This window comes from Flavobacterium sp. 123, from assembly GCF_003634825.1.
GTDB lineage: Bacteria > Bacteroidota > Bacteroidia > Flavobacteriales > Flavobacteriaceae > Flavobacterium.
On record NZ_RBXD01000001.1, the window covers coordinates 1889630 to 2351002 of the forward strand.

At 32.2% G+C, this 461373-nt stretch carries 432 protein-coding genes, 7 tRNA genes, 1 other RNA gene, 2 pseudogenes and 1 riboswitch (2 of these 443 only partly in view); of the genes and pseudogenes, 239 read left to right on the forward strand and 203 right to left on the reverse strand.

Annotated elements, in window-relative coordinates; genetic code table 11:
* Nucleotides 1–2576, reverse strand: the 5' portion of a protein-coding gene (locus C8C88_RS08175) for a triple tyrosine motif-containing protein (RefSeq protein WP_121337629.1). 286 nt of this gene lie to the left of the window's left edge; only the first 2576 of its 2862 coding nucleotides appear in the window; the start codon lies at nt 2574–2576; the stop codon falls past the left edge of the window.
* Nucleotides 2577–2923: 347 nt separating this feature from the next.
* On the opposite strand from C8C88_RS08175, the gene C8C88_RS08180 reads away from it, so the two are divergent.
* From C8C88_RS08180 to C8C88_RS08210, 7 genes are all read left to right on the forward strand, one after another.
* On the forward strand, nt 2924–5914 hold the full coding sequence (locus C8C88_RS08180; RefSeq protein WP_121337630.1) for a TonB-dependent receptor: 2991 nt from the start codon (nt 2924–2926) through the stop codon (nt 5912–5914).
* Nucleotides 5915–5940: 26 nt separating this feature from the next.
* Nucleotides 5941–7392 carry a RagB/SusD family nutrient uptake outer membrane protein gene (locus C8C88_RS08185; protein WP_233549322.1) on the forward strand — a complete coding sequence of 484 codons (1452 nt, stop codon included), beginning with the start codon at nt 5941–5943 and terminating at the stop codon, nt 7390–7392.
* Nucleotides 7393–7730: 338 nt separating this feature from the next.
* Nucleotides 7731–8576: an endonuclease/exonuclease/phosphatase family protein gene (locus tag C8C88_RS08190; RefSeq protein ID WP_121337631.1), complete on the forward strand. Its 846-nt coding sequence runs from the start codon at nt 7731–7733 to the stop codon at nt 8574–8576.
* A gap of 4 nt (nt 8577–8580) precedes the next feature.
* Nucleotides 8581–10029: a glycoside hydrolase family 30 beta sandwich domain-containing protein gene (locus C8C88_RS08195; protein WP_121337632.1), complete on the forward strand. Its 1449-nt coding sequence runs from the start codon at nt 8581–8583 to the stop codon at nt 10027–10029.
* Nucleotides 10030–10060: 31 nt separating this feature from the next.
* On the forward strand, nt 10061–11518 hold the full coding sequence (locus C8C88_RS08200; RefSeq protein ID WP_121337633.1) for a glycoside hydrolase family 30 beta sandwich domain-containing protein: 1458 nt from the start codon (nt 10061–10063) through the stop codon (nt 11516–11518).
* A gap of 7 nt (nt 11519–11525) precedes the next feature.
* Nucleotides 11526–11627: a fibronectin type III-like domain-contianing protein gene (locus C8C88_RS08205; RefSeq protein ID WP_233549323.1), complete on the forward strand. Its 102-nt coding sequence runs from the start codon at nt 11526–11528 to the stop codon at nt 11625–11627.
* Between the two features lie 46 nt (nt 11628–11673).
* Nucleotides 11674–12585 carry a sialate O-acetylesterase gene (locus C8C88_RS08210; RefSeq protein WP_121337635.1) on the forward strand — a complete coding sequence of 304 codons (912 nt, stop codon included), beginning with the start codon at nt 11674–11676 and terminating at the stop codon, nt 12583–12585.
* Nucleotides 12586–12903: 318 nt separating this feature from the next.
* On the opposite strand, the gene C8C88_RS08215 is transcribed toward C8C88_RS08210, so the two are convergent.
* Nucleotides 12904–15234 (reverse strand): glycoside hydrolase family 3 C-terminal domain-containing protein, encoded by a 2331-nt coding sequence (locus tag C8C88_RS08215; protein WP_199711400.1) that lies wholly within the window; start codon nt 15232–15234, stop codon nt 12904–12906.
* A 331-nt stretch (nt 15235–15565) separates the two neighbouring features.
* Here C8C88_RS08215 and C8C88_RS08220 point away from each other — a divergent pair, with 331 nt between their 5' ends.
* The 3 genes from C8C88_RS08220 (at nt 15566) to C8C88_RS08230 (ending at nt 21110) form a co-directional block, all read left to right on the forward strand.
* Complete coding sequence (locus C8C88_RS08220) at nt 15566–16321, forward strand: NUDIX hydrolase (protein WP_121337636.1); 756 nt, start codon at nt 15566–15568, stop codon at nt 16319–16321.
* Between the two features lie 21 nt (nt 16322–16342).
* Entirely contained in the window at nt 16343–19006 is a 2664-nt protein-coding gene (locus tag C8C88_RS08225; RefSeq protein ID WP_121337637.1) for a family 78 glycoside hydrolase catalytic domain, read from the forward strand.
* 181 nt (nt 19007–19187) lie between these two features.
* Nucleotides 19188–21110: an alpha-amylase family protein gene (locus C8C88_RS08230; protein WP_121337638.1), complete on the forward strand. Its 1923-nt coding sequence runs from the start codon at nt 19188–19190 to the stop codon at nt 21108–21110.
* A gap of 119 nt (nt 21111–21229) precedes the next feature.
* Here C8C88_RS08230 and C8C88_RS08235 read toward each other — a convergent pair.
* From C8C88_RS08235 to C8C88_RS08245, 3 genes are all read right to left on the reverse strand, one after another.
* A tRNA-Val gene (locus tag C8C88_RS08235) sits at nt 21230–21304 on the reverse strand.
* 180 nt (nt 21305–21484) lie between these two features.
* A complete protein-coding gene (locus tag C8C88_RS08240) occupies nt 21485–22279 on the reverse strand; it encodes a hypothetical protein (protein ID WP_121337639.1) in 795 nt (264 codons plus the stop codon).
* A 116-nt stretch (nt 22280–22395) separates the two neighbouring features.
* Nucleotides 22396–23631: a folylpolyglutamate synthase/dihydrofolate synthase family protein gene (locus C8C88_RS08245; RefSeq protein WP_121337640.1), complete on the reverse strand. Its 1236-nt coding sequence runs from the start codon at nt 23629–23631 to the stop codon at nt 22396–22398.
* A gap of 130 nt (nt 23632–23761) precedes the next feature.
* On the opposite strand from C8C88_RS08245, the gene C8C88_RS08250 reads away from it, so the two are divergent.
* Nucleotides 23762–24457 (forward strand): MotA/TolQ/ExbB proton channel family protein, encoded by a 696-nt coding sequence (locus C8C88_RS08250; RefSeq protein WP_121337641.1) that lies wholly within the window; start codon nt 23762–23764, stop codon nt 24455–24457.
* A gap of 2 nt (nt 24458–24459) precedes the next feature.
* Nucleotides 24460–24855, forward strand: a complete 396-nt coding sequence (locus C8C88_RS08255) for a biopolymer transporter ExbD (RefSeq protein WP_121337642.1) — start codon at nt 24460–24462, stop codon at nt 24853–24855.
* A 65-nt stretch (nt 24856–24920) separates the two neighbouring features.
* Here the strand turns inward: C8C88_RS08255 and C8C88_RS08260 are convergent, their stop codons facing one another.
* Both C8C88_RS08260 and C8C88_RS08265 read right to left on the reverse strand, forming a co-directional pair.
* The gene (locus C8C88_RS08260) at nt 24921–25814 is read right to left on the reverse strand and encodes an energy transducer TonB (protein WP_121337643.1); all 894 of its coding nucleotides are present in this window, start codon (nt 25812–25814) and stop codon (nt 24921–24923) included.
* Nucleotides 25815–25927: 113 nt separating this feature from the next.
* Entirely contained in the window at nt 25928–26995 is a 1068-nt protein-coding gene (locus C8C88_RS08265) for an anhydro-N-acetylmuramic acid kinase (RefSeq protein WP_121337644.1), read from the reverse strand.
* 230 nt (nt 26996–27225) lie between these two features.
* On the opposite strand from C8C88_RS08265, the gene C8C88_RS08270 reads away from it, so the two are divergent.
* The 7 genes from C8C88_RS08270 (at nt 27226) to C8C88_RS08300 (ending at nt 32796) form a co-directional block, all read left to right on the forward strand.
* On the forward strand, nt 27226–28365 hold the full coding sequence (locus C8C88_RS08270) for an acyl-CoA dehydrogenase family protein (protein WP_121337645.1): 1140 nt from the start codon (nt 27226–27228) through the stop codon (nt 28363–28365).
* A gap of 171 nt (nt 28366–28536) precedes the next feature.
* Nucleotides 28537–29025: a DinB family protein gene (locus tag C8C88_RS08275; protein WP_121337646.1), complete on the forward strand. Its 489-nt coding sequence runs from the start codon at nt 28537–28539 to the stop codon at nt 29023–29025.
* Nucleotides 29013–29723 carry an NRDE family protein gene (locus tag C8C88_RS08280; RefSeq protein WP_121337647.1) on the forward strand — a complete coding sequence of 237 codons (711 nt, stop codon included), beginning with the start codon at nt 29013–29015 and terminating at the stop codon, nt 29721–29723. The genes C8C88_RS08275 and C8C88_RS08280 overlap by 13 nt, the downstream gene beginning before the upstream one ends.
* A 9-nt stretch (nt 29724–29732) precedes the next feature.
* On the forward strand, nt 29733–30767 hold the full coding sequence (locus C8C88_RS08285) for a D-alanine--D-alanine ligase (RefSeq protein ID WP_121337648.1): 1035 nt from the start codon (nt 29733–29735) through the stop codon (nt 30765–30767).
* A 4-nt stretch (nt 30768–30771) separates the two neighbouring features.
* Nucleotides 30772–31413 carry a hypothetical protein gene (locus tag C8C88_RS08290; protein ID WP_121337649.1) on the forward strand — a complete coding sequence of 214 codons (642 nt, stop codon included), beginning with the start codon at nt 30772–30774 and terminating at the stop codon, nt 31411–31413.
* Nucleotides 31414–31501: 88 nt separating this feature from the next.
* Nucleotides 31502–32179: an SDR family oxidoreductase gene (locus tag C8C88_RS08295; RefSeq protein WP_121337650.1), complete on the forward strand. Its 678-nt coding sequence runs from the start codon at nt 31502–31504 to the stop codon at nt 32177–32179.
* 17 nt (nt 32180–32196) lie between these two features.
* On the forward strand, nt 32197–32796 hold the full coding sequence (locus tag C8C88_RS08300; RefSeq protein ID WP_121337651.1) for a SprT-like domain-containing protein: 600 nt from the start codon (nt 32197–32199) through the stop codon (nt 32794–32796).
* A gap of 5 nt (nt 32797–32801) precedes the next feature.
* Here C8C88_RS08300 and C8C88_RS08305 read toward each other — a convergent pair whose 3' ends face one another.
* The 6 genes from C8C88_RS08305 to gcvP all read right to left on the reverse strand — a co-directional run bounded on the left by C8C88_RS08305 (nt 32802) and on the right by gcvP (nt 39990).
* Nucleotides 32802–33563: an ABC transporter ATP-binding protein gene (locus C8C88_RS08305; RefSeq protein ID WP_121337652.1), complete on the reverse strand. Its 762-nt coding sequence runs from the start codon at nt 33561–33563 to the stop codon at nt 32802–32804.
* Nucleotides 33560–34309: an ABC transporter permease gene (locus C8C88_RS08310; RefSeq protein ID WP_121337653.1), complete on the reverse strand. Its 750-nt coding sequence runs from the start codon at nt 34307–34309 to the stop codon at nt 33560–33562. Before C8C88_RS08310 ends, C8C88_RS08305 begins: the two co-directional genes overlap by 4 nt.
* Nucleotides 34310–34374: 65 nt before the next feature.
* A complete protein-coding gene (locus C8C88_RS08315) occupies nt 34375–35223 on the reverse strand; it encodes a glycosyltransferase family 2 protein (RefSeq protein WP_121337654.1) in 849 nt (282 codons plus the stop codon).
* A complete protein-coding gene (locus tag C8C88_RS08320) occupies nt 35223–35747 on the reverse strand; it encodes a methyltransferase (RefSeq protein ID WP_121337655.1) in 525 nt (174 codons plus the stop codon). The genes C8C88_RS08315 and C8C88_RS08320 overlap by 1 nt, the downstream gene beginning before the upstream one ends.
* An 80-nt stretch (nt 35748–35827) precedes the next feature.
* A complete protein-coding gene (locus C8C88_RS08325) occupies nt 35828–36886 on the reverse strand; it encodes a 3-oxoacyl-ACP synthase III family protein (protein WP_121337656.1) in 1059 nt (352 codons plus the stop codon).
* A 254-nt stretch (nt 36887–37140) separates the two neighbouring features.
* A complete protein-coding gene (gene gcvP, locus C8C88_RS08330) occupies nt 37141–39990 on the reverse strand; it encodes an aminomethyl-transferring glycine dehydrogenase (protein ID WP_121337657.1) in 2850 nt (949 codons plus the stop codon).
* Between the two features lie 135 nt (nt 39991–40125).
* Here gcvP and C8C88_RS08335 point away from each other — a divergent pair, with 135 nt between their 5' ends.
* Nucleotides 40126–40959: a hypothetical protein gene (locus C8C88_RS08335; protein ID WP_121337658.1), complete on the forward strand. Its 834-nt coding sequence runs from the start codon at nt 40126–40128 to the stop codon at nt 40957–40959.
* 52 nt (nt 40960–41011) lie between these two features.
* On the opposite strand, the gene C8C88_RS08340 is transcribed toward C8C88_RS08335, so the two are convergent.
* The 3 genes from C8C88_RS08340 to C8C88_RS08350 all read right to left on the reverse strand — a co-directional run bounded on the left by C8C88_RS08340 (nt 41012) and on the right by C8C88_RS08350 (nt 44878).
* Complete coding sequence (locus C8C88_RS08340; protein WP_121337659.1) at nt 41012–43039, reverse strand: M3 family metallopeptidase; 2028 nt, start codon at nt 43037–43039, stop codon at nt 41012–41014.
* Between the two features lie 114 nt (nt 43040–43153).
* Nucleotides 43154–43639, reverse strand: coding sequence for a 5-(carboxyamino)imidazole ribonucleotide mutase (gene purE / locus C8C88_RS08345; protein WP_121337660.1), 486 nt, complete (start codon nt 43637–43639; stop codon nt 43154–43156).
* An 81-nt stretch (nt 43640–43720) separates the two neighbouring features.
* Nucleotides 43721–44878: a 5-(carboxyamino)imidazole ribonucleotide synthase gene (locus C8C88_RS08350; protein WP_121337661.1), complete on the reverse strand. Its 1158-nt coding sequence runs from the start codon at nt 44876–44878 to the stop codon at nt 43721–43723.
* Nucleotides 44879–45119: 241 nt separating this feature from the next.
* Between C8C88_RS08350 and hpt the strand changes: the two genes are divergently transcribed.
* The 9 genes from hpt to C8C88_RS08395 all read left to right on the forward strand — a co-directional run bounded on the left by hpt (nt 45120) and on the right by C8C88_RS08395 (nt 53261).
* The gene (gene hpt / locus C8C88_RS08355) at nt 45120–45650 is read left to right on the forward strand and encodes a hypoxanthine phosphoribosyltransferase (RefSeq protein ID WP_121338619.1); all 531 of its coding nucleotides are present in this window, start codon (nt 45120–45122) and stop codon (nt 45648–45650) included.
* Nucleotides 45651–45663: 13 nt separating this feature from the next.
* A complete protein-coding gene (locus C8C88_RS08360) occupies nt 45664–46239 on the forward strand; it encodes an adenylate kinase (protein ID WP_121337662.1) in 576 nt (191 codons plus the stop codon).
* 164 nt (nt 46240–46403) lie between these two features.
* Nucleotides 46404–47675: a hemolysin family protein gene (locus C8C88_RS08365; RefSeq protein ID WP_121337663.1), complete on the forward strand. Its 1272-nt coding sequence runs from the start codon at nt 46404–46406 to the stop codon at nt 47673–47675.
* An 83-nt stretch (nt 47676–47758) separates the two neighbouring features.
* Complete coding sequence (obgE, locus tag C8C88_RS08370) at nt 47759–48760, forward strand: GTPase ObgE (RefSeq protein ID WP_121337664.1); 1002 nt, start codon at nt 47759–47761, stop codon at nt 48758–48760.
* A 121-nt stretch (nt 48761–48881) separates the two neighbouring features.
* Nucleotides 48882–49589, forward strand: a complete 708-nt coding sequence (locus C8C88_RS08375) for a lipopolysaccharide assembly protein LapB (protein WP_121337665.1) — start codon at nt 48882–48884, stop codon at nt 49587–49589.
* A 40-nt stretch (nt 49590–49629) separates the two neighbouring features.
* A complete protein-coding gene (murC, locus tag C8C88_RS08380) occupies nt 49630–50985 on the forward strand; it encodes a UDP-N-acetylmuramate--L-alanine ligase (RefSeq protein ID WP_121337666.1) in 1356 nt (451 codons plus the stop codon).
* A 128-nt stretch (nt 50986–51113) separates the two neighbouring features.
* Entirely contained in the window at nt 51114–51800 is a 687-nt protein-coding gene (gene radC / locus C8C88_RS08385; protein ID WP_121337667.1) for a DNA repair protein RadC, read from the forward strand.
* Between the two features lie 3 nt (nt 51801–51803).
* Complete coding sequence (locus C8C88_RS08390) at nt 51804–52490, forward strand: YjjG family noncanonical pyrimidine nucleotidase (protein WP_121337668.1); 687 nt, start codon at nt 51804–51806, stop codon at nt 52488–52490.
* 3 nt (nt 52491–52493) lie between these two features.
* Nucleotides 52494–53261, forward strand: a complete 768-nt coding sequence (locus tag C8C88_RS08395; RefSeq protein ID WP_121337669.1) for a hypothetical protein — start codon at nt 52494–52496, stop codon at nt 53259–53261.
* A gap of 2 nt (nt 53262–53263) precedes the next feature.
* Here C8C88_RS08395 and C8C88_RS08400 read toward each other — a convergent pair whose 3' ends face one another.
* On the reverse strand, nt 53264–54541 hold the full coding sequence (locus C8C88_RS08400) for a replication-associated recombination protein A (RefSeq protein ID WP_121337670.1): 1278 nt from the start codon (nt 54539–54541) through the stop codon (nt 53264–53266).
* A gap of 258 nt (nt 54542–54799) precedes the next feature.
* Between C8C88_RS08400 and C8C88_RS08410 the strand changes: the two genes are divergently transcribed.
* Nucleotides 54800–55579, forward strand: coding sequence for a rhomboid family intramembrane serine protease (locus C8C88_RS08410; protein ID WP_121337672.1), 780 nt, complete (start codon nt 54800–54802; stop codon nt 55577–55579).
* A gap of 56 nt (nt 55580–55635) precedes the next feature.
* Here the strand turns inward: C8C88_RS08410 and rlmB are convergent, their stop codons facing one another.
* From rlmB to C8C88_RS08430, 4 genes are all read right to left on the reverse strand, one after another.
* On the reverse strand, nt 55636–56370 hold the full coding sequence (gene rlmB / locus C8C88_RS08415; RefSeq protein ID WP_121337673.1) for a 23S rRNA (guanosine(2251)-2'-O)-methyltransferase RlmB: 735 nt from the start codon (nt 56368–56370) through the stop codon (nt 55636–55638).
* Nucleotides 56371–56451: 81 nt separating this feature from the next.
* Nucleotides 56452–57897, reverse strand: coding sequence for a SusD/RagB family nutrient-binding outer membrane lipoprotein (locus C8C88_RS08420; RefSeq protein WP_199711401.1), 1446 nt, complete (start codon nt 57895–57897; stop codon nt 56452–56454).
* A gap of 3 nt (nt 57898–57900) precedes the next feature.
* Nucleotides 57901–61161 carry a SusC/RagA family TonB-linked outer membrane protein gene (locus C8C88_RS08425; protein ID WP_121337675.1) on the reverse strand — a complete coding sequence of 1087 codons (3261 nt, stop codon included), beginning with the start codon at nt 61159–61161 and terminating at the stop codon, nt 57901–57903.
* 85 nt (nt 61162–61246) lie between these two features.
* Nucleotides 61247–62956 carry a BamA/TamA family outer membrane protein gene (locus C8C88_RS08430; protein WP_121337676.1) on the reverse strand — a complete coding sequence of 570 codons (1710 nt, stop codon included), beginning with the start codon at nt 62954–62956 and terminating at the stop codon, nt 61247–61249.
* A gap of 179 nt (nt 62957–63135) precedes the next feature.
* Here C8C88_RS08430 and rpsL point away from each other — a divergent pair, with 179 nt between their 5' ends.
* The 37 genes from rpsL to ctlX all read left to right on the forward strand — a co-directional run bounded on the left by rpsL (nt 63136) and on the right by ctlX (nt 87030).
* Nucleotides 63136–63519 (forward strand): 30S ribosomal protein S12, encoded by a 384-nt coding sequence (rpsL, locus tag C8C88_RS08435; RefSeq protein ID WP_007136570.1) that lies wholly within the window; start codon nt 63136–63138, stop codon nt 63517–63519.
* A 73-nt stretch (nt 63520–63592) separates the two neighbouring features.
* A complete protein-coding gene (gene rpsG, locus C8C88_RS08440; protein WP_121337677.1) occupies nt 63593–64069 on the forward strand; it encodes a 30S ribosomal protein S7 in 477 nt (158 codons plus the stop codon).
* A gap of 10 nt (nt 64070–64079) precedes the next feature.
* Nucleotides 64080–66236, forward strand: coding sequence for an elongation factor G (fusA, locus tag C8C88_RS08445; RefSeq protein ID WP_121337678.1), 2157 nt, complete (start codon nt 64080–64082; stop codon nt 66234–66236).
* An 11-nt stretch (nt 66237–66247) separates the two neighbouring features.
* Complete coding sequence (gene rpsJ, locus C8C88_RS08450) at nt 66248–66553, forward strand: 30S ribosomal protein S10 (protein WP_011963470.1); 306 nt, start codon at nt 66248–66250, stop codon at nt 66551–66553.
* Between the two features lie 155 nt (nt 66554–66708).
* The gene (gene rplC / locus C8C88_RS08455) at nt 66709–67326 is read left to right on the forward strand and encodes a 50S ribosomal protein L3 (RefSeq protein WP_121337679.1); all 618 of its coding nucleotides are present in this window, start codon (nt 66709–66711) and stop codon (nt 67324–67326) included.
* The gene (rplD, locus tag C8C88_RS08460) at nt 67326–67955 is read left to right on the forward strand and encodes a 50S ribosomal protein L4 (RefSeq protein WP_121337680.1); all 630 of its coding nucleotides are present in this window, start codon (nt 67326–67328) and stop codon (nt 67953–67955) included. Before rplC ends, rplD begins: the two co-directional genes overlap by 1 nt.
* Before the next feature lie 6 nt (nt 67956–67961).
* Nucleotides 67962–68252, forward strand: coding sequence for a 50S ribosomal protein L23 (gene rplW / locus C8C88_RS08465; RefSeq protein WP_121337681.1), 291 nt, complete (start codon nt 67962–67964; stop codon nt 68250–68252).
* Nucleotides 68253–68261: 9 nt separating this feature from the next.
* A complete protein-coding gene (gene rplB / locus C8C88_RS08470) occupies nt 68262–69086 on the forward strand; it encodes a 50S ribosomal protein L2 (protein WP_121337682.1) in 825 nt (274 codons plus the stop codon).
* A gap of 6 nt (nt 69087–69092) precedes the next feature.
* A complete protein-coding gene (gene rpsS, locus C8C88_RS08475; RefSeq protein WP_007803626.1) occupies nt 69093–69371 on the forward strand; it encodes a 30S ribosomal protein S19 in 279 nt (92 codons plus the stop codon).
* A 6-nt stretch (nt 69372–69377) separates the two neighbouring features.
* Nucleotides 69378–69791: a 50S ribosomal protein L22 gene (gene rplV, locus C8C88_RS08480; RefSeq protein ID WP_035668120.1), complete on the forward strand. Its 414-nt coding sequence runs from the start codon at nt 69378–69380 to the stop codon at nt 69789–69791.
* A gap of 5 nt (nt 69792–69796) precedes the next feature.
* On the forward strand, nt 69797–70555 hold the full coding sequence (gene rpsC / locus C8C88_RS08485; protein WP_121337683.1) for a 30S ribosomal protein S3: 759 nt from the start codon (nt 69797–69799) through the stop codon (nt 70553–70555).
* A gap of 19 nt (nt 70556–70574) precedes the next feature.
* Nucleotides 70575–71000 carry a 50S ribosomal protein L16 gene (rplP, locus tag C8C88_RS08490; protein ID WP_017495016.1) on the forward strand — a complete coding sequence of 142 codons (426 nt, stop codon included), beginning with the start codon at nt 70575–70577 and terminating at the stop codon, nt 70998–71000.
* 13 nt (nt 71001–71013) lie between these two features.
* The gene (gene rpmC / locus C8C88_RS08495; RefSeq protein ID WP_121337684.1) at nt 71014–71205 is read left to right on the forward strand and encodes a 50S ribosomal protein L29; all 192 of its coding nucleotides are present in this window, start codon (nt 71014–71016) and stop codon (nt 71203–71205) included.
* Nucleotides 71206–71222: 17 nt separating this feature from the next.
* Nucleotides 71223–71483, forward strand: a complete 261-nt coding sequence (gene rpsQ, locus C8C88_RS08500) for a 30S ribosomal protein S17 (RefSeq protein WP_026706247.1) — start codon at nt 71223–71225, stop codon at nt 71481–71483.
* A gap of 2 nt (nt 71484–71485) precedes the next feature.
* Nucleotides 71486–71854: a 50S ribosomal protein L14 gene (rplN, locus tag C8C88_RS08505; protein WP_007803649.1), complete on the forward strand. Its 369-nt coding sequence runs from the start codon at nt 71486–71488 to the stop codon at nt 71852–71854.
* 11 nt (nt 71855–71865) lie between these two features.
* A complete protein-coding gene (gene rplX / locus C8C88_RS08510; protein WP_121337685.1) occupies nt 71866–72180 on the forward strand; it encodes a 50S ribosomal protein L24 in 315 nt (104 codons plus the stop codon).
* Between the two features lie 2 nt (nt 72181–72182).
* Nucleotides 72183–72734, forward strand: a complete 552-nt coding sequence (gene rplE / locus C8C88_RS08515; RefSeq protein WP_121337686.1) for a 50S ribosomal protein L5 — start codon at nt 72183–72185, stop codon at nt 72732–72734.
* Nucleotides 72735–72737: 3 nt separating this feature from the next.
* Nucleotides 72738–73007, forward strand: coding sequence for a 30S ribosomal protein S14 (gene rpsN / locus C8C88_RS08520; RefSeq protein ID WP_121337687.1), 270 nt, complete (start codon nt 72738–72740; stop codon nt 73005–73007).
* A 77-nt stretch (nt 73008–73084) separates the two neighbouring features.
* Complete coding sequence (gene rpsH / locus C8C88_RS08525; RefSeq protein ID WP_035619634.1) at nt 73085–73483, forward strand: 30S ribosomal protein S8; 399 nt, start codon at nt 73085–73087, stop codon at nt 73481–73483.
* Nucleotides 73484–73500: 17 nt separating this feature from the next.
* Entirely contained in the window at nt 73501–74043 is a 543-nt protein-coding gene (gene rplF, locus C8C88_RS08530; RefSeq protein WP_121337688.1) for a 50S ribosomal protein L6, read from the forward strand.
* A gap of 11 nt (nt 74044–74054) precedes the next feature.
* Nucleotides 74055–74405 (forward strand): 50S ribosomal protein L18, encoded by a 351-nt coding sequence (gene rplR / locus C8C88_RS08535; protein WP_121337689.1) that lies wholly within the window; start codon nt 74055–74057, stop codon nt 74403–74405.
* Between the two features lie 6 nt (nt 74406–74411).
* The gene (rpsE, locus tag C8C88_RS08540) at nt 74412–74936 is read left to right on the forward strand and encodes a 30S ribosomal protein S5 (RefSeq protein ID WP_100433331.1); all 525 of its coding nucleotides are present in this window, start codon (nt 74412–74414) and stop codon (nt 74934–74936) included.
* Nucleotides 74937–74948: 12 nt separating this feature from the next.
* Nucleotides 74949–75131, forward strand: coding sequence for a 50S ribosomal protein L30 (gene rpmD / locus C8C88_RS08545; RefSeq protein WP_027310825.1), 183 nt, complete (start codon nt 74949–74951; stop codon nt 75129–75131).
* An 11-nt stretch (nt 75132–75142) separates the two neighbouring features.
* On the forward strand, nt 75143–75595 hold the full coding sequence (rplO, locus tag C8C88_RS08550) for a 50S ribosomal protein L15 (RefSeq protein ID WP_121337690.1): 453 nt from the start codon (nt 75143–75145) through the stop codon (nt 75593–75595).
* 13 nt (nt 75596–75608) lie between these two features.
* On the forward strand, nt 75609–76955 hold the full coding sequence (gene secY, locus C8C88_RS08555) for a preprotein translocase subunit SecY (RefSeq protein WP_121337691.1): 1347 nt from the start codon (nt 75609–75611) through the stop codon (nt 76953–76955).
* Between the two features lie 3 nt (nt 76956–76958).
* A complete protein-coding gene (gene infA, locus C8C88_RS08560; protein ID WP_007136545.1) occupies nt 76959–77174 on the forward strand; it encodes a translation initiation factor IF-1 in 216 nt (71 codons plus the stop codon).
* An 11-nt stretch (nt 77175–77185) separates the two neighbouring features.
* Nucleotides 77186–77302 (forward strand): type B 50S ribosomal protein L36, encoded by a 117-nt coding sequence (ykgO, locus tag C8C88_RS08565; protein WP_002987490.1) that lies wholly within the window; start codon nt 77186–77188, stop codon nt 77300–77302.
* Between the two features lie 2 nt (nt 77303–77304).
* Nucleotides 77305–77679, forward strand: coding sequence for a 30S ribosomal protein S13 (gene rpsM / locus C8C88_RS08570; protein ID WP_064716171.1), 375 nt, complete (start codon nt 77305–77307; stop codon nt 77677–77679).
* 8 nt (nt 77680–77687) lie between these two features.
* On the forward strand, nt 77688–78071 hold the full coding sequence (gene rpsK, locus C8C88_RS08575) for a 30S ribosomal protein S11 (protein ID WP_024981527.1): 384 nt from the start codon (nt 77688–77690) through the stop codon (nt 78069–78071).
* 92 nt (nt 78072–78163) lie between these two features.
* Entirely contained in the window at nt 78164–78769 is a 606-nt protein-coding gene (gene rpsD / locus C8C88_RS08580; RefSeq protein ID WP_121337692.1) for a 30S ribosomal protein S4, read from the forward strand.
* A 21-nt stretch (nt 78770–78790) separates the two neighbouring features.
* A complete protein-coding gene (locus tag C8C88_RS08585) occupies nt 78791–79783 on the forward strand; it encodes a DNA-directed RNA polymerase subunit alpha (protein WP_039110214.1) in 993 nt (330 codons plus the stop codon).
* A gap of 36 nt (nt 79784–79819) precedes the next feature.
* Nucleotides 79820–80308, forward strand: coding sequence for a 50S ribosomal protein L17 (gene rplQ, locus C8C88_RS08590; RefSeq protein ID WP_121337693.1), 489 nt, complete (start codon nt 79820–79822; stop codon nt 80306–80308).
* A gap of 313 nt (nt 80309–80621) precedes the next feature.
* Nucleotides 80622–81722: a glutamine-hydrolyzing carbamoyl-phosphate synthase small subunit gene (carA, locus tag C8C88_RS08595; protein WP_121338620.1), complete on the forward strand. Its 1101-nt coding sequence runs from the start codon at nt 80622–80624 to the stop codon at nt 81720–81722.
* Nucleotides 81723–82298: 576 nt separating this feature from the next.
* A complete protein-coding gene (gene eno / locus C8C88_RS08600; RefSeq protein ID WP_121337694.1) occupies nt 82299–83591 on the forward strand; it encodes a phosphopyruvate hydratase in 1293 nt (430 codons plus the stop codon).
* Between the two features lie 156 nt (nt 83592–83747).
* On the forward strand, nt 83748–85022 hold the full coding sequence (locus C8C88_RS08605) for a citrate synthase (RefSeq protein WP_121337695.1): 1275 nt from the start codon (nt 83748–83750) through the stop codon (nt 85020–85022).
* A gap of 80 nt (nt 85023–85102) precedes the next feature.
* On the forward strand, nt 85103–86017 hold the full coding sequence (locus C8C88_RS08610; protein ID WP_121337696.1) for a dimethylarginine dimethylaminohydrolase family protein: 915 nt from the start codon (nt 85103–85105) through the stop codon (nt 86015–86017).
* Between the two features lie 77 nt (nt 86018–86094).
* Nucleotides 86095–87030 carry a citrulline utilization hydrolase CtlX gene (gene ctlX, locus C8C88_RS08615; RefSeq protein ID WP_121337697.1) on the forward strand — a complete coding sequence of 312 codons (936 nt, stop codon included), beginning with the start codon at nt 86095–86097 and terminating at the stop codon, nt 87028–87030.
* 44 nt (nt 87031–87074) lie between these two features.
* Here the strand turns inward: ctlX and C8C88_RS08620 are convergent, their stop codons facing one another.
* Complete coding sequence (locus C8C88_RS08620; RefSeq protein ID WP_121337698.1) at nt 87075–87704, reverse strand: MarC family NAAT transporter; 630 nt, start codon at nt 87702–87704, stop codon at nt 87075–87077.
* Nucleotides 87705–87856: 152 nt separating this feature from the next.
* Here C8C88_RS08620 and C8C88_RS08625 point away from each other — a divergent pair, with 152 nt between their 5' ends.
* On the forward strand, nt 87857–88222 hold the full coding sequence (locus C8C88_RS08625) for a CoA-binding protein (RefSeq protein WP_121337699.1): 366 nt from the start codon (nt 87857–87859) through the stop codon (nt 88220–88222).
* A gap of 79 nt (nt 88223–88301) precedes the next feature.
* On the opposite strand, the gene C8C88_RS08630 is transcribed toward C8C88_RS08625, so the two are convergent.
* Entirely contained in the window at nt 88302–89810 is a 1509-nt protein-coding gene (locus tag C8C88_RS08630; protein ID WP_121337700.1) for a sodium:solute symporter, read from the reverse strand.
* A gap of 99 nt (nt 89811–89909) precedes the next feature.
* Between C8C88_RS08630 and recR the strand changes: the two genes are divergently transcribed.
* The 64 genes and pseudogenes from recR to C8C88_RS08945 all read left to right on the forward strand — a co-directional run bounded on the left by recR (nt 89910) and on the right by C8C88_RS08945 (nt 157402).
* The gene (recR, locus tag C8C88_RS08635; RefSeq protein ID WP_121337701.1) at nt 89910–90530 is read left to right on the forward strand and encodes a recombination mediator RecR; all 621 of its coding nucleotides are present in this window, start codon (nt 89910–89912) and stop codon (nt 90528–90530) included.
* 70 nt (nt 90531–90600) lie between these two features.
* Nucleotides 90601–91389 carry a polysaccharide biosynthesis/export family protein gene (locus C8C88_RS08640; RefSeq protein WP_121337702.1) on the forward strand — a complete coding sequence of 263 codons (789 nt, stop codon included), beginning with the start codon at nt 90601–90603 and terminating at the stop codon, nt 91387–91389.
* A gap of 13 nt (nt 91390–91402) precedes the next feature.
* The gene (locus C8C88_RS08645; protein WP_121337703.1) at nt 91403–93862 is read left to right on the forward strand and encodes a polysaccharide biosynthesis tyrosine autokinase; all 2460 of its coding nucleotides are present in this window, start codon (nt 91403–91405) and stop codon (nt 93860–93862) included.
* A gap of 30 nt (nt 93863–93892) precedes the next feature.
* The gene (locus tag C8C88_RS08650; RefSeq protein ID WP_121337704.1) at nt 93893–94876 is read left to right on the forward strand and encodes an SDR family oxidoreductase; all 984 of its coding nucleotides are present in this window, start codon (nt 93893–93895) and stop codon (nt 94874–94876) included.
* Between the two features lie 60 nt (nt 94877–94936).
* Complete coding sequence (locus C8C88_RS08655; RefSeq protein WP_121337705.1) at nt 94937–96328, forward strand: UDP-glucose 6-dehydrogenase; 1392 nt, start codon at nt 94937–94939, stop codon at nt 96326–96328.
* Nucleotides 96329–96436: 108 nt separating this feature from the next.
* Nucleotides 96437–96901 carry a UpxY family transcription antiterminator gene (locus C8C88_RS08660; protein WP_121338621.1) on the forward strand — a complete coding sequence of 155 codons (465 nt, stop codon included), beginning with the start codon at nt 96437–96439 and terminating at the stop codon, nt 96899–96901.
* A gap of 392 nt (nt 96902–97293) precedes the next feature.
* Nucleotides 97294–98577 carry a nucleotide sugar dehydrogenase gene (locus C8C88_RS08665; protein WP_121337706.1) on the forward strand — a complete coding sequence of 428 codons (1284 nt, stop codon included), beginning with the start codon at nt 97294–97296 and terminating at the stop codon, nt 98575–98577.
* Between the two features lie 98 nt (nt 98578–98675).
* Nucleotides 98676–99110 (forward strand): adenylyltransferase/cytidyltransferase family protein, encoded by a 435-nt coding sequence (locus tag C8C88_RS08670; protein WP_121337707.1) that lies wholly within the window; start codon nt 98676–98678, stop codon nt 99108–99110.
* A 69-nt stretch (nt 99111–99179) separates the two neighbouring features.
* Entirely contained in the window at nt 99180–99395 is a 216-nt protein-coding gene (locus tag C8C88_RS13005; RefSeq protein ID WP_255415852.1) for a four helix bundle protein, read from the forward strand.
* Nucleotides 99377–99529, forward strand: a complete 153-nt coding sequence (locus tag C8C88_RS13010) for a four helix bundle protein (RefSeq protein ID WP_255415862.1) — start codon at nt 99377–99379, stop codon at nt 99527–99529. The genes C8C88_RS13005 and C8C88_RS13010 overlap by 19 nt, the downstream gene beginning before the upstream one ends.
* 52 nt (nt 99530–99581) lie before the next feature.
* The gene (locus C8C88_RS08680; protein WP_121337708.1) at nt 99582–100589 is read left to right on the forward strand and encodes a mannose-1-phosphate guanylyltransferase; all 1008 of its coding nucleotides are present in this window, start codon (nt 99582–99584) and stop codon (nt 100587–100589) included.
* A gap of 31 nt (nt 100590–100620) precedes the next feature.
* Nucleotides 100621–103059: an SLBB domain-containing protein gene (locus C8C88_RS08685; RefSeq protein ID WP_121337709.1), complete on the forward strand. Its 2439-nt coding sequence runs from the start codon at nt 100621–100623 to the stop codon at nt 103057–103059.
* A gap of 53 nt (nt 103060–103112) precedes the next feature.
* Nucleotides 103113–104177, forward strand: a complete 1065-nt coding sequence (locus C8C88_RS08690) for a Wzz/FepE/Etk N-terminal domain-containing protein (RefSeq protein WP_121337710.1) — start codon at nt 103113–103115, stop codon at nt 104175–104177.
* 223 nt (nt 104178–104400) lie between these two features.
* Entirely contained in the window at nt 104401–104805 is a 405-nt protein-coding gene (locus tag C8C88_RS08695; RefSeq protein ID WP_121337711.1) for an FdtA/QdtA family cupin domain-containing protein, read from the forward strand.
* Entirely contained in the window at nt 104795–105211 is a 417-nt protein-coding gene (locus C8C88_RS08700) for an FdtA/QdtA family cupin domain-containing protein (RefSeq protein ID WP_121337712.1), read from the forward strand. Before C8C88_RS08695 ends, C8C88_RS08700 begins: the two co-directional genes overlap by 11 nt.
* Nucleotides 105208–105762: an acyltransferase gene (locus C8C88_RS08705; protein ID WP_121337713.1), complete on the forward strand. Its 555-nt coding sequence runs from the start codon at nt 105208–105210 to the stop codon at nt 105760–105762. The genes C8C88_RS08700 and C8C88_RS08705 overlap by 4 nt, the downstream gene beginning before the upstream one ends.
* Nucleotides 105763–105807: 45 nt before the next feature.
* On the forward strand, nt 105808–106923 hold the full coding sequence (locus C8C88_RS08710; protein WP_121337714.1) for a DegT/DnrJ/EryC1/StrS aminotransferase family protein: 1116 nt from the start codon (nt 105808–105810) through the stop codon (nt 106921–106923).
* Nucleotides 106923–108377 (forward strand): lipopolysaccharide biosynthesis protein, encoded by a 1455-nt coding sequence (locus C8C88_RS08715; RefSeq protein WP_121337715.1) that lies wholly within the window; start codon nt 106923–106925, stop codon nt 108375–108377. The genes C8C88_RS08710 and C8C88_RS08715 overlap by 1 nt, the downstream gene beginning before the upstream one ends.
* Nucleotides 108378–108400: 23 nt before the next feature.
* Nucleotides 108401–109936, forward strand: coding sequence for an aldolase catalytic domain-containing protein (locus C8C88_RS08720; RefSeq protein WP_121337716.1), 1536 nt, complete (start codon nt 108401–108403; stop codon nt 109934–109936).
* A 6-nt stretch (nt 109937–109942) separates the two neighbouring features.
* Entirely contained in the window at nt 109943–110674 is a 732-nt protein-coding gene (locus C8C88_RS08725) for a 3-deoxy-manno-octulosonate cytidylyltransferase (RefSeq protein WP_121337717.1), read from the forward strand.
* The gene (locus C8C88_RS08730) at nt 110664–111290 is read left to right on the forward strand and encodes an HAD family hydrolase (protein ID WP_121337718.1); all 627 of its coding nucleotides are present in this window, start codon (nt 110664–110666) and stop codon (nt 111288–111290) included. Before C8C88_RS08725 ends, C8C88_RS08730 begins: the two co-directional genes overlap by 11 nt.
* A 2-nt stretch (nt 111291–111292) precedes the next feature.
* Entirely contained in the window at nt 111293–112330 is a 1038-nt protein-coding gene (locus tag C8C88_RS08735) for a hypothetical protein (RefSeq protein WP_121337719.1), read from the forward strand.
* Nucleotide 112331: 1 nt separating this feature from the next.
* A complete protein-coding gene (locus C8C88_RS08740) occupies nt 112332–113588 on the forward strand; it encodes a glycosyltransferase (RefSeq protein ID WP_121337720.1) in 1257 nt (418 codons plus the stop codon).
* Between the two features lie 4 nt (nt 113589–113592).
* The gene (locus tag C8C88_RS08745; protein ID WP_121337721.1) at nt 113593–114711 is read left to right on the forward strand and encodes a DegT/DnrJ/EryC1/StrS aminotransferase family protein; all 1119 of its coding nucleotides are present in this window, start codon (nt 113593–113595) and stop codon (nt 114709–114711) included.
* Nucleotides 114711–115484 carry a glucose-1-phosphate cytidylyltransferase gene (gene rfbF, locus C8C88_RS08750; protein WP_121337722.1) on the forward strand — a complete coding sequence of 258 codons (774 nt, stop codon included), beginning with the start codon at nt 114711–114713 and terminating at the stop codon, nt 115482–115484. The genes C8C88_RS08745 and rfbF overlap by 1 nt, the downstream gene beginning before the upstream one ends.
* A 3-nt stretch (nt 115485–115487) precedes the next feature.
* Nucleotides 115488–116588, forward strand: a complete 1101-nt coding sequence (rfbG, locus tag C8C88_RS08755; protein WP_121337723.1) for a CDP-glucose 4,6-dehydratase — start codon at nt 115488–115490, stop codon at nt 116586–116588.
* Nucleotides 116581–117039 carry a dTDP-4-dehydrorhamnose 3,5-epimerase family protein gene (locus tag C8C88_RS08760; RefSeq protein WP_121337724.1) on the forward strand — a complete coding sequence of 153 codons (459 nt, stop codon included), beginning with the start codon at nt 116581–116583 and terminating at the stop codon, nt 117037–117039. The genes rfbG and C8C88_RS08760 overlap by 8 nt, the downstream gene beginning before the upstream one ends.
* A complete protein-coding gene (locus C8C88_RS08765; protein WP_199711402.1) occupies nt 117026–117916 on the forward strand; it encodes a glycosyltransferase in 891 nt (296 codons plus the stop codon). Before C8C88_RS08760 ends, C8C88_RS08765 begins: the two co-directional genes overlap by 14 nt.
* Before the next feature lie 4 nt (nt 117917–117920).
* Nucleotides 117921–119192: a hypothetical protein gene (locus C8C88_RS08770; protein WP_147403448.1), complete on the forward strand. Its 1272-nt coding sequence runs from the start codon at nt 117921–117923 to the stop codon at nt 119190–119192.
* Between the two features lie 121 nt (nt 119193–119313).
* Nucleotides 119314–120360 (forward strand): glycosyltransferase family 4 protein, encoded by a 1047-nt coding sequence (locus C8C88_RS08775; protein ID WP_121337726.1) that lies wholly within the window; start codon nt 119314–119316, stop codon nt 120358–120360.
* Between the two features lie 74 nt (nt 120361–120434).
* Nucleotides 120435–121598, forward strand: coding sequence for a glycosyltransferase (locus tag C8C88_RS08780; protein ID WP_121337727.1), 1164 nt, complete (start codon nt 120435–120437; stop codon nt 121596–121598).
* Nucleotides 121599–121676: 78 nt separating this feature from the next.
* The gene (locus C8C88_RS08785; protein WP_121337728.1) at nt 121677–122576 is read left to right on the forward strand and encodes an NAD-dependent epimerase/dehydratase family protein; all 900 of its coding nucleotides are present in this window, start codon (nt 121677–121679) and stop codon (nt 122574–122576) included.
* A 3-nt stretch (nt 122577–122579) separates the two neighbouring features.
* Nucleotides 122580–123128, forward strand: coding sequence for a dTDP-4-dehydrorhamnose 3,5-epimerase (gene rfbC, locus C8C88_RS08790; protein WP_121337729.1), 549 nt, complete (start codon nt 122580–122582; stop codon nt 123126–123128).
* A gap of 378 nt (nt 123129–123506) precedes the next feature.
* Nucleotides 123507–124166, forward strand: a complete 660-nt coding sequence (gene rhuM, locus C8C88_RS08795) for a RhuM family protein (RefSeq protein ID WP_233549325.1) — start codon at nt 123507–123509, stop codon at nt 124164–124166.
* 98 nt (nt 124167–124264) lie between these two features.
* Nucleotides 124265–125116 (forward strand): dTDP-4-dehydrorhamnose reductase, encoded by an 852-nt coding sequence (gene rfbD / locus C8C88_RS08800; protein ID WP_121337730.1) that lies wholly within the window; start codon nt 124265–124267, stop codon nt 125114–125116.
* A gap of 1 nt (nt 125117) precedes the next feature.
* Complete coding sequence (gene rfbB, locus C8C88_RS08805; protein ID WP_121337731.1) at nt 125118–126164, forward strand: dTDP-glucose 4,6-dehydratase; 1047 nt, start codon at nt 125118–125120, stop codon at nt 126162–126164.
* 14 nt (nt 126165–126178) lie between these two features.
* Nucleotides 126179–127048 (forward strand): glucose-1-phosphate thymidylyltransferase RfbA, encoded by an 870-nt coding sequence (rfbA, locus tag C8C88_RS08810; protein ID WP_121337732.1) that lies wholly within the window; start codon nt 126179–126181, stop codon nt 127046–127048.
* Between the two features lie 79 nt (nt 127049–127127).
* A complete protein-coding gene (locus C8C88_RS08815) occupies nt 127128–128081 on the forward strand; it encodes a glycosyltransferase family 4 protein (RefSeq protein WP_121337733.1) in 954 nt (317 codons plus the stop codon).
* Between the two features lie 21 nt (nt 128082–128102).
* Nucleotides 128103–128675: a sugar transferase gene (locus C8C88_RS08820; protein ID WP_121337734.1), complete on the forward strand. Its 573-nt coding sequence runs from the start codon at nt 128103–128105 to the stop codon at nt 128673–128675.
* 32 nt (nt 128676–128707) lie between these two features.
* A complete protein-coding gene (locus tag C8C88_RS08825; protein WP_121337735.1) occupies nt 128708–129847 on the forward strand; it encodes a DegT/DnrJ/EryC1/StrS aminotransferase family protein in 1140 nt (379 codons plus the stop codon).
* Between the two features lie 142 nt (nt 129848–129989).
* Nucleotides 129990–131957 (forward strand): polysaccharide biosynthesis protein, encoded by a 1968-nt coding sequence (locus C8C88_RS08830; RefSeq protein ID WP_370453796.1) that lies wholly within the window; start codon nt 129990–129992, stop codon nt 131955–131957.
* A gap of 270 nt (nt 131958–132227) precedes the next feature.
* Complete coding sequence (locus tag C8C88_RS08835; RefSeq protein ID WP_121337736.1) at nt 132228–133097, forward strand: ABC transporter permease; 870 nt, start codon at nt 132228–132230, stop codon at nt 133095–133097.
* A gap of 74 nt (nt 133098–133171) precedes the next feature.
* A pseudogene (locus tag C8C88_RS08840) lies at nt 133172–133485 on the forward strand (four helix bundle protein).
* A gap of 82 nt (nt 133486–133567) precedes the next feature.
* Nucleotides 133568–134848: an ABC transporter ATP-binding protein gene (locus C8C88_RS08845; protein WP_121337737.1), complete on the forward strand. Its 1281-nt coding sequence runs from the start codon at nt 133568–133570 to the stop codon at nt 134846–134848.
* 6 nt (nt 134849–134854) lie between these two features.
* A complete protein-coding gene (locus C8C88_RS08850) occupies nt 134855–135670 on the forward strand; it encodes a class I SAM-dependent methyltransferase (RefSeq protein ID WP_121337738.1) in 816 nt (271 codons plus the stop codon).
* A 2-nt stretch (nt 135671–135672) separates the two neighbouring features.
* Nucleotides 135673–136548 (forward strand): glycosyltransferase, encoded by an 876-nt coding sequence (locus tag C8C88_RS08855; RefSeq protein ID WP_121337739.1) that lies wholly within the window; start codon nt 135673–135675, stop codon nt 136546–136548.
* A complete protein-coding gene (locus tag C8C88_RS08860) occupies nt 136545–137483 on the forward strand; it encodes a glycosyltransferase family 2 protein (protein ID WP_121337740.1) in 939 nt (312 codons plus the stop codon). Before C8C88_RS08855 ends, C8C88_RS08860 begins: the two co-directional genes overlap by 4 nt.
* Nucleotides 137476–138471 (forward strand): glycosyltransferase family 2 protein, encoded by a 996-nt coding sequence (locus C8C88_RS08865; RefSeq protein WP_121337741.1) that lies wholly within the window; start codon nt 137476–137478, stop codon nt 138469–138471. Before C8C88_RS08860 ends, C8C88_RS08865 begins: the two co-directional genes overlap by 8 nt.
* 99 nt (nt 138472–138570) lie before the next feature.
* Nucleotides 138571–139653, forward strand: a complete 1083-nt coding sequence (locus tag C8C88_RS08870; RefSeq protein ID WP_158588988.1) for a glycosyltransferase family 2 protein — start codon at nt 138571–138573, stop codon at nt 139651–139653.
* A gap of 35 nt (nt 139654–139688) precedes the next feature.
* Complete coding sequence (locus C8C88_RS08875; RefSeq protein WP_121337743.1) at nt 139689–140780, forward strand: glycosyltransferase family 4 protein; 1092 nt, start codon at nt 139689–139691, stop codon at nt 140778–140780.
* Complete coding sequence (locus tag C8C88_RS08880) at nt 140780–141460, forward strand: cytidylyltransferase domain-containing protein (protein ID WP_121337744.1); 681 nt, start codon at nt 140780–140782, stop codon at nt 141458–141460. Before C8C88_RS08875 ends, C8C88_RS08880 begins: the two co-directional genes overlap by 1 nt.
* Nucleotides 141461–141468: 8 nt before the next feature.
* Entirely contained in the window at nt 141469–142509 is a 1041-nt protein-coding gene (locus C8C88_RS08885; RefSeq protein ID WP_121337745.1) for an N-acetylneuraminate synthase family protein, read from the forward strand.
* 208 nt (nt 142510–142717) lie between these two features.
* Complete coding sequence (locus tag C8C88_RS08890; RefSeq protein WP_121337746.1) at nt 142718–143047, forward strand: GIY-YIG nuclease family protein; 330 nt, start codon at nt 142718–142720, stop codon at nt 143045–143047.
* Nucleotides 143048–143267: 220 nt separating this feature from the next.
* On the forward strand, nt 143268–144389 hold the full coding sequence (gene neuC, locus C8C88_RS08895) for a UDP-N-acetylglucosamine 2-epimerase (RefSeq protein ID WP_121337747.1): 1122 nt from the start codon (nt 143268–143270) through the stop codon (nt 144387–144389).
* Entirely contained in the window at nt 144389–145786 is a 1398-nt protein-coding gene (locus C8C88_RS08900) for a hypothetical protein (protein ID WP_121337748.1), read from the forward strand. The genes neuC and C8C88_RS08900 overlap by 1 nt, the downstream gene beginning before the upstream one ends.
* A 168-nt stretch (nt 145787–145954) precedes the next feature.
* Nucleotides 145955–147388 carry an MBOAT family protein gene (locus C8C88_RS08905; protein WP_121337749.1) on the forward strand — a complete coding sequence of 478 codons (1434 nt, stop codon included), beginning with the start codon at nt 145955–145957 and terminating at the stop codon, nt 147386–147388.
* Entirely contained in the window at nt 147388–148263 is an 876-nt protein-coding gene (locus tag C8C88_RS08910) for a hypothetical protein (protein WP_121337750.1), read from the forward strand. The genes C8C88_RS08905 and C8C88_RS08910 overlap by 1 nt, the downstream gene beginning before the upstream one ends.
* 59 nt (nt 148264–148322) lie before the next feature.
* Nucleotides 148323–149468, forward strand: a complete 1146-nt coding sequence (locus tag C8C88_RS08915) for a glycosyltransferase family 4 protein (protein ID WP_121337751.1) — start codon at nt 148323–148325, stop codon at nt 149466–149468.
* 3 nt (nt 149469–149471) lie between these two features.
* A complete protein-coding gene (locus tag C8C88_RS08920) occupies nt 149472–151016 on the forward strand; it encodes a glycosyltransferase family 2 protein (RefSeq protein ID WP_121337752.1) in 1545 nt (514 codons plus the stop codon).
* Nucleotides 151013–152017 (forward strand): glycosyltransferase family 2 protein, encoded by a 1005-nt coding sequence (locus C8C88_RS08925; RefSeq protein WP_121337753.1) that lies wholly within the window; start codon nt 151013–151015, stop codon nt 152015–152017. Before C8C88_RS08920 ends, C8C88_RS08925 begins: the two co-directional genes overlap by 4 nt.
* Entirely contained in the window at nt 152017–153138 is a 1122-nt protein-coding gene (locus tag C8C88_RS08930) for a glycosyltransferase (RefSeq protein ID WP_121337754.1), read from the forward strand. The genes C8C88_RS08925 and C8C88_RS08930 overlap by 1 nt, the downstream gene beginning before the upstream one ends.
* Nucleotides 153139–153206: 68 nt before the next feature.
* Nucleotides 153207–154286, forward strand: coding sequence for a glycosyltransferase (locus tag C8C88_RS08935; protein WP_121337755.1), 1080 nt, complete (start codon nt 153207–153209; stop codon nt 154284–154286).
* Nucleotides 154283–155626 (forward strand): O-antigen ligase, encoded by a 1344-nt coding sequence (locus tag C8C88_RS08940; RefSeq protein ID WP_121337756.1) that lies wholly within the window; start codon nt 154283–154285, stop codon nt 155624–155626. Before C8C88_RS08935 ends, C8C88_RS08940 begins: the two co-directional genes overlap by 4 nt.
* A gap of 381 nt (nt 155627–156007) precedes the next feature.
* On the forward strand, nt 156008–157402 hold the full coding sequence (locus tag C8C88_RS08945; RefSeq protein ID WP_121337757.1) for an exopolysaccharide biosynthesis polyprenyl glycosylphosphotransferase: 1395 nt from the start codon (nt 156008–156010) through the stop codon (nt 157400–157402).
* 7 nt (nt 157403–157409) lie between these two features.
* Here the strand turns inward: C8C88_RS08945 and C8C88_RS08950 are convergent, their stop codons facing one another.
* Nucleotides 157410–158546, reverse strand: a complete 1137-nt coding sequence (locus C8C88_RS08950; protein WP_121337758.1) for a DUF4105 domain-containing protein — start codon at nt 158544–158546, stop codon at nt 157410–157412.
* Between the two features lie 105 nt (nt 158547–158651).
* Nucleotides 158652–159638, reverse strand: a complete 987-nt coding sequence (locus C8C88_RS08955) for a PorV/PorQ family protein (RefSeq protein ID WP_121338624.1) — start codon at nt 159636–159638, stop codon at nt 158652–158654.
* Nucleotides 159639–159909: 271 nt separating this feature from the next.
* Between C8C88_RS08955 and C8C88_RS08960 the strand changes: the two genes are divergently transcribed.
* On the forward strand, nt 159910–160629 hold the full coding sequence (locus C8C88_RS08960) for a phosphatidylcholine/phosphatidylserine synthase (RefSeq protein ID WP_121338625.1): 720 nt from the start codon (nt 159910–159912) through the stop codon (nt 160627–160629).
* 9 nt (nt 160630–160638) lie between these two features.
* The gene (locus C8C88_RS08965) at nt 160639–161499 is read left to right on the forward strand and encodes a glycoside hydrolase family 25 protein (protein WP_121337759.1); all 861 of its coding nucleotides are present in this window, start codon (nt 160639–160641) and stop codon (nt 161497–161499) included.
* Here the strand turns inward: C8C88_RS08965 and C8C88_RS08970 are convergent, their stop codons facing one another.
* The 5 genes from C8C88_RS08970 to C8C88_RS08990 form a co-directional block, all read right to left on the reverse strand.
* Nucleotides 161500–161733: a DUF5808 domain-containing protein gene (locus tag C8C88_RS08970; protein WP_370453797.1), complete on the reverse strand. Its 234-nt coding sequence runs from the start codon at nt 161731–161733 to the stop codon at nt 161500–161502. It abuts the gene before it with no gap.
* A gap of 15 nt (nt 161734–161748) precedes the next feature.
* Nucleotides 161749–162489 carry an LPS export ABC transporter ATP-binding protein gene (gene lptB, locus C8C88_RS08975; protein WP_121337761.1) on the reverse strand — a complete coding sequence of 247 codons (741 nt, stop codon included), beginning with the start codon at nt 162487–162489 and terminating at the stop codon, nt 161749–161751.
* 87 nt (nt 162490–162576) lie between these two features.
* A complete protein-coding gene (locus C8C88_RS08980) occupies nt 162577–162927 on the reverse strand; it encodes a carboxymuconolactone decarboxylase family protein (RefSeq protein ID WP_121337762.1) in 351 nt (116 codons plus the stop codon).
* Nucleotides 162920–163735: a twin-arginine translocase subunit TatC gene (tatC, locus tag C8C88_RS08985; RefSeq protein WP_121337763.1), complete on the reverse strand. Its 816-nt coding sequence runs from the start codon at nt 163733–163735 to the stop codon at nt 162920–162922. The genes C8C88_RS08980 and tatC overlap by 8 nt, the downstream gene beginning before the upstream one ends.
* On the reverse strand, nt 163735–164700 hold the full coding sequence (locus tag C8C88_RS08990) for an SIS domain-containing protein (RefSeq protein WP_199711403.1): 966 nt from the start codon (nt 164698–164700) through the stop codon (nt 163735–163737). The genes tatC and C8C88_RS08990 overlap by 1 nt, the downstream gene beginning before the upstream one ends.
* Nucleotides 164701–164785: 85 nt before the next feature.
* On the opposite strand from C8C88_RS08990, the gene recQ reads away from it, so the two are divergent.
* The gene (gene recQ / locus C8C88_RS08995; RefSeq protein ID WP_121337764.1) at nt 164786–166981 is read left to right on the forward strand and encodes a DNA helicase RecQ; all 2196 of its coding nucleotides are present in this window, start codon (nt 164786–164788) and stop codon (nt 166979–166981) included.
* Between the two features lie 70 nt (nt 166982–167051).
* On the opposite strand, the gene C8C88_RS09000 is transcribed toward recQ, so the two are convergent.
* A complete protein-coding gene (locus C8C88_RS09000) occupies nt 167052–167291 on the reverse strand; it encodes a hypothetical protein (protein WP_121337765.1) in 240 nt (79 codons plus the stop codon).
* Nucleotides 167292–167472: 181 nt separating this feature from the next.
* Here C8C88_RS09000 and C8C88_RS09005 point away from each other — a divergent pair, with 181 nt between their 5' ends.
* On the forward strand, nt 167473–169038 hold the full coding sequence (locus C8C88_RS09005; RefSeq protein WP_121338627.1) for an NAD(P)/FAD-dependent oxidoreductase: 1566 nt from the start codon (nt 167473–167475) through the stop codon (nt 169036–169038).
* A 1-nt stretch (nt 169039) separates the two neighbouring features.
* Here C8C88_RS09005 and C8C88_RS09010 read toward each other — a convergent pair whose 3' ends face one another.
* From C8C88_RS09010 to msrB, 3 genes are read right to left on the reverse strand one after another with little or no spacing between them, the layout of a single operon-like run.
* Entirely contained in the window at nt 169040–170116 is a 1077-nt protein-coding gene (locus C8C88_RS09010; protein ID WP_121337766.1) for a glycoside hydrolase family 130 protein, read from the reverse strand.
* Nucleotides 170117–170158: 42 nt separating this feature from the next.
* On the reverse strand, nt 170159–170782 hold the full coding sequence (msrA, locus tag C8C88_RS09015) for a peptide-methionine (S)-S-oxide reductase MsrA (RefSeq protein WP_121337767.1): 624 nt from the start codon (nt 170780–170782) through the stop codon (nt 170159–170161).
* A gap of 1 nt (nt 170783) precedes the next feature.
* Nucleotides 170784–171332 carry a peptide-methionine (R)-S-oxide reductase MsrB gene (gene msrB / locus C8C88_RS09020; RefSeq protein ID WP_121337768.1) on the reverse strand — a complete coding sequence of 183 codons (549 nt, stop codon included), beginning with the start codon at nt 171330–171332 and terminating at the stop codon, nt 170784–170786.
* A gap of 196 nt (nt 171333–171528) precedes the next feature.
* On the opposite strand from msrB, the gene idi reads away from it, so the two are divergent.
* The 5 genes from idi (at nt 171529) to C8C88_RS09045 (ending at nt 173508) form a co-directional block, all read left to right on the forward strand.
* Nucleotides 171529–172056 (forward strand): isopentenyl-diphosphate Delta-isomerase, encoded by a 528-nt coding sequence (gene idi, locus C8C88_RS09025; protein WP_121337769.1) that lies wholly within the window; start codon nt 171529–171531, stop codon nt 172054–172056.
* 8 nt (nt 172057–172064) lie between these two features.
* On the forward strand, nt 172065–172475 hold the full coding sequence (locus tag C8C88_RS09030) for a 6-carboxytetrahydropterin synthase (protein ID WP_121337770.1): 411 nt from the start codon (nt 172065–172067) through the stop codon (nt 172473–172475).
* Entirely contained in the window at nt 172475–172936 is a 462-nt protein-coding gene (locus C8C88_RS09035; protein ID WP_121337771.1) for a peroxiredoxin, read from the forward strand. The genes C8C88_RS09030 and C8C88_RS09035 overlap by 1 nt, the downstream gene beginning before the upstream one ends.
* A gap of 153 nt (nt 172937–173089) precedes the next feature.
* The gene (locus tag C8C88_RS09040) at nt 173090–173356 is read left to right on the forward strand and encodes a hypothetical protein (protein WP_121337772.1); all 267 of its coding nucleotides are present in this window, start codon (nt 173090–173092) and stop codon (nt 173354–173356) included.
* A 78-nt stretch (nt 173357–173434) separates the two neighbouring features.
* A tRNA-Thr gene (locus C8C88_RS09045) sits at nt 173435–173508 on the forward strand.
* A 182-nt stretch (nt 173509–173690) separates the two neighbouring features.
* Here the strand turns inward: C8C88_RS09045 and C8C88_RS09050 are convergent.
* The 10 genes from C8C88_RS09050 to htpG all read right to left on the reverse strand — a co-directional run bounded on the left by C8C88_RS09050 (nt 173691) and on the right by htpG (nt 182991).
* The gene (locus tag C8C88_RS09050; protein WP_121338628.1) at nt 173691–174401 is read right to left on the reverse strand and encodes a DUF4369 domain-containing protein; all 711 of its coding nucleotides are present in this window, start codon (nt 174399–174401) and stop codon (nt 173691–173693) included.
* Nucleotides 174402–174527: 126 nt separating this feature from the next.
* Nucleotides 174528–176390: a peptidase M61 gene (locus C8C88_RS09055; RefSeq protein WP_121337773.1), complete on the reverse strand. Its 1863-nt coding sequence runs from the start codon at nt 176388–176390 to the stop codon at nt 174528–174530.
* Nucleotides 176391–176531: 141 nt separating this feature from the next.
* Entirely contained in the window at nt 176532–176810 is a 279-nt protein-coding gene (locus C8C88_RS09060) for a TIGR03643 family protein (protein WP_121337774.1), read from the reverse strand.
* Nucleotides 176811–176951: 141 nt separating this feature from the next.
* A complete protein-coding gene (locus C8C88_RS09065; protein WP_121337775.1) occupies nt 176952–177758 on the reverse strand; it encodes a sterol desaturase family protein in 807 nt (268 codons plus the stop codon).
* Nucleotides 177759–177805: 47 nt separating this feature from the next.
* Nucleotides 177806–178408: an alpha-ketoglutarate-dependent dioxygenase AlkB gene (locus C8C88_RS09070; protein ID WP_121337776.1), complete on the reverse strand. Its 603-nt coding sequence runs from the start codon at nt 178406–178408 to the stop codon at nt 177806–177808.
* Between the two features lie 74 nt (nt 178409–178482).
* Nucleotides 178483–179190: an aquaporin Z gene (gene aqpZ / locus C8C88_RS09075; protein ID WP_121337777.1), complete on the reverse strand. Its 708-nt coding sequence runs from the start codon at nt 179188–179190 to the stop codon at nt 178483–178485.
* A 31-nt stretch (nt 179191–179221) separates the two neighbouring features.
* Nucleotides 179222–179587, reverse strand: a complete 366-nt coding sequence (locus C8C88_RS09080) for a MauE/DoxX family redox-associated membrane protein (protein ID WP_121337778.1) — start codon at nt 179585–179587, stop codon at nt 179222–179224.
* A gap of 80 nt (nt 179588–179667) precedes the next feature.
* Nucleotides 179668–180561 carry a DMT family transporter gene (locus tag C8C88_RS09085; protein ID WP_121337779.1) on the reverse strand — a complete coding sequence of 298 codons (894 nt, stop codon included), beginning with the start codon at nt 180559–180561 and terminating at the stop codon, nt 179668–179670.
* Between the two features lies 1 nt (nt 180562).
* The gene (locus tag C8C88_RS09090) at nt 180563–180967 is read right to left on the reverse strand and encodes a DUF2721 domain-containing protein (protein WP_121337780.1); all 405 of its coding nucleotides are present in this window, start codon (nt 180965–180967) and stop codon (nt 180563–180565) included.
* 125 nt (nt 180968–181092) lie between these two features.
* Nucleotides 181093–182991, reverse strand: coding sequence for a molecular chaperone HtpG (htpG, locus tag C8C88_RS09095; RefSeq protein ID WP_121337781.1), 1899 nt, complete (start codon nt 182989–182991; stop codon nt 181093–181095).
* Between the two features lie 180 nt (nt 182992–183171).
* Between htpG and C8C88_RS09100 the strand changes: the two genes are divergently transcribed.
* The 4 genes from C8C88_RS09100 to C8C88_RS09115 all read left to right on the forward strand — a co-directional run bounded on the left by C8C88_RS09100 (nt 183172) and on the right by C8C88_RS09115 (nt 186522).
* Nucleotides 183172–183648 (forward strand): lipocalin family protein, encoded by a 477-nt coding sequence (locus C8C88_RS09100; protein ID WP_121337782.1) that lies wholly within the window; start codon nt 183172–183174, stop codon nt 183646–183648.
* A gap of 14 nt (nt 183649–183662) precedes the next feature.
* Nucleotides 183663–184358: an OmpA family protein gene (locus tag C8C88_RS09105; protein ID WP_121337783.1), complete on the forward strand. Its 696-nt coding sequence runs from the start codon at nt 183663–183665 to the stop codon at nt 184356–184358.
* A 101-nt stretch (nt 184359–184459) separates the two neighbouring features.
* Complete coding sequence (locus C8C88_RS09110) at nt 184460–185407, forward strand: ABC transporter ATP-binding protein (protein WP_121337784.1); 948 nt, start codon at nt 184460–184462, stop codon at nt 185405–185407.
* Nucleotides 185408–185514: 107 nt separating this feature from the next.
* A complete protein-coding gene (locus C8C88_RS09115) occupies nt 185515–186522 on the forward strand; it encodes a 3-oxoacyl-ACP synthase III family protein (protein WP_121337785.1) in 1008 nt (335 codons plus the stop codon).
* A gap of 79 nt (nt 186523–186601) precedes the next feature.
* On the opposite strand, the gene C8C88_RS09120 is transcribed toward C8C88_RS09115, so the two are convergent.
* The gene (locus C8C88_RS09120) at nt 186602–190879 is read right to left on the reverse strand and encodes a T9SS type B sorting domain-containing protein (RefSeq protein WP_158588989.1); all 4278 of its coding nucleotides are present in this window, start codon (nt 190877–190879) and stop codon (nt 186602–186604) included.
* A gap of 237 nt (nt 190880–191116) precedes the next feature.
* Here C8C88_RS09120 and argS point away from each other — a divergent pair, with 237 nt between their 5' ends.
* From argS to C8C88_RS09140, 4 genes are all read left to right on the forward strand, one after another.
* Nucleotides 191117–192901 carry an arginine--tRNA ligase gene (gene argS / locus C8C88_RS09125; protein WP_121337787.1) on the forward strand — a complete coding sequence of 595 codons (1785 nt, stop codon included), beginning with the start codon at nt 191117–191119 and terminating at the stop codon, nt 192899–192901.
* A gap of 55 nt (nt 192902–192956) precedes the next feature.
* The gene (locus tag C8C88_RS09130; RefSeq protein WP_121337788.1) at nt 192957–193682 is read left to right on the forward strand and encodes a DUF4382 domain-containing protein; all 726 of its coding nucleotides are present in this window, start codon (nt 192957–192959) and stop codon (nt 193680–193682) included.
* A 127-nt stretch (nt 193683–193809) separates the two neighbouring features.
* Nucleotides 193810–195171, forward strand: a complete 1362-nt coding sequence (gene ffh, locus C8C88_RS09135) for a signal recognition particle protein (protein WP_121337789.1) — start codon at nt 193810–193812, stop codon at nt 195169–195171.
* A gap of 117 nt (nt 195172–195288) precedes the next feature.
* On the forward strand, nt 195289–196173 hold the full coding sequence (locus C8C88_RS09140) for a bifunctional 5,10-methylenetetrahydrofolate dehydrogenase/5,10-methenyltetrahydrofolate cyclohydrolase (protein WP_121337790.1): 885 nt from the start codon (nt 195289–195291) through the stop codon (nt 196171–196173).
* A 39-nt stretch (nt 196174–196212) separates the two neighbouring features.
* Here C8C88_RS09140 and rluF read toward each other — a convergent pair whose 3' ends face one another.
* From rluF to C8C88_RS09160, 4 genes are all read right to left on the reverse strand, one after another.
* On the reverse strand, nt 196213–197025 hold the full coding sequence (rluF, locus tag C8C88_RS09145) for a 23S rRNA pseudouridine(2604) synthase RluF (protein ID WP_121337791.1): 813 nt from the start codon (nt 197023–197025) through the stop codon (nt 196213–196215).
* An 89-nt stretch (nt 197026–197114) separates the two neighbouring features.
* Nucleotides 197115–197963 carry an alpha/beta fold hydrolase gene (locus C8C88_RS09150; RefSeq protein WP_121337792.1) on the reverse strand — a complete coding sequence of 283 codons (849 nt, stop codon included), beginning with the start codon at nt 197961–197963 and terminating at the stop codon, nt 197115–197117.
* A 37-nt stretch (nt 197964–198000) separates the two neighbouring features.
* Nucleotides 198001–198780, reverse strand: a complete 780-nt coding sequence (locus C8C88_RS09155; protein ID WP_121337793.1) for a zinc ribbon domain-containing protein — start codon at nt 198778–198780, stop codon at nt 198001–198003.
* Nucleotides 198781–198783: 3 nt separating this feature from the next.
* Complete coding sequence (locus tag C8C88_RS09160; protein ID WP_121337794.1) at nt 198784–199878, reverse strand: Nif3-like dinuclear metal center hexameric protein; 1095 nt, start codon at nt 199876–199878, stop codon at nt 198784–198786.
* 111 nt (nt 199879–199989) lie between these two features.
* On the opposite strand from C8C88_RS09160, the gene lpxK reads away from it, so the two are divergent.
* Nucleotides 199990–201012: a tetraacyldisaccharide 4'-kinase gene (gene lpxK / locus C8C88_RS09165; RefSeq protein WP_121337795.1), complete on the forward strand. Its 1023-nt coding sequence runs from the start codon at nt 199990–199992 to the stop codon at nt 201010–201012.
* Nucleotides 201013–201106: 94 nt separating this feature from the next.
* On the opposite strand, the gene C8C88_RS09170 is transcribed toward lpxK, so the two are convergent.
* A complete protein-coding gene (locus C8C88_RS09170; RefSeq protein WP_121337796.1) occupies nt 201107–201538 on the reverse strand; it encodes a response regulator in 432 nt (143 codons plus the stop codon).
* Between the two features lie 6 nt (nt 201539–201544).
* Nucleotides 201545–202822, reverse strand: a complete 1278-nt coding sequence (locus C8C88_RS09175; protein ID WP_121337797.1) for an ATP-binding protein — start codon at nt 202820–202822, stop codon at nt 201545–201547.
* A 459-nt stretch (nt 202823–203281) separates the two neighbouring features.
* Between C8C88_RS09175 and C8C88_RS09180 the strand changes: the two genes are divergently transcribed.
* The 3 genes from C8C88_RS09180 (at nt 203282) to C8C88_RS09185 (ending at nt 205785) form a co-directional block, all read left to right on the forward strand.
* Nucleotides 203282–204421: a GAF domain-containing protein gene (locus tag C8C88_RS09180; RefSeq protein ID WP_121337798.1), complete on the forward strand. Its 1140-nt coding sequence runs from the start codon at nt 203282–203284 to the stop codon at nt 204419–204421.
* 141 nt (nt 204422–204562) lie between these two features.
* Nucleotides 204563–204736 carry a hypothetical protein gene (locus C8C88_RS12940; protein WP_199711404.1) on the forward strand — a complete coding sequence of 58 codons (174 nt, stop codon included), beginning with the start codon at nt 204563–204565 and terminating at the stop codon, nt 204734–204736.
* A gap of 236 nt (nt 204737–204972) precedes the next feature.
* Nucleotides 204973–205785 (forward strand): purine-nucleoside phosphorylase, encoded by an 813-nt coding sequence (locus tag C8C88_RS09185; RefSeq protein WP_121337799.1) that lies wholly within the window; start codon nt 204973–204975, stop codon nt 205783–205785.
* A gap of 4 nt (nt 205786–205789) precedes the next feature.
* On the opposite strand, the gene C8C88_RS09190 is transcribed toward C8C88_RS09185, so the two are convergent.
* The 3 genes from C8C88_RS09190 to lipA all read right to left on the reverse strand — a co-directional run bounded on the left by C8C88_RS09190 (nt 205790) and on the right by lipA (nt 209910).
* Nucleotides 205790–207955, reverse strand: a complete 2166-nt coding sequence (locus tag C8C88_RS09190; protein WP_121337800.1) for an ATP-binding protein — start codon at nt 207953–207955, stop codon at nt 205790–205792.
* A 6-nt stretch (nt 207956–207961) separates the two neighbouring features.
* Nucleotides 207962–208975 (reverse strand): type I glyceraldehyde-3-phosphate dehydrogenase, encoded by a 1014-nt coding sequence (gene gap / locus C8C88_RS09195; protein WP_121337801.1) that lies wholly within the window; start codon nt 208973–208975, stop codon nt 207962–207964.
* Nucleotides 208976–209040: 65 nt separating this feature from the next.
* On the reverse strand, nt 209041–209910 hold the full coding sequence (gene lipA, locus C8C88_RS09200; RefSeq protein WP_121337802.1) for a lipoyl synthase: 870 nt from the start codon (nt 209908–209910) through the stop codon (nt 209041–209043).
* A 167-nt stretch (nt 209911–210077) separates the two neighbouring features.
* Here lipA and C8C88_RS09205 point away from each other — a divergent pair, with 167 nt between their 5' ends.
* Complete coding sequence (locus C8C88_RS09205) at nt 210078–210926, forward strand: M48 family metalloprotease (protein ID WP_121337803.1); 849 nt, start codon at nt 210078–210080, stop codon at nt 210924–210926.
* 68 nt (nt 210927–210994) lie between these two features.
* On the opposite strand, the gene C8C88_RS09210 is transcribed toward C8C88_RS09205, so the two are convergent.
* The 8 genes from C8C88_RS09210 to C8C88_RS09245 form a co-directional block, all read right to left on the reverse strand.
* Nucleotides 210995–211546, reverse strand: a complete 552-nt coding sequence (locus tag C8C88_RS09210; protein ID WP_121337804.1) for an RNA polymerase sigma factor — start codon at nt 211544–211546, stop codon at nt 210995–210997.
* Nucleotides 211537–212643 carry a glycosyltransferase gene (locus C8C88_RS09215; RefSeq protein ID WP_121337805.1) on the reverse strand — a complete coding sequence of 369 codons (1107 nt, stop codon included), beginning with the start codon at nt 212641–212643 and terminating at the stop codon, nt 211537–211539. The genes C8C88_RS09210 and C8C88_RS09215 overlap by 10 nt, the downstream gene beginning before the upstream one ends.
* A gap of 130 nt (nt 212644–212773) precedes the next feature.
* Complete coding sequence (gene murB, locus C8C88_RS09220; RefSeq protein WP_121337806.1) at nt 212774–213787, reverse strand: UDP-N-acetylmuramate dehydrogenase; 1014 nt, start codon at nt 213785–213787, stop codon at nt 212774–212776.
* Between the two features lie 49 nt (nt 213788–213836).
* Nucleotides 213837–215684 carry an asparagine synthase (glutamine-hydrolyzing) gene (gene asnB / locus C8C88_RS09225; protein WP_121338629.1) on the reverse strand — a complete coding sequence of 616 codons (1848 nt, stop codon included), beginning with the start codon at nt 215682–215684 and terminating at the stop codon, nt 213837–213839.
* A 5-nt stretch (nt 215685–215689) separates the two neighbouring features.
* Nucleotides 215690–216757, reverse strand: coding sequence for a glycosyltransferase family 4 protein (locus C8C88_RS09230; protein ID WP_121337807.1), 1068 nt, complete (start codon nt 216755–216757; stop codon nt 215690–215692).
* Nucleotides 216758–216766: 9 nt separating this feature from the next.
* On the reverse strand, nt 216767–217444 hold the full coding sequence (locus C8C88_RS09235) for a DUF2461 domain-containing protein (protein WP_121337808.1): 678 nt from the start codon (nt 217442–217444) through the stop codon (nt 216767–216769).
* 9 nt (nt 217445–217453) lie between these two features.
* On the reverse strand, nt 217454–218152 hold the full coding sequence (locus C8C88_RS09240; protein ID WP_121337809.1) for a thioredoxin domain-containing protein: 699 nt from the start codon (nt 218150–218152) through the stop codon (nt 217454–217456).
* Nucleotides 218153–218232: 80 nt separating this feature from the next.
* Nucleotides 218233–219312, reverse strand: a complete 1080-nt coding sequence (locus C8C88_RS09245) for a DNA replication/repair protein RecF (RefSeq protein ID WP_121337810.1) — start codon at nt 219310–219312, stop codon at nt 218233–218235.
* 234 nt (nt 219313–219546) lie between these two features.
* Between C8C88_RS09245 and C8C88_RS09250 the strand changes: the two genes are divergently transcribed.
* From C8C88_RS09250 to C8C88_RS09275, 6 genes are all read left to right on the forward strand, one after another.
* Nucleotides 219547–220320 (forward strand): tetratricopeptide repeat protein, encoded by a 774-nt coding sequence (locus C8C88_RS09250; protein WP_121337811.1) that lies wholly within the window; start codon nt 219547–219549, stop codon nt 220318–220320.
* Nucleotides 220321–220440: 120 nt separating this feature from the next.
* Nucleotides 220441–221013, forward strand: a complete 573-nt coding sequence (ribH, locus tag C8C88_RS09255) for a 6,7-dimethyl-8-ribityllumazine synthase (RefSeq protein ID WP_121337812.1) — start codon at nt 220441–220443, stop codon at nt 221011–221013.
* Nucleotides 221014–221179: 166 nt separating this feature from the next.
* Nucleotides 221180–223030 carry a DNA mismatch repair endonuclease MutL gene (gene mutL, locus C8C88_RS09260; RefSeq protein WP_121337813.1) on the forward strand — a complete coding sequence of 617 codons (1851 nt, stop codon included), beginning with the start codon at nt 221180–221182 and terminating at the stop codon, nt 223028–223030.
* The gene (locus tag C8C88_RS09265) at nt 223027–223776 is read left to right on the forward strand and encodes a rhomboid family intramembrane serine protease (RefSeq protein WP_121337814.1); all 750 of its coding nucleotides are present in this window, start codon (nt 223027–223029) and stop codon (nt 223774–223776) included. The genes mutL and C8C88_RS09265 overlap by 4 nt, the downstream gene beginning before the upstream one ends.
* 28 nt (nt 223777–223804) lie before the next feature.
* On the forward strand, nt 223805–224668 hold the full coding sequence (locus tag C8C88_RS09270) for a rhomboid family intramembrane serine protease (protein WP_121337815.1): 864 nt from the start codon (nt 223805–223807) through the stop codon (nt 224666–224668).
* 29 nt (nt 224669–224697) lie between these two features.
* Nucleotides 224698–225744, forward strand: a complete 1047-nt coding sequence (locus C8C88_RS09275; protein ID WP_121337816.1) for an endonuclease/exonuclease/phosphatase family protein — start codon at nt 224698–224700, stop codon at nt 225742–225744.
* Nucleotides 225745–225761: 17 nt separating this feature from the next.
* On the opposite strand, the gene C8C88_RS09280 is transcribed toward C8C88_RS09275, so the two are convergent.
* The 6 genes from C8C88_RS09280 to C8C88_RS09305 all read right to left on the reverse strand — a co-directional run bounded on the left by C8C88_RS09280 (nt 225762) and on the right by C8C88_RS09305 (nt 231050).
* Entirely contained in the window at nt 225762–226382 is a 621-nt protein-coding gene (locus C8C88_RS09280; RefSeq protein ID WP_121337817.1) for a WbqC family protein, read from the reverse strand.
* A gap of 57 nt (nt 226383–226439) precedes the next feature.
* The gene (gene lepB / locus C8C88_RS09285; protein ID WP_121337818.1) at nt 226440–227993 is read right to left on the reverse strand and encodes a signal peptidase I; all 1554 of its coding nucleotides are present in this window, start codon (nt 227991–227993) and stop codon (nt 226440–226442) included.
* 63 nt (nt 227994–228056) lie between these two features.
* Complete coding sequence (gene dapB, locus C8C88_RS09290; RefSeq protein WP_121337819.1) at nt 228057–228758, reverse strand: 4-hydroxy-tetrahydrodipicolinate reductase; 702 nt, start codon at nt 228756–228758, stop codon at nt 228057–228059.
* A 60-nt stretch (nt 228759–228818) separates the two neighbouring features.
* Complete coding sequence (locus tag C8C88_RS09295; protein ID WP_233549326.1) at nt 228819–229379, reverse strand: DUF5683 domain-containing protein; 561 nt, start codon at nt 229377–229379, stop codon at nt 228819–228821.
* On the reverse strand, nt 229379–230278 hold the full coding sequence (locus C8C88_RS09300; protein ID WP_121337821.1) for a ParB/RepB/Spo0J family partition protein: 900 nt from the start codon (nt 230276–230278) through the stop codon (nt 229379–229381). The genes C8C88_RS09295 and C8C88_RS09300 overlap by 1 nt, the downstream gene beginning before the upstream one ends.
* A gap of 4 nt (nt 230279–230282) precedes the next feature.
* Nucleotides 230283–231050: a ParA family protein gene (locus C8C88_RS09305; protein WP_121337822.1), complete on the reverse strand. Its 768-nt coding sequence runs from the start codon at nt 231048–231050 to the stop codon at nt 230283–230285.
* Nucleotides 231051–231428: 378 nt separating this feature from the next.
* On the opposite strand from C8C88_RS09305, the gene C8C88_RS09310 reads away from it, so the two are divergent.
* A tRNA-Pro gene (locus tag C8C88_RS09310) sits at nt 231429–231503 on the forward strand.
* Between the two features lie 75 nt (nt 231504–231578).
* Here the strand turns inward: C8C88_RS09310 and C8C88_RS09315 are convergent.
* Nucleotides 231579–232850, reverse strand: coding sequence for an AraC family transcriptional regulator (locus C8C88_RS09315; RefSeq protein ID WP_121337823.1), 1272 nt, complete (start codon nt 232848–232850; stop codon nt 231579–231581).
* Between the two features lie 415 nt (nt 232851–233265).
* On the opposite strand from C8C88_RS09315, the gene C8C88_RS09320 reads away from it, so the two are divergent.
* The gene (locus C8C88_RS09320; RefSeq protein ID WP_121337824.1) at nt 233266–233691 is read left to right on the forward strand and encodes a hypothetical protein; all 426 of its coding nucleotides are present in this window, start codon (nt 233266–233268) and stop codon (nt 233689–233691) included.
* 188 nt (nt 233692–233879) lie between these two features.
* The gene (gene trxB / locus C8C88_RS09325; RefSeq protein WP_121337825.1) at nt 233880–234827 is read left to right on the forward strand and encodes a thioredoxin-disulfide reductase; all 948 of its coding nucleotides are present in this window, start codon (nt 233880–233882) and stop codon (nt 234825–234827) included.
* 60 nt (nt 234828–234887) lie between these two features.
* Here the strand turns inward: trxB and C8C88_RS09330 are convergent, their stop codons facing one another.
* From C8C88_RS09330 to C8C88_RS09350, 5 genes are all read right to left on the reverse strand, one after another.
* Nucleotides 234888–235721 carry a GIN domain-containing protein gene (locus C8C88_RS09330; protein ID WP_121337826.1) on the reverse strand — a complete coding sequence of 278 codons (834 nt, stop codon included), beginning with the start codon at nt 235719–235721 and terminating at the stop codon, nt 234888–234890.
* A 91-nt stretch (nt 235722–235812) separates the two neighbouring features.
* Nucleotides 235813–236553 carry a head GIN domain-containing protein gene (locus C8C88_RS09335; protein ID WP_121337827.1) on the reverse strand — a complete coding sequence of 247 codons (741 nt, stop codon included), beginning with the start codon at nt 236551–236553 and terminating at the stop codon, nt 235813–235815.
* A gap of 2 nt (nt 236554–236555) precedes the next feature.
* On the reverse strand, nt 236556–238289 hold the full coding sequence (locus C8C88_RS09340; RefSeq protein ID WP_121337828.1) for a PspC domain-containing protein: 1734 nt from the start codon (nt 238287–238289) through the stop codon (nt 236556–236558).
* 5 nt (nt 238290–238294) lie between these two features.
* Nucleotides 238295–238624 carry a PadR family transcriptional regulator gene (locus tag C8C88_RS09345; protein ID WP_121337829.1) on the reverse strand — a complete coding sequence of 110 codons (330 nt, stop codon included), beginning with the start codon at nt 238622–238624 and terminating at the stop codon, nt 238295–238297.
* Between the two features lie 109 nt (nt 238625–238733).
* The gene (locus C8C88_RS09350) at nt 238734–239189 is read right to left on the reverse strand and encodes a DUF4870 domain-containing protein (protein ID WP_121337830.1); all 456 of its coding nucleotides are present in this window, start codon (nt 239187–239189) and stop codon (nt 238734–238736) included.
* A 231-nt stretch (nt 239190–239420) separates the two neighbouring features.
* Here C8C88_RS09350 and C8C88_RS09355 point away from each other — a divergent pair, with 231 nt between their 5' ends.
* On the forward strand, nt 239421–239873 hold the full coding sequence (locus C8C88_RS09355) for a DUF4442 domain-containing protein (RefSeq protein ID WP_121337831.1): 453 nt from the start codon (nt 239421–239423) through the stop codon (nt 239871–239873).
* 79 nt (nt 239874–239952) lie between these two features.
* On the opposite strand, the gene C8C88_RS09360 is transcribed toward C8C88_RS09355, so the two are convergent.
* Complete coding sequence (locus C8C88_RS09360; protein ID WP_121337832.1) at nt 239953–240153, reverse strand: hypothetical protein; 201 nt, start codon at nt 240151–240153, stop codon at nt 239953–239955.
* A gap of 229 nt (nt 240154–240382) precedes the next feature.
* Here C8C88_RS09360 and C8C88_RS09365 point away from each other — a divergent pair, with 229 nt between their 5' ends.
* The 8 genes from C8C88_RS09365 (at nt 240383) to C8C88_RS09400 (ending at nt 249654) form a co-directional block, all read left to right on the forward strand.
* Nucleotides 240383–241060, forward strand: coding sequence for a TonB-dependent receptor plug domain-containing protein (locus tag C8C88_RS09365; RefSeq protein ID WP_158588990.1), 678 nt, complete (start codon nt 240383–240385; stop codon nt 241058–241060).
* 225 nt (nt 241061–241285) lie between these two features.
* A complete protein-coding gene (locus tag C8C88_RS09370) occupies nt 241286–242137 on the forward strand; it encodes an alpha/beta fold hydrolase (RefSeq protein WP_121337834.1) in 852 nt (283 codons plus the stop codon).
* A 179-nt stretch (nt 242138–242316) separates the two neighbouring features.
* The gene (locus tag C8C88_RS09375) at nt 242317–243375 is read left to right on the forward strand and encodes a sensor histidine kinase (RefSeq protein WP_158588991.1); all 1059 of its coding nucleotides are present in this window, start codon (nt 242317–242319) and stop codon (nt 243373–243375) included.
* The gene (locus C8C88_RS09380; RefSeq protein WP_121337836.1) at nt 243372–244124 is read left to right on the forward strand and encodes a LytTR family DNA-binding domain-containing protein; all 753 of its coding nucleotides are present in this window, start codon (nt 243372–243374) and stop codon (nt 244122–244124) included. Before C8C88_RS09375 ends, C8C88_RS09380 begins: the two co-directional genes overlap by 4 nt.
* A gap of 149 nt (nt 244125–244273) precedes the next feature.
* Nucleotides 244274–246760: a TonB-dependent receptor domain-containing protein gene (locus C8C88_RS09385; protein WP_121337837.1), complete on the forward strand. Its 2487-nt coding sequence runs from the start codon at nt 244274–244276 to the stop codon at nt 246758–246760.
* Nucleotides 246761–246985: 225 nt separating this feature from the next.
* Nucleotides 246986–247807 carry a UDP-2,3-diacylglucosamine diphosphatase gene (locus C8C88_RS09390; protein ID WP_121337838.1) on the forward strand — a complete coding sequence of 274 codons (822 nt, stop codon included), beginning with the start codon at nt 246986–246988 and terminating at the stop codon, nt 247805–247807.
* A gap of 69 nt (nt 247808–247876) precedes the next feature.
* Nucleotides 247877–248872: a glycosyltransferase family protein gene (locus C8C88_RS09395; RefSeq protein WP_121337839.1), complete on the forward strand. Its 996-nt coding sequence runs from the start codon at nt 247877–247879 to the stop codon at nt 248870–248872.
* A gap of 200 nt (nt 248873–249072) precedes the next feature.
* Nucleotides 249073–249654 (forward strand): NTP transferase domain-containing protein, encoded by a 582-nt coding sequence (locus tag C8C88_RS09400; RefSeq protein ID WP_255415863.1) that lies wholly within the window; start codon nt 249073–249075, stop codon nt 249652–249654.
* 180 nt (nt 249655–249834) lie between these two features.
* Here C8C88_RS09400 and C8C88_RS09405 read toward each other — a convergent pair.
* Nucleotides 249835–249911: transfer RNA gene (locus tag C8C88_RS09405), tRNA-Met, on the reverse strand.
* A gap of 153 nt (nt 249912–250064) precedes the next feature.
* Here C8C88_RS09405 and C8C88_RS09410 point away from each other — a divergent pair.
* Both C8C88_RS09410 and C8C88_RS09415 read left to right on the forward strand, forming a co-directional pair.
* Nucleotides 250065–250457, forward strand: a complete 393-nt coding sequence (locus tag C8C88_RS09410; RefSeq protein WP_121337841.1) for an START-like domain-containing protein — start codon at nt 250065–250067, stop codon at nt 250455–250457.
* A 54-nt stretch (nt 250458–250511) separates the two neighbouring features.
* Nucleotides 250512–251351 carry an aminotransferase class IV gene (locus C8C88_RS09415; RefSeq protein WP_121337842.1) on the forward strand — a complete coding sequence of 280 codons (840 nt, stop codon included), beginning with the start codon at nt 250512–250514 and terminating at the stop codon, nt 251349–251351.
* Here the strand turns inward: C8C88_RS09415 and C8C88_RS09420 are convergent.
* The 5 genes from C8C88_RS09420 to C8C88_RS09440 all read right to left on the reverse strand — a co-directional run bounded on the left by C8C88_RS09420 (nt 251348) and on the right by C8C88_RS09440 (nt 255941).
* Nucleotides 251348–251908 (reverse strand): YqgE/AlgH family protein, encoded by a 561-nt coding sequence (locus C8C88_RS09420; protein ID WP_121338630.1) that lies wholly within the window; start codon nt 251906–251908, stop codon nt 251348–251350. The two genes, C8C88_RS09415 and C8C88_RS09420, sit on opposite strands and share 4 nt — an antisense overlap.
* 115 nt (nt 251909–252023) lie before the next feature.
* A complete protein-coding gene (locus C8C88_RS09425) occupies nt 252024–252296 on the reverse strand; it encodes an HU family DNA-binding protein (RefSeq protein ID WP_073017033.1) in 273 nt (90 codons plus the stop codon).
* A 180-nt stretch (nt 252297–252476) separates the two neighbouring features.
* Nucleotides 252477–253424, reverse strand: coding sequence for a methionyl-tRNA formyltransferase (fmt, locus tag C8C88_RS09430; protein ID WP_121337843.1), 948 nt, complete (start codon nt 253422–253424; stop codon nt 252477–252479).
* Entirely contained in the window at nt 253424–255319 is a 1896-nt protein-coding gene (locus tag C8C88_RS09435; RefSeq protein WP_121337844.1) for an ATP-dependent DNA helicase RecQ, read from the reverse strand. Before C8C88_RS09435 ends, fmt begins: the two co-directional genes overlap by 1 nt.
* 82 nt (nt 255320–255401) lie before the next feature.
* Complete coding sequence (locus C8C88_RS09440; RefSeq protein WP_121337845.1) at nt 255402–255941, reverse strand: AAA family ATPase; 540 nt, start codon at nt 255939–255941, stop codon at nt 255402–255404.
* 159 nt (nt 255942–256100) lie between these two features.
* Between C8C88_RS09440 and C8C88_RS09445 the strand changes: the two genes are divergently transcribed.
* From C8C88_RS09445 to C8C88_RS09460, 4 genes are all read left to right on the forward strand, one after another.
* On the forward strand, nt 256101–256397 hold the full coding sequence (locus C8C88_RS09445; protein ID WP_121337846.1) for a DUF493 family protein: 297 nt from the start codon (nt 256101–256103) through the stop codon (nt 256395–256397).
* 2 nt (nt 256398–256399) lie between these two features.
* Nucleotides 256400–257116 (forward strand): DUF4290 domain-containing protein, encoded by a 717-nt coding sequence (locus tag C8C88_RS09450; protein WP_121337847.1) that lies wholly within the window; start codon nt 256400–256402, stop codon nt 257114–257116.
* A gap of 94 nt (nt 257117–257210) precedes the next feature.
* Nucleotides 257211–258521 carry a UDP-N-acetylglucosamine 1-carboxyvinyltransferase gene (gene murA, locus C8C88_RS09455; protein WP_121337848.1) on the forward strand — a complete coding sequence of 437 codons (1311 nt, stop codon included), beginning with the start codon at nt 257211–257213 and terminating at the stop codon, nt 258519–258521.
* A gap of 119 nt (nt 258522–258640) precedes the next feature.
* Nucleotides 258641–259507 (forward strand): cation diffusion facilitator family transporter, encoded by an 867-nt coding sequence (locus tag C8C88_RS09460; RefSeq protein ID WP_121337849.1) that lies wholly within the window; start codon nt 258641–258643, stop codon nt 259505–259507.
* A gap of 80 nt (nt 259508–259587) precedes the next feature.
* On the opposite strand, the gene aroQ is transcribed toward C8C88_RS09460, so the two are convergent.
* Entirely contained in the window at nt 259588–260001 is a 414-nt protein-coding gene (gene aroQ, locus C8C88_RS09465) for a type II 3-dehydroquinate dehydratase (RefSeq protein ID WP_121337850.1), read from the reverse strand.
* A gap of 74 nt (nt 260002–260075) precedes the next feature.
* The gene (locus C8C88_RS09470; protein ID WP_121337851.1) at nt 260076–260642 is read right to left on the reverse strand and encodes a porin family protein; all 567 of its coding nucleotides are present in this window, start codon (nt 260640–260642) and stop codon (nt 260076–260078) included.
* Nucleotides 260643–260935: 293 nt separating this feature from the next.
* Between C8C88_RS09470 and C8C88_RS09475 the strand changes: the two genes are divergently transcribed.
* From C8C88_RS09475 to xerD, 3 genes are all read left to right on the forward strand, one after another.
* On the forward strand, nt 260936–261472 hold the full coding sequence (locus tag C8C88_RS09475) for a hypothetical protein (protein WP_121337852.1): 537 nt from the start codon (nt 260936–260938) through the stop codon (nt 261470–261472).
* A gap of 156 nt (nt 261473–261628) precedes the next feature.
* Nucleotides 261629–262141: an outer membrane beta-barrel protein gene (locus tag C8C88_RS09480; protein WP_121337853.1), complete on the forward strand. Its 513-nt coding sequence runs from the start codon at nt 261629–261631 to the stop codon at nt 262139–262141.
* Nucleotides 262142–262217: 76 nt separating this feature from the next.
* Nucleotides 262218–263117, forward strand: coding sequence for a site-specific tyrosine recombinase XerD (gene xerD, locus C8C88_RS09485; protein ID WP_121337854.1), 900 nt, complete (start codon nt 262218–262220; stop codon nt 263115–263117).
* Between the two features lie 92 nt (nt 263118–263209).
* On the opposite strand, the gene rny is transcribed toward xerD, so the two are convergent.
* From rny to C8C88_RS09505, 4 genes are all read right to left on the reverse strand, one after another.
* Complete coding sequence (rny, locus tag C8C88_RS09490; RefSeq protein ID WP_121337855.1) at nt 263210–264775, reverse strand: ribonuclease Y; 1566 nt, start codon at nt 264773–264775, stop codon at nt 263210–263212.
* A 48-nt stretch (nt 264776–264823) separates the two neighbouring features.
* A non-coding RNA gene (gene ssrS / locus C8C88_RS09495) (6S RNA) lies at nt 264824–264930 on the reverse strand.
* Between the two features lie 50 nt (nt 264931–264980).
* A complete protein-coding gene (locus C8C88_RS09500; RefSeq protein ID WP_121337856.1) occupies nt 264981–265274 on the reverse strand; it encodes a cell division protein ZapA in 294 nt (97 codons plus the stop codon).
* An 8-nt stretch (nt 265275–265282) separates the two neighbouring features.
* The gene (locus C8C88_RS09505; RefSeq protein WP_121337857.1) at nt 265283–265573 is read right to left on the reverse strand and encodes a hypothetical protein; all 291 of its coding nucleotides are present in this window, start codon (nt 265571–265573) and stop codon (nt 265283–265285) included.
* Between the two features lie 177 nt (nt 265574–265750).
* On the opposite strand from C8C88_RS09505, the gene C8C88_RS09510 reads away from it, so the two are divergent.
* From C8C88_RS09510 to C8C88_RS09520, 3 genes are all read left to right on the forward strand, one after another.
* A complete protein-coding gene (locus C8C88_RS09510; protein ID WP_121338631.1) occupies nt 265751–267448 on the forward strand; it encodes a M23 family metallopeptidase in 1698 nt (565 codons plus the stop codon).
* Nucleotides 267449–267460: 12 nt separating this feature from the next.
* Complete coding sequence (locus tag C8C88_RS09515; protein WP_121337858.1) at nt 267461–269929, forward strand: carboxypeptidase-like regulatory domain-containing protein; 2469 nt, start codon at nt 267461–267463, stop codon at nt 269927–269929.
* An 87-nt stretch (nt 269930–270016) separates the two neighbouring features.
* Entirely contained in the window at nt 270017–270739 is a 723-nt protein-coding gene (locus tag C8C88_RS09520) for a hypothetical protein (RefSeq protein ID WP_121337859.1), read from the forward strand.
* Nucleotides 270740–270746: 7 nt separating this feature from the next.
* On the opposite strand, the gene C8C88_RS09525 is transcribed toward C8C88_RS09520, so the two are convergent.
* From C8C88_RS09525 to C8C88_RS09545, 5 genes are read right to left on the reverse strand one after another with little or no spacing between them, the layout of a single operon-like run.
* A complete protein-coding gene (locus tag C8C88_RS09525; protein WP_121337860.1) occupies nt 270747–271448 on the reverse strand; it encodes a DUF2971 domain-containing protein in 702 nt (233 codons plus the stop codon).
* A gap of 40 nt (nt 271449–271488) precedes the next feature.
* Entirely contained in the window at nt 271489–273318 is a 1830-nt protein-coding gene (locus tag C8C88_RS09530) for an ABC transporter ATP-binding protein (protein ID WP_121337861.1), read from the reverse strand.
* On the reverse strand, nt 273318–275045 hold the full coding sequence (locus C8C88_RS09535; RefSeq protein WP_121337862.1) for a phospho-sugar mutase: 1728 nt from the start codon (nt 275043–275045) through the stop codon (nt 273318–273320). Before C8C88_RS09535 ends, C8C88_RS09530 begins: the two co-directional genes overlap by 1 nt.
* A 49-nt stretch (nt 275046–275094) precedes the next feature.
* Nucleotides 275095–276054 carry a glycosyltransferase family 2 protein gene (locus tag C8C88_RS09540; protein ID WP_121337863.1) on the reverse strand — a complete coding sequence of 320 codons (960 nt, stop codon included), beginning with the start codon at nt 276052–276054 and terminating at the stop codon, nt 275095–275097.
* Between the two features lie 6 nt (nt 276055–276060).
* Nucleotides 276061–276594, reverse strand: a complete 534-nt coding sequence (locus C8C88_RS09545; protein ID WP_121337864.1) for a DUF4199 domain-containing protein — start codon at nt 276592–276594, stop codon at nt 276061–276063.
* 241 nt (nt 276595–276835) lie between these two features.
* On the opposite strand from C8C88_RS09545, the gene C8C88_RS09550 reads away from it, so the two are divergent.
* Nucleotides 276836–277087: a type B 50S ribosomal protein L31 gene (locus C8C88_RS09550; RefSeq protein ID WP_121337865.1), complete on the forward strand. Its 252-nt coding sequence runs from the start codon at nt 276836–276838 to the stop codon at nt 277085–277087.
* Nucleotides 277088–277248: 161 nt separating this feature from the next.
* Nucleotides 277249–278424 (forward strand): GlmU family protein, encoded by a 1176-nt coding sequence (locus C8C88_RS09555; protein WP_121337866.1) that lies wholly within the window; start codon nt 277249–277251, stop codon nt 278422–278424.
* A 73-nt stretch (nt 278425–278497) separates the two neighbouring features.
* Here C8C88_RS09555 and C8C88_RS09560 read toward each other — a convergent pair whose 3' ends face one another.
* From C8C88_RS09560 to C8C88_RS09570, 3 genes are all read right to left on the reverse strand, one after another.
* Nucleotides 278498–279880, reverse strand: coding sequence for a hypothetical protein (locus tag C8C88_RS09560; protein WP_121337867.1), 1383 nt, complete (start codon nt 279878–279880; stop codon nt 278498–278500).
* Between the two features lie 92 nt (nt 279881–279972).
* On the reverse strand, nt 279973–280356 hold the full coding sequence (locus tag C8C88_RS09565; protein ID WP_121337868.1) for a hypothetical protein: 384 nt from the start codon (nt 280354–280356) through the stop codon (nt 279973–279975).
* A 169-nt stretch (nt 280357–280525) separates the two neighbouring features.
* A complete protein-coding gene (locus tag C8C88_RS09570; protein WP_121337869.1) occupies nt 280526–280717 on the reverse strand; it encodes a hypothetical protein in 192 nt (63 codons plus the stop codon).
* Between the two features lie 742 nt (nt 280718–281459).
* Here C8C88_RS09570 and C8C88_RS09575 point away from each other — a divergent pair.
* Complete coding sequence (locus tag C8C88_RS09575) at nt 281460–283094, forward strand: ABC-F family ATP-binding cassette domain-containing protein (RefSeq protein ID WP_121337870.1); 1635 nt, start codon at nt 281460–281462, stop codon at nt 283092–283094.
* A gap of 54 nt (nt 283095–283148) precedes the next feature.
* Here C8C88_RS09575 and C8C88_RS09580 read toward each other — a convergent pair whose 3' ends face one another.
* Both C8C88_RS09580 and C8C88_RS09585 read right to left on the reverse strand, forming a co-directional pair.
* Nucleotides 283149–283433, reverse strand: a complete 285-nt coding sequence (locus C8C88_RS09580) for a GNAT family N-acetyltransferase (protein ID WP_121338632.1) — start codon at nt 283431–283433, stop codon at nt 283149–283151.
* Between the two features lie 25 nt (nt 283434–283458).
* Entirely contained in the window at nt 283459–284178 is a 720-nt protein-coding gene (locus C8C88_RS09585; RefSeq protein ID WP_121337871.1) for a pirin family protein, read from the reverse strand.
* 113 nt (nt 284179–284291) lie between these two features.
* On the opposite strand from C8C88_RS09585, the gene C8C88_RS09590 reads away from it, so the two are divergent.
* Entirely contained in the window at nt 284292–284969 is a 678-nt protein-coding gene (locus C8C88_RS09590; protein ID WP_121337872.1) for an alpha/beta fold hydrolase, read from the forward strand.
* Between the two features lie 4 nt (nt 284970–284973).
* Nucleotides 284974–285876: a lytic transglycosylase domain-containing protein gene (locus tag C8C88_RS09595; RefSeq protein ID WP_121337873.1), complete on the forward strand. Its 903-nt coding sequence runs from the start codon at nt 284974–284976 to the stop codon at nt 285874–285876.
* Nucleotides 285877–286218: 342 nt separating this feature from the next.
* Here the strand turns inward: C8C88_RS09595 and C8C88_RS09600 are convergent, their stop codons facing one another.
* A complete protein-coding gene (locus C8C88_RS09600; RefSeq protein ID WP_121337874.1) occupies nt 286219–286734 on the reverse strand; it encodes a DUF2892 domain-containing protein in 516 nt (171 codons plus the stop codon).
* A gap of 166 nt (nt 286735–286900) precedes the next feature.
* On the opposite strand from C8C88_RS09600, the gene rpmH reads away from it, so the two are divergent.
* Nucleotides 286901–287062: a 50S ribosomal protein L34 gene (gene rpmH / locus C8C88_RS09605; protein ID WP_008464848.1), complete on the forward strand. Its 162-nt coding sequence runs from the start codon at nt 286901–286903 to the stop codon at nt 287060–287062.
* A 157-nt stretch (nt 287063–287219) separates the two neighbouring features.
* Nucleotides 287220–290075, forward strand: coding sequence for a carbamoyl-phosphate synthase large subunit (gene carB, locus C8C88_RS09610; RefSeq protein ID WP_121337875.1), 2856 nt, complete (start codon nt 287220–287222; stop codon nt 290073–290075).
* A gap of 90 nt (nt 290076–290165) precedes the next feature.
* Here the strand turns inward: carB and C8C88_RS09615 are convergent, their stop codons facing one another.
* The 3 genes from C8C88_RS09615 to C8C88_RS09635 all read right to left on the reverse strand — a co-directional run bounded on the left by C8C88_RS09615 (nt 290166) and on the right by C8C88_RS09635 (nt 294401).
* Nucleotides 290166–292172, reverse strand: coding sequence for a heavy metal translocating P-type ATPase (locus C8C88_RS09615; RefSeq protein WP_121337876.1), 2007 nt, complete (start codon nt 292170–292172; stop codon nt 290166–290168).
* 150 nt (nt 292173–292322) lie between these two features.
* On the reverse strand, nt 292323–292928 hold the full coding sequence (locus C8C88_RS09620) for an NAD(P)H-dependent oxidoreductase (protein ID WP_121337877.1): 606 nt from the start codon (nt 292926–292928) through the stop codon (nt 292323–292325).
* 981 nt (nt 292929–293909) lie between these two features.
* Complete coding sequence (locus C8C88_RS09635; RefSeq protein ID WP_121337880.1) at nt 293910–294401, reverse strand: thermonuclease family protein; 492 nt, start codon at nt 294399–294401, stop codon at nt 293910–293912.
* A 97-nt stretch (nt 294402–294498) separates the two neighbouring features.
* Between C8C88_RS09635 and C8C88_RS09640 the strand changes: the two genes are divergently transcribed.
* From C8C88_RS09640 to C8C88_RS09655, 4 genes are all read left to right on the forward strand, one after another.
* Complete coding sequence (locus C8C88_RS09640) at nt 294499–295302, forward strand: hypothetical protein (protein WP_121338633.1); 804 nt, start codon at nt 294499–294501, stop codon at nt 295300–295302.
* A 152-nt stretch (nt 295303–295454) separates the two neighbouring features.
* A complete protein-coding gene (locus C8C88_RS09645; RefSeq protein ID WP_199711405.1) occupies nt 295455–295823 on the forward strand; it encodes a DUF5675 family protein in 369 nt (122 codons plus the stop codon).
* A gap of 12 nt (nt 295824–295835) precedes the next feature.
* Entirely contained in the window at nt 295836–296099 is a 264-nt protein-coding gene (locus C8C88_RS09650; protein WP_121337881.1) for a hypothetical protein, read from the forward strand.
* Complete coding sequence (locus C8C88_RS09655) at nt 296089–296331, forward strand: hypothetical protein (protein ID WP_233549327.1); 243 nt, start codon at nt 296089–296091, stop codon at nt 296329–296331. Before C8C88_RS09650 ends, C8C88_RS09655 begins: the two co-directional genes overlap by 11 nt.
* A gap of 185 nt (nt 296332–296516) precedes the next feature.
* Here the strand turns inward: C8C88_RS09655 and C8C88_RS09660 are convergent, their stop codons facing one another.
* Nucleotides 296517–296939 carry a hypothetical protein gene (locus tag C8C88_RS09660; protein WP_121337882.1) on the reverse strand — a complete coding sequence of 141 codons (423 nt, stop codon included), beginning with the start codon at nt 296937–296939 and terminating at the stop codon, nt 296517–296519.
* Between the two features lie 925 nt (nt 296940–297864).
* Between C8C88_RS09660 and C8C88_RS09665 the strand changes: the two genes are divergently transcribed.
* Nucleotides 297865–298389: a hypothetical protein gene (locus C8C88_RS09665; protein WP_121337883.1), complete on the forward strand. Its 525-nt coding sequence runs from the start codon at nt 297865–297867 to the stop codon at nt 298387–298389.
* Here C8C88_RS09665 and C8C88_RS09670 read toward each other — a convergent pair.
* The 15 genes from C8C88_RS09670 to C8C88_RS09740 all read right to left on the reverse strand — a co-directional run bounded on the left by C8C88_RS09670 (nt 298320) and on the right by C8C88_RS09740 (nt 313660).
* Complete coding sequence (locus C8C88_RS09670; RefSeq protein ID WP_121337884.1) at nt 298320–299804, reverse strand: Fic family protein; 1485 nt, start codon at nt 299802–299804, stop codon at nt 298320–298322. The genes C8C88_RS09665 and C8C88_RS09670 overlap by 70 nt on opposite strands.
* 222 nt (nt 299805–300026) lie before the next feature.
* Nucleotides 300027–300347 carry a helix-turn-helix domain-containing protein gene (locus C8C88_RS09675; protein WP_158588992.1) on the reverse strand — a complete coding sequence of 107 codons (321 nt, stop codon included), beginning with the start codon at nt 300345–300347 and terminating at the stop codon, nt 300027–300029.
* Between the two features lie 25 nt (nt 300348–300372).
* Nucleotides 300373–301500, reverse strand: a complete 1128-nt coding sequence (locus C8C88_RS09680; RefSeq protein ID WP_121337887.1) for a hypothetical protein — start codon at nt 301498–301500, stop codon at nt 300373–300375.
* Between the two features lie 142 nt (nt 301501–301642).
* On the reverse strand, nt 301643–302707 hold the full coding sequence (locus C8C88_RS09685; protein ID WP_121337888.1) for a hypothetical protein: 1065 nt from the start codon (nt 302705–302707) through the stop codon (nt 301643–301645).
* Nucleotides 302708–302721: 14 nt separating this feature from the next.
* Nucleotides 302722–303273, reverse strand: coding sequence for a hypothetical protein (locus C8C88_RS09690; RefSeq protein ID WP_121337890.1), 552 nt, complete (start codon nt 303271–303273; stop codon nt 302722–302724).
* Between the two features lie 19 nt (nt 303274–303292).
* Entirely contained in the window at nt 303293–304762 is a 1470-nt protein-coding gene (locus tag C8C88_RS09695) for a hypothetical protein (protein WP_121337891.1), read from the reverse strand.
* A gap of 1 nt (nt 304763) precedes the next feature.
* Nucleotides 304764–306596, reverse strand: coding sequence for a hypothetical protein (locus C8C88_RS09700; protein ID WP_121337892.1), 1833 nt, complete (start codon nt 306594–306596; stop codon nt 304764–304766).
* A gap of 2 nt (nt 306597–306598) precedes the next feature.
* Nucleotides 306599–307624: a 3'-5' exonuclease gene (locus tag C8C88_RS09705; protein WP_121337894.1), complete on the reverse strand. Its 1026-nt coding sequence runs from the start codon at nt 307622–307624 to the stop codon at nt 306599–306601.
* A gap of 7 nt (nt 307625–307631) precedes the next feature.
* Complete coding sequence (locus C8C88_RS09710) at nt 307632–308651, reverse strand: DUF1848 domain-containing protein (protein ID WP_121337896.1); 1020 nt, start codon at nt 308649–308651, stop codon at nt 307632–307634.
* Nucleotides 308648–309277, reverse strand: a complete 630-nt coding sequence (locus C8C88_RS09715; RefSeq protein ID WP_233549328.1) for an alpha-ketoglutarate-dependent dioxygenase AlkB — start codon at nt 309275–309277, stop codon at nt 308648–308650. Before C8C88_RS09715 ends, C8C88_RS09710 begins: the two co-directional genes overlap by 4 nt.
* A gap of 63 nt (nt 309278–309340) precedes the next feature.
* On the reverse strand, nt 309341–311770 hold the full coding sequence (locus C8C88_RS09720; RefSeq protein ID WP_121337898.1) for an AAA family ATPase: 2430 nt from the start codon (nt 311768–311770) through the stop codon (nt 309341–309343).
* Complete coding sequence (locus C8C88_RS09725) at nt 311760–311942, reverse strand: hypothetical protein (RefSeq protein WP_121337899.1); 183 nt, start codon at nt 311940–311942, stop codon at nt 311760–311762. Before C8C88_RS09725 ends, C8C88_RS09720 begins: the two co-directional genes overlap by 11 nt.
* A 6-nt stretch (nt 311943–311948) precedes the next feature.
* On the reverse strand, nt 311949–312404 hold the full coding sequence (locus C8C88_RS09730; RefSeq protein ID WP_121337901.1) for a hypothetical protein: 456 nt from the start codon (nt 312402–312404) through the stop codon (nt 311949–311951).
* A gap of 110 nt (nt 312405–312514) precedes the next feature.
* Nucleotides 312515–313393 (reverse strand): site-specific DNA-methyltransferase, encoded by an 879-nt coding sequence (locus tag C8C88_RS09735; protein WP_121337902.1) that lies wholly within the window; start codon nt 313391–313393, stop codon nt 312515–312517.
* A 3-nt stretch (nt 313394–313396) separates the two neighbouring features.
* Nucleotides 313397–313660, reverse strand: a complete 264-nt coding sequence (locus C8C88_RS09740) for a hypothetical protein (protein ID WP_121337904.1) — start codon at nt 313658–313660, stop codon at nt 313397–313399.
* A gap of 226 nt (nt 313661–313886) precedes the next feature.
* Between C8C88_RS09740 and C8C88_RS09745 the strand changes: the two genes are divergently transcribed.
* Nucleotides 313887–314099, forward strand: coding sequence for a helix-turn-helix domain-containing protein (locus tag C8C88_RS09745; RefSeq protein WP_121337906.1), 213 nt, complete (start codon nt 313887–313889; stop codon nt 314097–314099).
* A gap of 4 nt (nt 314100–314103) precedes the next feature.
* Nucleotides 314104–314664 carry a hypothetical protein gene (locus C8C88_RS09750; protein ID WP_121337908.1) on the forward strand — a complete coding sequence of 187 codons (561 nt, stop codon included), beginning with the start codon at nt 314104–314106 and terminating at the stop codon, nt 314662–314664.
* Nucleotides 314665–314704: 40 nt separating this feature from the next.
* Here C8C88_RS09750 and C8C88_RS09755 read toward each other — a convergent pair whose 3' ends face one another.
* The 9 genes from C8C88_RS09755 to C8C88_RS09800 all read right to left on the reverse strand — a co-directional run bounded on the left by C8C88_RS09755 (nt 314705) and on the right by C8C88_RS09800 (nt 325237).
* Entirely contained in the window at nt 314705–316213 is a 1509-nt protein-coding gene (locus C8C88_RS09755; RefSeq protein WP_121337912.1) for an HAD hydrolase-like protein, read from the reverse strand.
* Between the two features lie 7 nt (nt 316214–316220).
* On the reverse strand, nt 316221–317123 hold the full coding sequence (locus C8C88_RS09760; protein ID WP_121337913.1) for a type II restriction endonuclease: 903 nt from the start codon (nt 317121–317123) through the stop codon (nt 316221–316223).
* Nucleotides 317098–318018, reverse strand: coding sequence for a DNA adenine methylase (locus tag C8C88_RS09765; RefSeq protein ID WP_121338636.1), 921 nt, complete (start codon nt 318016–318018; stop codon nt 317098–317100). Before C8C88_RS09765 ends, C8C88_RS09760 begins: the two co-directional genes overlap by 26 nt.
* A gap of 567 nt (nt 318019–318585) precedes the next feature.
* Nucleotides 318586–320679 (reverse strand): VapE domain-containing protein, encoded by a 2094-nt coding sequence (locus C8C88_RS09775; protein WP_121337917.1) that lies wholly within the window; start codon nt 320677–320679, stop codon nt 318586–318588.
* Between the two features lie 119 nt (nt 320680–320798).
* Nucleotides 320799–321080, reverse strand: coding sequence for a helix-turn-helix domain-containing protein (locus C8C88_RS09780; protein ID WP_121337919.1), 282 nt, complete (start codon nt 321078–321080; stop codon nt 320799–320801).
* 89 nt (nt 321081–321169) lie between these two features.
* A complete protein-coding gene (locus C8C88_RS09785; RefSeq protein ID WP_121337920.1) occupies nt 321170–322057 on the reverse strand; it encodes a hypothetical protein in 888 nt (295 codons plus the stop codon).
* 270 nt (nt 322058–322327) lie between these two features.
* Nucleotides 322328–323545, reverse strand: a complete 1218-nt coding sequence (locus tag C8C88_RS09790; RefSeq protein WP_121337922.1) for a site-specific integrase — start codon at nt 323543–323545, stop codon at nt 322328–322330.
* Between the two features lie 368 nt (nt 323546–323913).
* Nucleotides 323914–324522, reverse strand: a complete 609-nt coding sequence (locus tag C8C88_RS09795; RefSeq protein WP_121337923.1) for a YkgJ family cysteine cluster protein — start codon at nt 324520–324522, stop codon at nt 323914–323916.
* A 79-nt stretch (nt 324523–324601) separates the two neighbouring features.
* A complete protein-coding gene (locus C8C88_RS09800; RefSeq protein ID WP_121337924.1) occupies nt 324602–325237 on the reverse strand; it encodes a phosphoribosyltransferase in 636 nt (211 codons plus the stop codon).
* A 246-nt stretch (nt 325238–325483) separates the two neighbouring features.
* On the opposite strand from C8C88_RS09800, the gene C8C88_RS09805 reads away from it, so the two are divergent.
* The 6 genes from C8C88_RS09805 (at nt 325484) to C8C88_RS09830 (ending at nt 331132) form a co-directional block, all read left to right on the forward strand.
* Entirely contained in the window at nt 325484–326380 is an 897-nt protein-coding gene (locus tag C8C88_RS09805) for a MerR family transcriptional regulator (protein ID WP_121337925.1), read from the forward strand.
* Nucleotides 326381–326416: 36 nt separating this feature from the next.
* On the forward strand, nt 326417–327892 hold the full coding sequence (locus tag C8C88_RS09810) for an NAD(P)/FAD-dependent oxidoreductase (protein ID WP_121337927.1): 1476 nt from the start codon (nt 326417–326419) through the stop codon (nt 327890–327892).
* Between the two features lie 2 nt (nt 327893–327894).
* A complete protein-coding gene (locus C8C88_RS09815) occupies nt 327895–328734 on the forward strand; it encodes a phytoene/squalene synthase family protein (RefSeq protein WP_121337929.1) in 840 nt (279 codons plus the stop codon).
* 42 nt (nt 328735–328776) lie between these two features.
* Nucleotides 328777–329217 (forward strand): sterol desaturase family protein, encoded by a 441-nt coding sequence (locus C8C88_RS09820; RefSeq protein ID WP_121337930.1) that lies wholly within the window; start codon nt 328777–328779, stop codon nt 329215–329217.
* Between the two features lie 158 nt (nt 329218–329375).
* A complete protein-coding gene (locus C8C88_RS09825) occupies nt 329376–329837 on the forward strand; it encodes an SRPBCC family protein (RefSeq protein WP_121337932.1) in 462 nt (153 codons plus the stop codon).
* The gene (locus C8C88_RS09830) at nt 329837–331132 is read left to right on the forward strand and encodes a deoxyribodipyrimidine photo-lyase (protein ID WP_121337933.1); all 1296 of its coding nucleotides are present in this window, start codon (nt 329837–329839) and stop codon (nt 331130–331132) included. The genes C8C88_RS09825 and C8C88_RS09830 overlap by 1 nt, the downstream gene beginning before the upstream one ends.
* A gap of 590 nt (nt 331133–331722) precedes the next feature.
* Here the strand turns inward: C8C88_RS09830 and C8C88_RS09835 are convergent.
* Genes C8C88_RS09835 through C8C88_RS09860 form a run of 6 tightly spaced genes read right to left on the reverse strand, consistent with a single transcriptional unit; the run spans nt 331723 to nt 336760 of the window.
* A complete protein-coding gene (locus C8C88_RS09835; protein WP_121337935.1) occupies nt 331723–333141 on the reverse strand; it encodes an SDR family oxidoreductase in 1419 nt (472 codons plus the stop codon).
* Between the two features lie 20 nt (nt 333142–333161).
* On the reverse strand, nt 333162–333776 hold the full coding sequence (gene folE / locus C8C88_RS09840) for a GTP cyclohydrolase I FolE (protein ID WP_121337937.1): 615 nt from the start codon (nt 333774–333776) through the stop codon (nt 333162–333164).
* Between the two features lie 17 nt (nt 333777–333793).
* Nucleotides 333794–334477: an SDR family NAD(P)-dependent oxidoreductase gene (locus C8C88_RS09845; RefSeq protein WP_121337939.1), complete on the reverse strand. Its 684-nt coding sequence runs from the start codon at nt 334475–334477 to the stop codon at nt 333794–333796.
* Nucleotides 334478–334514: 37 nt separating this feature from the next.
* Nucleotides 334515–334793, reverse strand: coding sequence for a TIGR03643 family protein (locus tag C8C88_RS09850; RefSeq protein ID WP_255415853.1), 279 nt, complete (start codon nt 334791–334793; stop codon nt 334515–334517).
* A gap of 2 nt (nt 334794–334795) precedes the next feature.
* Nucleotides 334796–336100, reverse strand: a complete 1305-nt coding sequence (locus tag C8C88_RS09855) for an AarF/ABC1/UbiB kinase family protein (protein ID WP_121337940.1) — start codon at nt 336098–336100, stop codon at nt 334796–334798.
* Entirely contained in the window at nt 336101–336760 is a 660-nt protein-coding gene (locus tag C8C88_RS09860) for a TetR family transcriptional regulator C-terminal domain-containing protein (protein ID WP_121337942.1), read from the reverse strand.
* 120 nt (nt 336761–336880) lie between these two features.
* Between C8C88_RS09860 and C8C88_RS09865 the strand changes: the two genes are divergently transcribed.
* Nucleotides 336881–337795 (forward strand): TIGR01777 family oxidoreductase, encoded by a 915-nt coding sequence (locus C8C88_RS09865; protein WP_121338638.1) that lies wholly within the window; start codon nt 336881–336883, stop codon nt 337793–337795.
* Between the two features lie 2 nt (nt 337796–337797).
* Here C8C88_RS09865 and C8C88_RS09870 read toward each other — a convergent pair whose 3' ends face one another.
* The 4 genes from C8C88_RS09870 to rmuC all read right to left on the reverse strand — a co-directional run bounded on the left by C8C88_RS09870 (nt 337798) and on the right by rmuC (nt 340718).
* Nucleotides 337798–338334 carry a YceI family protein gene (locus C8C88_RS09870; protein ID WP_121337943.1) on the reverse strand — a complete coding sequence of 179 codons (537 nt, stop codon included), beginning with the start codon at nt 338332–338334 and terminating at the stop codon, nt 337798–337800.
* A 92-nt stretch (nt 338335–338426) separates the two neighbouring features.
* Nucleotides 338427–338972 carry an acyl-CoA thioesterase gene (locus C8C88_RS09875; RefSeq protein ID WP_121337944.1) on the reverse strand — a complete coding sequence of 182 codons (546 nt, stop codon included), beginning with the start codon at nt 338970–338972 and terminating at the stop codon, nt 338427–338429.
* Nucleotides 338973–338976: 4 nt separating this feature from the next.
* Nucleotides 338977–339342 (reverse strand): 6-phosphogluconate dehydrogenase, encoded by a 366-nt coding sequence (locus C8C88_RS09880; protein WP_121337946.1) that lies wholly within the window; start codon nt 339340–339342, stop codon nt 338977–338979.
* Nucleotides 339343–339347: 5 nt separating this feature from the next.
* Nucleotides 339348–340718: a DNA recombination protein RmuC gene (gene rmuC, locus C8C88_RS09885; protein WP_121337947.1), complete on the reverse strand. Its 1371-nt coding sequence runs from the start codon at nt 340716–340718 to the stop codon at nt 339348–339350.
* A gap of 179 nt (nt 340719–340897) precedes the next feature.
* On the opposite strand from rmuC, the gene C8C88_RS09890 reads away from it, so the two are divergent.
* Both C8C88_RS09890 and C8C88_RS09895 read left to right on the forward strand, forming a co-directional pair.
* Nucleotides 340898–341467 carry a pseudouridine synthase gene (locus C8C88_RS09890; RefSeq protein WP_121337948.1) on the forward strand — a complete coding sequence of 190 codons (570 nt, stop codon included), beginning with the start codon at nt 340898–340900 and terminating at the stop codon, nt 341465–341467.
* A gap of 72 nt (nt 341468–341539) precedes the next feature.
* On the forward strand, nt 341540–342001 hold the full coding sequence (locus tag C8C88_RS09895; protein ID WP_121337949.1) for a tRNA (cytidine(34)-2'-O)-methyltransferase: 462 nt from the start codon (nt 341540–341542) through the stop codon (nt 341999–342001).
* On the opposite strand, the gene C8C88_RS09900 is transcribed toward C8C88_RS09895, so the two are convergent.
* Genes C8C88_RS09900 through C8C88_RS09910 form a run of 3 tightly spaced genes read right to left on the reverse strand, consistent with a single transcriptional unit; the run spans nt 342002 to nt 344956 of the window.
* Entirely contained in the window at nt 342002–342784 is a 783-nt protein-coding gene (locus C8C88_RS09900; RefSeq protein ID WP_121337950.1) for an ABC transporter ATP-binding protein, read from the reverse strand. It lies immediately after the preceding gene.
* Nucleotides 342784–343815: an iron ABC transporter permease gene (locus tag C8C88_RS09905; protein ID WP_233549329.1), complete on the reverse strand. Its 1032-nt coding sequence runs from the start codon at nt 343813–343815 to the stop codon at nt 342784–342786. The genes C8C88_RS09900 and C8C88_RS09905 overlap by 1 nt, the downstream gene beginning before the upstream one ends.
* A 1-nt stretch (nt 343816) precedes the next feature.
* A complete protein-coding gene (locus C8C88_RS09910) occupies nt 343817–344956 on the reverse strand; it encodes an ABC transporter substrate-binding protein (protein WP_121338639.1) in 1140 nt (379 codons plus the stop codon).
* Between the two features lie 287 nt (nt 344957–345243).
* Nucleotides 345244–345453: riboswitch (cobalamin riboswitch) on the forward strand.
* 99 nt (nt 345454–345552) lie between these two features.
* Here C8C88_RS09910 and C8C88_RS09915 point away from each other — a divergent pair.
* Nucleotides 345553–347508, forward strand: a complete 1956-nt coding sequence (locus C8C88_RS09915) for a TonB-dependent siderophore receptor (RefSeq protein WP_233549330.1) — start codon at nt 345553–345555, stop codon at nt 347506–347508.
* 80 nt (nt 347509–347588) lie between these two features.
* Here the strand turns inward: C8C88_RS09915 and C8C88_RS09920 are convergent, their stop codons facing one another.
* On the reverse strand, nt 347589–349040 hold the full coding sequence (locus C8C88_RS09920; RefSeq protein ID WP_121337952.1) for a S41 family peptidase: 1452 nt from the start codon (nt 349038–349040) through the stop codon (nt 347589–347591).
* 124 nt (nt 349041–349164) lie between these two features.
* Between C8C88_RS09920 and C8C88_RS09925 the strand changes: the two genes are divergently transcribed.
* From C8C88_RS09925 to C8C88_RS09940, 4 genes are read left to right on the forward strand one after another with little or no spacing between them, the layout of a single operon-like run.
* Nucleotides 349165–349674, forward strand: a complete 510-nt coding sequence (locus C8C88_RS09925) for an RNA polymerase sigma factor (protein ID WP_121337953.1) — start codon at nt 349165–349167, stop codon at nt 349672–349674.
* Nucleotides 349661–350122, forward strand: coding sequence for a hypothetical protein (locus C8C88_RS09930; protein ID WP_121337955.1), 462 nt, complete (start codon nt 349661–349663; stop codon nt 350120–350122). The genes C8C88_RS09925 and C8C88_RS09930 overlap by 14 nt, the downstream gene beginning before the upstream one ends.
* Before the next feature lie 43 nt (nt 350123–350165).
* Entirely contained in the window at nt 350166–350693 is a 528-nt protein-coding gene (locus C8C88_RS09935) for a DUF4252 domain-containing protein (protein ID WP_121337956.1), read from the forward strand.
* A gap of 1 nt (nt 350694) precedes the next feature.
* Entirely contained in the window at nt 350695–351231 is a 537-nt protein-coding gene (locus C8C88_RS09940; RefSeq protein WP_121337957.1) for a DUF4252 domain-containing protein, read from the forward strand.
* Between the two features lie 72 nt (nt 351232–351303).
* On the opposite strand, the gene C8C88_RS09945 is transcribed toward C8C88_RS09940, so the two are convergent.
* From C8C88_RS09945 to C8C88_RS09960, 4 genes are all read right to left on the reverse strand, one after another.
* Nucleotides 351304–351810 (reverse strand): tetratricopeptide repeat protein, encoded by a 507-nt coding sequence (locus tag C8C88_RS09945; protein WP_121337959.1) that lies wholly within the window; start codon nt 351808–351810, stop codon nt 351304–351306.
* A gap of 164 nt (nt 351811–351974) precedes the next feature.
* Nucleotides 351975–352418, reverse strand: coding sequence for a nuclear transport factor 2 family protein (locus C8C88_RS09950; RefSeq protein WP_121337960.1), 444 nt, complete (start codon nt 352416–352418; stop codon nt 351975–351977).
* 32 nt (nt 352419–352450) lie between these two features.
* Nucleotides 352451–352930, reverse strand: coding sequence for a nuclear transport factor 2 family protein (locus tag C8C88_RS09955; protein WP_121337961.1), 480 nt, complete (start codon nt 352928–352930; stop codon nt 352451–352453).
* A gap of 159 nt (nt 352931–353089) precedes the next feature.
* A complete protein-coding gene (locus C8C88_RS09960; RefSeq protein ID WP_121337962.1) occupies nt 353090–353941 on the reverse strand; it encodes an aldo/keto reductase in 852 nt (283 codons plus the stop codon).
* 186 nt (nt 353942–354127) lie between these two features.
* Here C8C88_RS09960 and C8C88_RS09965 point away from each other — a divergent pair, with 186 nt between their 5' ends.
* Nucleotides 354128–355039, forward strand: coding sequence for an AraC family transcriptional regulator (locus C8C88_RS09965; protein ID WP_121337964.1), 912 nt, complete (start codon nt 354128–354130; stop codon nt 355037–355039).
* A gap of 258 nt (nt 355040–355297) precedes the next feature.
* Here the strand turns inward: C8C88_RS09965 and C8C88_RS09970 are convergent, their stop codons facing one another.
* The 6 genes from C8C88_RS09970 to C8C88_RS09995 form a co-directional block, all read right to left on the reverse strand.
* A complete protein-coding gene (locus C8C88_RS09970; protein WP_121337965.1) occupies nt 355298–357553 on the reverse strand; it encodes a xanthine dehydrogenase family protein molybdopterin-binding subunit in 2256 nt (751 codons plus the stop codon).
* Nucleotides 357554–357569: 16 nt separating this feature from the next.
* Nucleotides 357570–358031, reverse strand: a complete 462-nt coding sequence (locus C8C88_RS09975; RefSeq protein ID WP_121337967.1) for a (2Fe-2S)-binding protein — start codon at nt 358029–358031, stop codon at nt 357570–357572.
* 82 nt (nt 358032–358113) lie between these two features.
* On the reverse strand, nt 358114–360360 hold the full coding sequence (locus tag C8C88_RS09980; RefSeq protein WP_121337968.1) for a xanthine dehydrogenase family protein molybdopterin-binding subunit: 2247 nt from the start codon (nt 360358–360360) through the stop codon (nt 358114–358116).
* Nucleotides 360361–360376: 16 nt separating this feature from the next.
* Nucleotides 360377–360838, reverse strand: a complete 462-nt coding sequence (locus C8C88_RS09985; protein WP_121337969.1) for a (2Fe-2S)-binding protein — start codon at nt 360836–360838, stop codon at nt 360377–360379.
* 10 nt (nt 360839–360848) lie between these two features.
* Nucleotides 360849–361544: a LytTR family DNA-binding domain-containing protein gene (locus C8C88_RS09990; RefSeq protein ID WP_121337970.1), complete on the reverse strand. Its 696-nt coding sequence runs from the start codon at nt 361542–361544 to the stop codon at nt 360849–360851.
* A complete protein-coding gene (locus C8C88_RS09995) occupies nt 361537–362589 on the reverse strand; it encodes a sensor histidine kinase (RefSeq protein WP_121337972.1) in 1053 nt (350 codons plus the stop codon). Before C8C88_RS09995 ends, C8C88_RS09990 begins: the two co-directional genes overlap by 8 nt.
* A 260-nt stretch (nt 362590–362849) precedes the next feature.
* On the opposite strand from C8C88_RS09995, the pseudogene C8C88_RS12985 reads away from it, so the two are divergent.
* The 3 genes and pseudogenes from C8C88_RS12985 to C8C88_RS10010 form a co-directional block, all read left to right on the forward strand.
* A pseudogene (locus C8C88_RS12985) lies at nt 362850–363077 on the forward strand (hydrolase); the annotation flags it as partial.
* Between the two features lie 82 nt (nt 363078–363159).
* A complete protein-coding gene (locus C8C88_RS10005) occupies nt 363160–364320 on the forward strand; it encodes an XdhC family protein (protein WP_121337973.1) in 1161 nt (386 codons plus the stop codon).
* Nucleotide 364321: 1 nt separating this feature from the next.
* Nucleotides 364322–364933: an NTP transferase domain-containing protein gene (locus C8C88_RS10010; protein WP_147403450.1), complete on the forward strand. Its 612-nt coding sequence runs from the start codon at nt 364322–364324 to the stop codon at nt 364931–364933.
* A gap of 339 nt (nt 364934–365272) precedes the next feature.
* Here the strand turns inward: C8C88_RS10010 and C8C88_RS10015 are convergent.
* The 3 genes from C8C88_RS10015 to C8C88_RS10025 form a co-directional block, all read right to left on the reverse strand.
* Nucleotides 365273–365355: transfer RNA gene (locus C8C88_RS10015), tRNA-Leu, on the reverse strand.
* 43 nt (nt 365356–365398) lie between these two features.
* Nucleotides 365399–365471, reverse strand: a tRNA-Lys gene (locus C8C88_RS10020).
* Nucleotides 365472–365510: 39 nt separating this feature from the next.
* Nucleotides 365511–365583: transfer RNA gene (locus C8C88_RS10025), tRNA-Lys, on the reverse strand.
* 126 nt (nt 365584–365709) lie between these two features.
* Here C8C88_RS10025 and C8C88_RS10030 point away from each other — a divergent pair.
* Nucleotides 365710–366228 carry a shikimate kinase gene (locus tag C8C88_RS10030; protein WP_121337977.1) on the forward strand — a complete coding sequence of 173 codons (519 nt, stop codon included), beginning with the start codon at nt 365710–365712 and terminating at the stop codon, nt 366226–366228.
* Here the strand turns inward: C8C88_RS10030 and C8C88_RS10035 are convergent.
* Nucleotides 366220–366720, reverse strand: a complete 501-nt coding sequence (locus tag C8C88_RS10035) for a phosphoribosyltransferase domain-containing protein (protein WP_121337978.1) — start codon at nt 366718–366720, stop codon at nt 366220–366222. The genes C8C88_RS10030 and C8C88_RS10035 overlap by 9 nt on opposite strands.
* A 49-nt stretch (nt 366721–366769) precedes the next feature.
* Nucleotides 366770–367159, reverse strand: a complete 390-nt coding sequence (locus C8C88_RS10040) for an RNA-binding S4 domain-containing protein (RefSeq protein WP_121337980.1) — start codon at nt 367157–367159, stop codon at nt 366770–366772.
* Nucleotides 367160–367237: 78 nt separating this feature from the next.
* Between C8C88_RS10040 and C8C88_RS10045 the strand changes: the two genes are divergently transcribed.
* Nucleotides 367238–368224, forward strand: coding sequence for an FKBP-type peptidyl-prolyl cis-trans isomerase (locus tag C8C88_RS10045; RefSeq protein WP_121337982.1), 987 nt, complete (start codon nt 367238–367240; stop codon nt 368222–368224).
* Nucleotides 368225–368293: 69 nt separating this feature from the next.
* Here the strand turns inward: C8C88_RS10045 and C8C88_RS10050 are convergent, their stop codons facing one another.
* The 6 genes from C8C88_RS10050 to C8C88_RS10075 all read right to left on the reverse strand — a co-directional run bounded on the left by C8C88_RS10050 (nt 368294) and on the right by C8C88_RS10075 (nt 374488).
* On the reverse strand, nt 368294–369247 hold the full coding sequence (locus C8C88_RS10050; protein WP_121337984.1) for a transketolase family protein: 954 nt from the start codon (nt 369245–369247) through the stop codon (nt 368294–368296).
* 117 nt (nt 369248–369364) lie between these two features.
* On the reverse strand, nt 369365–370219 hold the full coding sequence (locus C8C88_RS10055) for a transketolase (RefSeq protein ID WP_121337985.1): 855 nt from the start codon (nt 370217–370219) through the stop codon (nt 369365–369367).
* Nucleotides 370220–370413: 194 nt separating this feature from the next.
* Nucleotides 370414–370977, reverse strand: coding sequence for a ferritin-like domain-containing protein (locus C8C88_RS10060; protein WP_121337987.1), 564 nt, complete (start codon nt 370975–370977; stop codon nt 370414–370416).
* A 210-nt stretch (nt 370978–371187) separates the two neighbouring features.
* A complete protein-coding gene (locus C8C88_RS10065) occupies nt 371188–371505 on the reverse strand; it encodes a rhodanese-like domain-containing protein (RefSeq protein ID WP_121337989.1) in 318 nt (105 codons plus the stop codon).
* Between the two features lie 19 nt (nt 371506–371524).
* Nucleotides 371525–371803, reverse strand: coding sequence for a rhodanese-like domain-containing protein (locus C8C88_RS10070; RefSeq protein ID WP_121337991.1), 279 nt, complete (start codon nt 371801–371803; stop codon nt 371525–371527).
* A 255-nt stretch (nt 371804–372058) separates the two neighbouring features.
* The gene (locus C8C88_RS10075) at nt 372059–374488 is read right to left on the reverse strand and encodes a PAS domain S-box protein (protein WP_121337993.1); all 2430 of its coding nucleotides are present in this window, start codon (nt 374486–374488) and stop codon (nt 372059–372061) included.
* A 567-nt stretch (nt 374489–375055) separates the two neighbouring features.
* Between C8C88_RS10075 and C8C88_RS10080 the strand changes: the two genes are divergently transcribed.
* The 9 genes from C8C88_RS10080 to C8C88_RS10120 all read left to right on the forward strand — a co-directional run bounded on the left by C8C88_RS10080 (nt 375056) and on the right by C8C88_RS10120 (nt 395468).
* Nucleotides 375056–376873, forward strand: coding sequence for a helix-turn-helix domain-containing protein (locus C8C88_RS10080; protein ID WP_121337995.1), 1818 nt, complete (start codon nt 375056–375058; stop codon nt 376871–376873).
* 362 nt (nt 376874–377235) lie between these two features.
* Nucleotides 377236–386985: a YDG domain-containing protein gene (locus C8C88_RS10085; RefSeq protein WP_121337997.1), complete on the forward strand. Its 9750-nt coding sequence runs from the start codon at nt 377236–377238 to the stop codon at nt 386983–386985.
* Between the two features lie 21 nt (nt 386986–387006).
* A complete protein-coding gene (locus C8C88_RS10090; RefSeq protein ID WP_121337999.1) occupies nt 387007–387894 on the forward strand; it encodes a type IX secretion system membrane protein PorP/SprF in 888 nt (295 codons plus the stop codon).
* Nucleotides 387895–388199: 305 nt separating this feature from the next.
* Complete coding sequence (gene tgt, locus C8C88_RS10095; RefSeq protein WP_121338001.1) at nt 388200–389330, forward strand: tRNA guanosine(34) transglycosylase Tgt; 1131 nt, start codon at nt 388200–388202, stop codon at nt 389328–389330.
* A 66-nt stretch (nt 389331–389396) separates the two neighbouring features.
* Nucleotides 389397–390485 carry an LptF/LptG family permease gene (locus C8C88_RS10100; RefSeq protein WP_121338002.1) on the forward strand — a complete coding sequence of 363 codons (1089 nt, stop codon included), beginning with the start codon at nt 389397–389399 and terminating at the stop codon, nt 390483–390485.
* The gene (locus C8C88_RS10105) at nt 390472–391359 is read left to right on the forward strand and encodes a DMT family transporter (RefSeq protein ID WP_121338004.1); all 888 of its coding nucleotides are present in this window, start codon (nt 390472–390474) and stop codon (nt 391357–391359) included. Before C8C88_RS10100 ends, C8C88_RS10105 begins: the two co-directional genes overlap by 14 nt.
* Nucleotides 391360–391478: 119 nt before the next feature.
* Nucleotides 391479–392432 carry an acetyl-CoA carboxylase carboxyltransferase subunit alpha gene (locus C8C88_RS10110; protein WP_121338005.1) on the forward strand — a complete coding sequence of 318 codons (954 nt, stop codon included), beginning with the start codon at nt 391479–391481 and terminating at the stop codon, nt 392430–392432.
* A 139-nt stretch (nt 392433–392571) separates the two neighbouring features.
* Nucleotides 392572–394119: a replicative DNA helicase gene (gene dnaB, locus C8C88_RS10115; RefSeq protein ID WP_121338006.1), complete on the forward strand. Its 1548-nt coding sequence runs from the start codon at nt 392572–392574 to the stop codon at nt 394117–394119.
* Between the two features lie 86 nt (nt 394120–394205).
* Nucleotides 394206–395468 carry an asparagine synthetase B gene (locus C8C88_RS10120; protein WP_121338007.1) on the forward strand — a complete coding sequence of 421 codons (1263 nt, stop codon included), beginning with the start codon at nt 394206–394208 and terminating at the stop codon, nt 395466–395468.
* A 23-nt stretch (nt 395469–395491) separates the two neighbouring features.
* Here the strand turns inward: C8C88_RS10120 and C8C88_RS10125 are convergent, their stop codons facing one another.
* The 6 genes from C8C88_RS10125 to thrS all read right to left on the reverse strand — a co-directional run bounded on the left by C8C88_RS10125 (nt 395492) and on the right by thrS (nt 401581).
* Entirely contained in the window at nt 395492–396160 is a 669-nt protein-coding gene (locus C8C88_RS10125) for a response regulator transcription factor (RefSeq protein WP_121338008.1), read from the reverse strand.
* Between the two features lie 10 nt (nt 396161–396170).
* On the reverse strand, nt 396171–397898 hold the full coding sequence (locus C8C88_RS10130) for an ATP-binding protein (RefSeq protein WP_121338009.1): 1728 nt from the start codon (nt 397896–397898) through the stop codon (nt 396171–396173).
* A 343-nt stretch (nt 397899–398241) separates the two neighbouring features.
* Nucleotides 398242–398586, reverse strand: a complete 345-nt coding sequence (gene rplT, locus C8C88_RS10135) for a 50S ribosomal protein L20 (RefSeq protein ID WP_024982755.1) — start codon at nt 398584–398586, stop codon at nt 398242–398244.
* Between the two features lie 172 nt (nt 398587–398758).
* Nucleotides 398759–398956, reverse strand: coding sequence for a 50S ribosomal protein L35 (gene rpmI, locus C8C88_RS10140; RefSeq protein WP_007810722.1), 198 nt, complete (start codon nt 398954–398956; stop codon nt 398759–398761).
* A gap of 107 nt (nt 398957–399063) precedes the next feature.
* The gene (gene infC, locus C8C88_RS10145; protein WP_370453808.1) at nt 399064–399618 is read right to left on the reverse strand and encodes a translation initiation factor IF-3; all 555 of its coding nucleotides are present in this window, start codon (nt 399616–399618) and stop codon (nt 399064–399066) included.
* A gap of 16 nt (nt 399619–399634) precedes the next feature.
* Nucleotides 399635–401581 carry a threonine--tRNA ligase gene (gene thrS, locus C8C88_RS10150; RefSeq protein WP_121338011.1) on the reverse strand — a complete coding sequence of 649 codons (1947 nt, stop codon included), beginning with the start codon at nt 401579–401581 and terminating at the stop codon, nt 399635–399637.
* Between the two features lie 233 nt (nt 401582–401814).
* Here thrS and C8C88_RS10155 point away from each other — a divergent pair, with 233 nt between their 5' ends.
* The 4 genes from C8C88_RS10155 (at nt 401815) to C8C88_RS10170 (ending at nt 405769) form a co-directional block, all read left to right on the forward strand.
* Entirely contained in the window at nt 401815–402834 is a 1020-nt protein-coding gene (locus tag C8C88_RS10155) for a quinone-dependent dihydroorotate dehydrogenase (RefSeq protein ID WP_121338012.1), read from the forward strand.
* A gap of 50 nt (nt 402835–402884) precedes the next feature.
* On the forward strand, nt 402885–403748 hold the full coding sequence (locus tag C8C88_RS10160) for a hydroxymethylglutaryl-CoA lyase (protein WP_121338013.1): 864 nt from the start codon (nt 402885–402887) through the stop codon (nt 403746–403748).
* An 81-nt stretch (nt 403749–403829) separates the two neighbouring features.
* Entirely contained in the window at nt 403830–404381 is a 552-nt protein-coding gene (locus tag C8C88_RS10165; protein ID WP_121338014.1) for a hypothetical protein, read from the forward strand.
* Nucleotides 404378–405769 (forward strand): DUF5723 family protein, encoded by a 1392-nt coding sequence (locus C8C88_RS10170; protein WP_121338015.1) that lies wholly within the window; start codon nt 404378–404380, stop codon nt 405767–405769. Before C8C88_RS10165 ends, C8C88_RS10170 begins: the two co-directional genes overlap by 4 nt.
* Here the strand turns inward: C8C88_RS10170 and C8C88_RS10175 are convergent, their stop codons facing one another.
* A complete protein-coding gene (locus tag C8C88_RS10175) occupies nt 405770–408274 on the reverse strand; it encodes a cation-translocating P-type ATPase (protein ID WP_121338016.1) in 2505 nt (834 codons plus the stop codon).
* Nucleotides 408275–408436: 162 nt separating this feature from the next.
* Between C8C88_RS10175 and guaB the strand changes: the two genes are divergently transcribed.
* Nucleotides 408437–409909 (forward strand): IMP dehydrogenase, encoded by a 1473-nt coding sequence (gene guaB, locus C8C88_RS10180; RefSeq protein WP_121338017.1) that lies wholly within the window; start codon nt 408437–408439, stop codon nt 409907–409909.
* Between the two features lie 60 nt (nt 409910–409969).
* Here the strand turns inward: guaB and C8C88_RS10185 are convergent, their stop codons facing one another.
* The 4 genes from C8C88_RS10185 to C8C88_RS10200 form a co-directional block, all read right to left on the reverse strand.
* Nucleotides 409970–412210, reverse strand: a complete 2241-nt coding sequence (locus tag C8C88_RS10185) for a cation:proton antiporter (protein WP_121338018.1) — start codon at nt 412208–412210, stop codon at nt 409970–409972.
* Between the two features lie 108 nt (nt 412211–412318).
* On the reverse strand, nt 412319–413113 hold the full coding sequence (locus C8C88_RS10190) for a polysaccharide deacetylase family protein (protein ID WP_121338019.1): 795 nt from the start codon (nt 413111–413113) through the stop codon (nt 412319–412321).
* 29 nt (nt 413114–413142) lie between these two features.
* Nucleotides 413143–414489, reverse strand: a complete 1347-nt coding sequence (gene purB, locus C8C88_RS10195; protein ID WP_121338641.1) for an adenylosuccinate lyase — start codon at nt 414487–414489, stop codon at nt 413143–413145.
* A gap of 68 nt (nt 414490–414557) precedes the next feature.
* Entirely contained in the window at nt 414558–415250 is a 693-nt protein-coding gene (locus tag C8C88_RS10200) for an NAD-dependent deacylase (protein WP_121338020.1), read from the reverse strand.
* Nucleotides 415251–415315: 65 nt separating this feature from the next.
* On the opposite strand from C8C88_RS10200, the gene C8C88_RS10205 reads away from it, so the two are divergent.
* A complete protein-coding gene (locus tag C8C88_RS10205; RefSeq protein ID WP_121338021.1) occupies nt 415316–415978 on the forward strand; it encodes an RNA methyltransferase in 663 nt (220 codons plus the stop codon).
* Nucleotides 415979–416097: 119 nt separating this feature from the next.
* Nucleotides 416098–417714 (forward strand): alkaline phosphatase PafA, encoded by a 1617-nt coding sequence (gene pafA / locus C8C88_RS10210; protein ID WP_121338022.1) that lies wholly within the window; start codon nt 416098–416100, stop codon nt 417712–417714.
* 76 nt (nt 417715–417790) lie between these two features.
* On the opposite strand, the gene C8C88_RS10215 is transcribed toward pafA, so the two are convergent.
* The 7 genes from C8C88_RS10215 to gltB all read right to left on the reverse strand — a co-directional run bounded on the left by C8C88_RS10215 (nt 417791) and on the right by gltB (nt 429409).
* Nucleotides 417791–418075, reverse strand: coding sequence for a hypothetical protein (locus tag C8C88_RS10215; RefSeq protein WP_121338023.1), 285 nt, complete (start codon nt 418073–418075; stop codon nt 417791–417793).
* On the reverse strand, nt 418075–420048 hold the full coding sequence (locus C8C88_RS10220) for a KUP/HAK/KT family potassium transporter (RefSeq protein WP_121338024.1): 1974 nt from the start codon (nt 420046–420048) through the stop codon (nt 418075–418077). The genes C8C88_RS10215 and C8C88_RS10220 overlap by 1 nt, the downstream gene beginning before the upstream one ends.
* Nucleotides 420049–420147: 99 nt before the next feature.
* Entirely contained in the window at nt 420148–420825 is a 678-nt protein-coding gene (locus C8C88_RS10225; protein WP_121338025.1) for a response regulator, read from the reverse strand.
* Nucleotides 420818–421864, reverse strand: coding sequence for an ATP-binding protein (locus tag C8C88_RS10230; RefSeq protein ID WP_233549331.1), 1047 nt, complete (start codon nt 421862–421864; stop codon nt 420818–420820). Before C8C88_RS10230 ends, C8C88_RS10225 begins: the two co-directional genes overlap by 8 nt.
* Nucleotides 421865–422023: 159 nt before the next feature.
* Nucleotides 422024–423244 carry a diaminopimelate decarboxylase gene (lysA, locus tag C8C88_RS10235; protein ID WP_121338027.1) on the reverse strand — a complete coding sequence of 407 codons (1221 nt, stop codon included), beginning with the start codon at nt 423242–423244 and terminating at the stop codon, nt 422024–422026.
* A 190-nt stretch (nt 423245–423434) separates the two neighbouring features.
* Nucleotides 423435–424889: a glutamate synthase subunit beta gene (locus tag C8C88_RS10240; RefSeq protein ID WP_121338028.1), complete on the reverse strand. Its 1455-nt coding sequence runs from the start codon at nt 424887–424889 to the stop codon at nt 423435–423437.
* A gap of 2 nt (nt 424890–424891) precedes the next feature.
* Nucleotides 424892–429409, reverse strand: coding sequence for a glutamate synthase large subunit (gene gltB / locus C8C88_RS10245; protein ID WP_121338029.1), 4518 nt, complete (start codon nt 429407–429409; stop codon nt 424892–424894).
* Nucleotides 429410–429817: 408 nt separating this feature from the next.
* Here gltB and sucC point away from each other — a divergent pair, with 408 nt between their 5' ends.
* Nucleotides 429818–431011: an ADP-forming succinate--CoA ligase subunit beta gene (sucC, locus tag C8C88_RS10250; protein ID WP_121338030.1), complete on the forward strand. Its 1194-nt coding sequence runs from the start codon at nt 429818–429820 to the stop codon at nt 431009–431011.
* 77 nt (nt 431012–431088) lie between these two features.
* Here the strand turns inward: sucC and C8C88_RS10255 are convergent, their stop codons facing one another.
* The 13 genes from C8C88_RS10255 to trmD all read right to left on the reverse strand — a co-directional run bounded on the left by C8C88_RS10255 (nt 431089) and on the right by trmD (nt 447752).
* Entirely contained in the window at nt 431089–431517 is a 429-nt protein-coding gene (locus tag C8C88_RS10255) for a DUF1456 family protein (RefSeq protein WP_121338031.1), read from the reverse strand.
* A 55-nt stretch (nt 431518–431572) separates the two neighbouring features.
* Nucleotides 431573–432604 (reverse strand): aminotransferase class I/II-fold pyridoxal phosphate-dependent enzyme, encoded by a 1032-nt coding sequence (locus tag C8C88_RS10260; protein ID WP_121338032.1) that lies wholly within the window; start codon nt 432602–432604, stop codon nt 431573–431575.
* A gap of 6 nt (nt 432605–432610) precedes the next feature.
* Nucleotides 432611–433621 (reverse strand): dipeptide epimerase, encoded by a 1011-nt coding sequence (locus tag C8C88_RS10265; RefSeq protein WP_121338033.1) that lies wholly within the window; start codon nt 433619–433621, stop codon nt 432611–432613.
* A 61-nt stretch (nt 433622–433682) separates the two neighbouring features.
* Nucleotides 433683–434489, reverse strand: coding sequence for an alpha/beta hydrolase (locus C8C88_RS10270; protein WP_121338034.1), 807 nt, complete (start codon nt 434487–434489; stop codon nt 433683–433685).
* Nucleotides 434490–434495: 6 nt separating this feature from the next.
* Nucleotides 434496–436835, reverse strand: a complete 2340-nt coding sequence (locus C8C88_RS10275; protein ID WP_121338035.1) for an O-antigen ligase family protein — start codon at nt 436833–436835, stop codon at nt 434496–434498.
* A 61-nt stretch (nt 436836–436896) separates the two neighbouring features.
* Nucleotides 436897–438888 carry an excinuclease ABC subunit UvrB gene (gene uvrB / locus C8C88_RS10280; protein ID WP_121338036.1) on the reverse strand — a complete coding sequence of 664 codons (1992 nt, stop codon included), beginning with the start codon at nt 438886–438888 and terminating at the stop codon, nt 436897–436899.
* Between the two features lie 62 nt (nt 438889–438950).
* Complete coding sequence (gene rlmF, locus C8C88_RS10285) at nt 438951–439895, reverse strand: 23S rRNA (adenine(1618)-N(6))-methyltransferase RlmF (protein WP_121338642.1); 945 nt, start codon at nt 439893–439895, stop codon at nt 438951–438953.
* Nucleotides 439896–439992: 97 nt separating this feature from the next.
* Entirely contained in the window at nt 439993–440655 is a 663-nt protein-coding gene (locus C8C88_RS10290; RefSeq protein WP_121338037.1) for a thiamine diphosphokinase, read from the reverse strand.
* 64 nt (nt 440656–440719) lie between these two features.
* On the reverse strand, nt 440720–441541 hold the full coding sequence (locus tag C8C88_RS10295) for a DUF4249 family protein (protein WP_121338038.1): 822 nt from the start codon (nt 441539–441541) through the stop codon (nt 440720–440722).
* A 5-nt stretch (nt 441542–441546) separates the two neighbouring features.
* The gene (locus C8C88_RS10300) at nt 441547–443910 is read right to left on the reverse strand and encodes a TonB-dependent receptor (protein WP_121338039.1); all 2364 of its coding nucleotides are present in this window, start codon (nt 443908–443910) and stop codon (nt 441547–441549) included.
* Nucleotides 443911–444076: 166 nt separating this feature from the next.
* A complete protein-coding gene (locus C8C88_RS10305) occupies nt 444077–446299 on the reverse strand; it encodes an NADP-dependent isocitrate dehydrogenase (protein ID WP_121338040.1) in 2223 nt (740 codons plus the stop codon).
* A 263-nt stretch (nt 446300–446562) separates the two neighbouring features.
* Complete coding sequence (gene rplS / locus C8C88_RS10310) at nt 446563–446913, reverse strand: 50S ribosomal protein L19 (RefSeq protein WP_121338041.1); 351 nt, start codon at nt 446911–446913, stop codon at nt 446563–446565.
* 158 nt (nt 446914–447071) lie between these two features.
* The gene (trmD, locus tag C8C88_RS10315) at nt 447072–447752 is read right to left on the reverse strand and encodes a tRNA (guanosine(37)-N1)-methyltransferase TrmD (RefSeq protein ID WP_121338042.1); all 681 of its coding nucleotides are present in this window, start codon (nt 447750–447752) and stop codon (nt 447072–447074) included.
* A gap of 286 nt (nt 447753–448038) precedes the next feature.
* Here trmD and C8C88_RS10320 point away from each other — a divergent pair, with 286 nt between their 5' ends.
* Together C8C88_RS10320 and C8C88_RS10325 are read left to right on the forward strand one after the other, a co-directional pair.
* The gene (locus C8C88_RS10320; protein ID WP_121338043.1) at nt 448039–448971 is read left to right on the forward strand and encodes a peptidylprolyl isomerase; all 933 of its coding nucleotides are present in this window, start codon (nt 448039–448041) and stop codon (nt 448969–448971) included.
* Between the two features lie 76 nt (nt 448972–449047).
* A complete protein-coding gene (locus C8C88_RS10325; protein WP_121338044.1) occupies nt 449048–449401 on the forward strand; it encodes a tRNA-binding protein in 354 nt (117 codons plus the stop codon).
* Between the two features lie 4 nt (nt 449402–449405).
* On the opposite strand, the gene C8C88_RS10330 is transcribed toward C8C88_RS10325, so the two are convergent.
* From C8C88_RS10330 to C8C88_RS10350, 5 genes are all read right to left on the reverse strand, one after another.
* On the reverse strand, nt 449406–449954 hold the full coding sequence (locus C8C88_RS10330; RefSeq protein ID WP_121338045.1) for an alpha/beta hydrolase: 549 nt from the start codon (nt 449952–449954) through the stop codon (nt 449406–449408).
* A gap of 106 nt (nt 449955–450060) precedes the next feature.
* Complete coding sequence (locus C8C88_RS10335; RefSeq protein WP_121338046.1) at nt 450061–450885, reverse strand: sulfurtransferase; 825 nt, start codon at nt 450883–450885, stop codon at nt 450061–450063.
* Nucleotides 450882–451721: an alpha/beta hydrolase gene (locus C8C88_RS10340; RefSeq protein WP_121338047.1), complete on the reverse strand. Its 840-nt coding sequence runs from the start codon at nt 451719–451721 to the stop codon at nt 450882–450884. Before C8C88_RS10340 ends, C8C88_RS10335 begins: the two co-directional genes overlap by 4 nt.
* A 92-nt stretch (nt 451722–451813) precedes the next feature.
* Nucleotides 451814–452197 (reverse strand): PUR family DNA/RNA-binding protein, encoded by a 384-nt coding sequence (locus tag C8C88_RS10345; RefSeq protein WP_121338643.1) that lies wholly within the window; start codon nt 452195–452197, stop codon nt 451814–451816.
* A 70-nt stretch (nt 452198–452267) separates the two neighbouring features.
* A complete protein-coding gene (locus tag C8C88_RS10350) occupies nt 452268–454046 on the reverse strand; it encodes an ABC transporter ATP-binding protein (RefSeq protein ID WP_121338048.1) in 1779 nt (592 codons plus the stop codon).
* Nucleotides 454047–454311: 265 nt separating this feature from the next.
* Between C8C88_RS10350 and nusB the strand changes: the two genes are divergently transcribed.
* Complete coding sequence (gene nusB, locus C8C88_RS10355; RefSeq protein ID WP_121338644.1) at nt 454312–455223, forward strand: transcription antitermination factor NusB; 912 nt, start codon at nt 454312–454314, stop codon at nt 455221–455223.
* Between the two features lie 28 nt (nt 455224–455251).
* Nucleotides 455252–455524 carry a preprotein translocase subunit YajC gene (yajC, locus tag C8C88_RS10360; protein WP_121338049.1) on the forward strand — a complete coding sequence of 91 codons (273 nt, stop codon included), beginning with the start codon at nt 455252–455254 and terminating at the stop codon, nt 455522–455524.
* A gap of 120 nt (nt 455525–455644) precedes the next feature.
* Here the strand turns inward: yajC and pepT are convergent, their stop codons facing one another.
* The 6 genes from pepT to C8C88_RS10395 all read right to left on the reverse strand — a co-directional run.
* Entirely contained in the window at nt 455645–456889 is a 1245-nt protein-coding gene (pepT, locus tag C8C88_RS10365; protein WP_121338050.1) for a peptidase T, read from the reverse strand.
* Between the two features lie 483 nt (nt 456890–457372).
* Nucleotides 457373–458599, reverse strand: coding sequence for a glycogen synthase (gene glgA, locus C8C88_RS10375; RefSeq protein WP_121338052.1), 1227 nt, complete (start codon nt 458597–458599; stop codon nt 457373–457375).
* Between the two features lie 243 nt (nt 458600–458842).
* On the reverse strand, nt 458843–459289 hold the full coding sequence (locus tag C8C88_RS10380; RefSeq protein ID WP_121338053.1) for an endo-arabinase: 447 nt from the start codon (nt 459287–459289) through the stop codon (nt 458843–458845).
* A gap of 9 nt (nt 459290–459298) precedes the next feature.
* Nucleotides 459299–460663, reverse strand: a complete 1365-nt coding sequence (locus C8C88_RS10385) for an alpha-amylase family glycosyl hydrolase (RefSeq protein WP_121338054.1) — start codon at nt 460661–460663, stop codon at nt 459299–459301.
* Between the two features lie 224 nt (nt 460664–460887).
* A complete protein-coding gene (locus C8C88_RS10390; RefSeq protein WP_121338055.1) occupies nt 460888–461286 on the reverse strand; it encodes a response regulator in 399 nt (132 codons plus the stop codon).
* 6 nt (nt 461287–461292) lie between these two features.
* Nucleotides 461293–461373: the 3' end of a PAS domain-containing sensor histidine kinase gene (locus C8C88_RS10395; protein WP_121338056.1), read on the reverse strand. It continues 1026 nt past the right edge of the window; the window shows 81 of its 1107 coding nt (coding positions 1027–1107); the start codon falls outside the window, past its right edge — the gene reads right to left on this strand; it ends in the stop codon at nt 461293–461295.

Consider the following 461373-nt stretch of genomic DNA (forward strand, 5'->3'; position numbering starts at 1 on the left):
TTGTTTAATTTGTTAAATTGAAATTTTGTTGATTCGTCTAATGAATCTACATTAATATCTTTTAGTTTATGGATAATTCCATTTAAGATTTTATTTTTCTTAACTACTTGTAAAGTATTGTTAACTAGCTCTTTGTCTTTTGATAAAATTTTTATTTGAAGCTTGTCATTTTTTAATCGTTCGATTTCTTTTTCTAAATCATATTGCTCTTGTCTGATTTTTGATTCTTTTTCAAGATAAAGCCTTCTTTGTTCTATGGTTTCGTAATACTTATTTTTTCTTATTTTGGTTTTTATTCTATTTCTAATAAAATGAGTTGTGGCAATAATTAATATGATATAGAAAAAATAAGCAATAAAATGTCTGTACCAAGGAGGCGAAATTGTAAATGGGACTTGCGTGATTTCAGATTGAATTCCGTAGCTGTTTCTTACTTTTAAATTCATTTTGTAATCACCTTCACGTAAGTTAGTATATTCTTTAATTGAGATTGGAGACCAGTTACTCCACTTGTCATCAAATCCTTCTAATTGATATGAAAATTCAATATTGTCTAAGTTTTCATAACTTGGAGAAGAAAAAGTGAACTTTACTCGGTTTGATTTGTATGGGATTTTTGGTATTTCAAGTGTATTTTTGCTATTACCAAACATCAATGTTTCTCCTGGATATGAAAAACTTCGGATAAATGCAACGGGCTTTGTAGCAGAATTATTCGAAAGCTGAGAATCATAATGGGCTAATCCATCGGTTAATCCAATAAAAATGTTCTTTGGACCGATAGTATTAACAGACATGTAATTATTGACTAAATTGCCAGTTAAGCTTGAAAAAGGAGCAATGCTATTTGTATATTTTCCATTGCTAGTTTTTAATAAGACTCCTAGTGATTCCTTGAAGATATACCATATGTTGCCTGTAGAATCTTGTGATAAAGCAAATACTTTCGGGATATTTTTAAATAATTCAGTCATTTTTTTGTCTTCAAAAAACAAATCCTGTTCTTGAGAGTATCTATAGAAATGGTTTTGCGATTGAAAATAAACAACATTGTTTAAAGTTTGAATGCTACCAATACCTTTGATTGAATTGGATAGATTTGGGTATGTTTTGATTATTTGGAATTTTTTTAAATCATCTGAAATAGTCATTTGGTAAATCAAATCATCTTTTTTTAACCATAAATAGGATTTGTCAATCTCAAAAGAGCTCGACGGTTTGTCAAAACCACTTATTTGATTTAGAAATTTTAAACCATTTGCTGATTTTTCAAAAATGGCAAAACCATTATAATTAGAACCAATGATGTGATTGGGGTGGTTTGGTATTTTTTTGAATCCAAAGTAGCCTCTCGTGTCTAGCGTTTTAACGGAACGATTGCCTTCAATTATTAAAGCTCCGTTATTATTTCCGCAAATCAATTGTCCGTCAATTACCTGTATGTTCCATGCTTGCCCTGTTGTTCCTTCGACTAAAGAAAAATTATCTTCTCTAAAAGGAGTCTTCCATGTGTGATAAAAAACGCCTTGATTAGTGGCTACATATAAATTGCCATTATGTATAACTGATGCGTAAACAGTGCTTAAATCATAACTAAAACCAAAGTAAGTAAAAGGCGAATTTTCATTTATAAAAGCAATCCCGTTATCAAGACCTAACCAGAGATTGTTTTTGTTGTCCAAGAAAGAGGTAAGAACAGTATTGTTCTGAAGGCCTTTTTTATGATTGATATGTTGGATTATTTTTCCATTGTTGTCACAAATAATGATTCCATTCAGTACAGAGTTTAATACGATGAATTTGTTTTTGATTGTTACACCTCCTAATGAACTGTTCTTTTTGATAAAAGTATTTGCCTCAGTATCCCAAGGGATTGCCTTTTCAGTAGTGTAAACAAAAAGCCCTTTGTTTAATGTAGCTATAAGTAGCTTGTTTTCAGGTAAAGGAAACATTCCCCAAATTTCAGTATTGTTAAATATTTCGGTGCCTTTTAATGGATATAGTTTACCATTTTTATATTCTACAATTCCAGCAGAAATATCCTGAAGATAGAGACGGTTTTTTACCTGAAAAGAAAATTGGAATCGATTAGGAGCCTCAACTATCTTTAGTTTGTTGTTTTTGTATATGTAAATTCTAGCAAATGATTGAAAAATAACTTCGTTTTTAAAAAGGTGTATTTTCCATATAAAATCAATTATTTTTTTCTTGTTTACCAGTTTTGATAACGAAACATATTCTAGTTTGCCTTTTGAATTTGTTTTATAGTATCCAAATTCGCTATATCCACCAATAAAAATTTTCCCTGAGGGGTCAATTTTTAAACATCGCGTATCAGGGGAGTTTGGTAAAGGAAATTTCCGCCATGTTGCTCCATCAAATTGGAATAAGCCATTGTTGTTGGCAAAATATAAATTCCCATTTTTATCTTGGTCAATATTCCAGTTTTGAGTGCCTCCTTTATAATCAGTTCTTTTGAAATTTCTGATTTCAGGAAGTCCAATGTTTTTGACTTGACCCAAAAGGGATGTTACAAATAATAGAAATAAGAGAGTGTTTAATTTTATTTGACTCATAATTTAATTCAAAGTAGAATAGTCTGATTTATAAGTGAAAAACAGCTTCTTTTCAAATGAAAGTTGGCTAATTTCTTACTTTTTTTGATTGAAAATTTATTTCAAAAGCTAAATTAATTGTTTTTTAGAAATGTAGTGTTTCTTTTTTTATAAAACGTTTTCGTTTATAACATAATTTAATTTTTAAAATATTGTAAATCAATATTATAAAAATTATTTGATAAGTTTTTGTTGTGCTTTAAAATAAAGTTTGATGTGTTTTTGTAGTGAGTTTTTAATCACAAAAATCAAAATATAATTATATTATTGCGTCAAATTACTAAATAGTTAACCAAAATTTTAGAAAAATGAAATTATCAAAATTACTTATTTTTTGTTTTTTATCTGTTCTATTCTCCGTTTATGGGCAAGCACAAGATGTTTCCATAAAAGGAAAAGTAATAGACGAGAGCGGATTACCCATTCCTGGTGTAACCATTTCAATTAGAGGGACTACCAAAGCAACGTCTTCGGATAGCGATGGAAATTATGTGATAAAGGCTGCTTCAAGCGGTACTTTAGTATTTAGTTATGTGGGATATACTTCGATTCAGGAGTCTATTAATGGAAGAACTGATATTAATGTTAGACTTCATACCGAAACGCAATCCTTGCAAGAGGTTGTGGTCAATGTAGGGTATGGAACTCAGAAGAGGAAAAATTTAACAAATGCAGTTTCTACCGTTAAGTCGGATGTGTTTGAAAATCGCCCAATTTCATCCGTTGCTCAAGCTATACAAGGTAATGCTACAGGTGTAAATGTTGTTCAAACTTCAGGGAAACCAGGAGCAAGTTTTGATGTAAGGATTAGAGGACTTAGTTCCATAAATTCTGAAAACTCACCTTTATATGTTGTTGATGGAATTCAGACCAAAGACATTTCTGGTTTAAATACAGAAGATATTGTGGATTTATCAATTCTAAAAGATGCCACTGCCACTGCTATTTATGGTGTTAATGGTTCAACAGGTGTTGTAATCATTACTACTAAAAAAGGGAAATCATATAAAAATGATTTTCAATTTAGTTCTTATTTAGGTTTATCAAAAGCAGTTAGCAATGTAGATGTTTTAAATCTAACAGATTATAAAACTTTGATAAACGAAATTAATCCAAGTTACTTAACAACTGCAAATGATCCTAAATATGCAGGAATAAATACGAATTGGCAAGATAAAATTTTGAGAACTGGTATTGATCAAAATTATAATTTTTCATATGCAGGAGGTACAGATAAAATAAAATTTTATGGAGCATTAGGATACCAAGTAACCGAGGGTATAATAAATCCATCAAAATATAATAGATTTTCTGGAAAAATAAATATGAATGCCAATCTTTATTCTTGGTTGAAAGCTGATGTAAGTTTGAATGTTATTCAATCGGATGGTTCTTATATTAGTGATAATAATAGTGTAGGACAAGGTGGTGCAGTAATGAGTGCATTAGTAACGCCTTCATTTTTGCCTATTTGGGGTTCTCAATTAAATGTTAGAGAAACAAATACGGATGGGTCTTATAAAGATGGATATAAAGATGGTCAATATGCTGAAAATCCATATCAATCAGGCTGGGAAAATCCAGTTTCATTATTATCAAGAAAAAACACAACGGAGGTAAATAGATATTTGAGTAGTATTAGTTTTGATGTCAATATTTTGAAAAATTTGGTTTGGAAGCCAATGGCATCTTTTGATTTGACACGATCAGATAACGTTCAGTTTGTTGACCCATTTAGTAATGTTTGGGGACGAAATGGTGATAACAATCCTGATTCTGACAAAGGGAGAGGAAGTAATACTGTAGTGAACAATAACAATTGGAATTTTGAAAACACTTTAAACTATTCATTGAAATTTGATGATTCAGAATTAAGCGTATTAGGCGGTGTGTCAATGCAGAAAAATAAATATACAAGAGATTCAAATTCTGGAAATGGGTTTTCTGTTGACCAAACCAATTATGATTTTGATGCTGCCAAAAATCAATCTTTCGAAAATAGAGAAAACGAGGTAAGAAGTTTATCTTATTTTGGAAGAGCAACTTATACTCTTAAAAATAAATACATTTTGAATGGTGTATTTAGAGAAAGCGGTGCCTCTCAATTAGCTGCGAATCATAAATGGGGATTTTTTCCAGCAGTTTCTGCAGCTTGGATTATTTCTAATGAAAATTTCTTGAAAGATTCAAGTACGATTAGTGAATTAAAACTTAGAGGTGGTTGGGGTAAAACAGGTAATTTATCAGGATTGCCAGCATATTCAAGTTTTGATTTGAATTATACTAATCCTTTGACAAATGCTACAACCTTAGATCAAATTGGGAATCCTGATTTGAAATGGGAAACAACGACTGATATTAACTTAGGGTTAGATTTTGGAATTTTTGATAATAGAATAAAATTTGTAGCGGACGTTTATAAAAAAAACACAAAGGACTTGCTTCAGATAGTTAATTTCCCAGGTTTCACAGTGCCATATTATTATAATGCTGGAGAAATTGAAAACAAAGGATTGGAATTAGGTTTGAATACAAGAAATTTAACAGGTGACTTTAAATGGAATTCTAGTTTTAATATTTCCTTTAATGAGAACAAAGTAGTTAAACTAGGTTTACTTAAAAAATTACCATTTCAAAATTTAACTTCTGTTGGAGAAAGTGTAATTCTATTAACTGAGGGAAGTTCTTTAGGAACATTTTACGGTTATAAAGTGGACAAAGTAGATCCTACCACAGGTACATTATTATATAAAGATATTAATGGAGATGGAAAAGTTACTACTGATGATAGAACGAACATAGGAAATCCTAATCCAAAATACACATTTGGTTTCAGCAATGATTTTAGCTACAAAGGATTTAGTTTAGATGCTTTAATTACGGGTTCACAAGGAGGAGATATTTTCAATGCTTCAAGAATGGATTTAACGTTGATGAATAATTATAACAATCAATCTACAGAAGTTTTAAACAGATGGACTACTTCAGGTCAAATTACAGATGTTCCAAAAGCTAATGACTCAAATGCTTTACATGTTTCTGACCGTTTTGTAGAAGATGGTTCATACATACGATTGAAAGCTGTTACACTAGGATATCAATTTAAATTGGAAAAATTGAAATTAAACACAATAAAAGTATATGTAACTGGGCAAAACCTATACACTATAACTAATTATAAAGGTTTTGATCCAGAAGTTGGAGCTTTTAATAATGCTACAGGAATTGGTCAAGGAATTGATTTAGGAACATATCCTCAAGTTAAAACATTTATTTTTGGAGTAAAAGCCAATTTTTAATACTAAAATATAAATACGATATAATTATGAAATTAGTTAAAAATTATTTAAAAATATTCACGGCATTGATGATGTTATTTTTAACATCCTGTTCGGATTATTTAGATACAGAACCTATAACGGAAGAAGCTACTTCCCTAAATAGTGATATTGTAATAAAAGATGCCGCTGCTGCTGAATCTAGAATGAATGCAGTGTATGGAACTTTTGGTTCTGGTTATTGGCAATTGGATTTCTTCTTGGTTGGTGACGGTCAATCTGATAACGCATATATGGGTGCAGATAATCCTGCTATTTTTCAATATGAAACCTATGAAATGTTGTCTACTAATTCGCAAATGAAAGGCGATTGGAATGATATTTACAACAACATAAACACTTGTAATATTGTGATTAATTATGTTGATCAAGCTACAGATTTAAGTGCAACTCGTAAAAACGAAATGATTGGTGAGGCTTCATTAATTAGAGCTCTGAATCATTTTCAAGCAGTTCAATTATGGGGTGATTGCCCAATTGCAAAAGAAGCAATCTTTTCAATTTCGAGCGCCAATTTTGACGCAGCATTCGATGCATTATTCCCAGCAAGAAAACCAGTCGCTGAAGTTTATGCGCAAATTATTGCTGATTGTTTAGTTGCAATCGACAAAGCGCCAGATGCTTCTAATAAATTTAAAGCAAATAAAATGGCGGCCAATGCACTTCTTGCAAAAGTATATGCTACGATGCCAAATCCTGATTGGGCAAAAGTAAATCAATACTGCGATGTGGTTATAGGCGGTGGTTATACACTTTTGCCAACTTTTGATCATCTTTTTGATAGTGCTCATGAAGGAAATGCGGAATCAATTTGGGAAGTAAATGGTGACGGATGGGGTAGCCCAATTGGAGCTTGGGATACTTTTATGTTTTTAGGAACAGATTGGAAAAAATTCAATGCTCCTTCTCATACTTTAATTCAAGCTTTTGCGAACAATGGCGATACACAACGATTAGCATCTACTGTAACAAGAGAAAATGTGGGTTGGGCTGACGCTTATTGGTCTTCAACAGGCTATCCATTTGCTTATAAAATGAGAGATACTAATGGTAACCAAAACTACTATATTGCTCGTTTAGCAGATATTTTATTATTGAAAGCAGAAGCTTTGGCAAGTACTGGTGACGTTTCTGGAGCCATGTCTTTAGTAAATCAAGTTAGAACTAGAGCAGGAATTGCTACAATTAGTGCTTCAAGTCAATCTGATGCAATAGATAAAGTTCTTGAAGAAAGATTAATGGAATTAGCTTTCGAAGGGGATCGTTGGTTTGATTTAAAAAGAATGGGAAAAGCTATTCAATTATTATCTCAACAAAAAGATGGTAATGGAAACGTTCTACCTTTTGCATCCAATATTAATCAAAATAGACTTTTGTGGCCTATTCCTCAAGATAAATTAGATGCGAATACGCTATTAACTCAAAATCCTGGATATTAATTTTAAAGCAAGCATTTTAATTTAAGATGTTAAAATAAGCTCGGGACTATCCAAAAGTCCTGAGCTTAATTTTATAATTACAACTTTTATAAACTCTTAACAAAGAAATTAAAAAGATAAAATGAAAATGTTACTTATACATATACAGCATCAGTTAGAATAACTTATGTTATATATGTATTTGCATATAATTCAGACCAGATTATCTCTTCAATATTTTAAATGGATAGATTTTAAATTAGTTAGTAGTGCGTTTGTTTAGTTAGTTCTTCATTAGGAGCTTCTATTTGTAGTTGGTTAGAAGCTTTAATGAAGAAAATTAATTGTAATTTTAAAGAATGAAAAAATCAAAAAACAGAATTGTTTCTATCGTTTTTGTCCTAATGGGTTTGTTTTCGTATGGTCAAAATTTAAAATTAATGACCTACAATATTCGACTTGATGTTGCTAGCGATGGGGAAAATGATTGGACGCATCGTAAAGATTTTTGGGCTTCACAAGTTCAATTTTATGATCCAGATATTTTTGGAGTTCAAGAAGCAAAACCCAATCAGGTAATTGACATTGCAACGGCTCTTTCTAAATATAACAATGTAGGTATTGGAAGAGAAGGAATTGGTAAAGGTGAATCTTCAAATATTTTTTACAAAAAAGAACAATTTGAGATTAAAGAAACAAATACTTTTTGGCTTTCTGAAACGCCAAATGAAATTTCAAAAGGTTGGGATGCTGCCTTTAATAGAGTGTGTACGTATGCGCTTTTTAAAGATTTGAAAACAAAAAAAATGTTTTGGGTTTTCAATACGCATTTAGATCACATGGGGGAAGAAGCAAGAACCAAAGGAATACAACTTATTCTTTCTAAAATAACAGAATTAAATTCAAAAAAATATCCCGTAGTTTTTATGGGAGATTTTAATTCTGAACCTAACGAAGAAAGAATAGTATCACTAAAAAAAGTAATGGATGATACCAGAGAAATATCCGAAGAAAAACCTTTTGGTCCCTCTGGAACATTCAATAATTTCAATCATAATGAACCTGTAAATAAATTAATCGATTATATTTTTATTTCTAAAAATAGCTTTTTTAAAGTAAAGAAATATGCTGTTTTGAGTGATTCAAAAGAGCTACGATATCCATCTGATCATTTGCCGGTTTATGTTGAAATAAATTTTAAATAAAAACATGAAAAATAAAAACAACAATATAAAGGCTTTTCTTCTGGCTGGATTATCAATCATTTTGATTCAATGTTCGCCAATTACAGATTCTGTAAAACAGAAGCCTACACCTCCAATCGTTACAAGTCAAGTTGATTTTTGGCTGACCAAAGCAGATCAATCGGTTCGTCTTGAAAAACAATCTTCCATTTTAGCATTTGGTTCGGATCATAATGTATATCCTAATATTGAAGTAGATGATGCCCAAACATTTCAAAGTATTGATGGCTTTGGGTATACTTTAACAGGTGGAAGTGCTGAAGTTATCAATCAATTAAATTCTCAAAAAAGACAAGAATTGTTGCAAGAATTATTTGGCAACAATGCAAATTCAATAAGCATAAGTTATTTGAGAATTAGTATTGGTGCTTCTGATTTGAATGCAACACCATTCACGTATGATGATTTGCCAAGCGGACAAACGGATGTGAATCTCGATAATTTTAGTTTGTCTCCCGATAAGGATGATTTGATTCCAATGTTGAAAGAAATTGTAGCCATCAACCCAAATATTAAAATCATGGCTACCCCATGGTCTCCACCAGTTTGGATGAAAGACAATGCTGGTTTTGTTGGCGGAAGCTTAAAGCCTCAATATTATGGTGTTTATGCACAGTATTTTGTGAAGTATATTCAGAAAATGAAAGAAGAAGGAATTACAATTGATGCAATTACACCACAAAATGAACCGTTGCATCCTGGAAATAATCCAAGCATGTTAATGACTGCATTGCAACAAGCTGATTTCATCAAAAATCATTTAGGTCCTGCTTTTCAGGCTGTAAATAGTACCGTTAAAATTGTTGTTTACGATCACAATTGCAACAAACCTGAGTATCCTATAACGGTATTAAGTGATGCCGCTGCTTATCCTTTTATAAGTGGTTCAGCCTTTCATTTGTATGAAGGAGATATCAGTGCATTATCAACAGTGCATAATGCTTTTCCAGACAAAAGCGTATATTTTACAGAGCAATATACTTCAAATTCAGGCAGTTTTGATGGAGACTTAAAATGGCATGTAAAAAATGTAGTTATAGGTTCAATGCGCAATTGGAGTAAAACTGCTTTAGAATGGAATTTGGCAAATAATGCTGCTTTTGGACCGCATACTGATGGAGGATGTGATACCTGTAAAGGCGCATTGACAATTAATGGAAGTGATAGTTTTTCTAGAAATGTTGGGTTTTATATCATTTCTCATGCTTCTAAATTTGTTCCAACGGGTTCGGTTAGAATTGCAAGTAATATAATTGGTAATTTGAACAATGTGGCTTTTAAAACGCCAACGGGTAAAAAAGTACTAATCGTAGAGAACGACGGAAATACTACCGAAAATTTTAATATTAAACACAATGGTGTTTGGGTAACAACTTCGCTAGAAGCGGGTGCTGTCGGAACTTATATTTGGTAAATAAAGCACATATTATAATATACTACATATCATGAAAAAAATAACAATATTGACATTTTTAGCGGTATCTTTTATCGCATTTTCTCAGCAAAAAAGTAAAATACCCACTAAATTTTTTTCTACAAAAGATAAAATAGTTACGGTTTATACCACAGCTGATAGTACAAAATTAAGGCTAACACAAACCGATAAGCTCGTTTTTGTGGCTTCTAAACAACCTTTGGAAACAGAGATTTCTGTTTTTGTGGAACCAACTAAAACTTTTCAAACTTTATTAGGAATTGGAGGTGCAATCACGGATGCCAGTGCTGAGGTTTTTGCTAAATTATCCAAAGAAAAACAGCAAGAATTTTTGAATGCCTATTATGATAAAGAAAAAGGAATTGGCTATTCTTTATTAAGAACTACCATTCATAGCTCTGATTTTAGTAGCGGAAGCTATACATATATAAAAGAAGGAGACGCGTCTTTGTCTACATTTACTATTGATCATGACAGACAATATAGGTTGCCTTTGCTTAAAGAAGCGATTAAAACGGCTGGCGGAAAAATAGTACTTTATGTTTCTCCTTGGAGTCCACCCGCTTTTATGAAAAGTAATGGAAGCATGTTAAAAGGAGGTACTTTAATGCCACAATACTATCAAGCTTGGGCGAATTATTATGCAAAATTTATCAAAGCATACGAAAAAGAAGGAATCCCAATTTGGGGACTTACAATCCAAAACGAACCTATGGCAACCCAAACTTGGGAATCATGTGTTTATAGCGCAGAAGCAGAACGCGATTTCTTGAAAAATTATCTTGGACCAACAATTAAAAGAGAAGGTTTAGGAGATAAGAAAATTATAGTTTGGGATCACAATCGTGATTTAATGAATCAAAGAGCCAATACCATTTTCTCAGATCCAGAAGCGTCAAAGTATGCTTGGGGAATGGGATTCCATTGGTATGAAACTTGGGCTGGCGGAATGCCAATGTTTGATAATGTTCGTAAAGTTCACGAAGCTTATCCGACTAAAAATCTATTATTTACAGAAGGTTGTGTAGAACGATTTGACGCTAAAAAATACCAATTCTGGGCTAACGGAGAACGTTACGGAACTTCAATGATTAATGATTTTAATAACGGTACTGTAGGTTGGACAGATTGGAATATTCTTTTAGATCAAAATGGTGGTCCAAATCATGTGGGGAATTTTTGCTTTGCTCCAATTCATATGGATACTAATTCGGGAGAATTAATTTATACTCCTAGCTATTATTATATTGGACATTTCTCAAAATTTATTCGTCCTGATGCCAAAAGAGTAAGTACAGCAGTAAGTAGAAGTAGCTTGATAAGCACTTCTTTTCTTAACAAAGATGGGAAAATGGTAACGGTAGTTATGAATCAAAGCAACAAAAGTGTTACCTATAATTTGATGATAGCTTCAGAGAAAACGGTTGTAACAATTCCAGCTCATGGAATTCAGACATTAGTGTATTAAATTTAAATTGATAAAGGAAAAATTATCTTTTTATAATGCGGCATTACAGTGGGTTTCAGTGCCGGGTGAATTTGAAGTAATGATTGGTTCATCTTCCGCTGATATTTGATTGAAAGCCTCTTTTGAATTAAGAAAATTAATATAAAAATTATACTATGAAATCTATTTTAATAGTTCTTATAATGCCCTTTTTTATTTTGGCACAGCCAAAAAAAGATACAATAAGAGTGTTTTATTTGGGAGGGCAATCAAACATGGAAGGGTTTGGATTTGTAAAAAACCTGCCGGATTCTTTAAATAAAAAAAATAAAAATGTTTTTATTTATCATGGAAATTCTGTTGAAGATAATAATGAAACAGGAGGTTTAGGAAAATGGGACTTTTTAGAGCCAGGTCATGGTACTGGATTTTCATCTGATGGAAAAGTGAATAAACTTTCGGACAGATTCGGTGTCGAGTTGTCAATGGCTAAAAAGTTGCAAGAATTATATCCAAATCAAAAACTCGCTTTTATAAAATATGCCAGAAATGGATCTTCAATTGATAGTGTAGGAACTACTGGTTTTGGTGCTTGGGAGCCTGATTTTAGAGGAGGGAAAGGAATCAATCAATATGATTTTTTTCTAAAAACCGTTAATAATGCAATGGCTGTAAATGATATAAATGGCGATGGAGTGGAGGATATTTTGATTCCAACTGGGATTATTTGGATGCAAGGAGAAAGTGATTCTGATAAAACAGAGCAAATTGCAAATCAATATTATGCAAATTTGAAACGATTGATGGAACTAATGAAAGCAGCTTTTAGAAATGCTGATTTACCTATTGTGATTGGAAAAATATCTGATTCAGGTGATGATACTGATGGGAAAGTATGGCGTTTTGGTGAATTAGTACAATACGGACAAGAAAAATTTGCATTAGTAGAACCTAATGTAGCTATTGTAAGAACTACAAATAGTTATAAATATTCAGATAGATATCATTATGATAACAACGGATTTATTGACTTAGGGAAACAATTTGCAAATTCAATTTTTCTTTTAAATGCTAAAAAGAAACATTAATTAGTTCTCAAAAGTGTATTGGATAAAACAAAAAGAGTAATGTTTTATCGCGAGAGAACTTTTATATATGCAAAATTAATATATTTGATGCGGTATTTTTTTGTTGTGCTAATGGGAAGTATGGGGATTTAGCAAAAAAATAAAAAAGTATTGACTCTAATCCGTTTTCCTAAAGAACTTGTAGTTATGTATAAATTAGGAAAATTAAGGGCGATGTAGAGGAAATCAAAAATAGAGGTTGTCTTGTTTAAGGCAACCTCTTTTTTTTAAATTCTGTTTCAATACTTTTTTTAACAACAATTTTTAACAACAATTTTTTTAATTCTGGTTTACTGCTTTTAAGATAGCATCCAGATTTTCTTCTGTGAATTTTCCTCCAGACAATAACAAGAATTTGTTTATTGGCATATCAGCTAACATAGCCTCAAGGAAAGCAGCTGCTTTTTTCTCGTCTTCTGTTTCTGCTTTTTTAGTAGCTCCAGTAAAACTTTGTACGATTTGTGCATAAATAGCTTCGCTGTTAGGTGCTTTTTTGAATTCTTTAAATAAAGATTCACGAGTAAGAACCACTTTAGCTGGTCTTGTAGATTGAATATCTATTGTTTGTTTTAAAGATAAGTTACGAGAAGAACTTCCAACTAGAACATCAAATTTTCCTGATTTTACAACCCAATCATGAGATTTTGCATTGTAATAAGCAAAGTCACGAGAAGTCAATTTGAAACTAACTGTTTTCTCTTCACCAGGAAGTAAACTTACTTTTTCAAAGTGTTTCAATTCGTTTTCTGGTCTTGCGATTTCAGTTTCTTGTTCATGAACATACAATTGAACAACTTCTTTACCTGCAATTTTTCCAGTATTTTTTACTTTCACTGAGATTGTAATGTCATCAGAATCTTTTGCAGAAGTAGTATTTGTATTTATGTCAGAATATCCAAAAGTGGTATAGCTTAATCCGTATCCAAAAGGGAAGATTGGTTCTATTTTCTTTTTGTCATAATAACGGTATCCAATGAAAATACCTTCACCATAATTAGCATTCCCATCTCTTGAAGGGAAATCTATTGCAGCAGGCGTATCCTCAACACGTGCTGGGAATGTTTCAGATAATTTTCCAGAAGGATTTACTTTTCCAGTTAATATGTCAGCAATAGCACCACCACCAGCTTGACCACCTAGATATGCCTCAACAATAGCAGAAACATCATTTTTCCATGGCATAGAAACTGCAGCTCCATTCATCAATACTACCACAACATTTTTATTCACTTTTGCTACTTCAGCAATCAATTTATTGTGACCAGCAGGCATGTCTAAATTTGCTCTGTCATATCCTTCTGATTCGTATGAGTCTGGTAATCCAGCAAAAAGAATAACTAATTCAGCATTTTTTGCGTTTTGAACAGCTTCGGCAATTTTAGCCTCGTCAGTTTCTCCAGCTGTATTGTAACCACTTGAGAAACTAAATTCAGTTCCTTTAGCTAGTTTTTGTAATTCAGTCAATGCATTTAAGATTTGAGTAGGACGTACTTGTGAACTACCAGCACCTTGATAACGTGGGTTTTTAGCAAAATCTCCAACAATTGCAATTTTTTTCAAAGAAGATTTCAATGGTAATATAGCATTGTCATTTTTCAATAATACAATACATTCGCCACTTACTTGTCTTGCTAATTCGTTGTTTTTTACTTTGTCAACAACGATTCCTTTTTTATGACTGTCTTTTGCTTTTAATGTTACAGCAAGTAATTCGGTTACAATTTGGTCTAATCTTGCTTCTGACAAAGTACCTTTTTTAACTGCTTCAACAATTTTTTTGTCGTTGAAACCACCACTTGCAGGCATTTCTAAATTCAATCCAGCATCTACGCCAGCTACTCTTTCATTAACCGCACCCCAGTCAGAAACTACAAAGCCTTTTAAACCCCATTTGTCTTTTAAAGTTTGAGTTAATAAATATCCATTTTCTGAAGCATAAACTCCATTTAATTTATTGTAAGAACACATAACAGTCCATGGTTGTGCATTTTTTACAGCCATTTCAAATGCAGGAAAATAGATTTCATTCAAAGTACGCTCGTCTACATTTGAACTGTTTGACATACGTTCAGTTTCTTGACTATTTGCTGCAAAATGTTTTATAGATGTACCCACACCTTGACTTTGAACTCCGTTTATATATCCAGTCGCAATAGTTCCTGCTAAGATTGGATCTTCAGAAAAATATTCAAAATTTCTTCCTCCAAGTGGAGAACGTTTCATATTTACTCCTGGACCTAATAATATTTGAACATCGTTTGCTTGAGATTCAATTCCTAATGCTTCACCCATTTTTTGAGCTAAAGCTGGATTCCAAGAAGAGGCAACTGCAGAAGCTGTTGGGAAACAAGTTGCAGGAACACTATTTGTGAAATCAAAACCTACTGCTTTACGTAAACCGTGAGGTCCATCTGTCATAAAAATAGAAGGTATGCCTAGTCTAGCGATTGCTTTTGTTGACCATGCAGTTTCTCCAGAACACAAAGAAGCTTTTTCTTCAAGTGTCATTTTTGCAACTAATTTTGTTGCTTTTTCTCTATAATCTACACTTTGAGCATAGGATTGTGATGACAATGCTACACCAATAAGTAGTAAAATAATTTTTTTCATAAAATTTTATTTGGTTGTTTTTAGGCGTTATCTAGCACATAATAAAACTATGTGTTATTTTGACGCAATGTACACTTTTTTTTAATTCGATGCGCATTTACTATGAAATTTATATAATTTTTTTACTATTCATTTTTTTAAGAAGTTTTTTAATACGAATTCATTGTTTTTTATGTAAAATGTCACTTCTTTTATTTTATATCTTATATAAAAAGCAAGTGAGATGAAAGCTTTATTGTGTAGATTGAGTTTCTCCTTTTATTTTTTTAGAAAAAATAAACTAAATTGCGCATCAATAGTTACATTTATAAAGACAAAGAATACTTATAGTATGTTAAATTCCACTTTGAAAGACTCTGAAAGATACCAGCCAGGTTTATCTATAGATTGCGTTATTTTTGGCTTTAGTGATAATCAATTGAAAGTTTTATTGATAAAAACAATTTATGGTGAAAAATGGGGATTGCCCGGAGGTTTTGTTTCTAAGGATGAAGATTTAGATCTTGCAGCCAATAGTGTTTTGTATAAAAGAACGGGTTTAGAAGGTATTTTTCTGAGACAATTTGCCACTTTTGGTGCTGTAAAAAGAAACGAAGGTCATTTTGACGATGCTCTTTTTGCTAAGTTAGGCACTCCTTTTGAAGATAGGGGATGGTTTTTGCAACGTTTTATAACAGTAGGTTATTATGCCTTGGTCGATATTTTAAAAGCGGTACCGCAACGCAAAGTAGATACAGAATTAGTAGAGTGGATAGATCATAATGCGGTTCCAGATTTAATTTTGGATCACAAGGAAATCATTGATAGAGCTTTAGAGACGCTACGTATGGAGTTGAATTTAATGCCTATTGGGTATAACTTACTTCCTGAAAAATTTACTATTCCTGAATTACAAAGACTTTATGAAACGATATTAGGAAAAAAACTAGATCGTAGAAATTTTCTTCGTAAGATAACTTCAATAGGAATATTGACTAAATTAGATGAAAAGAAAAGTAATGTTGCTCATAAAGCACCTAACTTATATAGTTTCGATAAAGAGCGATATGATGCCGTTTTGAAAAGCGGACTGAATCAAGGTTGGTAAAATTTTCTAAAATTTAATCTCATGAAAATAAGAACTAATTTCATAGCTATGACCATTTTAACTGCTAGTGCCATTATGTCTTCCTGCAAAAGTGATTCGCCAATTCTGTATAAAGCTCAGAATTTTACAGTATATAAAGATAAAGTAGTTCAAGGTCAAAATATCGCTGAGGTGTTGTCACCTGTGATAATGAAATCCAATTATAAAAGTACGGAGAACGAAACCTACTCTAATTTGATTTCTTTCAAATTTAGTATTAATGAAAAAGACAATGATTTAGCTCAAGGAGTGAATCGTCAAATTCTTATAACCAATCAAAAAGAATCTCCTATATATGTTTTTGGACAACAACAGACAGAGCCTGTAGATGGGCCAAAAGGAATTCTGCCTGCAGATACTGATTTTACTTTTAGATTAGATATGCGTGCTGTTTTTCAACAGTTCAAGGATAAAGGATTTTACCAATGTCAAGATGGGACTAAAATTGCCCAATCTGATTTCAAAGGAGTTTATATAGCGGGTGGTGCCCTACCATTAACCTGGGATTTTGTGAATTTGTCTTCCCGTGGTCTTAAAATGACCGATACAGATGCAGATGGGATTTTTGAAATAACTCTTAAACTAAATCCGTTAATACCTGTTGAAGACAAGACATGGAAACTAACGCAGGATATAACTTCTAAAGCGAGCTACAAATCGGATCAACCTATTGTAGATGCATTATACAATTTGTCTTTGGAGGAAGCTAAATTAGCTATTGAACCAGACAATACTTTTAGAACTGGTGCTAAATGGGCAGGTGTTTGGACTAGAGATATTAGCTATAGTATTCTTTTAGCCTTTTCTTATTTGGAGCCTGAGGTTGCTAAAATTAGTTTACTGAAAAAAGTAAAAAGAGACCGTATAATTCAAGATACGGGTTCTGGTGGAGCATGGCCAGTTTCTTCTGATAGAACAACATGGGCACTTGCAGCATGGGAAGTTTATAAAACAACAGGCGATAAGGATTGGTTGAAAAAAGCTTATACTATCATTAAGAATACTACCGAGGATGATTACAAAACAATACGTAACAATCAAACAGGAATGTATTCTGGAGAATCTTCTTTCTTGGATTGGAGAGAGCAAACCTATCCAAAATGGATGTCTAATATGGATATTTATGTATCTCAAAATTTAGGAACAAATATGGTGCATTATCAAACGCATCAGATTTTATCTAAAATGGCGACAATTTTAGGAGAATCTCACGAACAATATGATGCGATAGCTGCGCAAATAAAAAAAGGAATCAATGCAAACTTATGGATGGAGGATAAAGGGTATTATGCGCAATATCTATACGGAAAAAACTACATGATTCCATCGAAACGTTTTGAAGCATTAGGAGAAGCTTTGGCAGTGTTGTTTGATGTTGCTGATGCAGAACAAAGCAAATCGATTATTTCTAAAAGTCCTTTGACGGATTATGGAGTTACATGTATTTATCCTCAAATTCCAGGTATTCCACCGTATCATAATAATGCAATTTGGCCTTTTGTTCAATCCTATTGGAATTTGGCCGCAGCCAAAGTTGGAAACGAAAAAGTATTAAATCAAGGATTGGCATCGATTTATAGAGCAGCAGGTTTGTTTTTGACAAACTACGAAAATATGGTTGCCGATAATGGAGATTTTAAAGGCACCGAAATCAATTCACATCGAATGCTTTGGAGTATGGCTGGGAATTTATCAATGGTGTACCGCGTTTTTATAGGAATGCATTTTGAAGAAGATCAATTGGTTTTTGAACCCGTAATTCCAAAAAATTATGGGGGAACAAGAAGTCTAACTAATTTTAAATACCGAAACGCCAATTTGAATATTACAATTGAAGGTTATGGAAATAAAATTGCATCGGTTAGTATTGATGGGAAAAAAGCTGATAAAGCGATTATTTCAGCAACATTTATCGGGAATCATTCGGTGAAAATTACAATGAGTAATAATGATTTTTCAAGTGATGCAATTAATTTAGTGGAAAATAAATTCACTTTGGCTAACCCAAATACGACACTTAACGGCAATACCTTGACTTGGAAAAACAATTCAGAAGCAGTAGCGTATCAGGTGTATAAAAACGGAAAGCTTGTAGATAAAACTACCGCTGCAAGCTATCAAATTTTAGAGGATAACTATGCGGAATATGCTGTAAGTGCAATTGATGTGTTAGGGCAGGAGTCTTTTATGAGTGAGCCTTTGATATATAGTAAAGCACAACCGCTCGTTATTGAATCGGAAGATTTTATTACTAAATCTGATTTGAATTATGTAAATTATTCTGGTAAAGGTTTTGTCGAAGTTTCAACTGAAAAGAATACAAAAGTGAGTATTCCAATAGTTGTTGCTGAAAGCGGAGAATATTTCGTCGACATAAAATATTCAAACGGAAGCGGTCCATGGAATACAGATAACAAATGTGCGATTCGCTCTTTATACCTTAATCAAGATTATGTAGGCGTAATGGTTTTGCCGCAACGAGGAACAAATGAATGGTCAGATTGGGGTTTTTCTAATTCTCATAAAATTAATTTGGTAAAAGGTGAAAATCAATTAGAGTTGGTTATGGAAGCCTGGAATAACAATATGAATGTAGATGTTAATCGTGCTATGATTGATTATATTAGGCTGTATAAAGTCCAGTAGCAAGAAACTACTTTTAGATTTAAAACATAAAGACTGTCTACTCTAGGCAGTCTTTATGTTTTAAATTAATATTTTTCTGGAAACCATTTTTTTTATTATATTTCAAAATATTTTATGCTTGGAGAAATTCCAAAATACTATTTATCCTTTTTTAAAGTACAACAAGTAAAAATTACAACATATGCAACAGGCTGAAAAGTTATCAAGATTGAAAATTTTCTTGGAAAATCTAAAAGTAAAAGACAAAGATTTTCACTTACGATTAGGAGCTAATTTTCCAATCATCAGCGATTTGTTTAAAAAAATATACGCAGGAACTTCTTATGAAGAGGAAGCTTTTGAGTTATTAATGAGCTCATTGGTTAAAAATTTTGAGGAGCGTTCGGCTTTGCAAAAGAAGCGCGATTTATTGCGTATGTCTAATCCAAATTGGTATTCCAGCGAAGAAATTGTAGGAATGATGCTGTATGTGGATCTCTTCAATGTTGATTTCAATGGGCTGAAAGAAAAGATTCCTTATTTCAAAGATTTAGGAATTAACACAGTGCATTTGATGCCTTTTTTAGATGTTCCAGAATTTGAAAATGACGGAGGATACGCGGTTCGTAATTATCGTGAAGTAAGTGCTAGATTTGGTACAATGGCTGATTTTGAATCTTTGGTAAAAGAGTTTCAAAAAAACGATATGAATTTAGTTATGGATTTTGTCCTTAATCATTGTGCGGATCAACATGAATGGGCTGTTCAAGGTCGTAAAGGACATCCTAAATACAAGGATTTCTTCTACTTTTTCCCAGATAGAACCTTGCCTAACGAATACGAAAAAACAATGATTGATATTTTTCCGGATACATCGCCGGGAAATTTTACTTTTTTGCCAGAAAGCAATCAGTGGGTTATGACATTATTTTATGGTTACCAATGGGATTTGAATTATAGAAATCCGATGGTTCTGGTTGAAATGATTGATACAATGTTGTTCTGGTCTAATAAAGGAATTGATATTTTCCGTTTTGATGCTGTGGCATTTATGTGGAAAGAAATAGGGAAATTCAATCAAAATCTACCAGAAGTTCATGTCTTGTTACAACTATTCAAATTGTGTGGGCAAATTGTAGCTCCTGGTGTAGCTTATATAGCGGAGGCTATTGTGGCTCCAGTTGAAATTATAAAATATTTTGGAGAAGGCTTGGCACAAGGAGACGAATGTGATATTGCTTATAATGCTAATTTTATGGCATTGAGTTGGGAGTCAATGGCTACCAGAAATACAGATTTATTGAAAAAATCTATGCGTGCTGTCCCTACAAAACCTCGAAATACTACTTGGATCAACTATGCGCGTTGTCATGATGATATAGGTTTGGGTTTTGATGATAACTTAGTAACGGAACTTGGTTTAGATAGTTTGCAACATCGATTGTACTTATTGAAACATTATTGTGATGGTTTTCAAGGGAGTTTTGCTCTTGGACAACGTTTTATGACTGAGCCTGAAACGGGTAAGGCTAGGATTTCAGGATCAATGGCGGCTTTATGTGGACTTGAAAAAGCATTAAAGGAAAATAATGAAAGAGAAATTAAGTTAGCAATTAAACGTATTAATTTACAACATGCTGTTATTTTATCTCTAGGAGGTTTGCCAATGATTTATAGTGGTGATGAGGTGGCTTTACCAAACAATTATGAGTACTTAAATGATGAAAGTAAAAAGTACGATAACCGTTGGTTACATCGTTCTAAAATGAATTGGGATTTAGTTGAAAATATTGACACTTCAGCTTCAGCACAAGCGCAAGTATATCAGCAATTAAAAAAATTAATTGCAGTTCGTAAGCAAACACCAGCTTTTGCGGATAATAATGATTTAGAATATGTTGATTATGTAAATACGCATTTGTTAGTTTTTACAAAAACAGATAACGATGGGAATAAAATTTATGTGATTGCAAATTTCTCTGAATTTGATACCGTTTTTGAAAACAGTTTATTTGTAGGATTGAACGATTCTAAAATATATAATTTGATTACGGATAGTTATATTGAAATCAATGAAAAGAACTTTATTAGTGCTTACGATGTCTTATGGCTTAAAATTAAATAAATGGTTGGAGCAACTAGTTTGTTTTTAAAGATTTACTAGAGATTACTTCTGATTTTATTTTAGGTTTTTGTAAAATATAAAGCATAAAAAAACTCCATTATTTCTAACGGAGTTTTTTGTGGGCGATGAGGGGTTCGAACCCCCGACCCCCTCGGTGTAAACGAGGTGCTCTGAACCAGCTGAGCTAATCGCCCTTATTGCGAGTGCAAATATAGGCTAGTTTTTCGCTTATCCAAAATATTTTGATAAAAATTTCAATTTTTTTTTTTAATTAATTTATATTTAGTTGGAGGCTAATTTATTAGCAGAATCAATTTCTACCAAATTAACCCTGCTATTGTATTAATGGCAGGGTTGATTTGATGATTTGAAATTTATTTTGATAGGGAAGGTACATTATGATAAATAAAATCGCCATGTATTCCTGTGAAAGCATTATTTAGTCCGTCAAAGAATGCTTTTCGATCTTCCTCTTTTGGCCAAGCTACTTTTATTAATTCATCGTCTTTATCTTGAGATTTTTCTAAATCAGATAAAGAGTTGAAGTAATATGCTTCCAAGAAATCTCTACTGTCAGCACCCCATGCATGGCGGTGTGGGTAATACCCTTTTATGTATGGATTGTTCATGGTTATTTTTTCGATAAACTCTTTCATGCCTTTTCCTTTCCCATTTAATGACATTTGAGATTTTCTGACATAGACAATCATGGGTTCTTTTGAATCTGGTTTGAATTCTTTTGTGCTTAAAACAGAAGTGTAAATTTCGTCTGAATGCATTGGAGAATAATAGCTGTTGTATTTTTCAAAAAAAGCATTTCTGGCTTTTTCATCAGGCCATCCCTTTTTGATTAATTCCGATGTAACATCGTTTGATTTTTCTATATCTTCCCATGTTTTGTAAGCGGAAACATGGAGTATTTCGGAACTATTTTCGGTGTAATAATGATTTAGAATTTCCGATCCTATTATCAAATCATTCTTGCTCGTGACCTTGTCAAAATATTCCTGTTCGGTTTTTTTCCAATCTTTTCCATCTGAATCTAAATTTCGATGTAAGGTGGTAACTGTAATAAATACAGGTTTTGGATCTTCCTGAGCATATGAAATACCGCTCAATAGGAATGTTAAAATTAACAATCCGTACACTAAATTGCTTTTCTTTTTCATAATAGTTTAAGAATTTAATGATTAATTAATAAAATCGAATGTTAAATTTAACTTATTTATTATCAATCAATTAGAATAAATAAAAATATTTTTTTTCAAAAAAAATGCAATTTTTTCTACAACCCTTTGTTTAAGGGTAATTCAGCAACAACAAAAGTGCTACCGCCTACAAAAATGAAATCATTTTTTGTGGCATTATTCCTAGATTCGTTGTAAGCTTCTGATACAGAGTTGTATGTATTGCCTGTTAGTCCAAATTTTAAGGCTTGTTTTTGTAGTGTTGGTGCGTCTAAACCACGAGGAATATTTGGCTTGCAAAAATAATAAATAGCCTTTTTAGGGAATAATGGCAAGATTTCCTCTAAATCTTTATCATTTACTACGCCCAATACTATATGAAGGGTATTGAAGGTTTCTTTTTTAATTTGAGAAATGACAATTTCTAGTCCGTTTTTGTTGTGTGCAGTGTCACAAATAATTTTTGGTAATTCACCTAATTGTTGCCATCTGCCTAGAAGTCCGGTGTTTTTTACAACTTGTAGCAAACCAGATTTGATGTCTTCATGGAAAATCTTAAATTCTTTTTGTGAATTTAATACGGTTATAGTTTGAAGCACCGTTTTTTTGTTGTGGATTTGATAATTACCAATTAAATCGGAAGCATAGGTTTCTTGAGGCAAATCGGAAGCAAAATAGATATCTGAATTACATTCTTTGGCTTTAGCCAAAAAAACAGTTTTTGTTTCAGGTGTATATTCTCCAATGACTACAGGAATTCCGGGTTTTATAATCCCCGCTTTTTCATATGCAACTTCGGCTAATGTATTGCCTAGAAATTGTGTGTGGTCTAAACCAATATTTGTGATTACAGATACTAATGGTGTAATGATATTCGTGGCATCTAATCGTCCGCCCATTCCAACTTCTATGATGGCAATATCTACTTTTTCTTTTGCAAAATAATCGAAGGCTAGCCCAACGGTCATTTCGAAAAAACTCAAGTCATTTGCTTCAAAAAAAGGTTTGTGTTTGCTAACAAAATCACATACAAAATGTTCTGAAATTTCTGTTCCATTAATCTTGATGCGTTCTCTGAAATCTTTTAAATGCGGCGAAGTATAAAGGCCTACTTTGTATCCAGCTTCCTGAAGTATTGAGGCTAGCATATGAGAAGTTGATCCTTTACCATTCGTTCCAGCTACATGAATGCATTTTAATTTTTGATGCGGTTGATCAAGATAATCTATAAGTAGGTGCGTATTAGTTAAATCTTTTTTGTAAGCCGAAGCACCCTGAAGTTGGTACATTGGGAGTTGATTAAATAACCAGTTTATAGTTTCTTGATAGTTCATTTCTTTTGATAAAAAAGTCAGTATTTAAAATATTTTTCGATTTTTTTAGTTTAATATTGGAGCGAAAAGTATCTTTATTGCAAAATTGAAATATTTTTTAGAATTAATGAGTTAAAATCAATAATAATATATGTTTAGTTTCATACAATTACAAGCCGACACGATTACCAATGCTGCTTCAAATGTAGTTATCGAAAAAATTGCTCCCAATACTGAAATTTCTGTTTTGGAGTTTATTTTTAAAGGAGGGTTCTTCTTAATCCCAATTTCTATCTTGTTATTATACACTTTTTATGTAATTATAGAACGTTATTTATACATTACTAAAGTATCAAAAATTGATAATCATTTGATGGTTGATGTAAGAGATAATCTTCATTCGGGTAATTTAGATTTGGCTCGAGCTATTGCAGAAAGAAGTAATTCTGCTTCGGGGAACATTATCAAAGAAGGAATTTTGGTTATAGGTAGACCAATAGCAGAGATTGAATCAAATATGGATCGCGCTGCAGATATTGAAATTGGAGAAATGGAAAAGAGATTGGGACATTTAGGGCTTATTGCTGGTATCGCACCAACATTAGGATTTATTGGAACCATTTCTGGAGTAATCAAGATATTTTACAGTATTTCGGTTACTGAAAATATCAGTATTGGTAATATTTCTGAAGGTTTATACGAAAAAATGATTAGTAGTGGTTCAGGATTAATTGTTGGGATTGTTGCCTATAGCGCCTACCATTTATTAAATGGAAAAATTGATAATTTTGCTTTAAAAATTCAGAAACAAATATTAGAGTTTGTGAATATTATCCAAAGATCATAGTTATGTCTATTAAACGAAAAAGAAGATTTCATGCTGAAGTAGCTACTTCGTCATTGAGTGATATTATGTTTTTCTTGTTGTTGTTTTTCTTAATTATATCAACACTTGCTAATCCTAATGTTATAAAAATGACATTGCCAAAAGCAAAATCAAATGAGAAAACCAATAAGCAATACATAAGCTTATCTGTAACGGAAGATAAAAAATTCTATATTGACAAGCAGGCTGTTCCTTTTGAAGAACTGGAAACAGCATTAATGTCTAAAATGAATACTGAAAAAGACCAAACAGTTATTGTCCGCATTCCATTTAACTTGCAAGTACAAGATTTAGTTGATGTACTGCAAATAGGGGTAAGGAATAATTTGAAGTTTGTTATTGCTACCAGTCCTAAATAATAAGTAGAATAATCATAAAAAAATGCCTCGATATTCGAGGCGTTTTTTATTTATTTAAATTGGATTTAATTCAAATTGAAATTATAAACAATTTTGCCCACTTGTTTTTCAGGGGCATCACTACTGGCATCCCACCTAGTGTTCATTGCTGCTATTTTGGCTTGATCTAATAAGCATTTTGCTGTATTAGTTGTTCCTTTTACTCCAGGAATAGCGTTTACGGTTCTACCATTCCTATCTACGGATACTTCCACAACTATTCTTCCTTCTTCATTGCAGGCATATTTTGGTGCGGGTTTAGAAAGTGCTTTTCTGTTTCCAAGCGAATATCCGCTACCACTTCCATTGCCGCTTCCGCCACCGCTTCCAGCGCCATAACCACTTCCGGTTCCTATTCCGTTGCCTGTTCCGTTACCGCCACCAGTTCCTCCTCCAGAACCACCAGTGCCATAATAACCGTTAGAATTTAAATTTCCGTTTGCTTTTCCTTTATTTCCAGCTGTTTTATCATCCCCATCTCCACCTTTATTAGAACCTTTTAGAATACTTGATAAAGCATCATTGGTTTTGCTAGAAACCTTTGGTTTTTCAACAACAGGTTTTATTTCTTCTTTTATGGCTACTGTTGGTTTCTTTGTTTTTTCTTTTTGAGGAATAACCACGCTTTCTTCAGTAGTGTTTTCCTGAGATAAAATAGCTTCGTCAGGTGTTGATTTTGCCGTGACTTGTGTGGTTTGTTTTTTTACTTCTAAGACTTCACTTTTGTAATTTGCTCCAGAACCTAAATCACTGTCGCCAAAATTTACGGTAACGCCACCGCCACCACCGCCACCAGTTAGTTCGTTTAAATTAGAAGGAGGCCAAAATCGGATGAAAAATAGAATCAATAATAGGGTAGCATATAGAAGAATCGATAATGCTAATGATTTCTTTTTATCTGAAGAAATGGTGAAACTCATTTGTAGTTTTAAATTTTAAAAAGTGTATTTATAAAAACGTTGAAATGTACTAAAAATTGTCAATAGTGAAAAGGGAATAAATAGATATTCTTGTGTGGTTTGTCTAATACTATTTATGAGGTGTAAATATATCCAGAACTGTGGTCTGATTTTGCTCCAGTTACACTACTTAAAGTGTTTATTTCTCCCCGAAGTTTTAAAACACCTAATAACGCAAAAATCAAGGCTTCTTTGAATTCCAAAATTTTGTTAGTAGGAATTATAATTTTTATTTCGGGCAAATAGAATTGAATGCGTTCCAATAAAAAACTATTATAGGCTCCACCGCCAGTTATGAGTAAGCTTCCTTTTTTATTGGGCAAAGCCAAAGCAATTTGAGTAGCTACATGTTCCGTAAAAGTATGTAATTTGTCTTCTATAGGAATGTTGAAATTTTCAATCAGTGGCAAAACAGTTTCTTTGACAAACTCAAAGCCCAATGATTTAGGAGGTGTTTTTTTGTAAAAATCTAAACTATTTAATGTGTTTAATAATGCAATATTAGTTTTTCCGGTTTTTGAGATTTCCCCCTTATCATCATAATCCAATCCTAATAGATTAGCATAGAAATTCAAAACGGTATTTACAGGAGAAATATCAAAGGCTATTCGTTTTTTGTTTTGTTCAAAAGAAACATTCGAGAAACCACCTAAATTCATGCAATAATCATATTCTGCAAATAGAATTCTATCGCCAATAGGAACTAAAGGAGCGCCTTGTCCTCCCATTTGTACATCTTGAACTCTAAAATCACAAACGACGGTTTGCTGAATTAAAGTAGCCAATTTGGGTAAATTCCCAATTTGTAATGTAAATCTGTTTTGTGGTTGATGAAGAATTGTGTGTCCATGTGAGCAAACGGCATCTAAATTCTCTATTGTATGTTTTTTGATAAAATCAGAAATTATGGTCGCCAGTAATTGTGTGTATTCTTCGTTCAGATTTTTTAGTTCTTCTTCGGAGAAATCAACAGCTTGTTTTAATTTAGTAATCCAATTTGGGTGGTATCCGATAGTTTCGCTTTCAAGAATTTTGAAAGTCCACTTATGATTGCTAATTTTAAATTGTATATGCGCTAAATCAACTCCGTCAAGCGAAGTTCCTGACATGAGTCCGATAACGTTATAGTAATCTTCTTTCATTGATAAAAAATTTAAATCTAAATTGATAATTTCATAATTTAAAAGTATCTTTGACTGATTTTTTTAAATAAAATTACATTTAATTGGTTTAAAACAATATAATATTCAATTTTGAGGTAAAATTTAAAAGTGTGAAATAAACTTTTTAAGTTGTAAATTTAAGAATTGTAATTGAGGAATTTTACTTTTATTTGTAGAGTTGGAATTTTAATACTAAAAAACAGACCATTATGGATTTTAATCTAACAGAAGAGCATTTAATGATTCAACAAGCTGCTAGAGATTTTGCTCAAATCGAATTGTTGCCAGGAGTAATTGAAAGAGATGAATATTCAAAATTTCCAACAGAGCAAGTGAAAAAAATGGCAGAACTTGGATTCTTGGGAATGATGGTTGATCCTAAATATGGAGGGTCAGGTCTAGATAGCGTGTCCTATGTTTTAGCGATGACTGAAATTGCTAAAGTTGATGCTTCTGCGGCGGTAATTATGTCGGTCAATAACTCGTTAGTTTGTGCTGGATTAGAAAAATATTGCAATGAAGAGCAAAAGATAAAGTATTTAACGCCCTTGGCAAAAGGGGATGTTATAGGTGCTTTTTGTTTATCAGAACCAGAAGCAGGATCTGACGCGACTTCGCAAAAAACAACTGCAATCGATAAAGGCGATTATTATTTATTGAACGGAACAAAAAACTGGATTACTAATGGTTCGTCAGCATCAATTTATATTGTTATTGCTCAAACTGATGTTGAAAAAGGGCATAAAGGAATCAATGCTTTTATAGTCGAGAAAGCTTGGGCTGGTTTTGATATTGGTCCAAAAGAGAAAAAAATGGGAATTCGTGGCTCAGATACACATTCTTTGATGTTTACTGATGTAAAGGTTCCAAAGGAAAATAGAATTGGTGCGGATGGATTCGGGTTTAATTTTGCAATGGCGGTATTAAACGGTGGTAGGATAGGAATTGCTTCTCAGGCTCTAGGAATTGCAACAGGAGCATATGAGTTAGCATTGAAATATTCGCAGGAGCGTAAAGCTTTTGGTAAAGAAATTTTCAAACATCAAGCAATCGCTTTTAAGCTTGCGGATATGGCTACTCAAATTATGGCTGCTAAAATGCTATGTTTGAAAGCAGCTTCAGAAAAAGATGAAGGAAAAGACATTTCGCAATCTGGTGCGATGGCTAAATTATTTGCTTCGCAAACGGCTATGGACACTACTATTGAAGCGGTACAAATACATGGAGGGAATGGATATGTTGCTGAATATCATGTAGAACGAATGATGCGAGATGCGAAAATCACACAGATTTATGAAGGAACATCTGAGATTCAAAGAATTGTTATTTCAAGAACTTTGATTTCATAATTAAAAAGGTTTATTATCTTTAAAAAGTCCAATCTAATTATTTTTAGATTGGACTTTTTAAATTATTCTAATATTTTATGGATACTTAAAATTGATTTTCTTTTTTATGTAATTTTGGTTTTCATGATTATAAAGCGAGAATCTGAATTTGTTAAAGTCTAAATGTATACTATGCTAACCTCTTCTATAAATAAAAGTCTGAACGAATTGATTCATTTGCTGGGTCAATTGTCAAATGAGGATTACGCTGAATCTTGTCCTGAATTGAGTGGCGCTAGTATCGGAGAGCATACAAGACATATTATTGAAATGTTTCAATGTTTAGAAAATCAATACGATTCGGGAATTATAAATTATGATAAAAGAGAACGAAATGTATTGATTCAAACAAACACTAATTTTGCTCAGAATCAAATTGTATCCATTCAAGACAATCTCGAAAAAGAAAATAAAAACCTCATATTGCAACAAATTATTGATGATGAGGAAATCAGAATTCAAAGTAATTATCTGAGAGAACTCTTGTATAATTTGGAACATTGTATTCATCATCAAGCACTTATTAAAGTGGCAGTTTTGAAACGTTCTGCTGTTTTTGTTGATGAAAATTTCGGGGTTGCTCGTTCTACAATTGAATATAGAAAAAGATGTGTACAGTAAGTTTTGTTTCTTCTCAAGATAAGATTATCATTACTTCGAATCGAGATGAAAAAGTAATTAGACCAACCGCAATTCCTCCAAAAGAGCATACAATAAACGGGAAATCTATTTTTTTTCCAAAAGATCCAAAAGCAGGAGGAACTTGGTTCGCTGTAGATGTTTACGGGACTGTTTTAGTATTGCTAAATGGTGCTGAAGAAAAACACGAAGTAAAACTACCATATCGGAAAAGTCGGGGATTGATTGTTTTGGATATTATTTCAAGTGAATCGCCAAAGGATTTTTGGAGCCAAATTGATTTAGAAAACATAGAGCCTTTTACTCTTATTTTATACCAAAATAGCAAGCTTTTTCAATTGAGATGGAATGGAAATCAAAAAGAAAGTATTTCGTTGCCTTTAGATAAAAAGCATATTTGGTCTTCGGTAACTTTATACCCAAAGGAAATTAGAGCGAAACGTTCGGATTGGTTTTACACTTTTTTGGATCAAAATCCTGCTATTTCAGAAACGGAATTACTTACTTTTCATAGATACACAGAAGAAGGAAATCAAGAAAACGGATTGGTTATTAACAGACAGGAAGCTATGAAAACCTTAAGCATAACGCAATGTGCCATTGAAAATAATAAAGTAGTTATCTTGCATAGCGATTTAATTGCCAAGGAAGATTTTAATACTTCATTTATCACCGTTTAAAAAATTAAAATGAGACTTTTTTTTCATAAGCTTACACATTGGGAATATTGGCCTTTCCAGATTGTCTACATCCCGATTTATTTTCTTTGGGCATACTATTCGTTGAAGGCAAAATCAATTTTTTTCTTTAATGCTTCAAATCCGTCAATTAAAAATGGTGGTTTTATGATGGAATCAAAAAAGAAGATTTATGATTTGATTCCGAAGCAGTATTATCCAAAAACGATTTTGATACCAGAAGCGACTTCATTCGAGATTGTACTAGAAACAATTAAAGATTCTAAAATTGCCTATCCTTTTATTGCAAAGCCAGATATAGGTTTGCGGGGTTCAGGAGTAAAAAAGATTAATTCTCAGGATGATTTGCTACTATATTCACAAAAAGCAGATTTTGATTATATTATACAAAATCTGATTCCATACGAAAACGAGGTTGGGATTTTTTATGTTCGATATCCAAATGAAAATAAAGGGAGAATCACAGGAATAGTTTCAAAAGAATTTATGATTGTTACAGGTGATGGCGTTTCTAGTATTGAAACGTTGATTAATAAGAATCCAAGGTATGAACTGCAATTAAAAGCGTTGCAAAAAGAATATGGTAAGCAATTATTGGATGTTTTGCCAAAAGGAGAAAAACGAAATCTTGTGCCGTATGGCAATCATGCTAGAGGAGCAAAGTTTATAGATGTAAGTCATTGGGTGACGACGGAATTATCAGCTGCGATTGATGGAATGTGTGTGCAAATTTCAGGTTTCTATTTTGGAAGATTAGATGTGATGTATCATACTTTTGAAGAGTTAGAACGTGGAATTAATTTTTCGGTTGTGGAATTAAATGGTGCTGCTAGCGAGCCTACACATATTTATGATCCCAAGCATTCGATTTGGTTTGCTTGGAAAGAACTAGCAAGACATATTACTTATATGTATGAAATAAGTGTTGAAAATCATAAAAAAGGATTTTCTTATTTAGGATATAAAGAAGGAATTAGTGAGTATAAATTGCATTTAGGCCAAAGTAAAAAAATTGTGAAATTCTAACAAAATGAAAATAGTTAAAAATATTCTGGTGGGTTTTGTAGTAAGCTTTTTGGGCTCAATTCCTTTGGGATATTTGAATATCATTGGTTTTGAAATCTATTATAAATTAAATCAAAGTAGTTTTGTTTTTTATTTGTTAGGGGTTGTTTTTGTTGAAATTTTTATAGTTTTTTTTACGCTTAAATTTGTAAATCAATTGGTTCGTAATGATAAATTGATGCGAGTAATTGAAATTTTAACGATTGCGTTCCTTTTATTTTTAGCCTATTTTTTTCATTCTTATTCTACTCCTAAGGCTGGAGATACTAATTATTTAGAGCGATACAATATGTATTCTCCTTTTCTAATTGGCGTGTTTTTAAATTGTATAAACTTTATGCAGCTGCCATTTTGGTCAGGTTGGAATTTGTACTTGATAAATGGGAATTATATTTCAGTTGAAAATAAATACAAATACTTTTTTATTATTGGAACTTCAATTGGAACCTTTTTCGGAATGTTTTTATTTGTTTTGTTTTTAGGCTCTTTATCTCAAAGTGGCATGTACTTTTCGAGTTACATAATACCTGTGATAGTCCCATTAATTTTTGTTGCCTTGACCTGTATCCAAGTGTATAAAGTTTTTAAAAAAAGAGTGTTTAAATGATACTTTGGCAAACAAATTTGTTTGAATAGATTGTATAAACATAAATTATATTTGCTGTTTTTTTAGCGCTTTTGCTTATTTTTGTTTCATGAAAAATATTATTGTCACAGGAACAAGTAGGGGTATAGGATTAGAATTGGTTTTGCAGTTTGCTAATGCAGGGCATCAAGTATTAGCTCTTTCTAGAAAAATTCCACAAGCTTTATTAGGAAATGAAAACATTACCTGTCTTTCTGTTGATTTATTTAAAGAATCTGAATTACAAAAAGTAGAAAATTTTCTTTCTACATCATGGAAACATATTGATGCGGTTGTGCATAATGCAGGGAGTTTATTGTTTAAACCATTTGTAGAAACTACTCAAGAAGATTTTGAAAGCATTTATAGAGTTAATGTTTTTGGCGTCGCTAATTTAACTCGTATTTGTGTGCCTTATTTACAAAAAGGGAGTCATGTTGTGACAATAAGTTCTATGGGAGGAATTCAGGGGAGTCTTAAATTCCCAGGACTTGCAGCCTATAGTTCTAGTAAAGGAGCTGTTATTACGCTGTCTGAATTATTAGCCGAAGAATACAAACAGAAAGGAATAGCTTTCAATGTTCTAGCTCTTGGGGCTGTGCAAACCGAAATGCTAGAAGAGGCTTTTCCGGGGTACCAAGCACCTATTAAGGCAGATGAAATGGCAGAATATATTTTTAATTTTACTTTGACAGGAAATAAATATTTCAATGGGAAAGTATTACAAGTTTCTTCAACAAATCCTTAACTCGTAATTCTAAACAATTGAGCGAAACCTTAGCTAGATATTTACCTGAACATGCTGTAAAGCCAGTCTTTGAGCTTATAGTGGTGAATCAAGTGCATCTCAAAATTGTGAATGAGCGCGTAACGCGTCATGGAGATTATCGAAAAGGGCTGAATGGTAAACACGAAATTACGGTTAATTCAAGTTTAAATAAATATAAGTTTTTAATCACTTTGATTCATGAGATTTCTCATTTGGTAGCATTTGAAAAATTTGGTCGAAACATCAAACCTCATGGTGACGAATGGAAATATTCTTTTCAGCGTTTAATGATTCCGTTTATTAGACCTGAAATTTTTCCCAATCATTTGTTGCCATTATTGGCTAGGCATTTTAAAAATCCAACAGCAAGTAGCGATACTGATACAACTTTATCTCTGGCACTAAAGCAGTTTGATCTGCAGAATGATAAAAATTATATTTTTGAAATTCCTTACGGAAGCGTTTTTAGAATTCAAAATGGCAAGATTTTCAAGAAGATTGCTGTAAGGACAAAACGTTTTGAGTGCATGGAATTAAATTCTGGTAAGACCTATCTTTTTAATCCAAATGCAGAAGTTGAGTTGTTAAACTCTTAGTTACTTTAGCCTTTTAAATAGGCTTCTCTTACTTTTTTAAATAATTCAGAAGAATAAACAAAGTCTACAACAGCTTCATTGTTAGTTCTGAAAATTTCTTCTTTTGTTCCTTCCCAAGCTTTTACTCCGTTTTTAAGGAACAAAATTTTATCCCCAATTTCCATAACGGAGTTCATATCATGTGTGTTGATAACCGTAGTGATATTATATTCTTCGGTGATTTCTTGGATAAGATTATCAATCAAAATAGCTGTATTTGGATCTAAACCTGAATTGGGCTCATCGCAGAATAGGTACTTTGGGTTGTTTACAATAGCACGTGCTATAGCAACACGTTTTTGCATACCTCCAGAAATTTGTGAAGGTAATTTTTTATGTGCATTTACTAAATTGACTCTTTCTAAAACAAAATCAACTCTTTCTTTAATTTTAGCTTTGCTTTCGTGTGTGAACATTTGTAATGGAAACCCAACATTTTCCTCCACGGTCATAGAATCGAATAAGGCGCTTCCTTGAAAAACCATTCCAATTTCGGTACGCAATTCTCGTTTTTCTTCCGCATCTAGTTCGGAGTAAATTCTCCCATCAAATGAGATTGTTCCAAGATCAGGCGAGTATATTCCTAAAAGACTTTTTAGTAAAACCGTTTTTCCAGAACCACTTTGTCCAATGATTAAGTTAGTTTTTCCAGCTTCAAAAACAGCAGATATACCTTTAAGTACTTTGCTATCGCCAAATGATTTTTCTATGTTTTTTATTTCTATCATGAGCCTAATAACAATTGCGTTAATATATAATTGAAAAGAATTATAGAAACTGATGTCCAAACAAATGACACTGTACTTGCTTTTCCTACTTCAAGAGCGCCACCTTTCATATAATATCCATGAAACGATGGGATTGTAGCCAATAAAAATGCAAATATTAATGTTTTTATAAAAGCATATGTTATGTGGAAAGGAATAAATTCTAACTGTGCTCCATTTATAAATTGATCACTTGAAGTAAATCCGCCATATACCGCTGCCATCCATCCGCCAAATACGCCCAGAAACATACTAATTCCAATTACAAAAGGGTAAAGCAATAAAGCAATAATTTTAGGAAAAACTAAGTAGTTTAATGCATTTACTCCCATTACTTCTAATGCATCAATTTGCTCGGTAACTCTCATAGTTCCAATGCTTGATGTGATATAAGAACCTATTTTCCCCGCCATAATTATGGATACAAAAGTAGGAGCAAACTCTAATATTACGGATTGTCTGGTTGCAAAACCGATAAGGTATTTCGGAATAAGTGGATTTGTTAAGTTTAATGCGGTTTGGATAGCTACAACTCCTCCTACGAAGAATGAAATAAAACAAACAATCCCAAGGGAATCAATGATTAAATCATCAATTTCTTTGAAGATGAGCTTTCTCATTACGGACCATTTTGTTTGTTTGCTGAAAATTTCCTTTAGCATCAAGAAATATCTTCCTATCTGCGTTGTATAGCGAATGAGCATCATAATTTTTACAAATAAGGGCTAAATTAAGGATTAGTTTGCAGTTTGTAGTTTTTTAAAAGAAGAAACTAAAAAATTTTCTCTTTCATTTTTTGTAAGCGGTAATTTCTAATGAATTTTGCTTGCTCTTTTGTTACTAATAAAGGCATGTTTGCTGATTTTGCTTTCCAGAATCCTTTGATGTAATCTAAAAACAGTAAAGGTTTCTTTTTCATCATTGCTAATTTAGCAGATGAAATGGTTGTTATCAGAAAACCGTATCCTAAGGTGTAAAAAGATTCTCCTTGTTTGTAACGTGCCGCTTTATTGTAATTAGCACCAGTAGGTTTTAAGTGTTTTACTATAAGTGATGCATCAGTCACTACTTTCCATCCGTAAAATTTAGACAGTAATTCATCTACAGTATCCCAACCCATAGCGGGTTTTAAATTGCCAATTTGCAAAAAACATTCTTTTCGATATGCTTTGAATGCTCCGCGAATATGATCTTTATCGGTAAGGTTCTCTAAAATCCATTCTCCGTTTTTTTCTACATAAGCAAAACCACCAGCCATTCCTACTTGCGAATCTTTTTTGAAAATGTCTAGAATAGTTTCAAAGTAATTATTTGGTAAAATTAAATCTCCGTCTAATTTCACTATAATATCGTACTGATCGTCAATAGTTTCAAAACCTTTATGAAAAGCCTGAATTACTTTGCTTCCAGGTAAATGAACAGCACTAGAAGATTTGTTTACTAGAGTGATAAATGGATTATTCTTAGCATAATCTAACACAATTTTGGCCGTATTATCTGTTGAATTGTCATTAACGACTACAACTTTTTTAGGCAAAACGGTTTGTGAAACTAAGGATTGCAATGTTAAGCCAATAAAGGCTTCTTCATTGTATGCAGGTATAATAATGTAGTAGTTCATTATTTGATTCTTTCAGCGTAAACAATGTAATATCTCGGAGTTAAGTACCTCAATAATGGGCGAAATCCGATTTTTTTTACAGGATGCGTAAATTTTTTACTATCGATAATTTTCCAACCAGTTTTTTCTAAAAGCCAGTCTAATTGCCAATCTTCAAATTCATGATAATGTCTGTCCCACATGTCCGTTTTGCTTCTGTAAGCAGAAGAAAACCATAGGCGTAGAGGAATTGATATAAAAAGTTTATCTGATTTTATTTCCTTCAAAATGGTGAAAGGATTCAATAAATGTTCAAAGATTTCAAAAGCAGTAACTACGTCTTGATTGTCTGTTGAAAGCCCTGTTTGATTCAAATCTAAATCTTCGCCAGTTGTGTTTTTTACTGAAAAACCTTCGGCTTTCATTATTTTAGAAAAAGGATTTTCAACACCTAAATCTAAAATAGTCTCAGAAGTTGAGATGTGTTTTTTTAAAAATTCTAAAGTATGTTTGAATCTTTTATTCGGAAACGTTTTTTCGTACATTATTTTATTGTTTAAAGCTTAAAGTTTGAGGTTTTGTATTCTGTCAAGGAACTTTAAACTTTAAACTTTAAACTTTTTATTTAATATCTATAAACAAAGGCGTTGACATTCATTCCTGCGCCAACGGATGCAAAGATAAGAACATCTCCTTTATGTAGTTCTTGATTTTCGATTTTTCCTTGAATTAATAAGTCAAAAAGTGTTGGTACAGTTGCCACACTGCTATTTCCTAATTCGTGGATGCTCATTGGCATTACATCTTTTGGAGGTGTTTTGCCATATAATTTATAAAAACGATGAATAATGGCTTCGTCCATTTTTTCATTAGCTTGATGAATCAGGATTTTTTTGACATGCTCAATAGCAATTCCGCTTTTGTCTAAACAGCTTTTCATTGCAGCTGGAACTTGGCTTAATGCAAACTCGTAAATTTTACGACCATACATTTTTATATAACGTACATCTGAATCTAAATCAGGGTTGTATGATTTTCCAAAAAACAAATAATGAGCTTCGTCAATTGCAAAGGTGGCGTTTTCGTAAGATAACATTCCAGATTCATCGTCAGAAGCTTGAATTATAGAAGCGCCAGCTCCATCAGAATATATCATTGAATCTCTGTCATGTGGATCTGTTACTCTAGACAAAGTTTCTGAACCTATTACCAAGCATGTTTTTGCCATTCCTGATTTTATGTAGGCATTGGCTTGAAGTACGCCTTCAATCCATCCTGGGCATCCAAAAAGGATGTCAAAAGCAACGCATTTTGGATTTTTTATTTGTAGTTTGTTTTTAACACGTGTCGCTAAACTTGGCAACATATCCGACTGAATTGTACCGTGTTTTACATCCCCAAAATTATGGGCAAAAATAATGTAATCAATAGTTTCAGGATCAATATTAGCATTTTTTATCGCTTTTTGTGAAGCAAAAAAAGCTAAGTCTGATGAATTTAGATGGTCTTCTGCATAACGCCTGTGTTCAATTCCTGTGATTCCTTTAAACTTGTTTATTACAACTTCATTTGGGTAACCAAAAGGGGTTCCATCTTCATTTAGAAATACATGTTTATCAAAATCTGTATTGCTTACTTTTACTTCGGGAATATAACTTCCTATTCCGGTTATTTTTATTTTCATCGAGCAGTTTTCCAAAATTTTAAGCTAATTTACGCATTAAAAAATAATAACAGTAACAAAACTTGTTATGCATGCATATATTGTTAGATAATCACTTTTATTTGTAAAAATGATTATTTTTTAACAAAAAATGTTGCTTTTCTAGTTGCAAGATTGTTAATGCTTGTGTTTTTTTACATTAAAGTAAAGATAATCAGAATTTGAAACTGACAAAAAAAATGTCCCGATTTCTCGAGACATTTTTTTTAAGAATATTAGCTTTCCATATAGGCTTCTATAGGAGCGCAAGAGCAAACTAAATTGCGATCGCCATAAGCATCATCCGCTCTACGAACTGTAGGCCAGAATTTGTTTTCGGCAATATAATCTAATGGAAAAGCTGCTTGTTCTCTTGTATATGGGAAATCCCAAGAATCAGAAGTTAACATAGTTAAGGTATGAGGTGAATTTTTCAAAACATTATTTTTATCTTCTAATGTTGAAGCTTCTATTTCTTTTCTGATTGAAATCATTGCATCACAAAAACGATCAAGTTCTTCTAAGTTTTCACTTTCAGTAGGTTCAATCATCAATGTTCCAGCTACAGGAAATGAAACGGTTGGTGCGTGAAAACCATAATCCATTAAACGTTTCGCAATATCTGTAACTTCAATTCCTTTTTGTTTAAAAGGGCGACATTCTAAAATCATTTCGTGAGCAGCACGTCCCATCTCACCAGAATATAGCGTGTCGTAATGCCCGTTTAATTTTTCTTTGATATAGTTTGCATTTAAAATGGCATGTTCAGTTGCTTCTTTTAAACCTTCGGCACCTAACATTGAAATGTAACCATAAGAAATTAAGCAAACTAAAGCTGATCCCCATGGAGCAGATGAAATTGCTGTAATAGCATTTGAACCTCCAGTTGGTATTACAGGATTTGTTGGTAAAAATGGTACTAATTGTGGTGCTACACAAATAGGGCCAACTCCAGGTCCACCACCACCGTGAGGAATTGCAAACGTTTTGTGTAAGTTTAAGTGACAAACATCAGCGCCAATAGTTGCAGGATTTGTTAATCCTACTTGTGCGTTCATATTTGCACCATCCATATATACTTGGCCACCATTATCGTGGATTAACTGCGTAATTTCTTTAATAGCACTTTCAAAAACGCCATGAGTTGAAGGATAAGTTACCATCAAACAAGATAAATTGTCTTTGTGAAGGATTGCTTTTTCACGTAAATCTTCAACATCTATATTTCCATTTTCAAGAGTTTTAGTAACAATTACTTTCATTCCTGCCATAGCTGCTGATGCTGGATTTGTTCCGTGGGCTGATGATGGTATTAAAGCAATGTTTCTGTGATGATCACCTCTTGATTGGTGGTACGCACGAATAACCATAAGTCCTGCGTATTCTCCTTGAGCACCTGAATTAGGCTGTAAAGTTGTTCCTGCAAAACCAGTAATAACATTTAATTGTTGTTCCAGTTTGGTTAACATTTCTTGATAACCTTGTGCTTGGTCAAGTGGTACGAATGGATGAATGTTGTTCCATTGTGGCATACTTAATGGAAGCATTTCTGAAGCAGCATTCAATTTCATTGTGCATGAACCTAATGAAATCATAGAGTGATTCAATGATAAATCTTTACGTTCTAACATTTTGATGTAACGCATCATTGCAGACTCAGAATGGTATTTGTTGAATACATCATGTTGTAAAAACAATGATGTTCTGTTTAGATTTTCAGAAAAATGATTCGTTGCTGTTAGTTCTTCAATTGTTGCTGCCTTTGTCCCTTTTGCGGAAGCAAAAACACCAATAATTTTATTTAAATCAGAAATACTAGTTGTTTCGTTTAAAGAAATTGAAACCGTATTTTCGTCGATATAGTGAAAGTTAATTTCGTTTTGTAAAGCTATTGTAGCTACTTTATTAGCATCTGCTTTTACAACGATAGTGTCGAAAAAAGCGGTGTTGTTTTGTTCAAAACCTAATTTACCTAATTCATTTGCTAAAGTAGCCGCTGATGCATGAACCTTGTCAGCAATATATTTCAAGCCTTTTGGACCATGATATACCGCATACATTCCAGCCATAACGGATAATAAAACTTGTGCTGTACAAATGTTTGAAGTTGCTTTATCACGTTTGATATGTTGTTCACGTGTTTGCAAAGCCATACGTAAGGCACGGTTTCCATTTGTATCTACAGTAACACCGATAATTCTTCCAGGCATACTTCTTTTGTACTCGTCTTTAGTAGCAAAATAAGCTGCGTGTGGACCACCGTAACCTAATGGAATTCCAAAACGTTGCGTAGTTCCAAAGACAACATCAGTTCCCATTTCACCTGGAGGAGTCAGTTTAGCCAAACTTAAAATATCAGCAGCAACAGCTACTTTTATTTCTTTAGCTGCAGCGGTAGCAATGAAGTTTGCATAATCATGAACCTGACCAAATTTTCCGGGATATTGAAGTATAGCTCCAAAAAACTCATTTGAAAAATCAAAAGTCTCATGGTTTCCTACTACTAATTCTACTCCAATTGGTGTAGAACGTGTAAGTAAAACAGATAATGTTTGTGGTAGTATTTCTTCAGAAACGAAGAATTTATTAACATTGTTTTTCTTTTGGTCGCGTGATCTTACATCAAATAATAAAGCCATCGCTTCGGCAGCTGCAGTTCCCTCATCTAATAAAGAAGCATTTGCAATTTCCATTCCTGTTAATTCAATAACCATTGTTTGGAAATTCAATATTGCTTCTAATCTACCTTGGGCAATTTCAGCTTGATAAGGTGTGTAAGCCGTGTACCATCCTGGATTTTCAAAGATATTTCTTTGGATTACAGCAGGAACAATAGCTTGGTTGTACCCTAAACCAATGTACGATTGAAACATTTTATTTTTATTGCCTAATTGCTGGATATGATTGGTAAATTCATACTCGGTCATGGCCGGGTCTAAATCAAGAGGGGTTTTTAAACGAATGTCATTTGGAATAGTTTCGTTTACAAGTTGTTCAATAGATTCAACTCCAATTGTTTTTAACATATATTGAAGGTCATTCTCTCTTGGGCCAATGTGTCTTAAAGCAAAAGCATCTGTTTTCATATAGAAATAAAAGTGTTGTTTTTTTGTGGTGCAAAATTAAGTATTATTAATAATTTAAAAGGTATTTATCCCCTCATTTTTTATGAACTTTTCAACTAAATGATGGTTTTGTTCATAAATGATTAATTTTGTCTAATGAGAATTTTCAAACAAATATTGAATTTTTATATCAATAGCAGTATTCACGTGGGATTATCGTGCTATGCGTTAGTGCGGATGACACAATACATGTTCCACATTCCATCAGATGAATCGGTAGCAAATTTTGCTTTTTTTGGAACTATTATGGGGTATAATTTTGTTAAATATGATGCCTTGACAAGAACTCATAAATTAGAACTCAGGAAAGAGTTGAAGTTGATTATTTTATTTAGTTTTTGTTCTTTTCTTTTGGCAGGTTATTATTTTTTTCAACTTCAAAGAATTGTGCAAGTAATATCGGTTGCCTTTTTGGGAATACTTTTATTGTATACACTTCCTTTTTTTCCAAATAAGAAAAATGCAAGAAACTGGGCTGGTGTAAAAATTTACATTGTGGCTTTGTGTTGGGTTGGAGTCACTATAATACTGCCTTTGTTAAATGCAAATGTGTCAGTTGGTTCTGATTTCTATTTTAAATGTGTACAGCGATTTATCTTAATATTCGTTTTGGTGCTTGTGTTTGAAATTATTGATTTAAAAAATGACGATCCTCATTTGCAAACTGTTCCGCAACAAATAGGGGTGAAACACACTAAAATACTAGGATATATTTTATTAATTGTTTTTTGTGGATTAGAATTTTTAAATAGTCATATAAATGGCAATTTTCAATCCGTGCCCTTGCAATTGGTATTGATTTTTGTTGTTGCAATTGTTGTTGCTTTATTTTTGGCTTTTGCCAATGAAAATAGGTCTAAATATTATACTTCTTTTTGGGTCGAAAGTATCCCTATTTTTTGGTGGTTATTTTTGATTTCACTGCAATAAAAAAGCCAAAGCAGGCATGCTTTGGCTCATAATAATAATTTAAAATCTAAAATTATATCAATCCCGCACGTTTTAATAATGCATCTGGTTTTGGTTCTTGACCTCTAAATCGTTTGTACAAAATCATTGGTTGTTCTGTACCTCCTTTAGAAAGTATGTTTTCCTTGAATTTTGTGGCAACTTCTTTGTTGAAAATGCCTTTTTCTTGAAAATAAGCAAAAGCATCTGCGTCTAACACTTCAGCCCATTTGTAGCTGTAATATCCAGAAGAGTAGCCTCCTTGAAAAATGTGTGAAAAGGAAACGCTCATACAGTTTTCGGCTACATCTGGATATAGATTAGTTTTTTCAAAAGCGGCTTTTTCAAAAGCTTTAATATCTGTAATAGCAGATGGATTGTTACTATGGAAAGCCATATCTAATAATCCAAAACTGATTTGTCTCAAGGTTGCCATTCCTTCTTGAAAACTAGCGCTTTCTTTTATTTTTTCTACATATTCTTGAGGAATAACTTCTCCAGTTTGGTAATGTTTAGCAAACAAAGCTAATGCTTCAGGCTCATAACACCAGTTTTCCATGATTTGACTTGGTAATTCAACAAAATCCCAATATACAGAAGTTCCTGATAAACTTGGATAGGTTGTATTAGCCAACATACCGTGTAATCCGTGTCCAAATTCGTGAAACAAAGTAGTTACTTCATTGAATGTCAACAAAGATGGTTTTGTTTCGGTTGGTTTTGTGAAATTACAAACATTTGATATGTGTGGTCTTTCGTTGATTCCGTCTTTTATAAATTGTGACTTGTAGCTTGTCATCCAAGCGCCATTTCGCTTTCCTTTTCTTGGAAAAAAATCAGCGTAAAAAATAGCAACTAAGTCGTTTTTCTCATCTTTTACCTCATAAGTTGTAACTTCTTCATGGTATTTATCAATGTCAAAAATCTCTGTGAATGTTAATCCGTAAAGTTTTCCGGCAATGGTAAAAGCTCCATTCAGAACGTTTTCTAACTGAAAGTATGGTTTCAGTTTTTCATCGTCTAAGTTGAATAACTTTTGTTTTAATTTTTCTGAATAATAAGCGCCATCCCATTTTTCTAAGTGGTCAATTCTGTCTAATTCTTTAGCAAAAGCAGTTAGCTCTGCAAATTCTCGTTCAGCTGCAGGCTTAGCTTTATCTAATAAATCATTCAAAAATGACTTAACTTTATCTGGATTTTGAGCCATGCGTTCTTCTAAAACAAAATGAGCATGTGTTTCGTATCCTAATAAGTTAGCTCTTTCGTAGCGTAACTTAGCAATTTTTAAGGTAATTTCTTTGTTGTCAAATTCATTTCCTTGAAATGCTTTTTTACCAGCAGCAATTGCAATTTCTTTTCGTAATTCGCGATTATCAGCATAAGTTACAAACGGAATGTAACTCGGGAAATCTAAAGTAAAAATCCAACCTTCTAATTCTTTTGATTTGGCTAATGATTTTGCCGCTTCAATAGTGCCTTCTGGCAAACCTTTTAGGTCACTTTCGTTTGTGATGTGTAATTGGTAATTATTAGTTTCCGCTAAAACATTTTCGCCAAAAGTCAATTTTAGTTTGGCTAATTCAGTGTCTATTTCTCTTAGTTTTATTTTTTTATCCTCAGCTAATAAGGCGCCATTTCTAGAGAAATTTTTGAATTTTTTGTCTAATAAAGTAGCTTGTTCTGCAGTTAGATTCAAACTGTCTTTTTGTTCGTAAACGGCTTTTACTTTATTGAATAAATCTTCGTTTAAAGTAATGTCATTGCTAAATTCAGTTAAAAGTGGTGATACCTTTTGCGCAATTTTTTGCATTTCGTCACAAGTTTCGGCTGAATTCAGGTTGAAGAAAATAGATGATAATCGCTCTAAAAGATTTCCTGAGAAATCCAAAGCAACAATTGTGTTTTCAAAAGTTGGTGCTTCTGTGTTTTTGATAATAGCATCAATTTCTGCTTTGGCAGTAGCTATGTTTACAATGAAATCAGGTTCGTAATCCTCCAATTTTATTTGTGAAAATGGAGCAGTATCGTATTTTGTATTGAAATGTTGTGTTAGAATGCTCATGGTGTTTTTTTTAGCCCCGATGGAAGTGGCATCCTTTTTTGAGGTTTTTACCGAAAAAAAGATATAACGTACAGCGGGAAATAGCTCCTGAAAAAAATCAGGAAGGGTTTGGTATTATTTTTTTAAACCTTCGGCTGCTTTGTTGACTGCATCTTTCAAACCTTCTTTGTATAAGATGATTTTGTCTAAAACACATTTGTCGTGGCTTCCGATGATTTGAGCAGCTAGAATTCCGGCATTTTTAGAACCATTTAGCGCTACAGTTGCAACAGGAACGCCGCCAGGCATTTGTAAAATTGACAAAACGCTGTCCCAACCATCAATAGAATTGCTTGATTTTACAGGGACTCCAATTACGGGAAGCGGCGACATAGAAGCGACCATTCCGGGTAAGTGTGCAGCGCCACCAGCTCCAGCAATAATTACGGAAATGCCGCGTTTATGTGCGTTTTTGCTGAAATCAAAAAGTTTTTCGGGAGTTCTGTGTGCTGATACAATATCAACTTCTATTTCTATATCAAATCCTTGTAAAATGTCTATGGCGTCTTGCATTACTGGCATGTCAGAGATGCTTCCCATTATTACGGCTACTTTGCTCATTTGTTTTTATTTAAAGATTGAAAAATTTAAAGATTGAATTATTTACGCAATAATTTTCGAATTTTTAAATCATTGAATTTTTTAATTTTCACTTATTACTCGTATTGTATTTTTGACATCTTCGGCTATTTTTCGAGCTTCTTTGATGTCTTGGTTTGTAATGGTTACATGTCCCATTTTTCGGAAAGGACGGGTTTGTTTCTTTCCGTAAATGTGTGGTGTAACGCCATTCCAACCTAATATTTTTTCGATATTTTGATAAACTACATTTCCAGAAAAACCTTCTTCGCCAACTAAATTCACCATAATTCCAGCTACTTTACTGTCAGTATTTCCTAATGGTAAATCTAGAATAGCACGTAAATGGTTTTCGAATTGAGAAGTGTAACTCGCCTCGATAGAATAATGACCGGAATTGTGTGGGCGAGGTGCAACTTCATTCACGAGTATTTCGTCCTCATTAGTTTGAAACATTTCAACTGCCAAAAGACCAACATGATTGAATTTTTCAGAAACATTCAAAGCAATTGCTCTGGCTTTATCAGCTATTTTGTTATCAATTCGTGCAGGGCAAATAACATATTCTACTTGGTTTGCTTCTGGATGAAATTCCATTTCTACCACTGGATAAGTTTTTATTTCTCCAGATGGATTGCGGCATACAATAACGGCTAATTCGTTTTTGAACGGAATCATTTTTTCCGCAATGCATTCTACATTTGGTAAAGTATCTAAATCAGTTATTTGTCGAATGACTTTTACGCCGTTTCCATCGTAACCAAATTCAGTACATTTCCATACAAAAGGCATCTCGACTGCGCTCAATGTGACAGCTGATTTTAGATTCTGAAGATTTTCAAATCGCTCAAAAGATGCTGTCGGAATATTGTTTTTTACATAAAAATCTTTCTGAATTCCTTTGTTTTGAATTAGTTTCAAGGTTTTTGGCGAAGGATATACTTTTAGACCTTCTTCTTCAAGTTTTACTAAGGCCTCTAAATTAACCAATTCAATTTCGAAGGTTAAAACATCCACTTGTTTTCCGAAATTATAAACGGTTTCAAAATCCATTAAATCGCCTTTGAAGAACTTATTACAGGCAATTTTGCAAGGTGCTTCATCACTTGGGTCAAGAATATAGGTTTGAATGTCAAATTTTCTAGTGTCAAACAAGAGCATTTTGCCCAATTGCCCGCCGCCGAGAATTCCTAATTTAAAATCGGAAGAAAAATAATTCATTATGATAGTGTTTGTTGTTCGCAAAGATACTTTATAATGATTGAATTGAAAAGTGCTATTTTATTTTCTTCGAAATATCCTGATTTTAACTTTTTCGTTATAACAATCTACTTATTTTGAATTTTATGTAATATCGAAAGCATTTTTTCGAAATTTCATTTAAAAATACAAATTAATGAGCAATTACCGTTTGTCAAATACGAATTCTGTATCTTTGTACATTATTTTAAAAGCAAAAATAATGATACAACTTCACGATAAACAATTTGTTCCGTTTATTTCTGCTAAAGAAATAGACTTTGCTATTGCTAAAATGGTTGCGCTAATCGAAGATGATTTTGCGGATGAAACGCCAGTTTTTATTGGGGTTTTGAATGGGTCTTTTATGGTTGTTTCGGATTTTATGAAGAAATATAAAAAGCCATGTGAATTAAGTTTTATAAAAATGGCTTCATACGAAGGAACTTCAACAACAAATGATGTAAAACAGTTGATTGGTTTAAATCAAGATTTATCTGGACGTACTGTTGTTGTAATTGAAGACATCGTTGATACAGGAAACACATTAGTAGAACTAAAAGAATTGTTTAAAAAACAAAATGTGAAGCGTTTCAAAATTGCCACTTTGTTTTTTAAACCCGAAGCTTATAAAAAAGAAGTTAAAATAGATTATGTGGGAATTAGAATCCCTAATAAATTTATTGTAGGTTATGGTTTAGACTATGATGGTCTAGGTCGAAATTTACCAGAAGTATATCAATTAAAAGAATAACTATATTATAACTATGACTAACATTGTTTTATTTGGGAAACCAGGAGCAGGAAAAGGAACTCAAGCTGAGTTTTTAAAAGAAAAATACAAATTAACACATATTTCAACAGGTGACGTTTTTCGTTATAACTTAAAAAACGACACTGAATTAGGAAAACAAGCTAGAGTTTTTATGGACGCTGGAGATTTAGTTCCTGATGAATTGACAACCAAAATGCTTATTGATGAGGTGAATAAACATCCAGATACAAATGGAATTTTGTTTGATGGATATCCTAGAACTATTTCACAAGCAGAAGCTTTGGATGCTTTTTTAGAATCAATTGGATCAAATGTAGCAGGAACAATTGCACTTGAAGCGGATGATGAAATCTTAATTGCAAGATTGTTAGAAAGAGGAAAAACAAGTGGGAGAATTGACGATCAAGATGAAGATAAAATCAGAAATCGTTACCAAGAATATAATGAAAAAACAGCTCCTTTAATGGATTATTATAAAGGACAAGGTAAGTTTTATGCAGTGAACGGAATAGGTTCAATCGCTGAGATTACCGAAAGAGTTAGTAATGTAATTGATAATTTGAAGTAGTTATCCAGCTGTACGTTCAGAACCGTATTTAATTTTTTCAAAATAGTAGAATGTCTTGGGATATTTGCTGTTTGAAAAACTAGTTTTCTAGATTTCGGTTACAGTCAACGGAGCTAAAAAATCAGATTGCAAATTGCAAAGAGATTTAACGAATAAACTAAAAATTGGAAATACTAATAATATTTTTTCTAATACTGTTAAATGGGGTTTTCTCAATGTCAGAAATCGCTCTGATTTCGGCAAGGAAAAATAGATTAGAAACCGCAGCAAAAAAAGGAAATAAGAACGCTCAAACCGCATTGGATTTAGCTAATTCTCCAAATAAATTTTTGTCTACGGTTCAAATCGGAATTACACTTATAGGGATTTTAACCGGTATTTATAGTGGTGATAAAATCACCAAAGATGTTGAGGTTTTTGTCAGTTCATACGAAGTGATAAAACCTTTTGCACATTCGTTTTCTGTTGGGATTGTAGTAATGATTTTAACCTTTTTTTCTTTGGTTTTAGGCGAATTATTGCCAAAAAGAATTGGATTAAATCATCCCGAATCAATTGCAAAAGCAGTTGCGTTCCCAATGAAAATAATATCTGTAATTACAGCTCCTTTTATATGGTTGTTAACCACATCAACAGAATTTTTGTTAGATATTCTTCAGATTAAGCCAACAGCTGATGGAAAAGTTACTGAAGAAGAAATAAAAGCGATTATAAAAGAAGGTACAGAAGTAGGTGAAGTTCAAGAGATTGAGCAAGATATTGTAGAGCGTGTTTTTCATATTGGAGATAGAAAAGTGAACTCTTTGATGACTCATAGAAAATCAGTTGTATTTTTGCCTTTGCATTCTAATAAAGAACAAGTAAAGGAGTTTATGCTCAAAGAATTGCATTCGATTTATCCTGTTTTTGGAGAAAATTATGATGATATTGTTGGGGTAGTTAATTTGAAAAATATATTTGCTCATTTTGAAAACGGGGATTTTGATTTAGCAGATATTATGACGGAGGCGCCATTTATGATGGAGCAAACCACAGCTTATAAAGCATTAGAAGAATTTAAAAAAACAGGAATACATTACGCTTTTGTTTCGGATGAATATGGTGTTTTTCAAGGTGTGATTACGTTGAATGATATTTTGGAAGCTTTAGTTGGTAATGCTTCTGATTTCTATAAAGATGATTTTCAATTAATAGAGCGTGAAGATGGAACTTGGTTAGTTGATGGACATTATTCATTGCATGATTTTTTGACTTACTTTGAGTTAGATGAATTGATAAATGATTATGAAGTAACTACGGTAAGTGGATTGATTATGACTGAACTTTCGCATATTCCAAAACAAGGAGAAAAATTGATTTGGCAAAAGTTCGAATTAGAAGTCATTGATATGGATGGCGTGAAAATTGATAAAGTGATGGTGAAAGCCTTAAAATAATAGTGTTCAGTATTCAGATTTTAGTATTCAGTAAGCACACTGACCACTAATAGCCGAATATTGACCACTGAATACTAAAAAAAATGACAGAAGGGAATTTTGTAGACTACGTAAAAATTTATGTTTCTTCCGGAAAAGGAGGGAAAGGATCTACGCATTTACATAGAGAAAAATTTATTGAAAAAGGAGGGCCAGATGGTGGAGATGGTGGTCGTGGAGGACATGTTTATTTAGTTGGAAACAGAGGACTTTGGACTTTGTTTCACCTGAAATTTGCCCGTCATATAAAAGCAGGTCATGGTGGTGACGGTGGCGGAGATAGAAGTACTGGTGCTGATGGAGAAGATAAATTTATTGAAGTTCCTTTAGGGACAGTAGTAAAAGATAAAGAAACAGGTGAAGTCTTATTTGAAATTACTGAAGATGGAGAAAAGCAAATACTTTCTCGTGGAGGTAAAGGAGGATTAGGAAACTGGCATTTTAGAAGTTCAACCAATCAAACGCCAAGATACTCTCAGCCAGGTTTGCCAGGAGTAGAAATGGATGTGATTTTAGAATTGAAAGTTTTGGCTGATGTAGGTTTGGTAGGTTTTCCTAATGCGGGTAAATCAACCTTATTATCGGTGCTTACTTCTGCAAAACCAAAAATTGCAGATTATCCGTTTACAACATTAAAGCCAAATCTTGGAATTGTAGCCTATAGAGATTTTCAATCTTTTGTAATTGCGGATATTCCTGGAATTATTGAAGGAGCAGCAGAAGGAAAAGGACTTGGTCACTATTTCTTGCGTCATATTGAACGAAACTCAACTTTATTGTTTTTAGTTCCTGTAGATACTCCAGATATCAAGGCGGAGTATGATATTCTAGTAAATGAATTGACAAAATACAATCCAGAAATGCTTGATAAAGAGCGTTTATTAGTGATTTCAAAATGTGATATGCTTGATGATGAGCTAAAAGCAGAATTGAAAACAGAATTAGATGTTTCTTTTAAAGATGTTCCTTACATGTTTATTTCATCTGTTGCGCAACAAGGGTTGACGGAATTAAAAGATAAATTGTGGAAAATGTTAAATGATTAATTTTGTGTTTTCTTAAATTATAAAAAATCTCGTAAGTATTACGAGATTTTTTTTTGTAAAACAGTTAAACCTTTCCTAATCCTTGTCGGCTTAGAATTATAAATTTTCCTATTTTTGAAGAATGAAACAATTAGTAATTTCTTTTTTATTATTTCCTCTTTTGATTTGGTCCCAAACCAATTTCGAAAAAGCTGAAAAGTTTTTCAAAGAAGAGAAATTCAATCAAGCTAAGCCAATCTTCGAATCTATTTTAAAAAATAATCCATCTGATTTCAAGACAATTGAATATTTGGGTGATATCGCAGGATTAGAAAAATCATGGGATAAAGCTATTTTTTATTATAAAAAACTAAAACAATTAAAACCTACTGAAGCTGATTATTTCTACAAATATGGTGGAGCAATGGGTATGAAAGCAAAGGAAGTTAATAAGTTTAGAGCTCTTGGAATGATTGATGAAGTTAGAGAGAGTTTTGAAAAAGCGATTGTTTTAAATTCTGGTCATGTCGACGCAAGGTGGGCCTTGATAGAATTGAATTTACAACTTCCAGCTATAGTTGGCGGAAGTGAGTCAGAGGCTATAAAATATTCGAATGAACTTTTAAAATTATCTCCCGTTGATGGATATCTGTCCAGAGGAAGAATAGAGGAGCATTTTAAAAGGTATAAAGCATCTGAACTACAATATAAAAAAGCAATTTCAATAGCAGGATCAAAAATGTGCTATCAAGTACTAGCTAATTTGTATAAGAATAAAATGAATGAGCCAGAGAAGGCTAAAAATGTTTTAGAGGAATTAAGAAAAAAAGAACTGTCAGAGAATCTTTAAATTTAGATTACTGATTCAAAATAATAAAAGCATAAATATAATGAAAACACATTTCATCGCTATTGGCGGAAGCGCTATGCATAATTTAGCATTAGCATTACATAATAAAGGATATCAGGTTACAGGAAGTGACGATGCTATTTTTGAGCCATCAAAATCAAGATTAGATAAAAAAGGAATTTTGCCAGCAGAATTAGGATGGTTTCCAGAGAAAATTACCGCTGATATTGAAGCTGTAATTCTAGGAATGCACGCCAAAGCTGATAATCCAGAGTTGTTAAAAGCGCAGGAATTAGGATTGAAAATCTATTCCTATCCTGAGTTTCTATATGAACAATCTAAAAATAAAACGCGAGTTGTTATTGGAGGTTCACACGGAAAAACAACTATTACATCAATGATTCTTCATGTGATGCATTACCATAATATTGAAGTGGATTATATGGTAGGTGCACAATTAGAAGGTTTTGATACCATGGTTCATCTAACCGAAGAGAATGATTTTATGGTTCTAGAAGGCGATGAATATTTATCATCACCTATTGATAGACGACCAAAATTCCATTTGTACCAACCTAATATTGCATTGATTTCAGGAATTGCTTGGGATCATATTAATGTTTTTCCAACTTATGAAAACTACGTTGAACAGTTTGAAATTTTTATTGATAAAATTACAAACGGTGGAATCTTAGTTTATAATGAGGATGATTCAGAGGTAAAACGAGTAGCTGAAGCCGCTACAAATCCAATACGAAAATTAGCGTATCATACTCCAAAATACTCCGTTAGTAATGGCGTTACCTTGCTTGAAACTCCAGAAGGAGATATGCCAATTGAAGTTTTTGGTGCACATAATCTTAATAATTTGGCTGGTGCAAAATGGGTTTGCCAAAACATGGGAGTAGACGAAGCAGATTTTTATGAGGCAATTGCTAGTTTTAAAGGCGCTTCAAAACGATTAGAAAAAATTGCTGAAGGTAAAAATAAAGTAGCTTATAAAGATTTTGCTCATTCACCTAGCAAAGTATCCGCAACGACTAAGGCTGTTAAGGAACAATATCCGGAACGTACTTTGGTGGCTTGTTTAGAATTGCATACGTATAGTAGTTTGAATGCGGAGTTTTTAAAAGAATACGAAGGAGCTTTGGAGTATGCAGATGTTGCAGTTGTTTTTTATTCGCCTGATGCAGTTAAAATCAAACAACTTGAAGAAGTTACTTATGAGCAAATTGCAAAAGCTTTTAATAGAGAAGATTTAATTATTTATACCAATCCCAAAGATTTCAAAGACTATTTATTTAATTTAAATCTTGAGAATTCAGCTTTATTATTGATGAGTTCCGGTAATTACGGAGGATTGAATTTTGATGAAGTTAAAGGATTGATAGAGTAAATAAAATTTATCTAATTTATAAAAGAGAAATCTTAGCGATGTAAAAGCTGTGATTTCTCTTTTTTCATTTCATTAATTTTTATGAGCGAATTTTCTTAATTTTGTAAATTATTTAATTCTTATAGCAAATGAATAATTTTCCTATTACAAACTGGTCAGAAGAAGACAAACCACGTGAGAAACTGATGCTTAAAGGCAAAAGTGTTTTGAGTGATGCAGAGCTCATTGCTATACTTATTGGTTCTGGAAATAGGAATGAATCTGCTGTTGATTTGAGTAAGCGAATTTTGGGTGGTATTGATAATAATTTGAATGCTTTAGGTAAATTGACTATTCAACAACTAATGAAGTTTAAAGGCATTGGAGAAGCAAAAGCAATTTCAATTATAGCTGCTATGGAACTTGGTAGACGAAGAAGAACTGAAGATGTTGTTGATTTAACAAAAATAACGTCTAGTCAAACTATTTTTCAAATTATGCAACCTATTATTGGAGAATTGCCACATGAAGAATTTTGGATTATTTATTTGAATAATTCCAATAAAGTAATTTCGAAATCTCAGCTTAGCAAAGGCGGAATTACTGGGACTTTAGTTGATACACGTTTGGTTTTTAAAGTAGCATTAGAAATGGGAGCTACAAGTTTGATTTTATGTCATAATCATCCTTCGGGGACAATAATGCCAAGTGATGCGGATAAATTAATTACTAAAAAACTAAAATTAGCTGGTGATAGTTTAGATGTTAAAGTTTTAGACCATTTAATCATTACTGAAACAAAATATTATAGTTTTGTAGATGAAGGAATTTTTTAATTTATGAAAACTACTATTACCGACATTTTTTTTGATTTAGATCATACGCTTTGGGATTTTGATACGAATTCAGCGTTGACTTTTGAGTCTATTTTCAAAAAGAGTCACCCAACTATTGAAATAGATAAATTTATTGAGCAGTATGTGCCAATAAATCAAGCGTGCTGGAAGTTGTATCAGTATGATAAAATTACTCATGATGAACTTCGTTACAACCGATTAAAGTTTTCTTTTGACGCATTGAATTATGATATTTCAGATGAACAAATAGATAGTATCGCTCACGAATACATTCAAGGTTTGCCAGAAAACAATAATCTTTTTGAGGGAACTTACGAAATTTTAGAGTATTTAAGCATCAATTATAGACTTCATATCATTACAAATGGTTTTGCTGATGTTCAATATAAAAAAATTAATAATTCTAATTTGGGAGGTTATTTTCAGACCATTACTAATTCAGAAATGGCAGGAGTAAAGAAACCCAATCCTATTATTTTTGAACACGCATTAGATTTGGCCAAAGCCAAAAAGGAAAGTAGTGTAATGATAGGGGATTGTTTAGAAGCTGATGTTCAAGGGGCTTTAGATGCCGGTTTAGGAGCTATTTTTTTTAATGCAAACAAAATTGAAGTCCCAGAAAATATTGTTTATATTAACCATTTATTAGAACTAAAAAAATATTTATAGATTATGAAAACACGATTTCTATTTTTAGCATTATTAATTTCAAGTTACTGTTTCTCGCAATCCGTAAATGACTATAAAGCGGTACTTATCCCTTTGAAGTTTGACTTTATGAAGAGTGATAATCAGTATCGACTAGCAACTTTATCTAAGTTTAATTTAAGTAAAGCTGGTTTTCAAGCCTTTTATGCAAATGAGCCTATGCCTAAAGAAAATAATGATAGATGTAATTTGATTTATTTTGATGTTGTAAAACCAAATTCATTTTTAATTACTAAGCTTTATATCACTTTTAAGGATTGTAATGGAAAGATTATTTTTCAATCTGAAATAGGAGCGAGTAAAGAAAAAGATTCACAGTTAGCCTATACGGAATCATTGAACAAAGCTTTCATTTCGGTTAATGCACTAAATTATAAATATAATAATACAGTTTCGAGTAATTCAAATACTAATTTAAATCCAGATGTTAGTCCATTGCCAATTGTACAAGACGCATCGAAAGCTACTGTTAAGCAAGAGACTTTAAAAACAGAGAATAGTAGTGATGATAAATCAAAAATACTTTACGCACAACCAACAGCAAATGGCTTTCAGTTAATTGATAGTACTCCAAAAGTAATTTTTAAGATATTTAATTCCTCTAGAAACGATTGTTTTATTGCAACAAAAGCGAATATTCAAGGTGTTTTAATCGAAAAAAATAATCAGTGGTTCTTTGAATATTATCAAAATGATACTTTGGTTTCAGAAAAAGTAGCAGTTAAGTTTTAGAGCTAATATCCATATTTGTCTTTCCAACGATTTTTAAGAAATTCTCTAGTTGTGTTTTCTCTAGAATTATTACCAGGAATATATAAAGGAGTATTGCTAATCGCATCAGGAAGGAACTCCTGTTCTGCAAAGTTATTTGTGTAATCGTGTGAATATTTATAATCTTCACCATAACCAAGCTCTTTCATCAATTTAGTTGGCGCATTTCGTAAATGAATAGGAACGGGCAAATCTCCGGTTTGTTTAACTAATTGTTGTGCAGTTCCAATGGCTAAATATGACGCATTGCTTTTTGGTGAAGTTGCTAAGTAAATAGCACATTGACTCAATAAAATTCTACTTTCTGGATAACCTATAGTTGAAACAGCTTGAAAAGTATTATTAGCCATTATAAAAGCAGTAGGATTTGCGTTACCAATATCCTCACTAGATAAAATTAACATACGTCGAGCAATAAATTTCACATCCTCACCACCTTCAATCATTCTAGCCAACCAATAAACGGCTCCGTTAGGATCACTTCCGCGAATTGATTTTATAAATGCAGAAACAATATCATAGTGTTGTTCTCCCGTTTTGTCATATAAAACAGTGTTTTGTTGCACAAGTTCAAAAACACGATCATTAGTGATTGTTATTTCGTTATCATTAGACGCGTTTACAACAAGTTCAAAAATATTTAATAGCTTACGTCCATCACCACCAGAAAGACGGAGCAAAGCTTCTGTTTCTTTAAGATTGATTTTTTTTTCTTTCAAAATAACATCTGTAGCTATGGCTCGCTCTAGTAAAGCCTCTAAATCTTGCTTGGCAAAAGCATTCAAAATATAGACCTGACAACGAGACAATAAAGCAGGAATCACTTCAAAACTTGGATTTTCAGTCGTAGCGCCTATAAGTGTAATCCAGCCTTTTTCTACTGCGGCCAAAAGTGAATCTTGCTGTGATTTGCTAAAACGATGAATTTCATCTATAAAAAGAATTGGATTTTTTGAAGTAAAAAGACCACCACTTTGCTTAGCTTTTTCAATAACATCACGAATGTCTTTAACACCAGAGTTTATAGCACTTAATATATAAAAAGGGCGTTTTGATTCTTGCGCTATAATTTGTGCAAGCGTAGTTTTTCCCGTGCCAGGAGGCCCCCAGAATAGGAGTGAAGGGATTATTCCCTTGGTTATTTGCTGTGTTAATGAGCCATTTGGCCCAACTAAATGGGATTGACTAATATAATCCTCTAATTTTTGTGGGCGAATACGTTCTGCTAAAGGTGCTTCCATTTTGTAAAATTACTATTTTTCAAACGGACTTTTTTCAGATTCTAATTTTTTTTCAGAAGCTATTTCCAGCTGTCCACTATATCTTTTTAACTCGTCAACAAAACGAGATAAAAAGGATGCCCCCCGAAACTTCTGGATCATCTGGGCTAGGGATTTATTTTTTAGAAGAACTTTTAGTTTAATATGACAAAATAGCATTAAATTGGTTGTGGTTAAGTTTTTGACTTTGATTAAAAAAACAATACGAAATCAAAACTAATGGATAATCATTTCAAATTTACTAATGCTGTTATTGGACTTCCACTATTTTTTGTAGTATGCCTATGGTTTGTTTTTTGGCTTGAAATCCGATTTGATTATGATTTTGTTACTAATGGAATATATCCAAGAACTTTTTCTGGTTTACAAGGAGTTTTATTTAGCCCTTTTATTCACGCCGATATTGAGCATCTTTATAATAATTCAATTCCACTATTGATTTTGTTAGCAGCTTTACAATTTTTTTATGCGAATCAATCAATTAAAGTTATTGGATTTGGAATTTTAATTTCTGGATTAATTACTTGGGTTATTGGTAGGGATAATTATCATATCGGTGCCAGTGGTTTGATATATGTGTTGGTGAGTTTTATTTTCTTTAAAGGTTTGCAAACTCAATATTATCGTTTAGTTGCGCTGTCACTAGCTGTAATTATTATTTATGGTGGTTTAGTTTGGTATGTTTTTCCAAACCCAGAAACATTGGGAGAAAAGTCAATTTCTTGGGAAGGTCATTTGGCTGGACTCATAACGGGTTTTGTTTTGTCATTAATTTACAAAACACCTGAATATAAAAAGCTAATTAAATACGATTGGGAAAAGCCAGAATACAATCCAGAAGAGGATAAATTTATGCAGCGTTTTGATGCAAAAGGAAATTTTGTAAATCTATCACCTGAAGAAAAAGAGCAGATTTTTTTATCCTATTATACATCTAATCTTCCTATTGAGTATGAAATTGTTTTAGATAAAAAAAATGAACCAAAACCGGAGTCTTAATTCATTCTTTATTATTGTATTGATAGTATCTTGCCCTAATAAGCTTGGGAAAGATATTAACTTCTTTGTCTTACCGCTTCGTATAAAAAAGCACCACAAGCTACAGATACATTTAAAGAGCCTATTGTGCCAAACATAGGAAGTTTTGCTTTTTCGTCAACGATTTTAAGTACAGAAGGATTTATTCCGCGATCTTCTGACCCCATTATTATTGCAACAGGTTCATTAAGGGATATATCGTAGATGTTTTGTTCTGTTTTTTCAGTTGCAGCTACCGTTTTTATACCTGAACCTTGCAAATAAAATATAGCGTCTTTAATATGTTCTACTTTACAAATAGGCACATTAAATACTGCTCCTGCTGATGTTTTAACGGTGTCACCGTTTACGGGTGCTGAACCAGCTTTTTGAACTATAATTCCATTTACACCAGTACATTCAGCAGTTCTAATGATGGCGCCGAAGTTTCGTGCATCTGAAATTTGGTCTAAAATTAAAAATAAAGGTACTTTACCTGAAGACACAGTCGCTTCAACTAAATGTTCTAAATCGATAAAACCAATAGGCGATATACTTGCAACAGCACCTTGATGATTGTTAGGTGTTAATCGATTTAATTTTTCTACAGGAACATAAGAGAAATTAATATTACCTCGTTTCAGTACTTTCATTAAGTCTTTCATCAGTTCGCCAGAAATCTCTTTTTGTATAAATACTTTGTCAACTTCTGCACCTGATTGTATTGCCTCAATAATAGCTCTTATCCCGAATATTAAATTTTCTTTTTCCATGTCGCAAAGCTAAGTAAAATCAGTGTAAAAAAAAAACCACCAGCCTAAGCTGATGGTTTTTAAATTTATTTTAAGAGATAATTAAAATTTATCCCAGAAAAGTTTAGTAGATAATTTATCTCCACCAATTGCTGTTGAAGCAGCAGTAACGTTTGTAGCGTTAATTTGTTGTTCTCTTGAAGGATAAGTATATCTTACAGGAACAGTTGTTTGGCTATTATAAGTCACGGCAGGAGCAGACAATACAGGGAAATCTAATCTTCTGTATGAAGTCCAAGCTTCAAAACCTCTATTGAAAAGAGCAATCCAAGCTTGTTCACCTATTTTTTGTTTATCAGTACCAGTTGCAGTTGCATAAGCAACGCTTGGTAGTGCTAAATAAGTTGTAATATCTGCTGAGTCTACACCCCAATTTTCCATTGAAGCAGTGATAGCAGCGTTGTAGTGACTTTCAACAGTTCCACCTACAGCAACACCTTTTGATACAGCTTCAGCTAATAAAAATTCTACTTCAGAATAATCAAATATAGTTCCAGGGAATTTTTGATCATTTAATGTTCCTGAAATGTGAGAAAAACTAGCAAAACTGTTTGAACTACCATAAATACCACCTACATAAGCATTGTTTTTAAGCGTGAAATATTTAGCTCTTCTTGGGTCAGTTAATGCATTCATTTTGTCTACTAAAGTGTTAGCTGGAACAAAATCATTTCTTTGACTAACAACTAAATCAGCGTATAATGGATTTGAATTTCCAACTGAAGTATCTAAGTAGTGTAGATTAGTGTTGTCATCATTGCTTGAAATAGTTCCAGAAGCAACTGCAGCAGTAATGTGAGTAGCAGCATATGTAGGATCAACATCATGCATGTTAACAGCTAATCTTAATCTCAATGAATTGGCAAATTTTTTCCATTTCATTGCATCACCACCATAAATTAAATCAGCATCTCCAAAATTATCATTACTTGAGATAAGAGATACGTCAGTAGCTAATCTTGCAAGTAAATCTTTGTAGATTGTTTGTGCATCATCATATTTTGGTAATGGATGAGCCTCAAGATCTAATGCCTCAGAATAAGGTACATCTCCAAAAGTATCTACTAATACATTGTAAGCATAAACCATCATGATATCTACAATTGCTTTTTTGTTATTCAAAATAGCAATATCTGTAGTTGCAATAGGTGCTTCTGCATTTAATAAAGATTGTGCTTCTTTCAAATCTTTCAATCCATCTCTATATAATGCACCATAAGTATTAGCTGGAATACTTCTTGTTGTGATATCATATTGGCTTTCATCTGGATAAGTTGTCTCAGTCCAATGTTGTACAAATAATCTATACACATTTATGTTTACAGAAGTACTCACCATTTGGTCTACAATAGCTTTTTGAGCGTTTGTAAATAAAAACTCAGCTTTTGTAGTAGTTGGGTTCTTCGTGTCTTGATTTAAGCCTGTTATATCATCAGTACATGATACGCTCAGCGCTATAAATGCTATTGTTAATATTATTTTTTTCATGATTTAAAATTTAAATGTTACGTTACATCCAATATTTCTTGTTGTAGGTAAAGAACCGGTTGAATATCCAGATGAAGCAAGACTAGATCCCAATCCACTTTCAGGATCTGCATATGGAAGGCTTTTGTCTATTATCCAAAGATTTGATCCAACAAGACTGAATTTCATTTCAGTAAGGTGCATTTTAGATACAACACTTGTAGGTAATACGTAAGTAATATTAACTTCTCTTAATTTGATGAAACCTGCATCATAGATAAATGCTTTGTTTGGCATTCTTCTGTATCCTTGCATGTTTCCGTATTGATTAGGTGAAGGAGTTCTTACTGTATTTGGAGTTCCGTCAGCTTGTACACCTGGTAAAATAATACCACCACCGTTAGCAATTGTATTTCTGATTGGGTTTCCTAATTCATTTATTCCAGCTGATTCAGCATACAAACCTGTTGCTTGACCATATGATTGATCTAATGACCATATGTCTCCACCTTTTTTCATATCAATTAAGAATCCAAAAGAGAAATTTTTGTATGTGAATTTATTTCTAATACCACCAATCCAATCAGCATTGATATCACCAATGATATTATTAGTTGAAGTATTAAGTTTGTATCTACCGTTAGCAGCTACAACTTTTTGCTCATCTAAATAAGTGAAATCAGTACCTTTAATAATACCTAATGGTTGACCAACAACTGCATTTAGAGAAACACCACCTTGAAAGCTATTTAATTGTAAGTTTTCAATTCCAGGAGCTAAAGCTACAACTTCACTGTTGTTTTTAGACCAGTTTACAAATACATCCCATGCAAAATCATTTGTTTTGATTGGTGTAACATTAAATTGAACCTCAATACCTTTATTAACGATATCTGCAGCATTGATATATTTACTAGAATAACCTGTAGAAGTTGAGAATGGTACATTTACAGCTTCACCTGAGTTTTCATTTTTGTAAACAGAAACATCAAAACCTAATCTTCTGTTGAAGAATTGCATTTCCAAACCAATCTCTTGAGCAACAGTTTTAATTGGTGCTAAATTTGGGTTGTTTTTGATACTGTTTACAGAATATAATTGTTGACCATTAAATGGATCGTATTTAGTATACGTATCAACTAATGATAAACTTGGAGTTCCCAATGGGCTTTCAGAATAACCTGCTCTTAATTTACCAAATGATAACCAGTCTTTGTTAACTAGTTTTGTGAATAAGAAACTTCCAGATACTGAGTTACTGAATAATGAGTTGTTTCCTTTAGGTAATACTGAGAAAGCATCTCTTCTAGAAGTAGCATCTAAGAAGAACATATCTTTGTATCCAAGAGAAACAGAAGCATAATAACTGTTTACACCATCTTTAGTAGCTCCTTCTAATGGGAAAGGAACTGTACTTTTTGAATTTGTTAAACTGTAAATTCCAGGAACAATAAGTCCTCCTTCAGTTGAAGCTAATATTGAGTTTACAGAACTTCTTTTAGCACTTCCTCCTAATATTCCATTGAAACTGAAATCTTCTGAGATGTTCTTTTTGAATGTCAAGATGAAGTCATAGTTTTGCTCAGAAAAGTTTCTGTTATATCTTTGGTATCCAGAACCTTCGTCGTTTCTGTTGATTCCGAATTCTGCTGGTACTGAACCATCAGCTCTTCTTTCTTCACGAATTTCTGCATAAGAATCAGAAGATACTTTACCTGTAGCAGTTAACCAATCAGTAAGTATGTAATCTAATTTAGCATAACCTGTAAAACGATTTCTTGTATCGTTTTGATAGTTTTGGTATCTTGTGAAATAAGGGTTATCCCAATAGATTGGTCTTAAATCTGTTGGATCTGACCAGTTCCAAGTTACGTTTTGACCACCTGATCTTTCGTAAACTTGTTTCAATTCTTGGATATCAACGTTAGTTTGAAACCATTGACGGAACATACCAGCAATGTTATCATTGTAACCAGTTGAGTTTCTACCGATAGTGTTTTGTTGAGAGTAGTTAGCAAATGTGCTTAAAGATAATTTATCAGTAAATTGGTGGTTCAATTTTAAACTGAAACTATTTTTTTTCAATTCACTATTTGGCATAATACCATTTTGTTTGGTATTGTTATAGTTGAAAACTACACTTGTTTTTTCATTTCCATCTTCAAAAGACACTGAGTTAGAGATTGATAATGGAGATGTAAAAAATGTAATTGGTCCGTTTTTAGCTGCTTGCCAAGGAGTTGCTTTACCGTAACTATCAGAGTAAGGTGTAAAAGCATTCCAGTTGTAAACTAATTTGTTTGGATCAAATGCAGCTCCAAAAGAAGCATCTTCTGATGTAGGAACAACTAAATCGTCATTTCCATCACCATCGATGTCTCTGTATAAAAACAATCCGCTTGGATCTTCATAGTAAGGTCCATAACCAGCTCCGTATTTGTTTTGGTATTTTGGGAAAGTAGATTTGTCTATTCCACCAGTTACCACTTCAGACGAAACAGTAATACCCATTCCAGTTTTAGCTTTACCTTTTTTGGTAGTAATCATTATTACCCCATTACCAGCTAAATAACCATATAAAGCAGAAGCTGCAGCACCTTTAAGTACGTTGATAGACTCAATGTCGTCAGGATTGATATCCATACCATTGTTACCATAATCGTAAGTTGTACCTCTACCAGCTGTTTGGTTACCTTGGTTTGAGTTAGTGTTAGCGTTGTTTATTGGCATACCATCAACAACAATAAGCATTTCATTTGTTTGTCCAAGAGCTTTAACCCCTCTAGAGATAGCACTAGTAGAACCACCAAAGTTATTGTTTCTTTTGATGTTAACACCGGCAACTTTACCAGATAATTCATTAAGGAAGTTTCCGCTTCCTGCTCCTGCAGTTAAATCAGCTGCTTTTACTTCTTGTGTAGCATAACCAAGAGATTTTTTTTCTCTTTTAATACCTAAAGCAGTTGTTACTACAACTTCTCCTAATTCAACTGAATCATCTTTCAGTTTTACATTAATTGATGTTGCACTTGCTTTAACTTCTTGAGTTTTCATCCCAATGTAGCTAAATACCAAGGTTTGACTTGATGTTGCTTTGATAGAATATTTTCCGTCAAAATCAGTTTGTGCTCCAGTTTTAGTTCCTTTAACTAATACAGAAACGCCTGGTAAAGGCAATCCCGCATTATCAGAAACAGTACCTGAAACAGCTCTCTCTTGCGCAAAAGTTAGTTGCGCCATAAGTACTACTAGTAGTACTAAGAATCCATTGAACTTTAGTTTCATTTTTAAAAATTTTGAATTAGTGAGACAAAAATCTTAATAATTTGTTAACTTTCCTAACATTTGAAATGATTTTTTATGCACGCATTCAAAATTTAACATTATAACATATATTAATGATAGTGTTATAAAACTTTAATTCTTGTTTTTTTGAGCTTCCATTAGCAAGGATTAATTTGAATAATCCTCCCTTTGACACTATTCCCATTCCTATTCCTATCGTTGTTAAAACGTCTATGTTCGTTTCTTTTTCAAAATTAAACGGATCCTTATAAATACAGTAGTCTAAGACTGTATGGAGATAGATTTGAGGTGAAATTATGTAGCGATATTCTGTAATTATAGAGGAGAAATATTGTGCCTCTAGGCTGTTTTCTTCAAAACCTCTTATGGAATTAATCCCTCCAAAGCGATATAATTCATTTGTGATATAAGTATTGCTTTCTAAGAAATAATTTTGAGTTTTAATATTTATATAATTTTTTTTATTTAGATAGAAATTATACATGGCCTCAAGTTTTATTTGGAATTGTTTCGATGTTCCTGCGGTTTCTGGCGAATTTTTTGTTCTTCGGCTCCCTAGGCCAAAAACAAACTCGATATTTGATTTAGTGTTAAAAAAGTTATTGTCGGAATCTAGTTTCGAATATTTAAAACTTGTGTTTGTGTAGGAATTCTTATAATCACTGATTGAATTGTTGTTAGTGTTCTGGATATCGGTTGATTCTGTTGATTGATATCCTAGATAGATTCGCGTGTTATGGTTTATGATGTATCCTAAATCAATTGTTGTCTTGGTGTTTTGAAAAGTGCTATCTTGTTTAAATATCTGAATTTGGCTTTTAAGATTTAGCGGGCTTTTGAATATATAGGGTAAATCGATTCCAGCTTTAAATGTCTTTTGTTTATTTTGGTCACTTTTCCAGTATATCGATATTTCTTCTCCTGTTTTTAAGATGTTCTCTAAATTTAGGTCTACATATCCGTTAAGTTTAATTTTTTTGTTTTCGTTATTTGAAAAGCCAATAAATCCTTCAAAAGTGTTTGACTTTCTTTTTTCAAGATAGACATATACTTTAGTGGAATCTTTTGTTAATAATAATTCAGGGTATTTGATTTGATTTGCAAAGGTGAATTTTTCAAAATCATTGTGAATTTCAGTTATAATTTTTTTGTTGAAAATTTTGTTTTTGTATTTGCGATTAATTTGTTTTAGCGGGCCTTCTGGAAAGTGTTCTTTGTTTTTCTTTTCTACATAGTTAATAATTATTGAACTTAATGCTCTAGGTTTATTCGTATCTATTTTTAATTCAGCATATAATACTTCTTTTTTTCTTTTAAAATTGGTGAGTTTTAATTGGGCTAATGCATATCCGTTTTCTTCTAGTTTTTGTAATGTTTGGTTTAAAAAGCTTTCTGTTTGGTTGTAAGGAATAGCTATGGTATCTTTTTTTATGATTGATAAAACTAGGTCATCTTCTAAATTATTTATACCTATATATATATGTATTGTTTTGATTCTTTCTCCAAGACTTAATTTTGAATAATAGGTGCTGTCGTTTTTTTTTGTTTTTTCTGTTACTTGACTGTCAATGTATCCTAGTTTAGAAAGTTTTTTAGTTAATGTAATTATTTCGTCATCAACCGATTTTGTGTTTTTGTGTCCCGAAATATACTTTAAGGAATCGATTATTTGATTTTCTGTATTATAACTCCCCTTTATTTCTAAATGAAAGTTTTGAGCATAGCAGTTCAGGCTTGAGATTATGCATAGCAGAAAAAGTATAATTGGTTTCAAATGTTTTTAATTTATTTATATACAACGCAAATATCAATTTTTTGATATTAAAAACATAGGGTAAAATAATGTTGTTGAAAATTAATGAATTAACGTTTGTATGTTGAGAAATATTTTATACATTTGCAACCCCGTAAAAAGCGGGAATTTAATATAATAAGAAATTTTTAGTATTAATTATGCCAACAATTCAACAATTAGTAAGAACAGGAAGAACTCAGATAACTAAGAAGAGTAAATCGGTTGCTTTAGATTCTTGTCCTCAAAGAAGAGGGGTTTGTACGCGTGTTTACACTACTACACCAAAAAAACCAAACTCTGCAATGCGTAAAGTTGCGCGTGTACGTTTGACAAATGGTAATGAGGTAAATGCCTATATCCCTGGAGAAGGACACAATTTACAAGAGCACTCGATAGTATTAGTTAGGGGTGGAAGGGTAAAAGATTTACCAGGAGTTAGATATCACATCGTTCGTGGTGCACTTGATACGTCAGGAGTAGCAGGAAGAACGCAAAGAAGATCTAAGTACGGAGCAAAACGCCCAAAAGAAGCAAAAAAGTAATTTAAAAAGTTGTTCTGATAAAGTCGCGATTCGTCGTGGTTATATTGGTATGACATTTAATTAAAAAAAAGACATGAGAAAAAGAGCGGCAAAGAAAAGACCACTTTTACCAGATCCAAGGTTTAACGACCAGTTGGTGACACGTTTTGTGAATAACTTAATGTGGGATGGTAAGAAATCGACAGCTTTTAAAGTTTTTTATGATGCAATTGACATTATAGAAACAAAAAAGCAAGATGCAGAAAAATCATCATTAGAAATTTGGAAAGATGCTTTAACTAATGTTATGCCTCACGTAGAAGTACGTAGTCGTAGAGTAGGTGGAGCTACATTTCAAATTCCAATGCAAATCAGACCAGACAGAAAAATTTCTATGGCAATGAAGTGGTTAATACTTTATTCTAGAAGAAGAAATGAAAAATCTATGGCTCAAAGGCTAGCTTCTGAATGTTTAGCTGCTGCTAAAGAAGAAGGTGCTGCTGTTAAAAAGAGAATGGATACTCATAAAATGGCTGAAGCAAACAAAGCGTTCTCACATTTTAGATTTTAATTAACAAGAAATGGCTAGAGAACTTAAATATACAAGAAATATTGGAATTGCTGCTCATATTGATGCTGGTAAAACAACAACAACAGAGCGTATATTATTCTATACTGGAAAATCACACAAAATTGGTGAAGTACACGATGGTGCTGCAACAATGGACTGGATGGCACAAGAGCAAGAAAGAGGTATTACAATTACATCTGCTGCTACTACTTGTGAATGGAATTTTCCAACTGAACAAGGTAAAATTTTACCTGAAACATTACCGTATCATTTTAATATTATTGATACCCCAGGACACGTTGATTTTACTGTAGAGGTAAATCGTTCTTTACGTGTACTTGATGGTTTGGTTTTCTTATTTAGTGCTGTTGATGGTGTTGAGCCACAATCAGAAACGAACTGGAGACTTGCAGATCAATATAGAGTGCCACGTATTGGATTCGTAAACAAAATGGACCGTCAGGGTTCTAACTTTTTGATGGTTTGTCAGCAAGTTAGAGATATGTTAAAATCAAACGCAGTTGCGATTACTTTGCCAATTGGTGAAGAAAATGATTTTAAAGGGGTGGTTGATTTAGTAAAAAACCAAGCTATTGTATGGCATGAAGAAGGTTTAGGAGCAACTTATGATATTGTGCCTATTCCTGATGATATGCTTGCGGAAGTTAAAGAATACAGATCTATTCTTATAGAAGCGGTTGCTGATTATGATGAAAACTTGTTAGAGAAATTCATGGAAGATGAAGAATCTATTACAGAAGAAGAAATCAATATCGCATTAAGAGCTGCTGTTATGGATATGGCTATCATTCCTATGATTGCTGGTTCTTCTTTCAAAAACAAAGGAGTTCAATTCATGTTAGATGCAGTATGTAAATACTTGCCATCTCCAATGGATAAAGAAGGTATTACAGGTATTCATCCTGATGATGCTGAATTATTAGAAGAAGATCAAACTAAAATTTTACGTAAGCCTGATGTAAAAGAGCCTTTTGCTGCATTAGCGTTTAAGATTGCAACTGACCCATTCGTAGGTCGTTTAGCTTTCTTCCGTGCTTATTCAGGAAGACTTGATGCAGGTTCTTATGTTTTGAATACTCGTTCTGGTAACAAAGAAAGAATTTCTCGTATCTACCAAATGCATGCTAACAAACAAAATCCAATCGAATATATCGAAGCTGGAGATATTGGAGCAGCAGTTGGATTTAAGGATATTAAAACTGGAGATACATTGTGTGATGAAAAACACCCAATTATTCTTGAGTCAATGAAATTCCCTGCGCCAGTAATTGGTATTGCAATTGAGCCTAAAACAAAAGCTGACGTTGATAAAATGGGTATGGCTTTAGCTAAATTAGCTGAAGAAGATCCAACATTTACTGTTAGAACTGATGAAGCTTCAGGTCAAACTATTATTTCAGGAATGGGTGAGTTACACTTAGATATTCTTGTTGATAGAATGAAACGTGAGTTTAAAGTTGAAGTTAATCAAGGTGAGCCTCAAGTTGAATACAAAGAAGCTTTTACAAAATCAGCTCAACACAGAGAAACTTACAAAAAACAATCAGGAGGTCGTGGTAAATTCGGTGATATCGTATTTTTACTTGAGCCTGCAGATGAAGTTGATGGTAAAGTTCCTGTAGGGTTGCAGTTTATAAATGCGGTAAAAGGTGGTAACGTTCCTAAAGAATATATTCCATCTGTTGAGAAAGGATTTAGAGAAGCTATGAAAACAGGTCCTTTAGCAGGATACCAAGTTGATAGTTTGAAAGTAACTTTATTAGACGGATCTTTTCACCCTGTCGATTCAGACGCACTCTCTTTTGAGTTAGCTGCTAGAATGGGGTATAGAGAAGTTGCTAAAGCTGCTGGTGCTGTTATTCTTGAACCTATCATGAAAATGGAAGTTATTACACCAGAAGAAAACATGGGAGATATCGTAGGAGATATTAACCGTCGTAGAGGTCAGGTTAATGACATGGGTGATAGAGCAGGTGCTAAAACAATTAAAGCAGATGTGCCATTGTCAGAAATGTTTGGTTATGTAACAACATTAAGAACATTGTCTTCAGGTCGTGCAACTTCAACTATGGAATTTTCACACTACGCTGAAACACCTTCTAATATTTCAGAAGCAGTTATCAAAAAAGCAAAAGGAAACGCTTAATCTTTAAGAAAATGAGTCAAAAAATCAGAATAAAACTAAAATCTTACGATCACATGTTGGTAGACAAGTCTGCTGAAAAGATTGTAAAAACGGTTAAGAGTACCGGAGCAGTAGTAACAGGACCAATTCCGTTACCAACTCACAAAAAACTTTTTACTGTATTACGTTCTCCACACGTTAACAAAAAAGCGAGAGAACAATTCGAAGTAATGTCATACAAGAGATTGATCGACATTTATTCTTCTTCATCTAAAACAATTGATGCTTTAATGAAATTAGAATTGCCTAGTGGAGTTGAAGTAGAAATCAAAGTTTAAGTAGCTTACTAGTAAGAAAAGGACGCTGTTTTTAAACGAAAAATATTTTTTTGGTTTGTGTGTAAATAAAGTTTACTTTTGCACCACTTAAAAAAATAGGATTCGCTTAAAAGCTGCGTTCTATATTTATATTTAATAATTAATAATTAATATTTATGTCTGGGTTAATTGGTAGAAAAATCGGCATGACTAGCATTTTCGACGAAAACGGGAAGAATATTCCTTGTACAGTAATCGAAGCTGGACCATGTGTTGTTACCCAAGTCAGAACCAAAGGTGTTGACGGGTACGAAGCGTTGCAACTTGGTTTCGATGACAAAAACGAGAAACATTCCACAAAAGCGGCTGTAGGTCACTTTAAAAAAGCGGGAACTGTAGCTAAGAAAAAAGTCGTTGAATTCCAAAATTTTGCAACTGAACAAAAATTAGGAGATCTTATTGATGTTTCTATTTTTGAAGAAGGAGAGTTTGTAGATGTACAAGGTGTATCTAAAGGTAAAGGTTTTCAAGGGGTTGTAAAACGTCACGGTTTTGGTGGTGTTGGTCAAGCAACTCATGGTCAACATAACCGTTTAAGAGCGCCAGGTTCTGTAGGAGCTTCTTCTTATCCATCTAGAGTATTCAAAGGAATGCGTATGGCTGGAAGAATGGGAGGAGAAAATGTAAAAGTTCAAAACCTTAGAGTTTTAAAAGTAGTGACTGATAAGAACCTACTTGTTATTAAAGGATGTGTTCCTGGTCATAACAACTCTTATGTAATCATTCAGAAGTAATGGAAGCAAAAGTATTAGATTTCAACGGAAAAGATACTGGAAGAAAAGTTCAACTTTCTGATTCAGTATTTGGTATAGAACCAAACAATCATGCAGTATACCTTGATGTTAAGCAATATCTTGCTAATCAAAGACAAGGAACGCACAAAGCTAAAGAAAGAGCTGAAGTAGCGGGAAGTACTCGTAAGATAAAAAAACAAAAAGGAACTGGTACTGCTCGTGCGGGTAGTGCAAAGAATCCATTGTTTAAAGGTGGTGGAACAGTTTTCGGACCAAGACCAAGAAGTTATTCATTCAAATTGAATAAAAGCTTGAAACGTTTGGCTAGAAAATCTGCTTTCTCAATCAAAGCAAAAGAGTCAAATATTATCGTTCTTGAGGACTTTAATTTTGAAACTCCAAACACTAAAAATTTCATTAATGTTTTGAAAGCTTTAGGGTTAGAGAATAAAAAATCTTTGTTTGTGTTGGGTGATTCAAATAAAAATGTATATTTGTCGTCACGCAATTTAAAGGCTTCTAACGTAGTAAGTAGCTCAGAATTAAGTACTTACGCCATTTTAAACGCTAATAATTTAGTGCTTTTAGAAGGTTCTTTAGAAGGAATTGAAGAAAATTTAAGCAAATAATAGGATATGAGCATCATAATTAAACCTATAGTAACGGAAAAAGTAACCAAAGAAAGTGAAGTATTAAACCGCTTCGGATTCGTTGTTAACAAAAAAGCAAACAAAGTTGAAATTAAGAAAGCTATTGAGGCTGCTTATGGAGTAACTATTGTTAGTGTTAACACTATGAATGTGAGACCGGACAGAACTACTAAATACACTAAAAGTGGTTTAATCAGTGGAAAGACAAATGCTATTAAAAAAGCAATTGTACAAGTACAAGAAGGAGAATCAATTGATTTTTACAACAATATCTAAGATAGAAAAATGTCAGTAAGAAAATTAAAACCTATTACCCCAGGTCAGCGATTTAGAGTTGTGAATGGTTATGACGCCATTACAACTGATAAGCCGGAACGCTCTTTGATAGCGCCGATAAAAAACTCTGGAGGTAGAAATAGTCAAGGAAAGATGACCATGCGTTATACGGGTGGTGGTCACAAGCAGAGATATCGTATTATTGATTTCAAAAGAACTAAAACAGGAATTCCTGCTACAGTGAAATCAATCGAATATGATCCAAATCGTACTGCGTTTATCGCTTTATTAGCTTATGCTGATGGAGAGAAAACATATGTTATTGCTCAAAACGGATTGAAAGTTGGTCAGAAATTAGTTTCTGGTCCAGAATCTCAACCAGAAATAGGTAATGCATTACCATTAAGCAGAATTCCTTTAGGAACTGTTATTTCTTGTATCGAATTGAGACCAGGTCAAGGAGCTGTAATAGCTCGTTCAGCTGGAACGTTTGCTCAATTAATGGCAAGAGATGGGAAATACGCAACAATTAAAATGCCTTCTGGAGAAACAAGATTAATCTTGTTGACATGTTCGGCTACAATTGGAGCTGTTTCAAATTCTGATCATCAATTAGTTGTGTCTGGAAAAGCAGGTAGAACAAGATGGTTAGGAAGAAGACCTAGAACAAGACCTGTTGCAATGAACCCTGTCGATCACCCAATGGGTGGTGGTGAAGGTCGTTCTTCTGGTGGACATCCACGTTCAAGAAATGGAATACCAGCTAAAGGTTATAGAACTCGTTCTAAGAAAAACCCGAGTAACAAGTATATCGTAGAACGTAGAAAGAAATAATAAGATATGGCACGTTCATTAAAAAAAGGACCTTTTGTTCATTATAAGTTAGACAAGAAAGTTCAAGAAAACATTGAAAATGGAAACAAAGGAGTAGTAAAGACTTGGTCTAGAGCTTCTATGATTACTCCAGACTTTGTTGGACAAACAATCGCAGTTCATAACGGTCGTCAGTTTGTACCAGTTTACGTTACAGAAAACATGGTAGGACATAAATTAGGAGAATTTTCACCAACTCGATCTTTTAGAGGTCATGCTGGAGCAAAAAATAAAGGTAAAAAATAAGAAGCAATGGGAGTTCGTAAAAGAGAAACAGCAGACGCAAGAAAAGAGGCTAATAAGTCTCTAGCTTTTGCAAAGTTAAATAACTGCCCTACTTCACCTAGAAAAATGCGCTTAGTAGCAGATCTAGTAAGAGGTCAGAAGGTAGAAAGAGCACTTAACATATTAAGATTTAGTTCTAAAGAAGCTTCAAGAAAATTAGAAAAATTGGTTTTATCTGTTATTGCCAACTGGCAAGCAAAAAACCCTGAAGCTAATATGGAAGAAGCAGGTTTATTTGTTAAGGAAATTCGTGTAGATGGTGGAATGATGTTAAAAAGACTTCGTCCAGCTCCACAAGGAAGAGCACACAGAATAAGAAAACGTTCTAATCACGTAACAATCGTGCTTGGAGCTATCAATAACACACAAAGCAATTCTTAAGCAGCATGGGACAAAAGACAAATCCAATTGGAAATAGACTTGGTATCATCAGAGGATGGGACTCAAACTGGTATGGTGGAAATGATTACGGTGATAAACTTGCCGAAGATCACAAAATCAGAAAGTATATCCACGCTCGTTTATCAAAAGCTAGTGTATCAAAAGTAATCATCGAGAGAACTTTAAAACTTGTAACCGTTACTATCACTACTGCTAGACCTGGTATCATTATCGGAAAAGGTGGACAAGAGGTAGACAAGTTGAAAGAAGAACTTAAGAAAGTTACTGACAAAGAGGTTCAAATCAACATTTTTGAAATCAAAAGACCTGAACTTGATGCTTATTTAGTTGCTACAAGTATCTGTCGTCAAATCGAAAGCAGAATTTCTTACAGACGTGCAATCAAAATGGCTATTGCTGCTTCTATGCGTATGAACGCAGAAGGTATCAAAGTTTTGATTTCTGGTCGTTTGAATGGAGCTGAAATGGCACGTTCAGAAGGTTTCAAAGAAGGTAGAATTCCTCTATCAACTTTCAGAGCTGATATTGATTATGCTTTGGCTGAAGCGCATACTACTTACGGTAGAATGGGTATCAAAGTATGGATCATGAAAGGTGAAGTTTATGGAAAGAGAGATCTTTCTCCACTTGCCGGAATGGACAAAAAACAATCTGGTGCTGGTGGTAAAGGTGGTGATTCTCCTAGAGGAGACAGAAAACCTTTTAATAAAGGTGGAAAACCAGACGCTCGTAAAAGAAAGTAAATTTTTAAACTAAAGAAAAATGTTACAGCCTAAAAGAACAAAATACCGTAAGGTACAGAAAGGTAAAATGAAAGGAAACTCTCAAAGAGGGCATGAACTTTCAAATGGAATGTTTGGTATTAAATCTGTACATGAAGATGGAATGTTCTTAACTTCTCGTCAAATTGAAGCTGCGCGTATTGCTGCAACTCGTTACATGAAGAGAGAAGGACAATTATGGATCAAAATATTTCCAGACAAACCAATCACAAAGAAACCTCTTGAAGTACGTATGGGTAAAGGTAAAGGTGCAGTTGAATACTGGGCTGCCGTTGTTAAACCCGGAAGAATTATGTTTGAAGTTGGAGGAGTACCTTTGTCAGTTGCAAAAGAGGCGTTACGTCTTGCAGCTCAAAAGCTTCCAGTAAAAACTAAGTTCGTCGTTGCTAGAGATTTCGAAGCATAATCTATATTATATTATGAAACAATCAGAAATAAAAGATCTTTCTGCAGCGGAGTTGCAAGAAAAACTTAGCCAGACTAAGAAAACATATGCTGACCTAAAAATGGCTCATGCTATTTCTCCAATTGAAAATCCTCTACAAATTAGAATTGTAAGAAGAACAGTTGCAAGATTAGCTACAGAGCTTACAAAAAGAGAGTTACAATAATTGTATTCTGCTGAAAGATGGAAGAAAAAAGAAATTTAAGAAAAGAGAGAATTGGGGTTGTTACTTCAAACAAAATGGATAAATCCATTGTAGTTGCGCAAGTAACTAAAGTAAAACACCCATTATACGGTAAGTTCGTGTTGAAAACAAAGAAATTTGTTGCACATGACGAAACAAACGACTGTAACATTGGAGATACTGTAAGAATTAGCGAAACGCGTCCTTTAAGTAAATCAAAATGTTGGAGATTAGTTGAAATCCTAGAAAGAGCTAAATAATTATGGTACAACAAGAATCAAGACTAAAAGTAGCAGATAACACAGGAGCTAAAGAAGTTTTAACTATCCGTGTTTTAGGAGGTACCAAAAGAAGGTATGCCTCTGTTGGAGACAAGATTGTAGTATCTATTAAGGACGCAACACCAAACGGAAACGTTAAAAAAGGTGCTGTTTCAACTGCAGTTGTTGTACGTACCAAAAAAGAAGTGAGAAGAGCTGATGGTTCTTATATCCGTTTCGATGATAATGCATGTGTTCTTTTGAACGCTGCAGGTGAAATGAGAGGAACTCGTGTTTTTGGTCCGGTAGCAAGAGAACTTCGTGAAAAACAATTCATGAAAATTGTATCATTAGCACCAGAAGTGCTTTAATTCGTTTTAAGATGATAAAGCTAAAAATAAAATCAGGTGACATTGTAAGAGTTATCGCTGGAGACCATAAAGGTTCAGAAGGTAAAGTTTTACGTGTCTACCGTGAGAAAAATAAAGCGATAGTTGAAGGTGTGAACATGGTTTCGAAACATACAAAACCAAGTGCAAAAAGCCCTCAAGGTGGTATCGTTAAAAAAGAAGCTTCTATACAAATATCTAATATTGCTCTAATTGATCCTAAAACTAAGGAAACAACAAGAGTAGGTATCAGAGTAGAAGGAGATAAGAAAGTAAGATTTTCAAAAAAATCTAATCAAGTACTATAGTGATGGCATATACACCTAGACTAAAAGAAGAATACAAGAACAGAGTAATCTCTGCTCTTAAAGAAGAATACGGATATATAAACGTAATGCAAGTTCCTAAATTGGAAAAAATCGTTTTGAGCCGTGGAGTTGGTGCAGCTGTATCTGATAAAAAATTAATCGACTATGCAGTTGATGAATTAACAAAGATCACTGGACAAAAAGCAGTATCTACAATTTCAAAGAAAGACGTTGCGTCATTCAAATTGAGAAAAGGGATGCCTATTGGTGCAAAAGTAACCTTACGTGGAGAAAGAATGTATGAGTTTTTAGATAGACTTATTACTTCAGCTTTACCACGAGTTAGAGATTTCAGTGGTATCAAAGCTACTGGTTTTGACGGAAGAGGTAATTACAATCTTGGTATTTTAGAACAAATCATTTTCCCAGAAATTGATATTGATAAAGTAAATAAAATTTCAGGTATGGATATCTCTTTTGTTACTACAGCTAAAACAGATAAGGAAGCGAAGTCATTATTGGCAGAATTAGGATTACCTTTTAAAAAGAATTAAGACATGGCTAAAGAATCAATGAAAGCCCGTGAGGTGAAAAGAGAAAAAACGGTAGCTAAGTATGCTGAGAAAAGAAAAGCTTTGTTAGAGGCTGGAGATTTCGTAGGTTTGCAAAAATTACCTAAAAATGCTTCACCTGTTCGTTTACACAATCGTTGTAAATTAACTGGAAGACCAAGAGGATATATTCGTCAATTTGGTATTTCTCGTGTAACATTCCGTGAAATGGCTAACAACGGGTTAATACCTGGTGTTAAGAAAGCTAGCTGGTAATTAAATAAGTTTATCAATTGATTAAAGGTTCAGGAAGTGGAGTGCTTCCTGAAAACCATAATCGCAATTTAATACATATGTATACAGATCCTATTGCAGATTATTTGACGAGAGTTAGAAACGCTGTGGCTGCAAACCACAAAGTTGTCGAAATTCCAGCATCTAATCTAAAAAAAGAAATAACAAAGATCTTATTTGATCAAGGTTATATCTTAAGTTACAAATTTGAAGACAACGCTGTTCAGGGTTCAATCAAAATCGCTTTGAAGTATGATAAAGATACTAAAGAGTCAGTAATTAAAGATATCCAAAGAATTAGTAAACCAGGTTTGCGTAAATATGCAGGTGCTTCTAATTTACCTAGAATCCTTAACGGATTAGGAATTGCTATTGTTTCTACATCAAAAGGTTTGATGACTGGAAAACAAGCTAAGCAATTAAATGTAGGTGGTGAAGTAATTTGTTACGTATACTAATATAAAGACTATATAAGATGTCAAGAATAGGTAAAAATCCAATTGTAATCCCTGCTGGAGTAACTGTAGAAGTTAAAGATGGTATTATTACAGTAAAAGGAAAAAATGGTCAACTTACTCAGGAGTTTTCGGACGTAACTGTAACAGTTGAAGACGGTCAAGTTCAAGTTGATAGATCGTCTGATCACAAAGACCAAAGAGCAAAACATGGTTTATACAGATCTTTAATCAATAACATGATTATTGGTGTAAATGAAGGTTTTACTAAATCATTAGAATTGGTTGGAGTAGGTTATAGAGCTTCAAATCAAGGTCAAAAATTAGATTTAGCTCTTGGATATTCTCACAATATTATTTTAGAAATTGCTCCAGAAGTAACTTTGGAAACAATCTCTGAAAAAGGTAAAAACCCAATTGTGAAATTAACATCATTTGACAAACAACTTTTAGGTCAAGTTGCTGCGAAAATCAGAGGTTTCCGTAAGCCAGAACCATACAAAGGAAAAGGTGTTAAATTTGTAGGTGAAGTATTAAGAAGAAAAGCAGGTAAATCAGCTTAAAAAATAAGATTATGTCATTAACAAAATCTGATAGAAGACAGAGAATTAAATTCAGAATTAGAAAGATCATTAGTGGTACTGCTACTAAACCAAGACTTTCTGTATTTAGAAGTAATAAAGAAATTTACGCACAACTTATTGATGATGTAAATGGAGTTACTTTATTAGCTGCCTCTTCAAGAGAAAAAGAAATAGGAAAAGGTACAAACGTAGAAATTGCAACTGCTGTTGGAAAACTTGTTGCAGAAAAAGCGTTAAAAGCCGGTATTGATGCAGTAACTTTCGATAGAGGAGGTTATTTATATCACGGTCGTATTAAATCATTAGCAGAAGGCGCAAGAGCGGCTGGACTTAAATTCTAATATAGTATGTCTAATAAATACAAGAATATAGAGTTAGTAAAACCAAGTGGTCTTGAATTAAAAGATCGTTTGGTGAGTGTAAATCGTGTTACTAAAGTTACAAAGGGTGGTAGAGCTTTTGGTTTTTCTGCTATTGTAGTTGTAGGTGATGAAAACGGAGTAGTTGGTCATGGATTAGGAAAATCTAAAGACGTTTCTGAAGCAATTGCGAAAGCAGTAGAAGATGCTAAGAAAAATTTAGTAAAAATTCCTTTGAATGGTCAATCAGTTCCTCACGAACAAAAAGGTAAATTTGGTGGTGCACGTGTATTCTTAATTCCTGCCTCTCATGGTACAGGAGTTATTGCTGGTGGAGCTGTTCGTTCAGTTCTTGAATCAGTAGGAATTCATGATGTATTATCTAAATCTCAAGGATCTTCAAATCCTCACAACGTAGTAAAAGCAACTTTTGATGCTTTATTACAAATGAGAAGTGCTTATACTGTTGCAAAACAAAGAGGTGTTTCTTTAGAAAAAGTTTTTAAAGGTTAATTCAAGGAAATTATGGCTAAATTATTAGTAAAACAAGTTAGAAGCAAAATCAATTGCCCTCTAACTCAGAAAAGAGGTTTAGAAGCTTTAGGTCTACGTAAAATGGGACAAGTTGTAGAGCATGATTCAAACCCTACAATCCTTGGGATGATAAATAAAGTTAAACACTTAGTTTCTGTAGAAGAAGCTAAATAACAAATACTGTTATGAATTTAAGTAACTTACAACCTGCTGAAGGTGCTACGCACAATCAAAATAAAAGATTAGGTAGAGGAGAAGGTTCTGGTAAAGGTGGTACTTCTGCAAGAGGTCACAAAGGGGCTAAATCTCGTTCTGGTTATTCTAAAAAGATTGGTTTTGAAGGGGGTCAAATGCCACTTCAACGTCGTGTACCTAAGTTTGGTTTCACAAACATCAATCGTAAAGAATACGAAGGTGTTAATCTTGATACGCTTCAATTATTAGTTGATAATGGTGTAATTACAGATACTGTTGATATGACAGTTTATGTTGCAAATCGTTTAGCTACAAAGAATGAAATCGTTAAGATTTTAGGAAGAGGTGAACTGAAAGCAAAATTAAAAGTAACTGCACACAAATTTACTGCTACTGCAAAAGCGGCTATCGAAGCTGCTGGTGGAGAAGCTGTAACACTATAATTTTTCAATTAAGATGAAGAAATTTATTGAATCATTAAGTAATGTTTGGAAAATCGAGGAACTAAAAAATAGAATCCTAATTACATTAGGACTTCTTTTAGTTTATCGTTTTGGAGCACACGTTACGCTTCCAGGTATTGACGCAACTCAATTAAACAGCTTAGCAGGTCAAACCAAAAATGGTATTGGATCTATATTAGACATGTTTACTGGTGGTGCTTTCTCTAAAGCTTCAGTTTTTGCTTTAGGTATTATGCCTTACATTTCTGCATCCATTGTTGTTCAGTTGATGGGAATTGCTATTCCTTATTTACAAAAACTTCAAAGTGATGGAGAAAGTGGTAGAAAGAAGATTAATCAAATTACTCGTTGGTTGACAATAGGTATCACTTTAGTTCAAGGGCCTACTTATATCTACAATTTATACAGAACATTACCTAGTAATGCATTCTTATTAGGATTCAATTCATTTGAATTCTTATTTTCTTCAGTTGTTATTTTAGTTACAGGTACAATTTTTGCTATGTGGTTAGGAGAAAAAATTACTGATAAAGGAATCGGAAATGGTATTTCATTGTTGATTATGGTTGGTATTTTGGCTAGATTACCTCAGGCTTTTATACAAGAGTTTACTACAAGAGTTACTAATAATAATGGTGGACCAATGTTATTGGTTATTGAAATCATTGTATGGTTATTAGTTATCATCTCTTGTGTACTATTAGTAATGGCTGTACGTAAAATACCAGTTCAATATGCACGTCGTACTTCATCTGGAGACTACGAACAAGATTTAGCTGGTGGTAATAGACAATGGATTCCATTAAAGCTTAATGCTTCTGGAGTTATGCCTATTATTTTTGCGCAAGCGATTATGTTTATACCTGCTGCTGTCGCAGGATTGTCAAAATCAGATGCTTCACAATCAATTGTTGGTGCTTTTAGTAATATGTTCGGTTTTTGGTATAATTTTGTTTTTGCAACATTAATTGTTGTATTTACGTTCTTTTATACTGCTATTACTGTTCCTACTAATAAAATGTCCGATGATTTGAAAAGAAGTGGTGGATTTATTCCAGGTGTTAGACCAGGAGTAGAGACTTCTGATTTTCTTGACAAAGTGATGTCTTTAATAACGTTTCCAGGTTCTTTATTTCTTGCTTTAATAGCTGTGTTCCCAGCAATTGTTGTAAGTATTATGGATGTTCAACAATCTTGGGCAATGTTTTTTGGAGGTACTTCATTAATTATTATGGTTGGAGTTGCCATTGACACGATACAGCAAATCAATTCATATTTGTTGAATAAACATTATGATGGTTTAATGAAGACTGGTAAAAATAGAAAAGCAGTAGCTTAACTTATGGCAAAACAATCAGCAATAGAACAAGACGGATCAATCATTGAAGCATTGTCAAATGCAATGTTTCGTGTAGAGTTAGAAAATGGACATATTGTAATCGCTCATATTTCTGGAAAAATGCGTATGCATTACATCAAATTATTACCTGGTGATAAAGTGAAACTAGAAATGAGTCCTTACGATTTGTCAAAAGCAAGAATTACTTATAGATATTAAAGATATTCACAATGAAAGTAAGAGCATCAGTAAAAAAGAGAAGTGCCGAGTGCATTATCGTACGTAGAAAAGGAAGATTATACGTAATCAACAAAAAGAATCCTAGATTTAAACAAAGACAAGGATAATTATGGCAAGAATAGCAGGGGTAGATATCCCAAAAAACAAGAGAGGTGTTATTGCACTTACCTACATCTTCGGATTAGGAAAAAGTAGAGCTATTGAGATTTTAGAAAAAGCTCAAGTAAGCCAAGATAAAAAAGTTCAAGATTGGAATGATGATGAGATCGGAGCAATTCGTGAAGCTGTATCAGCATTTAAAATTGAAGGAGAATTACGTTCAGAAGTTTCTTTGAACATCAAACGTTTAATGGATATTGGATGTTATAGAGGTATTCGTCATAGATCTGGTCTTCCATTAAGAGGACAAAGAACTAAAAACAACTCTAGAACAAGAAAAGGTAAAAGAAAAACTGTTGCTAACAAGAAAAAAGCAACTAAATAATAAGTAATATGGCTAAAGCAACTGCAAAAAAACGTAAAGTTATCGTTGAATCAACGGGTGAAGCTCATATTTCTGCTACCTTCAACAATATCATTATTTCTTTGACTAACAAAAAAGGTGAAGTTATTTCTTGGTCTTCAGCTGGTAAAATGGGTTTTAGAGGTTCTAAAAAGAACACTCCATACGCGGCTCAAATGGCAGCAGAAGATTGTAGTAAAGTAGCTCTTGAAGCTGGACTTAAAAAAGTGAAAGTATATGTTAAAGGACCAGGAAACGGACGTGAGTCTGCTATCCGTTCTTTGCATAATGGTGGAATTGAAGTTACAGAGATTATCGATGTTACTCCAATGCCCCACAATGGATGTCGTCCTCCTAAAAGACGTAGAGTTTAATACTCAAAAATATTTATAGTATAACCTAGATAGAATATAGATTATCGAAGGATAAGACCTGAATTCATAATCTCTATCTTAAACAATTTAAAATGGCAAGATATACTGGTCCAAGTACAAGAATCGCTCGTAAATTCGGCGAGGCAATTTTCGGAGACGATAAAGCTTTCGAAAAAAGAAATTACCCACCTGGTCAACACGGGATGGCTAAAAAAAGAGGAAAAAAATCTGAATATGCTGTTCAATTAATGGAAAAGCAAAAAGCTAAATATTCTTACGGAATTTTAGAAAAACAATTCAGAAATTTATTCGAAAAAGCATCAGCTACTAAAGGTGTTACTGGTGAAGTTTTATTACAATTGTGTGAAGCAAGATTAGATAACGTAGTTTTCAGAATGGGTATTGCTCCTTCTAGAAGAGGTGCTCGTCAAATCGTTTCTCACAGACACGTTACCGTAAATGGTGAAGTTGTTAATATTCCTTCTTACCACCTTAAACCTGGTGATAAAGTTGCTGTTCGTGAAAAATCTAAATCTTTAGAAGCAATCGAACGTTCTTTATCAAATTCAAGTCATGTTTATGAATGGATTACATGGAATAACGATCTTAAAGAAGGAACTTTTGTTTCTGTACCTGCAAGACTTCAAATTCCAGAAAACATTAAAGAACAATTAATCGTAGAGTTGTACAACAAATAATAATTGACTTAGTCGAAATTTATGGCAATATTTAATTTTCAGAAGCCCGATAAAGTTATCATGATCGATTCAACCGATTTTGAAGGTAAATTTGAATTTAGACCTTTAGAACCTGGTTATGGATTGACTGTTGGTAATGCACTTAGAAGAGTTTTGCTTTCAGCATTAGAAGGTTATGCAATTACATCTGTTCGAATAGAAGGTGTAGATCATGAGTTTTCTACTATTTCAGGAGTTGTTGAGGATGTTACCGAAATCATTCTTAATCTAAAACAAGTACGTTTTAAACGTCAAATTGAAGATATAGATAATGAATCAGTTACTATTTCTGTTTCAGGTAAAGATCAATTAACAGCTGGTGATTTTCAAAAATTTATTTCAGGTTTCCAAGTTTTGAATCCAGAACTTGTTATCTGTAATTTAGATAGCAAAATCAAACTGAATTTCGATTTAACTATCGAAAAAGGTAGAGGTTATGTTCCTGCTGAAGAGAACAAAAAACAAAATGCTGCTATTGGAACCATTTTTACAGATTCAATTTTTACTCCGGTAAAAAATGTAAAATATGCTATTGAAAACTTCCGTGTTGAGCAAAAAACAGATTATGAAAAATTAGTTTTTGAAATAAAAACTGACGGTTCTATTAATCCAAAAGATGCTCTAACTGAAGCTGCAAAAGTTTTAATTCACCATTTCATGTTATTTTCTGACGAAAGAATTACACTTGAGGCTGATGAGATTGCGCAAACAGAATCATATGATGAAGAGTCATTACACATGAGACAATTGCTTAAAACTAAGCTTGTTGATATGGATCTTTCTGTTAGAGCATTAAATTGCTTGAAAGCGGCTGAAGTTGATACACTTGGTGATTTAGTATCGTTCAATAAAAATGACCTAATGAAATTCCGTAATTTTGGTAAAAAATCTTTAACTGAACTTGATGAACTTGTTGCAGTTAAAAATTTGAACTTCGGTATGGATTTAGCAAAATACAAACTAGATAAAGAATAATCTAATCCGCTTTGGCGGATTAAATTTCATAAAGCAATGAGACACGGAAAAAAATTCAATCACTTAGGCAGACAGACTGCGCATAGAAAATCTATGTTAGCTAATATGGCTTGTTCTCTTATTGAGCACAAACGTATTAACACTACTGTTGCTAAAGCAAAAGCGCTTAAACAATTCGTTGAGCCTTTAATAACAAAATCTAAAGCAGATACGACTCACAATCGTCGTATTGTTTTTTCATACTTACGTAGCAAATATGCAGTAACTGATTTGTTCAGAGATGTAGCTGCTAAAGTTGGTGACCGTCCAGGTGGATACACACGTATCATTAAAGTTGGAAATCGTTTAGGAGATAATGCTGATATGGCAATGATCGAATTAGTAGATTTCAATGAACTTTACAATGGAGGTAAAAAAGAAGTTAAAAAAGCAAAAAGCCGTCGTGGTGGTAAAGCTAAGAAAGCTGATGAAGCTACTGATGCTCCAGTTGCTGAAACTGAAACAACTACTGACATTGCTGAATAATTATGAAAATAATCATTCTATAAAAATTAAGGATAAGCTATTACTAGTTTATCCTTTTTTTTTGATTTTTTGGAGCAAAAACCTTGGAATTTAATTGTGTATTGTCCTGCTGTCCACTGTATCTTTTGCTTTTAAAGAAAAGCAAAAGGATGCCGTTTCCATCAGGGCTAGATTAGAATGTTTTTATTTTACAATAAATTTCAAAAACTTGCATTCATTGCTTTAAAGGATTAAATTTGCAAAATATTTAACTACACATGAAACTGGTTTTTCAAGTTACATGAGACTATTTAAAAATAATAGAAATCAAAGAATGAAATATACAACACGACAAAAAGCAATACTTTTATTAAGTGACGGAACCATATTCCATGGCAAATCTATTGGAATCAGCGGAACTACTTTTGGAGAGGTTTGTTTTAACACAGGAATGACAGGTTACCAAGAAATATTTACTGACCCTTCTTATTTTGGTCAATTGATGGTAGCTACTAATGCCCATATTGGGAACTACGGAGTAAATGATTCAGAAGTTGAATCGCAAAGTATTAAAATTGCTGGTTTAGTTTGTAAAAATTTTAGTTTTAATTACTCACGTGAAGATGCTTCAGGGAGTTTAGAAGATTATTTTACAAAACAAAACCTTATCTGTATATCTGATGTAGATACACGTGCCTTGGTTAGTTACATACGTGACAACGGAGCTATGAATGCGGTTATTTGTACTGATGGAACGCCAATTGAAGAATTAAAAGCGTCTTTAGCAAATGTTCCAGATATGAAAGGTTTAGAATTAGCTTCTAAAGTTTCTACTAAAGAACCTTATTTTTTTGGTGATGAGAATGCTACCTATAAAATTTCTGCTCTTGATTTAGGAATTAAAACAAATATCCTTCGAAACCTTGCTAAAAGAGATTGTTACATAAAAGTATTCCCTTTTGATTCTTCTTATCAAGACTTGTCTGCATTTAATCCAGATGGCTATTTTTTATCTAATGGACCTGGTGATCCAGAACCTCTTTCTAGTGCTATTCAAGTTGCAAAAGAAATTCTTGAGAACAACAAACCTTTATTTGGAATATGTCTTGGACATCAAGTAATAGGTTTAGCTAACGGAATTTCGACTTATAAAATGTTTAATGGTCACAGAGGAATAAATCACCCTGTAAAAAATATTATTACAGGAAAAGGTGAAATCACTTCCCAAAATCATGGTTTTGCTGTTAATAAAGAAGAATTAGACAATCATCCTAATCTTGAAATTACACATCTTCATCTGAATGATGGAACAGTAGCTGGTATGCGTATGAAAAACAAAAATTGTTTTTCTGTACAATATCACCCAGAAGCTAGTCCAGGACCACATGATTCATCGTATTTATTCGATCAATTTATTGAAAATATAAAAGGATAACAATCTCTTTATTCAATATACAAATTAAAGGGTTTCATTTAAAATGAAACCCTTTTTTATTAGTCATGTAAGGTGCTTGGTTGTTGTAAATTTAAGTTTTAAAAGATGTGCTTGTAAGTTCGTTTGATCTTTTCAACGTATAATAATTTATTTCGAATTAGTAAGAGTGCTTATGTTTTATGTTCCTTAATTCTAATTGTCTTAAATTAAGAGCTAATTGTTTAAATTGCTATAGTTTTGTTTAATATTAAAAAAGAGAATTAAATTTATTTAATTTATTGAAAATCAGCAATTTTGTATTGTATTTGTTTAACATTTAATATTCATAAATCATTGTGTATCTTGTGGATTTATGATTATGTATTAAAGCGCTTCTTGGCGTATTTTTTTTCTAAATAAACACCAGAAATTTAACAAACTAGGCTCAATTAATTATAAAAAAAAACAGACATTTGTAGCTCGAATAATTACATCGTTTTCGTTAATAAGATTCACAAAATTTTGTGTTTTCATTAGAAAAGATATAATATATTTGTAATTATAAAATAAAAAGTTCAACATTTTAAATAGATTGATATGAGTATTATTGTTAAAATTCACGCAAGACAAATTTTTGATTCTAGAGGTAACCCTACAATAGAAGTTGATGTAATAACTGAAAACGGAGTTCTAGGAAGAGCTGCTGTTCCATCTGGAGCTTCAACTGGAGAACATGAGGCTGTAGAATTACGTGATGGAGGAAAAGCTTTTTTAGGAAAAGGAGTTTTGAATGCAGTGAAAAATGTAAATACTCTTATCGCTGATGAGTTAGTAGGTACTTCTGTTTTTGAACAAAATGTACTTGATCAAATGATGATTGATTTAGACGGTACGCCAAATAAATCTAAATTAGGAGCTAATGCTATTCTTGGTGTTTCTCTTGCGGCTGCAAAAGCAGCAGCAAATGAATTAGGTTTGCCTTTGTATAGATACGTAGGTGGTGTTTCTGCAAATACATTGCCAGTTCCAATGATGAATATCATCAACGGTGGTTCACATTCTGATGCACCTATTGCATTTCAAGAATTTATGATTTTCCCTGTAAAAGCAACTTCTTTTTCACAATCTATGCAAATGGGAACAGAAATTTTCCACAGCTTGAAAAAAGTTTTGCATGACAGAGGTCTTTCTACGGCTGTAGGTGATGAAGGTGGTTTTGCACCTAATTTAGCTGGAGGAACTGAAGATGCTTTGGATACTATCAAAAAAGCAGTTGAAAATGCTGGATATACTTTTGGTGATGAAATTATGATTGCTTTAGACTGTGCTGCTTCAGAATTTTATGTAAACGGAAAATACGATTATACTAAATTTGAAGGAGAAACTGGAAAAATCAGAACTTCAGAAGAGCAAGCTACTTATTTAGCTGAATTAGCTGCTAAATATCCTATTATTTCTATTGAAGATGGAATGTATGAAAATGATTGGGATGGATGGAAATTGCTTACTGAAAAAATTGGAGATAAAGTACAATTAGTTGGAGATGATTTGTTCGTTACTAATGTAGAGCGTTTGTCAACAGGTATTGAAAAAGGAATCGCTAATTCAATTCTTGTAAAAGTAAACCAAATTGGTACTTTGACAGAAACTATTGCTGCTGTAAATATGGCCAAAAATGCTGGTTATACTTCAGTAATGTCTCACCGTTCTGGAGAAACAGAGGATAATACAATTGCTGATTTAGCTGTAGCTTTAAACTGTGGTCAAATAAAAACTGGTTCAGCTTCTCGTTCTGATCGTATGGCAAAATACAATCAATTATTGAGAATTGAAGAGGAACTTGGTAACACAGCTTATTTTCCAGGTAAAAATGCATTTAAAATAAAATAATTATACGAAAAGGTATTTTTTTAAGCCATTCACGTTCTGTGAGTGGCTTTTTTTTTGAATTTTAACAATTTCATTTCCATATTAACTTTTTAATTAATGTGAAATTCCTTAGATTTGGTAATTATTATTTAATAAGTTTTATTTCCTATTTATATTATGTCAAAAATAGCAACATTAGAAATAGATGGCAATAAATTTGAACTTCCAGTTATAGTTGGGAGCGAAAATGAAGCAGCTGTCGATATTAGCAAATTACGTGATTTCTCGGGTTTAATTACTCTTGATCCAGGTTACAAAAATTCAGGTTCGTGTAAAAGTGAAATTACTTTCCTTGATGGGGAATTAGGTATTTTACGTTACAGAGGATATTCAATTGAAGAATTGGCTCAAAAGTCTCATTTCCTAGAAGTATCTTATTTAGTTATTTTCGGAGACTTGCCTTCATCTAAAACATTGGAGCAATTTGAAACAGATATTAGAAAGTATACTTTGGTTAACGAAGAAATGAAAAATATCATTGATGGTTTTCCAAAGACAGCACATCCTATGGGAGTTTTGTCTGCTTTGACAAGTGCTTTAACAGCATTTAATCCAAAGTCGGTAAATGTTGAAAATGAAAAAGAAATGTATGAAGCTGTTTGTAAAACCATGGGTAAATTCTTAGTGATTGCTACTTGGACTTACAGAAAAAGCATGGGCTACCCTTTAAATTATTATGACAATACAGTTGGGTACGTTGAGAATTTCATGCGTTTGATGTTTGAGTTACCTACAGGTCCATATACAGCAGATCCAGTTGTGGTAAATGCATTGGATAAATTATTTATTCTTCACGCAGATCATGAGCAAAACTGTTCTACATCTACTGTAAGAATGGTAGGTTCATCTCATGCAGGATTATTTGCTTCTATCTCTGCGGGAGTTTCTGCATTATGGGGACCATTACACGGTGGTGCTAATCAAGCAGTACTTGAAATGTTGGAAGAAATTCATGCTACTGGTGGTGATGCAGATAAGTATTTGGCTAAAGCCAAAGATAAAAATGATCCGTTCCGTTTAATGGGATTCGGACATAGAGTTTATAAAAATTTCGATCCAAGAGCTAAAATTATTAAAAAAGCTGCTGACGAAGTTTTAGGAACTTTAGGAGTTAATGACCCAATTTTGGACATTGCTAAAAAATTAGAAGCTGCTGCTTTAGAGGATGAATACTTTAAATCAAGAAACTTATATCCAAACGTAGATTTTTACTCTGGAATCATTTACAGAGCTTTAGGAATTCCAACAGATATGTTTACAGTTATGTTTGCTATCGGTAGATTACCAGGTTGGATTGCACAATGGAAAGAAATGCGTGAAAATAAAGAACCAATTGGAAGGCCTAGACAAATTTATATTGGATATCCTTTGAGAGACTTTAAAAGAACATAAGAAAAAATAAATTGACTTAAAAGCTTCACGAATCGTGGAGCTTTTTTTATTTTTTTATCTTTACAAAAAAAAATCAATATATGCTGAAGTTAAATATAAAGAATGAAACATCACGATTGCGAGCAGTTGTTTTAGGTTCTGCAGTTAGCAATGGGCCTACTCCTAATGTTGAAGATGCTTATGATCCAAAATCTTTAGAGCATATACTTGCCGGTACATATCCTATTGAAGCAGATATGGTAGTAGAGATGGAAGCATTTAATAAAGTGCTTCAGAAATATGATGTTACGGTTTTTCGTCCTGAACTAATTGAAAACTACAATCAGATTTTCACTAGAGATATTGGCTTTGTTATAGATGATATTTTTATTAAGTCGAATATTTTACCAGATAGGGAACGAGAGTTAGATGCTATCCAATATATAATTGACCAAATTAATCCTAAAAAAGTAGTGCGCCCTCCTGAAGAAGTTCATATAGAAGGAGGTGACGTGATGTTGTGGAATAACTATATTTTAGTGGGAACGTATAAAGGGAGTGACTATAAAGATTATATTACAGCAAGAACAAATTGGCAAGGTGTTGAATACCTTAGAAAATTATTTCCAAATAAAATTGTCAAAGAATTTGACTTGGTTAAATCAAAAATAGAGGCTCGTGATAATGCGCTACATTTAGATTGTTGTTTTCAGCCAGTAGGTGAGAATAAAGGAATTATTTATAAAAGAGGATTTCGAGAAGAAGCTGATTATTTGTTTCTAGTAGATCTTTTTGGTAAAGAAAATCTGTTTCATATCCGAAGAAAAGAAATGTATCACATGAATTCAAATGTTTTTTCGATAGCGCCTAATGTAGTAGTTTCGGAGAAGAATTTTACTCGACTAAACAATTGGCTTCGTGAAAATGGTTTTACAGTTGAAGAAATTCCATACGCAGAAATAGCTAAACAAGAAGGTTTATTGCGTTGTTCTACATTACCATTAATAAGAGATTAAAAACTTGTTTAAGGTTTAAAGTTTAATGTTTTCAAAATATTAAACTTTGAATTTTTAAGCTTTAAACTAAAAATTATATGAAACAAACTACTAATTCCATATTGATGATTCGCCCTGTAGCGTTTCGTATGAATGAGCAAACGGCTGTAAATAATTATTATCAAAAAGTTCTTGATGGTCTTTCGCCGTCAACGGTAAATGATAAGGCGCAACAGGAATTTGATGCCTTTGTTCAAAAATTAAGACTTGTTGGGGTTGATGTAACAGTTGTTGATGATATTCTAAATCCAGATACGCCAGATAGTATTTTTCCAAATAATTGGATTTCTTTTCATGAAAATGGAGATGTAGCTTTATATCCTATGTTTGCTGAAAATCGTCGTTTAGAACGTAGAGAAGATATTTTGGATATCCTGGAAGAAAAAGGATTCGTAATCAATAATATAATGGATTATACATCGGCTGAGGAAGACGGCTTTTTCTTGGAAGGTACAGGAAGTTTAGTTTTAGACCGTGAAAATGGGAAAGCGTATTGTGCTTTGTCTCCAAGAGCGGATGAGGAATTATTTATAGAGTTTTGTGAAGATTTTGAATTTACACCAGTTATTTTCGAAGCATTTCAAACGGTTGGTAAAGAGCGAAAGCTGATTTATCATACTAATGTAATGATGTGTCTTGCAGAAACTTTTGCTGTGATTTGTGCGGATTGTATTGACGATAAAAAAGAACGCAAAATGGTACTGGAAAGTTTGAGAGGAGATGAAAAGGAAGTAATTCTGATTACGGAGGACCAAGTGAATAATTTTGCAGGAAATATGCTTGAAGTTAAGGGAACTGATGATAGACGATATTTAGTCATGAGCGCATCAGCTCACCAAAGCTTAACTAAAAAACAAATAGCACAACTTGAAGAACATGTAACAATTTTGAGTTCTAGTTTAGATACTATTGAAGCATGTGGCGGAGGAAGTGCCAGGTGTATGATGGCAGAAATTTTCTTGCCAAGAGAATAAAAAAATAGCCCTGATATTTTCAGGGCTATTTTTTTTGCCTAAAATTAAAGTAAATTTCCTTTGATAATATTTATCATTGCACTCACGATATATTGAATTCCAATTGCAATTACAATGAAACCAATAATTCTTGAAATGGCTACAATTCCGGATGCACCAAGTATTTTAGCGAGATAATGAGCACTTTTTAAAATAGCAAAAATAGCAAGTGCAATAGAAAAAATTGCTAAAGAAGAAATGATGATTTCAGAAGTAGAATGGTGTTCTTGATAAAATGCTATTAATAATGAAATAGATCCTGGTCCTGCAAGCATAGGAATCGCCAAAGGAGTTAAGGCAATGTCATTCCTTTTTTGAGCATCAGTTTCAATTTTCTTGTTGATACCTCTTTTTTTGTTAAACTTACCCGAAAGTAATGAAAATCCTGAGCTTACAATTATAATTCCTCCTGCAATTCGTAATGCATCAATGCTGATTCCAAAAAAAGTCAAAACATATTGTCCAATAAAAAAAGAAACAATTAGAATAATAAAAACATTGACAGCTGTCCATAATGAAATTCTAGAGCGCTCTTTTTTAGAGTCCTCATGCGTTAATCCTACAAAAATAGGAACGGTTCCAATAGGATTTAGTACTGAAAATAAAGCAGCAAATAAATAGATAAAAAGATCCATGTTCTCTTGTTTTGGGTGTAAAAGTACTCTTTTTTTAAAACTAAAAAGGCTTTTATTGTTAGGATACTGTTTTGTTTAGCACAAGAACTAAAAGGTAAAATAGCGAAACTTTTCTCTCTTTTTGATTACTTTTGCAAAATATAATTTAGAATATGAAAAATAAAAAGACCTTAGTTCTTGGAGCATCCACAAAACCAGATAGATATGCTTTTAAAGCAATTAATATGTTGGTAGAGAAAGGACATTCGGTTCTTGCCTTAGGACAAAATGCTGGCGAAGTAGCTGGTATAAAAATTCAAACTAAAGCCATTCCGTTAAAAAACATTGATACTGTTACACTTTACTTAAACCCTGCACGCCAGCGTGACTATTACAATTACATCGTTGAAGCAAGACCAAAACGTGTAATTTTTAATCCAGGAACCGAAAATCCTGAGTTTTATCAATTGTTGGATTTAAATAATATCAAAGCAGAAATAGCTTGTACATTAGTTTTATTGGCTACAAACCAATATTAATTTTTGTGCATAGGTAATTCTAAGTTTCTTTTTCTTGTTTAAAAAGAGAAGAAAAAGGGATTGTTTTAATCTGCTTAATTTAAAATCGTGTTTCCTTTATGGCAGGTTTACTAATTAATAGTAATCCTAAAAATGTGATAAAGGCATTTACGATAATCAATTCGTTGTCAAACACATATCCGAAGAAAAGTGTTTTTGAATTTTCGCTTACAAAGTAAGTCAGCGCTGGAGCTATAAAGCAAATTATAGGGACTAATTTGTCTTTAACGGTTTTGGTTTTTACAAATAGGCCAAAACAATACAAGCCTAAAAGTGGTCCGTAGGTGTATGATGCAACTCTAAAAATCATTCCAACGACAGAGCTGTCATTTATTGAATTAAAAAAAACAATCACGAGAAACATTAAAAATGAAAATCCAATATGAACAAGATGTCTCGTTCTTATTACATTTGGTTTATTTAGATTTTCAGCTTTATCCATACCTAGAAAGTCAACGCAAAACGATGTTGTAAGTGCCGTTAAAGCGGAATCTGTTGTAGCAAAAGTTGCCGCTGTTAGTCCTAATAGAAAAACGATAGAAGGAATAATAGTCAAATGATGAAAGGCTATTTCAGGGAAAAGCAAATCGGTTCTTGGCTTTCCAGAAACTAAATCTAGCGGAACTTCAATACCGTTTTGATTCGCATAAATATAAAGCAAAGCACCAACACTTAGAAAAAAGATGTTGATAAAAACAAATATACCTGTAAAGGTGAACATGTTTTTTTGGGCTTCGCCAATAGTTGCACAGCTTAGGTTTTTTTGCATTAAATCTTGATCTAATCCTACCATAGCTATAGTCACGAAAATTCCACCCAGAATTTGCTTAACAAAATGAAATTTGCTAGAAACGAAATCTTCAAAGAAAAATACTTTAGAATAATTGCTGGTTTTTACTTTTTCAAAAGCCTCAAAAATATTTAAATGTAGACTATCACAAATGAAATAAATAGTCAAAAAAACGGAAGAAACTAAGAAGAAAGTTTGTAATGTGTCTGTAATGATGATGGTTTTTAAACCACCTTTATACGTATAGGCAAATATCAAAGCTAATGATATTAAAACAGTAACTGCAAACGGAATTCCGTAATGATCAAATACAAAGCGTTGTAAAACTATCACCACTAGGTAGAGCCTGAATGAGGAACCGATAGTTCTGCTTATTAAGAAAATGGTTGCGGCAGTTTTATAGGAATACATTCCTAATCGGTGTTCGATATATCCGTATATTGAGGTTAGGTTCATTCTGTAATAGAGGGGCAATAATTTTTTAGCAATAATTATAAACCCAATCGCATTTCCTAATACAAATTGAAAATACTTGAATTGTTCTCCTGTTGGTGCTCCTACTTCTCCTGGGACAGATATGAAAGTTACGCCAGAAAGTGCTGTTCCAATCATTCCAAAAGCAACTAAATACCATTTGGAATTTTTATTCGCTTTAAAAAAGGCATCGTTTCCACTGTTTTTGTTACTTACAAAATGAGAAATGAGAAATAAAATTCCAAAGTAAATTATGATGAGTGATAGAATAGCAAATGGAGTCATTTTTTATAAAAATTATTTTCGCCAAATTACATAAATAATCTTCAATTTTTCAAATTATCTATCCCGAACGTTCGGGACAAATTGACTACTTTTGCAACTATGGAATTTTCTTCAAAATTAATTGAAAAAGCAGTAAACGAAATGTCACAGCTACCAGGGATTGGTAAGCGAACGGCTTTGCGTTTAGTTTTGCATTTATTGAAACAGCCAAAAGAACAAACTGGTTTTCTTTCGCAAGCATTAGTAAGTATGCGTGAAGATATTAAATATTGTAACAGTTGTCATAATATTTCGGATAGTATTTTGTGTGAAATTTGTGCCAATGCAAGTAGGAATCATCAGATTGTTTGTGTTGTTGAGGATATACGTGACGTAATGGCTATTGAAAACACGGGTCAGTTTAGGGGTATTTATCATGTTTTGGGAGGGAAAATTTCTCCTATTGACGGCGTTGGCCCAAGTCAATTAAATATTGTTTCCTTAGTTGAGAAAGTAAAGTTAGGTAATGTGAGTGAAATAATATTTGCTTTGAGTTCTACTATGGAAGGAGATACCACAAATTTTTATATTTACAAACAGATTGCAGATTGCAAGGTTGTAATATCTACAATTGCTAGAGGAATATCTGTGGGTGATGAACTTGAGTATGCAGATGAAGTCACCTTAGGAAGAAGTATTTTACATAGGGTTCCTTTTGAAAAGTCTTTTAAAAATAATTAAATCATTTAATGAATAGCGATGCTTTTTAAATCGTAAATGAAAAGCTATATTTGTTTCTAAAAATTATATAATGAGCAAATCTATACTCTGTTTGTCCCTAATTATCAGTTTGTTATTCTCCTCTTGTATTCCTACTCAAGATTTAATTTATCTTCAGAATAAGAACGGTAGTGCAGAAGTTGCAATTGCCGAAGTAGAATCTAAACCATACAGACTTCAAACTAATGATGTTTTGAGCATTACCTTGAAGGCAATTGACCCTAAATTAGTGGCTATTTTTAATCCATCTACTAAAATTGATGGGGTGTCAAAATCAGAAACAGACTTGTATTTTGATGGATTTACAGTAGATGATCATGGAAATATACGAATCCCAATTTTAGGAGAAATTAACGTTATAGGATATACACTTGAAGAAGTGAGGGTTAGAATTGAAAAACAATTATTAGCAGAATATTTTAACAAAGAAGCTAATATTTTTGTTACAGTTAAATTGGCCGGATTTAGATATACAATCAATGGTGAAGTAGGAAGCCCAGGAACAAAAACATTGTTTCAAGAGCGTATAAATGTCATGGAAGCTATTGCTAATTCTGGGGATATTACTATAACGGGAAATAGAAAAGCAGTGACGATTATGAGAAAATCTCCAACAGGAATTCAAATGCATGATTTAGATCTTACTGATATTAATGTGATGCAATCTCCATATTATTATTTGCAGCCTAATGATTTTATCTATGTAAAGCCACTGAAACAAAAAACGTGGGGAACAGGGAAAACAGGATTAGAGTCTTTAGGGACTATTATTACACTTCTGTCTTTGGCTACAACTACTTTTCTATTGTTGAAAAATTAAAATAGAGTTCGAAATGTTAGATATAAAAGATTTTTCGGTTTTTGAAAACCAAGCTAGTTTCGACTTTAAAGGATTTTTAATTAAAATTGGAAGCTATTGGAAATGGTTTTTGGTGAGTTTAATTATAACATTCACAATTGCCTATCAAGTAAATATTAGGAAAGAAAAAATCTATTCCGTAGAAACTGTTGTTGCTGTAAAAGAAGAAACAAATCCATTATTTACATCAAATACTAGTTTGACTTTTAATTGGGGAGGTACTTCAGATCAGGTCCAGACTATTTCAACTACATTACAATCTAGGTCGCACAATGAACTTGTTGTCGATAAATTGCAGTATTACATTAGTTATTTAGCACAAGGTGAATATAATCTTGTAGATGCTTATGGAGTAGTTCCGTTTTATGTAAATATTGATAAAACTAAAGGCCAATTATCTGGAAATCTCATAGGAATTAAATTTTTGAGTGAAAACGAATATGAAATTAGAATCCCATTTGAGAATAATGCGGCTTCCCTGATTACTTATTCCACAAATTCATATAGTACAACTGCCGTTGAAAAGGGTGATTTTGTAAAGAGATACAAAGTAGGAGAGCAGGTTTCGTTACCCTTTTTGAATTGGAAATTACAAATAAAAGACAATCCTGGATTATATAAAGGCAACGAATATTTTGTACAATTCAACGATTTTGATGGAACCGTATCTGCTTACAAAGGAGTCGATATTAAAACAGATGATAAAGGAGGTTCAATTATTACCTTAAGTATGCAGGGCACAAATAAAGCTCGAATGGTTGAATATTTAAATTCGACTGTGAAAATGCTTATAAAAAGACAATTGGACAGTAAAAACCAATTTGCCACCAATACTATTTCTTTTATAGATAGTACATTGGTTTCAATGGAATCTCAATTGAAGGAAACTGGGAATGAGTTGAAGTCTTTTAGAAAAGATAAAAACATTTATGATATAGAGGAAGGTGGCGCTAAGTTTTCGGAGAAAATACTTGATTTTGATGTTGCAAGAGATGAAATAACCCGAAAAATCACCTATTATAATTCCTTAAAAGCCTACTTAAAAAACAGTGTTGATTATGCTAAACTTCCAGCTCCATCAGTTGCGGGAATTGAAGATCCAAATATTGTTGTTAATGTTTCTAAATTAATTTCTCTTTCTACGCAAAGATCAGAAATGGCTTATGCTGTTAAAAGTGAAAAGTTGTTTAAAGATTTTGACAATCAAATGATGGCTGTTAAGAATGTATTGCTAGAGAATATTTCGGCAGCCAAGTCTTCTTTGCAATATGATTTAGCAAAAATAAATAGTAAAATTAGTGAAACTGAAAGTACGATAAAACAACTCCCAGAAGATCAACAAGAGTTGATTAAAATCAAAAGGAAGTATGATTTAAGTGATAATATTTATAGCACATTTCTTCAAAAAAGAAGTGAGGCAGATATTGTAAAAGCGGCAAATTTATCGGATGTTCATTTTATAGATCCAGCCAAAGATGTTGGCGGAGGATTAATAGGACCAAAAACTTCGGTGAATTATGTATTGGCGCTTTTTATGGGAATTTTAATTCCACTATTATTTGTTTTTGGAATTTTCTTCGTGAATAATGCAATTCAAAACACAGATGATATTGGTAAATTAACTCAGATTCCTTTGATTGGAGTAGTTGGGATTAGTAAGGATCACACAAATTTGGCGGTGTTTGATAAACCTAAATCTGCTTTATCAGAATCCTTTAGAGCGATTCGTTCTTCCTTACAGTTTTTATACAAAAAACAATCGGGAGCAGGATCTAAAACACTTATGATAACTTCTTCAGTCAGTGGAGAAGGTAAAACATTTTGTTCTATAAATATTGCAACCATATTTGCTTTAAGCGAAAAAAAGACAGTTATTGTTGGTTTGGATTTACGAAAACCAAGATTGTTTGATGAATTTAATTTAGTTAATGAAGTTGGTGTTGTGAACTATTTAATCAAACAAAAAACAGTTGATGAAATTGTAAATCATACTCAAGTGCCTTATTTAGACGTTATTCTTTCAGGTCCAATACCACCAAATCCAGCCGAAATGATTCTGAGTGATGGAATGAAGGAGTTGATTGAAGAACTTAAATTGAAATATGATTATATTATTTTAGATACTCCGCCAGTAGGTTTGGTCTCTGATGCTTTAGAATTAGCTCAATATTGTGATGTTACCTTATACGTTGTAAGGCAGAATTTTACAAAAAAGGATATGATTACACTATTAAATAATAGAGTGAAACGTGGAGAGCTTGACAATACGAGTATTATTTTGAATGGTTTTGAAAACAAAGCTAAGTATGGTACTGGCTACGGTTATGGCTACGGTTACGGTTATGGAAGCGGAACTTATTCAAATGGATATCATGATGAAGAACGAAAAAAAAATAGTATCAAGAATAGAATTCAAAAGTGGTTCAAAAAGTAAATCCTTTGCTGGATTTTTTAAAATTAAATAATGGGAGAAAACATAAATAGTACAATATTAATTACAGGAGGAGCAGGATTTATCGGTTCTAATCTTTGCGAATATTTCTTGTCTAAAAAGTATAAAGTAGTCTGTTTAGATAATTTTGCAACAGGGCACAGGCATAATGTAAAGTTGTTTATGAATGATCCTAATTTTACTTTAATAGAAGGAGATATTCGTAATTTAGTTGATTGTCAAAATGCCGTAAAAGGAGTTGATTATGTATTGCATGAAGCAGCACTAGGTTCGGTACCAAGATCAATTATAGATCCAGTTACAACAAATGATGTAAATGTTTCGGGTTTTTTGAATATGTTAGTAGCCTCAAGAGATGCTAAAGTGAAACGATTTATTTATGCCGCAAGCTCTTCTACTTATGGAGATTCGGTAGGTTTGCCAAAGGTTGAAGACGTAATTGGGAAACCACTTTCGCCTTATGCTATTACAAAATATGTGAACGAATTATATGCTGAAATTTTTAGCAGAACATATGGTTTAGAAACAATAGGATTGCGTTATTTTAATGTTTTTGGACGAAAACAAGATCCTAACGGAGCTTATGCGGCAGTTATTCCAAAGTTTGTGATGCAATTGATGCAATTAGAAAGCCCGATAATAAACGGGGACGGAAATTATTCAAGAGATTTTACCTATATTGATAATGTAATTCAAATGAATGAATTGGCTATGATCACTACTAATACAGAAGCTGTAAATACAGTTTATAATACCGCTTTTGGTGATAGAACCACATTAAATGATTTGCTAAAATATCTAAAAGAATATTTGTCAAAATACGATTCAAGAATAGCAAATGTTGAGATAATTCATGGCCCTAATAGGGCAGGTGATATCCCACATTCATTAGCAAGTATTGATAAAGCAAAATCATTGTTGCATTACAATCCTAAATATTCTATGCAGGAAGGATTGAAAGAAGCGGTGGAATGGTATTGGAATAATCTGAAATAAAGGAGTTCATTTTAAACGAACTTAACTCAAAAATAGAATTATAAATTACAATTGGAATACATGAAAATTACAAAAATTTGTTGCATTGGAGCAGGGTATGTTGGAGGGCCAACTATGGCTGTTATTGCACAAAAATGTCCCCAAATTAAAGTTACTGTTGTCGATTTAAATGAAGAGCGCATCTTAGCTTGGAATGACCCAAATGTAGATAATATTCCCATTTATGAACCGGGATTGAGTGCTATTGTAGGAGAAGCTAGAGGAAGAAATTTGTTTTTTTCAACAGAAGTAGACAAGGCAATTGATGAGGCACAAATTATTTTTATATCTGTGAACACTCCTACTAAAACCTATGGAAAAGGGAAAGGTATGGCTGCAGATTTAAAATATATTGAATTGTGCGCTAGACAAATAGCAAAAGTCGCTAAGCAAAATAAAATTGTAGTTGAAAAATCTACGCTTCCGGTTAGAACAGCTGAAGCGATAAAAAGTATTCTTGATAATACAGGTAATGGAGTACAGTTTCAGATTTTATCTAATCCAGAGTTTCTTGCTGAAGGAACTGCAGTGTCAGATTTATTAAATCCAGACAGGATTTTGATTGGTGGTGATACTAGTGAAGAAGGTCAAAAAGCAATTCAGGCCTTGGTTGATGTATATTCGAATTGGGTGCCAAATGACAAGATTTTGACAACAAATGTATGGTCTTCAGAGTTGTCGAAGTTGACTGCTAATGCTTTTTTAGCACAAAGAATTTCTTCTATAAATGCATTGTCTGAGCTTTGTGAAAAAACGGGAGCTGATGTGAATGAAGTGGCAAGAGCTATAGGAATGGACAGTAGAATTGGTCCTAAATTTTTAAAAGCATCTGTTGGATTTGGTGGTTCTTGTTTTCAAAAAGACATTTTGAATTTAGTTTATATCGCTAAGTCGTATGGACTTAATGAAGTAGCGGATTATTGGGAACAAGTGATCATAATGAATGACCATCAAAAGAAACGTTTTTCTAACCGAATTGTACAAACGCTTTATAATACGGTTGCTGATAAAAAAATAACATTTTTAGGTTGGGCTTTCAAAAAAGATACGAATGATACCAGAGAATCTGCGGCTATTTATGTTGCGGACGATTTAATAAATGAGCATGCAAACATTGCCGTTTATGATCCTAAAGTTTCTGAGAAAAAGATTTTAGCAGATTTAGATTATTTAGAGACGAGAGCATCAGAAAAAAATGCTAAAAGTATAAGCTCTTTCGATAACCCTTATAGCGCATGTGCTGATGCTCATGCAATAGCGGTGCTAACGGAGTGGGATGAATTTGTAGGGTATGATTGGAAAAAAATATATGATGGAATGCAAAAACCAGCATTTATTTTTGATGGTAGAAATTTATTAAACAAATCAGAATTAGAGGCGATAGGATTTGTATATCAGGCGATAGGATCCTAGTTTAAGAGGTTTTTTCGGCTTGTTTAAAGGCAAATAAAGTTTTATTTAGAAATTAAATCAGAAAAGTAAGCATATAAATTCTGTTTTTCAATACAATATAAGTGCATGATGAATTGGTATGTAGTATATACAAAACCCAAATGGGAGAAAAAAGTTGCGGAGCAATTGCATAAATTAGGTATTGAATGTTATTGTCCATTAACAATTCAAGTGCGCCAATGGTCTGATAGGAAAAAAAAGGTTGAGGTTCCGCTTTTTAATTCCTATGTTTTTGTTCAATTAGAAGAATCAGATCGGAATTTAGTATTTGATTCCCCTGGAGTTGTTCGGTATTTATTCTGGTTAGGCAAACCTGCTATTGTTCGAGATGAAGAAATTAATACTATAAAAAAATGGATGTCTGGTTCAAAACCATTCGATCTTACAGTTTCGCCATATCAGAAAGGAGATGTTATTGCTCTGGAGTCAGGACCTTTTTCTAATCAAAAAGCAATTGTTCAAGAGATAACAAATACGCATTACGTTTTGGTTTTAGAATCGATTGGATGTGTTTTGAAAATGAAATATAAATAATGTCTAGGAGGGTTTCAATTGTTTATTGAGACCTTTTTCTTTTAACAACGATTTTTTAGGTCTAAATCACAAATTATAAGTTAATAATTTTAAATTATAAGTTATTATGCATGTGAAATATCTACTCTTTGAGTCACTAAATTAGGTGATTTGTAATGTAAATAGTTGTATTTTATTTCATTTTGGTTGATTGAAAATGAAAGTATTAGGTTTTTTTGTTTTAAATTATCAGTATTTTTTAATTTATTGAAGATTTAAAAATTCAAGAAAAATGGTTTATTATAAGTATATTTGTGCAAAATTTTATAATCGTTTTTCGACCCCAGATATGGGAGTTTGAATAGCGTAGCTGTGCAAACAACTGCGAATATTGGTTATAATTAATTTGAAAAATGGGTTTAAGTAAAAAAATTGCAATAGTTGGTTTAGGGTATGTTGGATTGCCTTTGGCACGTTTATTTGCAACAAAGCATTCTGTTATTGGCTTTGATATTAATACATCGAGAATTGCTTCATTAAAATCGGGTACAGATACTACTTTTGAAGTTGATGATGAAACTTTGCAGAAAGTCTTGTTAGATAGTCCTAGTGATAGTAATGGGTTGTATTGCACTTCTGATTTGAATGATATAGCCACATGTAATTATTATATTATTACGGTTCCCACTCCAGTTGATAAAAATAATCGTCCTGATTTGACGCCTTTGTATAAATCAAGTGAAACTGTTGGTTCTGTTTTGAAGAAAGGGGATATTGTCATTTATGAATCGACAGTATATCCTGGAGTTACAGAAGAAGAATGTGTGCCTGTTTTGGAGCGTATTTCGGGATTGAAATTTAACGTTGATTTTTTTGCAGGCTATTCTCCTGAAAGAATCAATCCGGGGGATAAAGAACATACTGTCGAAAAGATATTAAAAGTTACTTCAGGTTCTACTCCAGAAATTGGACAAAAAGTAGATGACTTATATCAATCGGTTATTACTGCAGGAACACATCTAGCACCTACCATAAAAGTGGCGGAGGCGGCTAAAGTTATTGAAAATTCTCAACGGGATATTAATATTGCTTTTGTAAACGAATTGGCAAAAATATTCAACTTAATGAATATAGATACGCAAGCGGTTCTTAAAGCAGCGGGTACAAAATGGAACTTTCTACCTTTCAAACCAGGATTAGTAGGTGGACATTGTATAGGGGTTGATCCGTATTATTTGGCACAAAGAGCACAAGAATTTGGATACCATCCTGAAATTATTTTAGCTGGAAGACGTTTGAATGATAGCATGGGAGACTATGTAGCTTCGCAAATCGTTAAGTTAATGATTAAAAAAGGAATATCTGTAAATGGAGCTTCTCTTTTGATGCTGGGAATTACTTTTAAAGAGAACTGTCCAGATGTACGCAATACAAAAATTGTAGATGTGATTGCTGCCTTGAAAGATTATGGAATTACAGTAACCATATACGATCCTTTAGCAAATCCAAACGAAGTTAAACACGAGTATGGATTAGAGACCACTACTTCAATGCCAAATGTGAAATTTGATGCTGTAGTCTTGGGAGTTTCTCATTCAGCCTTTTTGAAAATGGATTTATCTCAATTACAAAACTCAAATAGTATCATTTATGATGTAAAAGGTGTTTTGGGAGATAAGGTTGATGGCAGGTTATAGGTTGATTGACCATTAAATAAAACAAAACATTCATAATAAGAATAAAATTCTTTTTTATACAGATTCCAAAACTAAAATTACTCAATATTAAATCAAATATGAAAATAGGAATTACCTTTAGTGCTTTTGATTTACTCCATGCTGGGCATATTACCATGCTAGAGGAAGCAAAAAGACAATGTGATTATTTGATAGCAGCATTACAAACGGATCCTACAATCGATCGTCCTGAAAAAAACAGACCCACCCAATCTGTAGTAGAGCGCTATATACAACTTAAAGGTTGTAAATTTGTAGATGAAATTATTCCTTATGCTACCGAACAAGATTTAGAAGATATCTTACGTTCTTTTAAAATTGACGTTCGTATTATTGGTGATGAGTATAAAGATAAAAATTTTACTGGTAGAACTTATTGTGAAGACAAAGGAATTCAGCTTTATTTTAATGTTCGGGATCATCGCTTTTCTAGTAGTAGTCTGCGAAAAGAAGTAACAGAAAAAGAATTATTGAAAGAAAATAAGGTGAAGTAAGTTTTTTTTAGAAACGTTTGTCGTCATTCGATTAACGATTTTGCAAAAAACTAACAATCAATAAAAAATATGGAATCTAATTTAGAAGTATGGAAAGTAGCACACCAATTAACATTGGCGGTATATAAAATTACTTCTGATTTTCCAAAATCAGAACAATTTGGTCTGATTAGTCAAGTAAGAAGAAGTGCTTCTAGTGTCCCTACTAAAATATTATTGAAGGACAGGCAAGACAATATAAAAAAGAATTCGTTCCGTTTTTATATATTTCAAAAGGATCATTAGAAGAAACGAATTATCATTTATTTTTGTCCAAAGAGTTGGGATATATTAAAGAAGAAGATTATACCATTCTATTTAATTTATGTTCCAGAATAAAAATGATGTTATACAAACTAATTAAATCTCTAGCTGCTTAATTGCTTTATCGTTTAAAGATTTTACGAGCAACGAGCAACGAAAAACGATACTATGAATCAAAAACATTCAATCATACACGTTATCCTTACAGGAGGAGTAGGCAGTAGGTTATGGCCATTGTCTCGCAAAAGTCAACCCAAACAGTATCTTGATTTATTTGAAGGTAAATCTTTATTTGAAATGACGGTGGAACGTAATCGTGATTTGGTAGATCAGGTAATGGTTGTAGGCAATGTAGATAATTGCCATTTGAGTAAGGCGGTTATGGAAAAATCGAATACCCCTTATATTGATATTGTTGAATCAACTCCCAGAAATACAGCTGCTGCAATTGCTTTTGCTGCTTTTGCCGCTGATCCAGAAGATATTTTAATTGTTACTCCCTCGGATCATATTATTGATGAAATGCAACACTATAATCAAGCTTTAACAGAAGCAATAGAAAAAGCATCAAGAGGATTTATTGTTACTTTCGGAATTATTCCAACAAAACCAGAAACGGGCTATGGATACATAGAACGCAAGGGAGATAATGTAGTTTCTTTTCGGGAGAAACCCAATAAAGTAACGGCTACAGATTTTATTGCCAAAGGTAATTTTCTTTGGAATAGTGGTATGTTTTGCTTTAAAGCTGGCGTTTTATTAGAAGAACTGAAAGCATTTAACCCAGAAGTATATGAGAAATCAAAAATAGCTTGGGAAAATAATACTAACGGAAATATAGACCTAAACTTATCTATGGAAATCCCTTCCATTAGTATTGATTATGCAGTGATGGAAAGAAGTAAAAAAATAAAAGTGGTTTCGTCAACTTTCGTTTGGTCTGATTTAGGATCTTTTGAATCTGTTTATGATTATTTAGTTTCTAAAGGACATCCAGTTGACAAGAACGGAAATATGGTTATTGGAACAAATCTTTTTACTGCTTTTATTGGATTAAAGAATACTATTTTTGTGGCTACAGAAACAGCAAATTTAATTTTGCAAAAAGAACAATCTCAAGATGTTAAGAATATTTACAATGAGTTGGAAAGAAAAAAATCCAACTTATTAAATTAAAATTATTCGACTTAGAAATTATAAATTACCTATGAAAAAAATACTTATTGTTACGTTTTTAGTTTTTGCACTTTTTCAAGTGTCAACAATGAAGGCACAAGATTTATTGAAAGGGAATGATTTGAGCACTTTAAAAGTAGATTACTTATCAGATAGTGATGTAGCAAAGATAAGAACTCAGCTAGAAGCAAATAAAGTAACCATTGAACAAGCAGAACCAATGGCTTTAGCCAAAGGAATGTCAGCAAATGAATTTGCGAAACTAAAAGCGAGACTTGGCATGAATTCAGATGTGAAAAATGCTGCTTTGTTAAACAATAAGAACACTGATGAAACTACGAGTGGAGATTCTGAAGAATACACTAGAACTCAAGAAAAAATTGTCAATAAAAAAGTTAAAGACAGTTTAAATTCTTTAGTTTTTGGTTCCGAACTTTTTGATAATCCAACATTAAATTTTGAACCAAATTTAAAATTAGCTACTCCAGTAAATTATGTTTTAGGCCCTGGTGATGAATTGCAAGTAAGTGTTTATGGGGTACAGGAATTTAATGCGAGCGTGCCGGTAACAGTGGAGGGTAAAGTTAACATTCAGTACGTAGGCCAAATCCCTGTTTCAGGAATGACAATTGAAGCTGCTACTCAAAAAATAAAAAACGCTATTGCCAGAGTATATAGCACTGTTAATTCAGGACAGTCTCAAGTTGGGGTAAGTCTAAGTCATATACGTACTATTAAAGTAACTATTATAGGAAGTAAACAACCAGGGAATTATTCTATTTCTTCTTTGGCTACCGTTTATAATGCTTTGTTTTTAGGAGGTGGTCCAGGTAAGAATGGCAGTTATAGAAATATTGAATTAATACGAAATAACAAAGTATTTAAAAACATAGATATTTACAGGTTTTTAGTAAATGGGAATCAGTCCGATAATGTAGGATTGAAAGACAATGATGTGATTCGGATTCCAGCCTATTCTCAACGAGTAACTGTTGAAGGGAATGTAAAACGTCCCGGAATTTTTGAAATGAAAAAGGGAGAAACTTTTTCGGATTTATTATCATTTGCGTCTGGATTTAATGAGTTTGCTTATACTGCCTCGGTAAATGTATTGCAAAAAACAGCCAAAGAGTTTAAGGTCAAAGACATAAAAGCAGCTGAATTTGCAACGTATAAGCCAATTTCTGGAGATGTGTTTACAGTAACAAAAATTTTAAATCGTTTCGAAAATCGTATTAAAATTGAAGGTGCTGTTTTTAGACCAGACACCTATTCTTTCTATGAAGGAATGCGCATTTTGGATTTGATTAAGCAAGCGGATGGACTTAAGGAAGATGCCTATGCTACTAGGGCTACTATTGTAAGATTGAAAGAGGACATGACTACAGAGGCCGTTTCTGTAAATTTAGTACGTGCTTTAGAAGGAAATGCAGAAGCTAATATTTTGCTAAAAAAAGAAGATATAGTTACCGTGTATTCTATTTTAGATTTTGTTGAAGAATATAAAGTCACTATTGATGGCGAAATAAAAAAACCAGGTGCCTATTCCTTTTATGAAAATTTATCGCTAAATGATTTATTAGTGCAGGCAGGAGGATTGACAGGTTCTGCTTCAAAAAGAGTCGAGATTGCTAGAATGATTCCATCTGAAGAAATTGATAATGCGAATCCTAACAAGGTGCAATTATTTAATTTAGAGATTAATGCAGGAAACAACGAACAAATAAAAAACTTTACTCTAATGCCTTTTGATGTTGTGAACATTCGCAAAATGGCTGCTTATGAAAAGCCAGAGATGGTGGTAGTAAGTGGAGCCGTAAATTACACTGGAAAATATGTTTTAGTCGATAAAAAAGAAAAAGTATATGCTGTCATACAAAGAGCAGGTGGTTTGACTGCAACAGCTAATCTAGATGGTGTAAAGATTAAGCGTCCTATTAAAGCAGAACAAATTGAAGTTTTAGAAAATGTAAATTTAAATCTAGGAAAGAAAGACAGCATTCAGAACAAAATCACAAAAAAACTAAAAGAAGATTTAAAATTTGCAACTATTCCAGTGGATTGGAAGGCAATTGTTAAAAACCCGAACAACAGTACAAATGTTACTTTAATGCCCGGAGATGAAATTGAAGTAGCAACTTTTAATGAAAGTGTTAAAATTACTGGAAATGTATTATTGACCTCTGAAATTCCTTATAATAAAGGACGAGGATTTGGCTATTATTTAGGCGCAGTTGGAGGAACCGACGCTAAAGGTTGGAGAAAAAAAGCCTATATTATTTATCCAAATGGGAAAGCCGCTGTATCTAGTTCTTTTTTGTTTATCCGCACATTTCCTAAAGTTTTGCCAGGATCTCAAATTGTAGTGCCTGAAAAGCCAGAAACGAAGAAGATGAGTACGGGTGAGTGGGTGAGTATAGGAAGTGTGATAACAAGTTTATCTTTATTAATTTTAAATGCGTTTAAATAATCAGTATAGTTTCTTCAATTAGAACGAACATATAACGGACTTACAATATAAATATGAGTGAACAAATTTCGAACGACGAAATATCTTTAAAAGAATTAATAGACAAAGCAAAGGAATGGTTTGACTACTTGTTTTCACAGTGGAAGAGTATCGTATTAGCTGGAATAATTGGGGCAGCTTTGGGATTGACTTATTCTATTGTTAAGAAGCCGGTGTATACGGCCACTCTATCTTTTGCATTGGAAGATGAAAAATCGGGAGGTGGTTTAGGGAGCGCTTTGGGACTAGCTAGTTCTTTAGGTTTAGATTTAGGTGGTAGCGCAGGAGGAATGTTTACAGGATCTAATTTGACTGAATTATTCAAATCCCGTTCGATGGTAGAACAAACCTTACTAACTCCAGTTCTAGTGGGAACAGACACTATTTCTTTGGCAGAAATGTATATCCGTAACCAAGAATGGCGAGAAAAGTGGAATAAAAAACCAAAATTACAGCACATTCAATTTTTGCCAAATGTAAAAAGGAAATATTTTACCAGAGTTCATGATAGTATCTTAGGTGTAATTTATGAAGATTTATCCAAAACAGGATTGACTGTGGCTCAAAAAGATAAAAAAGTATCTATTATAAGTATTGATGTAGCTTCTACGAATGAATTATTTGCTAAATATTTTACCGAAGCCTTAGCGAAACAAGTATCTGATTTCTATGTAAACACTAAGAGTAAGAAAGCCAGACTAAATATGGAAATTCTAGAACGTCAAACGGACTCTATTCGTCGGGAACTGAATGGAGCGATTACGGGTGTGGCTGTTGCTAATGACAATACCTTTAATTTAAATCCAGCTTTGAATGTTCGTCGTACGCCTTCAGCAAGGCGACAAGTGGATGTACAGGCCAATACTGCTATTTTAACCGAGTTGGTAAAGCAAACGGAATTGGCCAAAGTCACTTTGCGTAAAGAGACCCCTTTAATTCAGGTAATTGACAAACCCATTCTGCCTTTGCCTAAGGAAAAATTTGGAAAGGCCAAAGGGCTTGTGTTGGGGAGTATTTTAGCAGGTTTTTTAGTAATGATAAGTTTGATTATTAGAAAATTTTTTAAAGATAATAATTAGTATATTTATATGGTTTCAAATATTTATTATGCATTAATACATTCTTGTTTTTTAGTTAATTAAGAATATTTTTCGCGAAATTTTAATTAATTGGTATAAATGCATTAAATAAAAAATTTCTTTGGTTAACACATCAAGTCATTGTACATTTATAATTAGAATCTATTGTTTTCGTGTAAGATTTTGAAATAAAAAGTAGAGTTTAGCAATTTAAATTTAAAAAATGAGACCGAGAATTATAGATTTTCCTAAAATTCAAGACCCAAGAGGGAATTTAACTTTTTTGCAATATCCTAGCCAAATTCCTTTTGAGGTTAGAAGAACTTTTTGGACTTATGATGTGCCTGGAGGAGAAATCAGAGGAGGACATGCCTATTATGAGCAAAAAGAAATAATTGTTGCTTTAAGCGGTAGTTTTGATGTTGTTATTACAAATGCAAATGGCATTATTGAAAAATTTTCTCTAAATCGTAGTTATTACGGTTTATATTTACCAGCCAAAACATGGAGGCATATTGAAAATTTTTCCACCAACTCTTTGGCAATGCATGTTTCAAGCGAGGCTTTTTTGAAGGAAGACTATATTAGAGATTTTCAAGAATTTAAATTGCTTGCAGATGAAAAATAAAATTAGTGTTTTCGGGTGCAATCTCTTGCATTTAAATAAGATTGGAGATAGAAACGGGCATATTACAGCCATTAATAATGAGATAGAAATCCCTTTTGGAGTAAAAAGAATCTTTTATTTATATGATATTCCTGGTGGAGAGTCCAGAGGAGCTCATGCTCATAAAGAATGTCATCAATTTTTAGTTGCTGCAAGCGGTAGTTTTGAAGTCTTATTAGATGATGGAATTACAAAAAGACAAGTTTTATTGAATCGCCCTGATTTGGGCCTACATATACCGCCAGGAATATGGGCCTCTGAAGTTAATTTTTCAAGTGGATCTATTTGTTTGGTTTTGGCCTCACATTTATATAGTGAAGATGATTATTTAAGATCTTATGATGAATATTTAAAATATATATTATGATACATTCTTTAGCAGAAGTACAAACAAATAAAATTGGAAAAAATACTTATGTGTGGCAATATTCAATTATTTTATCAGAAGCCGTAATAGGTGATAATTGTAATATTAATTGTCATACGTTTATTGAAAATGATGTGAAAATTGGTAATAATGTTACAATTAAAAGTGGGGTATATTTATGGGACGGAATCCAAATTGCTGATAATGTTTTTGTAGGTCCAAATGTAACTTTTACAAATGATGAAAGGCCACGATCAAAGCAGTACCCTTCAGAATTTAAAAAAATAAAAATTGAAAATAATGCTTCAATAGGAGCAGGAGCTATCGTTTTAGGCGGGGTAGTTATAGGAGCTTTTTCGATGATAGGGGCAGGTGCTTTAGTCACAAAAAATGTTCCTTGTAGAGCGTTAGTAGTAGGGACTCCAGCTAAAATTACCGGATGGCTTAATGAAGATGGAACTAAAATGGAAAAAAAGAATGAATATTTTGTTGATAATTTTGAAAATAAATGGATTGTTGAAGATAATGTATTAAGAAAAGCAAAAATTTAGATGATGATCTTGATATAAAATATAAAATATTATACAAGTTAGACTATGATTAAATTTTTAGACTTACAAAAAATAAACGCTCAGTATGCAAACGAGTTAAAGCAAGTTGCAGCCGATGTAATTGATAGCGGTTGGTATCTGTTGGGGGAGCGAGTAAAACTGTTCGAAAACAATTTAGAAGCTTTTCAAGAAGGAGGAAATGCAATAGCCGTTGCTAATGGATTGGATGCTTTGCGACTTATTTTTAAAGCCTATATCGAGTTAGGATTTATGCAGGAAGGTGACGAGGTAATTGTCCCTGCAAATACTTATATCGCTTCTGTATTGGCGATTACAGATAATAAATTAGTGCCAGTTTTAGTAGAACCCGATTTGGGTACTTTTAATTTAGATTTGAGTTTGATAGAAAGTAAGATCACTGCAAAGACCAAAGCCATTATGGTAGTCCATCTTTATGGTCGTGTTTGTTGGAGTACAGAATTGGAGACTTTAGCCAAAAAGCACAATTTGAAAATTATTGAAGATAATGCTCAATCAATAGGAGCTCGTTGGAATGGCATTCGTACGGGTAATCTAGGAGACGCTGCAGGTTTTAGTTTTTACCCAGGTAAAAACTTAGGGGCATTGGGAGATTCAGGTGCGGTAACGACTAAAGATGCTGAGTTAGCTAAAGCGATTCGTACTTTGGCAAATTATGGCTCTGCTCAAAAATATGTAAATCAATACCAGGGTTTAAATAGCCGTATGGATGAAATGCAAGCCGCTTTCTTAGACGTGAAATTGCGTTTTGTTGATGCTGAAACTTCTCGCCGTCAAGAAATTGCTAATTATTATATTGAGAATATCAAGAATGATAAAATAATCTTGCCTTCTGTTGGTAAAGTTGGAGAACATGTTTGGCATCTTTTTGTTATTCGTACTGCCAATCGTGATGAATTACAAGCCTATTTACAAGAAAATGGGGTTCAGACGTTGATTCATTATCCAATTCCTCCTCATAAACAGGAATGTTATGCTAATCTAAATAGGGTTAATTTGCCTATCACAGACAAAATTCATGCGGAAGTGTTGAGTTTGCCAATTAGTCCTGTGATGACAGATGAAGAAGTTGAAAAAGTGTGTAATGTTATTAATGTTTTTTGTAAAGAAATTGCTGTATAATGGAGATGCCCATTAAATCAAAAATAAAAGAATTATTTAGTCACGGTATTGTTTATGGGCTTACCTCTTCTTTGCAAAATGTACTTGGTTTTGTATTATTACCAATATTAACTGTTTATTATACTCCTGCGGAGTTTGGCGTTTATAGTATTATTTTGTTGGCAAGTGCTTTGGCAAGTGCGATTTTTTATTTTGGAGCTTCCTCTGCTTTAGGACGATTTTATTTTGATGAAGACTCAGATAATTACAGAAAAGAAATAGTTTCTACAGCATTATTTATAACAATTGCAGGGGCATTACTTTTGGTACTGTTATCTTTTTTGTTTGGAGATTACTTATCTGTTTTGCTTTTCGATTCTCCTATTTATCGAGTACCTATAATTTTAGCTTTTTCTGGAGCAGCTTTTGGTTTTTTATTAAATACGATGACCCTTTTATTGCGTTATGAAAAACGTTCTGTTTTATTCATGGTCGTAACTTTAGTAGGGGTATGCTTAAATTTTGTTATTACTTATATATTGCTGACAATTTTTCATTACGGAATTTTAGCACCGCTTTGGGGCTCATTTTTGAGTATAGGTTCATGCTTTGTTTTTTTGTTTGTAATTAAATTTTCGGGTTTAACTCTAAAAGTTAATTCTTCTTATTATAAAAAGATATTATTTTTTGGGATACAATTTAGTATAAGTGGTTTGTTATTTTATTTATTAGATTATGTAGATCGCATCATTATTAAAGAATTGCTGCCAATGGCAGATGTTGGTATCTATTCTTTAGGTTGTAGAATTGCGGCGGTTATTAATGTAATTTTGATTATGCCTTTTAGCCTTATTTGGGCTCCTATTCGTATGCAATATGCTTCTAGTGATAATAACCAGGAATTTACGTCAAAAATATTTTCTTATCTAGCGATTTCGGGTTTTGTTTTAGTTTTACTGGCAATGTTGTTTGGGAACGATTTAATGTCATTAGTATTTGTGAATGATAAATATGCTGGATCTGCCAAAGTTTTTCCTTTAATTATGCTGTCTTTATTGTTTTATGGTTTTCAAAACATACTTGATTTTGGAATTTATTTACACAAGAAAGTTTATTTTTATATCATAATTTCTTTAATTGGCATTACTTTTAATGTCGTGATGAATTATTGGTTAATTCCCCATTTTGGGTATATGGCGTCTGCTTACATTACTTTTTTCACCTATTTTATTACTACAGGTTTAATTTATTTAGTTTCATCAAAATATCATACATTAAAGTTAGAATGGAATAGAATATGGATTCCATTTGTTGTTTTAATTACGTTATATTATTTGGTTAATTTTACTGCAATTTTTAATTATTATAGTTTATTAATTAGAATTTTAGTTACAATTGTTTTGGTTTTAGGTATTGTTTTTTGTTGGTTAAGCAAGAAAGAACAAGAAATAATTCGTAAATTTTTGAATGTTTAATTTTTGAAACAAAAAAATATATAATGAAAATACTAGACTGCACATTAAGAGATGGAGGATATTATACAAATTGGAATTTTGATAAAAAACTAACAGATTTATACTTTAAATCTTTAAATGATTTACCAGTAGATTATCTTGAAGTAGGATATCGATGTAATCCAGGAACGGATTATTATGGGGAGTATTATTATTGTCCACCCTATGTTCTTGAAAGAATTAAAAGTATTTCAAATAAAAAACTTGTAATTATATTAGATGAAAAAAACATCAAGAAAGAAGATATAAAAGAGCTTTTGAAACCTTGTATTGGAGTCGTTGCAATGATTCGTTTTGCAATTGATCCTAAAAACTTTAAAAGAGCACTAGTCTTAGCCGAAGAAGTGAAAAAACTTGGGTTTGAAGTTGGGTTTAATGTTATGTATATGTCAACATGGAAAGACGAATCAGATTTTTTAGAATCAATTAAGTATGTAGACGGAATTGCTGATTATTTTTATATGGTTGATTCTTTTGGAGGTATTTTCCCCAAAGATGTAAAAGACACGATTGATATAGTTCGATCTAAGACAAACGTTGCATTAGGATTTCATGGACATAATAATTTAGAATTGGCACTAGTTAATTCTTTGACGGCTATTGAAAATGGTGTTGAAATTATTGATGCTACAATAACTGGAATGGGAAGAGGAGCAGGTAATTTGAAAACGGAATTATTATTAACAGTTTTAAATAGTGTTAATGGTTTAGAGGTTGATTTTAATGCTTTAAGTCAAGTGACAGGAGCATTTGAATTGTTACAAAAAGAGTATGAATGGGGAACAAATATTCCTTATATGGTTTCTGGGGCAAATTCATTACCACAAAAAGAGGTTATGGAATGGGTAAGTAAAAGATATTATTCTTACAATAGTATAATAAGAGCTTTACATAATAAAAAAGAAGGAGTTAAGGATAATTTAAAATTTGATATACTTAAGCATAAAAATTCTTCTAAAGAGGTATTAATAATTGGTGGGGGGGATTCTGTTTTGACTCATATTGAAGCATTACTCGTTTATTTAGAAGCAAAACAAGAGATAACAATTATTCATGCGAGTTCAAAAAATGCTAAGCCCTTTAAAAATCTAAAGAATAAACAAATATTTTGTTTGGTTGGAAATGAGGGGCATAGACTTGAAGATGTTTTTCATGAATATAAAGATTTTCAAGGAATTTGTGTGTTGCCTCCCTATCCAAGAGAAATGGGAACTTATGTTCCTCTTTCTGTTGAAAGCCGAACTTTCGAGTTAGAAAATGTGAATTTTACAAAATTAAATGTTTTTTCTCACACTTCATTAGCTATTCAGACGGCATTAAACCTTGGAGTGTCCAGCGTATTGGTAAGTGGATATGACGGTTATTCTGGAGATAAAATTGCAGAGAAGGAACAAGAATTATTTATTGAAAATGAGAGTTTGTTTCAAGAAGGAATAGTTAAAGGGGTTGAATTTTATTCTTTAACGCCAAGTAAATATAAATCTTTAATAGCCAAATCAATTTATGGCTTGTTAATATAGTTTTTTATGCAAGATTATTTAATAGTTATACCAGCGAGATATGAATCGTCTCGATTGCCAGGTAAACCCTTAATTGATTTAATGGGGAAAAGCATGATTCTGCGGACCTATGAAAAGTGTATAGAAGTAATGCCAAAAGAGAACGTTATTGTTGCGACTGATGATGTCAGGATTTATAATCATTGTTTAAGTCATTCTATAGCTGTCTTGATGACATCAGATTCATGTTTAACAGGTACAGATCGTGTAGCTGAAGTTGCACGAGTTATTAAAGCGGAATATTATATTAACGTGCAAGGTGATGAACCTTTATTTAATTCTAATGATATTTTAAAAGTATTAGAATCTATAAAAAATAATAATGGAAAAATTATTAATGGATATTGTTCTATAAAAAGCAGTGAGGAGTTTTTTAGTACATCAATCCCTAAAGTAGTATTCAGACCAGACGGTAGATTACTGTACATGTCAAGAAGTCCAATACCAGGAAATAAAAATGGTGATTTTGTGAAGGCTAATAGACAAGTTTGTGTTTATGCTTTCCCTCAAGAAGCACTGGAAAATTTCAGTGGGCAAAAAATAAAAACAGCTTTAGAAAAAGAAGAGGATATTGAAATTATTAGATTCCTAGAGATGGGTTATGAGGTCTTTATGATTGAGCTTTCTGATGATTCAATTGCAGTGGATAATCCAAGCGATGTTGAAAAAGTTTTAAATAGACTGCGTAATGAAAACTAAACCAGATCAATATAAAGTAATACTTTGGGATTTTGACGGTGTAATTGTAGAATCAAATAAAGTAAGAGAAAGCGGTTTTAGAAAAGTATTAGAACAGTTTCCTGAAGAGCAAATAGAAGAGTTAATAAAATTTCATAATTTAAATGGTGGATTATCTAGATATGTTAAGTTTAGGTATTTTTATGAAGTTATATGTAAGTCGAGTATATCAGAAGAAAAAGTTCAACATTTAGCAGATTCATTTTCGGAAATAATGCTAAAAAAATTAGGCTCCAAAGAGTATTTAATCAATGATACAGTAAAATTTATTGAATCAAACTCTAATTCTATTGAAATGAATATTGTATCTGGTTCGGATCAAAATGAATTAAGAATACTCTGTTCAAGATTAGATATTGATAAAAATTTCAAATCTATTTGCGGATCTCCAACACCTAAAAACACTTTAGTTGCAGATTACCTGAAAAATTCAAAATTTAAGAATGAAGAGATTTGTTTAATTGGAGATTCTATGAATGATTATGAAGCTGCAGCTGTAAATGAGATCGATTTTTATGGTTATAATAATGTAGAATTAGAGTATCTAGGTAGATATATTAAATCATTTTATAATTAGGTATGAAAAAAATAGTTGATGTTTCGGGTTATGGTCATTCAGGTAAAACGGCTATTTCTGAATTCTTAAAAGACTATGAAAATGTATTTACCTTTCCTAGTCATGTAGAGTTCGAATTGTTTAGAGTTCAAGGAGGACTTTTAGATTTATATCTGTCAATTTATTTTAGTTGGAACCTTATTCGTACTAGAGTAAGGATTATTGAATTTAAAAAATTAATACGCAGAATCGGAATTGTGCAAAATAAGTTTAATCCAAGTACTTTATGGAATGCTTCGGGGCATGGATATAATCAATATTTTAATGGCAAATTCATAGAAATATCAAATGAATTTATAGAGGGATTAATACAAGTTAAGCAAAGATCTTTTTGGCCTTATGATAGTTTGAGTGATTCAAAATTGAAATTGTTTTTAGGTAAAATACGTGCTAAATTATTCAAAAAATTAATTTTAACTGAAATTTATTACACCGATAAGAGCCAATTTCTAAAACATACTTCAAAATATATTCATAAATTATTTAATGAAGTAGGTGCCCCAAACCAGACACATGTAGTGTTGAATAATACTTTTGAACCCTATAGTCCAACTAGATGTATTGAAATGGTTGAAAATTCTTTTTCAATCATTGTTGATAGGGATCCAAGGGATATATATGCTAGTATGATCAATTCTCAAGATGTATTTGTTCCTAGTTTTGAAGATTATAAAAATGCAGATGAATTAAAAAAAAAAATGGTAGGTTTTGATGATATTAATCAATTTATCTCGAGATATAGGATTCTGAAAAATAATGTTATTGATGATAATAATCCCTCCGTTTTAAGAATTCGATATGAAGATTTTATTTTGGATCATTATGAAGTTGCAAATAAAATACATAAGCATATTGGTCTTGATAATTTAAAAAAGAATAAAAGTACAGTGTTTAATGTGAATGATTCCAAAAAAAATGTAGGTATCTGGAAAAAATATAAAAATTTGCCTGAGATTATTCAAATTGAAAAGGATTTGGCTGAATATTGTTATCAAGATTAATATGGAGAATTCAATTTGTTTTTATTTTCCTTATCATGAAGATTCGGGAGTGCCTGTATTATTTTACAGAATGGCAAATGCTGTAGCACAAAAAAAACCGGACATATCCGTTTCGATAATCGATTTTGAGGATGGAGCGATGGCACGTAATCTTTTGCCATTGCCCAATATTCATTTGATTGTTTTTGAGAAAAATAAAAAAGTGTCTCCGCCGAAAGATAGTGTACTTGTTATGCAAACATTTGTACCCTATTATTGGCCTGATGAATTAGATTTAGATGTTAATCAAAAAATATTTTTTTGGAATTTGCATCCGCAAAATTTAATACCATCCCTTTTGCCGATTCCTTTTTTGAGGGAATTACCAATGAATAATTTTGGAGTTTATCGATTTTGTTCTAATTTTTATAAAACTCTTTTTAGTAATTTAAGAGCTTATGTTCAGTTATTACAAGATAAAGAGGCGCTTTATTTTATGGATAAATCTAATTTAGATTTTTCATCAAAATATTTATTCACAAATATTGAAATGAAGCAATATCTTCCAGTTCCAGCGGTATCATCATCGGTTGAATTGAATTTTAACGAACCAAAATCACTGAAAGATACTATAAACGTGGGTTGGATAGGAAGACTGTGTGATTTTAAGAGTTATATTTTAGTATATACCATCAACAAACTTTCTGATATTTCGCACCGATTTGATAATAAAAAATTTGTTTATCATATTGTTGGAAATGGACCATTTTTAGATTATATAAAAAATAATATTATATTAAATAAAAATGTTTCTGTAGTTTTTCATGGATCTATACCACACGATAAATTAGACAATTTTATAAATGGCAACTTTGATGTTATGACAGCAATGGGCACTTCCGCACTTGAAGGAGCCAAACTGGCTAAGCCTACTATTTTATTGGATTTTACATTTAAAAAAATTGAAAAAGATTATTTATTTAGAGAAATTTACGATACAGTAGGATTTGATTTAGCGCATTTTATTACAGACAAGGATTATGATAGAGGGAATGACTCACTGTTTGAAATAGTAAATGGAATTATTTTAGATTACACTTTGCACGCACAAAAAGCTTTTGAATATTATGAGAATAATCATAGTATCGAAAAAGTGCAGGAATTGTTTTTACAGAAAGCCTTAAATACTAAACTTTCTTTTTCAATGATTGACCCTTCGGTTTTGAGGAAAAGTAAGTTATTGAGGTTCTATAATAAATTAAGGAAATTAGAAAATTAAAGATATGATAAGACTTTCAAAATCTGTAATTGGAGAAAAAGAATCTGAAGCAGTTACACGAATATTATTAGAAGACGGGTATTTAGGAATGGGGTCTGAAGTAGGTAAATTTGAAGCAGATATTGCAAGTTATTTAGGTGTTTCTTCAGATACAGTTGTTTGTGTAAATACGGGAACATCAGCCTTGCATCTAGCAGTGGAGGCCATAGTAGCTATAGGCGAAGAAGTTTTGGTACCCTCATTTACTTTTTTATCTTCTTATCAAGCTATAAGTGCTGCTGGTGCGGTTCCAATTTCTTGTGACGTATATGAAGATACTTTGTCAATTGATTTGGAAGACGCGGCAAGTAGGATTACTGATAAAACGAAAGCAATTATGCCAGTGCATTATGCAAGTAATCCGGTAAATGTGGATAAACTCTATGAATTTGCAAAAAAATATAATCTTAGGGTGATAGAAGATGCTGCGCATGCATTTGGCTGTACTTACAAAAGTAAAAAAATTGGATCTTTTGGCGATGTGGTTTGTTTTTCATTTGATGGTATAAAAAATATAACATCAGGAGAAGGAGGAGCAATAGTAACGAATGATTTTGAAGTACTGTCAATTGTGAAAGATGCCCGTTTATTAGCAATAGAAAAGGACTCTGATAAACGATATTCAGGACAAAGGAGTTGGGATTTTGATGTAAAAAGACAAGGGTATCGCTATCACATGAGTAATATATTTGCTGCAATTGGAAGGGTTCAGCTAAGTAGATTAGATAATGAGTTTGCTCCTAAAAGAATTGAACTATTAAAATTATATCAAAAATTGCTCGGATCCAATTTGAAAGTGTTATTTCAAAAATATGAAATCGAAGCTTATATTATACCCCATATAGTATCAATTCGAATATTGGATAACCAAAGAGACGGTCTCAAAGAGGAATTAGAAAAACAAAAAATTCCAACGGGTATCCATTATAAGCCTAATCATTTATTAACTTATTATAAGACCCACTATAATTTGCCAGTTACTGAGAAAGTGTACAGTGAAATATTAACATTACCATTGCATCCTGAAGTTAAAATTTCAGATGTAGAATTTATCTGTAAAATTATTAATAATTATCTAAACTAATGAAAACAGTTCTATTAGCAGGAGGATTAGGTACTCGCCTAAGTGAAGAAACTACTCTGAAACCAAAACCAATGGTCGAAATTGGTGGCATGCCAGTTTTGTGGCATATAATGAAAATTTATGCAACGTATGGTTATACTGATTTTGCAGTTGCTTTAGGCTATAAAGGAGATGTGATTAAAGAATTTTTTTTAAACTACAAGTTGCATAAAAGTGACATGATAGTGAGTTTGCGTTCAGGTGATGTAAAATTTGAAAATGACTTATCCGAAGATTGGACTGTTGGATTACATGAAACTGGGGCTAATAGTATGACCGGCGGACGTCTTTATAATTTGAAAAAAATATTTAAACCAGGGGATACTTTTATGTTAACTTACGGGGATGGTGTTGCGGACATAGATGTTGAAAAATTAGTAGCTTTTCATAAAGAGCATGGGAAAATTGCAACATTAACAGCCGTTAGGCCTTCGGCTCGATTTGGTTCAATTTTGATGGAAGACGATGGACATATTCTTGAATTTAAAGAAAAGCCACAAACAGGTGAGGGCTGGATTAATGGTGGGTATTTTGTTTTTGATTATAAAATTTTTGATTATTTAACAGATGAGTCAACAATTTTAGAAAGAGAACCCCTTGAAAACCTTGCAAAAGACAATCAATTGGTGGCCTATAAGCATGAAGGTTTTTGGCACTGTATGGACACAATACGAGATAGAGATAATTTAAATGAAATTTGGGCTCATGGAAATGCGCCTTGGAAAAAATGGTAAGCTATGTTTAATGATATTTATAAAAATAAAAGAGTACTTGTAACAGGACATACTGGTTTCAAAGGAACATGGTTAACAACATGGTTGTTGAATTTAGGTGCAGAGGTTGCAGGGTATTCGATTAGCGTTCCAACAACACCGTCACATTTTGACGTGCTGCAATTGGAAGACAAAATTCAGCATCATTTTGGGGATATTCGAGATTACAAACATCTTTTGAAAGTATGTCAAGATTTTAAACCTGAATTTATTTTTCATCTTGCTGCCCAGCCTTTGGTTAGAGATTCTTATGAAAATCCAAGAGAGACATTTGATGTAAATATGATAGGGACTTTAAATGTTTTGGAGGTTATAAGACAATTAAAAGAGGTTGTCAAAGTGGGTGTAATCATTACAAGTGACAAATGCTATGATAACGTTGAATGGGTATATGGTTACAGAGAGGATGATAGATTGGGAGGAGAAGATCCTTATAGTGGCTCTAAAGGTGCAGCAGAGATAATAACGAAGTCATATATGCATTCTTTCTTTAAGCAAGGATTTCCTAATGTTTGTTCAACTCGAGCTGGAAACGTAATAGGAGGGGGGGATTGGGCTAAAGACAGAATTGTTCCAGATATTGTTCGTTCTTGGTCAGAAAACAATCCAGTTGAAATTAGAAGCCCATATAGTACTCGACCATGGCAACATGTTTTGGAACCATTAGGCGGTTATTTATGTGTTGGGGCTAAATTATATGAAGAGAATTCAGAGCATAGAAATCAAGCCTATAATTTTGGACCAGACGCAAAGGTTAATAAAAATGTTGGTGAATTGATTGACGAGATGGAACAGCGTTGGGATAATTCTCCGGGATGGATTAATAAATATATAGATGATGGAAAAAAAGAAGCGAATTTATTAAAATTGTGTTGTGATAAGGCAAATATTAATTTAGAATGGCATCCTGTTATGGGATTTGAGGAAACGATGGATTTTACAATGTCTTGGTATACCAATTTTTATTTTGATAAAAAATCTGTATTTGAATTTACTAACAATCAAATTAATCTTTATACATCCAAGGCTAAAGAGCGTGGTATAAAATGGTCATTAAATGAGTGATTTAATAACAAAAATTCATGATTTGCAATTAACTATTTTGAAGCAAATTAAGGATGAAAGAGGAGCGGTGTATCATTATTTTAAATCAACTAATATAACTTATAAAGGGTTTGGTGAAGCATATTATTCAAAAATAAACCCAAACGTAATTAAAGGTTGGAAATTACATTATAGAATTCATCAACATTTTTGCGTTCCTTTTGGAGCGGTAAAAATAGTGATTTTTGATGATAGAGATGATTCTCCTTCAAAAGGGCAGGTTGATGAAATTATATTAAATGATACAACAAATTATCATTTATTAAGTATGCCTCCAGGATTGTGGTATAGTTTTAAATGTATTTCAGATGATTTTGCTTTGCTGGCAAATATAATAGATCAAGAACATGATGTTTTGGAGTCGATTAATTTGCCATTAATTAATAATAATATTCCTTATGAGTGGAAATAATTCTACGATAATGCCTTTAGTATCCATTATAATGAATTGTTATAACGGAGAGAAATACTTAAGAGAGGCAATCGATTCTGTTTTAACACAAAGTTACACCAATTGGGAATTGGTATTTTGGGATAATCAATCAACAGATGAAAGTTCAATGATTGTAAAATCGTATGATGATAAAAGAATATGTTATTACTATGCAGAGAGTAATAAACCATTAAGTGCAGCTAGAAATCTTGCTGTCCAAAAAGCAAATGGAGAATATATTGCATTTTTGGATAGTGATGATATTTGGTTACCTGAAAAACTAGAAAAGCAATTGGACGGCTTGATTGAACAAAAAGATGCGGTTATATCCTACTGCGGTTTTGAAACCCTTTTAACTTCTGATGCAGAAAGTGCAATTAGACAAGCTGATTTTTATTCAAAGTTCTTGTATAAATCTCATAATTCTAAATCGATTTATAATAAACTTTTGAGAGGAAATTTTATAATTTTTTCAACTGTTATCATAAAAAAAAATGTTTTTGATTTAACTGGTGGATTTAGTGAGCATTTGGAGCAAAACGAAGATTTTGAGATTTTGTTGAAGGCATCGTTGCATACAAATGCTATATGTATTAGCGATGTTATGGTTAAATACAGAATACATTCTTCAAATAATTCATACTTGAATGCTAGAAAAAATTTTATTGAAAGTGAACATATATTCTCAAACTTGCCGAAGTCATTTCAGATTTCAATGGCAAAAGACAGAAATAGGACAAGAGAAAAAATTTATTTTATTTTCTTTGAGAAAAAGTGGAAGCAATTAATTAGTTTGTTAAATCCTAGATATTGGCCACATATAGGCTATTTGATTTTAAAAAAAATTATCAAATAAAGTAATGATTATAAAAAAAAGTATAGGGAATAAGTTTATTTGTATTTTCTTTTTTTTAATGCTCATACTTCCTGCTTCTTTTCAGATGCCAAGAGGTATTTTATTACTTTTAATTTTGTTCTTTATTATAAAGAGCAATACTTTTTCTTTATTTAGATATGATAGGACCTTACTAGTTATTGGTCTGATAAATATTTTTTTCTCTTTTATATTTACACTAAATGGGATAGTAAGATCTACTCCTGGTGCTATTGCCGTGAGTACTGTTTATCTTATTTGGCCCGTTTTGTATTTGTATTTTATTGGATTATCGGATAGTAAATCGAATCTTGTGTCGATTTTAAATACAATTATCTATGGAGGGCTTGGTTCAGTAGGGCTAATTTTAGTTTTTATATATAATAATTTTTTCGGATTTCCATTAGATATAACTTATCTAACTAAATCTCAAGATTTTGGTATTTTTTGGGGAGGTGGTGCAGTTGAATTAAATTCTATGAATCTTGCAACGGTATTGTATACTTTTATATTTGTCTTAACTTTACTCTTGATGCCGACGGAATTAAATCACTTTAGTAAAAAAAAGAATTTAATTAGATTTACTTTGTTAGTTTCTTTAGCTTTAATATTTATTTCTGCGAGGAGAGCATTCTGGTTGGTTTGTGCTATAAGTCCCTTTATTATTTTACTATTATTGAAAATAGCGGGAGTCAATTTGAGACTTAAAAGGTTTATTATTCCTTGTTTAGTTTTCTGTTCTGTCGTTTTTACCTTTGTGGGATATCTAGCACTTGATAATGATAAGTTGTTTTCTGAATTTAACTCTTCATTTGAATTTGATAATCCAGCGGCGGAGTCCAATTATTTGAGAAAGGAGCAATTTGATGCCTTGATAAGTGGTTGGGAAGATAATTGGTTAATAGGTGCAGGATTAGGTGCCCATGCACAGGGAAGTACAAGGGATGATAAAGCTCCATGGGCCTATGAATTGTCATATATTGCTTTGTTGTTTCATACAGGAATAGTAGGTATTCTTGTTTATGGAAGTTCTATTTTTTGGATAATATATGAGTCCATAATTATTTGCAGAAAAAACAAATATTACGTATCCTTCTTATTACCACAAATTACTGGATTAATTTGTTTTTTATTAGTAAATGCATCAAATCCGTATTTAGGTAAATTTGATTATTTATGGACGATTTTTTTGCCGTTAGCAACTATTAATGCAATAAAGCTTGATGTAAGTAGTGACTATTCAGATTCATATATGTAAATAGAAATTGAGTGTTTGTTTGGTTAAAATGTTTTAATTGACACGATATGACCTAAGACTATATTAGTTATTCCAGTTTTTTTAATCGAGATTATGTTGCCTTTTTAATTTTTTTAATTTTATGAAAATATTATTTCTTTCTAAATATAATCGTGATGGTGCATCATCACGATACAGATTTTATAACTACAAGCCTTATTTTGATAAAAATGATATTCAGTATCATATTAAGCCTCTGCTTGATGATAGTTATGTGTTAAATTTATATAAAAAAAGAAAAATAAAAGTCTTTATCCAGAGGCTATTTTCTATATTGAAGAGGTTTTGTTTTGTTTTATTTAAAACGTCTAATTATGATTTAATTGTAATTGAAAAAGAATTATTTCCAAATGTTCCGTACATAGTAGAGAAACTATTGATGAAAGGTAAGGTGTATGCTTTAGATTTTGACGATTATATAGCAACGGGTTATAAAACGAATTCATTTAAACGCTTTTTCTTTGAAAACAAAATTGATAAATTAGCAAGGAACGCTAAGTTTGTAACTGTAGGTAATCATTGGTATTTTAAAGAGATTAAGGGTGGTAATTTAATTTATTTGCCAACAGTTATTAATTTAGAGAGTTACCCCGCAATCAAAGAGAATTATCAAACCAATGTGGTTACAATAGTTTGGATAGGATCTCTTTCTACTGGGAAGTATCTCCAGATTATAGTACCTGTATTAAGGAAATTAGCTAAAAAGTATTTAATTAAATTAAAAATAGTAGGGGTAGATGTTGTTCTTGAAGGTGTAGATTATGAGATAATTGATTGGAAGGAAGATACAGAAGTAAATGAGTTGCTTTCTGCGGATATTGGAATTATGCCTTTGGATAATACGATTTGGGAAAAGGGGAAATGTGGTTTTAAATTAATTCAATATATGGCTTGTGGTCTTCCAGTTGTTGCTTCTGATGCACCTGCAAATGAAGAAATAATTGAAAATGGAGTTAATGGATTTATTGCTCATACCGAAAACGAATGGTATTTCTCACTCGAAAAACTTATTTTAAATACTTCTATAAGAGAAAAATTTGGAAAATCAGGAAGAAGAAATATTGAATTAAATTATTCATACCAAGTTTGGGGTGATTATTATTGTGACATTTTAAATAATAAAAATTAAAACACCTCATTTTTATTGATTTACATCATGAAAAAAAATATGTATAGAGTTTTTTTTACAAAATTTAAAGATTTATGAAAATCCTTTTAGTGATTACCGATTATGGTAGTTTTAATAATTTTTTGGCAGAGCTTGCAGTAAGTTTGTGCCAAGAAAATGAAATACATGTTGTTTGTTCAGGTTCTAATGTTATTAATATTGTGGATAAATTTGATTATGCTAAGTATAATTTGACCTTCCATACAGTAGATATACCAAGATCAACTTCAATAAATAAGCTAATAAAAAGTGCTTTAGAGATTAGTAAAATTGTTAAAGTGATAAAACCAAATTTGGTTTATGTACATTTTACGACTGGAATTTTTCCGGCGATTTTCTTTAGAAAAAGGAATATTGAATATTGGGGAACGTTTCATGGATTAGGAATGAATGCTAGTAATGGTATTAGAAAAATAATGTTTTCCATTGTTGAATTATTTTGTTTTTTCAGACTTGACAAAAGATTTCTTATTAATGATAAGGATTATGAATTGGTAAGCAATATGTTAAAAAAAAATACATTTAAGTATAATTCTTGTGGAGTTGGCTGCGATATAAATAAATTTGATAAAAATATATTTACAGAGGGTGATAAATCAGATTTAAAACAAGATTTAAATGTTGAAGGCAAGTTTGTAATTACTTATACGGGGAGGTTTGTTGAATTCAAAGGATTTGATTTGGTTTATCATAGTTTTGTAAAATTGGTTGAAGAATTTCCTGATGAAGTAGTCTTGCTTTTAATTGGAGGTAGGGACCCGATACATCAAACAGGACTTACAGAACAGGAAGAGATTAATTTGTTTAAAAATGAAAGTATAGTTAATGTAGGCTATACATCAGAAGTAGAAAAGTATTTGGCTATTACAGACGTATTTTTGTTTCCAAGCAAGAAAGAAGGATTGCCAGTTTGTATAGTTGAAGCTTTGGCTATGGGAGTTCCTGTGGTTACGTTAGATGAAAGAGGGAATTCGGATATAGTGAAAAATGATTATAATGGGTATTTAGTTAAGTCTGTTTCAAAATTAAATGATATTGATAAAATTGTTGAAAAATTAAAATATTTGGATGCGAATAGAAATATTCTTGATATGTTATCTTCAAATTGTTTAAAAAATCGTCAGACTTATTCTCGTTCTTTTTTTGTTGAAGAGCAACTAAAACTTATAAATGATTTTAAATTGAAAGTGAAAAAGTAAAGAAATATAAGTTGTATAAAAATTCGAATTTTGAATAAACTAATATTTGAAATCTGACAGCTAAAAAGCGGAAGTTAAATGAAAATAACAATAACAGGAGCGTCAGGATTTGTAGGTACGAATCTTGAAGACTATTTAAATCCTGCGCACGAAATAGAACCTATGTGCGTGCGCTATATATCCAATCAGCAATTTGAAATAAAGACAAATGTCCTAATTCACCTTGCAGGCAAAGCACACGATTTAAAAAAGGTGTCTAAACCAATTGACTATTATGAAGCTAATTGTGAATTAACCAAGCAGTTGTTTGATGCTTTTTTACTGTCAGAAGCCAAAGTATTTATTTTCATGAGTACAGTTAAAGCTGCAGCTGATACTGTAACTAAAATATTAACTGAAGATGTAGTGCCTAATCCCAAAACCCACTACGGGATAGCTAAGCAGCAAGCTGAGCAGTATATTCTATCCAAGGAATTATTATCAGGGAAGCGAGTGTATATACTAAGACCTTGTATGATTCACGGACCTGGAAACAAAGGAAATTTGAATTTGATATACCAATTGGTTTCAAAAGGATTGCCTTGGCCATTAGGGGCTTTTGAAAACCAGCGTTCGTTTTTGAGTATCAACAATCTTTGTTTTGTTATTAAGGAATTATTAGAAAACGAGTCAATTCCTTCGGGGGTATATCAAGTAGCTGATGATAAACCCTTATCTACAAACGAATTAATTCAATTGTTAGGAACAACTTTAGTGAAAAAATGCTACATTTTTTATATTCCATCTTCCTGGATTAGAAAGATTGCGAAATTTGGAGATTATCTACACTTTCCTCTTAATTCAGAACGCTTGCAAAAACTAACTGAAAATTATGTAGTGAGTAATCAAAAGATAGTATTGGCTATAGGAAAACCTTTGCCTATAGATACTAAGACAGGATTATTACAAACCTTTGAATCATTTAAAATAAAAAAATAAAAAATGACTATTGAAAAAACAGCAATAGAGGATTTGGTAATCATTAACCCCATCGTATTCGAAGACTCTCGCGGGTATTTTTTTGAAGCCTATAATCAAGCGAAATTTCAGGAGAATGGAATGGAGTATCAATTTATACAAGACAACCAGTCTTTCTCTAAACGAGGAGTAATTCGTGGTTTACATTTACAAATTAATCCTTTTGCACAAGCAAAATTGGTACGAGTGTTAGAAGGAGAAATTTTAGATGTGGCTGTCGATTTGCGTAAAGACTCCCCTACTTATGGACAACATTTTAGTGTGTTATTAAGTGCGGAAAATAAAAAACAATTGATGGTACCTCACGGATTTGCTCATGGGTTTTCTGTGTTGAGTGAAACAGCTTCAGTGATGTATAAAGTGGATCAATTGTATCACAAAGATAGTGAACGAGGAATCCGTTTTGATGATCCAACTCTAGCTATTGATTGGCAGTTGAATGCAGATGAGGTTATTGTTTCGGACAAAGATTTAATATTGCCAAGTTTTAATGATATAGATTGGGAGTTTTAAAAAGAGTTTAAAGTTCAAAGTTTAAGGTTAAAAGTTATCAGTTAGATAATGCGTTAGTTTAGAGCAAGTGTTTTTTAAAATATTTTACTGAAAACAGCATTAGTTTGTGAAGTGACACGGTGAATTATATAAGCAAAGCACAATCGATATTTTTAAGTTTTGAATTAGAGTTTTGTCAAAATAAATACATCATAATTAAGACTTCGCTATGAATAATAATAATACGATTGTTACGTATAAATCTGAAATTTTATCGCGCCAAATTGAAGTTAAAATAGAAGCAGAAACGGTATGGTTGAATAGACAACAAATTTCTATTTTGTTTGATAGAGATATTAAAACTATTGGAAAGCATATCAATAATGCTAAAAAGAAGAGTTGGCAGGTTTTGCAGTTGTCGCAAATTTTGCGACAACTGCAAAAGATGGTAAAGTATATCAAGTAGAATATTATAATTTAGATATGATATTGTCTATTGGTTATCGAGTAAAATCATCAAGAGGAATTGAATTTCGGATATGGGCAAATAGTATTTTAAAATCGTATCTATTGAAGGGGTATGCTCTTCAAAATAGAGTTGAAAATATTGAGAAAAAATTATTTGAGCAAGAACATAAAATAGAACATTTACTAAGCACTAACCTTCCTGTAAAGCAAGGAATTTTTTTTGACGGAGAAATTTTTGATGCACATGTATTTGTTTCCGGTCTAATTAAATCAGCTAAACAATCAATAGTTCTTATTGATAATTATCTGGATGAGAGTGTTTTAGTTTTGCTTTCTAAAAGAGACGAGGCGGTGGAAGCAAGTATTTATACCGAAAAAATAGATAGTCGTTTTCAATTAGATATAGAAAAACACAATACACAATACACACCAGTAGGTATCAAAATACTAAAAAAGACTCATGACCGGTTTTTCATAATAGATCAAACTATAGTTTATCATATTGGAGCTTCTATTAAAGATCTTGGAAAGAAATGGTTTGCTTTTTCAAAACTGAATATAGATCCCAATACCATTTTGGGTAAATTATAAATTAGAGGTATACAAAGAAAATTTAAGGGATGGAGTAGAGTAATATAGTTACTTAAAAATATTCAGCCTAAAAAAATAAAATGAAACAAGATCAATAGATGAAGAAAATTTTAGTAACCGGTTCAAAAGGACAATTAGGGTCGGAATTAGAGGTTTTATCAAAAATATATACCCAATTTCAATGGGTTTTTACGGATAGAGAAGAATTAGATTTATGTAATCTGGAAAAATTAGAAACAGAACTAAATTCGATTAATCCTCAAATTATTATCAACTGTGCGGCGCATACTGCCGTTGATAAAGCCGAATCAGAGTTTGAATTGTCGGAGGTGTTGAATCACCAATCGGTAGCAATACTAGCTAAGTGGAGTTTTGCAAATGATTGCAAATTTATACATGTTTCTACGGATTATGTTTTTGATGGTACTGCAGCTACTGCTTTAACAGAAACAGCACAAACAAATCCAATCAACGTTTATGGTCAAACTAAATTAGCAGGAGAGAAAGCCTGTTTGCAAGAAAACCCAAACGCAATTATAATCAGAACCTCTTGGGTTTATTCTAGTTTTGGGAATAATTTTGTGAAGACAATGTCTCGATTGATGCAAGAAAGAGATAGTCTAAATGTTGTAAACGATCAAATAGGAAGTCCTACTTATGCTGCTGATTTAGCTCAGGCTATTATGACAATACTAACCCATAATAATTGGCAAGCCGGGATTTATAATTTTTCGAATGAAGGAGAGATTAGTTGGTACGAATTTGCATTAGCTATTAAAGAATTAGGCAGTTTTAATTGCGAAATTAGTGGAATCCCATCGTCGGCTTATCCTACACCAGCAAAACGTCCGCAATATTCTTTATTGGATAAAACCAAGATAAAAAATACTTTTGGTGTTGTTGTTCCAGATTATAAAGTGAGTTTAGAAAAATGCATGAAAATTAAATAAAATGAAAAAAATATTAATTACTGGAGGAGCAGGTTTTATAGGATCTCATGTTGTTAGAAGGTTTGTTAACAAATATCCTGATTACCAAATTTTTAATTTGGATGCATTAACCTATGCAGGAAATTTAGAGAACATTGCTGATATTGAAAAGGCAGCTAACTATACGTTTATTAAAGGAGATATTGTGGACGCTTCTTTTATTGATGCTTTGTTTGTAGAGCACCAATTTGATGGAGTATTGCATTTAGCGGCTGAGTCGCATGTAGATCGTTCTATAACGGATCCATTGGCTTTTGTTAAAACAAATGTTATTGGTACTGTGAATTTGTTAAATGCTGCAAAAGCAATTTGGAAAGGGAACTATGAAGGAAAACGATTTTATCATATCAGTACTGATGAAGTATATGGTAGCTTAGGAGCTGAAGGCTTATTTACAGAAACTACAGCATATGATCCAAATTCGCCTTATTCAGCTTCTAAAGCAAGTTCAGATCATTTTGTTCGTGCGTATGGAGAGACTTATGGATTTCCTTATGTTTTGACCAACTGCTCTAATAATTATGGACCTTTTCATTTTCCTGAAAAGTTGATTCCGCTATTTATTAATAATATTATTCAAAACAAACCACTACCTGTTTATGGTGATGGTAAATATACCCGCGATTGGCTTTTTGTTGAAGACCATGCCGTTGCAATAGATTTGGTATTTCACGAAGGAGTAAATCACGACACTTATAATATTGGAGGTTTTAACGAATGGCAAAATATTGATTTAGTAAAATTATTATGCCAAATTATGGATGAAAAATTAGGAAGAGCTATTGGTACATCAGCACAACTAATCACTTATGTAAAAGATCGTCCTGGTCATGATTTGCGTTATGCAATTGATGCCACTAAAATAAATAAAGAATTAGGATGGAAACCTTCGGTTACTTTTGAGCAGGGATTAGAAAGAACTGTAAATTGGTATTTAGAAAATCAAGAATGGTTGAATAATATCACTTCAGGGGCTTATGCCTCTTATTATGAAAAACAATATAATTAGTCAAAAGTAAAAAGATGAAAGGAATTATATTAGCAGGAGGTTCTGGTACACGTTTGCATCCTTTGACACTCGCCATGAGTAAGCAAATGATGCCAGTTTATGATAAACCTATGATTTATTACCCATTATCTACTTTGATGATGGCTGGGATTAATGAAATACTAATAATCTCAACACCACATGATTTACCTAATTTCAAAAAATTATTAGGTGATGGTTCAGCAATTGGATGTCAATTTAGTTATGCGGAACAGGCCATTCCTAATGGTTTAGCACAAGCTTTTGTTATTGGTGAAGAATTTATAGGGAAAGATAGTGTAGCATTAGTTTTAGGAGATAATATTTTCTTTGGAGCTAATATGCATGAGTTGTTGCAATCAAATACTAATCCGAAAGGAGGAGTCGTTTTTGCTTACCATGTTTCAGATCCGGAGCGCTATGGAGTTGTTGAGTTTGATGCCTCACATAAAGCGCTTTCTATTGAAGAAAAGCCATTGAAACCCAAATCAAATTATGCAGTTCCAGGACTTTATTTTTATGATAATTCGGTGGTTGAAATTGCAAAGAACATCAAGCCAAGTCCTCGTGGAGAATATGAAATTACAGATGTTAATAAAGTATATTTAGAAAGAGAGGCCCTGAAAGTAGGGATTTTGAGTAGAGGTACTGCTTGGTTGGATACAGGAACTTTTAACAGTTTAATGCAGGCTGGGCAATTTGTTCAAGTGATTGAAGAACGTCAAGGACTAAAAGTAGGCTGTATTGAGGAAATTGCTTGGCGACAAGGATTTATTTCAGATAAACAATTAAAAGAACTAGCGGAACCATTAAAAAAGTCAGGATATGGCGAATATCTTTTAGGTCTTTTAAAACATAAATTATAAATTATTTAGCGCGTGATTTTTTAGGAATTATTTCTTTAAAAATCATGAGTTATGCTCTAAAATCAATACTAATTCCAATATGCAATATATTATAGTAGCTATATTATTTGTTATTCTTGAACTTGTTTATTTCAAAATAGCAGATTTCTTTAATATTATAGATAAACCCAATCATCGTTCTTCTCATACTACAGTTACGTTGCGAGGAGGAGGGATTATTTTTCCTGTTGCGGTAGTAGTCGCTTTTATTATGGGATATGTTTCTGTTCCTGTTTTAACAGCTGTTGTATTAGTTTCAATTGTGAGTTTTATTGATGATATATATCCTTTGCCAACTTTACCAAGGTTTTTGTCTCATCTTATAGCAGTATTATTATTGCTGTTTGATTTAAATTTGTTTGGAATTGAATTTTGGATTATTCCTATAAGTATTGTTTTGCTTATCGGTTGGATTAATGCCTTTAATTTCATGGATGGGATAAACGGAATAACTGTTTTATATGCGATGGTTAGTCTCCTTACTTTTGGGTATTTGTACCAAAATGAAGATCAATTTCCGGTATTTATTCTAATGGGAATTTCCTGTTTAGTTTTTGGTTTTTTCAATATTAGAAAGAAAGCCAAAACATTTGCTGGCGATGTAGGGAGTATTTCTATGGCTGTGTTTTTGGCGTATTTCATGTTGAAACTGATTTTTGAAAAACAACAAATAGGATATCTGCTATTCTTTTCAGTATATGGAATTGATGCTATTGTCACTATTTTATATCGTATAAAAAATAAAGAAAATATTTTGCAACCTCATAGAAGCCATTTGTATCAATATTTATCGAATGAAATGCAATGGTCTCATGTTAGCGTTTCCTTACTTTATGCTGTAATACAATTAGCTATAAATTGTTGCGTAATACTATTTATAAATAAAGGTTATATGTCACCCATGATTTTCTTACTGACTGGATTGGTATTAATGGCGGTTTATTGGAGAATCAGAATCAAAGTGCTTTCCATCATGAGGCTCAAATCAGTCTAAATTTTTTAAATTAGAATTTATATGAGTAAAAGAATTTTTGACATTCTTTTTGCAATAATAGGATTGCTATTCATTGGTTGGATAATACTTCTTTTTTTTATTTTGGCAACAATTGATACGAAGCAAAATGGTTTTTTTATTCAGGAAAGAATTGGTCGTCATGGCAAAAAGTTTAAAATATATAAACTACGAACAATCAAATCAGATCGTTTCGGAACGCCAATCATTTCCTTTTTAGGGAATTTTCTCAGAAAGTCAAAAATAGATGAGTTTCCACAACTTTATAATGTTTTGATAAATGACATGAGTTTTGTGGGACCAAGACCTGATGTTGCAGGATACTATGATGTATTAGAAGGGGAGAATAGAAAACTGCTGGAATTAAAACCAGGAATTACCGGGCCTGCAAGTCTTATTTACAGCAATGAAGATTCCTTATTGTTAGAAAATGAAAATCCAAAGGAGTACAACGATGAAGTTATTTTTCCGAATAAGATAAAGTTGAATTTGGAGTATTATCACAATCATTCTTTTTTTGGAGATAGTGTTATAATTATAAAAACTGTTTTAGGAATTAAAGGTCCTATATTATAAAAACAGATACATTTATTTTAAAGTATTATTAAATGAGTAATCCAAAAATTAGTCTTTCTTCTCCTCATATGGGAGGTGATGAACAAAAGTTTATTCAAGAGGCTTTTGATAATAATTGGATTGCACCTAATGGACCAGGAATTTTTTCGTTTGAAAATGATATTGAAAATTACTTAGAAAATGTAAATGTTACCGCTTTAAATTCAGGGACAGCCGCCATTCATTTAGGGCTAGTATTGTTGGGGGTGAAAAAAGGAGATGAAGTACTAGTTCAAACCCATACCCATGTTGCTTCGGTAAATCCAATTATTTATCAGGGAGCAACTCCTGTTTTTATAGATAGTGAAGTTGATACTTGGAATTTATGCCCTGTATTTTTAGAAAAAGCAATTACAGACAGAATAAGTAAAGGACAAAAACCAAAAGCAATTATAGCGGTTCATATCTATGGAATTCCGTATAAAATAGAAGCAATAAGAACTGTAGCAGATAAATATAATATTCCCATTTTAGAAGATTCTGCTGAAGCTTTAGGAAGCAGTTATAAAGGACAAAAGTGTGGCACTTTTGGAGATATTGGGATACTATCATTTAATGGCAATAAAATAATAACTACTTCAGGAGGCGGTGCACTTATTACCAAAACTAAAGCAGAAAAAGAAAAAGCAATTTTCTTTGCAACTCAATCAAAAGATCCTGCGCCCTATTATCAACATAGTGAGATAGGGTATAATTATAGAATGAGTACTATTTGTGCTAGCATTGGAAGAGGACAAATGAAAGTTCTAAATAATCATGTAGTTTCAAGAAGAGCCATGCATGATTTTTATTTAGATTTATTTGAGAATGTTGAAGGTATAACTGTTTTTTCTGTTCCCAATGAAGATTATTATTCGAATTATTGGTTGACGACTATTTTAATAGATTCAGAAAAAAACAATACTATAAATCGAGAAACAATAAGGCTTGCACTCGAACAGGAAAATATCGAATCTAGGCCATTATGGAAACCGATGCATTTGCAGCCTATTTTTAAAGAGTATCCATACTATGGTAGTAATATAGCTCAATCACTTTTTGAGAATGGGCTTTGTCTTCCGTCAGGTTCTAATCTAACAGCTATGGAACGAGCTAAAATTAGAAGAGTTGTTTTGAAGTTATATCAGAGATAATTTCATCATTTATTTTAATAATGCATATATAATTTAAGTCATAAAAAGTGCAGTTTCTTCTTCTAAAAAGAGTATTAATTCGTTATATTTGATTTACATTTATGGCTCTTTAGAAATTAGAAATTATAAAAACCAAATCATTTTGAATAAAAGTACCCCAGATACTGAAAAATCTTTTTTTCATCAATATTTTACCAGAGACAATTTAAGATTCAATATTCATAATTTGAATTATTTGCCAAGATGGGTTGTAGTAACAATTGATACTATGATTTTGTTAATTTCTTTCCTTTTTACTTTTATGTTATTTAAAGGAACTGGATTAAACTATCTTATTACTGCTTATGAAATTGAGTTTGTTACTTTCTTCTTCGGTGTAAATATCTTTTTCTTCTGGCTTTTCAGAACGTATTCAGGAATTATTAGACATTCCTCTTTTATTGATGCCATAAAACTGCTTTTTTCTCAAATATCAGTTTTAGTTTTCTTTCTTTTATTCAATTTTTTCTTTGAATTTTTTACAAAAGAGAAAGCTTTTTTGAATACGGCACTTTTTATAAACATCGTTTTTTCTTTCTGCGCTTTGTTTTTGTATCGGGTTTTGGTTAAAAGGAGTTTTGAACTTTATTTCTCAGAAAAGGCAGATACAAAATTAATACGTACTGTTATTTATGGAGCTGATGCTAATGCAATATCAGTTTCTAATGCATTGAAATTTGAAACACCATCCCGTTTTAAAATTGTGGGGTTTGTAGATCGAAACAATCAAAATTCATCTAAACGAATGTTAGATTTACCTATATTGGTCCAAAAGAAAAAGTTGCCTGCTTTAATGCGTTCTGTTGGTGCAGAGGCAGTTATAATTGCAGATAAGAGCTTGTCTAAAGAAGAACAATTAATTATTGTTGATCAATGTTTGGAATTTAATTATAGAGTTTATACTGTTCCATTGATAACGGATTGGGAAAATCAAAAAGAGATTTCTCAAAAAGTAAAAAATATACAAATTGAAGATTTATTAGAGAGAAAGCCAATTGTTTTGGATAGCAAATCCATTTCAAAACAGTTAAAGGAAAAAACCATTTTAATTTCAGGTGCAGCGGGATCCATTGGGAGTGAAATAGTGCGTCAGGTTATAATTTTCAAACCTAATACAATAATTATGTTGGATCAGGCAGAAACTCCTTTACATCATTTAGCTTTGGAGATTCAGAAAATAGACACAAATACTAAAATCTATAGTGTAATTGCTGATGTAAGAAATAAAGAGGCAATGGAAAATATTTTTAAAAAATATCAGCCAGAAGTCGTTTATCATGCTGCTGCATACAAACATGTTCCTTTGATGGAAGAAAATCCTTCTCAAGCCATTATTACAAATGTTGAGGGAACAATGAATTTAGCTAATTTGTCTTGTAGGTATCAAGTCAAAAAATTTGTGATGGTTTCGACAGATAAAGCGGTGAATCCAAGTAATGTAATGGGAGCCAGTAAAAGAATAGCGGAGAAATATGTTCAACTTCTTCAATTGCAAAATCAAAACGGAAATCAAACACATACAACAAAGTTTATTACAACTCGTTTCGGAAATGTTTTGGGTTCAAATGGTTCTGTTGTTCCACTTTTTACAAAGCAAATAGCAAATGGTGGTCCGGTTACCATTACGCACAAAGATATTATTCGGTATTTTATGACCATACCAGAAGCTTGTCAACTAGTTCTTGAAGCAGGAGCAATGGGGAATGGAGGAGAAATTTATATTTTTGATATGGGTAAACCAGTTAAAATTATCGATCTAGCCAAAAAAATGATTAAACTCGCTGGTTTTATTCCAGATAGAGATATTAAAATAGAGATTGTGGGTTTAAGACCAGGAGAAAAATTGTATGAAGAACTACTTAACGAAACTTCAAAAACAGTACCTACTTATCACGAAAAAATAATGATTGCTTTAGAGGTTAATGATGAAGTTGAAACATTATGTTCTGATATTAAAGATCTGATAAACAGTGCGAATCTTTATGATAATGATGATATTGTATCCAAAATGAAAAAAATTGTACCAGAATTTAAAAGCATGAATTCCACTTTTGAAGTTTTAGATAAATAGAACTAATATCTTGTGTTTCTTGAATTTTATTCGAATAAACATTAGCCAAGCTTTTAAAAGGGTTTATAAAGGAATATGCTTTGTAAACCTTTTTTTATTGCAAGAGTTATTTGGAGAATTTGATGAATATACTCTTTAGTTTATTACATGATTGAATACTAAATCATTAAGAAGATTTCGCTTTGATACTTCTGTCAAATCATTATATTTGCAATTAACAATAATTTTTACTGTAAATTTAAAATGATTTAGTTCATTTAATAAAAGCAAATGAGTGAAATAGAAAATACAGATAATACTTGGTTGTTCGAAATAAGCCCGAAAAACAAATTCTTTTCACTAAACTTAAAAGAAGTATGGCAGTATAGGGATCTGCTTATGCTTTTTGTAAAAAGAGATGTGGTTACGGTTTACAAGCAAACAGTTTTAGGACCACTTTGGTATTTAATACAGCCTTTATTTACTTCGGTTACTTTTACGTTGATTTTTAATACTGTTGCAGGCATCAATACCGGAAGTGTTCCTCCGTTTTTGTTTAATTTGGCAGGAATCACAATTTGGAATTATTTTACAGCCTGCCTAAATGATACTTCAGATACATTTAAGAAAAATGCTGCTATTTTTGGGAAAGTCTATTTTCCAAGAATCATTATGCCAATTTCTATCGTTATTTCTAATTTGTTGAAATTCGGAATTCAATTTCTGATTTTTATTATTTTTTATGCTTTTTATTACTTTCAAGGAGCGGTAATAAGTCTTAACCCCACCATTATTTTTTTTCCTTTACTAGTAGCTTTAATGGGAATACTGGGTTTGGGATTAGGAATGTTTATTTCGTCATTAGTAACTAAATATAGAGATTTGAGCTACCTTATTAGTTTTGGAGTGCAGTTACTGATGTATATATCTGCAGTGATGTATCCGATGGCATTAATTCACGAAAAAATGCCTAATTACGGATGGCTTATTGCTTATAATCCCTTGGCATATGTTATTGAAACTACACGATATATGTTGTTGAATGCGGGGCAAATTTCTGTTTTGGGATTAGTATATACAGTGTTGTTAACAGTAATCGTATTTTTTACGGGACTTTTAGTTTTTAATAAGACCGAGAAAAGTTTCATTGATACGGTTTAGTGGTGAGAAGTGAGTCGTGAAATGTGAAAATAAAAAATAGGGATCATAAAGATTTGGATGTTTGGAAGAAAAGTATGGATTTGGTAGTCAATGTCTATCAAATTACACAGTCGTTTCCAGATACTGAAAATATGGTTTAACAAGTCAAATGAGAAGGTCTGCAGTTTCGATTCCATCAAACATAGCAGAGGGAGCTTCACGAAAAGGAGATAAAGAATTAATACAGTTTTTGTATATTTCTATAGGGTCACTGTCAGAGTTAGAAACTCAATATCTAATTGCAATACGATTAGGATTTATTACAAAAACGAATGATTTTGAATTACAACTAGTGGAAGTTAAAAAACTCTTGATTGGATTTAAGAATTATATAAATAAAAAAATATAAGTAAGTCGTTAGAAGGGAATAGTTAGTTTATTAACAGCTTTTTATTCGCGTTTCACTACTCACCATTCACGATTCACTAAAAATGAAAGAAATTATACTTAAGGCCGAAAATATCTCCAAGCAATACCGCCTCGGGCAAGTAGGGACAGGTACACTTAGTCATGACCTAAACCGATGGTGGCATGAATTACGTGGAAAAGAGAATCCTTATTTAAAAATAGGAGATACAAACGACAGAAGTACCAAAGGTGAAAGTGATTACGTTTGGGCCTTGCAAGATATTAATTTTGAAGTGGAAAGAGGAGAGGTTCTTGGTATTATTGGCAAAAACGGCGCAGGGAAATCTACTTTACTCAAAATATTATCAAAAGTAACAGCACCTACAACGGGAAACATAAAATCTAGAGGCCGAATAGCTTCCTTATTAGAAGTAGGGACAGGATTCAATGGAGAAATGACCGGAAGGGAAAACATATTTCTGAATGGGGCTATTTTGGGTATGACCAAAAAAGAAATCACATCAAAACTTGAAGAAATAATTGAGTTTTCAGGTTGTGAGCGATATATTGATACACCCGTAAAACGCTATAGTAGCGGAATGACGGTGCGATTGGCTTTTGCCGTAGCGGCATTTCTAGAACCCGAAATATTAGTTATTGATGAGGTTCTTGCTGTAGGTGATGCTGAGTTCCAGAAAAAAGCCATTGGTAAAATGCAGGATATTTCTAGAATGGGTGGTAGAACGGTTTTGTTTGTGAGCCATAATATGGCAGCAGTGAAGAGTTTGTGTACGAGAGGTATAGTTTTAGAAAATGGGAAGGTGGTTTTTGAGGGAGGTATTGACGACGCTATTGATAAATATTTAAATGATTCAACAAACAATGCAGAAAAAAAATGGTCTATTGAACAAGCGCCTTGTTCGAGTTTTATAAGGTTATTGTATGCTAAAGTACTCAATAAAAAAAATGAAGTTTCTGTTAATCATTTTATTACTGATAATATACAAATAGAATTTACTTATGAGATTCTTAAAGAAAATGAATTATTTACCCACGGGTTTAATTTGTTTAATAATCATAATGTTCATATTCTTAGTTCACACGATAAAGATTCAAACACCTTAAAAAAATCGTTACCTTTAGGAATACATTCAACAAAAATCATTATCCCTGGTAATTTTTTAGCTGAAAGTGGTTATTCCTGTAGTTTCGCAATCATGCGTTATAATCCATTTTATGTAGAATTTCACGAAATGGACATTGTAGGATTTAATGTAATAGATGAAATAGGAGAACACACAGTTAGAGGAAATTATTCAGGAAGATTTCCAGGTATTGTACGTCCTTTATTAAATTGGAAATAAATTATTATGATTAAGAAATCAACAGGAGAAAGGCTTGAGTTTTATGAGTTTTCTGATGTTACAATTGAACATTTTCATAGGTATTCAGTTGTATTAGATATTGTTAAAGGTAGAAGGGTTTTGGATATTGCTTCGGGTGAGGGTTATGGTTCTTCTTTGTTGTCTAAATCTGCATTGTCAGTTATTGGTGTTGATATTGATAATGATTCAATTGAAAATGCAAAAATAAAATATACCTGTCCTAATTTAGAATTTCGACAAGGTTCAACATCGAATGTTCCAGTTCCTGATAACTCAGTTGATGTTGTAGTTAGTTTTGAAACAATTGAACATCATGATAAACATGAAGAAATGATGCTTGAAATAAAAAGAGTTTTAACAGCAACTGGAACTTTAATTATGTCATCCCCTGACAAAGAATTTTATTCGGATAAAATAGAACAAAACAATATTTATCATATTAAAGAATTATATTTTAAAGAGTTTAAAGCTTTAATTAATAGTTATTTTAAACAAGCTTCGTTTTATTTTCAAAAGTCTTATAATTTCAATTCGATTATTTCTAATGAAAATTCTTATAAAGAGATAGAAATTTTTTCTGGAGATAACTTAAATGTTATTAAAAATAAAATTGAACCTTTGTATAATATTGTTATTGCATCAGATGTAGAGATTTTCGAATTGAAGACTTCGATATTTGAAGGGTCAAAAATTAAAAATCTACAAATGGAAAAAAATATTAAAAGAATACATGACACGTTGACTTTTAAAATAGGTAAATTTATTTGCTATCCTTTTTTCTATTTAAAAAGTAAAAAGTAAAAATGGTTAAAGAATATAATCCCTTAGTCTCAATTTGTATACCTACTTACAATGGAGCTAAATATATTGAGGAAGCAATACATTCGGCTTTAAATCAAACATATTCTAATATTGAGATAATAATTTCAGACGATAATTCGCAAGATTCTACTTTGGAAATATTTAGAAGGATAATGTCTAATACTCAAATTCCATTTTATATTTATAATCACATACCTAGTGGTATTGGTGCTAACTGGAACAATTGTGTCAAAAAAGCTAACGGAAAATTTATTAAATTTTTATTTCAAGACGACATACTGTTTGATAATTGTATCGAAATGATGATAACATTGGCATTAAAAGGCCAAAATGTTGGTCTTGTTTACTGCAAAAGAAAAATTTTGTATGATTCAACAGATTTAGAACATCATAAATGGATAAAGGATTGTGGAATATTACATAAAAGCTGGATTGACTTTGAAGTTAAATCGGGTATAGAAAAAGGAAGGAAATATTTAAAAAATTATAGTTTATTGAATGAGCCTCCAAATAAAATAGGTGAGCCTCCAGCTGTTTTATTAAATAAAAGTTGTTTTGAAAAAGTAGGTTATTTCGATGAAGAGTTAAAACAGACTCTTGATTTTGAATATTGGTACCGTGTTATGAAATATTATGATATAGGTTTTATTGATGAAGAGTTAGTAGCTTTTAGGTTACATAAAGATCAAGCAACTTATGTAAACAATAAAAATATGACAAATGAATATAGTAGGTTAATGAATAATTTATACAGGACAATTTTTTGGCAATTGAATTTAAATAGACAATGGAAGTTATTTAAAAGTCAGAGTAAAACAGGAACTATTTTTAGATATTTAAAAAGGAAATTGGTATGAAGCGAATTTATACCATTATTGTAACATATAATGGGATGAAGTGGATAGAAGAATGTTTAAATAGTATTTTAAATAGTTCCATTCCTGTATTTATTATAGTTGTTGATAATTATAGCACAGACGGCACTATTAAATTTATCAAAGAAAACTTCTCAAAAATAATTTTGTTACAACAAAATGAGAATTTAGGTTTTGGTAAAGCTAATAATATTGGAATATCTTATGCATTAAAGCATAATGCTGATTTTGTTTTTTTATTAAATCAAGATGCTTTTGTTGATAAAAATACGATTGAAAAGTTAATAAAAGTGTCATTTAATAAACCAGAATTTGGAATTTTAAGTCCTATTCAATTGGATTATTCTGGAAAACTACTCGAAAATTATTTTTTCAAATTTATGGCTGATGATAGTTCAAGAACTTTTTATTCTGATTTTGTTATAAATAATGAGTTAAAAGAGATTTATGATATTAATTTTATTCAGGCAGCTGCTTGGCTTTTGCCAACAAGCACTATTAAGAAAATAGGTGGGTTTGATCCATTATTTTATCATTATGGAGAAGATGATAATTATTGTCAAAGAGCCAGATTTCATCAAATAAAAATTGGAGTTGTTCCTAAAGCATTTATAAGGCATGATAGTCATAAACCAAAAATAATGGAAATTGATTTGTTTTCTGAAAATTATTTTTCTACATTTTTGCGAGAAATTTATCATAAATACGGAGATATTAATAGACAATTTGGTCAAGTTGAAGTAAAAAAAGAGCTTGAGAAATACTATAAATTATTTTTTTTATGTGTTTTAAAATTTAATTTTAAAAAAGCCTCTGGCTATCTTAAACAAATTTATTTATTTAAAAATAAAATAAATAATATCAATCTTAGCAGAACAAAAAATAAAAGTAGAAACTTAAATTATTTAGATGTTTAATAATAAAGTATCTATAATCATTCCCACTTATAATCGCGCTCACTTAATTGGTGAAACGCTCGATAGCGTTTTGGCACAAATCTATACTAATTGGGAATGCATTATCGTTGATGATGGGAGTATAGACGACACGGAAGAGATTATTGCCAGTTACATAAAAAAAGACATGCGTTTTCAATATTATCATAGACCTATTGATAGACAAAAAGGAGCAAATGCTTGTAGAAACATAGGTTATGAGTTGAGTAATGGAGAGTATATAAAATGGTTTGACAGTGATGATATCATGCATCCTGATTTTCTCGCAAAACAAGTACAAGCTTTAGAACAGAATAAGGATTTGGATTTTTGTGCTAGCTTTTCAAAAAAATTCATAAAAACTATAGATGATTTAAATGAAGATTTTTACCCAGAAATCACTTTTGATAAAAATGCAATATATAATTTTATAATAGGGAAGCTTTATTTTTTGACACCATCTTCACTTTGGAGAAAAAGAATATTAGAAGATATAGAGCTATTTGATGAAACTCTATATAATGCACATGAAACAGATTTTAATTTTAAAAGATTAATTGAAGGAGGTAAATTTTGTTATCTCGAAGAAGTATTGTTTTATGTTCGTAGAGGGCATCAAAGTATAGATAAAGAATCTATTAATGACCCTCTGTGTTTGCAATCCCAATTTGATTATTTTCAAAAAGTGTATCAGTTTTTAAATTCCAGTAATGAAGTTTTAGAAGATGCTAAAATTAATAAGCTTAAAAAATATGTTATTTATAGGGAAGTGAATTTTTATTATGAAATTAGAAACTTGTCGTGTTTTAAGGAGAGTATAAATAATTTTAAATTAATTTTGAAAGACATAGCAAATGTAAATCTTCGTTTTTTAGAAATTCTCAGACTTTTTTTTGGAATAATAGTGATTCTTTTTTTTAAGAAAGGGTATTGGTTGATTCATTTAAAAAAATTTGACATTAGAAGATAAATTATATTGTTTGTTTACCAAATTAATTTTGAATGAAATAATGTTACGTTTTTAATTTGAAAGAAATTGAGTAAATAATATTTAAAAAACAAAATGTTTATGATTACAATTCTTTACCCTTATCGTGACCGTGAATTAAGTCGTGTCAAACGTTCATTGGATTCATTATCTGGGCAAAGTTGTATGGATTTCAAAGTCTTATTTGTAGATTACGGTTCTGAATTTAAGATGGCAAAAAGTGTTGAAGAGTTATTGACGAAATATCATTTTGCCGAATATTTTTATTCATACCATATTAACCGTCCATGGTCACGTGCTAAAGCGGTAAATATTGGTTTGCAGATGATTACAACCACTTATGTTTTTGTTGCTGATGTTGACATAATTTTTAGACATGATTTTGTGGAGAAATTATACCAATTAAAAAATCCCAAACAAGCTGTTTATTTTAAAGTGGGCTTTTTGGAAGAGAATGAATCAAAAGAACTTAAGTCATTTAGTGATTATAAAATAGCTTTCACTAGTGGACAAGGAGCTCAAGGTTTATCTTTATTTTCATTGAAGGAATTAAAAGCAATTCACGGATTTGATGAATTTTTACATTTTTGGGGTGCCGAAGATGAGGATGTACATATTCGGGTGCAGCTCAATGGGATAGAGGTTTTTTTTTATGATTCTGATGTAATGCTTTTACATCAATGGCATCAATCGTATAGAAAATTAGATCAAAAAAAAATAACGCAGAATTTAAAATTGTCCAATATTACGAGAATTAATGCGCAGCATTTATTATATAATAAATCGAACAAAAGAATTATAGTAAATCAAAAGGATTGGGGATGTAGTTTTTCAAAAATCGAATTTGACCAGTTAGAAATACAAAAAAAATCAATTGAAGTGCTAAATAACAAAGAGGCTATTGATCATTTTTTATTTTTTGAATTACCCAATTTTTCAGCGGGTATTTTAAATGTTAATTTCTTAGAAGATAAATTTCAAACTACAATTAAGTATAAAGTCAAAAAAATAATTGGTAAAACGGTTCCTGAATATTATTCGTTAAAAGAAATTAACGACAAATTATTACTACACTTAATTTCATTTTATAACGGATGTAATTATTCCTATAGGATTAGCGATGATTTAAAGACAATTAATCTTAAAATACAAAAGTGTAATTAGCTTTTTTTATATTTACTAATCCAATTTCAAGTGCGATGTCCAAAGTAATTCTCATTTCCCAAGTTTCCTTACCCTTTTCTGAAATTGGTAGTTGGACTACATTATATAAAAATTACTTGAACGATGAACACCAAATAGATTATATTGTATGCGGGTTACCTACTAAACCTTTCGAAAAGGTCCAATATAGTATAGTAGCAAATGATTTTTATACAAAGGCAAAAAAGAAGTGGAAAAAGAATATTTATATTGGTTATCTTGATGCTTTGGAGAAATTAATTAATCCAAATGAAAAGTTTATTATCCAGATTGTAGATAATTTTGGCATCATAAAACCACTTTTGGACTTGTTAGAAACAAAAAAGTTGCGTTCTAATTGTTATATTCAGTTTTTTTATCATGGTTTTGCCCCCTTTTTTGAAAATTTTGATGGCAGATGGTTTTTTGAATCCATTGATGAAATGGTTTTGTTGACCAATGATTCTTATTTGGCTCATAAAAATTATTACACCATTTTACCAACCCGTTTTTCTGTATTGCACAATGGTATTGATACAACAAAATTCTTTCCGCTTTTACCGCAAGAAAAACTAATCCTGAAAAAGAGTATGGGTGTTGATGGAAAAAAAGTATTTGTCTGGTGTTCGCAAGATCGACCCAAAAAAGGACTACATATACTATTAGATGCTTGGAAAAGAGTTTATGAAGATAAATACAATATGGTATTATGGGTTATCGGTTGTGAACCCAAAACACCTCTTGAAGGAGTGCGTTTTTTAGGAAGAATTCCTAACGATGAATTAGCATTATATTTTCAAGCATCAGATTGTTATTTGTATCCAACACTCTGTCATGAAGGATTTGGTATGAGTTTGATAGAAGCATTACACTGTGGTAATTATTGTATTGCTTCGGCAATTGGAGGCGTGCCCGAAGTCTTGCAATATGGTAAGTTGGGCCAGTTAATAGATAAACCTCATTTTGTAAGTGAATGGCAAAAGGCTATAATGGATTTTATTAAAAACCCGCAACAGGGTTTAAGTATTAAGTCAGAATTGTATTCCTCTAGATCCTGGTCAAACGGTATGAATGAAATTATTATGGAAGCTAAAAAATCTTTAGAGTAGTGGATACAAAAACAATTGTAATAATTCCAGCCCGTGGCGGTTCAAAACGATTGCCTAACAAGAATATTCTTGAATTAGGTTCAATTCCGTTATTGGTACATAGTATTATATATGCTAAAGCAAATGCAAATTATATTGATGCAATCTATGTTTCGACAGACGATGAAACAATCAAGAATATTGCCATGCAATATGGAGCTAAAGTAATTGATAGACCAGAAGAATTGTCTGGTGAGTTTGAGCCAACTATTACAGCCATTCAACATGTATTAGAAACAATAGATTTTGAAGTTGAAAATGTAATTGTGTTACAGCCCACAAACCCACTACGACCAATTAATCTGATTAAAGATTGTATAGAAAAATTTCATTCCGAAGGGGTTGATAGCTTATTTACTGTTTCAAGAAATCATCATAAATTAGGAAAAATTATAAAGGATCAATTCCTTCCTTTTAATTATGAGATTGGACAACGTAGCCAAGATTTAGAACCTTTGTATTTTGAAAACGGATTGTTATACATCACAAAAGCGAAATGCATAAAAGAAGGTACTATTATTTCAGAAAACGCCTTTCCTTATGAAGTGAATCATATTTTTGCAACGATTGATATTGATACTCAAGAGGATTTTGATTATGCTGAATATTTATATAAAAAATACTTGATTCCAAATTTATAATTAATTTCATGAAACCATACATAGAAATTGCAGGTAGAAAAATAGGCCCCGATTTTCCACCATTAGTTATTGCTGAAATAGGGATTAATCATGAAGGTTCTTTGGTTGTTGCCAAAGAAATGGTTGATGCTGCTTACAGAGCAGGTGTTGAGGTAATAAAACATCAAACGCATATTGTAGAAGATGAAATGAGCGGAGCCGCTAAAAAAGTAATTCCAGGAAATGCGGATGTTTCTATCTATGAAATTATGGAGCGTTGTTCTCTGAATGAGGCTGACGAATTGGAACTCAAAAATTATGTAGAAAGAAAAGGAATGATCTTTATATCTACTCCTTTTTCTCGTGCTGCAGCTGAACGATTGCAAAAATTTGACGTACCAGCTTATAAAATAGGTTCGGGCGAATGCAATAATTATCCGCTTTTAGAACATATAGCTTCTTTTGGTAAACCTGTTATCTTGAGTACAGGCATGAATACAATTGAAAGCATTGCAAAAGCAGTTGCAATATTTGATTCTCACAATATCCCTTTGGCATTATTACATACTACTAATTTATATCCTACACCCATACATTTGGTTCGTTTGGGTGCTATGATTGAAATGCATAACGCTTTTCCAGATAAAGTTTTTGGTTTGTCAGATCATACCTTAAACAACAATGCCTGTTTCGGAGCTGTAGCTTTGGGTGCAAGTATTCTAGAGCGTCATTTTACGGATAATATGAATAGGACAGGTCCAGATATTATTTGCAGTATGGATGAGCAAAATGCTGCCATGTTGATTGAAAGTTCCAATGAAATTTGGCAAATGCGAGGTGGAACTAAAGCGCCAGCCAAAGAGGAACAAGTAACCATTGATTTTGCTTTTGCAACAGTATGTACTATTGCTAATATCAAGCAAGGGGAAGTATTTACCAAAGAAAATATCTGGGTAAAACGTCCCGGAACGGGAGAAATATTGGCGGAGCAATTTCACGCCATACTAGGAAAAATTGCAGTTAGAGATATTGAAAATGATGAACAATTAGATTGGGCGGATTTTGTTTAATAAAGTGTCTCGACTGCGCTCGACAAGACATATTAAATAAATAAAATAGACGTGTCAAATCGAGCGCAGTCGAGATTCAACATGATACGCTAAAGCGTGTTGACTTAATATTTGGCATTAAGATAAGCAATTTAGTTGTCAAATCGAGCCCTTCGGCTTCGCTCAGGACAGGCTAAGTCGAGATTCAAAATAATAAAATATATAAAAAGTGAAATTCTATTATGTTTATATTCTCAAATGTAATGATGATTCTCTATATGTCGGAATTACATCGGATATAGAAAGAAGAGTGATGGAACATAATGTAGGTAAATATCCAGCTGCTTATACTCATTCAAGACGACCTGTGTCATTAGCTTTTTATCAGGATTTTATGGATCCTAATCAAGCAATTGAATTCGAGAAGAAAATAAAAAAATGGAGTCGAGCTAAAAAGCAGTGCTTAATAGATGAAAATTTTGATAAATTGCAGGATCTGTCTGAGTGTAGAAATGCAACACATCATAAGTACAACACAAATAATGAGATTGATTTATAGAGATTTTTTGGGAAGTGTCTCTACTTAATATTAGGCATTAATATAAGCAATTTGGTTGTCAAATCGAGCCCTTCGGCTTCGCTCAGGACAGGCTAAGTCGAGATTCAAAATAATACGCTAAAGTGTCTCGACTGCGCTCGACGTGACAGATTGAATTGATGAAATAAACGATCTAAACTGCGCTCAACGTGATAGATAAAAAATAATATTATATTTTTAAATGAAAAAAATCCTATTCCTTACAGGAACTCGTGCTGATTTTAGTAAAATAAAATCCCTGATTCAAATTCTTGAAAAACAGCAAGGATTTGAAGTTTTTGTTTTTGTTACAGGCATGCACTTGCAAAAAGAGTATGGATATACACTTATTGAAATCGAAAGATGCCATTTCGAGAACGTTCATGCTTTCGAAAATCATACCCACGAAACTACTATGGATTTGACTTTGGCTAAAACCATCGAAGGACTTTCTGCTTATAGTAAAACAATTAATCCAGATATGATTATTGTTCATGGAGATCGAGTAGAAACACTAGCTGGAGCTATTGTAGGGTCTTTGAATAATATTTTAGTGGCTCATATTGAGGGAGGAGAAATCTCGGGGACAGTTGATGAGTTAATTCGTCATAGTGTTAGTAAATTGAGCCATATTCATTTTGTTTCCAATGAAAATGCAGCCAATCGATTGAAACAAATGGGTGAAATCAATTCTTCCATACACGCAATAGGTTCACCAGATATTGATATTATGTTTTCAAATACATTGCCTAACTTGGATGTTGCTAAGACCTATTATCAAATTACTTTTGATAGTTATGCCATTGCTATGTTTCATCCAGTAACAACTGAAGCAAAAGAAATGGAACGATATGCAAATGATTTTGTTCAAGCCTTATTGAACGACACGCATAATTATGTTGTTGTTTTTCCTAATAATGATTTGGGTACAAATACTATTTTAGAAGCATATAAAAAATTGGTCAACCATAGTCGATTCAGAATTTTTCCTTCCTTACGATTTGAGTATTTTTTGACTTTACTTAAAAATGCACAATTTATAATAGGGAATAGCAGCGCAGGAATACGTGAAGCTCCTTATTATGGAATTCCTATCATCAATATTGGGACACGTCAACAAAATAGAGCTGTGCATGCAGAAATTATTAATGTCGATTATAACTTAAATAGTATTAGTGAAGCTTTGAAAATTATCTATAATCACCAAGTTGAAAAGACAAAATCTGATTTTGGTCAAGGAAATAGTACCGTATTATTCCTTGAGGCTTTACAAAATAAAGATACTTGGGCCATTAATCATCAAAAACAATTTAGAGATATATAATGAATAAATTAGGTGTTGTAATAACAGATGGAGTTGGGTTTAGAAACTTTATTATGAGTGATTTCATAGTTGAAGCAATCCAACAATTTGATTCGGTAACTATTTATTCCGGCTTACCTATTGATGCATATCATTCCATTTCACATTCTAAAGTTACAATAAGAGAATTGGATGTTTTTATTGAAGGAAAACCAACTTGGGTTTTTAGAAAATGGAAAGAATTAGCACATTTGCAAAAGTATAAATCTTTTTATGGGATGAAAGATAATTTGGATTCAGGCTATCCCAAGACTAATTCGATTCGTTCCTTACTAATTAAAAGTATTTATTTTTTTACCCGTTTCATTCATTCTGATTCGAGTATTGCATTAGCCGAAAAATTACAATTTATTTCTTTTTCGAAAAATAAAATTACTCAATCCTATTTAAAATTACTCAAAGAAGACAAGCCTTCCCATGTTTTTTTTACGCACCAAAGGCCTCCTTATTTAGCCCCTTTTTTATATGCTACAATAAAATTACAAATACCAGTAAGTACTTTTATTTTCAGTTGGGATAATCTAGCATCAAAAGGGAGAATGTTAGGTGCTTTTGATTATTTTTTGGTTTGGAGCGATTTAATGAAAAAAGAACTGCTTCATTTTTATCCAAAAGTGAAAGCGGAAAGTGTAAAAGTGGTAGGGACGCCCCAGTTTGAACCTTATGTAATGGAAAAATACAAAACAGAACAGGAGGATTTCTATTTGAAATTTGATTTAAATACGGAGTTAAAAACTATTTGTTTCAGCTGTGCAGATGCTAGTATTGGCAAAAATGACCCGCTAATTATTAAAACTATTGCTACTGCTCTTCGGGATAAAAAAATTACCTCTTCATGTCAATTTTTGGTGCGAACCTCACCGGCAGAAGGGGCTGAACGTTTTGCAAATATAAAAGAAGAATTCCCTGAAATCATTTGGAATAATCCAAAATGGATTTTAACTCGTGAAAATCATTCTGAAAGCTGGTCGCAGCGTGTTCCATCAGAGGAAGATATTAAAGATTTGAGAGCTGTTTTAGAATATGTAGATCTGAATATTAATATGTGTTCTACAATGAGCTTAGATTTTATGCTTTTTGATAAACCGGTAATTAATACTGTTTTTGGTAATAAAGAGAACGGTTTGTATGATGACCAACGATTTTTAGGTTATAATCATTTAAAAAAAGTAATTGACAGCGGATCAGTGACTGTTGCAAAAAATGAAGAAGAACTAATAGCTCAAATCAATCAATCGCTACTTTATCCAAAAGAAAGGACTGCTCAAAGAAAAACAATGATTGATTTACAAATAGGTAAAAAGTTAGAAGATACTTGTAAGCAGATAGCTAATACATTATATCGATTTAATAATTGAATCAACCGAAATTTTTTACGACTAATTTTTAACCTTAAACAGGAAATAAATTTTCTTTAGATAATTATTTAGTGTCATTTTTCATTAGAAAAAATGGTTGAAAATCACTTCGCTTTAGTATTGGATAATAAATCTTAATTTTACATTTTTAAATCAGTTAAATTATTTATGTTTTTTAATTCTTTATCCTTTGCTCTTTTTTTACCAATTGTATTTTTGTTCTATTGGTTTGTTTTCAATAAAACAAAAAGCACACAAAATGCATTACTTATACTAGCAAGCTATTATTTCTATTCTTGTTGGGATTGGCGCTTTCTGTTTTTATTGGTTTTTTCTACTCTTTTAGATTATTATACGGGTATTAGAATTGAAAAAAGCAAATCGGAGTCGGGGCGAAAATTTTGGTTTTGGTTGAGTATAATCGTTAATTTAGGATTTTTAGGAATTTTTAAATACTATAACTTTTTTGCCAACTCATTTTCAGATTTGTTAAATGGTTTTGGTTTAAAAACAAGTCCGTTATTGCTTCATGTAATTCTTCCCGTGGGAATTTCGTTCTATACTTTTCATGGCTTATCTTATGTAATTGATATCTACTACAAACGGATTAAGGCCGAATATAATTTTGTAGATTATTCACTTTTTGTGAGTTATTTTCCATTATTGGTGGCTGGTCCGATTGAAAGAGCCACGCACTTATTGCCACAAGTTAAGGTAAAAAGAACTTTTGATTTTGAAAAAGCAAAAGAAGGCATTTACCAATTTATCTGGGGATTAGTCAAAAAAGTAGTTATAGCAGATACTTGTGCTACCTATGCAAATGCCATTTTTGATCATTATCAATCTATGAATTCGTTATCCTTATTACTAGGAGCTTTTTATTTTGCATTCCAGATTTATGGAGATTTTTCGGGTTATTCCGATATGGCTTTAGGAATGTCAAAATTATTTGGAATTGATTTGTTGCGAAATTTTAATTATCCTTATTTCTCGAGGGATATTGCTGAATTTTGGCGTCGTTGGCATATTTCACTTTCGTCATGGTTCCGAGATTATTTATATATTCCTTTAGGAGGAAGTAGTGGAGGGATGGCAATGAAGATTCGGAATACCTTCGTGATTTTTTTGGTAAGTGGATTTTGGCATGGAGCTAATTGGACTTTTATTGCTTGGGGATTTATTAATGCTCTATATTTTTTGCCATTATTACTTTTAAAAAGGAATAGAACCAATATGGAAATAGTTCAATTGCATTGGAATATTGATTCATTCAAAGTGTTCTTTAGTATGATTAGCACTTTTGCATTAACCTGTTTAGCTTGGATTTTTTTTAGAGCGAACTCTATTGGAGAAGCCTTTAATTATATAGCTCGTATTTTTACAAATCAAGTTTTTCAGTCACAATATTTAGAAAACGAACGGTATAATTATGAGATTATACTTTTGATTATTCCATTTATTTTAGTTGAATGGAACAGTCGAACTCAAGTTGAACCTATTTCAGGAAGGTACAGTAGTCTAAAATTAGCATTATGTATTGCTGCTATTATAGCCCTTGGAACCTTTTCAGATTATAAAGAATTTATTTATTTTCAATTTTAATGAAAAAATTTTTAAGACTAATAGGTCTAGTTTTACTGTTAATAGTTTTGTTATCAGTTGCATTGGACCTAATCTATACAGCAGTTTATTTGCAATCTTCTCATAGAGGAAAGGTTAATTATATATATAATTCAAAGGATAGAAAGTATGATGTAATTATTCTTGGTTCTTCTAGGGCAAACAATCATTTTGTGGCGCCAATGTTCGAAGAAAAAGGATTGAAGACCTTTAACTTTGGAATGAGTGGTTCTCATTTATTTGAAGCTTCATTGATGTTAAAATTAATGATAGAGCGAAACTACAAGATTAAAAATCTTATTATTGAAACAGATTTAAATATTTCCAACGAACATAGGGCGGATGGTATTTCTGCACAGTTTCTTCCATATATTCATCAGTCCAAGACAATTTCGGATCATTTTTCTAAAGAAGAAGATTTTTATCAATTGTATTACATTCCCTTTTATAGATATGTAGCATTTGATACTAGAATTGGATTTAGAGAGATGTATAAAACAATTAAAAAAGAACCTACAAGTTATTTAGAAAAATTAGGATATCATGCTTTAGGAAACAAAAAAGGCAATATGAAAAATAATATTGCTAATCTAAAGCCGCTGCATAATAAATATTATGAAGAGATAAAGCAAATTTGTAAAGACAACAATATCAATATGATTGCTGTTATGACACCAATGTGTTCTAATGTGGTAGGTATGGATTATTTTGATAAAGTGAGGAAAATTTATCCTGAAATTCACAATTATGAGGGCGTAGTTCAAGGAGATCAATATTTCTCTTCTTGTGGTCATATGAATGATACAGGAGCTAGAAAATTTACGGCCATAATAGTACGAGATTTTTTTAAGAAATAAGTTGTGCAGTAATACTGAAATTGATATATCTTTCAATTTCAATAATTTAATTGTTTTTCATGAAAATTGCTTTTCTAACACCAGAATACCCGCATTATAAAACAGGAAACTCTGGAGGGATAGGCACGAGTATTAAAAACTTAGCTTTAGGACTTATAAAGCAAGGCTGTTCTGTTCGGATATTGGTATATGGGCAAAAAGAAGATGCCGTTTTTGAAGACAATGGTATTTGTGTTCAACAAATACAAAATGTAAAACGGAAAGGAATTTCGTGGTATCTTACCAGAAAAAAACTTCAAAGAATACTAAATACTTTATATGAAAATCAAGAAATTGATATAGTAGAAGCGCCAGATTGGACAGGTATTACTTCTTTTATGAAACTTAAAATCCCATTAGTCATTCGTTTTCATGGTAGTGATACCTACTTTTGTCATCTTGAAAATCGCCACCAAAAACTAAAGAATTTTTGGTTTGAAAAATTAGCTGTTCAAAAAGCGAAAGCTTTTATTGCTCCAACAACTTTTGCAGGAGAGGTTTCTCGAAAATTGTTTGGAATTAAAAATAAAATTATAAAAACTATTCATTACGGACTCGAACTAAATAAATTTGAGAATTTAAATCCTGGAGTTTATGAGAAAGGTTTGATTTTATACATTGGAACAATTATCCGAAAAAAAGGAGTTTACGAATTATCTGAAATTTTTAATTTAGTTAGAAAGCAGCATCCTGAGGCTAAACTAATCTTGATTGGAGAAGATTCGTCTGATATTGCTACGCAATCACAATCTACTTGGCATCTTTTACAGCAACAATTTCAGTCTGAAGACTTGGAAAAAGTAAGCTATCTTGGTAAAATTCCTTATCATGAAGTACAGTCATATATAAAAAAAGCTCAAGTCTGTGTTTTTCCTACTTTTGCAGAAACGTTAGGGATGGTAACTATTGAGTCGATGGCGATGCAAAAGCCTATTGTAAATAGTAATTTTGATTGGGCAAAAGAACTAATTATAGATGGTGAAAGTGGTTTCTTAGTGTATCCTAAAAATCATATTGAATATGCAGCAAAAATTAATGCTATTTTAGAAGATAATTTATTAGCAAAACAATTAGGGGAAAATGCTAGAAAACGGGTAGAAAATCTTTTTGATATTGAAAAAATCTCCAGAGAAAATCTCCGTTTTTATGAAACTTTAATAAAATAAGCTTTGATTGTAGTATATCATAAAAATAATCGAATTTCTAAAATTGTTTCAGATGGAAATTACTTATCTCCCTTTGATTATAATGTTTCAATTTCTAAAGGTATATGCTTGTTAGCTACTCTATTTCCAGAATCAAAAATTGTTTGGTGCAAAGAAGAGTTTCAAGATTTTCTTAATTTAAAAGATATAAACTCTATTTTTCATCATAATAAAATGATGCTCTCTTATCTGCCTAACGGAATGAACTTTTTAGGGAGGAAAATTGGTTATGTTGAGCAATCTCTATTTATTAAAATGAATAAGAATGTCTCCTATCCTACTTGGCAGATGAGTAGTATCGTCGGTGTAGTTCATGCTTCATTACTTATTAAAATAAAAGGTAAAATAAAACAAGATTTAGATTTTGATTATTACCTAAATTCTGTTGCTAAAGTGTGTATGCCTTTAGGATTATTATGTTATTCGGAACCTAAATTATTGAGTTCTTATGAAGGTGTAATTGTTTATAAAGAAGCATCCATTTATACTCTATTCAAGTTTGTAAAACAACATTATAAAAAGCGCTGGTTAGTATTACTCATATTGAATTTAATGGTATTCGAGAAACAATTTCCGCTACTTCCTTTTGGCGTTTCAATATTTTATAAAACCCGAAAAAACAATAAGCTACAGTTAAATACTATTCCCGTACAATCTACTTTGAAGACAACAATAGATAACACTATTGATGTAATTATCCCTACAATAGGTCGGAAAAAGTTTTTGTATGCTATTTTGCAAGATTTATCTAAGCAAACTCATTTGCCTATAAATGTTATAATAGTAGAACAAAATCCATTACCCAATAGTATATCAGAATTAGATTATTTGACTACAGAAATATGGCCTTTTAAAATTAAACATACTTTTATACATCAAGCAGGTGCTTGTAATGCTCGAAATTTAGCTTTATCTCAGGTTGAAAGTGAATGGGTTTTTTTTGCTGATGATGATATTAGAATTGAAAGAGAATTCGTTGAAAAAGCTTTTATAAATATTAAAAGTATTGGAGCCGAAGTAGTCTCGATTTGTTGTTTACAAAAAGGGCAGCGCCAAATATTTAATGACATTTTTCAATGGGGTAGCTTTGGTTCTGGATGTAGTTTTGTGAATTCAGAAAGTTTGAAAGATACTTTTTTTTCAAAACAATATGAGTTTGGATATGGTGAGGATAGTGACTTTGGAATGATGCTAAGAAATAATGGGCACGATGTAATTTACTTACCAGAGCCTAAAATACTGCATTTAAAAGCCCCAATAGGAGGATTTAGAACTGAGTCAGTATTGTTATGGCAAAAAGAAAGCATACAGCCTAAGCCATCACCAACAGTTATGTTGTATAGAAAGACTTACAATTCTAGGGAACAACTCCGAGCTTATAAAACCACTTTGTTCTTTAAATATTATAAATATCAAGACATTAAAAATCCATATAGTTATTTTAAAATGTTTCAAAAACAATGGAATCAGAGTGTATTATGGGCAAATAAATTAAATATGCTATCATGAAATTTTCTCTGATTATTTGTACTTACATGCGTCCTAAGCCGTTGCTCAAATTATTGCAATCGGTTCAGGAACAAACAGTATATCCGGACGAGATTTTAATTATAGACGGCTCGACAAATAATGAAACAAAAAGTATTTTGGAAGAAAATGTATTTCAAAATTTAAATTATTTTAAAGTTTCTCCAGAAAATCGAGGGCTCACAAAACAAAGAAATTTTGGAATTGAAAGAGTTGAAGATGAAATGGACGTAGTTTGTTTTTTAGATGATGATACGGTTTTAGAAAATGATTATTTTGAACAACTTCTGAATACCTATGCAATTTATCCAGAAGCTTTAGGTGTTGGAGGTTTTATAATTGATGATGTAATTGCTTTCGAATTTGTAGGCAATAATTATCAACCAAAAATAAGTGAGTATTTTTTTGATGGATGGAAAAGAAAAGATAGTAGTCGTTTCGTTCTTAGAAAAAAAATGGGATTAGACAGTGATTGTCCTCCAGGATATTCCTCTTTATATTCACATGGACGAAGTATCGGTTTTTTACCTCCAAGTGGGAAAATATATCAGGTTGAAATGCTAATGGGAGGTGTTTCTTCTTTTAGAAAATTAGTTTTTAATAAGTTACAATTCTCCACTTATTTTGAAGGATATGGATTATATGAAGATGCAGATTTTACATTACGACTTGCTAAAACAGGAAATTTATATGTAAATACCGCTGCAAAACTGAATCATTATCATGCAGTTTCAGGAAGACCTAACCAATACCAATATGGAAAAATGGTAGTTCGGAATGGTTGGTATGTTTGGCGGATTAAGAATCCAAAACCACAGCTGAATGCTAAAATAAAATGGCATTCAATCACTATTCTTTTAACAATGATTCGATACAGTAATGCACTGACTACAAATAAAAAAGCAGCAGCATTGACAGAAGCAATTGGAAGAACTATTGGGTGGTGGAGTTTGTTGTTTAATAAACCAAAATTAGAAAAGTAATGAAATTTGCTATTATAACTTTTGTTCCTCATATTTTAAAGGATAGCAAATATTATGCTTATTCTCCGTATGTGCGAGAAATGAATGTTTGGTCAAAATATGCTGAAGAAATTATTTTAGTAGCACCTCAAGAGGAAGGGAAACTAAGTCCAATAGAAAGCTCTTACAATCATAAAAATATTAATTTTATAAAGATTGACAGTTTTGATGTTTTAAATCTCAAATCAATTGCGCTTTCTATTTATAAAATACCAAGAATTAGTTGGCATATTTTTTCTGCGATGCAAAAAGCAGATCACATTCATTTGCGTTGTCCTGGAAATGTAGGATTGTTGGGTTGTTTTATCCAAATTTTGTTTCCTAATAAACCAAAAACAGCTAAATATGCAGGCAATTGGGATTCTAAATCAAAACAACCTTGGACTTATAAATTGCAACAATGGATTTTAAATAATGCGTTCTTAACTCGGAATATGCAGGTTTTGGTTTATGGAAGTTGGGAGGGAGTTTCTAAGCATGTAGTCCCTTTTTTTACGGCAACCTATTCAGAATCAGAGAAAGTTCCTTTGCGAAATTTAATGCTATATTCAACTGTTGATTTTATTTTTGTGGGGACTTTAGTTTCTGGTAAAAGACCATTATATGCTATTCAATTAGTTGAGGATTTATATAGAAAAGGATTTGATGTTCGACTCAAATTATTTGGCGAAGGTGTTGAAAGAGGAAAATTAATGTCTTATATAAAAGAGCATCAATTGCAAAACATCATTAGTTTACAAGGAAATGAAAATTTTGAAACAGTAAAATCAGCATATCAAAACAGTCATTTTGTGGTGTTACCATCTGAGAGTGAAGGTTGGCCCAAGGTTATTGCAGAAGGAATGTTCTGGGGATGTGTTCCTATTTCGTCCTCAGTATCTTGTACTCCGTATATGTTAAATTATGGAGAGAGAGGTGTTCTGTTGACAATGGATTTAGAAAAAGATGTAAGGCAGATACAAACTCTTTTGAGTAATGCAACAGATTTTGACAAGAAACGAATTGAAGCTTCAAATTGGTCAAGAAAGTATACCTTAGATTTTTTTGAAAAAGAGATTTTAGAAATATTGAATTCGAAATAATTCAAACTTCTGTATAGTATTTTAGCTAATTCAAACTAAAATTTACAATCAGAATAGATAAAACAAAGATGCGTATAGTTCAAATTATAGATTCTCTTGAGGCCGGTGGTGCTGAGCGTATGGCTGTTAATTATGCTAATGCACTTGCTGATAGGATTGAGTTCTCAGGTTTGGTAGTGACCAGAAAGGAAGGAGCTCTTTTTGATCAGATTGATACTGGTGTTTCTTATTTTTATTTGGATAGAAAAAAGACCTTTGACTATAAGGCATTGGTCAAATTACGCAAATACATAGTTGAGAATAAGGTAACTCATATACAAGCTCATAGCACTTCCTTTTTTTTAGCTTTTTTATTAAAAATTGGGTGTCCTTCGATAGTATTAATTTGGCATGACCATTATGGAGGTAGTGAATTTTTAAATAAAAGGCCAGCTCTTGTATTACAATTTGTTATACCTTTTTTTAGAGGTATTATTTCTGTAAATAAAAAACTTATGGATTGGTCAGAAAGTAAACTCCATTTTAAGAACACTATTTATTTGCCTAATTTTCCAGCAGAAAAATATGAATGTTCTGATGAAACTTTGTTGAAAGGTACTCCAGAAAAGCAAATTGTTTGTATGGCTAATTTAAGGGAACAAAAAGATCATTTTTTACTTTTAGCAGTTGCAAAAAAAATACAAACAATATATCCTGACTGGACATTTCATTTAGTAGGAAAAGATTTTTATGATGATTATTCGATTAATATAAAAAGCAAAATCCTTGAGTTAGGTTTAGAAAAAAATGTTTTTCTTTACGGTACAAAACAAGATGTTAAAAATATTTTAGACCAAGCTACTATAGCTATTTTAACTTCAAAATCTGAAGGATTGCCCATGGCCTTATTAGAATATGCTCAACAAAAAAAGCCAGTTGTGGTTACTGATGTTGGGGAAATTTCTTCTTTGGTCATTCATGGAAAAAATGGATTTTTAGTTTCTTCTTTACAAGATCAATTGTTTAGTGAGGCATTAATCGAGTTAATAGAAAATGAATCATTAAGAAAGAAATTTGGACAGGAATTATTCCATACAATAAATGATAATTTTACTTCGGAAATAATACTTAAACAGTATTTGAATTGGTTGCAATATAATTGTCAATGAAAAAAGAAGATTTAAACTATTTATACCTTATAGGACTCCATGTTATTATTGGGATACTAATTTTTATGATGCCATTTTTATCAAAGATTTATGGGTATGGAATCTATATCTTTTGGTTATGGTATATTATTAAAAGTCAGAATAAAAATGATGAGGTACTTATAGCAGCAGCATATATTGTTGGTAGTGAGGTTTTTTTAAGAATGACAGGGGGAAATCCATTGTATGAAATCACAAAATATGGAGTGATTTTATTTTTGTTTGTAGGGATGTATTTCAGTGGTTTTTCTAAAGGGGCTTTGCCCTATTGGATATTTCTTATTTTGTTAGTACCAGGAGTTATTATTTCAACTTTTGTCCTTGATTTTGATACAAATATCAGGAAAGCTATTGCCTTTAATATCTCTGGTCCGGTTTGTCTTGCTATTGCATCGTTGTATACTTTTCGAAAAAAAATAGCATTAGTGCAGATGAATACTATTCTTTTGAGCTTAGGGCTTCCTATTATTACTTGTATGGTATACCTAACTTTATTTACTCCAAATGTAAGAGAAGTAATTACTGGAACCGATTCTAATTTCATAACATCTGGTGGATACGGTCCAAACCAAGTAGCTACTATTTTGGGATTAGGAATGTTTATTTTCTTTTCTAGAATTGTTTTGGAATCTAAGTCTACTTTTCAAGTAATACTTAATCTTTTTATTGCGGTTAATATTACCTACAGAGGTATGCTTACCTTTTCTAGAGGAGGCATGATAACCGGATTTTTAATGATTCTATTGCTATTATTATTTTTATATGTAAAGTCTAATGGAAATGGAAAAGTAAAATTGAACTACATTTTTGTCATGATAGGATTAGCTATGCTATGTGTATGGGGATATACTTCATTTCAGACAGGAGGATTAATTAATAAGCGTTATGCAAATCAAGATGCAGCAGGTAGAGTAAAAGAAAGTAGTTTTACGGGTAGAGAAGAAGTTGCAGCAAACGAAATTGATATATTTTTGAAAAATCCAATTTTTGGGGTTGGTGTCGGAAAAGGAGCTGAGGTTCGTAAAGAAGAAACAGGTATTGAAGTATTGTCACATGATGAAATTACTAGAATGCTTGCAGAACATGGTTCTTTAGGAATTTTAGGTTTGATGATATTGTTCTTTACTCCTTTGTTTTTGTATTTTGAAAACAAATTCAATATGTTCTTATTATGTTTTGTTTGTTTTTGGTTTCTGACTGTTAATCATGCGGCTATGAGAACTGCTGCGCCAGCTTTTGTTTATTCACTTTCGTTACTTAATGTTCAATTAGTACTGCCTAAAAAAAGAGTTTCTCCTTGATTTAGGTAATTAGTTATTTCTGTACTATTTTATTAAAGTATTTTGGAATTTAACCTTCTTAATTTCTTCGTTCTGATGAAATTCCCCTTCATTTTTTTAATAATTAGTTTTGATAAAATGCTTTCAGTATAAATATTTTTATAGGTGTTTGCAATACATTAAAAGGAGTAAATTTTATTTTATAGTAAGTAACTTAAAAATATCAACTTGTTTTAATAGAGATGTCTGCATTTTAACAGATATTTTAGCATTTAGACCTATTTTTTTTCCACTTTCTTAGTAGTTTTTAACTTTGCAATTATAAGATTGTTATGCTAAATAATTAGTTCAAATATCTTAATGGGTAATTGAAATATTACATAATTAAATTAAATAATTCAAATGTTCTTTAAAAACAAAATACATTTTGAAATTTCAGAAAGGAAGGTCATTCTGCGTTTTTTTGATTTTGGTTTTGTTTTAGTAGCATTATATTCAGCAGGTTATTTTTTTGATTTTAATTACTTCATTGTTTCAAAATTTAATCCTCGTTGGATTATAGTTCTTGGGGTTTATATTAGTTTTTTTGCAACTATTTTTGAGATGTATAATCTTCAAGTGGCTAGCAACCAATTTCAAATTATAAGAAGTACTATACTTACCGCATCTACAACAGTTTTAGTTTATTTATTAACGCCAATTTTCACGCCACAACTACCTACAAATAGAATTCAAATGTTGGTTTTTTATTTGACAGTGTTTAGTTCTTTGTTTTTATGGAGGATGATTTATGTTCATTTTTTGGCTTCCAATAGATTTGCTCAAAATGCAATATTAATCTGTGATAAAGAGCAATTAGAAGAATTGATTTTTGGTTTAGAAAGCATTGATCCGCATTATAAAATTGTGGCATATATAAGCTCAGATTGTAATGAAAAAGAAGACAACGCTTATCATTATGTGAGGAATATTAAAAAAAATGATTTGGTTTCATTTGTCAAAGAAAATTCTATTTCAGAAATTGTTATTGCATCTCAAAAAACAGAAGGGATAACAATTGATTTATACCACCAACTGATTAGTTTATTAGAATCTGGAAATAGTATTAGGGAATACACGCAAGTGTACGAAAGTAAAACACACCGTATTCCAGTTCAATATATTTCTAGAGATTTTTATCGTTTTTTTCCATTCAGTCGAAGTAATAACAATAAGCTCTACATATTAGGTGTACGGATTTTTGAAATAATAATTTCGTGTGTTGGCTTAGCTATTGGGCTTCTGTTTATTCCTTTTATTCTTCTTGGGAATGCTATTGGCAACAGGGGTAAATTGTTTTATACCCAAGAGCGAGTAGGGAAAGATGCTAAAATATTCAAAATATTCAAATTTAGAACTATGGTTAAAAATGCGGAGTCTAATGGCGCCGTTTTTACAACTAGTAATGATACTAGAGTTACCTCTTTCGGGAAGTTTTTGAGAAAAACGAGAATAGATGAGTTTCCTCAGTTTATAAATATCCTAAAAGGGGAAATGGCAGTTATTGGACCTCGTCCAGAACGAGCTGTTTTTGTGGATGAGATTGCTGAACTTATGCCGTTTTATGAAACCCGACATGTAATCAAGCCAGGACTTACGGGCTGGGCACAAGTAAATTATTCCTATGGAGAGACAATTGATGACAGTCTAATAAAGCTACAATATGATTTGTATTATATAAAACATCGTAGTATTTACCTAGATTTAAATATCATTTTCAAAACAATTACCACAGTTTTGTTTTATAGAGGCCAATAAAAAAGGATTAAGAATTTTTTTGAATTCGTTTGTTAGCCAATACTAATTTTACTAAAACGACAAGGCTAGTTATTAGTATAGGTAATACAATTAATAGATGGGCTTTGTTAATTAAAACAGTAAGGTAAATAGCTAAGCAAGAAAGATTTACCAAGGCTAGATTATAAATCCATTTGTTGTTTTTTGTAAAATAAAAATAAACCAATACTAATAGAGTAGGGTTGAATAAAAGGATGTTGTAATTGTATTCTAATTCTTTGTGTAAAGAATAAAAGCCAACAAATACAAACAATATTCCTAATATAGCAAGTAGGCCAAGATAAAATATATCAATTCCTTTTTTGTTGATTACAATTACAAATCCAAGGATAAGTATATAACTGTAAAAATTATTCCACCAAGATTGAGGTATTTCTTTTTCAAATTCAATTATAGTTTTGTTCTCTTTGGCAAGAAGATGATTTTGAAAAGAAGCCGTTTTTAAACTTTTTTGTAATTCGAAAGGCAAAAATATCTGTGTTCCTAAATTGTCTACTTTTTTTCCGAAAATGATACTTGTTCCGAGTTTCTCATAAAAATGATTGTCAAAATAAGGATAAAGTATGGTTCTATAAGTTATATCAGTATCGGAGCTTTTTACTATAGCTTTTGTGTTTAATGATTTGTTGATGACATCAACCACCATCGAAGTACAGTTTTTGTCAATGAATTTATAAGTGTAATTTCGTTTTTCTAACTGTAAACTAGCATTTAAATTTTCAAATAATTTTTGTTTTAACTCTTTTGGGATTTGAAGTTCCTGTTGGTAAACAGATCTCTTTTCATAAATATAATCATTTATAAAATCAGTGTAAGAGTGCGCGATTGCAAAATATTGTAAGTCGCCTTTAATGAATTTCAGCACAAAATTTGGAGTGCCAAAATCAAAAGCGCCATAGTTGTATACCACATCTATGAAGTTTTCAGGATCGCTTACTCGAACTGCAGTATGGCCAAATAGAGAATAAGATTCGTTGCCAGTTCCACAAGTCAAAACACTAACTTGAGCTTGATTTGATAATATGATATTTTGACTGAAACTATAGTTAATAGTTAAAAATAAAAGTACTATAAATGAAATTTTTTTAAGAAAAGAGGAATTCATTATTTTGCTATTAAAAGTAAATGTTCTTTCGCAAAGATACTCAAAGATAATAAAGAGTTTTAAAGTTTTTTATTCTTCCAAAAGTCTAAATCGAATGTTTTACTATTAATTTCGAAACATTCCTAAATCTACTTTTACAGAAAATATATTGGAGTATAATGTGGTGCTTTGGTTTCCTAAATCGGTTAAAGCATAATCAATTTGAATCCCTTTGTACTTAAAACCTAGTCCTATATTGGGTTGAAAACTCACCTTTTTGGAATTGTCAAATTGTTGTACATTTTGAAAATTTCCTAAGCCTCCACGTAGAAAAACTAAATCAGTATAGCCAAATTCAAATCCAAGGGCGGGATCAATACTAATGAAGTCGGTAGTTATCAAATCATTAGTTTTGGCAAAACGCATATTCATATTGGCTGCAGCCATAACACTGTAATCATAATGTATGGTGAATTTTTTAGACAATCCTAATTGTATTTTGGGAGCTGTAATTTCAGTGCTTTCAGGCAATTCTTGGTTTTGTTCAGGAATGGCATTTGCAATTTTTTGATATTCTACTTCATCAATACGCCATACATTATAAGTGGTAGTGATATCTCGAATCATTAAGCCAAATTGCCAATCATTTTTTTCGTACTGAAGTCCAATATCAAAACCAAATCCCCAAGAATTCGCAAAATTCCCTATAATGCGTCGAATTACTTTAGCATTTACCCCGTATTGAAATCCTGAAACGGGAAACTTTCGGGCATACGAAAAAGTAAAGCCATAATCAGCTGTCGAAAAAAGACTAATTCTATTGTAATCGATATTCCCTTCTGAATCAATTAATTCAGTAGTATTCAAGATGTCATCTACGCCAAAACGAATTAAAGAAATTCCCCATGCACTTTGATCGTCTATAGGACTGGCATACGCTAGGTAATCGTATTGCGCAATATTAGCAAAATAATTGGCATGCATTACAGCTACTTGATGGTCGCTTAAATGGGTTAAACCTGCAGGATTCCAGTAGACTGAATTAACATCCATAGTCGATGCTACAACAGTATTTGCCATACCTAATGCCGCCGCATCCACACCAATATTCATGAATTCATTCGAGTATTTTCGTACCGCCTGAGCATAAATTCCAGCATGTATTAAAACCAGTAAAAAAGGAAAAATTTTTCTCAATAGGATAATTTTCAAGCCGAAAGGGCATTTAAATTTCTTCAAAAATATAATTTTTTATTCAGCTTATTTCTTCCTTTGGGTAAATTGTGCAAAAGTAACTAGGCAGATAAAAATCTCTAATAAAAACGTACTTCTCTTGAACTTATTATATTAAATTTGTCCCGGACTTACACTGATATAAATTATGATGAATATTAAAAAGCATATTCCGAACTTGATTACTTTATTAAATCTATTTTCGGGTTGTATAGCGCTAGTTTTTGCTTTGAATAAAGATTTTGATCTTGCTTTTTATTTTGTTTGTCTTGGTATTTTCCTAGATTTTTTTGATGGATTTTTTGCTCGATTATTCAAAGTTTCAAGTCCGCTAGGACTACAATTAGATTCCTTAGCGGATATGGTTACCAGTGGCGTTGTGCCTGGTGTTGTTATGTATCAGATGATTGCAAACTCAAGTGCGTTTCCAACAATGAATTCGGATATTGTTTTTTATCCTTTTTTAGGATTTATAATCACATTAGGATCGTGCTACCGTTTGGCTAATTTTAATATTGACACCCGTCAAACAGATTCTTTCATTGGATTGCCAACCCCTGCAAATGCTCTTTTTATATTGAGTTTACCTTTGGTCTTACAATATTCTGACTCTATTATTATTCTTGAATTATTGACAAATCATTGGTTGTTGATGGGAATTACATTATTTAGTGCTTATATTTTGAATGCTGAAATACCTTTGTTTTCGTTAAAAATAAAGAAATTCAATATAACAGATAATGTTCTACAAATTGTATTTCTATCCTTGTCCCTTGTATTCTTGTTGTTTTTTGAATATCTAGGAATCCCAATGGTTATTATTTTTTATGTATTACTTTCAGTGCTAAATAATACATTTCTGAAAAAGTAATTTTTTTGAATGAGAAAAAAAACAGTCAGAAGAAGAACTACGGTAACTCGTAAATCCAAAAAAAAATCTGTATTTGTAACAAAGGTTATCCGTTATTTAAGTTGGGTTCTTGTTGGAATTTTTCTTGTTGGAATTGTATATCACTACCGAGAGGGTTTAGCATATTATTTTAGTTTCAAATCGAATAAAGTACTTTCTGAAGCGGAAGAATCCAAGCATTTTTCAGATGTTAGAAATTTTCAGGTTCTTGAAAAAAGTGAAGGTAAAACTATTGGTCTTGATGTTTCTGAATACCAGGAAAAAATTAGTTGGTCCTATGTTGATACTTTAGAACAAAAATATCCATTAGATTTCGTTTTTATTCGAGCAACGGTTGGAAATGACCGAGTTGATAGTGAATTTAAAAGAAATTGGCTTGGCGCCAAAGAGAATAAAATGATTCGTGGTGCCTATCATTATTACCGTCCTAATGAAAACTCAATCGAGCAAGCAGAACTTTTTATCCAAACGGTAACTCTTAAAAAAGGGGATTTGCCTCCAGTTTTGGACATAGAAAGACTTCCTAAAAATCAATCTATTGATAGCCTTAAAATAGGTCTGAAAAGATGGCTTACTAAAGTAGAATCACATTATAAAGTGAGACCTATCATTTATACGGGGGAAAAATATTATGATGATTTTCTAAAAGAGGAATTCAGCGATTATCTTTTTTGGATTGCCAATTATAATTTTTATCGAGAGGAAATACAAGACGAATGGTTGTTTTGGCAGTTTACAGAAAAAGCAAAGGTGCCTGGAATAAAAACTAATGTAGACATTAATATTTATAATGGTGATCTACAACAATTGCGTTTTATTACTGTGGATTAATTAATGTTTTCTTAGAATCATTGAAATAATAAACGCAAAAAACAAGATTAATAGAATAAAAAACAAAACGGAGTTTCTATTTGCAAAGTTTGTTGTCCATCCCATCCATGACGTTCTTTTTGGTGGAAGTATTCGGGTATCTTCTGGATTATAATAGAACATTCCCATTTTCCAGTTATTTGGGTCTTTACGCCATCTCTCTAATGTTTCTTTGCTGGGTTTTTGATTTTTCATTATGATTTGGGAGGTTTAAAACTCTAGTTTCTTTTTTCTTAACTCAAAATTTTGACCTAAGTACACGCGGCGAACCATTTCATCTTCTACTAATTCTTCGGGGATTCCTGCCTTTAGAATTCCTCCTTCAAACATAAGGTAGGTTTTGTCAGTGATGGCTAATGTTTCTTGAACATTATGATCCGTAATTAGGATTCCGATATTCTTGTTTTTTAATTGTGCTACAATACGCTGAATGTCTTCTACAGCTACAGGATCTACTCCGGCAAAAGGTTCGTCAAGTAATATGAATTTAGGATCAGTAGCTAAACAACGTGCAATTTCAGTACGACGACGTTCTCCTCCAGATAATAAATCTCCACGGTTGGTTCTAATGTGTTCTAAGCTAAATTCAGCAATTAGACTTTCCATTTTTGCCTCTTGTTCTGCTTTTGTATGATTTGTTAATTGAAGCACGCTCAGTATGTTGTCTTCAATACTTAATTTTCTAAAAACAGATGCTTCTTGTGCTAAATAACCAATACCTTGTTGTGCTCTTTTATACATTGGATAATCGGTGATATTTAAATCATCCAAATAAATATTTCCAGCATTGGGCTTTACTAATCCAACAATCATATAAAAAGAGGTTGTTTTTCCGGCACCGTTCGGCCCCAAAAGACCTACGATTTCTCCTTGGTTTACTTCTACCGAAATACCTTTTACAACGCTACGACCTTTATACGTTTTAATAAGATTATCTGCCCTTAATTTCATATTTTTAGCTTAACTGTTTACTTGTTTCTAAAATTTAAACGTCACAAATAAACGAATAAACGAATCAACAAATAAACCTATTAACAATTATTTAGTTTCTTCCTCTAAAGCTTCCCAAAATTCGTAAGCTCTACGCAAATGTGGAACAACGATTGTACCGCCAACTAAAGTGGCAATTCCCATCGCTTCCATCATTTCTTCTTTAGTAACACCTTCTTTGTAACTAGTTTCTAGATGATATTTCACGCAGTCATCACATCGTAAAACCGCTGAAGCTACTAATCCTAGAAGTTCTTTAGTTTTTACGTCAAGTGCTCCAGCAGCATAAGCGTTAGTATCTAAATTGAAAATTCGCTTTACAATTTTATTGTTGTCTGCTAGTAATTTTTCGTTCATTTTGGAACGATATTCATTGAATTCTTGAACTATATCAGCCATTTTCTTTCTTTTGATTACGGACTACAATTTTTGAAATTAAGATACTCGCTTCATAAATTAATAACATAGGAATAGCAACAATTGTCTGACTTACCACATCTGGAGGAGTTACAATTGCAGCAACTATAAGAATTATTATCACGGCATATTTCCAATATTTTCTCAAAAAGACTGGAGTAACCAAGCCTAATTTTGTTAAGAAATAAATGATAATAGGCAATTCAAAAAATAATCCACTAGCAACAACACTAGTTTTAACCATCCCGATATAAGAATCAATGCTAAATTGATTTTTTACAACATCACTTACTTTGAATGTAGCAAAGAAGTTAACTGACATTGGAACTACCACAAAGTATCCAAAAAGAACTCCTAAAAAGAATAATAATGAGGATACAAATATGAAAAGTTTGGCATGTTTTCTTTCTTTTTCATATAAAGCAGGGCTGATGAATTTCCATAATTCCCATAGTATGTATGGGAATCCAAGAATAAATCCTGCTAAAATACAGGTCCAAACTAATATATTTACCTGTCCTTCCATATCTGTGTTTTGGATAATAAAAGGCATATCTGTTACACAAATGCTATCAGCAAAACCAAGCGAATGTGATAAATCACAGAAAAAACGGTAGGTTACAAAATCAGCGCGAGTAGGGCCAAAAATGATTACATCAAAAATATAATCACTTATAAAAAAAGTAACTGTGGCAAGAATTAATATTGCAATTGTACTTCGAACTAATAGCCATCTTAATTCTTCAAGATGGTCTAAAAATGACATTTCGTTTAGGTTTTTCTTGCTCATTATATAATACCTTCTTTAAGAATGTCATGCAAGTGCAATACGCCTTTATATTCCATGTCATCAACAACCACTAATTGGGTTATTGAATAATCTTCCATAATATTGAATGCATCAACAACCATAGCGTTTGAAGATGTCATTTTTGGGTTTTTTGTCATAATATCTTTTGCAGTTAAATCAGTAAAGCTGTCTCTGTCATTCAGCATTCTTCTAATATCTCCATCGGTAATAATCCCGATGACTTTCTTGTTTTCTACTACTGCCGTAACTCCTAATCGTTTTTCGGAAATTTCGAAAATTACTTTTTTGATTGATGCATTTGGATCAACCATAGGTTTTAAGGAGTTTTCTAACATGTCTTTTACGCGTAGTAATAATTTTTTGCCCAAAGCACCACCTGGATGATATATAGCAAAATCTTCTGCTTTAAAATCACGCATTTCCATTAGGCAAATAGCTATTGCATCTCCCATTACCAGTTGAGCAGTTGTGCTATTTGTTGGAGCAAGGTTGTTTGGACAGGCTTCCGCATCTACAGTAGTGTTCAAAATAAAGTCAGAACCCTTAGCTAAGAAAGAAGTCATGTTTCCAGTTATTCCTATCAAGGTATTGCCAAAACGTTTCAAAAGAGGAACTAAAACTTTTATTTCTGGGCTATTCCCGCTTTTTGAAATGCAAATAATCACATCATCATTTTGAATCATTCCTAAATCACCGTGAATAGCTTCAGCTGCATGTAGGAATAAAGATGGTGTTCCAGTTGAGTTAAAAGTAGCAACCATTTTCTGAGCAATAATGGCACTTTTTCCTATTCCGGTAACAACTAATCTGCCTTTTGAGTTATAGATGCTTTGTGTAGCGTTGATGAAATTTTCATCTAAAAAATCAGTTAGTTTAGCTATTGCCTGACTTTCTGATAGAATAGTTTTTTTGGCACTAGCCAATATATTTTCTTTAGTTATCAAAACAGAATGGTTAAAATTTGTATGTGTAAAAGAAATTTGTATCTTTATGTGATGCAAATTTATACAAAATACCACATAATAAAGAATGAATTCAAACGAAATTGATATACACAAAGAATTAAAGAAGTATTTTGGTTTCAGCCAATTTAAGGGTTTGCAAGAGCAAGTTATAAAAAGCATTCTTAATAAACAGAATACTTTTGTTATTATGCCAACAGGAGGTGGAAAATCGCTCTGTTATCAGCTGCCCGCTTTAATTCAAGAAGGAACTGCTATTGTTGTTTCTCCTTTGATAGCCTTGATGAAAAATCAAGTAGATGCTATTCGAAGTTTGTCTTCGGAAAATGGTATAGCTCATGTATTAAATTCGTCTCTTACTAAAACCGAAATCGCACAAGTAAAAAAAGATATTACTTCTGGATTGACTAAATTATTATACGTTGCCCCTGAATCTTTAACAAAAGATGAATATGTTCAATTTCTTCAATCCGTGCCTATTTCCTTTGTAGCGATAGATGAAGCCCACTGTATCTCAGAATGGGGACATGATTTTAGACCTGAATACCGAAACTTAAAACATATTATTAAGCAGTTAGGCGATGTTCCCATTATTGGGCTAACCGCAACCGCAACTCCAAAAGTGCAAGAAGATATTCTGAAAAATTTAGATATGTCTGACGCAACTACTTTTAAAGCTTCTTTCAATAGACCTAATTTGTATTATGAAGTACGAACTAAAACTAAGAATATCGAATCAGATATTATTCGTTTTATAAAACAACATAAAGGCAAATCAGGAATTATATATTGTTTGAGCCGTAAGAAAGTAGAAGCTATTGCCGAAGTTTTACAGGTTAATGGCATTAGTGCTGTTCCATATCATGCCGGTTTAGATGCAAAAACACGTGCAAAACATCAAGATATGTTTCTTATGGAAGATGTTGATGTGGTAGTAGCAACAATTGCTTTTGGAATGGGTATTGATAAACCGGATGTTCGCTTTGTTATACACCATGATATTCCTAAATCATTAGAAAGTTATTATCAAGAAACGGGTCGTGCCGGTCGAGATGGAGGTGAAGGACATTGTCTGGCGTACTATTCATATAAAGATGTTGAAAAATTAGAAAAATTTATGTCAGGGAAGCCAGTTGCTGAACAAGAAATTGGTTTTGCTTTGTTACAAGAAGTTGTAGCTTATGCTGAAACTTCAATGTCTAGGCGAAAATTTTTACTGCATTATTTCGGAGAAGAATTTGATAGTGAAACTGGAGAAGGTGCTGATATGGATGATAATGTTCGTAATCCAAAAACCAAAGTGGAAGCCAAAGATCAAGTGGTTCAACTTTTGGAAGTTGTTAGGGATACGAAACATTTATATAAATCAAAAGAAGTTGTCTTTACGCTAATTGGTAGAGTCAATGCAGTTATAAAAGCACATAGAACTGATTCTCAATCCTTTTTTGGATGCGGTTCAGATCATGATGAAAAATATTGGATGGCATTACTCCGCCAAGTATTAGTTGCTGGATTTTTGACAAAAGATATTGAAACCTATGGAATTGTAAAAATCACGAAAAAAGGATTGGATTTTATCAAAAAACCAAGTTCTTTTATGATGTCTGAAGATCATGAATATAATGAATCAGAAGATGAAGCTATAGTAACCGCATCAAAATCATCAGGAACTGCCGATGAGGTTTTGATGGGAATGTTACGTGAATTGCGTAAAAAAGTAGCTAAAAAATTAGGGGTTCCTCCATTTGTTGTTTTTCAGGATCCGTCACTTGAGGATATGGCTTTGAAATATCCTATTTCTCAAGAGGAATTGATTAATATACATGGTGTTGGCGAAGGAAAGGCAAAAAAATATGGTACTGAATTTGTCGCGCTTATTAGTCGTTATGTCGAAGATAATGACATCATTCGCCCAGATGATTTAGTTGTGAAATCTACGGGGGTAAATTCCGCTAATAAATTATATATTATTCAAAATATTGATAGAAAATTGTCCTTGGATGATATTGCTTCCGCAAAAGGAATGAAGATGGATGATTTGATTAAGGAAATGGAACAAATTGTTTATTCGGGAACAAAATTAAACATCAAATATTGGATAGATGAACTTTTAGATGATGACCAACAGGAAGAAATTCATGATTATTTTATGGAATCTGAATCGGATAAAATTGAAGATGCGCTCAAGGAGTTTGATGGGGAATATGATATTGATGAATTGCGCTTGATGCGAATAAAATTTATTAGTGAAGTAGCAAATTAAGACTGTTTTAAAATCTAGAAACAATTAAATAAGAAGGTTTAAAAGTGATTTATGTGCTTTTAAACCTTTTTTATGATTCAAATAATTCACCACGATGCGGTTTTAAAGCATCTCGTACGGCAATCATATTTTCATCCGCTACAACCATAAAAGCTATTGCCTGCATTTCTCCTTGTATTTCAAAACCGGTAATGTTCAAAGGTAATTTTTCAATAGCAATATATTCTTTTAGATGGATTTCATGATGTTCTGCAGTTTTTGCGGCAGCTGGTCCTCTAAAATCCCATATTAGTTTTATTTTTCTAGACATTTTTTTAGCTTTTCAATTTAAAGGACAAAGGTACAAAGTCTAATTAGAAAACAGGTTCTTTGAAAAAATCAAAATCGATTTTATGTTGTGTAACTAATTCCGCTTCAAAAATGTTATTTTTGCATCATGATTTTGTTTTTTGAATTAACGATTGACTAAATCTGCCTATAAAAATCATACAATGCCAAAAGAACTCCTATTACAAGTTACTCCTGAAATAGCTGCAAATGAGCAATTATTAAAGGAATATTTATCCAAACAAATCAAAGTCAGCACGAAAGAAATTCAACATGTTTCTGTCTTGAAACGTTCTATTGATGCGCGTCAAAAAGCGATTAAAATCAATTTGAAAGTGATGATTTATTTGGTAGGAGAAAAAGTTCAGGAGCATGAAATTCAACTTCCACATTATAAAAATGTGTCGTCTGCCCAAGAAGTACTAGTTATTGGTGCTGGACCAGCGGGACTTTTTGCAGCTTTGCAATTAATTGAATTGGGATTGAAACCCATAGTTTTGGAGCGTGGAAAAGATGTTCGTGGACGTCGACGTGATTTGAAAGCTATTAATGTTGATCATATTGTCAATGAAGATTCTAATTACTGTTTTGGTGAAGGAGGAGCAGGGACTTATTCAGATGGGAAGTTATATACTCGATCAAAAAAGCGTGGTGATGTAACTAGAATTTTAGAACTTTTGGTGGCTTATGGTGCCTCTTCAGATATTTTGGTAGATGCACATCCACACATTGGAACTAATAAATTACCCCAAATTATTCAAGATATTAGAGAGAAAATAATTGAATGTGGTGGTCAGGTTTTGTTTGAAAAAAGGGTAACCGATATTTTGATAAAAAATAATGAAGTACAAGGTATTGTAACTCAAAGTGGGGACAGAATTCTGGCTAACAAGCTTATTTTAGCTACAGGACATTCTGCTCGTGACATTTTTGAATTATTAGATAGAAAAAAAGTTTTTATAGAACCTAAGCCTTTTGCTTTGGGAGTTAGAGCTGAACATCCACAATCGTTGATTGATAGTATTCAATACAGTTGTGACTATCGAGGCGATTATTTGCCACCAGCTCCATATTCGATTGTAAAACAAGTAGGAGGACGAGGAATGTATTCTTTTTGTATGTGTCCTGGAGGTGTTATTGCTCCATGTGCTACTAGTCCCGGAGAAGTGGTAACTAATGGTTGGTCGCCTTCAAAAAGAGATCAAGCTACGGCTAATTCTGGAATTGTAGTGGAATTAAAACTGGAAGATTTCAAACCTTTTGCTAAATACGGAGCTTTGGCCGGAATGGAGTTTCAAAGAAGTATAGAGCAAAAATCTTGGCATTTAGCCGGAGAATCTCAAAAAGTACCGGCACAGCGAATGGTTGATTTTACACAAAATAAAGTGTCTTCCGAAATTCCAAAAACTTCCTATGTTCCTGGCACTACATCTGTGGAAATGGGGCAAGTTTTTCCGGGTTTTTTAACTCAAATATTACGAGAAGGTTTTTCTGAATTTGGTAAATCAATGAAGGGATATTTGATAAATGAGGCGGTCCTTCATGCACCAGAAAGTAGAACTTCATCCCCTGTAAGAATTCCAAGAGATAGCGAAACTTTAGAACACCTACAAATAAAAGGATTGTATCCTTGTGGTGAAGGAGCCGGTTATGCTGGTGGAATTATTTCTGCGGCAATTGATGGCGAAAAATGTGCTTTGAAAATTTCAGAAAGTTTACATCATTTATAGACTATTGCTTTCTTACTGCTACTGCAATTTTTGAATCAGCTGTTCCGTAATATAAAAACCATTTATTTTTAAAGAAAACCAACCCTTCTACAAAACAAACTTCATTTACCTCGCCCATTTTTTCATACGGTTTGTCTGGATAGATAAAGTGATTTTGGGTACGATCAATTAATTTATAAGGTTGGTCTTTGTTAAATAAGGCTTGGCCAGCGGCATAAGTAAATTTAGGTAATTTAGTATCATTGTAGTTGGTAGCATTACTTCCATTATAAATCAAAACAATTCCTTCTTTTTGTAAAAGTGCAAAAGGGCCAGGTTCTACTAATCTACTATCAAAATATCCCATTCTTGGATGAAGAACGGTAATTATTTTTTGGCTTTCTTCATTGATTGCTGCTTGCCAATGAATTAAATCTTCTGAATATGCCATAAATAAATCGGTATCACCAAAATACATCCAATATTTGTTATTAATTTTTGTGGCAATAATTTTATTTCCTTTTCTTTCTCCTACAATAGCTCCTGATTTTGCCCAAAGATCTTTGTATTTTTCATCTTTTAGAACTAATCCTTGTTTTGTCCAATGTTTCAAATCTTTGGAAGTAGCAAAACAAAGGCGTGCAATTTTTCCATCATACGAAGTGTAGGTCATAATATAAGTTCCGTCAGGAGATTCAATGACTCTAGGATCTTCTACTCCTCCTTTCCATTCATACGAATTCATAGCGTCATTATCAGGAAAAAATATAGGTTCTGCCTCTTTTTTAAAATGTAAACCGTCATTGCTGACAGCTAATCCTAAGCGGGATGTCATTTGGTTGTCTTGAGCTCGGTAAATTAAATAGACTTTACCATCTTTTACAATAGCAGATGGGTTTAGTACATTTCGCTCTTCCCATTGCACTTCTTTTTTGCTAACAGGACATAAAAATGTTTGTTTTTTATCTGGTGATAATATGGGATTAATACTGTCAACTTTTACAAAATTCAGAAGCGCCCATGAAGGTTTTGATTCCTGAGCTTTAATAAAATTGAAATTTAGTACAAAAAGGAATAAAGCAAAGCGAATGAGTTTCATCTGGAATTTATTTATTGAAATTAATATAGAGTAAATATAGTATTATTCTCTTTTTAAACGGCTTTTAAATAGTTTCTCAAATTTTTTTATTTTTGGTTGAATTACCATTTCGCAATAAGGTTGGTTTTTATTGTTTTCATAATAATTTTGATGATAAGTTTCCGCTTTGTAGAATTGTGTTAGTGGTTCTAATGTTGTGACAATAGGGCTGTTGTATATTTTTGCTTTGTTTAAAGCATTTATAATGTTTTGAGCTGCTTTCTTTTGTTCTTCATTTTTATAAAAAATAGCGGAACGATATTGAGTTCCTTCATCTGCGCCCTGACGGTTTAGAGTTGTTGGGTCGTGAACGGTAAAAAATACTTTGAAAATTTCATCTAGATTAGTTACCGTTTTGTCATAGGTAATTTGAACGGATTCAGCATATCCTGTTCTTCCAGTAGAAACGGCTTCGTAAGTGGGATTTGGAATTTTACCACCTGCATAACCTGATATTGCTGATTTCACCCCTATTAAATTTTCGTAAACAGCTTCTACACACCAATAACAGCCTCCTGCAAGTGTAATTGTTTCGAGCTTCGATTTTTTATCGTTTTTTGTGTTACTGCTGTTCTGTCCAAAAACGCTAAGGGATAACAACAGGCAAATGGCTAATAAAGTTTTCATGTTATTTAGTGTCAGGGATAAAGTCAAGCGCAATTGAATTCATGCAGTATCTTTTGCCAGTTGGTGCGGGTCCGTCATCAAATAAATGTCCTAAATGTCCGTTACATCTGCCGCAAAGTGCTTCAATTCGTTCCATTCCTAGCGAATAATCGTTTTTATAAATCACACTATTTTTATTGTCTTGTTCAAAAAAACTAGGCCAACCGCAACTACTCGCAAATTTAGCTCCAGAACGGAATAGTTTATTTCCACAGGCTGCGCAATAGTATGTTCCTTTTTCGTCTGTGTTCCAATATTTTCCTGTAAAAGGTCTTTCGGTGTCAGCATGTCGTGTTACTTCATAAACATCTTCGGGTAATACTTTTTTCCATTCGGCATCAGTTAAATGGAGTTTGGTAGTATCAGTATTAGAATAATAAGGATTTCCAGGTTTACTTATAGTATTTTTCATAATAGGAATGTTTTGCATGCTAGTAGTTTGTCCACAACTTGTAAAAATGAATACTGATAGTAGAAATATAATACTCAGAAATTGCTTTTTTGTTTTCATGGTTTCGTTATTTGAATTTTAAAAACATGTTTTAAAAATAATATTCTCAGGCTTGTTTAAGCTAAATTATAAGGTTAATTACCAAAACATAAAATTATAACATTCGCTTATTCAACACTCGTTAAACTTTTCACAAATTCAAAAATGCTATTTATACCATTTCTTTTTTCGTATTTTTGACGTGTAATAAAGGAATATGTTAGAAGAAAACGTAATATTAGTTGATACAAATGATGAGCAGATTGGCTTAATGCCAAAGCTCGAAGCACATGAAAAAGCGGTTTTGCATCGTGCATTTTCGGTTTTTATTTTGAATAATAAAAATGAAATTATGCTGCAGCAACGTGCCCATCAAAAATACCATTCTCCTTTATTGTGGACCAATACTTGTTGTAGTCATCAAAGAGAAGGCGAGTCTAATATTCAGGCTGGAAGCAGAAGATTATTTGAGGAGATGGGTTTTAAAACTGAACTCAAAGAATTGTTTCATTTTATTTATAAAGCGCCTTTTGATAATGGATTGACAGAACATGAACTAGATCACGTTATGATTGGGTATTATGATGAAGCTCCAGTTATAAATAGTGAAGAAGTTGAAGATTGGAAATGGATGTTAATTGAGGATGTTAAAACGGACATAGAGATTCATCCTGAAATATACACCGTTTGGTTTAAAATTATTTTTGACGAATTTTATCATTACTTGGAAGACCATAAAATTTAATAATTAGTATGAAAGTTACAATATCTAGAAAAGCTCATTTTAATGCTGCGCACCGGTTGTATCGAAAAGATTGGACTTTTGAAAAAAATGATGCGGTTTTTGGCAAGTGCAATAATCCCAATTTTCATGGTCATAATTATGAATTAACAGTAAGTGTTACTGGCGAAATCGATCCTGAAACTGGATATGTTATGGATGTAAAGTTTTTGACAGATATCATCAAAGAAGAAGTTGAAAACCCTTTTGATCATAAAAATCTTAATCTAGATGTAATTGAATTTCAGGATTTGAATCCAACAGCGGAGAATATTGTTGTTGTGATTTGGAATAAAATCAGAAAAAGAATCAAGCCAGAATTAGAACTTGAAGTGGTTCTTTATGAAACTCCACGTAATTTTGTAACCTATAAAGGACAATAATGGCACTGAAAGTAGGAGATAAACTTCCCGTTTTTAAAGCTAAAGATGCAGATGGGAATGATTTTGATAGCCTCAAATTTGTAGGCAAAAAGCCCTTGGTTATTTATTTTTACCCTAAAGATAATACACCAGGCTGTACAGCAGAAGCTTGTGGTTTTAGAGATCGATTTGAAGACTTTAAGGATTTAGGTGCTGAAATTATAGGAATAAGCAGTGATAGTGTTGTTTCACATCAAAAATTTGCAAAACAATATAAACTTCCTTTTATTCTGTTGTCAGATACGGATAAAAAAATTACAAATCTTTTTGGAGTTCCTTCAGGTTTGTTTGGTTTGCTGCCAGGAAGAGTAACTTATGTAGTTGATAAAAATGGAATTATTAAGTTAATTTTTAATAGTAGTTTGATGGCTACTAAACATATTTCTAAGGCACTTGAAGTAATAAAAGAATTAGCTAAATAAGAACCTTGATTTTTAGTTTCTAAAAAACGTAAGGATTAGGCAATTAAGAAATTTTTTTAATGGAAAAGCTTCAATTTTAGAAATTTAGATTTCATAGCTAGTAATAGAAAGATTATGTGTACTTTTGCAAACGCAAATTAAAATTAAAAAAAAATGGCAAACGTTAAGAATTTAAAAAAAGACATCAACTACGTTTTAGGAGATATTATTGAAGCAGTTTACTTGTTTGAAATTTCAACTTCAGGAAAACCAACTACAGAAACTAACGCTTTGATTGACGAAGCTATTGCAGCTTTTGATGCTTTAATTACAAAAGTAAACACAAAAAATGTTGAAAATAAAAAAGCACACTTCAAACAAATCAATGTTGAATTGGAACAAACTGCAAATCAATTGATTGCTAAAATCAACGAATTGTAAGCAAAAAAATAGCAAAAAAAGTTTGATTTTATTTTGGAAAATTAAAATTCAGGCTTATATTTGCACCCGTAATACGTCGCCAGCGTAGCTCAGTTGGCTAGAGCAGCTGATTTGTAATCAGCAGGTCGTGGGTTCGAGTCCCTCCGCCGGCTCTTTAATAAAACCACCTAATTTATTAGGTGGTTTTTTGTTTTTATTCAGAATCCAATTCATTAAATAGTTTATCCAGTTTTTAACAGCGACAATTAAATGGAATAATTAGTTGCTTTTTTGCAAGCATAAAAAAAACCGTATTTTAGCAATACGGTTTTCTCGGGTTTAATAATGGTTTGGTTTATTTCTGGTTTTTAATATCGGTAACGTATTGAGTTAATTTCTTTCCATACAACGATTTTGCAACTTTTGGAGACATTGATTTCTGGATTGTATCTAGAAATTTGATGTTGATATCATAAATATCAGACAGCGCAATATAAGGAGAAACTTCATAATTTCTATTATTGATAGCAAAATTAGTTGCATATAAATACTTTCTCTTTGTATTCGTTTCTTGTTTAAGATTTATACTATCAATCGCCTTTTGATTTTCACTCTTAATTGCTTTGAATTGTTGCTCTATCAAAGTTAGATTTTCATCTTTAAAACGAGAATTGATTTTTTTGTATTCTTCATATAAATCTTGATTTTTAGAGCCTGTAATTTTAGCATCTCCAATATATGAATCTAAACTAGTTTCGATGTTAATGTCACCTGGTTCAGCAAAAAACAATATGTTGTTGTCAAGAGAATTACTTACACCTCTATCTAAAAATAAATAAAGCATTTCAGGAGATTTTAATTCTAAATCACTTTGAAATTTTGAGCTTCCATCAATAAGTATAGTATCTAAAGCAACTAACGAAGTGTCAACGACTCTTTGAATATATAATGTTCCTTTTTTTAATCCTTTTATATTTCCAGTAATATGCAAATTTGTTTTTGAATCTTTATCGTTGCATGATGCCAAAAGGGCAACAGCAGCGAATGCAATAATTGTTTTTTTCATTTGTGTTTTATATTTTGTTGCAAAATAAAGAAAATTGTTCAAATGATTGGATTTCATTTAATGGAATTTTAAAAAAAAATCCCAATCTATTTCTAAATTGGGATTTTCTAAATTGGTTTGAAAGTCTTATCCTTTTAACCAAGAATTTTTCAAGGTGTTTTTAGATTTGTCTGTTGCTTCAAGACTATCTTTTTCTTCGTAAGGTAGTTTTACTTTTCCTTTTAAAGTCATTTCTTTACCATCTCGTTTTATTTTGACAGAAATAGCATCATTTTCTTTCCAATTCTGACTATCGGAAATCATATCGTAAATGTTGTCCAGAGAATATAGTTTTTCATTTATTGCAATGATAATGTCACCACCTCTTAAATCGATGTTTTTATAAAAATCTATTAACGTTATATTAGGCAGTACAATGATTTCTTTAGTTTGATGATTCACTGATATATAAGGGGATTTCCCTTTTAAGAAAACATTACCAGCTACTTTTTCAGTTGACTTAGTTACACCTACTTTGGCTAGATATTCATTATAAGGAATAGGAGTTGAGCCAGAAACATATTTGGTCAAAAATTCGCCAACTTCAGGATAGGTTAAAGAGGTGATTTTTGCAAAAAGTTCGTTGTCATTGAAAGCTTTTGATACACCATATTCGGCAGATAATTTGTGCATTAAATCTAGAATACCTCTTTCCCCATTGCTTTTTTCTCTAATAATGATGTCAATACACATACCGATAAGAGCTCCTTTTTCATAAACATTTAGATATTGATCTTTATAAGGTTCCGTCAATACATTTGCGCTCATGGTTGTGAACGGCATAGTATCATTCATTTTGTTAGCATGATCAATTTTTTCTGAAATACGACTGTAGAATTCCTTTTCGTCAATTAATCCTTGATTAATTTGAAAAAGATTGGCAAAATATTCTGTTACACCTTCATACATCCATAAATGTTCAGACATTTTTGGAGCATTGTAATCAAAATTTTGAATTTCTTGTGAATGAATTGTTAGCGGTGTTACAATATGGAAAAACTCATGCGAAACTACATCTTTCATTGATTTTACTAATTCATCTTTAGGTAACATTTCTGGCAAAACTACGGTTGTTACAGTAGGATGTTCTAGCGCTCCAAATCCTTTGGCGTCAGTATCTTTCATAGTAGATAGATACAATAAAACACTGTATTTTTTTGTAGAATTGATTTTGCCTAAAAAAGTTTTTTGAGCCGTCATCATTGTTTTCATATCTGGCGTGATACTTTCAGCAGTGACTTTACCAGTTGGGGAATAAACACCAATTAAAATGTCCATTCCGTCAACCGTGAATGTAGTGTAGTCTGGTTTTGAATACATAACTGGATTTTCAACTAATTCGGCATATCTAGGAGTTATAAAAACATCACTTGTGTTAGTTGCGTCTTGATCAATCATTGAAGTAGCACCCCAAAGAGTTTCTGGATGTGCTATGGTAACTTTATATGGTAGGTCTTTTTTATCTTGAAAATACCCCACAAATCCATGCATGTTTATCATGAAATTAGTTCCTGCATCAATATTAGTTCCTGCAGGTGAAAAGATATCTTCTTTACCAAAACCTTTTCCTTTTTCAGTATCGTAAGTGTCGTTAACTAAATAAGTAATTGTTTTTAAGTTTTTAGCATTTGTTATAGACCAAGAGTTTGTGTCTAATTTTTTTACAATTAAAAGATTTCCTTTTGAGTCAAATGCTTTTAAATCATCAATATATCTTCCGTAATCATCATCAGAATAGGTTCCTGGAACCATTTTAGGAATGCTATAAGTAATTTCTTCAGTGCTGAATTTAGGAGCGTTTATTGTAACCAAAACTTTATCATCTTTGACATCATTAAGGTTGATATTAACTTTTACTTCTTGTTTTAATGCAGTAGAAGAGGATGGCGCTATGGTTTTACAACTCCATAAAATAGAGGTAACTGCAAGGGTGAAAAATATTCTTTTCATGTTTATTTATTTTTTGCTATTTGTCGCTAAATGTATAAAAATGTTACATTTAGATTGGTTGGTAAAGGTTCGTCTTTATATTTAAATTTAATATAAATGTAAGGAATAAAAAAAACTCCTGGTATTCAGGAGTTTATTATGTTAATCTAGTTTGTTTTTTATATAATATTTACCATCTAAATCTTCATCAAAATCGTCAATTTTAAGAGGTTTTGGTTTTGGTTTATTTGCTGTAGCTTTCTTTTTCCACATTTCAAATTTTTCTGCTGGCATCTTCTTTTTCATTATTTCTAAAACTTCTTTTTCGGCTAAACCAAATTCTTTTTTGATAATTTCAAAAGGATTTCTTTCTTCTAGGGCCAATGTAACGAGTTTCTCTGTCTCTTCCCAGTTTAATTCTTTGCGGTTACTCTTTTTCATCACGTGAAAATTAATTCAAATAAGGTGTTAACAATTAGTAAATTTGGTTTTTTAATATATACCAATATTAATAAAAAAAATTATTACTTTTTCTCAAAAGAGAATTTTTTTTATTGATTTTTAGTTGTTTGAGTTGAGACACTATTTTTGAAATGGTATTTTTAATAAGTTTTTTAATTGATTGTGTTCTTCAGGTTTCATGTGGGTGTCTATTCCGTAAATTATTTCTTCTCTTGGCATCGTCCTAAAAGTTCCAAATAAACGATCCCAAACAGAAAAAATGTTTCCATAATTACTATCTGTATATGGTAAAACATAATGATGATGCACTTTATGCATATCAGGGGAAACTATAAAATAGCTTAAAAAAACATCTAATTTTTTTGGAATCGATAGGTTTGCATGATTAAATTGAGTGGCAATAACGGACAGAGTCTGATACAAAAAAACCATCCACATAGGACTTCCTACTATTAAAACTCCCAAAGATGTAAATACAAATCGGATTACACTTTCGCCAGGATGATGTCTGTTTGCAGTTGTAGTATCGATCCAAGTATCACTATGGTGAATCAAGTGAAAAGACCATAAAAATTTTATTTTGTGTTCTATTAAATGAACTAAATAAGCGCCTATTAAGTCTAATAGTGCTAATCCAATAATCAAATAAAGCCAATTTGGCATTTTTGGGAGCCATTGTAAAACGCCAAAATGATTTGTAGTACACCAATTAGCTGTTTTTAATAAAATAAAAGCCAGACAGAAGTTGACTATTATAGTTGTAAAAGTGAGAAAAAAGTTAATTCCTGCATGATGCCATTTTTTATAATTAAATTTAAAAAGAGGAAAGGCATTTTCTATAAGCCAAAAAATAGTAATGCCAGCCACTAAAATTAAACTTCTATGAGAGGAAGGAATTGACGAAAAATAAGAAATAATTTCATTCATATATGATGTATTTATTCCAAATTTAATGATTTTTAGGTTCGTAAAACTTATTTGATAATACGAAAGGTGAGATTAATTCTCGGGCCTATTGGTTTAGCTGTTTTTGGAATTTGATGTTTCCAATACTGTTGTGTAGTTCCCTTCATTATTAATAAACTACCGTGTTCTAAAAGAATATTTTTTTTAATTCCTGTATTCGAATTGTGTTTTAATTGAAAATTTCTTGTGGCGCCAAAGCTCATTGAGGCTATAATTGGATTTATGCCTAATTCTTTTTCATCATCAGCGTGCCAGCCATTACTGTCTTTTCCATCTCGATAATAGTTTAGTAAGACCGTCGTAAATTCTGTTGGACAAACTTTTTCGATTTCAAGTTTAATTTTTTCTAAAATTGGAATCCAAGGATTAGGTGACATTGTAATATTAGAATAGGAATATGTTTTGTTTTTATTTCCATACAAAGCAGTTAATCTGGGTTGTTGATGGATCTTACCGAAAACTCTAATTTCATCTTGTTGCCACGGAATAGTGTTTTTCAATTCAGAAAAAATAGCATCTGCTTCAATTGTATCCATAAAATGTGGATAGTAAATGATTTCTGCGTCAGGCAAATCGAGTACAATTGGTTCTTGTTGGAAGAGTAGATTCATTGTGTAAAAATAAAGAGAAAAATAAAACTTTTAAATTCTATTTTTCTCTTTAAGATAAATTAAATACGGATTAGTTACGCATTAGAATGGTCTTGCAATAAATTTTTATAAATAAATCCAGCAACAATTGCTCCTAAAATAGGTGCAACCCAAAACAACCATACCTGAGATAAAGGTTCTCCACCTACAAATAAAGCTTGTGATAATGATCGAGCTGGATTTACAGATGTGTTAGTAATAGGAATGCTGATTAAGTGGATTAAAGTTAACGCTAAGCCAATTGCAACTCCTGCAAATTTTCCATTTGCAAATTTGTCTGTTGCCCCAAGGATTACTAATAAAAAGAATAATGTCAAAACAAATTCAGCAAGGAAGGCGGCTTGTATAGAGTATCCATTTGGTGAAAAAGCACCAAAGCCATTAGACGCAAATGCTCCAGCTTTTGTAGCATCAATAATAAAACCTGCTTTTCCAGAAGCAATTGTATATAAAGTTCCTGCTGCTGCAATCGCTCCGATACATTGAGCAATAATGTAGGGAAGTAATTCTTTGGCTGAAAATCTTCCTCCTGCCCATAATCCAAAAGAAACTGCAGGATTGAAATGTCCTCCAGAAATATGCCCGACGGCATACGCCATAGTTAGCACGGTTAGACCAAATGCAAGTGAAACTCCAGCGAAACCAATTCCTAAATCAGGAATTCCAGCAGCAAAAATAGCACTGCCACAACCGCCAAATACAAGCCAATACGTTCCGAAAAATTCTGCTAATAATTTTTTCATAATTGAGATTTTTTAGATTAGAAGTTCAAGATTACATATTTAAAAGTGTATAATGAAATGACCAGTAAATGAGCACAAATTGTAATGCCATTCGTAAAATTAAAATCCATTTTGGCAAACCAAGACTTGCTTTTTTATCTCTATACATATGGATGTGAGCTGGAAAAACCGCAATCAAAAGCGCTATAATTCCCCAAGCGGCATATTTTGTATAAAAAGGAATGCATAATAAAACAGCTAAACTAATTTCAGCAAGTCCGCTTATGATATTTAATAGTTTTGGATTTGGAAAGTAAGGAGGAATGATTTTTTTGTATAGGCGAGGGCTTCTGAAATGGTTTATTCCAGCTAAAAAATAAAGCGAAGCCATCACATATAAATCGAAAGGTAAACTCATAGTAAATGTATTTACTACGAATTTATGAAAAATAGTACAAAAAAGGGAATTGTAAATTAAAAATATTGATTTACAGCGTATTACTGTTTTTTAACATTAAAATTCATAATTACAATAGCTGTTATTATTAAGGATATTCCGAACCATTGAAGTAAATTGACGGTTTCATTTAAAAGAAAATACGCCATTAATACAGATACTGGAAGCTCAAGTGCCGAAACAATACTGCCTAATCCAATTCCTGTATGTGGAAATCCAGCATTCATTAAAAGCGGCGGAATTATAGTTCCGAAAAGCGAAAGAATTATTCCCCATTTCATGAAAATTGTAAAGTTGAAAGGGGTAGTTTGTGTAACAAAAGCAAAAACAAAAACTATGATTGCTCCGCCAAGTAACATAAATAAACTACGTTGAGCAGATGAAATGTGAATTGCTACTCGATTTGCTGTAAACATAGTTATAGTAAATGAAGTAGCGGACAGAAGTCCTAATACAATACCTCGCCAATCTAATGAAATACTAGTTTTTAGAATGTTTGTAGCTAATAAGGTTCCAATTAAAACGATTAAAACAGCTAATAATTTTTTTGTTGAAGGAATTCTTTTGTCTAAAATCATTTCTAATAAAACCCCAATCCAAACCGTTTGCATCAATAAAACAATCGCGATTGAAACCGGAATATACCTTACGGTTAAATAATAAAAAACACTAGTTAATCCTAAAGAAGTTCCTGCAAGCAGCAGCTGAAATATATTTTTACCGGAAGCTTTTACTACGGTATTTTGTTTTTTTAGTTTTTGAAAAGCATTAATGAGACTAATTCCAAGGATTCCCAATACAAATTGAGAAACGGTTATTTCGGCGGTTGAAAACCCTTCATTATAAGCCATTTTTACAAATGTGGCTAACATACCATAGCTTGTTGCGCCAAGTCCTACTAGAAAAACGCCCTTTAATATATTGTTTTTTCCCATTTTAAACTTTGGTCTCTTTTTCAACAATATCACTTAAATGTAATCTCAGAGCATCAACCGATATGTTGATTTCCCAAAAGGACAATCCTAATGAAATTAATAGTGATAATAGGCTAAAACCAAAGAGATAAATGCCAAATAATTGTTGATCTAAAAACAATAAAAGCATTGTAAAAACAGATAAAAATAAACTCATTACACCAGCCATTTGCATGTAGCGAATAAGCGTTAATCGGAGGTTTAGGTTTTTGATTTCTAATAAAATCATTTTATTTTCTTTCTCTTTATATGTTTTTTTTAGCCCTCTAACAATAGTAGCAACAGTCAAAAATCGATTGGTGTAGGCTAACAAAATTAACGAGGTAGCCGAGAAAAGTAATGCGGGAGTTTCAATATGCAGCGTCATGGTAGTTTTTTAAATTATCAGTTCAAAGTTCGGCATTCTTTGCTCATTTTTTTATTTTTTTAAACAAAAAAACCTGCAAGTTTTTACTCGCAGGTCTTTTTGGGTTAAGCGTTTAATCGATTAAACTATTTGATCATCTCAAAACTTCTTTTTACAAAAGCAGTTAATGCTTCTCCTTTTAATAAGTTCTGTGACAATTTTGCTAAGTCTAAGGCTTGTTTTACTAAGCTTTCTTGAGCTGTTTTGTCTTCTGTAGCAAGAATAGTTGTTGCTAAATCTGAATTAGTATTTACTACTAAATTATACATTTCAGGCATATTTCCCATTCCGAACATTCCGCCGCCGCCAGATTGACTCATTTCTTTCATTCTACGCATAAATTCAGGTTGCGTTATAATGAAAGGAGCAGCTTGGCTATCCATAGCTTCAAGTTGTACAGAGTAGTTCTGTTTTGGCACAATAGTTTCTAAAACGGTTTTTAAGCTTGTTTTTTCTTCTTCAGATAATTTTGAAATCGTAGCTTCTTCTTTTTTGATTAAATTATCAATATGGTCAGAATCTACACGAACAAAAGTCAGTCCGCTATTATCGCTTTCAATTTTTTGAATTAAGTGCGAAATTATTGGAGAATCAAGTAATAATACTTCGTATCCTTTGTCTTTTGCAATTTCAATATAAGAATGCTGTGCTTCTTTGTTTCCAGCATATAAAACGACTAATTTGCCATCTTTATCCGTTTGCTTTTCTTTCAGATTTTCTTTTAATTCTTCAAGAGTAAAGTATTTGTCATCAACGGTTGGATATAAAACAAAAGCACCTGCTTTTTCATAGAATTTATCTTCTGAAAGCATTCCGTATTCAAGAACAATTTTAATATCGTTCCATTTTTTCTCAAAATCCTCACGATTTTCGTTGAATAATGCTTTAAGTTTGTCAGCAACTTTACGGGTGATATAATTTGAAATTTTCTTAACCGCACCGTCTGCTTGTAAGCCAGAACGAGATACATTCAAAGGAATGTCTGGTGAATCAATCACCCCTTTTAACATTGTTAAAAATTCAGGTACAATTCCTTCAACATTATCTGTTACATATACCTGATTTTGGTACAATTGGATTTTATCTTTTTGGATTTGCATATCAGAACCCAATTTTGGGAAGTACAGAATTCCAGTTAAATTAAATGGATAATCAACATTTAAATGAATGTGGAATAAAGGCTCCTCAAATTGCATTGGATACAATTCGTGATAAAACTTTTTGTAATCTTCGTCAGATAATTCTGTTGGCTGTTTCGTCCACGCAGGATTAGGATTATTAATGATATTGTCTACTTCAATTTCTGTAGTTTTTGTATCTTCTGGTGCATCTTCTCCAGAAACTTCAGGATTAGGAAGCATTTCTTTTTTGGTTCCAAATTTAATTGGAATCGGCATGAACTTATTGTATTTATTTAACAGTTCTCTGATTTTGAATTCTTCCAAAAACTCTAAAGAATCTTCTGCAATATGTAAAATGATTTCTGTTCCACGAGAAGTTTTGTCAGCAGGTTCCAAAGTAAACTCCGGGCTACCATCACAAGTCCAGTGTGCAGCAGGTTCGTCTTTAAATGATTTAGTAATAATTTCTACTTTTTCGGCAACCATAAAAGCAGAATAGAAACCGAGACCAAAATGACCTATAATTCCTGAATCTTTGGCTGAATCTTTGTATTTATCCAAAAATTCTTCTGCACCTGAAAAAGCGACTTGGTTGATGTATTTTTCCACTTCATCCGCAGTCATCCCTAAACCTTGATCGATGATGTGTAATTTTTTACCATCCTTATCGATTTTTACTTCAATAATTGGGCTGCCATATTCTACTTTGGCTTCGCCGATACTCGTTAAATGTTTTAATTTTAGTGTTGCATCTGTTCCATTTGAAATCAACTCACGTAAGAAAATTTCGTGATCGCTGTACAAGAATTTCTTGATTAAAGGAAAGATGTTTTCTACTGAAACATTAATTTTACCAGTTGTCATAGGTTGTAAAAATTTAAGTTTAATTTGATGTTTTCAGGTTATTCAAATAGAATACCAATTCTGTTAAAAGTGACAAATTGTCGCGACTGTTAATTTTAAAATAAAAAATCATAATTTTAAAACAATTTCCTTTTTATGTGTAGTACATTTGTAAGATTATAATTCTAAATCTATTTAAAAATGAAAAAAATCATTTTATTAATCGCATTATCTGTGATGCTTTTTGCTTGTAAAACGACCTCCATTACAGGCACTAATACAGATAGACAGGCTCAAGTAGCCATGAAGGGTAATTGGGTAATAAGCGCTGTGACTTATCCAGGCTCACAGTACATCAAAGTAAATTCATTTCAAATTGCTGATTCTGGTTGTTTTGAAGGGAGTACTTGGAATTTCATTTCAAATAATAACAAAGGAAATATGGCGTTGACAAAACCGAGTTGTGCAGCATTTAGCTCACCAATTACTTGGTTTATTAACAAAGAAGGACAATTTGTACTGAAAGTTCTTGACGCTGATATTAAAGCTAAAAAAGTTAGAGAAGGTTATGTGCTTGCAGTTGCGAATCAAACAGCTACTTCTTTTCAGCTGATTGATAGAATTGATGTGGGAGGAAAAATGACCGATGTGGTGTATCAGTTTCAAAAAGTTAATTAATAAAATAAAAAGACATGAAAAATATTTCAATAATTGCAATAGCATTATTAATGCTTATTGGATCAATATTCACAGGTTGTGAATCTATGAAAAATGCTAATAATACTCAAAAAGGCGCAGGAATAGGCGCGGTAAGTGGTGCGCTTATAGGTGGAATTCTAGGAAATAATCTTGGAAAAGGCGGAAAAGGAGCTCTTGGTGCAGTTTTAGGTGGTGCCGTAGGTGGTGTTGTTGGAGGTGTTATTGGGAACAAAATGGACAAACAAGCCCGAGAAATTGACGCTGTTCTTCCGGGTGCTGAAGTAGTGCGTGTAGGTGAAGGAATTAAACTAGTTTTGAATGAAAATGCAGTACGTTTCGATACTAATAAATCAACTTTGACTGCAACAGCCAAAGCGAATTTAGATAAACTAATTCCTGTTTTTCAAGAATATCCAGATACAAATATTACTATTTATGGATATACTGATAGCACTGGTTCTGCTGAATATAATTTGAAACTTTCAGGCGAACGTGCCGCATCCGTTCGAAATTATTTAGTTAAGAAAGGATTGGTTTCTTCTAGATTTAGCGAAACAGGTTTAGGTATTGCAGATCCAATTGCAACGAATGATACTGCTGAAGGCAGAAGTCAAAATCGTCGTGTGGAATTTGCTATTACTGCAAATGAAAAAATGATACAAGATGCAAAAAGTGAGGTCAAAAACTAATTTTGCCATTAGAATTAAAAAAAGCTGCTCAAATGAAGCAGCTTTTTTTTGTTCTCTAAATTCAATTAAACATTGTAAATTTGATTTCTCAAATATTAGAAATGCTTGAATTAAAAAATATTTCCTTCACATACATAGATAATGTCGTTATTGAAGATGTTAGTTTTGTTATTAAAAAAGGTGAAAACATTGCTTTAATTGGCGAAAGCGGATGTGGAAAAAGTACTCTTTTGAAATTAATTTATGGATTATATGATCTTGATAAAGGAGTCATTAGTTATAAGGATAAGATTATTTTAGGGCCTAAATACAATTTAATTCCCGGAGAAGATTACATAAAATATTTAGCTCAGGATTTTGATTTGATGCCGTACATTTCTGTGGAAGAAAATGTAGGTAAATTTTTGTCGAATATTTATAGAGATAAAAAAAAGGCACGAGTTCAGGAACTTTTGGAAATGGTTGAAATGACTGAATTTGCAAAAGTAAAAGCTAAATATTTGAGTGGTGGACAACAACAGCGAGTTGCATTAGCAAGAGTTTTAGCTTTAGAACCAGAAATACTGTTGTTAGACGAACCGTTTAGCCAGATTGATACTTTTCGTAAGAATGCTTTGCGCAGAAATTTATTTCGATATTTAAAAGAAAAACAAATAACCTGTATTATAGCCACACATGATAGTACGGATGCTTTGTCCTTTTCGGACGAAACAATTGTTATGAAAGACGGAAAAATTTTGGCTAAAAATGCTCCAAAAGAATTATTTAAAAATCCTTCTGATAGATATGTTGCTTCCCTTTTTGGCGAAATAAATGAATTGAAATTGTCACAATTGAATAGTGCTGAACAAGAAGACAAAACCATTTTAGTTTATCCGCATCAATTGAAAGCAAATGAAAATGGAGTTTTAAACGTAATAGTAAAGCAATCCTATTTTAAAGGAACGCATTATTTAATAGAATCTGTTTTTGAAAACACGGTTTTATTTTTCGAAAATGCTTCTGATTTGGAGCCTGAAACCAAAATTAGTTTGTCCTTACAAATCTAATTATCTTGGTCAAAATATGAAGTTATCGAAAAAATTATTAAATTAGAAACTTAATTTTTAGCATAAGTTTATAATTACACCCCAAACTTTAAAAAATAAGTAGTATTATGTACCATTCAAAAATCTCAGGATTAGGGTTTTATGTTCCTTCAAATGTTGTTACTAATGATGATTTATCTAAAATCATTGACACTAATGATGCTTGGATTCAAGAACGAACTGGAATTCAAGAACGTAGGCATATTATTAGAGGCGAAGACACCACAACTACAATGGGAGTTAAAGCAGCTAAAATTGCGATAGAACGTTCCGGAATTGCTAAAGAAGATATTGATTTTGTTGTTTTTGCTACATTAAGTCCTGATTATTATTTTCCAGGACCAGGAGTTTTAGTACAACGGGATTTAGGTCTGAAAACTGTTGGGGCTTTAGATGTCAGAAATCAATGTTCTGGGTTTGTTTATGCCTTATCGGTTGCAGATCAATATATCAAAACAGGTATGTATAAGAATGTTTTGGTAATTGGATCTGAATTACAATCAACAGGATTAGATATGACAACTCGTGGTAGAGGTGTTTCAGTGATTTTTGGTGATGGAGCAGGAGCTGCAGTATTAAGTAGAGAAACGGATCTGACCAAAGGAATTTTGTCTACACATTTGCATTCTGAAGGGCAACATGCCGAAGAATTAATTGTGAAAGCACCTGGAATGGGAGGACGTTGGGTTACTGATATTTTAGCGGATAATGACCCAGATGACGAAAGTTATTTTCCTTATATGAATGGACAATTTGTGTTTAAGAACGCAGTAGTCCGTTTTACAGAAGTAATTAATGAAGGATTAAATGCTAATAATTTACAGGTTTCAGATATTGATATGTTGATTCCACACCAAGCGAATTTGAGAATTTCACAATTCATTCAGAAAAAATTCGGATTAACTGATGACCAAGTGTATAACAATGTGCAGAAATATGGAAATACAACTGCTGCGTCTATTCCAATTGCTTTAACAGAAGCCTGGGAGCAAGGTAAAATTAAGTCTGGCGACACGGTTGTTTTAGCAGCATTTGGTAGCGGATTTACTTGGGGTAGTGTTGTTATAAAATGGTAAATTAAGACATGAAATATTTAATATAAAAAAAACCGAAGTTTTATGCTTCGGTTTTTTTATTGCTTAAAAAGTAGCGGTATTATCGAATCAAAGAAAAGTGAGATTTATACTCTTTACTAACACCATTTTCTTGATAAGTTAAGGTAAACCAATAATCAGACGCAGGCAATGGTTGGCCATTATATATTCCGTCCCAACCTGGTCCATCTGGTTGAAGTTGTTTTAAAAATTTGCCATACCGATCAAAAATATATAATTTAGGATTATCCTGAACTCCAAGACCCATTATATTCCATGTTTCATTAAACCCATCACCATTTGGACTAAAATACTTTGGAGCATATATAGTTTTTAGTGTTATTTTCAGAACAGAACTACAACCATTAGCATCACTAATTGTTATTTCGTGAGTTCCAGCGCTAACATTGGTAAACGTATTGCTAGTTTGAGGTGTATTTGAATCCAATGAATAAAGGAAATTATTTCCGTTGCCAAAATTTGGTACTGCATTAACTACAATAGTTTGACTATCAGTAAACCAGCCACTGGTTGTAAAACTTACTGAATCAGGTTTAGAAGATTGAATAACTGTAAAAGGTATTGGATCAGAAACACATCCCGATATTAATAAATCAGTAACGGTTAAGGTGTAATTTCCAGCCTCATTTGTAGATAAATAATCTAAAGTACTTACAATTGTTCCGTCTTCTTTTTTCCACTCAACTGCATATCGAGGAAGGCTATAACCGCTAATAATTACTGAATTTGTAATTTCACCTGTTATGAAATCAGTACAAATAGGAGGTACATCAAATATTGGAGCTAGTTTTGGAAGAATTGTTATATTTATTGGTTTTTCATCTGTACATATTTTAGTTGTTGAGGTTCCTGTTTCGGCATAGGCATAAATAGTTGTTGAAGATGTTATTATATCTCCAGGGAATTTTTCAACATTACCATTTCCAGGACCACCAGATTTTGTGAAATAACGACTTATCGGTGAAGTGTATGGCGGTAATTCATAACCAGTACAGGTGGTTATTGGTGTAATGGATGCTATGTTTGGGGAATTATATATAGTTATATTAAAAGTGTCTTCATCACTGCAGCTAACTCTGCTACTGTCTTCGGCATAAACATATAGTGTTGTAGATGTAGTTATTGGGGTTGTATAAGGAGGGGTTATTTTAGTGCCAGTGCCATGTGGTCCACCTGAGGCTGTATAATAATCACCTTGACCTATTATTGGAGGTAAAGTATAACTGTCGCAACTATAGATGTCACTTATTTTATTGACAAGAGTGATGTTTATACCTATGCTGTATTCTGATACGCAGTAGTTAGGAAGAGTAGGAGCTGCATATACATAGATTGTTTTTGATGATGTCAAAACTGTCCCTGGTCGAAGGATTGGATTAGTAGGAGATGGGCCCCCTGGAAACTCATAATACTCTCCTTTTTTTAAATCATCTAATATATAACTTGAGCCACATTTAATAACTTCTCTTGGTTTAGCATCAACAGGAGCGGATTTATAAATGGTAATTACAAATTTCGCTTGAACGTAACAGGGACCAGAAGTGGCTTTGTCATAAAAATAAAGAGTTTGTGTTTTGGTTATTGGATATCCAACTTTTCGTATTATGCCAGTTCCTAAAGGACCAGTGTAATAATTACCAGTGTGTGCTACAGTTGGTAAATAATAAATATCGCAATGAGTTGAGTTTTCAAATACAGGAAGTGGTTTGATTTTTATAGTTATGGTAAACGATATGTCATTGGTGCAAATCTGTCCTGGGATATAAAACCAAAGTTGAGTTGTTTCATTAAGTACTGTCCCTTCAGGAACTAAAGATCCTCCACCAGCAGGAGCTGTTCTGTATTCTCCAAAAGCTAAATCAGGAAGAATATAAGATGAACACGATTCTGTATCTACAGGAGGATTAATGCTTGCAAGTCCAATAAAAACTGTGAATTGTTTTTCAGAAGTACAATTTAGTGGACTAGTTCCACTTTGTTTGTAAACGTAGATTGTTTGTGTTGCTGAAATTATTGTTCCGGGTGGTATTTTATCACCACCACGTGAAGCTGCGTTTCTGTATTCTCCAGAAGTTAGGCTAGGTAGAATATATGAATTACAATCAAATTGATCTTCAAAGTTAGTTAAGGGTTCAAAAGGGATTATAGTGATTTTTAATTCCTTTTGAGTTTCGCAGGCAGGAGTTTTTGTAGTATCTACATACAAAATGTAAAATGTTTGTGTATTTGTTATTAAAGTTCCAGGAGCTATTTCTATTAGAGTATTAGTTCCACCACTTTTTGTGAAATATTTTCCATAAGATAATATGGGAAGCTTATATTCCGTACAATATGTTTCTGATTTAGGTGTGAGACTATCTAAATCATTAACAATAGTAACCTTGAAAGAATCTTCATTTGAACATCCACCATTTGTTGATTGATTAAAAACATATATAGTAGTTGAAGTGTCGATTTTATCTCCAGCATAATGTTGGATTCCTGTGCCATTTGGTCCAGTCCAATATTCAGCTCCCGCTTTTGATAATGGAGGCAGGATATAATAATCGCACACAAAAACATCTTCTAAAATATCAACTTCGGGTATAGGAATAACCGTAAGGGTAAAAGATACCGTCGCAAAACAGCTGCTATCGGAACTATTTGCTAATCGTACCCATATTGTTCTAGTAGAAGATAGTAGAATATTACTTGAATTTGGAAATAATTTATTGGTGTTATTATTTGCATCCGTTTGTGAGGGATGAAAACTAATTAAATTATAGGAAGGATCTTGATTTCCTAAAATTTGATTGATGTTATCTGTTAAGTCAAAATTTGCTTTTGGAGGTGATTCCGTCGTATTTCTAGCGCACGCATTTAAATCGTTAGGCGTTGTCATTATTGTAGGTGGTGGAACAATAAACAATTGAAATGATCTTGTTTCATAACATGGTGAAGCGGGACTTTGAATGCGTATCCAAATAGTCTTACTGGAATCAGAACTTGAAATAATGTACGGATTACTTAAAGGATTACTGTTGTTTTTTGCATCTATTTCGGATGAATAATACGTAATTGTAGTGCCTTGAGGTAAATCATCTAAAAGTCCAGCTGTATTAGTTGCTGGATTGGCCCCTGCCATTATAATGGAGGTGTTTTTTGTTAAATCAAAACTATAAGTTGGTAAACCAATGTCGCAGGTGTAAATATCAGGTACAGTTGTAATGGCGCCAATTTTAGGATAAATTTCTATTGTAATTTCATCCGTAATTCCTGAACAACCTGGAAGAATATAAGTGACGCTAAAAGTGTGTATTCCTGGACCAATTGAAGCAGCTACGCGGTTTAAGTCTAATGTTGAACTAGTTTCGGCTGGAGAAAAAGCTACTCCGTTTTTTTTCCATACAAAAGTAGTTGTCAAAGGATCTAAACCTGCTGTTGTTAATATGGGTAATGGATCTCCAGGGCAGATAGCTGTATTATTTTCAATAGAATAGTCAGGTCCAAGAACATTTTGGCCTAAATTAAAACTATTAGCTTTTAAGAATATAGCGGAGTCGTATTCAACATTGTCATTTCCGTCCGCAATAACTATTTTTATATGGTAGGTGTGACTGGTGTCTAATCCAGTTGCAGAGGCCACCATTTCAACAGTTTGCCCATTAAAATTGATTGCAGGACCAAAACCAGTACCGTTAAATGATCCAAAAAGTTTTGGATTTGCTGAAGGGCAGTCTGAATTGTAAGCACTATCTCTAATGGTTTCTACAGAGATGGGTAAGTTTGTAGCGGGAATGACGGCTAAGTTTTGAGTTGGACTTCCCGTTGTAACATCTTTCAAAAGGAATGCAAATGCGTCTGAAAAATTGCATTGCGCAGTACCATATTCTTCGGAGGCGAACAAAAAAGAGAAGTTGAAATTTGATGTTTTTGGTTGGAAATCAAATTCTATAAAACTTGCATTTATAGAGTTAATTGCTATTCCAGATTGAGAAAGTAAATTAGTTTCTAAATCAGTATCACCACCCCATGCGGTATTTCCATCACTTAATATTGTGGAATTTGGGCTGGGAGTTTTTGTTGCGTCACCAGTTGTCAAAACTACCCCACTTGAAAAAGGAAAGGTATCATTAGTATTTTCAAAATAACCAATTCCATTTGTAGAGCCAAATTGTGCTCCTGTTTTATAATTTACATTACTAATTGTTACACAAGGAGAGTTAATCAATATGTTATTTATCAATTGATCTACTGTATATGTAGTATTTACTGTTATTCCTTGCGAATAGTTTTTAACTGTAAATGCTAATAATAAAACAATTAGGATTTTTTTCATCATAAATGAAATTAATATTCAAATTTACATTAAATATGGCAATAATTCAAGACCAAAAGCTTTAATATCAGTCAAGATGCTAGCCTTTGTTAAAACCTGTAAGGCATGATTTTTAATGTTTTTTTTATTCTAGATTTTTGGACTTAAAAAAACATTTTAGTGGCAACACTTGAATTGTATTTATAAATAAAAAAATTCTAATTAAATACTATCTTTGCCGTCTCAATAAATAAAAAAATGAATCTTCAAGAAATTCTTATTCCTAATATAAAAAAAGCGGTTCTCGAATTATTCGATGTAACAATAGATAAAGTTGAATTCCAAGTTACACGCAAGGAATTTGAGGGAGATACTACGATGGTAATTTTCCCTTTACTTAAAATTATCAAAAGTAATCCAGTAGAATTAGGAAATAAAATTGGAAATTATTTAGTTGAAAATGTAGCTGAAGTAGCTCGTTTTAATGTTGTTTCTGGTTTTCTTAATATTGTTATTTCGGATACCTATTATTTTAATTTTTTTAGCAAAATTAAAGATGATACCCGTTTTGGATTTGTTACGCCTAACCCAAATGATAAGGCAGTTATGGTTGAATATTCTTCTCCAAACACAAATAAGCCGTTGCATTTAGGTCACGTTCGTAATAATTTGTTAGGATATTCAGTTGCTGAAATTATTAAAGCTTCTGGTAAGAAAGTATATAAAACCCAAATTATAAACGACCGAGGAATCCATATTTGCAAGTCAATGTTAGCTTGGCAAAAATTTGGTAACGGACAAACTCCAGAATCAACAGGTCAAAAAGGGGATAAACTAGTTGGGAATTATTATGTAGCTTTTGACAAAGCCTATAAAGAGGAAATAAATCAATTAGTTTCTGAAGGAAAATCAGAAGAAGAGGCTAAAAAACAAGCACCAATTATTTTAGAAGCTCAAGAAATGCTGTTAAAATGGGAAGCGGGTGATGAAGCCGTTATTGCTCTTTGGAAAATGATGAACCAATGGGTTTATGATGGTTTTGCAATAACCTATAAAAATTTAGGAGTTGATTTTGACTGTTTTTATTATGAAAGCAACACTTATTTGTTAGGTAAAGATGTAGTTCAAATTGGATTAGAAAAAGGTATTTTTGAAAAAGATCCTGATGGTTCTGTTTGGATTGATTTGACGGACGAGGGCTTAGATCGTAAAATTGTATTGCGTTCAGATGGAACTGCAGTTTATATGACTCAGGATATTGGAACTGCAATTCAGCGTGTAAAAGATTATCCTGATGTAGGAGGAATGGTTTATACAGTTGGGAATGAGCAAGATTACCACTTTAAAGTATTGTTTTTAATTCTGAAAAAATTAGGTTTTGACTGGGCTTCTAGCTTATATCATTTATCATACGGAATGGTTGATTTGCCTTCTGGGAAAATGAAAAGCCGTGAAGGAACTGTTGTTGATGCCGATGATTTAATGCAAGAAATGACAGATACTGCTCAAAAAATTGCTGAAGATTTAGGTAAATTAGATAGTTATTCTGCCGAAGAAAAAGAAACTTTGTACAACACTATAGGTCTCGGTGCTTTGAAATATTATATTCTTAAAGTAGATCCAAAAAAACGAATTCTTTTTAATCCTGAGGAATCTGTTGATTTTGCTGGAAATACAGGGCCTTTTATTCAGTATACTTATGCCAGAATTCAATCCATTATTCGTAAAGCTAATTTTGATTATGCGCTATTATTGAACTATGATGAGATGACACTTCACGAAAAAGAAAAAGAGTTATTGAAACAAATTGAATTGTTCCCTGAAGTTATACAAAATGCAGCTCAAAATCATAGTCCTGCTCTATTGGCAAATTTTACCTATGATTTGGTTAAAGAATACAACTCGTTTTATCAAGCTGTACCTATCCTTGGAGAAGAAAATTTAAACAAAAAAATATTTAGAGTTCAACTGTCTAAAAAAGTTGCAGATACTATTGCTGCTTCATTTGGATTATTAGGGATTAATGTTCCAGAGAGAATGTAATAAAAATTAATGTTGTTCGTTACTACAATATTAACCCCCTTAAATTTACCTAAAAATGAAGAAAATCACAATTTTAGTCGTATTGGCCATGATGATAGTTTCTTGCACACAAGATTCTAATTCAAGTGGCAATGTTACATTGAAAGCATCGGCTGTAGCCACAACTGGAAAAACATCATTGACAGCGCGTTCAGCAACACCAACACCAATTGTTGTTATTACTGATTTTAAAGTGAATATTGGCAAAATTAAATTTGAAACGGATGAAGAAGATGACAGACATGAACAGGACTCTATTCATGAAGATTTAAAACTTGTAGGGCCATTTTTATTGGACTTATTGAATGACAATACTACGTTAAGCCAAACAATTGCTTCGGTAGAAATTCCAAATGCGAAATATGAAGAAATTAAATTCAAATTTGAACCAAGTACTGTAGCTGGCGAAATGTTAGGAAAGAGTTTCTTAATTAAAGGAACTATTAATGGAACTGAATTTGTTGTTTCTAGTAGTGAAGAAGCAGATTTGAAAATGGATTTTTTAGATGCATCAAAGGATTTTACAGTTAATGGAACCGATTTGACTCTAAATATAAAAATTCAATTAGATGCTGTTATTGCCAGAATAACTGCTCTTGCAGGTCAAGGACTACTGACTGATACAGATGGAGATGGCGTTATAGAAATTAGTACGCTACTTGGTGATGATGAACATCATGATTTTGGTGAAGAAATAAAGCATTTGTTAGAAAATGAAACCCATTTAGACGACAAAGACTAATTAAAAAATTAGTTTGATTATAAAAAAAGAGGCTATCTCAAAAGGATAGCCTCTTTTTATTTCTATTCCTATTTAAACTTCAAAATCAAATGCTTAAATTTGCACCTTAATTTAAGAAAAATACAAGATGTTTGATAATTTAAGCGATAAATTAGATAAAGCCTTTCATATATTAAAAGGACACGGAAAAATCACCGAAGTAAACGTTGCTGAAACTTTGAAAGAAGTTAGAAGAGCCTTACTTGATGCCGATGTTAACTTTAAAATAGCTAAAGATTTTACTACCAAAGTAAAAGAAAAAGCGATTGGTCAAGATGTATTAACAACACTTCAACCAGGACAATTATTGGTAAAGTTAGTTAAAGATGAATTGACGGAATTAATGGGTGGTGATGTTGCTGGAATTAATCTTTCAGGAACACCGACGGTTATTTTGATGTCAGGTTTACAAGGGTCTGGTAAGACTACTTTTTCTGGAAAATTAGCTAATTATTTACAAACAAAAAAGAACAAAAAACCACTTTTGGTTGCTTGTGATATATACCGTCCTGCTGCGATACAACAGTTATATGTAGTTGGAGATTCAATAGGAGTTGAGGTTTACTCAGAACCTGAAAATAAAAATCCAGTAGAAATTGCTCAAAATGCAATCAAACATGCAAAAGCAAATGGATTCAATGTAGTGATTGTCGATACTGCAGGTCGTTTAGCAGTTGACGAAGAAATGATGAACGAAATTGAACGTGTTCATAAAGCTATTCAACCTCAAGAGACTTTATTTGTGGTTGATGCCATGACGGGTCAAGATGCTGTAAATACTGCTAAAACATTCAATGATAGACTAAATTTTGATGGAGTTATCCTTACTAAATTAGATGGTGATACTCGAGGTGGAGCAGCTATTTCTATTAAATCAGTAGTTAATAAGCCTATTAAATTTGTTGGAACAGGTGAAAAAATGGAAGCTATTGATGTGTTCTATCCTGTTCGTATGGCGGAACGTATACTTGGTATGGGTGACGTTGTGTCTTTGGTAGAAAGAGCACAAGAACAATTTGATGAAGAAGAAGCAAGAAAAATCCAAAAAAAAATCGCTAAAAATGAATTTGGTTTTGATGATTTCTTGTCTCAAATTCAACAAGTTAAAAAAATGGGTAATATGAAGGATTTGGTAGGAATGATACCAGGTGCTTCAAAAGCCATGAAAGATGTACAAATTGAAGATGATGCTTTCAAACATATAGAAGCTATTATTCATTCTATGACTCCTGTAGAAAGAAGTAAACCAGCCATTATTGATGTAAAAAGAAAGGCTAGAATTGCAAAAGGTTCTGGTACTAAAATTGAGCAAGTAAATCAATTGATGAAACAGTTTGATCAAATGAGCAAAATGATGAAGATGATGCAAGGGCCAGGGGGAAAAAATCTTATGAAAATGATGGGTGGAATGAAAGGAATGCCTGGTGGTATGCCTGGAGGAATGAGATAAAAAAAATAGTGTTCAGTAAATCAGTTTTGAAACACATTATACTATCAATATTTAAGAGTTTTTGTTTAAGTTTATAAAACTTAAACTTTAAACTTTAAACATTTTAAACAAGAAGAAATGCAACTACTAGACGGTAAAAAAACATCAGAAGACATTAAAAATGAAATCGCAGCCGAAGTGCTACAGATGAAAAAAAACGGGGAAAAAGTACCTCATTTAGCAGCTGTAATAGTAGGTAATAATGGAGCTAGCTTGACTTATGTAGGAAGTAAGGTTCGTTCTTGTCAACAAATTGGCTTCGAATCAACATTAGTAAGCTTGCCTGAAACTATTACCGAAGCGGAATTGCTAGAAAAGATTGCGGAGTTAAACCAAGATGATAACTTAGATGGCTACATCGTACAGTTGCCATTACCGAAGCATATTGATGAACAAAAAATCCTTATGGCTGTTGATCCTGACAAAGATGTAGATGGTTTTCATCCTACAAATTTTGGGAAAATGGCTTTGGAAATGGAAACATTTTTACCAGCTACACCGTTTGGAATTATGCAATTATTGGAGCGTTACAAAGTAGAAACTGCGGGTAAACATACTGTAGTTATTGGACGTAGTCATATTGTAGGTCGTCCTATGAGTATCTTGATGAGTCGTAAAGGATATCCTGGTGATTCAACGGTAACATTAACTCATAGTAGAACCAAAAATATTGAAGAGTTTACAAAAAATGCAGATATTATCATTACGGCACTAGGGGTTCCAAATTATCTTAAAGCGGATATGGTAAAAGATGGTGTTGTTGTAATTGATGTAGGTATCACTAGAGTTGAAGACGCTTCACATCCAAAAGGATATGTAATTACTGGAGATGTTGATTTTGATGGTGTAAGTAAAAAATCTTCTTTTATAACACCAGTTCCTGGAGGTGTTGGTCCAATGACTATTGCCATGTTATTACAAAATACGCTTTTAGCACGAAAAATGCGAAGCGCTAGAAAATAAAAATAAAAAAATCCCATCGTATGATGGGATTTTTTTTATTTAATAATCGCCTCTTTTCTTAAATCGAGGGTCATCTCTTTTGATGAATTCGGTTCTTCTTTTTGGATTTTCTGCTTTAGGTAAACTGGCTTCTTCTGTTTTACTCGAAGGTTCAATCAATTGATTCAGCTCTTTGATTTCAGCATCGGTTAAATCGCGATAACGCCCTACAGGAACATCAAGAGAAATATTGATAATTCGGATGCGTTTCAAAGCGGTAACTTCATATCCTAAATATTCACACATTCTACGAATTTGGCGGTTTAAACCTTGAGTCAAAATTATCTTAAAAATATATTTGCTAATTTGTTCGACTTTACATTTTCGAGTAACAGTATCTAAAATGGGAACACCATTTCCCATTCTTTCAATAAAACGATCCGTTATAGGTTTGTTTACCGTAACGGTATATTCTTTTTCGTGATTGTTTCTGGCTCTAAGTATTTTGTTTACAATATCACCATCATTAGTCATGAAGATTAACCCTTCACTGGCTTTGTCTAATCGCCCAATTGGAAAGATACGTTTTGGGTAGTTGATATAATCTACAATATTATTACGTACCTCTAGGTTAGTGGTACATTCAATTCCTACAGGTTTATTGAAGGCTAGATAGACAGGTTTTTCTGTTTTTTCACGAATTAACTTCCCATCAATGCGTACTTCGTCATCAGGAGAAACTTTTGTTCCTAATTCTGGAACAACTCCATTTATAGTTACACGACCTTCTTCAATAATTTTATCGGCTTCACGACGCGAACAATACCCTGTTTCACCAATGAATTTATTGAGACGTTTTAGATTTTCTTCCATGTTGCAAAAGTAGTACTAAATTGTTTAATCGGGTATGTGCTTATTTGAAAAAATAATGAATAGTCGTAGATTTTCAATGTTTGATAGTTCTATTTCGATTCAAATAAAAAGAATGAAATTTTTTTGTACAAGTCATCATCATGCATACTATGCCCGAGGCCTTTAGTTTCAATGAAATCAGCATTTTTCCAGCTGCTAGCTATTTTTTTTGCTTCGTCAAACAAAACGACTGTGTCTTCGATATCATGGGCTATGAGCCCTTTTGTATTAATTTTTGAGGCAAATAATTTTCCCGTAAAATGGTCTAAATTGAGTTTGAAACTTTTTAAATAATGGGCTTCTAATTCTTTAGATATTTTTTGATTTAAACTTAATAACGAAATATAATTATTTAAAATAATATTGAAATCACTCGGTGCTCCTAAAATCACCATTTTTTTTACAGCGTCATTTTGATAAATGGATTGGTAATATAAAATGGTTTTTCCTCCAATTGAATGTCCTACTAGAAATTGAGGTTTGAACTTTTCGACAGCAATATGGATGAATTCTGCGTATTTTGGAATGCTAAATTCTTTACCGCTAGACAATCCATGAGCTGGCCCGTCAATGGCAATAATTGTAACGCCAGATTTTTTTAAATAAGGGATAAAATTTTCCCAACGTGAAGCATTACTTTCCCATCCATGAACTAATAAAACAGTTGTTTCACTTCCTTTCCAGGTATAGGTTTGAAAAGTATGGTCTTCATGAACGAAGGTATTTGTTTCTGCTTCTTGTAGAATTTTTGGAAGCTTATTTTTTGACAATCGTCCTACTCTAGGTTCGCTAAAAAAAGCATAGGCAAGTCGTGAGGCTTTTTTAGGAAATACAAAACTTAATGAGTTGATGTATAATCCTAAAGATTTCGTGAATATAAAAAAGAGTATGTTTTTCATAATAAAAAAGCCTCCGATTAGGGAGGCTTAAATATACTTAAAATTTAGAAAACAAATTTTCCATTTTTTCTTTTTCTTCGTCGGCCAGTGCGCTGTCGACTAATATTCTTCCTGAATGTTCATCAGTAATGATTTTCTTTCTTGAAGCAATTTCTACTTGTGTTTGTGGAGGAATTGTAAAGAAAGAACCAGCCGAAGCGCCTCTTTCAATTGATACAACTGCTAAACCATTACGAACACTGCTTCTGATTCTTTTGTAAGCTGCTAATAATCTTTCTTCGATTTGAGCTTCAAATTCTGCTGATTTTTCAGACAAGAATAATTCTTCTTTCTGAGTTTCAGCCATGATAGCATCTAATTCAGATTTTTTATGTTTCAAGTGTGAAGATTTTGCTTCTAATTTTTCTTTAGAGTTAGCAATAATCTCTTTCTTGTGTTCCATAGAAGCTTTCATTTCTTTGATTTGCTTTTCAGCCAATTGAATTTCTAATTCTTGAAATTCAACTTCTTTAGTCAAAGAATTAAATTCTCTATTGTTACGAACACTTTCTTGTTGTTTGGTGTATTTTTTGATGGCCTCTTTGTGCTCATCAATAGCATTTTTCTTTACCTTGATAAGGTCTTCGATTACTTCGAGATCACTTTTTAATTTTTCTGAACGGGTGCTTAAGCCAGCAACTTCATCTTCTAAATCTTCCACTTCTAAAGGAAGTTCTCCTCTTACGTTTCTGATTTCGTCAATTCTAGAGTCAATAAGTTGTAAATCGTAAATTGCTCTTAACTTGTCCTCAACACTTAATTCTTTCGTATTCGCCATATTCTATAAGTACTTAACTGGATTTGTATTTTCTTCTGATAAAATGAATGCAAAATTAAGGATTTTTTTCCGAAGAAAGTCAACAATATAATTTTTTGTATAGCGTTCGCTTTCAAAATGTCCAATATCTGCCAAAAGTAACTTGTTTTCGGCTTCATAAAACTGATGATATTTCAAATCGGCAGTCAAAAAAGCATCTGCACCAGCTTGAATTGCGTTTTTTATAGCAAAACTTCCAGCTCCACCAAGCACAGCTACTTTTTTTATTTTTTTTCCTGTAAAGGCAGAATGACGAATTCCATCGGATAGCATTTTGTCTTTGACATTCAATAAAAAATCTTTTTCATCAACTGGTGTTTCGAGTTCTCCTATCATTCCAAGACCAATATTTTGATGAGAATTTTGTAATTCGTAAATTTCATAGGCTACTTCCTCATAAGCATGGCTCTTAAAAAGTGATTGTAAGATTTTGCTTTCTAAATGTTTTTCAAAAGTAACTTCAATTTTTATTTCATCGCCTTGAACAAATTCAAATCGTTCTCCAACTTGAGGATTGCTATGCTCATTTCCCATGTAGGTTCCAATTCCCTTTGAATTGAAGCTGCAATTTTCATAATTTCCAATCATTCCAGCACCGGCATCAAAAAGTGCATTTCGAACTTCTTCGGCATTTTCAGGAATGGTATAAGTGACTAATTTTCTGATGAAGTTTTGCTTTGGAATCAAAATCTTAGTGTTTTTTAATCCTAAAGCGTCACAGAATATTTTATTGACACCTTCTTGATGATTATCTAAAGCGGTATGAACGGAGTAAATAGCGATGTCATTTTTTATGGCTTTAATAATGGAACGTTCCACATAATTTTTACCCGTGATTTTCTTTAAGCCTGAAAATAATATAGGGTGGAAGCAAACAACCAAATTGCAATTTTTGCTAATTGCCTCTTCAATAACGCTTTCTAATGCGTCATGACAAACTAAAACACCAGTTGCTTCTGTTTCCTGATCTCCTACGAGTAACCCTACATTATCAAAATCTTCAGCATAGGCAAGAGGAGCCATTTCTTCGAGTACAGAAATTATTTCTTTAATTTTCATTGATTTTAGTTTAAAGTTTAAGGTTTAAAGTTCAAGGTTGAGCAACTTTCAACATTAAACAAATGAAACAAAAAATTATATTTCAAAGATAAAATATTCTACTTTCGTAAAATGAATTTACTGCGAAAAATACTGTTTCCATTTGCCATTTTATATGGTTTGGTTACTAGTATTCGTAATTTTCTTTTTGATATAGGGATTTTAAAATCCTATTCTTTTGATTTACCTATTATAGCGGTTGGGAATCTAAGCGTTGGTGGTACAGGAAAAACGCCTCAAATTGAATATTTAATTCGGTTACTTTCTGGTAAATATAAAATTGCAACACTAAGCCGTGGATATAAAAGGCAGTCGGAAGGGTTTGTTTTAGCCGATTCAACATCAAATGCTATGGTTCTTGGGGATGAACCTTTTCAGTTTTACCAAAAATTTCCGGGAATACAAGTTGCCGTTGATGCTGATAGAAAAAATGGTATTGAACACTTGCTTTCGCAAAAAGAAAAACCCGAAATTATCCTGTTAGATGATGCCTTTCAACATCGAAAAGTTAAGGCTGGTTTTTATATTTTGTTGACTTCTTATGGTGATTTGTATTCAGATGACTATATATTGCCAACAGGGAATTTGCGCGAAAGCCGAACTGGGGCAAAAAGAGCGAATGTTGTGGTTGTTACAAAATGTCCTGCTAATCTTTCGCTTGACGAGCAAAATGAAATTAAAGCAAAACTTAAACTAACTCCAAGCCAAGAATTGTATTTTTCGTTTATCGATTATGATGATTCCATTTTTTCGGAAGACAAAACGATGAAGGTTGAAGAAATAAGGAATAATGATAAATTACTTTTAGCTGGAATTGCTAAGCCGGAACCTTTTTTTGAATTTTTGAAATCAGAAGTTAACAATCAAGAAATTTTGACTTATCCAGATCATTATCATTTTACCGAAAAAGATATTTTAGAAATAAAAGAAAAGGCGAAGCATAAAATTATTATTACTACTGAGAAGGATTATGTTCGGTTAAAAGATTCTGTTTTAGCAGCACAATTATATTATTTGCCCATACGAAGTAGCTTTGTTTCTGGCGGAAATAGTTTTGATGAAAGCATTCAGAATTTTGTAGAAAGACTTAAGTAGTTATTATAATAATTATTTATTGTTGGTTTAAATCATTTATCTTATTCTTATAATTGATTGTATGAATACTTTAAAAAAAGTATTCATTTTTTGTTTAGAGAAAATCTGGAAAATGGGTTTCCATGATGTTGCTAATTGTTTCTAGCGATAAAGGTTTGTTCTTAAAATCGGAAACATCGTCAATTCCTTGCGCTCGTTTTTTGTCGTCAGGATTAAGCGAAGTGGTTAACATTACGATAATTATTTTTCCTTTTTGGTGTTCTTCTAATTGGTGGTAAACCTCCAGAAATTCCCAACCATCCATAACAGGCATATTGATGTCCAATAAAGTTAGCATAGGTTGTGGATACACATCGTCATCTTTTTCAAATTTACCTTTATTGGTTATAAAATCAATAGCTTCTTTACCATTTAGAACAGTTTGAATATGATCTGTTATTCCCGCTTTTTTGATAATCATTTGATTGATAAAGTTGGTTCCTTTATCATCGTCAATTAATAAAACACAGTTTAATTTTTTTTTCATAAAGTTTTATAATTTAGGAATAGTGAAATTGAACACGCTTTTTTTGCCTAGTTCTGAATCAGCCCATATTGTACCACCATGCAATGTTACAATTTTTTTGCAATGTGCCAAACCTATTCCGGTTCCGTCATATTCGTCACGGTCATGAAGTCTTTTAAAGATAACAAATAATTTATGCATGTCTTTTTGATCAATACCGATACCATTGTCTTGTACTGAAAAAGTCCAATTTTTTTCATCTTCGATAGCCGATATTTTGATTTCAGGGATGCTGTCTTTTTTTCTGAATTTGATGGCATTGCTGATGAGATTTTGAAACAATTGTCGTATCTCTGTAGGATAACACTTTAAAGTAGGTAATTTATCTAGGTTAATTTTAGCACCGCTTTCTTTGATAACGATGGTCATATCAGTAAGTACATCATTCAGGATTTGATTACAATCCGTTTCGATCAATTCTTTGTTATTGCCTATTCGGGAGTAATCAAGCAATCCTTTGACTAAGGTTTGCATCCGTTTTGACGATTTAGATATAAAATCGATATATATAGAACCATTACCTTCAAGTTCGCTTGAGAATTCTTTTTCAAGAAGTTCTGAAAAACTGACTAAAGAGCGCAAGGGTTCTTGAAGATCATGTGAGGTTATATAAGTAAATTGTTCGAGTTCTTTATTTTGATTTTGTAATTTTCTGTTTTGCTCGGCTAATGTGATTTCTCTTTTTAAGAGTGTTTCCGTTCTTTCTTTAACCTTTTTTTCTAATTCAAAATTTAGTTTTTGTATTTCTTTCGAACGCTGGATGATTTCAACTTCCATATCGTTTACTTTTTTCTGTAAACCGGCAGTTAATATCTCACTTATTTCTTGTTCATTTTTTAATGACATGTAACTGGTTACATCTTGAACGCGATGAATGATATACTCAATTTCATTTTTTGAATTTAATACAGGAATATTTAAGGGGCTCCAGTAGCGAGCTTCAAAGTTTCCTTCGGGTGTTTGAATGTCATATTTTTGAACAGCCATAGTATGTGGCTCTTTTTGTGTCAAAACATAATTTAGGGATTGGGACAAATTAGAAACGCCAGTAGCCGTTTCGTCCTCAGGATTATCTGGAAAAACATCAAATAATTTACAACCAACGATTTCTTCCTTTTTTTTCAAAGAAGCTTTTTCGTAGGAATGATTGACATCTAAGATTATTAAATCTGTAGATAAAATGAGATATAAATCTGGAATTAGTTCAAATATTTTTTGATAACTAATTGGATTATGGTAGGCCATTATTTTTCGTTTAGATAGCAATTGTTTTATTGGGGGGGCAAAACATTTGGCATTGTTTATAGATTCAATTTCAATATTAAATTTAATAATTATAATTAAAAATACCTAATTTATTCTTGTTTTATAGGCAAATAACTCCTGTAAATAGATATGCAGTTTGGCAATTATATTTAAGTTTAAATAATCGAAAGCTATATAAACATGTCGAACTAGTACGACAAATATGTATATAAATAATTCATTTTTAGTTTTTTAATTGGGTGTATTTCTCTAATTATTTTTAATAACCTAATTAAAATTAGCTTGTGGTTTTTAATAATATACAACTAAAGGAAATGAGTTAACAAAAACCTAAAAATGATTTACAAAAAGTAAATTTTTAGTAAATTTACGATTAGCCCCAAAGTTATAAATAAACTGTGGTATTGGCATTTATTTAACTACTAATCAATTGTGAATATGACCGAGCAATCAAGATTAAAAGAATTATACCGCTACCATATACTTGATACCAAACCTGAAGTAGCGTTAGATGAATTGGCAGAAATTGCATCTGTAATTTGTAATACTCCTATGTCATTAATCACAATGGTTGACAAAGAACGTACTTGGCACAAATCAAAATATGGTTTTGATATAGAAGAAGTTGTCAGGCAGAATTCTTTCTGTCAACATGCATTGAATAATCCAAAAGAAGTTTTTGTGGTTGAGGATGCGCAATTAGATAGGAAGTTTATTGATAATCCTTTTACGAAAGGAGATAATGCAATTCGTTTTTATGCTGGAGCACCGCTAGTCACTCCAAAAGGGTATGTTTTAGGAACTATTTGTGTAGTTGATACCCAACCAAAAAAAATTACTGAGGTTCAAAAAAGAGCCTTGCAAATTCTATCCAAAAAAGCAATGGACTATCTTAATTCAAGAAAGTTGATTCTTCTGCAAAATGACAATATAGAATTAAACGCACTCAAATTAAAAAAACTAACAGACTCAGCTCCTTGTGTAATCTTCCAGTTAAAAATGTCGAAAAAAGGAAAGATGAAATTTGATTTTTTGAGCAAAGGAATTAATAGTAGACTTCCAAATTTTAAATCAGATCTTTTAAAAGAATCTCCAGAATTGTTTTTTGATTTTATTCATCCTGATGATTTGTCTCACGTAAAACAAAGTATTGACGATTCATTCACCAATCTTACGGAATCGCATATCGCCTATAAAGTCATGGTTTCTGAAAATAAAACGGAATGGCATTTGGGTAGAGCTTTACCTGAAAAAGCAAAAGACGGATCTGTTATTTGGTATGGCACCATTCAAAATGTAACGAGTCTTATAGAATATGAAAAAGCTATGGAGCAGGTTATGTATGACCTTTCGCATGTTGTGAGAAAACCTGTGGCTAATCTTTTAGGGTTAACTAACATAATTGAAAATGAGAAATATAATGAGATTAATTTCAAAGAATATATAGGTTATATTAAAACGGTATCAGATGAACTTGACAACTTTATAAAAACGCTAAACCAAACATACTGGCAAAAGAATAAAAAAATAACAGGACTTAATAAAACCTTACCTAAGGCTGGAAAAAATACTACATAATTTTCATATTAACGACCAAGCGAAGGCTGATAACTCAAAAAAAGCATATAAATACTAAATACAGACTTTTTTTAAATCTCTAAAAATCAATTTTAAGTGATTGAGATTACTTTTTTAAAATTACTATTTAAATAAAAAGCTATGGAAATAGATTGGACAATATTGAGCATTATCTTAATTGGTTTAATTGTTTTGATTGTATTGGTTATCAAGAAAAATCAAAAGGATAAAAAAGACTACACTCATTTCTTAAATAATGATTTCAAAAAAGCAAAGGAAGAAGAAGTAAATCCTGACAATGACGATGATTTTTAATTGTAATTATTCTTAAAGGACTTATCAGTAATAGCTTTTTTTAGTGTTTGCTGGATGTAGTAGTTCTTTCTGAGGTTGAATCTAAAATATATCTTTTCTTTTTTGTAAAAATTATCTTAACTCCTATAATTTTTCTACATTTGATAGGAAAAGTAGTAAATTGTGACTAGACATATCTCTGATTTATAAGCGATATGCAGTCTGAATTTGATAGTTAATTAAATAAATAATTAAAAATGTGGGATAAAGTTCAAGAAACTGTTAGTTATATAAAAAGTAAAATTAATTCTGATCCAGAATACGGAGTTATTTTAGGTTCTGGTTTAGGTAGTTTTACAGAGGAAATGAAAGTTGAATTTACTTTACCTTACAACGAAATTCCAAATTTTCCTGTTTCAACAGTTCAAGGTCATAAAGGGGCTTTGGTTTTTGGAACAATCAAAGACAAGAAAGTTGTCGCTATGCAAGGAAGGTTTCATTTTTATGAAGGATATTCCATGAAAGAAGTTACTTTTCCAGTTCGTGTTATGAAGTATTTAGGCGTCACAAAACTAATTGTATCAAATGCTTCTGGGGGCGTAAACCCTAATTATAGAGTAGGTTCTGTAGTTATTATCAAAGATCATATTAATATGGCACCAGAGCATCCTTTGCGTGGAAAAAACGATGAACGTTTTGGTCCTCGTTTTGTAAATATGAGTGAGCCATATTCTAGAAAAATGATTGCCAGAGCTAAAGAAATTGCAGTTGATTTAAATATAGAAGTTCACGAAGGAATTTATTTAGGATTGCAAGGTCCAACCTTTGAAACTTTGGCAGAATACCGAATGGTTAAAATTTTAGGTGCTGATTGTGTTGGTATGTCCACAGTGCCTGAAGTAATTGTGGCGCGTCATATGGATATAGAAACTTTTGGAATTTCAGTAATTACAGATATGGGTGATGAACACAATATAGATACTGTTTCTCATGACGAGGTTTTAGATGCTGCTAAAAAAGCAGAACCTGAAGTTAGAAAACTAATTAAGGAACTGATTTTAAGAAATTAAATCGTTAGATATATTTTGAAATTGTGGTATAGAAATCGTTCGGTACAAAAGGTTTTGTAATAACATCATTCATACCAAAAGATAATAGCATTTCTCTGTTTTCGTGTAATGAAATGGCAGTAAGCGCAATTATAGGAGTTTCAGTGTCAAATTCTCTGATTTGTTTAGTGGCTACTGTTCCGTTAATTCCTGGTAAATGCACATCCATGAGGATTAAGTCATATTTGTTGTTTCTTGCAGCCTCAATTGCATCTTCACCATTGTCGATTATTTCACAAAAAATATCTTTATTTTCAAGCATCTTCTTTGTAATCATTTGATTGATTTTGTTGTCTTCAATCAAAAGAATTTTTTTATTCGCTAACAAATCGGGATTAAATTTTTCTACTTTCTTTTGTAGGACTACTGGAGCAGAACCAATTTTGAAGTGTAATTTGAATGAAAAAGTAGAGCCTTTCCCAACGGTGCTTTCTAGTTTTATATCCCCACCCAAAAGGGTAACTAACTTTTTGACGATAGTTAATCCAAGCCCAGTTCCTCCATATTTTCGATTGACTTCGATTGAACCTTGTGAAAAACTATCAAAAACAGTTTCTAATTTGTCTGCTGCTATTCCAATTCCGGTATCTACAATTTCAAAATAAATTAAAACATTCTTTCCTTCAGAGGATTCTAATTTAGTACGTACTGTTACGGTTCCGTTTTTTGTAAACTTCAACGCATTGTTTATTAAATTCATGAATATTTGGGACAACCTAGTGGGGTCACCTATCAAATAATTAGGAATAGCATTATCAATTTCAAGATTGAAATGGTTGTTGTTTATATGGGCTAGTTCTTTCAGAGAATTTTGAATGTTCTCTAATAATTCTTTTAAATTAAAAGGGATGTTTTCTATCTCAATTTTATTAGAATCCATCTTGTTTATTTCCAGAATTTCATTGATGAATTTGGTTAAATAATTTCCAGAAAATTCTAATGATTGCAAATAATTCAGTTGGGATTTTTTGGGTTTTTCTTCTAATAATAAGTGTGTAATTCCATTAATAGCATTCAATGGAGTACGGAGTTCGTGACTTACTGTTGATAGAAATTCAGATCTAGCTTTAGAGGCTTTCTCAGCCTTGTTTTTAGCAATAATCAATTCATTATTTTTTTCTTTCAATAATAAATTGGATTCGTTTCGGATGATGTTGTTTTTATAAAGGGATAAACTCAATAAAGACAAGATAGTAATTAAGGCTATTGCCAAAATGTTAATCAGTTTGGAGTATTTATAGGTTTTTTGTTCCTCGCTTTTTTCTTTTTGTTTTTCAAGAGTTGTATTTAAAATTTGCTTTTGTTTGAATTTAGTAAAATCGTCTAAATTCGCTTTTGCACTATTCATTTTATAAATATGGTCTTTCAATTGATAGTGCTCATCCAAGTAGGAATAAGCTCTGTCGAAATCTTTCTTTTCTTTATAGCTTTGGCTAAAGGCTAAAATGATTTTTGATTTTTGCTCTAAATTAGTATTCTTTTCATTCATTTTTAGAGCGTTCTCTAAATAGTATAAAGCAGAATCGCTTATTTTTTGAATGTTTTTTATAGTTCCTAATTGATAAAACGCTTCGGCTTTAATTTTAAGATTTTTCGAATTGTCTTGATTTTTTATTATCTTTTTGAAAGCATTAGCAGCCAAATCGTATTTTTCATTGGTCTTGTATGCAATTCCTTTTTTTAGATTTAAAGACTCGGAGTTGTCCTTAATTTTTAATTTATAATAGATAAACTCAGAGGTGTCAAAATAAATTTTGGCAAGAGTATAATTTTCTTTTTTGATATTGATTAACCCTAGATAGTAATAAGTAGCCGCCAAGGTTGAAGTAGGAGGTACGTTTTTAAGAAGGAAAGCACTTTTATGGAAGTATTTGTCTGCATTTACAAAGGAATTTTTGTCAAAATAAATTCTTCCTAACTTATAAAAAAGAGCAGATTGAGCGCCTATAGAACTGTTTTTTCGGCTAAAAGTTATCGCTTTTTGAATGTAAAACTCCGCATTTTTTGGATTGCTAACTTTGATGTTATATCCTGCTAAATTAGAATAAAAGGCTATACTATCTGTTTTCTTTTCAGTTTGAGAATACAGATGAGAATTTAAAAAAACTATAAAAATGAAAAAGTATTTCATTTACAATTAATTTTTTTCAATTTTGTTTGCACTAGTCAGTAGTATTAAATCGATAAGACGTGATGAATATCCAATTTCATTATCATACCAGCCAACTACTTTTACCATTTTATCAATTACTGAGGTAAGCTGAGCATCAAATATACAAGAATTTCTGTTACCAATCACATCTACGGACACGATAGGATCTTCAGTATAATCTAATATTTGTTTTAAATTTGTTTGTGATGCTAATTTGAATGCAGCATTTATCTCTTCAATAGTAACCACCCGTTTTACATTGAATGTAATGTCAGTCAAAGACCCATCAGGAACGGGAACACGAATACCACAACCGCCTATTTTATTTTGTAATTTAGGAAATATTTTTGTCAAAGCTTTAGCTGCTCCAGTTGTTGTTGGAACAATTGATTGACTAGCTCCTCTTGCTCTACGCAAATCTTTATGCGGTTGGTCATGAAGACTTTGGTCTGTTGTAAAAGAGTGAATAGTAGTAATATAGGCTTGTTCAATACCGCAAAGCTCATCGATTATTTTTATCATTGGAGCGGCATTATTTGTGGTGCAACTTGCATTTGACAGTATCGTTTCTGTTCCGTCAAGAATATTCTCATTTACACCTAAAACAACAGTTTTTATGCTGTCAACTTCTGATGGAGCAGAAAGGATTACTTTTTTGGCTCCAGCCAAAATATGACCATTTAACTCTTCAAAGGTTTTGTATTTCCCTGTAGATTCAATTACATAATCAATCGAATTACTTTTCCAGTCTAAGTTTGAAATGTTTTTTTCGTGAAAAAACAAAAACGGTTTTCCATCTACATTAATTCCTGTTTCATCATGACTGACTACATACGGTAAAACACCATGTATGCTGTCATATTTTACAAGATGAGCCATGGTTTTATTGTCCGCAATATCATTTATGGCAATTACTTCGATGCTGGGATGGTTTAAAAGTAATCGAAACAGATTTCGTCCAATTCTTCCAAAACCATTTATGGCAATTCTTGTTTTCAATTTTTTGTGTTTAAAGTTTTAGGTCTAAAGTTTCAAGTTGAGTAACCTTAAACTTGAAACAGTTTTTAAAGAATATGTTTTTGTGCTTTATAAGAAGAGCGAACAAGCGGTCCGCTTTCAACATGTCTAAAGCCTAATTCTAAACCGAATTTTTCGTATTTAGCAAATTGTTCAGGTGTTATAAATTCTTTTACTGGCAAATGTTTTTTACTAGGTTGTAAATATTGACCAATGGTTACAATATCTACATTCGCTTCGTATAAATCCCGCATGGTTTGAAAAACTTCTTCTTCTTCTTCACCTAAACCAAGCATAATTCCAGATTTTGTTCTATTAATTCCTTTTTCTTTTAGGTATCTTAAAACTTCTAAACTACGATCATATTTTGCTTGTATACGAACTTCACGTGTCAACCTGCGCACTGTTTCAACATTATGCGAAACAACTTCAGGATTAGCTTCAACAATACGGTCTATATTTCTTTCGATTCCTTGAAAATCAGGAATCAAAGTTTCAAGAGTTGTGTTAGGATTCATTCTTCTGATGGCTTTTACGGTTTCTATCCAAATGATAGAACCACCATCTTTAAGATCATCTCTGTCAACACTTGTAATTACAGCATGTTTGATATTCATTATTTTTATAGAACGCGCCACTTTTTCGGGTTCATCCCAATCTACAGTTTCTGGTCTTCCAGTTTTTACCCCACAAAAACCACAAGATCGGGTACATACATTTCCTAAAATCATAAATGTGGCTGTTCCTTCTCCCCAACATTCACCCATGTTCGGGCAACTTCCAGAAGTACAAATAGTATTTAAGCTATATTTATCAACTAAGCCACGAAGCTCAGTATATTTTTGACCAATCGGGAGTTTCACTTTTAGCCATTTTGGTTTTCCTACGGCTAATGTAGTATCTAAAACAGTTTCCATAAAATCATTTTTTTTCGAATGGCAAAGATAATGAAAGTTGATTTAAGAAAGCAGAAATTAGGGTGTAGGATTTTGTTTTTAAGAAATGATTTGTTGTAATAATTAACTGTATCCCATAAAGTCAAAAATGTAAAAAGTCTTAAATTTGGTCAATAAAATTAAAAAAGATGAAAAATAAATCGTTACTGTTCAGTATAGCTTTTGTTACTATTGGTTTTTTAAATGCTAATGCCCAAATTAATTTTGGCGAAAAAGCACTTGGTGCAGTTCAAAAAGGAGTTGCTGGATTTACTTTTAGCAATGCTGATGCAGCAGCTTTATCTAAAGCAGCTGTAGATAAAATGGATGCAGAGCATACTATTGCCGGTCCAAAAGATCCGTATGCTATTAGGCTTAATAAAGTTTTTGGGAAACACACTCAAGGAGACGGATTTATATTAAACTATAAAGTTTATATCTTAAAAGAAGTTAATGCATTTGCAACAGCGGATGGAAGTGTTCGCGTTTATTCTGGATTGATGGATATTATGGATGATAACGAATTATTAGCTGTTATTGGTCATGAAATAGGGCATGTTGCAAATCATGATTCGCAGGATGCTATGAAAGCAGCTTACAAAAAAGAAGCGTTAATCGATGCGGTTGCTTCACAATCTAATAAAGTGGCAGCACTTACGGATAGTCAATTAGCAAAGTTGGGAAGTACAATGCTTGATAGTAAACATAGTAGAAAGCAAGAATCTGAAGCAGATGAGTACTCTTATAATTTTATGAAAAAAAACGGATACGATGTAAATGCTGTTTCTTCCGCTTTTTCTATTCTAGCTAAGATGAGTGAAGGAAGTGAGGCTTCCTTTTTAGATAAAATGATGAGTTCTCATCCCGATTCAAAAGAGAGAGCTGAATTAGCCAAAGAGAGAGCTGAAAAAGATGGTTTGTATAAACCTTATGTGAAACAAAAGAAAATAACTCCAGTACTTAAAACTTCTAAAAAAAGCACTAAAAAGAAAAAGTAATACCACTAAATGTAACAAAAAAGCAGAACCTTAGAGTTCTGCTTTTTTTATTTACTTGTAATTCATTATTATCTTCTGTTTTGAATAATTTCAGCTAATAATTTTTTTGCCCGAAGAAGTTTAATCTTCACATTACTTAAAGGCTCATCAATTTTAGTCGCAATTTCTTGATAACTTAATTCTTGAAAATACCGCATCTGAATTACTTCTTGGTAATGCGGTTTCAACTCTTTTATAAATTGAAGTAGCTGTGAAAGGTTTTGCTCCGTAATTAATTCGTCTTCGGCAGATGGAGTAGTGTCAGCAATATTATAGGCTTGCTGGTCTTCTTGATCCGTAATTTCGATAAAAAGATTTGTTTTTCTTTTTCGCAATAAATCAATATGAACATTTTTTGCAATAGCAATAAGCCAGGTATTAAACTGAAATTCTGGATTATAGGTTGCTATTTTGTCAAAGGCTTTAGAGAATGTTTCAATAGTAATATCCTCAGCATTGGTTTCATTTTCGGTGCGTTGCAGCATGAAGCCATACACTTCATTCCAATAATAATCTAATAGAAAAGTAAAGGCAACTTGGTCTCCTTGTTTTGCTTTTTCTATTTGTTTTTTTATTTCCAATGTACTGGTTTTGAGAAGATATTAGTTATAAAGATATTAATTTGTGTGAATATCAATACTATTTCAACTATTGGAAACCAAAATTTAATGTCATTCTCTTTTAATTTGCCTGCTGAAAACCCTACAACAACCCAAGCTACAATATATCTAGTCAATAGTAAGCTTAATACTAAAATCCATTGAAATTGGAATGCTAACAATAAAGCAGCTAGTAAAATGAATAATAATTGGGAACAATAAAATAATCCCAATTGTAATTTATCAAAGGGTTTGTAATAATTTGCAGTAGCAACATGCCTTCTTTTTTGAGTAAAAAATTCTTTGAAAGATGTTTTTGGTTTCGAAAGAGTAAAGCTCTCTGGAGTATATGCAATGGTTACGTTTTTGGCATTAGCAGCTTGATTGATGAATAAATCATCATCGCCAGAACGAACTTGAATATGTTCTATAAAACCATTTACGTTAAAAAATTCTTCTTTTTTATACCCCATGTTTCTTCCTACACCCATATAAGGATGTCCGGCTTTTGCCCAAGAAAAATATTGTATTGCGGTTAAAAGAGTTTCAAAACGGATTATTTTGTTCAAAAATGAGTTAGCAATTTTCTCATATTTTCCGTATCCTAAAACTATAGTTTTTTGCATTGTAAACTGCGAACTCATAGCTGTTATCCAATCTTTAGAAGTAGGATAACAATCAGCATCAGTAAACAAAAGATATTCTTTTTTTGCCGCTTTTATTCCAAGGGTTAAAGCATATTTTTTATTTCCCCAAAAAGCTTCGTTGTTTTCAACTTTTACCAGACGAATGTTCGGGTATTGTTTTTCAAATTCTTCGAAAACTGCCAATGTACCATCACTTGATGCATCATCAATTAGTACAATTTCAAAATCAGGATAATTCTGTTCCGCAAGAATCGGAATAAAATTAGCTACATTTTCTTCTTCATTTTTCGCGCATACAATAACGGATATCGGAATTCTTTTTGGTGTTATCTTTTGCGCTTTGGCGAAAGCAAATTTCCCAAAAATTCCCAGATAATAAGCTAGTTGTATGATAACTATTAAAACAAAAAAGTATAAAGTAATTGTAAGCATTTGAGTTTTATGTCTTTTAAATCGAGTGCAAAGGTAATTATGAATTGTTAAATTTCAATACGCAATGAGAATTACTTTTATGATTTTGCTATTTCATTGATTGAGGAACTATCATGAATGTTTTTTATATTTAAATTATATTCACTTCGGCTTCAATATCAATTCCAAAGGTTTTTAAAACGGTTTCTTGAACATGTTTTGAAATGTCAAGAATTTCTTTTCCAGTTGCACCACCATAATTAACTAGAACTAAGGCTTGGTTTTTATGTATACCTGCATTTCCAAAACGTTTTCCTTTTAGACCAGCTTGTTCTATCAACCAACCTGCAGGAACTTTTACTTCTGTTTCGGAAACTTCATAATACTTCATTTCTGGAAATTTCTGATGAATTTTTTCGAAATCAGATTTCAAAATTATAGGATTTTTAAAGAAACTGCCGCTGTTTCCAAGTTCTTTTGGGTCTGGTAATTTGCTTTTTCTGATAGCAATTACAGCATTACTAACGTCTTTTAATGTTGGGTTGATAATGTTGTTATTAGTCAATTCACCCATAATATCTCCGTATGAAGTGTTGATTTTATGGTTTCGTTTAGTCAGTTTAAAAACTACTGATGTAATGATATATTGATCTTTAGCGTCATTTTTGAAAACACTTTCTCGGTAACCAAAATGGCATTCTTGATTTGTAAAAGTTTTTGTTTCTTGATTTTCAATTGTAATTGCCTCACATGAAACAAAGGTGTCTTTTATTTCAGTACCGTAAGCGCCAATATTTTGAACAGGAGTTGTGCCTACGTTTCCAGGAATAAGGGACATGTTTTCTAATCCACCAAAATTTTGGTCAATTGTCCAAAGTACAAATTCATGCCAATTTTCACCAGCCTGACTTTCTACCCAAACAAAATCTTCGTCTTCTTTTACTACTTTTTTACCTTTCAAATCGACATGAATCACTAAGGCTTCAATATCTTTTGTTAATAGCATATTGCTACCTCCACCTAAAATAAATTTTTTATTAGATTTATTTTCTTCTAAAATAGCCCTTAAGTCTTGAATTGATTGTACTGCTACAAATTGTTTTGCTTTGGCTTCAATGCCAAATGTATTGAAGTTTTTTAAAGAAAAATTATTTAGTAGTTCCATAAAAGAAAGTGCTTTTTTTAGGTTTTTATTTCGGAATCAAAAGTAAGGATTAAAATTTATTTGCGTAGGATTTTATCCAAATATGCATCATGAATAATGGCATGATATAAGGAATCATTCGCGTATCTCCTTTTTGTAGAGTAGTGATTAGTTTTTGAATTCGGATATTTTCAAAATAAGGCATTTCAAATAAATCACTTTTTGAAAAAGAGGATAATTCTTCTCTAAACGCAGGACTTTTAGTTAAATAATCTCCCCAAGGAGCGCTTAATCCAATTTTTTTGAAATTAAGAATAGAGGCAGGAAGACGATCTTGCATAGCTGATTTTAATATAAATTTACCTTTTTTGCCAGTAAATAGCCATTTGTCTTCTAATGAGCCTAATCCTGTGATTAATCTTGGGTCTAAAAAAGGTTCTCTACATTCTATTGATGCTCCCATTGTGCAACGATCATTTCGGTCTAGTAGAGAACATAAATAAGTATGCTGGTCAAAATAAAGTGCCTGCCGCCTCAAGTTATTCGGATATAGATCTTTTGCTTCTTGATAAATGGTTTTTCTATATTCATTTCTTGGAAGAGAATGTATGCCAAAAGTCTTTTCAATATCGTTTGGAAATATATTTGAGCTATTAAATAGAACCAAGTCTGATTTTTTACTTATTTGTGCATAGCGAACTAATTTTTCATAACGTGGTTTTTTTGAAAAAAGATCCAAATTTCCAATAGTTGCTATTGAACTTAATAAAGAAGGATATTGTAAAGCTTTGTATCTCACGTAACCACCCATTAACTCATCAGCACCTTCGCCAGAAAGAAGCACTTTTACAGAAGTATTAGCTTTCTGAGAAAGCGCTAAAAGATGTGGTTCACTTAAGTGCATGATAGGTTCATCTTGGAAATAAGTAGAACTCAACAGTGAATTATAAAGGTTTTCTCCTTCTAACTTCATAGTCTGAAAACTATAATCTAGTTTTTCGGACAGCATTTTTGCTAAATGAGATTCATTGTGTTCTTCTTCTTTGAATCCAACATTAAAACTCTCAATATTTTTATAATTCTGACGATATAATGAAGCTAATATTGAGGAGGAGTCGATTCCACCGCTCAATAAAACTCCCACAGGAACATCACTTACCATTCTTAATTTAACGGAATCATCAAAAGTTTCTCTAAACCATTTGACAGGGTCATTAATTTGGGGATGTTTTTGTATTTCAGATTTTAAGTCCCACCATTTTTCCTGAATGACTTTTCCGTTCTGTTGAACGGTCATAACATAGCCAGGCAAAACTTTTTTTATGTTTTGATATAAAGTGTTTTCGCCAGCAACAAATCGGTTGAAAATATATTCTTCTAAACCATCATCTGCAATTTTTAATGGAACTCCTGCGGTAAAAAGGGCTTTTTGCTCTGATGCAAAATATAAACTTTCGTTATAGAAAGAATAATATAAAGGTTTTACACCCATTCTGTCACGAACTAGTGTAAGTTTTTTTTCTTGGTTATCCCAAATTGCAAAAGCAAACATTCCGTTAAGTCGGTGGAGCATGGTTGTTCCGTAAAGCTGAAATAATTTTAGCAAAACTTCGGTGTCGGATTTTGTTTTTATATCAAAACCATTGCGAATTAGTTCGGGATAAAATTCTTTGAAATTGTATATTTCGCCATTATAAACGAGAACATAACGTTTGTCATCCGAAAAAAAAGGTTGGTGTCCAGCCAATGAAGTGTCTAGGACAGAAAGTCTTCGATGCCCTAATCCAATTGTGTTTGCTATATAAATTCCTTTATCGTCAGGGCCACGATGCGCTAAAGCATCTCGCATTTTGATAATAATATGCTCCTCTACTTTTTTTGAGGACTGTAAATTTAAGATTCCATTAATTCCACACATGAGGGCTATTTGTTTTTGAATGTGTTGATTAATTGGTGGTATTTTTCGGCAATAATCTTCATATTGCAACTATAATTGGCGTTTTCTTCTACAAATTTTCTGTTTTTTGAAACCGCTTCATTTCTATATTCTATATTTTCAAAAGACCATATTAATTCATCGGCTAACATTTTAGCATTGTCAATTGCAATTAATTGTCCATTCTCACGATGACTTATCCAGCTTTGATTTCCTTCAATATCACTTAAAATAGGGTAACAACCACAAGCCATTGCTTCGAATAAAGAAGCAGAAACCCCTTCGGTTATGGGCATACTGATATAAAAATTTGATTCTTGTAACAATTTTGGCAATTGAGTATTGGGTATTTTTCCAGTGAAGATAACGTTGTCTTCAATTTGTAACTCTTTTGACAAATCTTTCAAAGCAGAAAGCAGTGTTCCATCGCCAACAATAGTAAGTTCAAAATCAATATTGTTTTGTTTTAATAAAGCAAAAGCGTTTAAAATTACTGCATGTCTGTATTCTGGGAGTAACGATCGAGTTACAACTGCTTTTATTTTTGAATTCCCACTAAGGTTATTGTTTTGAAAAAGGTTTAGATTAATTCCTTTTGGCAGCACCAGAATTTTTTTTTCATCAACCTTCGCCTGTTTCATTGATATAGTCATTACGGGACCCCAAGCGTGAATTAAATTAGCTTTTTTGAATGCGTAATGTTGAATCTGTTTTTTGAGCGGTAATGAAATAGAATTTTCAGGCCATAAATCCGTTTTTCCTTGTTGTGCAATTGCTACAGGATGAACCCCCGTTAGTGCTGCAAGAAATCCATAACTGGTCGTTCTTTCGGCAATTACCATATCGGGTTTATGCTGTTTTATTATTTTTCTAATTTTAAAAATACAAAATACATATTCAAGAATCCTTTTGATACGGTTTTTGATACCATTATTTTGAGTTTTTAATTCCCATGTAATGATTTCGAAATCGCCAAACTCTTTGAGACCATTCATCCAAGTAATGGCATCAGCGCGGTAGGATTCTCCAAGAAAAAGTATTTTTCTTTTTTTCATTTGGTCAAATTAGAATTCCTCTGAAGTTAATGCCCGATTGATAAAATCATTTAACGGTTTTAGTGTAATGAGTTTTTTACTCATAATTGAAACAAAATCTTTATGTGTAACCTCTGAAATATCAAATTTTTGACTGCATTCAAAACTTTTTAATTTTAATAGTTCAACGGCAGGATGGTCTTTTTCATATCCTTTTGGAGGATTTTTTAAAACATTCGCTTCGTTTCTGTCAAAATTTTCAAATTCTTTTTTAAATTTTTCTTCAGAAAGAATTTCTTCTAAATCGTCATAGAAAAACGCAATTTCTTTCCTCATTTTCTTCAAATCAGCTGGTTCTGGACAGTATAATCCACCAGCAATGAAGCTGCCGCCATCTTGAATGTGAATGTAATAACCAGAGCGATTTTGACCTTTTGCTCCTGAAGAAAGCCAAATGCCTACATGTGATTTATAAGGAGTTTTGTCTTTTGAAAATCTAATGTCTCGATTGATTCTGAAAGTACAGTTTTTAACTTCGAGCATTTCAAGAGAAGCATCCATAGGTTTCATAGCATCAAGCAAATCTGAGACTAGATTTTGATAGTCTTTTTTGAAGGCTTCATATCTTTTTTTATTGTCCAAAAACCAATCTCGATTGTTGTTCGCTTTTAAATCATGAAGGAATTGTAAGGTGTCTTTTGAAAGCATAATGAGAAGCTATTGTAGTTGTTTTTTTAAATCATTTTCACTGATATAACCCGTATGGCTCCATTTTATTTTTTTGTTTTCGTACAATAATAAAGCTGGAAGTTCACTTATTTTTAATTCAGAAATAATACTCTTGTTTTTGTCAGCATCTAATCGGATAATTACTAATTCACCAGCTAATTCCTTCTGCATTTTCAAGAGATAAGGTGTCATTTTTTTACAAGGAGCACACCATTCTGCATAAAAATCAATCAATACTTTTTTGTCTGAATTTAATAATTCTGCATATTCTTGATTTGTGATTCCAATAGTTTTGTTAATTGGTTTTGCAAATCCTGCGGCATTCCATTTTAGTATTCCGCCTTCTAATTCGTAAATGTTTGTAAAGCCTAATTCAGCTAGTTTAGCAGCTGCTTTTTGGCTTCTTCCTCCGCTTTTGCAATACACAAAAACAGGTTTTGACTTGTTATATTTCTCAGCCGAAACAACAAAACTGTCTCCTAACCAATTCACATTTTCGGCTTTATCGATATGTTCGGAAGCATATTCTTCAGGAGTTCTGACATCTAAAATTTGTGGACTTTCTGTCTCTTGTATTTTTTTCGAAAAAGAAACAGCGTCAATAGTTTTTACTCCTTTAGTAGTTTGACCAGTACATGATAAAATGACAAAAGATAAAATTGCGAGATATAAAGTATGTAGTTTCATTAGTTTTGAATTTAAAATTGTAAGAAGCTAAAGTACTTCTTTTTTTAGCTTCATTGATATTACAATTTATTAAATAAAAGTTATAAGTTGAAAATTTTATACGTCTGATGTGTCGATTTTACGATGCTTTCCGTACGTTCAGGATGTGTATCCGAAATAAAAAGTTGTCCAAAAGTATCACTGTTAACCATCTCGATAATTTTGGCTACCCGACTTTCGTCTAATTTGTCAAAAATATCATCAAAAAGCAAAATAGGTTTTACACCACTTTGTTTCTTTAAAAACTCAAATTGAGCAAGTTTTAGTGCAATCAAAAACGATTTTTGTTGCCCTTGAGAACCAAATTTCTTTATTGGATGATGATCGATTTCAAATGATAAATCATCTTTATGGATTCCTACGCTAGTATATTGTAAAGCTCTGTCTTTATTGATATTTTCTTGCAAAAGAGTTAATAAATCATTCTCGAATAAATGACTTTCATAATTCAGTTGTACGGTCTCTTGAGAACCAGTTATAGCTTGATGATGCGTATTGAAAATGGGAACAAAGGCTTCGATGAATACTTTTCTTTTTTCAAAAATATAATTTGCAAAGCCATTTAGTTGCTCATTATATATAGATAAGGTGTCTTTTTCAAAAACATGATTTAGAGCAAAGTATTTCAATAATGCATTGCGCTGACTCATTACTTTTTGGTATTGAATGAGCTGTTGTAAATAAGGAGTGTCTAATTGCGAAATGACACTATCCATGAATTTTCGTCTGGTTTCGCTTCCTTCGACAATTAAATCTCTGTCGGCAGGCGAAATAATCACCAAAGGCACAAAACCAATGTGATCTGAAAACTTTTCGTAAGGTTTGCCATTACGCTTTAGTATTTTCTTTTGCCCTTTTTTAAGACTACAAACAATTTGCTCGTTTCTTTCATTTTTTTCAAATTCGGCATCGATTACAAAAAACTCTTCACCGTGTTTGATATTTTGAACCGCTAATGGATTGAAATAACTTTTGCCATACGACAAATGGTATATTGCATCTAAGACATTTGTTTTACCAATGCCGTTTCTGCCCACAAAACAATTTATTTTACCGTCAAACTCGAAATTAGCCTCGGAAAAGTTCTTATAATTGAATAACGATATTTTTTTTAAATACATTTAAAAGGTATAGTGAAAATGGGGTTTTTATTGCCAGTTTTAAAGCCGGTGCAAATTATTGAAAATTATTGATAAATAAGACTTTTAGCAGTTTTCAATAGTAAATATTTTGTCTTTTTGCACAAAGAAAAGGCAATGCAGAAAAATATTTTTCTTATTTGAATATAAAATCAATTTTTTTTACGTCGGTTTCAATAAAAATTTTATTTTTGCCACTCACTAAATTAAATATAAATGGCTACTTATAGTAAAAGAGGATATAAAGCACCAAAAGAAAAAGAAGTAAAAGAAGTTTTTGAAGACGTAAAAATTGACGAAAAAGACAGTACAACTGCTGGTGTTTTTTCGAAATTAGATGAAACTGCATCTAAAACGGAAGATTTTGTAGCTAAAAATCAAAAAATAATTATTGGATTAGTTGCTGCGGTTGCATTAGTTACTATTGGATACTTGGCATACCAAAAATTTATTGCTTCTCCAAAAGAAGATGAAGCTGCAAATGAAATGTTTGTTGCACAACAGGATTTTCAAAAAGCTACTGACGGAGTTGCAAGTGATTCTTTGTATAAATTAGCATTGAATGGTTCTGAAGGTAAATTTGGATTTGTTAAAATTGCAGATGAATATTCAGGAACAGCTGCTGGAAATTTAGCTAATTATTATGCAGGTATCGCTTATTTGAACACAGGTAAATATACTGAAGCTATTGATTATTTAAACAAATTCACTTCAGAAGATATTATTTTAAGCGCTTTGGCAAAAGGAGCAATTGGAGATGCATATTCTCAAAAAAACCAACAAAAAGAAGCTTTAGAGAGTTATGTAAAAGCGGCTGAAATTAGCAAAAATGATTTCACAACACCACGTTTTTTATTGAAAGCTGGAAAAGCAGCTTTAGCTCTAGGTAATAAAGAAGAAGCACTTAAGTATTTTACTGATATAAAAGAAAACTACGATACAACACCAGAAGCTTCTTCTGTTGATGTTTTGATAGGATTGGCACAGTAATACTAGATTAAATTTTGTAAATTAGGGGTTAGATTTTGTAAGAGATTGGATTTGGTCTGATAGCTTGTAAATTCTAACCTTTAATTTTTAACTAATAACCTCTAAAATCTAATTTTTAAGATGGCTACCGAAAACAAGAATTTATCCGAATATGACAAAAATAAAGTTCCAGATGCGAAAGATTTTCGCTTTGGAATCGTTGTCTCCGAATGGAATGAAACCATAACCGAAGGTCTTTATAGCGGTGCTTTTACAGCGCTTTTAGAAAATCATGTTCCACCACAACAAATTATTCGTTGGAACGTACCAGGAAGTTTTGAACTTATTTATGGTGCTAAGAAAATGTTGCAAACACAAAATGTAGATGCAGTAATTGTTATTGGATGTGTTATTCAAGGTCAAACGAAACATTTTGATTTTGTTTGCGAAGGTGTAACACAAGGAATAAAAGACTTAAATGTTCAAACAGATATTCCTGTTATATTTTGTGTCCTTACCGATAATACGATTCAACAATCCATAGATAGAAGTGGAGGAATACATGGTAATAAAGGAACTGAGGCGGCCATTGCAGCTATAAAAATGGCTTATATTCGTCAACAGGCGTCGTTAAGCCACCAGATTGATAATCAGCATTTGTTGTCATCAGGAGCGTTACGAATTGAAAATTTGCCTCTAGAATTAGAAGAGTAATAAAAATAAAATAAACTTATAAAACCTATACTGTTCATTAAATAGTATAGGTTTTTTGTTTTTTTTATGATTAACTAAACTACAAAACCCAATAGAAATTCCTTAAATTTGTAATCTTTGGGTTTGAAACCTTTCAAACCTTAAACGCTAAACCAATTTTTTTTTAATGTCGAGTATTATTCAATTACTTCCTGATCATGTTGCCAATCAAATTGCCGCTGGAGAAGTCGTACAAAGACCTGCTTCAGTTGTAAAAGAATTACTGGAAAATGCTGTTGATGCTAGAGCAACTGATATCAAGTTAATTATAAAAGATGCAGGAAAATCTTTGATACAGGTTATTGATAATGGATTAGGGATGAGTGTTACGGATGCACGTTTGTGTTTTGAACGTCATGCCACTTCCAAAATTCGTCAAGCGGAAGATTTATTCTCTTTGCATACCAAAGGATTTCGTGGGGAAGCGTTGGCATCTATAGCCGCAATTGCGCATATCGAAATGAAAACCAAACAAGATCAAGAAGAACTTGGTACGCATATCATTATTGAAGGAAGTAAGTTTGTTTCTCAAGAAGTTGCCGTTTTGCCAAAAGGAACTTCTTTTGCAGTTAAGAATTTGTTTTTTAATATTCCTGCTCGCCGTAACTTTTTGAAATCAGATATTGTAGAATATAAACATGTTATTGATGAGTTTCAACGGGTCGCTTTGGCTCACCCAAAAATTCATTTTACATTTTACCACAACGGCAGCGATATGTTTAATTTGCCACCTTCTACTTTGCGTCAACGAATTGTCAATATTTTTTCGGGTAAAACCAATGAAAAATTAGTTCCTGTTCAGGAAGAAACAGAAATAGTTGCTATTCAAGGATTTGTTAGTAAACCTGAATTCGCGAAGAAGAACCGTGGGGAGCAATTTTTCTTTGTAAACGACCGTTTTATAAAAAGTGGTTATTTGCATCATGCCGTTATGGCGGCTTATGATGGGATTTTGAAAGATGGGGCACAACCTAGTTATTTTTTATATTTAACGGTACCACCTAATACTATTGATATCAATATCCATCCTACTAAAACCGAAATTAAGTTTGATGATGAGCAGGCGTTATATGCAATTTTGAGAGCATCAATTAAACATAGTTTGGGTCAGTTTAATGTAGCGCCAGTTTTAGATTTTGATAGAGATGCTAATTTAGATACGCCTTACCATTATAAAGATTTAGAAGGTGAAACGCCTACTATTCAGGTTAATAGGGATTTTAATCCATTTTCGGAGGAAAAACCTAGTAAACAATTTTCTAGTTATAAAAAACCAGAACCAACTGCTAGTTGGGAAAGTTTGTACGTGGGTTTAAAGCACGATACTGAAACCTTCTCTGCAAAAAGCGATTTTACCTTTACAAATGAAGAAATAACATCTTCTTTATTTAACGATGAAGAAGTTGAACAAGTGGTACACAAAACATATCAAATTCATAAAAAATATATTGTTTCTCCTATAAAATCAGGAATGGTTATTGTAGACCAACAACGGGCACATCAGCGCGTTTTGTATGAACAGTTTTTAGTGAGTATGACCGTTCATCAAGCTTCAAGCCAACAGTTATTGTTTCCGTTGAATTTGTTTTTTTCGACTAATGAAATGGAATTAATTGCTGAATTACAGCTTTCGTTAATGAATACTGGATTTGTATTTGAAGAAAGTATGGCTGATCATGTTGTTATTTCAGGCATTCCAGTAAATGTAACTGAAAGCGAAGTTTCTATAGTTTTAGAACAATTGTTAAGCGATTTGCAAGATGGAATACCAGAAAGTAGTTTCAGCCAAAACGACACAATTGCTAAATCAATGGCAAAAAGTTTGGCGGTTAAAACAGGTACTTATTTAACAGAAAAAGAACAGGAGAATTTGGTAAATGGGCTTTTTGCTTGTAAAGATCCAAATGTTTCCCCATTTCAAAAACCAACTTTCATAACGATGCGTGTGGAAGATTTAGATAAAAAATTTGCAATATGAGAAATGTAACCGAAACGGTAAAACAATTAATTATTATTAATATTTTGTTTTTTGTAGGGACACTAGCTATAGGAGATTCAGCCTATAGAATATTAGCTTTATATTTTCCTGAAAGCCCTGATTTTAAATTTTGGCAACCTATAACTCACATGTTTATGCATGGGGGATTTATGCATATTTTCTTTAATATGTTTGCACTATATTCTTTTGGGTCTGCTTTGGAACATTTTTGGGGAGCTAAAAAATTCTTATTTTTCTATATTTCTTGTGGTTTAGGTGCTGCTTTGGTGAATACAGCTATAAACTATTATTATTTTCAAGAAGGGTTGAATACATTGATGGCAAATGGATTTCCTAGAGCAGAAATTTTACAAGTTTTAAGCGAAGGAAAAATCAATACCAAATGGCAAGAACTTTTATCAGTTTCTGACTTTCAAAATTTCACCTCGGCTTATCTTGGTTCGGTAGTAGGAGCTTCAGGAGCCATTTACGGTGTGATAGTAGCATTTGCTTTTATGTTTCCAAATGCTGAATTAGCATTAATGTTTGTGCCAATTCCTATAAAAGCGAAGTATTTTGTCCCAGGATTAGTTCTTATCGATTTGTATTTAGGAGTGTCGGGAGGTGAATCTATTTTTGGAGGTGGGGGAATTGCCCATTTCGCTCATGTTGGAGGCGCTTTATTTGGGTTTATTATTATGTGGTATTGGAAGAAAAATCAATTCAATAGAAATCGTTGGAATTAATCAGAAGTTCTAAATATTAAATTAGATTATGGGTATTATTGATGATTTAAAATTGCAATATAAATTAGGAGGAATAGCTTTTAGGTTAATCTTCTGGAATGTAATATGCTTCTTAGTTTCATTGGTGTTTTTTTATCAATTTAAGAGTGGTGTTTTTGATTTTCCCAATTGGATTGCTTTATCATCTGAACCAGCTATTTTTATTACTAAACCATGGACTTTATTGACCTATGCTTTTTTTCATTACGGTTTTGGCCATTTGTTTTTTAATATGTTGGTTCTGAATTTTTCAAGTACTTTGTTTTTGACTTTTTTTACACCGAAACAATATTTAGGTTTGTATTTGCTAAGTGCTTTTTTTTCTGGAATATGCTTCGTGTTAGGATTTTATTTTTTTAATCTAAGTGCTTCCATTATAGGGGCTTCGGCGGCAATTATGGCTATTTTAGTTGCTACAACCACATATAGCCCACTTATGAATGTCCGACTTTTGATTATTGGGAATGTAAAATTGTGGCACATAACACTTGTTATTCTTGTCATTGATTTAATGCAATTTAGATTAGAAAATACAGGAGGACATATTTCTCATATATCGGGTGCTTTTTTTGGTTTTATTTTTATTAAATTGCTACAAAATGGAATTGATTTAAGTAATATAGTGACGAATATAATTAGTTTTGGTTCTAATTTGTTCAAAAAATCACCATCAACACCATTTAAAAAAGTTCATAAAAATTACCATAAACCTGTAGAAAAAACAGTTTCACGAATTGTTACTAAAGATAAAACGCAGCAGCAAATTGATGAGATTCTAGATAAAATTAGTCAATCAGGATATGATTGTTTGACAAAAGAAGAGAAAGAATTTTTATTTAAAGCAGGCAAATAATCAGCGAATGCTGAATTAAAAAAGAAAAGATGAAAAACCTCTCATGGTTTAATAAAGGAATGTTTTTTTTGAATATAGTTTTGACTGTATTGACTTTCAGTGCCTATCTTTTACCTTTTCTTGCTCCCAAAGCTTTTCCTTTATTGTCAGTTCTAACCTTGTTTATGCCGTTGTTTTTTATATTTAATGGCTTGTTTTTTATCTATTGGGCATTTCAATTCAAAAAGAGAATGATTTTGTCTGGATTAGTTCTTTTGATGGGGATTACTTTCATTAATAAATTCTACAAGTTTTCTGCCAAAGATTTCCCGCAAAGCGAAAAAGATTTTACCGTAATGAGCTATAATGTGCGCTTATTTAACGTGTTTAAATGGTTAGATAGAGATAATGTACCATCAGAAATTTTGACTTTTATAAATGATAAAAATCCTGATATACTTTGTATACAAGAATATTCTTCGTCAGCCAATATCGATTTGAAAGTTTACAGTCATAAATATATATTTATGGGAGGTAACCAAATTAAAACTGGGCAGGCAATTTTTTCTAAATTCCCCATTATAAATGAGGGAAATATTGTTTTTCCAAACTCTAATAATAATGTAATCTTTGCTGATATTAAGCGTGGTAAAGAAATTATTAGAGTCTATAATATGCATTTGCAATCTATAAAGATTTCGCCTGATGTCAATGAAATCAATGATAATATTGATGCTATTAATCAGCAAAAATCTCAAATGTTGTTTAATAGAATTAGTAAAGCGTTTAAGCAACAACAGCAACAGGCAGAAATTTTTAAAGAACACAAAAAAGGTTGCACGTATCCCTTAATTATTTGTGGAGATATGAATAATAGTGCCTTTTCGTATGTGTATAGAAATATTAAAGGAAAATTAAAAGATTGTTTTGAAGAAGCTGGAAAGGGCTTTGGCGCAACGTATAAGTTTAAGTATTATCCTGCTAGAATTGATTACATTTTTGCTGATGAAAAAATGAAGGTTAAATCATTTGAGAGTTTTCCAGAATTTGTCAATTCAGATCATTATCCTATTATGACTAAATTAGCCTTTGAATAGAAGTAGTAATACTTTTTTTAGCTTATTTTTTGACTTTTTAAATAATCCAAAGCAAACTTTCCTTCATTGAAAAGTAAGTCCAAAACGCTAAGATTATTGATGAATCCATATTTGTCATCAAAAACTTGAGTATAGCTTTCAAATACGGAAGTGTCTTTTTTTCCATTTGCCAAAAACCTAAAATCTGTAACTTTATTAGCATCTACTTCATGAAAGTATTCTACAGTAGTTTTATAATCCAATTTAAGCCTCATGGATTTTGTAATAAAGTCTAAAGTTTCAAAATTCAGATCCAATAAAAAATTATGTTTTTTTTCGAAAATTGGACGAATGTCGTCTTCAAAATATTCAAAAAATGGAGAGCTTCTATAGGCTGCTTCTAATGATTTAAAATGTTGTTTTTGCCAATCAAAATCATTTTCTATTTGAATGTCTTTTGTTTTCTGATGGCTTAATTTGGAATGCTTTACAGGTATATTTAATAACTGAATTCCATTTGGACTATAAATATAAGTACGATTTCGATTGGTTTGTTTCTGAAAATTATCTTCAATTTCAAAGGTAATTTCTTCAGATTGTGCCATCGCAACAAAATGACTAATGGAAGGAAAATAGGTAGGGTGGAGTAGTGTATTCATTTTTTAATTGGTTTAAAGTTTAAGGTTGTTGAAACCTTAAACTTTAAACATTTTCATTTAAATTTTTCTCTCTTTTCTTTTTTTCCAAAAAAACTCGCCAACAAAAAACGCAACTAATCCAAGTAAAAATAATTTGAAATAGGATTGTGGCTGTCCTTCTCCGCTAACAGTTGTAAATAATCTTTCCCAACGAATTTTATCTAATCCTTTTGCATTTGAATCAATGCTTAACCAAATAAAAATAGGTTTTCCTACGATGTGATTTTCTGGAACATAACCCCAATAACGACTGTCTTCAGAGTTGTGACGGTTGTCACCCATCATCCAATAGTAGTCTTGTTTGAAAGTATATGTAGTAGCTACTTTATCATTAATTACTATTTCAGAACCATTTACATTCAATTTGTTATCCTCGTAATCTGTAATTATAGTTTTATAGAACGGTAAAGTTTCCATTGTTAAAGCTACAGTTTTACCTTTTTGTGGGATGTAAATTGGACCGAAATTATCACGATTCCATTTGTTTATATGAGGAAAAATACCATTTTCAACATCCTTAGAAATGATTCTTTTAACTCCAGTAATTCCAGGAACATTTTTTAATCTTTCCGCACCAGCTGCAGTTAATGCCGCAATAAATAGGGTGTCTTTTTTTTGATCGTCAATAAATCCTGCACCGTCAGTTATATCCATATCTTTAAATAGATATTCAAAATCTATAGGTGTTTTTCCGTCTAAAGCAACTTTGTATGAAAATTGAGGTTTTGCTCTTTCAGGCAAAATCAATTCTTTACCATTGATATAGACAATACCATCTTTTATTGACAAGCTATCTCCTGGAATACCCACGCAACGTTTTACATAATTTGATTTTTTATCGATAGGTTTATCAACTCTTCTTCCAGTATCATCTCTGAATTTGTAAACTGTATCCGCTGGCCAGTTAAAAACGACAATGTCGGTTCTATTTATACTTTGCATAGCAGGAAGTCTTAAATAAGGTAATTCAGGCCATGTAAGATATGATTTGCGTTTCAAAAAAGGAATAGTGTCGTGTACCATAGGTAATGCTACGGTAGTCATAGGAACTCTCGCGCCGTAATTCATTTTACTTACAAATAGAAAATCACCTACTAATAATGACTTTTCTAAAGAAGAGGTAGGAATGGTGTAAGGCTGAATAAAATAGGTGTGTACTAAAGTGGCTACTATAACAGCAAATAGTAGTGAGCTTACTGTATCTGCTGTTCTGTTCTCTGGCTGTAAACTCCTATCTGTTATATAGTTTAGCGGTTGGGTATAATTTATATAAAAAATATAAAACCCAAAAGTGAATATCCCTAATAGTGTATCAGTAGTGGTTTTTTTACCAAAACTTCTCAAAGTTTCTACCCAAATAACTGGAAACATAATCAAGTTGATAATCGGTATAAAAAGGAGTACAGTCCACCAAGTAGGGCGGCCTATTATTTTCATTAAAATAATAGCATTGTAAACAGGAATTGCTGCTTCCCAACGCTTTCTTCCTGCGCTTTCATATAATTTCCAAGTTCCTAAAAAGTGAATTACTTGTACTATCAGAAAAAATACAAACCATTGATACAGTGTCATAATCTTTTGTTTAAGGTTTAAAGTTTAAGGTTTTGGGGGATTCACCTCAAACGAAAAATAAATTTATTTTAAATTTAATACATCTTTCATGCTGTAAATTCCGTGTTTTCCAGCTAACCATTCTGCGGCAATAACGGCACCAAGAGCAAATCCTTCTCTGTTGTGAGCAGTATGTTTAATTTCAATAGAGTCTACAACAGATTCGTATGTTACAGTATGTGTACCAGGAACATCTCCAATTCTTTTGGCTTCAATATGAATTTGATTTGGCTCCGCATTTTCAAGTGTCCAACTGCTGTAATTACTATTTTCAATTACTCCTTTTGCCAATGATATTGCAGTTCCACTAGGCGCATCAAGTTTTTGTGTATGGTGAATTTCTTCCATCTCCACTTTATACGAATCAAATTGTGCCATAATTTTGGCCAAATACTCATTCAGTTCAAAGAAAATATTTACACCTAAGCTGAAATTTGAACTAGAAATGAATCCGCCTTTTTTCTCCTTGCAAAGCGCTACCATTTCATCGTAATGTTCTAACCATCCCGTTGTTCCTGAAACTACAGGTACATTTGCATGGAAACAGCTTGAAATATTATCAACGGCAGCCATCGGTACACTAAAATCAATCGCTACATCAGCATTTGAAAGTCCTTCGTAAGTGTTGAATTCGTCTTTTCTTAAAACAATTTCATGTCCTCTTTCGGTTGCAATTCGTTCAATTACTTGACCCATTTTTCCGTATCCTAAAAGCGCAATTTTCATTTGTTTTTTATTTTGAATTAAAAAGTATTAGCTATTAAATGAATGGAGTTCATCGAGTAGCTAAAAGTTATAATTAAGTGTTAGTCCTAAATTTGTTTTTAATGTTACATCATTTGGATAAATAACTGGCTTTACGGACAAATTTTCATTTACATTGAATTGTATTAAAGCTGCATCTACATTAGCATCTAATATATTTAACGCATAAAAAGCCAATGTCATTAAAGCGGATAAATCCCTATTACGTTGGTAAAATTTCTGTCCAGCAATTAATCGGGTTTTATCTAGATAGCTAAATTTATCATCGGTATAACCTTCTAATCTTCGTTTATAGGCATCGCGATATTGATTGTATTTTTTGTTATTGTCAATATAAAAATAAAGACTGGTTCCAATGGCTCCATAAACAAGAGGAATTTTCCAGTATTTCTTATTGTAAGCTTGACCTAAACCCGGCAAGACAGCGGAATAAAAAGCTGCTTTGGCTGGAGTTAAGGGATCAATATCATTTGATTTTAAGGTGTCTTTTGCTACTAGGGCTACCTCTGTTTTTTCTTGTGCAAAAACAGGGATTTTTCCCAAAATGAACAGCATTATACCTATGAAAATTATTTTATTCACTATTCTTTAATAAGTTTTATAATTCTATTAAAGTCTTCCTCAGAATGAAAAGGAATTGTGATTTTACCTTTACCGTTGCCAGCTACTTTTACGTCAACTTTTGTCCCAAAATAATTTGTAAATGCACTCTTTTGGGTTTCTGCTATTTCAAAAGAAGTTGCTTTAGGTTTTCCAGCAGGCTTTGGTTTAAGACTGTCTTGATAATTTTTTACCAAAGCTTCTGTGTCACGAACCGAAAGGTTTTGACTTACAATTTTTTGGTAAATATCTGTTTGAATATCTTGATCTTCGATGTTTATAATGGCGCGACCATGTCCCATAGAAATAAAACCATCACGAATTCCTGTTTGAATAATCGGGTCTAATTTTAAAAGACGCAAATAATTAGCAATTGTAGAACGTTTTTTTCCCACTCGTTCACTCATTTGTTCTTGAGTCAATTGAATTTCATCTATTAATCGCTGGTACGAAAGAGCAATTTCAATAGGGTCTAAATCATGACGCTGAATATTTTCAACCAAAGCCATAACTAAGGATTCATTGTCATTTGCAATTCGAATATAAGCAGGAACTGTAGTCAAGCCTACTAAAGTAGAAGCACGAAGACGTCGTTCTCCAGATATTAATTGGTATTTATTAAAGTCTAGTTTTCGAACTGTAATAGGTTGAATAACGCCTAATTCTTTTATAGAAGTTGCTAGTTCTCTCAATGATTCTTCATTGAAATTACTTCTGGGTTGGAAAGGGTTAATTTCTATGGCATCAATTTCAAGCTCTATAATGTTGCCAACAACTTTATCGGCATTTTTATCGTTAACCGATTTGATGTCGTTTTCCGGATCTTTTAATAATGCAGATAATCCTCTTCCTAAGGCTTGTTTTTTTAGTGCTTTTGCCATAAAACTATTTACTGTTTTTCTTTATGATTTCTTGTGCTAAATGTAAATAATTAGTAGCTCCTTTGCTTGTTGCGTCATAGTTTATGATGCTTTCGCCAAAACTAGGTGCCTCACTTAATTTTACATTTCTTTGAATAATCGTTTCAAATACCATATCGTTAAAGTGTTTTTGAACCTCTTCAACCACTTGGTTTGATAAACGTAATCTGGAATCATACATCGTTAATAGTAATCCTTCAATATCTAATTCTGGATTATGTATTTTTTGGATACTTTTTATAGTGTTCAATAATTTACCCAATCCTTCAAGAGCAAAATACTCACATTGAATAGGTATAATTACTGAATCAGCCGCTGTCAAAGCATTTAATGTAAGTAAACCAAGAGATGGTGCGCAATCTATAATGATATAATCGTATTCCTTTTTGATGTTTTCCAATGCTTTTTTGAGCATGTATTCTCTATTTTCCTTGTCTACCAGTTCAATTTCGATAGCAACAAGATCAATATGGGATGGAATTACATCCACATTAGGAGCTGTACATTTTATAATTGCTTCTTCTGGAGTATTACTGTGTTCCAAAATTTGATACGTTCCTATTTCAACACCTTCAACATCAATACCTAAGCCTGATGTGGCATTCGCTTGGGGGTCAGCGTCAATAAGTAATACTTTCTTCTCTAAAACACCCAAAGAAGCTGCAAGATTAACAGATGTGGTAGTTTTTCCAACGCCTCCTTTTTGATTAGCAATCGCAATGATTTTGCCCATTTATTTTTGAATTTTGAACGGTAAAAATACAATTAATTATTGTTTCTAAAAATCTATTTTGTTAACATTTGTTAATGTCTGATTAGTTGTAGTTTGTAGGATTATAATTTATAGCATTTAAGCCGTTTTTTAGATTCTTCTAGCGTTTCGTCTCCCGTCTTGACTCCTTCCCAATTTTTCATGAACCTATTAGATAATTTTTTTTGTATTTGATTTTATTGTTTGTAAAAAGAAGAAGATGTTTCTGTTAAATTTCTGCTTTTTTAATTTAGAAATAAAGGAGTTTTGTTTTGCCTTTTCAGGGATTTAAAAAAATAATTCTTATTTTGGAAATAGTTTTGTGTAAGTGAAAAATAGTTATATATTTGCCGACGCTTTCGGGGTGTAGCGTAGCTCGGTTATCGCGCCTGCTTTGGGAGCAGGAGGCCGCAGGTTCGAATCCTGCCACCCCGACAATAAAGTTTAAAAATAAAAAAAAGCCTGTAAATAAATTTACAGGCTTTTGTCTTTTATACTATTTAATGCGAATTAAATTTTAGTTGATAGAAGTTTGTTTTTCTTCAAAAAATCAAAAGAAGAGGCTTTGTCTTCGTTTCCCATTTTTAAGTAATCACTAGGGGTAATTCCCATTTCAGTTTTAAATATACTATAGAAATTTGAACGGGATGTAAATCCTGATTTTTGTGCTATGGCTTCAATGGTAAGATTAGAATATTCTGGATTAACTAATAATTCTATTGCATGTGCAATTCTTAATTGATTTTTAAGTGTTATAAATTTAATTTTTAAGATTGAATTAAAACAATAAGAAATGTGATTTTGATGAACCTGAAGTGCTATAGCCATATCTCCAACCGAAAAACTAGGTGCTAAATATGGTTTTTCTTTTTCTAAATAAATTTGTATTCTCTCTGCTAATTCATTAAAAGGGTTTTCAGATTCATCTACTGTTTCTTTAGTTAAATTAGTTGAATTTGCATTCCCTAATTTAATATCCGTTTCTGATGTTTTAGTTTTTGATTCATTCTTTTTTTCTGAATTATAATTCGGCATTCCATAAAGAACCTTAGGGAATAGCAACATACTGATTCCTAAAAATGAAAAAGCTATTCCGCAATTAAGATATACAATTGTTGAACTTGTGATTGTATGGCTTGGAGTGTCACTCAGAAAATTGTAAGTCAGTATAAAAAAATTAATTAATAAAAACGCAACCATAGCTAATAATGCAACCAACCATCGGTATGAAATAAGGTACTGCTCGACTGGAATATTGTTTTTTGGATTTTTATTTGGAGAAAATTTCCATAAAATATAAATACAAAAGAATAAGTACATTAGTAGCATACCTGTTCTGAAAAAAAAGTTAAACTCAACTGGGAATAAAAAATTGAGATTTAATGTTTTCATCGAATCTATATTATTTATAATCTCTTTTGCAATAGCTTTTTTATAGCTAAAAGGAGTAAGATAATAAGGTGTAATTCCTATGGCTTGTATGATTGCTGGCAAAAAATGAAAAATATCTTTGCGCTTTAACCCTTGGCTATCGTTAAGAGTACCTCTCACATAGAAATACAAAAAAGGCCCAGCCATTAGTAAGAAGGGAGTGAAATTATTATAAAAAATAGCTAATAAAAAGACAGATTTTCCAGAAATAACATAATAGTGGGTTATTGCATAAACAGAAATCGCTGCAAAGAAAAGAGCCAAAAACATAGTGTTACGATTAATTTGCCAATTGTATATGACCAAAATAATCGATAGTAATATCATTAATATCGCTATGAAAAGTATCATAATTTGTTTAATTCGAAGTTGATTAAAAATTTTATAGAAACTCCCTTGTTAAGAAAGCTTAACTTTTTTGTCTAAACTAAGTTTCTTGTCCTTTTTTTTAAAAATCAGGACATATCAAAGCCATAAGCAAAACAAAAATGGGGGTAGGCCTATTATTTTTGTTTCTCGAATTATATGAATGTATAATTAATATCTGGGGGTATCAATTATAAATTACATAAATTTTTTGCAAAGTAACTTAATCTTATTGTAAAGACAATGAATTTTAGTGCTTAATTAAGAATGAACCCCAAAAAAACAAGATACTCATAATTTAAAAAAATAGTTTTTTTCATTTTACTGAAAATAGAGTCGATTAACTTATAGTTGAATATGTTTTCGATTAATTCAAAATGCATAATAAAAGCATTATAATATGATTTTAAAAAATAAACTTGATAATATTGATTTAACCGATGGGAAGTTAGTTCTGACTCTTCAGAGAGGAAAAAAGCAAATAGTTTCTTTTTCAGATTTAGAAGATATTAATGTCATTCTGTATGATTCTTCTCCAGTTCAAGAAGTTTTATTCATATTATTATCCATTGGAATTATGATGCTTTCCTTATTATATCTTCAATTTGATTTACTTCTTTTAATTCCATTACTATTTGTAATTTGTATTGCTGTAATGGTTGATAATTATAAATGTTGTTACTTAAGAATAGATTTTAAAGACGGAACCCTTTTTAGAAAGCAAATTTCAGACAAATTGAAAGTTGAGATTTTGCCCGTAGTAAAAAATATTACGGAAGAGATTGATAAGTTCAGAAATGAAAATAATCAAGAAAGTACTTTTTAAATCATGTTCTATAATAAGGTATTACTCAACAAAAAACATTAGAATTAAATAAACTGTAGTAGTTAAAACCTTTCTTGTAGAAGAAGGGTTTTTTTATTGTTCAATAATAAAAACTGATTGTGTAGGTCTAATTGTCCCGTATTAATTACTTATTTTTGTACTCTTTAAAATTATAATCAAATCTTATTATGTCTGATACAATCGAAAAAATTAAATGCCTTATTATAGGTTCTGGCCCTGCAGGTTACACTGCTGCAATCTATGCTGCTAGGGCAAATATGAACCCTGTTTTATACCAAGGAATGCAACCAGGAGGACAATTGACAACTACTAATGAAGTTGAAAATTTCCCAGGTTATGTTGATGGAGTAACTGGTCCAGAAATGATGATGCAATTACAAGCACAAGCGCAACGTTTTGGAGCAGATATACGTGATGGATGGGCAACTAAAGTTGATTTTTCAGGAGATGTTCATAAGGTTTGGATTAATGATAGTATAGAATTACATTGTGAAACGGTAATCATTTCTACAGGTGCTTCTGCTAAATATTTAGGATTGCCTTCAGAACAACATTATTTAAAAATGGGCGGTGGAGTTTCTGCTTGTGCTGTTTGTGATGGTTTTTTCTATAGAAATCAAGAAGTTGTAATTGTAGGAGCGGGAGATTCAGCTTGTGAAGAAGCACATTATTTATCTAAGCTTTGTAAAAAAGTAACTATGTTAGTGCGTAGTGAAAAATTTAGAGCTTCTAAAATTATGGAAGAACGTGTTCGTAAAACCGAAAACATTACCATATTAATGAATCATGATACAGTAGAAGTTTTAGGCGATGAGCAAGTGGTAACTGCAGTGAAAGCTAAAAATAAAACTACTGGCGAAATTTTTGATATTGAAGCTACAGGTTTCTTCGTGGCGATAGGGCATAAACCGAATACAGATATTTTTGCATCGTATTTAACATTAGATGAAACAGGATATATAGTTAATACTCCTGGTACTTCAAAAACTAATGTTGCTGGTGTATTCGTTGCTGGTGATGCTGCGGATCATGTGTACCGTCAAGCAATTACTGCTGCAGGTACAGGTTGTATGGCTGCATTAGATGCTGAAAGGTATATTGCTGCTAAAGAATAATAGCCTCATGCATATTATAAAAAAGTCCCAAGTAATTGGGACTTTTTTATTGGATACAAGTTATTTTAGTTTCTTTAATAATTTAGCTTCTCCTTCAAATTTTCGTATTTCAATTTTTGGAGCTCCTAAGATTTCAATTTCAGATTTATCAACGGCTTCAACAATTATGTTTGTTTCTACAAAAAGACTACAATTAGAATTGCCTTCAGTTGTTACATCTGCATTTTTTACAGTTAATTTATTTCCTTTTAAAGTCGAACTATTATCCAATCGAATGTTTGCATTTGTAACATCTCCTTCTATAGTTGTATTTGACTTTTCGTATAAATCACATTTCAAATCAACAGCATTGACTAAAGCTTTAAGAGAGGAGTTTTTGCTTAATTCGATAGTTGCATTTTCGGATTTTAAATTAAGCTCAGTTTTTGATTTATCATCAGCTTGTAATATGAAATTTTTTGAATTGACATTTAAATAAAGCTGTGAGTTGTCGTTAGTTTTAAATGTAATGTTGTCTAATAAAATTTGTTGTATTGCATTTACAGAAGATTGGTTTTTTGTTGAAACCATATCTAAAGTATTTGTGTAAGTAACCCTAACGATTAGTTTTTTGTAATTTATAGCTTCTTTTGAAGTGTAAATACGAAGAATATTATCTTTTAAATTAAATTCAATTATTTCATGAAGATTGTCGTCGGCTTCAATTTTTATTTCATTTTTTTCCCCTCTTTCTAAAAAAACTTCTAGATTATCTTCTATTTCAATTTGATTAAAAGAACTAATTTCCTTTGGTTCAAGCGTTACAATTTTCGAACCTTTTATTTTTTCTTTATGCTGTGCAAATGACAACGAAGTGAATAAAAGTAATAGGAGTAAAGGAATGTATTTTTTCATCTTCATTTGAATTAACGTGTGTATACAAATATAAAAAAATCATCCACTTTTGATGGATGATTTTTTTTTAATTTTCACTAAAAGGATATGCTTATTCTTGACTGATATTTCCTCCAGAATTTGAGTTTTTCTGAATGGATTTTGGGGTTGAATTATAATTAATGTTTCCTCCGCTCGAAGCTTCCGCAATTAAGCTCACAATAGGATGAATTGCTATTGTTGCTCCGCTTGATGCATTTGCAATAATATCATTAGCCTCTAGTCTTTTTGCATCAATATTACTTCCACTTGAAGCGCTGATGGTAAGTTTAAGCGCCATTCCATTTACGACAATTGTGCTACCACTACTTGAATCACAATTGATATCATCAGCTTCAATAGTAAGATGCATAGCTGATGCACTAGAAGAATTTAACTGAATGTGTTGCCCTTTCAAGGTGTTAGCACTGTTTACATTTGATGCGCTTGATGCTTCTATTTCTTCAATAACAGGCATTTTTACAGTAACTTTTTTTGAAGAAACATCTAAGAATGAATTATAATCACAAGCAATAATCAGTTTCCCATTTTCTACTTTCGTTGTTATCTCATTTTGAAGATTATCATCAGCTTCTACAATAATTTCTGTTTTATCAGATTGTTCAATAACTAAATCTATTGCATTACTAACTTCTACACTTTTAAAATCACCCTCTACAATTCTTTTTTCGGTGGTAACATGTCCGCTTCCTTCTATTGATTTATGGTTTATTAGATGTCCGCATGAACCAAATAGTAAGGTCATTAAAGCAATAACAATAAGTTTTGTTATTAATGTGATTAGTTTTATCATAGCTATTCGTTTTTAATGATTACACCATTTTTATCTTTGCTCAGACCTTTTTTAATACCTGTTTGATTTACAATTACAGTTTCTCCATTTACTTTTACAGTAGTGGTTACAACACTATCATTTGCAGTAACATTCTCGGTTTCATTTATATCGATGTCATTGTATTCATTTTCATCAGTAGGGCAAGTCAGACATTTTATTTGAGAATTCTCCACTTTGTAAAGATAATTACCACTATAATGTAAATTAAAGAATGAATCATCTGACTGGTCGTAATTTTGAATTGTAGCATCTGGTTTTAGCAACATGCCTTCTGGTACGTATAAAAACAAGGCTACTTCTTGATCACGAAATTTGTTTGTTACTTCAGTTAGTAAGTAATTATCTAAGATTAATTTATTCCCTTCAATTTTGACTGCATATTTTATTTTTTCTGCTCTTTGTTTGGCATCTTGAAATGATTTTCCTCTTGCCATTCTTTCAATTTGAACATAAGGCATTTTTTCATCAGTATGTAAAATTTCTAATCGAACGTTGTTAGAATAAATCATTTCATTGCTTGATGAATCTTGAACAAACTTAAAGTTTTCATTATCATCAATGTTTTTGGTATAGTAATCATTATACTTGAATTTTACATATAAAGTGTCATTTGGCATCAGATTGATAGTTTCTTTTTGAACCGTTTTACCTTCGTATGCTACTTCTGAAGCTTGTTTTACACCAATTGATATTAGTATTGCAATAGCAATAATCCAAAGTGCTAATAAAGTGTATTTTGCAATGTTTCCAATTGATTTTAAGTTAGGAGTCAACAGTTTGAAACCTAATAATACTAAGAAAAAGAACGGAATTCCTACTGCAAAAAACATTAGTAAACCAAAAGACCAAATAGGATAATCAGTGAAATTTCCAGCCTCAACAAAACTTTGCCACGGCACATTGATAAAATCAGATGATCCTAAAGTGAAGACTGCGATTAGTAAAGATATTAGTACTGCAAATCCAGTAATAATTAGAATTACTCCAAGAAATTTAGCGAAAATCTTGAAAACAGTCATAATGAAATCTCCAAAAGAGCTGCCTATTTTACCCGCACCAGATTTGATTTGGTTTCCGTATTTATCATAATCAACATTTTTGATTTTATCAGAAACATTCTCAAATTCCTCACGGACCTTTTTTTCGATATTCGAAATATTTACAGGTTCACCAGTCATTTCTAGTTTTTCAGAAGTTGTTACGGCTTCTGGGGTTACAATCCAAAGAATGATATACGCTAGGATTCCAGTTCCAAATCCGGCAAAAACTAAAAGGATAAGTACAATTCGAATCCAGACAGCATCAATCCCAAAATAGTGACCTAATCCTGAGGCAACACCACCAATCATTCCTTTTTCTTTATCTCGGTATAGTTTTTTTGATTTTCTAACCGTGTAGTCTGTATAGTTTTTTGAACTATTCAATTCGTCTTCAATAATGTAATCTTCAGGTTGTCCCATTACGGCAATTACCTCGTCAACATCTTTTAAGCCTATGACATGTTTATCGCTTTTTTGTTTCTCGTTCAATAATTCCGAAACACGCATTTCAATATCTTTTATGATTTCGTCTTGTCCAGATGAATTAGACAAAGAGCGTTTTATAGCATCGAAATAACGAGTTAATTTTTGGTATGCATCTTCATCAATATGAAAGAACATTCCGCCTAAGTTTATATTTACAGTTTTGTTCATGACTATTATTTTTGGTTGGTGATTAGATTTACAGCATTTGATAATTCAGCCCAAGTGCCATTAAGTTCGTTTAAAAAAGTTTGTCCTATTTCAGTTAATCCGTAATATTTTCTTGGAGGTCCTGATGTTGATTCTTCCCAGCGATAGTTCAATAATCCGTCGTTTTTTAGTCGGGTAAGAAGTGGATAAATTGTTCCTTCCACAACTAATAATTTCGCGTTTTTCAAAGTGTCTAATATTTCTGAAGTGTACGCATCTTTCTCTTTTAAAACGGATAGGATGCAAAACTCGAGAACACCCTTACGCATCTGTGCTTTTGTGTTTTCAATGTTCATAATGCTGATTTTTGATTTTTTTGTTGATTAAACAATTCATTTTTTGATTGATGATTTTTTATTTGAAGTTAGTTATTTCAATAAGTAACTTCGTTTGTTCCTGTTTTTTTTATTTTATAAAAGGAATCGTTAAAGGATAATTATATTTTTCGCCGTTTGATGCTTTTATTGATGCATAAATAATTAAAAAAAATTCAACCACTTTCATACTACAGAATAAAAATACGGCTATTAGTCCTATTGTTATCATACCTAAATTATCACCAAATGAAAAATCATTCCAAACAAATTCATGGTGTCTGTTCCACTCCTGAAAAGGAATATTTTTTATTACAGTGAAAATAAAAATAGGAATAGCAATAAGCGCAAGTACTAGAGTATATACTAAAAGACTCAATTGGAAATTTAGAGTTTGTTTTCCATGATGGTCAACAAATTCGGATTTATCTTTATTTGTTGTCCAAATAATTATTGGAATTATATAGTTCCCAAATGGAATTACATATTGGCTTAACGTACTTAAATGAGTAAATGTCGCGATGTTTTTTTCAGTAGTTGCTTCCATGATTAAAAGTATATAGTAATTTCTTATGCAAATATATATCTAAAAGAAGGTATCTTGTTTTGCATAGTAGTAAATATTAACAAAATATTAACAAATATAAAAAACATAAAATGAAGAATTAAGAATGTTTTTGTTTGTAAAACCTATTGTTTATTAGGGCTTTATAAAATTAAGAGTGGATTAAATTGCAAAGAGTGTTTTTTTGTTATTTTTACAAAAAAATCAATTTTAATGAAAATTACAGCCTCGAAACTCAATCAATTTTTATTTTTCAAATTACCATCTGCATTTATATGTGGGGTTCGGGTGCAAGAAATTAATCCAGAAAAGTGTATTGTAACTGTCAAACACCGTTGGATTAATCAAAACCCTTTTAATTCCATGTATTTTGCTGTTCAGGCTATGGCAGCTGAACTTTCGACAGGTGCCTTAGTAATGTATCAAATTCAAAAAAGCGGTAAGAAAATCTCAATGTTAGTTGCTAATAATAAAGCTAATTTTACCAAAAAAGCTACAGGAAGGATTACTTTTGTTTGTAATGATGGACATCTAATTGAAGAAGCTATTCAAAAAACAATAGCCACTGGTGAAGGGCAAACTTTCTGGATGAAATCAATAGGAACTGATGAAAAAGGAGTACAAGTATCCGAAATGGATTTTGAGTGGAGTGTCAGAGTAAAGTAAAAACCAGACTATATAAATACGAAGAAGCCTCTAATTATTTAGAGGCTTCTTCGTATTTAATGATTTTTTTTGGATACATTTAAGCACCACATTTTTTTCCACTAGCTTTTGAATCCATACTACATTTTTTTTCTTCCCCACTCTTTTTTTTAGCTTTAGCTTCTTTTTTTGAGCAACATTTTTCTTTTTTGTTTTTTTCTTGTGCTACTTGGGTAGCTTCTTGAGCACTAATATTGATAGTAAATAATGCTAAAGTTAGTAGGGCAAGTATTTTTTTCATGTTATGATATTAAAAGTATTTTTTTAGAAAGAATGAAATATTGTGTTTGCCAAATATAAAATAATAATTAATTGCAATTTAAAAATTTGAGTTAATATTTACTGAATTCAGCCTTGGTTTTGTAATTAGAGTATTCATAATTTGTAATTGTATATGAATGATGAATTTATATTTTGTTTTTAATCTTGCTTTTTTTTATATATTTAATAAAATTTTAAAAAAACGTATTATGAAAATTTCTAAAATAGTATTATTTGTTTTGTTGACATCGGTTAGTTTTAGCTATGCACAAAATAAATTAATGGGTAAAGTTACAGACTACAAAAATAAACCTGTAGTTGGGGCGAAAATTTATTTGGATTCTATTTATTCAAATGTTGAAACGAATAAGGAAGGAAGTTTTGAAGTTCAAATTCCCGAAAAGGTAGGTACAATTAATGTATACTCTTATGATTATGGTTTGTTGTCTTCTAAATTTAACAATGAAAACATTATGGATTTCATGTTTTTAGAACCTGAAAAATCTGCAAAAGCACGAATCAAAAAAAACGACAAAATTTCGATTGGATATTCTGAAGTAGAGCAAAAATACCAAGTTAGCGCTCAACAAGGTACAACAGCGGCAACAAATGATGTAAGTAATAGTAAATACAATACTATTTTTGATATGATTAGAGGAAAATTAGCTGGAGTTTCCGTATCAAAAAATAATAGTATAACTATAAGAGGAGTAAGTTCAATTAATAATATTAGTGAACCCTTATTTGTTGTTGACGGAATGATAGTTTCTACTATTGATTTTATTTCTCCCGTTAATGTGAAAAGTATAAAAGTACTAAAAGGCGCCGAAGCTTCTATTTATGGATCGCAAGCATCTAGTGGTGTGATTTTAATAAAGACTAAATAGTTTTTAAAAATTTTGTATTGTTTAAATGTAGTTAGAATACTGTTTTTACTTAATGTATCATATTTTATAAAAGCAGGTAATGGTTTACTATCATTACCTGCTTTTATAAATTTTATTTTAAGATAAGCATTCAATCTAGAATTATAAATTAACGGTGTTTGTTAAGTTGATGCTAATCATTAGAACGTTTAAAAGTCATTCGCATATTTTTGAAATTATATTATTATGAAAAAATTCAAAGCTGTTTCAGTCCTGTTTATAGTACTACTTATACCTTATTTTATTTATTCTCAAACTAAGAAAGTTACTATACCGGATTATGGTAATAATTCTAAAGTCGGAAAATATATAACCACACGTGGCATAAAAATATATTACGAAACCTACGGTAAAGGAGAACCTTTATTAATGATTCACGGCAATGGGGGTTCAATATCAAATTTTAAGCATCAAATTGCCTATTTCGAGAAAAATTATAAAGTAATCATAGCGGATAGTAGATCGCAGGGTAAAACAATTGACACTAGTAAAACGCTTACATACGAAATGATGGCGGACGATTTGAATGCCTTGTTGGATTCTTTACACATTCGTTCAGCAAATGTTTTAGGATGGAGTGATGGTGGAATTAATGGCTTGTTGCTTGCCATTCGCCATCCTGATAAAGTAAAAAAAATGGCTATTACAGGAGCAAATCTTATTCCCGATTCTTCAGTATTGCATCCAGAAGGTGTAGCAATGGTTAAGGAAGGTATTGAGTTTTTGAAAAAGGCGAAGCAAGATGAATCAACGATAAATACGCTGAAATTATTTAAGATGATGGATACTGAACCACATATTACATTTAACGACTTGCAAAAAATTAAATGTCCTGTTTTAGTGATAGGAGGTGATAATGATATCATAAAACCATCGCATACGGTACAAATTTTTGAGGGTATTCCTCAAGCAAATCTTTGGATAATTCCTAGAGCAGGACACGCAACTTTACAGCGTCATAAAGAAGAATTCAATCTTAAAGTTAAAAATTTCTTTGTTCAGCCTTTTCAAAGAGCAAAATGGAATGATTGGGATTAATAGTAATCTAAGATTAAGCGCTTAATATATTAATTCACTTTGGTTGAATCCTTTGTAAGCCAAAATAGGTTTTATTTTCTAAGATGAAGTTGGGCTGTCTATCGGTGTTCTATAGCAAACTGTCGATTTTCATTTCAGCGCTTATTTTATTGCTTATATTTATTTTTAATTTGTACCAAATGAAACCATTTTCAGTTAAAGATATTTCGATTTTTTCAAAAGCATTGCTGTTTTTTGGGCTGCTTATCGTTCAAAGTATGCCGCTATATATGAACATTAGCTTTCCAATAGAATTCTGGATAAAGCAAAGTCTTATGTATGTTTTATGGATTGCAATGTTTTTTCTAACCTACAAAATAGTAGTGCCAACTCTTTTATTTCAAGGGAAAAACGCATTTTTCTTTATTGCAATATGTCTTATAATAGTATCGGTTTTGTACATTAGTAATACTTTCAGTACACTCTTAGATCTTGATGCTGTATTAAGAAAGCATTTTAAAATATCGGGAAAAGATAACTCACACGGTGCTTTGATTTCTAATTTAAGTGAAATTATTATAACCTTGTTAATGGTAGGAGCCAGTACAGTTATAAGTGTTGCCAAAAAACTTCAATTGGAAACCCAAATGCGACAAAATCTTGAAAAAGAAAAAGTCAGTTCAGAATTATCATTTCTTAAATCTCAAATTAACCCTCACTTTTTTTTCAATATCTTAAATAGTATTTATGCGCTAGCTGGGACTGAAAATCACCCAGCCCGAGAAGCCATTTATACCTTATCGCACATGATGCGCTATGTACTTTATGATACAAAAAACAATCTGACAACGCTGAGTAAAGAAATAGGTTTTGTAGAAGATTATCTTAAATTGATGGAACTCAGAATAACGGATAAAGTACAGGTAATATTTGAAAAACCTACTGTTATTTCGGATGTAGAGGTCGCACCTATGCTATTTTTGCCTTTTATCGAAAATGCATATAAACATGGAATTAGTGGAATTTATCCAAGCTATATTTACATTGGGATTGAGCAGTCTGGAAAAACAATACAAATTGAAGTACGCAATTCTATTTTTGAAAATCAAACTATAAACAAAGAAGAAAGCAACGGAATAGGTTTAATGAATACCCGCCGAAGACTTGATTTGATTTATCCTGGCAAGTATGAGTTGTCTACTAATGAAGATACGCTTCAAATGGAATATACAGTAATCCTAAAATTACAAATCTCATGATATTAAAATGTATTGCGGTTGATGACGAACCGTTGGCACTACAAATTATAGTTTCTTATATTGAGCAAACGCCTTCTTTATCATTAGTAGGGCAGTTTTCGAATGCCATCGAAGCTTTAAAAGCAATTCATGAGCAGGATATTGATTTGCTGTTTTTGGATATCAGAATGCCAGATATAAATGGAATTGAACTTGCAAAGATTGTAGAACAATATCGTGTAAAAGGAAATTTAAGAATCATATTTACCACAGCTTTTGACCAATATGCACTTGATGGTTATAAGGTAGATGCCTTAGATTATCTCTTAAAACCGTTTAGTTTTGTTGATTTCAGTAAATCGGTAGCAAAGGCTCTTGGTTATTTTGAGCTCATCCGAAACCCAAAACAGGAAGTGCAAAAAATTAATCCTCCAATTCCTGAAACAGAAGTATCTTATATCTATCTAAAATTTGAATATCAACTGGTTCGAATAGCTGTTGATGATATTATTTACGTAGAAAGTATGAAAGACTACGTAAAAGTATTCAGGCTCAGCGAAGACAAACCCTTACTTTCCTTGACAAGTATGAAATCGCTGGAAGAAAAGCTTCCTGAAAATAAATTTATGCGAATTCACAGGTCTTTTATTGTGTCATTGGATAAAATAAAGTCAGCTACAAAAAACGCTGTCCAAATTGATAAAGTAACCATTGCTGTTACGGACCAATACAAAGATAATTTCATGAAATTTTTCCAAGACTGGGCATAAAATTTCGAGTTGTTGAAATTCCGTCGACGTTTTCCACCTCTCTGTCGAATGTGTTGGTTTATGTTCTTATTAAGATGTTGCTTTGTACGGTAATCCAAACGAATTTGTATGTATGATTCGAATGGATTTCAAACTTAAAATATCTTAAAATGAAAAAAATTATCCTTCTTGCTGTATTGTTTTTTGCTGGTTTTTCGGTAAAATCTCAAACCTTTCCTGGAGCGAATGCTCTTAAAGGAAAAATTTCAGGTGTTGTAATTGATTCTATAACTAAAGCACCTATCGATTATGCATCGGTGAGTTTGTATAAAATCAATTCCACGAAACCCTTAACGGGCGTTTTGACTGACGCTACTGGAAGTTTTAAATTGAATGAAATTCAAGCTGGAACTTATAATGTTGTAATCTCTTTTATTGGTTACAATAATAAGACTGTTAAATCCGTAACGACAACTGATGCAAAGTTGGATAAAGAAATTGGGAAAGTAACTTTAAGCCCTGAAACAAACGCATTGAAAGAAGTTGTAGTTGTTGGAAATACGCAACAAGTAACCAATAAGATTGATAAAATTGTTTACAATGTCGAAAAAGATATGACAGCTACCGGAGGTAATGTTACGGATGTATTGCAGAAAGTTCCTATGGTAAATGTAGACATTAACGGGAATGTGTCTATTCGTGGCGATGGTAATGTACGTGTTCTTATCAATGGAAAACCATCGGGAGCAACTTCTGCAAACCTTTCGGATGTTTTGAAAACAATACCTGCGGATCAAATCAAAAACGTCGAAGTAGTTACTTCACCATCTGCAAAATATGATGCTGAAGGATCTGCTGGAATAATAAATATTATCACCAAACAGAAAAATGTTTCTGGTGTAAGTGGTTCTGTAAGTGGCGGTATTGGTACAAGACAAAACAACTTAAACGCTAATATTAATTATAATAAAAACCGTTTTAGCCTTTCGGCAAATGTTGGATTCAATAATGGTTGGCCGCAAGAATCAGCTTCTGAATCCAATCAAAAATTTGACAACAGTACTGCTAACAGTTTGCAAACATCCAAAGGAACTAATGAAGTACAACGTAAAGGTATTGTTGCTTCTGTAACTGCAGGATACGATTTTAATAATTTTAATAGTTTCAGTACTACATTCAGATATAATGATGGGGGATTTGAAAGAAAAGGGACAAATGACAATCAATTTACAGATTATTTGAATAGTGCAAACAACCTAATTTACACAGGGCAAAGTAGCGCAAAAAATTCTTTTGGAGGATTTGACTGGAATGCTAATTATACCCATAAATTTACAAAAGCAGGACACGAACTTACGCTTTCATCACAATGGAGTCACAGTTTAGTTGAAACGAATTACCAAAATATTTATTCTGATTTTTATACCAATCAAAAAGCAAATAATGACGGGGTAAATAATGAATACACGCTTCAATTAGATTATACGCTACCAGTAACCGAAAAATTTAAATTGGAAACTGGCGGTAAAACTATCATAAGAAGAATTGCAAGTGATTTTCAAAATTATGTTCCTGATGCTCAAAATGCATTTGTTTTGGATCCTATTAGTTCTAATTTATACAATTACGATCAAGATGTGGCATCACTTTATACAGTAGGAACACTTACTTTACCGAAAGGTTTTACAGTGATGGCAGGTGCTCGTTTTGAAAATACAGCTATCAAAGGAGATCCTACGAATGCGTTGCAAACAGATCTAAGTCCGTTTAAAATTGATTATGGAACATTTATTCCAAGCTTTACATTGCAAAAAGCATTGTCGCAATCTTCTTCTTTAAAATTGACTTACAGCAAACGTATTTCAAGACCAAGTTTAACGTATTTGAATCCATTTATTAATAAATCAAATATAAATGCTCAAACACAAGGAAATCCAAATCTTGACCCAGAAGTTTCTCAAACAGTAGAATTTGGATATTCGACATTTTCACAAAAACGTAGTTTGAATATTTCAGCATATTATAAGTATACATCAGATTTGATTGAAGGTATTGCTACGCCATTGTCAGGAGAAACAGGAACGATTACGAATTATCAAAATATTGGAAATAATAAATCCTTCGGAATGAGCTTTTTTGGTTCGGTAAATCCGTTCAAGGCATTAAGCATCCGTGGTAATTTCAATGCTTTTACTTACAAGCCAGATCCAACAGGAATTTATAATCTGGAGCAATCAACTAATGGAACTTCCATTCAGTATTCAGCTTTCATAAGCGGTACGCTTCAATTGAATAAAAATATTTCTGCGGAAGCTTTTGTTATCCAAAACTCTTCTAAGAAAACACTACAAGGAACTAATCCTGCTTTTAACTTAATGGTTTTTGGAGTTAAAAAACAATTCTGGAACAAGGCAGCATCTTTGGGGCTTAATATAGTATCGCCATTCAAAGAAAATTTAGAGTTTAAACAAAATTTGACTGGACAAGGATTTGCTCAAAGCAGTACATTTAAATTTCCAATCCGTTCTTTTGGTCTTACATTCAGTTATAATTTTGGTTCAATGAATTTTAGTGGACCTAAAAAGAAAGGAATTAATAATGATGACCTTAAAGAAGGGGAACAAAACAACCAAGGTGGTGTTCCCGCAATGCGATAAACCCAACTCAAAGAGTGAACTTCACTTAAAGTTATTGAAAACCCCAACATGCTATGTTGGGGTTTTTTGCGTAAACGACATTTTTGTAAGTGCAAAAACTGTGTTTTTCAGAATTTTTTTAGTATAAATTCAATCGTGTTTTCACAAAAAACAAATGGTTTAAAAATAGTAATATAGGCGAAACATTCTCGTAACATTGAGTGATTAATTTCGTAAAAACTAATTATGAAAAAGAAGCGAGAAATCCCTTTGGTAGTATTAAGTGATATTCACTTAGGGACTTATGGTTGTCACGCCAAAGAATTACTACACTATTTAAAATCTATTAATCCTAAAACATTAGTGCTGAATGGCGATATCATAGATATTTGGAGTTTTACCAAAAGCTATTTTCCAGCAGCCCACATGAATGTATTGCGACAAATCTTAAAAATGTCAAATCAAGGAACTCGGGTGATATACATTACAGGAAATCACGATGAGGCATTGCGAAAATATTCGGATTTAATTCTAGGAAATTTTGAGTTGGTTGATAAGTTGATTTTAGAATTAGACGGAAAAAAAACATGGATTTTTCACGGAGATGTTTTTGATTCTTCGACCAAAGGATATGCTAAAATCATAGCTAAACTAGGAGGGAAGGGCTATGATTTATTGATTTTAATCAATAGTTTGATCAATTGGTTTTTGGTGCTTTTGGGAAAAGAAAAAAGAAGCTATTCTAAAATGATTAAGGATAGTGTTAAAAAAGCGGTTTCATTCGTGTCTAATTTTGAAACTACAGCTGCAGAAATTGCCATCCAAAAAAACTATAGTTATGTAGTATGTGGACATATTCACAAACCTCAGATGAAAGAAATTGCTAATGAAAATGGTAAGGTTTTGTATTTGAATAGTGGGGATTGGATTGAGAATTTAACGGCATTAGAATACAAGAAAAAGAAATGGAGTATTTATCAATACAAAAAAGAGGAATACATTGGTAATGACAACAAAGACGAGGATATTATTAATGATATTGTAACCAAAATCCTTTCGGAAGATTAAAAAAACAATCATTTTATCGAAATATTTTTTGAGTTTTAAATCAATTTCGATAAAACCTATACTATTAAAATGAAAATATTTTACGCTATACAAGCCACAGGAAACGGTCATATCAGCAGAGCTGTTCAGTTGTATCCTTATTTACAAAAGTTTGGCTCAGTTGATTTTTTTATGAGTGGGAATAATGCCAGTCTTGAGGTTGACTTGCCGGTTAAGTATAAAAGTAAAGGATGTAGTTTGCATTACAGCAAATGTGGTGGCTTGGATTATTGGGACATTGCTAAAAACATCGAACCTATCCAGATGTATAAGGATGCGAAGTCTTTGCCGCTAAAAGAGTATGATGTTGTTATTAATGATTTTGATTCAATAACATCATTAGCTTGTAAGTTACAGAAAGTTCATTCTGTTCAGTTTGGTCATCAAGCCAGCTTTATTTCAAAATTAACACCAAGACCAGAACGAAAAAGCATTTTAGGAGAGACTATTTTTAAACATTATGCGCCTTCTCCTAAGCATATTGGATTGCACTTCGAATCCTATGATTCTTTTATTCTTCCTCCAATTATAAAAGACGAAATTCTACAAGCTACCCCAAAAGATTTAAAACACATTACGGTTTATCTTCCTTCTTTTGATAAAGAGTGTTTAGAAAAAGCATTTCATAAACTTCAAGAGCAAGAATTTCATTGGTTTTTGAAAGAAGTAAAGTTCAAATATAAATCAGGAAATATTACCTATTATCCAGTCAATCAAGAAGACTTTAACGAAAGTATGATTAATTGTCATGGAATTATAACAGGTGGAGGATTTGAAACTCCAGCCGAAGCCTTATATCTCAAAAAGAAGGTGTTGAGTATTCCGATATTAAATCATTATGAGCAGGAATGTAATGCAGCAGCACTAAAACAGTTAGGGGTTTCTGTGATTTATGAAGTAGGAAAAGAGTTTGAATTAATTATTGAAAATTGGTTAAACTCAGACGATAAAGTTCCAGTAATACAAGCTAATAATGTTACTGAAACCTTGCAGTTTCTATTTGATACGTATCATGAAACTAATTAATCTTCAATAACCAGAATTTCTTCCAGTTTTTAATTGATTTAGAAGCGTTTTTTTACAATAAAAAAGCATATTTTTTTATTGTTGAAAGTAAAAATTAATGCTGTATCTCCACATTAAAAATTTCAGATAAAAACTATTAAAAAATATCTAGTATTCTTTCTAACAGAATAAAATCTTAAGATTAATTATTTGGTATTATAATTTTAGCTGCAGGTTCTAGCAGCCGAATGGGCAAACCAAAACAATTATTAGCATTTGAAGGAACAACACTTTTAAGTAGGGTTGTATCGTTGGCTTGCCAGTCGAGAGATAATCCCGTAATAGTAGTTTTGGGTGCCAATGCTGATGTAATAAAAGAAAATCTTACTGTTTCTCGAGCTGAAGTTATAGTTAATGAAGGTTGGGAAGAAGGCATGGCTAGTTCTTTACGAAAAGGACCTGCTGTAATGAATGAAAAGCATCCAGAAGTTGACGGTGTATTGATATTAGTTGGAGATCAACCGTACTTGAATAACCAACATATTGAACAATTACTTGAAGCTCAAAATAAATCAGGACTTCCTATAGCGGCTTGTTCTTACGCAGGAATTATTGGTACTCCGGTACTTTTTCATAAAAGTGTTTTTTCAGAATTAATGGCACTTCAAGGTGATGTTGGCGCCAAACGAATTATACAAAATAGAAAGCAAGATGTTGTTACTGTTCTATTTGATAAGGGTATTGTGGATATTGATACTCCTGATGATTATGATAAGTTGCTAAATGAGAATTTAAATCTGTAAAATGATTTCTTGAAACATTATAAAATTAAGAGTTCAAAAGACCTCAAGTTAATTCTTGAGGTCTTTTTTATTTAATTGGTTTCTAAGGAGTATTTTATCTATAAAAAAAATGAAACAGAATATTTATTTCACATAAATCCATAAAAAAACCCTAACATATTGATGTTAGGGTTTTTACTTTGGTAGCGAGACCGAGATTTGAACTCGGGACCTCAGGGTTATGAATCCTGCGCTCTAACCAACTGAGCTATCTCGCCTTCTTAGGAGCTAAACCTCCTCTTTAATTCGGGTGCAAATATAGAAATAATATTAGAGGTTGCAAGTATATTTTTAAGAAAAAAAAATATTTTTGAAAATGCTTTTTTTTCGGACTTATATTCTATATATTTCCAAAAAATTTAATGTAGCCCATGGATCAAAAAGTACGTTACGAAATCGAATTTCCTATAAATTCTTCCCCCCAGTTGTTGTATCAGTATATATCAACTCCTTCTGGTTTGTCAGAATGGTTTGCTGATAATGTAAATTCACGTGGTGAATATTTTACTTTTATTTGGAATGATTCCCAAGAAAAAGCAAGACTTGCTTCCAAAAAATCTGGCGAAAAAGTAAAATTTAAATGGGTTGACGAAAATAATAAAGATACCGAGTATTTTTTTGAACTTCATATTTTAGAAGATGACATCACAAAAGATGTGTCTTTAATGGTTATTGATTTTGCTTACAAAGATGAAGTTAATGAAGCTACTCAGTTGTGGGAAAATCAAATTTCAGATTTGAAACATCTGATAGGATCTGTATAGTAAAATTGTATTTTATAATATATATTTGCCCTGAACAAAATTCAGGGCTTTTTTATGATTAATTTTAATGGGAATATAGTAGAACGAGAAACAAATATATTAACGCAAAACAGAGCGTTTTTGTACGGTGACGCCTTGTTTGAAACAGTTAAAATAGTAGATGGTAAAATTCTTTTTCTAGAAGAGCATTATTTTAGATTAATGGCTTCAATGCGTATTGTGCGTATGGAGATTCCTATGAATTTTACTATGGAATATCTCGAAGAACAAATTCTTTCCGTAGTTGAAGCAAATTCATTTTCTGATTCAGCTCGTGCTAGAATTACGGTATATAGAAATGATGGAGGCTATTATTTGCCAAAAAACAATACTATTTCCTTTTTAATTAATACTACAGCTTTAGAAAATAAAGCCTACACATTTAATCCTACATTATACGAAGTTGATTTGTACAAGGATTTTTATATCAGCAAACAATTGCTTTCTACTGTAAAGACTACGAATAAGATTATAAATGTTACGGCTAGTATCTATGCAGATGAAAATGGATTAGACAATTGTATCTTATTGAATGATGCTAAGAACGTTGTGGAAGCTTTGCAAGGAAATATTTTTATGCTACAAGGAAACAAGTTGATTACTCCTCCAGTTTCAGAAGGATGTATCAATGGTATTATGAGAATGCAGATTATAGAATTAGCTAAAAAAATAGAAAATATAACTGTAGTTCAAGAAGCTATTTCACCTTTTGATCTTCAAAAAGCAGATGAATTGTTTTTGACCAATGTTATTAAAGGAATTCAACCAATAACTAAATACAGAAAAAAAGATTTTTCGGTTGCGTTTTCAACTCTAATATTCGAAAAATTAAATCAACATATTGGTCAAAATTAATTCAAATAGGGATTTTCTGGAGCGTTAGACCAGATGAGGTATTCGCCACCTAATTCAATTATTTTTTCTTTCCAGAAATGAGTGGTTGATTTTCCTATAATTTTGTTTTCATAGCTGTTATTTGCAACAATCCATGAATTGCTATCCATTTCGGATTCTAGTTGTTTACCATCCCAACCGGTGTATCCCAAGAAAAAGCGAACATTATTCTTGTTTATTTTTCCTGAGTTGATAAGCAGTTTGGTTGATTCAAAATTTCCGCCCCAATAGATTCCGTTTGATATTTCTACACTATTAGGAATCAAATCTGGAACATTGTGAATAAAATAGAGGTTGTCTTGTTCAACAGGTCCTCCATTATAGATTTTGAAATTAGCTTTAATTTCTGGAATTAAATCGTGAATGGTATATTTAAGGGGTTTGTTGATTATAAAACCCACAGACCCATCTTGGTTATGGTCGGCCAATAAAATTACTGATCTATTGAAAGATAAATCGCCAATTATATAAGGCTCGGCTATAAGCAACTGTCCTTTGTTTAATTTTTCTGAGATCATGGCTTCAATTTTTATTAAATTTAACAATAAAACATTGATTTTTCCAAATAAAATCGTCAAAAGGCATAAAAAAACCCTCCATCAGGAAGGTTTTAATTATATCGGAAAACTGAAATTAGTTTACAGCTCCTTCTAATTCAGCACCAGCTTTAAATTTCACTACATTTTTTGCAGCAATTTGGATAGTTTTTCCAGTTTGTGGATTTCTACCGTCTCTAGCAGCTCTAGCAGAAACTGACCATGATCCGAAACCTACTAAAGAAACTCTTCCACCTTTTTTCAAAGTACCACCTACATTACCTAAAAATGATTCTAAAGCTAATTTTGCTGCAGCTTTTGTAATTCCTGCATCAGCAGCGATAGCGTCGATTAATTCTGATTTGTTCATAATAAATAGTTATTAATTGTTGGTTAAAAAAAATTGTTAATACACAAATTTAGTAGGAAATACGTTCCTTGCAAGCGTTTTACACAAAATTACTTCTTTTTGTTAATAACTTGGTTTTTTTGTTCATAAAACAAAGGATTTTCACGCAAAATTTGCTCCTAACTCCCGTTTTTACTGATGTTAATAGGCTTTTGCGTTCTCCGAAAAACTGATTCCATTTAATAATTCGGCGGTATTCATTTTCTTTTTCCCTGGAAATTGTAAACTCATTACTTGAATAAATCCATTTTCTACGGCAATTTTCATTTCTTTTTTGGTACAAATCAAACTTCCTATTGCTTTTTCGTGCGGTTCTTGAATTATTTTTGCTTCGTAAATCTTAACATTCCATTCTTCATTCGTATCACTAATAAAACACCATGCAGCAGGATAAGGACTTAAACCTCTAATTAAATTGTAAATAGCATCAGCGGGTTTTGTCCAATCAATTTTACAATTTTCTTTATTTAGTTTGTAGGCTGTTTTTATTTCGGTGTTTTCTTTTTGAATTGTGGTAACTACATTTTCTTTTTCAATCAATTCTAAAGTTTCAATTACGGTTTGACTTCCTATATTCATTAATCGGTCATGCAATTGACCAGCATTTTCTGAAGGTTCAATATCCGTTTCGGTACTCAGAATCATAGCGCCAGTATCAATTTTATCGTCAATAAAAAAAGTGGTAACACCAGTTTTTGTTTCCCCATTTATAATAGCCCAATTTATTGGAGCAGCACCGCGATAATTTGGGAGTAAGGAAGCGTGAAGGTTAAAAGTTCCTAATTCAGGCATTTCCCAGACTACTTTTGGTAGCATTCTAAAGGCAACTACAATTTGCAAATTAGCATTCAAAGCTTTCAACTCAGATAAAAAGCTTTCGTCTTTAAGATTCGTAGGCTGTAGTAAGGTGAGATTATTAGCTAAAGCATATTCTTTGACTGCGGAGTATTTTAATTTTTGTCCACGTCCTGCAGGTTTGTCTGCTGCTGTTATAACGCCTACAACTTCATAGTTATTTTTTAATATGGTATCTAGAATTCCAACTGCAAATTCTGGAGTTCCCATGAAAACAATTCGTAATTTTTTCATTATTGTTTTATTGAATATTTATTGTTTGAATGGATGACTAAGTATTCTTTCTCTAATAATTCCTGAAGCACAAAGATAACTTCATCTGAACTGTTTTTAGTTTTATTCTGAATTTCTCTTGAATTTAAATCTTCTGTTTTTAAAAGCGTAAGAATTTCTTTTGAAAGAGATTTAGCATCTGTTTTTTTTATTTTTTTCGAAATACAATAGGAGCAAATCCCACAATTTGTTTCTATTTTTTCTCCAAAATAGTCTAAAATTAATTTGTTCTTGCAGGTCGTTTTTTCATTTATATAAAAAAGGATTGCTTGTAGTTGCTCTTTTTTTAATTGGTTTTGTTTTTCTAAATACTTCGAAACACGATTGATTGTTTTCTCGTCTTCTCGGATTTCATTAAATATTAATGTAGCATCATTGTTTTTTGAATGATACTCGATACAATCTTTTTCTTTTAATTTTTGTAATACAGCATGAACCTCTTCTTCTTTGTGACCGGATTTTTTGGCAATTAGTTGCAAATTGAAAGGAGTCTGCATTTCATAAATTCCGGGATACGTTCGCAATATTGCCAGTATAATTTCTTCATCATTTGAATTTAAACTAATGTATCGAATGACTTCTTTGGAAGAGATAAGAAACTGCATGCTGATTTTTTCTGAAAACTCTTGCGATAAACTAATGATGCCTTGACGATCTAAAAACTGTAACGCATTATAGGTTTTTACGGTAGGAAAGTTATATTTAGTACAAAAATGGTTGAGGTTGAATGTAAAATGCTCGTCGATACCTTCGCCATATGCAATTTGGAAGTAGTTGCATAGCTTTACATATATAAGATTCAAAAAGGCTTTATCTGGAAGGTTATTTGTAAACTGACTTTCTGCTTGAAACACATCCGAAGGATTAGTCAATATAACTGAAAAAGCTTTTTCACCGTTTCGCCCAGCACGTCCAGATTCCTGATAGTAATTTTCGATATTTTCAGGCAACTGAATGTGAATTACTGTTTTTACATTTGCTTTGTCAATTCCCATCCCAAAAGCATTAGTAGCAACAATAACTTGCGCTTCTTCCTGCATCCACAACTGCATGTTTTTGTCTTTTTCTTTTGTGGTCAGTCCTCCGTGATAGTAAGTAGCTTTAAATCCCATGGATTGTAATTGTTGGGAAATATCCAGACACGATTTTCTGTTTCTTACATATATAATAGAAGGTTCAGGATTTTTATTAAGAATTTGTTTGATTCTGAATAATTTGTCTTCCACCTCAAAAACCATAAAAGCAATGTTAGGTCTTGAAAATGATTTTTGAAAAAGTTGTGTATTTTGTAGTCCTAATTCTTTAATAATATCCTCCTTTACTTTTGGAGTAGCTGTTGCAGTCAAAGCTAAAAAGGGTACTTTTTTGAAATGCTCTTTTAACTTCGAAATTTTCAAATAAGCAGGTCGAAAATCATGACCCCATTGCGAAACACAATGCGCCTCATCAATAGCAATCAAATTGATAGAAAGGTTTTTTATTCTTTCTAAAATCCAATCCGATTGAAGTCTTTCTGGAGAAACGTATAAGAATTTATAATTTCCGAATTGGCAATTGTCCAAAAGGTCAATCATTTCATCAGATTTTATGCCGCCAGTTAGCGCAATAGCTTTGATATTTCGTTTTTGTAAATTAGCTACTTGATCTTTCATTAAAGCTACAAGAGGAGATATTACTAAACAAATTCCTTCTTTCATCATAGCTGGAATCTGAAAACATATGGATTTCCCACCGCCTGTTGGCATTATGGCAAAGGTATCTTGGCCACTTAAGATGGAATCAATAATCTCACATTGAAGCGGTCTGAATTCATCGTGGTTCCAATATTTCTGAAGAATCGATAATGGGGTTTGCATGTTTTTCAGATTTTTACCCGATGCTTAGGACTCTGATTGCAACAAATAAAAGCAATCATAAAAACCTATACCTAGTCTTAAATTAGTTTGAAATTTTATCTAAGATAAAAAGAATTCTCTTATCTACACTATCTTTAGGTACTTCTATGAGTTCGTATCCGTAATTTTGATACGTTTCTGTGAGATGGTTATAGATTAATTTAGCCTGTTCGAAGTTTTCGTAACGCTCTTGGTCACTTATATAAATTTCTTCCCAAGGAGGAAGAATGAATATTTTTGAATAAATATGTTCTTTACATGCAGCATCAAAGAACGAAGGGTAGCTGTCTCCAATGTAGTGCATATAAGCTAAAACGTCGGGAATTCCGCGATCTAAGAAAACCATTTCATGAGGCTCGTTACAAGCACTTTCGAATTGTTTTTTTCTACCTTCCAGAAGTAATTCGCTGAATAATAAAGGGTTTTTTAGAAAAAGTTGTTCAATTCCTTTCTTTTGTGCTTCTAGCGTAACCTGTCTAGAAATTTCAGGATAACAACAATAGCCATTAGCAATTAATTCATTTATAATTGTTGTTTTTCCAGTTCCCGGGCCGCCAATAATAACTATGATTTCTTTCTGCACTTTTTAAAAATAAGGCACAAATTTACCTAAACTAAATGGTATTTTAAAAAATATTAAAATATATAATTAGCTTTCCTTTTAAAAATAGACTAAATCCTTAAACGGAATTCCAAAATCTAAAATCAATACCGTATATTTGCCTTTATTTTTAATTTAAGAATGGATCAAGATAAAGAAAAAAAGACTGCTGAGTTTTATGAAAGGTTAAAAGTAGAGTTGGATATGAGTAATACATGGCCAGCTTTGTATTTGTTTAAGTTTATTGTTCCCTCTGTAGAAGACAATGTTGAACGTGTTGAATTAGCATTTGATTGTATGGGAGCAGTAATAAAAACGACTAAGTCTAAAACAGGTAAATTTACTAGTATTTCTGTAGATGTTCAAATGAAAGATGCGCAAGAAATAGTAGATAAATACATAGAAGTTTCCGTAATAGAAGGTATAGTTTCCTTATAAATATGAATTCAAAATATACAAAAGAAAATGCGAATGATGTAGTTCATCATTTGGAATATAATGCTGAGAGATCGCATTTAATTATTCCAGAGTATGGTCGCCATTTGCAAAAATTAATTGATCAGGCTACTGTAATTGAGGATGTTGAAGAGCGCAATAAAGCCGCTAAATACATTATTCAAGTTATGGGAAGTTTGAATCCTCATTTGCGTGATGTGCCAGATTTTCAACACAAATTGTGGGATCAATTATTCATTATGTCTGATTTTAGACTGCAGGTTGAATCTCCATATCCAATACCTTCTCGTGAAGTATTACAGCTAAAGCCAGATGTGTTAAAGTATCCTCAGAATTTTCCAAAATACAGATATTATGGCAATAATATTAAATACATGATTGATGTTGCCAATAAATGGGAAGAAGGAGAAATGAAAAATGCTTTGGTAAAAGTAATTGCCAATCATATGAAAAAGTCTTATTTAAGTTGGAATAAAGACACTGTAAAAGATGATGTGATATTTGAGCATTTATACGAATTGTCTGGCGGTAAAATTGATATGCTTCAAAGTACGGAAGAATTGATTAATACCACAGATTTGTTGCGAACGAATAAACGAATTTCAAATAAAATTTCGCCTCCAGGACAACCAAAGATTCAGAGCAACAAGAATATAAAAACAGGAAAACAAAAACCTTTTCAAAAAAATAATCAAAAATAAAAGATACCAATATGTTTTTAGGGAACTGAGTTGAGAAACAAAAAAGAACCTTAACATAAAACACAGACGGTATTCAGAACCTCAAATATAGAATATGGGAATTTTCAAAATCGAAGGTGGCATTAGTCTAAAAGGAGATATTACTCCACAAGGAGCAAAAAATGAAGCTTTACAAATCCTTTGTGCAGTTTTACTTACTCCAGAAAAAGTAACAATCAATAATATTCCAGATATTATTGATATTAACAAGTTGATTACCTTATTAGGTAATTTAGGAGTTAAAATTCAAAAAATGGGACCTGGATCATACACGTTTCAGGCAGACGAAGTAAATATTGAGTACCTAGAAACCGAAGCTTTCAAAAAAGAGGGAGGATCATTAAGAGGTTCTATAATGATTGTTGGGCCGCTTTTGGCACGTTTTGGAAAAGGATATATTCCAAAACCCGGAGGAGATAAAATCGGACGTAGAAGATTGGATACACACTTTGAAGGGTTTATTAATCTAGGTGCAAAATTCAGATACAATAGAGAAGATCATTTTTATGGAGTAGAAGCTCCTGAGGGATTGACTGGAACACATATGTTGCTTGATGAAGCATCAGTAACTGGAACTGCTAATATAGTAATGGCAGCAGTTTTGGCCAAAGGAGAAACAACAGTTTATAATGCTGCTTGTGAACCTTATTTGCAACAACTATGTAAAATGTTGAACTCTATGGGTGCAAATATTACTGGTGTTGGTTCAAACTTGCTAACAATTCAAGGAGTTGAAAGTTTAGGAGGATGTGAACATAGAATTCTTCCTGATATGATTGAAATAGGAAGCTGGATTGGTCTAGCTGCTATGACAAAATCAGAAATTACAATTAAAAATGTAAGCTGGGAAAACCTTGGGCTTATTCCAAATACTTTTAGAAAATTAGGAATCACTTTAGAAAAGCGAGGAGATGATATTTACATTCCTGCTCATGTTGATGGATATGAAGTGAAAACGGATATTGATGGTTCAATACTAACTATTTCTGATGCACCTTGGCCAGGATTTACTCCTGATTTATTGAGCATTGTTTTAGTTGTTGCGACTCAAGCAAGAGGAGATGTTTTGATTCACCAAAAAATGTTCGAAAGCCGTTTGTTTTTTGTAGACAAATTGATTGATATGGGAGCAAAGATTATGCTTTGTGATCCGCATAGAGCAGTGGTAATGGGGCATGATTTTAAATCGCAATTGAAAGCGACTACAATGTCTTCACCAGATATTCGTGCGGGAATCTCATTATTGATTGCAGCCCTTTCTGCTAAAGGAACAAGTACTATTCAAAATATTGAACAAATTGACAGAGGGTACGAGCGAATAGATGAACGATTAAGAGCAATAGGCGCTAAAATAGTTAGAGCTTAATTCTAAAATATTCAGATACCATATCGTTTAAACAATTTTTTTATTTCCTTGAGAAATCAAATAAAATAAGAATTTGTTTAAACGATATTTATTTTTTTAAAATCTAAAGACTACTTAAAATGTCAAATGAACAAACCGCTATAAAGGCTACTTATTTTAGTATTATTGGTAATACCTGTCTTGCTATAATAAAAGGGTTAGCAGGGTTTTTCGGAAATTCATATGCACTTATAGCAGACGCAATTGAATCTACTACAGATATATTTTCTTCTTTATTAGTTTTATTTGGAATAAAATATTCTAATAAACCAGCAGATGATAATCATCCTTATGGTCATGGTCGTGCAGAGCCATTGGTTACTTTTTTGGTTGTGGGATTTTTAATTACTTCGGCTACTATAATTGCCTATGAGAGTATTTTGAATATCCAAACGCCTCACGATTTACCCAAATCATGGACATTATTCATACTTGGTGCTATTATTATGTGGAAAGAATATTCATTCCGTATCGTCATGAAACGTAGCAAGCAAACCAACAGTTCTTCTTTAAAAGCTGATGCATGGCACCACAGAAGCGATGCAATAACTTCAGTAGCTGCTTTTGTTGGAATTACGATTGCTTTAGTTTTAGGCAAAGGATATGAATCTGCAGATGATTGGGCTGCTCTTTTTGCTTCTGGTTTTATTTTATATAACAGTTATTTGATTTTCAGACCAGCTTTGGGAGAAATAATGGATGAACATCTTTATGATGATTTAATTGAAGATATCAGACGTGTTTCACATCAGGTGGATGGGATAATAGATACTGAAAAATGTTTTATTCGTAAATCAGGAATGAAATATCATGTAGACCTACACGCTCGTGTTGATGCAACTATTTCTGTAAAAGAAGGACATGATTTAGCACATTTGCTCAAAGATACTTTGCGAAGTGAGATTCCTGAATTAGGGCATGTTTTAATTCATGTGGAACCTAATTAATAAGAAGTTGATAAAACAAAAAATCCCAAAGTCTAATAGCTTTGGGATTTTTTGTTTGAAACAGTAGTTTTATAAAGTAATTACAAAAAAGACTGTATTGCTAGTTCATAACTTTTTAGACCAAAACCTAAAATTACTCCTTTGGCATTGCCTGAAATATATGATTGATGACGGAAACTTTCGCGAGAGAAAGTATTTGATATGTGAACTTCAATTACGGGTGTTGTTATCGCTTTTATGGCATCTCCAATTCCTATAGAAGTATGGGTGTAAGCACCAGCATTAAGAATAATACCATCATATGCAAAACCAAATTCTTGTATTTTATCAATTAATTCTCCTTCAATGTTGCTTTGATAGTATGTGAAATCAATAGCAGGAAATTTTGATTTTAAAGTTTCAAAATAATCTTCAAAGGTTAGACTGCCATATACTTCAGGTTCTCTTTTTCCTAAAAGATTCAGATTAGGGCCATTAATGATGCAAATTTTCATAATTCTTATTTTTGTAAAAATAAAAAAACCGTTCTAATTAATAGAACGGTTTTGATAAAAATAGTTTTTTATTTTTAAAATAATATTCCTGCAGAAACCTGTAGAACTGAGTTCTTAATTTGAGCATCTTTTGAAGCTTCTGTAAGACCTAGTACATATCTACCTTGGATAAATAGACTTTTAGTAACTTTAAGAGTTAAACCACCAGCTGCAGCAAATTCAAATGTTTTAGAATTTTTATAATCAAATTCGTTTTTTTCGCTCAATAAAAATGAAGCTTGTGGGCCTAAATCTAAACTTATACTTTTATTTAAACTGATTTTTGCAAGAACAGGAATTGAGATATAACCCAATTCATTTTTAAATTCTGTTATTGCATTTTTGTAAGTAGCACCTTGTGTAGAATATAATAACTCAGGTTGAATGGCTAAACCATCTGTTAGTTTAAGTTCAGCAACTAAACCTATATGGTAGCTTGTGATTGCATCAGTACTGTTATAATTAATCGAATTTACAGTGATGTCTGTTCCGCTTTGATTTGCATAATTTATCCCTCCTTTAATTCCTAATTTTACTAGTTGCGCTTGCATGTTTATTGAAACTGCAAGAAACAAGATTGTTGCTAAAATTACTTTTTTCATGGTATTGATTTTAAACGATTATTAATTAAACTCTTAAGTTAAAACTCTTCAATTTGACAATTATTGCATCTCATTTTTTAATTGTAAAATTAGTTGCCGCAATTGTGATACCAAATTTAGAGTAATTTAGTGTTAAATAGAGCTGTTTTTTTAAATTTAATTGTAGTCTATTTTTTATAATTACAAATGATTTGTAGGTTAATATACTGCTAATCAGTTGTTTTATTGGTTTTTTAAACAAAATTAAACTAGTATTTTTTAACTTTGAAGTATCAATTCTAAATAATATAATTATGAGAAAAATTATTTTAGTTTTAGTAGTCGTATTAACATCTAGTCTTGTTAATGCACAGGAAAAAAAAGGTGATGGTCAAACATCTGAAGGTAAATGGTTGATAGAAGTTAACACTGGTTTTGGAACTCCTATGGGAGCTAACACCGGGTTTAGTTATTCTTCTACAAACGGTGACTCTGTATATAATATAGGTGCTGAAGCGGGTTATTTTGTAGTTAATGATTTAGCCGTAAAAGTAGGTTTAGGTTACGGTGGGATGAACACAGATATTTTTGACACAAATATCTTTTCCTATAAAATTGGCGCAAAATACTATATTGTAAGTATGTTTCCAGTTCAAGTTGATTACTCGGGTGCTACAATGAAAGATGAACCTGAAGATCCGTCTTATTTAGGTTTACAAGCCGGATATGCTTGGTTTCTAGGATCTAATGTGAGTATTGAGCCTGGAATACGATATAATTTGAGTTTAAATAATAATTATAGTGACCAAGATACTTTTCAAGTTAATGTTGGATTTGCCTTGCATTTTTAAATGTTTCACTATTTAACTGAATAATAGAACCCTTCTAATATTTTGGAAGGGTTTCTTATTTATTGATTAAATAGAATGTTATTAAATAAGAAAATAGTTACTAATTTTAATTTCATATTGCTTATATTTACTACACTAACCTTAAAATATAATTAAATGAAAAAGATTGTCTTAGTAATGGTTTCATTATTAGTCTATGGATTTACAAATGCTCAAGAAGCAAAATTTGGAGTAATGGCAGGACTTGATTTCGCATCTGCAAAAGGAGTTTACCCAGGTGGTTCAGTCTCAGAGTCAGAGACTGGTTTTTACATAGGGGCTTTAGTTGATTTTACAGTTTCAAATCAATTTCATATTCAACCTGAATTAGAATTAGTCTTTATTAAGGATTCAAAACAATTGCAATTGCCAATTCTTGCAAAAGTTGTGGTAGTAGATAAATTAAGCCTTCTATTAGGTCCAGATTTGCTGTTTGATTTGGACAAAAAAACTCCTGGTGTTAAAACATTTGGTTTAGGTCTAGATTTTGGTGGGGCATATGATATTAATAAAAACCTGAGTATTGAAGCAAAATATAATTTAGGTTTAACTAACTTAATAGAAAATGCGCCGTCAGGATATAGTGCAAAAATTAGTGGTTTTTTTGCAGGTGTTGGATATAAATTTTAATCGACAATTTGGTTTAAGTAAAACCTCTCTTTTGGAGAGGTTTTTTTATGCGTTATAAATAGCTTTACTTTGTATCATGAATTGGAAATCTTATATAAAAAATTATCAATCCTATCTAAGAATTGAGCGTGGTTTGTCAAAGAATACAATCGAAAATTATTCTTTTGACTTAGAACGGCTCTGTCTTTTTTTATCCCAAAACGAGATTGTAATTTCTCCAATAAAAATAAAAGAAGAAACCATTCAGCAATTTATTTATAGTGTTTCAAAACAAGTTAATCCTCGTTCACAAGCAAGGATAATTTCAGGGCTTAAAAGTTTTTTTAGTTATTTAATCTTTGAAGATTTGCGTTCGGACAATCCTTTGGAATTAATAGAAACACCAAAGACAGGCCGAAAATTACCCGATACGCTTTCTGTAGATGAAATTGATTCGCTCATTTCTGCTATTGATTTAACATCAAATGAAGGAGAGCGCAATCGGGCTATGTTAGAAACGCTCTATGGATGTGGACTTCGGGTTTCTGAATTAGTTTCGTTAAAAATATCCGATTTGTTTTTGGAAGAAGGGTTTGTCAAAGTTACTGGAAAAGGGAATAAGCAACGTTTCGTACCCATTGGTGATTTAACTCAAAAGTATATAGAAATTTATAGAAATAACATCCGAAATCACATCACTATTAAGAAGGGTTTTGAAGATATATTGTTTTTAAATAGGCGAGGTAGCCAGCTTACTCGAGCTATGATTTTTACTATAATAAAAGATTTAGCTGTAAAGAATAAGTTGAACAAGACTATTAGTCCTCATACGTTGCGACATTCTTTTGCCACACATCTTCTTGAAAATGGTGCTGATCTACGCTCAATACAATTGATGTTAGGTCATGAATCCATAACGACCACAGAAATATACGTACATCTCGACAGAAAGTTTTTGACGCAAGTAATTAATTCTTTTCATCCAAGGAAAGGTTAGGATTTCGTCTTCATTATATTGAATAAAAAAAGCATCTCAGAAACTTCTGAAATGCTTTTTTATTTTTGTTTAATTCGACAAACGATTAAACTTTATTTTGCAATATTAACTGCTCTAGTTTCTCTGATTACAGTTACTTTAACTTGACCAGGATAGGTCATCTCTGTTTGAATTTTTTGTGATATTTCAAAAGATAAAGTTGCAGCATTGTCATCCGAAACTTTTTCGCTTTCTACAATAACACGAAGTTCTCTACCCGCTTGAATAGCGTAAGCATTTTTAACTCCACTAAACCCGTAAGCTACTTCTTCTAAATCTTTTAAACGTTGAATGTAAGAATCTAATACTTGTCTTCTTGCTCCAGGTCTTGCTCCAGATATAGCATCACAAACTTGTATAATTGGAGATAATAATGATTTCATTTCTATCTCATCGTGGTGCGCACCAATCGCGTTGCAAACCTCTTCTTTCTCGCCATATTTTTCTGCCCACTGCATTCCTAATAAAGCGTGTGGTAAATCACTTTCAGTATCTGGAACTTTACCAATATCATGTAATAAACCAGCTCTTTTAGCAAGTTTTACATTAAGTCCTAATTCAGCAGCCATAATTCCACAAAGTTTTGATACTTCGCGAGAGTGTTGCAATAAGTTTTGACCATAAGAAGAACGGTATTTCATGCGTCCTACAACTTTTATTAATTCAGGATGCAATCCATGGATACCTAAATCAATAACAGTACGCTTACCTACTTCAATGATTTCATCGTCAATTTGTTTAGCTGTTTTAGCAACCACCTCTTCAATACGTGCAGGGTGAATACGTCCATCAGTAACTAATTTGTGTAAAGACAAACGAGCAATTTCTCTACGAACTGGATCAAAGCAAGAAAGAATAATCGCTTCTGGAGTATCATCTACAATGATTTCAACACCAGTTGCAGCTTCAAGTGCTCTAATATTTCGACCTTCACGACCAATGATACGTCCTTTAACATCATCAGATTCAATGTTGAAAACAGAAACGCAATTTTCTACAGCTTCCTCTGTTCCAACTCTTTGGATTGTGTTGATGATAATTTTCTTCGCTTCTTGTTGCGCAGTAAGTTTAGCTTCCTCAATTGTATCTTGTATATGAGACATCGCTTTGCTTTTAGCTTCAGATTTTAATCCTTCAACTAATTGCTCTTTTGCTTCTTCGGCAGACAATCCAGAAATTACTTCTAATTGTTGCAATTGGCTTTTGTGTAATTTATCAACTTCAGCTTGTTTTTTGTCTAAAGTTTCTATTTTATTAGTGTATTCAAGTGTTTTAGCTTCAAAGTCGTCATTAACTCTTTTGGCTTTAGCTAATTCATTTGAGATTTGAGATTCTTTATCACGAACTCTTTTTTCTACTTCTGCTACTTTTTTATCGCGGGAAAGTATTACTTGTTCGTGTTCTGATTTTAGTTCGATAAATTTTTCTTTTGCTTGAAGAATTTTATCTTTTTTAATGTTCTCCGCTTCAAGATTTGCGTCTTTTAAAATTGATGCTGCTTCTTTCTTTGCGTTTTTGATTAGGTTAGAAATATTGCTTTTTTCTATGATTTTTGCTATTGCAAAACCTCCAGCTATACCAATAATTCCTGAAATAATGATCGTTAATATGTTGTCCATGTTTGTTAAAATTTATATATAAAAAAGCCTACATTAGATTGCTTGAATAAACTCGAAAAGACAAGTTTTGAGCTAACTCGTTGTTCAAACTTCCAAACTGAATTGGCTTGTTATAGTAACGATGATTTGCTCATTCTAAATTGTTAGTGTTGAGTTTACCAAATGTGAACTAATGTAGGCAGTATCTTAGTCTATGTAAAGAACGTTAATTGTCGAGATATTGATCTAAAAGCGCATTGATTTTTTTAATTCGTTCAATAGTCGCTTCGCCATCAATGGCATTATCAATTTGTTTTTGTTCGGATTTTGATGCAAACTGTAACGCACACATGGCTAATACATCTTGCTTATCACGAACGGCATAATTTTCTTCAAATTGCTTTATCATCATATCAATTTTTTTTGAAGCGCTTCGAAGCCCTTCTTCCTGAGATAGTTCTACCGTTAACGGGTAGACTCTGTCTGCAATTGATATTTTAATTTTAAGCTTATCGTCCATATTTTTTACTAATCTGATAGCTGTGCTATACAGTAATCAATTTCACGAATTAATGAATTTATTTTAAGCTTTGTATCTCTTTTGTTTTCGTCGCTGCCTAGTAATGTATTGGCAATTTTAAGTGTTTCATACTGCTTTTTAAGCGTTTCAATTTCTTGAGATTGCGTTTGTATGATAGCTGCAGCAGTTGTTAATTCTATTTTCAAATCTTGATTGGTTTTTTCTAAACTTTTTATTTTTATAAAAAGTTTGCCAACCTTATTTTCAAGAGTATCAATTATTTCTGCAATTACACTCATTATATATCCTATTCATTACTTAATCTTACAAAGTTAGTATTCCTTTTTATTATTACAATATTTTATTTGTTTTTTTACATTAAAAAAAATAATCTTCTTGTAGCCAGTTGGTTACGATTTGGCGTATTTTGTGTTTTTTTATGCATTACTTTTTTTATCTTAGCAAAAATGAACCCAATGAAATTATTTGCATTTTGTATTTTATTTAGCTGTACTGTTTTTGCTCAAAACGATTATCCTAAAGATTATTTTCGTTCCCCACTGGATATTCCGGTGCAATTGTCAGGTAATTTTGGAGAATTAAGACCAAATCATTTTCACGCTGGTTTTGATTTTAAAACCATGCAAAAAGAGGGGTTCAATGTATATGCGGTTGCCGATGGCTACATTTCAAGAATAAAAATATCAACTTTTGGTAACGGAAAAACAATTTATATAGACCACCCAAATGGTTATACTTCAGTTTATGGACATCTACAAAAAGCATCAGATTCAATCGAAACTTTTATTAAAAAAACACATTACAAAGAGCAATCTTTTGAAATAGAAATGTTTTACAAGCCAAATGAAATTCCTATCAAAAAAGGACAATTAATTGCTTTTTCTGGAAATACAGGTGCTTCTGAAGGTCCTCATTTGCATTTTGAGTTTAGAGATACAAAAACAGAAAAAATTATTAATCCAATGCTTTTTGGATTTCAAAAATTTCTTAGAGATACTACAAAACCAATAGTTTCAGGGGTCTATGTTTATCCATTGGATTCAAAAACGAGTGTGAATCAATCCATGCGTCCCTTGTTATTAAATATGACTTTGCAAAAAGATGGTACCTATTTGTCAGATAAAGTTATCGCTAATGGTAAAATAGGTTTTGGCATCATTGCCAATGATTTTGATGATGTTTCATTTAATAAAAATGGGGTGTATAAAGTGCAGTCTTATCTTAACGGAACTCCAAATTTTGGCTATCAGTTTGATACGTACTCTTTTGATGATATGCGCTATGTTAATGCGCTAATTGATTATTCGAAGTATAAAAAAACAGATCAAAGAGTTCAAAAATTATTTATGAAAAAGCCCTATGCGTTGAACTTTATTGTCACGGATGCCAGTTATGGGGTTACTCAGGTTGTGCCAAATTTATCTTCGGTATGTCGTATTGAAGTTTCTGATTTTTATAATAATCAAACGGTGGTTTCAATACCTATTGAATATGATTTATTATCTACTATAATTGAACCGGAATCTAAAACATCGAGTTATTTTATAAAATCGAGTAAAGACAATAATTTTGCTAAAGAGAATATGTCGGTGTTTTTTCCTGCCAACACTTTTTATGATGATTTTGACATGAATTTTGATGTAAAAAACAATGTTTTATATCTTCATGAAGATACTGTTCCTGCTCATTCTAATTTCACTATTACAATTGTAGACTCACTTTTCACAGAAGCACAGCGGGAAAAAATATTTATTGGCAGAATTGAAGATAATAAAATCAATTACAATACAACCTATCGAAAAGCTAATGTTTTTACAGCCAGATCAAAAACATTAGGTCAGTATAAATTAATTTTGGATACAATTGCACCAAAAATTTCTATTTTAAAACCTATTGCAGGAAAATGGTTGACTGGAGTAAAGAATATTCAACTCACAATTAGTGATTCACTTTCGGGTATAAAATCATATAATGGATACTTAAATGGGAAATGGATATTATTTGAATACGATAATAAAACCAAAAAAATCACTCATAATTTCAGCGATGGTATTGTTGCTGAAGGTACTAATGATTTAAAAGTTGTTGTAATTGATAATGTAGGAAATTCAACTACCTTTGAGACGCATTTCTTTAGAAGTCAAAAAAAATAAAATCTTCATCATTTGAATGGTATCAAAATCATATTTGTTTTCTTATTCTTTGGGATTGGATATTCCTGTTTAGCTCAATCAGCATTTGTTAGAGGGGTTGTTCTCGATACAAATAAACAAGCTGTTGAGGGCGTAAATGTGTCTTATTTAGGTAAAGGCACACAATCAAATGCGAATGGTTTTTATGAAATAGTTATTCCTGCCAATAAAATAGTAGCTATTGTTTTTTCGCACATTTCATTAAAAAAAGTAACGATGAGAATTGCTTTAAAAACAAATGAATCTTTCGAGTTTAATCCAGTTTTGAATGAAAATCAGGAGCAAATGGGTGAAGTGATTGTTACTTCAAAAAACAGAAAGCGTGCCGAAGGAATTGAATCGATTCAACCAGAAATCCTCCGAAAAATTCCTGGCGCAAATGCCGGTATAGAAAATATTTTAAAAACATTGCCTGGAGTAAATTCTAATAATGAGTTGAGTACACAATATGCTGTTCGAGGCGGTAATTATGATGAGAATTTGGTTTATGTAAATGAAATTGAAGTATATCGTCCGTTTCTGATTCGGTCGGGTCAACAAGAAGGATTGAGTTTTACCAATACGGATTTAGTTCAAAATATAGATTTTTCGGCAGGAGGTTTTCAAGCTAAATTTGGGGATAAATTATCTTCGGTTTTAGATATTACGTATAGAAAACCGACTCAATTTGGAGCAACTCTTGAAACTAGTTTTATTGGTGGAAATGTATCGGTTGATGCTGTTTCAAAAAACAAAAAATGGTCCGCAATAACAGGAGTTCGATATAGAAACAATAGTCTTTTGGTCAAAAGCCAAGAAACAAAAACAAATTACACACCAGCATTTGCGGATATTCAGACAAACATAAATTATCAGGCTTCCGCCAAATGGCAATGGAGTTTTCTAGGGAATATTTCTCAAAATAAATACCAATATAAGCCTTTATCTCGCAATACTAATTTTGGAACGATTGATAATCCAATGGCTTTGACTGTTTATTATGAAGGGCAGGAAAAGGATAAATATGACACCTATTTTGGAGCAATAAAATCAACTTTTGTAGCGTCAGACACTTTTACTTTGAAATTTATAGGTTCTTTATTTCACACTTTGGAACAAGAACATTTTGATGTTTTGGCTCAATACCGACTAGGTGAAGTGGATTCGACTATTGGTTCTGAAACCTATGGGGATGTTGGTTTTACTCGAGGAATTGGTTCTGAACTCAGTCATGCTCGCAATGATTTAGATGCTTTAATTGCAAATATTGAACTCAAAGGGTCTTATGATTGGAAAAAGAATACGTTAGAGTGGGGGACTAAATACACAAGAGAGTCTATCAGGGATAGAATTATTGAATGGGAAGTAATCGATTCTGCTGGGTTTTCTTTAAATCCACCTCTTGTTATATTGCCTAAAAACAATCAACCTTACACTTCTTTTGCAGGACCTTTAGCGCCATATCAAAGTGTTATAGCAACAAATTTTAATACCATTAACCGATTTTCAGGATATACGCAATGGAGTTTGAAAAGCAACATTGGAACTAGTGAAGTTTGGTATAATGCAGGAGTACGTTTTCATAGTTGGAATATTTCGGGTGCTGCTATTGATGGAAAAACGCAGGCTACTTTAAGTCCGCGAGCCCAATTTTCATTGAAGCCTGATTGGGAAAAAGATATAATTTTTAGACTATCTGGAGGTTTGTACAGTCAGCCGCCGTTTTATAGAGAGTTGCGTGATAATGAAGGAATAGTACAGCCAAATGTCAAAGCGCAGCAATCCATTCATTTTGTTTTAAGTTCTGATTATACTTTTAAAATGTGGAAGCGACCTTTTAAATTAGTTTCCGAATTGTATTATAAATCGATGACGGATGTGAATACGTATACAATTGACAATGTCAGAATTCGATATGCCGCTTCAAATAATGCGGTTGCTTATGCACAAGGATTGGATTTACGTTTGAATGGTGAGTTTGTTCCAGGAACAGAATCTTGGATAAGTTTTGGGTATTTAAAAACTGAGGAAAATAGTAATGGAGTAGGATATATCAGTAGACCAACGGATCAAAGGTTAAAGTTTGGACTTTTATTTCAGGATTATATGCCTAATATTCCAAGCGTTAAATTGTATTTGAATTTAGTGTACAATACAGGATTACCGGGCGGATCACCTTCTTATGCGAATCCTTATTTGTACCAAAATAGATTGAATGATTACCGTCGTGCGGATATAGGTTTCTCAAAAGTATTTATAGATAATTCGACAAAAGTGTCAAATGATAGTTGGCTTAAAAATTTGAAAGAACTATCCATTGGATTGGAGATTTTTAATCTTTTTGACAATCAAAATGCAATTACCAATACTTGGGTTCGCGATGTGTATTCTAAAAACCAATATGCAATTCCTAATTACATGACCACAAGAGTTTTTAATGTAAAATTAAATGTGCGTTTGTAATTTCTTCTGAAAATAAATGAATTGGATACGGTTAAAGCATTTTTAAAAATCATTACATTTGAATTTATTTTTTAATAAAATAGCAACATGAAAAAAATACACATAGCCTTATTAGGAATCTCACTTTTGTTACTAGCAAGTTGTAAAGAAGAGGTTGAAAAACCAAGGGTGATTTATGATGCGTCTAATAAAACGGCAGTAATTACTAAAACAGATTCAACACAAATCGAAATTGCGGATTTGCCAATACAGATGGAAGGAACAAATTACCTGATTCATCCTGTGGGAGATTTAAGTATTTTTGATAAAGGGACAAAAACTAAATATGGTTCTTCGAGTGTTAATGATTTGAGTTTTACTATTTCGAATGTAGCGAAATATGAGATTACAGGTTATTTGCAAAATCTAAAATTTCAAAAAATCGACTCAGATTCTATAAAACCTTTGACTGATAAACCCGTTTTGATTCAGACGGCTACGTATTTAAAATCAATTTCGGATAAGATTGATAAACAAATTTTGGTGTATACCATGGTGGATATGGATACTAACAAAGATGGAAAATTAGACACAAGCGATATAAAAGCATTGTATTTAAGTAAAATTAGCGGTGAAAAATTCACAAAAGTTTCTTCTGATTTTGAAGAATTGATAGATTGGAATCTAATAGAATCAAATAATCGTTTGTACTTTAGAACGGTTGAGGATACCAATAAAAATGGTCAATTTGATAAAAAAGATGTAGTACACTACAATTACATTGATTTGTCAAACAAGAATTGGACTGTGATTAATTATAAACCAGTTTAAAGGTTTATTAAATCAGAATATCACTTTCCAAATCAGATTTTTCAATTTCAAAATTAAAGCCTAATTCAGAAACTAGTTGAATTACTAGTTTTTTATACCAGTTTTCAGATTTAGGATGGATGTAGATTTTCTCGATTAATTGGTCAATATCTACATTTATTTTTAAACCATCATTTATCTTTATTTTGCTTTCGGAAATATCTGAAATGATTCGGACTTCGCGCTCGTATTGAAAGCTTTTTCGTTTGAATAAAAAAGGGAAAAACATGTCGTCAAAAGGAATGTATTCTTTTTTGTAATCAATATAATTTACCTCCCCAATGTATTGATTGATGTTTTGTTCTGGGTCTAATGCTTTTTGTAATCGTCCAATAGTTGATTGAATAGCAAGACCTTCGCTGTTTTGTGTGAAAATTTGCCACATTGCAAACGATTCATATTCGTTAATATGCCAGCTGCTAATGGCTACTTTCTCCCGATGTGTTTTGTAATAATTTAAAAAGTCAGGATTATCCGTGGCTAATTTTTTAATCTCTTCAAAAGTAGGTTCGCTAAATGTGCCTTCGTATTGATCTTCAAATTTGTCAGATCGAGACATGAATAGTTTTTGAGAAAGTAATAAATCTAAAAATTTAGATAAATCAAGATACTTCCAAACCACAGTATCCGTGTCGTTTGGAAGTTTTATGTTTGAATTGTTTAGGTACATTGTAGCTTTATAAAGGAACCTAAAGTTACAAATTTATAGGTTACTCAAAGGATTGTAAAGTTACTAATTTGTTATAAGTTCCGTTCATAGCGATAAGCTCTTCGTGCGAACCTTGTTCTACAATTTTTCCTTTTTTCATTACAATAATCTTATCTGCTTTTTGTATTGTAGAAAGGCGGTGCGCAATCACAATTGAAGTTCTGTTTTGCATCATGTTTTCTAAAGCAACTTGAACAAATTTTTCGCTTTCCGTATCTAATGCAGATGTAGCTTCATCCAAAATCATTATAGGAGGATTTTTCAATACAGCACGAGCAATTGATAATCGTTGTTTTTGTCCTCCTGAAAGTTTGTTTCCGCTATCGCCAATATTAGTATAAATACCATTTGGAAGTTCATTTACAAATTCAAAGGCATTGGCAATTTTTAAAGCTTCAATAATTTCATCATCTGTAGCATCTGATTTTCCAAGCGAAACATTTGCTTTAATGGTATCATTAAATAAAATACTATCTTGAGTTACTAATCCCATTAGACCTCTTAAGGATTGAAGATTGATGTCTTTAATATCTGTTCCGTCAATGCTTATAGTTCCTTCTTTTACATCATAAAAACGGGTTAATAAATTTGCTATTGTACTTTTTCCGCTTCCGGATTGTCCAACTAATGCCACTGTTTGTCCTTTTTTAACTTCAAGTGTAAAGTCTTTTAAAACGGTTTCTTCTTCGTATTTAAAGTTGACATTTTTAATTGTAATTTCAGAATTAAAAGAAGTCTTTTCAAGAGCATTTTCTTTAGAAGTAATTTCGTTTTCAACTTCTAATACTTCAAAAACACGTTCTGCTGCTGCTAATCCATTTTTCACAGAATAAGATGCTTTAGAAATTGCTTTAGCAGGAGTAAGAATGTTGAAAGCTAAAGTTAGGTAAACAATAAAGGCTGATCCGTCTAATGTTTTATCTACTAATACTAAATTTCCTCCGTAAAAAAGTAAGGTTGCAATAGTGGTAACACCTAAAAATTCACTCAGTGGTGTTGCTAAATTATTTTTACTTCCTATACTGTTTGATAAATTCAGTAAACGAGTTACAGAATCGAGAAATTTACCTTTAAAATTTGGTTCAGCATTGTAACTTTTAATCACTTTAAGGCCACCTAAACTTTCATCAACAATCGAAATAAGAAAGCCACTTTCTTTTTGTGCTTCTAATGATTGTGCTCTCAGGTTTTTTGCAACTTTAGAAATAATTAAACCAGAAATTGGCATAAAAATTAAAACAAACAAAGTAAGTTTTACGCTTATTATAAACATCGTCACCAACGTGAAAATGATAGTCAGCGGTTCTTTTACAACGAGCTCTAAAATAGAAAAAAAAGAGTTTTGAACCTCATTAACATCACCCAGCATACGAGCCATAATATCACCCTTTCTTTTTTCAGAATAATACGAAATGGGTAATTCTACAATTTTATCATACATTGTTTTTCTCAAATCTCTAAGCACTCCATTTTTTAGGTGCATGATATGATAAGAAGCGAGATAGTTAAATAAGTTTTTGAATAAAAAGGTTGTAATAACTAATAAAACAACAAAAAGTAGCGCAACTTGAATGCTGTTCTCTTTTGTTAATTCTGAAATTTTGTAGTATAAAAAATCAGAACCAAATTGCTTAATATTTCCTAATCCAGTATATATTGGTTCTTTTTCAATTTTTTTTGTTTTACCAAAAAGTACTTCAAGAACTGGGAATAGTGTCAACATTGAAATAGTGCTAAACAAAGCATATAAAATGTTGTATATGACATTCCAAATAATGTTATACTTATAAGGTTTTGTATAAGGAATTAGTTTTATTAGGTTTTTATCCATTAGTTCAATTGCATTGCAATAATAATATTCTTTATTTTATCGTTTAATGAGTCTTCTACTTTTTTGAAGTTCTCAACAGCATCCAACGCTGTATTTACACTGATATAAAATTTTATTTTTGGTTCAGTTCCACTTGGTCTAGCACAAATTTTTGAGCCATCTTCAGTATAATAAATCAAAACATCTGCTTTAGGCATATCCATGATTTCTTCTTCACCAGTTAATAAATTTTTTGCTACGGATGATTTGTAGTCTTCCAGCATGATAACACGTTGACCGTTGATTTCTTTCACTGGATTTTCACGCAAAGTCACCATCATTTTGTTGATTTCGGCTAGACCTTCCATTCCTTTTTTAGTAATAGAAATCAAATGTTCTTTATAAAAACCGTGTGCTACATATAATTTTAATAGTTCTTTGTATACGGTGCTTCCTTTGGCTTTTGCTTGGGCTGCTACTTCGCAAATCAATAAAGTAGCCGCAACAGCATCTTTATCACGAACCGCATCACCTACCATATATCCAAAACTTTCTTCTCCACCACCAATGAATTTTAGTTCTGGAAAATCTTTAATCATTTTGGCAATCCACTTAAATCCTGTTAATCCTACTTTGAATTGCACTCCGTATGCTGATGCTAATTCCATAATCATAGGTGTAGAAACGATTGTAGATCCTACAAATTGTTTGCCATCGATTTTTCCTGCTTTTTTCCATTCTTCTAATAAGAAAGCAGTCATCAAAATCATGGTTTGGTTTCCGTTCAACAAAGTCATTTCGCCTTCGTTATTTCGAACAGCAACACCTAATCGGTCGCAATCTGGATCGGTACCAATTACAATATCGGAATTGGTTTTATCAGCTAATGCTAATGCCATTGCTAAAGCTTCAGGTTCTTCTGGATTTGGCGATTTGACAGTTGGAAAATCTCCGTTTGGAACTCTTTGTTCTTCAACTATGTTTACATTAGGATATCCTGCTTGTGATAGGGTATCTGGAACTAATGTTATGGATGTTCCGTGCAAAGAAGTGAAAACAATATTTAGATTTTCTTTGGCTTCAGCCGGAGTATTAAAGCTGGCATTTTCAATAGATGATTTAATGAAAGCTTGGTCAATATCTTTGTCTATATAGTGAATTAAACTTTCATTCGCATCGAACTTGATTTGATTGTAATTTAAATTTTCAATTACATTGATAATTCCTTCATCTTCTGGTGGAACAATTTGTCCTCCATCTTGCCAATATACTTTGTAACCATTGTATTCTGGTGGATTGTGTGATGCAGTTAGGACGATTCCGCATTGGCATCCTAGATATTTAAGTGCAAATGACAATTCAGGTGTTGGACGTAAATCTGAAAATAAATAAACTTCAATTCCGTTTGCAGAGAAAACATCCGCTACAACTTTTGCTAAACTTTTACTATTATGGCGACAATCAAAAGCTATAACCGCTTTCAAAGGTTGGTTAGGAAATGCAGTGTGCAAATAATCCGAAAGACCTTGTGTGCTTTTGCCAAGCGTGTACTTATTGATTCGGTTGTTTCCAACGCCCATAATACCTCGCATACCACCCGTTCCAAATTCAAGATTTTTATAAAAACTTTCTTCTAGTTCTTTTGGAGCGGAAGTCATCATGGTTTTAACAGCTTCTTGCGTAGCTGCATCGAATGTTGGGGCTAACCATTCATTTACTGCGTCTAAAATATTTTGTTTAATGTCCATATAGTATGTATTTTTAGTTTGAAATTTTGATTTTAACCGAAATTGGAAATTACAAAAAATTTACTTCACTTGAAACTTTGTATCGGCCTTCGTTGTTTTTTGTACGTAAAATAATTTCACCAAGAAATCCAGCCAAAAACAATTGTGTTCCTAAAACCATGGTTGTTAAAGCAATATAAAACCAAGGATTACTCGTAACTAAATTATAATGTAAACCGGCATATAAATGGTATAGTTTAGAAATTCCAATATATCCAGCAAGCAAAAATCCGATAATGAACATTAAAGAACCCATAGCGCCAAATAAGTGCATTGGTCTTTTTCCAAAACGGGAAAGAAACCAAATGGTAATTAAATCCAAGAAACCATTTATGAAACGTTCCATTCCAAATTTAGTTTCACCGTATTTTCGGGCTTGATGCTGAACTACTTTTTCTCCAATTTTACTAAAACCTGCATTTTTTGCCAATACAGGAATGTATCGATGCATTTCGCCAGAAACTTCGATATTTTTAACGACTACGTTTCTATAGGATTTTAATCCACAGTTAAAATCATTTAGTTCTACGCCAGAAGTTTTTCTAGCCGCCCAATTAAATAATTTTGAAGGTAAATTTTTTGCTACTACCGAATCATAACGTTTCTTTTTCCAACCAGAAACCAAATCGTATTTATCATCGATAATCATGTCGTATAATCCTGGAATTTCTTCAGGACTGTCTTGTAAGTCAGCATCCATAGTGATTATGACATCGCCTTGAGCTTTTGCAAAACCAGCGTGTAAAGCTTGCGATTTTCCAAAATTTTTCATGAAACGAATGCCTTTTACATGAGGGTTTTTATGTGCAAATTGCTCAATAGTTCCCCATGAATTATCAGTACTGCCATCATCAATAAAAATGATTTCGTAGGTGTAATTTTTTGATTGCATTACCGAAATAATCCAATTGTACAATTCTTGAAGTGATTCCTCTTCATTGAGAAGCGGTATGAGTATAGATAAATTCATTACGGATTATTCTTGTGATGAAGGTTTGCTTTTAAAAAATGCGGCCATAACTAAGCCAAAGATTGAACTGAAAACAATACTAAAAATAGAACCTTTTAATAGTTCAACAACTGAATAAGGATCATTTTCTTTGAGTTTTGCTATCGCTTCGTTTATTGCAGATGCAGGTGTGCCAAATTTCTGCATCATATTTACGGTATATTTGATAGTTAAATCTTTTACTGCATCTTTAGCTGATGGGTCAATAATGTTGAATAAAATAATATTAAAGACTACTGAAATTAAGATACCAATAACCGCAGATATAAAATAAGTTGTGAAAGCATCTTTGAATGGAAAAACTCCTTTTAATTCTCTTTTAGTTTTTGAAAGTAGAACAATACCAATTGTTAGATAAGTAGCGATGCTTAAAATCCCAATCCACCAAGAAGTGAAAAGGTTTAGGTCGATTGCATATATAGTAGCGGTAATTAAAGAGGAGATTATTCCTGTTGTAATTCCAAATGTAATTCCGTTGCGTTTTATAATTTCGTTTAGCATTAGTAGCTCTTTTATTATTAATCTACAAATATAGCAATTCCCGATATATTCAGGCTTAAAAAATGCTTTTTAGAATTATATAAAAAAAACTAACAAAGATTTGATTATTAAAAAATAAGTGTAAATTTGCAAACTCAAAATAATGATGTAAAAACAAAAAGTTATAATGCGTTTATACCTTTTCTGTTAGAAGAAAAGCTTCAAAGCAAGTTATAATTGAAACAAATAAAAAAGATTTAAGATGAAAAAAGGTGTACACCCAGAAAATTACAGATTAGTAGCTTTTAAAGACATGTCAAACGAAGATGTTTTTATTACTAAATCTACTGCAGATACAAAAGAAACAATTATTGTTGATGGTGTTGAATATCCAGTTGTAAAAATGGAGATTTCAAGAACTTCTCACCCTTTTTACACAGGTAAATCTAAACTTATTGATACTGCAGGACGTATTGATAAATTTAAAACTAAATACGCTAAACACGTTAAATAATTTTAACTTGTTTTTAAATATAATAAAGCCTTCCTTTTGGGAGGCTTTTTGTTTTTTATCTACTTGAAAACTTTGTAACTTTGAGGTCAATATTATTAAACGGTAGGTTGGTAAATTAATTTTTGAATCAACAAATGGCCGAATAACCAATAAACAATTTTATGAATTATATACTTTTTGACGGCCCATCCAGAAATGCATTATTACCTTTCACTTTCACGCGCCCAGTAGCTGATATTCTTATTGGGATTATGACCATTCGTCAAAAATGGGAAATGCGTTTAGGTTCTACCACAACTACATTAACAGAAGAATATTTGTCAGATAAATTTCCAATGGTTGAATTAGAGCAAAATGTAATGATTAATGCGTCATTTCTGCCTAATGATATATTAGTGGAAATGGTGAGTAATTTAGAGCCTAATCAAGCTATTTTTAAAGGAGATGAAGTAATTGCTTTTTACACCAATGAGGAACAGGAAGAAGTAGATTTTGACACCTACGAAATTTTAGAATATGATGAAGATTGTATTACAGTGAAGAATACTTGGGATATTTTTTCTAAAAATGATTTGGCTATTCGAGAAGATTTTGAATTTTTGACAGAAGGTAGAAAATCACAGCCGATTCCAAAAAGTGTGAATGTAATTGCCCCTGAAAATATTTTTATAGAAGAAGGAGCTAAATTAGAATTTGTTACTTTGAATGGAGCTTCAGGGCCTATTTATATTGGTAAAAATACCGAAATAATGGAAGGTAGTTTAATTAGAGGCCCTTTTGCATTATGTGACAATGCGTCTGTAAAAATGGGTGCTAAAATATATGGAGCTACAACTGTTGGGGCACATTCTAGAGTAGGTGGCGAAATAAATAATGCGGTCTTATTTGCGTATTCTAATAAAGGTCACGATGGTTTTTTAGGAAACTCAGTACTTGGTGAATGGTGTAATATTGGCGCAGATAGCAACAATTCGAATTTGAAAAATAATTATGAAGAAGTGCGATTGTGGAGTTATGAAACCGAAGGTTTTGCTAAAACTGGATTGCAGTTTTGTGGGCTGATGATGGGAGATCATAGTAAATGTGGAATAAATACTATGTTCAATACAGGAACTGTTGTGGGAGTTAGTGCTAATATTTTTGGTAGTGGATTTCCTCGAAATTTTGTACCGAGTTTTTCTTGGGGTGGCGCTTCTGGATTTACTACATACATAACTAAAAAAGCTTTTGAAACAGCTAGATTGGTGATGAGCCGAAGAGGAGTTGAATTTGACGAAAAAGAAGCGGCTATTTTAGAACATGTTTTTGAAGAGACTAAAAAGTGGAGAAAGGAATAACTTCAGAATTGCAATAAACTAAAAAATGCTTGTTTAAAATTTAATTGAAACAAGCATTTTTTTATTAGATGTGTTATTTTATTTTAATAAAAGAATTGTCTAATTTGATTTCTTTAATTCTTTTGTCATTTGGGTTTTTACGATTTATTAGTAATTCTTTTTCAGCGATATTCGTTATTAATGAAAGTTTCGAAAGTAATGTTGACATTGATAATTCTCTCCTTTTTACTATCGCTCCAAAACTTTCTTTTTGGTCAGAATTTTCAAATAATTGGTTCAGTTCATTTAGGGATATAAATCGCGAGGTGTTTTTAATTAGATAAACTAAAATGCGCAGTTCTGGATCTGCTAAAGTATCAATAGATTTACCTTTGTAATAGAGCGTGTTCGTGTTTGTTTTGTATATAATTCCATTGAAAGGTTTCAAATCATTTTTCTTATACTTCACTAAGTACATTGCAAGTAATACTATTACGACTAGAAATAAAAAGCTAAAACCAAATGATGCTACATTTATATCCTCATAAAAAGGAACTAAAAATTGAGTTTCATAAATGGGCTCCCCTAAAAAAGAATTTAATTTGGTTTTGAATAGTTTGTATTTTCCATTCGAACCCCATGTAACGCAAACCATTTCTTTGTTATGATTGTCATAATAAATCTGAGTGGGTTTGATTAGGATTTTTTCAGTGTATTTTTTTAATGTGTTTTTTTCAATATCTATTTCATAAACTTTATTGTACTCATCAGTTGAAATTAAATACAATTTGTTGTTTGCAGAAAAATGGATATAAGTGTTTTCTCCTAATAAGTTCAAATTACTGCTACCCATTCTGTGCCACTGCATAGTAGGTAAGTGTAATCTCCAAACGACATTGTCACATTTTTTGAAATTGGGAAAATTATCTGGGTCATCTTCATCCCCACCAAAAACATATAAATTTTCATGTTCAAGATGGCTGTAGAATCTACTTCTAGGACTAGGGATTTTATTTCCAAAAGTTTGTACTTGAATCCAATCCTTATTTTTTAAATCATATTTTGTGAGGATGTTTTTGTAAGTAAACATACCGTATCCGCCAAAAAAATAGATTTCTCCTTTGTAAACAAAAGTTGCTGCTCCAATTTGGTTCTCGAACAATTTAGAGTTGTTGATTTTTAGTATTGAATCGTTACGATATTCTAAAACAGGGCCGCTGCCGTCGTGAACTAGATAGTTTTTGCCTTTTATTTCAAAATTTTTATAATGCCATAGCTTATCTGGGTAGTCTGTATGATGATAGGTTTCTTTTTTTAAAGGATTTCCTGTGTATAGAATAGAGTCTTTAATAATTAAAACGGGTAATTTAGTTTTGTAATCTTGAAATAAGATGCAATTTTCGTCAAATTCAATATTTTGAGCTTCTATTCCTGTGATGAATAAGAAGAATATGAAAATAAAGAAATATCGATTCATGTTGGTTTTTTCCGTTTATAAATGTTTTGAGACTATTTAAATTTATAAAATTTCTCTAAGTCTGCAGAAGAGAGGGAAATCATTTTGTATTATTAGATTTTTTCTTTGATGTTGTTGACTACATCAATAGTTTCGTACTTTAAGTTTTGAGAAATTCTTTTTTTGAAGATGTCACCATCTTTTAAAGCTATATTTAGTCCGTAACTTTGATAATTATTGCTAATAATAATTCCGATTACAACCATTGATAAAGGGATTAAAAGGATTATGCCTAATGGCAAATAAAACAATGATAAAAACACAATTCCAATGGATATTGTAGCTAATAAAAAAACATAATTTGTTTTTTTATTGTTAACTGTAATATAAACTTTATCTATTTCAGAAAAGGAAATTTCTTTAAGTTCTTTTGATTTTAAACTTAACAGGATTCCATTTTCTGATACGCTAATTTTTTTAAATTTGTTTGTTGACATGGTTTTTAATTTAATAAGCGCAATTTTCTTCTGACCTAAAATGTATTATTTATATACAAATCAGTTTGCTGTTTTTTGGGACTTAAATTTTAAAATTTAGAAGGAATCTTTTGATGAGCTAATCTGGTATTCTTTACTTAGCAACTAGGGGTGTTTGCTAAAGAATATTTTAAATATTATTTGTTTTACAGAATTTGTTAAGTTCTTTAAAAATTTCGTCAGGAATTGTTGTGTTCCTTCGCTTTAATTCTGAATATGCTATCAGTACTGAATTGACATCATATTGCTGCCAAAGTTCAATTACCGTAATCAAATATTTGTCGCTTACCTCTATAATTGTATCTATATGAATTTTTGCCATCTTAATTAATTTTACTGTTGCTCCAATTCTTAAATATATCGTCTTCTATTTTTTTCTAATTTTTAAAATGACATATATGACACTAGCTGCGCCGATAAACAAAGCAAGTATTTCAATTCCTATTAATAAGTTAATGTTAATGCCAGTTTCTAATGTAGAAGCTTGTATTTGCTGGTGTAAAACTAGTAGCATGGGGTGTTTTTTTTTTACGGTTTTCCTCATTTTTAAAAATATAGGAAAAATAAATTTTCTATATTTTGTGTTTATTCACAAGAGATTAATCTGTTGTTCTTTGCGCTATCTACTAATTTACAACAATTATTTTTTTTGTTTTTTTTAAATACACGAAACTATATTTTCGTGTATTTCTATATTTTTTAAAGTATTGATTATCAGTATTTTGATTTTTTGTTAAGATTTATTTTATTAATTATAACTGACTGTATCTTGTTTGTATTGCATATTAATTTTGCTGAAAACACTTAAAAACACAATAATTGAATCTGTTTTTTTGAAGAAAAAGAATGAATTTTTCAATAAGAGAATGTTTTGTTAGCATTTGAAACGGTTCTTTATTTTAGTTTTATTTAAGTTTTTTTTAAAATATTTTTTTTTAAAAAAACCTTTTAAATTTTTACAATTGCCCAATTCCTTATTTAAACTATCTTTGCACCTTCAAAAAAAAGATTTCGTATTTTAAGAATAACTCTGATTTTTGAAGATTAAATTTTAAATAAAAACAATGATTACAGTTAACGACATATCAGTGCAATTTGGTGGAACGACACTTTTTAGCGAGGTTTCTTTTGCTATAAATGAAAATGATAAAATTGCCCTTATGGGTAAAAATGGAGCTGGTAAGTCAACGCTTCTTAAAATAATTGCAGGGCAAAGCAAACCATCAACAGGAAATATTTCAGCGCCAAAAGATGCTATTGTAGCTTATTTGCCACAGCATTTATTGACTACAGATGGCGCTACAGTTATGGAAGAGGCTTCAAAAGCTTTTGGAGAAATTTTCAAAATGAAAGCTGAAATTGATGAAATCAACGAGCAATTAACCATTCGTACAGATTATGAAAGTGATGAGTACATGAAATTGATTGAAAGAGTTTCGGACTTAAGCGAGAAATTTTATGCTATTGAAGAAGTAAATTATGAAGCTGAAGTAGAAAAAATTTTAGTTGGATTAGGGTTTGTACGAGAAGATTTTTCACGTCAAACTTCAGAGTTTTCAGGGGGATGGAGAATGCGAATTGAATTAGCTAAAATCCTTTTGCAAAAACCAGATTTAATTTTGTTAGATGAGCCTACAAACCACATGGATATTGAAAGTATTCAATGGTTAGAAGATTTCTTGATTAATTCAGCTAAAGCTGTTGTGGTAATTTCGCATGATAGAGCTTTTGTGGATAATATTACAAACCGTACTATTGAGGTAACAATGGGGCGTATTTATGATTATAAAGCTAAATATTCTCATTATTTAGAACTTAGAAAAGATCGTCGTGTTCACCAACAAAAAGCCTATGATGAACAGCAAAAAATGATTGCTGATAATCAAACTTTTATTGATCGTTTTAAAGGAACTTTTTCTAAAACTGATGCGGTTCAATCAAGGGTAAAAATGCTGGAAAAACTTGTTTTAGTTCAAGTGGATGAAGTGGATACGTCAGCATTAAAATTGAAATTCCCACCGGCAGTTCGTTCTGGTCAATATCCAGTTGTTGTCAAAGATTTAGAGAAATCTTATGGGGATAAATTAATTTTTAAAGATGCCAATATTGTAATTGAACGTGGTGATAAAGTAGCTTTTGTGGGTAAGAATGGTGAAGGTAAATCTACGATGATTAAAGCCATAATGAAAGAAATCGAAATTAATGGTGGTTCTGTAGAAGTTGGTCATAATGCACAAATTGGTTATTTTGCTCAAAATCAAGCTTCTTTGTTAGATGAAAATGCTACTATTTTTGAAACAATCGATGGAATTGCGGTAGGAGAAATTAGAACACAAATTAAAAATATTCTTGGAGCATTTATGTTTCATGGTGATGATATTACAAAGAAAGTAAAAGTGCTTTCAGGTGGTGAAAAAACGCGTTTAGCAATGATTAAATTGTTGTTAGAGCCAGTAAATCTGTTGATTCTAGATGAACCTTCCAACCATTTAGACATGAAAACTAAAGATATTATTAAAGATGCGCTTCGTGATTTTGATGGGACTCTGATATTAGTATCTCATGATCGTGATTTCTTAGATGGATTGGCTACTAAAGTTTTTGAATTTGGTAACAAAAGAGTAAAAGAACATTTTGAAGATATTACCGGTTTCTTAGCACATAAGAAAATGGAAAACTTACGAGAGATTGAAAAATAATTTCGAAATATATTATATAAAAAAAGAGGTTGTTCATGTGAACAACCTCTTTTTTTATAATCTAATTCCTGGGGGAAGTAATTCTTTATAAACAGGATTCTTTTTAAAAAAGATTACTATTTTCGGGAGAATAGGAACAACTTTTAATTTTCTTTCAATGGCTATTTCCATGATTTTCTTTAAGAAATTAGAGATGAATTCTTCGTCATCAAAGGAATCTGGTACGTTGATTTTTGTTAAAAATATTTTTTTCTCTTGAAAGGAATATTCCACAGAAACTAAGCCTTTTTCAACTATCGTTTCGAACTGCCTTGTAAATGTATTGTCTTTAATTTCCATAGTGATTGTTGCTTCCATATATCTACTAGTGACCCATTGGTACCTCGACCAAAAGTATTTTTGATTTAGTGTTAATTTTGATTTCAAATTCATCAAAATCAATAATTTCCATTGCGTCTCTTGGGTTTAAAATTTGATTATCGACGGTAATTTGTCCTTCAATCAAAAATAGAAAAACACCATTTTTAGAAATTTTTGCCTTGTAGGTTGTGTTGCTACCGCTTTCGAAAATTCCTAAACTAAAAAAAGTTTTTTGGTATACCCAAAGCGCATTCCCGTCATTATGTTCTTTTGGAGAAACAACATTTACAAAGGTATTGATTTGATTTTCAATATCAAATGATTTCTGGTCGTATCTTGGTTGGACGTTTTCGCGATCTGGAAAAACCCATAATTGCAATGTCTTTGCTTGTTCGGTTTGACTAGCATTCATCTCTGAATGTTCAATTCCTGTTCCTGCACTCATAACTTGGACTTCCCCAAAACGAATTATTCCTTCGTTTCCCATGCTGTCTTTATGCTTCAATCCTCCTTCAAGTGGAATGGTTATAATTTCCATATTAGCATGTGGATGTGTGCCAAAACCTGTTCCGCCAGCTATTGTATCGTCATTTAAAACGCGTAGCATTCCAAATTGAATTCTCTCAGGATTGAAATAATTTCCAAACGAAAAGGAAAAATTAGCTTTTAGCCAGCCAAAATCGCTTTTACCTCTTGAACTGGATTTAAATACTTTTGTAGTCATAATTTATTGCTAATATAAAGGATGTTATTAGACAGGTTTCAATAAAAAAATTAATTTTATGCAAAATTCGGAATAATAATTCGGAATGCCGTTGTAAAATCGTTAAAACAATTATGGATAAAATTGCTGTTTATTTGATGCCGGGCTTGGCGGCTAGTTCTGCTATTTTTGAACGAATTGAATTTCCTGTAGCTACTTTTGAAATTGTGTTGTTAGAATGGGAAATTCCTCTTTATAATGAGACTTTACCAGACTATGCAAAGAGAATTTCGGCTAAAATCACACACCCTAATCCTGTTTTAATTGGAGTTTCTTTTGGAGGTATTTTAGTTCAGGAAATGGCTGCATTTGTTCAGGCAAGAAAAGTAATTATTATATCAAGTGTCAAAAGCAATTTAGAATTTCCAAGACGAATGAAAATTGCCAAAACGACTAAAGCATATAAATTAATCCCAATGAGTTTGATTTTGAATTTAGAAAACTTAGCTAAATTTTCTTTCGGTGGAAAAATAAATCAGCGAATTAAATTATATGAAAAATACTTATCAGTACGTGATATTAAGTACTTAGAATGGGCGGTTGAAAAGGTAATTCTTTGGGACAGAACCGTAATTGATGAGCGTGTAATTCATTTACATGGGGATAATGATGATGTTTTTCCTATAAAATATATTCAGAAATGTATCGTTGTAAAAGGAGGAACTCATATTATGATACTGAGTAAATACAAATGGTTGAATGCTAATTTACCCAATATTATCTTGGGAACAAATACGAATATAGAATACTAAAATCATGCAAAATAAAAATAAAATCAAGAAGTTAACTTTTGTCTTTTTCCTCGTTTGTGTAAGTGGTCTGTTTATTTTTGCGACTAGTCCAGAAACGAATAATGAAATTTCTAAAACAGTTGATTCAAATTATTTTCCAGTCAGTGTAGATTTTGCAGGAGAACAAACACCCCTGAAAATTTCGGATGTAAAAGAACGTTTTGACAGAGAATTATTAGTTAACGAAAATCTTCATGCGGCCACTATTTTGATCCTAAAAAGAGCAAAGCGTGCTTTTTCAATAATTGAACCCATATTGAAAAAAAATGGAGTGCCAGATGATTTTAAATATGTAGCGGTTATTGAAAGTGGTTTGGTTAATGTTGTTTCTCCGGCTGGAGCCAAAGGCATTTGGCAATTTATGCCTGAAACTGCTAAAGAGAGAGGGCTTGAGGTTAATGAAAATGTTGATGAGCGGTATCATTTAGAAAAATCTACTCAAGCAGCTTGTGATTATTTTTTGAAAGCGAAAGAAAAATTTGGAAGTTGGACATTAGTTGCAGCCTCGTATAATGTGGGAGAAACAGGTTTGAAAAAACAAATGGATATTCAAAAAGTGACGGACTATTATGATTTATTGCTCACAGAAGAAACATCACGATATGTGTTTAGAATTCTTGCTTTGAAAGAAATAATGAAAAATCCAGCTCAATATGGCTTTGTGATTACATCAGAGTCACAATATGAAATTCTGCCCATTAAGAAAATAGAAATAGACAGTTCTATTATTGACTTAGCGGGTTTTGCTAAAAGTCAAGGGATTAATTATAAAATTTTAAAAATTCATAATCCATGGCTGCGAGAAACTAAATTTGTTAATAGTGCAAATAAAAAGTACTTGTTAGATATTCCTTTGAAGGGATACTAAGTTTTTAACAGTCTTGTATAGTTCTAGAAAATAGGGAACAAATTTTTAACCATATAAGACGTTTTAGGAAATGTAAAACAAACTGAAAAGATATCAGATATTCCTTTGAGGAAAGCTTTTTTGCTATCTTATATAGTTTAAGAAAATATAGAATTAGCAGAGAAAAAATATATTTTGGTTTACATTAAACTAAAAAGTACAAATGCTTAAAATGAACTTATATTCCTTAAGATGGTTTATTTGAAAATAGAAGCTAATTTTCTTTTTTCAAAATCAGGGTTGAACAAAATAAAAAAGGGTCAAATGTGTATCATTTGACCCTTTTTTTAATTTATTTATGAATTATATTTTCTTCATTTGTTCTTTCATCATGCTGATTTGATCTTTCAACATGTTTTGCTTGTCTAGTTTTTTAGCCTCATTCAATAGGGTAGTAGCTTCTAGTTTTCTTCTGCGTGACATCGCAACACCAGCTAAGTTTAATTTGGCTACAGCCAAATCCATATCCATAGACAAACCTAATTCAATTGCTTTTTTGAAATATTTCTCTGCTTGATTGATGTTTGTTTGCGAAAGCATTATTCCGTGAAGGTAATTGAAGTATCCTTGTTGTTTTTGTACCAAAGCCGATTCTGGGTTTTTGATATATGCTAGCCATTTTTTTGCGCCTTCAAAATCTTGTTTTCTTAGTTTTAAGAAGGCAAGTAGGATGAATTCATTTTTAAAGTAAAGAAAAATTGGAAAAGCACTTAGTAAAATAAGGAAGATCCCATTTCCAATATTACTTTCTGTAAATTGCCAAAAGCCAGTAGCTATAATAAGTCCGGCAATAATAAGTTTAATATTTTTGTGAAACATAATAGGTATATTTTTATGATTGCAAAGATAGTAAAAGGAATTAAAAATATTTTTATAAAACTACTTGCCAGAAAAAAAAGTCTTTGTATATTTGCACTCGGTTTTAGAATAACGGTTATTCAAAAACATTAAGACACATAAATTAAGATTTTAAAGATACAAAGCAATGAGCAAAAGAACGTTTCAACCATCGAAAAGAAAAAGAAGAAATAAGCACGGATTTATGGACAGAATGGCTTCTGCTAATGGAAGAAAAGTTCTTGCGCGTAGAAGAGCTAAAGGAAGACATAAATTGACTGTATCTAGCGAACCTAGACACAAAAAATAATGTTTGTATAAACTTATATAAGGCGTTACTTCTTTTAGTATCGCCTTTTTTTATACCTTGTCATTAAAAAAGTTTCAAGTTTAAGATTTAAAGCGAGTTACAAACTTTAAACCTCAAACTTTAAACAATAAATAACAACTACACATACCACAATACAATGCCAAAAGACACATCCATAAAATCAGTTTTAATAATAGGTTCTGGTCCTATTGTTATTGGTCAAGCTTGCGAATTTGATTATGCAGGATCTCAATCAGCTCGTTCTATTCGTGAAGAAGGAATCGAAGTTATCTTGATTAACTCGAATCCGGCAACAATCATGACCGACCCTTCTATGGCAGATCATGTTTATTTGAAACCCTTAACAACTAAATCTATTATTGAAATCCTTAAGGCACATCCGCAAATTGATGCTGTTTTGCCAACAATGGGAGGACAAACAGCACTAAATTTATGTTTAGAAGCTGATGAAAAAGGAATTTGGGAAGATTTTGGAGTGAAATTAATTGGTGTTGATGTGAATGCCATTAATATTACTGAAGATAGAGAGCAGTTCAAACAATTATTACAAAAAATAAATGTTCCTACTGCACCAGCAAAAACAGCTACTTCATTTTTAGAAGGTAAAGAAATTGCTCAGGAATTTGGTTTTCCATTAGTAATTCGTCCTTCGTTTACATTAGGAGGAACTGGAGCTGCTTTTGTTCATAGTAAAGAAGAGTTTGACGAAAAACTAACTTACGGATTAGAAATGTCACCAATTCACGAAGTTTTAATTGATAAAGCTTTATTAGGTTGGAAAGAATACGAATTAGAATTGTTGAGAGACAAAAATGATAATGTGGTGATTATATGTTCTATCGAAAATATGGACCCAATGGGAATCCATACTGGAGATTCAATAACAGTAGCGCCAGCAATGACATTATCAGATACAACTTTCCAAAAATTACGTGATTATGCTATCTTGATGATGCGTAGTATCGGAAATTTTGCAGGAGGTTGTAACGTACAGTTTGCGGTTTCACCAGACGAAAAAGAAGATATTGTTGCAATTGAAATCAATCCTCGTGTGTCTCGTTCTTCTGCTTTAGCATCAAAAGCAACGGGTTATCCAATTGCTAAAATTGCTTCAAAATTAGCTTTAGGCTACAACTTAGATGAGTTGCAAAACCAAATCACCAAATCAACTTCAGCTTTATTTGAACCGACTTTGGATTATGTGATTGTAAAAATACCACGTTGGAATTTTGATAAATTCGAAGGTGCTGACAGAACTTTAGGGCTTCAAATGAAATCAGTTGGGGAAGTAATGGGAATTGGACGTTCGTTCCAAGAAGCCTTACACAAAGCAACACAATCATTGGAAATCAAAAGAAATGGTTTAGGGGCTGATGGAAAAGGATACACTAACTACGAACAAATTATCGAGAAACTGACTTTTGCAAGTTGGGATCGTGTTTTCGTGATTTATGATGCTATCGCAATGGGAATTCCATTGAGTCGTATTCATGAAATCACCAGAATCGATATGTGGTTCTTGAAACAATACGAAGAATTGTATGTTTTAGAAAAAGAGATTTCTAACTATACTGTAGAAACTTTGCCAAGAGAATTGCTTTTGGAAGCCAAACAAAAAGGTTTTGCTGATAGACAAATTGCACACATGATGAGTTGTAAGGAAAGTCAAGTGCATACCTTGCGTACAGACATGAGTATCAACCGTGTGTTTAAATTAGTAGATACATGTGCTGCGGAATTCACGGCTAAAACACCTTATTACTATTCGACTTTTGAAGCCGAAATAGAAAAAGCGGACGGAACACGTTATGTTGACAACGAAAGTACAGTAACCGATAAAAAGAAAATTATTGTTCTTGGGTCAGGCCCAAACAGAATTGGACAAGGAATTGAGTTTGATTACTCTTGTGTTCACGGGGTACTTGCGGCTAAAGAATGTGGGTACGAAACCATCATGATTAACTGTAATCCTGAAACGGTTTCTACTGATTTTGATACAGCGGATAAATTGTATTTCGAACCCGTTTTTTGGGAACATATCTATGATATTATCCAACACGAAAAACCAGAAGGCGTTATCGTACAATTAGGAGGACAAACTGCCTTGAAATTGGCCGAAAAACTGTCTAAATACGGAGTGAAAATTATAGGAACCAGTTTTGATGCCTTAGATTTAGCCGAAGACAGAGGACGTTTCTCTGATTTGTTAACAGAATTGAATATTCCTTTCCCACAATTCGGGATTGCGGAAACGGCGGATGAAGCTTCTGCTTTAGCTGATACTTTAGATTTTCCATTATTGATTCGTCCTTCGTATGTATTAGGAGGTCAGGGAATGAAAATTGTAATTAACAAAAAAGAATTAGAAGAGCACGTTATCAACTTATTGAAATCGATTCCAGGGAATAAATTGCTGTTAGACCATTATTTGGCCGGAGCAATCGAAGCAGAAGCGGATGCGATTTGTGATGCAGACGGAAATGTGTATATCATAGGAATTATGGAGCACATAGAACCTTGTGGCGTACACTCGGGCGATTCTAACGCTACTTTACCACCGTTTAACTTGGGTGAATTTGTGATGCAACAAATTAAAGATCATACACATAAAATCGCTAAAGCTTTAAAAACGGTTGGTTTAATCAACATTCAGTTTGCGATAAAAGATGATACGGTTTATATCATTGAAGCTAATCCTAGAGCGTCTCGTACCGTTCCATTTATTGCAAAAGCATACGGAGAACCTTATGTGAACTATGCGACTAAAGTGATGTTAGGACATAATAAAGTAACTGATTTTACTTTTAATCCACAATTAAAAGGATATGCTATTAAGCAACCTGTTTTCTCTTTCAGTAAGTTCCAAAATGTGAATAAAGCATTAGGACCAGAAATGAAATCAACAGGAGAAAGCATCTTGTTTATTGATGACTTGAAAGACGATCAATTCTATGAATTGTATTCTAGAAGAAAAATGTACTTGAGTAAATAATACTTGATTTCATCATATAAAAAAAGCCCCGTTTGGGGCTTTTTTTATGAAATAATTTTATTTATAATTGATTAACAAAAACTTTCTTAGCTATTTGTTGAAATTCATATTTTGAATTCTCACAGCATTTAATATGGCTAATAATGCAACTCCTACATCAGCAAAAACAGCCTCCCACATTGTGGCTAATCCACCTGCTCCAAGAATTAAAACGATTCCTTTTATGGCAAATGCCATTGTAATGTTTTGCCATACTATTCTCTTTGTCTGTTTTCCAATGTTTATTGCCATTGGAATTTTACTTGGCATGTCGTCTTGAATTACTACATCTGCGGTTTCAATAGTGGCATCGCTTCCAAGGCCTCCCATTGCAATGCCAACATTACTCAAGGCTATAGCAGGAGCATCGTTTATACCATCGCCTACAAAAGCAACTGTTTGGTTTTGTGCAATAATTTCTTTTATCTTATTTACTTTATCTTCTGGTAATAAATCACCAAATGCATGTGTTATTTTTAATTTATCCGCAACATATTTTACAACGGTATTCTTGTCACCACTTAGCATTGTGGTTTTTACGCCTAATGCTTTTAATTTTTCTATGGTAATTTGCGCATCTTCTTTAATACTGTCGGCAATTGTTAAATATCCCACAAATTGTTTGTCATAAGCAATAGCAATTAAGGTGTAAACAATTTTAGTTGGATCAATATCATATTTTATGGAAGCATCGTCCATCAACTTAAAATTTCCTACTATAATTTCCTTGTCTCGAATAGTTGCTTTTAGTCCGTGTCCTGAAATTTCTTTTACATCATTAAGTTTTATAGTATAATCAATTTGGCCAACAAAATCATGAATAGCAGTAGCAACGGGATGCGTACTGTGGTTTTCCAAAGCATTAATCATTTGTAAAATTTCCTCTTTGTTGAATTCAGGTTTTATAACCACTTCTTGTACCTTGAAAACACCTTCAGTCATTGTCCCAGTTTTGTCCATAACTACATTTTGAATAGTAGCGATTAAGTCTAAAAAGTTACTGCCCTTAAACAAAATTCCATTTTTACTGGCTGCTCCAATTCCTCCAAAATAACCTAACGGAATACTAATAACCAAAGCGCATGGGCAAGAAATAACCAAGAAAACTAATGCTCTATAAAGCCATTGATTAAAAACATAATTGTCTACAAAAAAGTACGGGATTGTACTAATCATAATTGCCAAAAGGACAACAATTGGCGTGTAGATTTTAGCAAATTTTCTGATGAATAATTCTGTTGGTGCTTTTTGTTTTGTAGCATTTTGAACCATTTCCAAAATTTTACTCAACTTGCTATCCGTGTATGCTGTTGTTACTTTTACTTGTGTAATAGCGTTTAGATTTATCATTCCTGCTAAAACAACTTCTCCTTTATTTTTGGTTGTAGGCTTACTTTCGCCTGTGAGAGCAGTAGTGTTGAATGAGGCATTTTCAGAAATTAATTCTCCATCAAGTCCAAGTTTTTCTCCTGATTTGAGTTGGATAATATCGCCAATAGTAGCATCTATTGCTTTAATGATTTTGGCTTCGCTATTCCATAAAATAGTTACTTCGTCAGGTCGTTGGTCAAGTAGGGTTTTGATGTTGGCTTTCGCTCTTTTTACCGCCAATGCTTGAAATACTTCACCCACAGAATAAAATAACATAACCGCTACACCTTCGGGATATTTTTCAATTGCAAATGCACCAATTGTAGCAATCGACATTAATAAAAATTCGGAAAATAGTTCCCCTTTTCGGATCGTAACTATTGCTTGCTTCAAAACTGGAAATCCAACGGGTAAATAGGTGAATATGTACCATGCAATTTTTACCCAACCCGTAAACCATATTGTTAAGAAGTAATTTTCTAAGCTAATAGCAATAAGTAATAAGATTGATGAAATAATTGCTGGCACAAACATTTTCAAAAGACCGATGCTATTGGAATAGTCGGCTTTGTGTTCTTCTTTTTTTGTTTGTTCAAAAATAGCTTCGTCGGTAGCGCAACAGCTCGGTTCTTTAGGGCTTTTTTTTAGTTGTTTGCCGTTTTTATCGTGTGTGTGTTTGTGTTCCATATCTTAGGAGTAAAGACTAACGTGCCACAGTTTGGTGTAGTAACGGGTTTTGCTAATTATTTCTAAAGATAAGCAAAATTTCAACTTGGTAATTTCTGGTTAAGAAAAAGAGAACAAGCTATTTAAGTAATAAATCGCTTGTTCTCTTTTTTATAAACTCAAAACTTTTACTAAATGTGCTGGATAATTTTCCAAATCTTTTTCAATAGTATCGCCTTTGTAAATGTCGAAACAATTATAATCAGGCAAAATATCATATCCGCAGAAACGATAATTACTTGTGATATTAAGGAAAACGTCAGAAGTGTTTTTTCCTTGTAATAGATTTTGTGAAGGATTATTGAAAGCTTCTGCTGGTGCATTCCAAGTAGCACAAATCATAAATTTTCGCCCTTGCATATTTCCGCCAGAACCATATTGCTTTGATTCATCGTCTCTACTTCTTCCGTCACCAATAAGTAGTTTTTTACTATTAAGTCCTCTATTGAAAACTTCGTCAACGTATTTTTTATAAATCCAAGGTGCGCCAAACCAATTCACAGGCGTTTGAAGAATTACGATGTCTGCTTGCAAATGTTTTTCAACTTCTTCTTCAGTGTTATATCCTTTTTCAACTTTGGTTTCTAAAACTTCGTAAGATTTAGAGTTGAAAAAATCTTTTGCAATTTGGTAAAATGAATTATTTAGCGTTCCTTCTGTCCAATTCGGATACGTTAAATGCGTATCAATTAATAATACTTTTTTTAATTTCTGCATATCTATGTTTTTTTGCGAATTTAAGTAAACGGAAGTTCTTTTTTACTTAATGTTTTGTTAGAATTTTGGGTGTGTTAAAAAATAGCAGCCAAATTCTATATATAGGATAGAATCACACAAAGCTTGCTAATTTTGGATAGATAAGTATGACAAATGCCATACTTTTGATGTGACTAACGTTCTCGCGCTACAAACAGTTTGGGATTAAGGAAGCGTTATCTTTCGGATTTGCCAATTCTTCCAAATACAAACCAATTTTCCATTAAGCCTAATGCCCAAATTGCTTGTAGCGTGTGTTAGGCGATGTTATTTCTTTGAATTAATTTTAAATTTTGTCTATTGATAGATTGCCTCAAATCAATAATTCACTAATGATGCAAAGCAGTATATAATCTTGCAAAAAATAAAAATATTCCACCCAATAAAAAAAATAACCAATATCTTTTTAATGATAAATAATTTTCATTTTTGGAGATTTTCAAAAATATTCCCCAAACAATAAGCACAACAGGCACAAGAAAGTTCAAAATATTATCACTCATATTATAAAATTGTTTTAAAAAAGTAAATAACAAATAAAAATGCAAATAGAACAATTAAAAACACTGATTTTAAATAAGATATACTTTTATATTGCCCGTCAATTATTAAAGAATCTTTTTTGTTTTTATTTCTTAATTCAAATTTATATATTAAAAAAACAATCGCTAAAAGTATTAAATATAGGACGCATAATTGAAAATCAGTTAAATTGTTCATTATTAATCTTGTTTAATGCTTGATGCGGTTTATACCGCTCAGTTTCTTTTGATTGTTAGTTAATTGCTTACACTCCTAAACTCGCTATATTTTTCAAGATAACTCGTTTTGATTTGTTAATATCGCCTAACTAGTATATATCTTCTTAACGCCTGTAAGGAGTTGTATTTATTGGTACTCTTTAATTTTTAAAACCCTCTAGTACAACATAAGTACAACAAATCAGAATACTTTTATTTGACTATAGATCCCAATACTATTAAGCTGTGCTTGGCGGTTCATCGCTTGATACTCTGCTAGCTTACCACAATAATATTGTTGGGTTGCTTTAGCATACCCATTTTGTAAAAGTAATTCATTTAAACATAATCCACTAGGCAAAATTACATACCCTAATTGTCTGTTCCAGTAGTCGTAATAGTTCTCCTGTTCTGTAATGATAGTTACAACCGTTTTAGGCGGTGCAACCGACAAAACGAAGTGCAAGGATTGCAAACCAAATTGGAGCAATAATTGGGCTGGTAAACTGCTTTTCTCTTCATCCTCTTTCATCTTTCTGTTAATCTTTACTTCTGGTGCATCCAAGCCATAAAGACGGATTTCTTTTTTCATTTGAGTGAAACGATTGCAAATGATTATGCTATCTCCGTCAAGGACTTCTTCAATTTGCCAATGGGTTTCCACTATGTACGGTGCTTTTGCGTTGTATTGCATTGATTTACAGTATTTTAAGTTATTGATAATCAAAGATAATACTTGAAATTTGTCTTATGAATTTTATCTAATTATTAATCCATTAAAACTTAAAAAAATGGCAAGACAGAAAGGTGTTATCAAGTATGTTGGAACTCTTGGAGATATCCGACATTTTAAAATTAAAGGTCAAGAAGGCTACTTTGCCGGAATGGTTGGTGGTCCAACTGGTGACCAAGTACTCTCAGCTCCAGAGTTCGAAAGAACTCGTGAGAATATGAATGAATTTGGCGCTTGTGCCAAAGCAGGAAAATCAGTTCGAACTGGTTTATCTCAAGTGATGAAACAAATGGCCGACAGCCAAGTAACTGGAAGATTGACTTCTATTATGAAGAAAATCAACCTTGAAGACCAAACGGAAGCCAGAGGTTACCGTAAAATTGAAATCACAACACAAAGAAATTACTTAAAAGGTTTTGAGTTTGACAAAAACTCTTCTTTCAATGGTATTTTCAATGCTCCTTACTCATTAACTCATACGGTTGATAGAGAAAGTGGCGAATTTGTAGTTCCTGATTTTAATCCAGCGAATTTGGTTAATGCTCCATCTGGTGCAACTCACTTTCGTTTGATTAGTTCTCTTTCAGTAGTGAGTGATTTTGAATACAACGCTACCACTAACAGCTATGATCCTATGGATGCAGCATTGAATGAGGTAAACGATATTCAATATAGTCCTTTCTTGGATTTGTACGCTCCAGTTCCTGCCACTACAATTACTGCAACTTTACCTGGTGGAGTTCTACCAACGGTAAACACCACAGTTTTGCAGTGTATTGGAATTGAGTTCTACCAACAAGTGGGACCAAATTACTACTTGTTCTCCAGTGGTAATTGCTTGAAAGTTGAGGATGCTTTTTAGAAAAACCTTCCGAAAATCCCTCACCAAAAGTGAGGGATTTTTTGTTTAATCTCCAATCTATTAAGACTATGGAAAGCAAAATAATAAGAGTAGCCCAGGGCAAAGAAAGCACATTGAGCCAGCTATACATTAACGGAATATTTTAATGCTATTTGTTAGAGGATAAAATTAGAGAAGTAAAAATAGCTTCTCAAACTGCCATTCCAAAAGGTGTTTTTAATTTGAAGTTGAACACTCACGGAGCTAAAAATGTGGATTACAAAAAAGCATTTGGAAAGCTTCACGAAGGAATGATTGAAATTACTGGTTTGCCAAATTTCAGCTTTGTTTATATCCATACCGGAAATACTATCAAAGAAACTGCCGGGTGTCCGCTTTGTGGTTTTGGTTTCCAATTCGTTGATGGCAATTTTCAAGTTACTCAAAGTGTTGCAGCTTACAAAATGATTTATCCAAAATTAGTAGCACTGGCAAAAGTTGAAAACAATGTAATAACTATTGAAAATAATTTTCAATTCTAAAAAGGCCAAAAAATGGAAAACATCAACATCATCGCCACACTTTTTGGAACGTTAATCACCTTGTTACTCTCGATTGTGGCTTATTTTATCAAGCAATTACACACTGATTTCAAGAGTATGGAGAAAGATTTGATTGAAGTAAAAACGATGGCTTTAATCATCAAAACCGAGTTCAAAAGTGGCAACGATTTATTGAACCAGAAAGTAGAATACATCGAAAAAAGAGTATACAATTTAGAATTATCAATTTTTAAAAATCCAGATTATGAAAAATAACAAAATGAATTTAGTAGAAAGAACCTTGGCGCCAACTCCAAAATGGTTTAAAATTTTGAGAACTGTTGGAATTGCTTTGGCTTCCGTTGGTGGAATTATCATCGCTTCGCCTATTGCCTTACCTGTTGGATTGGTTTCGGCTGCTGGTTACTTGGTTCTGGGTGGTAGTATTATTTCAGTAGTTTCTCAAACTGCTGTAAAATCGGAAGAAGAACCTAAAGCAAACCCTTAAAAACGGTTAATAACCACCTCGAAAGCTCCATTTATTGGAGCTTTTTTTGTTTTTAGCAGTCAATAAAAGTAGATTGCTTTGCTTTTCTTCGATTTATTTAAGTGGTGCAATCATATTGCACTTATGCGTTGGTTTGCTTGGGAATAAGGCGCAATCAATCCTAGTCCATTTGGACCAGGATTGATTTATTTTCTACAATAACGGTATAAAATGGCTCTACGAATGTCATTTATGAGCATCATATCCTCTTTGTACTGTTTTTCTTTTTTCTCCAAAAGTTTGAGAGGTGCAACATTTTTTTGGTGCTGCTCGTGTTCCACGATCATTAAACTGGCTTGTGGATTGAATTGTTTTTTGAAATCTGGAAGACGCAAAAACGAAATAACAGAACCTACTAAATACTGATGCCAGAATTTTGTTTGCCATAAACTATAAGCAATGAAAAAAAGGCTTTCGCAGTCCTCTTCATTTGAAAAAATGATTACAAAGCTGTTAGTAAATGGCGTTTTTTGTGGCTTTCCGCTGTTCATCCCCTTGTTAAGTATGAATAAATGGGGTTTTGTGTAAACGGTGTCTTTTCGGTGGGTCTTGATGATGAAATTTAGCATAACATTCGGCTTTAAAAATGGGTTAGATTTTCAATTTTCCACAGGGTTTCGGTTGAAAGACCAATGTGCTTCGCTACGCTCCGCCCATTAAATTTTTCAAAAGAAAAAAAAGGAAAAAAAAGAAAGCCATTCGTTCAAGTGGAAGGTTTCAAAAAAGCAAGTTTTTTTGATAAAATACTACCCGATACATCATCGGAAGTATGGTCGTGAAGGTTGAACAAAGTGTTGTTGCGAACCGTTATGGGTGGAGATTTTATCAAAAACCGGAGGCTTGAACTTGCTTTTTTGTAAACCTGGAACTTACCTTTGCCTTCTTTTTTTTATTTTTTGTTTTGATTTCGTTTACCAATCGTCATAGTATAATCGGAAGGTTTTTGAGGGAAAGGGAGTTGACTTGGAATAGAGTGGTTTTCGGAAAGTGTGTGGATTTTAAAAACAGAAAAAAGAAATATCAAATTCATTCCTATTATTTTTCTGTTTTGAAAATCAATACTCTTTCTTGGACTTGATTTTGTGGGTATTGAAAATCACTTTACTGAGTTTTTCAATTTTATAGTACAGGTTTTCAAGTGATTTTCAATACTTACAAAAACAATGAAAAAATAATACCTAGTGCGATGGGGCAGTAGCGCAGGCAAGTGTGTGGTTTTTTATTTGCTTACTGGGGTGTTTTTGATTGCTTTTGTGGAAAAGTCGATGCCATAGACTTGAAAGAAAGACAATGCTTCGGGCTGGTCAACTTTATATTTAGGAACGGTATGGCATCGGCTTTTCCGCTGAAGCAATTACTTCGGGTTTTCTGGCAAATAAAAAACCACACTCTTGCTGGCTTCTATTGATTTTGTGGGTGTTGCAAATTGCTTATTCCTATGTCGTGAATGTTAGAAATGGAGTTGATAAGCGGTTTGCAATACGCACAAAAACAATGCAAATACTTACCGATTTAAACACAAAGTTGCTAAAAACAGGTTACGTAAACGTTCTTGAAAGCAATGATAACCGTAAAGTTTCCTTTGAAATTGCGAAGGTTCTTAAAGACAGTGGCGAAGGGCAGCATTTTTTATTGCAGGCCGGTGCGAGGAAGCAATTAAAAATGTTGTCCTGGAGCCACTGGCAAGCGCGTTGGGTGTGGCGGCTGTTTTACATAAATGATATTATAGCTTCATTGCAAAAACCAAAAAAACAATATAAAAGCTTTGTAATGAACTATAATACTCAATTATGTAACACAGCTTGGGGAAAAAAATTACTGGCGCGAGTCACGCAGTGTACGTGTTTTTGTTCAAAAACCGTGACAGTAATTTTTTTTGGAGCGTTGGCAAAGGAGTGCCAATCGAAGGGTAAAATGCCTTTCTTTATTATTTGGGTTTTGTTTGGCTTTTATTGCAATGGAATTATTTTCAGTTTTGCTTCTTCGTGTTCTTTGAAGGCATTGCTTAGTGTTAAATGATTTTCTAATGCTTGCATATCGCTTGCTAGGAGTGAAGCACTGAATTCTTGTGCTCTTTGCAACATTCTGATATAGGCCGCCGGATCATAGTTTCTTGTTAGTCTTCTTAATGCTCCTAAATAGTCATCGCGATACACTGTTGGAATTATGATTCGAGTTTGGTTTGCTTTTACTAATTCGGCATTCATCATTACTCTTGCAATTCTTCCATTTCCATCCAAGAATGGATGTATTTCGCTTATCATAAACATAATATATGCTGCTTTTGCGAATGGTTCTTGCAGTGCTTGGTAGTAATCAAATCCTTTTATTATTGTTCCTCTAACTAAGGTATGGTCAACAAAATGTGTTTCGCCTGCCCGGTTGTTTTTGTCTTTGAATTGCCCTGGTTTTTTTGAGGTTCTTGCTCCTAAAAGTATTTGATGCCTGTATTGTAGTATGTTCAGTAATTCATCGGGATTTGAAGGTGTTGTACTCATTTCCGTTTGATTACTAACTAATCTGTAGGTTCCTAATATGTCGTGTGAATCTTCATCTCGATTTGGAATTGGTGTTTCGGTTTGAATGATGCTTTTGGCTTCTTCTATTTCGAAAATAGTTCCTTCGATATAGTTTGAAAAATAGGCTTCAAAGAAGGCGAAATTTCGAAAGGCATTGGTTTCTTTATTCCTATCTTGACTTTCTTTATAAGGTTGCTGTTGCAGTTCTACAAACAGTTTTTCGAATAATTCTAAACGGTGTTTGTCGTAAGGGTTTCCTAAAGCTCTGGCTACTGCCAATGGCGATGTGAGTATTTTGGAAGGTTTTGTAGTGAGTAAGGCACTGATTAGTTTGTTGAGTTTGTCAAATTCGGTTTGCATTCCTAATTTGTTGGCAATTTCTCTTGCTTTGTCCCGAAATTGGTTTAGTCCTTCTTCTCCTTTTACTTGTACTATTTGTTCTAATTTATTTTCGATTTCCGGGAGGGTAATCGTTTTGGATGTTGGTCCAATTTGGCGAGAAGATTGTAGGTTTTCTAAAAAAGCTCTTTCTTGTTGTGCTACAAATAATTCTCCCGAAAAGGGATTGTCTCCTTCTATTGCCGGTAGTCCTTCCATAAAGCGGATGGTTATTCCTGGCAGTTCAATTTTCTTGGTATATGTATAAGTTACAAATATTTGATTTGCTGTTGTTGGTTTGAATTCTAAGGCGGAACGGTGACTTAATACTGCACCTGGATACAGTTTTCCAAGAATGGTAAAAATATTTCTTCTAATAATAATCTCTTCTGATTCATTTAAATTTGAAGTATAGATACGAGGAGCAATTTTTTTTATTTGCCCTGTTTCTTCCAGTTTTCCTAATTGTCTGCTTATTGCTGTATCGCTTGAAGCAAAAATTACTTCCTGAAGGTGAATTGGGATGTTATTTTCCATTAGAAATGCTTTTATACTTCAAAAATAGCTAATAATTTCCAGTAAAGCACTATTTAACGCAAATATTTTCCATTATAAAGCTATTAAGGTCTTTTTGTGTTTTCCACTAAAAGGGTGTTTTAATGAATAAATACAAACGATTTTCCAGTAAAGTCTATTTTCTAACAATAATTTTCCAGTAAAACACGCTGTTTTTATTTATTTCGATACAAATAACAGTAATTAGTACTTTCTTGGATGTTTTCTTATGTATTCATTTGCTGCCTTATCTATGTCATACCCAGTATTTACCTTGGTAGAAAATATCCATTCATTAATTTCGTCTCTTTTAAAATACAGTCTTTTGCCATTTTTATAATGAGGGATTGAACCTTCAGAAGTAAATTTATAGATAGCTGATGGGCTTGTTTTTATGTATGCTGATAAAGCTTTTATATCCATTGGATCGTTTGTCTGTGCTAAAGGACCGTTGGCACTTAATTGTTCGATAGTTTTTTCTATGCGGTCCAGTCTTTCTAAAATAATTTCAAAAGGATTTTCCATTTTTACTATACTTATGATTATTATTCTACCGGAAATAATAGTTTGTTTTTTTAGGGTTTTCAATTTCATCAATATCATTGTCATTTAATAACTCATCTTGTTTCGCTGAAGTAGGATCTATCCAATCTGCTTTGTCATAAGCCCATTTTATCCAATCTTTGAGTTCTGCTGTGAGATTGTTTTCTGTGATTGCTTTTTGTTCTGTGGCTTTAATGAAATTTCTATACATAGTTGCTTTATCGAATTTTTTAGCATCTGAAAAAAGTTTCCTGGTTTTGACTACTTCCTTCTCTTTTCGAGCTTCAAAAATCTTTCTTATTCGTTCTTCTTCTGCTCTTCTAATATCACTTAATCTACATTCTTCTCGCCATTCTAATTCTTTTAGTGCATCCAGTTCAATTTTGGCAACCACTTTGGACAATCTGTTTTCTAATTTAGTAGCACCATCTACCCATTCTTTTGCACGAAAACTTTCTCCAATTTGAAGAATTAAAATACCCGTTGGTATATATGTTGCCGTTTCATATATTTTATCAGAAAGAATTCTTTTTGTTTTTTCTCTTATGTTCCAGCTAAATTCAACATCATAAGCTACTATTTTAGGACCATAATTATTTATGTCTCTACGGAAAGAATGGCCACGATGCCTTAATAGTTTAATGAAACTATCCATTATATTTAATGCTCGATTATAATTGGCTTCTTCTACATAAATATGTACAGTATCCAATTTATCGTTTCTAACAAAATCTTTATTTTTTCTACTTTGATGATAGCTTTTAGTATTCTGAATTAAGATATCTGGCTTTGTTAATTTTTCAGGAACTATTAATGGTGCTTTTGGATCACTCTCAATTTCTTTGGTTCTTATGGTTAAAGGTGTCTGGTCTACATTAATTTGATTGCCTTCTTTCCTAATTGTTAAAACGATTTTGTCAACAACAGCAAAGACTGGATTGAGCTTCTCTTTTTTAAACTTTTTATTGAATTTGAGTTTTGACCAATAACTCCCATCAGGCATAGGGACTTCATATTGTTTGCACAATTTTTTTATTCCGTCATTTGTATATGCATACTGCTGTGTCAACTTTGAAAGTGTTGTTGACCATACTATGTCGTATAATTCTTTTCTAGTTAATTCGATAGTTTCCATAAAAAACACCTCTTTAAAAATCAGAATTAAAGGTACAAAATGTTGTTTAAAAAATGAAATTAGCGAAATGAAGCAAACAAAGATGTGAGTTTAGGAATACTTGGACTAAACGAGGATTTTGTGCAGGTGAATGAGATAATGATTAGATAATTCCTCTTATTTGTAAATGATATTTTAAGGATGAAGTTCTTTCGTAATCATCATCAAAAGGTATTTGATTTTCTTGTTCTTCCTGAGATTGGGTAGTATATTTATTTAATTTTTCATAGTAATATTTATCGAAAAATTCTTGTAAATTAATACAGTTTTGTAATATTTCTGTTTTAAAATAAACATTAAAATCTTTATACAATATAATTTTACCTGATTTTAAGCTTTCTTCCGAGACGATGTTAGGATGTAATAATATTAGTTTATAGTACAAATATTCAAACTTTACTAACCATTTTAATATTTGTATTTCATCCTCTAAATTGACTGATTTAAATTCTTCTAAAGCGATAGCTGCTTCATCTTCAATAATTATGAATTCGTATACACCATTAATATGATAAAAACAGCTATCAAAAGGTGATATATTTTTGTATGACAAATCAAACCAGTCTAAAGAATTATAGAATTCCTCATATTGCTTTACCCAGGTAATTATTTGATCTTTTGAAATTTCAGTTTTATCAAATTGGTTAAGATAATTAATTGCACTAATAGACTTTTTGTTTGAAGAAATGTAATATGCAGACGGTTTGAAATTAACTTTTTCGTCTTTATATACAGTAAAATTTAATTGTTTTATATTTTCATCTATAGTTTTTTCATTAGTACAAAAATCAGAACACCTGTATATATCTTTTACAGACCCATTTTCGTTTTCTTCTATAATGAAATTTATATATCGACCTGATTTATTTCCAACAAAGGCTATACCTTTTTTATTTTTATTGGTACATTCAGCGGAATTACATTTTCCCTCATAAGGAATAAGTTTATTGTCTTCCTTTTGAAAATCTGTGAAAACTTCTTTCAGTTTTTGGAGAAAAATTGTTTTGGTAGTATCTTGATAACTTACATTGTCTTCCAAAATTAATTCAAGTGCTTTGCTATTCATTTCTGAAATAGCATTAATAAGACTTGATGTGCCTCTTTTTACAATGGTAACATCGCCTAATTGTGCAAGTTGCTTTATTAATTTTAGTTGTTCTGGTGTCATTTTTAAATTAGGGTTTAAAATAATGAAATTCCTCGCTGATATTCTGGTCTTAATCCTTCGGTAGTATATTTTTTTAATTCGTATTCTAAATGCTCTTTCATAAAATCTTCCCCAAATTCCTCATATACTTTAAAGAATTTCATTGCGATTGTGTTTAAATTATCTGCAGGAATTCGTTCTTTTTTATCTGAACTAGCTTTTCTAAAAGACGAACAAATTAAACTATATATTTCAATAATCTTTTCATCACTAGTTTTTTCTGTTGGTGCTGTATTATTATATTCGCCGATATTTCTAAGTCTTTTTACTAAACTAGTATTTAGCTTATCTTCGAATGAAACTGGTTCTTGTGGTTTTCTTTTAAGTATATAATAACTAAAATAAAAAACAGGATAAAAAATGGTCATAAAGGATCTCGTCAAAATAATAAATGAGTATCTGTAAAACCAACTTTTGTTTTTATTTTCTTTTAAAGAGTATTTATCCTCAATGGCCAAATGTTTGGCAAGTGGACCAACGAAATTTAATATAAGTCCGATAGAAATATAGATTAGAAAAAAAATCATAAAATTGATTTAGCAAATATTAAATTACACATTTAAAAACTCTGACTACTCTAGTCCATCCATTTATCCAATCATCCGATTTACTGTTTATTTTAAACAATTCTTCAAAACCATCATTGCTAGAAAAAGCATTTACAAAACTATCAATTCTCGCTGTTTTTAAATCAGTTATGTAGGGACTTACACATAAAAAATAATTTTCTCCAGGAAAATTAGCTTTAATTAAATCAATCAATTTTGATAATGAGAAAACATCCATATCAAGTATATTAGAAAATAAATGTATTCGCGTCTTATTTACTTGTAGAAAATCATTAGCTACCAATGAATCTAAATCCTTGTTTATTGTATTAATAATTTTGGTGTTATTGCTGAATTTTGAAACGTGAAGTGATGCTCTTTTTAAAGCTATTTGGGAAGGCTCTATTAGCGTTATTTGTGATATTGATTGGTCGATATCATAGTCATTTAAATATTCCAGTAAAGTCATTGATGCCATTCCTTGCCCACAACCCCAATCGATGCAATGGGGATTTTTATTAAATATATGTTCCGGTAAATGTTTAAAACTTGAAACAAGTTTTGTATGGTGCATTTTGCCATAACTCTTTAAATAAGAAAATAATTGGTTTTCATTTTCAATAATTTTAACTCCACGTTGAAGAGAATAGAAAACATTTGAATCATTTATTAGAGCGAATTGATCAACAGATATTTGTCTTATCGAATGAAAGTTTACAGCAGCACTTTCTAATAAGTCAGCATAGTTTGTACCTTCTTCTATTAAAAATAATTTATTTTCAAAAGGAAAATGCCTTTTTACTCTTTTTAGAAAAGTATCTAATAAATTTTGAATTTTATTATATGAAGTAATAGGATCAATTAAATCAAGATTAAGTACTTGATTAATAAGATTGTTTTGTAAAAAATAATAATTAGGATTGTTTTTTTTAGAAAGTATTTTATTTTTAATTGAAACTACACCTTCATTGTTTTGTTTACCAAAATCATTAATTACTAATGCGTAATAACTAATAAAAGTATCAATTACCTTATCTTCTGTATCTTCTTCCTGATTATATGCAATTGAAAGTCTATCTAAAAAGCTATCTATAATATTATCGTAATCCGATATTTTTTTTATTCCTATAAGATATAAAGAGGAAGCTTCTAAACGGCTGCTTATATTTAAATTATTTTTAATTAAAAGTTTATAGAGTTGATGAAAAGGCATTAAAAAACTAAACCTTTGCGAAACATCAAGCAATATGCTAATAAAACTTTTATTTGATTCTATTGAAAAATCTAACTTTTTAAAATTTTGTAAGTTATTTGAAATATATAACTCAATTCTATTTTTGTCAATATTTAAATCACTAAAGTTTTGTGTTAAAAAAAAATCATATAACCTGTCCTCATTCTGCTCAATAAAAGAACTTAAACTTTCTATACTGTTTGAGTCGTCTATCAATTCGTCAAAAACACTCATTTTAAAATATTCCTTTTTGAGATTCTACATATAAAATAGCTTCTATTAATTTATCCATATCGTCAGGATTGTTTTTAAAAGCTTTAAAATTATCTACTTTAAATTTTTCAGCCTCCTTTCTTAAATTAGTAATATTTAATTTTTTGAGTTCTTGCTTTCTATTTGAATTATCATTCTGAACTACTAATATTTCTATATTGTCAGCTTCATTGACTAGATTTTCATTAGGTGCTTTTTCAGTGTATAGTTTATTTACTTCTACAGAATTTTCGGATGAAGAATTAATTGTTGTTCCCAGGGGTTCGTTTGGTTCTTGAAAATCTTTTATATTATCATTTTTGTTTGACTTTGATTTTTCTATAATTTCTTCAAGGTCTTTAATCTTTTTATTTTGTTCGAAAATAATATTATTTAGTTTATCAATCTCTAAACAATTATCAATGTGTTTTTTATCAAATTTATTGTTTAACTCTTTTTCAATTACTTCTTTAGCATTTTTGTATATTTCAATTTCGTACTCTTCAAAATCTTCTTTTAAAAGATTTGTAAAGTATTTAGTTCCTTCAATATCATCTTTATCAATTAAGTATTTTGGAATACACTTATTAATTTCTGATATGATTTTTTGATAAATTTTATTGCGTGAAATACTTTGGAAAATTTCTTTGAAACCAATTTTTTCTTTTTTTTTGATAATAATAGTTTTGTCTAGTACTTGGTATGTTTCAAAATCTGTATCGTTAATTTCGTTTTCATATTCACTTACCCAGCTTAGATATTCAAAATCACTATTGTCTCTCTTATTATTAAAAGTAAATTGATAAATACTTTCTATTGTATAATAGTCTAATTGGCTGTCTAATTTGAATTTAACATCAACATTAAAGTTATTTGTTTTATAATTATTTCGAAAAACATCATAACCTTTATTAATACCAAATATTAATGCAATTCCTTCTTTTCTTTCAATTGGGAATTTATTGGATATTATATCAGAAATAAAAGTATCAATACTTTGCCTTGTGCCCTCACCATAAGATGCAAGTATTGCAACGAAATAGGTTAGTTTTTCTTGGCTGATTTTATCAATTAAATATTTACCATTATTTGTTAATAATTGAACTTTATCAACCTTAGCAAAATTCTCAACAGTACTGTTATTTATTTTGTTATAAATAGCATCATATAGACGATTAAATTTTTCAGTACGAATTATTGCCCACTCTTGGTTGTTTTTGACTTCTACTTCTTGATTTATTATTTCATCTCTAACTAAATCGTTTATTACTGATAAAGTATTAAAATAATTTGTTGGATAATTTTGAGGGTCATTACCGGCAATACTCATCACTGCAAAGCCACCCATTAACCTGTCAAACTGCTCTAATTCTTTGCTCCAATCTTTTAGAGAGTTTTGATTATTAATTGATGTAAATTCTTCAGTATTTATTTCAATTGAATTTGGCACTACTTCAATTAAATTTAGTGGTAAAAAAGCAGCCCCACTTTCTATGTTATATACAGTGTTGATCTTTTGTTCTTCATTTTTAAATGTTATTTTCTTAATTCTAGAAATAGGAAGTGGCATTTCTAGTGTAAAAAAACTATTTGAAATTTGAACAGCTTTTTCTGTTTCTTCATTGAGTATAATTTCTAATGAACAATCTGTTTCATTTGTAAACATACTATTTGACAATAGTATTTGATTATCAAATCTATTTTGAATATCGGTATTTCTATTTTGTAAATATTTAGTTGGACAAATGCATCCTTTTGCAAAATAAAAAGCAAGATTTTCTGATTTTATGGGTAAAAAATATGTTTTATTATTCATAATTATTCAATATCATAAGTGTTCTTATTTCCTTTGTTTGGCTTCGTTTTACAAATTAAAAATAAATTTGTTTTGGTTCTAGTTAAGGCAACATAATAATCTTCTTCATTTACTACGTCTAGTTTATCAATATACCAATCATAAGAGTCAAAACTAGGAATAATTACAGTGTCAAATTCCGTTCCTTTTGATGATTTAAAAGTAGTAATATGAATACCACTTAATCCTTCAAATTCATCTAAGTCACTATTAAATTTTGTACAGTCAATATCATTGTCAAGTTTTTCTCTAATTAGTGCATAGTATTCTTTTACTTGTTTTTGAGTTGGAACTAAAATTGCAATATTTTCAGTATCTCCTTGAAAATCATTAATAATACTCATAATAGCATCCAACTCGTCATCTCTATTCCAACCAGTAATTTTTACAATAGGCTTTAAGCCTGTTGTTAATGATCCGTTTATAGTGTCTTGAGGAATTAAAATATCTGGAAAAACAGAACGTATAAAATCAAGTATTTCTTTTGAATTTCTAAAGTTTTTTGTTAGGGTATATTCTTCATTTTCGAATGTTTCTTCTAACCAATCGGTTAATCCTGTTAATTGTTCTTTATTTAGATAAAGACTTTGGTCGGGATCAGCTCCATAAGAAATTTTGCTAGAAAATCTTTTAATAGTTCTATATATATCAATATTAACATCTTGTCCTTCGTCAATAATTATTTCATCATATTCTCTGTGTAAATTTGTATGAGAAGACCACCAAAGTGATCTATTGACATTTTCGGCAGCTTCTTCATTTTTTGATAATGCTGATTGTATTAAATAATGTTCTAACGTTTTTGTATAAGTTAAGAGCAAACTTTCTCTGATACCAGTTTCATAGTTTCTAATATGTCTCCATAAACAAACAACGCTTTTACCTGTACCTGGACCACCTGATAAAGCAAGTGAATCTGTTTCATTTAAGGCTGCTTGTTGATTGGGTGTTAATTGTGTAATTATGGGTAGATTGAAATAATATGGCATAATTTATTTATTTTCCTGTTATAGTATCTGCTTTTGAATTCATTGTATGTGATTTGTAATTAGCAAAGGCTGCTTCCTTTGAAGTATTTGCATAACAATAGACGCATTCGTGCGGACAAGTATTGTACTCGCCAATGTCCTTACTCATAATGCAACCACAAGCTTCTCTTTGACCTTTGTCTTTTATTTTTTTTGTTTTCGTTATAGTTGTTGTTGCATTAAATAAGGAGGGTTCTATAAATTCTACTCCTAAGAATTTCATTAATTCTTCGTCTTGATGAAATAAATCAATCATAAGGTCGTCATCAATACATTTGTTGTGATCTATACCATATTTATTCAAGTCGAACTTTTCGGCACAAGTTGCCAGTTCTAATCCCCATTTTTTATTTAACTTTTGTAAGCCTTCTGCAAATTCCATCATTGTTTCCAAAGTGAATTCACTATATTTAATATCCGCTTTGTTAAGATTGTTTTCTACTTTTTTGTAAATATCAATGTCAGCAAAGCTGAAAACTAACTTCGTGGTGTATTCGTATAATTTGTCGCCGATTTTTTCCAATCTTTTTAGTAGTTCCTTTACATTAATTTCGTTTGTCAGCAATAATGGGTCAAAGCGCCATACTACTTTTTCTTTTCCAATTCTATTGGAGAGTTCTTTAAATGTTTCTATTCTACTTTCTAAACGAGGCACTTTGCCCTCAAAACCTTCCTTGTCATAATCATTTAATGAAAATTGGAAATAATAATTTTTGACATTTTCATCCAAGAAATCAAGATGTTTCATCATCGGTTTTGGATTTTTTGTCCAAAAAACAACTACTCTTGTGTTTTTGAAAGAAACATAAAGAGGTAATCCATTAAAAGGATTTTTCCATTTTACATAACCGGCTTTCCATCTTTCTACAAACCAATCTGCATAAAATGTTGGGATATCAGTTGAGCGACTGGCTGACACAATTATTGGTGCTTGTGCCAAAACTGTTTCTCCCTCATCATTTATTATTTCAACTTTTTGCCAGTTCATAGTATTACTCTAAAAGTTAAATTGATTCTTTCTTTTAATGGTTTACTCGATTTAGGAACTTGATGTTGCCAAAAGTGTTGTAGTTCACCCTGCATTATCAAAACACTTCCGTGTTTTAATTCAATCTCCAATTTTTCCTTTGTTATACGATGTCTTAATTGGAACTTTCGTGTTTCTCCAAAATTAGCGGATGCAATTACTGGATTTTTACCAAGTTCTTTTTCTGCATCAGTATGCCAAGAAATTGAATCGGAACCGCTTCTATATCTATTTAAAAGGACACTATTAAAAACTACTTTAGATTCCGGCTCAATTTTATTTTTAATAGCAAGAATTTCATCATTCCAGGGAGTAGGACTTAGAGTAATGCCAGAAAATGAATAGGGCTTGTCATTATCGCCGTACCAAGCAGTTAGTCTAGGAAAGTCAATATTTTTCCCATATATATTCATAGATTCTTGTTTCCAAAGCACTTTTTCTGTCAATGCTTTCAAGTAAAAATCACTTTCAGATTTTGAGAAAAAGTTTGGTAAATAAATAAATTCACCGTTTGTGATTTTATTTAAACCCGTTTTAGGAAAAGTATTATCATTTCCATTGCCCCCAAACATATCTAATTGCGCCATATACAAATGTAATTAAAATTGATGTTCTTTGATTATGCTTTGTTTTAATATTATTTGCACTTTTTACCTTTTCCAATCATATTTAGTTGCATCACAACCACAACGAATTTTATTAGTTACGGTATCGTAATTTAATAAACTTACTTTTGTTTTTTTACAACTTATTTCTTGACAAATAAATAATTTTTCCAATTCTAAAATATCTGCCCAAAAAGAATTTATATCTCCTATACTTGCATTAATAGGATTGTCGTGAGAAAGAGTATTGCCAAATAATGCAGAACTCTCTATTCTATCTAATAATGGGTATTTTAATTTTAATTCTGTACTTGATTTTTTAATTTCTGATCTAATCGCCATAAGTAGCTCATAAGGCATTCTGTGTTCATTAGAATCGTTATATCTGAAACTCAATTTAGCATCAAGATTTAAGGCAATATCTTTTAAACAATGCTCCAAATATTTTCGCATTGGGTTTCCAATATTATCAATATTACCCTCTGCTAATTGATATAAAATTGATTCTTTTAAGTCACTTGGTTTTTCTTTAATGAAAGTTCCTTTCTCTTCTGTCCACTTTATCTCATTGACCAACCAACCTTTGTTCTTAGCCTTTGGACTAATAATATTTGTAAACCATTCCTTTTCGTGGGTTAATACTATCAGTTGATGTTTTGAAAATTTATCAAATAATAAATCCGCAAATCTTCGTCTATGGTTTGAATCAAAACTTGAAATCACATCATCTAAAATTATGAAATCATTTTCTTTATTAAACGCATCTACTGAAGCTAAAAAAAATGATAACCCTAAGCAATTCAAATGTGATTCGCTAAAATGCTTTAAAGGATTAACTTCCCATTTATCATTATATTTATATTTGATGGTTAGACCATCTAATTCATCCTCTTCTCCTTTAGTAATAATTTCAATGTCTTGAAAAGGTTCATCAGGATTCATAAACTGATAATACTCATTAATCTTTACAGAAAAAGAGTTTATAAAATTATCAAGTCCTTGCTTTTGCTGTTTTTCAAACTCATCATAAATTAACTGAAATGATTTTTGTTGATTTTCTAAAATTACTTTTTGCGCTTCAAATTTTTTAATGTTTAAAAAAGCATCTCTGGAAGCTGTAATATTTGAGTATAAAACAGCAGGTGTTTCTCCTTTTTGAGATTCTTGGATTTTGATTATTCTATCATTTATGATTTTAAGAAATTCAAAATCATTTTCAATTAATTTGATTATATCCAAAACTGGTAATTTATCTCCAGAAGTTATTTTAACTTCAGCTGTATTTTGATAATTTTGGATTTTGGTTTTTAATGCAGTTAAACCCTCTTTAATGTTTTGATTATTTTCTTTATCTGTTTGTGTATTATTTAATAAAATATCTAATCTCCTATTTCTTTCAATTGCTATGTCTTTTACACTATTTAAAGCAATTCCAAACTTTGCTTTTTTCTGTGAAGATTCTTCGATATTCGCTAATCTGATTTTGATTTCAGAAAGTAATTCATCAGAGTTTTTTGTTTGCAAGCACAAAGGACAATTATCCTCTTTAAGGTATTTACTAGATAAAATTTTTGTACCAGATTTTAATAATTCTTCGAAAAAAGTTTGTTTTATAGCTTCAACATCATTTGCAATAATTTCGAATTCATTAAAATATTTTGAATATTCATCTTCTAATAATTTTGATTCACTTTTTAAAAGAGTCAAAGCACTTTTTGAATCTTCAAGAAACTTTAACTCAAATTGTTGATTTGGATCTAGACCTTTACCCAAAAGAATAAGTAGATTTTTGATATCCTCAAAAGATTTTACTTCAATACCAGTATTCAGTTTCTTTATTTTTTTGTTGATTGTATCAAATAAGTTTTTTTCCTGTGTGGTAGATGCACCAATATTTAAAATAAGTTTTTCCTTTTCATTATTAATAAGTGTCTCAAAATTTTGAGTTTTTAAATTACTCTTTGCATTATTTAAAGATTTCAATAAGACACTTTTTATCTTTGTAACCTCTTCAAATCCAATGATATCAGAAAGGTGTTTTAATTTTTCTCCTTTTGGTTTGTCAACGAAATTTCTAATGTATTGGTAACGAGAAATTAGATTTTCTTTTTCTGAATCATCAAGATATTTTTTAAAATCTTCGCTAGCATTTGAACCTTTTTGAACTAATTTATTGTTTTTTAAGGACAATGTTTTTGTAGCATCTAAAAGTGAATTTGTATAGGTTATACTAACTTCTGAAGTTTCCGTATCTACAAGTTTTGCATTCCTAATAGCATCGTTTGTATCAATTTCAGGAGTGGATAAGTGTTTGATTTTATTCGTGTAAAACCATTCAATAGCATCCGAAATACTACTTTTTCCAGTGCCATTATCGCCATAAAGCAAAATAGATTTTCCGTTTAAAGGCAATTCTATAATATCTTTTGCTCCTCTGATACCTTTAATTTTAAGGTTATTGATTTTAATTGCCATCTTTTACAGGGAGTTTAGGAAGTTCATTTTTTACATTTACATCAGTAAGTTTACCTTGTGTGTACAAGTCGGCTAACATCTTTGCTATGTCTTTATCTACATTTTCGATACTTTCGATATTTTTAAAAAAGTCGTCCAATATTTCTTTCCCAGATTTTACTTTGCTTTCCATAGTATTTTATTTAAAATAGTCCCAGTCAATTTTAAAACTTGTTGAGAGTGTATTGTTTAGAATTTCAAAACCAGTTTTGTTATTACAAATTGGATATACGCCAAAATGCTCCACAAAATTTAATAGAAAATAGCTTTCTAAATCTTCAATACGAAAATGCCAAATGTTTTGAAGCATTTCGAAATTTATATAAGTAAATAAAAGAGGTTCTATTTTTCTATAATTAGTAAGTCCTATATTTTTTGATTTCCCATCAAAATGTCCTGATAATCTACTTGCAATACTATTCGTTTTTCTTTCACTCATTCCGATATATAACAATTTTGATTTCTCGAAAGGATATTGAATATCAATAGACTGACTAAAAATAAAATACAAGCCAGCAATCCCATTTAATGGTTTTATATTAGCTAGTATGAACGGTTTAGGGCTATCGAAAAATATAGTTACTTCGTTACTCATTTCTAAAACGCATTAAATTTATCTCCCAAATAATTTTTTAGATTGTGTTTTTTGATTGTTAAATGGTCATAAATTAGTCTTGATAAAAAAAATAATGTTTCCATTTTAAATTACAAAATCAATTCGCTACCATATTCTTCAGTTGGTTCTTTAGCCAGAAATAAATCCAGTTCTTTTTTATTAGTGAATCCTTGTATTTTTTGCCTGTATAATTCAGCTGTTTTAGGGTTTTCGATTTCAAGTTTTCTGTTTTTACTTATTTCCAGAAATTCTTGTTCTTGGTCTATTCCTAAATACCTTCTGTTTAAAAGATTTGCTGCAATTCCTGTTGTTGAACTTCCGGCAAACGGATCTAATATCCAAGCGTTAGGTTTTGTTGATGCCAGAATTAATCTTGTTAATACTGCTAAAGGTTTTTGAGTTGGATGTTTATTACACGATTTTTCCCAAGGAGCAATGGCAGGAAGTTTCCAAACATCTTTCATTTGCTTATTACCATTAAGCTGTTTCATTAATTCATAATTGTAATAATGAGGCACTTTCTCTTTTTTCCTTGCCCAAATTATCAATTCTGTAGAATGTGTAAAAAAACGACACGAAAAATTTGGTGGTGGATTATTCTTTTCCCAGGTTATTACATTAAGTATTTTGAAATCTAACTCCTGAAGGATTTGCCCAATTGAAAAAATATTGTGATACGTTCCACTTATCCATATTGTGGCATTATCTTTCATTTTATCTCTTGCCAGTGTCAACCATTTCCTATTGAAGTCATTGATATATTCAAATCCTTCTGACTTATCCCATTTTCCTTTGTTTACAGAAACAATTTGCCCACTTTGAATAGACATACCATTGTTAGAAAGAAAATAAGGAGGATCAGCAAAAACCATATCAAACTTATGCTCAAATTTTGGCAAAAGTTCCATTGTATCTCCTTGGAGAAGATTAAAGTTTTTATCTGTGGATTTGAAATAAGGCTTTAACATAGGTTATTTATAACTCTCTATTACCCCGTTATAATATCCCAAAGAATAAGCAGCGTGAGGACTTCTATGTCTTCTCGCTCCTTTTTGGCTATCTTCTAGACTATCTAATATAGATTCTAAATTTATATTTTCGGCTTTAACCAATCCGTTTTCATAACCAATTTCATAAGCACAGGAAGCACACCTATGTCTTCCTGAACCTTCTTGTCCTATTGGTAAGTCTTTTACAATAACATCAATCGCAGTGTGCGTTTTCTTACAAGCCATTATGGGAATTTATTAAGGTTAAAATTATAATTTATGATTTTTCATAAAACTATGAATTGTAAAAATACATTTAAATTTTGCTTTTTGGGATTAATTTTTATAATTACCTCTAAAAAGCATTTCTAATTTAATATTCTTTAAACTGGTCTTTTTTTTATGCGGAATATTTTATAATGCTACTTGTTGTATGTAGACTTTTTGTATGTAAAAGATCATCTTTGATTCGATGAAAAAAGAAATTTTATTAAAGTTTGGTAACAAGATAAAAGACCTCCGTTCAAAACGCGAATGGTCTCAGGAATTGTTAGCTGAAAAAACAGGTTTTCATAGAACTTATATTGGAATGATAGAACGTGCAGAACGTAATTTATCACTTACTAATGTAGAGGTATTTGCTAAAACTTTTGATATGACTATTTCTGAATTATTAAAGTTTTAAATATATGGTATACAACGAAAAATATTTTTCAGATGGAGTGCTTAGACAACTGAGACCAAAAAAAGATGCAATTAATATTTATACAACTGTAGAGGGATTAAAAATCGGAATGTTTCAAGGTAGTAGAGGTCAATATCCGGAGATAGATTTTGTAGTGAAAATTTTAAAACCAGGAGAAAAAGAAAAGCTAATACCACCTCCTCATTCATTTTGGGTAGTGGACTTGATGATGAAAATTGTAGACCACAACAAGGAGGTTATTGAAATTTTAGATTATTACATAAAATACTATAATTCTGTCACCCCTTTTATTACTAAAGATGGGAGGATAAACTATCGTTTAGAAACAGTTGATTATATAACAGAAAAATATTCTAAAATAAATCAACCCCATACTTTATCAATTAATTATGTTGCCGTAATTATTGAGCTTTTTTGCAAAAATGAAAAAAGGAATGCCGGAGCATATATGTTTAGAAATTTACTTCAAACATTACTAAAATATGCAAAGAATGAAGTTGATTATATGACTGTTATTATTGCATCTCAACCTGGTTTTAGATAATAAAGTGTTATATTAAGGGATATGAAATTTGGTTTAAATTTTATTTCTTCTCTTTTAAAGCTTTCTTTAATAATTCGTTTTCAATCTTAAGATCTTTATTGTCAATATCCAAAACTTTATTCTGTTTAATACTTTGTTCATAAAATTTATAACTCACAGATTTTTGATGCTGATTAAATATAAATAGTAAAACAGTTATAATTACTAGTGACCAAATTAAAGGTCTGTAAAAGAAGATAAATCTTCTGTTCGAATTAGATTTGAATCTAATACCAAATTTTTCAAAATTATAGTTACTTTCTTTGGATATGGAGTTAGAAAGACCAATTTCAGGAAAAATTTTATTCCATTTGTTTTCAATTTTTGATGATTGTTTGACAGAGCCAACTAAAAATTTATGGTACCAATGTTTATCCATAAAATAAAATACCCAGATAATTAATGCTCCGAGAATACTAAATATTGCACTTACAGGTATATAATAATTAAATATTATGAATGATAAGTTTTCTTTGAACAAAAAACCTATGCCTGCTATTATAAAAGTAAAAGTTGTTAATGCTAAATTCCTTATTTTTAAAGCTATATCATTAAAATGTTGTTGAACATCTGTAATTTTGTTCCATACTGCAATAACATTTGGTAATAATTCAATATTTAATTTTAAATCATTTTGTTTAAATCTAAAGTAGTTTAGAATTTCATCATAAGAGTTTATAAGTTTATAATCAGGTTCAATTTCTTTATTTTTTAATTTCTCTTTAAACTCAATTTCTCTTTTCACATCATCATCATTCCAATGTGTTACTGCTTTTAGCAATTCATACTTTTCATTTTCTATAATATGACCATAACTAGCATAAACACTTGTAACGCCAGTATCAATAGCCATTTGGATATCTCTGTCTAGTTTATCACCAATATAAATTGTTTGCTCTTTTTTTAATTTAAAGTCTCTTAAAATGATTTCAAGAATTTCTTTATTTGGTTTTCTATCATATTTTGACAAATGTCTAATTTCTGTAAGCTTAGGTTCCCAATAATTTTCTGGATAATATCTAATTGTGTTTTCAGGTATGCCTGAGTCTACAGGAGTATATATACAATCAAAAACACCATCTAGATCTAAATGTTTAATTCTTGTTTTTGTAAAGAAAGCATTAGATTCAGTAAAGCCAATTATTAAAACACCTTGTTCCTTTAATTTTTTCAATGTATCTAATACACCATTATAAGAATTTAAATTTCTCTTTTTGTTTGAGTAGTATTTGTGTAAAATTGATTTCCCAGTTATAGGCTTTTTAGTTATTTCTTCTTTTTGTTTGGCAGATAATGATGTCAATTCATTAAAAGCGAAAGAAACTTCTGTAGTGCCATATTTTTGATGCAAATTTTTGAAATCTGCTTTTAAAACATCTGGATTTACTTTTGTAGATTTAACTATGTCATCAAAGTAAGGTTTAAACGATGAATGCCACATTTCTAACCAATTCCAAATTGTATCATCTAAATCAGTAATCACACAATTTATTACTTTTCTTTCCTTCATCGTTAAATTATTTTAAAATATTCTCTAAGGTTTTATCTTTCAACATTTCTAAATTCAACAAATAATCTGCTTTATCAAAATATTCACGTAAAGGTTTTTGGGTTGATTTCCAACCAGCGCCGTCAGTAATCCATATGAAAGTGATGTCTTGTGCATTCCAATATTCATTCATTTTTACATATTCAGTAGCGGTAGATTTTAATTTAGAACCACCACCGCCGTAAAAATTGCATTCAATAAAATAAAGTTTGCCATTTTTATTGATTGCAAAATCTAAATTACGAGAAGATTTATCTACTTCAATATCAATATTCCAATGCTGTTTAATTTTTTTGGCATTAGCTTGTGCCATATAATCAAAGCCTAATTCATCACAAGCTTGTTTGACAAATTTTTCGACAATGTTTTCCATTAGTGTTCCACCTCTGTTTTTCCTGCCATTGCTGTCTAAACCAACTTCAACACCAGTAACATAATCTACTAGGTTTTTAACTTTTTTATCTTTCATCAAATCTCCTAAACCAGATTGTATGAAGAAAATTGCAAGGTCTTTACAATCTTCATCTGACATTAATCTGTGCTTAAAATCATAGTCTTTGTAAATAAAATTTGTTTCGTCAATTAAAATAGAAACGGAAGTACTTCTAAATGCAATTAAAAAAGGAAAAGCTTTAATGACTTGTGGATATTCTTTAATTAGGTCGAAAACTTCCTTTTCTATATTATCTTTTCCAATAAGAACATTTAAAAGATTCAATTCCTTTTCAATGGGCTTAATATTTTTATGGACTTTTTCCCAATTCACAAAATAATTCCAAAGTGTAATTCCCTTGTCCTTAAATGTTGTTGATATTTGTTCAAAAAGTAAATCTTCATTTTCTAAATTAAGCAATTGACAAAGTTTGTTCATTCTTGTAGTTGGTTATTAGTAATTCGGTTAGTTTTCCTCTTTTTTCTGCATTAGCATTGATACTTCTTCTTGCAAATACTCTATTAATATGAAACTCATCGTATATATCATCAAAGAAATTATCATCCATATCTTTTCCTTTGACATCTGAATTACTCAAAATCCAATTATGCTCTAATGTATTTAAAGTTTTGCAAAAATCTCTTAGGCGAATTTGTTCCTTATCGTCAAATTCGTCTTTAGAATAAGTGTTGAAACTAGAGGTTTTACTTAATGGTTTGTAGGGTGGGTCGAAATAGAATAATGCAGGTTTTTCTGCGTAAAGTAATGTTTGTTGGTAATCACCTGTTAGGATTTCTACCTTCTGCAAAGCTTCACTTACTGCAAAAATATTTTCTGCATCACATATCATTGGTTTTTTATAACTACCAATAGGAACATTGAAGCCATTGCTTTTATTTACACGAAATAAACCATTGAAGCACGTCCTGTTTAGAAAAATAAATAAAGCTGCTTGAGTTACTTTATCAGCAGATCGAGTATTAAAAAGGGTTCTTTTTTGTGTATAATATTCTCTTTTATTTTCAACTTCTAAATCAATTGAATGGTACTCTTCTTGAAAATCTTTAAGCACAGAAATCAATTCAATTGGATTTGATGCAATTATTTTATAAACATTAGTTAGGTCGGCATTAATATCATTAATTACTGCTTTTTCAACTTTAGGAAAATTATTTAAAATCCAAAATAAAATAGCACCGCTGCCTACAAAAGGTTCAACAAATGTGAACTTCTTGTTCATAAATTTTTTAGGGAGTACTTTTTCAATATCTGTTATCAACTGTGTTTTTCCACCAGCCCATTTTAAAAAAGGTTTTGCTTTTTTATTTTCCATTTGCATTCTCTTCCAGTATTTCTGAATATGTTGTTATTACTAAATTGTTCTTCTTTGCATATAAAATTGCTTCATCTTCTGTTTCAAAGAAGATATCCAACATATTAAATGTTTCAATATTTATTAGGTGATATATTTGAAAATCACCTTTACCGACTTTGCGTATGAAATATACATTTTGACGAGACATAGTATTTGATTTAAAGTGAAGGTATAATCAACAAATATAGTTAAAAAGCAATCAAAAGCAAATGAGTAAATACAAATTTAGGGCAAGGAGGGTAACCAAATTTTGAGTAAAAGATATTTTATTTTTTTAGAAAATAAAAAACAGATTTATATAGCTGTTTGGGTGCAAACTGGAATGACTACTTTATTAAATTGCGTTATTATGGTCTTATATTGCCCGATTGTTTGAGAAGAAAAAAAACAAAAAATGTTTGTGGTGTTTTTTGGTTACCCTGCCTGCCCTGTGAAAATGATGTAAATTGAAGAAATTGAAAGTAGTAAAAACAAAAAAAGTGGAAACGCTAGTTTTCCACTTTAAAATTGATGATTTTTTGTTTTTTATTCTTCAACCACTTTGTTTCTGTTATCTACATCTTCCCAAGTGTTTTCTATTAATGCGTAAACTGCTATTCCGTTTTTTTTAAGTCTAATGAAATTATGTTTTTTAAGCGCTTTGCCTAACTTGTTTATTGTTCCATCAGTTATATTTATTTTTGCTTTTTCAGCCAGTTTAGCTGCTATTTGTGAAGCATTTAGAAAAACATTAGCCTTTTCTCTTTCGCAAGGTTCAAACCACGTTAACAGCAATTCTTCCTCTGGGCTGTGTAGTTGGTATTGTTCGTTATTTTCGGTAATTGACTTAATTTCTTCCTGGTCGAACCAATATCTAAAACCACTTTTGAAAAGAAACAATGCTTGTGAAAATGCTAAGTTAATATCTACATTGTGCTGGTATTTTATGCCTTCCAACTCAAAACAAAGAAACCTTCTGCTTCCTGTACTATCGTTTAAGAACTGTGCTGTATTAACACTACCTGCAAACGATGCCCTTCTGGGCATTGTTTCGTTATTGTGTCCGTAGGCTTTTCTCATTCTGATTTGAGTTTTTGTAATGATTTCTTTGAGTGATCCAATCTCGGAACGGTTTAAGTTTTCGAGTTCGTCCAAGTTGATTAACATACATTCTGAAAGCTGCACCAATGTATCTTTGTTGTTTGGGTTTATGGTTCCGGAAAACAAATACTCTTTCAAAGGTCTTGGAACCAGTTTTTCCACCCAAGTTGTTTTGCCCAGTCCTTGCTTGCCACTGAATACAATTACCGTGTGATTGATTACTTTATCATCAAGGACACAACCCACCATTGCCACTAACCATTTTTTAAAACATTGTTGCCAAAGGTCTTGTTTTGTAGTTGTAATTGTGTTTGCTAATTCAGTAATGTAATCGGTCTTTTCATCATAAGAAGGTAAATTAAAAAAGTAATCTTCAAATGGATTGAACAGCACACAGAAATCAGAATACAATAAGTTTCTTAATGATGAAAGGTTTGTTTTAATTCTACCTTTTAAACACTCCCGAAGCATTGAATTTTCAATAAAATCATTCATTACATTCCACTTCTTTTTACCGAAATACTGGAACTCTAATTTTCCAGAAACCATATTGTGCCGAAATACATATTTGTTTGATAAAAACAACTCTAAACGGTCAATTTGGGTTGGTTTTGGTTTGTCTTCATCGTCTTCATCCTCTATAATAGTTGTTGGTTTTTGTTTTTTTGGCGTTAGGTTTTTAGGAGCTTCATATTTCTCATTTTTACCAAACTCGTGACTATTTCCATAAGCACTATTTACTGCTTGAGTTACTTCTTTTTCGTCATACCCAAAATCAGTTAAAATATATCCCAAAGCTTCGTTTAAAGCAACTCCTTTTCTGTTTAGGTTACACGCTAGTTGATGTACAAATACGTTGCGACTACCATTCACGAATTGCACTTTTTTTTCAGTGAATTTTATGCAATGATTGTAAATGGCATATTGATCTTCAACTGGTTCAAGTTTTTGAGTTTTAGGTTTAGGTTGTGTTTCAGTTAAAGGCATTTCGACTGCGCTCAATGTGACAAAGGTTGTAGCGTTTTCGTTTAGGTATAAATTTTCATCCCAGGAATAAAAGCATAGTCTGGTTAAGTCTTTGCCTGATTTGTCTATTTCTAATTTTAAAATATTCTCATAATGTGCTTGAACCAAGAGAAATGCTTCTTTGTGATTGGCTTTATCTGAATTGATTTTTACTAGAATTTTTAATCCGTTACCTGATGGACTTATGAAACTGGCAAATGTGAATTCACTTTGATTGGCCAAATGCTTTGCATTTTGCAAATCGGCTGCACTTAATTTGTCGATGTCCAGAATGATATAACTGGAATAATTCGCAAGGAATTCCAATTTTCGACCTCCAACAAACTTTCCCGAAGGCGTGAATGCTGGAAGTGATTTTTTGGCTTTATTGTAGGCTTCTGTTTTGTTTTCGGCAAGTGATTTTCTCAAGTAAATTATGCCCGGTCTGTACTTTCCTGTTTTGATTTCTTCTAAAATTGTTGAAATTGTTTTGTGTTCTACAACCTCGTTGAAATTCTTGAAAATGGTTACCATAGTTTTAATTTAATGGTTAATAGTTGCCCTTCGACAAGCTCTGGGTGACAGGTTGTTGGTTCTCGTTTGTGTGAGTTTTGCAATCGCAAAACTCACAAGTTCCGTTGCAGCTGCTCATACTATCTTCCTTTAAAAGATTTGTTGTAATGCTCCGTAAGGAGTTTTTCAACATCAGAAAGCTTGTAATAGATTTTGTTTCCCACTTGACTAAATGAAATTTTACCTTCGTCTCTCCAGGTTTGAGCTGTACGTTTTGAAATTTTCATCAGAAGAAGGAACTCTTGATTGTCCAGAAAGGTTTCTTTCTTTGGGTCAGCCTTGCTTGAGATTTGGCTTTGAATTGTGTCTAATTTGCTCATTAGATCTGTGAACTGGTCTTTTGTGAAGATAATTGCATCCATTTTTAAAAGTTTTAAATTGTTATGGTGCAAATGTGAGCAGTTGAAAAAAGTCTTTTAGTCCCCACTTGGTCTCCAGGGGACCATTTTGTTTAAAGCAATTTGTCGATGTCCAGTCTTTTATGGGTGTTCGGACGTTTATCCTCTTTGGAAGGTTTGAGGATTGTTTTGACAGTTAGGGGACTTATTTCTTTACCCTCTTTATCTAAGAAGGAATTTACAATCCAATCTGCTAGATCGTTTGTGTTTTCGTCAATATAAGGTTTGCCATCAATAAAAAGTTCGCGATTCAATTGGTAAAACATATCTACTAATTGGTTTAGATTTCCATTGAATTTTAGTTTTTTGTTTGGTTTTGGGCTGCTTAATTTTAGTTTTTGAGCTTCTTCAATTGCCGCTTGTATTTTTTGTAAGGCATAAATGTTCTCTATTTCTTTGGTGCATTGTGCATCATAAAACGGTGTCTTTTGATTGATAAACTCGATATTCGCTTGTTGATATTCAAACATTTCTTTGGTTAGCAACAATATTTTTTGATTGTCATCATTGATATTATCCAACTGCTTTTTTAACTCATAAAATGAAAAATGACGGTCTTCACTTTCAGCATTAATGAATTTTTTAGGAGTTTTTGCAACTGGTTCTTTTACTCTGGAAGATTGCAGCTCTGTTCGTTTTTTTTCGATTAAGAAATACAGTTTGTTGTATCTACTCATAGCCGTTTTGGAACTGAAAAAGGCTTCATTATTGGCTAATAATTTTTCGACTTTACATATCCATATTTCCGGGTTCTTCACCTGGTTGAATTGATAATCTATAAATGCAGGAAATTGAGATTGTTTGAGTTCTAATATTTTTGCAATTAAAGCATTGCAATAGTTTTGAATGTTGATTTTGTCTTCAACGATTATATCAAATAAAGGATTTTTGGCTAGCGCCGCAGGCACTGCCAATAATTCTACAAACGGAGCTGTTTGCATATTTTGATCCTTTGAATTCAAATTTTAATATGTTTTTTTTGGTATTCATTTAGTATTGAAAGGTAATTAAAAGCGGTTTTAAATTGGTTGCTTTTTGGAAGTCCTAGTGTTTTCAACTAGAGTTCGTTTATCACTCGTTTCGAATGCTTTAAAAATTACTTGTTTACTCTGATGTAAAGTTATAAAATAAAAAAAATCCTTGTTAAAGGATTTTAGTTGAAGTTATTAACAATTGTTTAATGTCAATAAAATGGACACTTAACACGTTATTTAAAAAATATAGTTGTCTACAGCTTTGTCCAGTTCTTCGCTGATGATTTTGGCATATACTTGTGTGGTGCTGATGTCACGGTGGTCCATAAGTTTAGAAACGTGTTCAATTCTCATTCCGTTATTTAACGCATTTGTCGCAAAGCTGTGTCTTGATAAATGGAATGAAAGGTCGAAAGGCAAATTTATTTTTGTACTCATTTTTTTAAGATGCCAGTTTGCTAATTTATTGAAAGCTGCTGTTTGAAAATAACGTTTTGCCTCGTTTTCCAAATACCCCTTTTTGTCGACAATAACCGGAAAGATAAAATCATCGTGAATGGCGTTTTCTTTTTTGTATTTTTCTAGAATATCGATGGCCACTTTTCCAATTTTGAACTGGTGAACTCTTCCAGTTTTACGAATGTGTTTGTTGATTTTATGTTCAGCTTCATTGTAATTAGAATATTGCATTTCGATAACATCACTAAAACGCAAACCTCCGGCATAAATAGAGAAAAGAAATAAATCTCTCCACATCATAGCTTTTTTGCCCTCTATGAGCTTTAATTGGGTTAAAGCATCAATCTGTACTTTATTAAGAAATAATCTTTTAGAAGAGCTGATTTTGAGGGTTATTTTGCTAAACGGAAACATAGTTTCGGGAATTACTTCTTCACGAATTGCATCCCTGAATATGGTTCCGAGCACAATTATGGAAAGTCGTTGAGTTGTATCTCCGTTGCCTAAAGTATCTCCTAAATGAAATTTATAGTCGTTTAATAAAGCTACCGTAATTTCATCAAAATATACATCCTTTGTTCCCATATATTTTTCAAATTTATCAACCTGGGAGGTGTATGCTCTGTAAGTGGAATAAGAAACGGTACTTTTAATTTTCTCTAATCTCTTTCTGGCATATTCAAAAAAGTTTGGCACTTCTTTTCCCTTTATGGCTTCTTTGAGTTTTTTAACCGATACGGTTTTGATTTTACGTTCCATATCGGCAACCTGACCTTCTGCATCCGCAATCTTTTGAGATAATGCAGCATTCATTCTGGCACTGTTGGAATGGTTCTTTTTTACTTTCTGCTTTACTTCATCCCACTCGTTCTCTTTAAGCTTCACTCCAGCAGTGATAAATTTCGTTTTTCTATCTTTTATAATTCGGATATACAAAGGACTGTGTCCTGTTTGATCAACCTGATGCGTTCTTAAAATTAGTTTTACTGATGCCATAATAATAGGAATTTAGAAATGTTATACTACTTTTGTAAAGTAATGCAAACGAGTGAAAGTATTGTAAATACTAGGTTTTCAATTGGGTGCATCGTGATACGAAGGTACAACATTGGGTACAACAAAACAAGTATTTCGTTGCTTTTTGTTGCTTAAATTTGCATTGTTCATTTTTATAAAGTCAATAAATACAACACTTTAAGTGCAAATTGGAGGGTTGAATGAAAAGTTGTAGATAACTTGTATATAGGTCTGACAACATCAGACGTATCACTCCTAAATTGGGTTGCTTTGTCTGACAAACGGCATCATTTTTATAATGCTAATGTATTACTTTTTGGAAGGATTTTAGTATTAAATACTTTAAATTAAGCAATATTCTCCATTCCACCTGGAAACGGTCTGTAGGTATAATAATGCAAGACTTCTTCAATAGCTATTTTCAAAGCTTCATTTATAGGGAGTGAAGTCACTGCGAGTCTATTGTCAATTTGAGATAATCGGGTGTAATAATGAGTGAAAACAGGTACATAAAGCCCTTCGCTGATGGCCTTTTCGGCTGCATGAAAGTTTTCCTCTTGGCCTACCTTGATAATTTTGCAGGTCGTCATACGCAATTGACCATTTCTATCTCTATTGGCAGCATAGCCAAAAAGACGACAAATTAATCCACGATATTTATAATTAGTACAGCTACCATTAATTTGATCTGTTGGGGACAGCGATTGGTATATGTGGCAATAGGTATTGGTTGTTGAATTCAGTTCTTCTAAAGTTTTTTCGGCTTTGCCATTCAAAAATAAATAAAAGGCCCAGGGTAAGAACTCTAAAGGCGAGGCATTGATATCTGGTTTTGAGCAGCATTGGCCACAGCCTGAATTGCAGGACAAATGGGTTTTTGATTTGAAAGTAGTAATCTCATTTTCAAGACGATCAAACAACTGTTCGACCAATTTAACTTTCTGTTCTATATCCATTGTTTTTTGTGTAATGTACGCTAATAAATAATGGAAATGGTATAAATCGATGATTTTAAAATTTTAAAATTTAAAAATTTTATTGAATTTGACTTGGGATATTGAGCATGTTGATAACCTCTTCATCTTCTACTTGATGGAATTCTTCGTAAAATGCTCCAACACCTTTGAAATTTTTTGTAGCAATAAGATATACTAATTCGTCTACATTTCGATTAAATGTACTTAGCGCATCTGCCGGTAAAACGGGTGCTGCAACGATTATTTTAGCAGGTTTTCTTTTTCGTAACATTGCAATACTTGCTAGTAACGTATTTCCTGTGGCTATGCCATCATCTGCAATAATTATATTTTTTCCTTCTATATCTAAGGGTTTGCGACTGCCCCTATATAGCTCATATTTGTTGCGTAATAGTTTTCTAAGTCTTGTAATTTCTTCTTCAATATATTTTTGAGGAACCTCAGGATGTTCTCTAAGCGTTATGGAATCCATTGATACTGCTCCAATGGCATATTCTGTATTATTAGGATGACCAATTTTTTTTGAGAGCACAATATCAAGCGGAAGATGTAATTTTTTAGCAATTTCATATCCAATAGGTACTCCGCCTCTTGGAATGGCAAGAACAACAGTATTGCTATTTTGGTATTTTTTTAATTTCTCTGATAGCAAAATTCCTGCTTCTTCTCTGTCTTTTAGTAGCTCATTATACATGATTCAGACTTTTAAAATTAATGTATAAAGGTATTGATTTTCAGCTGTATGTGTTTTTGTATTTCTCGCTTTTTTTTTTAATTTATATCCTATTTAAACTGCGAAATTCTTCCATAATTAATAATTTGTTTTATTTTTTTTGGAGGTCAAATTAAACTGTAAAGGATTAAAATTCAGATTGGTTTTGTATGAATTAGATTTTTACTGTTTTTTTATTTACATTTGTTTATCAAATTAAACAAAACGATGAACAACATAAAAAGTGTATTTAGTATTAAAGACCTTGAAAACCTTTCTGGAATAAAAGCACATACAATACGTATTTGGGAAAAAAGATATGATATCCTTCAGCCGATGCGAACGGAAACAAATATCAGATTATATGATCTAGCTAGTTTGCAAAAGCTTTTAAATATTACTTTATTACACGATTATGGCTATAAAATTTCAAAAATAGCTACTTATCCTCAAGAAAAAATCCCGTCACTTGTTCGAGAAATTATATCAAATAAAACTGCCAAAAATCACGCAATAAGTGATTTAAAAATGGCAATGATGAATTTTGATCAAGATTTGTTTTTTGCGACTTACAATTGGTTAATGTCTGAGAAATCTTTCAAAGAAATCTTTCATCAGGTTTTTATTCCCTTAATGAATGAACTTGGTTTGTTGTGGCAATCTGATACGATAACTCCTGCTCACGAGCATTTTATAACGTATTTGATTAAGCAAAAACTATTGGTGAATACCGAAAAATTGCAGGTTTTGAAGCAAACTAAAACGGACAAAGTTTTTGTTTTATCTCTCCCAATGAACGAAATTCATGAATTAGGATTGATGTATTTGCATTATGAAATACTCCTTAATGGTTACAAATCCATTTATTTAGGGGAAAGCATGCCTATTGAGAATTTAAAAGATTTAAAAAAACATTTTAACTCGATTGTGTTTATTTCTTACTTAACGGTTCAACCGGAACGCGATAACTTAGATGATTATATTCAAAAAATGTCTGAGGAACTTGAAGATGAGGAAACCCAGTTGTGGTATTTAGGTAGGTTAGTTGAGTTTATTGATAAAGAAACTCTTTCGGATAAAGTTTCTGTTTTTAATTCTATTTCCGAATTAGTAACCAAAATATAATATTTTGTTTAAACATTTTGTATATTTGCTAAACAAATGAAAGATATAAAAACAATTTCTATTATTGGTTCCGGATTTTCATCCTTGGCTGCTTCTTGTTATTTGGCACAAAGTGGTCATAAAGTTTCAGTATATGAAAAAAACGAAAGTGTTGGAGGTAGAGCAAGGCAGTTAAAAAGTCACGGCTTTACTTTCGACATGGGTCCAAGTTGGTATTGGATGCCGGATGTATTTGAGCGTTTTTTTGCTGATTTTAATAAAAAAACGACAGATTATTATGAGCTAATTAAGCTTTCTCCTGCTTACAGAGTCTATTATGGAGTGGATGATTTTATTACAATTGCGGATAATTTAGACGAAATTGTAGCGACTTTTGAGTCAATTGAAGCGGGTAGTGGTGCTATATTAAATGATTTTATGGCTGAAGCCAAAAGTAATTATGATATTGCTATCAAGGATTTGGTTTATAGACCTGGTGTTTCTCCCTTAGAATTAGTCACGGTTGAAACCGCTAAAAAAGTAGGACAGTTTTTTAGCAACATAAGCAAAGATGTTCGCAAGAAATTCAAAAATGATCGATTAATTCAAATTCTGGAATTTCCGGTTTTGTTCCTTGGCGCAAAGCCATCGGATACGCCGTCTTTTTATAGTTTTATGAATTATGCTGATTTTGGATTGGGAACTTGGCATCCTAAAACAGGAATGTTTGATGTGGTTCGTGCAATGGAAACTTTGGCGTTAGAATTAGGAGTTAGTTTTCATACCAATTCAAATATTGAAAAAATCATTGTTGAAAATAAAACCGCAAAAGGTTTAGTTGTTAATGGGAAAGCGATTTATTCTGATTTGGTTTTAAGTGGTGCGGATTACCATCATACCGAAACTTTGTTAGAGGAAGAACACAGAGCCTATTCTGAAAAATATTGGGATAGTCGTGTTTTTGCACCTTCATCATTGTTGTTTTACATTGGCTTTGACAAAAAAATAGAAAACATATCGCATCATGCTTTATTTTTTGATGTAGATTTTTATCAGCATGCAAATGATATTTATGATGAACCACAATGGCCAAAGGAACCTTTATTTTATGCAAATTTTCCTTCATTAACAGATAAATCAGCAGCTCCGGAAGGAATGGAATCAGCTTTTTTTCTAGTGCCATTAGCTCCTGGAATCAATGATACTGAGGCTTTACGTGTTGAATACTTTGATAAAATAATTGATCGCTTTGAAACATTGACTCAGCAATCTGTTAAAAATAATATTATATTTAGCCAATCTTTTTGTAAGAATGATTTTGTTGAACAGTACAATTCATACAAAGGCAATGCTTACGGAATGGCAAACACCTTATTGCAAACAGCGTTTTTGAGACCAAAATTAAAAAGTAAAAAAGTAAAAAATTTATATTTCACAGGACAATTAACGGTTCCAGGACCAGGCGTACCACCAGCATTAATTTCAGGTAAATTAGTGTCGGAATTAATTAATAAGCAATTTTCAGAAGAATAAATATGAAGCAATTATTTGATGATGTATCTTTTAAATGTAGTAAGCTAGTTACAAAAAACTACAGTACTTCATTCTCACTGGCTGTTTATATGCTTTCGCCAAGCATTAGGGATGCCATATACAGCATCTATGGCTTTGTGCGATTTGCAGACGAAATAGTAGATTCGTTTCATGGTTTTCAAAAAGAAGATCTTATTAATGATTTTGAGAAAGAATATTACAAAGCGTATGATTCTGGAATCAGTTTAAATCCTATTTTGAACTCGTTTCAGATTACGGTAAAACAATATAATATTTCGGATGATTTAGTTCAGTCTTTCTTGAAAAGTATGAAATTAGATTTGGTAAAATCAGATTATCACAGTGATGAAGAGTACAAAGAATATATTTATGGTTCAGCTGATGTAGTTGGTTTAATGTGTCTCAAGGTTTTTGTGGATGGAAACAATCAAAAATACGAGCAGTTGAAAGACGAAGCCATGCGTTTAGGTTCCGCTTTCCAAAAAGTAAATTTTCTAAGAGATTTAAAAGATGATAATTTAGTCTTGAACCGAAATTATTTTCCTGGTGTAGATTTGAATTCTTTTGATGAAAAATCAAAAGCAGCAATTATTCTTGAAATTGAAGAAGATTTCAGAGTTGCTTATCAAGGAATTGTAAAACTGCCTATGGAAGCTAAATTTGGTGTTTACACAGCATTTGTGTATTACAAAAAACTGCTTAAGAAGTTAAAAAACACACCTTGCCACGAAATAGGAAGCGCTAGAATTAGAGTTTCTAATTATACAAAAGCAGGACTTTTGGCACAATCTTTCGTAACTTATAAGTTGAAGTTAGTATAAAAAACCGATTTTTAAGATCTATATTTTAAACAATAAAAAACAATGATTTCCTTTCTAATATTTTTTGGAGTTTTCCTTTTCATGGAATGTGTTACTTGGTGTACACACAAATATGTGATGCACGGATTGATGTGGTATTTCCACGCGGATCATCACCAACCTAAGTACGCTAATGTTTTTGAGCGAAACGATATCTTTTTTGTGATTTTTGCCGTCCCGAGTATAGTTCTTTTTTATTTCGGTGCGCAGGCTAATTTCAACTATCTTTTTTTCATCGGATTAGGAATCACATTTTACGGATTCTGTTATTTCATGATACATGATGTCTTGATTCATCAGCGCTTCAAATGGTTCAAAAATACCAATAATAAGTATCTGATTGGTCTTCGTAAGGCCCATAAAGTGCATCATAAACATTTAGGAAAAGAGCATGGCGAATGCTTCGGAATGTTATTCGTGCCTTTTAAATATTATAAAATTTAGAAACAATATTTGGGCGTGACCACAAGGGTCGGGCTATTCGTTCCCGCTTTTTTGAGTACGGCCAAAAAAAGCCATCCTCAAAAAGAGCTCCACTGCTATCCCTCACGCAATCCAGTATTCAACAAAACGCTCATTACAAACACAACAAGTACAACCCCATGAAACTCTACACAAAAGAAACAACGCAACATGTAAATGCTACTATTGAAGAATGTTGGGCTTTTTTTTCCAGCCCTAGAAATCTTCAAAAAATTACACCAGAATCTATGGGTTTTCAAATCACTGATTTTGATGAGAAAAACATGTATGCTGGCCAAATAATTCAATATAAAGTTTCCCCACTTTTAGGAATAAAATTACCTTGGGTAACCGAAATAACATTTGTAAAAGAAAATAGTTATTTTATTGATGAACAACGTTTTGGTCCGTATGCGTTATGGCATCACAAGCATTTTTTTGAGAAAACGGATAACGGAGTTAAAATGACGGATTTGGTTCATTACGGATTGCCTCTTGGGTTTATTGGACGAATCATGAATACTTTGATTGTGAAAAATAAATTGAAAGCTATTTTTGACCACAGACGGGTCATGGTGGACCAACTTTTTAATACAAAATAATGACCAAGCAACAAGTTTCTTTTTTCTGGTTTAGACGTGATTTACGATTAGAAGATAATGTAGGTTTGTTTCACGCTTTACAATCTGATTATGCTGTAATTCCATTGTTTATTTTTGATGATGCAATTTTAGATAGTTTGCCCAAAAACGATGCTAGGGTAGGTTTTATTCACGAATCTTTGGCTAAAATTAATTCGCAATTACAGGAAATAGGAAGTTCACTATTGGTCAAAAAAGGCAAAACTATTGCTGTTTGGGAATCACTTATTGCCGAATTTGATATCAAAGAAGTTTTTTTTAATAAAGATTATGAACCATACGCTATTCAAAGAGATTTGGCTGTCTCTGAATTATTGAATTCCAATAAAGCGATACCACATTCCTTCAAAGACCAAGTTATTTTTGAAGAAAAAGAAATTACAAAAGCGGATGGTTTACCTTATACCGTTTATACGCCATATAAAAATAAATGGTTAGAAAAGTGCAAAACCATGGCGCCTATTCCTGAATATGATGCCAGTGTACATTTTTCTAACTTTCATAAAAATTCGTTCGCTTTTCCCTCTTTAGCCGAAATAGGATTTGAAGAAAGTCCCATCAAAGTAAAACCGCACAATTTGACTAAGATTGGAAATTATCATGAAACTCGTGATTTTCCAGCAGTTGATAGTACCTCGTATTTGTCTCCACATTTGCGTTTTGGAACGGTTAGTATTCGGAAATTAGTCAATTGGGCGGCACGTAAAAACGATGTTTTTTTGAGTGAATTGATTTGGAGAGAGTTTTTCATGCAAATACTTTATAGCTTCCCAAAAGTTATCAATCAAAATTTCAAATCTGCTTATGATGGAATTCAATGGCGGAACAATGAAGAGGATTTTAAACGGTGGTGTACAGGAACTACGGGCTATCCAATGGTTGATGCCGGAATGCGTCAACTCAACGAAACGGGATACATGCACAACCGTGTTCGTATGGTTGTAGCTAGTTTTTTATGCAAACATTTATTAATACAATGGCAGTGGGGAGAAGCCTATTTTGCAGAAAAATTATTGGATTACGAATTGTCTGCTAATGTAGGAAATTGGCAATGGGCCGCAGGAACAGGTTGTGATGCAGCACCTTATTTCCGTGTTTTTAATCCCGATATTCAACTCAAAAAGTTTGATGAAAAAGGTATTTATATACGTAAATGGATCAAAGAATTTGATTTGGGTTACGGACAACCAATGTTAGATCATGCAATGGCAAGAGATAGAGCAATTGCTACGTATAAAGAAGGAATTTTAAAGTGATTTCAAAAAATAAATTAACCATTTAAGATATATAAGGCTATAGACGAAAGTCAGCTGCCATCTTCTATAAGGATGCTGTTTAATTAAATGAACTTACATTTCTTGTGTGATTTAAACTTTTGAATTATTTCAATTTAAAATGAGTTTCGTCTACAACAATTATTAAAAAATTCCTTAAGAACTAAACTTACATTTCTTATGTGGTTTAAACTTTTGATTATCCTAATTTAAAATGAGTTTCGTCCACAACAATTATTAAAAAATTCCTTAAGAACTAAACTTACATTTCTTATATGGTTTAAACTTTTGAATTATTCTAATTTAGAATAAATTTCGTGTACTGTAAAGACCCGAAAATTCCTTAAGAACTAAACTTATATTTCTTGTGTGATTTAAACTTTTGAATTATTTCAATTTAGAATAAATTTCGTGTACTGTAAAGACCCGAAAATTCCTTAAGAACTAAACTTATATTTCTTGTGTGATTTAAACTTTTGAATTATTTCAATTTAGAATAAATTTCGTGTACTGTAAAGACCCGAAAATTCCTTAAGAACTAAACTTATATTTCTTGTGTGATTTAAATGCAACTATTTAATCAATTTATTCAGCATTCCATTAAAAATAAATCCATGAAATGGCAATACTGAATACCAATATAATTTCCCCCAAATTCCTCTAGGTCTAAATGTTGCAGATTGGTAAAGTGTGTTGTTGATTATTTTGAATTCTAACCAAGCTTCTCCTGGGAGTTTCATTTCAGCAAATAAGATTAATTTACCTTCTTCTTTGTTAGCATAGAGTACGCGCCAAAAATCAAGAGCATCACCAGAATGGATATTGTGTTGGTTGGTTCTGCCTCTTCGGGAGCCTACACCACCATATAATTTGTCTATAAAGCCGCGTAAATTCCAAAGCCAATCACCGTAATACCAACCCGTTTCTCCACCAATAGACCAAATCCTTTCGATGGTAAATTCTCTATTTTGGATTTGCATTTTGCGACGATCTATGTAACAATCTTTTTTGGGGACTTTTATATATCTAGAAATATTACTCTTAAAACGCCCGCTAACCAGAGAATCTTTCCAGCTCGAAGCAACCTTATCTTCTTCAACTTTTGTTAATGCCCGAGACAAAGCTTGTTTATACGTCATGGGGTTAACATCTAGTAGCGTATTAATTTTAGTATCTCTGCAAACCACTTCTACTTTCATACTACTGACTAAGGCCGTTGCTAGTTTGTAAGAAGTTGAGGTTACAAAGTACAACCAATACGAAGATAATTTAGGAGTCATCACCGGAATAGTGAAAATCCAACGCTTTAGTTTTTTTGCTTCGGCGAAAGCCAATAGCATTTCTTTATAAGTTAAAATATCAGGGCCGCCAATGTCAAAACTTTGATTGTAAGTAATAGGGTTTAATAAGGATTTAGTCAAAAATTCCAATACATCGGTTATGGCAATAGGCTGACATTTGGTGTTCAACCATCTTGGGGTAATCATTACGGGAAGCTTGTTGATTAAATCTCGGATAATTTCAAAAGATGCGCTTCCAGAGCCTACAATTATACCTGCTCTCAATGTAGTCAGACTAAAACTTCCGAGTTGCAGTATATCTTCTACTTTTTTTCTGGAAGATAAATGCTTCGATAGGGATTTGTCGTTTACAATTCCGCTGAGATAAATAACTTGCTTGACATCGGTTTCATTTATTCGTTGTACAAAATTTAATGCCGAAATGCTTTCTAATTCATCATAATTTGTTGCTGAACCAGACATCGAGTGGATTAAATAATAAGCTGCTTGAATATCTTTTGGAATAGTAGTTAAAGTTTCTTCTTCGAGAAAATCAACTTCAATAACCGTAATTTTATTTTGTATTTCTTTTGGAACATAAAACCTGTTTTTATCTCTCACACAACAAAATACATCGTGACCTTGCGCTACTAAAATAGGCAAAAGTCGCTTCCCAATGTATCCTGTTGCGCCTGTTAAGAGAATTTTCATGCTTTGGTTTTAATTCTGAATTAGCTCAATTTGTTTGCTACTAAACTAATAAATTCTTTTCTGGTTTTGTCTTTTTCAAACGCACCAGTAAATGATGAAGTTGTAGTTACTGAATTTTGTTTTTGAATGCCACGCATTTGCATGCACATGTGTTGCGCTTCAATTACTACAGCTACTCCTAGAGGATTCAAAGCTTCCTGAATACAATCTTTGATTTGGTCAGTCAAGCGTTCTTGTACTTGCATTCTACGCGCATACGCATCAACAATTCTAGGGATTTTGCTCAACCCAACAATTTTTCCATTCGGGATATACGCTACATGTGCTTTTCCAAAAAACGGTAGCATATGATGCTCACACATCGAATAGACTTCAATATCTTTTACCACAATCATTTGTTGGTGATCCTCAGAGAACAAAGCGGATGTCAGTATTTCTAAAGGATCTAATCCATAACCATGGGTTAAAAATTGCATGGCTTTAGCAACTCTTTCTGGTGTTTTTTCAAGACCTTCTCGATTTACATCTTCGCCTAAATTTTCTATAATAGATTTGTAGTTTTGAGATAATGCTTCCGTTATCTCCGTATCATATTGTTCAATTTTTTCGTAACTCCTTGTTTGTTTTACTATCATTTTTATGAATTCGGGGTTTATATTTTAAAGCTTACAATGCCATAATCCATTTCAAAAACTTGACCAGATATTGATTTAGCATGTTCAGAAATCAGGAAATTTGCCATACTTGCCACTTCTTCTGGTTTCAAGTAACTTTTCATTGGATGGCGTTCTATCATATTTTCTTTCATGCGATCATTTCTAAGAATTCCTGCTGAAAGTGATGTTTCTGTTATAGTAGGAGCAATCGCATTAACTCGAACTGTTGCAGCTAATTCAGCTCCTAAGGATTTTACTAATCCTTCAACTCCAGCTTTTGCAGTTGCAATACTTGCGTGGAAAGGCATTCCTAATTTTGCGGCTACAGTACTGAATAAAATAATGGATGGATTTATGCCTTTTTTTAATGCAGGCAAATATTTTTGAATGACTTTTACGGCGCCAATTACATTGATTTCAAAGTCATTTCTGAAATCATCAATAGCTAAACTGCCAATAGGTTTTAGCGTTATGGAACCTGGACAATAAATCAAGGTATCTATATTCTCTATTTCAGGCAGCGCGTCATGTAATGCGTCCAAAGAAAAATGGGTTAAGTTTGGATGTGAAATTTCAGCTGGAGTCCTGCTGATATTGTACACTTTATTCGTTTCCAATTGTTGTAGCAAAATGGCATTTCCAATTCCTTTGCTTCCGCCAATGATGACAATGTTTTTCATATTTAAATATGGTTTTTAACGTAAGGGATGTATTAAATTACCTTTTCGAAATTTTATTATTATTAATTTGTCTTTGCATACTGCATTTAAAACGTCCTTCCCTAAATGCTCTTAATTTTTCATGCTTTGTTTTGCGACCTTGAACTCTTTCTCTCCACATTCTAAAACTTGATGGCTTCATTTCTGTACGCATCAAATCAATCACTTCTTGTTCTTTTAATCCAAATTGCAATAAAATAGCATCAAATGTGGTTCGGTCTTCCCAAGCCATTTCTATGATTCGGTCTATTTCTAAATCGGTAAGTTCTTTTTTCAAGCCTAATATTTTTGAAATTCGTTAACTACTATTTTGGCCTTTAAATCAAACATCAAATTGTATAAACCAAAGAAAGTTCGGTTCATGTAGATAAAATGTTTGGAGCCTCTATTTCCGTTCATTTTACGAAGGGTAGTGTCTTTTGAAAAGCGTTCGCCTAATTGCGCTATGTTTTCAAAGAATTCTTCATCTGAAAAATCAAATGTTTCCGTTTGAAAAGGTTTGGTAAACAGGGATAATAAATCATAGAACATTTGAGTGAAATATTTAATTTCTTCTTTGGAATCATCCGTTCTAAGAATTTCTAATTCAAATAATTTCTCACTAAATAGTTTTTTGTTATCAATAACTTCTTTATTAATCAATTCAAAATAAGGAATATAGAATTCATTCGGAATTTTTTTCATACATCCAAAATCTAATGCAACCAATTTATTTCCAGAATCAACTAAGAAATTTCCTGGATGTGGGTCTGCATGTACTTTTCTTAAAATATGAATTTGGTACATGTAAAAATCCCAAAGCGCTTGCCCGATGCTATTGGCTGTTTTTTGATCTGTATTTTTAGCAGTAAACTCCGAAAGATGAATTCCTGTCATCCAATCCATAGTGATAATCTTCTGTGATGAAAACTCTGGATAGTAATTAGGGAAAACCAAATTTTCTATTTTTTGGCACGCTTCAACAACTTCTTGACTTTGTTTTAGTTCCAATAAATAATTAGTTTCTTCAATTAGTTTGTCTTCAACTTCTTTAAAATATTTGTCGGAATCTTTACCTTGAAGATTGAACATCCGAATCGCAATAGGTTTTACCAAAGCTAAATCAGATGAAATACTATTAGCAACACCGGGATATTGAATTTTTACGGCTAATTTTTTAGCGTCTTTTTTGGCTAAATGAACCTGTCCAATACTGGCTGCATTTACAGATGTTGCGTTGAATTCATCAAAAATTTCATACGGTGATTTTCCGAAATTTGCTTTGAATGTTTTTAATACTAATGGTGCTGATAACGGCGGAACTGAAAACTGCGATAAGGAAAATTTCTCCACATAGGCTTGTGGCAAAAAGCTTTTATCCATACTTAGCATTTGAGCTACTTTTAAGGCGCTTCCTTTCAGACTTTTTAGACCATCATAAATGTCTTCAGCATTGTCCTCATTTAGTTTATCACGAGTGGTTTCGGGATTCACCATTTTCTCACCGTAATATTTCAAATAATTTACTCCAACTTTTGCTCCAGTCTGAACCAATTTAGTTGCTCTTTCAATTTTTGAAGTTGGAATATAATCTAGCGTTTTCATTTATTTGCTTTGTATTTTTTCTTTAAAAAGGAATTTTCCAAAATCAATTAAGCTGTCAATAGGAGCAATGTTCATTAACTCAAAAGTAGCTTTCACAGATTTTTCAATATAGATATCTGTTTTCTCAAATGCTGGTGAAGAATCGTCTAACCAAAATTTAAGTGTCATTAATAGCTGAAGCCAAGATGTTTCTTTGATTGTTTTTTCTTGAAATGATTGTAGTTTTTCTTGCTTTATTCGGTATTCGTCAGAAATGATTCCAGAAATATATTGTTTGAAACTATTTCTCAACGTTGACAATTGCATCAAGTTTTTGAGATGGTTTTCATTTTCTTTCAAACTCATTACTACATAGCTTCTATTTGCTGATAACAATTCAAAAAAAGTAAAATAAAAGCTAAGCATTTTACTTTTCATATCATACGTTTCATAGTTTGCATCTTTTTCTAATAGCGCAACAGTTTTTTCTAGAAACATATTAAAAATTTCATTTTCTATACTATTTAGTGTCCCAAAAAAAGTGTAGAATTCAGACTCAGTAAATCCATTTAATTTAGAAAATTGATAAACAGATTTTGGTTTTTCATTTTGTTCCAATGTATAATTCATATACATAGAAACAATTTTGTCTTTTGTGAGTATTACTTTTTTAGTTGCCATTTTTTTGAATCTTTCTAATTAGAGTATAAAGGTATAAAATGTTTAACTAATTATTCATAAAGTTAAACAAAATAATTTTGTATATTTGTGTTAGATATAATTTGTCAAATGATTTCTATCATGAAAAAAAATGTTTTATTAAGCGGAGGTACTGGATTTGTTGGCAAAAAGCTCACTGATTTATTGATTCAAAAAGGTTTTTCGGTATCTATATTAAGTAGAAGTGATAAAAAAAACACTACTGATATTTCCTACTATAATTGGGATGTCAGTCAAGAGATTATTGAAGAAGCTGCAGTTCTTGATGCAGATTACATTATTCATTTGGCTGGCGAAAATATAGCTGATAAAAGATGGACATCAGAAAGAAAAGCAGCTATAATCGATAGTAGGGTACAATCTATTCAATTAATTCAATCTGTTTTAAAGAATAATAATAAAAAAGTGGAGGCCTTTATTTCGGCTTCGGGTATTGGTATTTATGGCGCTTTGAATGGTGAAGCTATTTGTTCCGAAAACACTCCTGCAGCTAATGATTTCTTAGGGACTGTTTGTCAAAAATGGGAATCGGCAGCGGATACAATTACAGCTCTTAACATAAGAACAGTCAAGGTTAGAACAGGTTTAGTTTTAGGCAGGAATGATGGTTTTTTAAATAAATTGCTACCTATTTTTAAGTTCAGATTGGGTTCTGCTTTGGGATCAGGAAAACAATATATGCCTTGGATTCATATTGATGATTTGTGTACCATTTATTTGGAAGCTATTTTGAATTCAGAAATGGATGGTGCTTATAATGCTGCTGTTCAAGATGATACTACAAATCTTATTTTTTCAAAAAAACTTGCTAAAATATTCGGATATTCAATTTGGTTACCTAATGTTCCTGCCTTTGTGTTGAAATTAGTTATGGGCGAAATGGCAGCAATCGTTTTAACAGGAAGAAGAATTTCTTCAGAGAAAATTGAAAAAACAGGATTTAAATTTAAATATAAAAATCTAGAAACGGCTTTAAGAGATTGTTTAACTAATTGATTTTAATGTAAAACAAATTCTAAATGCGTGTGAACTGTTTTTGATATTTTATTTCGGACAATAAATGGAATTTCAATTTTAAAATCATCGGTATTTAAATCAAAATCGGAGGTGATTTCAATTCCTTCAGTTGTGTTTTTGATTTGAGCAATTACAGCTATGTTTTTTGATTTTCCATGAATTTCTATTTTCCCACGAATTACATATTGTTTAGCATCATTTGATACGTTTTTCAAATCAAATTTTTCAATTTTTCCCTTGAAGCTGGCTTTTGGATATTTGTCGCTTTCTATATAATTTTCATTGAAATGAGTTTCCATTAAGGCTCTTTTAAAATGGAATTGTTTTACAAGGATAATGCAATTTAATTTACTGGTTTCGGGTTCTAAAATAAAAATGGCTTTTTCATTCGTTGCTTGGACTTCTTCAAAAAAAGGTATGGATGCTTCAAAATGGATGCTACCAGAATTAGTAGTCATTCGTTCTTGAGCATTGATAAAGTTTGATAAAAGTAGCAGTAGTAGTGTAATTTTTTTCATAATCAAGTATGAATTAAACTACTTAAAGTTACTAATTTTTATTTACATCAAGAGTATTGCATTTGAAAAAATACTGTAATTTTAAAATTTGATTATAATTCCAGCAAAACATTGTATTTACTTAAATTAGCAATGGCTTCGTCTGAATTATAATTGAAAATTTCCTCATGAATATCACGCTCTTTTTTCAAGTCAATTTGTTTTAAGCAATTACTAAATCTGCGTACCTCCTCAAGATTTGATATGATTAAACCAGGAACTGGGATACTTTTCCCGTCTTTGTCTTTAGCAACCATTGTAAAATAAGAAGAATTACAATGCTTAACCACGCCAGTTTGAATATTTTCGGCCTCTACTCTAATACCAATAATCATGGAACTTCTGCCTACATAATTAACGCTAGCTTTCATAGTTACGAGTTCACCAACCTCAATTGGGCTCAAAAAATTGACCGTGTCAACCGAAGCAGTAACACAATAATTACCAGAAAATTTTGAAGCACAGGCAAAGGCAATTTGATCTAATAGAGACAAAATATATCCTCCATGAATTTTTCCGCTAAAATTAGTATGAGACGGCAACATTAATTCTGAAATGGTGATGTAGGATGATTTTACCGTTTTAAAAGTTGTATCCATAAAATTATTTTTGATTAAAAGGAGAAGTCTCTTTTTTAACGGATGTAACAAAATATCTTGTTTCTCCCCACCAAGAAAATGTTCTGTATCTTTCTACATAGGTCAGTTTTACATAATTTCCTTGAAATGTTTTCAAATCTTCAATTACTTTTTTATCACTATCCAAAACGGAAAAGCTAAAAATCTGAGCACCAGAAATTCCTTGACTTAATTCGCCTTCCCAAGTTTTTATGGCCATTCCTTTATGGCTCAATTTTATGAGTTCGCCTGAACGAATGCCTTCACTGTAAGGAACATAATAAAGAAATGTAAAATAACATATCAAAATCAGAACACCAATTCCTATAATAATTCCTAAAATTCGTTTCATTTTATCTAGTTTAACAATTGATTTTCGTCTTTTTCAGCTCTGTTCAAAATATTTTCTGGAAGTGCTTTTTTTGCTTTAGCTCCCATTTTTTTTAATTTTTCGACACTAGTAATTAGATTTCCTTTTCCTTCCACTAATTTATTCATGGCGCCAGAATATTCTATTTTGCTTTCATCTATTTTCTTTCCAATTTTGATTAAATCGGCTACAAAACCTTCAAATTTATCGTACAAAGCTCCCGCTTGTCGTGCAATTTCGAGTGCATTTTCCTGTTGTTTTTGATTCGTCCACATGCTATCAATAGTTCGTAGTGTGGCCAGTAAAGTTGCGGGTGTAACTATGACAATATTCTTTTCGAAAGCTTTGTTATATAAACTTGTGTCTTCATTCAAAGCCATTGCAAAAGCGGGTTCGATAGGAATAAAAAGCAATACAAAATCAGGGCTTTCAATTTGGTATAAATCCTGATAGTTTTTGCCACCTAATTGCTCAACATGTCTTTTTATTGAATTAACATGTTCCTTTAAAAAGCCTGTTTTTGCATCGTCATCTTCTTCGTTGATGTATTTTTCATAAGCTGTCAAAGATACTTTTGAATCGACAATCATTTTTTTTCCGTCAGGAAGGTTGATTACCACGTCCGGAAAAACTCGGTTGCCATCTTCGGTGGTGAATGCTTGTTGGACTTCATACTCACGTCCTTTTTCTAAGCCCGATTTTTCTAAAACTCTTTCTAAAACAAGCTCGCCCCAGTTTCCTTGCATTTTGCTATCGCCTTTCAGAGCTTTGGTCAGGTTGATAGTTTCCTTGCTCATTTGGATATTCATTTCGCGCAAGCCCAATATTTGTTGGCGTAAAGCCGCATGATAGTCGATACTTTCTTTGTGTGTGTCTTCGACTTTCTTTTCGAATAGTTGAATTTTGTCTTGCAAAGGCGAAAGAATATTTTTCATATTCTCTTTATTCTGCTCCGTGAATTTAGTAGACTTTTCGTCTAATATCTTGTTGGCTAGATTTTCAAATTCTTTGGTAAATTTTTCTTGTAGTTTTTCGACTTCTTCTTTTTGCTCTTTGTTTCTTTCCCAAAGATTGTCAAAATCAACTTCCTTTTTAGAAAGCTGAATGGCTAAACTGTCTTTTTCATTTCGAATTTGTTCTTTGTCGGCATTGGTTGCTTCCAAGAGTTTTTCGAAAGCTATTTTGTCGTTTATAAGTTGCTCTTTCAGCTGATTTAACTGTGATGTTGCGGCAATTAGCTTTTCTTCTAAACTGATTTTTTCAGACTGAAAACGTGCTGAAAAAATGAGTTTTCCAATCCAAATACCAATGGCGAGAGCTATTATGAAAGCCAATAAAAACGGAAGAATATCGAACATAAAAGATTTTTTTAGTAGCAGTAAAAGTAAGTAATTATATTAATTTTTGGATTTTAAAAATAAGAATTTGAAATACTTTTAAAAAGAATGTAGTTTGTTTAAGAACCTAAATTTCATACTTATTTAGGGACAATCGGTTTTACGCTATAAAAATGTATTTTTGCAGTAAATTTTAAATAATGCCTACGCATCACCATTTTATTCTTCATAAACCTTACGGATATTTAAGTCAGTTTATCTATGAGCTCAAACGTAAAAAGAAACTTTTAGGGGAATTGTATGATTTTCCAAAGGGAACAATGGCAATAGGACGTTTAGATGAAGATTCAGAAGGACTTTTGTTACTTACTACTGATGGTAAAGTGAGTGAAATCATTAGAAGCAAAAAAGTAGATAAGGAATATTATGTTCAAGTTGATGGAATTATTAACCAAGAAGCGATTGATCAATTGCAACTGGGTGTCCAAATAGGATTCAATGGTACTAAGTATATTACTAAACCTTGCACGGCTTCATTGATTCATGAAATTCCTGCTTTTGGAGCTAGAGGTAAAAAAATACGAGATGAAAGGCATGGTCCAACATCTTGGGCTTCGATTACGGTCAATGAAGGGAAATTTCGTCAGGTCAGAAAAATGACTGCTGCTGTAGGATTTCCTACTTTGAGATTGGTCCGAGTTAGGATTGGGAATGTTAGGTTGGATGATTTGCAGGCAGGCGAAGTGAAAGAAGTTATGAATTTTGAATGATGAGTTATGAAGTTTTGTGTTTGTTCAAAAAACACTTAAAATTTATGACAGACTAATTAACACTTAAAGAATATGTTAAACATAGTTTTAGTAGAACCAGAAATACCAAATAATACTGGGAATATAGGCCGTTTATGTGTAGGAACCGAAAGTAGGTTGCACTTAATTCATCCTTTTGGATTTGTGATTAATGACAAAAACCTGAAGCGTTCTGGTTTAGATTATTGGGTGCATCTTGATGTGACCGAGTATCAGAATGTAGAGGAATGGATGTCCCAAATCCCAGATAAATCAAGAGTTTTTTTGATGAGTTCTCATGCTGAAAAATCATATTTAGAAAATCATTTTCAGGATGGTGATTGGTTGGTTTTTGGTAAAGAAAGTGTTGGTCTTAGCGCAGATTTTTTAAATTTATTTGATAAAAAAAATCAATTGACCATTCCGATGTCTTCGCTTATCCGAAGTTTTAATATTGCTAATTCAGTAGCTTTTGTTGTTGGTGAAGCAAAACGTCAGTTAGCGATTAAGGAGTAATTACTTAATTACAAACTTCCCTTTTTCTGCATCAAAAACAATGTGTTCGTCTTTGAATAAGGTATTGAAACTGCCTTTCATAATAAAATTACAAGGTTGGTCTTGTTCGATTTTTTCAGGAGTCATAATAATCATTTCGTCACTCAATTGAATCGCCATATCGATATCATGGGTTGAAAATAAGATGCATTTTCCAGTTTCATGAGTCAGTTTTTTAAGCAATTTAAAAAGCGCTACTTTGTGTAACAAATCCAAATGCGTAGTAGGCTCATCAAGAACAATTAGCGGAGTATCTTGTGCCAATGCTCTTGCCACCAGTACTTTTTGTAATTGTCCGTCACTGATTTCAAAATGTTTTTTGGTCGCTAAATGACTAATTTGAGTGAGTTGCATAGCTTCATTAACTTTCACGATATCAACATCAGTTAATTTTCCAATCCAATTAGTGTAAGGTTGTCTTCCTAAGGCAATTAGTTCAAAAACAGTCAGGTTGCTAGGCGGTAGTTTTTCGGTTAAAACAACACTTAAATTTTGTGCTAAATCTAGAGAATCTAATTCGTGAATGGCAATGTTATTAAGAAAAACGGTTCCTGATAGTGGCTTTTGAATCCCCGTTAACGTTTTTAAAAGAGTCGATTTTCCTATTCCATTTCCGCCAATTAAGGCAATTAATTTCCCTTTCTCTAAAGATAAATCGATGTTTGAAGCCACTGTAGTTTTTTCTTTTTTATGAGAATAACCAATGCTAATTTGAGAAGCGCGTAAGATGATTTTGTTTTCCATTAGCCTATCATTTTTCGTTTTCTAATCAACAACCAAATCACAATTGGTGCTCCAAAAATGGAAGTTACAGCATTAATAGGTAAGGTGAAATCACTTCCAGGAAGTTGTGAAATACTATCGCAAATAAGCATAATAATTGCACCAAAAAGCATTGTGCTCCAAAATAATATAGTGTGATTGCTTGTTTGAAAAACCAACTTTGCAATATGAGGAACAGCTAATCCTATAAAAGCTATAGGTCCAGCAAAAGCGGTAATACTTCCGGCTAGAATACTTGTGGCGAAAATAATAATTAATCGTGCTTTGTTATAATTTAAACCTAAACTTTTGGCATAATTTTCACCTAAAAGTAGTGCGTTCAACGGCTTGATACTAAATACACTTAAAAGCAGTCCAATGCCTATGCATATTGATAAAACAGCAATCGATGACCAGGATAAATTGCCTAAATTTCCCAAAGACCAAAAAGTGAATTTTTGCAATTGTTCAGCTGTACTGAAATAGGTTAGGGTTCCAACAATTGCATTGGTTAAACTTCCAAACATTAATCCCACAATCAAAATTGCCATTGTATCGCGTAGCTGTTGGGAAACGGCTAAAACGGCTAATAAAACTAAAAAACTACCTAAACTGGATGCTAAAACAATTCCGTAGGAGGATATTAAGATGGAAGACAAAAAAGTAGGCAAAAAGGAAGTTCCTAAAATTACTATAGCAACACCTAAACTGGCTCCTGAACTTAATCCCAGAACATAAGGTCCTGCTAATGGATTTTTGAACAAAGTTTGCATTAATAAACCACTAATTGACAATCCCATTCCAACAAGAATTGCAGCGATAGCCTTGGGTAACCTATAATTTAGGATGATGTATTGCCAAGTTTCTTTGCTACAATTACCAGTAGTCAAACTATTAAAAACATCTTTTATGGGTATGGAAACAGAACCCAAACTTATGTTTACTAAAAATAGCAAAAGCATTCCGATGATTAGGGAAATAAAAAGAATCGTATTTCGGTTGGTTTGGGTCAATTTATTCTAATTTTTGAAAGAAAAAAAGTTTGTGATTTGGTAACAATTCAGGATGAAAAATAGAAATCAAATCTTTCAATACCCAATCAGGTCGGGTAGGAGACCATTCGAAATATACAATTCCTCCTTTTGCACCTTTATTTACGCCGTACGAATATACTTTTTTATTTTTGAATGAATCAAATTGTTTGTAATGTGGATTGCTGTCGCTCATTTCTTTTAATGAGGAAAAATCGCCTGGAGCAATCCAAAATTCTGCTTCTTGTGCTTTTTCCAAAATAGTTTCAAAAGGCAAAGCTAAACTTCCGGTTCCGTTGCTATCTGCCCATAAATAATTAGCTTGAGCATCTTTCAAAAACAAGGAAGCCCAGCTTTGTCCTTGGGGCACATACCATTGGTCTTGGAACATTGCACCGCTGAGAACGGTTGGTTTTGAAGTGGCTTTTTTGGCTAAAGCCAAAGTTGTATTGTACTCTTTTTCTATGTCCGAAAAAATAGTATTTGCCTTTGAATTTAATCCGTAAAGCGCACCGAAAAACTTAATCCATTCCGCTTTTCCAAGAGGAGATTGTTCTGTCCAATCCCCATTTAGCATTACTTTCAAACCGCTTTTTTGTAAATTGTCCAAAGTTGGGTTGCTATTGTTTAAGCCAAAACTCACAATCAAATCAGGAGCCATATCAATTAAAACTTCGGAATTTAAAGTTTCGTTAGTACCTACTTCCCGAACTTTTCCAGCATCAATCAATTTACGGGTTTTTACAGAAGAAATATAATCGGTATTAGGAAAACCAACCAATGTGTTTTCAACACCTAGTAATTCTAAGGCAGGAATGTGAGTTGTTGAGGTTACAACTATTGATTTTAAAGGAATTTGAATTGTTGTAAACTGTTTTAAACTATCTGGAATTATACTATTTTTTTGCTGTAACACATAAGTGAAATTTTCTTTGGCATCAGGCCATGGATTTGTTATTTTAACTACTGAAAAGCCCTCGTAATTATATATTTCGAGCCCTTTTGCGTACTGAATTTCATTCTTTGCAGTGGTAATTTCAGCTTCTTTTTTAGCTACATCTTTGCATTGAATAAACAATACTAAAACCAAAAAGTAAAGCAAGGTATTTGGAATGAATTTCATTTTGTGTAATTTTTTACAAAAGTATTGTTTTGTTTTTATAAAAATTAATTTGTGTAACATTTGACACATTCTCTTTTTAAAAAAGAAGCTAATTTTACCAAAAAGCATATCATGAGAGACAGTTCAAATACGTTTATTTATGTTGTTGCAGGAATCATACTCTTGCATTTTGTCATTGGTTTTGTCTGGTTATTTTTTAAACTTTCCGGTAAGAAGGACAAGGATAAACAGTAATACTTTAGAATATATTTTTATATTTTATTTTAAAAACGGGTTCAATTCGTCTATATTTGCACCCGTATTGAGGTTGTTGTTTCGATTTTTTTCAAACAACATTAAAAGGGAATCAGGTTTAAAACCTGAGCTGTACCCGCAACTGTAAGCTATTAAGCTTGTTGTTATCTACAAAACCACTGAGTTAGCTGAATTTTCAGTTTCTTGGGAAGGTAAACAACAAGACGCAAGCCAGGAGACCTGCCTATTACATCGAGTATCAAACTTTCGGGAAAAAAGGTTTGGGTATGGGTAATTCTATGCTTTTCTCCCCATTTTTAGTCATGTAACAGTAAAAATAAACTGTTATTAATTTTTTTAAAATGAACAAAAAATTCGTTCGAATCAGTGCGTTATGTGTATTCATGACCACCTGTGCCTTTGCGCAACAAAAAGACACTATTACTTCTAAAAACGAACTGGAAGAAGTAGTAATCTCAGATTCTAAATTTGCTTTGGCAAAAGAAAAATCAGGAAAAGTAATCACTAAAATTACAGCTGATGATTTAAAAAAGAAATCGGGTCAAAGCATTGCAACTATTCTGAATTCAGTTGCAGGAATGGAAATTAACGGAAATCAAAGTGTTGCCGGAAAAAATTTAGGGTATTACATTCGTGGTGGAAAAAACAGCCAAGTGCTTATTCTTATTGATGGTATTCCGGTAAATGATGCTTCTGGAATTAGTTTTGAATATGATTTGCGTTTGCTTCCAGCGGATCAAGTAGAAAGTATTGAAATTATGAAAGGCGCTGCAAGTACTTTATACGGAACTGGTGCTGCGACTGGTGTGATTAATATTAAACTTAAAAAATCAGGGAAGAAAGCAATCGGTGGGAATGTGTACTTTAATGCGGGAACTAATACTACTGCTTTAGCCAAAAAGACAAATCTTCAAGATTTTAATCAGGGGTTTTCCGTAAATGGAAATTTAGAAAAAGTCACCTATTTTACTTCTTTAAACAGCACCGAAACAAATGGAATATCTCAAGTAGCTGCTCCAAGTGCTACTGCCAATTATGATGAGGATCGGTTTTCTAGAATTAATTATTTAGCCAAATTAGGGTATAAGGTTTCAGATAATTTGACTTTGGATTTCTTTGGTAATTATGATAAAATCAACAATGATTATGATGGTGGTTTTGATAATACTGGAACTAATGATACCAATTTGAATCATACTACTTCCAAACAATTTCGTTTTGGGTTTACACCAAAATACAAATATGCTAAGGGAGAATTTGTTTTGAATTCAAGCTTTAATAAATTAATACGTTCGTATAGTGATTTTGATAGTTGGTCTAATTCGGTTGGTTTTTCAGAATATCAATCTAGAAATGTCAATGTAGATGCCTACAACAAATATAAAATTTCACAATCGTTCTTTTTTGTTTCCGGAGCACAATATCAGTTTTTTGATATGAATAGCGTTACGCCTTATGGAAATATTGCTAAGGAAAGTACGAAGTTTAACATGATTGATCCGTATGTAACGGGCGTTTTTACTTCTGATTTCGGTTTGAATTTAAATGCTGGTGCGAGATGGAATATGCACAGTGAATACGGGAATCAACTGGTTTATAATGTAAATCCTTCTTTTGATTTCAAAACGGTTCCATTGAAGATTTTAGCTTCTTACAGCACGGCTTTTGTAACACCAAGTTTGTATCAATTGTATTCTGAATACGGAAACTCAACTTTGACACCAGAAAAAAACAGTACCATTGAAGTGGGTTTTGAAACGCAACTATTGGATAAAAAAATTAAATTCAATGCGGTAACCTTCTTTAGAGAGCAAACTAATTTTATAGGATTTTATACGAATCCAGTAACTTATGATTCTAATTATATTAATATTAATGGAACAAATAAGGCAAAAGGAGTAGAGGCCGAAGTATCTGTCGCTGTGAGTGAAAAAATAAAATGGAATTCTAATTATACATTCACTAGTGTTGATAGCGCTTTGGATCGTTTGATTCCAAAACACAAAGTAAATTCATCTGCCGATTTTCAAATTAATGATCGTTTGTTTTTTAATTTAACTTATCAATATGTTGATAATCGAAAAGATGCTTTTTTTGATGGAAATACCTATGCAACTCAAAAAATAACTTTAGGTTCTTATCAATTATTAAATTCGACTGTTCGATATGAATGGATAAAAAACAGATTGTCCGTTTTTGGAACTGCAACTAATATTTTCAATGTTGATTTTGTTGAAAATGTGGGGTATAGTGCTCTAGGAAGAAATTTCAAATTAGGGATGACGATCAATTTGTAATTGGCAAACAATCAATTTATGTAATAAAAAAAAGAAGCTTTCTTGGTTTAGAAAGCTTCTTTTTTATTGCTATAGTTTTTTTATTTTAATGCTTTCAAAAGCCCTTCAGGCGCTTCTTTCAGATACATTTGATTTCTCAGCCCGCTTATAGATTTAGAATCTTTGAAATAGTCAAATTCTTTACCAGGAATTTGTTTAGCCATTTTAGCCGTTCCAGTGATTTTAGAAATCGCCGTATTTAATAAAGGCTCTGATGTGCTTCCAAGAACTCCAAACGTGCTTATCGTTTCTTTTTGTTCAAAAGTAGGTGTCAAGCCATTATAGTAATCACCAAACCCAGCAGAGTTTACAATTTTTAAGACAATAGGTTGCATAGCATATCTATGGTTTGGGTTTCTGTTTTCAGTTCCAAAAGTAGGAGAGTCATATAATGTTACCGATCCTACGTTTTTACCTGTGGTGACATCACCAATTTGGACCACGTTGATATGTGATTTTAGTCCGTTGATTACTAATTCACTTGCCGAAGCAGTACTTTTAGAAGTAAGAACATAAACGGTACTTAGATTTAGGCTATTTATAGCAGTAGTTCCAATTTTATCCGTAAATAAATTGTTTAAAGCATCTGGATTTTCAGTTTCAAAATAAGCATTGATTTTTGAATTCCATTGTTGTTTTGCAAATATTTGCCCTGTAAATTGCCCTGTAATCATACTCGCTAATCGAGTTGCGGTAAGTACTGAACCACCACTGTTATAACGTAAATCTAAAACTAAGTCCGTTATTCCTTGTGATTTTAATGAAGCAAATGCGTCGTTTAATTCGGTGTCATAAGCAGCATAAAATCCATTGTACATTAAATACCCTATTTTATGAGAACCCGATTCAATTACCGTATTGATGTAAATAGGATTTTCGGCTAATACAGTTTTTGTCAATGCAACTGATTTTCCATTTACAACAATAGTTGACCCATTATAATCGGCTAAATTTAAGGTGTAGCTTTCTAATGCCAATAAGCTTTGGTAATTGCTGATTGTAAGTTGTGTTCCATTGATAGCCGTAAACATGTCGCCACGTTTGATGTCTTTGCCTGAGGCATCAGAATTTGGGATAATATAGCGTACATAACCAAAAATTTCAGAAGTGCTTCCCGGTTTATAACTTAAGCCAAAATCAACCCCGTCATTTTTTGAAATTCCTCCAAGAGCTTGTTCTAATACTAAATAATCATCTACAATCCAGCTGAATCTATCAATTGTAGGACTTACTCTCAAGGCATTAAATAAATCTTCGGGAACAGGATATCCTTTTAGAAAAGTATTATATTCAGTTTCACTTGCAAATCGGTCATCGGATAAGTTAGGAACATCCGTTTGCCATAAATAATATTGGTTCAACCCATTCCAAATAAAATCTTGAATCTCAATGTTAGCAGGAGCTGTGACTATAGTGTCGTCATTATCTTGACAAGCTTGAAAAACAAAAAGGGAAAGGAATAATAGGAGTGTAAATTTTAGTGTTGTTTTCATGTTTTGAATTTGATATATCTAATCAACGTAAAAATACTAACTTTAGTTTTTTATTTGTTATTATATGTAACAAAATTTAATCTGATTCGTCTAGATTATATAACCGAATTTTTTAAATGCGTGTATGAACCAAAAAGAGTTTGTGATTTTAATTACCCCTTTTCGGGATAAAGTCTTTCGGCTCGCAAAGCGTTTGCTTACAAGTACCGAAGAAGCAGAAGATGCAACTCAGGAAGTTTTAGTTAAATTATGGTTTAAAAATGAGGGATTAAAAAATTATAGTAACATAGAAGCTTTTGCGATGACCGTTACTAAAAATTATTGTTTGGATCAGTTGAAGTCCAAAAGAGCCAGTAATCTTTCTATTGCGCATTCAAATTACACAGATACGGCAGCTAGTTTGCAACAAAAAGTGGAGGATGATGACAGTTTAAATTGGGTTGAAAAAATAATAAATCAATTGCCTGAACAACAACGATTGATTATCCAAATGCGAGAGGTAGAGCAATATGAATTCGATGAAATTGCTAAAATAATAGGGATGAATGAAACGGCTATTCGGGTGGCGCTTTCAAGAGCAAGGAAAACGATACGAGAAAATATGACAAAAACGCATAATTATGGAATGCAATAAAATCGAAATACTTTTAGAAAAATACTTTGAAGGAGAAACCACTATAAAAGAAGAAAAAGAATTGAGAACCTATTTTTCTTCGTCAGATGTTGCAATGCATTTGGAACAGTACAAATCATTATTTGGTTATTTTTCTGAAGCAAAAGAAGAAAAGAGTACAGCAATACTACCAGAATTTAAAACGGTTCGGTCTAAAAAACGTAGTTTTACTGGCATGTATATTGCAGCTTCTGTTTTAGTACTACTTGGAATAGGCACCTATGTTTATAACAGTAATAATCCAGTTAGTGAAAAGCGAGAATTAGGAACGTATGATGATCCGAAAGTAGCTTTTAAGGAAACACAAAAAGCATTGGCGCTATTGTCAATTCATGTTAATACAGGCATTGAAAGTGTACAACTAATTCAAGAGTATGATAATTCAAAAGGAAGAATTTTTAATCAATAATAAATCAATAAATCAATAAATCAATAAATCAAAAACGAAAAAAATGAAAAAATTAATTATAACAGCGGTACTAATTTTAGTTTCAAGTCCCTTTTTTGCTCAATCTGCCTTCGATAAATTTGACGGCCAAGATGATGTAACTTCCATTGTAGTCAACAAAAAAATGTTTGAGTTGATGAGCAAAGTAAAGGTTGATGCCTCTGATAAAGAAACGCAGCAATACTTAAATTTAATCAAGAAATTAGATAACTTGAAGGTCTTTACCACTAAAAGTACTCGCGTAGAAAACGATATGAAACTTACCGCTGATAAATACATAAAAACTGCTGGATTAGAGGAATTAATGCGCGTTAATGAAAATGGTAGAAACATAAAAATTCTTGTAAAATCAGGCACAAGTGACACACAAGTAAAAGAATTGCTTATGTTTATTGAAGGTGTTAAAAATGAAGATACTGTTTTGATGTCTTTAACAGGGAACTTTGATCTTAATGAAATCTCGGTTCTTACGGATAAAATGAGAATTCCTGGTGGTAACGATTTGAAGAAAGCTACAAAAGGTAAAAAATAATATGAAAACTGCGTATGGTTTTTTAGGTCTTGTTTGCTTTTTATTGTTGAGCTGTAATTCAGATCCAAGTTTGCAAAAATACTTTGTGGAGAATACGGAAAACAAAGATTTTATTGTCTTGGATGTTTCTCCAACTATTTTGAATGTTGATCAAACGAAACTGTCGATTGCTCAAAAAGAAGCTTTGCATTCTTTTGATAAGATGAATATTTTAGCATTCAAATTGAATGATAAAAATAAAGCTCAATTCGAAATTGAAAGGGCTAAAGTTGATTTGATTTTGAAGGATACGAAATACCAACAACTGATGAAATTTGGTTCTGGAAAAGAAGGCGCTTCGGTAAGTTTTGTTGGCTCAGACGATCATATAGAAGAATTTGTATTTTTTGCCAATAAAAAAGAAAACGGATTTGCAGTAGTTCGGATTCTGGGGAAAGATATGAATCCAACCAATATTATTACTATGATCTCAGTTCTAAAAGAATCCAAAATTGATTTGGAGCAATTAAAACCTTTACAGCAATTACTGAAACATTAAAAGTATTATTTCTAATAAAAAAGCGTCTGGATTCATTCAGACGCTTTTTTTATGAAGTAGATTTAAAAGGAATTATTTGCAAAACATTTTTTTGTTTTTGACGGCACTTTGACTTCCTAATTGTATTGCTTTGGTAAAATCAAGGCAGGCATTTTTTTTATCCTGAATATGATTGTAAGATAATCCGCGGAGGTTATAAGCAATATAATCTTTAGGATTTAGCGCTATGGATTGGGTGCAATCTTGAATGACGCTTTTGTAATTTTCGGTTTTGTAGTTGATGTTAGCCCTTGTTGTGTATGCATCACCTCGTTTTGGGTCAATATCAATAGTTGTGTTCACATCCGCTAAAGCGCCTTTTACATCTCCCATTTTAATTTTGACCAACGCTCTATTTAAATACGCTTCCGAAAATAGCGGATCGTATTTTAAGGCAGTTGTATAATCAGCTAGAGCTCCTTTCAAGTTTCCCGCTTCCGCTTTTTTTAACGCTTTGTCAAAATATTCGTAAGATATAGGAATCTGACTCCAAGAAGTAAAGGATGTTATTAATAAAGCAATAATAATAACTTTTTTCATTAGGGGGCGAATTTAGATAATGAATCTAATAACGAATGATTTTGAAATTTATTGTGGTAGAGTGGTTTATAAATGAAAAATCAACACAGTCAGAGCAAATTTCTAACTGTGTTGATGAAAAAATTGGCAGGATTTGTTTAATCCCAATTAGAACTATTTGAATTTTATTGTCCAGGTACCATTAGTTTAGTAAATGATAATGAGCCAAGTTTCCAGCCATCATTTTCTTTAACATATACTTCTGTAACAATAAACGGATTGGTTACTTCATTTCCTCCAACCACTGCTAAGAGGGTAATTTTGTTTAAGAGTATCGCTGTATTTCCAATAATGTTTACGGACACTTCATGAATATCTGCTTTCTTGTAATGAATTCCTCCGCTTTTAATTATATTGATTTCTTGAGTTTTTCCCCAACTTCCTCCCATGTGGACAAATACAGATTTGTCATCAAATAAAGGCGACAGTTTGTCTACATTTTTATCAGCCATCCACTCCCATTTTTGCTTTGAAAGTTGAATCACTTCTTGTTCAGCAGTAGTATTTTGTGCAAAGGACTTGTTTGCAAATAGGATAAGTATAAGTAGTCCTAGAATTGACTTTTTCATAGTATTATTAACTTTTTGATTGGTATATTTTTCTATTTCTTAATTTGATGCGTGTCTCGTACACTACTGAATGTTAAGTCTAAAAGTTTCCAATTCTTACCTTGTTTTTGGTAAATTTCAGTCACAGTAAATTCAGTTGCGACTTCATTTCCACGAACTATAGCCTCAAGTGTAATTCGGTTCCAAACGATTGCTGTTTTTCCAAAAATTTCTATTGCTGTATCATGAACCTTGGCGTTCTTGTACCAAATGCTTCCTGTTTTAATGATTTCGAGTTCTTCGTCCTTTTTCCAAGTACCACTCATGTGAACAAATTTTGATTTGTCATCAAAGAGAACTGCAAGTTTATCCACATTTTTATCAGCCATCCACTGCCATTTTTGTTTGGAAAGGTCTAGTAATTCTTGTTCTGTTTTTTGATCGCTTTTAGATTTGGTGTTCGGTGTACTTGTTTGTGCATTCGACCATTGTATACTTGTAAAAAATAATAATCCTAATAATAGTTTTTTCATTTTTAATAATTTATTTGGGTTTTTAATATTTTTATAGTTGTTATCTTCTGATTTTATAATTGGAGCTAATGAATGAAAAGGAATATAGCGCTTCCTGCTAATGCTAATCTAATCCTGCGGTATTTATGATGTATCTACAAATCATAATTTAATTGTAGTTTAAAGGTTTAGCTTTCTTTCGCTCAACCATTTTACCATATTTGGATCTCTGTGGTCAAAAAACAAACTCTCATTTGTGTCTAAAGTCTGAATCAACTGCATATCATCTGTAGCTAATTCAAAATCGAAAATGGCGAAATTCTCCAGCATTCTTTCTTTTCGAATTGATTTTGGAATAGCAACCACGCCTCTTTGGGTTAACCAACGAAGAATAACCTGTGCTACTGTTTTATCGTATTTTTTCCCAATTGCCAATAATATGTCATTATTGAATATGTTATTTTTTCCTTCGGCAAAAGGTCCCCAAGATTGAATTTGCACGTTGTTATTCTGAAGAAATTCTTGAGTGCTAATTTGTTGATCAAACGGATGAGTTTCAATTTGGTTGATGGCTGGTGTGAAACCACTATTAACAATTAAATCCATTACTCTATCTGGATGAAAATTAGCAACACCAATTGCTCTAATTTTACCTTCGGCATATAATTCTTGCATAGCTCTCCAAGAACCAAAAATATCTCCGTAGGGTTGATGAATAAGATATAAGTCTAGATAGTCTAGTTGCAAAAGGTCTAATGATTTTTGAAAAGCAATTTTTGTTTTTTCATAACTAACATCTTGGACCCACACTTTGGTAGTTATAAATAATTCTTCTCTAGGAATATTACTTTTTTTGATGGCATTACCTACGGCGGCTTCATTCATGTACGAAGCGGCAGTGTCGATTAAGCGATACCCGCAATCAAATGCTTCTAATACTGCTTTTTCACATTCGTTAGCATCTGGAATTTGGAAAACTCCGAATCCTAAAATTGGCATTTCTACACCGTTATTTAATTTTATATTTTGCATGATTCTGTGATTTTAAGGTTACTGTACAACGAGGAGAATTTATACTACTTTGCAAATTTCCGAACTGAAAATGAAGATGTTGGTATATAGATTACCGATTGTTCTACCAATATTACTGATTGGACATACTATATGATAATTGATTTATCTAAATGTCTAAATTTGTATTATAAAATAAAAATTATCATGAACAAAATAGTCAAGTTTAATACCGTTACGGAATATAATGTGTTTAACAATAACGAAACTTTACATCCATTAATAAGTGTTATTGATTTTTCAAAAGCCGATGAAAGATCTTGGGAAGGGGAGAAGACTGTTAGAATTTATTATGGTTTTTATTGCATCTTTTTGAAAGATATAAAGTGTGGTGATTTGCGTTATGGTTGTAATTACTACGACTATCAAGAAGGAACATTGGTTTTTGTTGCTCCAGGGCAAGTTATGGAAGTAGAAACGGATGGTAAAGTATATCAACCAAAAGGGTATGCCTTAGTATTTCATCCTGATTTAATACACGGAACTTCTCTTTTTAAAAGTTTAAAGGATTATAATTTTTTCAGTTATAATGCAAATGAAGCATTGCATTTGTCAGAACGGGAAAGACAAATTGTTTTAGACTCTTTTTCGAAAATTCTTTTAGAATTGGAACTTGGAGTTGATAAGCATAGTAAGAAACTTATTGCTTCAAATATTGAATTGTTTTTAAATTATTGTGAACGATTTTATGACAGACAATTTATAACTAGAGAAAATGTTAATAAAGGAATTTTGGAAAAATTTGAAGAGGTGTTAAACGGTTATTTCAAAACGGATAAACCCAATACTATTGGTTTGCCGTCCGTTGCCTATTGTGCTGACGAATTATATTTGTCTGCCAACTATTTTGGTGATTTGATAAAAAAAGAAACTGGAAAATCAGCTCAGGAATACATTCAAAATAAAATAATTGATTTAGCAAAAGATAAGATTTTGGTAGACAATTTAACCGTAAACGAAATCGCTTATGAGTTAGGGTTTAAATATCCTCAACATTTTTCTAGATTGTTTAAACAGCGAGTGGGGTATACCCCTAATGAATATAGAAGTTTGAATTAAGTTAGCAAGATACAGCTGTATAATGTTTCTCTAAATGTATGAATCCAGTTTTAAAAGTAGCTAGAAGTTTTTTTATAAATAAAAAAACCGCCAAAATACAGGAAAGTATATTTGTCGGTTTTGTGACCACGTTAGTATTAAAACAGGTGCTTATGAATAGGTTTTTAAGATCATTTTCACGCATTCGTTTCAATAAAAACTCCTTAAAATAAGGAGTTTTTAATGTCATATAATTAGACTTGATCGCATTCTAATATACTACGCTTCCAAATCTTTTTGAAAAGGTTGATTGTAAAATCTTTTTCCAGCAGCTTTGTATAAAGCATTTGCTACAGCAGCAAATACAGGTGGAAAAGGAGGCTCGCCTAATCCTGTTGGATCAATGTTATTTTTCACAAAATGAATATCAATATTTTTTGGTGCCTCATTATGGCGAATCATTCTGTACTGGTCAAAATTTTGTTGGTCTGGTTTTCCGTTAGTAATCGTTAAGGCTCCAAACAAGCTGTTTCCAATGCCGTCAACAACAGCACCTTCAACCATGTTTTTGGCTCCTTCGGGATTAACAACCACACCACAATCAATAGCTGTAGTTACTTTTTCGACTACGGGGATACCTTCGTTTAAAGTAAGTTCAACAACATGAGCAGCATAGGATTGATGACAAAAATAGGCTGCTACACCATACTTTTTATTCGATAATTTTAAATTTTTCCAATCTGATTTTTCTTTTACCATTTCTAGAACACCAAGGTAACGATCTGCATTATATTCATTATTTTTTCCCACTGGGTTTTCTTTGGCTCTTTGTAGCAATTCAATTCTAAAATCTATTGGATCTTTTTCTAAAGCTTCGGCTAATTCATCCAAAAAAGATTGTTCAGCACTAGCAATAAAATTAGACCTAGGTGCTCTGAACGCACCAATTGTCAAGTTGGTTGGAATTACCCAACTTTCGGCCAAGTAATTATCTACAGCTCCAGCTGGGAAGCGGTTTTCGTGTACTGGACTTTCTGGCAATCCACCACCTTTTACGTGTATTGCTGTCAATTTTTTGTTAGTATCTATTGCCGCACGGTAGGTTACTGAATACATAGGGCGGTAAATTCCGCAGGTCATATCGTCTTCTCGGGTATATATTAATTTCACAGGTGCTTTAATTTTTTGCGAAATAATTCCTGCTTCTACCATATAATGTCCGTAAGCGCGTCTTCCAAAACCGCCTCCCATTCGGGCCAATTGTATTTCTATATTTTCTTTTGGAATACCTAATCGGGTAGCAATAGATGGTGCTATGAAATCTGGTGCTTGAATAGGAGCTACAAATAAGGCTTTGTTATCGGTAACATCGGCAAAACAACTAATAGGCTCCATGGTATTATGTGCCAAAAACGGTGCTGTATAGGTGCGTTCTACTATTTCATGAGCTTGCTCAAATGCTAATTCTGGATTGCCATCTTTTCTGAGTAATTTACCTGGTTTTTTTGATTCTTCTAACATTTTGGCATACTGCGAATCGGTGCTTTCTAAACCAGCAGGTATAACTTCTTCTCTTTTATTTCCAAAAATATTTACAACTTCTTTCGTTTCCAAAATGGGTTCCCAAGTTGCTTTGAGTTTTTTTCTTGCACGGAGTACTTCCCAAGTGGAATTACCAACTATAATGACTAATTCATTAAAAGTCCGGATGTCGAAAATAGCTTTTTCAAAATTATCTTCATATACTTTGATAGCGAAGACTTCTTTTATTCCGGGTTGTTTGAGAACTTCATTAGCATTAAATGATTTTAATTTTAAACCAAAAGCTGGGGGATGTTGTGCCATTGCTATTAACATTCCCTCTTGGTGGTAATCAAGTGTAAACAAAGGTTTTCCACTAACGATTTTTATACCTTCTACATTTTTTTGAGGATTTCCTAAAATAGTAAAGTCAGAATTGTTTTTTAGTACAACATTTTGAGGCGGAGTGAATTTAGACGCTTCGGAGGCTAGTTGTCCATAAGTTACAGATTTTCCACTTTTGAGGTGCGAAATAATACCCATTTTTGTACTTAATTCAGATTGAGGTACATTCCAAGATTGTGCCGCTGCTAAAAGTAGCATTTCCCTTGCTGAAGCCCCAACACCTCTTAGTTCTTTCCAAGCTTGTCGAATGGAATTACTCCCTCCTGTAAATTGTCTTTTGTATAACTTGGTATCATAAGGAGCCTGCTCAACGATACAATTTTTCCAATCCACATCTAATTCTTCAGCAATAAGCATCGGCAATGAGGTCATTACGTTCTGACCAAATTCTGGATTCGGACAAAATATTTTAATCTTATTTTCAGTAGTGATTTGGATATATCCATTGAATTCAACTTGTCCCTCTTTATTTATTTTCAATGAACTAGCAATTGCTTCATTTGGTTTTAAGCCCATTAACCAACTAAATCCAATCATCATTCCGCCACCTGAAATAGTGGTTACTTTTAGAAATGAACGTCTACTATATGTTTTTTTTTCTTCTTCCATTTGTCAAAAAGTTTATCTATTTGGTTGGTTTAGCGGCTAATTGTATGGCTTTTTTAATCCTTGTATAGGTTCCACATCGGCAAATATTTCCACTCATGAAACTATCAATATCCTCATCAGTTGGGTTTGGATTGTTTTTCAGTAAAGCCGAAGCCGTCATTATTTGCCCTGTTTGGCAATAACCACATTGTGCTACATCAAGTTCTAACCAAGCTTTCTGAACTGGATGGTCTCCATTTTCAGATAGTCCTTCGATAGTAGTAATATCTTGATTCTCAATAACCGAAATAGGCAACTGGCAAGAGCGTACAGGCGTTCCGTCTAAATGCACGGTACAAGCACCACAAGCACCTATTCCACAACCATATTTAGTGCCTTTTAAACCAATCATGTCACGTATTGCCCATAAAAGAGGCATGTTTTCATCGGCTTCTAAAAGGTACTCTTTGCTGTTAATTTTTAAATTAAATTTTTTCATAGTAACTCTTAATTATGGTATTATTAAAGACCGCAAAACCATATTTTAATTCCTTTAAAATTCGTTTTTTAGTTAGTTAAACTTAACTGTTTAAATCATTTTGAAAAGGTTGATTATAAAATCGTTTCCCAGTAGCTTTATATAAGGCATTCGCCAAAGCAGCCATTACAGGAGGGAAAGGAGGTTCTCCTAATCCAGTTGGATTGATATTGTTTTTTATAAAATGAATATCAATTTTCTTAGGAGCTTCATTGTGACGAATTATTCTATATTGGTCAAAGTTTTGTTGCTCTGGTTTACCATTTTTAAGGGTTAAAGCACCAAACAAACTATTACCAATACCGTCTACTATAGCACCCTCGACCATATTTTTAGCCCCTTCAGGGTTTACAACAACTCCACAGTCAATTGTTGTTGTCACTTTTTCAATTATAGGAGCTTCTTCTCCTAGGCTAAGTTCAACAACATGGGCAACATATGATTGATGACAAAAATAAGCAGCAACTCCATATTTTTTATTGGATAATTTTAAGTTTTGCCAGTCAGATTCTTCTTTCACCTTTGCTAAAACTCCAATATATCTATCTGCGTCATAGTCGTTTTTTTCTCCTACGGGTTTTTCTTTGGTACGTTGTAATAGTTCTATTCTGTAGTCTATAGGATCTTTTCCTATTTTTTCTGATAATTCATCTATAAAAGATTGTTCGGCTGCCGCAATAAAATTAGAACCAGGCGCTCTAAATGCAGCGACATTAATGTTTGAAGGAATTTCCCATCCTTCAGCTAGATAATTATCAAAAGCACCAGCTGGAAATCGGTTTTCGTGAATGGCACTTTCTGGAATTCCACCACCTTTGATGTGAATTGCTGTAACATTATTATTAGCGTCAAATGCTGCTTTGTAAGTTACCATATATGATGGTCTGTAAAGCCCTGCTGTCATTTCATCTTCTCTGGTATAAATCAACTTTATTGGCGCTTTCATTTTTTTTGAAATTAAGCCAGCTTCAATCATATAATGCCCATAGAGTCTTCTACCAAATCCACCTCCAATTCGTGCTAATTTTATTTCAATTTTTTCGGCAGGAACTTCTAAATTGGCAACAATACTTTGCTTCATGAATTCTGGAATCTGAATAGGTGCCGCAAAAAAAGCTTTTTCGTCAGTAATATGCGAAAAACAACTTATCGGTTCCATAGGATTATGAGCTAAAAACGGAGCTGTGTATGTACGTTCTAGTATATGATGAGCTTGTTCAAAGGCTAATTCAGGGTTTCCATCTCGTCTTAAAATTTTGCCCGGGTTTTTCTGCATTTCTTGCATCTTTTTCAAGTGCCCCTCTGTGCTTTCCAAGCCCGCTGGAGTCAATTCTTCTTTTTTGCCTCCCCAAGTTCCAACAATTTCTTTGGACTCCTTAATTGGTTCCCATACTGCTTTCACCATTTTTCGAGCATTCATCACCTCCCAAATCGTTTTCCCTACAACGACAATTAAATGATTGAAATTTCTAGTATCCAATGCATTTTTTACATATCCTTCTTTATATACTTTTATATCAAAAACATCGTTAATTCCTGCCATTTTTAAAGCATCTGCACCATCAAATGATTTTAATTGCATCCCAAATGCTGGAGGATGAATGGCCATGGCAATTAACATTCCTTCCTGTTCATAATCCAATGTATATAAAGGTTTACCTGTAACAATCTTTGTTCCTACTACATTTTTTTGATGTGTACCAATCAATGAAAAATCGGTATTTTGTTTAATAGTAACATTTTCGGGTATCGGCAATATAGAGGCGGCTGTTGCCAAAGCTCCGTAGGATAAACTTCTGGAAGAGGCTGAATGGTAAACGCTTCCTTTTGAAGTAGTTACTTCTTTTAGAGGGACGTTCCATTGGTTAGCCGCTGCTTGCATTATCATTTGTCTTGCAGTTGCACCTGCCGTTCTTAGAGGAATCCAAGCCATACTTATAGCCATACTTCCTCCAGTGAATTGATTTTTAAATCTTGGAGTGTCATAATCCCCTTGTTCAACAATAACTGTTTCCCAATTGATGTCAAGTTCCTCTGCAATTAGCATAGGCAATGAAGTTGTTACATTGGTACCTATTTCCGGATTAGGACAATATAATTTTATTTCATTTAAAGAACTTATTTCTATGAATCCAGTTAGTTTAACCCAATCTTTAGTTGGATTTTCAATTGCTAATGCGGCATTTGGCAATAAATTTGCCATCCAACTAAATCCAATCATCATTCCGCCACCTGAAATCGATGTTACCTTTAGAAATGAACGTCTACTATATGTTTTTTTTTCTTCCATTTGTCAAAAAGTTTATCTATTTGGTTGGTTTAGCGGCTAATTGTATGGCTTTTTTAATCCTTGTATAGGTTCCACATCGGCAAATATTTCCACTCATGAAACTATCAATATCCTCATCAGTTGGGTTTGGATTGTTTTTCAGTAAAGCCGAAGCCGTCATTATTTGTCCTGTTTGGCAATAACCACATTGTGCTACATCAAGTTCTAACCAAGCTTTCTGAACTGGATGGTTTCCATTTTCAGATAATCCTTCAATAGTAGTAATATCTTGATTCTCAATAACCGAAATAGGCAACTGACAAGAGCGTACAGGCGTTCCGTCTAAATGCACGGTACAAGCACCACAAGCACCAATTCCACAACCATATTTAGTGCCTTTCAAGCCAATTAAATCTCGTATTGCCCATAAAAGAGGCATGTTTTCATCGGCTTCTAACAGGTACTCTTTGCTGTTAATTTTTAAATTAAATTTCTTCATATAGCTTAGATTATTTGTTCTTATTTAAAAAATCGGTTTTGTAAGTTCTACCAATAGGTATTTCTTTATCTTTTATAGCAACATTATTGGTATTCCAATGAGTAATATGTTGTTTAGCCACTATAAATGATTTGTGTATTCTAAAAAAGGCATCATTTGTTAGTAGTTCTTCCATTTTTCGCAATCGCTCATAAACAATGAGTACACCTTCGGTTGTAATAATTTTGATGTAATCTTTCAGTCCCTCAACATATAGAATGTTGTTCACATTAATTTGTTTGTTTTCTTTTCCTACTTTTAATGTTATGAATGATTCAGATATCATTTTACTATTCACAACAGATTCTTTAGTAGCTTTTGAATTAATGTATCGAGAAATCGATTTTAAAAAACGTTCTTGGCTTATCGGTTTTAATAAATAGTCAAAAACTTCTAAATCAAATCCTTCAACTGCATATTCTCTAAAAGCCGTTGTCAAAATAACGGTTGGTTTTTTATTAAGCGATTTTATGAGCTCTATGCCACTCATTTTGGGCATTTGAACGTCTAAAAAAATTAAATCTACCTCATTTTGTTGCAAAAAAACAAACGCATCAATTGCATTAGCAAAAGATTTTACTACTTCAAAATCAGGTAATTTAGACAGATGATTTGAAATTAGTGCCCTAGCAGGAACTTCGTCATCTATGATTAGACATTTATACATAATTATTATAGATTACTTTAAGAACTACTGTAAAAACCTCGTCTTCTTTCAAAATATTAAGCAAATGTTTGTCTGGATAATATAACTTTAGTTGTTTCTTTAAATTGTCCAATCCCATACCACCTTTTTCTTGGATGCCATTATTTTGAATGGGCTCTTCTGTACTATTTGAAACTTCAATAGTTAGCTCATTATGCTCTTTATTAATATCAATTTTTATTTTTATCCATGAATTTCGAATAGAATTTTCGACGCCATGTTTAATACTGTTTTCAATTATGGGTAATAAAAGAAGCGGTTGAATGAATACTTTATCAGAATCTTCAGGCAATACTATTTCTACGTTTAGCTTATCACCTAATCGTATTTTTTGCAATTCTATGAAGTTATTCAAATAATCAAATTCTTCGTTTAAAGGTACTACTTCTTTTTTTGAATGGTATAAATTATATTCGATAAAATTAGAAAGATGAAGGATTTGATCAGCTGTTTCTGGGCTTTTAATTAAAGCAGTCGAATAAATATTATTCAACATATTAAATAAAAAATGAGGATGAACCTGGTATTTTAATAAGTTCAATTCTGATTTTACTTTTTCTTCATTTAAACCAACTAGAATTTGTTGTTGCTTGTGCCAATGAGCAATAAAATAGAACATTCCGTACATTCCCACCATTAAATACAAACTAAAAAATTCTAATAATAATTTAGGTAATGAGAAGAAAGATTCATCTATTTTCTCCGTTAAAAAGTAAATGGAGTCAAAATAGAAAAAGCTATAAGCCCTTTTAGCTAAAACAAAAAATAAACCTGTAGAGGTAATAGAAACCCAAAAAATAGTTTTGTCTTTTGGGTTGTAAAATTTTTCAAAAAAGACATGAAAAGATAGCATTGTAGTTAAAAATGCAGCTGGAATATGGAATACGGAATACATGAAATATTTTTCATACTCCTCTGTTAATGAACCAATACCTATCCATTTATAAACGAATAGTAAACTCCAAAATAACAGGTTAAATATAATGATGCCTTTCTTATTATTCATTTGAAGAAAATTTAAATAAAAGTATATAATTTAAACATTATACAATTTTTTATGCTAATAATTTAGACTAACTCCTGTTATTTTAGACAAACAGCAAATCAAATTAGTTGTTTGTCTAAAATAAAAGTCATTGGGCTAATAAAACAAATTAATAATGATTCAACCTTTATTTTTGGAAATAAAAAATAGATGAAAGTAAAAGGTTTATCACTAGTAATTCTAATACTAATTGTTTTTCAATACCGAATTATTGGACAGTATTGATAAGCCCAAAAATTGATCTTACTTTTTCTAAATTCTTATTTTGGTCAACTTTAATTCAGTATAGTAATCAAAAAAATAATTTGGGAATTAATTCTCGCTTTCAGTGGCGATTTGCGCCTTTGTCAGACCTTTATTTAGTGTGTAATGACAATTATTTCACGGGAGAATTCACTCCCACTTATAGGTCAATTAATTTAAAATTCACTTATTGGGTGAATCTTTAAAAAGGTAAATAAATTCAATATATTTGAGGTATCTCAAGTTGGTGATATTTTCAATTTCAATTTAAAATCAAATTCAAGTAAAATGAAAGAACTACAAGACATTATCAAAAAGCACGAAAAAGCAAATGAGAATAATTTAAAATCAGCATTAGTAACCGTAGTTCATTTGGATGGCTCTTCGTACAGACGTCCTGGAGCCCGAATGTTAGTGAATGAAGATGGAAAGATAACTGGTGCTATCAGTGGAGGCTGTTTAGAAGGAGATGCTCAAAAGAAAGCGCTTTTTACTATTTCGGAACAAAAAAACGTGCTTTTTACTTACGACACTTCCAAAGAAGATGATTCTGAAATGGGAATTCACCTCGGTTGCGAAGGTTTGATTCAAGTTTTATTTGAAAAAATTGACTCCGAAAAAAAAGATAATCCTATTGAATTACTTCGTATAGCATTATCGCTAAGGCAAAAAGCAGTATTAGTTACTTTATTCCATTTAGATAATAAAGAAAAAGAGCAATTGGGTACTTGCTTATTGCTTCAAGAAGACGGAACAATTTCTGGAAACATTCCCTTAAGCCTATTTAAAAATTCTATTTTGGGGGATTTGAATGAAGTGATGAATAATGAAGAGTCTGTTTTTAAACAGTATAAATCAGGTCAAGAATCTGTAACAGCATTTTTTGAGTTTATTCATCCTCCGGTTTCCCTAGTGGTTTTGGGTGCGGGAAATGATGCCATTCCATTAATGAAATTTGCGGATGTTTTGGGTTGGGATTTCCGAATTGTTGACCGAAGAGATACCCATGCTAATAAAGAACGATTCCCTTTGGCTTCGCAAACTTTAGTTGCTAATCCAGATGTAGCGCTAAATTATTTATCTTATGATAAACGCACTTTTTTTGTATTAGTTACCCATAGCTACAAATGCGATTATTATTTCTTAAAATCGTTATGCGCTGCCGATGTGCCTTATGTAGGGATTTTAGGTCCTAAAAAGAAATTAAACCGTATGTTAGGCGAATTAAAAGAAGGCGGAGTATCTTTGAGTCAAGCTAAAATTTCGACTATTTTTAGTCCGACAGGTTTGGATATTGGTGCTGAAACACCCGAAGAAATTGCCTTGAGTATTATAGCTGAAATTCAAGCGGTTTTGAAAGGAAAAAAAGGAGGGATGTTAACGCTTAAAGAGGAAGTAATTCATTCAAGAGACTCATTAGCGATTCAAGTAGAGCTTGTTAAAAATTAATATGGCTTGTGTAATACATCAATGCGGTATACTTATTTTGGCTGCAGGGTCTAGTAGTAGAATGGGAAGACCAAAACAATTACTAGAATTTGAAAGCGGGACACTTTTGACACATGTCATAAAAACTGCGAACAACTCAAAACTGTATCCTGTAGTGGTAGTTTTGGGTGCCAATGAAGAACTGATAAAAAACAGTTTGCAAGAGCAGCAGCTAATTATTGTAACCAATGAAAACTGGCAAGAAGGAATGGCAAGTTCAATAGTAAAGGGCATTACTTTCATAAAAGAAAAATACCCCGATACAGATGGAATAATCATTGCCGTTGGCGATCAACCACATATAAACACAACCCAGCTGCATCAATTGGTGGAGGCTCAAAATACATCGCGATTGCCCATTGTTGCTTGTTCTTATGCTGGAATTATAGGAACTCCCGCATTGTTCCATCAATCAGTATTTCCAGAATTAATGTCCCTAAAAGGAGATATTGGCGCCAAAAAAATAATAGAAAAAAGAATCCAAGATGTAGTTACGATTAATTTTGACAAAGGAATTATTGATATTGATACTGAAAAAGAGTATCAGGACTTGTTGAGGAATCAAAAAAAATAAAAGACAGTTTCGGAGTCTATAATTATTTATGCGTATCCTTAACAATAAATAAGACCTTCGTAGTCTTTATTGTATGTCAAATTAAGATTGTCTTTATACTAATCTGATTTACAGTCAAAATTTTTGTAACAAGGTGTTAACAAAATAAGACTAACTGTAAAAGGCATATAGTATTGCAATGCGCAGTATAAGTAGGATTTAAGTATGAATTTTTTTTAGCTATTTTTAGGATAACATATTGCTATGTATAAAAAAACACTCATGAAAAGAGTGTTTTTTTTGTGGTTAAGTAAATGTTAACAAGAACAACTGTTGATCCTTGTAAACAATTATTAAAAGTGACCACGGTGGGATTTGAACCCACACGCCCTTACGAGCACCACCCCCTCAAGATGGCAAGTCTACCGTTTCTCCACGTGGCCCTAAAAAGAAAAAAGGTCAAGTAAATAATTACTCAACCTTTTGTGACCCGACTGGGGCTCGAACCCAGGACCCCATCATTAAAAGTGATGTGCTCTACCAACTGAGCTATCGAGTCAATCATTCAAGAAATGTATGTTTTAAATCACAATTTTTGTGACCCGACTGGGGCTCGAACCCAGGACCCCATCATTAAAAGTGATGTGCTCTACCAACTGAGCTATCGAGTCATTTCATTTCTTGAATGCGGGTGCAAATATAAGACCTTATTTTTGAATTTTCAAAGCAATTTTATTATAAATTTGTCTTTTTTTAACAAAAGTACTTAACGTCTTAGTTTGTAAGGTTTTATTCAAATGAGAAAAATTATATTATTAGGTTATATGGGGTGTGGCAAGTCTACAATTGCTAACAAACTGTCAAAAATTATCCAAATTCCGTTTGTAGACTTAGATAAAATTATCGAACAGAAAACAAATTTAACTATAAATCAAATTTTTGAAACTCAAGGCGAAGTCTATTTTAGAAAGTTAGAACATGAAGTTTTTGTTGAATTATTGAATTCAACTGAAAACATGATTATAGGTTTAGGTGGAGGTACCCCTTGTTATGCTAATAATCATGAATTGTTGCAACGTGAGGATGTAATTTCTATTTATCTTAAAGCGTCTATCGAAACTTTATTTGATAGATTGGTAACTAATAAAAGCAAGCGCCCACTTATAGCAGATAAAAGCGAAGACGAAATGAAAGAGTTTATAGCCAAACATCTTTTCGACAGAAGTTTTTATTACAATCAAGCACAACATAAAGTGATTGTTGATAACAAAACAATTGACGAAACTGTAGCTGATATTGTTGAAATTTTAGCTTAGGTAAGCATAATTGTCGCCGTTTTCATCAAAAACGACCTGAACATGTTCTAATAAAGATGTTGAAAGAGATATTCCTTTAAAGTCCGCTTTTACTGGATATTTTTTGTGATTGCGATCAACTAATACAGCAGTTTTGAATTTTTTCAAAGGAACATTAAGAAAGTGTCTAACGGCATATATTAAGGTCGTGCCTGAACTTAGAACATCATCAACTAGCACTAAACCTTTATTAGCATATAGTTCCTTAGTTAAGGAAGTTTGAACCTCTGAGTCTGGATTTTGCTTGTTTACTTTGACTTCACACAATGATATTTTTAAAGTAGAAATAGTTTCAAGTGCAACAGCTATTTTTTTTGCAAAAATAAATCCATTAGACGCAATTCCAGCAATCACAATTTCATCTTCATCTACAAATGTCTCATAGATTTGATAAGCGATTCTTTTTATTTTATGCTCTATTTCTTGATTCGTTAAAATGATGTTTTTGCTCATTGTTTTATTTTAAAGTTAAAAGTGGAGATTTAAAATTTTAGAAATATTTTTAATCTAAATCGTCGTCGTCAATAATTTCATTTCCATATTCGTCAATATCTCTTCGGTCTTTTTTTGTTGGCCTTCCTGTTCCTGTTTTTCTGTAATGTTCTTTAGACAATTTCAGTAGTTCCAGATGCTCATATGCTTCTGCTGGAGTGTCATTTCTACGATAAATATCGACTAATTTTGCGCCAACACGATTGTCCGGAATATCAAGCACAGTAATAATTTGTGTGATTTGATCTTTTCGGAACGTAATTTTATCGGTAGGAAATACTTCTTTCGAAGGCTTGGCAACTTGACCATTTACGGTAACATGATTTTTTTTGCAAGCCTCAGTTACCATGTTTCTGGTTTTGTAATACCGCATGCACCATAAATATTTATCTATTCTCATAAATTTTCTAAAATCCAAGTTAAATAGTTTACAAAAATCAATCAATATTGTATCTTGCGCACTTAAAAATTAACCATAATGAACAAATTTAAGTATTATTTTATTTTATTAGTTGCAACAATCTCTTTATTTTCATGTTCAAAAAATGATAATGCTGTATCAGAGCCTCTTAGAGATTATTCAGTACAATATGCTACTGATCTTACTGATATTGAAGAATATTTACAAACCTATTATATTACAGTTACAGAGCATCCAGGTTTTCAAGATGACCAAGATGTAGTTTTTACTAAAATTCCTGATGGAGGAACGCAACCTGCTATTTGGTCTTATAAAGATAATGCTGGTTTTCCAAAACTTTTGAGTAGAGATGTAAATCTTCATGGTATTACCTATAAATTATATTATTTACTTTTAAGAGAAGGAGTAGGGCAATCACCTTGTAATGTTGATGGTGTATTGGCATCATACAGAGGAGATTATTTAGAGCGACAAGCGGTGTCAAATGTGACAACACTTACTGTTAATAAATTTGAAGAAGTTAAAAACCCACAAACTATTTTGAGTTTGTACTCAACGGTACCAGGTTGGGGTGAAACTTTCCCGCAATTTAAGACTGGAACGTATACATCAAATCCTGACGGAACAGTTTCTTACAATGATTTTGGTGCAGGTGTAATGTTTCTTCCTTCTGGGTTGGGATATTATGCTACAGGAAGTAGTTCTATACCGTCATATGCTCCTTTAGTGTTTAGTTTTAAATTGTATGAAATAAAAAGAGCAGATCAAGATGCAGATGGTATTCCGTCTTATTTAGAAGATATAAATGGTAATGGATACATGTATGATTACAGAAATACAGCTTACTATCCTACAACGCTTACAAACCTTGATGATACTGATGCAGATAATATTCCTGATTTTCTTGATGTAGATGATGATGGTGATAATTATACTACGAAACTTGAAATAAAAAATCCTGCGACAGGAATTGCTTATCCATTTGCAGATATTCCAATTTGTACTTCTGGTAAGAAAAACTTCTTGGATAGTACCTGTCATTAATATAAAAAGACCTTATATAAAAAATCCCATTCAAATTAATGAATGGGATTTTTTTATTTTAAAAAGGAATTATTTTCTTTTAATAACTTTTTCTACAGCTTCAACAATAGCTTGATTGTTTAATTTGTATTTTTCCATTAATTGCTCTGGTGTTCCAGATTCTCCAAAGCTATCATTAACCGCAACAAACTCTTGAGGAGCAGGATTGTTTAAAGCTAATACTCTAGAAACGCTTTCTCCAAGACCACCAAGGATGTTATGCTCTTCAGCAGTAACTATACATTTTGTTTTTGCTAATGATTTTAAAATAGCTTCTTCATCCAATGGTTTGATCGTATGGATGTTGATTACTTCGGCAGAAATTCCTTTAGCTTCTAAAGCTTCCGCTGCAAGTAATGCTTCCCAAACTAAGTGTCCAGTAGCTATAATTGTTACATCAGAACCTTCGTTTAAAAGAATTGCTTTACCAATTTCAAAAGGTTCGTCAGCTGGCATGAAGTTAGGCACAACTGGACGACCAAAACGCAAGTAAACTGGACCATGATGATCTGCAATTGCTAAGGTAGCCGCTTTAGTTTGATTGTAATCACAAGTATTGATTACAGTCATACCTGGTAACATTTTCATTAATCCAATATCTTCAAGGATTTGGTGTGTAGCACCATCTTCACCTAAAGTTAATCCTGCGTGTGAAGCACAGATTTTTACGTTCTTCTCAGAATAAGCAACAGATTGACGGATTTGATCGTAAACTCTTCCTGTAGAAAAGTTAGCGAAAGTTCCTGTGAAAGGAATTTTTCCACCAATTGTCAAACCTGCAGCAATTCCAATCATATTTGCTTCTGCAATTCCAATTTGGAAAAAACGTTCTGGATGATTTTTTTTGAAATCGTCAAATTTCAATGAACCTATTAAATCAGCACAAAGTGCCACAACATTTTCATTAGTCTGACCTAGTTCTGTCATTCCCGCTCCAAAACCTGAACGAGTATCTTTACTTCCTGTATTTGTATATTTTTTCATTTTTTCCTCCCCCAACCCCTCCGAAGGAAGGGAGTACCTATTGGGGTTATAGGGTTTATGTTTTTTTATTTATCTATTATGTAGCTGTCTCTCCCCTTTGAGGAGGCTAGGAGGGGATTAGTAGTCTGAATTACCTCCAGTATTATAATTTTGTCCTAAAGCATTTTCAAGTTGTGCATCATTTGGAGCCTTACCATGCCAAGCATGACTGTACATCATATAATCAACACCATTACCCATTTCTGTATGCAACAATACGCAAACTGGTTTTCCTTTACCCGTTTTTGCTTTAGCTTCAGTTAAACCAGCAATAATAGCTTCGATATTATTTCCTTCTTTTATTTCAAGAACTTCCCAATCAAAAGCTTCAAATTTAGCACGAATACTTCCCATTGCTAAAACTTCGTCAGTTGTTCCGTCAATTTGTTTTCCGTTAAGGTCAATTGTAGCGATAAGGTTGTCTACTTTTTTTGCAGAAGCATACATGATAGCTTCCCAGTTTTGACCTTCTTGTAATTCTCCATCTCCGTGTAGGGTATAAATAGTGTGGTTGTCACCATTTAATTTCTTAGCCTGTGCTGCACCAATTGCAACAGATAATCCTTGTCCAAGTGAACCAGATGCCATACGAACTCCTGGTAAACCATCATGAGTTGTAGGATGTCCTTGTAGTCTTGAATTAATAAGACGGAAAGTTGCTAATTCCGAAACTGGAAAATAACCGCTTCTGGCTAATACGCTGTAAAATACAGGTGAAATATGTCCGTTTGAAAGGAAAAAAAGATCTTCTCCAATACCGTCCATATCAAAACCTTCTTTGCGGTCCATTAAATTTTGGTACAATGCTACCAAAAATTCTGTACAACCTAGTGATCCACCTGGATGACCTGAATTGACAGCATGAACCATACGAAGAATATCTCTTCTGACTTGGATAGTTAAATCGTTTAATTGTTGTGTGTTAGGCTTCATTTTGTGTGTAAAAGTTAAACTGCTGCAAATGTAATTTTTATTTAGGGTTACCGCAAACGTTTTTTTGAATTTTTAATTGGCATTAAATGGGTTTTATTTTTAAACAGAATTACTATAGTACAATAAAAAAAGCCTGCTTTATGCAGGCTTTTTGTTAATTTATTACATAAACTAATGATTCTTATTTCTCAGAATTAATGTCTCATACTTGCCGCAACTGCTTTGTTATTAATTGCTGATAAAGCAATTCTGGTTAAAGTGGCATCCGTTTTTTTATCTTCAATAAGTGTCATTTCTAATAATTGAGCAGCTTTATTTTCACCAAGACTCTTAGCAAATGCGTGTAAGGTTCCATAGGTGGCAATTTCATAATGTTTTACTTTTTGTTCCGATGCAATGATTCCAGCGTCACGTACATTTCCCATTTGAGTTTTTTGCATAATATCATTACTCTCTTTTAGTAATCCTTCCATTGCTTCGCATTTTTTTTGTCCCAATTTAATTCCAGTCGTTTCAAAAACTTTTTCTAATCGGGAAACATGCTGTTCTGTTTCTGCCAAATGATTTTTTAATACACTAACTAGTTCTGGAGAAGAAGCATTTTCTACCATTTTTGGTAAACTTTTAGTCAATACTTTTTCTGCCCAATAAATGTCTTTCAATCCAACTTCAAATAAATCTCTTAAATCTTCTGCGCCGTTAGATTTAGCTTTCATAGCTCCTTTTACTTCTTCTTGTTTTTTAATTGTGAGTTTCATAACAGTTGCTTTTTATAATTAATTTTTTTTGCAGGAATACACAATTTAGGGCATGTTCTGCAAAGAGTGTGCTTAATTTTAAGCACAGTAAAATTAAACAATATGTAATTTAAGTATCTGTTAATTAACTATTTAAAAATAAGAATAATAGTGTTATTGGTTAACAATTAACGTTGTTTTAGTAATCAGAGCAAAGTTTTTTTGAAGTAATTAATTTAATTTATTTTTCAAGCTACTCCAACCACCACCATTATAAACATGCATGTAGCCATGTGATTTTAAGATGTTTTTAGCGGATGCACTTCGCATTCCAGAGGCACAACAAGTAATGATTGTTTTTTCTTTATCTTTTAATTTCGAAAGATTTTGACTTAGAACTTCAACAGGAATATTTATTGAGCCTTTTACATGTCCACCTGCAAATTCTCCTTTGGAACGAACGTCCAGAATCAGGGCGCCATTTCTAACTAAATCAGCATAGTTCGTGTTTGGTCCTAAACCGAATATTTTTTTTAAAATGTTTATCATGGATTTATTTGATTTGAATTTATTTAGATTGATAGTAATTTACGTCTAACCAAGAACCACCGTTATAGCAGTCAATTCCTTTTTGAGAAAGAAAATGTTGCGCTTGCCCACTTCTGTTTCCAGAGGCACAACAAAGCACTAATGGGGATTTTAGACTTTTTAATTCTTCAATTCTTTCGTGGATTTCACTTAACGGAATATTAATGGAATCCACCACATGTCCGCCCATAAATTCTTCATGAGTTCTAACATCTACAATGGTGCATTCTTTTTCTTTGATAATGTTTTCTAGTTTCATTTTAGTTGTATTTTATGGAATTAATTTTGTTGTTCTTGATTTATTGGGGCAAAAGTAATACAGACAAAAAAAGGATTCAGTAACATTTGTTACACAAGATGTTTTTTCTAAAAACTCCAGCTGATTTAACGTTCTCTTTTGACTAATTAGAATGCAATGAAATGGAAAACACTCTAAAACGGAAATGTTTAGACTTACTTTGAAGATAGAAAAAATCTTTTTTATAAAGTGTTTGTTTATTAAAATTAAAAAAAGTTACAGATTCCTTTTTTCGTTTTTGTTTTTTGATTCGTGAATAAACATTGTTAATTCACGAGTAAAAGTTTCAAGAGATAATATAGAGTTTTTGATATAACTAATAATTCCTGTAACTTCTTCTTTCGAAAGTTCTTCTTCTAATAGGTTTGAGATTCCAATTAACTGGCTAATAGGATGCCGAACTTTGTGTGAAGTCATAAACATCATTTGCTCAAGGTCATTGATGTATTGTTGTTTTTCTTGCTCTGCTTTTTTAAGATCAGTAATGTCATATCCTGTCAAAATGTATTTGTCACTGTTTTCTAAAGGATGCAATATGCGTAACATATATTTTAGTTCTCCATCTTCAGTTATTAATTCATCGATCCATTCAACAGATTCATTTTCTTTTACTTTCTCAAAAGATTCCTTTCTTTTATTGGCAATTGTTTCGTCAATACCTTTTAATTTACAGTAATCAAAATCGCTTTTCCCTATAATCCAATCTCTGATTTCTTCACTTTCAATGCCTTTTGGGTTTACATATAAATAGTTTTTGTTGTGATCGTAAACAGCTATTTCTGTTGGAATTTTATTTAAGATATCATCTGTGAATTCCTTCTGTTTTTGTAATTCTTCGGTTCTTTTTTCTACTTTTTTTTCAAGATTTTGGTTAAGTCTTTTTATTTCTTGTTCTGCTTTTTTTCTTTGGCTAATATCAATAAAAGAACCTATAAAACACATCGAGCCTTCTATTTCAAGACTTTCCACAGAAAAGAGAACATCTATTTCTTCGCCATTCATTCTTCGGAATTTAGATTCCATATTTTTTTCACGCCCACCAGCTTTTAGTATTTTTTGAGTAATTTTTTCTCCTTCAGAGGTGCTTATTGTTTTTAAGTCGGAAGCATTTTTACCCAGCACCATTTCTCTTTGAAAACCTGACATTTGACAAAAAGCATCGTTGACATATTTAATTTGCCTGTTTTTGATTTCTGTAATCACAATAGCAACAGGATTCGATTCTAAAATCTGGAAGAATTTTTTTCGAGCGGCATCAATTTCTTGTTCGGCTTTATGTCTTTCGGTAGTGTCACGAGCCATGGCATATAAGTTTTCGTCAACTGGGATGACATTCCATTCTAACCATTTATAGGTTCCGTCTTTGCATTTGTAACGGTTTGCAAAACTTAGAGTAGGTTCGCCAGCAGCTAACTTTTCCATTTCAGCAAGCGTTTTTTTGATATCATCGCTATGGACAAAATCTAAAAACCCTCTTGAAAGAAATTCTTCGTCAGTATATCCAAGCGTTTTTTGAAAAGCAGGATTTATTCTTTTGAAATAACCATCATTTCCAGCCACACCAATCATGTCAATTGATATGTTGTAAAACATATCTCTTTCGAGTTCCACTTTTTTCTTTTCAGTAATGTCTCTAAAAATCAGTACTGCTCCAATTATTTCTCCTTTTTTGTTATGAATTGGAGAACCGCTATCGTCTACATATATTTTTGTCCCATCCTTTTTTATTAAAATAGTGTTTTCATCCAGTAATACGGTTTTGTCTTCTCGAAGTGCTATACTTATTGGGTTTGTTACTTTTTGACCTGTTCTTTCATTTAAAATATTAAAAACAAAATCAATATTCTTACCTGTAATTTCTTCATTTTTCCAACCTATAATCTGACAGGCAGTTTTATTTATCATGGAGATAATGCCATTTGTATCAGTAGTTATAACTCCATCTCCAATACTGACGAGCGTTTGAGTAAACCATTCATTTTGAATAAACAGTTGTTCTTCGTTTTTTCTTCTTTGTTTGATTTGTTTTTTTAGGATATAAAATATGATTAAGAAGATACATAAACTAGTTAAAGTTCCTATTAATAGAATTATTTTAGAGGTATTTGTAGAGTTTTCTGTTTTGAGTCCTCTTTCTTCTAACAAGTATTGTTCTTCTTTGTCGAATTGATGAAAAACAACTCTAATTTCATCCATTATTCTTTTTCCTTCGCCACTATTTATTTCTTTCATGGCTTCGTTAACGCCTTTTTTTTGACGTAACGATATGTTGTTATAGATGAAACGGTATTTTTCTTGGGTTAACTTTTTAAGTTGTTCTACTCTTTGTAGCTGTTTTTTATTGTTAGAGAGGAAGGGTGTAATTTGATTAAATAGACTGTCTTTTTTAGCAGTTGAATTTGCCAAAGGCTCTAGGAAGTTAGCGTTCCCACTTATAATATAACCTCGATGTGCCGTTTCAGCATCTTTGATTGTAGAGAATAATTCCTTACTGTTTTGTAAAACTATGTAAGTATGTCGAACCCATTTTTCATTTTCAATGTTTTTTTGAAAAGATTGATATGAAAAAAGACTTAGTAAAATAAGTATACTGAGAGCGATGAAGAATCCTAAATTGGCTAATTTGTTTTCAGATTTCCAGTTCATAAAAGTTTATTTATAAGTGGGGACTTTCTTTAAATAAAATACTTATAGATTGCGACTTCAGCATAATTTTGACTCTAAATTATAATAGTTATTGAAATAATTTAGAGAACTAATAACTGTCAAAACAGCATTACATTAATGATGCTTTACACAAATTTAGTAATTTTTTTCATTGGAAAATAGATAGGAGCTTCAATGTTTTTAATTCATTTAGAAACATACTTTTTTCTATGGAAAATAATCGTTTGTTGAACCAAATCAATGCAAAAAAACTAAATAATAAAAACGCGAAACTCGCAACATGATGTTACTAGTTCAAGTGAATAATCACTGTAATGAAATCATCCGTATTTTATTTTAAGATATAAGTATAATTTAAAAACTACCGTATTTATTGATATACTTTTGTTTGGATAAATTTTAAATTAACTAAAACCCTTTTTCAGATTGTTATTAGTTTCTAAATTTTCTTCAAGAAATCACTCAAACTAATTTTTAAAGATTACTAAAAGAGTTACAGTGATTTTGGTTTTTTATTTAGGTTGAAACTATTAATATTTTTTTTGAATGAGAGATTTTAAATTCATTTGCATCCTATCCTTATTTATTCTTGTTTTTTATTCCTGTGAATTTAATCATTCTGAGAAAACGGACATTTCAATAGAAGAATTATTAAATAATGCAGAAAAAGAGATTAAAACGAATCCCAATTCGGCTCTTGTTTTTACTAATACGGTATTAAAATCTTCGAAAAAACAAAAGTTGAATGACGAACAACTGATACGTGTTTATAAGTTGCGTCAAGAGGCATTTTCTAATCTTCAGAATATGGATTCGGTTTTGTCAACGGGAAAGCAAATAAGAGCATTTGCAGGAAAAATTCAAGATTCATTAGCTATTGCTCAGTCACTTTTATTGGTTAAAGGCGATATTGATTTTACGAATCAACAAGAAATGGCTCCTTATTTTCAGGGTGCTATAGCTACTTTTAAAAATAATAATATGCCATTTGAATCGGCAAAATTGAGTGCTACTTATGGTGCTATATTGTGCCATAAAGGTGATTTTGTCAATGCGCAAAAGTTTTTATTGGATTCGTACGAGGTATTGAATAAACTAGATAGTATTAAGCCCATTATTAATGTTTGTATGAATATTGGGAGTGCATATTCATATACCAAGAGTACTGAAAAATCCTTAGAATATTATAGAAAAGCATATGAAGCTGCTTTGAAAGTGAAAGATTCTAATTCTATTTCCTCCGTATTGATGAATATTGGAACTTTTTATGCAGATGACATAAAAGACCAAGACAAAGCGTTGGATTATTACTTTAGAGCATTACAATATGTATCTGGAAAATCAGGTGCTTATTTGAAAATGAAAATCGATTATAATGTTGCTGTGGCTTCTTTTGCCAAAGGTGATTTAACATCATCGGAACGAACTTTTCAAAGTATGCTTGCGGATTGTATTAAAATCCAGGCTTATGAAGGTGTCGCTATGGCAAGTAAAGGTCTGGGTGATCTTTATATTAAAAAGCAGCAACCTGACAAAGCCTTGGCTTATTTGACTCGTGCAATTCATTTAGCGGATTCATTAGGGATGTCCTTTGAGGCCTTACAGATGCAGCCTTCGTTATTAAAATTATATAAAAACAACAAAAATTTTGAAGCGGCTTTACTGGTATCTGAACAGATGAAAATAAGTACAGATTCATTGCTTTCATTGGATAAACAAAAAGCCTTACATGAATTAGAAATCAAATATGAAACATCCAAAAAAGAAGAGGAAAACAAACATTTACTTCAAGTATTAGGATACAAGCAAAAAACGATTGTGATATTATTTATATTGATGTTTTTTGCAGCAGGATTAGTTCTTTTATATCGTCAACGTTCTTTATTTCTGAAAGAAAGAAATAAAGCCTATGATGTTTTGATGGACAAATATCGATTAGCTAAAGCAGAAAAAAATACAATTTTAGAAGCTAAAGCACCAGTTTTAAAAGAAAATTTAGACTATTCAAAAAAATTAAAAAACAAAATGCAAGAATATTTTGTAAACCAAAAACCATACTTGAATCCTAAATTAAAATTAGAAGATATTGTACTAGAATTAGGTGTGCCTAAAAAAGAAATCACTCAGTTATTGAAACAAGAATATGGTTTCAATTTCAATACCTATGTTAATAGTTTCAGGGTTGAGGAATTAAAACAATTATTTTCTGATCCAGCCTATGCTAATTTTAAAATAGAAAGTGTAGCCGAAAAAGCTGGATTTGGTTCTAAGCAAAGTTTTTATAATGCATTTGAAACGTTTACGGGAGTAAAACCTAATTATTACCGAAGTCAAATTGCCGATAAAACAATGTCTAAATCATAAACCACATTCTTTTTATTAAATCAAGTCAAAGCCTTCTATTGAAGCCTTTGACTTTTTTTTTGCCTATTGTTTTTTGAAAAGGTTTTCTAAAATGGAATGTAAGTGTCAACGTGTTTTTAGGACCTATTTCTATTTTTTTTTGAAATTTCATTATGGAAATAAGTCTAAAATTGTTTTGTAATAAACTGCTTTAAATCAGGTTTTTATGTTTTTTTAGTTACTCTTATTTAATGATTCTGGACTACGACTTTTTGCGGTTCAGCGCTTGATACTCTTACTTTGTTTCGCTTTGGCGCTAATTAAGTAATAGATATAAAATTAGTTACAAGCATAAATTAAAAAATTAAAATCATTTATTGAACATGATCAAAAAATTACTTGTAGTATTACTGGCTTCATCAAAAAAAGATTTGAAAACTTCATTATTTTTAAATTTAATAATGATTAGTTTTCTGTTTCTATCCTCTTATCAGTGTTTAGGGCAGACTTTGCCTTTTGATAATTTTCAAAAGGAACCTTCTGGTAATTATGGATTTGGGTTAGAATCTGATAATCAAGATAGTCCAGAATTAGCTATAGTTCCAATAGTCACGGATGCTACTAACTATATTATTAATAACATACAATTGAAAATAAATTTTAATGTTGGTCATCTTTCTTTAAAAATATATAAATCTTCAGAAACTATTCCTTATGTCCCAACTGGATCTCCATTAGCTACGAATGTTTATAGTGGTACACAAACGACAAGTTATCCCTGGGACAGTGGAGAGTTACACATTGTATTAGAGCCTAACAATAGATATGTTTTAGTATTAGAGTGTATAACGGGATACATAAATTGGGAAACCTCTGTTGGAACGGGATATTTAGCTTACAGTGTTACAGGATATAACCCACAAACATCAACAACGTATACATCAGGTGTTAGCGGTATAGGTCCGTCAGTTTATTATAAGGTTTCTACAGCACCTGCAACACCAACAATTACCGCTGTGCCTGCAATTCTAGTTTCCTCTACTTCAGTAAATGTTAGCGGAAACATTACTGACTTGGGTGCGACTAGCCCAACAGATCATGGTTTTGTCTGGAGTACTTCTCCTAATCCAACTATTGATTTAACAACTAAAATATCTTTGGGTAGCAAATCTGCAACAGGCACATTTTCCAATACCCTAACAGGTTTAACGCCTAACACGACTTATTATGTTAGGGGTTATGCAACAAATAGTATGGGTACAAATTACAGTAATGAAATAGTCTTCGCTACTAATTTTAATCCTGTAATTGCACCAATTAATAACGGTTCAAATTTTGTATTTAATTTTCCGCAAAAAAGCCTTATTTCACAAGGTAATCTTTTAGTTAAATTATTTGGAAGTATTTTTAAGCCAAATTCTGTTTTTAGTATTCGCCTGTTTTCAGATCCAGTAACATTAGCAACAGGAACTATAGATAGCAATGGTATACTAGATCAAGCAGTGATATTACCTGCAGGTACTCCCTCAGGATTGCATCATGTTGTTTTAGGAGCTGAATTAGCGAATGGGACTCTTGTGCAACAAGAAGTTCCAATAACGGTGGCAGAGGATGGTAGTGTGACGTATGGTACCGATAGTGTGATGATAAATATTCAGGAAAATACGAATGCCGTTACAACTTTATCAGCAACAGATAGTGATGTTCCGGCTCAAACTTTGACTTATGCAATTGCAGGCGGTGAAGACGCAGCGAGATTTTCTATAAATAGTACTACTGGGGTACTAACCTTGGTAGCTCCAGCCGATTTTGAATTACCAACTGATACCAACAATGATAATGTATATGTGGTAGATGTTTCAGTTGCTGATAATGGTAGCCTGAATAAGTCTGATTTGAATACTTTTTATGTGACAATAAACAATACTCCTGAAGCACCAACATTAAGTAGTCCAAGTTCGTTCCCAGCAATAACAGGGGCTACAGTTGGAGGGACTGTTGTCAACGATGGGGGTGGCGGTTTGATTACCGAAAGAGGAATTGTATATGCCTTAACAAGTGTTAACTCAAATCCAGTACTTGGAGAAACTGGAGTTAGTAAAGTAACAAATCCAGGAACTACAGGAGTTTTCACCAATTTAATTTCTGGGTTAACAGCCAGTTCAGCCTATACTTTTAAAGGGTATGCTACAAATGCTACAGGGACAACTTATACTTTTGCCAATCAATTTACGACTTCTGGAGCCAATTCAGGGCCAAGTATCAGTTACGAAACGCCACAAAATTACGAGCTGAATAAGGCAATAACCGCCTTGAGTCCAGTAAGCATAGGAAGTGCAATTCCAGCATTGACTTACAAGCAAGTAAGTACATTTGCGGGAACCACTACTGGGTTTTTGGATGCTACAGAAACGGCAGCAAAAATGAATGGTCCTTTGGGAATGACATTAGATGCTAATGGGAATGTTTATTTTATTGATTCAGCTAATCAACGCATTCGTAAAATGACTCCTGAGGGCGTAGTTACAACAATTGCAGGGGATGGTTATTATTCTTTCTTTTATGGTCGTTTCAAAGATAATGCAACAGGAACCGTAGCTAGTTTCAACTGGCCTTCAGATTTGGCTTTGGATACGGCCAATAACTGCTTGTATGTAGCCGATAAAGAAAATGATCGTATCCGTAAAGTTTCATTAATAGCACCTTATGCGGTAACCACTTTTGCAGGTTCAGGAACTAGTAGCTCCGTTGATGGAATTGGTACTGCTGCTACTTTCAAAAAACCAAGTGGAATTACAATAGATCCAAGTGGAACTTATTTATATGTTACCGATAGAGCAGGGAATAAGATTCGTCGTATCACCATTAGTTCAGCTCAGGTGGTAACTATTGCGGGTAGTGGAACTCAAAGTACTTTAGATAATGCTACAGGAACTGCTGCTACTTTCAATGACCCTACGGGTATTGCGGTAGATGCTAACTTTGTTTATGTAAGTGATTTTGGCGGACATAAAATCCGTAAAATAGCCAAAACCAGTCCTTATGCGGTAACAACTGTTGCCGGTTCTGGAACAAAAAGTTCGGTAGATAGTTCAGGAACTGAGGCTACTTTTGACAATCCATACGGAATGACGATAGACGGAGCAGGAAATTTATTTGTAGCCGAATGGGGAAACAAAATCAGAAAAATTACCCCATCAGGATTGGTATCAACTATTGCAGGTAGTGGTACAGCATCATCATTAGATGGTAATGGTAGCGCAGCTACTTTTAATGAACCAGCTAATATCGTTATTAATCCAACAACTGGAATTGCTTATGTGTCTGAATGGACTGGCGATAGAATCCGAAAAATAAATTTAGGAGGATATACGGTAGCACCAACAACATTGCCTACTGGTCTGAGCTTTAATGGTAGTACAGGAATCGTTACAGGTACACCAACAGCTGTCAGCGACCCAACAGAATATACGGTTACGGGATACAATTATTATGGAAAAAGTACTGCTGCACTTAGTATAACAACGGCGAATTTGCCAACTGTGACTACAGATGCAGTTTCAGCCGTAACAGTTACAACAGCTACTGCCGGAGGAAATGTTACCACTAATGGCGGTACTACATTATCAGAAAAAGGGATTTGCTGGAGCACCAGTGCAACCCCTACTGTTTCCGATAATAAAGTGATAAATAGCTCCACAGCTATAGGCACTTATACCAGTGAAATATCAGGATTAGCACCTCTTACTACCTATTATGTCAGAGCCTATGCCACCAGTGTTTTGGGTACAGCTTATGGTGCTATAGTGAGTTTTACCACTAAAGTGCAAGCGCCAATTATCAGTTACACTATTCCTAATCAATTTGTAGTTAATACGGTAATAAGCCCTTTAGTTGTAAACAATACTGGAGGAGCAATTCCTTTAGGGATAATAAACAAAGTATCTACTTTGGCAGGAAGTGATGGAATCTCAGGTGCAACAGATGGCATAGGAACTTCAGCTAGTTTTAGTAACCCATCAGGTGTTGCTATTGATGCGGCTGGCAACCTTTATATAGCCGATCGGTTTAATCATAAAATTCGAAAAATTACTCCATCGGGATTGGTTTCTACTTTCGCAGGAAGTGGAACTATTGGAGCTACAGACGGTACGGGTAGTTCAGCGAGTTTTAGTATACCAACAGGCGTTGCTATTGATGCGGCGGGTAACATATATGTAGCCGATTATGGTAACAATAAAATACGAAAAATTACTGCAGCTGGTACTGTTACAACCTTTGCAGGAATAGGAACCAGAGGTGCAACAGATGGTAGGGGAACTGTAGCCAGTTTTAATTTACCTTCTGCAGTTGCAGTTGATGGGGCAGGCAATGTTTATGTAGCGGATACTAGTAATAATAAAATACGAAAAATTACCCCAGCAGGAGTGGTTACTACTTTGGCAGGGAGTGGAGATAAAGGGGCAACAGATGGTACGGGAACTGCAGCTAGTTTTAATTTGCCTAGTGGTATAGTTGTGGACGCAGAAGCTAATGTTTATGTGGCCGATAGAGAAAACCATGTAATACGAAAAATCACTCCAGCAGGAGCGGTTACTACTCTGGCAGGGAGTGGAATTGTTGGGGCAACAGATGGCACAGGTACTACAGCCAGTTTTAAATACCCATATGGAGTTACAGTGGATATGGAAGCTAATGTTTATGTAGCAGATACTTATAATAATACTATACGAAAAATTACCCCAGCAGGAGTAGTTACTACTTTGGCAGGGAATGAGAGTGATGAGGTAAGAGACGCTAGTGGATTTACAGCCAGTTTTAGATTCCCTAATAGTATAGCTGTGGATGCCGAAGCTAATGTTTATGTAGCTGATACATACAATTATAAAATACAAAAAATCAGTTTAAAAGGTTATTCGGTATCGCCCGCTTTGCCTACAGGTTTAGTGTTGAATACCGATGGTAGTATATCAGGAACACCAACAGCTTTAAGAGCTGCGACTGATTATACAGTAACAGCGACGAATGCAGGAGGTAGTAGTTCAACAACTTTAAGAATTGCTATAGTTGATGCTTCTTCAGTAGTGTTGCCTAGCGTAACAACTAGTTCTGTAAGCATGATAACTTCAAGTGGAGCAGTTACAGGAGGAAATGTAACTTCAGTTGGGAATGATGCTGCAACTGTTAGTGGAGTTTGTTGGAGTACAGCTTCGAATCCAACAATTCTAAACAATAAGACTATAGATGGAACTGGTAGTGGTGTTTTCAACAGTACTTTAACTGGATTATCTGCAAGTACAAAATATTATGTAAGGTCTTATGCAACCAATAGTGCGGGTACCAGCTATGGAAATGAAATTAGTTTTACGACATCAGCGCAGGGTACAATACAACTTGCAATTTCTAATCCTACAGTAACGCTAAGTAAAACTTATGACGGAACTGTTTCGGCTGTGGTAACAGCAGGAACTCTTTCAGGAATTGTAGGTTCAGATGATGTTAAGGTTAGTGCAGTAGCGACTTATAATACAGTTGCTGTTGGAACCGAAAAAACAATCACAGTTGTGTATACTTTGTCAGGAGAAGATGCTACTAAATATAGCAAACCGGCTAATTATATCATAACTACAGGTAGTGTTACTTCCAAAGTTCTGACTATTTCTAATCCAACTTTAACGCTAAGTAAAACCTATGATGGAACTACTTCGGCAGCGGTAACAGTAGGAACTCTTTCGGGAGTTGTAGGTTCAGATGATGTTAGTGTTAGCGCAGTAGCGACTTATGATTCGGCTAGTATTGGAACTGAAAAAACAATTACAGTGGTTTATACTTTGTCAGGAGAAGATGCTGCTAAATACAGCAAACCGGCTAATTATACTATAAATACTGGAATTATTAGTGCAAAAGCTTTGACTATTTCTAATCCAACTTTAACGCTAAGTAAAACCTATGATGGAACTACTTCGGCAGCGGTAACAGTAGGAACTCTTTCGGGAGTTGTAGGTTCAGATGATGTTAGTGTTAGCGCAGTAGCGACTTATGATTCGGCTAGTATTGGAACTGAAAAAACAATTACAGTGGTTTATACTTTGTCAGGAGAAGATGCTGCTAAATACAGCAAACCGGCTAATTATACTATAAATACTGGAATTATTAGTGCAAAAGCTTTGACTATTTCTAATCCAACTTTAACGCTAAGTAAAACCTATGATGGAACTGCTTCGGCAGTAGTAACTGCAGGAACACTTTCGGGAGTTGTGGGTTCAGACGATGTAACGGTTAGTGCAGTAGCAACTTATGACAATAAAAATTCAGGAACTGACAAAACGATAACAATAGTTTATTCATTAGTGGGGGCAGATGTTTCAAAATATAGTGCTCCTTCAACTGAAACAGTTACTACTGGAATAATTACTCCTAAATCTTTAACTATCAATGTACTTCAAATAATAAGCAGTAAGCCGTATGATGGTACTGCGAACGCTTTTGTACCTATTGGAACTTTAAGTGGACTAATAGATGGTGAGGAATTGACATTGACAGCTCAAGCAAGTTATGATAACAAAAATTCAGGAACTGAAAAAACGATTACAGTAGTATATTCAATTGATGGTGCTAATTATAAAAATTATAGCAAACCTGTTGATTATGTCATTAATACAGGAGTTATAACTAAAGCACCATTGACAGTTACAGCCAATAACGATGTGAAATTAATTGGTCAAAATGATACTGATGGTTACGCAGGAGCAAGTTTTAGTGGTTTTGTTAATGCAGAATCAGAAGCTGTACTTAGTGGTACTTTGGCAATTACTAGAACTGATACAAATCAAGAATCAGGTAATTATTTGGATGTATTAGTTCCAAGTGGACTTATTACGGACAATTATGATTTAACCTATATAAATGGTGATTTCGAAATCTTACAAGCCGATCAATTGCTTGTTAAATTCAAAAAAACAACTAAAAATTATGGAGAAACACCCGTTTATGAATTAATTAGTTCTCAATATGTTAATAGTACTACCGGTAATACATTATTAGATCTTACTAGTTCTACCACTGTTACAGGGAATCAAGTTATAGTAACAGATGGATCAACAACAACAGGGTTTACTATTGGCGCTACTAATCCAGCTTACAGTACCTCAAATAATTTGAACGTAGGGAATTATGAACTATCAGCTTCTGAAATTAGTCTTAGTAATAATATTAGTTCGTTGAAAATTGTAGGTAACTATAAAGTGAATCCATTGGCTCTAACAGTAAGTGTGGGTGAGGTTAATAAAGAATATGACGGTACTAAAGAGATAGGTAATATTCAGTTGAATTTAGCCAGTCCGATTATTGATGATAATGTAACTGTAGATGGTAGCGTTTCGTTTTTAAGTAGTAATGTTGGTAGTAATAAATCATATGAAATTACTAATTTATCATTATCAGGAGATGATGTATACAATTACTTTTTAGATGGATTATCTAATATAATTTTAGGGAATAATGGTTCAATTACAATTAAAGCTTTGACTATTTCTAATCCTACAGTAATGCTAAGTAAAACCTATGATGGAGCTACTTCAGCATTAGTAAAAGCTGGAACTCTTTTGGGAGTTGCTAATTCAGATGATGTTAATGTTAGTGCAGTTGCTAGTTATGATACAGTTGCTATTGGAACAGAAAAAACAATCACAGTGGTGTATGCTTTGGAAGGTACTGATGCTGTTAATTACAGTAAACCAGCTGATTATACTGAAAACTCAGGAAGTATCAGTGCGAAAGCTTTGACTATTTCTAACCCTATATTAACGCTAAGCAAAACCTATGATGGAGATGCTTCTGCTGTTGTGACTGCAGGAACTCTTTCAGGAGTTGTAGGTTCAGATGATGTTAGTGTTAGCGCCGTTGCGACTTATGATTCGGCTGCTATTGGAACTGAAAAAACAATCTCTGTTGTATATACTTTGTCAGGAGAAGATGCTGCTAAATATAGCAAACCAGCTAATTATACTGAAAACTCAGGAAGTATTAGTGCAAAAGCTTTGACGATTTCTAATCCAACGCTAACGTTAAGTAAAACTTATGATGGCGATGCTTCGGCAGTAGTAACTGCAGGAACTCTTTCGGGAGTTGTAGGTTCAGACGATGTTAAGGTTAGCGCAGTAGCGAGTTATGATACAGCTGGCATTGGAACTGAAAAAATAATCACGGTTGTGTATACTTTGTCAGGAGAAGATGCTGCTAAATATAGCAAACCAGCTGATTATACTGAAAACACAGGAAGTATTAGTGCTAAAGCCTTGACTATTTCTAACCCTACAGTAACGTTAAGTAAAACTTATGATGGAGATGCTTCGGCAGTAGTAACTGCAGGAACACTTTCAGGCGTTATAGGTTCAGATGATGTTGCAATTAGTGCCGTAGCGACTTATGATACAGCTGGCATTGGAACTGAAAAAACAATCACCGTGGTTTATACTTTGTCAGGAGAAGATGCTGCTAAATATAGCAAACCAGTAAATTATATCATAAATACAGGAAGTATTAGTGCGAAAGCCTTGACTATTTCTAATCCAACTTTAACGCTAAGTAAAACCTATGATGGGACTGTTACGGCAGTAGTAACTGCAGGAACTCTTTCAGGAGTTGTAGGTTCAGATAATGTTAGTGTTAGCGCCGTTGCGACTTATGATACGGCTGGCATTGGAACTGAAAAAACAATCACAGTGGTGTATACTTTGTCAGGAGAAGATGCTGCTAAATACAGCAAACCTGCAAATTATACTACAAATACAGGAAGTATTAGTGCAAAAGGGTTGACTATTTCTAATCCAACTTTAACGCTAAGTAAAACCTATGATGGAACTGTTTCGGCAGCGGTAACTGCAGGAACACTTTCGGGAGTTGTGGGTTCAGATTATGTTAGTGTTAGCGCCGTTGCGACTTATGATTCGGCTGGCATTGGAACTGAAAAAACAATCACCGTGGTTTATACTTTGTCAGGAGAAGATGCTGCTAAATACAGCAAACCAGTAAATTATATCATAAATACAGGAAGTATAACTGCGAAAGCCTTGACTATTTCTAACCCTACAGTAACGCTAAGTAAAACATATGATGGAGATGCTTCGGCAGTAGTAATTGCAGGAACACTTTCAGGAGTTGTAGGTTCAGATGATGTTAGTGTTAGCGCCGTTGCCACTTATGATTCGGCTGCTATTGGAACGGAGAAAACAATCACCGTGGTTTATACTTTGTCAGGAGAAGATGCTGCTAAATACAGCAAACCAGTAAATTATATCATAAATACAGGAAGTATTATGGACGGTGCTCCTACAATAATCTACTCTCCATTCACTCTTGAATTTATTCAAGGTGTTACGATAGTTAATAGTGTTCCAAATTTAAATAATACGACTATTCAGAGTTTTACTATTAGCCCAGATCTACCAGAAGGTTTAACTATGAATTCAATTACCGGAGTTATAAGTGGTACGCCTGTTTATCCATCGATAGAAACTACGTATAGTATTACAGGAACTAATTTTGGTGGAAGTACAACAACTAAAGTTACTATTTTTATTGATATCGATACTGATGGAGATGCTATTGGTAATAAAATTGATTTAGATGATGACGGAGATGGTTATACCGATTCAGATGAAAAAGCATCAGGGTCTAATCCATTAAAAATAGATAGTACTCCTAATGATAATGATAATGATAAGATTAGTGATGTAACCGATCCAGATGATGATAATGATGGCGTGTTAGACGGAGCAGATAATTGTCCGATGACATATAATCCATATCAAGAGGATATTGACCACGATGGTCAAGGAGATGTTTGTGATTTGATAGAACTAAACGTTTCTCAGGCTATTACACCAAATGGGGATGGAGTTAATGATACTTGGCTGATTTACAATATTGAAAACCACCCTAATTCAAGTGTTAGAGTTCTTAATCGTTGGGGAACAGAAGTATTTTACTCTCGTAATTATCAAAACGATTGGGACGGTCATTACAAAGATTCTAATGGCACTTTGCCAGAATCGAGTTCCTATTATTATCAAATCGATTTATCTGGCGATGGTACTATTGATGCTCAAGGTTGGTTGTACATCACAAAATAATTTGAATAAAAAAACAAACAGATGAAAAACAAGAATTATATAATAATGGTACTACTCTTATGGGGTGGTACTATTTTTGCTCAGCAAGAAAATGCTTTTACATTTTATCGGCAGCATATGAATTTGGTAAATCCTGCTTATGCCGGTATTGATAATGAAACACTTCTTACGAGTTCTATTCGAACGCAGTGGACAGGAATAGAAAATGCGCCTAAAACACAAGCTGTTTCTTTTGGAACTAGTTTAGGGTCTAATTTAGGATTTGGAATTACTATTATCAGTGATAAAACTTTTATTGAGAAACAAACTTTTCTTGGTATTAATTTTTCATACAAAGTAAAGATGAATGAAACTGCCGATTTATATTTAGGAATAAAAGCGGGAGGAAACTTTTATAATGTGAATACGTCAGGACTTGAAACGTATAGCGTTCGGACAGATGCAGCATTAGAATCTATTGATAGTTTTAATCCTAATGTAGGAGTAGGAGCTGTATTTAAAACAGATAAATATTATCTTTCCGTTTCTATACCAAAATTACTTAATACGCTTAGAGCAAAAAGAGAAGAAGGATTTGCTATGACAGCAACTGATAGACCTCATGTTTATTTTAGTGGAGGATATGATTTTAATTTAAATTCGTCTTTAACTCCATTGGTTTTAAGACCATCAGTTATGTTTCGTTATGTGAATGGCGCACCTGTTTCAATAGACTTTAACACGATTTTAAAAATTGACAATAATTTGGAAATTGGTGGTACCTATAGAACAGACAAAGCCTATGCAGCACTAGCTACTATAACTTTAAGCAAACGATTTGTTTTTGGGTTTGCTTATGAAATGAGTACAAGACCAACACTCGCAAGTGCTAGAAATACAAATGAGATTTTGTTACAATTCAAGTTTTAAATTTTATATAATAAATTGTTTAAGAAAAAAAATGAGGCTATATAGCCTCATTTTTTTTCTTAAACAATTTATAGAATAAAGATTGTGAATTACAACTCAACATAAATGGTAGTTTTTATTTTCATATCCAATTTTTAAACTCATTTGAAGTATATTTGCATTCGTTTTCTAAAATTATAGCAATTACAATTGTTAAAAGCGGGAAACAAGTTTGAAACAATTAGCTTGAAAGGAGCAAAAAATAAAAAATTAGATATTTTAAAGCGCTAATAAAAGATGCTTTATAACAGAAAGAGAGATAAAGAATGAAGTTTGATTTATTACAAAAAGATCCACAGTCTAAAGCCAGAGCAGGAAGTATTACTACTGATCATGGTGTGATTGAAACCCCTATTTTTATGCCTGTGGGTACCGTTGCTTCCGTAAAAGGAGTGCATCAGCGGGAATTAAAAGACGATATAAATCCAGATATCATTCTAGGAAATACCTATCATTTATACTTGCGACCACAAACCGAAATTCTTGAAAAAGCGGGTGGATTGCATAAATTCATGAATTGGGATCGAAATATTTTGACTGATTCAGGAGGATATCAAGTATATTCACTTTCTTCAAATAGAAAAATCAAAGAAGAAGGAGTAAAGTTTAAATCTCATATTGATGGTTCATATCATGTTTTTACACCTGAAAATGTTATGGAAATACAGCGTACTATTGGTGCTGATATCATCATGGCTTTTGATGAATGTACGCCTTATCCATGTGATTATCGGTATGCACAACGCTCTATGCACATGACACACCGTTGGTTAGATCGTTGTATCAATCATTTGGACAAGCTACCTTTTAAATATGGATACGAACAAACGTTTTTTCCAATTGTTCAAGGGAGTACTTATAAAGATTTAAGAAGACAATCTGCTGAATATATTGCTAATTCAGGCCAACAAGGAAACGCTATTGGAGGACTTTCGGTTGGAGAACCTGCTGAGGAAATGTATGCAATGACCGAAGTAGTTTGTGAAATATTACCGGAGGACAAACCTCGATATTTGATGGGAGTAGGTACGCCGATAAATATTCTAGAAAATATTGCTCTTGGAATTGATATGTTTGATTGTGTTATGCCTACGCGAAATGCCAGAAATGGAATGTTGTTTACAGCTAATGGCTCTATAAATATAAAGAACAAAAAATGGGAAGATGATTTTTCGCCAATAGACGAAATGGGAATCACTTTTGTAGATACAGAATATACTAAAGCTTATTTACGCCATTTATTTGCTGCGAATGAATACTTAGGAAAACAAATTGCTACGATCCACAATCTTGGGTTCTATATGTGGTTGGTTCGTGAAGCCAGAAAACATATATTAGCTGGTGATTTTAGACCTTGGAAAGAAATGATGGTTAAAAATATGAGCCAACGATTGTAAAATAATTATGAGTTATAAATTATTAGTTCGCTTATAGTTCATAACTCATAACTCATAATTTAAAATATGCTAACAATAATTGATAAATACATCTTAAAAAGATATTTAGCCACATTTGCGGTGATGCTATTGTTGTTCATACCTATCGGGATTGTTATTGACGTATCGGAGAAAATCAATAAAATGCTCGAAAATAAAGTGCCGTTTATTGACGTTGCGATTTATTATTATCATTTTACAGTTTATTTTGCCAATATGTTATTCCCGATATTTTTATTTTTATCGGTCATTTGGTTTACTTCAAAACTGGCTAATAATACAGAAATCATAGCCATATTGAGTTCTGGGATTTCATTTACACGGTTTTTAAGACCTTATCTTATTGGTGCATCAATTATATCTGTTTTTGTATTGTTGATGGGATTTTTCATTGTTCCAGCTTCAAGTGAAGGCTTTAATAATTTTAGATATACCTATCTTCGAACCGGAGGGATGCAGGATATGATGGGAGACAATACGGATGTATATAGACAAATTAGTGATAATGAGTTTATTTATGTAAATAGCTTCAATACAGAAACAAAAACTGCTTTTAACTTTTCGTTAGAAAAGTTTAAAAAAGACAAATTGGAGTATAAAATTACTGCCAGTAGGATTAAATGGAATCCTAAGGACAGTACTTACACCATGTATGATTATACCAAAAGAATTGTAGGAGTAGAAGGAGATAAAATTGAAAAAGCGCCTGAGAAAAAAGCGGTTTTTAATTTTGATTTAGAAGATTTAACACCAGTTGTGTATATTGCAGAAACCTTGAGTTTGGGTAAATTAAATGCTTTTATTGATAAAGAAAAAAGTCGTGGTTCTTCAAATATTAATGTCTATTTAGTAGTCTTATATAAAAAATTCAGTATTCCAGTTTCAGCGTTTATACTTACCGTTATAGCTGTGGCAGTTTCATCTATGAAGCGAAGAGGAGGAATGGGAGTTAATTTAGCCATAGGTATTGCGCTTGCTTTTGCCTTTGTGTTTTTTGATAAAATCTTCGGAGTATTAGCAGAAAAATCAAGTATTCCAGCTATGTTGGCGGTTTGGTTGCCTAATATTGCTTTTGGAATTCTAGCTATTTATTTATTACGAAATGCGAAACGATAATTTAAAGAGTTACCTTAACCTTCATTTAATTGTATTTATTTGGGGGTTTACAGCCATTTTAGGAGCTTTAATTACTATAACAGCAGATGCATTAGTTTGGTACCGAATGCTTTTTGCAGGCGTTTTTTTAGCCTTGTTTATTGCTTTCAAAAAAAAATCTTTCAAAATTTCTCCACGAGCCTTGCTTAAGCTAGTTTTTGTAGGCGCTTTGATTGCTTTGCACTGGATTTTTTTCTTTAAGGCGATACATGTTTCTAATGTTTCCATTACACTTTCGGTTTTTTCATTAGGTGCCTTTTTTGCCTCTTTGTTAGAGCCTATTTTTTATGGGAGAAAAGTACTTTGGTATGAAGTTTTTTTTGGATTAATTATTATTGCAGGTTTAGCTTTAATCATGCAAGTTGAGGTTAATTATTTAAACGGAATGCTTTATGCGCTGACTTCTATTATTTTAGGGGTTTTATTTACTCTTATGAATGGTAAGTTGATTCAAAGGCATGATCCTTCTTTAATCTCTTTTTATGAGTTTGGAGCAGGTTTTTTCTTTATTAGTATTTACTTTTTATTTCAACATAAATTTTCAACTGATTTTTTTGTTTTGACCTTCAAAAATTGGATGTTGATTTTGATTTTAGCTTCTGTTTGTACGGCTTATGCATTTACAGCTTCTGTGAAAGTGATGCAGAAACTTTCTCCGTATACGGTTATGTTAACCACTAACTTAGAGCCTGTTTATGGTATTGTATTAGCATATTTTATCATTGGAGGGAAAGAAAAAATGAGTGTTGAATTTTATTTTGGTGCACTAATAATAGTAATCACAGTAATCCTAAATGGAGTAATAAAACATTATCAAAAAGATAAAGAAAAATAGTAGGAATTGAGGATGAGAGAGCAAACTTTTGTACTTAAATAGAAAATTATCCCTACTGAACGATTTTAAATTTTATATTTGCATTTCTAAATCAGAAAAATAAATAACGCAAAAATCCTATGGAATATTTAGATTTTGAGCTTCCTATAAAAGAATTGGAAGAACAGTTAGACAAATGTGTGATTATTGGTAAAGAATCCGATGTTGATGTAACCAATACATGCAAACAAATCAACAAGAAGTTAGAAGAAACCAAAAGACATATTTATAAAAACCTAACTGCTTGGCAACGAGTTCAATTGTCAAGGCATCCAAACAGACCTTATACTTTAGATCATATAAAAGCACTTTGCGGAGATACTTTCTTGGAACTTCATGGAGACAGAGGTTTTAAAGATGATAAAGCCATGATTGGTGGTTTAGGTAAAATTGACGGACAATCTTTTATGATTGTTGGACAACAAAAAGGATTTAATACAAAAACGCGTCAATATCGAAATTTTGGTATGGCAAATCCTGAAGGCTACAGAAAAGCTTTGCGCTTAATGAAAATGGCTGAAAAATTTGGCATTCCTGTATTGACTTTGATCGATACTCCGGGTGCATATCCAGGATTAGAAGCAGAAGAGCGAGGACAAGGAGAAGCAATTGCTAGAAATATTTTCGAAATGGTACGTCTTAAAGTACCTGTAATCACAGTTATTGTTGGTGAAGGAGCTTCTGGTGGAGCTTTAGGAATAGGTGTTGGAGATCGTGTTTACATGATGGAAAATACATGGTATTCTGTTATTTCGCCGGAATCATGTTCTTCTATTTTATGGAAAAGTTGGGAGTATAAAGAACAAGCAGCTGATGCTTTGAAACTTACTTCTACTGATATGAAAAAACAAAAATTAGTTGATGATGTGATTCCAGAACCACTTGGCGGAGCACATTTTGATAGAGAAACTGCTTTCAAAACGGTAGAACAATATATCATGAAAGGATATAATGAGTTGAAAGACTTATCAACAGAAGAATTAGTTGCCCAGAGAATGGATAAATACTGTAAAATGGGCGATTTCAAGGAATAAAATCTTACACAATGTATAAAATCCGAAGCCTAGTAGTTTCGGATTTTTTTTGGGTTATAAACAAAAAATAGTTAGTTATGAACAATTTTTTGTAATAACTCGACTATCATATTTTTTTAATTTTTGTTACTTTCGCCATATGGAAAATTTCAGAAGTATAAACCCAATAAAGGTAGATAAAACTACAATCATAAGTCTTGAAAAAGGAAAGTTACCGCCACAAGTATTAGACCTTGAAGAGGCCGTACTTGGTGCTATGATGATTGACAAAAAAGGGGTAGATGATGTAATTGATATTTTACAGCCAGATGCTTTTTATAAAGATGCCCACAAACATATTTTTGAGGCTATTGTTCAGTTGTTTACAGATACTCAACCTATTGACTTATTAACGGTTTCTGCACAGCTTAAGAAAAACGGAAAGTTAGAGTTGGCAGGAGGGGATTTTTATCTAATTCAGCTTACGCAAAAAATTTCTTCTTCAGCACACATTGAATTCCATTCCAGAATCATTCTTCAAAAATTTATTCAACGTAGTTTAATTCGTATTTCATCCGAAATTATTGAAGATTCCTATGATGAAACGACTGATGTTTTTGATTTATTAGACAGAGCCGAATCTAAATTATATGAAGTAACTCAAGGGAATATAAAACGAAGTTCTGAAACTGCACAGAGTTTAGTGTTACAAGCCAAAAAACGAATTGAAGAAATTGCAGGGCAAGAAGGATTGAGCGGTGTAGCGACTGGTTTTGATAAATTAGATAAGATTACATCTGGTTGGCAACCAAGTGATTTAATTATTATAGCAGCAAGACCTGCCATGGGTAAAACTGCATTTGTATTGTCGATGGCACGAAATATGGCTATTGATTTTGGAATGCCAGTAGCCTTGTTTTCTCTAGAGATGGCTTCTGTTCAGCTTATTACTCGTTTGATATCTTCTGAAACCGGATTGTCATCAGAGAAACTTCGTACGGGGAAATTAGAAAAACACGAATGGGAACAATTAAGTACCAAGGTTAAAAATTTAGAAAAAGCACCACTTTTTATAGATGATACTCCTTCATTATCCATTTTTGATTTAAGAGCTAAAGCTAGACGTTTGGTTTCACAACATGGTATCCGAATTATCATTGTTGATTACTTGCAATTGATGACAGCTGGTGGAAACGGAAAAGGTGGAGGAAATAGAGAACAAGAGATTTCAACAATTTCTCGAAACTTAAAGGCATTGGCTAAGGAATTAAATGTTCCTGTTATTGCACTTTCTCAATTGTCACGTGCTGTTGAAACACGTGGTTCTAGTAAACGACCGTTGCTTTCTGACCTTCGTGAATCAGGAGCGATTGAGCAAGATGCCGATATTGTATCGTTTTTATATCGTCCAGAATATTATAAAATTGATGAATGGGATGATGACGAAGCTTCTCCAACTGCTGGTCAAGCCGAAATCATGATTGCTAAGCATCGTAATGGTAGTATCGAAAACGTTCGTTTGAAATTCATTGGACATCTAGGTAAGTTTGATAATTTAGAAGACTACAGCGGCGGTTATGACGATTTGCCTTCTAGCATGAATCAACAAGAAGATAATCCTTTTATTACTAAAAATTTACCTTCAGCAAATGAAGCTTTTGGAAGTAATTTGAATGATCCAGATGACGACAGTGATGTACCGTTCTAAAATATAAATTTAATCCGTTCTTAGAGCGGATTTTTTTATGATTTCAATGAGCTAAAAACCATTATCTTTGAAATAAAAACTACATAATGTCTTTCAAGAAGTTGCTATATATTTTATTAATTTTTATTTCATTTTCAGCAAAAGCCTCTTTTATTTTGTTGCCAATGGATGAAACTACGCAGCAAAATCACCTGAAGGCATATGGAATTACCTATTGGTGTTTGGATAAAAATTATAAAGCAAGTTGGTTACTCAATTATCGCGGAGGTTCTTTCTTACTTCCAGATGCTTTAGAAATACGAAAGGAATGTCAGATTCGAGGAGTTAGTTTTGAAATTATTTCTGATAGTGAAGAAGTCGCAATTTTGAATGAAATCTCGAGCCCTTCTCAAAATATGGAAGCGGTAGTTCTCGAAAAAGCTCCTAAAATAGCTGTTTATACTCCAAAGGGCAAACAACCATGGGATGATGCCGTAACACTTGTTTTGACCTATGCAGAAATTCCGTTTACGCCAATTTATGATGAAGAAGTGTTAAAAGATCAATTGGTATTGTATGATTGGTTGCATTTGCATCATGAAGATTTTACAGGTCAGTACGGAAAGTTTTATGGTGCTTATAAAAATACGCCTTGGTACATTGAACAAAAGAAAGATTCAGAGGCATTAGCAACACAATTAGGATATAATAAAGTTTCACAAGAAAAAGGAGCGGTTGCAAAAAAGATAAGGGATTTTGTTATTGGAGGAGGTTTTATGTTTGCGATGTGTTCAGCAACAGATAGTTTTGATATTGCTCTAGCGGCTGATGGAGTTGATATTTGTGAATCAATGTTTGATGGAGACAGTAGTGAATCAAACTATCAATCAAAAATCAATTATGGCAACTCCTTTGCTTTTAAAGATTTTATTCTAGAACGAAGACCCGATCAATATGAGTTTTCAGATATTGATATGACTACAAAACGAAAGATTCCTATGGGAAAAGATTATTTTACTCTTATGGAATTTTCGGCTAAATGGGATCCAATTCCAAGTATGTTATGTCAAAATCATACCCAATTAGTAAAAGGATTTATGGGACAGACCACAGCTTTTGATGCGGCACTCCTAAAATCGAATGTATTAGTTATGGGGAGTTGTGAAATTAATGGGGAAGCACGTTACATTCATGGTGAAAAAGGGAAAGGAATGTTTACCTATTATTCAGGTCATGATCCGGAAGATTTTCAACATCAAGTAGGTGACCCGCCAACAGTTCTGGATTTGCATCCTAATTCTCCTGGATACAGATTGATTTTAAATAATGTATTGTTTCCTGCGGCAAGAAAGAAAAAAATGAAAACCTGATTTAGAATCTAAGCAAAGTCAATTTATACTAAACCAAAATCTTTAGCTAAAGCAATGAGATGCACATTATTATTAGCTTTAAAGTAGATTTTAAGCTTGTTAATTCGTTTTTCTAGACTACTGATGCTATTAGGCATTATTTTGGATTGCCTGAATTCTGATACAATTTCTTCGACGGTCAATCCTTTTGATAGAGATCTTAAAAGAACAATATCATAATTCTCAATTTCGCAAAGTGATTTATCTCTCAAAGCATATGATAGCTCATCTGAAATTATTTTTTCATCATCAGTATAAATACGTTGAATGGTCTTTTTAAGTTCAGGAATACTATTGCGTCCTTTTAAAACATAGGCATTTATATCTAATTTATTGAAGAGTGATTTTATTCTGAAGGATTTATCTTCAATAGAAAATATAATTGTTTTTATGGTGGGTTGGACTTTTTTTACGGCTTCAATAAGATCTTCTCCTGATGTAAGTTTGTTTTCTCTATGATCTGTTTTAAATGACAAATCACTAATTAACAAATCAAATGGTTCTTCGTCGATGATTGCTCTTTTAATTTTTAGATACGCATCATCGCAATATTTCACATAGCGAACGTCAGCAACTCCAAGTTCTTGGAGTGCATGAACAACTGTTAAACTAATTGTGTCTAAATCTTCAGCTACTAAAACTTTTTTAAACATCAGCTAATTTTTATATTGGTATGGTTAATTTTAGTTTAAAACCTTTTTCCGATTTAGTATCAAATGTAATTTTTCCTTCAATACTTGTAATACGGTTTTCCACATTTTGAAGTCCATTTTTTAATTTTAGTCCTTTGAAGTTTACTCCAAGTCCGTTATCAATGTATTCTAGCTGTAAATTATTTTCATATCTTTTACAAGTTATTACCACCAAACTACATTTACTATGTTTTTTCATGTTTATAAGAAGTTCCTGCAAAACACGATAAATAGTTATTTTTTTATTGCTTTCTAGCGCATTCCAGTTGAAAGAATCAAAGCCATTTATTAAAATGTTTACCTCATTAGTGTTAAAGGAAGTCATCATTTCTTTTAGGCTCACAATGAAATTTTTCCCAATATCTATCGTGCTATTTTCTTTAGAAATGTTTCGAGTTCTAGAATAAATGGTGTCAAGACTATTGAGTAATTGTTCTTTATTTTGGCTGGTAGACAAATCTTGATTTTCAGCAAAAGTCATGGTGTAGTATACATCGTTCGCTAATTCATCATGTAACTTTTTTGCAATTCGAGTTTCAGTATCATAAGTGATCTCGATTTTTTCTTTTTTATTTCTTTCTTTAAAAAAGATATAAACAAAAAAACTAAATCCAAATCCTATTATGGTTAAGAATGCGAAGGATAAAGATTGATTTTTCTGTTGAGCTAGTTCTAAATCATTTTCTGCTTTTTGAGCTTTCAATTTTAGATTTTCATCTCGTTCTTTTTTTGAATCGTATTTAATCTTTGCAAACTGATTTTTTGCTATCTGTCTTATTTTGTTATTGCTGTCGTTGATGCGTATGTAATCTAAGGCATATTTTTTAGACTGCGCTTTTGAGCTGTTTTGGATGATTTGTGCTAATGTTAGTAAACGATAGTCTGCATTATTTATTTTGGTTGCTTTGGTATAGGCAAGTAATGCAAATTCATAAGAGATTTTTGGATTAATTTCTTTATAATATTCACTAAGATTATAATAACTTGAAATTATTCCCCAATCATCTTTTATTTGTTCTCTTATTTCTTTAGCCTTAATTAATAAAGGAAGTCCTTTCGGATCTTCTATCTTAAAATAAGCAAAACCTAAATTATCAAGTACTCTGCTGTAAGACTTAGGATCATTGAATACTTCTTTTTGAGTGGTTAAATATGATAAGATTTTTATGGCCTTATCATATTTCTTTATTTCAATGTATACTGTTGCTATATTATTTTTTATATCAGTTTTTCTGACATTATCAGTTTTTAAATTCAGAGCAAGATTGTTATAATATAGTGCGTTATAATAATCAAATAATAATAGTTTGTTGATGCCTAGTATGGTATATATGTTCCATTTGTAATTTGGATTTTTATTGTTTTCTAAATAAGGAATTGCTTCTATTGCAGTAGTTTCACTGCCGGAATAATCACCTTGATTTTGTTGTATAGTTGCCAGATTTGAAATACAATGAATAATTTGAGCTGTATCTTTTTTTACATCACATGCTGATTTTGCTTTATTAAAATAATAAAACGCACTTTGATACTTCTGCTTATCAAAATTAGTGTCGCCAAGTTTAATTAGCCGATTTATTTCAGCTAGATTATTTTTTTTTATTGGAAGTGACTGTTTTTTTTCTTGGCATGATTGCAAAGACAAAAGCAGTAAAAGCGTAGCAATAAAAGTCAACGCATATATTTTCTTTAGTATCATGTTTCGAAAATACAGAAATTAGTTAAGATAACATACTGTTTTAATTAACAATTTTGTGTGATTTTATTTGTTTTAAACTTTAGATTTCGGCTGTTTTATAGGTTGTTTTTTGCTTTTTAATTCAATTTATATTAAATAAGAATTAAGAAAATTTAGCTTTCAATGATGTGAAAAATAATTCATTATAAGTAAATTTATACAGCATGATTTAAGTAAATATTCATATGAATCATCATACGTCTGGTGACGAATAAGATTGTTTTTTACAAAAAACAAAAAGCCCATTCAGAAGAATGGGCTTTTTTTATGTAAGTAAGTAATATAAATTGAGTTTATAAAACGTTTATTTTACTTTATTAAGTATTGCTTTGAAAGCTTCTGGGTGGTTCATAGCTAAATCTGCAAGAACTTTACGGTTCAATTCGATATTATTAGCTTTTACTTTACCCATGAATTGAGAATAAGACATTCCTTCCAATCTAGCTCCAGCGTTGATACGTTGAATCCATAATGCGCGGAAATTTCTTTTATTCACTTTTCTGTCACGGTAAGCGTAGCACATTGCTTTCTCTACCGCATTCTTAGCAACTGTCCAAACGTTTTTACGTCTACCAAAGAAACCTTTGGCTTGCTTCATTATTTTTTTTCTTCTTGCTCTTTTAGCAACTGAATTTACCGATCTTGGCATAATTTTACTGTTTTTTTTGTAGCAGGCGTCCCGAATTTAATCAAGAGAACTTAAAAGCCATACTCCAAGGTTATTGAAATTGTTTTAACCTAAAGAAATCTAGGCTATAGTAATTAGGCATTAGGCAAAAGTTTTTAAAACTAATGGCTATTGGCTTTTCACTAATGGCTTATTAGATAATTCTTAATTGTTGTTTGATGCTTTTCATATCTGTAGAGTGAACTAGCGCTGAGTGAGTCAAAGCTAATTTACGTTTTTTAGATTTTTTAGTCAAGATGTGACTTTTGAAAGCATGCTTTCTTTTAATCTTTCCAGAACCAGTAACTTTGAAACGTTTCTTGGCGCTAGATTTGGTTTTCATTTTAGGCATTTTTTCCTAGTGTTTTAATTTATTCTTACTTACTTATTTTGAGTAATTAGCCATTAGCCATTAGCCATTAGTTTTGAAACTATTGCCTTTTGGCCTTTGCCTATTAACTATTTTTTCTTCTTAGGAGCAATGAACATAATCATTCTCTTTCCTTCAAGAACTGGCATCGCTTCCACTTTTCCAAATTCTTCAAGATCTGTAGCTAATCTCAATAATAAGATTTGACCTTGATCTTTATAGATGATAGAACGCCCTTTGAAGAATACAAAAGCTTTTAATTTTGCTCCTTCTTTTAGGAATTTCTCTGCATTTTTTCTTTTAAACTCATAATCATGCTCATCAGTTTGAGGACCAAAACGAATCTCTTTTACCACTACTTGTGTAGATTTCGCTTTTAAGACTTTGTCACGTTTCTTTTGTTCGTAAACAAATTTCTTGTAATCCATGATTTTACAAACCGGTGGATCAGCATTTGGAGAAATTTCAACCAAATCCAATTCGAATTGATCGGCTAATCGTAAAGCTTCGGAAGTTTTAAAAACTCCAGGCTCTATGTTTTCACCCACAAGTCTTACTTCTGGCACACGAATAAGATTATTTATACGGTGTGCATCTTTTTTTTCTACGCGAGGTTGGTAACCTCTGTTGCTTCTTATTGCTATGACTTTATAATTTAAGTTAAACTGTAAATACTTTTAATGTTTTGCTTATCTCTTCGTTGACAATAGCAGCAAATTCTTCTATTGTTACGCTGATATTTCCTTTACCTTCCTGTCCATGACGACGGATAGAAATAGTACCGTTTTTCTCTTCTTCCTCACCTACAATCAACATAAACGGGGTTTTTTGCATTTCGGCATCTCTAATTTTCTTACCAATAGTTTCACTTCGGTTGTCAATTAGGGCGCGAATTTCGTGATTTTCCAGCAAATCTAAAACTTTTTTAGCATATATTTCATATTTCTCACTCAAAGACAAGATTATAGCTTGTTCTGGCATCAGCCAAAGAGGGAAATTTCCTGCTGTATGTTCTAATAAAATAGCGATAAAACGTTCCATAGATCCAAATGGTGCTCTGTGAATCATTACAGGTCTATGTAATTCATTGTCAGAACCTTTGTATGTTAATTCAAAACGTTCTGGAAGGTTATAATCCACTTGAATTGTTCCTAATTGCCATTGTCTTCCCAAAGCATCTTTTACCATGAAATCTAGCTTTGGACCGTAGAAAGCAGCCTCGCCATATTCAACAACTGTATTTAATCCTTTGTCACGTGCAGCATTGATAATTGCATTCTCTGCTTTTTCCCAATTTTCATCTGTACCAATGTATTTATCTCTGTTTTCTTTGTCTCTCAAAGAAATCTGAGCGGTAAAGTTTTCAAATCCTAATGAACCAAATACATAAAGTACCAAGTCAATTACTTTTTTGAACTCTTCGTCTAATTGTTCTGGTGTACAGAAAATGTGTGCATCATCTTGAGTAAAGCCACGAACACGAGTCAAACCATGTAATTCACCACTTTGTTCGTATCTGTAAACCGTTCCAAATTCAGCATAACGTTTTGGTAAATCTTTGTAAGACCAAGGACGTACATTGTAAATTTCGCAGTGGTGAGGACAGTTCATCGGTTTCAATAAAAACTCTTCGCCTTCAGCAGGAGTGTTTATTGGTTGGAAACTATCGGCACCATATTTTGCATAATGACCAGAAGTTACATACAATTCTTTTTGACCGATATGTGGTGTAACCACTTGTTCGTATCCTGCTTTTTTCTGTGCTTTTTTCAAAAATTGCTCTAAACGATCTCTCAAAGCGGCACCTTTTGGCAACCATAATGGCAACCCTTGTCCTACTTTTGACGAAAAAGCAAATAATTCTAATTCTTTTCCTAGTTTTCTATGGTCGCGGCGTTTTGCCTCTTCCAATAATTCTAGGTATTCTGTTAAGTCTTTTTGTTTAGGGAACGAAATTCCGTAAACACGTGTTAACTGTTTGTTCTTTTCGTCTCCTCTCCAATAAGCACCAGCAACACTCATGATTTTCATAGCCTTGATGATTCCTGTGTTAGGAATATGTCCACCTCGGCATAAATCAGTGAAAGTAGAGTGGTCACAAAAAGTGATGGTTCCATCTTCAAGATTAGAAATTAATTCGGTTTTATAAACATTGTCTTTGTACACTTCTAGAGCTTCTGCTTTAGAAACGGGACGTAGTTTGAATTCGTGTTTTTCTCTTGAGATTTCCAAAACTCGGTCTTCGATTTTTTTGAAATCAGCATCGGTAATTTTTTGATCTTCAAAATCCACATCGTAATAAAATCCATTTGCAATTGCAGGTCCAAGTGTTAGTTTGATTCCAGGATACATTTCCTCAAGAACTTGAGCCATTACGTGTGAAGTAGAATGCCAGAATGCTTTTTTACCACCTTCGTCATTCCAAGTATATAAAATAAGACTGCCGTTTGTGGTTAAAGGAGTTGTTGTTTCAACAATTGTACCATCAAAAGAAGCCGAAATTACATTTCTGGCAAATCCTTCGCTAATGCTTTTAGCAACATCCATAGGAGTAATCCCAGGCGCAAACTCTTTAACTGACCCATCGGGCAAAGTAATCTTAATCATTTTTAATTATTTTAGGAATGCAAATATAGGTCATTGCAAAAACACATACAAAATATAAAGTAGGTTTGTAGAGAGGAAATTCATTTTAGGTTAAAATGTTTCTGAATTTTAGGTTTTAGTGTTAATTTTTATTCAGATTTAAACTTTATAAAGTATTTCATTCGTAAAACCTGCTTCCGAAGTTTCGAGACTGAAAACTATTCTTTACTTTTGCAGCACACAATAAAATTACCATGTATAAACTTCTTATTCGTCCAATACTTTTTTGTTTTGATCCAGAAAAAGTTCATTATTTCACCTTTTCAACTATACGTTTTTTATCAAAAATACCAGGCTTTCCCTCTCTTTTCAGAGCGCTTTATGAAGTTAAAGACAGTCGGCTAGAGACAGAAGTTTTTGGATTAAAATTTAAAAACCCTGTTGGATTAGCTGCGGGATTTGATAAAGATGCTACTTTATATAAAGAATTTTCAAATTTTGGATTTGGTTTTATCGAAATAGGAACACTTACACCAAAAGGGCAAGAAGGAAATCCTAAAAAGCGTTTGTTTCGTTTGAAAGCTGATCAGGCTATTATAAATAGAATGGGTTTTAACAACGGAGGTGTTCAGGAAGCAGTGGAACGTTTGAAGAAAAATAATGGAGTTCTAATTGGTGGAAACATTGGTAAAAATAAATTGACACCAAATGAACAAGCAACATCGGATTATGAAATTTGTTTTGATGCATTGTTTGATTATGTAGACTATTTTGTAGTGAATGTGAGTTCTCCAAATACGCCTAATCTAAGGGCTTTACAGGATAAAGAGCCTTTAACTCAATTGTTGCAAACCTTAGAAAATAAAAATTTGGCTAAGCCAAAACAAAAACCAATTTTATTGAAAATTGCACCTGATTTGACGGATGAGCAATTGTTAGATATTATTGATATTGTAAAAGAAACTAAAATTGCCGGTGTAATAGCTACAAATACAACGCTTTCTAGAGAAGGTTTGCAATCCGAAAATAAAGTGGAAACTGGTGGCCTTTCAGGTAAACCATTAAAAAGTCGTTCTACAGAAGTAATTCGGTTTTTATCTGAGAAAAGTAATAAAGCATTTCCAATTGTTGGTGTAGGAGGTATTCATTCTGCTGAAGATGCTATAGAAAAATTAGAAGCAGGAGCGAGTTTAGTTCAGATTTATACTGGATTTATTTACGAAGGTCCAGCTTTGGTGAAAGCCATAAACAAAAAGATTTTAGAGCGATTGTAATTATTTTGAATGTTTTAAAGTTATAATTGTTTTTCTATCTTTGGATTTCTATGGAAACAGTTAAAATTATAGAATGTCCAAGAGATGCTATGCAAGGCATAAAGACATTTATTCCTACCAAAAGTAAAGTTGCTTATATTCAAGCCTTACTTCGGGTTGGGTTTAATACTATAGATTTTGGTAGTTTTGTTTCTGCAAAAGCCATTCCGCAAATGCAAGACACTGCCGAAGTATTGGGACAACTTGATTTATCGCAAACCAATAGCAAGTTGTTAGCTATAATTGCCAATACTCAAGGTGCAAAGACAGCAGCCGAATTTTCAGCAATTCAGTATTTAGGTTTTCCGTTTTCTATTTCAGAGAATTTTCAAATGCGAAATACGCATAAAACTATTGCGGAATCATTACTGACCCTACAAGAAATTCTGGAAGTTGCTGATAAAAATAATAAAGAAGTTGTAGCTTATTTATCTATGGGTTTTGGAAACCCTTACGGAGATCCTTGGAACACAGATATAGTAGGCGAGTGGACGGAAAAGCTTTCGTGTATGGGAGTGAAAATCTTATCATTATCAGATACAGTTGGAAGTTCTACCCCAGATGATATTTCGTATTTATTTTCGAATTTGATTCCAAAATATCCTCAAATTGAATTTGGTGCACATTTACACACAACTCCAGCTAAATGGTTTGAAAAAATTGATGCAGCATACCAAGCGGGTTGCCGAAGATTTGACGGAGCTATTCAAGGTTTTGGAGGTTGTCCGATGGCTACAGATCATTTGACTGGGAATATGCCTACAGAAAAATTAGTATCTTATTTTACTGCAAAAAAAGAAAACACAAATATCAGCCCAATGAGTTTTGAGAGTGCGTACAACGAAGCTTCTAAATTATTCGGGGCTTTTCATTAAACAATAATTGTATGCATAATTCGTTTCTATTGTAATACTTTAATTAAGTAGCAATAACAGTTCTTTTTATTTAATTGACTTATGAAATATACCGTTTTTAATACACTTTTAGGGATGCTATTTTTGATAATAGTATCTTCTTCCTGTAGCAGTAATTTAGATTTTAACCAAGTAAATGATTTGCAGTTAGAGCCAGCTTACATTGCAAATTTGGCTCATTTTGATATTCCTGCAAAAGAGTTTGTAGCTGGCGGTATTGAGCAATCGGTAATTTATGCGGTTCCAACAGTTGATGTTTTTAATGATGCTTTTTTTAGGGATAATTTAGTACGAGCTGATTTTGATTTTAAAATAAACAACACAATAAACCGTGCGTATACTTTAGATATTACTTTGCTTGATGTGAATAATGTTCCGCTTTACGTTATGCATTTTGACGTTCCTGCTTACTCAGGCACTGAAAATATAGTAGTAAAAACAGAAATTTTTGAAAATATTAAATTGAACTTACTGAAAAGAACAACAAAAATGGCCTTTGTTTTAAATATGCAGCCAGGGCCTTTGTTAGATGAAAATAGTTCAGGAAGTTTAAAATTGGATTCAGGTGTAACTGCTTATTTTGTTGTGAAATGAAAAAAATATATTTAATTTTTATCCTATTCATTACCACCTATTGCTTCGCACAAAACAAGCAAATTTTGTATAATTTTACTGATGTGCCACAGTCTTTGATGACTAATCCAGGTTCGGATGTTACTTATAAATGGTATTTTGGGGTTCCTTTAGTATCTGGAATATATGCTAGTGCGGGTTCAACAGGTTTTTCTGCCTATGATTTATTTGCTGATAATGGAGTGAATTTCAATACTAAACTACGAAATGTTCTGTCTTCAACGACAAGGAACGACAGAGTTGCGGTTAATGAGCAACTTGAAATTTTAAATGGAGGTTTTAGAATTGGAACAGAAGAAAAACGAATGTATTTGTCTTTTGGAATGTATCAGGAGTTTGATTTATTGGGTTATGTTCCTAAAGATCTTGCGATATTAGCCATTGATGGGAATAAAGATTATCTAGGAAAAACATTTAATTTAGGAGATTTGAATGGAAAAGCGGAATTGCTTTCTGTTTTTCATATTGGTCTTCATAAAAACATAAATGAGAATTTAATTGTAGGAGTTAGAGGAAAAATTTATTCTAGTATTTACAATGCTACTTCTACCAAGAATGCAGGATTTGTTTACACCATTCCTTCTAATAATGCATTTTATGAGCAAGTTATTTATTCGGATTTGCAACTTAATACTTCAGGAATGGATAAATATGATGATAGTGGATATCAAGAAGATATTGCTGGAGATATAAAAAAAAGAATGTTGTTTGGGGGTAATTTAGGTTTGGGATTTGATGTTGGACTTACATATTATCCACAAAAAAATATACAACTTACAGCAAGTGCAATTGATATTGGCTTTATAAAACACACTAAAGATGTTGAAAATGCGCGTTATAAAGGCTATTATAAATATGAGGGAGTAATTCCTAATTTTGCCAATGTGAATCAAGCTGGGAATGCATATGAAGAGTTTAAAGATGCCATACCATTAGATACGTTGCATAATAAATACACAACATGGCGCCCCGCAAAGTTTAATAGTTCTGTTCAATATTCATTTGGTGAAGAACGATATGACGATGGCGAAGATTGCAATTGTCATGGTTCTAGTTCAGAAACAATATATAAAAATGCAGTTGGTGCACAATTGTTTGTGATGACTACGCCACGTACTCCTATGGTTGCATTTACTACATATTATAGAAGAGCGTTTTTTAAAGGACTCCAAATGAAAGCCACTTATACATTAGATTCTTATTCCTATACAAATCTAGGTTTAGGGCTTTCAAGCCAATTAGGACCTCTAAATTTTTATGTCATGGCGGATAATCTTCTAGAATATGCTGATGTTTCAAAAGCAAATAGTCTTTCGCTTCAATTAGGGTTTAATTTTATTTTCAAATAATTAATTTTTGTTCTTTAAACGTTTAAATCCTTTATAAATTTCAATCCAAAATACCGAAATTCCTCCAGTCAAAATACTCAATCCTATTTGATAAATAGAAACCGTTTCAAACATAAAGAAATGAGAAAAACTAGGGACTGCCAGTAATAAAGCAGTAATGAAAATGGTTATAACAATAATCATTAAAACCAAATTGTTTTTGTATTTCAATGTGGTGAATACAGAATAGTAAAAAGAACGGTTTGCAAGAGTCAAAAATATATTTGAAGCTATTAAAGTTAGAAAAACGACTGTTCGTGTGACACTTTCACTACAATTCTCATTAACACTATATTGATAGGTAAATAACAAGCCTAAGGTTATTGCGAGTCCCTGTAAAATGCTGATAGTTATTTCTTTTAGATTAAAAAAAGTATTGGTTAAAGGACGAGGTTTTTCCAGCATTAAATTTCTTTCCATCGGTTCGTTTTCGTAAATTATGGAGCAAGTTGGCCCCATAATTATTTCTAGAAATATAATATGTACTGGCGAAAAAATATTTGGATAAACCCAACCTAATGCTAATGGGATAAATACAATTAAGATGATTGGGATATGAATTGAAATGATGTATTGTATTGCTTTTTTTAGATTGATATAAATTTTTCTTCCCATAGCAATTGCATCGGTCATTTTTCCAAAATCATCATCAATAAGAATTAAATTGGCGGCTTGTTTTGCTATTTCTGTACCCTTTTTGCCCATTGCAACTCCAATGTGGGCCGATTTTAATGCAGGTCCATCATTTACACCATCGCCAGTCATAGCTACAATTTGATTATTATCTATTAATGCTTTTATAATTTTAAGCTTGGCATCAGGAAACATTCTTGTAAATAATGCTGTTTCCATGACTTTCGTTTTTAAAGTTAGATCATCCATTGCCATCAAATCATCTCCATTCAGAACTTTATCGCAATTTTTGAAGCCTACTTGATTGGCAATGGTTGAAGTTGTAACGGCATTGTCTCCAGTTATTATTTTTACATCAATTCCTGCATTATAAAAGGTTTCAAATACACTTTTTATATTCTCTTTTGGAGGATCATAAAAAGCGACTAATCCTTTGAATTTGAACAAAAATTCTTGTTGGGTTTTTGGATAATCAGTTCCATAAAATTTTGTTGTACCTACACCCAGCACTCTAAAGCCTTTATTGCTCATTGCTTCCATAGCAAGTAGTATATGTTGCTTTTGCTCTTCGGATAGTTCTGAGCAGGCAATTATAGCTTCAGGCGCACCTTTGGCAGCAATAATTCTAATACCATTTTCGTTTTCAAAAACATGAGTCATCATTGGCGGCTTTCCGCTCAAAGGATATTCATGCACTAATTTAAAATGGTTGCGCTCCTCTTTTATATTTGATTCAGTATATGCTTCGTGGAGCGCTATTTCCATTGCATCAAAAGGAATAGGTTCACTTGCCCACATAGAAAGGCATAGTAATTCTTGTTCCTCATTGCTTAATTCTTTCGAATTTTCAAAAAACGTATTAGAAGAAAGGATATACCATTGTGCCAAACTCATTTTGTTTTCGGTTATGGTTCCTGTTTTATCTGTGCATATTACGGTAGAACTTCCTAAAGTTTCTACGGTTTTTATTTGCTTAACGATAATCCCCATTTTCATTAATCGCCAAGCTCCAAGTGCCATAAAGGTTGTGAATGCAACAGGTATTTCTTCTGGAATAATACTCATTGCTAAGGTTAGCGCTTTTAATAAACTGTCTAAAATATCTTTGGAATTAGAAAAATTAATAATCCAGACAAAAGCAAAAATCACCAAACCTACAAAAGACATTTTTTTTACAAAATTTTCCATTTGCTTTTGCAAAGGCGTTTTTTCCTCTACAATTGTGTCTAGGCTTTTGCCAATTTTTCCTAATTGAGTTTTATTTCCAATAGCGGTTACTTCACAAATTGCCAATCCACTTTCAACAATTGTTCCCTGATAAACATTTTTGTCTTCTGAATTTTCATTTTTAAAAATACTAAGCGACTCACCAGTTAAGATGGATTCGTTTACCGAAAAATCATTGGATTGGATTATGATGCCATCTGCAGGAATAAAAGTACCTTCTTCGGTTTGGATTACATCTCCTATAACTATTTCTTCACTAGAGACTTCAATTATAGCGCCATCTCGGATAACTTTACTTTTGGGTTGTGATAATTTTTCTAAGGCTTCAATTGCATTTCGACTTTTTGATTCTTGGTACAATGAAATAGTAGATACTAATGCAATAGCTATGGCCATAAAAACCCCATTTCCATAATCGCCAGTAATGAAATAAATACTCGTAGCTGTAACTAAAAGCAAAAACATGGGTTCTTTTACCATTTCAATTACCGATGAAAGAAAGCTGTTTTTGTTTTGGTAATTTAATGAATTTGAACCGTTTTGCGCTCTTGATTGTTCCACTTGAGCATTTGTAAGGCCTTTTATTTGTTGGTTAGTTTTTATCATTTCAAAAAATAAAACGTTATTGATTACTAACTATTAAAGGTTGTTTTTCTGGATTCGAAAAATCTATCATCTGCAATTTAATCATTAATTGTAAAATAAAGATGTTTTTTTGCTTAAGATTATCTATATTTGCACGCAATTTAACTACAACTACAAATTGCAATGATCGCACACAATATCAAGATTATCGGTGAAGGATTAACTTACGATGATGTACTATTAGTTCCCAACTATTCGAATGTGCTTCCTCGCGAAGTAAGTATCCAATCAAAATTTTCAAGAAATATTACACTTAATGTTCCTATTGTATCTGCTGCTATGGATACTGTTACGGAAAGTTCTATGGCTATTGCTATGGCACAAGAAGGAGGAATAGGAGTGTTACACAAAAATATGACTATTGAGCAACAAGCTGCTAAAGTGCGTAAAGTAAAACGTGCAGAGTCAGGAATGATTATTGATCCAGTAACATTGCCTACAACTTGTTCTGTTGCTGATGCAAAAAATGCCATGAAAGAATATGGTATTGGTGGAATCCCAATTGTTGACGAAAACAAAATTTTGAAAGGTATTGTTACCAATCGTGATTTACGGTTCGAAAAAAATAATGCCAGACCTATTATTGAGGTTATGACAAGCGAAAACTTAGTCACTGTTGCTGAAGGAACTTCACTTGAACAAGCTGAAGTAGTTTTACAAGGATATAAAATCGAAAAACTTCCAGTAGTCAATGCAGATTATAAATTAGTTGGTTTAATTACATTTAGAGATATTACTAAATTAACTCAAAAACCAAACGCTAACAAAGATAAATACGGACGTTTGCGTGTAGCTGCTGCATTAGGTGTTACTGCAGATGCTGTTGAAAGAGCAACAGCTTTAGTTAAAGCAGGGGTTGATGCGGTTATTATAGATACGGCTCATGGGCATACTAAAGGAGTTGTTGATGTACTAAAATTAGTGAAAGCTAAATTCCCTGATTTAGATGTTATTGTTGGTAATATTGCTACTCCCGAAGCGGCTAAATATTTAGTTGAAAATGGAGCTGACGGTGTGAAAGTTGGTATTGGTCCAGGTTCAATCTGTACAACTCGTATAGTTGCAGGTGTTGGTTTTCCTCAATTTTCAGCAGTATTAGAAGTTGCTGCAGCTATCAAAGGTACCGGAGTTCCAGTTATTGCTGATGGTGGAATTCGTTACACAGGGGACATTCCTAAAGCAATTGCTGCAGGTGCTGATTGTGTGATGTTAGGATCATTATTAGCGGGAACAATGGAATCTCCAGGAGAAACTATTATTTTCGAAGGTAGAAAATTTAAATCCTACCGTGGAATGGGTTCTGTTGAAGCTATGCAAGAAGGATCAAAAGACCGTTATTTCCAAGATGTGGAAGATGATGTTAAAAAATTAGTTCCAGAAGGAATCGTAGGACGTGTGCCTTACAAAGGAGAGTTGAACGAAAGTATGCAACAATTCATAGGTGGTTTACGTGCAGGAATGGGTTATTGTGGTTCAAAAGATATTCCAACTTTACAGGAAACAGGACGTTTTGTTCGTATTACTGCAAGTGGTATCAACGAAAGTCATCCGCATAATGTGACCATTACTAAAGAAGCTCCAAATTATTCAAGATAGAATAGTTTTACATAAACTTAAAAAAGGTGCAAGATTTATTTTCTTGCACCTTTTTTGTTTCTAATTGTGAACCAGATCGGCTAATAATTTTTTGTCACCAACAATCCAAAGAATATCGTCTTTTTCTAAAATGATATTAGATTCTGGGTTTAGAATTCGATTCCCCTTTTTTTCAATACCCACAATAAGTCCATTTGTTTTTTCTCGAAGTTTTGATGCTCTAATGCTTTTTCCAATATAGCTTTCGTTCTTTAGCTCTATTTGGCGCAACACAATTTCAGGCTCAATAGTTGTGTCGGGAGCATCTATTTCATGTTGATCTAAATAGGTTTTAAATTCTTTCACTTGAATATCAGTTCCAATAACACAAATTTCGTCACCAGGAAATAATCGCTCATTTCCTTTTGGAATGTTTATCATAAATTCTCCTCGTTTTATAGAGGCAACATTTATCCCTAATTGTTCTCGAATTTGTAATTCTTCTAAAGTCTTACCAACAATGTTTGAAGCTGCTGCAATATCGAAAAAAGCCATGTGCTCATCCCAAGGAGATAAGCTACTTCTCGTTCTTCGCACTTTCGTAAATTCTCTATCATGCAAATTGGTTAAAAAATGAGCTTCAATTTTATGGTATTGTGCATTCAATTTTCTTTGAAAAAGGAAATAAACACCTAATGCTGCAATTAATGTAATCAACGCAATAATGGGAGAGAAGAAGATGTTTAATAAAAAACCAATAAAAAATATAGAAAGGAGTATTCTAAACAAGAACATCATTACAATAGGTCCTTGATATTTACGTTCTTCCATCAAAATAGTAACTTCATAAGCAGCAAATCGACGTAGCGATAATGCCCATAAAAAAGGAGAAACGGCAAATAATGTGATGAGCGCTCCTAAAGCGTTTCCAAACTTAGAATGATCAACTAATGGAAGAATGTATTTTGACGAAAGTAAAATAACAGCCAATATAATTACTGAAAATAAAATGACTTGTGTCAAATAACTATTAATTACAATTTGCCAGTTGCTTACTGATTTTATGGCTTGTGCATTAGCACTATAGCGTTCAATTCTCTTAACCCATTTCCGAGGTAACTTTTTAGCTAAATATTCAGAAAAAGGAGTCGAAAATTTCACCATAAAAGGTGTTGTAAATGTTGTAACTGCCGAAACCGCAACTACAATTGGATATAAAAAATTACTGGTCACATTCAGCGTCATTCCAAGTGAAGCTATGATAAAAGAGAATTCACCAATTTGAGATAAACTCATTCCTGTTTGTACAGATTGTTTCAGTGGTTGTCCCGATAGTAAGGCGCCTATAGTTGCACTTATTGATTGTCCAAAAATGGTGATAATTGTCAAAAGAATAACTGGAAATGTATGTGTAAATAAAGTGTGTGGATCAATTAACATTCCTACTGATACGAAGAAAACAGCCCCAAATAAATCTTTAACGGGTTTGACTAAATGTTCGATATGTTCGGCTTGTGTAGTTTCGGCAATGATTGAGCCCATAATGAAGGCGCCAAGGGCTGGTGAAAATCCTACATTAGCAGCTAGACTTACCATCATCAAACATAAGGCAAGCGAAATAATCAGGAGCATTTCGTCTGTTAATAAATGTTTTGCTTTTTTCAGTAAAGTAGGAATGAAAAAGATACCTCCGATAAACCAAATTGTTAGAAAGAACAATAATTTAAAGACTGATTGCATTAATTCCATTCCTGAAAACTGCTGACTGACAGCAATTGTAGATAGTAATACCATCATCAAGATTGCAACAATGTCCTGAACGATAAGGGAACCAATAACAATTCCAGCAAATCTTTGTGTCTTTACGCCTAATTCATCAAATGTTTTTAGAATAATGGTTGTTGATGAAACGGAAAGAATAACACCAAGAAATACGCTATCCATTTTGGACCAATCCAACCATTGGCCAACCAGAAAGCCAACAAAAATCATTGTGATAATTTGGGTGATTGCGGTAATAGATGCTGTACCACCTACTTTCATCAGCTTTTTAAAACTGAATTCTAATCCCAAACTGAACAACAAGAAGATGACTCCAATTTCTGCCCAAACTTCGACACTTTTTGAATCGCTAACGGATGGAAAAAAATCAAAATGATTTCCCGCTAAAAATCCTGCAATCAGATAGCCTAAAACTAAGGGTTGCTTTAATTTTTTAAATAACAAAACTGCAATTCCAGCAGTGATAAGTATCAGTCCTAAATCGCTGATAAGTGGTTCTAAGTGTTGGGAAGCTTCTGCTACTTTTTCTGCGGCACTCATAAGTATTTAGTTTTTGGATCAATTTTAAAACGCTTTTCTTCAAGCTTTATCAATAATCCGATCTATAGAAACAGAATAATCTGTTTTTTATAAAAATAATACATTTCACTATTGCATCAAAATAGGATTGTACTTTAAATGATCTAATTCTGATAAATTATAGAATTTCATATTGTGTTGTCTTACATATTTACAAATAATGGTTAATGTTGCCATTTTAGTTTGATAATTTGCAGTCACATTTTTTACGGGTTTATGCCCGAATAGGAGTAAAATTTTATGCTTTCGGTTGGTGTAATCTAACAATTTTAAAAGATATGGAATACTGAAATTTGGATGATCAGTGTCAATTCCGATTGCATAAACTAATTTCGAATTGTTGTAATAGCAATTTTGAAAAAAAGGATCTTCTGCTCCATATGTTATTCCCCTAACAATTTTAAATTTATCGAAAAGTGCTTTGTCAATCGTATCGTTTCTATATCCAAAAGGGTAGGCAAATGAAGTTACTTTAAAGGAATAAAAAGACATTAAGTCTAACATTGGATTTATTTCCTGATTGATGTAAGCTTTAATTCCATTTTTAGCAACGAATTTTGGAGCATCAAAATGATGAAATCCATGTCCCGCTATTTCATTACCTTCGTTCTGTAAGGCGATTAGTTTAATGATTTCAGGATATTTTAAAGTATTTATTTTAGAAACACAAAAAGTAGCTTTCCAATTGTACTTGCTTAATATCTGGTCAGCCTTATACCATTCATTGATTGTTGTGTCATCAAATGAAATGGCAACTCCAGCAGTATTGTATATGAGATTTGGTTTAATGGTAGTTTTTTTATTCTCACAGGAAAATAAAATAAAAGTGCAAAATAATATGAATTTAAATTGTAGTTTGTTCATATTACTTTGCACTTAGAAGATGTTTTTGTTTATATCCCCAAGAAATTACTTGGAGTGATTTGCATTAACTCGGATTTAATTTCCTCAGAAACATCCAGAGTAGCTATAAACCCATGAATTGCTTTTTTATCAATCGCTTCATTAGTTCTTGTCAATCCTTTCAATGCTTCGTAAGGATTAGGATATGCTTCGCGTCGCAAAATAGTTTGAATTGCTTCAGCCACAACTGCCCAGTTTTTTTCTAAATCCTCATGGAATTTAGCTTCGTTCAATAATAATTTGTTTAATCCTTTTAGAGTCGCTTCAAAAGCAATTATAGTATGTCCCATTGGTACACCTATGTTTCTTAAAACGGTACTATCTGTTAAATCGCGTTGCAATCTTGAAACAGGTAATTTTGCTGATAAATGTTCGAAAATAGCGTTTGCAATTCCTAAGTTTCCTTCAGAATTTTCAAAATCAATAGGGTTTACCTTATGAGGCATTGCTGACGAACCGATTTCTCCCGCTTTAATTTTTTGTTTAAAATATTCCATAGAGACATACGTCCAAACGTCCCTATCTAAATCGATGATGATAGTGTTTATTCTTTTTAATGCATCAAAAAAGGCTGCAAAATGATCATAATGTTCAATTTGAGTAGTCGGGAAGGAGTGGTGTAAGCCAAGATTCTCCTCAACAAATTTCCCTCCAAATTTTCGCCAATCAATTTGTGGGTAAGCTACATGGTGAGCATTGTAATTTCCAGTTGCTCCTCCAAATTTAGCCGCAAAAGGGATATTAAATAACAAGCGCATTTGCTCTTCTAGACGCTCAACAAAAACTCCGATTTCTTTTCCTAAACGAGTAGGTGAAGCGGGTTGTCCATGAGTACGCGCTAGCATTGGGATAGCACTCCATTCTTGACTTAATTCTTTCAATTTTGAAATTAATGCAATCAATGAAGGCATATATACTTTTTCGAAAGCCTCTTTAGTTGAAAGTGGAATTGCAGTGTTATTAATATCTTGAGATGTTAATCCAAAATGAATAAATTCTTTATGTTCTGACAATCCTAATTTTTCAAAAGCATCTTTGATGAAATATTCTACTGCTTTTACATCATGATTGGTGACTTTCTCCGTTTCTTTAATCCAAAGTGCATCTTCGGTAGAGAAATTTTTATAAATATCACGTAAACTCTCGAATAAATTAGGGTTTACATTTTTTAGTTGAGGTAAAGGTTGTTCGCATAAAGCGATGAAATATTCAATTTCAACCAATACGCGGTATTTGATTAAAGCTTCTTCAGAGAAAAAAGGAGCCAATGAATAAGTCTTATTTCTATATCTTCCGTCAATTGGAGAGATAGCATTCAATTCGTTTAAAGTTGTCATTGTCATGTTGTTTGTTCGAAAGGCACAAATATAAACCTTTAGAAACAAATTAGAAAAGGATTGGTTTTTTAAATAAGTCTAAGAAGCTTCTTTTTTAGTGTTTTCACTCCTTGTGAAGCAATTTCTGGAATAACTTCTAACGGGTTTTTTAAATTAGGAATCTTAATTGGTTTTGGGTCTATATAAAAAACAGGAATATTCTTTTTGGTAAAATCAATTAGTCCTGCTGCAGGATACACCTGTAAAGACGTTCCAATAACGGCAAAATAATCTGCATTTTGGGTAATTCTAATTGCTTGCTCTAGTGCCGGAACTTCTTCACCAAACCAAACAATATGAGGTCTTAATTGGTTGCCATTTGGATCCATGTGTCCTAAATTTAAATCCTCTTTCCAATCCAATATACAATTAGAATTTTTACAACTTCTCACTTTTAATAATTCGCCATGTAGATGTAGAACGTTTGTACTTCCTGCCCGTTCATGTAAATCATCCACATTTTGAGTGATAATGAATACCTCAAAATCAGTTTCTAATTCTACTAAAATATGATGTCCTGCATTTGGATGAACATCAAACAATTGCCTGCGCCTTTGATTATAAAAATCTAAAACAAATTCAGGATTTTTTTTCCATCCTTCAGGACTTGCAACTTCCATAACATTATGTCCTTCCCACAATCCATCACTATCACGAAAGGTTTTTATACCACTTTCAGCACTAATTCCAGCTCCCGTTAAAACGACTAGTTTCTTTTTCATTTGTCTTGATTCATAAGTCTATAAAACTACTCTTTTTTAGTATTTTTGCCAAAAAAAAGACTGCAATGATTGACATCGATTACCTTAATTTTCTAGAAAATATATTGACTGATAACCGCAAAGAAAAATTTTTGAAGGTATTACAAAACAGAACCAATCATTTTACAATAGCGGTTGAAGATGTTTTTCAAATGCATAATACAAGTGCTGTTATGCGCAGTTGTGAAGTTTTTGGAATACAGGAATTAAACATAATTGAGCAGCGTTATGGAAAGAGTATTGATAAGGAAATTGCTATGGGTGCTCAGAAATGGGTGGATATTAATACTTTCGATAGTGTTACAAATTGTATTGAAACTCTTAAAGGAAAAGGTTATCAAATTATTGCTACAACACCGCATGAAAATGATTGTTTGATGGATGATTTTGATATTTCGAAACCAAGCGCACTATTTTTTGGTACAGAACGCGATGGTTTATCAGAAGAAATTCTACAAAAAGCAGATGGTTTTCTTAAAATTCCGATGGTAGGTTTTACCGAAAGCCTTAATATATCTGTTTCTGCAGCTATTATTATTCAGAATTTAACGAATCGATTACGCAATTCAAATATTGATTGGCATTTATCAGATGATGAAATTTTAGCAAAACGTTTGGCTTGGGCAAAAAACTCTATTAAAGACATTAAAAGAATTGAAGCTCGTTATTTTTTAGAAAACAATAAGTAGATGTGTTTTCAATATTAATTATATGTAAATTCTTAGTTTTTCTAATTTAGTTTTGGGCTTTATACAAAGTTTAATCTGTATTTTTGTTACAATAATTCATTTTGATAATAAAGTATGTTATGAAAAAAATAATGTTGTTTTTGGTTTTATGTATTGTTGTAAATGCTCGTGCGCAGCAACGTCCTAAATTAGTAGTTGGAATTGTAGTTGATCAAATGAAAATGGAGTATTTATACCGTTTTTCAAATGATTTTTCTCAAAATGGATTTAAGAGATTAATGGATAATGGGTACACTTTTCATAATATGAATTATAACTATGTGCCTACATATACTGCTCCAGGACATGCTTCTATTTATACCGGAACGACACCGTCTACTCACGGAATTGTAGGGAATGAGTGGTTTAATAGAACACTAGGAAAAGACATGTATTGTACAGATGATGCTTCCGTACAAACACTGGGTGATGGTACGGAAAAAGAAGGTGCAATGTCTCCCAAAAATTTGTTGACAACGACGATTACTGATGAATTGCGTATGGCAACTAACTTTAAAGGTAAAGTAATTGGTATGAGTATAAAAGATCGTGGCGCTATTTTACCAGCGGGACATTTTGCTAATTGGGCTTTTTGGTATAGTAAAACGGGTGCTTTTATCTCTAGTACTTTTTATGGCTCAAAATTACCAGATTGGGTTACTCAATTTAATGAAGAAAAAAAATATATGGATTACATCAATAAAGGATGGAGTTTATTAAAACCTTTGTCTTCTTATAATGAAAGTCTTCCTGATGACAATCCTTACGAAGGAAAAATTGATAAATCAACAGGTCCAGTATTTCCATACGATTTAAGTAAAATATATAAAGAAAAAGGAGGGGATGCTTTGCGTACAACTCCTTTTGGGAATGATTTCTTAGCTGATTTTGCCATGAAAGCTATTGAAAAAGAAGAACTTGGTAAAGATGAAATTACAGATTTTTTGACCGTAAGCTTCTCTTCTACAGATTATGTGGGGCATACTTTTGGCCCTCGTTCTATGGAGTTGCAAGACACTTATTTGAGACTTGATCAAACAATTGCTAATTTCTTAACCTATTTAGATAAAACGGTAGGAAAAGATAATTACTTACTTTTTTTAACAGCAGATCATGCTGGAGCTGAAAACGCAAACTATTTAAAAGATAATAAATATAATGTCAAAAATGTCCCTTCGAAAGATATAGTTGAAGCCCTAAAAAAATATTCTGTAGATAATTTTGGCGTTGATTTGGTTTTAGATTATTCGAATTTCAATCTTTTTTTTAATAAAGGAATTATTAAAGAGAGGGGGTTAGAGTTATCTACAATTAAACAAAGTTTCAAAGACTTTTTGATGACGCAAGAGCAAGTTAAACGTGTTTATACTGAAGAGGAAATCTTAGCATCTTCTGGAGATGATTATTTTTTGAGTTTTATTGCTAGAGGATATGACCCAAAGCAAAATGGTGATATCGTTATTCTAGATAAGGCTGGATTTATGGAATATTATGCTACGGGAACTACTCATGGAACGCCAAATAGCTATGATACACATGTTCCTTTGCTTTTTTACGGTTGGCATGTTCCCAAAGGGGAATTGCACGCAAAAAAATACATTACGCAAATAGCACCTACACTTTCACAAATGCTGAAAATTCCGTTTACGAATGGAACTGAAGCAGAGGTCTTAGAAACTATTTTGGATAAGAAATGATTTTCATTTAATTTTAAAACAAAAATTCCGTCTCATTGAGACGGAATTTTTGTTTTAAAATGAGAAACTAATTTAATTATTGATTCCTGTTGAAATACATTGTTGAATTATCTTCAAAGAACACAACTTTGACAATGTCTTTGTGGTTTATGAGTTGTCCAATTAAAAATCCGAATTGATCACTACCAAAAAGCGTATTCGCATCTGTAAAATTCCACTTAGCTATATCACCATTATTTCCTCTGAAATAACCAATAAATTTTCCTTTTAAAACTTTATGATTTTTCAATTCAATTTCAATTAATCTATTAGTAATACTAAAATATTTAGTAAAGAGTGCTAATGATGAATCAGAATCCATTATTGTCTTATTTTTCGATCTAATTTAATATTAGTTATAGGCTGATAAACTAATGGTATTTGTTCTACTTCAACATCAGATTTCTCTAAGCCAAATGCTTTTTCATCACTTAATCCCATTCGTTTAAGTAAAAAATAAGTGTTTAGTAACATGCCTTCACGTAGTGCAAATTCATTCTCTATTGATAAAAATTTCTCGATGACTACAAATTTGAAATCGGGTTCACTATTGTATTTGCTAGATCCATCTGGTCGAATGTGTAAATTAAGTTCTTTGTTAGCAACCAATTCTTTAACGATATTTTTGAAATACAGTTCCGTTTTTGGCTGAATTCTAAATCCAACGTTGATATTTACTTTTATTACTTTGTCGTCAACCAATTCGGATACATCGTACGATAGTGTGAAGGGATCTTCAGTACGATTGAGGTGTAAAAACCAATATACATCGGCACGTTTTGGTTTTTTAGCAAAAATTGATTTGATGATTTTTTCTTCAATTTCATGTCTTCGATCTGCTTTTGATAGGTAAATTAGATGAGTTGCAAATTTTGGAATAGCATCGTCTTCACTTAGCTCAGTTAGTGTACTACTATATTTACCTAATTCGACAAATTTAGTGAATCTATTATTGATTTTTCTAGAGAAAAACCAAACGTACATTACTGTAAAGATGAAGAGTTCAAAAAACAAGAACATCCAACGTTCTTTAATTTTGGCAACATTTGCAATGAAAAAGGCAATCTCAATAGTACCAAAGACGCTTAAGAACAAAATAACTTTTAGTTTGTTCCATTTCAATCTGTAATTGATAAAAAAGCTTAGCAAGTAAGTAGTCATCAACATGGTAATAGTTATGGAGAATCCATAAGCAGCCTCCATGTGTGCACTTTCTTTAAAATACACCATCATTAAAATGCAACCAAACCATAAAATGGAGTTTACACTTGGAATATACACTTGTCCTTTGCTATCACTTGGTTGTTTAACGGTAACTCTAGGCCAAAAATTAAGGTTCATAGCTTCGCTTATTAAAGTAAAACTACCACTAATTAAAGCTTGTGAAGCAATAATGGTAGCACAAGTAGCAATAATAATACTAGGTAATAAAAACCAAGTTGGAATGATTTCAAAAAAAGGATTTCTACCATTTAAGAAGTTTTCACCTTGATGCATTAACCAAGCAGCTTGTCCCAAATAAGCTATTGTCAAACTTATTTTAACATATATCCAAGTAATTCGAATGTTTTTAATGCCACAATGACCTAAATCAGAATATAAGGCTTCAGCTCCAGTGGTGCAAAGAAAAACAGCTCCTAATAACCAGAAACCATTAGGGTAGTTGATTAAAAGGTTGTATCCATAATAAGGATTTAATGCATTAATTATATCTGGATGAATCAAAATTTCATTCACACCAACAATAAGTAACATAGTAAACCAAATTGTCATTATTGGACCAAATGTTTTACCGATAACTTGAGTTCCAAATCTTTGAAAGAAAAAAAGTAAAGATAAAATGGCAACTACAATTCCTATGGTTAAGGCATTTCCTGGAATAATAATGTCTTCAAAACCTTTAACCATACCGAGTCCTTCTATGGCTGAAGAAACGGAAATAGGAGGGGTGATAATTCCATCTGCTAATAGCGTAGTAGCTCCTAGGATGGTCGGAATGACTAATTTTTTACCATAGCGTCTTACTAGAGCATAGAGTGAAAATATACCTCCTTCACCATGGTTATCTGCGCGTAAAGTAAGCCAAACGTATTTTATGGTGGTTTGAAAAACCAAAGTCCAAAAAATACATGAAACTCCACCGTAAACTAAAGTTAAATCAATGGGTCTATCTCCAATTACTGCTCTTAAGGCATATAAAGGACTGGTACCAATATCTCCATAGATGATTCCAAGTGCCACTAAAAGAGAAGCGATGGTTACTTTGCTTGCCACTCCGTTTTTTGTTGTATTCATTATTGAATTTGTTAAAAATTATGATGATACAAATTTCAATAAAATGGTATTGGTAGAATGAAAAGATGTAGTTGTTAAATATAAAGATTTTATAAAGATTTAGCTAAAACGGTATCCTACACCACTTTCGGTAATGATGCGTTTGGGTTGGTTTGGGTTTTCTTCTATTTTTTTACGTAATGTGGCTACAAATACACGTAGATATTGTGTTTCTGTTTGATAACCGACTCCCCAAATTTCTTTTAGAATGTATTGATGTGTTAATACACGCCCTTCGTTTTTCATGAAAAGTGCTAATAAATTAAACTCTGTACTGGTTAGTTTAAGTGTTTCGTTATCTTGTTTGACTATTCGTGCGCCAAAATCAATTTCTAAATTTCCACAAGTTAATATACTATTGTCATTTTGTGTTTGATTTCTTCGAATGACTGAACGGATTCTAGCTAGTAACTCAGCTGTTCGAAAAGGTTTGGTGAGATAGTCAGTTGCTCCATTGTCTAAAGCATTAACAATATCTTCTTCGCTATCTTGAACAGAAAGAATAATTATTGCTTTGTTGTACCAAGTACGTAATTCTTTAAGAATTTCGTGACCGCTTTTATCAGGTAAACCTAAATCTAATAAAATTAATTCTGGCGGGTGATTTACAGCTAAAAGTATTCCTTCTTTTCCTGTCTCAGCAAGCCAAACTTTGTATTCATTACTTTCTAAAGTTATTTCTAGTAATTTTCGGATTGGTGCCTCATCATCAATGACTAATATTTCAGCTTTATTCATTCTTGAGATAGTTTAAATAGGAAGCTTCTGTGGGTATAGTAATTGTAAAACAAGCTCCTGAATTCGTATTGTTTTTTAATAATATAGAACCATTGTGTGCTTCGACAAATCCTTTTACAATCGATAGTCCAAGTCCGCTACCACCAGTTTTTGTATTTGGAAGTCGGTAAAATTTGTCAAAGACAAATTCGATTTCATTTTCAGGAAAGCCATGTCCTGTATCCGAAATAGTAATAATACAGTTTTCAGATTGATGTGTTGCCACAATCTTTATTACTGATTTCTTAGGAGTGTACTGGATTGCATTTAAAACTAAATTCCGAATAATTTCTTCTATTAACCCTGTGTCTAATTTAAATAATGGCAATTGTTCATCTGTAACAAAATCTATTGTATGTTCATTTTTAACTACGGCTATTTTTTCAATAACTGCATAAATGAGTTCATTCAAATCACACCAATCTTGTTTTGTTTTAAGAGTTCCAGTTTCTAAACGACTCATGTTTAATAAATTTTCAACTTGTCTGTTCAGTCGTATACTTGCTTTGTCGATTTCTTCTAATAATTCAGTTTGATTATTTTCAGAAAGTTTGTTTTTATTTTCTTTTAATGTGTCAATAGCTCCAATTATTGTTGCTATAGGAGTTCGTAATTCATGCGAAAGCGAATTGAGTAATGTGTCGTAAAGTTGTATTGTTTTTTCTTTTTCTTCTTTGTCTCGGGCTTTATTTTCAGCTTCTCTAATTTTATATGTTAATACGGCACTTACTAGGGCTATAATAAGATACATGAAGAATAGTAGTATGTCTTCAGTATTTGTTATGTGAAATGTAAATAGAGGTTGGATGAAAAAAAAATTTAATATTAAACCACTTAAAATAGCAGTTATTAATATAGGTATTATATCAAATAGCATGGCCGTAACAGATACGGTCATTAGTAAAATTAAGGCTGTAATTCTATAATCAATATGATTGGAGAAAAAAAAACAAATTATAGATACGATCAAGACGAATGTAATACTTATTAAGCATTGCATTTGTATTGATTTTTTTTTTGTTTGAAATTTACTCAAAATAAATTTTAAATTTTAAAGAATAAGTAAAGTGTTTTAAGTCATTTTATATTCTATTTTAAATTCCAAATATATGGATAAAATATAATAAAAAATCCCGTCTCATTGAGACGGGATTTTTTATTATATAGAAGCCGCTGGAATAGGTAACGGAATTTGATTTCTTAATAAATCTTCAAAAGTTTCATGGGCTCTGATTAGATGACCTTCGCCATTTATCCATAATACTTCTGCTGGTTTGTATCTAGAATTGTAATTAGATGACATAGAGAAACAATAAGCTCCTGCATTTCTAAAACATAAAATATCACCTTCTTTTATCTCAGCAATTTTTCGGTTATTAGCAAAAGTATCTGTTTCGCAAATGTACCCAACAACAGAGTAGAAACGTTCTTTTCCTTTTGGGTGAGAAATATTTTCGATATGATGTTGTGAACCATAGAACATTGGTCGAATCAAATGATTAAAACCACTATCAATTCCAGCAAAAACAGTTGAAGTAGTTTGTTTAACTACATTTACTTTAGCCAAAAAGAATCCAGCTTCACTCACTAAGAATTTACCCGGTTCAAAAATTAAAGTTAATTCTTTACCATATTCGGCACAGAATGAGTTGAATCTTTTAGATAGTTTTTTACCCAATTCTTCTATATCTGTTTCAATATCATCTTTTTTGTAAGGAACTTTAAATCCGCTACCAAAGTCTAAAAATTCAAGATTTTTGAAGTTTTTAGCCACATCAAATAAGATTTCAGCTGCATATAAGAATACTTCAATATCTAAAATATCAGAACCTGTATGCATGTGGATACCTACAATGTTCATTTTTGTATTTTCAACGATACGAACTAAATGAGGCAACTGATGAACAGAAATACCAAATTTACTGTCGATATGTCCTACTGAAATATTTGCATTTCCTCCAGCCATTACATGTGGATTGATTCGGATGCAAACAGGAACATTAGGGAATTTTGTTCCAAATTGTTCTAATATCGATAAATTGTCGATGTTAATTTGAACTCCCATTGCAGCTACTTCTTCAATTTCTTCTAAAGAAACGCCATTTGGAGTAAAAAAGATTTTCTCAGGTTCATATCCAGCATGCAAACCCAATAGTACTTCTTGAATAGAAACGGTATCTAATCCAGAACCCATTTCTCGCAATAATTGAAGTATTGCAACATTGGACAAAGCTTTCATGGCATAATTGATGCGTAACTTATCAACTTTAGAAAAAGCCTTTGTTAATCTATTGTATTGAGATTGTATTTTTTCGGCATCATAAACGTAAATGGGATTCCCAAATTGTTCTGCTAATTGTAATAAGTCTTTTCCTTGCATTTTGATTCAATTTTAAGCAAATTTATTATTCTTTATCAATAGAAACAAATAAAAAATTAAATTTTAACAAATTATAACAAAAAGTTATAATTTAAACAATTATCGTTAGTTTTTAATTTTTTGTAACTGATTTAAAAAAAGAATCCCTTGATAAAATATTTATCAAGGGATTCCTGAAAATTATTATTGATTACAAACTTGGTAAATCACCATTACCTTTTGTTGGTAAATTAGTGCATCCCATTAAGAATAAATCAACTTCTCTTGCAGCTTCACGGCCTTCAGAAATAGCCCAAACGATTAACGATTGACCTCTTCTCATATCTCCAGCAGTGAATATATTTGGTACATTAGTTTGATAATTTGTTGCTTTATAATTGCTTCTCATATCAACGTCTAAACCTAATTGCTCGCTTAATGTTTTTTCAGGACCTGTAAATCCTAATGCTAATAATGCTAAGTCACATGGCCATATTTTCTCAGAACCTTCTTTTTCAATTAATTCTGGTCTTTGACCTGGTGTCATTTTCCATTCCACTTCAACAGTTTTTAAACCTGTTAATTCTCCTTTTTCATTAGCAATGAACTCTTTGGTATTGATTAACCAGTTTCTGTTACAGCCTTCTTCGTGCGAAGATGAAGTTTTAAGTTGTAAAGGCCAGAATGGCCAAGGAGTACTTTCGCTTCTTCCTACTGGAGGTTTTGGCATGATCTCAAAGTTAGTTACAGATTTAGCACCATGTCTGTTTGAAGTTCCAACACAGTCAGATCCAGTATCTCCACCACCAATAACGATAACATCTTTACCAGTAGCTTTAACTTGGTTTTCAATTTTTTCTCCGTATAAAACTTTTGTTTGTTGTGTCAAGAAATCCATAGCTTGAACAACACCTTTGCTATCAGCACCTTTAGTAGGTAAGCCTCTTCTTTCAGTAGCTCCACCACATAATACGATAGAATCAAACGCTTTCAAATCTTCCACGCTATAGTTTACACCAACGTTTACATTAGTTTTGAAAACAATTCCTTCTGCTTCTAAGATAGCAACTCGTCTGTCAATAATTCCTTTTTCTAATTTGAAATTTGGAATTCCGTAACGAAGTAATCCACCAATAGCATTATCTCTTTCAAAAACTGTTACAGTATGACCAGCACGGTTTAATTGTTGTGCAGCGGCTAAACCAGCAGGACCAGAGCCTACTACAGCTACAGTTTTACCAGTTCTTGTTGCAGGAGTTTGAGGTTTAATCCAACCTTCAGCAAAACCTCTTTCGATAATATTTTTTTCAATATTTTCAATAGCAATTGGTTCTTTGATGATACCTAACACACATGATTTTTCACATGGAGCAGGGCACAATCTACCTGTAAATTCAGGGAAATTGTTTGTAGATTGTAAGATCGCTAATGCGCTTTCCCATTCTTCTTGGTGTACCATGTCATTGAAATCAGGAATTAAATTTCCTAATGGACAAGCACTGTGGCAAAAAGGGATTCCACAATCCATACATCTTGAACCTTGTTCTTTGATTTTTTCTTTTGATAACGGAATTGTAAATTCATTGTAATTAGAAACACGTTCTGCTACAGCGATATTACTTTCGTCCGCTCTATTATATTCTTTAAATCCACCTATCTTTCCCATGACTATTGTGCTATTAATTCTTCAACTTTATTTTCTTCTGCCAATCTTTGTAATGCTTTTTTGTAATCTGTTGGCATCACTTTGATAAAGTGTTTTTGTTGATTGTCCCAATCAGCTAAAATTCTTTTTGCTAATGGACTATTAGTATACATAGAATGATTTTTAATCAAACGTCTCAATTTAGTAATATCTTCTTCTTCGTTTTGTTCGAAAGCTACCATTTCCATATTACAAACTGTAGCATCAAATTTCTTCTCAGGGTCGTAAACATAAGCAATACCACCACTCATACCAGCAGCAAAGTTTCTTCCTGTTTTACCTAATATTACTACGGTACCACCAGTCATGTACTCACAACCGTGATCTCCAATTCCTTCAACAACTGCAGTCGCCCCAGAATTTCTTACTGCAAAACGTTCTCCTGCCATACCATTGATATACGCTTCACCAGTGATTGCTCCATAAAGGGCAACGTTACCAATGATAATATTTTCTTCTGGTTTGAAAGTTGCTGTAGGAGGAACTTTGATGATTAATTTACCACCAGAAAGTCCTTTTCCTAAATAGTCATTACAGTTACCATGAATTTTGAAAGACAATCCATTGGTTGCAAATGCACCAAAACTTTGTCCTGCTGAACCTGTAAAGTCAACTAGGATTGTGTCATCTGGTAAACCTTGTGCACCGTAAATTTTAGAAATTTCATTACTTAAAATTGCTCCAACTGAACGGTCTGTATTTTTGATATTAAAAGTAACTCTTGTTTTTTCTTTTCTATAAATAGAAGGAATAGCAGCTTTAATGATATCAAAATCCAATACGTTTTCTAAAGCGTGATCTTGAGTAGTTGTATTGTGATTTGGAACTACATTAGCTTTTTCTGGTTTGTATAGAATAGTTGATAAATCTAAACCATTTGCTTTGTAATGATCAATTGCTTTGTTCACATTTAATTTTTGTGATTGACCAACCATTTCTTTAAGAGTTCTGAATCCTAATTGAGCCATAATTTGTCTTAACTCTTCAGCAATAAAATACATGAAGTTAATTACGTGCTCAGGAGTTCCTTTGAAATTCTTTCTCAACTCAGGATCTTGAGTAGCGATACCTACAGGACAAGTATTCAAGTGACAAGCTCTCATCATGATACAACCTGATGCCACAAGTGGTGCAGTTGCAAATCCGAATTCTTCAGCTCCTAATAAAGCAGCGATAGCTACGTCACGTCCTGTTTTTAATTGACCGTCACATTCTAATACTACACGACTTCTTAAATCATTTAAAATTAATGTTTGTTGTGCTTCTGCTAATCCAAGTTCCCATGGAATACCAGTATGTTGTAATGAAGTTAATGGTGCAGCACCTGTTCCTCCATCATATCCTGAAATTAAGATAACGTCAGCTTTTGCTTTGGCAACACCGGCAGCAATTGTTCCAACACCTACTTCAGAAACTAGTTTTACGTTTACACGTGCCTCACGGTTCGCATTTTTCAAATCGAAGATTAATTGTGATAAATCCTCAATAGAATAAATATCGTGGTGTGGAGGAGGAGATATTAATCCAACATAAGGCGTTGAATTTCTTGTCTCTGCAATCCAAGGCACAACTTTTTCTCCAGGTAATTGTCCACCTTCTCCAGGCTTAGCACCTTGAGCCATTTTAATTTGGATTTCCTTAGCGTTAGTCAAGTAGTTTATTGATACACCAAAACGACCAGATGCAACTTGTTTGATAGCACTATTTTTAGAATCTCCATTTAATTCTTTTTGGAAACGCTTAGGATTTTCTCCACCTTCTCCAGAGTTACTTTTACCACCAATTCTATTCATGGCAATGGCTAAGTTCTCATGCGCTTCTTGACTGATAGATCCATAAGACATGGCACCAGTTTTGAATTTTTTAACGATTTCTGTCCAAGGTTCTACTTCGTCAATAGAAATTGGATCTAAATTATTGAATTCAAATAAACCTCTGATGGTCATCAAGTTTTGACTTTGATTGTTGACCATGTCAGAATATTCTTTGTAGCTTTCTGGACTGTTTAAACGAACTGCTTGTTGTAATTTAGAAATAGTAGTTGGATTAAACATGTGTTTTTCACCTGATCTTCTCCATCTGTAAATACCACCAATTTCTAATGGCAATAAGTTTGCTATTTTAGAATTAGGGAAAGCTTTTTGATGTCTTTTCTTAACTTCTTTTTCTACTTCCATCAAACCAATACCTTCAATTCGAGATGGTGTGAAAGGGAAGTATTTAGAGCTAAACGATTTGTTTAAACCTAAAATTTCGAAAATTTGAGCCGCTCTATATGAATGTAAGGTAGAAATACCAATTTTATTCATAATCTTAACGATACCTTTTCCAATCGCTTTATTGTAGTTCGTAATAGCATAATCTGCTTTTACTCCAGTAATGTGTCCTTCATTAACTTGGTCATGAATAATTTCATTAACCATGTATGGGTTGATAGCACTTGCACCGTATCCAAATAATAAAGCAAAATGATGTGGTTCACGTGGTTCGGCAGATTCGATGATGATACCAAATTTAGAACGAACTCCTAATTTGTTTAAAGTATGGTGAATGTAAGAACAAGCTAACAACATTGGGATTGGAGCTAATTTTTCAGTAACTCCTCTATCAGAAAGGATAACAATATTACATCCTTCAGAAACTGCTTTGAAAGTAGCTTGAATACATTTTTCTAATGAACGCTCTAAACCATTAACTCCTTTTTCTATTTTGTATAAAGTAGAAATGGTAACTGATTTAAAGTCGACGTGATCAATATTTCTGATTTTATCCAAATCCTCATTAGAGATAACTGGATTTTGAATTTTGATTTTTTTGCTGTGTTTCGCATCAATATCAAAAATATTATAATCTCCTCCAATAGCTAAACTAATATCAGTAATGATTTCCTCACGAATACCATCCAAAGGTGGATTAGTTACCTGAGCAAATAATTGTTTGAAATAATTGTATAATAATTGTGGTTGTTCTGATAAAACAGCAAGAGGTGTATCATTACCCATTGAGCTGATGGCTTCAGCACCTTTCTCTCCCATTGGGTTAATAATTGTTTTTAAATCCTCTATTGTGTAACCAAACAAACGTTGTCTAGTATGAAAATCAACGCTTTCTGTTGGGATTGGGTTGTTTGTGTAAGGAATTTGAGCTAGTTGTACTAAATTTTCATCTAACCATTCTTGGTAAGGACGTTTAGTAACAACAGCATTTTTAACCTCTTCATCTTCAATAATTCTACCTTCGTTCATGTCAACTAGGAACATTTTTCCTGGCTCTAAACGACCGTGTTGAATTACATCTTCTGGAGCAATATCAAGTACGCCAATTTCAGATGACATGATTACGAATCCGCTTTTTGTTAAAGTATAACGAGACGGACGCAATCCATTTCTATCCAATAAAGCACCAATTACATTTCCGTCAGTAAACGGAATAGAAGCAGGACCATCCCAAGGCTCCATGATACAAGAGTTGTATTCGTAGAACGATTTTTTCTCTTCTGACATGGTTTGGTGTTTTTCCCAAGCTTCAGGAACTACCATCATCATAGCTTCCGGTAAAGAACGTCCAGTCATTAATAATAACTCAACAACCATATCCATAGAAGCGGAATCCGATTTACCTTCTAAAATAATTGGGAATAATTTTTTGATGTCTTCACCAAAAACGGGGCTTTCCATCAATTCTTCTCTAGAACGCATACGGCTTACGTTTCCTCTCAAGGTATTAATCTCACCATTATGACACATATATCTAAATGGTTGTGCCAAATCCCATGAAGGGAAAGTGTTAGTAGAGAAACGTTGGTGAACTAGAGCTAATCTAGTTACTAAGTCTGTATCTGTTAAATCTGTATAGTATCTGCTAATGTCTTCCGGCATCAATAGACCTTTATATATAATAGTAGTAGTAGATAAACTTGTGAAATAGTATTTATGGCTTTCTGAAGTTTTAGAATTACGGATAGCGTGTTCCGAAATTTTTCTTGCAGCAAATAATTTAGCATTGAATTCTTGTTCAGTAAGACTCAATCCGTTTTTACCAATGAATACTTGTTTGATAGTTGGTTCTTTTTCCGCAGCAACTTGTCCTAAATTAGTTACGTCAACAGGAACATCTCTCCAACCTAATATTTTTAAATTTTGATCTTTAATACAATTCTCAAAAGTTTTTACACAAAAGTCTACTTGGTTTGGACTTTTTGGTAAAAAAAGCATCCCTACAGCATATTCGCGAACTTCTGGTAATTCAAAATTACATACTTTTTTGAAGAAAGCATCCGGGATATCAAATAAGATACCAGCTCCATCTCCTGTTCTTCCATCGGCACTAACCGCACCACGGTGTTCTAGTTTTATTAAAATGTCGAGTGCCTTGTGAATAATGTCGTTAGACTTGATTCCATTTAAATTACAAATAAATCCTGCGCCACAGTTGTCGTGTTCAAATTCAGGCAAATAAAGGCCTTGTTCTTTAACTTTCATGCTTGCTATTTTTTTTTACAAAATTAAAGATTTCATAACATATAAAGAATTGAATTCTCTTTTTAGGCTTATTTTTGCAATAATGATAGAAAAATGTTCTATAAATAGAGATAATGCTAATAAAGTTCATTCGAATTGCCATATCAATAATGATAAAGCCTAAAAAGGTACCAAAATGGACTGTTTTTCAAAAAAAAATCTACTTAGAAAGATTGTTTGAAATTTATAACAAATTAGTGATTTTTTTTTAAATTTCTAATAATTTTATAGCGGTTAGTTTTTGTCTTTTGATAAAGAATTCAAGACTTTTCAATTAATAAAAAAAAAAATAACAGTTAAATTTTATTTTGCTATTTTTGTGGCACTTTTATTCTGAAATAAATTCAGAATCCAGACAAATTCTATATTATGAACATACACGAATATCAAGGAAAAGAGATTCTAGCTAGTTACGGAGTTCGCATTCAACGCGGAATTGTGGCTAATAGTCCATTAGAAGCGGTTGCTGCTGCTAAACAACTAACTACCGAAACAGGTACAAGTTGGTATGTTGTTAAAGCCCAAGTTCATGCAGGTGGACGTGGTAAAGGTGGTGGAGTAAAACTTGCCAAAAACTTACAACAAGTAGAAGAACTTGCAGAACAAATTATTGGAATGCAATTAGTAACACCACAAACTTCAGCTGAAGGTAAAAAAGTACACAAAGTTTTAATTGCTGAGGATGTTTATTATCCAGGTGAAAGTGAAACTTCTGAGTTTTATGTGTCTGTTTTATTAAATAGAAGTACAGGTCGTAATATGATTATGTATTCTACTGAAGGTGGAATGGATATTGAAGAAGTGGCAGAGCACACTCCTCATTTAATTTTTACGGAAGAAATTGATCCAGCTGTTGGATTACAAGGTTTTCAAGCAAGAAGAATCGCTTTTAATTTAGGGGTTTCTGGAAATGCTTTTAAAGAAATGACTCAATTTATTTCAGCTTTATATAATGCATATATTGGTTCTGATGCTTCAATGTTTGAGATCAATCCAGTTTTAAAAACATCTGACAATAAAATTTTAGCGGTTGATGCTAAAGTAAATATTGACGATAATGCGTTATATAGACAAAAGAAATATGCTGATATGCGTGACGTTCGTGAGGAAAATCCAATCGAAGTTGAAGCAAAAGAAGTAGGATTAAATTATGTAGATCTTGACGGTACTGTAGGATGTATGGTAAATGGTGCAGGTCTTGCAATGGCAACTATGGATTTAATTAAGTATGCTGGTTTTGAGCCTGCTAACTTTCTTGACGTAGGAGGAACTGCTGATGCAAAACGTGTTGAAACGGCTTTCCGTATTATCTTAAAAGATCAAAACGTAAAAGCAATTTTGATTAATATTTTTGGTGGTATTGTTCGTTGTGACCGTGTGGCTCAAGGAGTTGTAGATGCTTACAAAAATATGGGTGATGCTATTAAAGTGCCAATCATTGTTCGTTTACAAGGTACTAATGCTGCAATTGCAAAAGAATTAATCGATAATTCAGGAATGCCAATTTTATCTGCTGTTGAATTTCAAGAAGCTGCAGATCAAGTTCAAGCGGCTCTTTCTTAATTAGAAAATAGTTATATATTTAAAAATCCTGAGTGAAAGCTCAGGATTTTTTGTTTTATAGATTTTCAGTAACTGAATTATGACTTTTTGTTTTTACCGTTGTTGAATTTTACTTTTTCTACAACTTGAACTTTTGGAGCAGGTTTTTTCGCTTTAGGGCTAGAAGAAGGTTTCTTTTTAAAATCTGTTTTTGGTTTAGATTTAAAATCTACTTTTTCTTTAAATCCTTCTTTAACTGGTATTTCTGCTTTATGTTTTGCTAAAACATCTTTAGGGTTCTTTGGATTTTCTTTGGTACCACGAAGATGTATTACTAAACCGTTTAAGAAATTACGCAATACTTGATCACCACATTCTACATAGTTTTCATGTTTTTCGTCACGAAAGAAAGCGCCTAATTCTGATTTTGAAATTCTGAAATCTACTAATTCTAAAATTTCAACTATTTGATCATCACGTAACATCAAGGCTACACGAAGTTTTTTGAAAATATCGTTATTTGTCATGTTTTAATTTTTTACAAAGGTACATTTAAAAAGCAATTAGACTGCTATTTTAGATTTAGAATTGATATTGGTTCAAAAGCGTTATTATTTTGTCTAAATCTTCTTTTTGATGGTTTGCCGTGAAAACTATTCGGTTCAAATCCTTAGTGTCTGTAGGATATTTGAAATTTGTGATTATAATTTTATTGGCTTCAAAAATTTCGTTTATACCTTTCATTTTAGGATAAATAACAGGATAATCTGGATTGAAATCAAATGCTTTATTTTTAATCAGATTGGCATTTAGGTAGGATAAGTTCTCTTGTAGTTTTTGATGTTGGTTATAGTAAAGCGCTTCGGCATCAGCCATAGTTTGAACAAATGCCGCATTCATGCCTGCGCTCGAAACAAAACTGTCATGATTGACCACTTGATTTATAAAAGTCTCGTCACTAGCAATTACTCCACCGGTCAACCCAAAAGCTTTGCCTAAGGAGGCTATCATGATTTTTCTTTTGACATTTAGAAGATTAGAGGTTGAAAAAATACCACAACCTTGTTTGCCTAAAATACCTAACGAATGGGATTCATCAATTACTAATGTTACTTCTTTAGTAGGTGAAATTGAATTTAAAATAGTTAGGTCAATTGGTTCTATATGAAGCGAAGGAACAGCATCTGTTACAATGGTGATTTTTTCGGATGTCGAATTAAGTAAGCGAGGATTGAGTTGAGATCCAACAAAAATGGGTTGGCTATTTCTTGGTTTTATAGCTGGGTGTGCTTCCGGAAAATGAAAAAAACAGTCTGTTTGAGGAGTTACTACTTCTAGGGTTAGTTTCCCAGCGAGCATACCTGAAGAAACAGTAAGAGTAGCATCGGCATTAATATATTTTGCTAAAAAATGTTCTCCATTTTCATAAGCTGTTAGTTGGATATTAGAACTTCTGGAACTTCCATATGCCGTTCCCCATTGTTGAATGTTTTTAATAACTATTTTTTGGAATTCGAGATTTGAAGGCAATCCTAAATACGATGTTCCACCAAAATACAAATAGGAGGTGTCGTTAATTTCGATAATTCTATCTGGAAAATGGTTGACTTTCATATAGCATTATATTAGCGTTACACCCGTACCGTTTAATTCTGAGTAGCTTACTTTTCCGTAATTTATTTTAATTCCAGTCGCAATATCTTCTGCTAAAAGTAAAGCCCCGTCCATATCTACATAATCTAATAAAGGCAGTAAATGTGCAATTGCCGAAATCCCAACAGTTGATTCTGTCATACAGCCCACCATTGTTTTTAATCCTAATTGTTTGGCTTCCTGAATCATTCTTTTACCAGGAGTTAATCCGCCACATTTTACTAGTTTAACATTCACACCATGAAAGTGATTGTGACATTTAGCAACATCTTCTTCTATAATACAACTTTCGTCAGCAATAATAGGTAAAACAGAATGTTTGAAAACTTCTGCATGCGCTTCCCAATTATCCGATTTCATGGGCTGTTCTATAAATTCTACTCCCAGTTTTTTTAATTCTACTGCATTATTGATGGTTTCTTCAACACCCCAACCGCAATTAGCGTCAACCCTAAAAATAGCATCCGTATGTTTTCTAAGTTCTTTTATAATCGCTATATCTTCCTTTGTGCCTAATTTTATTTTATAAATTGGCCAAGGCAATTCTTTCATTTTAGAAACCATTTTATCAATCGAAGCAATTCCAATCGTATAGTCAGTTAATGGATTTTTTTCGATTGTAAATCCCCATAAATCATATAATTTCTTCCCTTTTTTTCGAGCATATAAATCATTGTATGCCATATCTAAAGCACACAAAGCGAACATGTCATCTTTTAAATAAGAATGAATTTTAGTCCAAAAAACTTCGGGAGTTTCTCCTTCAGTAGCTTCGATTATGGGACGAATCTTTTCCAAATCTTCCATCATCATTGGAACTGTAATATGGTAATATGGATTTGATGTGGCTTCCCCAAAACCTGAAAAACCATCCTCTTTTAACTCCACTATTAATGAAGGTTGGAAGTCTATGGATTCTCTTGAAATGGTAAAAGTATGTTTTAATTTAAGGTTGAATTCTCTTAAGATAAGTTCCATAATAAATTGTGTTTAATAGCAATAAGAAAAAGAATTAGGTTTGTTTTTATTTGAAAAACAATTAAAATCCAAGCCATAAAATGGCCTCGACAAAGCCATCTCTCCATAATTTTTCATTATGTTTTCCTCCTTTTACAATTTTCTTTTCGTTTAGATTTAGACAATAGCATCTTTTGGTATTAATGAGGTGTTCCATTTTATTGAGGTCATCTACCATAGATGTATCATCTCCTTCTTGATCACCGCAAAGGAAATAATATTTTGTTTTTAGTTTTTTAGTTTTCTCTGCTAATTCAAAAATTTCTTTTCGGTTAATCCAAAATGCCGGCGAAAAAACAGCTGATTTACCAAAAACTTCAGGATATTTTAAAGTTGCATAAAATGAAGTTAAACCGCCTAATGAACTGCCCATTATAATTGTGTTTCTGTTTTTAACTTTGGTTTTATAGGTTTTATCAATTTGAGGTTTTAATGTTTTCACGATAAATTCTAAATAATTATCGGTCTTTCCACCACCATATTTGGCATTTTTAAAAGGCGTTAATTCTTCTATACGTTTTTCGTTTCCATGTTCAATTCCTACGACAATTACTTCTGCATTTAGACTGTCTAGTTTTTCATCTATATTCCATTCTCCAGCATAAGAAGTTTTTGCATCAAATAAATTTTGAGCATCGTGCATATAAATTACTGAATATTTCTTTTGAGAAGTCAAGTAATTTTTTGGTAAATAAACCCAGATTTTCTTGCTCGTTTGTAGTTGTGGAGCTTCTATGTCAAAAGTAGAAACTTGTTTAGAAGCGGTACTTTGTGCTATGCTCTTTGTTATTGCAAATAAAAATAATAAAAGATAGAATTGGCGAATCATTAGTTGTTATTTACACGATTGTTTTACAATTTCATTTGAATTTGAATAATTTTTGTTTTTTGCCAAATTCATGTACTCACATCCTTTTTCAACTTGTTTTAAGTTATAGTAACATATCCCTAAGAAATACTCGGATTTTCCATTATTTTCAATTTTTGCTTTTAATGAATTTTCAAAGTAAGGAATCGCATTGTTGTATTTTTTCAAATTAAAGTAGCACAAACCAATATTTAACATTAAATTTCCATTTGAAGGATCCTGATTTAATGCTTTTTTATAAGCGTTAATAGCTTGTTCGTATTTTTTATTAATAAAAAAGTCTCCTGCACTTACAACAAAAGAACTGTTCTGAAACAATCTTTTTCGTTCTAATAACAAACTGTCTCCTGGGAATATTTTTAATCCTTTATCTATAAAATTTATTAATTTATTGTTTCCATAGTTAGATTGATTTAAGGCACTTGAAGTGTTTATCCATACATCTGGAGCGTTTTTATATTGCGTGTAAATTCTGTGCACTTTTAAGATCTCCAATGTATCTTTTAATACTAAAGCGGTGTTGATTGCTAGAATGTAATATATTTTATTTCTAGGTCTAATGTCTAATGCTCTTTTTGCATAAATGTAGGCACTATCGTTTTTATTATTGTTTGTTGCAATAAGCGATTTATAATAATCCGTTCTACCTTGGTAAGGATTAATTTTATCTCCTTTATTCAAATAGATAAATGCTTGCTTGTAATTTTGCTCCTCCAAAAAGTATTTGCCTGCATAAGTAGAAAAAGCTTCTCCAGTAGATAAAACATTAGGAAAATCAGGTAAATTAGCAACAATATCATGAGCTCTTAAAGTTATTTTGTGCGTTACAAAATCTACATTAATGTCATTTTCTAGTTGGTAAGCCTTAAAGGTTTTAAATGAAAAGAAAACAGTAATAAGTGAAATCAGTAGTATAAATATTGGAATATTTTTATTGCTTTTATTTTCTATCGTTTCTGATGTATCTGAAGAATTAAGTAGTGTTAAGGCAAAGAATAAACAAAAGCTAAGTTGCATAGTTGGTCTGTACAACGGAAAATTAAAAACAGCATCTATGCCATACGTAAGTATTGTGAGTAAGGACACAACGGCAATAATTTTAGAATCCTGTTTGTCAGATTTTAATATTGTTTTTAAATTTAGATATACTAAGATTATAAATAGAGTTAAATATATGAATCCGTTCAAAACACCCGTTTCCGTTGAGATTTCAAGAAAATCATTGTGAGGATGATTCGATATCTGATGGTCGTTAGCCATTGTTTTTTCATAAGGAATTGATTCAATTTTCCAATTACCCAAGCCTATTCCAGTTATTGGATTTTTTTGAATCATGGTCAGAGCATTATTCCACATGTTGAATCGTTCATTTACAGATGCATCTTTAAGATTAGCAGTTTGTTCAATTCTGTTAGTTACCGATTGATATCTTCCTGCATTATTACTTTTCTTGAATATTTGATTGGAAATGAAAAAAGAAAAAAGTATTGGGATAATGAGGTATAAAATGTTTGATTTCTCTTGGTTAAAAATAGATTTAAATTTTAAAAAAATAAGTATAAAAAGAACACTTTCAATGAACAAACTTAAATAAGCCGCTCTTGATCCAGATAAGAAAAGAAGCGTAGTAGTTATGAAAAGCGTTAAAACTAAAAACCATTTTACCCATTTTTTAAAATAAAAAATTCCAAGAAATAAGAATGGAATTTTGATGCTTAAACTAGCAGATAGAATGTTGATATTACCGGTATTTCCCTTTAATTTATTTAATGCATTGATTATCGATTCTGAACTTGCAATTTGTGAAAACTGTCTCAGCTCAATAAAAGACCGAATAAATACACTTATACCAATTAAAAAAGCAATTTTATAAATAAGGTTCAGCCTATTATCTAATAAAATAATCAAGTTTATGAAAGTAAAAAAAATGATAATCAAGCTAGTTAAACTGACAATTCCTAACGAAATATTCTTAGCAAAAAATAATGAAATACCACATAATAAAAGAAAGGCTAGATAGAATTTAATAGCTAGCTTTTTTTTGTAAAATGAAATGAAATTTTGTGGAATAATGGAAGGATTATTGTAAAACCAAATCCCAATTATAGTATTTAATATCGCTAAATATAAATATTGAGTCCCAATGATTTCGATGCTTCTAAAAGTGGGTAAAAAGTCAATACACAGAAGTGCTACAATAAAAAACAGCGTGATGCTTTCAAAATAAACAGAATCGGTTTTTTTTGAAATATCAATGGAAGAATTAATTTGTTGATTCTTGTTTTTTGATGATTTAGTAGTTCCCATAATTTAAATCCATTTCTTCAAATTTATTAAAATTTATAGGAATTGACGGATTTTTAGGGAATTAATTAAGTTGTCCTTGTAATAATTTTATTTCATCACGTAATTTGGCAGCCTGCATAAAGTCTAATTCCTTTGCTGCTTTTTCCATGGATTTTCGTTTTTCACGAATGATTTTCTCAATTTCTGGTTTTGACATATAAACAGTTTCTGGTTCTGCTGCAGCTAAAATTGTATGCCCCAATTCATATTCAACTAAAGGATTTTTAGTAAAAGCAGAATCTATTTTCTTATTTAAAGCCTGAGGAACTTGGTTGTTTTCAGTATTGAAATTAATCTGTTTAGTTCTGCGGTAATTAGTTTCGTCAATCGTTTTTTGCATACTTGCAGTGATTTTATCCGCATACATAATTGCTTTACCATTAAGGTTTCTGGCAGCACGACCAATTGTTTGCGTAAGCGAACGGTGGCTTCTTAAAAAACCTTCTTTATCAGCATCTAAAATAGCGACTAAAGACACTTCAGGCAAATCTAAACCTTCGCGTAATAAGTTAACGCCAATTAGTACATCAAATAATCCTTTACGTAAATCCTGCATAATTTCAATACGTTCTAAGGTGTCAACATCCGAATGAATATAGCGACAACGAATCGAAACTTTAGTTAAATATTTCGCTAGTTCTTCCGCCATTCTTTTGGTAAGAGTTGTTACTAAAACGCGTTCGTCTAATTCACAACGCACTTGAATTTCTTCAATTAAATCATCAATTTGGTTTAAACTAGGTCTAATTTCAATAATAGGATCTAATAATCCTGTTGGTCTAATGACTTGCTCTATGTAAATACCATCCGTTTTTTGTAATTCATAATCGGCTGGCGTAGCTGAAACATAAATAACTTGGTTTTGCATAGCCTCAAATTCCTCAAATCTAAGCGGACGATTGTCCATGGCCGCAGGAAGTCTAAAACCATATTCAACTAAGTTTTCTTTACGGCTTCGATCTCCGCCATACATGGCATGAACTTGCGAAAGGGTAACGTGACTTTCGTCAACTACCATCAAAAAATCTTTTGGAAAATAATCTAATAAACAAAAAGGTCTGGTTCCAGCAGCACGTCCGTCAAGATATCTAGAGTAATTTTCAATACCAGAGCAATATCCTAATTCCCGTATCATTTCTAAATCGAAATTAGTACGTTCTTCCAATCTTTTTGCTTCGAGATGTTTCCCGATTTCTTTGAAATAATCCACTTGTTTAACTAAATCTTGTTGGATTTCCCAAATAGCATTTTGCAAAACATCAGGAGAAGTCACAAACATATTTGCTGGGTAAATTGTCAGTTTTTCAAATTTTTCAAGAACCTGAGAATTTTTCACATCAAAGCTTTCAATTTCTTCAATTTCATCTCCAAAAAAATGAATTCGGAATGCATCATCTGCATAACTTGGATATACTTCAACAGTATCACCTTTGATTCTGAAAGTTCCGGGAGTAAAATCAGCTTCGGTTCTTGCATATAAACTCTGAACCAAGCTATGTAATAATTTAGTTCTCGAAATTACTTGATCTCTTTCTATTGCAATAACATTCTTTTGAAATTCTACAGGATTTCCAATACCGTATAAACAAGAAACAGAGGCTACCACCAGAATATCTCTTCGACCAGAAAGTAGAGAAGAGGTGGTGCTTAAACGCATTTTTTCTAATTCTTCATTGATAGATAAATCTTTTTCAATAAACACTCCTGTAACCGGCATAAATGCTTCTGGCTGATAATAATCATAGTAAGAAACAAAATACTCTACAGCATTGTTAGGGAAAAACTGCTTGAATTCCGAATATAATTGTGCCGCTAAAGTCTTGTTGTGTGCCAAAACTAAAGTTGGTCTTTGCACTTCCTGAATCACATTGGCCACTGTAAATGTTTTTCCAGATCCAGTAACTCCTAATAAAGTTTGGAATTTTTCACCATCAATAATCCCTTGAGCTAATTTTTCAATCGCTTGTGGTTGGTCGCCCTTAGGCTGGTAATCGGATACTACTTGGAAATTCATTTAATTAAATTGCTGAATGGCAAAGGTACAAATGAATTCATGAAAAAAAAGTTTAGGAAAACTTAAAACTTCCACGCTTTTTGTTGTGCTTCGCTCATGAAAGTCCATGCTACAATTCGGCTTGTTTTTTGGCCTTGAGCCATATCGATTGTTTTTACTTCAACAGCGCTAACTTTATTTAATGTTTTGTATATACTAGATAGATTTTCTTTCTTAGAAACTAAACTAGTAAACCACAAGCAGTTCATCGGGTATTTAGCACTTTCGTAAATCATTTGAGTTATAAAACCTATTTCGCCACCTTCGCACCATAATTCAGCATTATGTCCTCCAAAGTTTAAAACAGGAGTTGTTGTTTTCTTATTCTCTAAATTATTTATTTTTCGAATAGTACTTTTAGTAGCTTCTTCTTGTGAAGCATGAAAAGGAGGATTGCAAATAGTAAAACTAAATCGATCTTCGGGAGTAATTATATTTTTGAAAATAAAACGAGGTTCCGTTTGTTGTTGCAAACTTATGACATCAATTAGTCTTGGATTTTCTTCGATTATTTGGCTACAGTTTTCAATGGCTTTTTCGTCAATATCTGTTCCTACAAAACTCCATCCATAGGTTGAATTTCCTATAATTGGATAAATACAATTTGCACCCACACCAATATCTAAGCCTTGCACGTTTTCGCCTTCGGGAATACTTCCATTATTACTTGAACTTAGTAAATCAGCAATGTAATGAATGTAATCTGCTCGTCCAGGAATAGGAGGGCAGAGATAGTTTTTAGGAATATCCCAGTTTTTGATATCGTAATGCGCCATCAATAACGCTTTGTTCAATGATTTTACAGCATTAGGATTGCTAAAATCAACTGTTTTTATAGCATGTTCATTGACAAAAACAAAGTTTTCTAATTCAGGTAAAATTTGGATAAGTTCATTGAAATTATATCCAAATCTATCTTTATTTCTAGGATGTAAATTGGTCTTTTCGGTAATCACTTTCGGTTTCATTTTTTCCATTTCGCGGCAAAGATAGTCAATCTCAATTTGGCAAAATGAGCTATTTGTTAATTAATGAAAAGATAATAATAATCAAGCCGTAGTTTTATTAATCCATGCATTCCATAAGCAGTAAATCACCTTCGTTATGCTCAATAGTAACAATACCGTCTTGAGTAACATGATTGCTACTTCCTGTTCTATAGCCTATGGTTAGGCTGTCATCTTTTAAGGGATAGAATAAATTGTCAGAATGAATTCCGGTAACATGACCAATCGGTATTAATGAAATGGGAGTGTTAGCAGGGTACCATTTTTCGAATTTTTTTGGCAACAAAAATATTTTTGAATGGTCATCCAGAATGACAATTTTCAATTGATTTCTGTATCGGGTAATATTAGTGATGTTTGTAATTGTATGATCTGCTCTTTTTCCTGTTGCCCAAACCACATTTACGGCAGGTATGTTTCGTTCAATTAAATAATCAAATGCTTTTTCTAAATCAGTTTTATTTTGATCTGGGGTATGAATTATTTCGATAGGGTATTGTGAAGTTTTGTAGATTTCAGGGTCAAATCCTCGGTCGAAATCTCCCAATAATACATCAACTTTAATGTCTAATTCCATGACTCTCTCTATAGCAGAATCTAAAACGACTACTAAAGGAGACCATTCTAGTAATTGTCCTAGCAATTCAGGCTGACAACAGGCGCCGTTTGCAATTATTAAGGCTGGTTCTTGATCGTCGCGAACAATATGATGTGAAGACATAGTTAATTTGTGAATTGAAAATTTCTACTACAAAGATAGTAATTCATAATTCGGAATTATTGAATTATTCAACACTGTAATAGAGTACATCAAATTCGCTTAAAGAAAAATACCCTAGCGGATAATTTGCGGCATTTGTGGTATTAATTATATTACCTCTTACAGTTGCTGGTGGGGATTGAAACGGACCACCACCATTATTACCAGCAATGCTAACCAAAACACTCATGTAATTGTAGTATTGTTTTGAAATTCCAAAATGGCTAATTTCGATTTTGTCGTCTTTTTTTAAGTCACTATTTTGAGATATACTGAAGAATTCATTTCCGTTAAAAAAGGTGTCTTCATCAACGTAATAATTCGATTTTACTTGGTTTGAATATACGTATTTGTATAAATAATAATTAGTTTCATTAGCAGGATCATTATAAAAAGTCTTAATTTCTTTGTCTTTTCCTGAAAATCCTCCAGCGTTATTTTGAACTACAGTTGTTATTGGAGCAACTGGTTTTAATGTTTCTGTAGCAGTGTAGGTATTGTTATTATAAATTATAGTTAAGTAATACGTTTCGTTTTTGATAGGTATAAAATCAGAACAAACGTACTCACCAGTATTGGGAATTTCTATAAAATCGAAAACGCTGTCAGTACTATTTTTAATTGATACGGTTGCTCCAGAAACTTTTGGAATTTCGGTATCATAATAACTTGTAGTTGTAGATAACTTTATTCGTTGGATATTACCTAGTGTTCCTTTTTCCCAATTTATATTTGCTTCTATGACTAGTTTAGGAGCGGCTGTAGTTAAATCTACTTTGACAACGTCTTCGCAACTGCTAAAAAAAACAGCTATCAGAATAACGAAATAGAATGTTGCTTTTTTCATGGCAATTAAAATTTAAAATTATAACTCACGGCTGGAACAATTCCAAAAATAGAAGTTTTTACAGCTTCATTATATCCAGAGTCTGCATTTTGTTTGAAATTTATGGATGCGGCATTTTTTCTATTGTATAAATTGTAAATGCTAAATACCCATTCCCCTTTCCAATTTCTATCGTAGTTTCTTTTAGGTATTAATGTTGCTGAAATATCAAGATGGTGGTAGGTGGGTAACCTATTTTCATTACGTAATCCGTAGCTTGGAACAGTTATTCCAAGATATTCATATTGACCCGTTGGATAGGTTACTGGCTGTCCAGTTTGTAAAGCAAAATTAGCTCCAAATGTCCATTTTTTGTTTAGATTGTAGGAGCTCGTTACTGCAATATTGTGTAATTTGTCATAAACGGAATTGTACCATTTTCCATTGTTGATTCCACTTTCAATTGCGGTTCTTCCAGGGGTTTGTTGCTCAGATTTTGATAGCGTGTACGAGATCCAACCGTTTAAACGACCCTCATTTTTTTTGAACATCATTTCTAATCCATAGGCTCGTAATTGCCCATTAAGAATGACTTGTTCAATGGCCTTATTTGCTATTAAATTGGCTCCATCAATATAATCCAAACGATTTTGTATTTTCTTGTAATAGGTTTCTATTTCAAGAGAATAAGCACCATCATTAAAATTTTTGAAATATCCTAAAGCGACTTGGTCCGCAATTTGAGGTTTGATAAAATTATCACTTGGTGTCCAAACATCTAAAGGAGTTGGTGATGACGTGTTAGAGATCAACTGCAAGTACTGAACCATTCTGTTGTAACTTGCTTTTACAGATTGATTGGTGTTGAGTTGGTACGAAAATGAAAACCGAGGCTCTAAGTTATTGAAACTTTGAATGATTTTGTTTTTCTCATAATATTTAGTTCCAATAGGGGTTGCTTTTTCATAGATCTGTAAATCTGAATTGAAAATCACAGGATTGTTATCCGCATATAGATTTATAGTTGATGCTCCTAAGCGGTAAAATAAACTATACCTAAGGCCATAAGAAACCGATATTTTATTTGAAATTTCTTGGTCTATATTTAAATAAGCTGCAGGCTCAAAAGCATATTTTTTATCTAATTGAGCAAAATTGATTCCTGAATCAGTTTCTGAAGGTTGGATTGTACCAGGATTAAAGTCATAAGAAATGGCATTTAAACCATAATTTAATTTGAATTTATCTGAAATATAATTTTTGAAATCGTATTTGATGTTGTAATTTTTTATACCAGAATCCCATTTGAAACCTACAAGATCCAAGTCCAATCCGTAATAATAATCACTATAAATCAGTGACAGATTTGAAAATAATTTATCAGAAAACAAATGGTTCCAACGCAAGTTTAGCGTTGCATTTCCATATGTATTCGTAAAACTTTTATTCAAACTAAACACATCGCGCCCAAAATATCCAGATAAATACAAACTATTATTTGAATTGAGTTTATAGCTCAATTTGGTATTTAAATCATAAAAATAAGCGGTGTTGTTTTTTTGATCTTTTGATAATTTTAGAAATAAATGTGCATAAGAACTTCTACCTCCAATAAGGAAAGATCCTTTGTCTTTTACGATTGGTCCTTCGGCTAAAAATCGGCTTGCAATTAATCCAATACCGCCATTCATATGGAATTTTTTACTGCTACCATCCTTTTGATAGATATCCAAAACAGATGATGCTCTTCCGCCAAAACGGGATGGAATTCCTCCTTTGTATAATTTCAAATCTTTAATGGCATCGGGATTGAAAACAGAGAAAAAACCAAATACATGCGAGGAATTGAATATTGTGGCTTCATCCAGCAATATTAGATTCTGGTCAGCACCTCCGCCACGAACATTAAATCCAGAAGCTCCTTCGCCAGCATTAGTAACGCCAGGAAGTAATAAAATAGATTTAAGAATATCAACTTCTCCAAGTACGACAGGCATTTTTTTAATAGTTGAAATGGAGAGTTTGTTAATGCTCATTTCTGGACTTCTGATGTCGCTTTTGAATTTGTTATCCTTAATTACAACTTCTTTTAATGCCATTTCATCAGCTAAAAGTTTGAAATTGTTTTTAGTATTATGGTCTAAATTTATGATTTCTTGTTTTGGTTGGTAGCCTAAATAGGAGATGTCAATGGTATAAGTTCCTTTTGGTATAGTTATAGAATAAAATCCGTATTCATTTGTGGTTACACCTGTTTTTAATTCTGAAATAATAACAGTAACTCCTATTAAGGTTTCGTTACTATTGGTGTCAGAAATTGTTCCACTAAGAGTAAATTTTTCTTGTGAAAAGCAAGATAAAGCGGAAAATAGAATGATGAATAAAAACAAATTTTCTTCGAAACCATTTCTTGATTTTTTTCTATTTTAAGTTTGGTAAATTTCAATATAAAAAGATTTAATTGTTGTCTAACAAACGTTAATTAAATGCGAAGATAAAAAAAAAGACAACCGTTTAGGGTTGTCTTTTAATATTTATAAGTTAAATACCGCAGGTTTATGCGATTTTAGCTAATATAGCATTGAATGTTCCGCTTGGACGCATTGCTTTGCTAGTTAATTCTGGATTTGGTTGGTAATAACCACCGATAGTTTGAGGTTTCCCTTGTGCTCCAATTAATTCCTCATTTATTTTAGCTTCATTTTCGTTAAATGCTGCTGCAATAGGAGCAAATATAGTTTGTAAAGCAGGCTCTTTGCTTTGAGCTGCTAATGCTTCTGCCCAATACATAGCCAAGTAAAAATGAGAACCACGAATATCGATTTGTCCAATTTTACGTGCTGGAGATTTATCATTTGCTAAGAATTTCTCCGTAGCAACATCCAAAGTTTCTGCTAAAACAATTGCTTTTGAATTGTTCAACGTTTGTCCTAAATGTTCTAAAGACGCTCCTAGTGCTAAGAATTCTCCAAGTGAATCCCATCTTAAATATCCTTCTTCTAAAAATTGCTCTACGTGTTTAGGAGCTGATCCACCTGCGCCAGTTTCAAATAAACCTCCACCATTCATCAAAGGAACAATAGAAAGCATTTTTGCAGAAGTTCCTACTTCTAAAATAGGAAATAAATCAGTTAAATAATCACGTAATACGTTTCCTGTTACAGAGATTGTATCTAATCCTTTGATAATTCTTTCTAAAGTGAAGTTTGTAGCTTCAATTGGATTAAGAATTCTGATATCTAAACCTGTAGTATCGTGATCTTTTAAATATTTTGTTACTTTTTCGATTAATTCTCTATCGTGTGCTCTGTTTTCATCTAACCAGAAAACAGCAGGAGTACTTGATAAACGAGCTCTATTTACAGCTAGCTTAACCCAGTCTTGAATAGGAGCATCCTTCGCTTGACACATTCTGAAGATATCTTTAGCTTCAACAGTTTGTTCCATCAAAACAGTTCCGTTAGTATCTACTACACGAACTTTACCATCTCCTTGAATTTGGAATGTTTTATCATGAGAACCGTATTCTTCTGCTTTTTGTGCCATCAAACCTACGTTTGGAACACTTCCCATAGTAGTTGGGTCAAAAGCACCATGTTTTTTACAAAAATCAATTGTAGCAGTATATACGCCAGCATAACATCTGTCTGGAATAATTGCTATTGTATCTTGTCTTTTTCCTTCTTTGTTGTACATCTGTCCAGAAGTACGAATCATTGCAGGCATTGAAGCATCCACAATTACATCTGAAGGGACATGAAGATTAGTAATTCCTTTTTCAGAGTTTACCATTGCTAATGCAGGACCGTTTTCAATTGCTTGATTCAATGCCGCTTCTACTTCAGCTTGTTTTGGGTTTCCTGCTATTTTAGCGTAAACATCACCTAAACCATTTCTAGTATCAATGTTTAACTCATTAAATAAAGTAGCATATTTTTCAAAAACAGCTGCGAAATATACTTCTACTATAGCACCAAAGATAATTGGATCAGACACCTTCATCATAGTTGCTTTAAGATGCACTGAAAGCAATACATTTTTCTCTTTGGCTTCGGCTATTGTTTTAGCAACAAAACTTTTCAAAGCATTTACATTCATTACTGAGCTATCAATAATTTCCCCAGCTTTCAATGGAGTACTTGCTTTCAAAACGGTAACTGAACCATCTTTTGCTACAAATTCTATTTTTACATCGGTAGGATTTGAAACAGTGATTGATTTTTCACTTCCGTAAAAATCGCCACTTTCCATAGCTGCAACCCGAGTTTTTGAGTCAGATGACCAAGCTCCCATAGAGTGTGGGTTTGCTTTGGCGTAATTTTTAACTGCTTTTGGTGCTCTACGATCAGAGTTTCCTTCACGTAAAACTGGATTAACAGCTGAACCTAAAATTTTAGAATATTTCCCTTTAATGGCTATTTCATCATCATTCTTTGGTTCTTCAGGGAAATTTGGTAATGCATAACCGTGAGATTGTAATTCTGCAATAGCTGCTTTCAATTGTGGAACTGAGGCAGATACGTTAGGTAATTTTATAATGTTTGCTTCTGGAGTATTTGCTAATTGTCCAAGTTCTGATAAAGCATCTCCTGTTTTTTGATCTTCAGTCAAAAATTCAGGAAAATTTGCTAAAATTCTTCCTGCAAGAGAAATATCTCTAGTTTCAATTTCAATATCTGAAGTTGATGTAAAGGCTTGTACAATAGGTAAAAAAGAATAAGTTGCCAATAGAGGTGCCTCATCTGTAAGCGTGTAAAAAATTTTTGATTTTTGTGTCATTTCTTTATTTTTATAATCTAAATCACGGTTAATAGGAGCTTAATTAAGGTTTAACTTAAAATTAGGCGGACAAATATATGAAAATCAGATGTAATAGAAAGGTAATTTTGTACAGAAAAACAGGAATTTTCAGATTATAACGTGTTATTCTGAATTTGTGATTTTTATCATCCTTTAAATCCTAAATTAGGAATCTAAAGGGGTGAAAATTGCAAAAAAAAAGCCCCAACATTGTTGGGACCTTTATAGGAAAGAGATATTGACTATCTTCTTTTGTCTCTAATTTTTGCTTTTTTACCAGTAAGTTCTCTAAAGTAGAAAATTCTAGCTCTACGTACAGCACCTTTTTTGTTGATTTCAATTTTTTGTAAAGCTGGCAAGTTAACTGGGAAGATACGCTCAACTCCAACTGCACCTGACATTTTACGAATTGTGAAAGTTTCTGTGTTTCCAGAACCTCTTCTTTGAATAACAACTCCTTTAAAAAACTGAGTTCTTGTTTTTTCACCCTCTTTAATTTCGTAGTAAACTGTGATTGTGTCTCCAGCTCCGAATACAGGGAAATCTTTTCTTGTTACAAATTCGTCTTGAACGAATTTCAATAAATCTGCCATGATATTTTTTAATTATGGTTTAAAATTAGGGCAACATTCGCGGTTCTCGCCAGAGGTTGGTCTAATGTGGGCGCAAAATTACAAAAAAAGTCGAAAGTTACAAGTCGAAAGTCGAAAGATTTAAAATATTTTGCTAAATGACTTTAAGACTTTTGACTTTAAGACTCATTTAGTAAATCCGGGCGTCTGTTTTTAGTATGTTCATAGGCCATATCTTCTCGCCATTTATCGATTTTTGCAAAGTTACCACTAGTTAAAACATCAGGAACTTTCCAACCTTTATAATCTGCAGGACGAGTATAAATAGGGCCTGACAATAAATTATCTTGAAAACTATCCGTTAAAGCCGATGTTTCATCACTCAAAACCCCTGGAATTAATCGAATCAACGCATCTGATAAAACTAATGCGCCCAATTCTCCTCCTGACAATACATAATCACCAATTGAGATTTCTTTGGTAATAAAATGATCGCGCACTCTCTGATCTACTCCTTTATAATGACCACAAAGAATGATGATATTTTCATACATTGACATCGTATTGGCCATTTTCTGGTTTAATGTTTCCCCGTCAGGTGACATATAAATGATTTCGTCGTAAGATCTTTCACTTTTCAAATGCGTAATACAAGCATCAATAGGTTGCACCGTCATCACCATTCCAGCGCCACCACCATAGGGATAATCATCCACGCTTTTTTGTTTATTGGTAGTATAATCTCTTAAATTATGAATGTGAACTTCTACTAAACCTTTGTCAATAGCACGTTTCATAATCGAAGCTTCAAACGGACTTCGTAATAATTCAGGAAGAACGGTAACAATATCAATGCGCATAATTTCTTTTCTAAGTTGAGAGCCGCAAAGGTACAAAGTTTTCAACACCAATTTCAAACGCAATTTTCAATATCAAATAGCCAAATTCAATTTTTTTTCAGAAGCCTTATCCAGCTGTACACTTTATCTCTTGTGGCGAACCCCGCCACAACAGGATGCCGTTTCCATCTGGGCTAGGATTGTAGTGAGCATCATAATTCTCAAAATCACATTAAATCTGCGTTTATACAAATTACCATTTTAAAATTAATTTCGTAATTTTGTGCCTCAATAAAAAACAACAATAATGGAAAACGGAATATACGCTAAATTCAACACCCCAAAAGGTTCTATTTTAGTAAAACTTACACACGATTTAACACCGGGAACAGTAGGAAATTTTGTAGCCTTGGCTGAAGGAAATTTAGAAAATAAAGTAAAACCACAAGGAAATAAATTCTATGATGGATTAAAATTCCACCGTGTAATTCCTGATTTTATGATTCAAGGAGGATGTCCTCAAGGAACAGGAACTGGAGATCCAGGATACAAATTTGACGATGAATTTCACCAAGATTTACGTCACGATGCACCAGGTATTTTGTCAATGGCAAACTCAGGCCCAGGTAGTAACGGTTCTCAGTTTTTTATCACACACGTTGCAACACCATGGCTTGATAACAAGCATACTGTTTTTGGAAACGTTGTTGAAGGTCAAGATGTAGTTGATGCAATTGCTCAAGGTGATGTTTTGGAAACTTTAGAAATCATCAGAGTAGGAGAGGAAGCTCAAAAATGGAATGCTGTTGAAGCTTTCAGAACTTTTGAAGGTTCTCGTGCAAAACGTGAAGCGGCTGAACGCGAAGCAGCAGAGGCTGAAATGGAAAAATTAGCAGCTGGTTTTGAAAAAACAGAAAGCGGTTTACGTTACCAATTTATTCAAAGAGGTTCTGGTAAAAAAGCTGAAAACGGAAAAACAGTTTCAGTTCATTATACAGGACAACTTCCTGACGGAAAAGTTTTTGATAGTTCTTATCCAAGAAAGAAACCAATTGAATTCCCATTAGGAAGAGGAAATGTTATTGAAGGATGGGACGAAGGTATTGCTTTGTTACAAGTAGGAGATAAAGCACGTTTTGTAATTCCATCTCATTTAGGATACGGATCTCGTGGTGCAGGAGGAGTAATTCCACCAAATGCTACTTTGATTTTTGACGTAGAATTAATGGACGTTAAATAATAAAAATCAAATAATTGATTATTATCCCAAAGCGAAAGTTTTGGGATTTTTTTATATTTACGGATAAACTAAAGCTATGGATACAATTATTAAATCCGAACTTTCTTGGTCAGAATTTGAAAAAGTCGAAATGCGTGTAGGGACTATTTTGACAGTAAATGATTTTCCAGAAGCCCGAAAACCAGCTTACCAATTGACAATTGATTTCGGTTCTGAAATAGGAATTTTAAAATCATCTGCACAAATCACCCAACGCTATCAAAAAGAAGATTTAATCAACCGACAAATTGTTGCCGTAGTTAATTTTCCAAAAAAACAAATAGGTAAATTTAATAGTGAATGTCTTGTTCTAGGTGCAGTTGGAGATGCGGGAGATGTTATTTTATTAGCTCCTGATTTTAAAATAGAAAATGGTTTGCGAATAGGATAAATAATCAGGGATTAATTCTATTAATTAATTGTTGCAAGAACAACTGTCCTTCTTCCCAATATTCCAAATTAGATTCAGAATTGACGTGTCCTTTTAGACCAATGTTTACGAAAGTACTTCCCCATTTTTCTGCAAGATATTTGGCGCGTTCCAATGAAATATAAGGATCGTTTTCACTACTTATTACTATTGTTGGAAAATCTAACGGTATCGTTGGTATTGGTGCGAAATTCCAAATTACTTCTGGTGCATGCTCTGGGGAATCAACATCTGCAGGGGCAACTAGTAAAGCACCTACAATATTTGGATTAGTATTGGCGGAAGCCCAATGCATCACCATCGAAACGGCTAAACTATGCGCCACTAAAATGGTTGGAGCGTCTAATTTTAGTATGGCTTCATTCAGTTTATCAATCCAATTTTCAAGTTTAGGTTCTTCCCAATTATCTTGAATTACTTTACTTGAATTGCTGTATTTTTTTAGCCAATAACTTTGCCAATGGTTTTCGCCAGAATCACCGAGTCCAGCTAGTATTAATAAATTTGGTTTCATTTTACCAATTTGTTACAAGTTTCTTCAAATCTTAATAAGAGATTTGACTTAATTTTATGTAAATATAAATTATTTTCAATGGAGGTAAAATCCCTTTTTAAGCTTGCTATTTTTCGATAGGAAAGTTTTCTAATTGTCCCCATTCAGTCCAAGAACCATCATATATGGATTTAGGCGCATCAGAAATTAATTCGAAAGCAATTAAATCAATACAAGCTGTAACTCCAGAACCGCAAGTAAACACAAGTGGTTTGTTGTTGGGTTTTAAGATTTTAAGCAACTCTTCTTTTGGTAAAAATTTCCCGTCGCGCAAAAGTTGTGTGTAAGGAATATTTATAGAGCCGGGGATATGCCCGCTTCTTAAACCTGGTCTAGGTTCGTCGCCAATTCCTTTGAATCTGTTTTCAGCGCGTGCATCAATTAATATAGCTTCTTTTGTTTGAATGTTTTTTAATAGTTGCTCTTTGTTTTTTACTAAATTAGGATTAAAATTTGCTTCAAAATCACCAATTGGATAAATGTCTTCTCTTTGATTTTTTTCTGTTTTATAACCTTCTTCAATCCAAGCAGGAAGTCCTCCATCTAAAATATGAACGTTTTGATGTCCCATTGTTTTGAATAACCACCAAGCTCGTGGACTTGAATATACGCCTAAAGTATCATAAACTACAATTATACTGTTTTTATTAATACCTAGTTTTCGAGCTTCTTCTTCAAATTTTTCAGGACTTGGAAGCGTATTTGGTAACGGATTATTAGTTTCGCTAAAGGTGTTTTTTATATCAAAAAAACGAGAACCTTTTATCTGAATATTTTCTAAATCCGTTTTCAAACTGGACTGATTGTCTTTTAAACTCGCGTCTAGTATTACAAGATTCGGTTCTTCAAGATGAGTATGTAACCATGTTGTACTAACGATTGGTGCTGTCATTTGATTTGATTTTGAATTTTATTTTCTTCAACAATTCGTCTTACTTCATTGAGTAATAAAGGGAAAGCAGGTTCCGTCATGTTGTGGCCAAATCCATCGAGTTCATATAGTTTTGTATTTTTATGCCCTGCTATTTTCATCATGCGCATTAGGTAAGCGTTTTCTTCATAACGCCCTAGTAATTCTAATTCACGATCTCCAGTTATAAGTAATAAAGGCGGTGCATCTGCACGCACATGAAATAGTGGAGCATATTCGTCAATTATAGGTTGAGTTTCTGGAATGCCTCTTTCTTTTCGAACTAAAAAATGGGTGATGGCTTGACCACTAAACGGAATAAGTCCAGCAATTTTATTGGCATCTATTCCTTGTGCGTTTAACCATTTTTTATCTAAACCAATCATAGTGGCTAAATATCCTCCAGCAGAATGTCCAGAAACAAAAATTAGGGAAGCGTCTCCGCCAAATGTATTTATGTTTTTGAAAACCCAAGCTGTCGCTGCCGCAGCATCTTCAATATATTTTGGTGCTACTACTTTTGGACCTAAACGATAATTTACTGAAATCAAAGCTATTCCTTGGTTTTTGAGTGCTTCTGGTAGTTCTTTTTCACCACTAGTTAATCCGCCGCCGTGAAACCAAATTACAGTAGCAAAACCTTTACTGTTTTTTGGATAATAAACATCTAAAACACACCTTTCTTTTAGATAAGCATCAGATTTGCTTACGGAATTATCATAATATGGGATGTTTAATTGGGTGGCATATTCTACTTTTTGTGCAGAAACAGAAATTCCGAAAAGGAATAATAATGCGAAAAGGAAAAGGTTTTTCATCTGGGTTTATTTAATTTTTAAATATACAAAAAAAGTCCAAAAACCATTTGGCTTTTGAACTTTTGTATTGGTATGGATAGTTTGATTATATATTAAATATCATCAAATTCGATATCTGTAAAGCTTGATGTTTGAGGGATTATTTCATCATCCTCTGTTTTATCAGAAACATATTCTTTTTTGAAATCTTTTTGGTGTCTTTCTGAAATAACTTCTTCTCCTTTGTGATTCAAAACATAAGAGGTCATTTCTCCAAGAATTTCTGCAAAAGCAGTAAAATCTTCTTTGTATAAATAAATTTTGTGTTTCTTGAAATGGAATGATCCATCTTCTTCAGTAAACTTTTTGCTTTCGGTAATTGTTATATAATAATCGTCTGCTTTGGTAGCTCTAACATCAAAGAAATAGGTTCTTCTTCCAGCTCGTAAAACTTTAGAAAATATCTCTTCTTTTTCTAACATATCATTTTCTCTCATAATCCTTTCTGTCAATTTTTTTGGTTTAATAGCAATCAAAAATCATAAAAATATATGGATTAAACAAAAATTATTGCAATTCTTTTTCTGAAAGTTGTTTCAAATATAGGGATGCATAATAGCCTTCTTGATTTATTAATTGATTATGAGAGCCTTGTTGTGTGATTTTACCATCTTCAATGATTAGTATTCTATCTGCATTTTTAGCAGATGAGATTCTGTGACTCACTATTATGGTAGTTTTATCTTTACAAATTTCATATAAGTTGTTCAAAATAGCTTCTTCGGTTTCTGTATCAACTGCAGATAAGCAGTCATCAAAAAGTAAAATGGCAGGATTTTTAATAATGGCTCTCGCTATAGAAACACGCTGTTTTTGTCCACCAGAAAGTGTGATTCCTCGTTCTCCAAGAATGGTTTCATATTGTTTGTTAAAACCAATGATATTATCATGTACAACGGCACTTTTTGCGGCAGCAATTACTTCTTTATCAGTAGCATTTTCTTTGCCAAATTTGATGTTGTTTTTTATGCTATCTGAAAATAGAAATGCGTCTTGCGGAACAATTCCAATGCTGTTTCTCAAATCATATAAGTTTAGCTTGCTAATCTCTTTGCCGTCAACATTTATTTCTCCTTCAGAAACATCATAAAGCCTTGATATTAGAGATAAAATAGTTGATTTTCCTGCTCCAGTTTTTCCTAAAATAGCTAATGTTTCTCCTTTTTTTACTGTAAACGAAATGTCTTGTATTGCTTTTATGTTTGTGTCTTCGTAGGTGTAACTTACATTTTTGAAAGTGATTTCGCCTTCAATTGAAGAGTGCTCTAGGTTTTTGTTTTTGATTTCAGGTTCAATTTTTAAGAACTCATTCAATCGTTTTTGAGATGCTTCGGCTTCTTGTACCATTGATGAAACCCAACCTAATGACGCTACTGGCCAAGTTAACATGTTTACGTACAAGATAAATTCAGCTATGGTCCCTATGCTTTTGATAGTTCCATCAATGTACATTAAACCTCCAAAATAAATAACTACTAAGTTACTTATTCCGATTAAGGCGAGCATTAAAGGACCAAAAAGGGATTGTACTCGTGCTAGACTTAAACTTTTGCTTTTGCTTTCGTTAGCTAAATCAATCATGTTGTTTTGATGCTGATTTTCTAGCGAATAGGCTTTTATAACTCGAATACCTGAAAATATTTCTTGTGAAAAACTAGAAACTTTAGATAGATATTGTTGGAAAATGGTGCTTCGAATATTGATTTCAGAACTTAGTTTAAAAATGGCATAGGATAATAGCGGTAAAGGTAAAATTGTATAAAAAGTCAATCGAGGAGAGACATTATACATATATGCAATCACTATGGCAAAACGGATAACTGTATTTATAGTATACATAACAGCTGGTCCTACATACATTCTAACTTTGGAAACATCCTCGCTAATACGGTTCATTAAATCCCCAGTTCTATTTTGTTTATAGAAGTTTTGAGATAAATTCTCATATTGTCTAAAAACTTCGTTTTTCAAATCAAATTCGATATGTCTTGACATAACAATTAAGGTTTGACGCATCAAAAAAGTTAGAAAACCTGCAATAATGGTTGTTCCAATAATCAATAAAATATTACTGACTAACTCTTCTTTAAAATAAGAGTTTAGGATTGGAGATGCTTTTTCATGAGCAGATAGCTTGTCAAATTTTTCGATTGCACCTAATGACTTGCTGATTAATTTTGGAGTAAACAAAGAAAAAATTTGAGCAACTATGGTGATGCCAATCCCAAGTAAAAAACTGAATTTATATTTGACAAAATATTTGTTTAAATAGCGTAATTCTTTCATGTTAGGGGTAATCGTTATTGACTTAATTCTTTGTTTTATGGTACTTCGGACAAAGATACAAGTTTAAACGTAAACTGGCACACTACTAAAATCTTAAAACGAATTGTTTTTAGATGCTTCATTAGTTTTTTGCTTTATAAGGAAATTTTTTGTCTTATTTTTTGAGGTTTAATTTTATTTTAAGGGATGAAATCCTTATTTTTGCAGACTAATTTATAAAAGTTCTTACAAGGTGGTAAATAGAAGACACATACGCGTTAAAGTAATGCAGTCCATTTATGCGATGCATCAAAACGGTTCTGATAATATGGAAAAAGAAGAAAAATTTCTTTTTTATAGTATCGATGCCATTCAAGATTTATACCTTATCATGCTTTCGTCATTGATAGAAATCTGTAAAAAAGAAACTGTCTTTTTGCATTTATCAAGCCAAAAACACCTAGCAACTCCTGAAGAGCGAAATCCAAACGAAAAATTCATCAAAAACAGTATTTTTCAAATTCTTGCAGAAAACAATTCTCTTAGTATAGCTTTAGAAAATCGTAAAATTAACAATTGGACTTTGAATGATGACTATATCATTCTGTTGTTAAATGCTGTTAAAGAAAGCAAATTGTATGCAAAATACATGAGTAATTCTGTTAACACATTTGAAGAAGACAGAGATTTTATTGTAGCTCTTTTTACAGAAGTGATTGTTCCAAACGAGAAATTATATGAATATTTAGAAGATGATAAATTAACTTGGGTGGATGATATTCCTTTGGTTAATACACATATCATTAAACAATTGAAAGCGATTAAGTCTGCTAATGACGAAAGTTTTAGAGTTCCAAAATTGTATAAAGACAATGAGGATAAAGACTTTGTTCGTGATTTGTTCAGAAAAACAATTTTGAATGAGCGTGAATTATCGAAAGAATATGATGATAAAACTCCAAACTGGGATAGCGAAAGAATTGCTGAAATAGATACCATAATACTTAAAATGGCTATTTGTGAATTTTTGAAATTTCCATCAATTCCTGTTAAAGTAACTTTAAATGAATATTTAGAAGTTGCAAAAGAATATTCTACACCAAAAAGCAGTATTTTTATCAACGGAATTTTAGATAATTTAGTAAAAGAATTACAGGCCAGCAAAAAGATGGTTAAAGTTGGTCGAGGTTTAATGTAATAACAAACAAAAAAGAAGAATTAAAATTATGGAACAATTAACTCAGTTTGCACCGTTTTTATTAATGTTTGTGGTAATCTATTTCTTTATGATTAGACCACAACAAAAAAGAGCTAAAGCCGAAAAAGAATTTGAAAGTAGCCTAAAAGTAGGGGATAGAATCATTACTAAAAGTGGACTTCACGGTAAAGTTTCTGAGCTTGCTGACACTACAGTTGTTATTGAAACAATGTCAGGAAAATTGAAAATGGAGCGTTCAGCTATTTCTATGGAAATGAGTGCCGCATTGAACAAAAAATAATTTTAGGTTTTCGATTTTAAAATAGTAACCGCAAATTCACAAACTTTAATCAATTAATTTGATATATATATATATAATTTGTGAATTTGCGGTTTTTTTTGCGGTAATTTTACTTCTTTTCTAGTTATTTCTTAAGGCGGTCAACTCTGCAATTTTTACAATTACTTGAACTGCTTTTTCCATACTTTCTACAGGTACATATTCATATTTCCCATGAAAGTTATGTCCGCCTGCAAAAATATTAGGACAAGGCAATCCTTTGTAGGATAATTGCGAACCGTCAGTTCCGCCTCGAATAGGTTTGATTAAAGGTTTAATTCCTAATTCGTTCATTGCTTTTTCTGCAATATCTACAATATGTTTTACAGGCAGCACCTTTTCTTTCATATTGTAATATTGGTCTTTTATTTCTGCTATAGCAATGTCTTCGCCAAATTGTTTCGCATATTTTTTATTGATTTTTTTGGTGATTTTTTCAATTAGTTCTTTGCGTTTTTCGAATTTTTTCTTGTTGTGATCACGGATAATAAGTTCTAGAACGGTTTCTTCGATGCTTCCATTTAAGTGATGAACGTGAAAAAAACCTTCGTAACGACTGGTTGTTTCCGGAGTTTCATCTTTTGGTAATTCATTGATGAAATGATTTGCAATCAGCATTGAATTAATCATTTTCCCTTTGGCATAGCCAGGATGAACACTTTTTCCTTTGAAAATAATTTTCGCTCCAGCGGCATTAAAATTTTCATATTCTAATTCGCCTACTTGACTTCCGTCCATAGTATAAGCCCAGTCAGCATTAAATTTTTCTACGTCAAAATGATGTGCCCCGCGACCAATTTCTTCATCTGGAGTAAAACCAATTCGGATTTTTCCATGTTTAATATCAGGATTTTTGATTAGAAATTCCATTGCGGTAACAATTTCAGTAATACCAGCTTTGTCATCTGCGCCAAGCAAAGTAGTTCCATCAGTAGTAATCAGAGTTTGACCTTTGTAAAGTAATAAATCTTTAAAATAACTAGGAGAAAGTACGATGTTCTTTTCTGAATTCAATAGGATATCACCACCGTCATAATTAGTTATAATCTGAGGTTTTACATTTGCTCCGCAAAAATCTGGAGAGGTATCAAAATGAGATATAAACCCAATAGTTGGAACCTCATAATCGATATTGCTAGGTAGTGTTGCCATAATATAGGCCTTGTCATCAATAGTTACCTCTTGCATTCCGATGGATTTTAATTCTTCGACCAGTTTATTGGCAAGATTCCATTGTTTTGAAGTGCTTGGCGTAGTTTCTGAATTTGAATCTGATTTAGTATCAATAATTACATAGCTTATGAATCGATCTATAATATGTTGCATTTATTTAATTTTTTAAACAAAGATAATGATTTTTTGAGGTGCTTTTTTCAGAGAAATAATAACTGCTGTTTCTTTTTCTTATTTTTCAAAAATCTAAATTTAATGAAGAAAAACCTATTAAAGGATGTGTGATAATGTATAGTTTTAACTTAAAATTGCAAAAAAAACCGTTCTGAGGATTAGAACGGTTTAGGATATTGTTTTATTTTTCTTTTACTAAGATTAGATATTTCCAAGGCGCTAGCGTAAAGATATAGTCACCTTTAAGAACGTATTCAGTATTTGAAAACGGCTCTTTAAACTTTCCTTTTTGATATTTAGAATTTAAAAAAAGGCAAAAATTATTTTTAATAACGTCTTCATAAAAATGATTTTTTAAAACATAAAAACACAAAATTATTAAAATAAAGAAATCCGCTTTGTCTGTTTTTTTAACATGACAAAACGGATTATTTATTATTAAAACCGAGGGCTTTTATTGTTTTAGGCCTGTTCTTTTTTGAATCTTAAAATGACTTCTTGGTAATAATCAAAAGTAGTTTTAGCAATTGATTCCCAACTAAATTTTTTCAACACTCGAACGCGACCTTCCTTACCCATTTTGGTTGCTAAAGCTTCATCATCAAGAAATAGATTAATTTTAGTAGCAAAGGCTTTTTGAAAAGATTCAGGATCTAATGGATTAAAATCAGTTCTTGAAACACTTTTTAGAGGAATTAAATATCCAGTACTTCCTTCTACAATAATTTCTGGTATACCACCAACTAGGCTTCCAACAACAGGAGTTTCGCATGCCATAGCCTCTAGGTTGATGATTCCAAAAGGTTCATACAAAGAGGGACAGGCAAAAACACGGGCATGGCTGTATAGTATTTTTATTTTGTCACGAGAAAGCATTTCCGAAATTAAGATTACACCATCTCGTTCTGCTTTAAGTTCTGTTATTAAAGCTTCTGTTTCTGCAGCAATTTCCGGTGTGTCTGGTGCTCCTGCACACAGAACAATTTGGCAATTCTTATTGAAATATTTGGCAGCAGATATAAGTTGAGAAATTCCTTTTTGGCGCGTAATACGACCTACAAAAAGCACAAAAGGAATATCTGGATTTATGCCACATTCTAAAAGAAAGTTGTTATCAAAAGTAGGTTTGTAAAACTCAGGATCTATTCCGTTATGGATTACTGTTACTTTTTCTGGAGCAACATCGTAAGCTTCAATCACATCTTGCTTCATTTGTTCGCTTACCGCAATGACACCATCAGCAGTTTTATAGGCTTTATCTTCTATCCAACGAGAAAGAAAATAACCATTACCTAATTGTTCCACCTTCCATGGGCGATGCGTTTCTAAACTGTGTGTAGTTAAAATAAGAGGCACTTGCAACAATTCTCTTGTAAACACACCTGCTAAATGGGTGTACCAAGTATGGCAGTGAATGACATCTGCCTGAGGTGTTGCTTGTGACATTTCAACATTTCGACTTAGATTATGAAACATTTTTATATGTTGATTTTCCTTGTCTTCCATTTTAGTTAAACAAGAATTGATACCAAGCACATTCATTGTAGAAGTGTTCTCCTTTTGGTCACCAAAACAACGTACTTCAACCTCGCCTAATTTGGCTAATTCTTGACTAAGAAAATCAATATGAACACCTGCGCCACCATAAATATTTGGGGGAAATTCGTTTGAAAAAAGAGCTATTTTCATTTTGGAATATATTTTAGTTATGATTTTTTAAAAGTGGTTTGATAGTATTTGCACAAAAGAATTTCTTATGATTCTGATAAATTTAAGAAATAAAATTTTACATCCAAAATTTATTACAAAAATGAAGCTCTAATTGTCAAATTAAATTCTAAATCTGGCTTTACTAAAAATATAGCTATAAAAAAACCTCGTTTATTTGTGTAAACGAGGTTTGAAAGTAGTGGTTTAATTTTTGCTTTGGAATTATTCTTGTTTATAGATATGAATAGACTGGCCTACTAATTTCCATTGTCCTTCTATTTTTTCTAGCATTCTAATTTCATAGGATAGGGTTTTCTTTCCCTCTTTTGATGTTGATTCTTCATCATGACTTACCCAAGCACTATTGCCATTGATGCTCATTTTATAGTTAGTATTTACTGAAAACCCACCATTTCCCATGTTTTCTGGTTTGGTGTCAATCATTGCAGTTGGTGGTACATCAAAAGATTTACCTTCTGTGGTTGATATCAATATGCGACTGTAAGGTTTTACATACCAACATTCTGTGTGGCCTTTGCTATCTTTTGCTCGCCATGTAGCTGATTCTTTTTCTAATACTTTTATGATGTTTTTGGATTCATCAGAATTTTGACTGTAGCTTATCATATTAATTAGCAGAATAAGACAGAAGGTTAATTTGAATTTCATAGTTAATTTTTATTTTGATTTGTATTCATAGATTGTATATCCCCAAGGTTTCATTTTAGTTTCTTTTGAACTTATCACTTCCGTACTACCTTTGAATACATTGAATGCTTTTCCAATTAAATTATTGTCTTTTATGGATATAGGTTTTTCCGTTCCTGAAAGATTCAGAATTACGAATACTTTTTCATTATTTTTTTCTCTAACATAAGCATAAATTGCTTTTTCATCACCTACTTGGACTTTTTTGAAAGAAGCATCAGCAGATAGCGCTATGTTTCTTTTTCTAAGATTTAATAATGTTTTATAAAATGCCTCTCGTTGAAAGTTTTTAAAAGATATTGGATCTTTATCAAAAAACTTTAAAGACCTCAGAACAGGTTCTTCTTGACCACTATAAATTAGCGGTACACTGTTTTTCATAGTTTGACTAAATACAGCAAATGGAGCATGTACTATTCCAGGAAAAATACCAAAATCGGCATTGTTCCAACTGTTTTCATCATGATTGCTGGTAAAATACATTTGGATAGTATTTTTTGGATACATGCGATCATTTTCAGCATTAATGCTATCTAAACTAAAAGCAGGTCTTTCTCCTTTAGCTACTTTTCCCATCATCTTGAACATATGCCATGGGTAAACCGCATCAAAACCGCTTTTTGGCAAATAGGTGCTGTCACCTTCTGCAAGCATGAATACATTTTTCAATTTCTTTAATTCAGGAATTGATTTTTTCCAGAAATTAGCGGGTACATTCCAAGCAACATCACATCTAAATCCGTCAATATCCGTTTTTTCAACCCAATATTTCATAGCAGCAATCATGCTGTCTTGCAAAACAGGATTTTTATAATCTAACTGGCGTGTATCCGCCCAGTCTACTGCCATTGCAGCTTTTCCAGTACTGTCTTTTACAAAAAAGTCAGGATGTTGTTTTAGCCAGCGATGATCGGCTCCAGTATGGTTTGGAACCCAATCAATAAGTACTTTCATTCCTTTATCATGGATGGCTTGTACCACATTCTTAAAATCTTCGATTGTTCCAAATTCTGGATTAAGAGCGGTATAGTCAGAAACTGCATAATAGCTTCCTAAAGATCCTTTTCTGTCTACTTTACTAATTGGATTAATAGGCATGAACCAGATTGTTTCTACTCCCATAGCCTTTAATCGATCTAAGTGTTTTGCAAATGCATTTAAAGTCCCTTCTGGGGTGTATTGTCTAACATTTACTTCATAGATGTTACCTTGCATAATCCAAGCAGGATGCCCATCAATAGTAGCAGAATCGTTATTTTTTAATTCGTTTTTTTGGCAACAAACCAATGAAAAAATGAAAAATAAAATAAGAGAAGATGCGTAAAACTTTTTCATAGAAAAAAATAATTTTGATTAAAATGATATGAATGGCTTAGCAATAGAACCTTTTTTGTTAGATGTAATTGTGTCTAAAAGAAAATGGGTTTCTATTAGTTAAAACGAAGTTAAGAAAAAAGAATGTATAATTTATTGAAATTAAGTCGGGAGAATTAGATTTTGTTAAGGGGAATTGTTGTTTGATATTTTTTAAAAAAAATATTTCCTGATAAGTTGTTTATTTATAGATTTTTAATCAAATGAATAAATTTATCTTTTGTTATAGGTTTTACAACATAGTCAGTTACCTCACTTATGTTTCTTGCTTTTTGAACATCAATAGGATTTACAGATGAAGATACGATATAGATATAAACTTGCTTGCCTATATTAGGTTTTAATAAAAAATAATTTTCAAGAAATTCCCATCCATCCATAACCGGCATTGTTAAATCTAACAATATTATTTCAGGTAAAAGTTCTGGACTATCAATAAATGATTCTAAAAATTGAATAGCTTCTTTACCATTAGAAAATGTTTTTATTAGCTCTACTAAGCCAGTCTGTTCTATTGTTTTTTTTGCGATAAATTGATAGACATCATCGTCATCAACTATATAAAGGGTTTCGAATTTTTTCATGAGTTCTTAGTTTTTGTTAAACTGAATGTAAAAAGTACTTCCTGTATCTACTTTACTTTCAGCATAAATCGTTCCACTCATCGCTTC

Excerpts from the sequence above, each read along its gene's own strand:
- C8C88_RS08180 (WP_121337630.1), top strand. The coding sequence starts at position 2,924 with ATGAAATTATCAAAATTACTTATTTTTTGTTTTTTATCTGTTCTATTC.
- C8C88_RS08185 (WP_233549322.1), top strand. The coding sequence starts at position 5,941 with ATGAAATTAGTTAAAAATTATTTAAAAATATTCACGGCATTGATGATG.
- C8C88_RS08190 (WP_121337631.1), top strand. The coding sequence starts at position 7,731 with ATGAAAAAATCAAAAAACAGAATTGTTTCTATCGTTTTTGTCCTAATG.
- C8C88_RS08195 (WP_121337632.1), top strand. The coding sequence starts at position 8,581 with ATGAAAAATAAAAACAACAATATAAAGGCTTTTCTTCTGGCTGGATTA.
- C8C88_RS08200 (WP_121337633.1), top strand. The coding sequence starts at position 10,061 with ATGAAAAAAATAACAATATTGACATTTTTAGCGGTATCTTTTATCGCA.
- C8C88_RS08210 (WP_121337635.1), top strand. The coding sequence starts at position 11,674 with ATGAAATCTATTTTAATAGTTCTTATAATGCCCTTTTTTATTTTGGCA.
- C8C88_RS08215 (WP_199711400.1), bottom strand. The coding sequence starts at position 15,234 with ATGAAAAAAATTATTTTACTACTTATTGGTGTAGCATTGTCATCACAA.
- C8C88_RS08220 (WP_121337636.1), top strand. The coding sequence starts at position 15,566 with ATGTTAAATTCCACTTTGAAAGACTCTGAAAGATACCAGCCAGGTTTA.
- C8C88_RS08225 (WP_121337637.1), top strand. The coding sequence starts at position 16,343 with ATGAAAATAAGAACTAATTTCATAGCTATGACCATTTTAACTGCTAGT.
- C8C88_RS08230 (WP_121337638.1), top strand. The coding sequence starts at position 19,188 with ATGCAACAGGCTGAAAAGTTATCAAGATTGAAAATTTTCTTGGAAAAT.
- C8C88_RS08240 (WP_121337639.1), bottom strand. The coding sequence starts at position 22,279 with ATGAAAAAGAAAAGCAATTTAGTGTACGGATTGTTAATTTTAACATTC.
- C8C88_RS08245 (WP_121337640.1), bottom strand. The coding sequence starts at position 23,631 with ATGAACTATCAAGAAACTATAAACTGGTTATTTAATCAACTCCCAATG.
- C8C88_RS08250 (WP_121337641.1), top strand. The coding sequence starts at position 23,762 with ATGTTTAGTTTCATACAATTACAAGCCGACACGATTACCAATGCTGCT.
- C8C88_RS08255 (WP_121337642.1), top strand. The coding sequence starts at position 24,460 with ATGTCTATTAAACGAAAAAGAAGATTTCATGCTGAAGTAGCTACTTCG.
- C8C88_RS08260 (WP_121337643.1), bottom strand. The coding sequence starts at position 25,814 with ATGAGTTTCACCATTTCTTCAGATAAAAAGAAATCATTAGCATTATCG.
- C8C88_RS08265 (WP_121337644.1), bottom strand. The coding sequence starts at position 26,995 with ATGAAAGAAGATTACTATAACGTTATCGGACTCATGTCAGGAACTTCG.
- C8C88_RS08270 (WP_121337645.1), top strand. The coding sequence starts at position 27,226 with ATGGATTTTAATCTAACAGAAGAGCATTTAATGATTCAACAAGCTGCT.
- C8C88_RS08275 (WP_121337646.1), top strand. The coding sequence starts at position 28,537 with ATGCTAACCTCTTCTATAAATAAAAGTCTGAACGAATTGATTCATTTG.
- C8C88_RS08280 (WP_121337647.1), top strand. The coding sequence starts at position 29,013 with ATGTGTACAGTAAGTTTTGTTTCTTCTCAAGATAAGATTATCATTACT.
- C8C88_RS08285 (WP_121337648.1), top strand. The coding sequence starts at position 29,733 with ATGAGACTTTTTTTTCATAAGCTTACACATTGGGAATATTGGCCTTTC.
- C8C88_RS08290 (WP_121337649.1), top strand. The coding sequence starts at position 30,772 with ATGAAAATAGTTAAAAATATTCTGGTGGGTTTTGTAGTAAGCTTTTTG.
- C8C88_RS08295 (WP_121337650.1), top strand. The coding sequence starts at position 31,502 with ATGAAAAATATTATTGTCACAGGAACAAGTAGGGGTATAGGATTAGAA.
- C8C88_RS08305 (WP_121337652.1), bottom strand. The coding sequence starts at position 33,563 with ATGATAGAAATAAAAAACATAGAAAAATCATTTGGCGATAGCAAAGTA.
- C8C88_RS08310 (WP_121337653.1), bottom strand. The coding sequence starts at position 34,309 with ATGATGCTCATTCGCTATACAACGCAGATAGGAAGATATTTCTTGATG.
- C8C88_RS08315 (WP_121337654.1), bottom strand. The coding sequence starts at position 35,223 with ATGAACTACTACATTATTATACCTGCATACAATGAAGAAGCCTTTATT.
- C8C88_RS08320 (WP_121337655.1), bottom strand. The coding sequence starts at position 35,747 with ATGTACGAAAAAACGTTTCCGAATAAAAGATTCAAACATACTTTAGAA.
- C8C88_RS08325 (WP_121337656.1), bottom strand. The coding sequence starts at position 36,886 with ATGAAAATAAAAATAACCGGAATAGGAAGTTATATTCCCGAAGTAAAA.
- gcvP (WP_121337657.1), bottom strand. The coding sequence starts at position 39,990 with ATGAAAACAGATGCTTTTGCTTTAAGACACATTGGCCCAAGAGAGAAT.
- C8C88_RS08335 (WP_121337658.1), top strand. The coding sequence starts at position 40,126 with ATGAGAATTTTCAAACAAATATTGAATTTTTATATCAATAGCAGTATT.
- C8C88_RS08340 (WP_121337659.1), bottom strand. The coding sequence starts at position 43,039 with ATGAGCATTCTAACACAACATTTCAATACAAAATACGATACTGCTCCA.
- purE (WP_121337660.1), bottom strand. The coding sequence starts at position 43,639 with ATGAGCAAAGTAGCCGTAATAATGGGAAGCATCTCTGACATGCCAGTA.
- C8C88_RS08350 (WP_121337661.1), bottom strand. The coding sequence starts at position 44,878 with ATGAATTATTTTTCTTCCGATTTTAAATTAGGAATTCTCGGCGGCGGG.
- hpt (WP_121338619.1), top strand. The coding sequence starts at position 45,120 with ATGATACAACTTCACGATAAACAATTTGTTCCGTTTATTTCTGCTAAA.
- C8C88_RS08360 (WP_121337662.1), top strand. The coding sequence starts at position 45,664 with ATGACTAACATTGTTTTATTTGGGAAACCAGGAGCAGGAAAAGGAACT.
- obgE (WP_121337664.1), top strand. The coding sequence starts at position 47,759 with ATGACAGAAGGGAATTTTGTAGACTACGTAAAAATTTATGTTTCTTCC.
- C8C88_RS08375 (WP_121337665.1), top strand. The coding sequence starts at position 48,882 with ATGAAACAATTAGTAATTTCTTTTTTATTATTTCCTCTTTTGATTTGG.
- murC (WP_121337666.1), top strand. The coding sequence starts at position 49,630 with ATGAAAACACATTTCATCGCTATTGGCGGAAGCGCTATGCATAATTTA.
- radC (WP_121337667.1), top strand. The coding sequence starts at position 51,114 with ATGAATAATTTTCCTATTACAAACTGGTCAGAAGAAGACAAACCACGT.
- C8C88_RS08390 (WP_121337668.1), top strand. The coding sequence starts at position 51,804 with ATGAAAACTACTATTACCGACATTTTTTTTGATTTAGATCATACGCTT.
- C8C88_RS08395 (WP_121337669.1), top strand. The coding sequence starts at position 52,494 with ATGAAAACACGATTTCTATTTTTAGCATTATTAATTTCAAGTTACTGT.
- C8C88_RS08400 (WP_121337670.1), bottom strand. The coding sequence starts at position 54,541 with ATGGAAGCACCTTTAGCAGAACGTATTCGCCCACAAAAATTAGAGGAT.
- C8C88_RS08410 (WP_121337672.1), top strand. The coding sequence starts at position 54,800 with ATGGATAATCATTTCAAATTTACTAATGCTGTTATTGGACTTCCACTA.
- rlmB (WP_121337673.1), bottom strand. The coding sequence starts at position 56,370 with ATGGAAAAAGAAAATTTAATATTCGGGATAAGAGCTATTATTGAGGCA.
- C8C88_RS08420 (WP_199711401.1), bottom strand. The coding sequence starts at position 57,897 with ATGAAAAAAATAATATTAACAATAGCATTTATAGCGCTGAGCGTATCA.
- C8C88_RS08425 (WP_121337675.1), bottom strand. The coding sequence starts at position 61,161 with ATGAAACTAAAGTTCAATGGATTCTTAGTACTACTAGTAGTACTTATG.
- rpsL (WP_007136570.1), top strand. The coding sequence starts at position 63,136 with ATGCCAACAATTCAACAATTAGTAAGAACAGGAAGAACTCAGATAACT.
- rpsG (WP_121337677.1), top strand. The coding sequence starts at position 63,593 with ATGAGAAAAAGAGCGGCAAAGAAAAGACCACTTTTACCAGATCCAAGG.
- fusA (WP_121337678.1), top strand. The coding sequence starts at position 64,080 with ATGGCTAGAGAACTTAAATATACAAGAAATATTGGAATTGCTGCTCAT.
- rpsJ (WP_011963470.1), top strand. The coding sequence starts at position 66,248 with ATGAGTCAAAAAATCAGAATAAAACTAAAATCTTACGATCACATGTTG.
- rplC (WP_121337679.1), top strand. The coding sequence starts at position 66,709 with ATGTCTGGGTTAATTGGTAGAAAAATCGGCATGACTAGCATTTTCGAC.
- rplD (WP_121337680.1), top strand. The coding sequence starts at position 67,326 with ATGGAAGCAAAAGTATTAGATTTCAACGGAAAAGATACTGGAAGAAAA.
- rplW (WP_121337681.1), top strand. The coding sequence starts at position 67,962 with ATGAGCATCATAATTAAACCTATAGTAACGGAAAAAGTAACCAAAGAA.
- rplB (WP_121337682.1), top strand. The coding sequence starts at position 68,262 with ATGTCAGTAAGAAAATTAAAACCTATTACCCCAGGTCAGCGATTTAGA.
- rpsS (WP_007803626.1), top strand. The coding sequence starts at position 69,093 with ATGGCACGTTCATTAAAAAAAGGACCTTTTGTTCATTATAAGTTAGAC.
- rplV (WP_035668120.1), top strand. The coding sequence starts at position 69,378 with ATGGGAGTTCGTAAAAGAGAAACAGCAGACGCAAGAAAAGAGGCTAAT.
- rpsC (WP_121337683.1), top strand. The coding sequence starts at position 69,797 with ATGGGACAAAAGACAAATCCAATTGGAAATAGACTTGGTATCATCAGA.
- rplP (WP_017495016.1), top strand. The coding sequence starts at position 70,575 with ATGTTACAGCCTAAAAGAACAAAATACCGTAAGGTACAGAAAGGTAAA.
- rpmC (WP_121337684.1), top strand. The coding sequence starts at position 71,014 with ATGAAACAATCAGAAATAAAAGATCTTTCTGCAGCGGAGTTGCAAGAA.
- rpsQ (WP_026706247.1), top strand. The coding sequence starts at position 71,223 with ATGGAAGAAAAAAGAAATTTAAGAAAAGAGAGAATTGGGGTTGTTACT.
- rplN (WP_007803649.1), top strand. The coding sequence starts at position 71,486 with ATGGTACAACAAGAATCAAGACTAAAAGTAGCAGATAACACAGGAGCT.
- rplX (WP_121337685.1), top strand. The coding sequence starts at position 71,866 with ATGATAAAGCTAAAAATAAAATCAGGTGACATTGTAAGAGTTATCGCT.
- rplE (WP_121337686.1), top strand. The coding sequence starts at position 72,183 with ATGGCATATACACCTAGACTAAAAGAAGAATACAAGAACAGAGTAATC.
- rpsN (WP_121337687.1), top strand. The coding sequence starts at position 72,738 with ATGGCTAAAGAATCAATGAAAGCCCGTGAGGTGAAAAGAGAAAAAACG.
- rpsH (WP_035619634.1), top strand. The coding sequence starts at position 73,085 with ATGTATACAGATCCTATTGCAGATTATTTGACGAGAGTTAGAAACGCT.
- rplF (WP_121337688.1), top strand. The coding sequence starts at position 73,501 with ATGTCAAGAATAGGTAAAAATCCAATTGTAATCCCTGCTGGAGTAACT.
- rplR (WP_121337689.1), top strand. The coding sequence starts at position 74,055 with ATGTCATTAACAAAATCTGATAGAAGACAGAGAATTAAATTCAGAATT.
- rpsE (WP_100433331.1), top strand. The coding sequence starts at position 74,412 with ATGTCTAATAAATACAAGAATATAGAGTTAGTAAAACCAAGTGGTCTT.
- rpmD (WP_027310825.1), top strand. The coding sequence starts at position 74,949 with ATGGCTAAATTATTAGTAAAACAAGTTAGAAGCAAAATCAATTGCCCT.
- rplO (WP_121337690.1), top strand. The coding sequence starts at position 75,143 with ATGAATTTAAGTAACTTACAACCTGCTGAAGGTGCTACGCACAATCAA.
- secY (WP_121337691.1), top strand. The coding sequence starts at position 75,609 with ATGAAGAAATTTATTGAATCATTAAGTAATGTTTGGAAAATCGAGGAA.
- infA (WP_007136545.1), top strand. The coding sequence starts at position 76,959 with ATGGCAAAACAATCAGCAATAGAACAAGACGGATCAATCATTGAAGCA.
- ykgO (WP_002987490.1), top strand. The coding sequence starts at position 77,186 with ATGAAAGTAAGAGCATCAGTAAAAAAGAGAAGTGCCGAGTGCATTATC.
- rpsM (WP_064716171.1), top strand. The coding sequence starts at position 77,305 with ATGGCAAGAATAGCAGGGGTAGATATCCCAAAAAACAAGAGAGGTGTT.
- rpsK (WP_024981527.1), top strand. The coding sequence starts at position 77,688 with ATGGCTAAAGCAACTGCAAAAAAACGTAAAGTTATCGTTGAATCAACG.
- rpsD (WP_121337692.1), top strand. The coding sequence starts at position 78,164 with ATGGCAAGATATACTGGTCCAAGTACAAGAATCGCTCGTAAATTCGGC.
- C8C88_RS08585 (WP_039110214.1), top strand. The coding sequence starts at position 78,791 with ATGGCAATATTTAATTTTCAGAAGCCCGATAAAGTTATCATGATCGAT.
- rplQ (WP_121337693.1), top strand. The coding sequence starts at position 79,820 with ATGAGACACGGAAAAAAATTCAATCACTTAGGCAGACAGACTGCGCAT.
- carA (WP_121338620.1), top strand. The coding sequence starts at position 80,622 with ATGAAATATACAACACGACAAAAAGCAATACTTTTATTAAGTGACGGA.
- eno (WP_121337694.1), top strand. The coding sequence starts at position 82,299 with ATGAGTATTATTGTTAAAATTCACGCAAGACAAATTTTTGATTCTAGA.
- C8C88_RS08605 (WP_121337695.1), top strand. The coding sequence starts at position 83,748 with ATGTCAAAAATAGCAACATTAGAAATAGATGGCAATAAATTTGAACTT.
- C8C88_RS08610 (WP_121337696.1), top strand. The coding sequence starts at position 85,103 with ATGCTGAAGTTAAATATAAAGAATGAAACATCACGATTGCGAGCAGTT.
- ctlX (WP_121337697.1), top strand. The coding sequence starts at position 86,095 with ATGAAACAAACTACTAATTCCATATTGATGATTCGCCCTGTAGCGTTT.
- C8C88_RS08620 (WP_121337698.1), bottom strand. The coding sequence starts at position 87,704 with ATGGATCTTTTTATCTATTTATTTGCTGCTTTATTTTCAGTACTAAAT.
- C8C88_RS08625 (WP_121337699.1), top strand. The coding sequence starts at position 87,857 with ATGAAAAATAAAAAGACCTTAGTTCTTGGAGCATCCACAAAACCAGAT.
- C8C88_RS08630 (WP_121337700.1), bottom strand. The coding sequence starts at position 89,810 with ATGACTCCATTTGCTATTCTATCACTCATCATAATTTACTTTGGAATT.
- recR (WP_121337701.1), top strand. The coding sequence starts at position 89,910 with ATGGAATTTTCTTCAAAATTAATTGAAAAAGCAGTAAACGAAATGTCA.
- C8C88_RS08640 (WP_121337702.1), top strand. The coding sequence starts at position 90,601 with ATGAGCAAATCTATACTCTGTTTGTCCCTAATTATCAGTTTGTTATTC.
- C8C88_RS08645 (WP_121337703.1), top strand. The coding sequence starts at position 91,403 with ATGTTAGATATAAAAGATTTTTCGGTTTTTGAAAACCAAGCTAGTTTC.
- C8C88_RS08650 (WP_121337704.1), top strand. The coding sequence starts at position 93,893 with ATGGGAGAAAACATAAATAGTACAATATTAATTACAGGAGGAGCAGGA.
- C8C88_RS08655 (WP_121337705.1), top strand. The coding sequence starts at position 94,937 with ATGAAAATTACAAAAATTTGTTGCATTGGAGCAGGGTATGTTGGAGGG.
- C8C88_RS08660 (WP_121338621.1), top strand. The coding sequence starts at position 96,437 with ATGAATTGGTATGTAGTATATACAAAACCCAAATGGGAGAAAAAAGTT.
- C8C88_RS08665 (WP_121337706.1), top strand. The coding sequence starts at position 97,294 with ATGGGTTTAAGTAAAAAAATTGCAATAGTTGGTTTAGGGTATGTTGGA.
- C8C88_RS08670 (WP_121337707.1), top strand. The coding sequence starts at position 98,676 with ATGAAAATAGGAATTACCTTTAGTGCTTTTGATTTACTCCATGCTGGG.
- C8C88_RS13005 (WP_255415852.1), top strand. The coding sequence starts at position 99,180 with ATGGAATCTAATTTAGAAGTATGGAAAGTAGCACACCAATTAACATTG.
- C8C88_RS08680 (WP_121337708.1), top strand. The coding sequence starts at position 99,582 with ATGAATCAAAAACATTCAATCATACACGTTATCCTTACAGGAGGAGTA.
- C8C88_RS08685 (WP_121337709.1), top strand. The coding sequence starts at position 100,621 with ATGAAAAAAATACTTATTGTTACGTTTTTAGTTTTTGCACTTTTTCAA.
- C8C88_RS08690 (WP_121337710.1), top strand. The coding sequence starts at position 103,113 with ATGAGTGAACAAATTTCGAACGACGAAATATCTTTAAAAGAATTAATA.
- C8C88_RS08695 (WP_121337711.1), top strand. The coding sequence starts at position 104,401 with ATGAGACCGAGAATTATAGATTTTCCTAAAATTCAAGACCCAAGAGGG.
- C8C88_RS08700 (WP_121337712.1), top strand. The coding sequence starts at position 104,795 with ATGAAAAATAAAATTAGTGTTTTCGGGTGCAATCTCTTGCATTTAAAT.
- C8C88_RS08705 (WP_121337713.1), top strand. The coding sequence starts at position 105,208 with ATGATACATTCTTTAGCAGAAGTACAAACAAATAAAATTGGAAAAAAT.
- C8C88_RS08710 (WP_121337714.1), top strand. The coding sequence starts at position 105,808 with ATGATTAAATTTTTAGACTTACAAAAAATAAACGCTCAGTATGCAAAC.
- C8C88_RS08715 (WP_121337715.1), top strand. The coding sequence starts at position 106,923 with ATGGAGATGCCCATTAAATCAAAAATAAAAGAATTATTTAGTCACGGT.
- C8C88_RS08720 (WP_121337716.1), top strand. The coding sequence starts at position 108,401 with ATGAAAATACTAGACTGCACATTAAGAGATGGAGGATATTATACAAAT.
- C8C88_RS08725 (WP_121337717.1), top strand. The coding sequence starts at position 109,943 with ATGCAAGATTATTTAATAGTTATACCAGCGAGATATGAATCGTCTCGA.
- C8C88_RS08730 (WP_121337718.1), top strand. The coding sequence starts at position 110,664 with ATGAAAACTAAACCAGATCAATATAAAGTAATACTTTGGGATTTTGAC.
- C8C88_RS08735 (WP_121337719.1), top strand. The coding sequence starts at position 111,293 with ATGAAAAAAATAGTTGATGTTTCGGGTTATGGTCATTCAGGTAAAACG.
- C8C88_RS08740 (WP_121337720.1), top strand. The coding sequence starts at position 112,332 with ATGGAGAATTCAATTTGTTTTTATTTTCCTTATCATGAAGATTCGGGA.
- C8C88_RS08745 (WP_121337721.1), top strand. The coding sequence starts at position 113,593 with ATGATAAGACTTTCAAAATCTGTAATTGGAGAAAAAGAATCTGAAGCA.
- rfbF (WP_121337722.1), top strand. The coding sequence starts at position 114,711 with ATGAAAACAGTTCTATTAGCAGGAGGATTAGGTACTCGCCTAAGTGAA.
- rfbG (WP_121337723.1), top strand. The coding sequence starts at position 115,488 with ATGTTTAATGATATTTATAAAAATAAAAGAGTACTTGTAACAGGACAT.
- C8C88_RS08760 (WP_121337724.1), top strand. The coding sequence starts at position 116,581 with ATGAGTGATTTAATAACAAAAATTCATGATTTGCAATTAACTATTTTG.
- C8C88_RS08765 (WP_199711402.1), top strand. The coding sequence starts at position 117,026 with ATGAGTGGAAATAATTCTACGATAATGCCTTTAGTATCCATTATAATG.
- C8C88_RS08770 (WP_147403448.1), top strand. The coding sequence starts at position 117,921 with ATGATTATAAAAAAAAGTATAGGGAATAAGTTTATTTGTATTTTCTTT.
- C8C88_RS08775 (WP_121337726.1), top strand. The coding sequence starts at position 119,314 with ATGAAAATATTATTTCTTTCTAAATATAATCGTGATGGTGCATCATCA.
- C8C88_RS08780 (WP_121337727.1), top strand. The coding sequence starts at position 120,435 with ATGAAAATCCTTTTAGTGATTACCGATTATGGTAGTTTTAATAATTTT.
- C8C88_RS08785 (WP_121337728.1), top strand. The coding sequence starts at position 121,677 with ATGAAAATAACAATAACAGGAGCGTCAGGATTTGTAGGTACGAATCTT.
- rfbC (WP_121337729.1), top strand. The coding sequence starts at position 122,580 with ATGACTATTGAAAAAACAGCAATAGAGGATTTGGTAATCATTAACCCC.
- rfbD (WP_121337730.1), top strand. The coding sequence starts at position 124,265 with ATGAAGAAAATTTTAGTAACCGGTTCAAAAGGACAATTAGGGTCGGAA.
- rfbB (WP_121337731.1), top strand. The coding sequence starts at position 125,118 with ATGAAAAAAATATTAATTACTGGAGGAGCAGGTTTTATAGGATCTCAT.
- rfbA (WP_121337732.1), top strand. The coding sequence starts at position 126,179 with ATGAAAGGAATTATATTAGCAGGAGGTTCTGGTACACGTTTGCATCCT.
- C8C88_RS08815 (WP_121337733.1), top strand. The coding sequence starts at position 127,128 with ATGCAATATATTATAGTAGCTATATTATTTGTTATTCTTGAACTTGTT.
- C8C88_RS08820 (WP_121337734.1), top strand. The coding sequence starts at position 128,103 with ATGAGTAAAAGAATTTTTGACATTCTTTTTGCAATAATAGGATTGCTA.
- C8C88_RS08825 (WP_121337735.1), top strand. The coding sequence starts at position 128,708 with ATGAGTAATCCAAAAATTAGTCTTTCTTCTCCTCATATGGGAGGTGAT.
- C8C88_RS08835 (WP_121337736.1), top strand. The coding sequence starts at position 132,228 with ATGAGTGAAATAGAAAATACAGATAATACTTGGTTGTTCGAAATAAGC.
- C8C88_RS08845 (WP_121337737.1), top strand. The coding sequence starts at position 133,568 with ATGAAAGAAATTATACTTAAGGCCGAAAATATCTCCAAGCAATACCGC.
- C8C88_RS08850 (WP_121337738.1), top strand. The coding sequence starts at position 134,855 with ATGATTAAGAAATCAACAGGAGAAAGGCTTGAGTTTTATGAGTTTTCT.
- C8C88_RS08855 (WP_121337739.1), top strand. The coding sequence starts at position 135,673 with ATGGTTAAAGAATATAATCCCTTAGTCTCAATTTGTATACCTACTTAC.
- C8C88_RS08860 (WP_121337740.1), top strand. The coding sequence starts at position 136,545 with ATGAAGCGAATTTATACCATTATTGTAACATATAATGGGATGAAGTGG.
- C8C88_RS08865 (WP_121337741.1), top strand. The coding sequence starts at position 137,476 with ATGTTTAATAATAAAGTATCTATAATCATTCCCACTTATAATCGCGCT.
- C8C88_RS08870 (WP_158588988.1), top strand. The coding sequence starts at position 138,571 with ATGATTACAATTCTTTACCCTTATCGTGACCGTGAATTAAGTCGTGTC.
- C8C88_RS08875 (WP_121337743.1), top strand. The coding sequence starts at position 139,689 with ATGTCCAAAGTAATTCTCATTTCCCAAGTTTCCTTACCCTTTTCTGAA.
- C8C88_RS08885 (WP_121337745.1), top strand. The coding sequence starts at position 141,469 with ATGAAACCATACATAGAAATTGCAGGTAGAAAAATAGGCCCCGATTTT.
- neuC (WP_121337747.1), top strand. The coding sequence starts at position 143,268 with ATGAAAAAAATCCTATTCCTTACAGGAACTCGTGCTGATTTTAGTAAA.
- C8C88_RS08900 (WP_121337748.1), top strand. The coding sequence starts at position 144,389 with ATGAATAAATTAGGTGTTGTAATAACAGATGGAGTTGGGTTTAGAAAC.
- C8C88_RS08905 (WP_121337749.1), top strand. The coding sequence starts at position 145,955 with ATGTTTTTTAATTCTTTATCCTTTGCTCTTTTTTTACCAATTGTATTT.
- C8C88_RS08910 (WP_121337750.1), top strand. The coding sequence starts at position 147,388 with ATGAAAAAATTTTTAAGACTAATAGGTCTAGTTTTACTGTTAATAGTT.
- C8C88_RS08915 (WP_121337751.1), top strand. The coding sequence starts at position 148,323 with ATGAAAATTGCTTTTCTAACACCAGAATACCCGCATTATAAAACAGGA.
- C8C88_RS08925 (WP_121337753.1), top strand. The coding sequence starts at position 151,013 with ATGAAATTTTCTCTGATTATTTGTACTTACATGCGTCCTAAGCCGTTG.
- C8C88_RS08930 (WP_121337754.1), top strand. The coding sequence starts at position 152,017 with ATGAAATTTGCTATTATAACTTTTGTTCCTCATATTTTAAAGGATAGC.
- C8C88_RS08935 (WP_121337755.1), top strand. The coding sequence starts at position 153,207 with ATGCGTATAGTTCAAATTATAGATTCTCTTGAGGCCGGTGGTGCTGAG.
- C8C88_RS08940 (WP_121337756.1), top strand. The coding sequence starts at position 154,283 with ATGAAAAAAGAAGATTTAAACTATTTATACCTTATAGGACTCCATGTT.
- C8C88_RS08945 (WP_121337757.1), top strand. The coding sequence starts at position 156,008 with ATGTTCTTTAAAAACAAAATACATTTTGAAATTTCAGAAAGGAAGGTC.
- C8C88_RS08950 (WP_121337758.1), bottom strand. The coding sequence starts at position 158,546 with ATGAATTCCTCTTTTCTTAAAAAAATTTCATTTATAGTACTTTTATTT.
- C8C88_RS08955 (WP_121338624.1), bottom strand. The coding sequence starts at position 159,638 with ATGAATATTGGTGTGGATGCGGCGGCATTAGGTATGGCAAATACTGTT.
- C8C88_RS08960 (WP_121338625.1), top strand. The coding sequence starts at position 159,910 with ATGAATATTAAAAAGCATATTCCGAACTTGATTACTTTATTAAATCTA.
- C8C88_RS08965 (WP_121337759.1), top strand. The coding sequence starts at position 160,639 with ATGAGAAAAAAAACAGTCAGAAGAAGAACTACGGTAACTCGTAAATCC.
- C8C88_RS08970 (WP_370453797.1), bottom strand. The coding sequence starts at position 161,733 with ATGAAAAATCAAAAACCCAGCAAAGAAACATTAGAGAGATGGCGTAAA.
- lptB (WP_121337761.1), bottom strand. The coding sequence starts at position 162,489 with ATGAAATTAAGGGCAGATAATCTTATTAAAACGTATAAAGGTCGTAGC.
- C8C88_RS08980 (WP_121337762.1), bottom strand. The coding sequence starts at position 162,927 with ATGGCTGATATAGTTCAAGAATTCAATGAATATCGTTCCAAAATGAAC.
- tatC (WP_121337763.1), bottom strand. The coding sequence starts at position 163,735 with ATGAGCAAGAAAAACCTAAACGAAATGTCATTTTTAGACCATCTTGAA.
- recQ (WP_121337764.1), top strand. The coding sequence starts at position 164,786 with ATGAATTCAAACGAAATTGATATACACAAAGAATTAAAGAAGTATTTT.
- C8C88_RS09000 (WP_121337765.1), bottom strand. The coding sequence starts at position 167,291 with ATGTCTAGAAAAATAAAACTAATATGGGATTTTAGAGGACCAGCTGCC.
- C8C88_RS09005 (WP_121338627.1), top strand. The coding sequence starts at position 167,473 with ATGCCAAAAGAACTCCTATTACAAGTTACTCCTGAAATAGCTGCAAAT.
- C8C88_RS09010 (WP_121337766.1), bottom strand. The coding sequence starts at position 170,116 with ATGAAACTCATTCGCTTTGCTTTATTCCTTTTTGTACTAAATTTCAAT.
- msrA (WP_121337767.1), bottom strand. The coding sequence starts at position 170,782 with ATGAAAACTTTATTAGCCATTTGCCTGTTGTTATCCCTTAGCGTTTTT.
- msrB (WP_121337768.1), bottom strand. The coding sequence starts at position 171,332 with ATGAAAACAAAAAAGCAATTTCTGAGTATTATATTTCTACTATCAGTA.
- idi (WP_121337769.1), top strand. The coding sequence starts at position 171,529 with ATGTTAGAAGAAAACGTAATATTAGTTGATACAAATGATGAGCAGATT.
- C8C88_RS09030 (WP_121337770.1), top strand. The coding sequence starts at position 172,065 with ATGAAAGTTACAATATCTAGAAAAGCTCATTTTAATGCTGCGCACCGG.
- C8C88_RS09035 (WP_121337771.1), top strand. The coding sequence starts at position 172,475 with ATGGCACTGAAAGTAGGAGATAAACTTCCCGTTTTTAAAGCTAAAGAT.
- C8C88_RS09040 (WP_121337772.1), top strand. The coding sequence starts at position 173,090 with ATGGCAAACGTTAAGAATTTAAAAAAAGACATCAACTACGTTTTAGGA.
- C8C88_RS09050 (WP_121338628.1), bottom strand. The coding sequence starts at position 174,401 with ATGAAAAAAACAATTATTGCATTCGCTGCTGTTGCCCTTTTGGCATCA.
- C8C88_RS09055 (WP_121337773.1), bottom strand. The coding sequence starts at position 176,390 with ATGAAAAGAATATTTTTCACCCTTGCAGTTACCTCTATTTTATGGAGT.
- C8C88_RS09060 (WP_121337774.1), bottom strand. The coding sequence starts at position 176,810 with ATGAAAAAGAGTAACCGCAAAGAATTAAACTGGGAAGAGACAGAGAAA.
- C8C88_RS09065 (WP_121337775.1), bottom strand. The coding sequence starts at position 177,758 with ATGAATGAAATTATTTCTTATTTTTCGTCAATTCCTTCCTCTCATAGA.
- C8C88_RS09070 (WP_121337776.1), bottom strand. The coding sequence starts at position 178,408 with ATGAATCTACTCTTCCAACAAGAACCAATTGTACTCGATTTGCCTGAC.
- aqpZ (WP_121337777.1), bottom strand. The coding sequence starts at position 179,190 with ATGAAAAAATTATTAGCAGAATTTTTCGGAACGTATTGGCTTGTATTT.
- C8C88_RS09080 (WP_121337778.1), bottom strand. The coding sequence starts at position 179,587 with ATGAGTTTACCTTTCGATTTATATGTGATGGCTTCGCTTTATTTTTTA.
- C8C88_RS09085 (WP_121337779.1), bottom strand. The coding sequence starts at position 180,561 with ATGGGAAAAAACAATATATTAAAGGGCGTTTTTCTAGTAGGACTTGGC.
- C8C88_RS09090 (WP_121337780.1), bottom strand. The coding sequence starts at position 180,967 with ATGACGCTGCATATTGAAACTCCCGCATTACTTTTCTCGGCTACCTCG.
- htpG (WP_121337781.1), bottom strand. The coding sequence starts at position 182,991 with ATGACAACTGGTAAAATTAATGTTTCAGTAGAAAACATCTTTCCTTTA.
- C8C88_RS09100 (WP_121337782.1), top strand. The coding sequence starts at position 183,172 with ATGAAAAAAATCATTTTATTAATCGCATTATCTGTGATGCTTTTTGCT.
- C8C88_RS09105 (WP_121337783.1), top strand. The coding sequence starts at position 183,663 with ATGAAAAATATTTCAATAATTGCAATAGCATTATTAATGCTTATTGGA.
- C8C88_RS09110 (WP_121337784.1), top strand. The coding sequence starts at position 184,460 with ATGCTTGAATTAAAAAATATTTCCTTCACATACATAGATAATGTCGTT.
- C8C88_RS09115 (WP_121337785.1), top strand. The coding sequence starts at position 185,515 with ATGTACCATTCAAAAATCTCAGGATTAGGGTTTTATGTTCCTTCAAAT.
- C8C88_RS09120 (WP_158588989.1), bottom strand. The coding sequence starts at position 190,879 with ATGAAAAAAATCCTAATTGTTTTATTATTAGCATTTACAGTTAAAAAC.
- argS (WP_121337787.1), top strand. The coding sequence starts at position 191,117 with ATGAATCTTCAAGAAATTCTTATTCCTAATATAAAAAAAGCGGTTCTC.
- C8C88_RS09130 (WP_121337788.1), top strand. The coding sequence starts at position 192,957 with ATGAAGAAAATCACAATTTTAGTCGTATTGGCCATGATGATAGTTTCT.
- ffh (WP_121337789.1), top strand. The coding sequence starts at position 193,810 with ATGTTTGATAATTTAAGCGATAAATTAGATAAAGCCTTTCATATATTA.
- C8C88_RS09140 (WP_121337790.1), top strand. The coding sequence starts at position 195,289 with ATGCAACTACTAGACGGTAAAAAAACATCAGAAGACATTAAAAATGAA.
- rluF (WP_121337791.1), bottom strand. The coding sequence starts at position 197,025 with ATGGAAGAAAATCTAAAACGTCTCAATAAATTCATTGGTGAAACAGGG.
- C8C88_RS09150 (WP_121337792.1), bottom strand. The coding sequence starts at position 197,963 with ATGAAAAACATACTCTTTTTTATATTCACGAAATCTTTAGGATTATAC.
- C8C88_RS09155 (WP_121337793.1), bottom strand. The coding sequence starts at position 198,780 with ATGGCGAATACGAAAGAATTAAGTGTTGAGGACAAGTTAAGAGCAATT.
- C8C88_RS09160 (WP_121337794.1), bottom strand. The coding sequence starts at position 199,878 with ATGAAAATTAAAGAAATAATTTCTGTACTCGAAGAAATGGCTCCTCTT.
- lpxK (WP_121337795.1), top strand. The coding sequence starts at position 199,990 with ATGAATTTACTGCGAAAAATACTGTTTCCATTTGCCATTTTATATGGT.
- C8C88_RS09170 (WP_121337796.1), bottom strand. The coding sequence starts at position 201,538 with ATGAAAAAAAAATTAAACTGTGTTTTATTAATTGACGATGATAAAGGA.
- C8C88_RS09175 (WP_121337797.1), bottom strand. The coding sequence starts at position 202,822 with ATGGCCTACCATAATCCAATTAGTTATCAAAAAATATTTGAACTAATT.
- C8C88_RS09180 (WP_121337798.1), top strand. The coding sequence starts at position 203,282 with ATGACCGAGCAATCAAGATTAAAAGAATTATACCGCTACCATATACTT.
- C8C88_RS12940 (WP_199711404.1), top strand. The coding sequence starts at position 204,563 with ATGGAAATAGATTGGACAATATTGAGCATTATCTTAATTGGTTTAATT.
- C8C88_RS09185 (WP_121337799.1), top strand. The coding sequence starts at position 204,973 with ATGTGGGATAAAGTTCAAGAAACTGTTAGTTATATAAAAAGTAAAATT.
- C8C88_RS09190 (WP_121337800.1), bottom strand. The coding sequence starts at position 207,955 with ATGAAATACTTTTTCATTTTTATAGTTTTTTTAAATTCTCATCTGTAT.
- lipA (WP_121337802.1), bottom strand. The coding sequence starts at position 209,910 with ATGGAAACTGTTTTAGATACTACATTAGCCGTAGGAAAACCAAAATGG.
- C8C88_RS09205 (WP_121337803.1), top strand. The coding sequence starts at position 210,078 with ATGAAAAATAAATCGTTACTGTTCAGTATAGCTTTTGTTACTATTGGT.
- C8C88_RS09215 (WP_121337805.1), bottom strand. The coding sequence starts at position 212,643 with ATGCTTACAATTACTTTATACTTTTTTGTTTTAATAGTTATCATACAA.
- murB (WP_121337806.1), bottom strand. The coding sequence starts at position 213,787 with ATGGAACTACTAAATAATTTTTCTTTAAAAAACTTCAATACATTTGGC.
- asnB (WP_121338629.1), bottom strand. The coding sequence starts at position 215,684 with ATGTGTGGAATTAATGGAATCTTAAATTTACAGTCCTCAAAAAAAGTA.
- C8C88_RS09230 (WP_121337807.1), bottom strand. The coding sequence starts at position 216,757 with ATGAAAAAAAGAAAAATACTTTTTCTTGGAGAATCCTACCGCGCTGAT.
- C8C88_RS09235 (WP_121337808.1), bottom strand. The coding sequence starts at position 217,444 with ATGCTTTCAAAAGACACCTTACAATTCCTTCATGATTTAAAAGCGAAC.
- C8C88_RS09240 (WP_121337809.1), bottom strand. The coding sequence starts at position 218,152 with ATGAAACTACATACTTTATATCTCGCAATTTTATCTTTTGTCATTTTA.
- C8C88_RS09245 (WP_121337810.1), bottom strand. The coding sequence starts at position 219,312 with ATGTATTTAAAAAAAATATCGTTATTCAATTATAAGAACTTTTCCGAG.
- C8C88_RS09250 (WP_121337811.1), top strand. The coding sequence starts at position 219,547 with ATGGCTACTTATAGTAAAAGAGGATATAAAGCACCAAAAGAAAAAGAA.
- ribH (WP_121337812.1), top strand. The coding sequence starts at position 220,441 with ATGGCTACCGAAAACAAGAATTTATCCGAATATGACAAAAATAAAGTT.
- mutL (WP_121337813.1), top strand. The coding sequence starts at position 221,180 with ATGTCGAGTATTATTCAATTACTTCCTGATCATGTTGCCAATCAAATT.
- C8C88_RS09265 (WP_121337814.1), top strand. The coding sequence starts at position 223,027 with ATGAGAAATGTAACCGAAACGGTAAAACAATTAATTATTATTAATATT.
- C8C88_RS09270 (WP_121337815.1), top strand. The coding sequence starts at position 223,805 with ATGGGTATTATTGATGATTTAAAATTGCAATATAAATTAGGAGGAATA.
- C8C88_RS09275 (WP_121337816.1), top strand. The coding sequence starts at position 224,698 with ATGAAAAACCTCTCATGGTTTAATAAAGGAATGTTTTTTTTGAATATA.
- C8C88_RS09280 (WP_121337817.1), bottom strand. The coding sequence starts at position 226,382 with ATGAATACACTACTCCACCCTACCTATTTTCCTTCCATTAGTCATTTT.
- lepB (WP_121337818.1), bottom strand. The coding sequence starts at position 227,993 with ATGACACTGTATCAATGGTTTGTATTTTTTCTGATAGTACAAGTAATT.
- dapB (WP_121337819.1), bottom strand. The coding sequence starts at position 228,758 with ATGAAAATTGCGCTTTTAGGATACGGAAAAATGGGTCAAGTAATTGAA.
- C8C88_RS09300 (WP_121337821.1), bottom strand. The coding sequence starts at position 230,278 with ATGGCAAAAGCACTAAAAAAACAAGCCTTAGGAAGAGGATTATCTGCA.
- C8C88_RS09305 (WP_121337822.1), bottom strand. The coding sequence starts at position 231,050 with ATGGGCAAAATCATTGCGATTGCTAATCAAAAAGGAGGCGTTGGAAAA.
- C8C88_RS09315 (WP_121337823.1), bottom strand. The coding sequence starts at position 232,850 with ATGATACTTTTCATAGCGATATTAATGATATTACTATCGATTATTTTG.
- C8C88_RS09320 (WP_121337824.1), top strand. The coding sequence starts at position 233,266 with ATGATTTTAAAAAATAAACTTGATAATATTGATTTAACCGATGGGAAG.
- trxB (WP_121337825.1), top strand. The coding sequence starts at position 233,880 with ATGTCTGATACAATCGAAAAAATTAAATGCCTTATTATAGGTTCTGGC.
- C8C88_RS09330 (WP_121337826.1), bottom strand. The coding sequence starts at position 235,721 with ATGAAAAAATACATTCCTTTACTCCTATTACTTTTATTCACTTCGTTG.
- C8C88_RS09335 (WP_121337827.1), bottom strand. The coding sequence starts at position 236,553 with ATGATAAAACTAATCACATTAATAACAAAACTTATTGTTATTGCTTTA.
- C8C88_RS09340 (WP_121337828.1), bottom strand. The coding sequence starts at position 238,289 with ATGAACAAAACTGTAAATATAAACTTAGGCGGAATGTTCTTTCATATT.
- C8C88_RS09345 (WP_121337829.1), bottom strand. The coding sequence starts at position 238,624 with ATGAACATTGAAAACACAAAAGCACAGATGCGTAAGGGTGTTCTCGAG.
- C8C88_RS09350 (WP_121337830.1), bottom strand. The coding sequence starts at position 239,189 with ATGGAAGCAACTACTGAAAAAAACATCGCGACATTTACTCATTTAAGT.
- C8C88_RS09355 (WP_121337831.1), top strand. The coding sequence starts at position 239,421 with ATGAAAATTACAGCCTCGAAACTCAATCAATTTTTATTTTTCAAATTA.
- C8C88_RS09360 (WP_121337832.1), bottom strand. The coding sequence starts at position 240,153 with ATGAAAAAAATACTTGCCCTACTAACTTTAGCATTATTTACTATCAAT.
- C8C88_RS09365 (WP_158588990.1), top strand. The coding sequence starts at position 240,383 with ATGAAAATTTCTAAAATAGTATTATTTGTTTTGTTGACATCGGTTAGT.
- C8C88_RS09370 (WP_121337834.1), top strand. The coding sequence starts at position 241,286 with ATGAAAAAATTCAAAGCTGTTTCAGTCCTGTTTATAGTACTACTTATA.
- C8C88_RS09375 (WP_158588991.1), top strand. The coding sequence starts at position 242,317 with ATGAAACCATTTTCAGTTAAAGATATTTCGATTTTTTCAAAAGCATTG.
- C8C88_RS09380 (WP_121337836.1), top strand. The coding sequence starts at position 243,372 with ATGATATTAAAATGTATTGCGGTTGATGACGAACCGTTGGCACTACAA.
- C8C88_RS09385 (WP_121337837.1), top strand. The coding sequence starts at position 244,274 with ATGAAAAAAATTATCCTTCTTGCTGTATTGTTTTTTGCTGGTTTTTCG.
- C8C88_RS09390 (WP_121337838.1), top strand. The coding sequence starts at position 246,986 with ATGAAAAAGAAGCGAGAAATCCCTTTGGTAGTATTAAGTGATATTCAC.
- C8C88_RS09395 (WP_121337839.1), top strand. The coding sequence starts at position 247,877 with ATGAAAATATTTTACGCTATACAAGCCACAGGAAACGGTCATATCAGC.
- C8C88_RS09410 (WP_121337841.1), top strand. The coding sequence starts at position 250,065 with ATGGATCAAAAAGTACGTTACGAAATCGAATTTCCTATAAATTCTTCC.
- C8C88_RS09415 (WP_121337842.1), top strand. The coding sequence starts at position 250,512 with ATGATTAATTTTAATGGGAATATAGTAGAACGAGAAACAAATATATTA.
- C8C88_RS09420 (WP_121338630.1), bottom strand. The coding sequence starts at position 251,908 with ATGATCTCAGAAAAATTAAACAAAGGACAGTTGCTTATAGCCGAGCCT.
- C8C88_RS09425 (WP_073017033.1), bottom strand. The coding sequence starts at position 252,296 with ATGAACAAATCAGAATTAATCGACGCTATCGCTGCTGATGCAGGAATT.
- fmt (WP_121337843.1), bottom strand. The coding sequence starts at position 253,424 with ATGAAAAAATTACGAATTGTTTTCATGGGAACTCCAGAATTTGCAGTT.
- C8C88_RS09435 (WP_121337844.1), bottom strand. The coding sequence starts at position 255,319 with ATGCAAACCCCATTATCGATTCTTCAGAAATATTGGAACCACGATGAA.
- C8C88_RS09445 (WP_121337846.1), top strand. The coding sequence starts at position 256,101 with ATGGATCAAGATAAAGAAAAAAAGACTGCTGAGTTTTATGAAAGGTTA.
- C8C88_RS09450 (WP_121337847.1), top strand. The coding sequence starts at position 256,400 with ATGAATTCAAAATATACAAAAGAAAATGCGAATGATGTAGTTCATCAT.
- murA (WP_121337848.1), top strand. The coding sequence starts at position 257,211 with ATGGGAATTTTCAAAATCGAAGGTGGCATTAGTCTAAAAGGAGATATT.
- C8C88_RS09460 (WP_121337849.1), top strand. The coding sequence starts at position 258,641 with ATGTCAAATGAACAAACCGCTATAAAGGCTACTTATTTTAGTATTATT.
- aroQ (WP_121337850.1), bottom strand. The coding sequence starts at position 260,001 with ATGAAAATTTGCATCATTAATGGCCCTAATCTGAATCTTTTAGGAAAA.
- C8C88_RS09470 (WP_121337851.1), bottom strand. The coding sequence starts at position 260,642 with ATGAAAAAAGTAATTTTAGCAACAATCTTGTTTCTTGCAGTTTCAATA.
- C8C88_RS09475 (WP_121337852.1), top strand. The coding sequence starts at position 260,936 with ATGAGAAAAATTATTTTAGTTTTAGTAGTCGTATTAACATCTAGTCTT.
- C8C88_RS09480 (WP_121337853.1), top strand. The coding sequence starts at position 261,629 with ATGAAAAAGATTGTCTTAGTAATGGTTTCATTATTAGTCTATGGATTT.
- xerD (WP_121337854.1), top strand. The coding sequence starts at position 262,218 with ATGAATTGGAAATCTTATATAAAAAATTATCAATCCTATCTAAGAATT.
- rny (WP_121337855.1), bottom strand. The coding sequence starts at position 264,775 with ATGGACAACATATTAACGATCATTATTTCAGGAATTATTGGTATAGCT.
- C8C88_RS09500 (WP_121337856.1), bottom strand. The coding sequence starts at position 265,274 with ATGGACGATAAGCTTAAAATTAAAATATCAATTGCAGACAGAGTCTAC.
- C8C88_RS09505 (WP_121337857.1), bottom strand. The coding sequence starts at position 265,573 with ATGAGTGTAATTGCAGAAATAATTGATACTCTTGAAAATAAGGTTGGC.
- C8C88_RS09510 (WP_121338631.1), top strand. The coding sequence starts at position 265,751 with ATGAAATTATTTGCATTTTGTATTTTATTTAGCTGTACTGTTTTTGCT.
- C8C88_RS09520 (WP_121337859.1), top strand. The coding sequence starts at position 270,017 with ATGAAAAAAATACACATAGCCTTATTAGGAATCTCACTTTTGTTACTA.
- C8C88_RS09525 (WP_121337860.1), bottom strand. The coding sequence starts at position 271,448 with ATGTACCTAAACAATTCAAACATAAAACTTCCAAACGACACGGATACT.
- C8C88_RS09530 (WP_121337861.1), bottom strand. The coding sequence starts at position 273,318 with ATGGATAAAAACCTAATAAAACTAATTCCTTATACAAAACCTTATAAG.
- C8C88_RS09535 (WP_121337862.1), bottom strand. The coding sequence starts at position 275,045 with ATGGACATTAAACAAAATATTTTAGACGCAGTAAATGAATGGTTAGCC.
- C8C88_RS09540 (WP_121337863.1), bottom strand. The coding sequence starts at position 276,054 with ATGAATTTATCTATACTCATACCGCTTCTCAATGAAGAGGAATCACTT.
- C8C88_RS09545 (WP_121337864.1), bottom strand. The coding sequence starts at position 276,594 with ATGCTAAACGAAATTATAAAACGCAACGGAATTACATTTGGAATTACA.
- C8C88_RS09550 (WP_121337865.1), top strand. The coding sequence starts at position 276,836 with ATGAAAAAAGGTGTACACCCAGAAAATTACAGATTAGTAGCTTTTAAA.
- C8C88_RS09555 (WP_121337866.1), top strand. The coding sequence starts at position 277,249 with ATGAATTATATACTTTTTGACGGCCCATCCAGAAATGCATTATTACCT.
- C8C88_RS09560 (WP_121337867.1), bottom strand. The coding sequence starts at position 279,880 with ATGAATCGATATTTCTTTATTTTCATATTCTTCTTATTCATCACAGGA.
- C8C88_RS09565 (WP_121337868.1), bottom strand. The coding sequence starts at position 280,356 with ATGTCAACAAACAAATTTAAAAAAATTAGCGTATCAGAAAATGGAATC.
- C8C88_RS09570 (WP_121337869.1), bottom strand. The coding sequence starts at position 280,717 with ATGGCAAAAATTCATATAGATACAATTATAGAGGTAAGCGACAAATAT.
- C8C88_RS09575 (WP_121337870.1), top strand. The coding sequence starts at position 281,460 with ATGATTACAGTTAACGACATATCAGTGCAATTTGGTGGAACGACACTT.
- C8C88_RS09580 (WP_121338632.1), bottom strand. The coding sequence starts at position 283,433 with ATGGAAATTAAAGACAATACATTTACAAGGCAGTTCGAAACGATAGTT.
- C8C88_RS09585 (WP_121337871.1), bottom strand. The coding sequence starts at position 284,178 with ATGACTACAAAAGTATTTAAATCCAGTTCAAGAGGTAAAAGCGATTTT.
- C8C88_RS09590 (WP_121337872.1), top strand. The coding sequence starts at position 284,292 with ATGGATAAAATTGCTGTTTATTTGATGCCGGGCTTGGCGGCTAGTTCT.
- C8C88_RS09595 (WP_121337873.1), top strand. The coding sequence starts at position 284,974 with ATGCAAAATAAAAATAAAATCAAGAAGTTAACTTTTGTCTTTTTCCTC.
- C8C88_RS09600 (WP_121337874.1), bottom strand. The coding sequence starts at position 286,734 with ATGTTTCACAAAAATATTAAACTTATTATTGCCGGACTTATTATAGCT.
- rpmH (WP_008464848.1), top strand. The coding sequence starts at position 286,901 with ATGAGCAAAAGAACGTTTCAACCATCGAAAAGAAAAAGAAGAAATAAG.
- carB (WP_121337875.1), top strand. The coding sequence starts at position 287,220 with ATGCCAAAAGACACATCCATAAAATCAGTTTTAATAATAGGTTCTGGT.
- C8C88_RS09615 (WP_121337876.1), bottom strand. The coding sequence starts at position 292,172 with ATGGAACACAAACACACACACGATAAAAACGGCAAACAACTAAAAAAA.
- C8C88_RS09620 (WP_121337877.1), bottom strand. The coding sequence starts at position 292,928 with ATGCAGAAATTAAAAAAAGTATTATTAATTGATACGCATTTAACGTAT.
- C8C88_RS09635 (WP_121337880.1), bottom strand. The coding sequence starts at position 294,401 with ATGCAATACAACGCAAAAGCACCGTACATAGTGGAAACCCATTGGCAA.
- C8C88_RS09640 (WP_121338633.1), top strand. The coding sequence starts at position 294,499 with ATGGCAAGACAGAAAGGTGTTATCAAGTATGTTGGAACTCTTGGAGAT.
- C8C88_RS09650 (WP_121337881.1), top strand. The coding sequence starts at position 295,836 with ATGGAAAACATCAACATCATCGCCACACTTTTTGGAACGTTAATCACC.
- C8C88_RS09655 (WP_233549327.1), top strand. The coding sequence starts at position 296,089 with ATGAAAAATAACAAAATGAATTTAGTAGAAAGAACCTTGGCGCCAACT.
- C8C88_RS09660 (WP_121337882.1), bottom strand. The coding sequence starts at position 296,939 with ATGCTAAATTTCATCATCAAGACCCACCGAAAAGACACCGTTTACACA.
- C8C88_RS09665 (WP_121337883.1), top strand. The coding sequence starts at position 297,865 with ATGCAAATACTTACCGATTTAAACACAAAGTTGCTAAAAACAGGTTAC.
- C8C88_RS09670 (WP_121337884.1), bottom strand. The coding sequence starts at position 299,804 with ATGGAAAATAACATCCCAATTCACCTTCAGGAAGTAATTTTTGCTTCA.
- C8C88_RS09675 (WP_158588992.1), bottom strand. The coding sequence starts at position 300,347 with ATGGAAAATCCTTTTGAAATTATTTTAGAAAGACTGGACCGCATAGAA.
- C8C88_RS09680 (WP_121337887.1), bottom strand. The coding sequence starts at position 301,500 with ATGGAAACTATCGAATTAACTAGAAAAGAATTATACGACATAGTATGG.
- C8C88_RS09685 (WP_121337888.1), bottom strand. The coding sequence starts at position 302,707 with ATGACACCAGAACAACTAAAATTAATAAAGCAACTTGCACAATTAGGC.
- C8C88_RS09690 (WP_121337890.1), bottom strand. The coding sequence starts at position 303,273 with ATGATTTTTTTTCTAATCTATATTTCTATCGGACTTATATTAAATTTC.
- C8C88_RS09695 (WP_121337891.1), bottom strand. The coding sequence starts at position 304,762 with ATGAGTGTTTTTGACGAATTGATAGACGACTCAAACAGTATAGAAAGT.
- C8C88_RS09700 (WP_121337892.1), bottom strand. The coding sequence starts at position 306,596 with ATGAATAATAAAACATATTTTTTACCCATAAAATCAGAAAATCTTGCT.
- C8C88_RS09705 (WP_121337894.1), bottom strand. The coding sequence starts at position 307,624 with ATGCCATATTATTTCAATCTACCCATAATTACACAATTAACACCCAAT.
- C8C88_RS09710 (WP_121337896.1), bottom strand. The coding sequence starts at position 308,651 with ATGAACTGGCAAAAAGTTGAAATAATAAATGATGAGGGAGAAACAGTT.
- C8C88_RS09715 (WP_233549328.1), bottom strand. The coding sequence starts at position 309,277 with ATGGCGCAATTAGATATGTTTGGGGGCAATGGAAATGATAATACTTTT.
- C8C88_RS09720 (WP_121337898.1), bottom strand. The coding sequence starts at position 311,770 with ATGGCAATTAAAATCAATAACCTTAAAATTAAAGGTATCAGAGGAGCA.
- C8C88_RS09725 (WP_121337899.1), bottom strand. The coding sequence starts at position 311,942 with ATGGAAAGCAAAGTAAAATCTGGGAAAGAAATATTGGACGACTTTTTT.
- C8C88_RS09730 (WP_121337901.1), bottom strand. The coding sequence starts at position 312,404 with ATGAGTAACGAAGTAACTATATTTTTCGATAGCCCTAAACCGTTCATA.
- C8C88_RS09735 (WP_121337902.1), bottom strand. The coding sequence starts at position 313,393 with ATGTTAAAGCCTTATTTCAAATCCACAGATAAAAACTTTAATCTTCTC.
- C8C88_RS09740 (WP_121337904.1), bottom strand. The coding sequence starts at position 313,660 with ATGGCTTGTAAGAAAACGCACACTGCGATTGATGTTATTGTAAAAGAC.
- C8C88_RS09745 (WP_121337906.1), top strand. The coding sequence starts at position 313,887 with ATGAAAAAAGAAATTTTATTAAAGTTTGGTAACAAGATAAAAGACCTC.
- C8C88_RS09750 (WP_121337908.1), top strand. The coding sequence starts at position 314,104 with ATGGTATACAACGAAAAATATTTTTCAGATGGAGTGCTTAGACAACTG.
- C8C88_RS09755 (WP_121337912.1), bottom strand. The coding sequence starts at position 316,213 with ATGAAGGAAAGAAAAGTAATAAATTGTGTGATTACTGATTTAGATGAT.
- C8C88_RS09760 (WP_121337913.1), bottom strand. The coding sequence starts at position 317,123 with ATGAACAAACTTTGTCAATTGCTTAATTTAGAAAATGAAGATTTACTT.
- C8C88_RS09765 (WP_121338636.1), bottom strand. The coding sequence starts at position 318,018 with ATGGAAAATAAAAAAGCAAAACCTTTTTTAAAATGGGCTGGTGGAAAA.
- C8C88_RS09775 (WP_121337917.1), bottom strand. The coding sequence starts at position 320,679 with ATGGTAACCATTTTCAAGAATTTCAACGAGGTTGTAGAACACAAAACA.
- C8C88_RS09780 (WP_121337919.1), bottom strand. The coding sequence starts at position 321,080 with ATGGATGCAATTATCTTCACAAAAGACCAGTTCACAGATCTAATGAGC.
- C8C88_RS09785 (WP_121337920.1), bottom strand. The coding sequence starts at position 322,057 with ATGCAAACAGCTCCGTTTGTAGAATTATTGGCAGTGCCTGCGGCGCTA.
- C8C88_RS09790 (WP_121337922.1), bottom strand. The coding sequence starts at position 323,545 with ATGGCATCAGTAAAACTAATTTTAAGAACGCATCAGGTTGATCAAACA.
- C8C88_RS09795 (WP_121337923.1), bottom strand. The coding sequence starts at position 324,522 with ATGGATATAGAACAGAAAGTTAAATTGGTCGAACAGTTGTTTGATCGT.
- C8C88_RS09800 (WP_121337924.1), bottom strand. The coding sequence starts at position 325,237 with ATGTATAATGAGCTACTAAAAGACAGAGAAGAAGCAGGAATTTTGCTA.
- C8C88_RS09805 (WP_121337925.1), top strand. The coding sequence starts at position 325,484 with ATGAACAACATAAAAAGTGTATTTAGTATTAAAGACCTTGAAAACCTT.
- C8C88_RS09810 (WP_121337927.1), top strand. The coding sequence starts at position 326,417 with ATGAAAGATATAAAAACAATTTCTATTATTGGTTCCGGATTTTCATCC.
- C8C88_RS09815 (WP_121337929.1), top strand. The coding sequence starts at position 327,895 with ATGAAGCAATTATTTGATGATGTATCTTTTAAATGTAGTAAGCTAGTT.
- C8C88_RS09820 (WP_121337930.1), top strand. The coding sequence starts at position 328,777 with ATGATTTCCTTTCTAATATTTTTTGGAGTTTTCCTTTTCATGGAATGT.
- C8C88_RS09825 (WP_121337932.1), top strand. The coding sequence starts at position 329,376 with ATGAAACTCTACACAAAAGAAACAACGCAACATGTAAATGCTACTATT.
- C8C88_RS09830 (WP_121337933.1), top strand. The coding sequence starts at position 329,837 with ATGACCAAGCAACAAGTTTCTTTTTTCTGGTTTAGACGTGATTTACGA.
- C8C88_RS09835 (WP_121337935.1), bottom strand. The coding sequence starts at position 333,141 with ATGAAAATTCTCTTAACAGGCGCAACAGGATACATTGGGAAGCGACTT.
- folE (WP_121337937.1), bottom strand. The coding sequence starts at position 333,776 with ATGATAGTAAAACAAACAAGGAGTTACGAAAAAATTGAACAATATGAT.
- C8C88_RS09845 (WP_121337939.1), bottom strand. The coding sequence starts at position 334,477 with ATGAAAAACATTGTCATCATTGGCGGAAGCAAAGGAATTGGAAATGCC.
- C8C88_RS09855 (WP_121337940.1), bottom strand. The coding sequence starts at position 336,100 with ATGAAAACGCTAGATTATATTCCAACTTCAAAAATTGAAAGAGCAACT.
- C8C88_RS09860 (WP_121337942.1), bottom strand. The coding sequence starts at position 336,760 with ATGGCAACTAAAAAAGTAATACTCACAAAAGACAAAATTGTTTCTATG.
- C8C88_RS09865 (WP_121338638.1), top strand. The coding sequence starts at position 336,881 with ATGAAAAAAAATGTTTTATTAAGCGGAGGTACTGGATTTGTTGGCAAA.
- C8C88_RS09870 (WP_121337943.1), bottom strand. The coding sequence starts at position 338,334 with ATGAAAAAAATTACACTACTACTGCTACTTTTATCAAACTTTATCAAT.
- C8C88_RS09875 (WP_121337944.1), bottom strand. The coding sequence starts at position 338,972 with ATGGATACAACTTTTAAAACGGTAAAATCATCCTACATCACCATTTCA.
- C8C88_RS09880 (WP_121337946.1), bottom strand. The coding sequence starts at position 339,342 with ATGAAACGAATTTTAGGAATTATTATAGGAATTGGTGTTCTGATTTTG.
- rmuC (WP_121337947.1), bottom strand. The coding sequence starts at position 340,718 with ATGTTCGATATTCTTCCGTTTTTATTGGCTTTCATAATAGCTCTCGCC.
- C8C88_RS09890 (WP_121337948.1), top strand. The coding sequence starts at position 340,898 with ATGCCTACGCATCACCATTTTATTCTTCATAAACCTTACGGATATTTA.
- C8C88_RS09895 (WP_121337949.1), top strand. The coding sequence starts at position 341,540 with ATGTTAAACATAGTTTTAGTAGAACCAGAAATACCAAATAATACTGGG.
- C8C88_RS09900 (WP_121337950.1), bottom strand. The coding sequence starts at position 342,784 with ATGGAAAACAAAATCATCTTACGCGCTTCTCAAATTAGCATTGGTTAT.
- C8C88_RS09910 (WP_121338639.1), bottom strand. The coding sequence starts at position 344,956 with ATGAAATTCATTCCAAATACCTTGCTTTACTTTTTGGTTTTAGTATTG.
- C8C88_RS09915 (WP_233549330.1), top strand. The coding sequence starts at position 345,553 with ATGAACAAAAAATTCGTTCGAATCAGTGCGTTATGTGTATTCATGACC.
- C8C88_RS09920 (WP_121337952.1), bottom strand. The coding sequence starts at position 349,040 with ATGAAAACAACACTAAAATTTACACTCCTATTATTCCTTTCCCTTTTT.
- C8C88_RS09925 (WP_121337953.1), top strand. The coding sequence starts at position 349,165 with ATGAACCAAAAAGAGTTTGTGATTTTAATTACCCCTTTTCGGGATAAA.
- C8C88_RS09930 (WP_121337955.1), top strand. The coding sequence starts at position 349,661 with ATGGAATGCAATAAAATCGAAATACTTTTAGAAAAATACTTTGAAGGA.
- C8C88_RS09935 (WP_121337956.1), top strand. The coding sequence starts at position 350,166 with ATGAAAAAATTAATTATAACAGCGGTACTAATTTTAGTTTCAAGTCCC.
- C8C88_RS09940 (WP_121337957.1), top strand. The coding sequence starts at position 350,695 with ATGAAAACTGCGTATGGTTTTTTAGGTCTTGTTTGCTTTTTATTGTTG.
- C8C88_RS09945 (WP_121337959.1), bottom strand. The coding sequence starts at position 351,810 with ATGAAAAAAGTTATTATTATTGCTTTATTAATAACATCCTTTACTTCT.
- C8C88_RS09950 (WP_121337960.1), bottom strand. The coding sequence starts at position 352,418 with ATGAAAAAGTCAATTCTAGGACTACTTATACTTATCCTATTTGCAAAC.
- C8C88_RS09955 (WP_121337961.1), bottom strand. The coding sequence starts at position 352,930 with ATGAAAAAACTATTATTAGGATTATTATTTTTTACAAGTATACAATGG.
- C8C88_RS09960 (WP_121337962.1), bottom strand. The coding sequence starts at position 353,941 with ATGCAAAATATAAAATTAAATAACGGTGTAGAAATGCCAATTTTAGGA.
- C8C88_RS09965 (WP_121337964.1), top strand. The coding sequence starts at position 354,128 with ATGAACAAAATAGTCAAGTTTAATACCGTTACGGAATATAATGTGTTT.
- C8C88_RS09970 (WP_121337965.1), bottom strand. The coding sequence starts at position 357,553 with ATGGAAGAAGAAAAAAAAACATATAGTAGACGTTCATTTCTAAAAGTA.
- C8C88_RS09975 (WP_121337967.1), bottom strand. The coding sequence starts at position 358,031 with ATGAAAAAATTTAATTTAAAAATTAACAGCAAAGAGTACCTTTTAGAA.
- C8C88_RS09980 (WP_121337968.1), bottom strand. The coding sequence starts at position 360,360 with ATGGAAGAAAAAAAAACATATAGTAGACGTTCATTTCTAAAGGTAACA.
- C8C88_RS09985 (WP_121337969.1), bottom strand. The coding sequence starts at position 360,838 with ATGAAGAAATTTAATTTAAAAATTAACAGCAAAGAGTACCTGTTAGAA.
- C8C88_RS09990 (WP_121337970.1), bottom strand. The coding sequence starts at position 361,544 with ATGTATAAATGTCTAATCATAGATGACGAAGTTCCTGCTAGGGCACTA.
- C8C88_RS09995 (WP_121337972.1), bottom strand. The coding sequence starts at position 362,589 with ATGAATAATAAGAAAGGCATCATTATATTTAACCTGTTATTTTGGAGT.
- C8C88_RS10005 (WP_121337973.1), top strand. The coding sequence starts at position 363,160 with ATGAAAGAACTACAAGACATTATCAAAAAGCACGAAAAAGCAAATGAG.
- C8C88_RS10010 (WP_147403450.1), top strand. The coding sequence starts at position 364,322 with ATGGCTTGTGTAATACATCAATGCGGTATACTTATTTTGGCTGCAGGG.
- C8C88_RS10030 (WP_121337977.1), top strand. The coding sequence starts at position 365,710 with ATGAGAAAAATTATATTATTAGGTTATATGGGGTGTGGCAAGTCTACA.
- C8C88_RS10035 (WP_121337978.1), bottom strand. The coding sequence starts at position 366,720 with ATGAGCAAAAACATCATTTTAACGAATCAAGAAATAGAGCATAAAATA.
- C8C88_RS10040 (WP_121337980.1), bottom strand. The coding sequence starts at position 367,159 with ATGAGAATAGATAAATATTTATGGTGCATGCGGTATTACAAAACCAGA.
- C8C88_RS10045 (WP_121337982.1), top strand. The coding sequence starts at position 367,238 with ATGAACAAATTTAAGTATTATTTTATTTTATTAGTTGCAACAATCTCT.
- C8C88_RS10050 (WP_121337984.1), bottom strand. The coding sequence starts at position 369,247 with ATGAAAAAATATACAAATACAGGAAGTAAAGATACTCGTTCAGGTTTT.
- C8C88_RS10055 (WP_121337985.1), bottom strand. The coding sequence starts at position 370,219 with ATGAAGCCTAACACACAACAATTAAACGATTTAACTATCCAAGTCAGA.
- C8C88_RS10060 (WP_121337987.1), bottom strand. The coding sequence starts at position 370,977 with ATGAAACTCACAATTAAAAAACAAGAAGAAGTAAAAGGAGCTATGAAA.
- C8C88_RS10065 (WP_121337989.1), bottom strand. The coding sequence starts at position 371,505 with ATGATAAACATTTTAAAAAAAATATTCGGTTTAGGACCAAACACGAAC.
- C8C88_RS10070 (WP_121337991.1), bottom strand. The coding sequence starts at position 371,803 with ATGAAACTAGAAAACATTATCAAAGAAAAAGAATGCACCATTGTAGAT.
- C8C88_RS10075 (WP_121337993.1), bottom strand. The coding sequence starts at position 374,488 with ATGAACTGGAAATCTGAAAACAAATTAGCCAATTTAGGATTCTTCATC.
- C8C88_RS10080 (WP_121337995.1), top strand. The coding sequence starts at position 375,056 with ATGAGAGATTTTAAATTCATTTGCATCCTATCCTTATTTATTCTTGTT.
- C8C88_RS10085 (WP_121337997.1), top strand. The coding sequence starts at position 377,236 with ATGATCAAAAAATTACTTGTAGTATTACTGGCTTCATCAAAAAAAGAT.
- C8C88_RS10090 (WP_121337999.1), top strand. The coding sequence starts at position 387,007 with ATGAAAAACAAGAATTATATAATAATGGTACTACTCTTATGGGGTGGT.
- tgt (WP_121338001.1), top strand. The coding sequence starts at position 388,200 with ATGAAGTTTGATTTATTACAAAAAGATCCACAGTCTAAAGCCAGAGCA.
- C8C88_RS10100 (WP_121338002.1), top strand. The coding sequence starts at position 389,397 with ATGCTAACAATAATTGATAAATACATCTTAAAAAGATATTTAGCCACA.
- C8C88_RS10105 (WP_121338004.1), top strand. The coding sequence starts at position 390,472 with ATGCGAAACGATAATTTAAAGAGTTACCTTAACCTTCATTTAATTGTA.
- C8C88_RS10110 (WP_121338005.1), top strand. The coding sequence starts at position 391,479 with ATGGAATATTTAGATTTTGAGCTTCCTATAAAAGAATTGGAAGAACAG.
- dnaB (WP_121338006.1), top strand. The coding sequence starts at position 392,572 with ATGGAAAATTTCAGAAGTATAAACCCAATAAAGGTAGATAAAACTACA.
- C8C88_RS10120 (WP_121338007.1), top strand. The coding sequence starts at position 394,206 with ATGTCTTTCAAGAAGTTGCTATATATTTTATTAATTTTTATTTCATTT.
- C8C88_RS10125 (WP_121338008.1), bottom strand. The coding sequence starts at position 396,160 with ATGTTTAAAAAAGTTTTAGTAGCTGAAGATTTAGACACAATTAGTTTA.
- C8C88_RS10130 (WP_121338009.1), bottom strand. The coding sequence starts at position 397,898 with ATGATACTAAAGAAAATATATGCGTTGACTTTTATTGCTACGCTTTTA.
- rplT (WP_024982755.1), bottom strand. The coding sequence starts at position 398,586 with ATGCCAAGATCGGTAAATTCAGTTGCTAAAAGAGCAAGAAGAAAAAAA.
- rpmI (WP_007810722.1), bottom strand. The coding sequence starts at position 398,956 with ATGCCTAAAATGAAAACCAAATCTAGCGCCAAGAAACGTTTCAAAGTT.
- thrS (WP_121338011.1), bottom strand. The coding sequence starts at position 401,581 with ATGATTAAGATTACTTTGCCCGATGGGTCAGTTAAAGAGTTTGCGCCT.
- C8C88_RS10155 (WP_121338012.1), top strand. The coding sequence starts at position 401,815 with ATGTATAAACTTCTTATTCGTCCAATACTTTTTTGTTTTGATCCAGAA.
- C8C88_RS10160 (WP_121338013.1), top strand. The coding sequence starts at position 402,885 with ATGGAAACAGTTAAAATTATAGAATGTCCAAGAGATGCTATGCAAGGC.
- C8C88_RS10165 (WP_121338014.1), top strand. The coding sequence starts at position 403,830 with ATGAAATATACCGTTTTTAATACACTTTTAGGGATGCTATTTTTGATA.
- C8C88_RS10170 (WP_121338015.1), top strand. The coding sequence starts at position 404,378 with ATGAAAAAAATATATTTAATTTTTATCCTATTCATTACCACCTATTGC.
- C8C88_RS10175 (WP_121338016.1), bottom strand. The coding sequence starts at position 408,274 with ATGATAAAAACTAACCAACAAATAAAAGGCCTTACAAATGCTCAAGTG.
- guaB (WP_121338017.1), top strand. The coding sequence starts at position 408,437 with ATGATCGCACACAATATCAAGATTATCGGTGAAGGATTAACTTACGAT.
- C8C88_RS10185 (WP_121338018.1), bottom strand. The coding sequence starts at position 412,210 with ATGAGTGCCGCAGAAAAAGTAGCAGAAGCTTCCCAACACTTAGAACCA.
- C8C88_RS10190 (WP_121338019.1), bottom strand. The coding sequence starts at position 413,113 with ATGAACAAACTACAATTTAAATTCATATTATTTTGCACTTTTATTTTA.
- purB (WP_121338641.1), bottom strand. The coding sequence starts at position 414,489 with ATGACAACTTTAAACGAATTGAATGCTATCTCTCCAATTGACGGAAGA.
- C8C88_RS10200 (WP_121338020.1), bottom strand. The coding sequence starts at position 415,250 with ATGAAAAAGAAACTAGTCGTTTTAACGGGAGCTGGAATTAGTGCTGAA.
- C8C88_RS10205 (WP_121338021.1), top strand. The coding sequence starts at position 415,316 with ATGATTGACATCGATTACCTTAATTTTCTAGAAAATATATTGACTGAT.
- pafA (WP_121338022.1), top strand. The coding sequence starts at position 416,098 with ATGAAAAAAATAATGTTGTTTTTGGTTTTATGTATTGTTGTAAATGCT.
- C8C88_RS10215 (WP_121338023.1), bottom strand. The coding sequence starts at position 418,075 with ATGGATTCTGATTCATCATTAGCACTCTTTACTAAATATTTTAGTATT.
- C8C88_RS10220 (WP_121338024.1), bottom strand. The coding sequence starts at position 420,048 with ATGAATACAACAAAAAACGGAGTGGCAAGCAAAGTAACCATCGCTTCT.
- C8C88_RS10225 (WP_121338025.1), bottom strand. The coding sequence starts at position 420,825 with ATGAATAAAGCTGAAATATTAGTCATTGATGATGAGGCACCAATCCGA.
- C8C88_RS10230 (WP_233549331.1), bottom strand. The coding sequence starts at position 421,864 with ATGCAATGCTTAATAAGTATTACATTCGTCTTGATCGTATCTATAATT.
- lysA (WP_121338027.1), bottom strand. The coding sequence starts at position 423,244 with ATGCAAGGAAAAGACTTATTACAATTAGCAGAACAATTTGGGAATCCC.
- C8C88_RS10240 (WP_121338028.1), bottom strand. The coding sequence starts at position 424,889 with ATGGGAAAGATAGGTGGATTTAAAGAATATAATAGAGCGGACGAAAGT.
- gltB (WP_121338029.1), bottom strand. The coding sequence starts at position 429,409 with ATGAAAGTTAAAGAACAAGGCCTTTATTTGCCTGAATTTGAACACGAC.
- sucC (WP_121338030.1), top strand. The coding sequence starts at position 429,818 with ATGAACATACACGAATATCAAGGAAAAGAGATTCTAGCTAGTTACGGA.
- C8C88_RS10255 (WP_121338031.1), bottom strand. The coding sequence starts at position 431,517 with ATGACAAATAACGATATTTTCAAAAAACTTCGTGTAGCCTTGATGTTA.
- C8C88_RS10260 (WP_121338032.1), bottom strand. The coding sequence starts at position 432,604 with ATGAAAGTCAACCATTTTCCAGATAGAATTATCGAAATTAACGACACC.
- C8C88_RS10265 (WP_121338033.1), bottom strand. The coding sequence starts at position 433,621 with ATGGAACTTATCTTAAGAGAATTCAACCTTAAATTAAAACATACTTTT.
- C8C88_RS10270 (WP_121338034.1), bottom strand. The coding sequence starts at position 434,489 with ATGATTCGCCAATTCTATCTTTTATTATTTTTATTTGCAATAACAAAG.
- C8C88_RS10275 (WP_121338035.1), bottom strand. The coding sequence starts at position 436,835 with ATGGGAACTACTAAATCATCAAAAAACAAGAATCAACAAATTAATTCT.
- uvrB (WP_121338036.1), bottom strand. The coding sequence starts at position 438,888 with ATGAATTTCCAAGTAGTATCCGATTACCAGCCTAAGGGCGACCAACCA.
- rlmF (WP_121338642.1), bottom strand. The coding sequence starts at position 439,895 with ATGAAACCGAAAGTGATTACCGAAAAGACCAATTTACATCCTAGAAAT.
- C8C88_RS10290 (WP_121338037.1), bottom strand. The coding sequence starts at position 440,655 with ATGTCTTCACATCATATTGTTCGCGACGATCAAGAACCAGCCTTAATA.
- C8C88_RS10295 (WP_121338038.1), bottom strand. The coding sequence starts at position 441,541 with ATGAAAAAAGCAACATTCTATTTCGTTATTCTGATAGCTGTTTTTTTT.
- C8C88_RS10305 (WP_121338040.1), bottom strand. The coding sequence starts at position 446,299 with ATGACACAAAAATCAAAAATTTTTTACACGCTTACAGATGAGGCACCT.
- rplS (WP_121338041.1), bottom strand. The coding sequence starts at position 446,913 with ATGGCAGATTTATTGAAATTCGTTCAAGACGAATTTGTAACAAGAAAA.
- trmD (WP_121338042.1), bottom strand. The coding sequence starts at position 447,752 with ATGCGCATTGATATTGTTACCGTTCTTCCTGAATTATTACGAAGTCCG.
- C8C88_RS10320 (WP_121338043.1), top strand. The coding sequence starts at position 448,039 with ATGGAAAACGGAATATACGCTAAATTCAACACCCCAAAAGGTTCTATT.
- C8C88_RS10325 (WP_121338044.1), top strand. The coding sequence starts at position 449,048 with ATGGATACAATTATTAAATCCGAACTTTCTTGGTCAGAATTTGAAAAA.
- C8C88_RS10330 (WP_121338045.1), bottom strand. The coding sequence starts at position 449,954 with ATGAAACCAAATTTATTAATACTAGCTGGACTCGGTGATTCTGGCGAA.
- C8C88_RS10335 (WP_121338046.1), bottom strand. The coding sequence starts at position 450,885 with ATGACAGCACCAATCGTTAGTACAACATGGTTACATACTCATCTTGAA.
- C8C88_RS10340 (WP_121338047.1), bottom strand. The coding sequence starts at position 451,721 with ATGAAAAACCTTTTCCTTTTCGCATTATTATTCCTTTTCGGAATTTCT.
- C8C88_RS10345 (WP_121338643.1), bottom strand. The coding sequence starts at position 452,197 with ATGAGAGAAAATGATATGTTAGAAAAAGAAGAGATATTTTCTAAAGTT.
- C8C88_RS10350 (WP_121338048.1), bottom strand. The coding sequence starts at position 454,046 with ATGAAAGAATTACGCTATTTAAACAAATATTTTGTCAAATATAAATTC.
- nusB (WP_121338644.1), top strand. The coding sequence starts at position 454,312 with ATGCAGTCCATTTATGCGATGCATCAAAACGGTTCTGATAATATGGAA.
- yajC (WP_121338049.1), top strand. The coding sequence starts at position 455,252 with ATGGAACAATTAACTCAGTTTGCACCGTTTTTATTAATGTTTGTGGTA.
- pepT (WP_121338050.1), bottom strand. The coding sequence starts at position 456,889 with ATGCAACATATTATAGATCGATTCATAAGCTATGTAATTATTGATACT.
- glgA (WP_121338052.1), bottom strand. The coding sequence starts at position 458,599 with ATGAAAATAGCTCTTTTTTCAAACGAATTTCCCCCAAATATTTATGGT.
- C8C88_RS10380 (WP_121338053.1), bottom strand. The coding sequence starts at position 459,289 with ATGAAATTCAAATTAACCTTCTGTCTTATTCTGCTAATTAATATGATA.
- C8C88_RS10385 (WP_121338054.1), bottom strand. The coding sequence starts at position 460,663 with ATGAAAAAGTTTTACGCATCTTCTCTTATTTTATTTTTCATTTTTTCA.
- C8C88_RS10390 (WP_121338055.1), bottom strand. The coding sequence starts at position 461,286 with ATGAAAAAATTCGAAACCCTTTATATAGTTGATGACGATGATGTCTAT.